Here is a 448332-nt window from a genome sequence, read left to right as displayed (position 1 = left end):
GGCGGCGCCCGCGACGACTCGGTGACCCCGTCCACCTACTCGACGGAGTACCGGTCCTGGATGACAGAGAAGTTGATAGCCGAACTCGGGCGCGGTGAGGGCGGCGGCCTGCTCAGCCTGGGCTGCGGCAACGCGGCGGTCGAGTCCGAGATCGCGCGAAGGGGGCACCGGGTGCTCGGGGTCGACGCGATGGAGGAGGCGGTCGTCCTCGCGAAGGCCAAGGGCGTGGACGCGGTGTGCGCGGACATCAGCCAGTGGTCCCCCGACGACCCCTGGTCGGTGATCTACATGGACGGCGTGCTCGGGCACCTCTACGAACCGGGAAAAGGCCTGCGACCGGCCCTGGAACGGATTCGCGCCTGGCTCGTACCCGCCGGTGACGCGGGTGTCGCGACGTTCGTCGCCTCCAACGACGCCACGAACAACGGGGCGCCCGCGCAACCGGCCCCCGGCATCGCCGGATTCCACTGGCTGTCGGCGGAGTACATGCGCGACGAGGCGGTCGCGGCCGGCTACGACGACGTGGCGGTGGAGGAGATCCATTACAAGCGCCCGAGGTCCGGGGACCGGATCCGGTCGATCATCGTCGCGCATGTGTACCCGTGACCGTGGAACTCGATTCAACAGGGAGTCCCCATGCCCATGAGCCCCGCCTTTGAGAATCGCCTCAAGGCCGCGCTGCCCCGGATCATCGAAACCTTCGGCACGCCGTTCCACATCTACGACGCCGAGGGTCTCCACCGGACCTGCGAGCTGTTCGAACAGGCCTTCCGGGAGATCGACTGCCGGGAGTACTTCGCGGTCAAGGCACTTCCCAACCCCGCGGTGATGCGCCTGCTGGCCGGGCACGGCTTCGGCTTCGACACCAGCTCGATCTCCGAGCTGGCCCTGGCCCGTACGGCCGGAGCGACCGGTGACGACATGTGCTTCACCTCCTCCAACACCAGCGCGGCCGAGCTGGCCGCCGCCCTGGACGCCGGCGCGATGATCACCGTGGACGACGAGGCGGTCCTGGCCACACTGGCCGACCGGCTCGCCGTCCCGGAGGCGCTGGCCTTCCGGGTGAACCCGGGACGGTCACTGGAGGGGGAGGGCAACCACCTGTTCGGCGAGCCGGAGACGACCAAGTTCGGGGTGCCCGTCGACCGCCTGGTGAAGGTGTGTGCCCAGGCCCGCGACCTGGGCGTCCGCGAGATCGGCCTGCACATGATGACGACCTCCAACGTGCTCCGGCCGGAACCGCTCCTGCTCACCCTGGACCTGCTGCTGGCGCGGGCCCGCGAGATCGAGCACGAGGTGGGCCTCCCGGTGACGTCGATCAATCTCGGCGGGGGCATCGGCATTCCCTACCGCCCGGAGGAGGAGCCCTTCGACCTGACCGCGTTCGGCGCGGCCGTCGCTGAACGCCTGACCGGCTGGAGTTCGCCGCACGGCCACGGCCGACCGGCGATCCGGTTCGAGTGCGGGCGGTACATCACCGGGCCGCACGGCGCGCTGGTCACGCGCGTGGTCAACCGGATGGACAAGTGGCGGACCTTCGTCGGGGTGGACGCGAGCATGGTCTCCCTGATGAGGCCCTCGCTGTACTCGTGGGCCTACCACCACATCACGGCACCGTTCGCCGAGGGCCGCCCGCGCGAGGTCGTCGACGTCGTCGGCTCGCTGCCCGAGAACAACGACCGGCTCGGCAGGGAGAGGGATCTGCCCGTCCTCGCGGAGGGGGACGTCCTCGTCGTCCACGACACGGGCGCGCACGGGCACGCCATGGGTTTCAACTACACCGGCCGGTCCCGCCCGCAGGAACTGCTTCTCCACGCGGACGGGTCCGTCGAGCTGATCCGGCGCGCCGAGACCGAACGGGACCTGTTCGCCACCCTCGACTTCACGCCGCGCCTGCTGGAGTCCCCCGCCGATCAGGGATATCCGGTGTGAGCGGAACCAACACCCGGACCGGGGCCCCCGGTATGACCGGAACCGAGACCGAGATCGGAGCCGAGACCGAGATCGGAGCCGAGACCGAGAGTGGGGCTAAGACCGGGAGCGGGATCTGGGTCAGGGAACGGGCGTGGGAGCTGGCGGCGGCGTCGGGATGGCGGCCGCTCGACCTCTCACTGGGCGTTCCCGCCGAACCCGCACCCACGATCTCCCACCCAGGCCCCCACGTTCACGCGGGTCTTCACGCTCCCACGGGCGCTCAAGCTCACCCGGATCCTCACGCTCCCACAGGCTCCTACGCTCCCACGGGCCCCCACGAGACCCGGCCACCGGCGGCCTACCCGCCGAGCGCGGGCACCGAGTCACTGCGTACGGCCGCCGCCGGATACCTGGCACGTCGCTTCGGCGTCACGGTGCCCGTGTCGGCGGTGGCGGCCTGCGCGGGAGCGAAGGAGTTCATCTCCACGCTGCCGTCGCTGCTGCGGTCCGGCAGGCGTGACCGGTCGCCGGAACGCGGCCGGTCACCGGAACGCGACGTCGCCCTGATCCCTGCGCTCGGGTACCCGCCGTACGAGTTCGGCGCGCGGCTGGCGGGACTGGCCGTCCACCGCGTCCCCGTCGACGCGGCCGGGCGGATGGACCTCGGCCGCGTCCCGGACCACCTGGCCACCCGCGCGCTGTACCTGTGGGTGAACAGTCCCGCCAACCCGACCGGAGCCGTCGAGCCCCGGCTCGCCGAGATCGTCCAATGGGGACGCGAGCACGGCGTCGTGATCCTCTCCGACGAGGTGTACACCGAGATGACCTGGGACGGCGCCCCCCGGACCGCGCTGTCCGCCGGGCTCGACGGCGTGCTGGCCGTGCACGGTGTGGCCAAGCGGTCGAACGCGCCCGGACTGCGGGTCGGCTTCTACGCCGGGGATCCGGCGCTGGTGTCCGAACTGCTGCCGCTACGCAGGGACGCCGGGCTCATCGCCGCCGAGGACTCCCAGCGGGCGGCGGCGGAACTGCTCGGCGACGACGTCCACGCGGCGGGCCTGCGCGCCCGTACCGCGCGAAGGCTCTCCGGGCTGGTCGAGGCGTTGAACGCCCACGGCCTGCGATGCGACCACCCCGGGGGCGGCCCGTTCGTGTGGCTCGCCGCCCCGGGGGGTGACGGCGTGGCGTTCGCCTACGAGGTGGCGGCACGCGCCGGGCTCGTGATCGCGCCGGGGATCGCGTACGGCCCCTCGGGAGGCGGTCACGTCCGCGTCGCCGCCGTACACGACCCAGAACTGGTCGAGCCCCGGCTCGCCGCGCTCGGCCTCCGGACGCGTGAGCGGTCCGGCGACAGAAAGGACCGCGTCACATGACGCCGAGTACGTTACCGGCCGAGGTCGACGAGCTGTGGGACAGGCGGACCGGCCTCACCCCGGCCGACGCCGCCGCCCGCGACACGGTCGTGGCCGCGGTCGACATGCTCGACCGCGGCGAGGCGAGGGTGGCACGGGTCGATCCGGAGACGGACCGGGTCCTGGTGGACGAGCGGGCGAAGCGGGCGATCCTGCTGTCGTTCCGCCTCCTCGGCATGGTGGAGGCGACGGCCGGGCCGTTCCGATACCACGACCGGATCCCCCTCAAACGCTTCGGCCCGGGGGTGCGGGTCGTCCCCGGGGCCGTCGCGCGCTGGGGCAGCCACCACGCGCCGGGCGTGACCCTCATGCCGTCGTTCACCAACATCGGCGGTTTCGTGGACGCGGGCACGATGGTCGACACCTGGGCCACCGTCGGATCGTGCGCCCAGATCGGGCGGAACGTGCACCTGTCCGGCGGGGTCGGCATCGGCGGGGTGCTCGAACCGCCCACGGCCGTACCGGTGGTCGTGGAGGACGAGAGCTTCGTCGGCTCGCGCTCGCTCGTCGTCGAGGGAGCCAGGGTGCGTACCGGGGCGAAGCTGGGCGCCGGTGTGGTGCTGACCGGGAGCACCCGTGTCTACGACGCGGAGACCGGGGAGCGGCTGCCGAGCGGGGAGGCGCCGCCCTGGTCCGTCTGCGTCAACGCGACCCGGCCCAGGACGTTCGGGGGCGGCACCTTCGGCATGTCATGCCTGCTGGTGATCAAGCGGCTCGAAGAGGGTGAGGTCCACGACAAGTTGGCCCTGGACACCCTGTTCCGCGAGCACGGGCTCGGAGGGTGAGGGCCGATGCGCGTCTTTCATCTGGTGGCGAGTGAGAAGGCGGAGAAGTCATGACGGGCACCACCCACCTGTGGATGCGCCACGAGGAGCATCCGACCGAGGCGCGGGCGCCGATCGCGCCCGCCGACGCCCGGATCCTGACGGCGGACGGGATCGCGGTGACGGTGGAGGACTCCCCGCGCCGGATCTTCCCGACGTCGGACTACGAGGCGGCCGGCTGCCACATCGTCGAGCCGGGCACCTGGCCGGACGCGCCGGACGACCACCACATCATCGGGGTGAAGGAACCGGCGGAGCGGCCGTTCCCGCTGAGACACCGGCACCTGTTCTTCGGCCACGCCTACAGCGGGCAGCAGGGCGCGGGGAGGTTGCTGCGCCGGTTCGCCGAGGGGGGCGGCAGCCTGCTCGATCTTGAGCACGTGACGGACGCCCGCGGGACCCGCGTGGCGGCGTTCGGCTACTGGGCCGGGTACATGGCCGCCACGCTCGCCGTCCTGCACGACGCGAAGCTGCTGGACCCGCCCTTGCGCCCCCTGTCCCGGCACGCACTGGACGCGGCATTGAGACAATCCCGCGATTCCCGATACGCGCTGGACACGGCGTTGGGGCGGCCCGACGAGTCCCGGCACGCGCTGAACGCGGCATCGGGACAGTCCGACGAATCCCGGTACGCGCTGGACATGGCATCGGGGCAGTTCCACGAATCCCGGCAGGCGCTGGACGCGGCGTTAAAGCGGCCCCGTGAGGGAACCCCGACGGCCCTGGTCATCGGAGCGCTCGGCCGGAGCGGGCGCGGGGCGCGGGACGCACTGGCCACGGCCGGTGTCGAGACGACCTGCTGGGACGTCGAGGAGACCCGCGACCTGGACAGGAAGGCCCTCCTCGCCCACGACATCCTGATCAACGCGGTGGCCACGACCGAACCGGCGCCGCCCTTCCTGACGCGCGCCGACCTCGAAGAGCCCGACCGGCGGCTGAGCGTCATCAGTGACGTGACCTGCGACTTCACCTCGGACCGCAACCTCCTGCCCGTCTACGACCGCCCCACCGACTGGCACCGTCCCGTACGGCGCCTGCACGAGGGGCCGCCGCCGGTGGACATCATCGCGATCGACAACCTGCCCTCCCTGGTGCCGCGAGAGGCGAGCGCCGCCTTCTCCGCGGACCTGCTGCCCCACCTGAGGCTGCTGGGCGGCTGGACACCCGTCTGGCAGCGCTGTCTGGAAACGTTCCACGCCGCCGGACGCTCGCCCGCGGCCGTCACGAAGGAGACCGATGTCTGAGCTGATCACCCCCACCGGCCGCGTCCACTGGGTGGGAACCGGCCTGTCGACCGGCAGCGGCCTCGGAATCGTCTGCGACCTCGCCTCCCACACCGTCCTGTGGGGCCGGACCCGGCAGAAGGCCGAGGACTGCCTGGCGCGTCTGGGGCAGAGTGGCCGCGCGGAGACCCGGGCGTTCGACCCGGACGCGCTGGCCGCCGAGCTGATCGCGGGTGACGTCGTCGTCTCGATGCTCCCGGCCGCGCACCACGCCGCTCTGCTGCGGCTCTGCCTGGAGCGCGGCGCGCACTTCGCCGCTTCGAGCTACGTGTCCCCCGAGATCTCCTCGTTGGCGGCCGAGGCGGCTCAGGTCGGCATCGTGGTGCTGACCGAGGCGGGCCTCGACCCCGGCATCGACCACCTGCTCGCCCACCTGCTCGTCGCCCAGGCCAGGGCCGCGACGGGCGACGGCGGGGCGTCGGCCACGTTCACCTCGTACTGCGGCAGCAATCCCGCCGAGCCGAACGAGTTCCGCTACCGGTTCAGCTGGGCGCCGCGAGGCGTGCTGACCGCGCTGCTGACACCGGCCCGCTACGTCGACGAGGGGGAGGAACGGGTCGTGGACCGCCCCTGGGAGGCCGTCCGCGAGCACGCGCTCGGGGGCGAGCGGTTCGAGGTGTACCCCAACCGCGACAGCGTTCCCTTCGTCGAGCAGTACGGCCTCCCCGCCTCCTGGCGGCTGAACACCTTCGTCCGGGGCACCATCCGCCTGGACGGCTGGAGCGACGCGTGGGCCCCCGTCTTCACCGAACTGCGCGAGGGGGACGACGAACGCATCGGCGCCCTGGCGCGAAGGCTCGCTCTCCGCTACCCGACCACGGAGACGGACCACGATCGCGTCCTGCTCTCCGTCGCGCTCGACGTACGAGCGGACGACGGGTCCACCTGGTCGGGTGAGTACGTGCTCGACGTCGAGGGCGACGAGAAGGAGAGCGCGACGCCGCGCCTGGTGTCCGTGGCGCTGGCCTGCGGGATCGGGGACATCCTCGCCGGTCTGACCCCCGCCGGCCTGCACAGGGCCGCCGAGGAGCCGGAGGCGGTACGGCGCTGGCTGGGCTTCCTCGAAGACCACGGCGTCGTCTGCGAGTTCCGGGACCCCCGCCACGGCTGACCACTCCGCGGTCCCGTACGACGCCGTCGACGGCCGACCACCCCGCGAGATCGGTCCGCGGTCTCGTACGACGCCGTCGACGGTCGACCACTCCACGGGGTCCAATCCACGACCCCGCACGACGCTTCGCGCCGAACACCACCGAACCCGGGAGCCGCAAAGATGATATTTCGTGACATCGCCGACATTCTCGGCAGCAAAAGGGATGTCCACAACGAGAACTACCGCAGCACCCGGTTGCTCCTCGCCGAGGACGGGGCGGGCGTCGGCCTCACCGACGTCGTCCTCAACCCGGGGGTCAAGGGCACCTACGGCTACCCCGACCGCACCGAGATCGCCTACTGCGTCGGCGGCGCCGCCACGGTCGTCGACCTGGAGACCGGCGAGGAGCACGCGGTCGTGCCGGGCGTGCTGTGGGTCGCTCCCGCGGGCTCGAAATTCACCCTCGTCGCCACCGAACCCCTCCGGCTCATCTGCGTGTTCGACCCGCCGCTCGAAGGAACGGAGACGGGGATCGTCGACCAGTGACCGGACGGACACCGAGGGCCCCGGAGAGGATCTGGGGCCCGAGGTGGCCGGGGTCTCACTCGCGGGCGCCGATGGTGTCGGCGGGGTGGCCGCGGAGGGCGAGGCGGGCGGGGAGGCCGGTGGCGGCCAGCGCCAGGACCACCGCCCCCGTGACGATCAGGGCGTAGGTGAGCGGAGGGACGTAGGGCAGGGCGGAGCCGGTCATACCGGCGCTGAAGGCGGAAAGGGTGACCAGGGCGGCGGCCGTGCCGAGGAGCACCGAGACGGCGACCACGGACAGGGTCTCCAGACGGAGCATTCGCAGGATCTGACGGCGGGTGGTACCGACGAGGCGGAGCAGGGCGAACTCGCGCGCGCGGTCGGACGTGGCCATGGCGAGGGTGTTGACGACCGCGATGAGCGTGAACGCGATGATCAGTCCCATCGCCACGTAGTTGATCTCGGCACCGGCCTGCTCGCGCTCGGCCACGACGGTCGCCCGGTCCGCCACCGCGACCCCGGGGAAGTCCCGCAAAGCCTTCGCCAGACCGGCGGGCGAGGCCCCGGCGACGAGGACGGTGTCGCTGAGCGGGTTGTCGACGTGGGCGGCCACCAGGCTGTGGGCCAGGGTGAGGTCGCCGAAGCCGAGGTTCCTGCCGTAGGTCGCGACGACCTTCAGCGTGGCGGGCGTGCCGTCGCCGAGCGTGAGCCCGATCCGGTCGCCGAGCTTGAAGCCCAGCTTCTCGCTGACGGCCACGGTGTCCTCGCCCAGGGAGCCGATCGAGCCTGAGCGCCTGCCGAGGTCCATGGTCTTTTCGAGACCGGCGGGGGTGACGGCCTGGGCGCCGTACTTGGCGAGGCCGATCCGTACCGTGGTGTGCAGGACCTCGGTGACCGCGGTGACCCCGGGCACGCGCCGTACGGCCTCGGCCGCGGCGGCGGGCACGTGCGGCCCGAGCACGTGGGCGGCGCGGGTGCCGTCGCGCAGCTGGGTGGCGGCGCCGTGGCCCGTCGTGTCCTGGACGAAGAGGATCGTGCAGGACATGGTCACCATCAGGGTGAGCGGGGTGATGACGGAGGCCAGGCGGCGGGTACCGGTGCGGAGGTTGGCCGCGGCGAGGTAGCCGCCGACGCGGAAGGCGCGGAGCGGAAGGGCCGGTACGGCGAGGAGGACCCGTGCGAGGTCGGGGCCGAGCAGGGCCACGGCGATCGTCCAGATGAGGGCCGTCAGCATCGTGACCGGGGTGGACGCGGCCTCGGACGAGAGCGTGGAGAGCACGATCGTGAGGGTCATGCCACCCGCCACGCAGCCCAGCCCGGCCAGCAGGCGGACCCCGGGCAGACCCGCCGGGCCGAGCGCGGCGTCGCCGAGCGCCTCGACCGGCCTGACGCGTGCCGTACGGCGGGCCGAGACGCGGGCGGCGGCCCAGGCCGCGGCGACGGTGGCCAGTACCGCGACGAGGATCGGGAACGGGCTCACGACCAGCTCCAGGTTGACCGGCATCGCGCCGAGGGCGACGAACCGCGTCCGCAGCCAGAAGGCGAGCCCGACACCGAGGGCGGCACCGGCCACTCCGGCGGGGAGACCGATCAGCAGGGCCTCGTGGTCGATCATCTTCCTGATCTGCGCGGGGGTGGCGGCGACGGCCCGGAGAAGCGCGATCTCGCGAAGGCGTTGCTGGATGGAGAGCGCGAAGGTCCCCACCACCACGATGATCGCGACCAGCAGCGAGGTGCCGCCGAGCGCGCCACCGAGGCTGATCAGCTTGATCCGTGCCCTGTCCGCGTCGAGGAACTCCAGCGGGCCGCGGTCGGCGCCCGTGTAGGCCACGGCGACGGCGCCTCTCACCGCGGCGGGGGTGCCCTCCGCCCCGGCCTGAGCGGCGGGGGTGCCCTCCGCTCCGGCCTGACGCGCGGAGGCGTCCCTGAGCGCGGCGGTGACGTCCACGGCGGGGAAGACGCCGATCGCGCTGACCAGGCCGGGACGAGCGGCCAGGTCACGGGCTTCGGCGGTGGAGAAGAACAGCGTGGGCTGGTTCTCCAGCGCCTGCGCGGTCACGCCGACCACCCGGTAGGCGCGTGGCGCGGTGGTGGACTGGATCGTGACACGGGAGCCCACGCGAAGCCCGGCCGCCGCGTCGGCGACGACCTCGTCACCCGCTTTCGGCGCCCGGCCCTCGGCCAGCACGAAAGGAGTGAGGGCGGCCGACTCCCAGCCGTGCCCCAGGAAGAGGGTCGACGCCGCACGGGTGCCGTCCCCGGAGGCGCCGGAGGCGCCGGAGGCATCGGCGGTACCGGAGGCACCGGCCGACGGGTTTCCGGGATCACCGGGTCCGGGTTCCGCGGCCGTTCCCGGGGACACCCGGGTGACGTACGCGGGGAAGGTCACCTCCGTGACGACCGAGGTCACGCCGGGAATCGCCCGGAGCCTGTCGGCCAGCCCGGCTGCGACCCACGCCCGCTCGGAGATGGGCTTCGCCTTGACCTTGACCTTGTCGTCGGACTTGCGGATCGTCTCCTGGACGTTCTGGTCACCGGCGACGACCACCGGGGTCCCGGCGTAACGGACGGCGGCGATGGTGCCGCGCAGGCCGGTCTCCAGCAGCATGCCGAAGGCGCAGACGAGCGAGGCGGCGCAGAGCAGCGCCAGGAAGGCTCCGGCGAAGGAGGACCTGCGGTGTCGCAGGTTGTGCAGGGCGAAGGAGATCATCAGGCGTACGCCCCCAGCCGGGTCATGCGCTCGGCGACCATGTCGATGGTGGGGGTGGTCACGGAGTCGACGATGCGGCCGTCCGCCAGGAAGAGGACGGTGTCGGCGTAGGAGGCGGCGATCGGGTCGTGGGTGACCATCACCACGGTCTGCCCCAGACCGTCCACCACCTCGCGGAGCAGGGTCAGCACGTCGCGGGCCGTCATCATGTCCAGGGCCCCGGTCGGCTCGTCGCCGAAGACCACCTCGGGCCGGGCCACCAGGGCTCGGGCGATCGCGACCCGCTGTTGCTGCCCGCCGGACAGCTGCGCGGGCCGGTGGTCCGCGCGACCGGCCAGCCCGACCCGCTCGACGAGCGCCCTCAGCCAGGCCCCGTCCGTTCTCACCCCGGCCAGCCGGAGCGGCAGCGTGATGTTCTGCGTCACGGTCAGCGACGGCACCAGGTTGAAGGCCTGGAACACGAACCCGATCCGCTCGCGGCGCAGTTCGGTCAGCTCGGTCTCGTTCATCGTCGACAGCTCCGTGTCGCCGAGCCGTACCGACCCCGAGGTCGGCTTGTCCAGGCCCGCCGCGCAGTGCAGGAACGTGCTCTTGCCCGATCCCGAGGGACCCATCACCGCGGTGAAACTGCCCTTCGGAATGCCGGTCGTCACCTCGCGGAGGGCGGCCACCGCGCTCTCACCCCTGCCGTACACCTTGCTCACAGCGTTCAGACGCACCACGTTGTTCATGGGTACGAGTCTTCTGATCACGCGATCGTCGGCCCAGAGACGCCCTCACCTGTGAACCATGACCTCATCATGAACTGGTACATATGACCACATGCTCAAGGTTCTCCTCGCCGAAGATCAGCACGTGGTCCGGGGTGCGCTCGTCGCGTTGCTGGAGCTGGAGTCCGATCTCGTCGTGGTCTCCGCGGTCGGTTCCGGAGACCAGGTTCTCCCGGCGGCGCTCGCACATCGCCCGGACGTCGCGGTACTCGACATCGACATGCCCGTCATGGACGGCCTGGCCGCCGCGGCCGTGCTCCGCGAGCGGCTGCCAGAGTGCGGGGTGCTGCTGCTGACCGGGAACGGAAGGCCCGGACACCTGCGCCAGGCCCTGGCCGCCGGGGTCAGCGGCTTCCTGCTCAAGACCGCCCCGCCCGAGGAGCTGATCGACGCCGTCCGCGCGGTCGCCGCCGGGCGGCGGGTGCTGGACCCGAAGCTCGCCGTCACCGCCTGGGACCTCGCGGACAACCCGCTCACCCCCCGCGACACCGACGTGCTCCGGCTCGTCGCGGAGGGCGCCGACGCGCCCGAGGTCGCCTCCAGGCTTCACCTAACCCCGGGAACAGTCCGCAACTACCTCACGGCGATCGTGGCCAAGCTCAACGCCCGCAACCGTACCGACGCGGTCCGCATCGCCACCGAGGCGGGCTGGATCTAGTACGGCGCGCACCTCGAACCAGCCGTCATCGGTACGGGTCGTGAGCCTGCCGTCGAGGGCCGCGAGACGGGTGGTCAGGTTGCCGATCCCGGAACCCGGCTTCTTCCATACGGCGGGCGCCCCGTCGTTGACCACGCTGAGCCCCTCGGGCGTGGTCCTGATGACGCAGTGCCTGGCGGAGCTGTGGCGCAGGATGTTGGTCACGGCCTCGCGGAGTACGGCGCTCAGGACGGTGGCCGTCCGCGGCGGCAGGCGGCCGTGGGAGAGGTCGAGCTCCGTCTCGATCCCGGCGGCGGCCAGCACCGACCTGGCCGACTCCGCCTCGGCCTCAAGGGACATCTCCCGCCCGTCCCCCGACACGCCGCGCATGTCGGCCAGCGCCCGCTCGGCCATGTCGACGACGTCGGCCAGCTCTGCCCTGGCCCGATCCGGGTCCCTGTCGGCGAGGCGGCGGGCGAGCTCGCACTTGAGGAGGATCGCGGCGAGGCTGTGGCCGAGGAGATCGTGCAGGTCCCTGGCGGTCCGGAGCCTCTCCTGGACGACGGCCGCGCTCGCCAGCCGCTCCCTGGCGGTCTGGAGCTCCTTGACCAGCCGGGCCAGCGTGCCCAGGCCGTACACGACCAGCCCGGTCACCAGCGTGCTGATCGTGAGGTTGACGACCACCGCGGGATCGAGGCCCGTGGCCACACCGATCCCCGCCACACTGCCCATCACCCCCGCGACCAGCGGCCACGCCGCCACCGGCGGGAGGGCCAGCAGCAGCGGCCCGGCCAGGAAACCCGCCACCACCAGCCAGCCCGGCCCGAATTCGAGGATGGGCAGGTAGGTGAGCACGGCCATCGCCAGCAGGTTCCACGGATGGCGCCCTCGTACCGACCTGAGGTGCAGGAAGATGATCACACCCAGGCACGCCACGACCGGAACCGGCGCCTCCGCGGGCAACCGCAACAGCGCCTTCACGGAGAACCCCGCCAGCACGGCCACCAGCAGTCCCACCGACAACCGGTACGCCGAGTCCGGGTTGCCCGCCGTGCTGAGCCGCCCGATCCCGAGGCGCCTGACGTTGAGACGTCCGGGCCCGCTGTTGCCCGCCTTGTCCGGTTCGTCCGCCGCCGGGCCTGCCACGCCGATCGGCGCCGGGCGGGCGGGCGGGGTTTTGGGGACGCGGGCGTCGATGGTGAGACGGCCGTCGGGGGCGAGGTCGAGGACGAGGGTCCCACGGGCGGAGACGATGCGGGCCTGGGCCTCGGCAAGGGCGTCGGCGGCCTGGGCGGCGGTGCGAGGGGCGTCGTGGGTGACGCGGAGCCGTACGGAATCCTCGGATTCCGAGGTCTCGATGAGGCAGTGGCGGACGGTGCCGTGCCGTACGGCGTCGGAGACCGCGTCGCGGAGGGCCGCGGCGAGGAGGGCGCCGGTGGGACCGAGGGGCTCGGTGTGGCCGACGCGGACCTCGGTCTCGACCCCGGCCGCGAGCAGGAGGGCGCGGGCGGAGGCGGTGTCGGGGGCCAGGGAGAGGGATCGGTAGTCGACGGCGGCGGAACGGGCGTCGGCCAGGGCCTGCCGGGTGACGGCCAGGACTTCGCCGAGCATCTCCGGCCTTTCCGGGTCGAGCCCTCCGATCACCGCCAGACTCCGGCCGACACCGGCGTTCAGCTCGGCGGCGATCAGCAGCCGCTCCTCGGCGACGGCCGCCATGGCCAGCCCAAGTCGTGCCGCGAACAGCTCGTCCACCAGCTCGACCATCCGGGCCAGCCCGTAGACGATCAGGGCGACCAGCAGCGTGGTGATCGTGGCGTCCGCTGACATCGAGATGACCGCCGCGCCCGCCACGACGAGCGCCGCCACGGGCCAGGCGGCGGTCAGCAGCAGCGACCCGGCCACGAAGCCGAGCATCCCCACCGACATCCCGAGGCCGAGCACACCCAGACATCCCAGGCCGGCCTGCGCGGCGAGCAGCCACCAGGGCCGCTCGCCCGGCAGGACACAGACGACCTGAATCAGGAAGGCGGCCACCGCGATCAGCACCGGGACGGGCGCGGGCAACTCCGCGAGCGCGTAGACACTGGCGAAGCCGCCGAGGACGGCGATGACCACCACTCGGGCAAGGCGCGGAACCAGGTCAATGCGATCCATATACCGACATCTTCCCAGTAGCGGCCGATAAGTTGCCAAACCCATGCTCAGAGGCACAATTACCACCCACGAGAACGGCCCGCGCGGCTCCGGGACCCCCGCCCGGCCAGGCACCGCGACGGCAGCCGCCACCGGGAGGTGTGCGAGGGCGTACGGACGCGATGTCTGTCACCGGGAGGTATGCGAGGGGCGTACGGACGGAGGTATGCGGGAGGGGTGTAGGGACGCGGTGTCTGTCACCGGGAAGCCTGCGGGGGGCGTACGGACGCGGTGTCTGTTACCGGGAGGTACGCGGGAGGGGCGTACGGACGTGGCGCCCGTACGCCCCGGTGCTCGGAACGTCAGCTTTCGCAGGACTCCTTCATCTCGGCGGTGCAGGCGTCCCTGCCCGCGCCGCCGACGATGGAGTCGGGACCCGCGTTGCCCTGGAGGACGTCGTCGCCGTCGTTCCCGTGGATGGTGTCGCCGCCGGTCTGGCCGGAGACGGTGTCGGAGGCCGAGCCCCCGGAGAAGGCGTCCTTGCCGGAGCCCAGGAAGGCCCGCATGGGCAGGGCCGTGTTGTTGCGCAGGGTGTCGGCGCCGCCCTGGAGGCTGACCTGGATGCCGGTGATCCCGGTGGAGGGGCAGCGGACCATGTTGTCGTCGACGTTCTGGCAGGTCCCCGTGGTGGAGAGTGTGTCGCCGGAGTTCCTGACGACGAGCGAACCGTCGACGTCGACATCGACGCTGATGTTGTCGGCCAGGTCTCCCGCGTTGACGGACAGCAGGCTCCCGGTCACGATCACGTTGGTACCGGCCAGCGCGGGTCCGGCGAAGGCCAGCTGCGGGGTGACCACCAGGATCCCCGCCGCCAGCGCCCGCAGCCCGGTCCGGCGGATCACGCCCGGCCGCGACGGCTCCCGTTTCGTGACGTTCCTCCGTGTACGCATGAATCCCCCGTGTGTTCGGCTGCCGGTCACTTCCGACGGTGACCGGTCGACGGGCTCCTGTGCCCGGGACGATTACACCCGTGACCACCCGTGAGCCCGCGTCGCTGCGCGCACGGTTTTACGGAGAGTTCTGAAAGCTAGACCGTCCCTGTGGCGGGGACGCTCCGGCGAGGTGCCTCCGAGGAACGCGATACCGGGACGAACTCAAGAAACCCAACATCAAGCGCGAAGCAGGACCGACCAGCCCGGCCCGGCCTGGTCCCAAACGGATCGCGTGGGGTGTCGCGCGGGACGACACCCGGCGCCACGGCCAAGATGAATGGTCAAGACAAGTGGCAAACGCCACCACCCGGGCACCACCCAAGCACCACCACCCAAACGCCACCACCATCCGAGCGTCACCACCCGGGCACCACTACTACCCAAGCACCACCACCCGAGAAGGAGCGGATCATGCAGGCTCCGCCGTCCCCGCACCTGACCCACCCGGTCATGTACCACCGCTGGTCCGAGATGACCTTCATGCACTGGCGGTACCCACCCGCCGAGATCCAGCGGCTGCTGCCCCCCGGGCTCACGGTCGAGACCTTCGACGGCGCGGCCTGGGTCGGCCTCACCACCTTCCTGATGGAGGACGTGCGGGCACCGGGCGTGCCCGCCCTGCCGTGGTTGTCGCGGTTTCCCGAGACGAATGTGCGCACGTACGTACGGGACGAGCAGGGGCGTGACGGTGTCTGGTTCCTGTCGCTGGACGCCGGGCGCCTGCTCGCGGTGCTCGGCGCGCGGGCCGGGTACGGGTTGCCCTACTTCTGGTCCCGCATGGCCGTCAGCGCCGTCGGCGAGCGGCGCGGCTACCGCTGCCGACGGCGCCTGCCGGGACCCGTGGGCGCGCGGTGCGACGCGGTCGTGGAGGTCGGCCCGCCGTTCGCGGAGCGGGAGCGCGACGAGCTGGCGCACTTCCTGACCGCGCGCTACCGGTTGTTCACCACGTTCGCGGGCAGGACGGTCACCGCCCAGATCGAGCATCCCGACTGGCCGTTGCGCCACGCCCGGCTGGTCCGCCTGGACCAGGACCTGCTCCAGGCGGGAGGGCTCGACGCCCCGGACCACGCTCCCGTGCTGCACGGCTCACCCGGGGTGCCGGTACGGATCGGGAGGTGGACCCAGTGACACGCGAGCCCTGTTGGGAGGCTGAACCCGGTGACGCGTGAGCCTTACCGGGAGGTGGACCCGGTGACACGCGAGCCCTCCCTCCCGGCCAGGGTTCGTACCGTCACTCCTGCCTGACGAGGAGATGGCGCGGGCCGCGCAGGACCGCGCTCTGCCGGTACGGGGGTGGGTCGGCGACGAGCCGGGGACTCTCCAGGTTGCGGACGAGCTCGTTCAGCGCGATCTGTGTCTCCAGCCGGGCCAGCGGAGCGCCGAAGCACATGTGGACGCCTCCGCCGAAGCCGAGGTGCTGGTTGTCCCGCCGGTCGGGATCGAACCGGTCGGGGTCGCGGAAATAGGCGGGATCGCGGTTGCCTGAGGCGAGCACGAGCGTGATCCGCGAGCCCTTCGGGATGACGGTGCCCGCGACGGTGAGGTCGCTGTACGCGGCCCGCCAGAGGATGAGCTGCACCGGAGGCTCGTAGCGCAGCAGTTCCTCGACCGTCCGAATGATCATCCCGGGGTCGCGGCGCAGGCGTTCCAGCACGTCGGGATGGCGCAGCAACGTCAGCGCGCCGTTGGAGATCAGGTTGACGGTCGTCTCGTGGCCCGCGATGAGCAGCAGGTTGGCGGTGCTGACGATCTCCTCGTCCGTCATGCGCCCGTCGGGCCCGTCGTCGTTGGCCAGCTGGGACAGCAGGTCGTCGCCCGGCGGCCGGCCCCGGCGGCTCTCCAGAAGCTCGGCGAGGTATGTCCTGAGGTCCTCGCGGGCACGTACGCCCTCCCGCAGGCGTTCCTCGGGGTCGATCGCGGGGTCGAAGCCGAGCAGCGCGACGATCGCCTCGACCCACCCGTGGAATCTCGGCTCGTCCTCGCGGGGTACGCCGAGCAGGTGGCAGATCACCGTGACGGGGAAGGGGTAGGCGAAGTCGTCGACGATGTCGATCTCGTCCTTGCTCACCAGGTTGTCGATCAGGTTCGTGACGATGGCGGTCAGGTCGGGGCGCATGCCGTCGATCAGCGTGGGCGAGTGCGGGGGGCCGAAGTAGCGCATCGCCATGCGGCGCAGCCGGTCGTGTCGCGGCGGGTCGAGGCCGATGAACGCCGGTGAGTCCCCGCGCAGGGCGAGGGCGGGCCCCGGGTGGTCCAGATTGTCCGTGTCGGAACTGACGTGCGGGTTGTGCAGCAGCGAGGTGATCTCCCGGTAGGTGCTGACGATGTAGCCGCCGTCCTCCTGCCGGGCCACCGGGGTCCTGCGCAACTCGGCGTAGAGCGGGTACGGATCGGCCCGGCTGGAGTGGTCGAGGATTCGCTGGAAGGTGCTGGACGCCTGGGTAACTGTCATAGCCGCTTCTCCTAGGGTGTCGCCGGTCCCGGCCCGACAAGCCAGCCGCCCGGCCCCCGGCCGGACAGCTCAGCCGCCCGACCCCGGCCGGACAGGTCAACCGCCCGACCAGGGCCGAACAGGTCAACCGCCCGGCCCCGGTCGGGCAGGGCCCTGGTCGGGCAAGGGCCGGACAGCTCAGCCGCCCGGCCGTGCGAACGCCACGCGCCGCTCGTTCGGCTCGTGGCCGGTGACCACCACCGTGGCTCCGCGAGTGATGATCACCGGGTCCGGGAAGTGGGCGGGCACGGGCTTCATGCCGGAGGGCTGGTCGGGGGTGGGGCAGGTGGGCGGGAAGGGCGCCGCCGCCTCGATCAGATGCCGGTAGTGGTCGAGCCACTTGGCGTTGTCGAAGCTGACCGCCGCGGTGACCCGGCCTCGGTAGCCGTACGTGGCGACGAAACGGTGCTCCTCCACCGACCCCTGCGTCACGACGACCTCGTCCGACAGGACCGGGACCCCGACGGACTTGATGTTGACGCCGAACTGCGTCGACCAGAACGCCGGCATGGACAGGTGCGGCCAGCGGTCGGTCGGGGAACTGACCATGTTGTGGGCCGCGACCTGGGCCTGTTCCACCGCGTTGGCCCAGTGCTCCAGCGACAGGAACCGGTACTCGTAGACCGGGTGCGGGCAGCGTGCCACGTCCCCGGCGACGAAGACGTCGTCGGTGACCAGGCCGTTGACGTCGAACGCCCGGCAGCCCGAGTCGCAGGCCACGCCCCAGACACCGGCGGCCAGCCCCGAGTCCCGCAGCCACTCGGTGTTGCGTATGCCGCCGAGCGCGACCACCACCACGTCGGCGTCGACCGTGCCGCCGTCGGAGAAGTGGGCGCGGCGCACCCGCCCCCGCTCGTCCCCCTCCAGCCGGGTGACCTTGACGCCGCAGCGCAGGTCGACGCCGTGGGCGCGCTGGAGGTTCGCGGCGATCGAGCCGATCATGCTGCCGAGCGCTCCCACCAGGGGTGCCTCGGCGACCTCGGCGACGGTCACCGGTATGTCGCGCTCGCGGCACACCGAGGCGATCTCGGAACCGGCGAAACCGGCCCCGATGACGAGCACCCGGCCGGGCCCGGCGGCCAGCCGCTCCCACAGGCGGCCCGAGTCGTCGCGCGTGCGGACCACGAACACGCCGTCCAGGGCGGCCTCGGCCTCGTCGGCCCAGGGCCTGGCGCGCACACCGGTGGCGATCAGCAACCTGTCGAAGGGGACCTCCCGCCCGTCCGCGAGCTCCACCCGCTTGCCCGCGAGGTCCAGCCCGGAGGCGGGTACGCCGAGCAGCCACTCCGCGTCGATCTCGCGACGCCGGGGCAGCGCGGTGCCGTCCGCGGGTACCCAGCCGGTCAGGACCTGCTTGGACAGCGGGGGCCGGTCGTAGGGTTCGCACGCCTCGTCCCCGACGAGGGTGAGCGACCCGGTGAAGCCCTCGTCACGGAGCGCCTCCGCGGCCCGCAGTCCCGCGAGGGAGGCGCCGACGACGACGATGCGGCCGTCGCGCCTGAACATCTCCCTGCTCTGCTCGCTGGTCACACCGCTCCCGTTCCGGTGGCGGCCGTCCCGCCGGTCGCCGCTCCGCCCGCAGCCGCAGCCGTCGCTGTTTCAGTTCCGGCCGTCGCCGTTCCGTTGGCCGTCGCGGGCGGAGGCCCGGCCGCGTCCAGGTCCAGCCGGTCGACGAGGATCGCCTGGACCGGGCAGGCGGCCACCGCGCGCAGGACCTGGTCCCGCTGCGCCTCGTCCGGGCTGGAGTGGAACATGAGCGCCTCCTCGCCATGCATCCGGAACGTGTCCGGAGCCAGAAAGGCGCACTGCGCGTATCCCTGGCACCGCGCCAGATCGACGACAACCCTCATACGGACCATCCCTTCCGAACCTGCGTACGGCTGAGCGAGACGGAGAGAACCGGGACGGCGGGGTCGATCTCGGTGTCGTCCCGGCGGGTGTGACCGGCGGACGCCTCCGCGTACCGCCGGGGCGCCGAGGATTCCGAACGTTCCCGAAGCCCCGGAAGGTTCGGGGAGACGCTGTACGGGGTGTCGAGGGCACTCCCGAGGCGAGAACAGCGTCCCCGGACGTCCCCAGCCCGACAGATGATGTCCCTGAGCGTCCCTCGGTGTCCCCGAACAACCCGCAGACGGACATCGCAGCTGTCTTCCCATGACATCACCCAATAAGGCGCTGACCTGCTCAAACAAGCGTATCGCGGACATCTGGCCGGTACGTCGATCATCCGTCAGATGACGGTCAAGGATTACGCGCGGAGGCGGGCGGCCCGGTGACGGGAAGATGACCCACGACGTCTTCCTATACAGCTGACTTTTTGGCAAGTCATGTGTATAGGATGCCGTACATGAGACCAGTTGAAGACCTGACCGCTCGGGCGCGGATCAGGGACGCCGCGCTCGCGCACTTCGCCGAGCACGGGATCCGGGGGGCCACCCTGCGGGCCATCGCCGAGAGGGCGGGGGTGTCGCTCGGCCTCGTGCAGCACCACTTCGGATCGAAGGACGGCCTGCGCGAGGCCTGTGACGCCTACGTGCTGGAGTTCGTCAAGCTGAACGTTCACGAGGCACTGGACGAGCACCGGCTGGACGAGCCGGAGTTCATCTCCGACGTCTACCGGGCGGGACCGCCCGTCATGCTCTACCTGTCGCGGGCGCTGGCGGACGGCTCGCCGGGTGCCGCCGTGCTGTTCGACGACATGGTGGCGCTGACCGAGCGGTTCCTCGGCGACCGGCCGGACGTCCGGGCCCAGGCGGCGGTCTTCACCGCGATGAAGCTGGGCGTCCACGTGCTGCACGCGCACGTCGCCCGCGCGATGGGCGCCGACCCCATGTCCGCCGAGGGCGCCCCCCGGGTCAGCGCCGCGATGCTGGAGATCGTCTCCCCGTCGTTCACGGGTGCGGAGCTGGCGGACCAGGCCCGTGACGGGCTGGACCGTTACCGAAAGGAGCAGGGCGATGACTGACGCCGTACGCGCCGAGGGCCTGGTGAAGTCCTTCGGCAGGACCCGCGCCCTCGACGGCCTCGACCTGTCGGTACGGACCGGGGAGGTCCACGGTTTCCTCGGCCCGAACGGGGCGGGAAAGACCACGACACTGCGCGTCCTGCTGGGCCTGATGAGGGCCGACTCCGGCTCCGCCCGGCTGCTCGGCGGCGACCCCTGGCGCGACGCCGTCGAGCTGCACCGCCGCCTCGCGTACGTGCCGGGCGACGTCGCGCTGTGGCCCAACCTGTCGGGGGGCGAGGTGATCGACCTGCTCGGCCGCCTGCCGGGCGGGTTCGACGCCGCGCGCCGGGCACACCTGCTGGAACGCTTCGACCTCGACCCGACGAAGCGGTGCCGCGCCTACTCCAAGGGAAACCGGCAGAAGGTCGCGCTGATCGCCGCCCTGTCGTCGAACGCGGAACTGCTGCTGCTCGACGAGCCCACCGCGGGCCTCGATCCACTCATGGAGGCCGTCTTCCAGCGGTGTGTCGAGGAGGAGCGCCTGCGCGGGCGCACGGTCCTGCTCTCCAGCCACATCCTGGCCGAGGTCGAGGCGCTGTGCGACCGCGTGACGATCATCCGGGACGGCCGGGCCGTGGAGAGCGGCACCCTCGCCGAACTCCGCCACCTCACGCGTACCTCCGTCTCCGCCGAGCTGGCGGGCCCGCCCGTCGGCCTCGACGGCCTGCCGGGCGTCCACGATCTCCGTATCGACGGCACCGGCGTGCGCTGCGACGTGGACACCGCCGAGCTGGACGGGCTCCTGCGGCGGTTCGTCGAGATCGGGGTACGCGGGCTGACCAGCCGCCCGCCCACCCTGGAGGAGCTCTTCCTGCGCCACTACGAGGTGACGGCCGGAGCGGCGTCCGGAAAGGAAACGGCCGACTCGCCGGGGTCGGCGCGATGAGCATCACGATGGATAGCCGGTTCACCGGGACCGGCACCCCGGCACCGATGAGCGACGAGGTCGCCGGGACCGGCGCGCTGGTCCGGCTCATCCTGCGCCGCGACCGCCTCCTGCTGCCCATCTGGGTCGTGACGGTGCCGCTGATCGTCCTCGCGATGGCCGCGGGGGTCGCCGACCTCTACCCCACCCAGGAGGCGCTGCGCCAGTACGCCGAGATCGCGACGCTGAACCCGGCCCAGCGGGCGCTGCGCGGACCGATCTACGCGGCGACCGCGGGCGGGATCACCGCCTGGAGCGCGGGCATGTCGAGCGCGATACTGACCGGTGTCGCGAACATCCTGCTGGTGATCAGGCACACCCGCGCCGAGGAGGAGACCGGGCGCCGCGAGCTGCTCGGCTCGACCGTCGTCGGGCGGCACGCGCCGCTGGCCGCGGCACTGGCGGTGACGTTCTCGGCCAACCTGCTGGCCGCGGCGCTCATGATCGTCGCGCTCGTGTCCACGGGGCTTCCCCCGGCGGGGGCGGCGCTCCTCGGCCTGTCGACGGCGGGTTTCGGCTGGGTCTCCGCCGGATCGGCGGCCGTGGCCGCCCAGCTCACCCGGGGCGCCTCCGCCGCCCGGGGCATCGCCTTCGCCGCGCTGGGCCTGGCGTTCCTCGTCCGGGCCATGGGCGACCTTCTCTCCCCGGCCCCCGGGAACCGTACGGCGGGCGGGATGGAGTGGCTGTCGTGGCTGTCCCCGCTCGGCTGGGTCAGGTTCACCCGCGCCTTCGGCGGTGAGCGCTGGTGGGTCCTGCTGCTCCCGGCCGTACTGGCCGTGCTCCTGGCCGGTACGGCCTACGCCCTGTCCGCCCGCCGCGACCTCGCCGCGGGCCTGCTGCCCTCCCGCCCGGGACCCGCCGTCGCGGCACCCGGCCTGCGCGGCGCCCTCTCCATCGCCTGGCGGGTGAACCGGGGCACCCTGCTGGCCTGGACGGCCGGTTGCGCGGTGCTCGGAGCCGCGTTCGGCGGGGGTGCGCAGGGCGCCCAGGACCAGTTCGGCGACCTCTTCCCCGGGGTGAACGGGATGAGCGCCCTGCTCACCTTCTCCACCATGGTGTTCAGCCAGGTGATCGCCTGCTACGCGATCCTGACCATGCTCCGCCCGCAGGCCGAGGAGCGCGGCGGCCTGGCCGAGGTCATCCTGGCCACGGCGGTCGGCAGGGTCCGCTGGGTGGGCGCCCATCTCCTCTTCGCCCTCGCGGGACCGGCGCTCATGCTGTCCGCACTCGGCCTGGCCGCGGGTCTCGCGTACGGCCTGGGCGCGGGCGACGTCGCGGGCGAGTTTCCCCGCATCCTCGGTGCCACGCTGCTCTGGATCCCCGCCGTCTGGGTCCTCACCGGGATCACCCTCGCCCTGTACGGCCTGCTGCCGCGCCTGGCCGCCGCCGTCAGCTGGACGTTCCTGGCGGCGTTCCTGCTGCTGGAGCTGGCCGTGGAGTTCGGTCAGGCCTCCGCCGACGTCATGATCTTCTCCCCGTTCGCCCACATCCCCAAGGTCCTTCTCGGCGTCGGGTTCTCCCCGGTGCCCCTGCTGGCACTGTCCGCCCTCGCCGCCCTGCTCGCCGTCGCCGGGCTGCTCGGCCTCCGGCGCCGCGACATCACCTGACGGACTTTCGTGGCCCGCCGCCGGTGGGCCACGGAGGCGACCGGGCTCGCGACCCGCGTTTCCCGGAAGAACCTCCCGGAACCTTCCCGGACCCCTCCCGGATCTCTCAGAACGAGACCTGGAGTTCGTCCTGGCCGGGATCGTCCCGCGCGGAGCCGGTGGTGTCCCGTACGGGATCGGGGGCGTCCCGCGCCGAACCGGTGGACCCGTTCCCGTCCACCGGACGGCCGATGCGCATGCGCAGGCGGACGCGCGACCCCTGCTCCGTCCGCTCGATGGCGAACTCGTCGCACAGCTGGTTCATCAGCCACAGGCCGAACCCCCGCACGGTTCCCGTGGGACGCTCGCGGGGGACGTGCCAGGTGGTGAGGACACCCAGGGTGTCGGTGACGTCGATGGTCAGGTATGTCTCGTTCTGCCAGATCGCCAGGGTGCCCTTGCCCCCGCCGTGCTCCAAGATGTTGATGACCGCCTCGTTGGTGACGAGGAGGAGGTCGTCCAACCGCTCGCCCCGCATACCGGCTCGGACGGCATGATATTGGAGACGCTCCCGCAGAGCGCTGAGATCCTCGTCGATCGGCCAGTGCTGGCCGTGGTCGCCGGTCACGACACCCCCTTGAGGTCGCCTTGTCTGGCAGTCACCGGGGGGCGAGCCGACTTGCTCCAGAATCAGGGCGTTGCTGACGAGTTACACGATGCTAGACACCTGCCCGCTCATTGCCAACTTACGACCGCCCGAGCCAACAGATGTTCGCTCGGTCGGGCCCCGGAAAGTGACGGCCGCGGGGGGACGGGACCCGCTACGACGGCTGGCTCGGCCGCAGCGCCTTGAGGGCGTCGGCCACGGTCGGCTGGATGCCGAAGGCCTGGGCGAGGCCGGTCAGGTGGAAGAGCCTCTCCAGGCGGGGGTGCAGATTGACCAGGACGATGCTGCCGCCGCGGTCCTGGACGGTCTGGCGGGTGTTCAGGAAGCTCTGGATCCCCGTGGAGTCGCAGAAGGTCAGATCGGTCAGGTCGATGACGAGATCGCCCCTGCTCTCGCCGATGGCCTCCTGCAGGTCGTGGTGGAACCGCTCGGCGTTGCTGTAGTCCAGCTCACCGGCCAGGGCCAGGAGGAGCGTCTCCTCCGCGGCGGGGTCGGACACGTCGGTCACGAGGACGGCAGCGCTCACGGATATACCTCTGCAGACAGTCGATGGGAGGAAGACCCGGCCGGGGGACGGCCGCCGGGCACACTGCCCGTATCGGAACGGGAGGACAGCGACCCGATCGCGATCACCCCGGGGCCGGGAGCCGGGGAGGGGGCCGATCTGGTCACTCTCAGGGCGGATCCTCCGAATTCCTCTAGAGAACTCTTACGGTACAACTGAGGAGCAACCAGGCGTTATCTCACAGTGGTTACGGTGCCCGGACCCGCGGCGAGCACTTCCGTCCAGCCGCACAGTTCGACGATCCGCCGCGTGTGCGGACGGAGGCCGTCGACGATCAGTCTTCGCCCGCCCGCCATCCCGAACGCCGTCTCCGCCAGCACCCTCAGGCCGCCGACGTCGACGAAGTCGACACCGTGGAGGTCGGCGTACAGGTCGCCGCCGGTCCGTTCCGCCGCCACGGCGAGCGCCCGTGCCAGAACGCGCCGCGTACAGAGGTCGATATCTCCCTCGCAGGACACCCCGGCGGGCTGGCCGGTGAAGAGAATGCGTAGTGAACCGTGGTCGACGTCACCCGTCATCGCGATCACCTTCTCGGCGCGCATGAAGGTCAGTCAACGTCTGTCGTACCAGCACAGACGGGTCGGCTGATCCCATGGGACGCCGGCGTGCCGGGCGTCCGCTCCCATCATCCTTCAATCGGGCGGCTTCCGGTACGGTCCACCGCCCGCGAATTATGGCCCGCGAAAATCAGCGACCTCTCGTATCTGAACAATCACTCTCGGTGATTGTTTTCCCTCCCCCGGAGCTAGTTGATGTCCGGTTCGAACGCGGGTAGGCGAGGCGGGGAATGAACGCCGCGCGAGATCGGCTGACCAGGAAAGCGCCCGTACGACCGTACGGCGGCCCGGCTAAGGAGGACCTCCATGCAGGCGGACGTCAAGCTCTCCCTCGGCGGCGATTCCTTCGTGGCGGAGGTGGACGGCAGGCAGGCTGGACGGCTGGACCTCGTCCGGCGCGACGGGGTCATCGTCTACCCCCACACCAAGGTCCAGCCGGAGTACGAGGGCAAGGGGGTGGGGTCCGCGCTCGTCCGTACCGCACTGGACGCGGCCCGCGCGGAGAACGCGAAGGTCGTCCCCCTCTGCTGGTTCGTCCGGGAGTGGATCGACCGCCACCCCGACTACGCCGACCTTGTCGAAGGCGCCTGAGGTAGCCGAGGATCCAGCCGAGGGCGCCTGACCCCTTACCTGGGCTTATCTCGATCTACCTGGGCTTATCTCGATCGGAAAGCCCCATGCCAAGCGGGTATGTGTCATTCGCGCCCCGGGTGATCGGGCCGGAGCGGGCGGACGCGCTGGTCGTGCCCCTGGCGGGCGGCACCATTCCCGGGCCGCGGGGGACCGGAACCCCCGGGAAGGTAAAGCGGGTGCTTCACGGGGGTTATCGTGAGAACCAGGACGGTTTCGCGACAAGACTCACGGCGGATCGTGATCGTCGAAACGCGAGCCGTACGGCATGATGCTGAAAATCACCCGGTTGGTGTGGATCGGCCCTGGTGGCTTGTCGTGCGGACCGGATCATGGCCCGATCCCTTGCTAGGCTGCAGGGAACCGTTCGAACCGGGCGTTGTCTCACCCCGGCAGGTGAGACTTCTCAAGAAGTGGGGTCACACCGTGAAGAAGTTGCTCGTTCTGGCGCTCGTCGCCCTCGGGGGGCTGCTGGTCTGGCGCAAGGTGCAGGCCGACCGCGCCGAGCTCGACCTGTGGACCGAGGCCACCGGCAGCGAGAACTGACAGACGCGGCTACCGATTCGGGTGCTTTCATGGTCCTTGCCCAAGATGGAATAACACCCATCAGGCTTGTCTGCCTGGATCTGGCAGGCACCACGATCGGTGATGTCGCCATGGTCGAGCGGGCGTTCGCCGAGGCGATCGCCACGCAGGGCATCGTGCCCGGGACCGGTGCGTACGCTCGCGCCATGGTGCACGTGCACCGGTCCCGGGGATGCTCCACGATCGACGTCTTCCGGGGCATCTTCCCGGACAACGAGGCCCAGGCCCAGGCGGCCAATCTGACCTTCGAGCGCTCCTACGAGGGCGCCATCGCGCGCGCGGGCCTGACCCCGCTGCCCGGAATCGTCGAGGCACTCGACAAGCTCCGTGGCGCCGACATCAGGGTCTGCCTCACCACCGGTTTCAGCCGCGTCACCCTCAGCCGGGTGCTGAGCGCCCTGAGCTGGTCCGACAAGGTCGACCTCGCCCTGTGCCCCGAAGAGGCCGGGCGCGGTCGCCCCCTGCCCAACATGGTCCTCACCGCGGTCATGCGCCTCGGCGTCGAGGACGTCCGCCAGGTCGCGGTCGTCGGCGACTCGGAGAACGACATGCTCTGCGGCCGCCGCGCGGGCGCCTCTGTGGTGGCCGGCATCCTGACCGGAGTCCACAGCAGGGAGCGCCTCATCAAGGGCGGAGCCACCCACCTCCTCGACTCCGTCGCCGATCTCCCCGAGATCCTCCTCACCGGCGCACCGGCCGAACCTCACCTGGCCGCCGTCGCCCGCTGAAGCCCGCCCCGCCACGCGGATTCAAGTGGCGTAGGAGCGGGTCCTGTTGCTACCGTGTACGACTGAAGCAGGCCGTGCGCAAGGGCATCTCCCCAGGCCACCGGCTTGAATCTCGGGGCCTTAGCTCAGTTGGCAGAGCGCCTGCTTTGCAAGCAGGATGTCAGGAGTTCGAATCTCCTAGGCTCCACCTGCGGGAACACTCAGTCTGTGATCATGAAAACCGGGCTTGAGTGACTAACCGGATGACTAAGCTCCCCGGGCACCTCCGAAGAGATCGTCCATCGCGAGTGACCTGAGAACCGCGATCCTGGACGGCCGCTACCCACCCGGTGGAGCCCTGCCGAGCGAGCCGGAACTGGTCCGCCGCTACGAGGTATCGCGCCCCACCGTCCGCAAGGCCATCGACACCCTGGTCTCCGAAGGACTCGCCTACGTCATGCGCGGACGCGGCTCTTTCGTCCGCCCCATGCCCGAGCGCCAAGTCATCCTCATCAGCCACCAGACCAGGCCAGACCTGGCCGCCCCCGGTAACCACCCCGACATCCAAGCCTTCGGCTGGGACCTCGCCCTCCGCGACGTCGACCCCGACGCGCCGCTGTTCACCGGCGAGAAGATCACCGCCAACCGGGATCTCGCGATCATCCTCGGCGTCCGCGCCGGACATGCGGTCATCCACCGCCGCAGCATGTGGCACCGAGGACACACCGTCCGCATCCACGGCGCCTCAGCCCGCCTGGAGATCAACTCCTACACCAACGCCGACATGCTCCCCGGCTGGGACACTCCCAAGCGCTTCGACCAGTACCGCAAGTGACCCGGCTTCTTCTACCAATCCCTCATCCGCGAACACGGCCCCATCCGGTGGATGACCCTGACCACCTCCCGCATCGCCTACGAAGACGAACGCGCCCGCCTGGGCATGGACTACGCCGAAGCGATCCTCATCATCCGCCGCACCATGGCCCACGCCCACGGCCACCCCATCGAGGTCACCGAGGTCAAAGCCCCCGCCAACCGCTACGAGATCGGCTACAGCGCCGAACTCGCCGACGACACCAGCGTGGTATTCACTCCCGAAGAACTCGCCGACAACGGCATCGCCCTCATGATCTAGCGCCTGTTCTATGAATCAGGAACGGATAGAGTCATCGGGGATCTTCCACTAGGAAACTGCGGTATATCGCTGGCGGGGAAACGGCTCTTGCCCATCGCGGGCATGAGGGGACTGGAGTCAACAGGTTGAAGCAGGCAGCTCAATTTGTTAGGACAGCTATAGCCACCTTCTGTGTGCTCCTCTTTCTTTCCGGATGCCGATCGGAATTGTTCCCCAGGGAGGAGCGGGTTGATCCTGGCGTTGTCCGCGACATACGCAGCACCGTAAGAGTGCTGGCAGAGACCAAGGCCAAGGTCACCTGGGACGGTCTGACCCTGGTCAGAGAGGTCTTGATAATCGACGTCGGGAGCCCCGATTCCCGGCAGGCGCTCAGCAAGGCGAGTGGCCTCTTACGAGAGCACGGATGGTCGATCATAGATCAGCAACTTTCCAAATCGGTGACCATGGAGTCCAGTCAACGGGAAGATGTGCAACTGTCGCTTTATGGGGCGGAGTTCGTCGAGTCTGTCGGACCGATGGAGCCGCATGATGAAAAGGTGCTCAAGGATGCTCGGGCGCGAGGCGGGTCGAAAGCGTTGCTGTTCCTGGAGTTGAGCCCCGCTGGGTGATGAGCTTTGCGGTCAATGATGCCTGTTGGCGTACTCTTTGGCTTTGATCGTTCGTGCCCCCAGCAGATGCGCCTCGAAGATCGACATACGCGCTGGCTGTGGGGTGGCTCAGAGTTTCTTTACTGGTTCAAGGCGCCAGCGCTTCGGGCCGCCGCACGGCGGGACACGCCCCGCCGTCCCGGCACGGCCAGCGGGCCGGGCGTGCGGCCCTGGCGGCCGGCCCCGGCCCGCGCCAGCCGGGACGGCACGGCGTAAGCCCACCGCCCGCCGAACCGAGCACCTGCCGAACCGAAGGCACCCGCCGCCCCTGGTACGCGCTGCCGCCTGCCGCTCCGACCGCCGGCCCAACCGCTTCGCGGCCCCTACGGGGTGCCATTCGGCATTGCGCCGGCCGTCTCCACTCAGTGATCATCAGGAACGCCCACATGATGATGATCAAGGACTCTGCCGCCCTGCTTCCGGTGCTCGCGCCTGGCGGCACTGCGCTCCGGGTCATGTTGCCACCGGACGACACGGTTATCGAATCACGGTCATTGCTGGTCGGGTACGGCAACGCGACCACGGGAGGTCTGTCGCCGCACCCAACCGGCGATCATTTGATGTGGCCGGTTTGCGGCGCGCGTTTTCCGTGACTTCCCGGAGTGCGGTGGTGACCCTGGAGGCGAGCCAGCGCGGTATCGACCAGGCGACCGAGGTTGCCCAGTTCGTACAGCATCCGGTGGCGCTCAGCGTCCTCCCACGTCCTGATGGCCGACCCGATGTCGCCCGACTTACCGGCTGTGACGACGACCTCTTTGCCGTTGACGCGCTTGGTGGCTGCATCGCCCAGGATGACCCAGCCGTGCATGGTCACGTCTTCCGAGCGGCGACGATCAGGGCAACCACCTGTTCGGGATGCTCGCTCCTTACCGCCAGGAGATCGGAGCTGTCGCGCAGGGACACCAGGTAGCTGCCCGAGCGCGGACCCATGGTCACCGTGGCTACCCGCCAGCCCTGCGAACCCTTCACGGTCAGCTCCGGCGGGTGTCGCTCCATCCACGACCGAAGAGGCGGCTGGTCAGGCCTGGCAACCGCGCTGTTGGCGAACAGGCCGAGACTGATCGTGTGATGGCGGTGGGCGCAGATTCCCCGCTCATTGAGAAGCCGCTTTACGACGGCCAGCGCCTTGTCGTGGCTCTCCACTGTCGTCTCGTCAACGGCGGGTGGGACGGCTCTACAGTTGTCCATGGGTCGCACCTCCACGTGCGATCAAGGGACCCGTACGGCGTGTCCGCGCCTGCGGGTTCCGCTTTTCCTGGTGCTCCCATGACATCGCCGGGTACCCCGCGCCGACAGTGCGAGTAGGGGAGACTGGGGGAGACAGGAGGACCCCACGTCCCCCGAGGTGCACACAATGGGTAACGTTCCGGCCTGGGCCGTACGGTTACGCGCCGCAAGGCGTGGCAAGTTGTGGACCCAGCGAGAGATGGCCAGGCAGCTTGCCGAGACCGCTGACTCGCGCACTCGTGCCCGCCTGCCCGAGCGGGATTCCTTGATTCGAATGATCAAGGATTGGGAGGCGGGCAAGCACCAGCCCAAGGACCCGTACCGGCTGCTCTACTGCCGGGTGTTCAACACGGAAGAAGCCGAGTTGTTCAGCGAGGAGCCGGAGAGTAGCTCTCACTTCGCCGATGAGATCGAGGCGCTGGAGCTGGCCCGCCGGGTGGCCGCCAGCGACGTGGGCACCGAAACGCTTGACCGCCTGGAACTGGCCGTCGACGACCTCGCGATGGCCTACCAGGGGACCCCACCGGCTGAGCTGTTGGAACGCGTACGTCAGCACCTGTCGTACGTCTCGCACCTGGTCGACGCCAAGAAGACGTTCGCCGAGCATCGCCGCCTTCTCACGGCCGGTGGCTGGTTGTCGCTGCTGGCCTCCACCTGCCACATCGACCTTCGCCAGTTCGGGGCCGCCGGAACGTGGCTTCGGACGACCGCGCAGTTGGCCAAGCACGCCGAGCATCCCGAGATCGCCGCGTGGTGTCTGGAGACGGAGGCATGGCAGGCGGTCACCACCGGCGACTACCGCCGCGCTCTGCCCCTGACCCAGGGAGCGCAGGCGATCGCACCGCGCACCAGTTCGGCCTATATCCAGGCGACTGCGCAGGAGGGCCGGATCTGGGCACGGCTCGGGTCCGGCCCGGAGACGCGTGATGCGCTGAATCGCGTTGCCCGGCTGGTCTCGCCGCTGTCGGTGCCCGAGCATCCCGAGCACCACTACCGTTACGACCCTTCCAAGAGCGAGGCGTACGTGGCGACCACGCTGTCATGGCTGGGAGACCCGGCCGCCGAGCCGTACGCCCGGCAGGTGCTCGCCCGCCTGGAGTCGGCCGCGGACGGGATGGTTCGCCCGCGCAGGGCGGCCTCCGCGCGCCTTGACCTTGCTCTGGCGCTTCTGGCCACCGACCAGCCCGACGAGGCCGGTCAGCTTGCCCTCACGACCATGACGAGCGGCGTGCTGGTGCCGTCCAACTACTGGAGAGCGCGCGAGGTGATCGGCGCCATCGAGACGCGCCGCATGCCGGAAGCCGCAGAACTACGCGAGGCGTATCGAGAGCTGAGCGGCCCCGAGTGAGGACCGAGGAAGGCGCGCTTTACCGGCTCAGACGGGCGAATCACTGAGTGACCAACTGGGTGACAACGACCACGGACGAGGCCGGATGACGGTGGATCACCGTGGACCGTAAGCCCAGGTGGGAGCGGGTATCGCACATGGTCCCGCCCCCGCCTGGGTTGCTTTGCAAGCAGGATGTCAGGAGTTCGAATCTCCTAGGCTCCACCCTTCTCGGACAGACAAAATCCCAGGTCAGGCGTGTTGCCGTAACCTGGGCTTTGATTTTCATCCGGCCTTCTTTCGCCCCCGTGCCCGATCTCTTCGCCAGGGCCCCACGGGCGAGATCGTCAAGCTTCCGGGCCCTCTCCCGCTGCCGTTCGCCGGTCGCGCAGCGTGAGAATAGCGATCAGCAACCCCGGAGGGCATCCGATGGATCACCACAACACGCGCCACTCCGTCAGCGTGGCAGGCGTGATCATCGACGACCAAGGCCGTGCGCTCCTCACCCAGCGCAGAGACAACGACCACTGGGAGGCACCCGGCGGAGTCCTGGAACGCGACGAGGACATCACCACCGGCCTGCTTCGAGAGATCCGCGAAGAGACCGGTCTGACGGTCGAGCCCGCCACCTTGACCGGCGTCTACAAGAACATGACCCGCGGCATCGTCGCCCTGGTCTTCCGTTGCAAGGTCATCAGCGGCCACCTCACCGAAACCGACGAAGCCCGCGCGTTCCGCTGGGTCACCGCGGACGAGGTCTCATCACTCGCATCTGAAGCGTTCGCCATCCGCGTCCTCGACGCCATGCACCAGAACCAGACGCCAGCCATTCGCCACCACGACGGCACTCATCTACTCGGGTCGTCGCGACTTCACGAGTAACTGCCGAATTGTTCCTATGGGTATCAAGGAGCGGCGGCGCCGCGCGCTGTCGCCCGGCCCTGCGCCTGCGGCGCGCGCCGGGCATGCGGCCTGGGGGCCGGTCCCGGCGCGCGGGCAGGACTCCGGGCCGTCGCCGTACGCCCGCCGCGCCGCACACAAGCCATCTGCCAGCCTGTGGGGTCGCGACGCCGCCCCGATGCAGGCCAACGATCGCCACGGGGTGGCTGAGGTTCGTCGTGGCAGGAGGCGATCGAAGATCCAGGGTTCGTCCCTCACCCTGGCTCACCGGAGAATGTGGCTGATCCACGTGACCGGTTCGGTCGCATGGCCTTCCAGACGAAGACCGGTCCGGATCAAGCGAGGGACAGCCATACCGGTTGCGAGCCCACTACCATCAACCAGGGTTGTGATCACCTTCTTAACCCTGGCCCTTGTGGCGAAGGCCGCGGAAGAACGAGTCGGACTCCGGGCCGACGAAGAGCGTCACGGTGTCGGAGCTGTAAGGCACAGCCTGCAAGACGATGTAGTCGTCCCTAATCTGGTCCGAGCTGACAGGTGTGCCTACACCGCTGCCATCGGGATCGGTCCGCATCAAGACGTATCGGATCTTGAGGCTGCGTTGGGCCAGTTCGGCCCTGACCTCCGCGACCGTCTTGCTGATCACCCGGTAGCCGTCAACGGCTGTGACGTCAATGGTTTCGTTAACGGTGGACACTCTGACATACGGCTCGCCAGGCGCCGCCTCGCGGCCGATGCTCACGGAGATCTTCCCGGTGTAGCCCGCAGGGAAGATCACTTCCCCGCACCACGCCGCCCCACAGGTGCGCTGAGGCTTGTACGTCACCCCCGTGCCCGGCGGAAAGTCACCGACTAGGTCCGGGCCGAACATCTTGCCCACCATCTGCGGCGGCACGGGGACCTTGGCCACGGTGGCGTCCAACCCGACGGCCCGGAACGCTTCCGCGAAGGCTGCCGCATCGGCGTCGGGGTCATTGACGGCGATGGTGAGGTAGTCGTCGGTCATCTTCAGCGAGACGGCCGCGTTGGCGTACTCGGTGACGGGGCCGCCCTGGGGCAGCCCGACCCCGATGACCAGGGCGGCCGCCAGCCCGACGGCAACCGCGCCCAGCGCCAAGCCGCGCCGTACCGGCAGATGCCGACGCGGCTGCCTGGCCGGTTCCCGCTCCTCCGACATGATCGAGTCCATCAGCGCGCGCGCCCCGGCGCCCGATGCCTGCCCGGCCGGGTCCCCGGCCACGTCCTCGTTCCGCACCCGCGCGAGGTCGGCGATGTTCACAGCATGTTCCCTTCAACGGCGATGGAGCCCGAATAGTCGATTCCGGCCTTGGCCAGGCCGCGTGCGAAGCGCCTACGGGCGCGGTAGAGCCTGACGGTCGCGGCGTTGCGGGAGATGCCGAGGATGCGGGCGATCTCCCGCGCGTCGAAGTTCTCCCAGGCGACGAGGGTCAACAGTTCTCTGTCATCGTCAGACAGGCTTCGCAGGACCTTCCCGACCTGCGAGTAGTCCTCGACGGGTGGCTCGCCGAGCACGGGTGAGGCGGCCAACTGCTCGCGCAGCGCCATCGTCCGCTGCTCGTGCCGCCGCTCACCGCGCCGGTGGTTGGCCAGCACCCGCCGGGCCACACCGAACAGCCACAGCCGGGCATCCTCCCCCGGGGGCACCTCCTCGATCCGCCGCCACGCGACCATGAACGTCTCGGCCACCGCGTCAGCGGCGTCCTCGGGATCGGGGCAACGGCGCAGGGCGTACCCGAGTATGGGGCCGTAGGCGGATTCGTAGATCTCCACGAACCGGCGCTCGGGATCCCTTCCCATCCGGTCTCCTCACTTGAGTGGTCAACATCTACCCCTTGTCCGGAAATGTCGATCTATTACAGGCTCGGGAGGCGATGCATACACGCCGGGTCGGTGGAACTGGGGAGCCATCCGTAACCACGGAGGAACCGGCGACACCGAGTCGAACTCGGGTGAGCACCGCTGGGGGACCAGCGGGGTTGTGTCCACGGATGTGGTGTAGGTCACCGCTGGTGACAGGCGTGGCTTTGTGAAATGAGGAGGCCCTGTAGACCTCCCCGATCTTGCTACGGATCAGAAGTCAGCGGGCCTGTTCCAGGGCCGTTCAGACTGGATCGCCTATGCGTGCTCACCTGCATTGAACTGTCTGGAACCATGCTCGTCCGAGCTTTCAATCCGCAGGCTTCCGAGTCGGCTGGCTGCCTGGTACGCAGGCGTGAGGACGGTCTCCGGTGCTATCCAGCCTCCCGACGTGGTGCCCCATCGCCTACGGCTGGCGGACTAAGCCGTACCTCTGCGAGGAGGGGCGGCGCAATGCCGGAGACTGTCCCTGAAGAGGGTACCGCCGTGCCCGTCGCGTGCCCGATGGAGCGGGGAACAAGGGGAACAGCGGGGAACGCGATCAGTGCGCTGATCCGCGTTTTCGCAGGTCGAGTAAGATCGGCGTACGTATTTGCAAGCAGGATGTCAGGAGTTCGAATCTCCTAGGCTCCACCCCACGTCAGAGGCCACCTCCCATGATCGAGAAGTGCCCTTTTCCTCCTCGCAAGGCCTCTTTTCTCTGGTAGGCGGCGCGCTCAAGATCGTTTGATCCACCACTTGGCGGGACGTCACCGAAATCCCGTCGGCACCATCCGGGAACTCGGGTGGTGCCGGCGGACAGTTCCTAGATGTGGATATGACGATGCGTGCCCGCATACGGGATGGTGATACGGCGGCGTTCTCGCAGCTTTTCGACGAGTATGCGCGTGCGGTGTGCAACCACGCCTTCCGGCTGACGGGCAACTGGTCGGCGGCCGAGGATGTGGTATCGCTGACGTTCTTGGAGGCGTGGCGGTTGCGCGGGCGCCTGGACGCGGAGGGCGGCTCACTCAGGCCGTGGTTGCTGGCGATCGCGACCAACGTGGCGCGCAACACGCGCAGAGCCGCGCGGCGATATGACGACGTGCTGGCCCGGGCGCCGCTTGGCGATTGTGTGCCTGACTTCGCCGACGAGGTGATCGGGCGTATCGACGACGCGGCCAAGCTGGCCACCCTCCAGGACGCCTATCGGTCGCTGCGCAGGCAGGAGCAGGATGTGTTCGCCTTGTGCGTACTGTCTGGGCTTGACTACGCGGAAGCGGCTGAGGCGCTGGGCATTCCGGTGGGGACCGTACGGTCGCGGTTATCCAGAGCGCGAAAGAAACTGGCAGCCAAGGGGGAACCCGCACAGGCGGGGCGACAGGAAAGAGGTGGCCGCGAAAACGCGGTCCGGTCCGCAGAGGAGGGCACCCTTTGAACATTCCCGAAGAACGTGATCTTCCGGTGGGCCGGCATCAGCAACTCAAGGAGTTTGTGATGACCGAGATCCAGCGCCCCCCGAAGCGATCCCTGTTCCGCCGTCCGGCCATTCTCGTTCCCGCGCTCGGGTTGGCGGCCGCTGCGGCTGTGGCCGTACCAGTGTTCCTTGGCGGTGGGACCCCCGCTTACGCGGTCGCCAAGAACCCGGACGGAACGGTCAACATCACCTTCCATGACGCGAAGAACGCCAAAGGGCTTGAGCAGGACCTGCGGGACATGGGCTACAACATCAAGGTCGACTACGTGCCCGACGGCAAGCAGTGCAGCCCGAAGCCGCGTAGCCAGAGCTGGGTGCCCAAGGACTTGGCGTCGCTGTACGTGTTCCCCCCGACCGCGAAGACGAACGAGCCGTCCTTCCAGATAGACCCGTCGGTCATCAAGGAGGGGCAGACGGGGGTGCTGATGTTCAGCATCGGCACCTACAAGGGTAAGCCGATCGAGGGTCACGCCGTGGCCGAGGACACCGACAAGGAGATGGTTATCGGCGGGATCTGGGCCCGTGTCTCCAATGGGCCGGTGGCTGACTGCACGCTGACGGACTCGGACGAGGCGCCGCTCGCCAACGACTACTGACACGGCGGTACGGCAGGCCGCCCAGACCATCGCGGCCCGCGGGCAGTGCCTGCCGTACACCCTCAACCACCAAAGTTCCCAGCCCGGCCACCTCCGCACGCTGGGCCGCGTTCCCCGACGTCCGCAGTTACGCCGCTCCCGGAGGCTTGATGGGCATTGGGGATTCGACTCTGCGTCGCAAAGCAGGTGGCCCGGACGGCCAGCAAGGACCTGGTGTTCCGAATCAGATATCGCTCGAAGGACACAGGGCAGTGCCGTACAGCAGCGCGTACAGACAGGGCCGCACAACACCTCACACCGACATCCGCCATCACATACCCGAGCAGGGCGGGTGGCTCTCTACGTCGTGACCGGCTCCCGTTCGCAAGCAGGATGTCAGGAGTTCGAAATCGCGATCCTCATCGCCCACGACGTGTTCACCGCGGGTGAGGACGTGGTGGCTCGTCACACGACCCTGTCGGGATGACCGGCTCCGGCCGGAGCCGGTCATCCTTCTTACCTGCCTGTGCAGTAGACGTCGGAGGCGATGGAGAAGACCTCGGCCGTCGAGATCTGGCGGGTGTACGGATTGATGGAGAGCGTCATCCCGCGCCCGTCATCGGCACGGAAGGCGAAGGTCAGGTAGCCGATCAACTCGCCGCTGTGCCCCCAGACGCTCTTGCCGCACGGCAGTGCGTACTTCTGCAGGCCCAACCCGTACGCGAACCCCGCATCGGTATCGACCGTGGTGCGCATCTCGCCCAGCATCGCCTTGCCGGTCAGCTTCCCGCCGAGCAATGCGTCGAAGAACGTGTTGAGGTCACCTGTCGTCGAGATCATCTCGCCCGCCGCCCAGTCCAGGGACGGGTTCATCCGGGTGGCGTCCACGATCTCGCCGGAGGGCAGTGCCTCGTAGCCGTGCGCGTGTGGTTCCCGCAGGCCGGGCGCGTTACCGGGGACGGAGGTCCGGGTCAGCTTGAGCGGGCCAAGGATGCGCCGCTCCACCTCCTTGCCGTACGGCCGGCCGGTCAGCTTCTCGATCAGCATCCCGGCGACGATGTAGTTGGTGTTGGAGTAACGCCAGGAGCTACCGGGCTTCGCGAAGTACGGTGGTTTGGCGAAGGCGACCTTGAGGAGCTGCCGTGGAGTGTAGGACCGGAATCTGTCTTCGCCTCGCCAGCGGTTGGTGGAGTAGCCCTCCTCGCTCATGTAGTCGTACAGGCCGCTGGTGTGGTTGAGCAGGTGGCGGATCGTGATGGCGCCGCCGTTCGGCACGAGGCCGGGAAGGTAACGCTGGATCGGGTCGTCGAGCCTCAGTTTCCCCTCGTCGGCCAGTTGCAGGATCACGGTCGCGACGAAGGTCTTGGTGATACTGCCGATCCGGAGGTATCCGCCTGCGGCGGCGGGCCGCTTCGTCTTCAGGTCGCGGACTCCCGCGGCACTCGTCGTGTCTCTCGCGCCGTCGTCCACCCGTAGCAGCGCGGCCGTCGCTGCCTTGTCCGCCACCATCCGCCTCAGCGTGTCTCCGCTGTCAGCGGTGGCCGGGCTCATGGACAGTACGGAGGTGAACAGGACGGCCACGGGTAGCACTGCGAATCTGCGAAAAATCATGGGGGAAACGCTACGAACAGGGCGATCTTCTTCCCATGGGGTACGCCTTCGCGCTTCGCGGCATATCCCGCATCACGAACCTGCGGAAAACCCCAGGCCCCTACCCGCCGAGCCCGTAGGCATGGACTGGAGCTGGAGGGCGCGCGAGGTGATCGGCGCGATCGAAGCGCGTCGCATGCCGGAAGCCGCAGAACTACGTGAGGCGTATCGAGAACTGAGCGGGCCCCGAGTGGGAGCCGGGGACGGCTCGCCCTATCAGTTCGGAGAGGCGAATCACCGAGAGGAAGATGGCATGAGGAACTCCTGCGAACCGATGGACCTCGTGCCCCTCTGACCCAGTGCGCAGGGAAGGCCGGGAGCGCTGGTCGAAGAACACCTCAAAAATGTCACCGGCGCACGGCAGGATCGAGGGGTGACGCATTTTCTCATCTCCTTCCCCAGTGCCGCCATGGTGATCTCGGACGAGGACTTTCCTGACGTGGTACGCGACTCCCACGCGGTCATCCAGGAGGCCAAGGATGCCGGTGTGTACGTCTTTGGCGGCGGGATAGACGAAGACGTCGATCCCGTCCTCGTGGATGGTGACGGCACAGTGACGGACGGCACCTATCCGCAGACCACGCAGTTGAACGGCGGATACACCATCCTGGACCTGCCCTCCCGCGAGGCGGCGCTGGAGTGGGCGAAGAAGATCGCGGCCTCCTGCCGCTGCCCGCAGGAGGTCCGGGCGTTCCAGTACGACCCGCTCGCCTGACGGTGGTACGGCCACCCCCGCGCCGTCCGTATGCCCCGCCTTCTCGCACGCGGGCGGTGCGGACGCGGTCAGTCGGCGTCGATGCGGTCGAGGAGGTCCTTCAGGGCGTCGCTTGACAGCCCCCGGATTAACAGGAGTTCCTCCCTCGTTAAAACACCCCCACGGCGAGTTTCAAAACGCGCTCTGGGTGACCAACTGGGTGACCGATCCTGGACGAGACTGGACGGCGGTGCATCGCTGTGGACCGTATGCGCAGGTGGGAGCGGGTATAGCCCATAGTCCTGCCCCACCTAGGCTGCTTTGCAAGCTGGATGTCAGGAGTTCGAATCTCCTGGGCTCCACCCAAATCCAGCCCTCTGACCAGGCTGAACGGTCAGGCTCCGACCAGTCCGATGAGGGGAAGTTCGTCAAGAGCACCCTCAGCGACAACTCCGGCAACTGCGTTGAGGTTGCCTTCACGCGAGGTGGCGGCCGTGCGGTCCGCGACAGCAAGGACCTGTCCGGGCCGATGCTCAGGTTCACATCCGGTGAGTGGAGTGCCTTCGTCGAGGGCGTTCGGGGCGGCGAGTTCGACCGGTAGCACAGCGAAGACAAAACGGGCCCGAGGCAACAGTCTCAGGGCCCGTTTTGGACCTTACGCACTCCCCAGAATATATGTCGGATCGCTGTCTGGAAGAGGCGCGCCGCATGACGCTCTGGAAGACCTCCATGGCATCCACGACCGGATACGGCTCCGCAAGCCCCAGCGAGTCACGCTGCCTGACGCGGACCAGACCGTCGAAGCCGCCGACGGCGAGGAGTCGCAAGCTCAGTCCTTCAGGGCTGAGAAGCTGACGTAACCCCTGCGTTTTGCCGCGCGGCGAAGAAGCCGTCGAGTTCGGCCTGTTGCTCGCTGTCGAAGGCGCGTCTGGGGAGGAAGCCCGTGCACTGCTTGTTCACGAAGAACAACCAGAACTCGGGAGTGGTATCAACTCGTCCGAACAGGGACCACCGCATCGTGGTGGTGGATTGGTCGGTTCGACACTCGTACCCGTCACTGGTCATCCGGAGGGTGGTTGGCACGCAGAGGTATGTGAGCTGTCGCTTGGCGGTCCGGCCGATCGACTGGGTCAGCACGAGCGGGAACACGACCGCTCCGGCGAGCATGCCGATCCCCAGGCCGACGGCATCAACCAGGATGCAGACGAGGCCCGACACGATCAGAACCGACGGCAGCACCAGATAGGTGACTTTGAGTTGTCGTTTGAAACCCTGTTTGAGCGCTCGCGCCACTTCGTCGGGAGTGGGTTCGTATCTGACCGTGAAGTCCACCAAGCCGCCTTCGTCTGAGGTGGTGCCCATCATTCAGGGCTCCGCACACCCTTGCAATGTCGCTCCTGTGAGGATGGCTTGCGAGAGTCGCGAGAAGGCGGGACAAGGCGATCGCCGGGCTCGCCCCGGCTGTACGGGGCCGCCCCGGCACATCATGCCGGTCGGTTTCGCACTGATCATGAATATGCGCCGAGAATGGAGGGGCCGCCGATCGTATGGCCACGAGAATCCTCGCCCGGAGGGTGGGGGAAGCCCAGGAGAGGTGCCATGGACCCGACCGTACTCGCCGCGATCATCTCCGCCCTGATCGGTGGTGCCGCCGGTGAGGCGGGAAAGGGCGCGTGGGCTTCGCTGACCACGCTCGCCCGCCACCGCTTCGGCCGCGACTCCACCGAGGTGGCCGCCCTGGAACAGGCCACCTCGGACTCTCCGCAGGAGGTCGCCGGGATCCTGGTCGATCGCGCCCGGTCCGATCCCGAGTTCGGGGAGTCACTGGCCTCCTGGACGTCCGAGACCGACAGGATCATCCGGCAGAGCAGCGACGTGTCCAACACCATAGGCGGCGACGCCCGGATCCACGGGAACGTCGTCCAGACCGGCACCGTGTTCGGCTCGATCAATCTCGGCCCTCGTTGACCGGGACCCGGGGTCGAGGACGGTCGAGGGCACAGGAGGCGGACGTCGACCTTCCGCGCGGGCCGTATGTGGCGGTACCGGAGCCACGTGTCATGGCCGGGTCGGAAGCATCACGGTGGGGACCGGCCTGCCCACCCGTTCTCTTTCCGGACGAACTCCGCAGCCGGTCGCTGCTCGGTCACACCGTGACCGTGGGTGCGAGACCGTCGTGGCCGACAAAAAAGGAGGCGGCATACGCCGCCTCCCGCTATTCTAGGGAATATTCAGGCGCCGGTGCCCGGAAAAGCGCCTACCGGCAACATCTTCATAATGTAGATCATGAACGCATTGGCCACGAGAATCGTGCCGATGGCGGCGTTATGGAAACGCTTCATGCAGTTTTTCACCTTTTCTTACAGTGAAAGCATCTTCGGCTCCAAGTTTGGATCAGGACGATATGTGTAGTATCGGCCATCCCAAACTGGTGGTCACCCCACAGGACTCATGGCCTCTTGTGGGAGATATGGGAGTAAAAGCGAGAAGGGCTATATGCCCGCCTTGACCACTCCTGGAAGCCGTGGATGATCATACAGCAGGATGGGGGTCAACCTGCCGCCTGGCGGGTCCCGCCCGTTCTACCTGGCGAGTCTCGTCCGGACCAGCTCCGCCTCCGCCACGCCGAGGGACTCGTAGAGGGCAAGCGCCTGCCGCCAGCACTCCTCTGCCCGTGCCTCTTCGCCGGTGTCGGCGAGCGCGGTGCCCATCTCGTCGAGTGTGCGGGCCTCCTGGTGGACGTCCCCGATGGCGTGCGCCACGGCAAGCGCTTTCCCGAAAAGGTCCAGGGCGGCGTCGTGGTGGTTCGCGCGATGATGGATGCCGCCGATACTGAGAAGGGCCTGGCTCTCCTCGCGGCGTTCCGATATCTCGGTCGAGATGCGTAATGCCTTCTGGTGATGGACGAGCGCGTCGCCGTCCCTGCCCATGCGCGCGTAGCAATTGCCGATGTTGTTGAGGGCGTCCACCTCGTGCCGCCGGTCGCCGATGTCACCGTAAATCCGCAGCGCCTGTCTGTAGCATTCGAGAGCGTCGGCGTGCCGGTTCAGGGGCTGATATACGTTGGCGACGTTGTTGAGCCAGATGGCCTTGTTCTGCGGGCCCATGTCGGGGTAGACGGACTCGGCCTCCTCGTAGTGGCCCAGCGCGGCGGTGTAGCTGCCCAGCTTGCACTCGATCTCGCCGATGTTGTTCAACGCGACCTGCTGCCCGCGCCGGTCGTCGTCCTGCCGGTACAACCCGAGCGCCCCCAGCAGGTGCTCGGTCGCCTTCGGGTAGTCCCCCCGATACGAGTGGATGATCCCGATATGGGTGAGGCTGGCGGCCTGACCGTGACGGTCGGCCACCGCCCTGCGCAGTCGTAGCGCCTGCTCGAAGCAGTCCAGGGCGACGTCGAACTCGGCACGTTGCCAGTACACCAGGCCGCTGTTGTCGAGCAGGTCGGCGATGGCCCGCTCGTCGTCGAGGGCGCGCTGGATCGTCAGCGCCTCGTCCGCCAGCCGGAGCGCCTCCTCATGGCGGCCGGTCTGCCGCCGTACCACGCTGAGGTCGGCCAGCGCGTACGCGGTCCCGGACCGATTCCCCAGCTCGCGCCACGCCTCCACGGCGCGCGTGTGGAGCTCGGCCGCCTCCGCCCAGCGGGCCCACACGTCGAGGTAGCGGCCGAGGACGCGTGGAAGCAGCGCCGCGTGCCTCGTCCACCCGTGATCGGCGGCGTGGCGCGTGACGAGGAGTAGGTTGTCCACTTCGGCGTTCATCCAGGCGAGGGCCTGCTTCTCGGTGGCGATGCCGGATCCGGGGCCGGGCGCGTCGAACACCTCGGCCAGGCCGCGGGTGCGGTGCGGGTAGAGCAGCCGGTCGGCGGTGTCGGCCATGCGAAGGTAGTGGTCGAGGACCCGGCGGAGCACCTCGGCTCGCGCGCTCTCCGGCTCCCGGTCCGACAACAGGCGGGCGTACTCGCCGATGAGGTCGTGAAATCTGTACCGACCGCGTCTGGGCTCGGAAATTATGTGATGGTCGAGGAGATCGTCGAGCAACCTCTCCGCCTCGGCCCGGTCCGATTCCAGCAGCGCCGCCGCGCAGTCCGCGGTGATGTCCGCCCCGGGGTGCAGTCCGAGCCGCCAGAACGCCCGCTGCTGCCATTCGTCCAGGCCGTTGAAGGAAAGCTCGAACGCCGCGATGATCCCGCGGTTCCCCGCCCGGATCTCGGTCAGCCGCCGGTCGTCCCTGCCGAGCAGGTCGGCGAGGTCGGCCACGCTCCACGCGGGCCGGTGCCGGAGCCGGCTACCGGCCAGCTGGATCGCCAGGGGGAGATGGCCGCAGAGCCGTACGACCCGTGCGACGTCGTCCGCGGGGAGCGCGCGCCGCGAACCCACGACGCGGCCGAAGAGGGCGGCCCCCTCCTGCGGTGACAACACCTCCAGGGAGAGCGAGTGGACGTCGTCCAGCCCCACCAGCCGCCGACGGCCGGTGATCACGACAAGGCAGCCGGGTGCCCCCGGCAGGAGGGGACCGACCTGATCGTGTCCGATGGCGTTGTCGAGGACCAGGAGCACCTTGCGGCGGGCGAGCGCGGTGCGCCACCTCGCCACCCGCTCGTCCAGGCCGCCGGGGACCGGAATGCCGAGGAGGCGCAGGAGACGTTCGAGGGCGGTCGCCGGGTCCATCGACGCGTGCTCGGCGTCGTAGCCCAGCAGGTCGAGATAGAGCACGCCGTCGGGGTAGTCGTCGGCGAGCCGGTGGGCCAGGTGCACGGCCAGCGCCGTCTTCCCGACCCCCGCCATCCCGTCGATCGCGAGAACGGTGACCGCGTCCTCCCGTATCCGCTCGTCGACCAGCCAGGTGATCTCGGGCGTCCTGCCGACGAAGGTGTGGACGTCGCGAGGAAGACTGGTCAGCGGCGTGTTTCCCGGGGCGCCGCGCCAGGGCTCGGGCAGCAGCGCCGGATCGCCCTGGAGGATGCGCTGGTGCAGTGTCCGTAACCCCGGTCCCGGTTCGGCGCCATGTTCTCTGAAGAGACGCTTGTGCGCCTGACGGTAGACGCCGAGGGCCTCCGCCTGCCGACCGGCGCGATAGAGCGCCAGCATGAGCAGCTCGACCAGTTTCTCGTCGAATCGAAATCGGTTGACCAGGTCGTACAGTTCCGGCACGAGTTCGGTGTTCGAGCCGTGAAGGAGTTCGAGTTCGACGCGTTCGACGGTACCGGCCAGAAGGTCGCCTTCGAGCTTTCGGCGGGTATTGACGACCCAGGAACCGGAGAGCCCGGACAGCGGATCTCCCCGCCACAACCGGCCCGCTTCGCCATACAGCCGGAAAGCGCTGTCGACGTCGCCGTTTTCGGTTACCGAACGGGCTTGCGAGCACAGCGCGCGGAAGTGGTGGTAGTCGATGTTCTCCGGATCTGTTTCAAGGGAATACGTCCCCGAACCGCCTCTCAGCCGCACGTCCTCTCCGGCGCCGTGGAGGTGGCTCTTCAGCCGGGCGACATGACTGTACAGGCTGCCGCGGGCATTGGCCGGTGGATTTTCGTCCCACACCTTGCGGATGAGCGACTCGGTGGAAACCGGCTTGCCCGGCGTCATCAGAAGGACGGCCAAAACGTGACGTTCCTTGGCCCACCCCAGGTCACGGCGCTGACCTTGAGACCAAAACTCGACTGGCCCGAGAATACGGAATTCCATTCGATTCCCCTTCCCGGGGGAGTGGTCTTCCCGTCTGACGCATTTAACTGGCCAGAGTCAACTGAGCAGTAAGTGATTCGACCAGCCCTATGACCTATTTATCCTCAATCGCCTTGGCTGGCAACAGGATAGCCGCAAGGGTTTCCGCAAGTTTCGGTGGCAATTCTCTAGAGAGGGCGATGAACCTCGCCCGTCCGCCGGAACAGGTCAGGGGGATGACAGGAAAATGTCCGATCACGAATGGAGCAGGGTTCCTATCGGGCTCGACTCTCGCCGATGGGTGACGCGCAGGGACTGCAAAGTGGTGCTGGTGGTCGTTCACACCGTCACATCGGGACAGCGCCTGATGGACACCGTACGTCTCGTGGAATCCGACCTGAGAATCCAGGTCGTGTTCACCATCGCCCCGGACGTCTTCAGCAACGGGGTCGCGGAGTTCGTCGGTGGCCTGGGGGCGGTGGTGCTGCCCTGGGAGCAGTCCAGGAACCAGCGGTTCGATCTCGCCATCGCCGCCAGCCTGGGCGCGCTCCACGAGATCCACGCGCCACTGATCGTCATTCCGCACGGTGCCGGTTTCAATAAGCTCGTGGCCGTACGAGATGGTGTGCGTGCCGTGGGCGATCGCGTGGCGTACGGGCTCGATCCCCAGCGACTGCTGCACGACGGCACCGTACTGCCCTCTGCGGTGGCGCTCTCCCACTCCTCCGAGCTGGGACGGCTGGGCCGGACCTGTCCGGAGGCGCTTCCCGTGGCCACCGTCGTCGGCGACCCGTCGTACGACAGGCTGGCCGCCGGTCTGCCGCACCGAGAGCTGTACCGCCGCGCGCTGGCCGTCGAGCCGGACCAGAAGCTCGTCGTGGTCAGCTCGACCTGGGGACCGGCGTCGCTCTTCGGCCGATGGCCCCGGCTGCTGCACCGCCTGGTCACCGAGCTGCCCCGGCAGGAGTACCGCGTCGTGCTGCTTCTGCACCCCAACATCTGGTTCGGGCACGGCATCTGGCAGGTGCGAGCCTGGTTCGCCGATTCCCTGCGGCGCGGCCTGAGCCTGGTGCCGCCGGAGGCGAACTGGCACGCGGTCCTCGCGTCGGCCGACTGGATCATCGGAGACCACGGATCGGCGACCCTGTACGGGACGGTCACCGGGGCGCCGGTCGTACTGGCCGGTTTCCCCCGGGACGACGTCGACCCGGCGTCCGCCCTCGGCGGGCTCGCCACCGTCGCACCCCGGCTCTCTCCTCGCGGCTCACTGCGAGAGCAGCTGGTCAGGATCGCAGCGGAGCTGGAGCCCGGCCACTACCAGGCCGTCGCGGAAGGCATCACCTCCGCGCCGGGCCGTTTCGACCGGAACATGCGTCGGCTCATCTACCGGCTGCTGGACCTGCGGCAACCCGCGACCATCCCGGTGACCGCACCGGCTCCGGCGCCCTTTCTCGTCAGGTAGACCACCCAGATCGGAGAATCGACGTGTTCGGCACACTCGTCTCAGTTCACCTCTTCCAGGTGGAACACGCGCTCAGGTTGCGCCGGATCCCGCCCCCGCCCGCGGCCCCCGCTCCACCCGGACCCGCGGCTCAGTCCCGGATCGCCGTCCCGTCGCGGGCCCCCGCCACGCGCGGAACCGTCGCGTCGCGGCGGAGTGACCCGGCGATCCTGGTGATTCCCCGCGAGGGCCCGCTCCGCGCCCCGCACCTCACGATCCTGTCTCCGGCGGGACACCACCGCGGCCTGCCGCCCGGCAGGCGCGTCTTCGACGGCACGCACATCGTCGCCACCCTCGGCGACCCCCTGGACCGGACCTGGTGCGAGGTCGCCGACGTCCTCGTAAGCCCGGATACTTCCTGGAACGTTCCAGAAAACGGTATCTCCGGGCTCCTTGACCGGTATCCCGGTTGCGAGGTCGCGGTCGGCGGACACGAGGCCGGAGGCGGCCTCCTGGCCGGGCTGCGCGACGGACGGCTCGCCGCGATCACCGAGGTGGGAGGCCCTCCCGGCGGCTCCGACCCCTGGCCCGCCGTCTACGGGTCGTTCCTGTACGGCTGGCGGACCGCCGGAATGCCGTTCGAGAGTCTGGCCACCGCCTCGGTGATCGTGGGCCGGTACGCCGACTTCTCCGCGGCCCGGATCGGAATGCTCGAAGTGGCGGGCCGGACACAGGTCAGACCCGTCCACCTCCAGACGTACGACGCCGGAGGGAGGTCCGCATGACCCGCGCGATCCTCGTGGCCGGTGCCGTCAGCTTCTACATGTCCGTGGGGGTGAGGGAGTTCCCGGTCCGGTACGCCCCCACGTCGTCGCCACGCTGGGCACGCGCCGGAGTGTCAGGGGCCGCGGGCCACATCGCGCGGACCCTGAAGACGCTCGGCGACGACGTGCGTCTGTGCAGCGTGGTGGGCCGCGATCTCATCGGCGCGGGTATAACGACCGAACTCGGCCGTGCGGGCCTGCTCGGACCCGGCATCGTCGAGAGCGCCGAGTCGTCGTCGGGCGTGACACTCGTCACGCCCGACGGCCGTCGCATGGGTTTCCCGCATCTGGCGCCCGTTGACCGGGTCGCGTACTCACCGGACCTCTTCGAGGCGCAGGCCCGGGGTGCGGACCTCCTGGTCCTGACGAACGCGAAGTTCGTCCGGGATCTGGTACGGCCCGCGGCCCGGCTCGGCGTTCCCATCGCCGTGGACGTCCACCTCATCCACGATCTCGGCGACGAGTACAACCGTCCGTGGCTGGAGGCCGCGCGGATCGTCTTCTGCAGCCACGAGCGCCTTCCCTGCCCGCCCGAGCGGTGGATGGCGGAGATGTTCCGGCGCTACCCACGCTGCCAGGTGGTGGGCGTCGGGCTCGGCGGGCGGGGAGCGGTGCTCGGGATGAGAGACGGGCTGCTCGTCAGGGCGGGGGCCGTGACGCCACGGGAGGTCGTGAACACCACCGGAGCCGGTGACGCGCTGTTCGCCACCTTCCTGCACGTCTGGCGGAACACCGGCGATCCGGTACGGGCCCTGCGGGCGGCGGTGGTGCACGCCGGTTGGAAGGTCGGGTCCCGCACTCCGGTGACGGCGTCACTGACCTGTGAGGAGCTGTCGAGGCTGGGAGCGGCGCGTCCGCCGCACGTCGTGACCGGACGCTGGGACGTCGGGACGGTCTGACCGCCGAGACCGTCCCGGCATCCCACCGGGGCGGTCTCGGCCGTCAGCTTTCGCTCAGACGGGACAGTAGATCGTCCAGCCTTCCGCTCCGTGCTCCCCGCCGGACGAGGATCCGCCGCGCGTCCTCAGTTTCCGTCCAGACGGGACAGTAGATCGTCCAGCCTTTCGCTCCGTGCTCCCCGCCGGACGAGGATCCGCCGCGCCTCCTCGTAATGTTCACGAGCGTCGTCCCGGTGGCCGTTCTCCAGGGCGAGGTCTCCGAGTGCCTCCAGGGCCTGGGCCTCGCCGCTGTCCGAGCCGATCCGCCGCATCTCCTCCAGCGCCCGTCCCAGGAGATCGGCCGCCGCCGCAGGTCCTCCGGCCCGCGCGCGGCCGAGCAGGACGAGCACGCGTGCCTGGTTGTAGGGGTCGGGTTCCGGCGTGAGGAGCCGCCGCGCCTCCGTCAGGCACTCGACGGCCTCCGCCTGGCGACCCCTCCCGATCATCGCGTCGCCGAGGTCGCACAACGTCAGGGCCACCTTGCGTGACCTGTCCATCGCGCGGTAGCCGTCGAGTGCCTCCCCGAAGAGCGCGATGGCCTCGTCGACCCGCCCCCGGTCCTTCTCCACCAGGCCCAACCGGCGCAGGCTGCCGGCCACCCGCTGCCGGTCTCCCTCGCGACGCCAGATCTCCAACGCCTTTCGGAAGTCGTCGGCGGCCTCGTCCAGGCGGCCGAGGGTGCGCAGCGCCAGACCGGTCCGGTTCAGCATCTTGGCCTCGCCCGGGGAGTCCGAGCAGGCGCGCGCCGCCGCCAGGCCCAGCCTGTCGACCTCCAGCCGTTCCGCGTGATGACCTCGGTACAGAAACAGCGGCCAGAGGCCGTCGACCAGCTGCCAGGCCACGTCGAACAGACCTCGCTCGAACGCGGTACGGACGGCGGCCCTGAGGTTGGCGAACTCGCCCTCCAGCCAGTCGAGCGCCTGCGCCGGGCCGGTGAAGACGACCGGCTCGGCGGGCTCGTGGACCACCGCCTCCCGGGAGACCCGACGGTACGGCAGCACGACCTGGCTCGCGCTCCAGGCGGTGTACAGGAACCAGTCGAGCGTCCTTCGCACGGTCTTCTCACGGGTCGCCTCGGAGTCCAGTTGCTCGGCCAGCTCCCGGGCGTGCAGCCGGGTCAGGTCGTGGAAGCGGTAGTGCCCGCCGGGCACGTCGTCGAGCAGGTTGGCATCCGTCAGGACCGCCAGCAGGTGACGGACCTCGACAAGGGGGAGCCCCATCGTCGCGGCCACCGCCCGGCTGTCGAAGGTGGTGCCGGGGAAGAGCCCGAGCAGCCGGTAGACGCGTGCCGCCTCCGGCGGGGCGAGTCCCCTGTAGGAGAGCGTGAGGGCGGCCCGGATCGTCATGTCGTCCTCCACCGACAGCTCGCTGAGGCGCTGCCGCTCGTGGCTGAGGGCCTCCACCATTTCCGACAGCGGCCAGTGCGGCCTGGTGGCCAGCCGGGCGGCGGCCACGCACAGGGCGAGCGGTAGTCGCGCGCACAGTTCCACCAGCTCGCCGGCCGCCTCCGGCTCGCCGTGCACCCGGTCGTCGCCGACGGTCCGTTCCAGCAGCGTCAGCGCCGCGGCCGGACTGAGTCGGCCCAGCTGGACCCCCCTCGCCCCGCGCATCAGCAGTCCCGCGAGCCGCCACCGGCTGGTGACGATCGCGACGCTGTCCGCGGACGCCGGCAGCAGCGGGCTCACCTGGGCCGCCGACAGGGCGTCGTCCAGCACGACGACCAGACGGCGCCCGCTCACCAGCGACTGGTAGAGCGCCGAACGCTCCGCCAGGTCACCGGGGATCCGTCCGGGCGCGACCCCGAAGGCGCGGATGAACCGCCCCAGCACCTCCGCCGGTTGCACGGGGGCGTCCACGGCGTGCCCGCGCAGGTCGGCGAAGAGCTGACCGTCAGGGAAGGCGCCGCGCTCCCGGTGCGACCAGTGCAACGCCACCGCGGTCTTGCCGATGCCTACCGGGCCGCTGACGACGGCGACCTTGGGCATCCCCGTCCCTCCGCGGCCGGAACGCACGGCGTCCAGCAGGGCGAGCGTCTCGGCACGATCGACCAGGATGCCGCCGGCCGGCAGCTGGGTCGGCCGGGGCAGGGGGGTGGACGCCTGATGCAGGTGGATCCCGCCGTGGACGTCCCGGGCCTGGATCGCCGACCCCAGCACGGTTCCGCTCAGCTCGTTGACATGATCTTCGGGTCGCTGGTTCCTGGAACTGGAGTCGGCACTCATCGCCCTGCTCGTGTCACGGGAGAGAAACCGCACCCGCGAATAATTGTTGACCGAATTGGTTGTTTCCATACATGGGAAAATGAACAACAGATTCCATGCTCATGCCATCCGGTGTCTTCGTCAAGACGAAAGGGCGCTCTTTCGCTTGTTCCCATCTCCCGAATAAGGCTAGATGTACGCCTTGAGCAGGAGATATATCTTTTTGTGGCACTTGAAGAGATATGGGGCTTGAGTGGTGGAAGTAGTGGTGTGAAAGCGCACAGAGTTTTCCCTGATAGTCCCCGGCACTCCCACATGGCCGATGCGCGTCCTGTCCGTCGTTCGGTCCCGCGGTTCTTCGAAGGTCGTCTTTTCGGGCTCACCCGCTAGGCGTATCGGGAGGACGCCGTTGCGGGGCGACGTCAGAGAACTTCGCGTAGGCGGGCGGCGAAGGCGCGGGGGTGGGTGGTGTTGCCGTTGTGGCCGCCGGGAAACTGATGCGGTTCGATGTCGAGCATGTCCGCCAGCGTGAAGGCGCACTTGTTGTCGAAGACGGTGCGCGGGGTGGTGCGACCGGCGACCGGCACGATGCGGGTCTGGGTGTCGGTGAGCGCGGCGACGTCGAGGGTGTCGCGGATGATCGCGGTGAAGTCGTGCTCGATGAAGAAGTCGAAGTCGCGCACCCGCTGGGGGGTCATCGGCTGCGGGGTGAGGCCGGGTTCGGCGTCGGGGTTGGCGGGGTCGATGCCGAGCACCTCGGCGATCGCTTCGAAGGTCGCGGCCAGGCCGTGGCGGCGGTGGATCCGCTGGATGCGCGCGAGTTCCCGCTCGTGGTGGACGCGCTGGTCGGCGGGGAGCAGCCGCGGGGTGACGGGCTCGTGGGCGACGAGCGTGCCGATCTGGCCGGGGTGGTCGACGGCCAGATGGAACCCGATGGAGGCGCCGAGACTGCAGCCGAGCATGAGCACCGGCCTGTCGGTGAGGGTGGCCAGCAGCCGGTGCACGTCGTCACCGAACCGGACTCCCGCGACCGCCGCCGTCTCCTCATCCAGCCCGCACCCGAGGCCTCCGACCGGGTGAACGAGGTCAGGTCGGCCCCCGTCGACACCGCGCTGGCGGCAGTCCTGGACACCGACGACCCGCGACGGGTCGCCGAGATCGTCACCCTCCTCGACGAGCTCGCGCGACACCTCACCCCGCGAGCACTCACCCGCCTGCGCGGTGGACCCGAACGCGGATGGCCGGAGACGGAAACCGCCGTGACACCGAGCCGTCGGCGGCCCGGAAAAAATCGATGACGATATTTAGGGGTTCGGTTATACTCCGGCGATGGGCATCAGAAACTATTTGATTGAAGGAGTTTCCTGCACCGGCAAGACGTCGGTATGCAAAGAATTGCGGCGGCGCGGCTATCATGCCATCAACGGTGACACGGACCTGGCTTATCAGGGCGATCCGGAAACAGGCAGGCCGACGAGTGACCTGGGGCACGAGAACCACATCTGGCCGGTAGGCAAGGTGAGGGCGTTGGTTGCCGACCGGGGTGAGGCGGTAACGTTCTTCTGTGGTGGTTCCAGGAACTTTTCCCAGTTCATCGATTTATTCGACGGCGTTTTCGTCCTGGAAATCGACCTCGACACGCTGAATCAGCGGCTTGACCGGCGGCCGGCGGATGAGTGGGGCGGCAAACAGGCGGAACGGGAGCTCATCGTGCGACTGCACCGCACGAGAGAGGATATTCCGAAAAACGGCACCCCAATCGACGCCACCGCACCGCTCGCGCACGTCGTCGACGAGATCGTTCGTCGAACCGAGGCCAATGAATAGTCACAACGCGGCTGCTCACAGGGGGAGATCGCGGCGCCATCTGTACAGGGTGATGTCGTGGCCCCCGCGTTCAAAGGTGATCGGCTCATCGTCGGCCATCTGAAAGCCGGTGGCCCGCGCCACCGCGACGCTTGCCGCGTTCGCCGGATCGATTCGTAGAACCAGGCCGCGCATCCCGAGTGAGGTGCGGGCGTGGTCGGCCATCAACTCGACAGCGCGAGCCGCCAGCCGCGCTCCCCGGTGCCGGGCGCCGACGGCGTAGGCGAGTTCGGCCACACCGGGCTCGTCGGCCATCCGAAAGAGCAGCACTTCTCCCTGTGCCTCACCACCGTCCCTGGTGATCGCGAGTTGTATGCCGCGATCAGTGGCCCGCGCTCTCCGCGACCGGGACAGATACTCCTGGGCGGCGTCGACGTCGAACGGCGAACGTAGCGGAGTCCAGTGAGCGACCTGCGGTTCGTCGAAAAGGGCGACCATGACGGGCAGGTCCTCGTCGGTCCACTCGCGTAGGTGAATCCCGAAGCCCGACAGTTGGATATCGAGAGGAAATCGATCTTCGGTACCGTCCAGCGCCGTCATGACGTTGATTCTGCGTGAGAACGCGTCTTGCGATCAAGGACTCGGAGACTTCCCGGGCCGGGACGCCGCCTCGCCCGGGTGAGTGTTCCCACCCGGGCGAGGCGGCGTACGCCAGGAGGCCCTAGGTCGCCAGTCGAAGTCAGTCGAAGTCAGTTGAAGACGGTGTCGGCCGGGAGGCCGGACTGGCTCAGCACGTCGGCCCGGTTGTAGTAGTCGTCGTTCGCCACGATCTTGTTCCCGCGCATCTTGAGGATGGTGGCGGCGGGCACGGAGAACGGCTTGGGCGCCCCGGTCAGGTGCCCGCTGAACGTCCAGCTGATCGCCACCTGGCCGTCGTCGGCGAACGCGCTGCTGACCTTGACCTTGGCGTTCCCGACGAACTGCTTGGTGACGGCCGCCCACTGGGCGACCCCGTCGCGGCCCTTGAAGGTCTGGCCGAGGGCGTGGTCGCTGTAGCGGCCGTCGCCGGTGAACAGGGCGGCCAGACGCTTCGGGTCCTTGCTGTTCCACGCCCTCTCCCAGGCGATGGCGATCGCGGGCTTCCCGTGCTGCCAGTGCGGGCCGGCCTTCTCGGCCGACGCGAAGGAGGAGCGGCCGGGCTGCTGGGAGCTGTCGGCAGCCGCACCGGTCGTCCCGGCGATGCCGGTCACGGCAGCGGCGGCGATGACAATGGCGACGGAACAGCGGATGATCTTCATTGTTTCTCCAGGGGGAAGCATTGGCTGGTGTGCGTGGGCGTCGGGTGACGACCACGTGGAAAGGCCCCTGCCGCAGCCGCTGATCGGGGGATGCGGGGGCGGATTCCTCCACCGGCTGGAGGTGTTGGGACCTGCCTGACCCCAATACCTCGAACATTCGTGGTCACATCTCGCGCACAGCGGATCTCCGCTATCCGGCGGTCAGGGTCTCCAGGGCGGCCATGCCCTCCAGGGAGAGCACGCGTGCGTTCTCCAGGGCTACGACCACCCAGCGGTCGTCTCGCCACACCATGACGAAGAGCTGCATGGAGAAGCGCGTCGGCGGCGGCTCCTCCTCGCCCGGCATGAGGATGCCGACGCGGCCGTGGAGCACGCCGACGCCCGGAGCGACGATCCGGGCGAACGGTACCTCGCCCCGGACGAGCCGCGAACCTTTCATCACCGTGCCGAGGAGTGCCTCGTGCGCCGCGATCATCTCCGCGCGGCTTCGGTGGATGGTTCCCTCAAGCTCCGCGAACAGGGCGTCCTCGGCGAAGTCGGCGAAGAAACCGGCGGCGTCCCCGCGGTTCCACGCCTCGTGCATCCGGCCGGGAACGGCGCTCATCGCCTCGACCGACTGTTCCATACGATCACCCTTCCGTGATGTGTGCGCCTCCATCCTCGCCGGGCCGGCCGACGAGCGCCTTGACTGTCCGTGCACGGTTACTGGACATCAGCGCCGCCGCGTTGTAGCCGTACGTCGCCTTGAAAAGCCTGCTGAAATGCGCCGGGTCGGCGAATCCCCAGCGCGCGGCGACAGCCGCGACCGTCCGGCCGTCTCGCGCCAGGTCGGCGCGGCACCGCTCCAGCCGCCGCTGGCGGATCAGGGCCGCCACCGTCAGTGGCTGGTCCTCGAAGAGCTTGTGGAGCCGACGTACGGAGATGTGGTGGGCCGCGGCGATCCCGGCCGGGACGAGATCGCGGTCGGACAGCCGCGCCTCGATGTAGCCGAGAACGCGGTCGCGCAGCACCTGGTCGGGGACCGGGCGCACGTCGCCCAGCTGGGCCTCCAGCGCCACCGAGATCAGCTCGATCACCGCGGCCGCCGACCGGTCCGCCTCGTCGGCGCGGAACCCGGTCAGCGACCGGGCCATGTCCCGCGCCAGCGAGGACACCAGGGCCGCCGGGCCGTGATCGCCTCTGATGCGTACACCGGCCAGGCGGTCGGCGTCACCGGGGCGGAGCCGCAGCTCCCGCCGGGGCACCAGCATGGTCACGTGCGTGGAGGCGGTACTGGCGAACTGGACCGGCCGGGCCGGGTCGATGAGGACCAGGTCGGCCGGTGAGAGATCGGCGGTGCCGCGGCCCTGCTCGACGCGCGCCCGCCCCCGCGCCATCAGGTCGATCTGCCACAGCCCCTCGTCGTCGGCGCGGGCGCAGCGGGCGTCCCGGAAACACTCGCCCTCGGGCGTGACCAGCTCGATCAGCCGGAGAGGCCCGAGGGTGCGGGCCACGACGCGGGCCCGGAACTCCCCCGTCTCGTGCCGCCCGCTGAGCACGGGCGCCAGCCCGCTGGCCGCGAGCGTCCGCTGGAATGCGTCGATGTCGGTGTCGGTGTCGGTGAACACCATTCCACAGTAGGGCGGCCGGAGGTCGACCGGGCAGCGGTACGCCGACTTGGGCTGTCTCCCGCCGCGCCCGGACCGGATGACGGCACCCGGCCCGGCGCGTGCGCGTGACGGTTTTCCGGAGGCGACGGGATGGCCGGACGCGACTGCCAGGGCGAAACGCGCTTGCCGGGACAGCGGGACGACGTGCCCCGGCGCAGCCGCGGGACCGAGACCTACGAGGCCAGCCGCTCACGTGCGTTCTGACCGGAGCCGGTCGGTTCGGCGTCGTGTTCGGGCCGGTTGATCTCGGCCCACACCGTGTCGAGGGAGAGGCCGAGGACATCGGCGATCGCCGCGATGGTCGGGAAGGCGGGGGTCGCCACGCGGCCCGTCTCGATCTTCCGGAGGGTCTCCGGTGAGACGCGTGCGTTGAGCGCGATTTCGAGCATCGAGCGTTCTCCCCTGGCGAGACGCAACAGGGCGCCGAGACGCTGTCCGCGCTCGACCTCCGCGGGTGTGAGCGGCAGTCTGACCATGGGGCCGATTCTAGTACCGGGATAATATGGCCGGTATAGTTATTGGATACGTGAGAAGGGCGCCGCATGATCGAGATCCTGAACCCCGCCGAACTGGCCCGAGCGAAAGAGACGGGCGCCCTGGTCGCCGACATCCTGCAGACGCTGAGGAGCCGCAGTGCGGTCGGCACGAACCTCCTGGACGTCGACCGGTGGGCCAAGGGCATGATCATCGAGGCTGGGGCGCAGTCCTGCTACGTCGACTACGAGCCGTCCTTCGGACGCGGGCCGTTCGGCCACCACATCTGCACGTCCGTCAACGACGCCGTACTCCACGGGCTGCCGTACGACTACGCGCTCGCCGACGGCGATTTGCTGACACTCGACCTCGCCGTCTCCACAGGGGGAGTCGCCGCGGACGCCGCCATCAGCTTCATCGTGGGCGACGCGAAACCCCCGGAGAGCGTCGCGATGATCAGCGCGACCGAACGCGCGTTGAGCGCGGGGATAGCCGCCGCCGGGCCCGGGGCCCGCATCGGCGACATCTCCCATGCCATCGGCTCGGTCCTCAGCGAGGCGGGGTATTCGATCAACACGGAGTTCGGGGGGCACGGCATCGGATCGACGATGCACCAGGGCCCGCACATCTCGAACACCGGAAGGCCGGGCCGTGGCTACAAACTGCGCCCCGGGCTGCTGCTAGCGCTGGAGCCCTGGGTCATGGTCGACACCGCCGAGCTCGTCACCGACACCGACGGGTGGACGCTCCGAAGTGCGACGGGCTGCCGGACGGCACACAGCGAGCACACGATCGCCATCACCGACGACGGAGCCGAGATCCTCACCCTGCCGACGCGGGCGCGGCCGTGAGGTCGAAGGCACACCCGCCCCTGTGAAGTTGTCTCGCGTCAACGCCGCGCTGGCTCCTCGGCACCGTCACCGCGGCCTCGGCTCGCGTCAACGCCGCGTTGGCTCCTCGGCACCGTCACCGCGGCCTCGGGTGGCCTTTCGATGTCGGTGGCTTCTGCTGTGATGAGCGCGACATCACCGATGCGTGAGGAGTGCCCCGTGGACCGTACCGCCTGGAAGTCGTTCCTGGAGCGCTGGAACGAGGATCTGCTCGCCACGGATCGGAGACCGTACTCGTCGCTGAACAAGCCGGTCACCGACGACTGGTTCGGGTTTCCACCGGCCTCCGCCGAGCAGGTGGCGGCGGCGGAGGCGCGGCTGGGGTGCGTGCTGCCGCCGTCGTTTCGTGAGTTCCTGCTGGCCAGTGACGGCTGGCAGCAGGCGGGATACTTCGGGGGCGAGGTGCGCGGCACCGGCGACCTCGGGTGGCTGCGTGACCTGGACCCGACCAGGGCCGAGGGGTCGGCCCTCACGCGGGTGCTGATGATCTCGGAGGAGGCGGACGCGGGGGTGCTGTTCCTCGACCCGGACGACGTCGACGAGCACGGAGAATGGGCCGCCTACGAGATGTTCTCCTGGGCGGGCGAGGTGCCGAGGCACGGTTCCTTCGCCGAGTTGATGCGCGACCTGTACGCCGGGTTCCACGACCTGGACGTCCCGTAGGGCCGGACCCGGCGCGCGCAGGGGTGGCCCCGGTAGGCGACGGGCGCGGTCATCGCTCATCTCGATGGGAGCTCTTCGTGAGAAGCGCGGCGGCCGGCCCGCCGTACCCGTGTCAGGGGAGGGGGCGCGCGTCCGTGCCGTAGCTCAGGCGGTCGATCCACCACGGCCCGCAGCTCGCCACGCTCCACTGGCCGCTGTTGGTCGTCACCCAGCCGCCGTCCCTGCGGCCGTTGACGCACTGAACCCACGCGCGGAACTCGTAGGCGGGGCCGCTCGTCGCGCATCGGGCGGAAAACGAGTTCTGACCGAAGGCGTACTCACAGTCGTTGACTCCTGCCGACGCCGGGTTCAGCACGCTCGACCCGACGCTGACGGCTCCCACCGCGAGCACGGTCGCGGCGAGGACACGCAGGGTTCTTCTCATACCCTCTCCTAGCACTGGTGACAGCTGGCCGTTTCACGTTCCGTACACCCCGGTTCGCGCCTTACTTCGGGGATGTTCAGTGGAGGGAATTCTTAGGAAACTTTCTTAAATGAAAGATACGTGCCAGCCGGAGCGCGTCAACCCCGCGCGTACCGGCGACCTCATTTCCCCAGGATGACCGGGTAGGTCCACCGGGCTGGGCGTTAGGGCGCGACCGCCATACGGCTGGACTCTCCCCGGCGTGAGGGAGCGGGCCCGCCCTCTTCGAGGAGAGCGGGCCCGCGAAGCCGCCTCGCTCAGCGCCTCCCGACGAAGAGCCCGGGGGTTCTGTCCTTCCAGGGCATGGCCTGTTCCAGGTGGGCGGCGACCCTGAACAGCAGGTCCTCCCGGCCGTAGGCGGCGACGATCTGCACCCCTATCGGCAGCCCGCTGGCGCTGTGGCCCAGCGGCAGGCTGATCGCGGGCTGACCGGAGACGTTGAACACCATGGTGAACGGGCCGTAGTCGAAGATCGAGGTCAGCCAGCTCGTCAGGGTGTGATCGGGGTCGTCGTACCGCAGGGTGCCGTGAGGCGCCGGGAGCCGTCCCAGCGTCGGGGTGACGAGCAGGTCGTACTCGGTGAAGAACGCGCCGACCGAGCGGGTCACCCGGTTCTGCGCGCCGAAGGCTGCCATCATGTCCAGCGCGCTGTACTCCCTCGCCACCCGCAGAAGCCGCCTGGAGACGGCCTCCAGCCTGGCCGGGTCGGGTCGCCTCGGGGCCATGAGCAGAGGGGAGGCGATCGCGACCGCTTCGGCCACCGTGCTCCGCATGACGTCGTCCCAGTCGACCACCGGGCTCGCGTCGGTGACGGTGTGACCCGTCTTCTCCAGCACGCGGCCGACCCGGACCGCCGCCGCGGCCACCTCGCCGTCCACCACCGCGCCCGACCACGCCCTGGTGGTCACGGCCACCCGCAGCGGGCCGGGGGCGATCCCCAGCTCGTCGGCGTACCGGCCGCGCGGAGGCGGCGCGGTGTACTTGTCGCCGACACCGGGACCCTGGACGGCGTCCAGGAGGTGCGCGGCGTCGCGGACGGTGCGCGTCAGCCCGAACTCGTACGCCATCCCGAGCATCGGTTCTCCCAGGTCGGGCCCGCACGGGACCCGGCCCCGGCTCGGCTTGAGCCCGACCAGCCCGCAGCAGGAGGCCGGGATCCGGATGGACCCGGCTCCGTCGCTGCCGTGCGCGACGGGTACGGCACCGGCGGCGACCAGGGCGGCGGCGCCACCGCTGGATCCGCCCACGCCCCGCTCGGGATCCCACGGGTTGCGCGTCGGCCCGTGTTTGACCGACTCGGTGGAAAAGCTGATCACCATCTCCGGCACGGTGGTCAGGCCCAGGGTGACCAGGCCCGCGGCCCGGAAGCGCGCCATGAGATCGCTGTCGTGCCCGCTGACGATGCCCGGCAGGCTCCGGCTCCCGAGGAAGAACGGAACCCCCTTCGCCACCGGCCCGTGGTCCTTGATCAGAAACGGCACCCCGGCGAACGGCCCGTCGTCGGCGTGGTCGAGCGCCGGAGAGAACACCGGCAGGGCGAGGCCGTTCACCTCCGCGTTCGCCGCCTCCAGGGCCTGCCGGGCGACGGTCTCGACCTCCTTCGCGGTGACCTCGCCGGAGCCGATCAGCTTCCGGAGTCCGACACCGTCATACCTCGCGTACTCGTGGATTTCCATGTGAGAGGTCCTCTTCTCGGCGTCCTCGACGCCTGCACATCGATCACAGTCGGCTCCGTTACCGGACCTTCGTCGTCCGGACGGGTGAGCGGCGCGCGGTCAGGCCGGGGCGCCGCTGACAGTGAGCAGCCTGAATCGGGGCGGTGGTCTCCACACCGGGCCTGTGGCTCCGGGAACCGTCCCCTACCAGTGATCGAGGTGTTACTACGCTCGCGACATGAGGGCCATGCTGACAGCGGCCGTTCCCCGCTGTCGACCGAATTACGATCCGTGGTCCCCCCTCGCGTCGCGGGGACCCGGCCCGGGGGGCCTCACGTGGTTCACATGGTGATGACGACCTTCGCCCGCGCGTGCTCCTCGCCGAAGTAGCGCATCGCCTCGGGGACCTCGCTCAGCGGGTAGGTCCTGTCGATCGCCGGTGTGACCTGCCCGGACTCGACCAGCTCCTTGAGGTCGGCGAGGTTCTTCTGGCTCCGCGTCGCCGTGTACGGGCGCAGGCTCTGCCGTACGAACGGCGACAGCGCCATCGCCCTCACGAGCCGGCCAATCGGCCCGAACCACTTGCCGCCTTTCGAGCTGGCCAGGACAAGGGTCCCCCGGGGGTTCAGCGCGCGCCTGCAGTCGGACAGCGAGTGACTGCCCGCCAGGTCGAAGATGAGGTCGTAGCGTCGGCCGCCCCTGGTGAAATCCTCCCGGGTGTAGTCGACGACATGGTCGGCACCGATCGAGCGGACCAGCTCCAGGTTCCTCGTGCTGCACACCCCCGTCACCTCCGCCCCGAACGACTTGGCGATCTGTACGGCGAAGGTGCCCACCCCTCCCGACGCCCCGTTGATCAGGACCTTCTGCCCCCGCTTTATCCCGCCACGGTCGCGGAGACCCTGCAGCGCGGTGTTCGCCGAACAGGGCATCGCCGCCGCCTGCTCGAACGTCAGATTGGCCGGCTTCAGGCCGGGCAGGTTCTCGGTGACGCGGACGTACTCGGCGAAGCCTCCGCCGGCGACCTCGACGTACACCTCGTCGCCCGGCTGGAACCGCGTCACGCCTTTGCCGACGGCCTCGACCTCCCCGGCGATGTCCCGGCCGAAAACCCTCCGCTTCGGCCCGCGCAGCCCGAACGCCAGGCGGCCCAGATACGGCAGACCCGTCATGGTCACCAGGTCGCCGTGGGCCACCGACGCCGCGCGGACGCGCACCAGGATCTCGTTGTCGCCGGGCACCGGTTTGTCGACCTCACCGAGCCTCAGAACGTCGGCGGAGCCGTATCTCTCATGGACGATCGCCTTCATCGTGTTCTCCTCGAACGTTGGGGTGCGTGTTCATTCGACGGTTCGCAGGATCTGCTCGATCGACGCCGCGCGCGATCGCACGTCGGAGAGGTCGGCCGACATCCGCTGCTGGGCGTCCATGGTGTTCTCGGCGAGTTGCTCGTATCGGCGTACGAGCTGGCGCAGGTCCTCCTGGACGGCGTCGGAGGTCTTCAGCTTGAGGTACTCCAGGACCGTCGCCGAGATGCCGATGAGCAGGATGAGGGCCAGGAGTGACAGGCCCAGGATCAGGACCGTGCCCGGCCAGGTCGTCGTGTCCATTCAGGGCTGCTCCTTGGGTGCGGGACCCTTCTCCGGGTCCGATCGGGTGAGGGTCCTGACCGACTCGGCCACGGTCGAGGCGGTCAGGCGCAGGTGGAAGTCCGTGACCTCGTAGTACTTCATGGCTTTGCCGTCCTCCGAGAGCTCAAGGCTGCCGACGACCAGCCCGGCCGCCTCCAGCCGCTGCAGGTGCATGTGCAGGAGAGGCCGGCTGATCCCGATGTCGCGGGCCAGGTGGCTCACGTAGTCACGCCCGTCGGCGAGCCTCGCGACGATGCGCAGCCGCAGCGGGTTGGCCAGTGCCGCGAGCATCACGACCAGTTCGTCGCCGGTCGGCACGGCCCCTGTCATGATGCTCCTTCACCTGTAAGAAACTTCTTACAGGTGAAATGTAGCGCATACACCACGAATCTGGCCAGAGCCCTTTGGGTGAGGGCTCCGGCTCGGGCGTCGTGGCGGGGACCTGGCTCGTGTCCCTCCTCTCAGGCGGGGCGGCGTAGCCGGAAGCGGGCCAGGGCGAGGACGACCGCGGTGTAGCCGCAGAGCACGGCGAACCCGGCCCACCAGGCGAGCGGGTAGTAGCCCCCGGACGGCGCGTAGTGGGCGACCACCTGCGGGTACTCGTGAACGGTCTGCTTGACGGCGAAACCGGCGGCGGGGGTGAGGCGGAGCAGCCACCTGGCCGTCTCGTCGGGCAGAAGCGGCACGGCCGCCAGGAGGTACGGGAGGACGACCACCGAGACCGCGAGGAGGATCGCCGCCCAGGTTCGCCGCAGCAGCGCGCCGAGGGCGAGCGCGAGGACGGCGGCGATCGCGAGCAGCGCCGCGACGCCGACGACGACCCGCAGTCCCGTGAGGGCCGGGACCGGGATGACGCCGAGGCCGTTGGCGCGCAGGACCCCGGGGCCGAACGGCACCACGACCGCCGCGGTGACCAGCCCGGCCAGGAAGGCGACCGCGCCGACCACGAGGGCCTTCGCCGCCAGCGTCCGGCCGGTGGGGGGCGCGACGCCGGTCACGAACCGCACGGCCACCGCCAGCACGATGATCAGGCTGATGACCAGGCCGACGAGGGTACTCTCCACGGCGTGGCCGCCCTCGGCACCGGCCGGTCCGATGTCGCCGGTTCCGGTGACGGTGAACGCGCCGTCCGACTCGACGAGCCCGGCCGCCCGGTGGTACTTCTCCCAGTCGGTGTGGCCCATCTCGCCCACGCTGCCCCGGCTCCATTCGCCGGTGGACGCGCCGGTGGACGCGCCGCCCTCCAGGCCGATGTGGTCGAAGGTGGCGGTGGCCTGGGTGAAGCGCGACGCCGGGAGGCTTCCGCCGAGGGCGACGGGCGTGAGCGTCAGGTCACCCGGGGACGCGACGAAGAGCCCGACCCGTACCGTTTTGGGCAGCGCGGTGAGGTGGGCGGTGCCGACCTTCGTCCATCGGGTGCCGTCGGCGGACTCGTGGCCGGTGATGGTATCGCCGGAGCGGGTCAGGCGCAGCCAGCGCGGTGTTCCCGCCGAGACGCCGCCCGCGCGACCGGCCGTGTCGTGGACGTAGTCGTGCTGCATCCGTACGCCGTGCGAGCCCGTGAGCATCAGCGCCGCGTAGGAGGAGCCCTGCGTGGTGCCGTCCTTGATGATCACACCGGCCTTCGCCCAGGGTACGAGGCCGGGGACGATCTCGTCGTGGTCGGGCGGCGGGTAGGTGATGATGCCCGTCATGGACGTCACGCGGACGGTGATGCTGCCGTTCTCGCCCATGGGCCGGTGGACGAAGTAGAACGTGTCACTCACCGCCTGGCCGTCCGGCCCGGCCGGATCGGTGGGACAGGGGACCTCTATCGGGCCGTGGCTGCAGTGGGAGCCGCTGCCGAGCGTGATCGCGTAGAGCAGCCCGGACAGGACGGTGACGAGGATCGCGGCCACCATGGCGATCACCCGGCCCCGGGTGCGGAACGCGGTCCATTCCCGCCGCACCTGTGCGGTCAGGGGCAAGGGTGGCTCGGTGGTTGCTTCGTGGGTTCTTCGCACGGGTCCGGTTCTACGGATCCGGCCATAACACGGCCCGAACCACCCCTGTCACACCGCTGTTAGGTCGGGCACCGCATCCTGGAGGTCCGCACGCGAACGGGAGAGGACCGATGAGCAAGCCGCGACGCCCCACACCACCGAGGCGGACAGTACGGCAGCGTTTCACCATCCTGTACGCCGTCCTGTTCCTCCTGTCCGGCGTGGGGCTGCTGGCCCTCACCAACCTGCTGGCCACCGGAATGAGCGCGACCCAGCCGGTGCCCGGCCAGCACCCTCCCGTTCAGGAACCCGGCCTCACCCACGCCCAGGAGCGCGTCCACCAGCTCGAAGCGCAGCTCTCGGGCGTCCACGCGGTCCAGTCGCGCCAGCTCCTGGTGGGCTCGGTGATCGCGCTGGTCGTGATGGCGGCGATCTCGTTCCCGCTGGGCAGGGCCGTGGCCGGACGGGTGCTGCGCCCCCTGCGGACGATCACCTCGGCGACACGGCGGATCTCGGCCGAGAACCTGCACGAACGGCTGGCCGTACCGGGCCCCGCCGACGAGGTCAAAGACCTCGCGGACACCATCGACGGGCTGCTGGAACGCCTGGAGGCGTCCTTCGCCGCCCAGCGCCGATTCGTCGCCAACGCCTCCCACGAGCTGCGGACCCCGCTGACGACCATGAGGGCGTCACTGGACGTGGCCGTGGCCAAGCCCCGGCCGGTGCCACCGCAGACGCTGGCGCTCGCCGACCGGCTGCGTACCGAACTCGACCGGGTCGACAGCCTTCTGGAAGGCTTTCTCGACCTCGCCCGCGCGCGGCACGGCGAGTTCCGGGACGGCGTCCCGGTCTCGCTCGGCACCCTGGCGTCCGAGGCGCTGACCGCCCGCGCGACGGACATCGCGGAGCGGAACCTGACCGTCGAGATCCACACCGGGGACGCTGTATGGACCCGGGACACCGCACAGACCGAGGACACCGCACAGACCCGGGACACCGTACGGACCGGGGACCCCGCACGGACTGGGGACGACGCACGGACCCAGGACGCCTTACGTATCCGGGACGCCGCGTGGATTCGGGGCACCGCGTGGACCCGGGGCAGCCCGGTCCTGCTGTCCCGCATGGTGGACAACGTGATCGACAACGCGGTCGTCCACAACCGGCACGGTGGCTCGATCCGGCTTGTGACCAGCACCGGGAACGACTCGGTGCGGCTGGTCGTGGAGACGGACGGGCCGGTTCTCGACCCGGCCCAGGTCGCCCGGCTCGCCGAGCCCTTCCGGCGGCTCGCCGCCGACCGGACCGGTTCCGAGACCGGTTCCGGCCTCGGCCTGTCGATCGTCGAGGCCGTCGTCAGCGCGCACGACGGCGTACTGGCCCTGGACGCCGGGCCGGAAGGCGGCCTGCGCGTCACCGTGTCGCTGCCGCCGGAGCCAGCACCGGAAAGCCAGGAAAGCCAGGGAAGCCCGGAAGACCCGAAGGATCCGGAAGGTGGTGTCGCGTGAGGATCCTGGTGGTGGAGGACGCGCGCCCGCTCGCCGAGGTCCTGGCCGAGGGCCTGCGGGACCAGGGCATGGCCGTCGACGTCGCCCACGACGGCCTGGCCGCCGCGGCGAAGCTCGATCTCAACGCGTACGACGTGGTGGTCCTCGACCGCGACCTTCCCGGAATCCACGGCGACACCCTCTGCCAGATGATCACCGAACGGGACGGCCGCGCGATGGTCCTGATGCTGACCGCGGCCGGTTCTCCGGGGGACCGGGTCAGCGGCCTCACCCTGGGCGCCGACGACTACCTCGCCAAGCCCTTCCACTTCCCCGAACTGGTCCTGCGCGTCCACGCCCTGGCCCGCCGACGGCCGTCCGCCCGCGCGCGGACACTGCGCGCGGTCGGAATCGAGCTCGACCCGGTACGCCGTACGGCCACCCGTGACAGCCGGAAACTCGACCTCTCGGTCAAGGAGTTCGCGCTCCTCGAAACCCTCCTGCGCGCCAGCCCCGCCTTCCTGAGCGCCGAGGACCTCCTCGAACAGGTCTGGGACGAGAACGCCGACCCGTTCACCAACACCGTCACCGTGACCATCGGAAGGCTGCGCCGCAAGCTGGGGAGCCCGCCGATCATCACGACGACCCCCGGAGTGGGGTACCGCATCGCCGACCCCGACGACGAGGCGTAGCGCGCCCCGGCGAGCCAACGGCGCCGGGGCGGCCACGAAAGGGACGATCAGTGACGCTTGACGGCCACCACGTTGTACGGGGTCGTCGGGGTGGGGGTCGTGGTGAAGCGGGCGTTGGGGAGGTAGAGGCGGTCGCGGAAGGACGCGACAGTGGTGGGGACGTCGAAGCGGCCGTCCACGAGTTTGCGGACCACCTTCCCCGACGTGGCGGAGCGGTTCAGGGAGAGGGAGGTCAGGGTGTTCAGGCGGTTCTGCACGACGTAGAGGGTGCGGCCCTCCAGCAGCAGGCCGTCACCGTTGGCCAGGGACTCGGTGCCGATGTCCACCAGGGTGGCGACGCCGGTCGAGGGGTCGACGCGGAACAGCTTGCCGGTGTTGGACTGGACGACGAGCAGGGCCCTGCGGTCGGGGGTCTGGGCGATGCCGTTGGCGTTGTTGCCGGTCGTGTAGACGATGTCCCCGCTCAGCGGCACCTTCACCGCCTCGGCCGGCAGCGACCCCCCGCGCCCGAACGGCAGCTTGTACAGCACGGGGTTGGCCGAGTCGGTGAAGTACGCCGCGTCGCGGGTGAGCACGACGTCGTTGACGAACGCGGTGCCGGTGGCGAGCTGGTAGCTCGCGAGGACCTTGCCGGTGCGGGTGTCGATCACGCGGGCGTTGCCGCCCGTGCCACCGGCGACGAACAGCCGCTCGCGCGCGTCGACCTTGAGGCCGAGCGACGGCGTGCCCGGACCCGTGCTGATGATCCGGCCCTTGCCCGTGCGCAGGTCGGCCCGGTAGATCGAGCCGGTCCCGCGCGAGCCGAAGTACGCGGCCGGACCCGGGCCGATGGCGATCCCCTCCGGCTGGAACCCCTCAGGAAGGGAGAACTCGGTGGGATAGGCCGACCTGTCCGAGGCGGCGGAGGTCGTGGACACCTCGGCCCTGGACCCGGTCTCGGCCGCCACCGCGGGCGGGGCCGCCACGAGTACGGCCAGGAACCCTGCTACGAGAAATGGCGCCTTCATCAAGGAACATCCCATCTGTCGCGAATGCGATGGTCTACCGGAATGCCCGCCTGGGCAATGGATCTAACGTACGACGCCCGGTTGTAGTGCTCCCGTAAAGCCGCGCTCGTCCGGCCCGCGTCCGGTGACGTCGGGACGGGGCTGTTCAGGGGCGGCCGGTGGTTTTTCTCGTGTAGCGGTGACAACGTACGACGCCCGGTTTAAAGCCGCGTCCGGCTCGCGTCCGGTGATGTCAGAGCGGGGCCGTTCAGGGACGACCGGTGACTTCTCTCGCGTAGCGGTGACAGGGAACGGGGATCCGCCCGGTGCCGACCGACGCGGAGTAGTCGAACTCGCACTCCGTCCGGGGTGTCGCTCCCGCCGTCCTCGGGCCGGGGAGGATCTCACCACCCCGCTGTCCGGCCCCGGACGCGTTCGGTTCACTCTCTTCCGTCGTCCTTGGATAGCGTCGAGGTCATGCGGCTTCATGTGGGATGCGCGATGTGGACCCTCAAGTCATGGCAGGGGCGTTTCCTGCCCCACCCGCTCCCTCCGGGGGAGCGCCTGCGGTCCTACGCGACCTGGTGCAACGCGGTGGAGGGCAACACGACGTTCTACGCGACACCGGCGAGGAATACGGTGGAGTCGTGGGCGCGGCAGACCACACCCGACTTCCGCCTGGTGGTCAAGCTGCCCAAGTCGATCACGCACGAGGGCCGCCTCACCGGCGTCGACGAGGAGGTCCGGTCGTTCCTGGAGACGATCGAGCCACTCGGGCCGCGAGCCCACGCCCTCTGGATCCAGCTGCCGGGATCGTTCGCCCCGACCGACCTCGGCACCCTGGCCGGGTTTCTCCGCCGTCTTCCCCGCTCGCACAGGTACGCCGTCGAAGTGCGCCACCGCGCGTTCTTCGACGACGTACGATCCGCGCGGCTTCTCGAAGGGGTTCTCACCGGTGTCGGCGCCGAGTGGGTGCCCTTCGACACCACGACCCTCTTCCGTAACCCCCCGGCCAGCGACGCCGAACGGGAGGCGTGGTCGAAGAAGCCGCGCATGCCGCGCCGCTCGGTCGCCCTCACCGACCGTCCGATCGTCCGCTACCTGGGCCGGGACGACCCGGCGAGCACGGTTGAAGGCTGGCAGCACTGGCTCGGCACGGTCGCCGACTGGCTGCGCGAGGGCCGCTCGCCGACCGTGTTCATCCACACCCCCGACAACGCCGACGCGCTGACGCTCGCCCGTCGTTTTCACGACGACGTACGGGCCCTGGTGCCGGAGGTCGAGCCGCTGCCCGAGCCGATGCCCATCGAGCCGCTGACCCTCTTCTGACCACGGGGGTGGTCAGGTGGTTTCCGGCTGGGCCGCCGGTGTGGCGGGGGTGGCGTCCGGGGCGGCGGTGTCCGGCCTGGGCTGCCGCAGCACGGTGAGCGCGACGGTGAAGGCGGCCAGGAGCAGGGCGGTGGCGATGCCGAAGGCCAGGTGGTAGCCGCCGGTCAGCGCGGACGCCTCGCTCTCTCCCGCCGAGAGTAGTTCCTCGGTGCGCCAGGCGGCCAGCGTGGACAGTACCGCGACGCCGACGGCCATGCCGATCTGCTGGGTGGTGTTGAACAGCCCGGACGCCAGGCCCGCGTCGTCGGCTCTGGCGCCGGACATGCCGAGTGTGGTCAGTGCCGGGAGCACCAGCCCGGCACCCGCGACGAGCAGCATCACCGGGAGCAGGTCGGTGACGTAGTTCGCGTCCACCGGTACGCGGGTGAGCCAGCCCATCGCCCCGGCCAGGAGCGCCAGGCCCACCAGCAGGACGGCGCGTTCGCCGAAGCGGGTGTTGAGCCGGGCGGAGAGGAACAGGGAGATGCCGCCGATGGCCACCGCGGCGGGAAGCATCGCCAGACCGGTGTCGAGGGCGCCGTAGCCGAGGACCTTCTGCATGTAGAGCGCGACGATGATCTGGAAGGCGAACATGGCCGACATCGCCAGGATCTGCACCAGGTTGGCGCCCGAGACGTTGCGCGAGCGGAGGATCCGCAGGGGCATCAGCGGGGTTTCCGCGGTCGCCTGGCGGATGACGAACGCGGCCAGCAGGGCGAGCGAGAGCGCGCCGAGGCCAAGGGTGTGCGCCGCGAGCCAGCCGTACTCCTCGATCTTGACCACGGTGTAGATGCCCAGCATCAGGCCGCCGGTGACCAGCACGGCGCCGATGACGTCGGCTCCGGCGGCGAGCCCGATCCCGCGCTCGCCCGGCACCGCCCGGATCGCGAGCGCGATCGTGGCCAGCCCGATCGGCAGGTTGATGAAGAAGATCCAGTGCCAGCTGAGCGCGTCGGTGAGGACCCCGCCCAGGACCTGGCCGATCGAGGCCCCGGCGGCACCGGTGAAGCTGAAGACGCCGATCGCCTTCGCACGTTCCCCGGGTTCGGTGAACAGCGTCACCAGAATGCCCAGCACGACCGCGGAGGCCATCGCGCTGCCGACGCCCTGGAGGAACCGGGCGGTGATCAGCAGGCCGGGCCCGGTGGACACTCCGGCCAGCAGCGACGCGGCGGTGAAGACCACGTTCCCTGCCAGGAACATGGTCTTGCGGCCGATGAGGTCGCCCAGCCGCCCGGCCAGGAGGAGCAGCCCGCCGAAGGCGATCAGGTAGGCGTTGACGGTCCAGCTGAGCCCGGCGGGCGAGAAGCCCAGGTCCGCCTGGATGGCCGGCATCGCCACGGTCACGATGCTGCCGTCCAGGATCGTCATCAACATCGCGGCGGACAGTACGGCGAGCGCGAGCCAGCGCGACGGGGGCGTGGCGGTGCGGGGTGGCTGAGGGGAAGGTGCGGTGTGCGACATGGGGCCGCCTCCTGTTCGAAGGGGAACAGGAGAGACCGTAGCAGATGGTTTTGTTGTAGACGATCCTCTATGGATTTACTTTGTGCGCTGCCGTGCCCGCCGGATCCCCTGCGGCGCCTCCGCGGGGACGGCCAGATGCCCCGTCACCAGCCGGTTCATAGCCCGTACGAGCACCTCGGCCTCGTCTTCCGGCAGCGAGCCCAGCGCCGCCCTGTGCACACCGTCGACGATCTCCTGGCTCTGCCGTGCGACCTCCGCGCCCTTCTCGGTGACCGCGATGATCCTGGCCCGCCGATCCGTACTGGACGGGCGGCGCTCGGCGAGACCCGCCTTCTCCAGGGCGTCGACCGTGACCACCATCGTGGTCTTGTCCATGTCGCCGAGCTCGGCGAGCTGGATCTGCGTGCGCTCCTCCTCCAGGGCGTGGACCAGCACGCAGTGCATGCGCGCCGTCAGCCCGATCTCGGCGAGCGCCGCCGCCATCCGGGTCCTCAGGACATGGCCGACGTGGTCCAGCAGGAACGACAGGTCCGGCTGGGTACGGGCGGGTGCCATGGCGGTCATGCCCTCCACCATAGCCAACCGGTACCGTTCTGGATTATCCGCAAACGGATGCATCCACCGGGGAGAGCTGGTCACATGGCTTATGTGGCGTTCTCGTGCTCGGTGAGGACCTCGTGGATCACGTGCCGCGCGTTCGCCGCGAAGACCGGGTTCGTGTCCCGGTAGTACGGGAGCGCGATGAGGGCGATGGCCAGGGCCCGGCCGCGCCCGCGTGCCCAGGTCGCGTCGTCGACCCGGAGGGCCGCGCGGAAGTCGTCGCGCACGCCGGCCGGGAGGAGGTTCCACGCGACGATCAGGTCGCAGGAGGGGTCTCCCACGCCCGTGGTGCCGAAGTCGATGACGGCACCGAGCCGTCCCCGGACGAGCAGCAGATTCCCGGGCATCAGATCGGAGTGGATCCAGACGGGCGGGCCCGTCCACTCGGGGGCCTTGAGGGCGAACTCCCACGCCGAGGTCGCCAGGTCGGTGTCGATCATCCCGCGCAGGTCGTCGGTCGCGATGCGCGCCGGGGCGTCCAGCATCGCCAGCGGCCCGCCCCGGTACGCGGGCGGCCCGTCCGGGAGGTCGATCCGGCGAAACGCGGCGACGAACGCCGCCAGATCCTCCGCGAGCGGGCCCGGCTCGGCCAGGTGACCGGCGGACGGGTTCTCACCGTCGAGCCAGCGGTAGACCGACCAGGGCAGCGGATACTCCTCGGTGGGCCTCCCCGCGCCGAGGGGGACGGGAACGGGCACCGGGAGCAGCGGGGCGAGCCTCGGCAGCCACCGCAGGTCCTTCTCGACCTGCGCCGCGGAACCGGCCCTGCGGGGCAGGCGTACGGCCATGTCGTCGCCGAGCCGGTAGATGGCGTTGTCCGTGCCGGAGGAGTCGAACGGCTCCACGGGAAGGTCCGCCCACCGGGGGAACTGCGTGGCCACCAACCGGCGGACAAGAGGGACGTCGTGCTCCATCTCATCCGCATGCATCCTGGCGGCGCGCATGAAAACCTTCCTGACCTGGAGCGGGACCGTCGCACGAGGAGAAGGGGGCGACGGGACTGGGGACCGGGCACCGTGGGGAACACGCCTCCGGCCGACATCCAACGGTGACCACCGGAGGTTTTCCCCACCGGCTTGATCCTGACACGGTGGCAGGACGTAGAACAGGATTATGAGCAGTGACACATTCACCGACCGTCTCGCCCTGGCCGTGGAACAGGGCCGGGTGCCCGACCTCCACGCCGTGGTCGCCGTCCGCCACGGCCGGGTGATCCTTGAGCACTACGGCGAGGGCGAGGACTTCAGATTGAACGAGCCGCTCGGCCGGGTGCGCTTCACGCCCGACACGCTCCACGACGTCCGCTCGATCACCAAGAGCGTCGTCGGTCTCCTGTACGGCATCGCCCTGGCCGACGGCCGGGTGCCGGAGCCGCGCGAGCCGCTGCTGCGGCACTTCCCCGAGTATCCGGACCTCGCCGAGGATCCCCGGCGCGCCGCGCTGACGGTCGAGCACGCGCTCACCATGACGCTCGGCCTGGAGTGGGACGAGAGCGCCCCCTACACGAGCGCGGCCAACGACGAGGTCGCGATGGAACTGGCCCCCGACCGTTTCCGCTACATCCTGGAGCGGCGGATCGTGGACGAGCCCGGCAGCCGATGGTCCTACTGCGGGGGTGCCTCGGCGCTGGTGGCGCGGCTCATCGAGAAGGGCACCGGACAGGGGGTGCAGGACTACGCGCGTGCCAGGCTGTTCGAGCCGCTGGGGATCACGTGCTTCGAGTGGTCGACCGGCGAGGACGGGACGGCCATGGCCGCCTCCGGGCTGCGGCTGACCCCGCGCGGCCTTCTCGCGATCGGGCGGCTCGTGCTCGACGGGGGCGGCGGCGTCGTTCCCTCGTCCTGGCTGAAGACGGCGCTGCACCCGCACGTGCGGATCGACGAGGGTTTCCACTACGGCTACCAGTGGTACTCGGGCGACACGTGGACGGGCGGGCTCGGCAACGGTGGCCAGCGGGTCTACGTGGCGCCCGCGCTGGACCTGGTGGTCGCCATCACCGCCGGGCAGTACAACAGGCCCGAGCAGCCGACCGCCTCGGTCGTGCTCGAAGAGGTGATCCTGGCGGGGACCAGGCCCTGAGACGCGTTCAATCGTCGGACGCGGGCGGTCGCGACCCCCGGGCTTCCCCCTGAGCGGCGGTCGCGTCGGCCCGCCCGGACGCGCGGTCGTACGGCTAAGGATTCTTCGCCCGCGCCCGCTGCGTGATCGTGTTCCTGACGATCCACAGGACGCTCTGGTGAATCGCCACCCCGGCGGAGACGTTGAGCACTCCCAGCGCGGCCGCCATCATCAGTGACCCGTCGAGCCCGATCGCGTCACCGGCCAGGAGCACCGCGGGCCAGAACACGGCGGCGGCGAGGAGAGAGGCCCGCCACCAGCGCCCGAAGACCAGGCCGAACAGGATCATGGTTGGTATCACGATTCACGCCCTTCGGAATGATCTGCCGACATCTTCATCATGACCTCGCGGCACCGGTTCTAAGCCCGTGAGGTCGGTCCGATCGCCGTACCGGCCGGGATTTCCGTGGTGGGAGGCCACTTCCCGGCGCGAGTGCGCCCCCGAGGCTCACCGGCGGCCCCCGCCGTGATCGCCGGTGGAGCGCGAGGAGCGCGAGGAGTCACGGTGCGGTTGGTGTGGAGCTTCGGGAGGCCGCGCCTTGGGAATGCGCGGGCGGCGTTCCGCGCGAGCCTTCTGGCGGCGTTCGGCGGGAGCCTCCGGGCGGCGGACGTACACGGGCCTGCCCGGCTGGAGAAATCGGTAGAGGTCGAGGGCGTTGTGCAGCGGGACCCGGACGCACCCGTGGGACGCGGGGAAACGGGGGACGAGGGTGGAACCGTGGATGGCGATGCCGCCGTTGAAGTAGACGGGGTAGAACATCGCCCCCAGGATCCCCGTGGACCAGCCGGAGACCCGCACCCCCACCCGATAGTCGCCGACCGGGGTCGAGGCGAACCCGCAGTGACCCTTCTCGCAGTACGGTCTGCGGGCACCGGTCGAGATGTGGGTCACCAGCACGGGCTTCCCGTCCCTCCACGCGACGAGGAGCTGACGCCGCAGGTCGATCTCGGTCCTGTCGCGCTCCCCGTACGCCACCAGGGGCCTGACGCGACGGGGGTGCAGGAGGGCCTGCCAGGTCGGCGGGTCGATTCTGTCGACGGGCTTCAACCCGTTCGCCTTCTGGAAGGCCCATACGGTCATTCGCAGGGCGGAGTCGTACGTGGGGCTGAGATTTCCCGGGGGAAATCCCAAATCCCTGAGCCTTTTCTTCGCATTGTGAACCTCGATTCCCCTGCTGCCTGTTTTGAGGGTTGTGAATTGATCCGGGAGGGGGACGTGCCGGGAATCGGGGGTGGGGTCGGCCACGGCGTGCGCGACGCCGAACGGGAGGGTCGTGACCAGGGCGAAGACGGTGCCGGTGACGAGGGAACGCTGAACTGTGCTTCGCATGCTGTGACGTCTATCCGCCGACAGGCGCGATCAATCCTGTGACGTTACTTGCCATTGGGTGAGACTTGTACATCCACATGCGATTCTCGGGTTATCTCGTGGGAGTTTTCCCGAGCAAATATGCATATGTTTCCAGGCGGCTTTATATGGCGATATCCGTGAGACATTTCTGAAACCACTGGACGCGCTCGGCGGGGCTCACCGGGGCGCGGGTGACGGTCGTCCGGTCGGGGGCGCGAGCGACGGTCGCCTGGTCAGGGATGCGCGTGACGGCCGTCCGGTCGAGGGTGTGAGTGGCGGTCGTCCGGTCGAGGGTGTGAGTGGCGGTCGTCCGGTCGAGGGTGTGAGTGGCGGTCGTCCGGTCAAGGGTGCGCGTGACGGTCGTCCGGCCGGGGGCGCGTGTGGCGGGTCGTACGGTCGTCGGCGCGGAAGCCGAGTGTCCCGTACAGCCGCGCGGGCACCGGATACCCGCTGTCCCCCCGAGGGCGGACGATCGCGGTGACCGCCCCGGCCTCCCGGAGCCGGTGCAGCGCGTACAGGCAGGCCGCGCGGGCCAGCCCCATCCGCCGGAAGTCCGAGTGCGTGCCGACCGGCTCTATCTCCCCGACGCCGTTGGCCTCGTCCAGCCAGATCAGGCAGTACGACGCCAGGCGGCCGTCCGGCGCCTCGACGACGCAGTCCAGTTCGCGCCGGTAGGGCCACGCGCCCATGACGTTGCGGTAGCTCTCCTCGGTGACCGAGGAGGGGGCGAACGCCGACCGGTGCACGGCCACCCGGGCGGGCACGTCCTCCTCGCCGCGCACGTGACGCACGACGAAGCCGGGCGGCACCTCCGGCTCCGGCAGGTCGCGCAGGTCGCGTGACATGTGCAGCAGGAAGGGCGCGTCCGCGGGCTCCCGCCGGTAGCCGTGCCGGGACAGGGGCGCGGCGAGCCGCTCCTCGCTCTCCAGGATGGTCACCCCCAGCTCGCCGCCGGTGGTCACACCGCGATACCGGTCGCCGGTGGTCACGCCGTGGAACCAGTCGAGCACCTCGTCCGCCAAACCGGGATGCTCCGGATGCACGAACAGCTCCAGCTCGCCCGGAGGCATCGCCCATCCCCACGCCAGGGTGTCACCGTCGCGCTCCCACAGCGCCGTCGGCCACTCCGGCTCCCGCCCCACGTGCTGGAACCTGCTCCAGGCGAGACCTCCGATGTGCGGCCGGGCGACGGGCCCCCAGGTCGCCCGTACGAGGTCCTGCATCCTGCGCAGGTCGGCGGCGCCACCGTAGGGGCGCACGACGATGTCACTCATCGGTCTCACATCCTTCCCATGGGGCTCCACGGACCGGGCCTCGTGGCCGGACCGCGGACCCACCGAACCGTCGAGTATCCGGGCCGCCGGACGGACGGACGAGCGGGCGGATCACCGGATCCACCGCACCGCGTATTCTTTCGCCGCCCCCTGGGCGGGCGCATCCGAATATTCCCTCTCCCTCTCCGGTGGGCGCGAGCCGGAGTGACCTTTCCGCCCCGCCGTGCGAAGCGCATTGATTCACGTGAAACCGTCGCCGACGGTGGGGGCGGAACTGCCTACCCCCACCATCACCTGGGGTTTTCCTCTCGTGCGCTTCCTTGTCGTCATCAATCTCGCGTCACGTACCCGCTCGGTGATGAGTAGGACCCAGGCGATTCACGCCGGCCAGGACGAAACCTCGGCCGCGTGGTTCCACTCGGGGCGGCCACCGGCCCAACGGCCGTTCCGCTGTCGCCCGAGACCCGCGTACGCCGAGCATGCCCGCGAGGTCGCCGTCATGATGCGATCACCCCTTCGGGCGCGGTCGATCCACGCCGCCGTCCCCCGGGGTTTCTCTGACCCGCACGTTCCGGTCACGTTTTCCGCACTGCCTGAGGCAGTGGCCCGGTGGGTGCCGTAGATGGCACGGGCGGTCAATTACATGGCACGGTCAGACAAGGATTTCCTCTCCGCTTCCATCATTCTTTAGTTCGTGACGAGCCGGGACGGATGGCCAGCCCAAGCGCTCTGTCGACCAAGGGAGTAGAAGATGAGATCGGTGAATCCCCTGCGAGCACCTCTGAAGACGCTGTCGGTACTCGCTGGAATGGGTGCGCTTGTGCTCGCCTCGGCGATGCCGGCCCAGGCGCATTCGCTGAGAATTTTCGATGAGAGCGACTACGCCACCATCGGCTCGGACCACCGATGGGTCGAAGTCTGCGATATGGAGAACGATGGAAACGGCGTGTACGCGAATTTCATAGTGCGAGGGACGACCGGACCGCAGAAGGTGGGTGACGCCAACGGGTCGCAGGGCGGCTGCGGAAACAGGACGTTCAGCGGTGACGTCATCGGCATGTCGCTCTGCGAGGACGTCATCGGTACGGACCGCTGCAAGGTCGGAACCCACGGCTGACGTGTAGGGCCCGCGCATGTGTCATGCGCGGGCCCTACCTACCGCCGGTGATCGCCGTCGCCCGGCCTCCGGCAGGTGGGACGCCGGGCTGGAGCGACAGCACCCTGTCCGCGCGGCGGGTTCCGATCGGGGGCCGTGGGGGATGCGCGGGATCCGGGTGAGTGCCGGTCGATCAGCTCAGCCGGATGACGCCCTTGGAGACCTTGATCTTCTTGCGGGCCAGCGGTCGCTTGGCCGGGCCCTTGGCCACCGAGCCGTCGGCGATCCGGAACTTGCTGCCATGACAGGCGCAGTTGATGGTCCCGCCGCGAATGGTGGAGACCGGGCAGCCCTGGTGCGTGCACTTCGCGCTGAAGGCACGGAACGTGCCCTTCACCGGCTGGGTCACCACCCACGTGCCCTTGATGATCCGGCCGCCGCCGACGGGGATGCTCGTGGTCTTGGCGAGTACGGGACCGGCGGCCTCCTCGGTCTCCTCGGAGGCCTGGGCGGGGCGTACCCATGCGGTGGCCGACGCGATCACGGCGGCGGCGCCGCCCGCGAGACCTCGGAAGATCATTAAGCGACGGGTGGGGGCGGGCATGGCGGGCCTCCTGGGGAGTGAAGGGCTCCGTGATTGATCACGTGTGTGGTTCATATCACAGGAAAACGGGCCTGTAGCCAGGCTTCGCGATCTTTCCCCGCGACACGCAGGCCGCCACCGTGCCGTACCGCGATGTCCCTCGCGATGGCCAGCCCGAGACCCGCACCGCCCGCGTCCCTGTCCCTGGCCTCGTCCAGCCGGGTGAAGCGGTCGAAGACCGCCTCGTGGTGCTCGGCGGGAATGCCCGGCCCGTCGTCGCGCACGTCGAGCACCGCCTCGCCATCCTCCACGGCCAGCCGGACGGTGACCGTGGAACTCGCGTGACGTACGGCGTTGTCGACCAGGTTGGCCACCAGGCGGCGCAGCTGCCCGGCGGAGCCGAGGACCACGGTGTCGGCCGCCACCTCCAGCGTGACCTTGATCTCCGGCCTGGGCCGCGACCTGGCCGCCTCCTCGGCGGTCACCTGGCCGAGGTCCACCTCCTCGTGGCAGATGGGCTCACCGGCGTCCAGGCGGGCGAGCAGGAGGAGGTCGGAGGTGAGCGCCTGGATCCGTTCCACGTCGGTCAGCGCCTCGGCCGCCAGCGGCCCCGGCCGGGCCAGCTCCAGGCGGGTCCGCAGGATGGCCAGCGGGCTGCGGAGCTCGTGGGCCGCGTCGGCGACGAAGCGCTTGTGTCGGCTGACGGCCAGTTCCAGGCGGTCGAGCGTGCGGTTCATGGTCTCGGCGAGGCGGGCGATCTCGTCGCGCGACCTCGGTACGGGGACCCGCCGGTGCAGGTCGCTGGCGGTGATGTCGGCCATCTCGGCACGGATCGCCGAGACCGGTGCCAGTGCCCGGCCGACGGCGAGCCAGGTCAGGGCCGCGACCAGCAGGAGCAGCGCGGGAATGCCGGGAAGCAGCAGGCCGCGCAGGGACTCCAGGGCGTCCCCCGTGGGCTCCAGCGAGGCCCTGGCCTGTACGAACAGCGTGCCGTTCGCGGTGTTCACGGGCATCGTGGCCAGGGCGAAGGAGTCGCCCGGCGCCCATCGCGCCAGCTCGGCCGGTTGCGAGGCCGCCACACCCTTCATGGCTACCACCGAGGGTGACGCCTCGGCCTTCCCGCCGAACGACGGACCGGTGGACGACGGATCGCCGGAAGACGGACCGATGGACGACGAGCTGTCAAAAGACGGGCCGATGGGCGGAGCCGGAGCGGGGAGCGTCGAGGCCGACCACACGGGGCGCGTGAAGATCTTGACGTCGGGGTCGAGGACGGCGGGCTCCGAGTACCGGACGGTACCGCTCCGCGGTCCGGTGACGGTCACCACGGTGACCGACGGAGCGGCGGCCGTCGCCGTGGTGGCCTCCAGGCCGCCCGCCGACGCGACGCCGGTCGTCGGGACGCCGGTCGTCGGGACGCCGGTCGTCGGGACGTCGAGCATCACCGTGCCGCCCGCGAGCACGTCGGCGGTCGCGCCGGCACGGCGGGCGGCCTCGTCGGAGGCGCTCCGCGTCAGGCTTCCCGTCAGCACACCGACGAGCACCGCCGACGCCACACCCAGCGCGACCGCGACGATGGCGGTGGCCGCGAGGGTCGCCCGCAGCCGTACTGAAAGGCGCGACGCCATCTCAGGCCTCCAACCGGTAGCCGGCGCCGCGCACGGTCACCAGTGACGAGCGGCCGAACGGAGAATCGATCTTGCGGCGCAGCGCGCTGACGTAGACCTCGACGATGTTCGGGTCGCCGTCGTAGGAGAAGTCCCACGCCTGGGCCAGCAACTCGCTCTTGGAGACCACCTCGCCCTGCCTGCGCGCCAGGCCGTGCAGGACCGCGAACTCCTTGGGCGTGAGGGCGATCTCCACCTCACCCCGGCGGCAGCGGAGCCCCGCCGGATCGACGGTCAGGTCGCCGACCACGATGGACACCGGCCTCGCCCCGCCGCCCCTGCGTACCAGCGCGCGCAGCCGGGCCAGCAGCACCACGTACGAGAACGGCTTGGACAGGAAGTCGTCCGCGCCCGTGTCCAGGGCCTCGGCCTCGTCGTGCACCCCGTCCTTGGCGGTCAGCATCAGGATCGGCGTCCAGTTCTCCGCGTCGCGGAGCTTGGCGCAGACGGTGTAGCCGTTCATCCGGGGCAGCATGACGTCGAGCACGATCACGTCGTACGGGTTCTCGGTCGCCATCCACAGCCCGTCGCGTCCGTCGTACGCGACGTCGACGGCGAACCCCTCGCCTGCCAGCCCCTCCTTCAAAAGGTGGGCCAGGCGCTTCTCGTCCTCAACCAGCAGCACGCGCATGCCGTCCAGCGTGCCGTACCGCGCCTAAAGCCAACCTGAAGACGATTTCCGGCGCCTTCAGCCTGGGTTCAGGCAACGGGCGGCAGCCTGTGATCCGCAGAACCGCCCACCGGCCCGCCTGCCGATTCGTCTGACCCTGACAAGGAGAACCCATGCGTATTCGCATGCTCGCCGCCGCCGTGGTGACCGCGGGGGCTCTGATGGCCACGCTGACCGGGGCCGCCAGCGCCGACACACCCACTCCCGCCCCCCTTCCCAAGGACGGCGTGGTGGTCGTCGGCTGCGAGGGCGGCGGCCAGATCACCCTGACGACGCGCGCGCTCACCGAGGCCGAACGCAAGGAGCTGGAGAAGAACGGAGCCACTCTCGCGGTGCCCGCCCTCCCCGCCCTCCCCGCCCTTCCCGCCCTGCCGCCAGGACAGGCCGGTGCGGGCGGGAAGACCTTCGGGAAGACCGAGGCGGGCCACGTCACGGTCACCGAGGACCTCCGGGCGGTGAGGCCGGACGCGGAGCCTCCCGTCCCGCCCAAGGAGATCAAGGCCATGGTCGCGCAGCCCCATCCCGAAGGGACTCCGAAGCCCGGGGAGGTGGCCACGCTCTCCGCGGCCGTGTCCGCTCCCGAGGGGGCCGCGGCCACCCGGGTCATGGTGAGGGGCGAGCTCGCGGAGGGCGGCACGCCCGTCGTCACCTGCGTCCAGAAGGCCGACGAGGAGTGACCTCGCGGGGACGGCCCCGGAGAGCCGAGGAGCGTCCCCGGAAAAGACCTGCGAACCGGCCGGGGTATCCGTGCGGGAATGACCCCGGCCGGTTCGCAGCCGCTCACGGGCGGCTCGGAGGTGATCCGGGAAAGCCGCGAACCGGGAAACCCGCGCGAAGATCCCGGTGAGCCCAGGACCACGGACCACCGGGGACGACCACGCGGGACCGGTTCGGGAGTCCGCGCCGTACGGGGGCCGGGGCCGGAGTGGCGGGTCCCGGGCGGGGATCAGCCCTCGGGGAAGGACGGGTGCGGGCCAAGGGCCCAGTATTCGTACAGGCCGTAGCCGATCCGGCCGTCGTACTCGAAGCGGCCGACCGCGTCGACCATGCCCCACATCTTGGCGGCGTCCTCGGGCAGCGTGTGGGTGACGCCCTGGACCACCGGGTGGGGACCCTGGTACATGCCGTGCTTCCAATCCGATTCCAGGCCATATCCGGTGCCCACCATCAGGTGCACCGGGAGAATCGGGGTGCAGCGCAGGTCGAAGGGCTTTCCACCCGGCGGGGAGAAGGAGATCGTCGCCTCGCGCACCTCCCGGGTACCGTCCACGTACGCCGGACGGTACTCGGGACGGCCGAGATACTCCTCCTCGCCCTCCCTGGGGGACCCGAAACCCCACACGCGCACCGCCTCCTCCAGCACCCGGCGGCCCTTCTCGTCCTCCTGGACGATGCAGAGGATGGCGTGGTCGTCGAACTGGACGGGCGCGTAGAGCCAGTAGAACGTGCCCGTGTCGCGTGCCTGGATGCCCGGGGGCTCGGGTTCGCCGACCGGCCGGATGCCCCACGAGCGGTCGCGGGCGCCCTGCCAGCGGTCGGGGGTGACCTCGACGCGCTCGTCGCCGATCAGGATGTGCCCGGTCCACCGGCCGGTCTGGGCCATCCGGGAGGAGTCGAACACCACGCGCTCCTGCCGGCGCAGGAAGTGCCGGGGTTCCAGCGTGGCCGGTACGGTGCCCTCCCAGGTGAGGTCGAAGGACAGGCCGTGCTCCGTGGGGTCGAGCACCACCCGCAGCCGCCGTAGCCCCTCGATCACCTCGACCCTGAACGGGCCGACCCTCGTGTCCATCCGGTCGTCGCCGAGCTCCCGGGAGGCCCGGACCACGCGGTGCAGGTTCCGGTGGCGCACGCAGGCGAACGCGTCGGTGACCCCGAGGTTGGGATACTGGCCGAGACCGGCGATGAGCATCAGCTCGTCGGATCCGGCGTGGCAGTTGAAGTAGTACCGGTCGTAGAAGTTGCGGTCCGACGTCGTGACGTGCCGCATCACCTCGGGCGACTGGTGTACGGGATGGTCGTCGAGGGGCGACAGCGTCATCGGTGCTCCTTGTGTCCGAGGAACACGTTCTAACAAGCGCTTGGGGATCGGTCAACGGGTCGCCGTACGGGAGTGCCGACGGGCGTGGGTACGGCCCGCACCTTCGCGAAGGTGCGGGCCGTACCCACGCACGGCACCGTACGCCGTGTCCGCCTGACCTGACCGAAACCCAGGAGCCTAAAGCCCGATCGGCGCGCTCCGGACCCTAGGGGTGTCTCTTGGGCGTGTGCGACGTGTGCGACGTCGACGTGTGCTCCGCCCTGGCGTCGGCGTTGGCGCCGATCTCGTCGGCCTTCGTCGCGGCGTCCTCCGCCGCGCCGGAGACCTTCCCGGCCACCGCCTCCGTCTTGTGACCCACCCACTGGGACGCGTCGGAGGCGCTCTCCTTCAGCGTGTCCGCCCACTGGTCGGCGTTCCTGCGGTACAGGACGTAGCCCGCGGCCGCGATCGCGACGCCCGCGAACAGCAGGAGCATCGGCGTCTTCCTGGACTTCGCGGGAGTGGGATCGATCCTCGCGGCGGCCTGGGACAGCGCGGCGCTGAGTTTCGGCGCGAGCTGCTCCTCGATCGAGTGCGCGGCGGCGTCAAGCCTCGGTGCCGCCCACCCACGTGCCACGATGATCTTCTCACTGGCCACGTCGCGAGCCTGACCGGCCACGTCGCGAGCCTGACCGGCCACTTCACGGGCCTGGCCGGCCATCTCACGGGCGTGACCGGCTACGTCGCGAGCCTGGACGGCCACGTCGTGTGCGTGATGACTGGCCGCGTCACGGGCCTGGCTGGCCATCGGGCCGACCCGATCCGCGGCTCGGACGGCCTGAGCCTTAACGTGGCGCAGCCGCCTTTCCGGAGCCACGATCTTCATGTGGCGCTTTCCAAACAGTGCTAGAGGCACAACAACCTCCCCATTCGTTGGGGCCCCGTCGCCACCCCTTCCCGCTCGAAGGCGGCTCAATCATGACGGCCCGTGGGAGGATGCTTGGGGATGCGGCTACGGCCGAAATCGTCAAAGTGCCACAAAAGCAATACGTTGCACAGGTATTGCCTACGACCTGAAGGGGGCAGTCCGATCATGGCTGAGAAGTTGATCGCGAACCTCAACACCAACCGCGGTAGCGTGAAGGTCCAGCTCTTCCCGGATCACGCGCCCAAGACCGTGAGAAACTTCGTCGAGCTCGCCGAGGGCACCCGCGAGTGGGTGCACCCGGAGACCGGCCAGAAGTCCAACGCCAAGCTGTACGACGGCACGGTCTTCCACCGGGTCATCGCGGGATTCATGATCCAGGGTGGCGACCCGCTGGGCCAGGGCGTCGGCGGCCCCGGCTACAAGTTCGACGACGAGATCCACCCGGACCTCTACTTCAACCGCCCGTACCTCCTCGCCATGGCCAACGCCGGCATCCAGGCGGGCCGAGGCACCAACGGCTCGCAGTTCTTCGTCACGGTGGTGCCCACGCCGCACCTGAACGGCAAGCACACCATCTTCGGCGAGGTGGTCGAGGGTCAGGACGTCATCGACGCCATCGCCAAGACCGACACCGACGCCCGTGACCGTCCCACGGAGCCCGTGGTCCTGGAGTCGGTGACCATCGAGCGCCTCCAGAGCTGACCTCCCGCAGGCGGCCTCTCCCGGAGGCCGCCATTCGCGGGTGTACGGGCGCTCGGGATCGTGAATAGGCTGGCAGTCTGTGGATAACAGCACGCTCGAAGGGGCCAGCCACACACATGACCACCCAGCCGTCCAACGAGCCCGACACCGTTGTCCCCACCTGCTACCGGCATCCGGGACGTGAGACCTACGTCCGCTGCCAGCGCTGCGACCGTCCCATCTGCCCCGACTGCATGCGCGACGCCTCGGTGGGCTTCCAGTGCCCCGAGTGCGTGGCCGAGGGCAACCGGGGCGTGCGGCAGGCGCAGTCCGTGTTCGGCGGCCGGGCGGTCACCACGCCCCGGGTCACCTGGGCGCTGCTGATCGTCAACGTTCTGGCGTACGCCGTCGAGACCGTGAACACCAACTGGGTGCTGGCCAACTTCACGATGAACGCCTACGAGGTCGGCTATCACGGCGAGTGGTGGCGCCTCATCACCGGCGCCTTCCTCCACCAGCCGCTGGGCGGCTCCAGCTGGGCCCTGACCCACATCGTGTTCAACATGTGGGCGCTCTACGCCATCGGCCCCGAGCTGGAGCGGCGCCTCGGGTCGGCCAGGTTCCTGACGCTGTATCTCCTCGCCGCGCTCGGCGGGTCCGTCGCGATCTACCTGTTCGGCATCGCCGCGGTCGGCGCCTCGGGCGCGATCTACGGCATGTTCGGCGCGCTGTTCGTGCTCGCCAAGAAGCTCGGCTACAACGCCCAGGGCGTGCTCTGGCTGATCGGCGCCAATGCCCTGATCACCTTCGTGGTCCCCGGCATCAGCTGGCAGGGACACCTCGGCGGCCTGGTCACCGGCGCCCTGGTCGCCGTGATCTTCGCCTTCGCCCCCACCAGGAACCGCAGCGCAATCCAGTGGGGAGGCTGCGCGGCGGTGCTGATCGTCCTGGTCGCGCTCGTGCTGGGGCTGCCGCCGTTCGCCGTCCAGGCCGAACTCGGGATCTACGGTTGATCCACACCCTGATGCTTCCCCAGGGTGTGGATAATGCCTGTGGAAAAGCTAGCGCCACCGGGTGGACAGGACCACCCCGAGGATGATGAACGCGAACCCGACCAGCAGGTTCCAGTTCTGGAGGTCGCCGAGAAGAGGCGCGGTGGGCGCCACGTAGTAGACGGCGATCCACAGGATGCCGACGATCCAGCAGGTCACCATGACCGGCGCCAGCCAGCGTGGGCTGACCTTGACCTGCTGTGTCGTCGTCGGCGGGGTGTAGACCGGCTTCTTACGAGTCTTGGGCTTGGGCACGGGGTTCTTCTCCTGCGTCAACCCTGCGCGATCTGGATCGTGCGCAGGCCGTATCGATTAGCGTAGTCGCTAGTGGGTGAAGTTCCGTGTAAGGATAGTCGGCGCAGGTGGACCGTGGCGATTCCGCGGGGCACCATCCTGTGGCAAATGTTATGCCGGGCCCGTGTTCCGGCCCGCCGCGAAGGCCTTTTACGTCACTACCCTGCCCCCATGAGAGCGGCGCTGAGGGTTCTGGGCGACCTGAGCCTCACCGCGGGGCTGGTCGTCCTTCTCTTCTGCGCCTACCTGATGTGGGGCACCGGCTCCTACACCGCCGGGCAGCAGACGCTACTGCGGAGGGAGCTCCTGGAGGAGATCCCGCCGGACGGGAGGGCCGGAGATCGGCAGGAAGGGCCGGTCCGGCTGGGCGGGGCGGTGGCGATGCTGACGATCCCCAGGCTCGGTGACGACTATCGGTACGCCGTCGTGGAGGGGGTCGACCGGGATCGGCTGCGGATGGGCCCGGGGCACTACCCCGGCACCGCCATGCCAGGAAAAATCGGTAATTTCGTACTTTCGGGTCATCGGACGACCTATGCCGCTCCCTTCAACCGCATCGACGAGCTCCGCCGGGGCGATCACATCCTGGTCGACACCCGCGAGGCCCGCTACACCTACCGCGTCACCGGCAAGCGCGTCGTCGACCCCACCGAGATCGGCGTCGTCGCCCCGGTCCCCGGACGGCCGGGCCGCGAGCCGGTCAGAGCACTGATCACCCTGTCCACCTGCCACCCGGAGTACTCGGCCGCCCAGCGGCTCATCGTCTCCGGTGAGCTGGAAAGGCGTGAGAACCACCTCGATCGATAGGAAGGCTCCCGTGTACGGCTGGATCTGGCGGATGCTTCCCGGAAACCTCGCGACCAGGCTGTTCACCGCCCTGGTGCTGGCCGGGCTGGGCGTCGCCGTACTCTGGTACGTCGTGTTCCCCTGGATCGAACCCCGCATCTCCCTCGACCCGGCCGTCGTGGGCCGATGAGCCGTGTCCTCGTCGTCGACAACCACGACAGCTTCGTCCACACCATCGTCCAGTACCTCCGCGAGCTCGGCGCCACCTGTGACGTTCGCCCGCGCGACCGGGTCGCGGTCGAGGACACCCGGGGCTTCGACGGGGTCCTGATCAGCCCCGGCCCCGGCACCCCGGAGGACGCGGGGGTGAGCGTCCCGCTCGTCGGCCACTGCGAGGCCCACGGCATCCCCCTGCTCGGCGTCTGCCTGGGGCACCAGGCCATCGCCATCGCCCACGGGGCGACCGTGGGGCGGGCACCCGAACTCGTGCACGGCCGTACCAGCGCGATCGAGCACGACGGGCAGGGCGTCTTCGCCGGCCTGCCGTCACCGGTGACCATGACGCGCTACCACTCGCTGGCGGTCCTGCCCGGAACGGTCCCCGGGATCCTCAAGGTCACCGCGACCACCGGGGACGGCGTGATCATGGGCCTGCGCCACCGTACGGCCCCCGTCGAGGGCGTGCAGTTCCACCCCGAATCGGTGATCTCGGAACACGGTCACCGGCTGCTCGGAAACTGGCTCGAAAGATTGTTGTAACGCGGGGCCCGTCCTGGGCGATTGACCAGTGAGAGTCCTTCCGCCATCGCCCCCGAGTGGCGGAAGGGCTCTTCCCCGTTTCCGGACCTCCCCGCCTGCCAGAGGTTCCGGGTCTTCCCGTTTTCCGGAGATTCCGGGCCTCCCGCCCGCCGGGTCTCTCGACGGGAAACCGCGTGACGACGCCGCGCGGGCCGTACAGGCCGTACGGCGCGGGCGTCCCCGGAAACGAGGAAGGCCCCCGCGTGGTCGCGAGGGCCTTCGTCAGGTGCTCAGGTCAGGTCCCGTCGCCGGGCGCCTCATTGAAGATCGTGCCGTCGTCGGTCTCCTCGGGGAAGGTCTCCTGCGGCTGCTCATCGGGAACGGTCGGCTGCTCCTCGGGGAAGGTCGGCTGCTCGGTCGGCTCGGGCGGCGCCCCGCTCGACACGACCAGCGTGATCGTCGTCCCCGGGGGATACTTGCCACCCGCCTCGGGAGACTGGCTCAGCACGGTGTCCTTGGGCAGGTCACTCGGCTGCAGGGAGATCTTCCACTTGAAGCCCGCCTCCTTGAGCGCGTTCTTGGCGTCCCCGACCGTGAGGTTCGCCACGCCCGGGACCTCCACCGCCTCCTTGGGGACGTAGATCCGGACGGTGCTGCCCTTGTTGGCCTTCGCGCCCGCCTCGGGCGCGCTCTCGAAGACGATCCCCTGCTTGCGGCTGGAGGCCTTGGTCTGCAGGCTGACCTTGAAACCGGCATCCTCAAGGGCCTTCTTGGCGTCGTCCGCGGTCATGTTGAGCACCGGGGGCACCTCGACCTTCTCGACGCCCCTGGAGATCCTGAGGGTGATCTCGGCGTTCTTCGCGACCTCGGTGTCGGCCGCGGGATCGGTCTCGATCACCGACCCCTTCGGGATCTCCTCGTCGTACGCCTGGACCTTCTTCACCTTCAGCCCGAGGTCGGTCAGCGTCTTGGTCGCCGCCTCCTCGGTCTGCGAGGCCAGCGCCGGGATCGTCACCTTGTCCGAGGTGGTGGGGGTGCCCGGCGAGCTGAGGAACATGTAGCCGACGCCGATGAAGGCCCCGATGACCAGCAGCGGGATGAGGATCCACGCCGCGGTCTTGACCGCGGTGTTCCCGCCGCTCGGCTGACGGCGCCGCCCGCCTCCGCCGCTGCGCCCGCCGCCCTCCTCGCCGTACTCGTACGCCGGGACGGCGGTGGTGCGCTGGGTGGCCGGGCCGCCGGGGCCGGGAGCCTGCATCGTCCGGGTGGCCGGGCCGTAGTTGTTGTTGGTGCTCAGAGCCATCGTCTGGGCGTCCGTCGGGATGCCGGACATCGCCCGCTGGATGTCGGCCCGCATGTCCCCGGCGCTCTGGTAGCGGTGCGCGGGGTCCTTGGCCATCGCCTTGAGCACGATGGCGTCGGCCCACGGCGGGATGTCGCGGTCGATCTGCGACGGCGGGATCGGCTCCTCGCGCACGTGCTGGTAGGCGATCGCGACGGGGGAGTCACCGGTGAACGGCGGCTGCCCGGTCAGCAGCTCGTACAGCACGCAGCCGGTGGAGTAGAGGTCGCTGCGGGCGTCGACCCGCTCGCCCCTGGCCTGCTCCGGCGAGAGGTACTGGGCGGTTCCGATCACCTGGGCGGTCTGCGTCATGGTCGCGGCCGAGTCGGCCATCGCGCGGGCGATGCCGAAGTCCATGACCTTCACGTCGCCGTTGCGAGTGATCATGATGTTCGCGGGCTTGATGTCGCGGTGGACGATGCCGCCGCGGTGGCTGTAGTCCAGCGCCCGCAGGATCCCGTCGACCAGCTCGGCGGCGCGTTCGGGCAGCAGCCGCCGGTCGGCCCGGAGCAGGTCGCGCAGCGTGCGGCCGTCGACGTACTCCATCACGATGTAGGGCACCGGCGCACCCTCGGAGACGTCCTCGCCGGTGTCGTAGACCGCGACGATGGACGGGTGGTTCAGCGACGCGGCGGACTGCGCCTCCCTGCGGAAGCGCGCCTGGAAGATGTGGTCCCTGGCCAGGTCCGCGCGGAGGGTCTTGATGGCGACGATCCGATCCAGCCGGATGTCTCGGGCGCGATAGACCTCGGCCATGCCGCCACGCCCGACAACGCCGTCAAGCTCGTAGCGATCGCCGAGGCGTCGGGGCTGAGTCATTTCCTGCACTGTCCCTTACCGTTCATCTTGGGTGCCGGTGAGCTCTTGGGCCACCGGTGTCCATCATCGACCCGTTGCCGCATCACGTCTCCTCATTCGGCGGGTCTGTGTCGCCGGGTTCAGGAGTTGTGCTCGGCGTGAGGCTCGGTGTCACCGTCGGGGTGGTTGGTGTCGGGGTGGGAGTCGTCGGGCTGGGGCTGGGCGGTGGCGACGTACTCGGCCTTGCGGTGGGCGTGACCGATGTGCTTACCGTAGCCGACGGCGTGACCGAGGGGCGGCCCGACTTCGTCGGCGAGACCGGGGGTCTGCTCGTCGGCGGCTTGCTTCTGGTCGGCCGGGCCGTCGGTGACGTGGTGGCCGGGCTCGACCGTACGACCGGCTCTCCCGGCTCGCTGTCACCGGGCTGGTTCGCCAGCTCGCGGACCGCCAGGGTGCCCAGCCCGACCGCGGCGGCGCACCCCGCGACCGTGGCGACGATCACCGTCGTCCTGCGCAGGCCGCGGCGTCCGGTGCGTACCGGGGTGGCGCCCGGCGGGGTCGCGCCCGCACCGGCGCCCGTGCCGTGACCGGACCCCGGCCCCCCGCCGGAACCCTCGCCGGAACTCGACCCCGAACCCGCGCCCGCTCCGGAGCCCGCACCCGCACCCGAACCCGGGCCGGACTCGGGCCGGAGCGGGACGGCCAGGGCGGAGGTGACCTCCTGGGGCCACTCGCTCGCGGGTTCCGCGCGCCAGCCCACGGGATCGGTCAGCATGCCGAGCCCGGTGGCACCGGTGGCGGTCAGCGCGTCGAGCAGCATGTCCGCCCGCTCCGACAGCTCCCTGGCACCGGCCGGGCGCCGCAGCGGGTCCTTGGCCAGGCACGCCATGACCAGGTCGCGGACCGCGGGCGGGATATTCGGTGGCAGCGGCGGCGGGGGCTCGCCGATGTGCATGAGGGCGATCGCGACCTGTGTCTCGGCGCGGAACGGCGCCTGCCCGGTCAGGCACTCGTAGGCGACCACCCCGAGCGAGTAGATGTCGGTGGCGGGCGTCAGCGGGTGACCCGACGCCTGCTCGGGGCTGACGTACTGCGCGGTGCCCATCAGGATGCCCGTCTGGGTGACCGGCACGGCCTCCAGCGCCCTCGCGATGCCGAAGTCTGTGATCTTTATCACGCCCGCCTCGGTCACCAGGAGGTTCCCGGGCTTGATGTCCCTGTGGATGATCCCCGCGCGGTGCGCGGCGTGCAGGCCCATCGCGGTCTGGCGGACCACGTCGAGGGTGATCTCCGGGCTCAGGGCGCCGTCGCGGGCCAGGATGCCCGCCAGGGACTGTCCGGGCACCAGCTCCATCACCAGGTAGGCGACGCCGTCACCCTCGCCGTAGTCGAAGACCTGCGCGATACCGGGATCGGACAGCCCGGCCGCGATGCGCGCCTCGGAGCGGAACCGCAGGCGAAAGGCCGGATCCTCCGCCACGTGCGGGCGCAGCAGCTTCACGGCGACCTCGCGGCCGAGGAGCTCGTCCTTGGCCCGCCACACCTCACCCATGCCGCCCGACGCGATCCGCCCCAGCGGGCGGTACCGGCCCCCGAGCAACGCGGCGGTCATCTACCCAGCACCGCTTCCATCACGCTCTTGGCGATCGGGGCGGCGGTCTGACCACCGGAGGCGTCGCTACCGGCGCTCCCGGACTCGACGATCAGCGCGACGGCGACCTTGGGGTCCTCCGCGGGGGCGAAGGAGATGAACCACGCGTGCGGGTCGCGGCCCTCGGAGGTCTCGGCGGTGCCTGTCTTGCCGCCGACCGTCACCCCCGGGATCTGCGCCGCGCTCGCCGTGCCCTTGTTGACGACGTTGACCATCATCTCCTGGAGCTTGCGCGCGCTGTCCTCGCTCATCGCGGTGTCCAGCTCGTCGGGGTCGGCGCTCTCGACCTCGCCACCCTCGGCATCCGCGATCTTGTTCACCAGGTACGGCTTCATGACCACGCCGTTGTTGGCGATACCGGCGGCGATCATGGCCATCTGCAGCGGGGTCATCTGGTTGCTGCGCTGGCCGATCGAGGCCTGGGCGAGGGCCGCCTGGTCCTCCTCGGGGCCGATGCTGCTGCCCCAGACCGGCAGCGGGATCTCGATCGGGTCGCCGCCGATGCCGAACTTGAGCGCCTGCTCGCGCAGCGCGTCGTAGCCCAGATCCATCGCGATCTTGCCGAACGGGGTGTTGCAGGACTTCTCCAGCGCGAACGACAGCGTCACGCGCCCGGCGCCGCACGCCGCGCCGCCGTAGTTGGGCAGGTCGGCGGTGGTGTTGGGCAGGTCGAGCCGCTGCGGGGCGTCGACCTGGGTCTCCGGGCCCACGGTGTCGTCGCTCTCCAGGTACGCGGCGGTGGTGACCACCTTGAAGGTCGAGCCCGGCGGGTAGGTGCGCTCGATGGCCCGGTTGAGCAGTGGCTTGTCCTCGTCCTTGTCCAGCTTGTTGTAGGCCTTGTTGACCTCTTCCTTGCTGGGCTTGGACAGCGGGTTGGGGTCGTAGGTGGGGATCGAGACCATGGCGAGGATCGCCCCGGTCTTCGGCTCGATCGCGACCAGCGCGCCCTTCTTGCCGCTCTCGCCCAGAGCCCTGTACGCCGCCTCCTGCGCCCGGGGGTTGATCGTCAGGTCGACGTTGGCGCCCTTGGTCTGCTTGGCGGTGAACAGGTCGATGCTGCGCCGGATCAGCAGGTCGGCGCTCGACCCGTCGAGGAGGCTGTTCTCGGCCCGCTCGATGTCGCGCTCGCTCTCGGGCGCGAAGAACCCGGTGATGGGCGCGTAGACCTTGCCCTCGGGGTAGCGCCGCTGGAAGCGGAACTCGGGGTCGCCGGTGTCTATCGACTCGGCGAGGACCTTGTCGCCCGCGGTGATCCGGCCGCGCTCGACCTCGTACCGCGCGAAGAAGTTGCGGGTGTTGCGCGAGTCGTCGCGCAGCTCCTCCGCCCGCACGGCCTGCAGGTAGTTCACATTGATCATAAGTAGGCCGAACATGAGCAGGCAGGCAAGGGCGGCGCGCTTGAGAGGACCGTTCATCGCTGGAACACCTGCGTCATTCCTTCGTCCTGGATGGCCTGGGGCGGAGGCTTCCTCGCCGTATCGGACATGCGTACCAGCAGCGCGATGAGGATCCAGTTGGCCAGCAGCGCCGATCCGCCCTGGGACATGAACGGGGTGACCAGGCCGGTCAGCGGGATCAGGTTGGTCACGCCGCCCACGATGATGAAGACCTGCCAGGCGAGGATGAACGACAGGCCGCCCGCCAGCAGCTTGGAGAACGGCTCGCGGGCCGCGATCGAGGTGCGCAGGCCGCGCTCCACCAGCAGGGCGTAGACCATCAGCAGGGCCATCAGCCCGGTCAGGCCGAGCTCCTCGCCCGCGGCGGTGAAGATGAAGTCGGAGAAGGCCAGCGGGATCAGGTCGGGATGTCCCTGGCCGAGCCCGGTGCCGAGCACGCCGCCCTGCCCCATGCCGAACAGACCCTGCATGAGCTGGAAGCTGCCGCCGAACTCACGGTCGTACAGCGCCTGGTTCTCCGGGTCGAGGAAGACCTCGAAACGGGCCGCGACGTGGTCGAAGAGCAGCCCCGCCAGGACCGCTCCACCGACGAAGAGCAGGATGCCGATGAGCACCCACGAGGTGCGCTGGGTGGCGATGTAGAGCATCGCGATGAACGTACCGAAGATCAGCAGCGAGGAGCCGAGGTCCTTCTGCAGGATCAGCACGCCCAGGCTGAGGCCCCACGTGATGAGCACCGGGCCCAGGTCGCGGGCCCGGGGCAGGTCGATGAAGAGCAGCCGCCGCCCGGCCAGGGCGAGCACGTCGCGCTTCGCGACCAGGTAACCGGCGAAGAAGATGACCAGGGCGAGCTTGGTGAACTCCGCGGGCTGGAGGGTGAAGCCGCCGATGCCGATCCAGATGCGGGCGCCGTTGATCTCCTGGCCGATGAACGGCAGCAGCGGCGAGACCAGCAGGACCAGGCCGACGGCGCCCATGGTGTAGGTCAGACGCTGCAGCGCGCGGTGGTCGCGCAGCACGATCAGCGTCACCGAGAACATCACGACCCCGACGGCGGTCCACAGCAGCTGGTTGGTGGCCGAGGCCCCGGGCATGCCGGACGCCTCAAGGCGATAGATGATCACCAACCCGATGCCGTTGACCAGCGTCACCAGCGGCAGGATCAGCGGATCGGCCCACGGCGCGAACTTCGCCAGCACCAGGTAGGCGGCGAGCATGAGGCCGCCCAGGCCGAGGCCGTAGGTGACCATTCCCGCGGGGATCTGGTTGTCGAGGGCCAACCCCACGTTGGCGTAAGCCAGCATCACGATGGCGACCGCGAATGCGAGCATCGCCAACTGGGCCACCCGCCGTTTGGCGGGGAGCGGGACCGGCTCGGCGCTAGGGGTGCTCATGTGTCTACTGTGACCTTGTGGGTTCGGGAGCCCTGGCGGGCGCGGAGGACGCGGAGGCGCTCGGGGACGCGGTCGGTTCGTCCTTCCGGTCGTCGGATTTGGCCGCGGACGTCTTCAGCTCTTCGATCTTCTTCAGGCCCGCCTCGACGGTGGGGACGGGGATGCCGTCGCGGACCTGGCCCTGCTGGAACGCGCCGAGGGTGGTGATCGATTCCGCGGTGCTCTTGGCGACGTCGAAGAGCTCGAAGGGGCCGAGGTTGGTCTTCACGCCCTGGAAGACCACGATCTCGTTGCCCTTGGCACCCACGAAGTACTGGTCCTCCAGCCACTGCCCGCCGAAATACCAGCCTAAGCCGCCCCCGATGACGACGACGCCGCCCGCCACGACCAGAAGCGGCCACAGGCGGCGGCGTTTGGCCGGTCGGGCCGCGGCCCTGATGATCGGCTCGTCGACGTCGTCGTCGTCGGAGATGACGGGTTGCGGCATGGTGACCGCGCTGGCGCGGCCCGCCGGGGTGTCCGGCGGCTGTGACCTCGGCATGCTGGAACCGGCGGCGCCGACCACGGCCGCGTCGGTACGTGGCACGTAGGTCTCGTCCACCTCCAGCACGTCGGCGAGGACGCAGGTGATGTTGTCGGGACCACCGCCCCGGTTGGCCAGGTCGATGAGGGTGCGGACCACGCCGTCCGGGTCTTCGATCGTGGAGAGCGTGTGGTGCAGGGTCTCCGCGCTCACCACCCCGGACAGGCCGTCGGAGCAGAGCAGGTAGCGGTCGCCGATCTGGGCCTCGCGCAGGGACAGGTCGGGGTCGACCTCGCCGCTGCCGTCGAGTGCCCGCAACAGGATCGACCGCTGGGGGTGGGTGGCGGCCTCGTCCTGGGTGATCCGGCCGTCGTCCACCAGTGACTGCACGAGGGTGTGGTCGTGCGTGATCTGGTAGAGCTCCCCGGCGCGCAGCAGGTAGGCCCGCGAGTCGCCGACGTGGACCAGGGCGACCCTGGTCCCCGACCAGAGCATGGCGGTGAGGGTGGTGCCCATGCCCTTGAGGCTGGGATCGCGGCCCACCATCTCGTGCAGTTTGCGGTTGGCGTCGCGTACCGCTGCCTCGATGGCGCTGAGCAGGTCACCTCCCTGGGCGTCCGCGTCGAGTGAGGACATCGCGGCGATGGCGACCGAGCTGGCCACCTCGCCGTGTGCGTGGCCGCCCATGCCGTCCGCGACGGCGAGCAGGCGGCCGCTGGCGTAGGCGGAGTCCTCGTTGCCTTCGCGGAGGAGGCCGACGTCGGAGCGGGCGGCGTAACGGAGTGCGATGGTCATTTGCGCAATTCGATGACGGTCTTACCAATGCGGATCGGAACACCGAGCGGCACCGGAGTCGGACGGGTGACTTTGGAGCGGTCGAGATACGTGCCGTTGGTCGAGCCGAGATCTTCCACGATCCACTGACCGTCCTGGGGGAAGAGCCGGGCGTGCCGGCTGGAGGCGTAGTCGTCGCTGACTACCAGCGTCGCGTCGTTCGCCCGGCCGATGGTGATGGGCGTCTCCGAGAGGGTAATGGTGGTGCCTTGGAGGGGGCCACCGGTGACGACCATCTCCCGTGGTTCCCCCTTCTTGGATTTGGCCGGGGCCTTCACCGGCTTGGGGGCCTTGCGCGCGGGGACGGCGGCGGCCGTGCGTGATCCGAACAAGTCTGTCCGGATCACACCGACCGCGGCAATCACGAAGAACCACAGCACCGCGAGGAAGGCGAGCCGGATCAGCAGCAGCGTGAGCTCGGACATGGACCGTCTGTTTACCTTTAATCGCGCCGGAAAACCAGAGTCGTTCGCCCCAGCGTCACGCGAGTGCCGTTCTGGAGCTCGACCCGGCGAACCGGCTGGCCGTTGACGAAGGTGCCGTTCGTGGAGCCGAGGTCGACGAGCGCGACCAGGGGACCCTCCACTCGCAGCTCGGCGTGGTGCCGGGACACACCCGGGTCGACCAGCCGCAGATCACAGTCGGTGCCCCTGCCGAGCAGGGTCACCGGGGTTGTCAGGTCGAAGGACCGCTGGCCCTGCGGGTCGTCCTGGGTGGACACCAGCAGGCGGGGGCGGCCTCCGAAGGCGTGGGACTTCGCGGCGGGCACGTCGCTCACCGGCTGGCGGATCTCGTCCTGCTCGACCGTCGCGCCGCGGATCACGCCCGAGCGAATGCGGAACAGGCCGACCGCGAGGTCGTCGGCCGTCTCGAAGCGGACCCTGACCGGCCCCACGAAGGAGTAGCCCTGTTCCTTGGCGTACTCCCTGGCGAGGTTGGCCAGCTCGTGGCTGATGCTGTCGGAGTAGACCTCCAGCCGCTCGTTGTCGGTCGTGGACAGCTCGACCACGAAGTCGTTGGGCACGAGAGTGCGTCCCTGGGCGACGATCGCCGCCCGCTCGTCCATCTCCCGTTGGACCGCACTGGCGACCTCTACCGGCTGAAGGTCAGATTTGAACGCCCGCGCAAAGGCCCCTTCAACCAAGCCTTCGAGCCTCCGCTCGAAACGCTGAAGGACTCCCACCGGGTACCTCCCCTCCTCCGTCTATGTGGTCGCGGCCGCTTGGGGGCTCGTTGGCTCGTTCCTCGCTCTCTCGCACCCAGCTGCTCCGCTTTCGCATCTAGGAGGATCGTATCCGGGTTCATGGGTACCGGCTGATTCGTGCTAATGTTTCGACCGCACCCAACAAGGGCGGGTGGCGGAACGGCAGACGCGCACGGTTCAGGTCCGTGTGTCCGAAAGGACGTGAGGGTTCAAATCCCTCCTCGCCCACAAGATCATCACCCCGGTTACGCGAACATCGCGACCGGGGTTTTGTCGCTTCCTGGGAAACCACGTATTCATCTGAGCCATCCGTAAGGTCTCGTGCCGGGCCGAGTCGATCATCGATCAAGGTAGTCGCTCGCTCCGTTATAGAGAAGTCTCAGGGGTTACGCATGGGTCTTGTGGTTTTTGGCCCGCTATGACATGCCTCCCGGTTCTACCCGATCGCGCTTGCTGATCACTTTCGGATGGCTTGCAGGGGTTTGTCGACGCCGGATTACGCTGACAGAGAAAACGAGCCGGGGAAAGAATCTTTCCCCGGCCCGTGTCGTCTTCCCGCCGATCACGCGATCAATCTCACCGGCTCCCACCGGTTTCCCGCGCCCCGCGACCGGCCCTCCGGCCTCGCGGCCCGAGGGCGCGCGGCCGGAGGGAGCGCGGGGACCGCTAGCGGGTCGCGAGCACCCGTACGTCCAGGATCTCGCCGAGCAGGTCCGTGAGGCTCACCATGCCGACCACCTCGCCGCCGCCGTCGGTGACCAGGCCCAGGTGCGCGTGGGCGTCCTGGAGCGTGGAGACCGCGTCGGGGATCGTGGTGGCCTTGTCCAGGCGCGGCACCGGGCGGGCCAGCTCGGCGGGGCTCGCCTCCGGCCGGACGAGGATGTCCCTGACGTGCACCACGCCCAGGACGTCGCCCGGCCTGCCCGAGGTGACCAGCATGCGCAGGTGCCCGTCGCGCGCGGCGACCTGGCGCATCTGCTCGCTCGTCGCGTCGGCGGGCACCGAGGTGGTCTTCTCCAGGGGCAGCATCAGCCGCTCCACCGGCTGCTGGTGGACCCGCAGGGCCCGGGTGAGCAGGTCGTGCTCGTCGCGGTCGAGCAGGCCCATCCGGCCCGACTCGCCGACCAGCATCGCCAGCTGGACCGGGGTCCTGGTGGTGGCCAGCTCGTCCTTGGGATCCACCCCGAACAGCCTCAGGATCGCGTTCGTCAGGCCGTTGAGCGAGGCGAGCACCGGCCGCACGAGCCAGGTGAAGCCGCGGAACGGCAGGGCCAGCCCCATCGCCGCGGTCTCCGGGTGGGTCAGCGCCCACGACTTGGGAGCCATCTCGCCGATCACCATGTGCAGGAAGGTGACGAGCGCCAGCGCGATCACGAGCGAGATGGGGACCCGCAGCGACTCGGGCAGGCCGACCGCGCCGAACACCGGTTCCAGCAGGTGTTCGATGGCCGGTTCCGTCACCATGCCCAGGCCGAGCGAGCACAGCGTGATGCCCAGCTGGGCCCCGGCCAGCATCAGGGAGAGCTCCCTGCCGCCGCGCACGGCGGCGCGGGCGGCGAGCCGGGTCAACCGGCCTCCCCTGCCCGCCATCTCCTCCAGGCGGTGTCTGCGGGCCGAGATCACCGCGAACTCGGCGGCGACGAAGAACGCGTTGCCGATCAGCAGGGCCACACCGAGCAGCAGGGCGGAGGTGGTGCTCATCGCCGCCTCGCCTCGCTCCGCTCGATCATGGGCATCTCGGGGCCACGCTCGATCATCCGCGGCGCGGTCATCGCCGGTTCGTCCTCTTCCTCGGTTCTCGTCTCCGGGGCGTCCCCGGGATCGGTGTCCCGCGGCGCGTTGAGCGACAGCCGCACCCACTCGGGGACCCTGCGGTGCACGGAGAGCACCGTGAGCACCGCCTCCTTCTCGTCGGCGCCGTCGTTCTCCAGGGGGTCGTTCCGCGACGTCAGCGTGACCGTCACCTGGTCACCGGGCTCGGCCATCCGGCCGAGGGTGGCGAGCACGAGGCCCGCGACGGTGTCGTAGTCGTCGCTCTCGGGGAGCTGCAGCCCGATGGCCCGCTCGATCTCGTCCAGCCGGAGCGTGCCCGGCAGGTCCCAGGTGCCCTCCTCGCCCACGACGACCCCCGCGGGCTCCGGGTCGTTCTCGTCGATGAGCTCGCCGACGAGCTCCTCGGCGAGGTCCTCGATGGTGACCACGCCGGCCAGGCCGCCGTACTCGTCGATGACGCACGCCAGGTCGTCACGGGCGGTCCGCATGCGCTCCAGGACGAGGGGCAGCGGCGACGAGGTGGGCACCAGGAGCGCGGGGCGGGTGATCTCCTCCAGCGTGCCGCCGGTCAGTCCCGACCTGAGCAGCTCGCGGACGCCGGTGACGCCGACCACGTCGTCGCCGTTCTGGTTGCAGAGCACCGGGTAGCGGGAGTGGCCGTGCCTGCGGACGGCCTCGACCAGGTCGGAGATCGGCCGGTCGTCCCTCAGCAGCACCACGCGGGGGCGCGGCACCATGACGTCCTCCGCGGTGCGGTCGCCGAACTCCAGGGCGCGCCCCAGCAGCTCCGACAGCCTCGGCGGCAGGTCACCCGCCGTGGCGGACTCGGAGATGATCCGGGACAGCTCCTCGGGGCTGGCGCCGTGCTCGATCTCCTCCACGGGCTCCACGCCGACCTTGCGCAGCAGGCCGGTGGCGGCGGAGTCGAACAGCCGGATGACCGGCCCGGCGATCCGCAGGTAGATCATCGTCGAGCGGGCGAGGAACTTCGCCACGGGCTCGGGACGGGCGATGCCGAGGTTCTTGGGAGCCAGCTCGCCGAGGACCATCTGGATGACGGTGGCGGTCGCGACGGCCAGCGCCACGGCGATGCCCGGAACGGCCCCCCTCGGCACTCCCGCGGCCTCCAGCCAGGGGCGTACGACCGTGGCGATGGCGGGTTCCGAGATGAAACCGACGAGCAGGGCGGTCACGGTGATGCCGAGCTGCGCGCCGGACAGCATGAACGACAGGCGTCCCGTCACCTCCAGCGCCCGTGCCGCGGCCGCGTCGCCGGAGTCGGCCTGCTCGCGCAGCACGCCGCGGTCCGCCGCGACGAAGGCGAACTCCTGGGCGACGAAGTAACCGGTGGCGAGGGTGAGGAGGAGGATGGACAGAAGGCCCAAAGCCGTGTTCACCGGGCGGCTCTCCCGGTCGGTTCAGTGGTGCCCGTGCGTTCGCACGGGCAGGTACTCCACGGGTCCGGAGTGGACACGATCATCCTTTCGAGCAGAGGTAGTCCTCTACCGTAACGATCCGGATGGGGGTCGATGTTTCCGGATCGGCCGACGATCGCATTGTTGGTCGCTAACAACCTGCCTGAGTACTTTTACATAGGGAAACCTTGAGGACCCGGCGGCGTGCGCCCGAGCTACGACGTAGCGTCGATAATGACGTTTTCACCATGAGATCAAGAAGTGGCGGGACAAGACGTGCCTGACAGGCCCGAAGACGACGATCGCACTCGTGCGCTGCGATCGCCCACGCCGGGGCCCGTGCCGCCGAGAGCGGCAGGGCAGCCCGCCTACCCCTCGCCTGGCGGCCCGGGGGCGCCCGTCCGGCAGGCGGCGTCCTCCCGCCGGGGGGCGCCCGTCCCGGAGGAGGCGTCGCACGAGGTGCCACCTCCCCGCGGCGGGCGGGTCTACGGCAAGGCCAGGTCGGGCTCCAGCCCGGTCAAGCCACTCAACGCGCCCCCGCCCCCGCCCGGCAGCGCGCGCGGGGACTCCGGCGGCCGGGGAGGCGGGAGCGCGTCGCGCGCGACCGGCTGGCGGCCGAAGCGTCCCGGCAGGCTGGCCGCGCGGATCCTCGCCGGACTGGTCGTCGTGCTGCTCGTCCTGGCCGTCGGCGGGTATTTCGTGGTCAACTCGCGGCTGACCACGGTCGAGGCGCTCAGCGACTACGTGGGCCGTCCCGCCGACACCCCCGGCACCAACTGGCTGCTGGTCGGCTCCGACAGCCGCGCGGGCCTGACCGCGGCCCAGCGCAAGAAGCTCGCCACGGGCAAGGCCGTGGGCCGCAGGACCGACACGATGATGTTGCTGCACATCCCCGAGGGCGACGACCGCCCGACCCTGGTCAGCCTCCCGCGCGACTCGTACGTGCCGATCGACGGCCACGGCAGCAACAAGCTCAACGCCGCCTACGCCTTCGAGGGCGGCCAGAAGCTGCTCCCCAAGACCGTGGAGCAGGTCACCGGGCTGCGCCTCGACCACTACATGGAGATCGGCTTCGGCGGCTTCGTGGGCATCGTCGACGCCATCGGCGGGGTCGAGATCAACGTCAAGCAGGCCATCAAGGACCCCAAGGCCGGGATCAACCTGAAGAAGGGCCTGCAGACCATGGACGGGGGGACGGCCCTCGGCTACGTCCGCACCCGCGCCACCGGCGCGATTCCCGACCTCGACAGGACCCAGCGCCAGCGCCAGTTCTTCTCCGCGGTGGTGAAGAAGGCGGCCAGCCCCGGCGTCCTGATCAACCCCTTCACCTCCGTACCGCTCGCGCTGAGCGCGGCCGACTCGGTGTCCGTCGGTGAGGAGACCGGCGCCTTCGACCTGCTCTCCCTCGGCCTCGCCATGGGCGGCAACCCGGTCACCACGGTCGTGCCCATCGGCTCCCTGCCCACCATCGACGGCCAGTCCGTCGTCAAGTGGGACCGGGCCAAAGCCCTGCGCATGTTCGAGGCCCTGGCCCAGGACAAGCCCGTCCCCGGGGACGCCCTCGGCAAGTGAGGTCCTCCCCGGCCTCTTAGCCTCTCGGGCCGGGGCCCGCACGGCCACGTCAACGCCTCCCGGCCACGGTCTTCCCCGGCCCGCGGTCCTTCCTGGCCTGCGGTCCTCCCCGGCTCGTGGGCCGGGGAACCCGCGTCGCGCTGGGTCCCGGCGGATCGTGGGTCCCGGCCGGGTCTCAGCTGGCGGCGGCGGCGACGGCTCCCGCCAGCACGGCCGTCATGACGGCGGCGTTGATGGCGGCGATGGTCTGGGAGACCGCCTTACCGGCCCACTCGCCCTCGGTTATCTCCTTGATCCGCTCCTTGCTCGCGCCGGGGAACGCCTTACGGTCGATCTTGGCCGCGTGCAGGATCGCGATCAGCACCGCGACCCGCTCGTCGGGGGTGGCACCGGACAGCACGCTCTGGATCCGCTCGCGGATCGCCAGCTCGATGCCCGGGTCGCGCTCGGGGTAGCGGGTGCTCGGGAAGATCCCCAGGACCTTGCGCCGCTCCTCGTCCAGCACGCCCCGCTCCGCCAGGCGTGACAGCAGGCGCCCGCGGAGTTTGCCGGATTGGAGCCTCTGCACCCACCACTCGGGTTTGCGCGGCTTGGACTCCGCCGCGATCCGTGCCAGCGCGGTGTCGAGCTCCTCGTCCCCGACCGGGGTCGCGTCGAGAACGGTGACCTTCTTGTCCGCGAGGTCGATCCGGCCGGTGACGGTCAACTCCGCCAGCAACGCGCCGCCGAGCGCGGCGTCCAGCTCCGAGGAGCCGATGAGTTGTCTGCCCTCTTTCTCGCCGTACGCGAGCAGGAGCACTTCCTCAGCGATCGTCGTCATCGTTCGACCCTACGTCGCGAGCGCTCCGCGGTCGTAAGCACTCCGTAATCGATCGGGGACGGTGCCGCGGATAGCGTCGGCACCGAGGCGCTCGACCTTCCTCCCGTGGCCGGACGCCGCGGGTCTCCACGCCGGAGGTATCCGATGAGAACCAAGAGGCTGCTCCGACACCCTGTCACCTGGGGCGTCCTGGCGTTGGGCGCCGTCGCGTTCGGTGTCGCGCTGTACCTCTTCCAGCCGTGGCGCCTGTTCACCACCGTCGAGGTGAACGAGGCGTTGCCCGCCGTGACCGCGTCCCCCGCGTCCCCCGGGCCCTCCGAGCCCTCAAAGGCGCCCGAGGCGTCCGAGGCTCCCGAGCCCGCTCGGGAGCCGAAGACCCTGGCCACGGGCGCGTTCGTCTCCCACGAGCACGAGACCGAGGGCAGGGCGAGGGTGCTGGAGCTGCCCGACGGGAGCCGAGTCCTGCGGATCGAGGACCTGAACACCTCCGACGGCCCGGACCTGCGGGTCTGGCTCAGCGACCAGCCCGTCAAGAAGGGCAACGCCGGGTGGTTCAACCTGGACGACGGCGAGCACCTCGAACTCGGCGAGCTGAAGGGCAATCGGGGCAACGCCAACTACGCCATTCCCGCCGGGGCCGACCTCGACAGCCTGAGGTCCGTCACCATCTGGTGCAAGCGCTTCGGTGTCTCCTTCGGCGCCGCCGCCCTCACCTGACACAATCTCCGACCCATGAGCGTCTCTGAGGAACTGCACGCCATCGGCCGCCCGCTCGTCGAGGCCCAGCTCGTCCACCCGACGGTGGCGGGCATCGCGCGAGGAGACCTGCCCGAGCCGGTGTTCCGGTCGTGGCTGGAGCAGGACTACCTGTTCCTGCTCGACTACGTCCGGGTCTTCTCGCGCCTCGCGTGGCAGGCCCCGGACGGGCATCTGGGCGACCTGGTGGACCTGGCGCACGCCACCTTCCACGAGGAGCTGAGCCTGCACCGGTCGCTGTCGGCCGAGTTCGGCGCCGACCTCGGCGGGGCGAGGAAGGGACCGGCCTGCGCGGCGTACACCTCCTTCCTGCTCGACTCCGCGGCCGTCTACGCCGACGGCCTGGCCGCGCTCTACCCCTGCATGTGGGGGTACTCCACGCTCGGCCGGATCCTGGCGGAGAACCCGCCCGCCGAGCCCCGCTACCGCGCCTGGGTCGACACCTACGCCCACCCGGCCTTCGCCGAGCTGACCGAGCGCATCGCGGTGATGATCGACGAGGTGGCGCCCGATCCGGGCAGGGCGGGGAGGCTGTTCGCCGAGGGGATGGCCCACGAACTCGCCTTCTGGGACGTGCCCTGAGGCTGTCGTCTCGTCCCCGTTTTCCCGCCCCGCCCTCGCAGGTTCAGCTGGTCAGTTGTGGTGAATTACCTTGCTATCAGGGGAAATTGAGAGTCCGGATGAGGGCGTCCGAGGGGCTTTGCGCCTCATCCGGTGCGGGAGGTTGGAAGAATGGGCGCATGAGTGTTCCTGAGGTCGAGGCGCAGGCCGTGCCGGATGACGCGTTCCTGCTCGACGTACGTGAGAACGACGAGTGGCGTGCCGGGCACGCGCCGGGGGCCGTCCACATCCCGCTGGGCGAGCTGCAGTCCCGGGTCGACGAGGTGCCCAAGGACACGCCCGTCTACGTGATCTGCCGGGTCGGCGGCCGTTCCGCGAACGCCACGGCCTGGCTCAACCACGTCGGCTGGGACGCGATCAACGTCGGCGGCGGCATGCAGTCCTGGGACTTCGCGGGGCGTTCGATGGTCGCCGAGAACGGCCAGACCCCGTTCGTCGCCTGAGGGGCCAAGCACCTGAGGAGCCGGGTGCCCGAGGGGCCGAGTGCCTGAGGGGCTGGGGGCCGGTGAAGGCGGTCGCGCGGACCCGGCACTGGCCGAACACGGATGGATGGTGCATCATGAGGGCGCGAGCTGGGGTGATCCCGGCTTCGCGTACAAACCAACGCGGGAGCTTGGGGCAACCAGGCTGAGAGGGCGACTACGGCTGTCGCCGACCGCATGAACCTGTCCGGGTAATGCCGGCGTAGGGAGTGTGCGTGATGACGTCTGCCGCCGTTGATTCCAAGAGCTCCGGTGGTCCCGAGGCGCCCCTCACCCTCGGCGAGGCTCCTCCCAAGGCCCTCGGCCTGCTCGACCAGGGCGCGCTCTGGGCCAACCTGGGGGTCAGCCTGCTCGGATTCTCCGGCGCGATCACGCTGATCAACCCGCTCGGCGACCGGCCGCTGAGCTTCGTGGCCGCGATCCTGGCCGCCGTCGTGGGCAGCGTCATCGGCACCGCGATGGTCGGCCTGGCCGCGATTCCCGGGCAGCGGACCGGCGCTCCGGCGATGGTCCTGCTGCGCGGGTTGTTCGGGGCCAGGCTCTCCTACCTGCCGACCGTGCTGAACATCGTCCAGATGCTGGGCTGGGGGGCCTTCGAGCTGTGGGTCATCGCCCAGGGCGCCCAGGCCATCGCCGGATCCTTCGGGATCGAGGTGCCCTACGCGGTCTGGGTGGTCGTCGCGGGGGTGATCACCACCGCGCTGACCATCCGGCCGCTGGGAGCGGTCCGCCTGCTCCGCAGGTACGTCACCGCCGGTGTGGTGATCTCGATGATCTGGTTCACGGTCGCCCTGTTCCAGCGGGGACCGGCGATCGGCGGCGGGTCCTGGGAGGCGTTCGCCCCCTCGGTCGACTACGTGATCGCGCTGTCGGTCTCGTGGGTGCCGGTCGCGGCGGACTTCGCCCGCTTCTCCCGTTCCGGCAGGGCCGCGTTCGGCGGGGTCGTCGGCGGCTACACGATCGCCCAGGTGGCCTGCCTCGTCCTCGGCATCGCGGCGCTCGCGCTGGTCGGCAACGACCCGGACCAGGTCTGGGACCCGTTCGTCGCCGCCGCGCTCGGCCCGCTGTTCTTCGGCATCCTGGTGCTGCGCGAGACCGACCAGTCGTTCGTGAACGTCTACTCCACCGCGATGTCGCTGCAGAACCTGCTGCCCCGGCTGGACCGCCGGGTCATCTCCGCGGCCGTCGGCGTGCTGGTCACCCTGCTCGCGATCTTCGTCAACGCCGGGACCTACACCGGTTTCCTCGGCCTCATCGGGGCGGTCTTCGTGCCGATGTTCGCGGTGCTCGCCGCCGACTACTTCCTGCTCGGCGGCGCCCGGCGCTGGGACACCTCGGAGACCGCGCCCTCGCGCCCGCTCATGGTGGTCCCGTGGGTGCTGGGCTTCGTGACCTGGTGGATGCTCGCCGCGCTGCCGGTCGCCCCGGAGGTCGCGTGGTGGACCTCGTTCTGGAAGGGCGCCCGCGACGCGGTCGGCTTCGTCCCGCAGCCGTGGATGAGCGCCTCCGTCGGCGCGTTCCTCGTCGCGGGTCTCGTCACCCTGGGTCTCGGCGCGCTCCGGCGCCGCTCCTGACGGCCGTACGAGCCGTACGAAGGCGGTTCAGGCGCGGGCCACGGCGGTGGACTCGATGCGCAGCAGGCGTTCCTTGGCGGCCGACCCTCCGGCGTACCCGCCGAGGACGGCCTCGCTCTCGACCACCCGGTGGCACGGCACGATGACGCACACCGGGTTGCTGCCCAGCGCGTTGCCGACCGCCCGCAGCGCCCTCGGCCTGCCGATCCGCTCGGCGATCTCGCGGTAGGTCGTCACCGTCCCGTACGGCACCGCGAGCATCATCTGCAGCACGGTCCTGGAGAACTGGGTGGCCAGGCGCAGGTCGACGGCGATCGTGAAGGCGCGGAGCCTGGCGGAGAAGTAGGCGTCCAGCTCCCGGCGGACCGGGTCGAGCCGCCGGGCGTCCGGACCGATGAACGTGCCGACCTCCCTGCTGATCCGCTCGAAGACGATATTTTCGTCCTCGTAGCTGCAGGCCACCACACCCCGGCCCGTCACCGCGAGGGTCAGGCGCCCCAGCGGGCCGTCGAGCGTGCCGAACGCGATGTCGGGATGGCTCGTGCCGACGTAGTCGGGCGAGGTCACCCGTAGCAATGCATCGATGTCGCCGGATGACATGGCCCCACCCTTTCGTATCCAGGTGTGTGGTGACCGCAGAGTATCGGACGGATCGCCCGGCCAGTGGCAACACGTGCGGGACGAAAGTGCCAAGATCAGACCGGTTGAGACGGCACTATGGGTGTGTGGTGGACTACAGGGCCGACAGTGACGAGGGCATCGGCCGTGAGGTCGTCGCCGCGGCGCCCAACGCGATCGTCGCCATCGATCGCGAGCAGACGGTTCTCACCTGGAATCCGGCCGCCGAGCGCCTTTTCGGCTGGTCGGCGGAGGAGATCGTCGGACGCCGGGCGCCGGTGGTCCCCGAGGAGCTGACGGCCGAGCACAACGCGGTCCTGGAGAAGGTCCGCACCGGCGGCGAGGTCTCGCTGAGGACCAAGCGGTTCCGCCGCGACGGCAGCCTGCTCGACGTGCGGGTCGACACCGGCGCGCTCTCCTCGCCGGACGGCGACCTCCTCGGCTACGTCAGCGTCTACCACCTGGCCCAGGACGACGAGACCGCCAACGACCGCAACGCCCGCCGGGCCCAGCTCGTCCGCAGGCTCACCGACGTGGTCGCCGACATCAACGCCGAGCTGGAGCTGCCCGCCGTGCTCGACCGGATCGCGGCCAGCCTCGCCGACCTGACCGGGGCCGACGCGGGCGGGTTCGTGCTGATCGAGGGCGACCGGCTCCGTCTCGTGGCCTGCCACAACCTTCCCGACTCGATGCGCGACTCCACCGACGACCTCCGTACCAGCCTGGTCGGCAAGCTGCTGCGCGAGGGCAGGACCGTCCTGCTGGAGACCGGCGACCAGGACCGGCTGGACGAGCTGATCTGGTCGCGGCTGCCCGGCCTGCACACCATCGCGCTCGGCCTCGCGGCGATGGGCGGGCGGCCGTACGGCGCGCTGTACGCGCTGTTCGCCAAGCGCAAGGCGGGCCACCTGGAGCTGGAGCTGCTGGAGCTCCTCGCCGGTCACGCGGGCATCGCCGTGGGCAACGCCATGGCCTACCAGGAGGCCGTACGGCAGCGCGCCCACGAGCGGGCGGTGTTCGACGCCAGCGCCGACGGCATCGCGGTCCTCGACGGCACGGGCCGGGTCGTCCAGTGGAACCCGGCCGCCAGCGAGCTGACCGGTTTCCACGCCGCCGAGGTGATCGGCGGGCCGCCGCCGTTCCAGCTGCCCGGGCCGGGGGACAAGCTCAGCATCCAGCTGCCCTCGGGCACCTGGCTGGACGTGCTCTGCGCGGAGATCGTGGAGACGGGCGAGATCGTGGTCGACTTCCGCGACGTCACCCGCGCGAAGGAGCTGGAGGAGGCCAAGGACCTCTTCCTCGCGACCACGAGCCACGAGCTCCGCACGCCGATCACCGTGGTCCGGGGTTTCGCCAGCACGCTCGACAGCCGCTGGGACAGCATGGCCGACACCGAGCGCCGCGCCGCCGTGCACACCATCGCCGAGCGGGCCCGCTCCCTCGGCCAGCTCATGGACCACCTGCTGCTGGGCTCGCGCGCGGGCGCGGGCGAGCTCACGCTCAGGATCGAGAGCTTCGACCTGGCCGAGCTGGTACGGGGTGCCACGCTGGGCCTGCCGGTCCTGTCTGACCTGCACCGGGTCGAGGTCGACGTCCCCGACGACCTGCCCCCGGTCTCCGGCGACGCGCTGGCCACCGACATCCTGCTGGCCCAGCTGCTGGAGAACGCCTTCAAGTACTCACCGGACGGCGGCCTGATCAGGGTCGAGGCGTGGGTGGACGGCGACAGGGTGGTGCTGGTCGTGGACGACGAGGGGGTGGGCATCGCCCACGCCAGCCGGGAGCGCGTCTTCGAGCGCTTCGTCCAGGCCGAGAGCGGTGACCGTCGCAGGTTCGGCGGGGTCGGCCTCGGTCTCTACATCGTGCGGAGCCTCGCGCGGGCCCAGGGAGGGGAGGTCTCGGCGCACCCGCGCCCCTCGGGCGGGACCCGGATGAGGTTGGCTCTTCGTATCGCCGACACGCCGGGCGCCCTTACCTGATCGACACGCCGAACCGGTAACGAGTCGGTAACGGATGCGCTGATCTATTGTCGAATGTGCACAAGCTGTAATTGGCGCGCGGTTTCCAAGACTAGGTAACGGGGCATTTCGGTCGTACTGGGGTGAGTTCCTCAGGGGGGAACAGGCATACGGGGAGGTGAGTGCGTCGAGCGTCGTTCTGTTGCCGTATGCACCGTCCAGCGTCGCTGTCGCACGCCAACGCCTCTGCTCTGACCTGCAGGAACGGGGTGTGTACGAGACCGCCATCGATGACGCGGTGCTCGTGGTCAGCGAGCTGCTGAGCAATGCGCTGCGTCACGCCCACCCGTTGCCATCAGGGCAGATCAGAGTGTCATGGCGCTGGACCGAGGAGCATGTCGAGGTCGCTGTGAGTGACGGTGGCGCCGCCACCGAACCGCGGGCGGGACGCCCGGCGCTCTCCTCCCTGGGAGGGCGAGGCCTAGGAATCGTCGAGTATCTGGCCTCCACGTGGGGTGTCAGGCACGAGGGGGACGTCACCACGGTATGGGCGGTGGTCACGGCGGTCGACACGGTAGGTAACGGCCACGTTTCCACCCCCGAGCCCGCCCTCAGGGAATGCGGGTGACGGTTCCTGTCCCGCCTCACGACAGGTGAGGCGGGACAGGACCGGGCACCTCTCCGGCTGACCGGCGGGGGCGTGGTCTTTCCCCGGAGCCGGTTGTCCGGCGAGCGGTCACGCGTTGCGTTATGTGTAGCTGCGCGGTGCGTTATGCGTAGAGGAACCATTTGTCGTACTGCGGGACGCATCGGTACGAGGTCCACCAGCCGCTCTGGATGCCGAGGTTTCCGACGCGGTGGCAGTCCCAGTCGTAGTAGTAGACGTTTCTGAGCGTCTCGGCCTGCGCGGGCGCCGCGCCGACCGACAGCGCCAGGCCGGTGGCCAGCACGGCCGAGACGAGCAGGGTGAGGGTCTTGCGCATCATTCCTCCTGGAGCACGGGCTGGGGGCAGGGGCTGAAGCTGGAGCTGGAGCTGGAGCCGGATTGGGGCACGGGCTGGGGCTGGGGCGAGACGCGTTTTCCGCTTCCGCGAAGACGTGCGACCACTCCGCCGGGCCGGACGGCACCGGAAGTATCACACCGGCGCCCGCCCGGCGCAGGCCGCCTCCACCGGCCCCGGCTCGCGGAACGGGCCTGACCTGGCCACACCGGCGAGGAGGCGCGCGGCGAACGTGAAACGTTCACGAGACACCGGCGCTCCCCGTCCGGCATTGAAGCGAGTTGAAAGGGCGTCGAACCGATGGACCCGGATAGCGCCCCCGACCTCACCCCCCGGCGAGCGCCGGGCGGTGCAGCACCGCCTTCTCCCCGGCCGTCCAGGCCGTCGTGACGAGAAGGTAGATCCCCGCCGCCAGCGGCAGCACCGCGGCGGCCAGGACGGTCCCGTACGGCAGCAGGGGCATGATCCGGCGCAGCGCGGCGGGCTGGAGGTCGTCGCTCATCGTGCGCCGCGTCCGGCGGGACACGATCCACGCCACGGCGACGAGCAGCAGGAAGAGCCCGGCGAAGACCAGGGTCGGACCGCTGAGCAGCCCGAATCCGGCCACCGTGCTCGCGAACTGCTGTCCGAGCGGCACCCCGAGGAGCCCGTGGGTCAGGAGCGCGTTGGCCTGCCCGGCGATCGTCGAGGAGATGAACACCTGGTACGTCACCATGAGGAACGGCATCTGCGCCACGGACGGCAGGCACCCGGCCAGCGGTGAGGTCTTCTCCCTGGCGTAGAGGGCGGCCAGCTCCCGCTGGAGCCGTTCGGGGTTGCGGCCGTGACGCTTCTTGAGCCTCTGGATCTCCGGCGCGAGGCGGATCCTGGCCCGCTCGCCCCTGGCCTGCATGACACCGAGCGGAAGCAGCAGGAGCCGGACGAGGACGGTGAACACGACGATCGCCGGCGCGGTGGAGCCCAGCGGCTCGGCGAGCGCGGCGATGAGGTCGGCGGTGAACGCGATGACGGGGTCGAACATGGAAGGGCCCTTCTGAGCGGAATGGAGACAGCACAGAAGGCGCCCGCGAACCGCGGAGGTCTTTCGGGAACGCGTACGTGCGACACGCGGTGGCCGGGCGCCCCCCGGGGCACGGTGGTCGTACGGGGAACGCCGGTCACGTGCGCGTGGTGATCGGGTGTCCCGGGGCACGGTGAATCGTGTGCATGCGGGGGTGCCGGTCACGTGCGCTTGGTGGCCGGGTGTCCCTGGGGCACTGTGGGTCGTGCGGGGGACGCCGGTCACGTGCGCGGGGCACGGGGCCGCGAGAGGCCGCGGGAGGTTACGCGGGCGCCGGGCCCGCGGAGGGTGCTCTGGGCCGGGACCTCCCGGCCGCGTCGGGATCGCGCTGCCGGACGAACATCGTCCGCCTGGCCCGGTCGCGCCGGGACAGCGGCGACCGTGACTTCGTACCGGAGGTGACGGGTGCCGGGCGCAACGCCCAGGCGAGCAGGAGCACGCCCAGCCCGACCACGGTGGCGGCCGTCAGGACACCGCCGCCGTCGAACATCCAGACCGCCAGGGTCTGGACGGCGAGCAGCAGGTTCACTTCTTGAGCTTGGCCATCGCGGTGACCGCGGCGACGACCACGAAGGCCAGCACCGCCAGCACGAGCGCGGCCTTCAGCAGCCCGAGGAGGGCGGGCAGCACGAACCCGAACACCACGTAGAGCGCGAGCAGGACGCCCAGCACCCCCATCACGATACGACTCATGCGATCCACCGTACGTCGGCCGGGGAAACGGCGGGCGCCTTGATCATAACGATGGTCATAACGATCCAGTCCTTACGGATCCTTACGGACCGGTGACACGACTTAGAGATCGTCCCCCGGCGGGCCTACCGTGGGGACCATGAGCGCGCGGATTCTGGTGGTCGACGACGATCCGATGGTGGCCGAGGTCGTGGCCCGTTACCTGGAACGCGACGGTCACGTGGTCGAGTGCGTCGGAGACGGCGCCGAGGCGCTCAGGCGCGCGCTGGCCAACCCGCCCGACCTGATGGTGCTCGACCTGATGCTCCCCAAGATGGACGGGCTCCAGGTCTGCAGGAAACTCAGGGAGCGGTGGCCGGTTCCGGTGATCATGCTGACCGCGCTCGGCGAGGAGCTGGACAGGGTCGTCGGCCTGGAGACCGGCGCCGACGACTACGTCACGAAGCCCTTCAGCCCCCGGGAGCTGGCCCTGCGCGTGCAGTCCGTGCTGCGCCGGGCGCGCGGAACCTCCCTGCCTGCCGGTACCGGCGTGCTCAGGGACGGCGAGCTGACGGTCGACGTCGGCGCCCACGAGGTACGGCTCCGTGGCGACGAGATCATGCTGACCGCCCGCGAGTTCGACCTCCTCGCCCACATGATGCGCAACCCCCGCCAGGCCTTCAGCCGCTCCGCCCTGCTCGACCAGGTCTGGGGCTGGTCCTTCGGCGACTCGTCCACGGTGACCGTCCACGTCCGCCGCCTCCGCGAGAAGATCGAGCCCGACCCGACCGTTCCCCGGCGCATCGTCACCGTGTGGGGCGTCGGCTACCGCTACGAGCCGCTGGTGGGGCCGTGATCCCGGAGATCCTGCTGATCGTCGCGGTCACCGCCGGGCTCGGCCTGCTGGTCGCGCTGGCCGGGCTGGGCGCGATGCGGCTGCTGCGCGAGCGGTCGATCGGCGTGATGCTCGCGGTGGTGGTCGTGGTGACCGTCGTGGCGACGGTGGGCGGCGTGGTCGCCATCACCCTGAAAATGATCATCGAGGGTACGTCGAGGGACATCGTGCTCAGCGTGGTCGTCGTGGGCGGCCTGGTCGGGCTGGGCGTCGCGACGGTGCTCTCGCGCCGGGTCGTGGCGGCCAGCCGCAGGCTCGTCGACGCCGTGCACGCGGTGCCGGCCTCGGGGGAGTTCACGCCCCCCGGAGGGCTGCCCGCGGAGCTCGGCACGATCGCCGGGAGCCTGGACCAGGCCTACCGGCGGCTGCGGCTCGGCCACGAGCGCGAGCGCGCCCTGGAGAGCGCCCGCCGCGAGCTCGTCGCCTGGGTGAGCCACGACCTTCGCACCCCGCTGGCGGGCATGCGGGCCATGGCCGAGGCCCTGGAGGACGGGGTGGTCGCCGATCCGGAGACCGTCGGCCGCTACCACCGGCAGATCCGCCTGGAGGTGGACCGGCTGTCGGGCATGGTCGACGACCTGTTCGAGCTGTCCAGGATCCACGCGGGGACACTGCGCCTGTCGCGCAGCCGGATCGGCCTCGGGGACCTGGTCGCCGACGCGCTGGCCGGGGTGGAACAGCTGGCCAGGGACAAGGGGGTACGGCTGACCGGCGAGGCCGATCCGGTGGTCCCCGTCCAGGCCGACGCGGCCGAACTCTCCCGGGCGCTGCGCAACCTGGTGGTCAACGCGATCAGGCACACCCCGGGCGACGGCACCGTCGTGGTCCGCGCCTCGGCCGAGGACGGCGTCGCCCGCCTGTCCGTCGCCGACTGCTGCGGGGGCATCCCGGCCGACGACCTGCCTCGCGTCTTCGACGTCGCCTTCCGTGGCGAGGTGGCCCGTACCCCCACCGCCGACGGCGCCGGGGCGGGGCTCGGCCTGGCGATCGCGCGCGGCATCGTCGAGGCCCACGAGGGGGCGATCGGCGTGGTCAACTCCGGCCCCGGCTGCCGCTTCGAGATCCGCCTGCCGCTCTCCGCCTGAGCGGCCGTGTACCTTGGCGGCCCGGTGTGAGCGACTCGGTCCGGACGGTCCCGCCTCGCCTCGGCGGCCTGGGCTGGCCTGAGTCGGGCCGTACGGAGGGCCCGGCCTGGACGGTCGGAGGACGGTCAGTTCGCGCCGGTGCCGTTGGAACCGTTGGAACCGTTGGAGCCGTTGGAGATGGTGCCGTTGGTGGTCGGCGCGGGCGTGGCGTGGTCGTCGGGACCCTCGGGCCTCACGGAGACCATGAGGGTCATCTGCGCGCACTCGCCGCCCTCGGTGTCGGGCTCGACGTGCTGGCAGGAGGTCAGCCTCCTGGTGGTGCCGAGGGACTCCACCATCGCCCGGAACGTCGGGCACGGCCAGCGCCACATGCAGCTGCGGCAGCGCAGGATCGGATGCGCCGCGTCACTGGTGATGCCGCCCGCGTCGCGCGGCTGGTGCAGGTCGAGCAGCCTGACGCCGAGCGTGGCGAAGTCGAGGAGCTCTTCACGCGCTCCCTCAAGAAAGTCGAGGTCCTCGATCGACAGGCGGGTCCTGATCGGAACGTATCCCTCGTGGTTCACCAGGCTCTGCAGCGAACTCGCCGCGTCGCGCCACGAGGTGGCCTTGTCGGTACGAGTGATCATGGTCTCCAGGTGCTCCCGGAGCCGCTGTCGCTGGAGGTCCTCAGGTAGGTCGGTGTTCATGGATGCGTTCGAGCCCGTTCCTTGTAACTCAACGGCCGCCACTGACGTAGCGCAGCGACGAACGGGAGGCGCCGGGTCTCCTCCCCTTTCCGGCCAAGCCGGTGTTGCTTAGTGTCAAGCTTCGCGCACTCAGGGTTTCCATGAGGCGGAAACGGGGGACAAAGGGCGGACGACTCGGGTTGTTCAAGAGAACGTGACCAGCGGCTCTCACGCCGCTAGTGTGCCCGCTGTGGAGCTAAAAGTCTCAACTCGATCTCATGCCGGGCACACCGTCGTGACCATCGTTGGCGAAATCGACCTATATACCGCGCCTCGCCTGCAGGCCGAGTTCACCCGGCTGCTTGGGCAGAGCCAGACCATGCTTGTCGTCCTCGACATGTCCGCCGTGGAGTTCTGCGACTCCACCGGCATGAACGTGCTGCTGTCCGCGCTCAAGCGGCTGCGGGAGCGGGGCGGCACACTGGAGGTGGCGGCGCCCAGGCCCGCCGTACGCAAGATTCTGCAGGTCACCGGCCTCGACTCCGTCTTCGTCGTGCACGAGACCCTGCCGGAGAAGCTGCTGACCTCCGATTCCCAAGGATGACGTTCTCCTCACGGCTGATGCCCGGGGACTCCACGCTGGAGGTGTTCGATGACCGGCACGGCGGCGATCATTCCCGCCAAGGATGAGGGCGACAGGATCGCGGCCACCGTGGCCGCGGTCCTGGCGCTGCCCGGCGTCGATCTCGTCGTGGTCGTCGACGACGGCTCCGCCGACCAGACGGGACGGGTGGCCAAGGCCGCCGGCGCCCGCGTCGTACGGCACAGCCACAACCGGGGCAAGGCCGCCGCCATGGAGAGCGGTGCCCACGCCGTGCGCCTGCTCGACGGTGAGGAGCCCCGGCACCTGCTGTTCCTCGACGCCGACCTGGGTGAGACCGCCCGTACGGCCGTGCCGCTGATCGAGCCGGTCGCGGCGGGCGAGGCCGACATGACGATCGCCGTCTTCGTCACCCGCGTGAAGCTCGGCGGCCACGGGTTCGTCGTGAGACTCGCGCGCGAGGGCGTCGAGCGCGCCACCGGCTGGACGCCCGCCCAGCCGCTCAACGGGCAGCGCTGCCTGACACGGGCGGCCTTCGAGGCGGCCCGGCCCCTGGCCCGCGGCTTCGGCGTGGAGACCGGCCTCACGATCGACCTGCTCAGGAAGGGCTTTCGCGTGCGCGAGGTCCCGGTCGAGATGGCGCACCGGGCCACCGGCACCGACTGGAAGGCCCAGGTCCACCGGGCCAGGCAGTTCCGCGACGTCGCCCGCGCCCTCCTGGCACGCCGCTAACCCGGCTGGCGGGCCGGGCGTCGGCGGCCTGGTCGGTTGCCCGGACGTTGGCAGCCTGGTCCCGGCTGGGCATCGGTGATCTGGTCGGTCGCTTGGACGTTGTTGGCCTGGTCCCTGGCCGACCTGCCGGGTGTCGGTGACCTGGTTGGTCGCCCGGATGTCGGTGGCCTGGTCTCGGCTGGGCACTGGTGATCCGTTCGGTCGCTTGGACGCCGTTGGCCTGGTCCCTGGCCGACCGGCGGGGCATTGGTGACCTGGCTGGTCGCCCGGATGTCGGCGGCTTGGCCGCCTGCCGGGCGTTGGCGATCCGTTTGGTTGCCCGGACAGCGGCGACCCGGTCTATCACCTGGGCTTCGCCAGCCTCGCCGCTCACCCTGGTAGCCGGGGTGAGGCCGCTCCGCGTGCTCTCGCGACGCCGCCCGGCCCGCCGATGCCGCACCGGGCACGTGCCGGGCACCGTTCCGGGTGTGCTGGAATTTGCGGGTGACTCGGGATGCGTCGGTCGTCGACGAGAGGCGGAGTCCCGCCGGCGATACGCCGCGGGGGCTCGACGTCGCCGCGTTCGGAGCCGTGGGACTCTCCGCGGCGACCACGGTCCTGATCGGGCTGCTGGGCCCCTCGGCCATGGTCCCGGCGCTGCCCGGACCCTCCTGGCAGCCCCCGTACTCGCTGGACGCCCACCCCGGCGCCCACCTGGTCATCGCCATGGGCGCCGTCGCGATCGTGCTGGGCGGGCTCGGGCTCGCCGCCGCGCTCAGATCCCGGTGGCGGCCCGATCCGCGCTGGCTGCTCGCGGCCGGATGCGCGGTGGCGGGCCTGCTCGCCTTCCTGCCGCCCTCGGGCTCGGCCGACCACCTCAACTACGCCGCGTACGGCCGCCTGGCCACGCTCGGCCAGGACCCGTACGCGATCACCCCCGCCACCCTGCCCGGTGACCCGGTCACCGGCGCGGTGGAGGAGTGGGCCGGTGTGACCAGCGTCTACGGCCCGGTCGCCACCGCCGTACAGGCACTGGCGAGCCTCGTGGGCGGTGACTCGGTCAGGCTGACGGTCTTCGTGATGGCCGTCGTCAACGCGGCGGCGTTCATCGGTACGGCGCTGCTGCTGCACCGTTTCGCCAGGGGGGACGCGGACCTCCAGCGGCGGGCGGCGCTGCTGTGGGCGGCCAACCCGCTGATGATCTACCACCTGGCCGCCGGGATGCACATCGACACCCTCGCCATCGCCTGCATGGTCGCCGCGCTCACGGTTCGCGGTGCCGCCTCGGGGCTGCTGCTCGGGGTGGGCATCGGGGTCAAGCTCAACGCCGGGCTCGTCGCCCTCGGACCCGCCTGGGAGCTGCGCCGTTCGCCGGGCAGGCTCGCCGTGGTGGCGGGGACCGCGACGGCCACCGTGGTGGCGATCTACGCCGTCGCCGGGCCGCACGTGCTCGACCAGGTGAGCGCCGCCAGCAAGAAGGTCTCCCTCGCCACGCCCTGGCAGCTCGTCAAGGTGGGACTTCAGTCCCTCTTCGGGCCGGGCGCGTACTCGGCCTGGATCCAGATCGGGTCCCTGCTCCTGATGGCCTGCCTGGCCTGGCTCGTGCTGCGGGCACTGGGAGCACCGGGGGCGGCAGCCGGTACCGCGCCCGCCGTCGCCGCCGCGATGGTGATCGCCTGGCTGTTCGCCGCGCCGTACGCGCTGCCCTGGTACGACGGGCTGGCCTTCGCGCTGCTGGCCATGGCGTCCTGGCCCGCGCTGGAGGCGTTCATGGTGGCCAGGGTCGTCGTGCTGTCGCTGGGCTACCTCCCGGCCAGGGAGGCGCTGCGGCCCGATGACCTGCTCTGGACGAAGACGCTGCTCAGGGAGACGGTGGTGCCGTGGACGATGCTGGTACTGACGGTCGCCCTGGCGTGGTGGGCGGCGAGAGCCGGACGGCGCGCACGCAGGCGGCCAGCGTCAGCGGTACCGCGACCGTGAGTGCCATGGCCGGGATCGCGATGCCCGAGTCGTTCATCAGGAAGCCGATCAGCGCGCAGGCCAGCGCCCCGATCAGCCCGGCGCGCAGCGCGGGCGCGAGCGCGTAGGCCCGGCCCAGGGCCGAGGCACCCCAGCGCGACGGGCGGTCGAGCACCAGGAACAGGAACGCCAGCGCGACCAGCGTGAGCAGCGACAGCGACCAGTTGCCGACCGTGACCCCGATCATCGCGCCGAACTTGCGGCCGACCACGGTCCAGGCCTCCCCGTCCAGCACCTGCTGCACGAAGGCGCCCAGGTGGGTGCGCTGTCCGGCGGGCCGCAGCCAGTCGGCCACCGCTATGGCGCCGATCAGCAGGCCACCCGCCAGGCCGACCAGGACCAGCCTCACCGGCGAGACCCGCCCTCCGGCCAGCAGGATCAGGAAGACCGCGATCCCGAGAAGGAACGCCGGGACCCCGCCGAAGTCGGCGCCCCACGCGGGTGAGCCGTCGGCGAGCACCGCCAGCCCCCCGTACGCCGCGCACACCGTGAGCGCGAGCGAGCGACGGCCGCGCGAGATCAGCCACTGGGCGATCCCGGCGAGGGCCAGGATCGTACCGGCGGAGTAGACGGCGAAGGCGATGTTGCTGAAACCGTAGAAGCGCCCGCCGGTGACCGGCTCGTAGCCGGTCACCGCGTTCACCTGCAGCGCCGAACCGGTCATCACGTCGGCCAGCAACGCCACCGAGGTGACGGCGGCGACCACCGTCAGCGGGCCGAGCGGGTGGGCCCGCCACGGCCCGGCGAGCGCCACCCCGGCGACCGCGCAGGCGAAGCCGAGGATCGTCACGATCACCCAGACCATCGGCGCGGGCAGGCTCCACCAGGGGACCAGCTGCGCCAGGAAGGTGGAGATCGCGATCGCCCCGCTGACCACGGCGACGACCCGGACGGCCGTCAGGGCGCGGGAGCCGCCCCAGCCCCGGCGGATCGCGACGGCGGCCAGCAGGTAGAACAGGATCTGGACCGCCACGAACACCGCGAAGAACGGTCCCCTCACCTCGCGCAGCACCTGGCTCGCCAGGTCGTCGTCGGCCAGCTTCCCGACCGTCGCCGCGACCGGTTCCCCACTCGGCACGTCACCCAGCCAGGGGCGTCCCACGACCCCGTTGGGGATCTCCATATCCAGCAGGCCGATCGCGGTGGCGGTCAGGTCGGTGTTCGTGACCAGGCCGTCCTGGCGGGTGGAGGTGGCGGTGAGATAGCCGCGCGCGTACGTTCCCCCGTCGGGGGACGGGCCCCGGGCGATCGCCACGTGCAGGTGGGGCGCGACCGAGGTGTCGGCCAGGCCACCGACCAGGACCGTGGTCCCCGTCCCGCGCGTCACGGCGCCGGGTGTCTGCGCGGTGTCGTGCGTTTGCGCGGTGCCGGATGTTCCAGTGGCGCCGCGCGTTTCCGTGGCGCCCGGTGTTCCGGTGGGGCCAGGTATCCGCGCGGTGCCGGGCGTTTTCGTGGCGTCCGATGTTTCGGTGGTGCCAGGCTCCGTGGCGCCGGGTGTTTCCGTGGGCTCTGGAGCGGTGGTTTTGTCGGTTCCGGGGGGCGTGGTCGCCGTGGGGGACGCCGGGGCCGTGCCGTCGGCACCGTCGGTGCGTGCCGGGGGCAGGCGGTCGAGGACCGCGCCCACCACGCGGTCGGCCCTTGCCGCGGCCTCCCGCCTGGCCTGGGCGGTCATCGCGACCGGGGCGCCGTCCGGGGCGAGGGCGCCACCGGTCCAGGCCCTGGCGAGGTCGTCGGCCTCAACCACGATCAGCCCGTACGGGGACAGGTCGCCCAGTTCCTCGACACTGGGCGCGTATTTCCCGACTTTTCCGGACTTGTCGGCGGCAGCGAGGGCGGCTCCCGGCCCGACGGCCGCCACCTTCAGGCCCGCTCCTGCCGCGAGCCCGCCCAGCTGCCCGAGAACCGGCCGGTAGGAGGTGGTCGCGTTGAAAGCGGACAGTTCCCCCCAGCCGGGCACGCTCACCCCGCCGTCAGGGGCCGCCTCCGGTGCGCGCGGGGGTTCGCAGCCCGTACCGGGAGCGCCTGCCCGCTGACCGGCCGACACCGTCAGCCAGCCCGCCACCGGGCACGTGATCCCCCGCTCCGGGGGCGGGACCGCCCGGGTGGACATGGACGCGGACCCGCCCTCGCCCACCAGCCTCCACAGGTTGGGGGTGCGTTCCCGGTCCAGGTCGCTCCACTCCAGGCCCGGCACCCCGATGATCACGACCCTCCCGGGAAGCGCCCGCGCCGAGGCGCCCGTCGTACCGGCCCCGGAGGCACCCTGAGCACCAGAGGCGCCCGGAGCCTTTGAGTCGGCGGGAGCCCCGGAGCCGGTGGGAACACCGGAGGCGCCTGGAGCCCGGGAGGCGGCGGGCGTTCCGGAGACACCTGGAGCCTTCAAAGCATCGGAAGTCCCGGAGGCGGCGAAGGCCTCCGGGACGCCCGGGAGGCCGAGGAGGACACAGAGCAGAGCCAGCAGCAGGGCCGAGAGCAGGGCCCGCAGAGACACGGCGGCCGACCTGGTCCCGGCGACCCGGCGGAGTGCTAGTCGTGTCGCGGGTTTCCCGGTGGTTGGGCGGGATGCGAGTCGTGCTGCGATTTCTCCGTTGGCCGGGCGGGGTGCCGGTTGTGTCGTGGTCTCTCCGGTGGTCGGGCGAGGTGCTGGTCGTGTCGCGGGTTTCCCGGTGGTTGGGCGGGATGCCGACTGTGCCATGGTTTCCCCGTTGGCCGGGTGGGGTGCTGGTTGTGTCGTGGTCTCTCCGGTGGTCGGGCGAGGTGCTGGTCGTGTCGCGGGTTTCCCGGTGGTTGGGCGGGATGCCAGTCGTGCTGCGATTTCTCCGTTGGCCGGGCCGGGGGCCGGTTGTGTCGTGGTCTCCCCGGTGGCTGGGCGTGCGGGCCCGTGAGCGCGGTGTGTCGAAGCCATCCGGTTCCCCCTGTCGTACCCCGTCGGGCGGCCACTTTTCCCGGCCCCACGGTAGCCTGCCTGCTCGTGAGGACTGGCGAGGCGACCGCGACCGAGCGGCGCCCATGGACGTGGCTGTCGTGGTTGGCGTGGCTGTCCGCGCTGCTGCTCGTCGCCGCCGCGGTGGCCCCGCTGGTGCTCCACTGGCTGGGCAACGTGGACGACCAGCGCCTGGTCGACCTGGATGTGTACCGTACCGGCGGAGCGGCGATCCTGGAGGGTCGGCCCGTCTACGGGTTCGTCACGCCCGCGCCGCAGCTGCTGCCCTTCACCTACCCGCCGGTGGCGGCGCTGCTCGCCACGCCGCTGGCGGCCATGTCGTGGACGGCGGCGCAGTGGGCGTGGACGGCGTTGATCTTCCTGACGCTGGCGGTCACCGTCTGGCACTCCTTCCGCGCCGTGCTCAGCGGGACGGGCGCCTCGCCTGGACGACCGCCGGGAACGCCGGACGAGGTCCCGGCCGTTCCCGGCACGCCCACCGGAAATGGAGATCCGGGGATCCCCCGCGGCGTACGCGCCCGGCTGAGCGGGGCGGGCGCGGGCCGGTTGTGGGCACCCCTGCTGTTCGCCGCCCTGATGATCGCGTGTACCTACCTGATGCCGATCAGGGACCAGGTCCGCTTCGGCCAGGTGGACATCCTGCTCGTCGCGCTCTGCCTGGCCGACTGCGTGGCCCGGCGCCCGGTGTGGCCGCGCGGCATGCTGATCGGCCTGGCCACCGCGGTCAAGCTCACCCCGGGTGTCTTCCTGATCTACCTTCTCATCGCCGGTTTCGGGCCCGGCGCGAAGCGGGAGCATCGCGGCCCCTTCCTCGTGGCCGCGCTCACCGCCGGGCTGCTGACCCTGCTGCCGTTCCTGGTGATCCCGGCGGACGCCGCCGACTTCTGGTTCCGCGCGCTGCTCGACCCCGAACGGCTCGGTGCCAACGCCGCGACCACCAACCAGTCGATGCGCGGCATGCTCATCCGGCTCTACCTGCCCGACGTGCTGACGAGCCTGCTCTGGGTGGCGCTGGTCGCCGTGGTGGCCTGGTACGGCTTCCGCTACGCCCGCAGGGCCCTGCTCGACGGGCACCTCGTGGCGGGGGTCGCCCTGGTCGGGCTGATGGCCGTGCTGCTGTCGCCGGTCGCGTGGATCCACCATCTGGCCTGGGTGGTCGTGGTGCTCGGCGCGCTGGCCGGTGACGGGCGCGACCCGGTCAGGCTCCGGGTGGCCGCCGGGGTCTGGCTCTACTACGTGGTGCCGATCCCCTGGTGGGGCGTGACGATCAAGGCGGCGGAGATCCCGGTGCTCAGCCCCGTGCTGGGCAAGATCGTGCAGAACGGATTCGGGCTGGGCGCGCTGGCTCTGGTCTGGTTGCTGGGGGTGTGGCTGCCCCGGCGGAGACAGGCGTTCCGAGCACTCCCCTGACGGGGATACGGCCCCGGACGCCGAGGGACCGGGCGAGGGAGGCGGTCCCCGAGACGGTGATCGAAAAGAAAACAGCCTCTGACGTGGTACGACTTCGGATGATCGGCCAGAAATCAGCCGTATCAGGAGGTAATTCTGCGCACATTTTCTGACAGTCGCCGGATAACCTGGGGGCATGCCGAAACTCGCTTACCTGGGACCGGAGGGGACCTTCACCGAGGAAGCCCTGCGCATCCTGGCGCCTGAGGCCGAGCGCCTGCCGAGCCCGAACGTCACCGCGGCCCTGGAGGCCGCCCGGAGCGGCGAGGCCGACGGAGCCGTCGTCCCGATGGAGAACTCGCTCGAAGGCGCCATCACCACGACCCTTGACGAGCTCGCCCGGGGCGGGCCGCTGCTCATCACCGCCGAGCTGCTGCTTCCCGTCGAGTTCTCGCTCCTGGCGCGTCCCGACACCGAGATCGGCCACATCAAGAGGGTCTTCACCCATCCCGCGGCCATCACCCAGTGCCGCAACTACATCGCCCGCGAGCTGCCCGACGCCGTGGTGGTCGCCGCCCCGTCGACCGCCGCCGCGGCGCAGGAGGTCGCGCTTCCCGGCTCGCCGTACGACGCGGCCATCGCCGCGCGCATCGCCGGTGAGCACTACGGCCTGGTCGAGCTCGCCGCCAGGATCGGCGACCGCACCGACACCGTCACCCGGTTCGTCCAGGTGTCGCGTCCCGGCCCGCTGCCCGAGCCGACCGGCGCCGACCGCACCTCCCTGGTCGTCTTCCTCGCCGACGACCACCCGGGCGCGCTGCTGGAGATGCTGACCGAGTTCTCCGTCCGAGGTGTCAACCTGTCCCGCATCGAGTCGCGGCCCACCGGCGACGGCATCGGCCGCTATTTCTTCCACTTCGACTTCGAGGGCCACGTCGCCGACGCCCGCGTCGGGGAGGCGATCTCGGGCCTCCACCGGATCTCCGCCGAGGTGCGCTTCCTGGGCAGTTACCCGCGCGCCGACGGTCTCTTCCCGCAGATCAAGCACGGCACGAACGACGAGGCCTTCACCGAGGCCGCCGGCTGGCTCGGCAGGATCCGTACCGGCCAGGTCTGATCTTCCCCGGGCCGTAGGAGCGTCCGATCGGACGGAAAACGGATGCCGTGGCCGTGACGCCGCCACCCGCACGGGGCGGCGGGTCAATCCGGGCGCGGGCGTGAGCCGTACATCGGTAGCCTTGTGGCTGTGATTGACCTGCGTACCCTTCGTGAGGATCCCGACCGGCTACGGGCGTCGCAGCGTGCCCGCGGTGAGAACGACTCCGTCGTTGACACGCTGCTCGACCTCGACGAGCGGCGGCGCGGCGCGCTGAGCCGCTTCGAGACGCTCCGCGCCGAGCAGAAAACCGTCGGCAAGTCGGTCTCCCGTGCCTTGGGGGAGGAGAAGGCGACCCTGCTGGAGCGGGCGAAAGATCTCTCCACACAGGTCAAGTCCGCCGAGGCCGAGGCGGAGAAGCTCGGCGCCGAGCTCGACGAGGTGCTCTACACGGTGCCCAACCTCGTGGAGGAGGGTGCCCCCGAGGGCGGCGAGGACGACTACGTCGTGCTGGAGGAGATCGGCGAGAAGCCGTCCTTCGGCTTCGAGCCCAAGGACCATCTGGAGCTGGGCGAGCTGCTCGGCGCGATCGACATGGAGCGCGGCGCGAAGGTCTCGGGCTCGCGGTTCTTCTTCCTGAAGGGTGTCGGCGCCCGGCTGCAGCTCGGGCTGCTCAACATGGCCATGCAGCAGGCGATCGAGGCGGGCTTCGTCCCGATGATCACGCCCGTGCTGGTCAAGCCGGAGTCGATGAAGGGCACCGGCTTCCTCGGCGCCCACGCCAGCGAGGTCTACCACCTGCCCGACGACGACCTCTTCCTGGTCGGTACGAGCGAGGTGCCGATGGCGGCCTACCACGGCGACGAGATCCTCGACGGCTCCGCGCTCCCGTATCGCTACGCGGGATGGTCCTCGTGCTTCCGCCGCGAGGCGGGCTCGTACGGCAAGGACACGCGGGGCATCATCCGGGTCCACCAGTTCGACAAGGTCGAGATGTTCTCCTACGCCCGTCCCGAGGAGGCCCACGCCGAGCATCGGCGCCTGCTCGACTGGGAGAAGGAGATGCTGGCCAAGGCCGAGCTGCCCTACCGGGTGATCGACACCGCGGCCGGAGACCTGGGGTCCTCGGCCGCGCGGAAGTTCGACTGCGAGGCGTGGGTGCCCAGCCAGGGCCGCTACCGCGAGCTCACCTCGACCTCCAACTGCACCGACTTCCAGGCCCGCCGTCTCGGCGTCCGCTTCCGTGACTCCGGCGGCAAGCCCCAGCACGTGGCCACCCTGAACGGCACGCTGGCCACCACCCGCTGGATCGTCGCCATCCTGGAGAACCACCAGCAGGCCGACGGCTCCGTCGTGCTCCCCAAGGCCCTGCGCCCGTACGTCGGCCTCGACGTGCTCGAACCCGTCAAGTGAGCCCGCTTCAAGTAAGCCTGCTTCAAGAAGCCCGCTTCAAGTAGGCCTGCTCAAGTAAGCCCGCGCCGCTCGCGGCGAGACTCACCGATGAGGGCCCCGCCGCGCGGCGGGGCCCTCGTTCGCGTTCACACAGGGCCGCCCCTCCTCTCGCCCAGCCGACCAGGACGAACGGACGCCCCGGCTCCGCTGGTGAGGAGGGGCTCTCGCGAAATTTCCACGGCCGGGTGGATCCGCTGAGACAGGGTCCGGTTCGGGCTGGGCGACACTCGTGACCGAGGCGTGCCCCGCGCCCCGGGCGACTCGTACTGACTCGTACGCCCCCGCCGGACGGCGATGGCGCCCGGCACGTCCACAGCCGTGCGGAGAGTGGGAAGTGGCCGTTGGTGTGACAAACACCGCCACCGTCCCGGCCGAAGCCCTCAGGATCGCTCTCAGAGGCGGGAAGAGGCCGGGCGTGGGATCTCCCGGAGATCCGGGCGTCCAGGTGCTCGGAAATCTGGAGGTCCAGAGATTCAGAGGTCCGGACGTCCGAAGGTCCGGGCGCCCCGGGTGCTTCGGGCGTTCAGGGTGTTCAGGAAACGGAAAGGCGGGGTTCGCTAGAAGCGAACCCCGCCTTCCGATTCAACCAAGAGGTCTATGCGTCAGACGGCGCGGACCTGCGAGGCCTGCGGGCCCTTCTGGCCCTGGGTGATCTCGAACTCGACCCGCTGGCCGTCTTCGAGGCTACGGTAGCCGTTGCCCTGGATCTCGGAGAAGTGCACGAACACGTCCGGTGCACCGCCGTCCGGTGCGATGAAGCCGAAGCCCTTTTCAGCGTTGAACCACTTGACGGTTCCCTGAGCCATTAAAGCTCTCCCTCAGGATTTGAAACTTTGGGATTCACACCTCATGAACCCCATGTGTCGTACAGCGGGCCCCGGGGTGGCTCAGTCAAACTGGTTTTCACAACGGGATTCAGCTAATACAACGCCATCACATCTAACACTATCCGGCGCAGGCGTGTTCCCGCCATGAGGAAGATTCCTTGGACCGGATCCCGGGGCCGACACGTCGGCCATCACAGTGCACACTGGGACGTGTTATGCAAAGCCCCAGGCTGGTCGCCACCGACCTCGACGGCACCGCTCTGCGCTCGGACGGCACCGTCTCCCCCCGCACGGCCGCCGCTTTTGCGCTTGTGGAGAACGCCGGGGCCACGCTGGTCTTCGTGACCGGCAGGCCGCCTCGCTGGATGCACATGGTCGCGGGAGCCGTACGCCATCGTGGGCTGGCCATATGCGCCAACGGAGCCCTCGTCTACGACCTGCACAGTGAGCAGATCGTCAAATCCCACCTCATCCACCCGGACGTGCTTGAAGAGGTGGTGAGACGCCTCCGCGAAAAGGTTCCCGACCTCGCCTTCTCCGTGGAATACGAGGGCGGATTCGCCCACGAATCGGACTTCCGTCTCGGAGGATGGGACAGCAAGGCAGTCGCCGGACTCCGTGTCGGAACGGACACACTTACCTCGCGGCCCTGCGCCAAGCTTCTGGCACTGCATCCCAGAATGGACCCCGACATCCTCCACGCGGCGGTTTACGGGCTGGTCGGCGACCTTGTCACCCCCACCCATTCCAGTGGCCGCGCACTGATCGAGATGAGCGCGCACGGTGTGACGAAGGCAACGGCACTGGCCCATCTCGCCATGACGCTCGACATCGTGGCCGAGGAGGTGATCGCCTTCGGTGACATGCCCAACGATCTTCCGATGCTCCGCTGGGCCGGCACCTCGTACGCCGTCGCCAACGCCCACCCGGAGGTGCTGGCCGCGGTCGATCACGTGACCGCGGCCAACAACGACGACGGGGTCGCCGGAGTCCTTGAGGAGCTCTACGGGTCGTGACAGGCTCCGCGCGCCCCGCGAGCGCCGAGGGCTTCGCGCTCGCCGAAGCTCCGTGAGCGGCGGTGCTGTCGGCCCGTGAGCCGACGCTTCGCGCCCGCCGAAGCTCTGTGAGCGCCGACGGGCTTCGTACCCGCGGAGGCTCTGTGAGCGGTGGTCACCGGTACGTGAGCGGCAACGGGCGCTTCGCGCCCGCCAAGGCTCCGTGAGCGGTGATCACCGCCATGCCTCCTCGACGGGCCCGCGGCTCTTACAGATGCGGGCCCCAGGGTCCCTACAGGTAGGGGCCCGCGTTACCCGGGGTGCCCTCCTGCTGCTGGAGGGACATACCGCCGGGCAGGGCCCTGCGCATGTTCTCCAGCTGGGCGCGAGCCGCCATCTGCTGGGCGAACAACGTGGTCTGTATGCCGTGGAACAACCCCTCAAGCCAGCCCACCAGCTGCGCGTGGGCAATCCGGAGCTCCGCCTCGCTGGGCGGGGTGCCGTTGACGTCCTCGGTGAACGGCAGCGAGAGCCGTTCCAGCTCGTCGACCAGCTCCGGCGCCAGACCGTCTTCGAGCTCCTTGATGGAACTCTCGTGGATCTCCTTGAGCCGCTTGCGGCTCGCCTCGTCCAGCGGAGCCGCCCTGACCTCCTCAAGGAGCTGCCGGATCATGCTGCCGATCCGCATCACCTTGGCGGGCTGCTCGACCAGGTCGGCGATGGACCGGCCCTCGCCCTCTTCCTCACCCTGGGAGCCCTGGGGACCCACGACCACGATGTGCGGAGTGCTCTCCTCAGCGTTCATAACCTCAACTTACTAGCAGGATTTTCCCAATGTGTTCTCCGGACTCAAGGATGCGGTGGGCCTCGGCCGCGTCGTTCATCGGCACCCGGGTGTGCACCACGGGCCGGATCGCCCCGGCGTCGAGCAGGGGCCAGACGTTGTCCACCACCCCGCGCACGATGACCCCCTTCTCGTCGACGGGCCGGGAGCGCAGCGTGGTGCCGTACACCGAGGCCCGCTTCGCGAGCAGGGCTCCCAGGTTCAGCTCGCCCTTCACGCCGCCCTGCAGGCCGATCACGACCAGCCGCCCGCCCGTCTTGAGAACCCTGATGTTCCCCGGAAGGTACTTGCCGCCCATGATGTCGAGGATCACATCGGCGCTGACCTTCTCCGCGAAGTCCTCCCGCCGGTAGTCGATCCCCTCGTCGGCGCCCAGCTCCAGGCAGCGGTCGATCTTCTCGGGGGATCCGGCGGTGACGACCACGCGCGAGCCGAACGCCTTCGCCAGCTGGATGGCCATCGTGCCGATCCCGCTGGCACCGCCGTGTACGAGGAGGGTCTCGCCCTTCCGCAGGCGCGCGGTCATGAAGACGTTGGACCAGACCGTGCAGGCCACCTCGGGCAGCCCGGCCGCCTCGACCAGGTCGACGCCCTCCGGCACCCGCATGACCTGCTGCCAGGGTACGGCGACCTTCTCCGCGTACCCGCCGCCGCTGAGCAGCGCGCACACCCGGTCACCGGGCGCGAACCCCTCGACGTCCGGGCCCACCGCCCCGACCACGCCTGAACACTCCATGCCCGGGTACGGCGAGGCGCCGGGGGGCGGGTCGTAGAAGCCCTGACGCTGCAGCGTGTCGGCCCTGTTGACCGCGGAGGCCGCCACGTCGATGATGACTTCGCCGCGCTCGGGCAGCGGGTCGGGAACCTCCCGCCACGTCAGGACTTCCGGTCCGCCTGGTTTATCGATCACGATGGCGCGCATGTGAGCAAAGGTATCCGCTGAGCCCCAACTTGGTGGTTGCTCGCGTTGACAGGAACACAGGGCGTTAACCTGCTATGTGTTTGCTGCCCTTTTATGCCCATCCCGAGGGGGAACACGGTGGCAAGACACGATCGTGAGGAATCTCTCGAGGAACAGCTCGCGTGGCTTGACGCCATCAAGGAGCAGGAGGAGGAGGCGCCCGCCCTGGCGGTGAAGGCCACCGCGGTGGACGACGCCGTCGTCTCGCCGTACCCGAAGGACCCCTGGAGTCTGGTCCCGACCGAGCCCGACACGACGTCCTCGCCGCTGTTCCGCGCGGCCGTCGACTCGGCGCACCCGGACACCGACCCGCCGGTGGAGGACGCCGACGCGGCCGAGTGGAGGGAGGCCTCCGACACGGTGAGTTCCTTCACCGTGCCCGCCCCGGCATCCGGCAAGCAGGACAACGACGGCTTTCTCGCGCCGCTCAAGCCCCTGCCGCGCCAGGAACCGGCCGACACCGGCGACTACGGTCACGCCGACTTCACCGAGCCGCACATCCGCACCCCGTTCGCGGCGCCCGCCCAGGAGCCGTCCCGCGGCCTGTTCGAGCAACCCCAGCGTCCGGCGGAGCCGGCCGAGTCCTCTGATCTGGAGCCGCTCAAGCCGTCGTCCTCGGACACCGAACGCTTCACCTTCGGCAGTACGGAGTTCGGCGGCACCGACTCCGACCGCTTCTCCTTCGGAAGCGGCGGCACGCGATCCACCTCGGGGACCTCGGGAACCTTGGGGACCTCGGGAACCTTGGGGACCTCGGGGACTTCGGGGAGCAAGGACTTCTCCTCGACCAGCGGAGACTTCTCCGCCGGGACCACCGGAGCCGGAACAGGAGCCGGGACCGCCGAGACCGACCGGTCCTCGTCCGGTACATCCGGTACGTCCGGATCCGGTGCGTCCGACGACGGTGACCGCTTCTCGTCGGGTGCCGTGGAGGCCGACCGCCTCCCCGCCGCCGGAGCCGAACACGACCGCGACCGTACGATCTTCGAACCCTTCGAGTCCTTCGAGCCGACGGTGACGTCGGCGGCGAAGGAGTCACCCAGGCAGGCGCCCGAGCGCTTCGAACCCGCTCAGGACCGCTTCGACTCCACCTCGGACCGTTTCGAACCCGCCTCGGACCGCTTCGACTCCACCCCGGATCGCTTCGAGCCTGCCTCGGATCGCTTCGAGCCCGTTCCGGCGCCCGTTTCCCCGTCCGGTCCCGAGCCCGAGTCGGAGTCGTTCCGGGCGCCCGAATCCTTCGGCATCGACAGGCCCGAACCGGCCGCGTCGCCGGAGCGCCCCTCCACCTCGGGTGCGTTCGGCCAGGAGTCCACGTCGAGTTCCTTCGGTACGGACCGCTCCAGCTCGCCTCCGTCGTCTTCTGGCTCGTCCGGTTTCGCCGCCTTCTCCGGTCCCACGGCCTTCGCGCCGGGCCGGGACGCGCCTCCCGCCCCCGAACGGGAGACCGCCTCACCCCAGGAGCGCACGGAACGAGAGAGTCCCTTCGCGCCCGGCCGGGACGCGGCCGAACCGGTGCGGGAGCCGTACCAGGCACGCCGCCGCCAGACGAGTCCGGCACCCGCCTTCGGTGCTCCGGCCAGGCAGCAGCCTCCGGGCACGGCGCCCCGGCAGTCCGCCGACAGCCTGGATCCGGAGTCGCTGCTGAGGGGTCGCCGCAACGCGCCCGCGGGAGGCTGGCGGAAGCTGGTCTACAAGGCGTCGGCCGGGTTGATCAAGCCGGGCGAGTCCCCGGAGGTCCGCCGCCGCAGGGAGCTGGTCGGCCGCGCACGCACCCCGGTGGCCACCGGCCACCACCGCGTCGCCGTACTCAGCCTCAAGGGCGGTGTCGGCAAGACCACGACCACGGTCGGCCTCGGCGCCACCCTGGCCCAGGTACGCGGCGACCGGGTCATCGCGGTCGACGCCAACCCCGACCGGGGCACCCTGTCGGACAAGGTCGAGCTCGAAACCTCCGCGACCGTCCGCGACCTGCTCAACGAGCGCCAGCAGATCAAGAGGTACGTCGACATCCGGGCCTTCACCTCCCAGGCCCCGTCGCGTCTGGAGATCCTCGCCTCCGACCGTGACCCGTCGGTGTCCGAGGCCTTCAGCGCGGCCGACTACCAGTCGGTCTCGCAGGTCCTGGAGAACTTCTACTCGATCTGCATCACCGACTGCGGCACCGGCCTGCTCCACTCGGCCATGTCCGGCGTGCTCGGACTGGCCGACCAGCTCGTCCTGGTCAGTTCCCCCTCCGTGGACGGCGCCCGCGCCGCCTCGGCGACCCTCGACTGGCTGGAGGCCCACCACTACGAGGAGCTCGTCCGCTCCGCGACCGTGGTGCTGTGCAGCGTCCGCCCGCGCTCGAAGTCGACCGTCGACCTCGACCGCCTGGAAGCCCACTTCGCGGCTCGCTGCCGTGCTGTGATCCGCGTCCCCTACGACCCGCACCTTGAGGAGGGCGCGGAGATCGACCTGGAAAGGCTCCAGCCCGGGACCCGCGAGTCCTACCTCCGCCTGGCCGCCTCGGTCGGCGACGGCTTCGCCGGTCTTCAGCCCTGACCCACACCCGGCAGACGCCGTGTTCCCAATTGGGAACACGGCGTCTGCCGGGTCCGGGCACGCCCGGTCCAATGAGAGACTAGGGTGCAATCTGACGCGTTCTCCGGACGTGTCACCAGGAGAGCTCGCCTAGTGGACGATGGCGGCGGTCTTGAAAACCGCTAGGCCGGGTGACCGGTCTCGTGGGTTCGAATCCCACGCTCTCCGCTGAGCATCAGAAACGGCGTCTGACCAGGGACTTCCCTCGGCCCAGGCGCCGTTGATCGTTTCCGGGGTGTGCGGTCCTGAGTCGGTGTTCGCGGAATGATGTTGGTCGCATCCGCGCAGGTCGCGTTGGAAAAATCGCTGCGAGATGTCTTCGAGGAGCGACGGTGGAGATGGTGGACTGGAGCCGGATACCCGGCCCGCGTTGGTACCGTCCCGAGGATGCTCACGCCGCGGTGGAGGCGTTGGCACATCCCGTTTCCGCTGGACAAGCCGTCCGCGCGTTGACCGATCTGAGGTCCGCGGTCAGCAACGATCATGCTGGCACCCTCTACCCGGCCGCCGTCCCGGCTACGAACGTGTTCCTGCGGGTCATCGGCGACCGGCCAGGTACGCCCCGCCAGGAGGCTCTCAACACGCTGCTGGACTGGTGGGGTTGCTTCCAACCTGAGCCGGGTTTCGAGACCTACGAAGATCCCGCGTTCGGATCCGTTGCCCTGATCGAAGGCATCACGAGTCGCGTTCGGAGCGCTGTGGGTGTACTCCACTGCGTCATGGGTGATCCCTCCCACGGAGGAAGTCACCGACCTGGTGCCAGGCTCCTGTTGGCCAAGCTCGATATGGGTTGGACCACCATCGGCGCTTGACTCAAGCGAATGAGGCTGCCTTGGGATTGCTGGGGGATAGCAAAAAAGCCCCGGGGGTTCCGGAGCCCCTTCAGCACTCACCAGAGTGCCGGATCTCCCTGGCCCATCAGTAGGTCGACTCGATCGGTGCGACGATCTGAGCCCCCGCGGCCAGGTGACGCTCCACCACTGCCGAACAAATCCGATCAGTCTTATCACGACTGCTGACGGTGATGCGGACCTCGATGCAATCCGAAGTGTTTTGGATCACGCCAGCACACTGTCGAATTATTCTCATAGGCAACCCCATCCTGTTCAGCCTCGTTCCAAAGAAACGACCGCACCCGCTGGTCCAGGTGGGACTAATCTAAACGAGCAGGATCAGAGCTGCTAATGCGGTTTGGGGGCTCCGGTGTCGTTTGCCCGGTTAGAAGGGTGATCGAGGGGGACTCAAGCGAAACCATGGATACTCGGACCCTCTCCCCGAAGGTCAGCGTTCCCGCTCGGCGATCGGGTGCGTTAGAGACTTTCCAAGCTGACAGCGGGCTCCGATATCCCTCTCCTGCGGGGTTCGATGTCAGAGGCATTGGCAGGTCGATTAAGGACAACATTGGATTAGACCCACCTCAGGTCGGCGAGGAACTCCCAGGAGGTTGGCATGCCGAAGATTCCAAAAGGGCGGCGCGTGGGGCAGGCTGCCGTAAACACGCTGCGCACCCTGCTCGAAGATCACGATCACATCGTTCAAGAGATATCTGGGCAGAACGAATTCGGCGAGGATTTCTACGTCACCTTCACTGACAACGAGGATGTCACAAGTGACACGATCAAGGTCCAGGTCAAGGGTGGGGATAAATGGCGCCGAGGCAACGGCTATGCGGTTCCTATCGGCCAACACGTGGACACCTGGGCGAATGGGAACATCCCCGTCTACTGCGTAGTGTACGATCCGGACACCAAAAGACTGCATTGGGCGAACGTCACCCAACAACTCCGCCGATTCGGCCCCCTCAATCCGCCACGCTTCATCGGCGTTAGCCCGAACGCGGTGCTGGACAACACCACCATAGGTTCCTTCGTCGTCCAAGCCCGCCGCTATGTCGGACGCTACCGAGGCCGACAGGCCGTCCTCACCCATCTGGGTGAAATGTCTGGAGTCGAATTCGACCCGACGGACCATGTTCTGCACTTCGTTAACGGCGACGACGAGGACCTCATTTTCTGGAAACGCCCGGGGGACGCGGTGGCGACGCTACTGCTCAGCAATCAAGACTGGGAACCGGTTCCCGTCAGCTTGGGGTCCTTAGTGCGCTCCGAGCTTCGGATACCGGAGGATGAAAGAGGCCGCGGACCCGTCGACCCCGACCTGTGGGCCGCCGAAGACCTGGGGCTGAGTCGATCTGAGATCATGTGGGCAATTTCCTGCTTTATCTCTACTCAACAAGCCGACGAAGGACCGGAGGAGGATTCCGTCGACCCTGTCGAGTGTGAGGGGTGTCCGAACTGTACGGGTGAGGAGCCCGAGGAGCACGCCAACATCGCGGCGGATATGCTTCACAACTACCTCCTTGACCGCATTCTCGGTCGGATCGAAGCTGAGCCTGACCTGGTGCAGCGCTCGATCCTGGCCATGCGCGAGGACAGCGAGCTCGAACCGGAGATCGTAGCCGAGCTCGGCCCTCTTGAATCTGACCCGCGCATCGTCCGCCAGGTGAACAAGCTGAGCCGGGCTACGGTGACGACGGTGGACGACATCGGGCCGGAGGCATTCCGGCTGGCGATCCTGTACCTCATCCACCGCGTCTACATCGGTGGCCCCTCGCTCCCTCTTGGTGAGCAGGTCCGAATCGTATGGCGCATTCCGGAATCCGAGCTCACATCGTCCAGGGAGGCTCAGCGCGGGGAGGCTCCGACCGCTCAGATGTGACAAGCCCAAGTCAGTTGACTCCACGCCACATAACTGCCTCGATCATCGCTATCGCCGCCTGAGCGCCGGGGGCTGGGGCAGGTGAGCCATGGTCGGGGGTGTGGTTCACCGTCGTACCAGCAGCGTGGAATGCCGGGTCGTGTCGGTCCAGGTGGGATCGTCGTGAACGGTAGCGTCCCGAGCAGCCAGTGTGATTCGTGTTTCCTGCACGACCTGGTATGACGGGAAGTAACCTGTGCTGCTTTAGGCTTGACGCATGCCGAAGTTTGAGATTGTCACGCATGTTATGGCGCCACCCGAACGAGTCTTCGACATCTCGTTGGACGTGGATGTTCACACGGCCTCAATGGCGGAATCTTCTGAGAAAGCGGTCGGGGGTATGACCGCCGGTGGCTTGAAGCTGGGTGACACCGTTACGTGGCGGGCGCGACACTTCGGTGTCCATTGGCGAATGACGTCTACGATCAGCGCCTACGATCGCCCCGGTTATTTCGTCGATGAGCAGGTGTCCGGGCCTTTCAAGCACTGGCACCACGTTCACCGTTTTCAGCCCAACGGCCGGGGCGGTACGGAAATGAGGGATGTCATCGACTTCGCCGCGCCTCTCGGTCCTCTCGGTAGGATCGCTGAATTGCTGGCTCTCCGCCACTATATGCCCAAGTTGATCCGGGTCCGGAATCAGTACGTCAAGCAGGTTGCCGAAGCCAATCTCACGGCCGATTGAGAATCTCCCCGTCATTTGGGTGTAGGGGGGTCTGCCGCGCGTGACGGGACCACTGATCCGCGCTTGTCAAGGCCGCCGTACGCGCAGGTGATGATCCGTCAGCTTTCTGGGAGCCCTCGAAGAGGCGATTGTGAAGTGAGCCTGACGGGTCCGAGCGTCCAGAGTTCCGGAAAGTCGCGGGACGAACGACTCCGAATGATTTCGGAGGCTGTGCGTACATGGTGATCGTGCGGCTTTTTCGATGGGTCTGATCATGCGGGACTTCCGCTATCCGGGGTCTCTGTCGTCCTTCGGTGACGGCCGCTGGGCCAGGTGGCCGGTCTCGTGGGTTCGAACAAGGTCTCCCGGCTCCGGGGGAACGTGCTTGGCGATCTTCGGTGAGCCCATTCCGGTGCTGAGAACCGGTGCTTGGTGGATTTTTGCCCGTACGAGGCGTGATTAAGTCAAACTTCACATCATGGTCATATCGATGAAGCGGCTACGGCAGGATCTCGCCATCGGGGTGATGCGGGCGGCCAGGGCGGCGAACAGGAGCCGGATGGTCCGGACACTGCTGCGCGGCCGTAGTGTCCGGCGTTTTCCCCTGGTCAACCGGCTCTATCACACGGTGTTCCGGTTGGGCGTCACCATCGGGAACCGCGATGCCGAGGTGCGTTACCGGGATGTCGTGCTGACCGGCCCGGTATGGGACGCGACGATCATGCCCTCGATCTCGGCGGGATACTACGAGGAGTTCGAGGTCGGCGTCTTCGAACGACTGGCCTCGGTCAGTCATTCGATCCTCGATGTCGGGGCGAACATCGGTGTCTACGCCTGCACCGGCGGGGCGCACCTTTCGCGGGACGGCAGGTTGATCGCCTTTGAGCCGGTGCCGGAGAACGTCGCCTACCTGCGACGCAACGTGGAACGCAATGACCTGACCGAACGCGTGACCGTGGAACCGGTGGCCGTGGGGGCGTCGCCCGGCGAGCTGACGGTGCATCTGTCGGGCGAGCAGTCCGGCAAGCACTCGGCCGCGGCGGCGAACGTCGGGACGCCCACGGGCACGATCACCATGCCGATGACGTCGATCGACGCCTATCTCGCCGACCATCGCCTCGGCCCGCCCGACATCATCAAGATTGATGTCGAGGGCTACGAGGGCTTCGTGCTGAGAGGCGCGGTCCAGGCCATGACCGCCCTGCCGACGCTGCTGTTCGAGCTGCACCCCGACCTCCAGGCGAACTGCGGCTGCGACGCGGGCGAACTGCTTGACCTTGTCTTCGCCCGCTATCCCTGGGTCTTCCTGGTGGACGAGCTGGACAACGTCCTGCGGCCGTGTACGCGGGCCGACCTCGACAGTCCCGGCGCGATCGGCCTCTACCGCTCCAACCTCGTGGCGATCGGCCGACAGGAGCACCGGGACGCGGTCCGGCAGTGGCACGACCTCGGCTGAGAGACTCCCGCTCCGCTCGCCGGTTCGTCGTTCACGGCGTCCCGGAGATCCTGCGGTCATGCTCACCGTACGGCCCGCCCATCCTCCGGGCCCGCGCGGTTTGAGGATCCTCTCCGGGAGCCCGGAGAGGATCCTCTCCGGACTCCCGGACCGTGCCCGATGTCCTTGGCAGGAATGTCCCGCGAGAGCCTCAGGCGAGGTAGCCGCCGTCGATGTCCAGGACGGCGCCGGTGATGAAGGAGGCGCCGGGACCGGCGAGGAAGGCGATACCCGCGGCGACCTCTTCGGGGCGGCCGTAGCGTCCCATGGCGTTCAACGCGCGCTGGGCGTCGGAGTAGGGGCCGTCGGCGGGGTTCATGTCGGTTTCGATGGAACCGGGCTGGACGACGTTGACCGTGATCCCGCGGGGTGCCAGATCACGGGCGGCGGCCTTGCTGTAGGCGGTGACCGCGGCCTTGGCCGCGGCGTAGTCGGCGACCCCCGGGTAACCGGCGCGGGCGACCAGGACCGAGCCGACGGTGACGATGCGGCCGCCGTCGCGCAGGATCGGGACAGCGGCACGTATCGTGGCCAGCACCCCGCCCGCGTTGACGACGAACTGCCGGTCCAGGGCGTGGTGGTCGCTGGAGGGGTCGTCGATCAGACCGCCCGCGGGGGTTCCGGCGTTGTTCACCAGGATGTCAAGGTGCCCGAAGTCCGCGACGACGTCATTGATCAGCGCGGCGACCTGGACGCTGTCCCCCTGATCGGCGCGGTAGGCGGAGGCGCGGACCCCGGTGCTCCGGAGATCTTTGGCGGCCCGTTCAGCCCTCTCGGCCGAACCGGCGTAGCTGATGGCGACATCGGCACCGGCCTCGGCGAGGGCCTGGGCGGTGGCGAAGCCGATGCCACGCGATCCGCCGGTGACCAGTGCGACTTTGCCGGTAAGAGGTCCAGACACGATTGCTCCGTTCTGGTGAAAAATGCGGAATTCAGGGATGCAGCTCAGTAAAGGGCGTGCTTTCAGCGACACAAACCCCTATTGAGCCCTTGAATTACTCCACACTTTTGACAGCCAACCATCTGGCCGAGCATTGGGCATCCAGAGCCCTGGCCCGTTCAGCGGAAGCGGAGCAAACGACCAACGGTTCCCCGGCACCCGTTCACCGTGTGAGCCGGACACCGTACGAGGGGAGTCCGGTGGTTTCTCATCGAGACAGCGTCGCCACGTCACCCGCCCCGCGGCGCCTCTTCGAGCGGCGGCACTCGATTGCCCAGCCCGTAGGGCATCAGCAGGAACACCTTGGGCGACAGGCGGTCCATGTCCCCGCCCCTGCCGAACACCAGGCCGGCGGCGAAGTCGACGAACTGTTTCGCCTCGTCGTCCGTCAGCCCGTTGAGGTCCATCACCACGGGCACGCCCGTACGGAAGAAGTGCCCGACGTAGATCGCCTCGTTGTAGTTCTGGGGACGTAGTGTTTTGACCACCGCACAAGTCTCCACTGTCCGTCACGTCCGTCAAGGTGTCTTCCGAAGCGTGAGGCATCTCGCCGCTGGGGGAATCACCATGCGTATCGTCATTGCGCTGTTCGACCGGTTCACCGCGCTTGACGCGGTCGGCCCGTACGAGGTGCTCAGGTTCCTGCCGGGTGCCGATGTCGTGTTCGCGGCCGCCGAGGCCGGGCCGGTACGGAACGACGCCGGGTCCCTGGTTCTCACCGCGAGCGCGGCGTTCGCCGACGTCGACTCCTGTGACGTGCTGCTCGTGCCGGGAGGCCCGGGGAGCCGGGCACTGCTCGACGACGACGCGCTGCTCGGCTGGATCCGCCGGATGGACGGGGGAAGTACGTGGACGACCTCGGTGTGCACCGGATCGTTGCTGCTGGGGGCCGCGGGACTGCTCGCGGGGCTCTCGGCGACGACCCACTGGGGCGCGGTCGACGTGCTGGAGTCGTTCGGGGCCACGTACACGGCCGAGCGCGTGGTGTTCCAGGGGAAGGTCGTGACCGCCGCCGGGGTGTCCTCCGGCATCGACATGGCGCTCACCCTGGCGGCGCGCATCGCCGGTCAGACCGTGGCGGAGGCGATCCAGCTCGCCATCGAGTACGACCCGCGACCGCCGTTCGACGCCGGATCTCCCGCCAAGGCGTCGCAGGCCGCGAAGGATTTCCTCGCGGAAAGAGCCCGCTGATCTGGCGGGAGCTTTCGAACCCCCTTGAATTCACCACGTACCTGGGAGTGATCGCGTGACCGAGTCCGGACGGCTTCTCCAGGTCATCGTGTGCGCGGCCGGTGCCGCCCGGGACGTCGGCCGTCTCGTCGCCCTCGCCCGGGATGAGGGCTGGATCGTCCAGGTCGTCGCCACCCCGTCCGCGCTGGACTTCATCGACGTCCCCGCCCTGGAACGACAAACCGGACGCCCCGTCCGCAGCCGATACCGCAAACCGGACGAACCCAAGCCCCCCAGAGCCGACGCGATCATCGTCGCCCCCGCCACGTACAACACCGTCAACAAGTTCGCCCAGGGCATCGCCGACACCTACGCCCTTGGCCTCCTCGCCGAAGCCCCCGGCCTCGGCATCCCCGTGGTCGTCCTGCCCTTCGTCAACGACGCTCTCGCCACGCGCGTACCGTTCCGCCGGAGTGTCGAGAGCCTCCGGGCCGAAGGCGTCCGCATCCTGCCCAGCCCCTCCGAGCCCGGCCTGGCCGATGCCGGGAACGGAAGCCGCGAGGACTACCCCTGGGCCCTCGCCCTCCGGGAGATCTCGGCGAAACAGGCTCGCCGGACCTCGTTCCCCGGGGGCACCTGACCGCGAAGGGAGTCCCGTCGCCGTCCAGGTGAAGGTCATGACGGGCAGGGGTCAGCCGAACAGGCAGTGGGCGGCCGTCGCGTCGTCGTACGTTTTCGCCCGGGGCCATCGGGAGCCGTCGGAATCGGTGTGCTCCGCCTCGCGGACCTGACGGATCAGCTCACCGGGTCCGGACCGTTCGAGGGTGTCGAGGGCCTCGCGCCAGGTGGCCAGCCCGAACAGGTCGACGAGCCGGGAGGCCCCGTCGCTGAGCAGGGCGACCGCCCGTACCCGGTCGGCGGGGAGTGTGCCGGTGAGCGACCGCTCGGCGGTGAGCGGGTCGACGGCCGCGATCCAGAAACCGCCCTCACGGTTGCGGTGGTCCCGCATGGTCTCCACGTACTCCCGGCGCGCGGTGACGTGCTCGGCGCTTCCGTTGGCGAGGCCGTCCATGGTCGACCGGTGTGCCCTGCCGACCCGATCCACCCGGTCGTCACAGACGACCGTCGGCTCCGCCTGACCGGCCACGTCCAGGATGAGGACGGAGTCCGCCAGGACGAGGAAGTCCAGGTTGCCCGCCGCGCGGCGGACCATGACCACCGTGGCGGACGGCGATCCGGGATGGGTGAGGTCACAGACGAAGTCGTGGAGGGAGGCGACGGCCTTTATGCCGTTCGCGAGTATCTCCGTCAGCGTTCCCGTGTCCTGCGTCATGCCCGCGAGGAGGGTCGAGCCCAGGGAACGCACGTACCAGCCGACGCCGTGAACGCACCCGGTCTCCGCTCCCTCCGGGGTCCCCGCGCCGTCGAGGAGAACGAAGGCGTCCGGGGTCGCCCCGAAGAAGTCCTCGTTGTCGGCGTTGTCGTCCCTGACTTCGTTGTCCGTGCTGTCCGTGCTGTTCACGGTGTCTGGGCTGTACGGGGTTGCCGTGGTGTCCGTGTTCTGCCTGCCGGGTGCCGCTTCGGTGGCGAAGGTGATGCGCATCGGGTCGGAGCTCCTCGTGCTGGACGGGCTTGCGCCGGACGGGCGTGCACGTTTCCCCCACGAGTTCCCCGGTTGGAACGGCGTATTCCACGCGTACTTCGCACGGGACACCCCACGGCCTGTCTCCGCGGTATTACTCCAGGACGTCCCCACGGCGGGCCACGGATCCGGGGCCGGGCACCGCCGTCGTAGAGGTCCGGAGGAGAGGTCCGGAGACGTCCGGAGGCGGGCACACCGGCGCGGGGACGCCGGGGCACGGGGACAAGCGGGGACGAACCCTCAGTACGAGAGACGAACCCTCAGTTCGAGAGACGGATCCTCAGTACGAGGGTTCCGAAATGGATTCGGCCCGGTAGACGTCCAGCGGTCCCTCTTCGTCCTCGTCCACGCCCACCTTCCTCAGCAGCAAAGTCCGGCTGCCGATTTTCAGGGAACGTTCGCCGTTGATCTCCGTGGACGCGAACACCGTGACCGCGTGACCGTGCATATCGCGCACCTGGTCATATTCTGGTCCGTCAGGAATGTCTAGCTTGATGCGTCTCATCTGGAATGTCACCCTCCCAGTGTGAAAGCCTCAGCCCCGAAAATCGATCGTACGTGTGACGATATTTGGCATCATTTTCAGCTGAAAAGGTATGGGCGCGGGGCCCGGGTCCTCGCGGTCGGCGGTGGAGGCCGCCGGGAGCGAACCGGACGCGGGTTCTCGCCGGGTGGCAGCGGTGGCGCGTCCCCGGCCGCAGCGCCGGTCCGGCCGGTCGAGGGGCACCACCCGCCACCCCTCGCTACGGCAGCGGGTCGATCCCGATGTTCTGGTCGTACTGGACGAGCTCCGCCCCGCGATCGGTGAGGATGGGCCATTTGGTGGCGCGGGCACACCAGATGACGTGTCCCGCCGTGATGTCGCGCGATCCGTCGAGGATCTCCGCGATGTCCCCCACCTTTCCGTGGGTGAAGTCGTCGATCTTCACACCGGGTGTCGTGACGAGCTCGAACAGCTCCACCTGGGTTGAGATCGGGGAGATGGACAGGACGGCCGCGAGGCTGGTCGCCGGAACGCATATCCCGCCGCCACGGAAGAGACACATGGCCGCGATGCTTCGGGAGTATTCGGTCTTCGCCACCGCGATGTCGACCAGGGCGCTCACGTCGAGCACTCGACCGGGAAGCATGGTTCAGCGCCTCCGGAAAGGGCGAATGCCGATCTGGCCCCACTCCGCCTCGGAGAGCTGGTCGACCCCGAGGGAGTCGGCCGCCGTGTCGAGGTCTTCGCGATGCAGGTTCCAGCGGTGCATCAGGGTAATCACGTGGGGTTTGTTGCCGATCTCTCGCTGGACGGCCGCGTGGATCACATCGGCGACGCGGTTTCCGGTCAGTCGTGCCTTACGGGAAAGCGCCTCATAATCCGCTTTATCCAGCTCTATGGTGATAGCTGTGTCGGAAGCCGGTGCGCTGATTGCCTTTTGTCCTTCTCCGAGCTGGAGGTGTGCCAGCCACAGCGGAACCGAATCCGACTCTTGCCTGGCGCCATCATGATCATTCGATGATGGTTTTTCCGATCCCGTGCCGTCTCGCCATGCTGACATGGAGTGGGCCATGCGTTCGACAGTAGCTGTGAATTGTGGATTATGGCAGCACTTCTACGCTAAAGGTCATTACTACAGGAACCCCGACGGCTGGGCGGCGGGATCGGAGGGGACACCGGGGCCCGTGGGACCGGCGGGAACGGAAGGATCGGCGGGGTTCGTGGGAACCGCGGGGACAGAAGGATCGGCGGGGTTCGTGGGGACCGCGGGGACGGTGGGGGTTGGCGCGCCGGGGGTGGGAGTGGGGGTGACCGCGCCGCAGACTCCCAGGCCCCGCCGCTGCTCGGCGATCTGGTCGACCGGCATCTGGTACGTTAGCCGCTCCTCGGGCGACGGCTCGTACCGCCACGTACCGCTCTCGAAGGCGAAGTCGAAGTCCGTCGCGTCGCCGAGCCGGGTCGCCTCGACCGTGGCACTGTCGCCGGTGATCGTGACGGTGGCGATGGTGAGCGGGGAGTTCGTCAGGAGCGGGGGGCAGATCTCGAACAGCCTCACGTACTCCTCCCGTGCGATCAGCCCCTGCGCCTCGGTGGTCCACAGGTCCCAGAAGTCGCCGTACGACCCGCTGCCGTAGGCGTCGAGCGCCGGTTGGACGGCCTGGCGGACCGAGACCTCCGAGTGCTCGCCGCCGGGTGTCGGGGCCGTGCTCGGCGGCGACGAGGGCGGGTTGAGCACCGTGAGAACGGTGATGACGGTCCCGATGGCCAAGCCGACGACCATGATGACTATCACGACCAGTCCCCGTCTCGTCTCGCCCCGCGGCGGCTGGCCGTACTGCGGCGGATAGCCCACGTGCGGTCTCCGGGGGACTGGCAAGAGCGGATGAAAGTGATCATAACGCCCGTAGCTCTCAGCTGACCACGCTCATCGCACCCCTGGCAGGGGAGCCGACATAATGCGCGCGTGATTCAAACGATCGGTACGGCCGCCGCCGTCTTCGCCGGTACCAACGTGGACGACATCATCATTCTGACGGTTCTCTTCCTGGCATCCAGGGCGGGGGGTGTTCCCCGGCCCTGGCGGATCGTCGCGGGCCAGTACGCGGGCATCGCCGCACTGGTGGCCGTCTCGGCCGCGGCGGCCCTCGGGCTCGCCGTGGTACCGGACCGCTGGGTGGGGCTGCTCGGCCTGGTGCCGTTCGGCATGGGGGTGTGGGGACTGGTCAAAGCCGGGAGGGCCGGGAGGGACGGCGGCGACGAGGCGCCCCGGGTCGCCTCGGGCGTGCTCTCGATCGCGGGGGTGACCATCGCGAACGGGGCCGACAACATCTCCGTCTACACCCCGCTGTTCCGCACGATCGGACCGGCGTCCAGTGCCGTCACGGTGGTCGTGTTCGCGGTGCTCGTCGCGGTCTGGTGCGCGGCGGCCTCCTGGCTCGGGTCGCACGAGAAGGTCATCGCCCTGGTGGAGCGGACGGGCGCGTGGCTGGTGCCCGTGGTGTTCATGGTCATCGGCGCCGTGATCGTCGCGGAGTCCATATTTAGATAAATATGGACATTTCCCTCGAATCTAGGGCATATGTGCTGGGAAATTACTTACCATGCGAGACCATTTGCGCTTCTATCGGCATCGATGGTTCAAGGCGTGGATCGCCCTGATCGTTCTGTCCTTCTCGCTCATCGCCATGATGCAGGCGGCCGGTAACCAGGCCGTCCTGCCCGCGGCCTTCTTCTACGGGGCCGCGGCCGGGCCCATCGCGCTCCTGCTCGCCATCCACGACCGTATCCACATCGCCACCAGCGTGCCGGCCATGACGCTGGCGGGCATGTTCCTGTTCGGCGGGGGTGTCGCGCTCCTGCTCGGCGGCTACTTCGACGCGCTCCTCATCTCCGAGAAGAACAGCAACTCGATCCTGCGGGTCGGATGGATCGAGGAACCCGCGAAACTCGTCCCGCCCCTCGCGGTCGCGCTCACCGGCCGCCACCTCACCAAGGCCGCCGGGGTCGCGCTCGGCCTGGCCTGCGCGACCGGATTCGCGATCATGGAGTCGATGGCCTACGCCTGGAAGAGCATCGCCAACCACGACGGCGCCGTGGGCGCGGGCACGGTCCTCCTGCTACGTGGTCTCAGCACCCCTTTCAGCCACCTCGTCTGGACCGGCCTGGTCTGCGCGGTGGCCTTCGGCGTCTGGGAGGTCCGGGGCCGCGCCGTCTTCACCCTCCCCATCGTCGTCGCCTTCGTCACGGCGGCCATGCTCCACTCGCTCAGCGACGGCCTGCTCATCCTGGACATCCCCCGGCCGGCCAGGCTGCTCTTCGTCGTCGTCGCCGCGGCGAGCTACTGGCTGTTCCACCGGGCCACCCGGAGCCTGAAACCGGTGCCGATCCTGGAACCTGAGCCGTCCCGCGCCTGACCCCGGCGCCCACACGGTCGTACGAACGTCACAACCGTGCCAGCAGCCACCGGGGCCCGGTGACCTCGGCACCCAGCTCCCTGACCCGCTCGCGCAGCTCCCGGTCGGCGGTGACGACCAGGACGCGCTCCCAGGGGCGGGCCTCCCGTACGGCCTGGACGACGGCGTCGTCCCCGCTCCCCGGCGCGGCGATCACGGAGACGCCGGGCACGGGGGCGGTGTCGCGGGCGGCGCCCTCGACGACCGCGGCCAGCCGGGGGAACCAGCGCGCCAGCGCCGGGGTACGGTCGGGCGCGGTCCACCGGCCGTCGGCGGCACGCGCGCCGACCTCGGCGAGCACCTTGGCCGCCGCCCCCGCGCGATCCCTCCACCAGCCGTGCTCTGCGCGGGCGCCCACGATGTTGGCGACGTCGAGGACGACGAGGGAGGGGGCGAGCGCGAGGCCGACGACCGGCCAGGTCGCGGCGAAGCCGGGGTGGAGGTCCCTGGCGGTGATCTCCTCGGCGGGAACCCAGCGCAGGTCGTCGCTCTCGGCGTTGGCGGGAACGGCGCGCAGCAGCTCGGAGGCCTCGGCGATCACGGTCTCGAAGGACCAGCCGCCGTGGTCGTCGCGGTAGACGCCCTGGACCCGCAGGCCGGTGCCGTCCAGCGCGGCCTCCTCGAAGGACTCGCGCAGGGCGGTCTCGATCGTGTCCTCGTGGCTGTCGCGGGCGCCGCCCGGCAACCCCCAGGTACCGCCGTGATGGCTCCACACGGCACGCTTCTGCATCAGGACGCGGGGCCCGTCCACGGCGCCGTGGTGGACGGCGAGCAGACCGGCCGCGCCGTGCACCCCCCAGTGCCGGTGCCCGAGATCACACCGGGCCCACCCGTCCCCGTCCCTGGCCGCCATGAACCCATGATGTCCCAGGACCCGGTCGAGTACCCTCCGCCCCCCCGCTCATCGGGATCGGAGGGGAAACCGGCAGGTGGAAAAGCGTTCATGGCGTCATGTCCCGATCCGGCATACTGATCACCTTGATCCTCGCCGAAGGACTCCCATGTACCCGAGCGTGTTCCCGAGCGCGCTTTTCGCGCCCGTTCGCTTCCTGCAGCCGATCCGTACGTTCGCGACCGTCGCCCTCACCCTGGTCGCGCTGACCTCCGTCGTCTCCGCGGGCACCTCGGCGATGCGGCTCGTCTACCGGGAGAGCTGGTCGTGGCGGACGGTCTACGAGTGGGACGCCGTGTACGCGCTGCTCCTCTCCCCGGTCGTCCTCCTCTTCTGGGTCATCCACCTGATGGCGGGCATCGCCTTCGTGTGCTGGCTGTTCCGCGCCCGGGGCAACGCGTACGCGATCTCTCCCGGGGTCCCCCACAGATACGCCGCGCCGTACGTGGTGTTCGGGTGGTTCACTCCCATCGCCAACCTGTTCGTCCCCAAGGGGATCGTCGACGACATCCTGACCACCTCCAGGCCCGGCGGGCTGCGACCGGGAACCGACCTCTACCGGGGACGCCGCTGGGGGCTGGTCTGGGCGTGGTGGCCGGTGTGGCTGCTGTGGACGGCGGCGGAGGTGGCGTCCGTGGCTCTGGGGAACGCGGACATGACCGTCCTGGAGAACGTCGCCCTGGCCGCCTGTGTCCCGCTGCCGATCGTCGCGGGCCTGCTCGTCGCCCGGGTCGTCCTGACGATCACCAGGCTTCAGGAGACCGCCCGCACCGATCTGCCTTCGGGGGGACGGCCCCTGAGCAGGCCGGGACCGCCCGTGGGGTCCTATCTCGGCCTCACCACTCTCGTCGTGCGTGACTACGACGAGGCTCTCGGCTTCTACCTCAACACCCTCGGCTTCGAACTCCTGGAGGACACGCCGCTGGGCGACGGCAGGCGCTGGGTGACCGTCCGCCCGCGCGGTGCCCGGGAGACGGCGCTGCTGCTCGCCCGCGCCGACGGTCCCGAGCAGGAGGCCCGGGTCGGCGACCAGACCGGCGGCAGGGTCGGCCTGTTCCTGCACACCGACGACTTCGCCCGCGACTACGAGCGCCTGCTGTCGGCGGGCGTCGTCTTCGAGGAGGCCCCGCGCGGCGAGCCCTACGGCAGGGTCGCGGTCTTCCACGACCTGTACGGCAACCGCTGGGACCTGTTCCAGCCCGCCGACGTCTCACCGGCGTACGGCTGAGCCCGAAGTACGGCTGAGCCCGAAGTACGGCTGAACCCGAATCGGTCCCGTCGCCGGGCGGGCGCTTCCCCCGGCCTCAGTTCCCGCCCTTCGAGAAGTGCTGGTAGTCCTTGATGCCGGACCAGTAGCCGCCCCACTCCCAGCCCTTCTGCTGGAAGGCCCTGACCACGCGGTCGCCCGGGTTGATCACCCCGGGAGCCCGTACGGGGCGCTCGAAGAACCTGCGGGCGTTCTTGTGGGACCCCGTGCCGTTGGCGTACACGTACGGGTTCTCACGCGGGTTGATGTCGACGGCCAGGCCGTAGGCGTGCTTGGACCAGCTGCTCGACCCCTCCGCGGGGCGGCAGTTGAAGGCCGAGGTGTTGTCGGCGTCGATCGAGGCGAAGTCGTCGGCCTTGTAGACGTCGACGAGCCGCATTTTGTAGATCGGCCAGCGCCAGTCGTACAGGCGGTGGAAGACAGAGACGATGTCGTCGGCGGCGTTCTCGTGCACGACCAGCTCGCCGGTGTGCGGCTTGTCGTCGAAGCCCCAGTAGGTCATCGTGATCAGCCGCAGGTCGCCGACCGGGACCGGGCATCCGGGCCGCCACGAGTATTTGAGCCGTTCACGGGCGACCCGGGAGACCTTCGCGGAGAACTTCGGCGGGCCCGTCGGGGTCGGCGACGCCGTGGGCGAGCCGGTCGCCGGGGTCACGACGGTCGGCTCCGGGGCCGCCACCTCGGGGTCGGGCGAGGGCGCGGAGATCGGCGCGGAGGTGACCGGAGGCGCGGCCGGGACTGGCCGGGAGGTGGCCGCGCCGCACGAGGCCACCGCCAGGCAGCCGACGGCCGTCGCGAGCACGGCCCGCGTACGGATCATGGGTTTGGAGCCTGACACGTGCCGCCCCCTCAGAAAAAACGGACAAAAGCGACAAAAAGCCATTGTAAGTGATCGACTATCCGAGGTGGGAGGCGGTCGCCGCGGCGATCCACTCGTGGGCGATCACGGGTTCCGGTGGCCAGGGCGTGCCGTTGACCACGGCCACCAGCTCCCAGTATCGCCCGGCGCGCGGGTCGTGCTCGGCGTAGTCCCGGACGATCGACTCCGGGGTGCGCCTCTGCGCCCCGGCCAGGGCCGCGAGGATCCCGGCCACGACGGGCGCGGCAGCCTCCGACTCCGGGGCCACGCCGTCCCGCAGCGCGGCCAGCGCCATCTCCGTGACCAGCGTGTTGGCCTCGTGCCAGGCCGCCAGGTCGATCTCGGTGGCGTTCTCCCAGAAGTCGCCGCTCATCCCGCGCAGGGAGGCGCGGAAGTCGTCGTCGGCGAGTAGCTCGGTCAGCTCCAGCCAGGCGTCGAGCTGCTCGATGCCCGGCTCGTCGGGCAGGTCGGGCACCATGGCCGCGCGCAGGCCGCCGAGCCACTCCTGCCTGGCGGCGTTCTCACCGGCGACGTCGTCGACGAACTCGTTCACCAGCGCGGCCGTCTCCGCCACGCCGAGCCGCCCGAGGGTGTTGAGGCGGCGCAGGTCGTCGTCGGACGGTTCGTCCCGCTCCAGCGTGGCCCTGAGCACCGCCCGGGTCCGCTGCAGCGCCCTGATCTGCGTCTCCACCGTACGGAGGTGCAGGGAGAGCACCTCGCCCAGGTCGCGGTCGCCGAGCGATCTGATGGTCGCCAGGTCGACGCCGATCTCGCGCAGCGTCCTGACGAGCTCCAGCCGCCCGCGGTCCTCGTCGCCGTAGAGGCGGTAGCCGCTCCGGGTGCGGCCACGCTCGGGGAGCACCCCGATGTCGGAGTAGAAGCGGATCGTCTTCACCGGCAACCCGGAGAGTCTGGCGAGCTGTCCGATCGTGTAGCTCATGACCCCGATTATTCCGTTGAGCCTCCAGTAACGGGAGACTTTAGCTTGGCGGGCATGTCGAAGAAAAAGGTCAGCCGGATCGCCAAACTCCAGCTCCCGGCAGGTGAGGCCGGTCCCGCCACCGTGGGCAAGGACCTGGGCCCGCTGGGCCTGAACCTCATGGAGTTCTGCCGCCAGTACAACGCGGCCACCCAGGACCGGCGGGGGTTCGTCGTCCCCGTCGTCGTCACCGTGTTCGAGGACCGCTCGTTCGAACTGGCGATCAAGATGCCCACCACGGCCTCGCTGATCCGCCGGGCGATCGGCCTGGACCGGGGCGGCTCCCGCCCCGGGCACCAGGCGGCGGGCACGATCACCCGCGCGCAGTTGCGGGAGGTCGCCAGGACCAAGCTGCCCGACCTCAACACCGCCGACCTCGACCAGGCGGAGAAGATCGTCGCGGGCACCGCACGCTCGATGGGCCTGACCGTCCGGGACTGAGCGTCGGTGTGAGCTTGACCGTCCGAGATTGAGTCCCGGTATGAGCTTGGCCGTCCGGGACTGAGTTCCGGTGTGAGCTTAGTTCTCCGGGACTGAGCCCCGTATGGGCTTGGCCGTCCGGGACTGGGCCCCGTATGAGCTTGGCCGCCCGGGATCGAACCCTCGTACGCCCCTGCTTGTGACCCCGTACTGACCCCGTACGTCCTGTGCGGCTTACGACCGGGTTCATGGTTGCTTGGGGCGGTGGCCCACATTCCTTGGGGAGGCTTTTCATCGAAACGTATCGCGCCTGTGTTCGAACCCGCGCTACAGTCATGGGCACGGGATCGAACACGGGTTCGGGCTGACGTTCTCGCAGGTGAGAGGTGTGTCATGGCGATGCTCGCGGTGCCGCCGACGGCACGCCCCCCGCTCCCTCGCCCGCCGGTGGAGCGCGGCGCGACACGCCGTAGCACTTTCTACGGAATTCTAAGCCGGCCGCTATATCCCGTCATAAAGTCCGAGAGCGTGGACCCCGTGCGCAATCCCTACGCTCCCGGTGCCGGACAGCGCCCCCCCGAGCTCGCCGGTCGCGACCGCGAGCTGCAGCAGTTCGAGATAGTTCTTGAGCGGGTGGCCCGAGGGCGCCCCGAGCGCAGCATGGTGGTCACCGGGCTGCGCGGCGTGGGCAAGACCGTCCTGCTCAACACCTTCAAGTCGATGGCCATGCAACGGCTGTGGGGCACCGGCAAGATCGAGGCCAGGCCCGACCAGTCGATCCGGCGGCCGGTGGCCGCCGCCCTGCACATGGCGGTCAGGGAGCTGGCCCCGAGGCATCGGGCGCCCGAGCGCATCGAGGAGTTCCTCGGCGTGCTCAAGGCGTTCGCGATGCGCGACCCCTCGGCCGCCAAGGGCACCTCACACTGGTCGCCCGCGATCGACGTGCCCGCGGGCCGGGGGCGCGCCGACTCGGGAGACCTGGAGATCGACCTCACCGAGCTGTTCGTCGACGCCGCCGCGGTCGCCACCGACCTGGGGGTCGGCATCGCGCTGTTCATCGACGAGATGCAGGACGTGCAGGCCCCCGACGTCTCGGCGCTCTGCGCGGCCTGCCACGAGCTCTCCCAGAGCGGCGGCCCGCTGATCGTGGTCGGTGCCGGGCTGCCGCACCTGCCCAGCGTGCTGTCGGCCAGCAAGAGTTACTCCGAGCGGCTCTTCCGCTACGCCAGGATCGACCGCCTCGACCGCGAGGCGGCCGACCTGGCGCTCATCGCCCCGGCCGAGAGCGAAGGCGTGGAGTTCACCCAGGACGCCCTCGACGCCCTCTACGTGGCCGCCGACGGCTACCCCTACTTCGTCCAGGCGTACGGCAAGGTCGCCTGGGACCTGGCGCTGCGCAGCCCGATCACCGCCGACGACATCAGGGTCTCCGCGCCGGAGGCCGAGGAGGAGCTCGCGGTCGGCTTCTTCGGCAGCCGCTACGAGCGGGCCACTCCCGCCGAGCGCGACTACATGCACGCCATGGCCGCCATCGGCGACGAGCCCGTCGCTACCGCCGAGGTGGCCGAGGGGCTCGGCCGCAAGCCGTCGAGTCTCTCCCCGGCCCGCGACAGCCTCATCAAGAAGGGCCTGATCTACAGCGCGGAACGCGGGCTGATCGCGTTCACCGTGCCGCACTTCGGAAAGTTCCTGCGCGCACAACCGGTCTGACTGAACACTTGTTCGATATAGTACGGGAGGGCCCCTAGTCCTCTATATGGCTCTCTAGTGGGGAAGCTAGAGAGCCATATAGAGCTCAATCGTGCTGCCCTAGGGAAATCTAGGGCTCTCTAGCGTCCAGCCGATATCGGCAGAGATTCCGGCAGAGACTCCGTCTCCACCGGCTGCCCGTCCGAGCCGACCACGGCGACTCGCACCGCCGGGTGCCGCCCGCTCAGATAGACCGCGAAGACCACGTCGACGGGGGCGCCCGCGAGGCTGTTCCCCGGATAGACGAAGAACCGCCAGCACAGCTCCCGCCAGCTGTCGACCGGCTCCTTGCTCGACAGCAGTCCCGTGTGCGAGCGCCAGACCGCGCTCGACCGCAGCCGTCCGAGCGCGGTGGCCGGGTCGAGGCGGCGCTGCTCGCAGGGCGCCCGGTAGCGAAGCCTCGCGATCGTCTCCTCGATCTCCGGCGAGAGCGTGGCGAGCAGCAGCAGCCCCGCGAGCGTGGCCGACGCGTGTGTCCACGTCAGACCCGCTATCGCCTCCCAGCCGGGGACCGCCGGAGTCCAGACCAGCCCCAGGGCCATGGCCGTCAGCACCATGGTGCGGCCCAGCGACCGCCGTCCCACCGGGAGCGCGCTGACATCGCCGAAGCAGCCGCAGCCGGCGTCCGGGCGGCGGCGCCGCAGCTCCCACAGGACGTAGGTGGAGACCGCGAAGAATCCGGCGATTCCCCACCGGAAGAACGGATGGCCGGTCAGCAGCAGCCCGCTCGCCAGGAACAACTCCCCGAGCGCGCAGCCCAGCATCGCGGACGCGCGCCAGCGCTCGGGCACCAGCACGGCCGGGCCCAGCTTGCTCAGCATGCCCGGCTCGATCTCGCGCGTGACCGTTCCGATCTTCGCGACCGTGCCCGCTGCCAGCAGCAGGAACACGACCGGCAACTGCGCGGCGGCGATCATCATCAGCATCCGTGTCACCCCATTCCAAGCCGGGCGTTGAAGCACCCGGTGGTCAGGTCTCCGCCGAGTTCCACGAAGGAACTCGGTGACAGTTCCAGAATCCGGCCGCGCGGGGAGGTGCCGCACTCCAGGCACCGGTCGCAGAACCGGCCGGCCAGGCAGCCGCACGCCACGATCGGCAGGACCGAGGTGCGTCCGGCGCACACGTTGCGCACGTTGAGCATCGACCCCAGCGCCAGGTATGGCAACCCGGCGCAGGACACCCCGGTGTCGTCACAGGCCGTGTCGGCCCGTTCCAGCATGGGGTAGGCGACCCCCTGCTCCCCGTCGTCGAAGGTGTCCGACCACGTGGCCGTGCCCGAGATCCGCGACTGCACGCCGACGTAGCCGGGGGGCGGCGGTGGCACGGCCGTCCATCGGTAGGGCGGCTGCGAGGTCGCGGGGAGCCGCGCCCGCGCCGTACCGTCCTCGCGGACCCCGATGGCGTCGAACAGGTAGCCGGGTTCGAACTGCGGATGCCTGACCCGCAGCCGCCCGGAGGAGCGGTAGGGGATGACGATCGTGCGCCGCCCGCGGTGCGGCCCGCAGTACAGCTCCACGGTGTGGTCCTTGCCCTCGGTGCCGATCGACTGGATCACCCCGGTGATCCTGGTGATGTCCGCCCAGATCCGGTCTACGACCCGGCCGGACCGCAGCGCCTTGATGATCACGTTGGACCCGTGGGGGAGGTCGGCGGGGCTGACGGCCTCCCCGCGCCACGCGGTCGCCCACGGGGCGATGACGAGCCGCTCCTCGTCGCCGTCCGGGGTGTCGATGACGATCAGATGCGGACTGACGTCGAGGATCGTGCCGCTGACCGCGTGGAAGGACTCACCTTCGGTGGGGAGGGGGCCCGGCTCCTGGACGGTCCGGCCAAGCGCGGCGGCCGCCAGCGCCCGGCGGCGATCGGCGCTGCGATAGGGCATCGTCGCTCCCCAATTCTGCGAGGTGTCGCAGCCAGCGTCACACGCTTCGCGGAATCCCGCTGTCCGCTCCACGAATAATCACGGCAGGTGTCCAACCAGGTACTAAAGTTCCCCTCCCTGGTAGAACGCATTGGTGTCCACCCGATGACAAACCGCTATCTAATACTTCTTGCATGCTCCAACGCCCATCGAAGCCGATCTTTACCGTTGATGGGATGAAATATAGATTTCGGTTCAGCCGCAGTATGGGTTCTGGCTGCGATTCTGGCCACCATACGCACCTGGAGCACAGGCTGGTGATCGCGGTGGCCGGCGGGACCGACGAGGAGTTCCGCGAGTATGTCGTTGCTCGCGGCCCGGCGCTGCTGCGCGCCGCCTACCGGCTCACCGGGCATCCGAGCGACGCCGAGGACCTGTTGCAGGCGGCGCTGGTCAAGACCTACCTCGCCTGGGACCGCATCCAGGACCGTACCGCCCTGGACGGCTACGTACGCCGGGCGATGGTCAACATCAACATCTCCTGGTGGCGGCGGCGCAAGCTGGAGGAGTACCCGTCGGGTGAACTCCCCGAGCCCGCCGCCGCGGGTGGCGATCACCTGCCCGAGCGTGTGGAGCAGGCCCTCGACCGGCTGCCCACCCGGATGCGGACCGCCGTCGTCCTGCGCTACTACGAGGACATGACCGAGCCGGAGATCGCCAAGGCCCTGGGCATCAGCGTCGGGACGGTCAAGAGCACGGTCTCCCGGGGGATGGCCAAACTCCGGGGCGACCTCACCCCCTCCGAACCGAGGCACCTGGAACCGCAGGTCTGACCTCTCCGGCCTTTCGTACGTTCGCGGGTCCCGCGAGGGACGGATCTTCCACGGACGTCTAAGGGACTTCCCGTGGATCCCGTACGGGATCGGGGTGGAAGTGTTAATTGGACTTACTCGGACGGGATGAGCGCGGCCTCCTCGGGCCGGAAGTCCTCCGCTCCCGCGGTGGCGCACGGTCGTACGGCGTCGCGGATGGTTCTGAGGGTGCCGAGGAAGGTGTTGAGCTCGGCGGGGGGGAGAAGCCCGGTGAACCAGGTCTCGATGTCGACCAGGTGCCGAGGGAGGACGCCGTCGAGCCGGTCGGTGCCGGTCTCGGTGATGGCCGCGTAGGAGGCCCGCCGGTCGGTGGGGCACGCCTGTCTCGTGACCAGCCCCTCGCGCTCCAGCCGGTCGACGACCCGGGTCGTCCCGCTCGTGGACAGGCCCGTCTGCGCCGCCAGGTCGCTCATGCGCAGCCGCCCCTGGGGCGAGCGCGCCAGTCTGATCAACGTCTCGAAGTCGATCTCTGAGAGCCCCGCTGCCGCGAAGGACTCGTGCGCCTTCGCCGCGATGCCGGTGTAGACCTCGGCGAGGAGGCCCATCGCCGTCAGCCGGGGGTCGTCAAAGTGGTTCACGCGCCTACCCTACCCGACAGTAGTTGACGAGAGGAATATTCCTCGTGTAGAAATCTGTTGACGCAAGCATCCACTCAGCAAGCATCTCTTCGGGAGCAGAAAATGACCACTCGGACCTGGGAGAATCTTCAGATCCCCGCCCCGGGCACCTACGCTCTGGATGTCGCCCACACCCAGATCGGCTTCGTCGTCAAGCACATGATGGTGAGCAAGGTTCGCGGTCACTTCAACGAGTTCGCCGGCACCGTCACCATCGCCGAGAACCCCCTGGACTCCTCCGCGCAGCTCTCGATCAAGGCCGCGAGCATCACCACCGGCGCTCCCGACCGCGACGGCCACCTGCGCAGCGACGACTTCCTCTCCGCCGAGAAGTTCCCCGAGCTGACCTTCCGCAGCACCCGCGTTCTCGGCCACTCCGGTGACGAGTTCACCCTCGTCGGCGACCTCACCATCCGTGACGTCACCAAGCAGGTCGAGCTCACCGTCGAGTACGGCGGCGCGGGCACCAACCCGTGGGGCCAGGACGTCTGGGGCTACTCGATCAAGGCCGAGATCGACCGCGAGGAGTTCGGCCTGACCTGGAACCAGGCGCTGGAGACCGGCGGCGTCCTGGTCGGCAAGAAGATCAAGATTGAGATCGAGGGCGAGGCCAACCCGGCCGCCTGATCTCCGTGACCACCCGAGGTCTCTCCCGTCTCGCCGGACGGTGAGGGGCCTCAATGGTGTTCACTTGGTGAGATGTAGCGTCTCGCGAACTGGGAATCCACAGGATTTACGCCACGCTCAGCTGCGGACTCCCCAGTTTGTCCACAGGGGCGGGAAGAGTTATCCACCACTTGTGGATAACTCTTCCCCAACTCTTGCCCGCGACGCGATCCTTAACCGCTTTGCCGCCTCGCCTGATGGCCGGTACTCTGTGCTGAGCCGAACGGCCACCAGGAGGCTTCGCCTAGTCAGGTCTATGGCGCCGCACTGCTAATGCGGTTTGGGTTTACCGCCCATCCGGGGTTCAAATCCCCGAGCCTCCGCAGATCAGAGGCCCTCTCCCGAGGTTTGGGAGAGGGCCTTTTTGATCTTTAGGGGCGTCACAGTTGTAGTCAGGCGCCGACCCGTGATGCGGCGACACGGAAGACCAAGATCGACCACGCCGCCGCATCCGCCTACCGGGCCTCCCCGGAGAGCAACGCCCTCCATATATCGCTGGCCTGCCGGATCGGCCATCGATAGGTCTCGTGTACTTCCGGACTGCCGTCCAACTGCAGCGTGCGCCGGATGAAGCCCTGTCCTCCGGCCTGGCACAGCTCGTACAGGGTGGCCCGGCAGTGGCAGGTCCAGGTGATCACCCGCAGGCGCGCCGTTCCCCGGTCAGGGGTCAGCCAGACCAGCCGCGTGTGACCACCCTGCGGTGTGGGCACGTGGGGACTCAGGCAGCCCGTCAGCTCGATCACTGCGGAGCGCACCCACTCGGGCCGGGAACCGGAAGCGGCTCCCGCTCGCGAAGCTCACCACAACGACTGATGGAGACAGGCGCGACCCGCGTACAGCTGAGCGAGGCCACCGCAGCCATTCCGATATTCGAGGCCAGTCGCTCCCAGTGGCCCGAATCCAGCCAGGCACGCGATCACGTCCTGTTCCTGGCCCGTATGGCGACCGCCTACGCCATCGCGGGCGAACGAGAGCACGCCTGCGCGGTGACCGAAGACGCCCTCTCCCGCATGCGGGCCCTTCGCTCCAGCCGCGTCACCGCCCAGCTCACAGCACTACGCGCTCACCTTGCCCAATGGGCGGCCGACCGCTCCGTGGCAGACTTGCTCACCAGGCTCGACATCCTCTCGGAGTCCTTCTCCCTGAGAGCACCTCAGCCACAAGGAGACCGGTGACCACCCTGCTGCCCACCGCGACCACCACCGAGGAACGAGACCGGGACGCCCAGGTCGCGATTCTCCCCGTCGGCAGCTTCGAACAGCACGGTGACCATCTGCCGCTCAGCACCGACACCATCGTGGCCACTCTGATAGCCCGCCGGATCGCCGACGCACACCCCGTCCTGCTGCTTCCGCCGGTGACGATCTCCTGTTCGCACGAGCACAGCGCCTGGCCGGGAACCGTCAGCATCTCCGCGCGGACCCTGTACGCGATCGTCACCGACGTCTACGCCTCCGTCACCCGCTCCGGCCCTACGGCCCTCGTTGTCGTCAACGGCCACGGCGGCAACTACGTCCTGAGCAACGTCGTCCAAGAGGCCAACGCCAAGGGGCGCCGTATGGCGCTGTTCCCCTCCCGCGAAGACTGGAACGAAGCCCGAGCCGCCGCCCGGCTCACCAGTTCCACGCACGAGGACATGCACGCCGGAGAGCTGGAGACCTCCTTGCTGCTGCATGCCTGCCCCGAGGTGATCCGCCCCGGCTACCAGTCCGCCGACCGGATCGCCGACGACCGCCGCCATCTCCTGACCAAGGGCATGCAGGCTTACACGGACAGCGGAGTCATCGGCCGCCCCTCCCTGGCCACCGCCGAAAAAGGCAAGGCTCTGCTTGAAAGCCTCACCATCGGTTTCAGCGAGGTGCTCGACCTCTTCACGAAACCCTGAACTGGGCGAGACACGAGGCACTGCCGAATTGTTCCTGTAGGTATTAAGCGGCGCCGCGCCGTCGCACTGCTTTCGCTCTCACGATCGTCTGACTGTGGCACTTCGCCGTTGATGGCCGGGGGCGATCGACGGCCCGCGGCTTCGTTTCTCAGTCACGGCTTACCGAATGCCTCGGGCGGTATCGAGGCTCCCTCGTACGGCCTCTGTGAGAGGATGCGTCGGTCCTAGGATCCGGATGTAATCGGTGAGGGTTTGCTCGTACAGCGGGATGGCCCGTCCCAGATTCCCCGCCGCTCGGTAGGCGCTGGCGAGGTTGTTGCGACTGGCCAGGGTGTTGAGGTGATCAGCGCCCAAGATCCGGGTCTGGTCGGTGAGGGTCTGTTTCAACAGCGGAATGGCTCGCCCCAGATTCCCCGCCGCGTAGTAGGCACCGGCGAGGTTGTTGCGACTGATCAGGGTGTTGGGGTGGTCGGTGCCCAAGATCCGGGTCCGGTCGGCGAGAGTTTTCTTCAACAGCGGGATGGCTCGCCCCAGGTTCCCAGCCGCTTGGTAGGCGCTGGCGAGGTTGTTGCGACTGTTCAAGGTGTCGGGGTGGTCGGTGCCCAGGATCCGGGTCCGGTCGGTGAGGGTTTGCTCGAACAGCGGGATGGCCTGTCCCGGATTTCCCGCCTCATAGTGGGCGTAGGCGAGGTTGTTGCGACTGCCCAGGGTGTCGGGGTGGTCGGTGCCCAGGACTCGGGTCCGGTCGGTGAGGGTTTGCTTGTACAGCGGGATGGCTCGCCCCAGGTTCCCAGCGGTTTGGTAGGCGTAGGCGAGGTTGTTGCGACTGGTCAGGGTGTGGGGGTGGTCGGTGCCCAGGACTCGGGTCCGGTCGGTGAGGGTCTGCTCGTACAGCGAGATGGCCCGCCCCAGATCTCCCGCCGACTCGTAGGCGCCGGCGAGGTTGTTGCGACTGGCCAGGGTGTCGGGGTGGTCGGTGCCCAGGATCCGGGTCCGGTCGGTGAGGGTTTGCTCGAACAGCGGGATGGCCTGCCCCGGATTTCCCGCCTCATAGTGGGCGTAGGCGAGGTTGTTGCGACTGCCCAGGGTGTCGGGGTGGTCGGCGCCCAGGACCCGGGTCCGGTCGGTGAGGGTTTGCTCGTACAGCGGGATGGCTCGCCCCAGATTCCCTGCCGTTTGGTAGGCGCCGGCGAGGTTGTTGCGACTGGTCAGGGTGTGGGGGTGATCAGCGCCCAGGACTCGGGTCCGGTCGGTGAGGGTCTGCTCGTACAGCGAGATGGCCCGCCCCAGATCTCCCGCCGACTCGTAGGCGTAGGTGAGGTTGTTGCGACTGCTCAGGGTGTCGATGTGGTCGGCGCCCAGGACCCGGATGCAGTCGGTGAGGGTCTGCTCCAACAGCGGGATGGCCCGCCCCAGATCCCCCGCCGCTCGGTAGGCGCCGGCGAGGTTGTTGCGACTGGCCAAGGTGTCGAGGTGATCGGCGCCCAGGACCCGGGTCCGGTCGGCAAGAGTTTGCTCGTACAGCGGGATGGCCCGCCCCAGATCGCCTGCGGCCTCCAAGTACTGTCCCGCCCAGTTCTGCAAGCCCAAAACCGTTGTGATCGATGACGAAGAACCGGTGGATTCCACGGAACAGGCATGTAGATGCAAGGTCGCGGCTTGGTCGATGAGCGACTCACGATCCAGCCGATCCCACGCCACCCGATGTATCGGCGGCCCGCACGCCTGCACCCACGCCGCTGCCGCACCAATCACGTTCTCCAGTCGGCGTTCCTCGCGGACGGTGTCGCGTGCGACGCGCTGGATGAAACGGTGCATGCTCACCGTCGCCCCATCCTGGCTCAGCACCAGCAGCGACGCATCGGCCAGCGTCCCGATCGCCGCATCCACCTGCACCGCCCCATCCTCGGTGACGACCCCCAGCAGATCCCGATCATCGGCAGCCCGATGCAGCCAGGTGCGCGGCACCCCCGCGGGCGAGACCACCGCCATCAGCTCCAGCAGACCTCGCTCGATCCGGGTAGCGCGAGCAGAGGCGAACTCGGCCAATGCCAGCAGCACCGCCCGCGCCGCACCGGTCGGGTATCCGTCACCGGGAACCTTCGGAAACGCCTCCTCCAGTGATACCGACCGCAACCGCTCAACATAGGTGTCGTAACCCAACGCCTGCCGGTTGATGACATATGCCGCCGCGGCCAGCGCCAGCGGCAGATGATCCACCTCCTCCGCAAGCGCTTGCGCCTGTACCTCATCGCCCGCCTGCCACGGGCGATCGGCGCGTTCGCGCAGGAACGCCAACGCTTCGGTGCCGGTGAAGACCTCCACCCGCACCGCGGCTCCGAGCGTCTCCACGCTGCGGTAGTTACTGGAGATCACCACCTGTACCGCTCCCAGCGGCGGTAACCACGTCGTGACCAGATCGGCATCGCTCAAGTTGTCCAGCACGATCAGGCACCGCTCGGTCTGGCCGGTCAGCCACTTCTTCAACCGGCGCGCCCCAGCCGCCGCGTCCTCTCCGGCCACGGTGATACCCAGATCGGCGGCGACCGCGTCCAACCCGGCCACCAACTGATCGCTGGTCTCGGCGTACACCCAGGCGACCAGCGCCCACCCCTGTTGCGCGCGGTGCCGCGCGTACGCCGCTGCGATCTGTGTTTTGCCCACCCCTCGCGCGCCGGTCAACGCGCAGATCACCGCTACCCGCCCCGATTCCGCCGCCTGCCGCAACGCCTCCATCAACCTCGGGCGGGGCTGAAACGCCTTCGGCTCCCGCGGGATGTCCGCCGATATCACCGGACCTTCAGGCCGTACGGGCACGGGCGGCGCCTGGGTCACATACAGGTCACGCGCGGCGGCGTAGGTATCCCGCAGGGAGCTGATGATTTGGCTGACCTGCGGCGGTGGCGGATCATCCGCTGACTCGGCAGGGAGGAAGGGGGGAGGAGGGGCCATATCCGGGTTAGGCGGGCCGCTGGTGAACGGTCATATCCCGGCCGGCGGCGTAGATGTCGCGACCGGCGAGCATTTGCTGGGTTACCGACCCTTGCGGTGCGTGCTTTTCCGCCCATCCGGTCAGTTCGGCCGCGAACCGCGGGTCACGCCGGGCATGCCAGGCCAGCGCCGCCGCCAGATCCTTGATCCTGCCGTCATCCTCGGGCTGCTCCTGCGCCTGCTCCAGCGCATCCACAGACCGCGCATCCGCCCCGAATACCGAACGGATCCGCGCACGAATGGTTTCCACCAGCGTCAGTGCTGCCTTTTCTCCCAGACCGGTCACCGCGCCGGTCCCTGCGATCAGCGCCACCGCCGCCGCGATCTCACCCACATCCATCAACGACACTCCCTCGCGTTGCTGGCCCCAGGGGTAGGAGAACCACAGGGGGCTGTCACTACTGGACAGGATCAGGCGACACTCCGCAACCGATTGGACGCCCCAAGAGCGATACCGGTTCACCGACAGGCGTTGCCAAACAGGTGGGACGAGGCAGACCGGAGGATCAGGCCAAGGAGAGCGAAGTTCTCAGGTCGTGCCATTCGCGTGCCAGTGAGGCCGGGGAGCCAGGGGAGATCACGGGGACTCACGGACAGGGCAACACCAGATCTGTCGCTACGCGCTACGGACTCGCCTACTCATGGCAAGGTCGCGAGCTACTCCTACCGGCTGAACCGCGGCTTCCGGGCCAAGGGGCCCGGTGCTCGTAACACCTTCGCCGCCAGGTCGAGGGTGTCTTGACCGCTGCGCCGGTCCCTCATGAAGGAGTCGACGATGCCGGGCGTCGTCGCCCTTCCTGAGCGAGCGCTTCGAGGACCATGGCTCCCAGCCCCGGCCCGCGGGCTGGAGAGCCGTGATGCGGACGATGAGCCAGGGGATCGCGGGCTGACCTCGACGCTGTGCTCGCCCGTGGGGACGGCTCTGGGGAATCGTTCAGTCCATGCCGCTTGTGGTGGGGTCGCGGCGCATCAGCAGGTGGCCTCGGCGGAATCGTTCATCCTCCAGGGGCTCGCGCAACATCCGCGCCACCTCGACGAATCCTTCCTCGCGGGCCAGGGTGGCCAGGTCGTCGATCGGCCACCGGTAGGCCGGTGTGACCTTGTGGTCGAACCGCAGCAACGGGCCGCCCTCGGCCTCGAAGAAGCCGAGCAGGAGGTGACCACCCGGGGCCAGCACCCGGCGGAACTCGGCGAAGTACGGTGGCAGCTCCGCTGGTGGGACGTGGATGACGGAGTACCAGGAGAGCAGGCCGCCCAGCTCGCCGTCGGCCACGTCGAAGGCGTCCATCGAACCGAGCTCGAAACGCAGGTCGGGATAGTCCCTGCGGGCGATGCCGATCAGTGCGGGAGACAGGTCGACGCCGAAGGCGTCCAGCCCGAGGCTACGCAGGTGTGCCGTCATGTACCCGGGACCGCATCCGGCCTCGGCGACGGGCCGGGGTCCGGCGGCCCGTACGAGTTCGGCGAACGCGGCGAGTATCGCGCGATCCAATGGCAGGCGGTCGAGCGAGTTTCTGGCGAGGTCGGCGTAGAGGTCGGCGACGGCGTCGTAGGCGTGCGCCGTCGCGGTCAGATAAGAGGGGGATTCGGCCACGGCGGACGACTGTAGTGCATAGGTCATCGTCAACGGCCACGGCGGCAACACGTGCTGAGCGATGTCGTTCAGAAGGCCGGCGCTCAGGGGTGCCGCATGGCGTTGTTCCCCTTGGGTGAGGACTGGGCCGCCGCCTGGCTCACGAGTTCCGCGTATGAGGACATGCGCGCCGGGGAACTGGAGGCACCTTCCTCCTGCTCCACGCCTTCTCTGAGGTGAGCCCCTACGGAGTGGACGAGACGGACGGTGGCTCGGAGCCGCCCTGGCGAGAAGCGCCGTCCGGGTGCGAAAAACATGTTGACCAGCGGAAACCCGTGAGTTTCTTTCGGGTGTCCCCTTGGGAACACCCGTCATGGAACAGCTACCTGCGCCCCTGTCCCATCCGGGACACGTCGCGTTCCATCGGTGTGGAACCGGTGTCCGCGTGGTGCCATGGACATGACGGTGCCTCCACCGGAGGACCGGCACTCCGCTGTCGCGGGTTTCCCGGAGCCCTGTGCACCGGTCACCGTCCGTACCTGCCCGTCCGCCACAGCACAGGAGCGCTCGTATGAGAATCACCAGCTCGATCGTCGTCGCCGTGTTCGTCGCCGCTCTCGCCGGGTGCGGGACGGGGGAGGGCGCCGCGGCACCCGTCGTGACGGTCACCGCGCCCGCCGTGACCGTCACCGCGCCGGCACCCGTGGAGAAGGGGCCCGAGCCGACCGAGCAGGAACCTGTTCCCACCGAGAAGGAAGAGCCGGGGGAGAAGAAGGCCCTGCCGGACGTCGTCGGGATGAACCTGCAGGAAGGGCAGGACACCATGCAGGCCGCCGGGTTCTACATCCTGAACGACAAGGACGCCACCGGGCAGAACCGCTTCCAGGTGTCCGACCGCAACTGGGTGGTGACCAGGCAGACTCCGGCGGCGGGGCAGAGGGTGACGGCCGACACGCTGATCACCCTGTACGCGAAGAAGATCGGCGAGTGAGCGACAGCCGACCTCGACCGCCCGGCCATGACGCGTACGTCACCGGGGAGCGTTCTGAGGGCTGACGCCGGAGACGCGGCGCGTCTTCGATGAAAGGACTCTCATGTCGGCCTCAGGGTCGCCTCACCGCCGGTCGTGATGCTTCGTGTTGGGCCGGGTAACCGCTCGGGCCGGAGCTGACGGAGGAACGACATGAGCAGGATCAGAATGGCACTGGCCGGAGCCGTCCTCGGTACCGCCGTCGGAGCGGTGGTCGTCGCCACCCCGGCGGCGGCCGAGGAGCGCGCCTGCCGCGGCACCCTCGGCGCGGTGACCCTCGACAACGTACGCGTGCCGCAGGGTGCCACCTGCACGCTCAGGGGAACCCGGGTCAAGGGCACCCTCAAGGTCGAGAGGAACGCGACCCTCGTCGCCCGCGGAGTGCACGTCGGCGGCAACGTCCAGGCCGAGGGAGCCGCCGGTGTCTCGGTCGTCGGCGGGTCGGTCGTCGTCGGCAGTGTCCAGGTGAAGCAGGGCGGCGCGGCCACCGTCGAGTCGTCGCGGATCAACGCCGACATCCAGTACGACGCCAACAGCCGCTACCTCAGGGCGAACGGCAACCGGGTCGGCGGCAGCGTCCAGGTGGTCGGCAACCGAGGTGGCGCGCAGATCAGCCGGAACACGATCAAGGGCAACCTCCAGTGCAAGGAGAACCGACCGGCGCCGACCGGGAAGGCCAACGCCGTCGGAGGCAACAGGGAAGACCAGTGCCGGGGCTTCTAGCCACCACGCACCGATGAGGCGACGGGCTGATCGGCGAAGGTCGGGCGGGTCCGTCATGGCCCGTTCGATCACGCACCGATGAGGCGACGGGCTGATCATCGAAGGTCGGACGGGTCCGTTCGATCTCAGGAGTCCTTTCGGTGAGCGGTGTGTCGTCCTGAACGCGTACGTCGGTGGTCTCCCCATGACGGGGACGGGCGCGTTCTACGGGGTGGCGAGTGCCTCCGTCGGGGAGAGCCGGGAGGCGCGGACGGCGGGGTAGAGGCCGGCGAGGGCGCCGATGACCAGGGTCGTCGCGAGGCCGCCGATCGTCGCCCAGGTGGGGAGCACGACCGGCCAGCCCTGGTAGAGCGCGTATCCGGCGGTGACGCCGGTGCCGAGGAAGATCCCGCCCGCCCCGCCCAGGGCCGAGAGCAGCAGCGACTCCGCGAGGAACTGCGTGCGGATCTGCCCGCGTGTCGCGCCGAGCGAGCGGCGCAGGCCGATCTCGGGGCGCCGCTCCAGCACCGAGATGACCATGGTGTTGGCCACCCCGACGCCGCCGACGAGCAGCGCGACCGCGCCGACCCCGAGGAGGAGCCCGGTGAACGCCTGGCTGGTGGCCTGCTTGGCGGCGAGCGCGTCGGACGGGCGCGAGACCTCGACCTCGTTGGGCGCCTGCGGGTTCGCCGTACCGGCCAGGACCGAGCGGACGGTCTCCAGCCTCGACTCGTCGGAGCGGGTGTAGAGGGTCGTGGGGTGCCCGTCGAAGTCGAGTGCCGTCTCCGCGACCGGCCAGCCGACCAGCGCCGCGTCGTCCAGCTCGGTGGCGAGCGGTATCGGGGCGAGGATCCCGACGACGGTGAACCGTACGCCTCCGACGACCACCTGGGCGTCGGGGGCCGCCGCGCCCACCCCGAGCCGTTCCGCCGCCCGTGATCCGAGCACCACGGCCGGGTAGCGTTCGGTGGCCCCGTTGAGCCAGGTGCCGCTGCGTACCGTCGCGCCCACCGTGGACAGGAGGTCGAGGCGGGCGGCGTGGGTGGAGATCCCCCCGGTCTGCGCCTCGGAGATCTCCTCGGACCGGTAGACCTTGGCGTCGCCGACGCGCCCGGCCGCGGAGACGGACTCCACGGGGCCGATCCGCTCGATCATCGCCTCGGCGTCCACCGGCATCCTGGCCGTCTCGCCCAGCAGCGTCCGGCCGGACGAGACGGTGAGCAGGTTCGTGCCCAGTGCCGAGAGCGTACGGTCGAGTTCGGCCCCCGACGAGGACGAGATGCCGACCACGCCGACCATCGCGGCGATGCCGATGGCCACTCCGAGCGCGGACAGGAACGCCCGCAGCGGGCGGGTACGCAGGCCGACCGCGCCGACCCGCATCACGTCGCGCGCCCGCATCCTGGCCGGGACCAGTTTCGGCGGGTCCGCCCGGTCGATCACGGCCATCACGTCACCCCGGATCCGGCACGCCACGGTGACCCGGCCGCCGGGGTCACCGACGTCGGGGAGGGTGGGGAGAGCGGGGAGCCTGAGCCGGTCGCCTGATCCGAGCCGATCACCAGCTTTGAGACGGAGTCGGAGACGATCCGGCCGTCGCGCATCCGTACCTGCCGGGGCAGGCTCGCGGCGATCTCCCGGTCGTGCGTGATGATCACGATGGTGGTGCCCGAGGCGTTCAGATCGCGCAGCAGCTCCATCACCCCGGCTCCTGAGACGGAGTCCAGGGCGCCGGTCGGCTCGTCGGCGAGGAGCAGCGGGGGGTCCCCGGCCACGGCTCGGGCGATGGCGACGCGCTGCCGCTCACCGCCGGACAGCTCGTGCGGCTCGTGGTCGAGGCGATGGCCGAGCCCGACCCGTTCCAGCGCGGCCGACGCCCGGTGCCGTCGTTCGGACAGGCTGAGGCCGGTGTAGAGGAGACCGTCGGCCACGTTGTCCAGCGCCGGGACACCGGTGGCGAGGTGGAAGTGCTGGAAGACGAAGCCGATCCGTGTCGCCCGCAACGCCGAGAGCCCGCCGTCCGACAGTTTCGAGACGTCGTACCCGTCGATGCGCACGGTTCCCGAGGAGGGGCGGTCGAGTGTGCCGACGACGTTGAGCATGGTCGACTTGCCCGAGCCGGAGGGGCCCGCGATGGCGACGAGCTCGCCACGCCCGATCTCCAGGGAGACCGAGGCCAGCGCGGTGACCCCGCCGGGATAGATCCTGGTCACATCCGACAACGAGATCATTTCGGCATCCCGACGGTCATGCCCTCGGTGAGGCCGTCCCCGGAGATCTCGACCCGGCCGCCGGAGAACAGGCCCGTTCTCACCGTGAGGTAGCGGGACCCGGTGCCCTCGACGACCTCGACGCCGAATCCGCCCTCCCGCAGCGCCACGAGCGCGGAGACCGGTACGGTCAGCACGTCCTCGCGCCTGGACGCCGTGAAGGTCACGTCCACCGCGGCCCGGTCGAGGCCGGTCGCCGCCTTCTGGCGGCCGAGGGAGACGAGCGCCTCAAGTCTCGTCTCCGGGTCCGCGTCCGGGCCCTCTCCGGGTTCGATGATCGTGGCGACCTCGGTGACCTTGCCGGTCACGCTTTTGCCGTCGGGCATGGTGACCGACACCTTGGACCCCTTCTTCGCCATCCGCCGGTCTTCCGCCCCCAGCTGGACGGTGACCACCTTGGTGGTGCCGGTGTAGGTCAGCACCTTCTGACCGGGGGCGACGGGCTGGCCCGCCTCGGCCTCCAGGCTGTCCACCCGGACCCTGCCGTTGGCGAAGACGACCCGGCCGAGCTCGACGACGCCGGTCTCCTCCAGGCCCCGGTCGTCCTGCCATCGCGCCACCGCCTCGGCGGTGGCGCCGGTGTACTCGTCGTCCACGGTGAAGCCGGTGTAGCCCAGCTCGCGGAGGTTGCGCTCCAGGCGCCTGACGTCCGGCCCCTCGGTGCCGACGCGCAGGTCGCGATAGGCCGGTGTCGAGCCGTACATCAGCACCACCGGTTTGTTGTCTACCCTGTAGAGCGGTTTGCCGCGAGTGATCCGGGCGTCGCTGTCCGGGAGCCAGGTGACCGTGCCGGGCTGACGGCTCACCGCGGTGGTGGCCGGGCCGTAACCGAGCTCGCCGTCGGCGTCCCGCGTGTCGGTGAGCGTCTGCCGCTTCACCTGGCTGGTCGCCGGAGGCAGGACGCCCGCCGTTTTGTCCGTTCCGGTGCCACCCGGGCCGACCATGCCGCTCGTGGTCGCGGCGGCCGTTCCGAGGACGACGACCGCGACGACCAGTCCGGCGATCTTCTTGCCACGGCCGAGGCCGCGCCGCCGCCGCGAGGGGGAAGAGGACGCGTCCGGATCCGTCCCGTCGCCAAGGGGGGCCGCACCCATCAGGAGCCTCCCCGACGGTGATCGCGTTCCAGGGGGGACGTGGTCGTGTGCGTCAGGAGTCCCCTACGAGGATGAGCGCGTCTCGGGAGAAGCGTGGCCGCGCGCATCAGGAGCCTCCCTGGCCCGCCTCGGGCAGGAACTGCTTCGCGCACTTCTCCTGCGCCGCCTGGAAGTCCGGGTCCTCGCCGACGGCCCCGGTCACCCGCAGGTTGCCCCCCTCGGGGTCCGGGAAGTCCTCCACGCCGTTGTCCCGCATGCACTGCGCGAACTTGCGTACCGATTCGGCCCTTCGCGGGTCCGCCCCGCCCGGTCCGTTCCCGCCCATCGGGGAGAACTCCTTGCAGGCCGCCGTGGCCTTGTCCACCGTCTCCTTGCCGACGCTCTTGTCGATCCGGATGGTGACGCCCTTGCCGGGCTCGGGGTCCGCCATGTCGACGCCGTTCTCCCGCATGCACTGCGCGAACTTGAGACCCTTCTCGTGCTGGCCCAGGCTCGGCGCGGCGCTGCTCGCGGCGGGCTTACCGCCACCACCGCCGCCCGCGGACGCCACGTCCCCGCCGTCCCCGCCGTTGCCGGACGTACCGCACCCCGTCAGGACCAGGGCGAGCGCCAGCGCGCCAAGAACTCTCATGGTCTTCTCCTCCTCCGGCGGCCGGTTTCTCACCGGCCGTTCGAGAGGTGATGCAACAGGCGAGCGCGTTTCGGTCGCGTTTCCGTCGGCGCTAACGGCGAGCAAACACCCCGTACGTCACCATCACCTCGTCCGTACGCGACGGGATCGCCTCGTCCGTACACGACGAGGGGGCGTGAGAACGCGATGCGAGTACTGGTGGTGGAGGACGAGCACATGCTGGCCGACGCGATAGCCGAGTGGTTGCGCGGCGAGACGCACGCGGTGGACACCGCCCACGACGGCGAGGCGGCGCTGGAACGCATCGCGGTCAACGACTACGACGTGGTCGTTCTCGACCGCGACCTGCCCCTCGTGCACGGTGACGACGTCTGCAGGGAACTGGTCGCGTCGGAGTCGACCGCGCGGGTGCTGATGCTCACCGCCGCCGCGGAGATCGGTGACCGGGTGGACGGACTGTCCCTGGGGGCCGACGACTACCTGGCCAAGCCGTTCGCCTTCGCCGAACTCGCCGCCCGTGTCCTGGCACTGGGACGGCGCTCGCGTCCGGCCGTGCCGCCGGTGCTGCGGCGGGCCGGGATCACCCTCGACCCCGCGCGCCGGGAGGTGTTCAGGAACGGGCGGTACGTGCCGCTGTCGAAGAAGGAGTTCGCCGTCCTGACCGAACTGCTGCGCGCCGAGGGGGCGCTCGTCTCCGCAGAACGGCTGCTGGAGAAGGCGTGGGACGAGCACGCCGACCCGTTCACCGGCGTGGTGCGCCTCACCATCCTCAAACTCCGGCGCAAGCTCGGGGAGCCGCCCGTCGTCGAGACGATGCCGGGCGAGGGGTACCGGATCGCATGATCACCGACAGGTTGCCGCGCCTCATGCTGAGGACCCGGCTCACCCTCGTGTACGGCGCCCTGTTCCTCGCCGCGGGCCTGACGCTGCTCGGCGTCACCTACCTGCTGTTCAACCAGCAGCTGTCGGAGTCCTTCGCCAGAAGGTACGAGGCACCCGAGGGGCGCAGGAACGAACTTTTCCTCATCCACACGAACGGCCAGGTGTTCACGGGCCCCGAGGCGATCAAGTGGATGCAGCTGCAGGAGGAGGATCTGCGTAGTGCCGCGACCACCTCGCTGCTCACCCAGGGGGCGGTCGCGCTGGCCGTGGTCGGTGCCGTCGCCGCGGGCCTCGGGTGGGTGGTCGCGGGGCGGGTGCTCGCCCCGCTGCACCGGGTGACCGACACGGCGCGGCGGATCGCGGCCGCCACGGTCGCCGACCACGGCCTGCACGCGCGGATCGCCCTGCGCGGGACGCAGGACGAGGTGAAGGAGCTCGCCGACGCCTTCGACACCATGGTCGAGCGGCTCGACCACTCCTTCGACGGTCAACGCCGGTTCGTCGCCAACGCCTCGCACGAGCTTCGCACGCCGCTGACGCTCAACCGGGCGCTGGTCGAGCTGGCCATGCACCGCAGGGCGGCGTCGTCCGACGTCAAGCAGCTCGGCGAGAGCCTGCTGGAGATCAACACCCGGCACGAGCAGCTCATCTCGGGACTGCTGCTGCTGGCCCGCGCCGAGCACGAGATCGCCGACCGGTCACCGGTGGACATGGCCGACGTGGTCTCCCACGTGATCGCGCAGACCGCCCAGCTGGCGGAGGACGCGAAGATCACCGTGCACGAGGCGGCGGGCCCCGCGCCCACCAGCGGGGACGCGCTCCTGCTCGAACGCCTGGTGCACAATCTGGTCGAGAACGGGATCCGGCACAACATCGGCGACGGCACCGGCTGGGTGCGGGTCGTCAGCCGTACCGTGCCCGACGGACGCGTCGAGGTGGAGGTCAGCAACACCGGGCCCGCCGTACCGCCCTACGACATCCCGGAACTCTTCAAACCCTTCCGCCGCCTGGGCGCCGACCGCCTGGTCACGGCGAAGAGCGCGGGACTGGGCCTGTCCATCGTCCGTTCCGTGGCACGGGCCCACGGCGGCGACGTCACGGCCCGCCCGCGCGGAGGCGGCGGCCTGGTCATGACGGCCGTCCTTCCCCGCGCCAGGGAGTGAGGCAGGAGCCCCCTGAGCCGGGGCGGGGGTTCGCCGGGTGCCGGGGGGGACCCGGCCGGGTTCACGCCGGTAGGGGGCCTCGGAGGTTTCGCACCTGCTTGGCGTACTGGCGACGGCCGACGGTTCTCCACAGCAGCCGGGCGACGGCCGGTAGCTTGCCGAGGAAGAACCGGTGCTCCTCCGGGGTGGCCTCCTCCAGGATCGCGCCTATCGAGAGCAGCAGTTTCTCCTTGGCGATCTGTCCCACCGCGCGTGCGCCGACGGCCTCCCACTCCGCGACCGACATGTGCTCGGCGATGAGCGCGAGCACGTACCGCTCCTCGTCGTCCAGATGCTCGACCAGGGCGGCGCGGTGCTCCTCCATCGCGATCGCGAGTTTCTCGCCGGTCCCCTTCGAGGCCGTGAGCCGCCACTCGGGCAGTATCTCGGCGATCAGGGTCAGGGTCTCGTCGATCCGCCGGTGCTGGTCCTCCATCCGCACCACCATGTCGGCCTCCAGCCGGACCCTCGGCAGCAGCAGCGGCCACACCAGCTCGTCCTCGGCGGCGTGGTGGTGGTGCAGGCCCTCGGCGTAGTCGAGGTAGTGCTCGGCGATCTCGGCCGCGCGAGCCGTGTCGCCCTCGGGCACCGCCCGGACGAACCTCGGCATCAAACCGGACTCTCGCCGGAAGACGCGGTGGACTATCACCATCTCGTGGGTGTACGGGCGGTCTGTGGCATTCATCGTGAGCATCTCTCGTCCGGTGCCGGGGTTGGCGGACACAGTCTGCGAGAGCCACCTTGGGGCCGACTTGTCATGTTCTTGGAGACGATGACGCCCGGCCGCCGGTACGGCCACCGCGTGATCTTCGTTTTCCGTAGGATCACGCGGTGGCCGCGCCTGCTACGTCCGTGCCGTCACCCGGGTTTGTGACGGCACGATCCGGGGCCGTACGGATTTCGCGAGGTCGTGCCCGTACCGAAGCGGCTCGCGTCCTGTTCCGTGCGGGTTTCCCCGCGGGTTACACGCATCCGGCGGTTTCTGATGCGCTGAGAAAGCCGACGGTGCTGAAGTCACCGGGCAGGCAGAGAGGCCCGGCGAGGTCGACAGGGGCCAGTTGGATGTCGACGGGGGCCACCTGAATGCCGACAGGAACCACCGGGATGCCGACGGCGGTGACGGCGCACACGGGTTGAAGCGCGATCACGGGAGTGGCCATCGCGCATTCCACGGGCTTGGACGGCTTCGCGAGCGTTGTCGCCCCCACAGGTCCCGCGGGTCCAGCCGGGCCTGCGGGTCCCGCTGGGCCTGCAGGTCCAGCCGGGCCCGCCGGTCCTGCGGGTCCCGTCGGTCCAGCGGGTCCAGCCAATCCGTCCGCGCCGGGAGCTCCGGGGGTTCCGGGAGCTCCGGGGGTTCCGGGAGCTCCGGCCAGTCCGTCCGCTCCCGCGGGTCCCGAGGGTCCCCCGGGTCCGGGAGGTCCTGCCTGTCCGGGAGGTCCCGCTGGCCCGGGGGGTCCCGCCGGTCCAGGAGGTCCTGCCGGTCCGGGAGGTCCGGGGGGTCCCGCAGGTCCGGGAGGCCCAGCGGGTCCCGCGAGGTCGGGCGCGGCGGCATTGGTGGAGCTGGTGGCCGTGGGAGGGAGGGGGCGCCTGACCGGCACGGGGATGGCGATCACCCTGCCGTCGTCGTCATCGTCGTCCAGGTCTCGCGGCCGGTCCCGGTCCCGGTCGTCCCTGCCGCACCCGTTCCCGCGACCGCCTGGGGAACAGTCGCAGTTACGGGCTCCTCTCGGGCACCGGCAGGGCCGGCACGGGCGAAGAATGGGCTTCTCACCAAGGTGTGCGGAACGAGCACGGCCTTTACCGCCGGTGCCTCCGGTGTCCCCGTTGTCGCTGTGGGGTGCGAAATCGAGAAGGTTCGTCTCTCCGGTGGCGTTCGCCGGTGCCTGATTCGACGACATCACGAGAATGCCGGCCATCGCCGCGACGGCCAGAGCGCCGGCGCGCTTACCGGAAAGGGCTGGCGCCCATCTGCTATTACGAGGAAGCACGTTATTTCCCCATATCATTGCTAATTCCGAAACAATTCGGATCTGTCGCACGGTCACGGAAGTGACGGCGGACAGGAGATACCCGAGGCTTATGCGGATAACGCACGGCCATAGTTCAGGAAGAGCAAATAAACAGTGTTGTGAAGGAAAACCTACACCTCATCTATGATTTAGTCACATTTATAATGATTGCTCGTTCATAGTGTTCAATGGCTGATTTCAGGATGGCCGTCGGGCGAGGGGACGGCCCGGACCCACCCGCTCGTTCCGCTGCAAAGATCCGCGTACGGACTCCCGCGTACGGACTCCCGCGTACGGACTCCCGCGTACGGACTCCCGCGTACGGACTCCCGCGTACGGACCCCCGCGTACGAACCCCCGCGTACGGGCTCCCGGCAGGCGACGGGAACGGGGAGCGAGGAACCCGCGGTGTGCCGTACCGGTGGGCGCCGGTACGGCACGCGCGTTCGGCGGCATCCGATGGCCGCCCGGCCGCCTTCCTCGCCGTGCCGTACCGGTCACCCCGGTCCCCGCTGCGGCGGGACGCGGGAAGTGGACCGCGGGCCTACTTCTCGCGGACGATGATCTCCGGGAACGACGGGTCCTCCTGGAGCTCCCTCATCATCCTTTCCGAGCGGGAAAGGCGTTCGCGCCCGGCGGGCTCCGCGTTGTCGCCCCTGCGCCCGCGGTAGCGGTCGTTGGGACGGTCCTGGTGGTGCTGCGACCTTCCGCGCCACCTGTCGGAGGGCCTCGTCTCGCGTCCGCGGTGCTGGTCGCGGGAGGGGTCGGGGCGGCGAGAGGACTGGCCGCCGGGAGTGCTGTCGGCATTCGGCTGTGAGATCGAGCCGAGCGTCTGGGCCTGCCCGATGGTGGCGTTGGCCGGTACCTGGTTCGACGTCATGAGGATGCCGGCGACTGCCGCGATGGCGAGGACGCCCACCTGCCTGCCGGAGTTCGGCCCCGATGTCCGTCCGCTCTTTCGAGGAAGCACGATATTTCCCCATCTCGTTTCTGGTTCCGAAAACATCTGATATCCCTCACTGCCCCATAAGTGGCAGCAGCTAGGAGATACCCCTCGGACTGTGAGATAGCGTATTGAAACGGTTGGGGCAGAGCAAATAAATAACACCGTGAATGCTGATAGGAGTTTATCTATTGCTATTTACGATTTTGTCATAGTTGTTCGTACGGTAGCGGAAACAGGGCCGCCCGCGATATCACGGCGGGCCCTCCCGAAAAGCAGGAGCCCTCCCTCCCCGGAGGCGGCCCGGGAAGGAAGGGCCGGGAACGGGGAGGGAGGGCTCGCGAACCGCTACAGGTAGACGCGGATGTCGGCCTGGAGCGGACGCGACAGGCGCACGGTGATGAACTCGTTGTTGTCGGGCTTGCCCGGCGTACGGCCCGCGGAGGACGGGAAGTTGTTGTCGTCCAGCACGCCCAGGGTCCGGTCGTCGAGGATCACGACGTCCTCGATGGTCTGGAACGGGAAGCGGAAGGTCTCCCCGAACCCGCCCAGGCCGCGCGGGTTGGCCAGGTCGAGCAGGTCGGCGACCAGGGTCTTGCGCAGGTCCGCGTGGCGGGTGTCCACCATGTAGATGCGCTTGGTCTTGGCCGCGTCGCCCTGGAGGTTGTCGCGCTCGATGACGAGGAACCGGTACCGGTCAACCGCGATCATGTCGCCGATCGCGTTGTCGGGGCTCTCCAGCGTGTAGGTCCAGCGCTTGCCGGTGTAGGACCGCTTGCGCAGGTCGAACTCGTTCATCCGCAGCGTCCCGGCGGCGTCGCCGGTCACGGTGCCTTCGAGCAGCGGGTACAGCGTGCGGCCGTCGACCGAGCGCGCCATGCCCTCGAAGCCCTTGCTCCGCCCCAGGTTCGGCTGCTCGCCGTTGAGGGAGGGGTTCTCCGGGGCCTTCACGCCGGGCAGCGGGATCGGGGCCTCAAGCAGCCTGCCCGAGGGGGAGAAGTGCAGCAGGAACGGGCCGAACTCGTCACCGATCCAGTAGGTGCCGTCGAGGGTCCGCACGATCGACTCCACGTCGAAGTCGGCGCCGGTCAGCTTCCGGTCCGGCCGGGTCAGCGGCCAGGTGACGCGCCTGTCGGGGTCGCTCAGGTTGAACCCGCCCAGCACCTTCACCTTCTCGCGACGGAAGTCGGGCTTCACCCGGTGCACCCGCAGCAGGAAGTCGGCGCTGTTGTCCTTGGCGCCGAAGCCGTTGTCGGACAGTACGTCGAAGGTGCCGTCGTGCCGCCGCACGATGCCGCTGAAGCCCTGCACCGGCTGCCCGGCGAACGGCGGGGTCACCCCGTTGATGGGAGTCGTGCCGAGCTTGGAGCCCGACGGCTCACTGCCGGGGACGAAGGTCAGCGCGGGCAGGGATGCGAACCCGGTCAGCGTGGCGCGCCCGAATCCGGAGTGACCGGAACCCGGGTGACCCGTCCGCTGCGAGTCCGCCTGCTGGGTCCCGGCGTTGTCGGCGGCGGGAAGGCCGGAGCCGGGCTGCCCGGGGTCGGCCACCGCCGGTGCGGACACCGCCAGTGCCAGCACGGCCGCGCCAATGGTGATCGTCATGCGTCGTCTCATGGCGGCACGCTAGGGAACCCGCGTGAACAGCCGGTGTTGCGTCGCGGGCCGTACAGCGAAAACAAGATGCGGACCGTACGAAAAGCCGACAGAAGCCAACCGGAAAGCGGTACGCCGGAGATCCAATGAAAAGGGATGCAACAGAATGTGTCCCTGAGACGTCCCTGGATGCGTGGAGTTCACCGATTTCGTCGCCGCGCGGGGCAGGGCGCTGTACCGGTACGGCTACGTACTCACCGGGAACGCCGAGGACGCCGCCGACCTGACACAGGAGGCCCTCATGCGTCTGGGGGACGCGTGGCCGAGGGTCAGGAAGAGGGAGGATCCGGAGGGGTACGTCCGTACGACCATGGCCCGCCTGCACGTCAGCGTCTGGCGGCGGCTGCGCAGGGAACGGCTGGTCGCGGCGGTACCCGAGGCCGCCTACGTCGACGATCGGCTCGGGAACGACGCCGGTCTGTGGAACGAGCTGAAGCTCCTGCCGCCCAAGCAGCGGGCGGTACTGGTCCTGCGCTACTACGAGGACCTCTCCGACCAGGAGATCGCCGATCTCCTCGGTGTCTCACGGGGCACGGTGCGCAGCCAGGCGGCCCGTGCGCTGGACAAGCTCAGGATCAGGGCGACCGCTCTTGAGGGGGAGCGAGTGTGATGAACCACAGAGACCATCACGGGGACCACGGAGACCACGGAGACCACGGGGATTTCAGGGACTCCAGGGACTTCAGGGACGAGGAGGCGCTGGTCCGTACGCTGACCAGGGCGGCGCGGTCCGCGCCCGAACCGGTCGAGGACCTGGTGGTGACGATCGGCAGGCAGCGCAGACGGCGCAGGCGGGTGCGGGCGCAGTCGGCGCTCGCGGTCGCCGGAGTGGTCGCGGTGATCGGCGGCATGGCGGTGGCCAGGGACACCCTCTCCAGCAGGGGCGGAGAGGGCGTGAGCGTGACCCGGACGGCACCCTCGTCGAGGGACGGAGAGCCCGGGGGCACGCTCCAGGACGGAGCGGGGGAGGAGGGAGGGGCCGGGCGGATCGAGGTCCGGCCCGCCGAGGAGGTCTGGCCCATGGCGGTCTCCACGATTCCCGCCCGGAGCGCGGACGGCTGGAGATACCGCCCGGTCACCGGGCTGAGCGCCACGGAACTCCTGCTCTCGGCCGAGCCGTCGTTCGAGAAAACGGGCCGTCTGGAGGTGTACGACACGGTCCGCCGGAGCGGCACCGTTCTCACGAGCATGCCCGTCACGGGGGTGAAGGGCTATTTCGTGCAGAACTTCGAGGTGGGGTCCGACTACATCGCCTGGTGGGGGAAGACTCCCAACAACTCCGACGAGTGGGCCGACTTCTGGGTCGTTCCCCGCTCCGGCGGCGTCGCGAAACAGGTCGGCGAGGTCACGGGGGACCTGTCGAAGGTGACGCGGATCGCCGTCACCTCGGACTCCCTCCTGTGGTCGGTGAGCGGAGGGGGGATCTACCGCATGCCGGTGGGCGGCGGGCGCCCGGAGAGGCTCCGGAACACCGACGGACTCCACCTGCTGACCTGGCCGCTCGCCGTCGGCTTCGAGGGCGGGACGAGTAACCAGGACAGGACGGTCAACTTGGAGACGGGCCGGACCACCGAGGTGAACATCCCGGAAGGGGGGAGCGACTTCCGGTGCGGCCCCGTCTGGTGTTTCGGGATGCGGGGGGACAAGGCGGTGGTCCAGCGGCCGGACGGTTCCGACCGCGAACTCCTGCCGGGGCTCATCGCCGGGAGAGGAGTCGTCGACAGGTTCGGGATGATGGGGGTCTCCTCCGGCGAGGAGCCGGACGGGTACGTTCCCCTGCTGACGGTGTACGACCCGGTCACCGGCCTCGCCGCCGGGATATCGCGGAGCCGCGGGGGAGGCGGGAGCTACGGGAAGGGGATCTCCTCCTCGCCCAGCTCGATCTTCTACTGGGACGGTGGCAAGGGGACCACCGAGGAGTGCGAGACGGTCGACGCCCGCGACCTTCCCCGCCCGTCGGGCGCACCCGTCCCCACCGGGAAGGCGACGGCGTGCACGACGAAGGAGGTGGGCGGCGGTGAGGAGTTCACGGTCGTTAACCTTCTCGCCGTACCCTCAACGAAATAAAGTTCCGGACATGAGGATTTTCGCCAACATCATCGAGTTCAAGTCCGCCGTCGGGGAGCACCTCGGCTACACCGAGTGGCGCGAGGTCACCCAGGAGCAGGTCAACCTGTTCGCCGACGCGACCGACGACCACCAGTGGATCCACGTGGACGTGGAGCGGGCGAAGCGGGGGCCGTTCGGCGCCACCATCGCCCACGGACACCTGAGCCTGTCGCTGCTGCCCTCCCTGATGTCCGAGCTGTTCCAGGTGGGCAACGTGGCCATGGGCATCAACTACGGGCTCAACAAGGTCCGCTTCCCCGCGCCGATCCCGGTCGGCGCGCGGATCCGCGCCGGAGCCGAGTTCGTCGACCTCAAGGGCACTCCCGCGGGCTACCTGGCGAACGTACGCATGACCGTGGAGGTCGAGGGCGGCAAGCGACCGGCCTGCATCGCGGAAACCCTCTCCCTGTACGTCCCGGCGGAGGACTCCTGACCTAGCACGTCCCGGCAGTTGCCCCCTGACCGCGCGCCTTCTCCCGTTCACCTTCCGACGGAGACTCCCGGGCGACTCCTGACGAAAGCCCTCGGGCGATTCCCGATGGAAGCTCTTGGACGGTTCCCGACGGAGACTCCCAGGCGGCTCCCTACGGAGGCTCTTGGTCACCTCCCGACGAGGACTCCCGGGCGGCTCGCGGCGGAAGCTTTCGGTCACCTTCCGGCGGAGGTTCCCGGCTGAGGCCCTGACGCACCTTCCGGCGAAGGCCCCGGGGCACCTCTTGGCTGAGGCCCCGGGGCACCTCCCCACTGAGACTCCCGGGCGGCTCGCGGCCGAGGCCCCGGGTCACCTCTCGGCGGAGAGCTCCTGAGCCAGGATCGCGGCCTGGACGCGACTGCGGAGACCCAGCTTGTTCAGCAACCGGCTGACATGGGTCTTCGTCGTCGCCTCCGCCATGTCCAGTTCGGCGGAGATCTCCGCGTTCGACAGACCCCGCCCGATGCAGGCCAGCACCTCGCGCTCGCGCGGGGTGAGCGCGCCCACCTCGTACGACCTGCGCTCGGGGACCGACGCGCCGAAGGCGGAGATCAGCCGCCGGGTGACCGCGGGCGCGATGAGCCCCTCGCCCCTGGCCACCACCCGCAGCGCGTCCACCAGGGCGTCGGCGTCGGTGTTCTTCAGCAGGAACCCGGCCGCTCCGGCCCGCAGCGCCCCGAAGACGTACTCGTCGATGTCGAACGTGGTCAGGATCAGCACGTCGGCGATCCCGCTCAGCTCGCGCGTCGCGGAGATCCCGTCGAGCTTCGGCATCCGGATGTCCATCAGCACCACGTCTGGACGGAGGTCGCGGGCCATCGCGACGGCCTGCTCCCCATTGGCGGCCTGGCCGACGACCTCGATGTCCTCGTGGCCGTCGAGAATGAGGACGATCCCGGCACGAACCGCCGCGTGGTCGTCGGCGACGAGAACTCGAATGGTCATGTGATCTCCCGGACGGGCGGGCGGCTGGTCATACGATCTCCCGGGCAGCTGGCCGGACGGTCTTGCGCTCTTGCGGGGGCTCTCACGTGCCCGTTGCCCGGCCTGTCGTGTGGCCTCCCCCGACCGTGCGTCCGGGACGTCATGCGATCTTTCGGGCAGCTGGCGGGGCGGTCTTGTGCTCTTGCGGGGGTTCTCACGTGCCCGTTGCCCGGCCTGTCGTGTGGCTTCCCCCGACCGTGCGTCCGGGACGTCACACGATCTCCCGGGTGGGCAGTTCGGCGTGGACGCGCCAGCCGTCGTCGTACGGTCCGGCCTCGAAGACCCCGCCGACGAGGACCGTACGCTCCCGCATGCCGATGATCCCCGCACCCGCGCCGGGAAGCCCCCGCCCCGCGCCGTCGATCGGGTTGTCCACGGTCAGCGTGACCAGCCCGGGCCGGTAGCCGATCACCACATCGGCGACCTTGCCGCCGTGCTTGAGCGCGTTGGTCAGCGATTCCTGGACGATCCGGTAGGCGGCCAGGTCGACCGAGGCGGGGAGCTCCCTGGCGTCGCCGTCCACGCGCATCCGGACGTCGAGCCCCGCCTCCCGTGCCCGTTCGGCCAGCTCTCCGGCCTCGGCCACCCGCCGCCTGGTCGCCTCGGGCTCCTCGCCGTCCTGCCGGAGCAGCCCGATCATGGCACGCATCTCCCCCATGCCCTCGACGCTGGTCTCCCTGATGGACACCAGCACCTCCCGTACGGCCCGCGCGTCCAGATCCCTGCGGGAGAGGACCGCGGTGGACTGGATGGCGATCGCGCTGAAGTGGTTGGCGATCATGTCGTGCAGCTCCCGGGCCATCCGGGTCCGCTCGGCCTGCACCGCGGCCGCCCGGTCGAGCTCCGCCAGCCGCGCCACCTGCTCGGCCCTCGCGCGTTCGGACAGCGCCTGGTCCTGCAGCTGCCTGATGAGTATGGCGGTGAGGACGGGGGTCACCCCGACCAGTCCCCCCTGGACGAGGAAGATGGCGGCGGCGGCCCAGTGCTTCAAGAGGACCCCCGCGACCACGCCCGCCACGACGGCCATCACCGAGGTGATGCCGAGCATCCACCGGCCCAGTGCCCGGGGGCCGTACCTCACCCCCGCGTAGAGGTTGTCCGTGACGATCAGGACCGTACCCAGGGACGGGCCCATGGCGAAGTCGCCGAGGAAGGCCACGACCCCCAGCCCGAGCGAGAGGAGTGGCCTGCTCCGCCGCACCGCGACCCCCGCGCACGCGATCGCCAGCGGCCCGACGAAGAACGGAGCGGGGGCCCACCGGTGCTGGTAGAGGTCCGCGGCGAGCAGGAGGAGACCGCCGACGAAGCACGCCGCGGCCCACAGCGCGTCGTCTCGTCTCATGCCCTCCATCTCATCACCCCGGTGAGGCCCCCGGTTCCGGCACAGGACGGGTCACCCGTACACACAAGGATGTATCCCGGCCTGTCGGCATCTCATCAGCGCCGACGATGCCCCGTCTCCCACGAACACGAGACCGAACACGAGACCGAGCACGAAACCGAGACCGAGGGCAGGAAGAACCCTTGACGCCGGGAGGGCGATCACCATCGATCCCAGTGCGTGACCTCCTCCATCGGCACCCTGCGCGCGGGCTTGAAGTCGGTCCCGATCGTGTAGGCCACCGGGACGAACGCCACCTGCATCACCTTCTCGTACGGTATGCCGAGCACCCCGGCCGCCTCCCGCTCCAGGAGGAGCGGCCCCAGCCAGGCCGTGCCCAGCGACCGGGCCCGCGCGGCCAGCATGAAACTCCAGACGGCCGGCATGATCGAGCCGAAGGTGTTGGCCTGCTCGTGCACGCCCGCCCCCTCGGTCCGCCCGGCGATGCACGGGATGAGAAACGCCGGAACCTCGTGGATGTGCCGATACAGGTGCTCCGCTCCCTCCCACACCCGTTCCATCGAGCCGGGAAACGCGTACGCCCGCCGCGCGTCCTCCTCCGGCATCGGGGTCCCTGGGCGGTTCATCCCCTCCCGCCACAGCTCCGCGATCCGCTCCCGCCGTTCCCGCTCGGTGACCACGACGAAGTGCCAGCGCTGCCGGTTGCGCCCGGTCGGAGCCTGTACGGCGAGCTTGAGGCACTCCTCGACGAGCTCGCGGGGGACGGGCCGGGTGAGATCCAGCCGCCTGCGCACGGCCCTGGTCGTGGAGAGCACGTCATCGGGGGTCATCAGGTCTCCTCAAGGATTTCGACATCCATCGAATTGTGTGCCGTGATTGTGTGGCCGATTTCGATGCTTGTCAAAGTCTCGAAGCCCTTGGCTAGGATCGGCCCATGCGAGCCCTCCACCATCCCGACGTGGCCTCCGTCACACTTCCCGGCATGCTCAACGCCCTCGCCGACGAGGTTCGTCTCTCGGTCGTCCGCCAGCTCGCCGAGGCCGGAGGCGTGGTCTGCGGCCAGTTCGACGTCCCCGTGAGCATGTCGACCCTCTCCCACCACCTGAAGGTCCTCCGCGAGGCCGGTCTCCTCCGTGTCACCCCGGAAGGCAGCTTCCGCCGCCACGAACTCCGCCTGGCCGAGATGGAGATCCGCTTCCCCGGTGTCCTTACCTCGATCCTCCAGGCCACCTGACCCGTACCCCCTCCCGTGTCCCGCTGGATCCCCGTTCCCACCGAAGAACCCGGCACCGCCGGGCGGATCAGAGGACGATCGTTTAACCGATTCGAGGCATCGCCCAAAACCCGCTATGCTTGCTTACGCAGCGAGCGGCCGTAGCTCAATGGATAGAGCATCTGACTACGGATCAGAAGGTTGGGGTTTCGAGTACCTCCGGCCGCACAGCGCGAAGGCCCAGGTCATTACTACGATGACCTGGGCTTTTTCGTGTTCTGGATCAAGTACCGGTGTCCGGCTGTGTCCGGCTGTCGTCGGCTGTCTCCGGCTGATCTTTCCCAATGGGTTCCCGCGGTCCGTGGCGCAGAACGTCACTGATCCGGCGCATGGCGATCTCATCGTGACCCACGAGGCACTTCTCATAGGTGCGGTGCAGGACCTCCACGCTGTTGCCTGCCCACTCGGCCACCTGCTTCGGCGAGACTCCCGCGTTCAGCCAGGTGGACAGGCAGGCGTGCCGAAGGTCATAGGGCCGCTTGGCCAGCGGTGAGGCGTACTCCTCCGTGCTCAGCGCGTCCCGGCGAGCCCTGTCCCACACTCGCTGAATGGTGCTCGTGGCCAGCACGCGCCCCTGTACGCCGTGAAAGACCCGACCGCCGGGGCCAGTGCCGTGCTCTTCGAGGTGGGCGCGCAGGATGGCTACCAGCTCCGGCGCGCAGGGAACGGGACGGCTCTCGCCCTCGGGACGGTGCTTCAGACTGCGATCGTCGCGCTGTTCTCCAGAGTCGGTCCATTCCTTTCCAGCGTCTGGCGTAGCGGCTATCAGGTAGATCTCGCCCCACGTGTCCGGAGCCTCGGGCAAGGTCACGTCCTTCTCCCGCAGGTTGACGGCTTCCTCCGGGCGCAGACCCGCGAAGTAGAGGGCTGCGAAGAACGGCATAAGCAGGGAGCCGCTCGGCCTGCGCTTCTTGATGGCGGCGAGCAGGGCGCGGGCCTGGTCGGGGTTGACGACGGAACGGCGGTCTACCTGGAACGAAGTCTTGGAGGTCTTCCACTTCAGGTCCGTAAGGGGGTTCTTGTCGAGCAGTTTGAGCTCTACTCCGTACGCCAGGGCGTTGGAGAGGATGACGCGGTGCCGGCGGTTCGAGCTGGCCGCTACCCGCCTTCCGTCGAGCCGGGATGTGGCGGCGTTCAGGAGTGCCCGCGCGGTCGCCGGAACGGCGAGAGCGGATACGGGAAGGCTGTTCCGCTCGACCCACGTGAGAATGTCGCGAGTCCGCTCCGGACAGTGCTTGCGCTCCTTGGTGTTGAATCCCCAACGGCGGAGCGCGGTTCGGACTTCCTTGGCGTCGTAGGGGCATGCCGTGCCCTCGAGCATGGCGGGGGTGGCCAGCGTCAGCGCGTAGGCGATGCCCGCGCGGTGCTTGGCGGATGCGTCGGTCCACTTCATGTCCACGAACTTGCAGGCGAAGTTGTACCAGCTCATTTCAGGCTTGTCTGTGCGAGCCCACGAGACCGGTTCGCCAGTGACCAGGCTGAACGGCTCTCCTCTGCGTGCGGCGGTCACGAGAGCGCTCCGGAAGGCGTCCGCTTGCGCTTCCTTCTGGAACGGCTTCTTCCAGGGCTTTCCATCGGTCTGCCACAGCACCCGGTAGGAGGTGACCACGCCCTTGCCGTTCTTGCGCTTCTCGGTCTTGTAAATGCGGACATTGAACGTGGTGTTGTTCATCAGGAGACGTCCTCCAGGCTGGCCAGCCAGCGGTCATAGTCGGCACGGCGGACACGGAGGTCTCCGTTGGGGAGCTTCATGCACTTGGGGGCGCGGCCCTTCTGGCGCCAGTCGTAGAAGGTGGATCGGCTGATGTCGAGGTCTTCGCAGATGTCGGCGATGGTGAGCTTTTCGGCCCGGGGCATATGGGCTCTCTCCCTCTGGGGTGGCGGGGTGAGCGTGAGGTGTCTGGGAGTGGTTTTGGCGCGGCTCTTGTCGGGAGGGCTGAAACATCTCCGCATCTCCGCATCTCCGCAAAAGCGCCTTTGAGCTGGGATGATGCATGCGGAGATAGAGATTTCCCGATTGGGTCATCTCCGCAAATGGCCTCCATCTCCGCAGAAGTTGCGGAGATGCGGAGATGTGCGGAGATAACAGATCGGCATCTCCGCAAGAGTTTTTGCTGGTCAACGGCTGGTTGCGGAGATGCGGAGATGTTTCAGCGGTTTTGAGGGGTGGAGGAGCTGTGGCACTCGACCCAAAACGTGTTTCGGTCACCACGGTCGTTCTTGGCCGAGCGGATCACGTAGTCACCGCGCCACCGGCCGATCTGCCCAGTCAGAAGCCGGCCGAGGGCCAGGGCATTGGGCATGCGGCCGGTGGCGGTGGTGATGAACTGGCCGTCCCAACTGTCGTGTTCGTCGAAGCCGATCCGGGAAGGCTCGCCCGAGCGGCGCAGGTCGGCGGCGGTCATGGGCGCCGAGCCGTGCTGGCTGTGCCAGCAGGCCAGGAACGCCCGCCAGCGGCTTTCGTCTTCGTCGATGTCGCGGATATCGGCGGCGTTGGCCAGGAACCCATCAACGTGGTGATGGGCCAGGAAACCGCCCAGGGATTGCGCCCAGGGGGTGAACTGGCGCATCGACACCGTGGCCGCTCGGGGGGCACCGTGGCCGGTCCAGTCCAAGACCAGGATCAGCAGGTGCCATAGGACGGTGAGTTGGTTGGCCGGGGTGGTGATCCACTGGTCCAGGTGCGGGATTCCGAACCGGGACTGGTCGCGCTGCTCGGGCCGCGGCATGTTCGGGTCGAGGTGAACGCGCACGGTGCGCGAGGCCATGTCGCCTCCGACTTGGAGGTTGTTGCCGGTGGCCATCCACAGTCGGTCGTTGACGGTGGCGATGTTGCGTGAGGCGCCGAGCTGGCGGTCGGACCAGACGCCAGCGGTGACGAGCAAGGCGAGGGTGGGTGAGTCAATGACGGTGCCTTCGGCGAGGTTGTCCCACACCACCACCCCGACCTGCTCGGCGAACACGGCGGTGATGCTCTTGCGGAGTTCTTCCTCGGCGTAGGCCCAGGGCATGACCCGCTGGCCGTAGAGCATGCCGGGGCCGCCGGTGAGGATGCTTTTGCCGGAGGCGGGCATGGTGGCGTCGATGAGGGCGAACGGGGTCAGACTGCGGCTGTAGTGCCGCAGGATCGGCGTGGCCAGCAGGGCGAGGTAGTTGGCGCGGTCGGCTTCGCTGGCCCAGGGGAAGTCGCGCAGGAAGCGGTTGAGGAGGAAGTCGCGGGCGGTGTGTACCTGCTCGGCACTCGGGGCATCGGGCACCGGCGGCAGTGCGACCTTCGCGGCGAGGTAGAGGCCGGTGGCCGGATCGTAGCCGGGGCGCTGCAGCAAGGTGCCGTCACGGCGCAGCACCGGGGCACCGATCACACCGCGCAGCGTCGGCACGCCGGGCCAGGTCTTGCCAGCCAGGACGGAGGAGAGGATCTCTCGGGGTGGGGTGACCTCCTCTTCGTAGAACTCCATTCCGCCTTTGCTGTCTTTGCGCGAGCGCATCCGGTAGACGTAGGCGTGCTCGGCCAGCAGTCCGGCCAGGGTGGAGGGGTTGAGCGGACTGGCGGTGACCGGCAGCGGCGAGTCCTCATCGGCCGCCGGGCTGATCTGTCCGCCGGAGATGGTCTCCATGTGGACCAGGGCACCGCCGGAGACGTAGGTGTCGGGCAGCAGCTCATCCACCAGCGCGGCTTTGAGCACGCGGATGGTGTCGGGGCCGGAGCCGACTTGGACACGGTTGGTGGTGGTCATGCGGGCACGCTCCGGGGCCGGTCGGCGCCGCGGCGGAACCCGGACTGGATGGTGCGGCGTGCTGCCATCTCGGGGTGGCCGGCGCGGACGGCGGCCTCGGCCAACAGGTCTTCGGTGGTGGCGGCGTCCAGGGCGCCGCCGGCCACGAGCTGGCCGAGGGAGACCGCGGCCCCCCACAGGGTGATGTTCAGGCTTCCCTCGGGGGCGGCGGCGATGGCCTCCAGGCTGGCGCGGGTCGCGGTGTCGAGGTAGGAGCCGCGGCGGCCAGGGGTGAGGGTGAGCACGACCGGCCGTTGCGGCGGCGCCGGGGCGGGGCGCAGCCGCTCGGCCAACCAGCCGGGCAGCGGCGCGGGCTCAGCGGTGTGGATCGGCTCGTAGGTGCCGGTGCCGTCCGGCAGGTCCACGAAGCTGCCGGGGCCGACGACGTAGCCGGCCCCGGCGCGGGTGTCGATCCGCCAGCCGAGCCCGTTGCCTTGGTCGCCGGAGGTGTTGGTCAAAGCCATGTTGTTGGGGGCGGTGAAGTACAGGTGCAGGCCACCGCGGCGGGTGCGGACCTGGAAGGTCTCCAGCGGCATCGGCTGGCCGGCTTCCTCGCACAGCAGGGCGAAGACGTCTGAGCCGTCGTTGATACCGGGCCGCTTCCACTGCTCGGGGATCTGCTCGCCGGGCTTGGGCAGGTCGAGGTCCACCACCACCAGGCGCGATGGGCCGCAGGAGATGCCGATGTTGAGCGGCTGACGCGCCCAGATGCGGCGGATCACCTCGGGGTCAGTGGTGGCGTGCTGCTTCCAGCGGAAACCCGTCAGCGGCACCTTGTCGCCGGCCGTGACGGGGAAGACGTGCCAGCCGCGGGCGGCGGCGGCCAGCGCGTAGCGCAGCGTGGAACGAAGTGTGGTCATCGGGCTACTCCCGTCGCGCGAGTGATTGTGGTGCGGGCGCGGTGGGCGGCTTGTCGGCAAGCCGGTGAGCAAAACCGGGGTGGGCGTCCGGTGGGCGGGGCGTGCAGGGGGGTTTTGCATATGGGGCAGCGTCGTTTGGTGGGCTGAGTTTCGTTACGGGTTTCGTTACACCAGAGCTCGACGGGCAGGGGCGGGGCGTCGGCGGTGGTGATCTCCCACAGCTGGCGGTTTACCTGCTCGGTGCCGCGTACGGCGCGTGGGCGGCTGGGGGTGTCCCAGCCGGGGCGGGCGGGCAGGTCGGTGACATGGCGCAGGCCAGCTGCGCGGAGACTGATGCCGGTTTCGCCGTCTTGGGTGTAGGTGATCAGTCGTTGGTATCCGGCGTTGCGGAAGGTGCGCCATGCCGCGCGGATCAGTGCGGAGCAGGCGTTGGGCGTGTTAGGCAAAACGGCTACCCGGGTGGCCTCTACCGTGATGCGGTTGTCGAAGACGCGGCTGACCGGGCGGCCGACGATGGCCACCCCGACCAGGCGCCCATCGGGGTCCACGACGCCGAAGGACAGCTTGTGTCCTTGGGGTGGGTCGTGGTGGCGGTGATGCAGATCTACGAATGCGCACGCGCGGGGAAAGCTCATCGGCACGATATGCAGGCGGGTAGCGCCAGGGGGCGCGTAGCCGCTCACGCGGCCTGCTCTTCGATCGTGGCCGGGTCGCTCTGGGCGAGAACGGCGGCGGTGATGGCGATTTCCAGGCAGGTCTTGTGGGTGGGGCGGTCGTCATCGTCGAGGTAGTGCGCGGTCTTGCCGCATGACCAGCACGGGTCGGGGCGCGGGCTGGTCCAGGTCATGCAGTTGGTGCAGTCCTTGGGGTGACGGGGCGGCGAGCCGGGGCCGGCGGTGACGCGGATCAGGCAGCACAGCACGCAGCCGGTGCGGTGGTGCAGGACGGGCCGGGCGGGCTTGTGCCAGTTGAGCAGGATGCGGCCCTCGTACAGGCGGTAGCGCTTGCCGTGGTAGCTGAGGATGGCTGTCATGATGAGGTGGCCTCCGTCAGAGGTGTTGGTGGGTGGCTGAGCGGCCCCGGCGGTGTGCTTGCCGGCTATGCGCCGGGGCCGTGTCATGGATGGTCAGCAGCCCTTCGCGTCGTCGCCGGGCTTGTCGCGGTCGCGGTCGGTCTGCTGCTCGCTGCCGTCGTGGTAGCTGCCGTCCTCGATCGGCTCCGGAGGAACCTCGCTGTCGTCGTGGGTGCCGTCGCGGTAGGTGCCGTCCTCGATCGGCTCGGGCGGGGTGAACACCGCGGTGAGGGTGGCGGCGCACGCGGACTCGGCGGGCTGGCAGGCGGTGAGGGTGAAAGCCGCGGCCAGGGCCAGCAGGACGGCGGCGGTGCGGCGGGTGAGGGCGGGCGGGGTGGTCATGGCGAGGTCTCCGGTTCGGTGGTTGGCCGGGGTGGTTGTGGTGGTCATGCGGCGTTCTGCCTGCTGCTGGGCGGGGTGGGCAGCCAGCCGGTCAGCGGGTCGGGGGCCTCGGCGTAGACCTTGCTCAGGTCCATGGGCATGACCAGGCCCAGGAAGTGGGTGCCGCAGGTGATGACCATGCAGCGTCCGGCGGGGCGCATCTCGATGCCCAGGCCGTCGCGGGGGGCGGAGCGGAACCGGGCCAGGTAGGTGGGGTTCAGCGCGATGCCTCGGGCAGCGGTCAGTACCGGTTCGGGTGTGGCGGTCAGCCGCTCGGCGAGCCAGGTGCGCCAGTCGGGCAGGACCGGGCGCGCCTCGGTGGCGGGCAGGTGGTAGCGGACCTGCGGGTCGTCCTGGTCGATCGTCAGCGCCTCGGCGCTGAGGGTGAGCTGCACGCTCGCGCGCAGCTTGATGTGGCTGATGATGGCCCGCACCGCGGCGGCGGGCACGCTCAGGGTGAACGCGCCGGAGGTTCCCGGCGGGAGCGGGTGGCGGGCGATGCCGAGGGTGTAGCGGTCGGTGGCCAGCGCGTGCAGCACACCGTCGGCGACGTCGAGGGTGAGCATGGTGATCGGCGGGAGGGTGTCGTCGGTGCCGGCGTGCGGCAGAACGGCGCCGAAGAACAGGCGTAGCTCTCGCCCGCTCATGGTCGTGGTGATGTTGTGGGAACGGGGGCCGGTGCCCAGGGTGGTCGGGGCGGTTGGGGTGGTCATGGCGGGTGGTCTCCGTTTCCGGGGTGGGTTAGCGGGTGCCGTTGCGGTGCAGGCGGCGGAAGTGGACGAACAGTTGCCAGCCGAGGCGGGGGCGCATTCCGGTGCCGTTGCAGGCGCGGCAGGTGCGGTTCTTGCCGCCGGGACGGCAACGGGTGCAGGTTCCCCATGGGGAGATCAGGCACCGAACGGCGTAGCAGAGAGTGACGGCGAGTAGGCAGAGTCCTAGCAGGACGATGGCGGTTGCCATGGTGGCCTCCGGGGCCGTTTTCGGGGTTTTCGCAGGTGGCGCTCTAGGTGCTAGGTCGCTGGTAGGTCAGCGGGTGGGGGTCTAGCGGGGCCTCTAGGTCTAGAGGGGGCAGCCTCTAGACCTAGAGGCGAATCCGGGCTCAGGAGTGGGCGCCGGACCCCTTCTTTCCGTCACGCTCAGTGATGGCGTTCAGAATGTCGTCGCGGACGATGCCGATCCGGTTGGCGCCCTTACCGCCCCCGGGCGGGGTGCCCCACACCTGACCCGACTTGATGCCGTAGGGCTTGAGGGCGTTGGTCAGTTGCGCGGTCTTGGCCGGCCCTTCCTGCTCGGCCCACGGCCCGTACACATCGGGGCGCAGCTCGGCGAGGCGGTCCACCACGATCTCGTTCCACACCTTGGCCTCATCGGCGGCCAGCACGGCGGCGATGTCGGCGAGCAGGTCGTAGGCGGGAGCGGTGGCCTCGGGCTGCTCGCCGGCGGCGTGGCCGAACAGGGTTCCGGCGGCCTTGCGTAGCGCGTACGCCCGATCGGCGATGAGTTGGGTGTTGGGGGTGTCGAGGTAGGCGGCCTTGACGACTTTGGGCATCGGGGTGGCGCCGACCAGGTAGCCGGTGCCGGCGTCGCCGCCCTCCTTCGGAGGGCCGGGGACGAACAGGGTGGAGCGGATGCCGTTTTTGTAGGCCGAGGTGCCCAGGATCATGTCGTTTTCGATCTGGCCGGCCACCCGCAGGCAGAACCGGATGGACACGTTCGCCGAGATGCCGGTGGGCAGGCTGTCCTTGTCGGGGCGCTGGGTCGCCAAGATCAGCACCACGCCCAGGGCGCGGCCCAGTTTGATGACGAACTCGGCGTCTTCGCCGGCCTGCTTGCCGTACTTGGGGTGGGCGAACAGGTTCTGGCACTCGTCGATGATGCACACCAGCGGATGCAGCCCCAGGGAGCGCTTGTCGGCGATGGCCCGGGTGACTTTGCGGTCCGGGCACAGGTCCGGCGGCAGCGTCTTGAGCACCCCAGCGCGGCGCATGACCTCTTTGCGCAGCAGGACCAGCGAGGTGGCGGCGTAGGCGATGGATTCGTCATCGATGCCGGAGACGTAGCGGTGGCAGACCTTCTCATACGGGTCCAGGTCTCCTGAGCCCTTGAGCTCGTGGAACCACGGCTCGGGGGTGGGGTCGAGCACGATGCCGGCGGCCAGCTCCCGCACCGAGGCGGTCTTGCCCTGGCCGGGCAGCGAGCCGATCAGGATGTTGTGCTCGATGATCGGCACCGTGATCAGCCGGCCCCGCGGGTCGTTGCCGAACGGGATGCCCTTGAACACATCATGCGAGGCGGCCTTGAGTAGGGGTGAGGCGACGATGGTCTTGGACAGGTCCTTGTCACCCACCCACAGAATCAGTCGTCCCTCGTGGACGGAGGAGTCGCCTTCGGGCCAGATGCAGCCCAGCGGGCGGCGCAGCGCTCCGGACAGCTCCTTGCGTTTGTCCATCACATCGGTGACGGTCACGCCGTAGGGCAGGTCCACGTCGGCGCGCCAGCCGGGGCCCTCGCGGGTGATCGGCGCGACGAAGGTGACGTCGGCCTTGGCGTTCAGTCCGGATACCCCGAGCACGGTCAGCGCGCGCACCACGATGTCGCTGGTGAGCTTCTCCACCCGGGTCGGCAGCACCGCACGGTCGATGAGCGGCCGGTCGGCGGGCCGTCCGATGACGCCCAGCACCGCCAGCGCCACGGCCAGCGCCGACCACTGCGCGGCGGTGGGCGCGGCGGCCACCAGAATGCTCGCGATCAGCAGGGTGACCAGCGCGGTCCCGGTCACCCACACCCGCAGCCGCACCCGAGAATCGCGCTGCCGGGACAGTTTCAGGTATGCCTCGGGGTCGGCTTTCTGCACGGCGGTCAGCCGCACGGGCTCGCCTTCCAGGTCGAAGGTCCAGCGGACCATGCCGTAGATGAGGCGGGCCAGGCCGCGCGGGGAGCGGGCGGCCAGCCGTCCGGCATACAGCGGGGTGCGGGTCAGCTGGTAGCCGGCCACGTAGGCGCCGTACTGGCCCGCCCAGGTCAGGGTGTCGAGGGCCTCGGTGCGCGAGCGCAGCCACAGCGGGACGACCGGGCGGCGGGTGCGGTTCTTCTCCTCCAGCTCGGCCCGCCAGTCACGATCGACTCCACCGGGCAGATCCACCCGGATGACCTCGCCCTGCAACACCGGGACGTCCTGCTCCGGGGCGGTGGGCGGGTAGGGGTGGCGGCGCTCGCGAGCGGTGTCGAGGGACACCACCTCGGCCCCCTCGGTGCGCGGGCCGTTGTCGACCGGTCCGCCCTGCTCGGGGATGGCGGTGGTCAGGTCGAGAGCCCGTTTCGGGTGGTGGCCGTTGGTGTTGGTCGGGATGTCGGTCATGATGAGGTCACCTCGTGCGTGTTGGATCGGGCGGGGTGGCAGGGCGCGGTCACGGTTCTTGGCGGAGTTGGGGCCGCGTCCTGCGTGATGGTCGGGGATGGTGTGCGGTTCGGCTCGTTGGTCGGGTTCATCGGTCGGCGTGGCGGGTGGCGTTGTGGCCGCAGCAGGTCCGGCGGTGCATCGACATGCTGGAGTGGATCTCGGCGCGGACACGTCGGCTGGTGATGGCCATGCGGGCGAAGATGGACACCGGGATGGCCAGGCACGTGAGGCTGAGGATGAGGGCGAAGGTGAACATGGCGGGTGGCTCCTTGGCCTAGTTGGTGGTGGGGTGGTTGAGGGCGTCGCGGACGGCGCGAGCGTCATCCATGCCGCACCGCAGCGCGCGCTGAAGGCGGTAGGCGCTGGGGGCCTCCGGAAGGTCTCCGGTGGCGATGAGCGTCTGCGCCCGGTCGATCAGGCGGGCCACGTCCGGGCTGGATGCCCTTACCGGATCATGGGCGTTTGCGCTGTACGTAAGGCCGGTAAGCCCCCCGTCTCCTCGGCCGTGGTCCAGCGCGGCGAACGCGCCTAAAACGATCGGCAGGGCGAGGACGATGGCCACCGCGATGGTCGGGCCGAGGATGTGTAGCACCACTCCGGAGACCTTGAACGTCTCCCCGTCCGGCAGGGACCAGGGCAGGTAGGGCCAGACGTTCATGCCGAACGTCAGCGCCAGGAACAACCCCTCGATCCGGACCAGAGTGCGCGAGATGATCGGCTGGCCACGGGTGGCGAGGTAGGCGCGGGCGCCGACCACGAACAGCAGCGCCATGCTCATGAACGGTTCGACCAGCCAGGCGAACATCCACGCGGGTGACCAGGCAGGGGCGTCTTCGGCGGCGAACGCCTGGACGCCGGCCGTGGACCAGGCCAGCGCCAGGGTCAGCGAGACCATGGCGACGGCCACCAGCAGCCGCCGCATCCGGGCGGCCTGCCAGGCGCGCATCGCCGGGTCCTGGCCCAGCTCGTGCAGCCGGGCCGCCTCCCGGGCCTGCTTGCGGCGCTTGCGCACCTTGGGCGTGTCCAGCAGCAGCGGCGCGGTGTCGTCCTGGAGATCGGCCAGCAGGTGCGCCTCGGCCACCTCGGCGCGCAGCCGCTGCACGCGCTTGGTCTGGCCGCTGGTCTCTATCGGCAGCGCCGGCAGCGTTGCGGGGAGGGCGGGGACCTGCTCGGCCAGGTGGCGTTCGAACTCGGCCAGGCCACGCGCGACGTCGTCGGGGGACGGCTCGGGGGTGGGGGTGGTCATCATGTTTCAGTCCTCCTCGTCGGTGTCGTTGACCTCGGGGGTGGTGCTGTCGAGGGGAAGGGCGGTGATGCCGACCTGTCGGCCGTCGATGATGATCTGGCCGTTCTTGGTGATCGTGACCGGGTCGTGGTGGTTGTGGACGGGCATGGGTCTCACCTGCCTTTCAGGCGGCGATGATGAGGGCGGCGATGAATAGGAAGCCGATGTGCCAGGACTGGTCGAGGGCGTAGGCGCCGGTGCCCAGGTGCGGGGCGTCGGTGGTGCCGGGGCGGGGTGCGCCCATGCGGTAGAAGTCGCCGTGTCCGGTGACCTCGGCCAGCCGGGCGAGGGTGATGCGCCGGTCGGCCCAGTAGTGCGAGAGGGCATCGACGGCCAGGCCGGTCAGCAGCGCGATCGGGTGCAGGGTCAGGCCAGTGACCAGGGCGAGCGCGGCCAGGGCGGCGGTCTTGGTGGCGGTGAGGGTGGCGACGTGGCGTAGGCAGGCCAGTCGTCCGGCGGCGGTGGGCGCTCCTTTGGCGCACGCCTGGTGGTGGGTCTGCACCCAGTGATCGCCCACGGAGTGGGCGGCGAACAGGGCGACGAAGACGGCGGCGAGGGTGGCCAGGGTGGTGGTCGTGCTCATGCCGATCTCCTTTCTCCTTGATCAGGTGGACTGGGAGCGGGTGAGGGTGCGGCACAGTCGGCAGGCGGCTCGGCAGCGGGCGCCGTGGACGGGGCAGCGCTGGACTTGACGGCCGGTGGTGGTGCCGCAGCGGCGGCAGCCGATGGCGCTGGCCGAGCGGGAGCGGCAGTCCAGGCAGAAGAAGCGGGCCATCACCGACCACCCCCGCACGAGATCAAAGCGACAGCGTCCCGGTGCTCGATCAGATCGAAGGTGGCCGGCAGGTCAGCCAGGCCGTTGATCTCGCGGGCGGTGAAACCGGCCCACACCCCGCGCCGGGGGCGCAGGCGCACCGCGCGGTCTTCGCACAGCTGGCGGACTGGGCACTCGGCGCAGACCTCGCGGGCCACCTGCTCCCGCGCGGCCTGCTCGTCGGCGGGCTCGGCGGTGAAGGCGTCCGGGCCGGTGTGCAGCTCGGGGTCCAGCCCACACAGTGCGCCCTCGGCCAGCTGGCGCGACATGCCATCGGTGACGGCGGTCAGCAGTGACAGCGCCGGGTGCGTGGCGAGAAGGCGAACGGTGAGGGCGCTCATCGGGGGACCTTCTTCGAGGTGCAGATCGGACTTGGTCGGGGTGGAGGGGCGGGTCATGATGGCGGTGCTCCTTTTCGGGGAGTTCGGGAGCGGCCCGTGTCCTGGCGGATGGGGGCTGCTCCCTCTCGTTGGGGCGGATCAGCCGAGGGCGCTGGCGAAGGTCACCAGCGAGTCGGTGACCGTCATCAGGCCGGTGAAGGCGCTCGTTGCAAACTGAGCGGCGTGGGTGGGCTCACGGACGATGAAGAACAGCGTTAGGGCCATGAGCAGGAACGGGATGAAACGGCTGGTCTTGGGGGCGGGGAGCATCGTTGTTCTCCTTGCTCGTCGGTTGGTCATCGCAGAGACGGTTCCTGGCTTGATGGACCGCCTTCCAAGGCTTCCGGCGACCCGCCCTGTGTGGGGGAGTCACAAGCAGGAGCGTATACGTAGTTACGTATACGCACAAGGCCTTGGTATACGATGATGCGTATACGTTGTAGGCATCACCGAAGAGCAGTCGAAGGGATGATCACCAAGTGCCAGAGCCGGCCTACGTCCGCATCGCAGGCGAGTACGCCCGACGTATTCGCGCGGGGGAACTTCCTCCCGGCATGCAACTACCGAGCCACACCGAGATCGCCCAGAGAGAAGGCGTGTCGGACATCGTGGTTCGGAAGGCCCTCGAACTGCTCCTGAGTCAGGGGCTCGTTCGATCCGTACGACGGCGGGGCATCTTCGTCGCCGACCGACCCAACCTCGTTCGTGTTTCTCCCGAGCGCCAGCTGGAAACCGCTGAGCGCACCTTCCAGAACGAATCCGATCGAGACATTCAGGTGGAACGGGAGACTGAGCAGATCCCAGCCACCAGCGAACTTGCGGAGGCTCTCGGCCTCTCGGTGGGCGAGCTGATCGCCCATGTCATCACTCGGGCCACCGAGGACGGCCGGCCGATCTCGGTCTCGGACACCTACCATCCGGTGGATGTTGCCGATGTATCGGGCGCGGACTTCCTGGAAGAGACCGTCTCTGACCAGCTACCAACAGCGACTCATGCCGAGTGGCTGCGCACACCCCCCGGCGATCTCGTCAAGACAGTCCACCAGCGGTTTCTCTCCGCCGATGGCCGGATCATCATGATTTCCGATGTGTCTTACCCGCGGGACCGCTACGACGCGTTCGTGTTCCGCATGGCTCTCAAGCAGTAAGGGGCGCAGCAAAAAGGGGGTGCCGAACAGATCGGCACCCCCTTTTTGCTGCGCTCTCAGCTTCGAACCCAGCCCTGCGCGGCGTCCTCCTCCGTCCACCACGAAACGAAGTGCGGATCTACTGATTCCAGGCTCCAACGGGCCGAGAGGGCATCAAAGAAGGCATCGTTACCGGTCTTACCGCCCCTCGGCTCTCCGATGTAGACGAGTCGTTCGCCCCCTGCTTTCTCGAACGAGGCCAACGCCTCGGACGACATCGCGTTCCCCCATCCGGGCGGCCAGCAGAGGAACAGCACGTAGTCCGCTGTTCGGGCACATGCCTCAAACTCACCCAGATCGCTGACCGGGTGCCACACGTCCGTTTGGCCGGCAACTCCAAGGAATGAGGCGTTCTTGGTCCTGTTGGGCGGCTCCAGGTCGTACGCCTCGACAGCCAGCCCTGAGCGAGCCAGCTGCGCAGCCCAATATCCTCGACCTGCCCCCAGCTCCACGATTGGGAGATCGGCGCAGAAGCTGGACATCCATTCGAGGGTCTGCGGGGAAGGTACCGCATAGGCGTAGGTCGCCTGCAAGATCATCTGTGCAAAGGCGAGGCGCGCGCTTCCTTCCGCTCGACCACCGTTCACCACGCGGCGGCCCTCGTGCTCGAACACGAACGGCTCCACGATGTCCCAATAGGGGTTCGGACTCACGGCGCTTCCGCCGGTCATGTAGTGCACGAACCGCAGGTCAAACGCCCCATCGGCTTCAACGTCACCGGTCCCTGACAGCCCTGTTGCCATATCCAGGTACTCGGCCACCTTGGGATACTCGGCCTGAAGCCGTTGCGCGTCGTTCAGCAGTGCAGTGAGTTCACTCCATCGTGCTGATGTCATCGCCAACTGAGTCATGCAGACGAGTTTCCCGCACCAAGCTCGCCTGTGCCAGCTCGCGTGCAGCGAATGGGCAACAGCTCGAAGTGCGTCATCCGCGTACGACAGAGTGACAGCTATGACGGTCATCGTGACTTTCTCATCTGTGAAAAGTCACGCTGTCGAAATTGTCCCTACCCTCACATCTTCCCGATCTGGGATGATTAGGGCATTACCTCCGTTTCGCTTGCCAGTCGCCTCCTGGGCTTGCATGCTTGCCTCCAAACAAGGAGGTTCAATTGGCCGGATGGGAAGGCGCCGCGGTCTCTCTTGGGACGGCAGTTGTGAAGGGCGCGCTCAAGATCTGGATGGAGGACCGCAAGCTTGCCGCCGACCCGACCGCCAGTCCAGTCGATCTGCTGAGTGGCCGGGCCGCCACTCTCCTTGAGCGGCGCAAAGCAAAGCGAATATTCGAACAAATGATCGATGCAATCACTGCAAAGATTACTCCCGTTTTGGAGATCGAGTATCGGAACCTTCCTGAAAACGAGCAGATAGCCGCAGTACTCGCGATTGAGGACATGTTCGCCAAGACGGCTCTCACTGACGAGGATCTATTCACACAGGATCTAAATGCTGCTTACCTTGACCGTTATCTACGTGGTCAGGCCTCTAATGTAGCTCAGCGGAGTTTCCTGTCCGAGGATGGTCGAGCACTGTTCGACCTGTTGCTGCGCGAGTGTTGCGAATTGCTCATTCAGGTGACAATGACCATGCCGCCGTTCACGTCTGAGGCGGTAGTCCAACTTCTTCGCAGGGATACTGAGATCATTCAGATCCTGAAGGACGTTCTGGAGCGGCTGCCAGCTCGCCCCGAAGGACGCCGACGCGCTGACTTCGAGGTGTCCTACCGGCGGCATGTCTCCAACTCTCTAGACCGGATGGAATTGTTCGGTGCGACCCTCTCGGAAAGCAGTAGCCGCTACCCATTGAGCGTTGCCTACATTAGCCTCAGCGTCTCGGAAGATGCAACTGACAGCCTTGCCGATGGTAATTTACCGTCCGATGCCACAGTGCGGGCTGAGAGCGCGCTGGCGAATTCTTCCCGTATTCTCCTGCGCGGCAACGCGGGAAATGGTAAAACGACCCTACTCAAATGGATTGCCGTACGCAGTGCTCTGCGCGATTTCAAAACCCCTCTAGATGGGTGGAATGACACTATTCCGTTTTTCGTGCCACTGCGCCGTTACGTAGGTAAAGAGTTTCCGACTCCGCGAGAGTTCTTGTCGAATATCGGTCGTCATATTTCGGATGAGATGCCGCAAGACTGGGTGCATCAGCAGTTGCGAGAAGGAAAGGCAATTGTCTTAATCGACGGTGTCGACGAGATGCCCGCCGGGCAGCGCGGCAAGGCCAGAGATTGGCTGCGCGAGTTGTTGTCCGAGTTCCCTAAATCTCGATACATTGTCACCTCTCGTTCCGCGGCTGTCTCGTCAAATTGGTTGACTGTAGATGGTTTCACACCGCTGGAAATCCAGCCGATGACTCCTGGCGACATCAAGGCTTTCGTCCACCAGTGGCATGAGGCGATGCGCAGCATGGTTTCTGATGAGGTGGAAAAGGAGCACTTAGCCGCCCTTGGAGCAAGATTGGTCCAGAGAATCGGCGCAGAGCGTCATCTGTGGATGCTTGCTGAGGCCCCATTGCTATGTGCCCTCATCTGTGCTCTTCATCACGACCGCAAAGGCCAACTTCCACAGAGCCGCATGGAAATCTATCAAGTGGCGCTAGAAATGCTCCTGGAGCGTCGTGATAGCGAACGTGAAATAAGCGCCAAGCCGATTCTGTCCCGTACGGACAAGACAATTCTCCTTCAGGACATTGCCTACTGGCTGATCCGCAATGGCCAAGCCGACGAGACACGAGAAAAGATCGTCAGCTACATCGACGCCAAGCTGTCTGCGATGCCACAGATAACCGCAACAGCGGAGACCACTTATCGCCACCTCTTGGAACGCAGCGGCATCATCCGTGAACCGGTTGTTGGGCACGTCGACTTCGTTCACAAGACCTTTCAAGAGTATCTTGCCGCTCTGGATTTGTTGACTAAGAACGATATAGGTCTTCTTGTTAATAGCGCACATTTGGATGAATGGCGCGAGGTCTTCATCATGGCCATTGGCCATGCTTATCCCCTAACGCGCGAAGAGCTTCTTACTAAACTTCTTTCCCGCGCCGACGCCGAGCCACTCTATCGCGATCAGCTCAATCTTTTAGCCGTCGCCTCTCTTGCTACCTCCTCTGAACTATCCACCGAGACCCGTGGCGCCATCCGCTCCCGCGTCCGTGAGCTCCTGCCACCTAAGAACCTAACCATGGCGAAGACCCTCGCTTCCGCTGGGGAGTTCGTTACCGACCTTTTAGCCGAAGCCACACCCGCCAACGCAAGAGAAGTTGCTGCCACCATCCGAGCTGCTGCTACCATTGGTACTGAAGCTGCTTTCCAAATCATCCTTCGCTACCGCAACGATTCACGCTCAATCGTTGTAGGGGAACTTCTCAAGTCTTGGCCCCGTTTCGATTGTGAAAAATATGCGCGCGAGATCCTAGCTCCTGCTAGGTGCGTCGGGCCATATTTTAATTTGTCGGATTCTACTCTCTTGCCGTCGCTTCGTCATTTGGCAACCATTAATTTTCTCGAAATACGCATTTTGGAAAACTTTGTCGATCTCAGTCCGCTTGCTAATTTAACCTCACTGCTTGAACTCGATATTTTTGGTATTAAAACGGTGGATCTCGGTCCGCTTGCAAGTCTGACCTCACTAACTCACCTAAGCCTTCATGAAGCCATATTAATGAATATCGCTTCGCTTGCAGAATTGACCTCTTTGGTCAAACTTAGCTTCACATCCTGCGCTGGTGTGATGGATCTCGGTCCGCTTGCGAACTTAGTTTCACTAACTGACCTTGTCCTTTACGGCAGTGGTGTGCTGGATCTCGGTCCGCTTGCGAACTTAGTTTCACTGACTCACCTCGACCTCGAGGGTACTGGTGCGGTGGATCTCGGTCCGCTCGCAGGCTTGACCTCACTGACGCACCTCGACCTTGCCCGTACTGGTGTGGTGGATCTCGGTCCGCTCGCAGGCTTGACCTCACTGATCTCCCTCACCCTCACCCGTACTGGTGTGGTGGATCTCGGTCCGCTCGCAGGTTTAACCTCACTGACGCGCCTCGACCTCACCGGTACTGGTGTGGTGGATCTTGGTCCGCTCGCAGGCTTGACCTCACTGACGCACCTCGACCTCACCGGTACTGGTGTGGTGGATCTCGGTCCGCTCGCAGGCTTGACCTCACTGACGCACCTCGACCTTGCCCGTACTGGTGTGGTGGATCTCGGTCCGCTCGCAGGCTTGACCTCACTAACGCACCTCGACCTCGAGGGTACTGGTGTGGTGGATCTCGGTCCGCTCGCAGGTTTAACCTCACTGATGCGCCTCGACCTCGAGGGTACTGGTGTGGTGGATCTCGGTCCGCTCGCAGGCTTGACCTTGAGGCACCTCAACCTCACCGGTACTGGTGTGGTGGATCTTGGTCCGCTCGCAGACATGACCTCACTGATCTCCCTCGACCTCACCCGTACTGGTGTGGTGGATCTCGGTCCGCTCGCAGGCTTGACCTTGAGGCACCTCGACCTCACCGGTACTGGTGTGGTGGATCTTGGTCCGCTCGCGGACATGACCTCACTGATCTCCCTCACCCTCGACGGTACTGGTGTGGTGGATCTCGGTCCGCTCGCAGGCTTGACCCCACTGCATATTTATTCGCGTTAAAAAACTACGAGTTTTGTCTGGCGCCAGAGATGAGTTCTGCGACCACGATCATTCCCAATACTTTCCCATAGAGGATATTGTTAACTCACGGATTCGGCGTTCGGGCAGGTCATAGGACTGAAGGGTGCGGGGTGAGGCTCTCCCTACGGATCAGAAGGTTGGGGTTTCGAGTACCTCCGGCCGCACAGCAGGTCAAAGGCCCTCCGGGATCATCCCGGAGGGCCTTTTTCGTGCCCGTACAGCAGCGTTGTACAGCAACGCAGCCTCACCCAGACAGTCTCCTACCGCAGCTCGTACCCTCCGAGCCGCCGGCTGCTCTGCTCAGACGCCGCCGAAGCCCTCCTGCAGACGGCGAACCCAGTCCGCAGGGAAGACTTGCGCAAGCCGCTCCTTGCTGGTCGCCAATTAAAGGGGCAATCCAGTGCATCCAAGGGCAGTTGTCAACCCCCCATGACGACCCGAGCCTCCGACAGAGCGCTACGGGGAAGAGCCCTGCCTGGCCTGACTTGTTCCGACTGAAAAGCGAGAACCGGCTGCCGCACCGCTTCCGGTGCTCGGGCCTGGCGGCCCTGCGCTCCGGATCAGCTTGCCACTGAGCATGAGAGTTGAGGACTGCTCCACCAAGGGCCCACGCTGACTCCCGTGCCTAGCAACTCGTCCACGCCCCGCCTTGCCGATGCCGTCTGTGTCACTGGAACGCTTCCTTTTGGATATATTTCTTCGAGACCTAGCCGCTAAAAGCGGTCAAATCCGGCGAAACCCCCGAGCTTCTCAAGTTGGTATTAATAGGAATAAATATCCCTTTGCGGTACGGAGGGTCAGAATCATATAGTTACCGATCTATTGCTGATGCTGATATATGAAACATAGAGTAGCGAGGTCCCCCTGTGAGTTACCGCAACAAAACGTATGTAGCCTTCGCCAGTGAAGACATTAGGTCCTATAGGCTAATGGAAGCCTGGCGCGAAAATAAGAATATCGATTTCAACTTTTATGATGCGCATGACCTGTATATCTCGCGCGACACCAGTAGTCGGCAGACCTCGTCAGCGACGATCCCCGCAATGAGCCCGCATCTCGGTCGCGGGCACGCCAGTGGATCATAGATGCGCTGGGGGTGGTGCGTAACCATGGCGGCAGCGATCGACAGATTCAGGTTAATGGCAGCCCAGACGCCAGGATAGTGATCAACGCCGTCATGGCGAATCAGGAAATGCCTGAGTGGCCAACTCAACGAATGGTCGCCGCATCAGCCGAAGCGGCAGCAAGCCTGCTGCAATCCGCCGCTCTCTCCAGTTTGGCGGCCAAGATCTTCATACAGACATGACATCTCATGGCCGCCGATTGGTCGAGGGTTGCGTCCACGGAGGTGGTGTACGAGTTTCCCCTGGTAGTGGGCGTGGCGCCGTGAAATGAGGACGGCCATCGCGTGATCCTTCAGGTTGCTGAACCAAGAACGAAGGAGCACAGAGCGATGGCCGTACCCGACAGTGTGGACCCCGCGAGCTGGCTGGCGGAGCAGATCAGGCAGGGCGATCCGGATCTGTTGCGATCCATGGTGAAGACCATGGCCGAGACGTTGATGTCGGCCGAGGCCGACGGGGTGTGCGGCGCCGAGTACGGCATGCGCAGCGAGGAGCGCACCAACCGGCGCAATGGATACCGCTCCCGCGAGTGGGACACCCGTGCCGGCACCGTCGAGCTCGCGATCCCGAAGCTGCGCTCGGGTTCTTACTTCCCCGATTGGCTGCTGGAGCGCAGGCGACGGGCAGAACAAGCGCTGATCAGCGTGGTGGCCACCTCCTACTTGCTGGGGGTCTCCACCCGGCGGGTGGACAAGCTGGTCGAGCAGCTGGGCATCAAGCACATCTCCAAAAGCCAGGTCAGCGAGATGTCCAAGGTCCTGGATGCTCAGGCTGGAGGCCTTCCGGACCCGGGCGCCGGATGCCAGCCCGTATGCGTTCGTGTGGCTGGACGCGTTGACGCAGAAGATCCGCGAGGGCGGGCGGATCATCAACGTGCACGTGCTGGTGGCCACCGCGGTCAACGCCAACGGCACCCGGGAGATCTTGGGGGTGGAGGTGACCTCGGCCGAGGACGGCGCGGGCTGGCTGACGTTCCTGCGCAGTCTGGTCGCTCGTGGCCTGTCAGGCGTTCAACTGGTCATCTCCGATGCCCACGCCGGGCTGGTGGCGGCGGTCGGCGCGACGCTGGCGGGCGCGTCCTGGCAGCGTTGTCGCACGCATTACCTGCGTAATCTGCTGACCCGGGTGCCCAAGAGTGCGCAGCCGTGGGTGGCGACCTTGGTGCGCACCATCTTCGACCAGCCCACCAGCGAAGCGGTGCGCACCCAGCACACCTGGGTGATCGACGCGCTGGAGGCCAGGTATCCGGCCGCGTGTGAGCACCTGGACGCCGCCCGCGACGAACTCCTTGCCTTCGCCGCCTTCCCGCGAGAGGTCTGGAGGCAGATCTGGTCGAACAACCCTCAGGAGCGGTTGAACAAGGAGATTCGCCGCCGCACCGACGTGGTGGGCATCTTTCCCGACCGGCCCTCAATCGTCCGTCTGGTCGGTGCGGTTTTGGCCGAGCAGAGCGATGAGTGGACCGAGGCCCGCCGCTATATGGGCCTGGACGTCCTGGCCAAGATTCGGATGCGCGTCATCGTCAGCGACACACCGCAGCAAAACCCGATCCCGCAGACACTTACCGCTTAACCTGCAGAAACAGGATCACACGAAGGTCAACTCATACACCACTTCGCTGGACGTGACCGCGGGCCGGGCGATGCGCCATCTGTGGTGCGCCCAACGACCTGGTCACCGATCACGACCACGTGACGGGCCTGGTACGAGGGATCCTGTGCGCTCTATGCAACGTCAGGGAGGGCACAGCGAAAGACGACACGGTGTTCGGCCTGTACCGAGAGAAGGACCCCGCGTCGATCATCGGTCTAACCCTGTTCTACGGACCCACGCCCGCCTACATCCGCAACAGGCAGACGGCGCGCAGCAACACTGCGGAGATCACCGACGACACCTACTGGACCATGGCGGACATCGCTGAGCACCTGGGCGTGAAGGTCCGCAGCGTGCAGGCGTACCGCCAGCGTGGCGAACTCCCGGAAGCGGACAAGGTCTTCCAGCGCACCCCCGCCTGGCGGCCCGCCACGATCACTCAGTAGAGAGGTGAGCGTCCCGGGCGTGGTGTCGGCGGCGGACGCCCGCGAAAGAACCACAACCAGGCGACGGCCCGCTGATGAGAGACGGCAGACCGCCCAGCGTCGTACCGTACGAGGACGTCAAAAAGCTCCTCGCCCTGATCGACCAGGCGTGGATCCTGGCACAGAAGCTCAGCATGGCCCAGGAAGACAGGCCCGCCACCATCTCCGGCCACCATGGCCCCAACGTGATCGACCTCGACGCCCGGCGCCACGGCCACTGAAGGACGTCATGAACCCCGACTGCACCCTCACAGCCATCGATGACTCTTGGTGGACCGACGAGCCCCGCTTCGCTGGCTAGCGTTTGTTGCCGAACTCGTCCAGGACGTTCACGATGGTCTTGATCCCGTGCTGTTCGGCTGCGTCGGACACGAGCTGCCTTCGACGCACCTCGTCCTCTTTCTGGTTCAGATTCTCAAGGATTCCAGCAGCCTCCTCGGCGACATCCAGTCGCCCGATCTTGAGCGCCTTCTCCAGCGTGTCCTGGAGCTTCTCCTTGAGCTCGACGCCCTCGGGGTCGTCAAGCACAGCCTGCCCTGTAGCTGACGTGGCCTTCGACTCCCGAAGAATCCTCTGAAGCCTGGTCAGGTCTGGCACCTTTCCCTTTTTCATGCAAGCGAGATTAATGCCACCGCCGCATGGAGACAAATTGTCGATTTGGTACTTATTTCACATTAGAGACATAAGGTCTCGCCTTACTTAATACTGCAGGCCTTGTGCGCGGGCGCGAGAGTTCATGATGGCTATGTGGACGATCGAGGACGCCGCGGCGCTGCTCACCCCGAGATGACCGTGAGCGAAGTCCGGGATGGCCGACCCGCTCACGAGCTCCACCACGCCCGCCGAGACGATGTCGCCCCGGCTCGGATCGTGAAGCTGCTTGCGCCGACCGGTGTCGCGCTGTTCGGTGCGCCGGTGGCCGACGCCCCCGCGCATCGAGGGGGCACCCGACGAGGCCCGCGGGCCGGTGCTCGCCCAGCTCGCTCAGACACTGACATCTGCCGTGACACAGACGGTGCTTAACACCTCGCGGGTGTGACCCTTCGCCTACACATCTCCACAGAGAGTTCTACCGCCAGATCCGGTCCGATCCTCCCAAGCATGTCCGTCGGTTCGTTCTCCCGATTTTGGCGCGGATAGTCAACGACATGGCGCGGACGGATAACACTGTGAGGCTGCCTTTGGGGACTATCAAGTCAACCCTCAACACACGAGAGGCAGGGCGAATGCGCATTTTGAAAATCCTCGCCATCTCCGCCGCAGTGATGGCGATGGCCTCTCCGGCCACCGCTGCCACGGCAGCCGGGCAGAGTGGCGGTAGCAGTGCTCTGTGTACCAACGCCGTCGACATCGGCTACACCACGTGGAATCCTCCTAGCCCGACCGTCAGGGGAAACGGCAGCTGGACGCGATGCGACAACAGCTTCACCACGATCCGAATCATGCTGCATAAGCAGGTTGTCGGGAGTCTCTACACGAGCGTGGATCACCGCACCTACTCTCCGGCCGACTTCGGCGCCCACTCCACGAGTGTGGCGCAGCCGTGCGACGGCAACCGCCGCTGGTACACCACGATCACGGCGTGGAACAGTGCAGGTGAGGTCGTCATAAACAAGCAGTCGAACACCATTCTGGCGAACTGCGCCTGAGGATCGGGGTAGAAGAACAGCGGGCAGTCATTAGGTCGCAGTGACCATTCGCGCCATGATCCGTCTCACCGCTGATGGCTGTCCCCGTGTTCTTCGACCCTGGACTTCGCCTGGCAGATCGACCACGGGATGGAACAGCGCATCCAACGCGATGTCCGCTATCCGGACCGGGGCGAGGTGCTGGACTGGCACGCCTGGGCCCGCCGGATCGACCACCTCACTGAACGCATCACGACCGCCCACACCAGCCGCTGCTGAGCGCGCGGCCATGGTGGCGGCGCACTGGGTTGAAAACAATTTGTTAACGGGGATGCGCGCAAGAAGAAGCGCCTGGCGTACGTGGATCCCCCACATCGAAGGAGTCGAGATGCGCACAATCTGGAAGCGGGCGATGGCCGTCGGCGCCGTGTCGAGCCTGGTCATGCTCGGTATGGTCGGTCCGGCGCACGCCAGCAGCCACACCCAATCGAATAGCTGGGGCAAGGGATCGGTGTATATCGGCCACGGGGCGGTCCTCGTCTGCGATCAGAACGCCAACGACCGCGGGTTACGGATCGAGTACAAGTACGGCTCGAACAACACACTGGGCCAGCGGGGCGACTCCGACGGCGCCAACGGCATCTGCAAGGAGGCCACGGTGTCCGCGGCTATCAACGAGTTCCGCATCTGCGAGAGCAACACTGGCGGCGGCGGCGACCAGTGCAACAACTGGGAGAACATCGTCGGCCGCTGAGCTGATCATCCGGGGTACTTTGGGGTAGAGGAACAGCGGGCAGCCATTAGCGGTACAGACTGTTCGAGCAAGTCAGGGCGGACGCCTCATCCGGGACGAGCTCGCCACGCTCCCGGACGGCACCATTGGCACGTGAGGGAGTGGAGTCCGACCGACGGCGAACTTGTGCTCCTGCTGCTCGACGAACTCTCCATCGAAGACACGGGCCTGCCCTGGGGAGGCGATGACTCGCTGAACTGATACGCGGTCTACCGGGGCGGCCGGCCCAACAACCGGCCGCCCTGTCGGTTCAGGATTCGCCCCGTACCGCTGCTCGGTCGACGTCCGGGATCCGCACGCCCATGGTGAGCTCCACTTCCACGCTGTCCGCGTCGGCGAGGAAGTCGTGCTTGAAGCGGCGGCGCACCGTCTCCGCGGGCAGTCCCGCCGGGATCGCCCCGTCCTTGAACGCCTCGGCGGCCAGCGCGCGGCGCATGCTCTGCCGTAGGTGCTCGCGGTAGTCCTCCTGCTCCCATATCTCGATCGATACCAGCTGCTTCACGCTGAACGTCCGGTCGTAGGCGGACAGTGCCGCGGCGGCGATGTCGCGAGCCACCTCGTCGGTGAGGATCAAGCCGTGACCTGCAGCAGCTTGCTTGGCGGCCGTGACAGGGTTCATGTCCTCATCCTAGGGAGCGAGGCATCATGGAGGCGTGGACGAGTGGACGATCGAGGACGCCGCGGCGCTGCTCCACCCCGAGATGACCGCCGCCGAGATCCGCGCGATGGTCGATCTGTTCGGCCTCGCACCGACCGGCGCCCGCCGTACCGGGCGCCGGGGCCGGCCCGCCCCGACCTACGACGCGACCGTCCTGCAACGCGCCCACGCGACGGTTGTGCGCGCCAGTGTTGACCTTGAACGAATTAAGGCCGCATAATTCGGCCTAGAGAAGTGTGCCCAAACCCGGCCCGGGAGTCGGGTTTCGGCGTCTTCGGGGGTTATTGGAACAGGCCCAGACTCGCGATGATCAACAAGTTGAGCGTCACCGTTCCGGCGAAAGCCACGCCACCCTTGCTGACTGCGGCATGGGTTTCAGCTCCGCTCATCTTCGCCAGGAAGCCGGCGAATTGGGCGGCAATGATCCCGAGCAGGATGGCGACGGTGACGAGAAGGCCCTTCAGGGGGGTCATGCTCTCTCGGCTCACTTTCGTTAACGAAGGGCGAGCCGGACGAACGAGGGGTTCGTACACGACTCGACCGCATGGAAATAAGACATTGCGATCGGACGCGTAGGAACCGGACCCCACCGTTCCATCTACGTGTCACGTGACCTAGTCCAAGGGTGGAGCCCTGGACTAGCAAAGACGTGGTCAATTATTGCACCTGGCTTTGCGGCGTCGTGACAGGAAGCGCCTCCCCGAGGGAATATTGCGCTGGTTCTGCTGACTGCTGCTGAGAGAGACGCGTATGGCCAGGAGCAAGGGCAGGACAGGCCGCCCCTACCGGCGGGCCCGCGCCCAAGTCCTCGCGCTCAGCCGCGTGTGCTGGCTCTGCGGCCACGACGGCGCCACCGACGCCGACCACGACCCGCCCCTCAAGACCCTCGAAGCCCTCGGCCTCAACCCCTCGGACCCCCGCAACATGAAGCCGGCCCACGGCGTGAACGGGTGCCCGACTTGTCGGCGGAAGTGCAACCAGTCCAAGGGTGCCAAGACAGTGCTCCCCGCTCCGAAGAGCTTCCGGGGCCTGGTGATGGCGAACTTCTATCTGCTGCCAGTTCACGCCAGGCTGGTACTTCCGGGACGCCAGGGCGTGGCGAAGGACGACGGGCACGACCACGATATGGACTGCTGCTGGGCCTGCTTCCACGAGAACCGTGCACACACCGGCTACCCCCAGGAGTCCGACTGTGACAAGGACTGCCCAGCATCACGGAAGAGGTGATCATGGCGCTCATCGTGGTCACCGGCCCACCCGCAGGAGGCAAGTCCACATGGGTTCGTGAACACGCTCGACCGGGCGACATCGTCGTGGACTACGACCTCCTCGTCACAGCCCTCACAACCCCAGGCGCGAGCGCCCACGACCACACCAGACCCGTCAGGACGTGACGTTCCGAGCCCGCTCAGCAGCCATCAGAGAAGCGCTCAAGTTGGCGTTGACCTGTTTTGATGGACACCTGATTTCTGCGGAGGAAGCGCTGTACAGCAACCGGTACAGCAACGCCGCCTTACAGGATCACCCTCCACCGGCCCGCAACCACCGCCTGAGCAGGGCGAGATGCCCCTGACGAGGTATCTGCCTTTCCCTACGGATCAAAAGGTCGTATGTGCTCGGATCGCGATTGGGTGAGCACGTGAAGGGTGTACGTCAGACCGACGAAGTGCACGTCTGCAGGATCCATTGCCGCGTACTCCCGCGCCAGCATGTCGATCAGGTCGAGCTGCGCTGTGACCGGTTTCCTCGCTGGCCCCCTCCAAGGGCAGCGTCATAAGGATAGGTAGCTGAGCAGCGATGTGCGCCGCCAGCCGAAGCGCCACCGACTCAGGCAGCGGAACATTCCGCAGCTTACCCCGAACATCGGGCGGCGGATTCGGCCCGCATGTGTGCATGCTTATCCGTATGAACTCACTCTCCGGAGAGGCCGAAGCAGGCGAGCGCCTGAAGCAGACAGCGTTGCGTGACTTCGAGTCGATTCCCGAGGATGGACACAAGCAACGAGGAACGACCTACAAACTGCACCTGAGCCGGAACGACGTACCGGTTCCGTCCCTGTTCAAGTATGCGCTCACGCTCATCGGACTCACGGCTTACGGACCTGGTGAGAAAGTCGAATGGTGGGTTAACTTCACCTACCGGGGCGAGTGGTGTGAGCTCGCGCATCAGAAATTCGGGTTGCGGCTCTACCTGCACACCGAAAAGCCTGAAGAGGAAGCGCGCAAGACCCAGGTTCAGATCGTCAAGAAGCTCCGGTCCTCCATGCGCACGGTCGAAAAGTTGATTGTGGATGCGGCGCCCGAACTGCTCGGCAAAGGAAACGCCACCGTTGCGAACCAGCATCGGTCGCTTCGGCGTGCCTATGAGTACTTCCGCGAACGTGCCATTGCCCCTGTATTCATCGAGGATGAGCACATCGCGCACGAACCGATCGAGGGCGTAACAGCGGGCCAGTGGTACTCCTTCACAAGTGGAAAGGCCCAGATGCAGATGAACGCTTTCCACGACATGATCGCGGCGATCTCGGCGTACCTTAGTCTGCTGGAGCACGACTTGGTATTAGCTCTGGCGTTCCATGGCTTCGATCCGGGTCGGGACAACCTCACCGATGTGATCGGGTCACGATGGGGCGAAAAGTTCGACCGGATTCTCGGCAAAGACCGCGATGCCGCCCGCTGCCGGCAGCGGCTCACGGACGTTGTCGAACGATGGCGTAATCCCTACTCTCACGGCGGCTTTGAAAAAGGCCATGGCGCAACCATCTACCTGCACACGCCGGGGGTGAACGCAGCGATACCGATCGGCCTGACCAATGTGCGCAGCAGTCCTCTGTTCTCTCTTATGCCAGCATCTGAGACCGACATCACGCAGGTGTTCGAACTTTTCGATGAAATTGACGCGTGGCTGAAGTCAAAGCTTCCCGAGGGGATGCGGTGGATCGACTCGGGGCTGGACGTCCGCTTCGACGAGTCTTTTCGTGCGCTGCTCGCTCAGGCTCGGCAGGAGGGCGATTTCGTGGGTTTCCTGGAGTTCTTCGAGTACCAGCAGGCGATGATCGACAACATGGATTACTGAGCCGCACCCTGAGCGCGAGCGTGCTCCCTTTGTGGACCCCTGACCCGCAGCGGTTTAGGTTGAACCAACCGGGACGACCATAGTTCGAGCTCGATGTGTGGCTCTGGTCGTGCAAACATCACGAGCATCAGACCTTGAAGGAAGAGTACGACTTACTCTCATGAACGATGATCAAGGGCGCAAAATTCATACGGAACGAGCTCCGGTGGTGGAGACAATGCTCCGCATGAGCTCCGAGACCTCAGGAGCGAAAGCCGAACGTCAGACTCAGCTGATCGCCGCTCAGCTTGGCGTTGCGGACTTTGTATACACGCAACCAGTTGTCCACGAGAGATCGTCCACCAACGAAGTGGGGGACGGCCTTCTCATCGTCGGGGAGCGCGGAGCCGTCCTCCAGGTCAAGAGTCGCGAACCGAATGTCGGTTTGCGAGACTCGCAGGTCAAAGCCGAGAGCTCGGTACGGAAGTTTATCGACGCAGCAGCCAGGCAGGGAAGCGGTAGCAAGCGAACGATCCAGAAGTATCAAAGACTAGGCTGTCCGCTTCAGGCGATCCCTGTCAGGGCGTTCGAATTTTCTGAGGAGATTCGGGAGACGTTCGCCCTCGAACTATCTGCAGACTGCGACAAGTGGCCGACCATCGTGGTCGTGGATCATCCCCAGAACCCGCAGTTCACCATCACTCCTCCGCCCGGTGTCTTCTGCATCTCGCTGAGTGACTGGAGAGAACTACTTCAGCATGTTCGCTCCGTGACGGCTGTACTGCTCTACGTCGAGCGGGTTATGGGCTCGCCCCTCACCACAGTGTTCGGTGCGGAGCATCTCCGCTTCGCGAAGATCTGTAAGGCAGATCGACTCAGCGCGCGATCACCTACGTCTCAACCATGGTTCTCCCTCGCAGCCCTTGAAGATCCTCTCGGCGTAGAGCTTTACCGAGACATGATCGCTAAGGTCTGGCACGGCCAGTTCCGCGGTCCGCGCCCCGCGCTTACTCCTGAAGAGGTACGCCTCATCATGGCTTTCCTTGATGATGCTCCTATCTCTCATCAAGCTCTGGTAGGCAGGTGGACCCTCCGCAAGCGGGATGAGATTCAGGGAAATGCGCGGACGGCAAGTGGCAGCTCTGTCTTCCAAAACCGTCTCTTCGTCTACATGTGCAGTTCCGCTGATACATGGGGCGATTACGACGCATGGGTCGCAGAACTCGGTACTCTCACGGTGGTGCGACTGCTCCACTGGCGCGAGTCTAGAGGGGGCTCAGCATCGGCCCTTGGCATTGGTGTCCGAGAGGTCGACGGTGGAGTCGAGTACACATACCTTTACACGTCAAAACCAGTCGCCGTTCCAGTCGATATACGCGCTCACATTGAATGGAAGTACGGCGTGGCCAATTTCGCCGATGGGCATAATCGGCCAATGAAACCCGGACGCAATGACCCCTGCCCCTGCGGCAGCAGATCCAAGTTCAAACGCTGCCATGGTGCCCCTGATCGGCGAGAAGCCTGACACGATCTAGAGACGGTGTCTTGGTGATCGAATTGTGTCGTCAGTCGGAGCGCGGTGCTTTAAGGTCTTCCATTATTTGCAGATCATGGAGGTTCGAGGCCGTTCTGGGAGGACCACACACCCATCTGATCTGCACTGAACATAGCGGGAAGACCCAAGTCCGATCCACGACCGTAGGCGCCCGGCCGGGCCTGATGACCTGATCTGACTTCCGGTTGTCCTCCAGCTCGGCGACCGTGCGTGTGACCTCCGCCTCAGCCTTGGCCATCCAATGATGCCGATCAGGAGAGCCATCCGGCTTGGTGCCCACAGTCACCCAGCCGTGCCAATAGCCATCGTGTGAACCAAGCGCACAAATCGACGGGCTGCACATGGCTTGTAAGCGGTGCGGATGGCAGGCCACATGGTTAGGATCGCTCCATGCGCGCCCTCGATGAGATTGAGTACCAGCAGGCGGTATATGAAAAGGCCGCCCGATTCCGGTCAGCTTTAGAACAGGGTGGCCTTCAATTACGCAGCCTCGCCGGTTTCCCGCGCGGTTCATGCGGCGACACCTGCGAAATGCTCGGCCAGTTCCTAATTGACTCCGAGCTAGGCGACTGGTCCTACCGATCCGGGGTACGTTTCAATCCGTTCTTTACGCACGCTTGGCTTGAACGCAATGGTTTGCTACTTGACATCACCGCAGACCAGTTCGATGAGGTCTCAAAGCCTGTCCTGCTCACCGAGGATCGAGGCTGGCACCTGCAGTTCGCCAACGACTGCAGCCCCCGAGTCGCAAGCCTTCAGTGGTTCGCGAATCACGACTACCGTGTGGCGGCACATGCCGACTACCAGCTGCTCAGGAAGCGTGCGGAAGCGTGACTCTAGAGTTACCCACGCCTCGTCGCGGCAGCTGCGGTCAGGCGAAGAAGTCGACATGGCAGCCGAGCTGTAACCGCTGGCGATACGCATCGCTTGTCAGTATCAGCAATGACTGACTGCTTTAGCCATGCCTCATCTCCGAGGCCCTTTTTACGGCGCCGCTACCCGACGAGTACGGGCCACTGTGGGTCCAGGTGGAACTGATCTGAATGGGCAAGATCAGAGTTGCTAACGCGGATGCTAACAACGGTCGTGGACGATCATGGACGGCAGTGGAATCCACAGGTCGGAGTGGCCTGTTTGAACTGGTGTTTTCTGTCAAGGGTGGATGGTGGTGGACGACCTTGACCTTGCTGCGGATCAGAAGGTTGGGGTTTCGAGTGCCTCCGGCCGCACACGTTTGACCAAGGCGTTCCTTGATCATCAAGGAACGCCTTGATCATTTTGTAGCAACGCGCTCACGACGCCTCTTTCCCCTGCTTTGTCCGTCGCGCCGTCAGGTCGGCCAAGACCCCGTCCATGCTGTCGGCCGCACCTCGCTTCACCTCCTCCAGCAGATGCACATAGATGTCGGACGTTGTCGCCTGCCGAGTGTGCCGCACATGTCGCTCTCCTTCTTGGTCATGAGGAGTGGGCGATGCCCTCGCCTGGGGGCGAGTTAGGTGGGGCTGGCACTCGCGATCGGCTGTTCAGTGGAACGTCCCTGAGACGCCGTCCGGCCGCGTCTGACCTCACGGCAGCCCCTGATAGCGCTTCACCCGCAGGGGCTTCTTCGGTGGAGAGGGTGGGCTGTCTTACTCAGTCGTACAGAGGCACGTGACTTCCTTTCCATCCACGATGACGACTCCGGTGTCGCCGCAATTGCCGCAGTAGGGCATTTCTTCTCCTCTGGTAGGTCGTGGATCATGCCTCTTGGCCCCGATCGACAGGCTGGAGGTCCTGGAACTGGACGATGAGCTGGGTGGCCAGCGCCCGGTTCAGCAGGTGGGGTTCGTCCAGGCTGACGGGGGTCTGGTGATGGGTCTCCACCACCCGGCCGTCGTCGTTTTGGCCGTACAGGTTGGCCAGTACTCCGACTGGGGAGTAGTCGCCGACCGTGCAAACGACCGGCGCCTCTCGCCGCAGGTAGGGGCAGGAGACCAGCGCCTCGACGACGTGCGCCTTGCAGGTGGGCGGGTGAGCGGTGGGCCAGGGTGACCGGAAGCCGCCGACCAAGGAGGAAGGCAAAATCCAGTAGACGCGCCCGGTGCCGGGATCGGTGGCCGATTTCCCGCATACCCGGCACAGCCGTTTCAGCATGCACCGGCGTTGCCGCAGCGTGTGAACCATGTTCCACAGGACCTTCCCCTCCCGCGCTGTGCCGCAGCGAGCCCACAGCGCCCCGAACATCCACTCCCGCGGGTGTGCGTCACGGTAGGTCAGCTGGGGTGATCCATCCGCCCACTCGAAGGCCAGCGGCAGATCCAGGCTCTCCTCGGCGTACGGTGTGATGTAGGGCTTGCGAGGTTGTAGGGCGCTCAATGCTTCGGCGTGCTTCTTCACCGCCGCCTCGCTGCGTCTTTGGACATGCCGGGGGGTGGGACTCGTTCGCCTGGCCCTATGGGCAGCACTCGGGGGTGAGGAACGAGCCCCAGGGCCAGAAGCGGCGGTGGTGAGATCCGCTGCAGTTCGACTTCGATCTGCTGCATGAGGTCCCACAGTTCGGCGGCGCTTTTGGCGTGGATGATGTGGCACGCGCGTGGGTCGGCGCACTGCCATGCCTCGAAGCGTCGATGCCGCAGGCTCCACATGACCAACCAGGTAGGCGCGTACTGCTGCACCTGCCGGGCGGCGCGGGCGGCATCGACGTCATTGCGGGACAACATAGCTGGCCAGGAGGACATCGGTCAGCAGCGGCAGCTCGCTTTCCAGCACGCTGGTGGCGGGGCGGGCGCGCAGGATCCGGTAATGCCCGGCGAGCTGCTCGGCGGCGACAGGCAGCGTCAGCTCGGAACTGAGCAGCGGACTACCGGAGTCGCCGCGCCCGGGGCCGGTCCACCAGAACGTCTCGCCGTCGGTGTAGGCGAGGAGCCCGAGGAAGACGGACACGATGGCGTTGCCGGAGGCGAGTTCGTGGACGTCGGCCTTGATGCCGTAGACGTTATCCAGGACGGCGACCAGGTCCTGGGCGCGCTGCGGGGCGGACAGCGGTGCGGTGGTCGACGGCGCGGCGGCGCATGCCTGGGAAGGGAGGTTGCCGCCGCGCCTGCTCATGGGGGTGTCGCCCTGCGACGGGGTCGCGTTCATGCCGCGACCTCCTGCCGCCAGGACTCGTACCGTCGGGGTGGAGGGGGGTCCGGGGAGTGGCCCCGGCCGAGGGCGACGGCGGCCCCCGGCCGGAGGGTCTGGTGGTCGAGGAGGGCGAGCGGCGGCCGGGTGGTCGGCTGTCCGCTGCTCGGGAGTGTGGCGCTGTTCTCGTGCGCGCGGGCCGCGGTGCGGGCCCGGCGGCGGGCGAGAGAATCGCGGGCGAGCGCCAGGCGGACCGCGCGGTCCTGGCGTTTCTCGACCGGCCGGGGTGCGGGGCGTCGGCCGTCGTCGCGTCGCGGCGGCGCGGTGGCGGCGTGGCGTGTTGCGGGGCGGGGAGTCCGCTTGGGCAGCGGCGTCGGCGTGGCGGGCGCGACCGGCCCGGTTTCGGACGGGTCGGGGCGGCGCTGCGCGGGGACCAGGGGGATCATCTCGGCGGGCGCCACGGCGATGGGCTGCTTGACGAGAGGGAAGGGGGATGGGCCGGTGCGGCGGCGCGCGTCGAGGCGCTCGGCCATCAGGACGCCGGTCGGCGGCACGTACTCGTGGGCGACGCTTTGGCCGGGGCAGCCGTGAGCGTAGGGCGCGTGTCCGCAGTCGGCGCAGCCCATCGGCAGCGGCGGGCTTTCGGCGAAACAGCCACAGCCGCTCGCCGTGGTCCGGTCGAGAACCGGAGCACTAGGGTTGTTCACGGGTCAGGACTCGCTTCCTGATCAAGAGCCGTCCGGTCGTGTGCAGCGCCGGGCGGCTCGTTTTGTGGACGATGCAACTCGCTGTCTGTAATGCTGGGCTTACAACACAGCCTTCGGAAGGTCGTTAGTAGGACTTCTGTAGGACTTTCATGGGTCATTTAAGTATCACTCCTGTCCAAGGAGAGGTCTTTTAGGTACTCTAAAGTCCTTCGATGGATCGACCGTGGAGGCCGCCGTGCCCCGAGAGACAGGCAACGTCAAACTCAAAGCGGCTCGCCAGCACGCCGGATACGCCTCACAGCAGGCGCTGGCCGACGCCCTCGCTCGCGCCGGAGCCGAGCTCGGCGTGACCGACGCCGAGGTGAGCCTCCGGCAGGTGCGGCGCTGGGAGAGCGCCACTCCGCCATGGCCGCACGCCGTCCACCAGCGCCTGCTGGAGCACACGCTCGGGATGCCGGTCGGGCAGCTCGGGTTCACCCCGCCTTGGGGCGGCCAGTCCAGCCAGGCCGCGCCGATCCGGCCCGGAGGGATGGCCCACCCCGTTGTGCTGCCGCTGCCACAGCCGACCCCGACGACCGCGACGCAGCCCGCCGCGGTGGCGGTGGACTACGCGGCGGTGACCAGGGCGCACCGGCGGCTGTACTGGCGCGTTCAGCCGCCTCTGATCCGCTCCGCCGCAGTGGAGCACGCCCACTTCGGGACTCAGCTCCTGAGCGAGATGGGCGGCAGGCCACGCCGGGATCTCGCGGCGGCCCTGGCCGAGTCGCTGTTGCTGGTGGGACGCATCGAGTTCTTTGATCTGCGGCAGCCGACCGAGGCGGATGGCAAGTTCGTCGAGGCGCTGCAGGCGGCCGGTGCCGCCGATGAGCAACTGCTCGGTGCCGCGATCCTGGCGCACTCGGCGTTCGTGCCCGGGTGGTCGGGGGACCGGGACGGTGCGGCCGAGCGCCTTCGCGCTGCCCGCGCTTATGCGCGCCGTGCGGATGCGGTGCCCGCCTTGTTCACCGCGTGGCTGTACGCGGTGGAAGCCGAATGCGAGACGCGATGCGGCAAGCACCGGGAGGCGCTGCGGGCCGTCGGCCATGCCGAGGACGCCCTGGTTGGCAATGACGAGACCCCGATGCCGGAGTGGTTCGACTGGTTCTCGCCGATCCGGCTGGCCGCCTTCAAGGGCAACACCCAGCTCAGGGCCGGACATCTACCTCAAGCCCGGCAGACCCTGCTGCAGGCCCTGGAGAACCTGCCCGAGGAGCACAGAAAGCAGCGCACCGTCGTGCTCGGGGACCTGGCCGCGGTCGCCGCAGCCGAAGGGGATCCGGAGGCTGCCTGTGCTCGCGCCGTCGAGGCGCTCGCCCAGCTGTCGATTACCTGGTACGCGACGGGCATGGAGCGGATCCGCGAGGTGAGGCGAGTCTTGGAGCCGTGGAACGATCTCGACTGCGTCACGCGGCTGGATGATCAGCTGTACGAGTGGCGTACGACCCTCATCGCGCTGCAGCGTTGAACGCGCGAACCTCGCCGACCAGTTCGGCCAGGGAGTTGATACGTAGCGAGGCGCGGGCGGTGTCCGGGTCGGCCTGCTGGATCACTCCCCACGGGCCGCGCCGGATCAGCGCCGTGTGCATCCCGGCCGCGACCGCCGGGAGGATGTCGTTGTCCAGGCGGTCGCCGACGTAGAGGATCTCGTGGGCCTCGAAGGGGACAACCTCGGCGACCCGCATGAAGAATTCCGGGTCCGGCTTGGAGGCGCCCCAGTCGTCGGACGTCCCGATCAGGTCGACGTCGGCGGTGAACAACTCGCGCAGGATGCGGCCGGCGCGGACGGTCTGGTTGCCAGCGATCCCGAGCCAGAGCCCGTCGCCGCGCAGGGCGGCGAGGGCCGGGCGGACGTCGGCGTACAGGTCCTCCTCGCCGAAGGTCTCCGGCTTCCCGGCGCTGGCGCGCTTCTCGCGTTCCTCATAGAGGTTGAAGCCGGGCCGGAACACCTGGAACGCCTCGCGGTAGTCGAGGCCGCGGGCGATGGTCGCGCCGAAGACGGCGCTGAAGGTGTGGCGGGGGACGTTGAGCCAGTCGGCCCAGGTGCCGTATTCGCGGCTCTCGTCCACGAGGCACTCGCCGACGTCGAAGACCACAGCGCGGATCATGCCGGGAGCTTATGGGGGTTCCGGGTGCGTCGGCCAATCCGCCTGCGTGCTCAACATGTGGTGCGGCGGCGTACGCCTGGGAAGCGTGACCGCCACCGCGCCCGATCGCAGCGTATGTGAGGTGTACTGCCCCCGCCCATGTGAGGAAGTCTCTGAGCAGGCATTACGCCTTTTTGTTGTGTGCGGCCGGATTCTTCGTAGGGCGAGTGGATCCTCAGCTGTCGATTGGTGTGCCGTGCCTGTGGTTACCGGAGGTGGGGCAGGAATTTGTGGTGGGCGAGGGCGGTCGTTGTTTTGGCGGCTAGTACGGCGATGAAGGCTGTGATCGCGAGCAGTACGCACCAGGCCCACACCGTGTACCCGACAGGCTTTCCGTAGTTGATCCAGTGCAGGGCGAAGATGGCGACGGCGGAGTATGGGAACGCGAACGACCAGAACGCGGGGCCGAACGCCAGTCGGCGGTACACGGGGATCAGCCGGAGCTGGACGATGACGGCGAGCACGGTGAAGCCGCCGAACAGCAGGGCGACGGCGTCCACCTTGTCGTGGGTGATGGCCAGGTAGGCGAGGCCGCTGAGCGCGGGCGGCGCGACCTCGATGGCCAGGGTGGGCGTCAGTGGTGCGGGCAGGCGGGGGCGGAACAGTAGCCGGGCCATGATGACGGAGCCGATGAGCAGCCACGACACGAGGCCGATGCCCATGAACGCGTGGGCGACGGCGGTCCAGCCGGCGCGGGCGGCACCGATGGAGGCGATGAGTCCTCCGGCGACGGCGGGCAGGACGTAGCCGGAGTGCAGCCGGTCCAGGTCGAGTTCTTCGACGATCCACTGGCCGGTGATCCATCCGGCCAGGATGATCGTGGCGGCGGCGAAGATCGCGAACAGCCATCGGCCGACGGTGGGGGCGTGGGGCATCAGACCGGTCGCCAGGAGCATGCCGACGATCGGGATCAGCGACACGAACGGCGCCAGCACCGGATCGGCCAGTTCGGCACGCCAGCCGCCGGGTCGGCGCGGAACCTGGGACACGTAGCCGACGATGAGCACCAGCCACACGACGGCGGTGACGATGAACAGGATGTCGGCCACCAGCGCGGGCGCCACCCCCAGCATGGCCGCGTACCCCCAGCAGGTGGCCAGACCGGCCAGCCCGTAGGAGATTCCAAACATGTTCGGGGTGATCCCAGTCCGGGGCTGAGCTGTCCGCGTGTTCATCGAGCCCTCCACCGCGAATACCGGCGGCCGCGTTCCCTCCGCGCATTCGCTGACGCTGACCGCGGTCGTCTGGGTGACGTTGTGGCTCCGGCCGCCTGCTCCGTTCGACCTACCCCCGAAATCCATGCGCTTATCACATGCGTGATCCATGCCAGCCAAGATCATGCCGTCACCAGGTCATGGAAAGACCATGCGTCACCTGGCCGTACTGCGGCTCGGTCGACAGCATCGAGGACCTCGGTGACGTTGAAGCGCACGGTGTGATCATGCATACCGGCCGCACATATGCACGAAGGCTCCTGGGCAGGTTTTACGCCACCGAGGGTCTTTCGGATTTATGCCATTGGGCCTTCTCGGTTTCTTGATCGTTTCCTGATCGAGGTTCCGGACGTCCGTTCCCCGGTTTTGGTGAGGAGAGCGATTGCCGGTGGCGGTGTGGTTCTGAAAGTGATCACTGTCCGACTCCGTCCGCTACGCGAAGCCAAGCCGGGATGACCGAACGCCTCGGGCTGCCCGTAAGGGGATCTGTGACCAGATGGTCGTGGCGGCGTCGAGTTTGACCCTGACGTCGCGTAAGGCTTCATGGTGGGGCGCATGGCCGACTACTATCCCGCGTTTGAAATCAGTCCTGTTCCCACTCCCGCGCTTGACGCGGAGCCGCCCGAGGTTTACCGGGGCATCTACGGCATGCCGATGTTCGTCACGGTGCCGACGTCCGACCTGGCCGCGTCCGTCGACTTCTGGATTCGCGGGCTCGGCTTCATCGATCTGTTCACGATCCCCGGCAGGCTCACCCACCTTCGGCGGTGGGCGTTCCAGGACGTACTTCTTGTGCCGACGAGCGTGCCGACAGGCCAGCCCCCAGAGGCTCCCGAGGCGAGTGTCAGTTTCGCGTGCGTGCTGAGCCAGATCGACGAGATCGCGGCGGCCTGTGAGGAGGCGCTGCCCGGCTGCGTCACGGGACCGCGGCAGACCCCGTGGAACACGGTGGACCTGGAGGTCATCACGCCGGAGAAGACCCGGGTCGTGCTGACCGCGGCCCGCCCTCTCGATCCTCACAGCGCCGAAGCCCGAAATCTTGAAGCCGTGGGCTTCGAGATTCCGGGGGCCTGAGAACGACGGTTCCGACCCCGTCACCCCGCGTCGCGGCTGCCAGACTGGACAGCATGACGAACGGTGCCGCCGACGACGCCGTGACACCCGATGATCTCACCGTCGGGGCCACGGCGTCGCTCGTCGGCGTCACCGTCAGAACGCTTCACCACTGGGACGCGATAGGGCTCGTCCGTCCGTCCGAGCGCACCGTCGGCGGCTACCGGCTCTACTCGGCAGCCGACGTCGCCCGCATCCACAGGGTGCTCATCTACCGCGAACTCGGCCTGCCCCTCGACGGCATCGGCGAACTCCTCGACGCCCCGGCGGCCGACACGGCCGTGTCCCTGCGGCAACAGCGCGCGCAACTCGTCGAACGCATCTCTCGGCTGCAGGGGATGGTCAACGCGGTTGACCGCATGATCGAGGCCACACACGCCGGCCTCCTGCTCTCCGCCGAGGAACAGGTCGCGATCTTCGGCACGCACTGGCGGCCGTCATGGGTCGCCGAGGCCCGCGAACGCTGGGGTGACACGGCCCAGTGGGCGCAGTACGCCGAGCGTACGGCGGGCATGACAGCCGAGGACTGGCGGCGGGTCGCGGAGAGCGTCTCGGCTCTCAGCGATGACCTGGCCGCCGCGAAACGCGCGGGCGTCGGTCCCGGAAGCGCCGAGGGGAACACGCTCGCCGAGCGGCACCGAGCATCGATCGGCACCTATTTCTACTGCACTCATTCCATGCATGTGTGCCTGGGACGGACGTACGTCGCCGACCCCGGTTTCGCGGCCCACTACGACGCCATCGAGCCCGGCCTCACCCTGTGGCTACGCGACATCATCGACGCCAACGCCCGCGACCGGGGCATCGACCCCGAGGCCGCGACCTGGACCTGACGCGGCTCCCCGGCCCCGCTCATGCTCAAGGGGGCCGAGGCGAGGACCTCGAAAGGCTGCCAGCGGATCCCGAGGCGTTGAAAGCGTGGCTCGCCGGGCTGCGGGGGCGTGACAGCGCCATGTCCGCGTCCGAGCGGCGAGGTGACCCTCTCCTCTCACTTGTCACGCTGATCTCGGAGCTGCCGACGACGCCGGAGGTCCGTTCCGCGGCGTTCCGGGCACTCGCACGACTCCGGGCGTCGAGAGCGCGGGCGAGGTCGAGGGCGGGCAGGAACTGCGGTTTCCCTATCCTGACACCGACTGGAAGATCAAGCTGGTCGTCGATCCCGAGACCGCCCGGGTGACGCGTACGACCTATCTCCCCAGCAACGACGGAAGCGTGACGTTGAGCGAGAGGTTCATCTGGGTGACCACCGGCTGGACGGACCAGCCCCCCGGTAGCGCCACGGGGACCGTCCGGTGCCCGTACGCCGCCGCTACTCGGGTCCGGCGGTGCTCTGGTCGAACAGGTGAACGGGGTTTCCGGCCGGGTCCAGGAAGGTCGCGCCCTTGCCGCCCGGCATCTCGATCTCGCCCTGCCAGTCGAGCTCCGGGTGCGACCGCCGGAACGCGTCCACGCTGTCAACGGCGTAGAAACCACCGGCCCCCCACCTCGGCCCGGTGTCCGGCGGCACGTCGAGCATCAGCTCGACCTCCGAACCCGGGATCTTGAACGCGGCGGTCGACTCGCCCTCTCGCCAGGACTCCTCGAATCCGAGCGTGTCCCGGTAGAAGGCGACCGACTCCTTGAGGTCCTTCACGGGCTGGTACAGGAACGTCAGTCTCATGTGGGCGACCGTAAACCGATTACGCCCCAACGTCAATCGGTTATGCTTTCCCCATGCGTGAATGGGTACCGGTCCCGGGTTCGGCCAAGGCCAGGCTCATCGAGGCGGCCATCCATCAGTTCGAGCTCACCGGCTACGAGGCCGTCAACGTCGTCGATCTGGCAGGCAAGGCGAGCGTCACCACCGGCGCGCTGTACCACCACTTCGGCTCGAAGCTCGGCCTGTACCTGACCGTCCGCGAGGACATGGAGAAGCGGATCGTCGAACGAATGGAGGGAGCCGCGGCGGCGGTCGGGAGCAGAGGGCACCCCGCGGTGCGCGCCGCGCTCCTGGTGGCCTTCGACGCCGCCGTCCGGTTCACCGTGTGCCGGATCCTTGGTGAGCGGCCACCGGTGGAGCGCGACGACCCGGTCGCCACCGCGCTGCGGCCGTTGCTGACGAAGCACAAGGCGCCCGCCGCGGACATACTGGCCGCGGCCTGGCGGGCCGCGCTCCTGGCCGTCGCCACAGGCGCTTCCACCACGGCGGCGCGGGCATCCCTGGTGTACGTCCTCGACCCCAAGTAGACAGGCACTGCCCGGCTGAACGGCCGCCGCGGTGAGATCACGGTGAGACGCCGTATCCGCCCGGTCCGGGATCGAGGCGCCCGGTCGGCGCGTCACCCTGTGAGCGTGGTCAGCGTGAAGGAGTGGAGTACGCCGCCGGTCAGGACGGCGAGCGCGCCGGCCAGCCACATCGGCGCGTGATCTTTCCCTCTGGACAGCAGCGGGGCTCCCCGGTCGTACGGTCTCTGCACGTCCATCTGGACGACATGGACGACCAGGACGAGCAACACCGACGACACGGCATAGATGTCGGGGCCCACCCTGGCATCCCAGATCATGACGACATCCACGATCAGCCCGAGAAGACCGGCACCGGCGATGAGCGCTCTGCCCCTCCTCGGCACGCCGAGGCGGGCGGCGTTGATCAGCGCGATAGCGGTGACGGCGGCGACCCCGCCGAGGACGGCCACGTATCCCTGCGACTGAAGCCGCCACGGCCGGGGGCGTTCAGCCGCCTCCGGCGGTTGAGACGGCACATCCGCGGACACCACAGGAGCGACCTCCAAGATCTGATCTTGGAATTCCTATCCCATCGAACCTGGATCCGTCAGTTCGGGCCGGTGCCCGGGATCGTTTTTCCTTCCCGGTTCGCGGTGCTCGCCACCGGGGTGCCCCGGCCCTCGGGACGCGGGGGGCGTGAGGTGTCCGCCCAGGTCACAGCGCGATCCGCTATCCCTTCGCGTGATCTTGAGGTCGCCGTCCGCCGGTGAAAACCGGGTGACATTTCACAGCGCTTGCCGGAATGCTGGGGGCGGTCGATGAGTTTTGTCGGTGGTGTCCGTCAGTCTTTGCATGCCCACAACTTCCTGTGAGACCCCGGGCCTGCGCGCCAGTCATGGCCACGTCATGTCCGACAACCCCGATCGAGGTACCGTGCACAGCCCACAGCTCGACTCCCCCGCCAAGCCGGCGACCGCCGTTCCGGGTCGCACTCCGGCCGTGGTCCGACTGCTGGTGCTCGCCACCTTCGTGGTCATCCTCAACGAGACAATCATGATCAACGCGATCCCGCAGCTGATGGGCGCGTTGCACATCACCGAGCAGACCGCGCAGTGGCTCTCGACGGCCTTCATGCTGACCATGGCCGCGGTCATCCCGATCACCGGATGGTTCCTGCAGCGGGTGTCCACCCGTAGCGCGTACGCCACCGCGATGGGCCTGTTCCTGCTCGGTACGGCGTTGGCCGCCGTCGCGCCGTCGTTCGAGGTGCTGCTGGGCGCCCGCATCGTCCAGGCGTCCGGTACGGCGGTGATGATGCCGCTGCTGATGACCACCCTGATGCAGGTGGTGCCGGAGACGGACCGGGGCCGGGTGATGGGCAACGTCAGCCTGGCCATCTCGGTCGCGCCCGCCATGGGCCCGACGGTCTCCGGTGTGATCCTCTATTTCGGGTCCTGGCGGCTGCTGTTCGCCGTGGTGCTCCCCATCGCCGCCGTGATCGCCTGGCGCGGCCTGAAGCAGCTCAAGAACGTCGGAGAGCCCGAGTTCAGCACCATCGACTGGTTGAGCGTGGTGACCGCCGCCGCGGGCTTCGGCGGCCTGGTCTACGGGCTCAGCCGGTTCGAGGGCGGTGACGTCGGCGTCGCCGCCTCGATCGTGGCGGCGGGCCTGGTCGCCATCGCGGTCTTCGTCGTCCGCCAGCTGGCGCTGCAGAAGCGCGGCGTGCCGCTGCTGGACCTGCGGACCCTGCGCTACCGCACCTACACGGTCGCGCTGATCCTGATGTCGGTGGCCTTCATGGCGATGCTCGGCTCGATGATCCTGCTGCCGCTGTACCTGCAGAACGTCCGCGAGCTCAGCGCCCTGGAGACCGGGCTCCTCGTGATGCCGGGTGGCCTCGCGATGGGTCTGCTCGGTCCGGTCGTCGGCCGCCTGTTCGACCGGTTCGGCGGCAGGGTTCTGGTCATTCCCGGCGCGATCGGGATCACGCTCGCGCTCACCGGCTTCACCCAGATCACGATGACCATGCCGTTCTGGCAGCTGCTCGGTCTGCACGCGCTGCTGATGGTGGGACTGGCCGCGACCTTCACCCCGGTGTTCACCCTCGGGCTCGGAGCGGTTCCGCCGCCGCTCTACTCCCACGCCAGCTCGATCCTGAGCACGCTGCAGCAGGTCGCCGCGGCCATCGGTACCGCGCTCGTGATCACCGTGATGAGCGCGCGAGCCGATGCCCTGAGGTCCTCGGGAGTCACGGAGGTGCTCGCCAACCTCGACGGCATGCGGCTGGCCTTCGTCATCGGCGCGGTGCTGTCCGTGGCCGTGGTCATCACCGCCCTGCTCCTGCCCGCCCGTGCGGACAACACCGACGAGATCGACGAGATTGAGGAGATCGAGGAGGCCCGGCCGATGAACCCGGTGTGACGACGGTGAAACTCCGCTGCCGGGCAGGCTGTTCCCGCCCAGAGTAAGGCGACCGGCAGATCGAGTTCACCACCGCGGATGCCGGGACGATGCCCACGGCATCCGCGTGCTTGTTCTGAAGCCCCCGGTCCGTGTCGAGGCTGTGTCCCCTCCGGCCCACTGTCCGGCCCATGGCGCACTCCGGGGGATCCGCGGGAGGGATGTCGTAGGTTGTCCCCGGTACGTCCACGGATGACGCGCTCCCGCCTGCTTTCCGGTGACGGTCCTACGAGCCGTGTGAGCCGGGTGAACCGTTGGTCGTCGACGGGCCGGTCCCGGGGGCGATGCTGCCGACGATCAGGTCGGTCAGCGCCGTGACCGCCTCTGCGACGGTGGCCCGCCCCCGGTTCAGCTCCGCGGCGATCGCCTCGGCCGCGCCCAGCGCGCCGACGCAGCGCAGTCGAAGGGCTTCCGGCGTGAGGCCGGAGTGCGGCAGCAGCGCCGTGGCCATCAGGTCCGTGTAGTTACCGAACATCTCGCGCTCGACCGCCTCCATCTCCGGATTCCCCCGCAGCGCGGCGGAAACGGCGTTCCACTCCGGCATGTCGGTGGCGCACATGAAGTACGCGCCGCTCAGGACGCGGGCTATCTCGCCGGGGGTGGGCTCGGCCTCCCGCAACGCCTGTGCCGACGCGGTCCGGTGTCGTTCGTCGAGTCGCTGGTAGAGCGCGAGCAGCAGGCCGGGCCGCGTGCCGAAGTGGTCGTAGACGATCGGCCTGCTCACCCCGGCGGCCTCCGCCAGGGTGAGCAGCGTGAGGCCGTCGGCGCCCTGGGCGCGCACGATCGCCAGGGCGGTGTCGAGCAACTGCTCCCGCCTGGCCTGCTTGGACAGGCGCGTCGACGCTGTGGTCATTGTCCCCCTTGCGTTGTCGTTCACCCTAGGCTACAAAATGTAGGTTACAAAATGTAGGTTAGTGGGGACGTGGGAGGAAACCACCGTGAAGCATTCGAAATCAGTACTGATCATGGGCGGGTCTGGGCAGGCGGGAGCGGGAGCCGCCGCCGTTCTGCGCCGGTGGCATCCGACGCTGCCGCTGACGATCGCGGGTCGCGACCTCGATCGCGCACAGCGTGTCGCCGACAAACTCGGCAACGCGACGGCCGTGACCATCGATCTGCGGCGCGGCGATCTCGGCCTCCCGGCCGACCATGACCACTCGGCGGTCGTGGCGGCACTGTGGGACAGCCGACTGCACGGACTGCGTTACGCGCAGGACCGCGGGCTGCCGTACCTCAGCATCTCCAGCGGTCTGACGGACATCGCCCCCGAGGTCGTCGCGGGCGGTCAGCGGGCCGGGGCCGCGCCGATCCTGCTGGCCAGCCACTGGTACGCCGGCATCATCGTCCTCGCGGCACTGGACCTCGCCAGGAGGTTCGACCGGATCGACACCGTCCGGGTCAGCGGTGTACTGGACGAGCTGGACATCGGCGGGCCCGCGGCGATGGAGGACATGCAGCGCCTGACGGCCGCCACTTCGGCGGGGCTCGTCCGGCGCGACGGCGCCTTCGACTGGGTCAGCGGCCCCGACGCGCAGACGGAGGTCTTCAGCGCCGACGGCACCGTCCTGCCCGGCCAGATCATGCCCACTCTCGACGTTCCGAGCCTGGCCATGGCGACGGGTGCGCCGAACGTCCGCTTCGCGTTCGCGTTCGGTGAGTCCGCGAGCAGGCGCGGCGGCGGACCCGCTTCCACCGAGGTCAGGATCGACCTCGAAGGAGAGGGGCCCGCGGGCGCACCGCTCAGTGCGAGCCGCTCCATCGTCCACCCGGAGGGGCAGAGCCCCCTGACCGCGCTCAGCGTCGCCCTCGGTGTCGAACGGCTGCTCGGCCTGCGCGGCGAGGCCGTGGCGCCGGGCATCCACACCCCCGAGGCGTTGATCGACCCCGCGTACGCGGTCGAGCGGTTGGTGGAGATCGGCGCCACGTTCACCGACGTCTGAGGCGATCGCCGAACCGCCCCGCGCGCCCCGGTCTGCGGTGGGGGCCGTGGGGTACGGCGACCACCCCGTGCCCCGGTCTGTGGTGAGTTGCCTGGTCGGGGGCGTGGGGTAGGGCGAGCCGCTCCCCGAGTCCCGGCCTGTGGGGGGCGGGGTGCGGCGAGCCGCCCCGCGCCCCGGTCTGTGGTTGGGGGCGCGGGGGGCGGCGAATCGCCTCGCGCGCCGCGACCTGCGGGGGCCGGGGCGCGCGGGCATGTGATCCGCCTCTGGGGAGCGGCGGGTTTCCCGCGGTTCGGACACCGGACGCGGACGTCGGACGCCGGACGCGGACGCCGAGCCTGGAACGATTTAAACCCGGCCCTGGAAAGGGTCGGTCAGCCATCCGCCTGTGTCGTCCCGCGTTTTTCCGGCACGACGACGAGGCTTACGATGCGACGGACGCGGCCGTCTCCCTCGGTGTAGTGGACCCGTGAGAGAACCGCGTGCTCGATCTCATCGATCATCGCGGCGAATTCCTCGTCGGTCAGGCATACCGCCGCCTGCCGGTAGACCACGCCGTCCGAGACGGGATCGGCGTCCTCGCGTTCGAGGTAGCGGCCGAAATTCGACATCAACGATGCCGCGAACGTGGTGAACACCCGTTGGTGGTCCTCCCGCGTCATCGCCTCTCGCGCCTCGGGGTCGATTACCGCGTGCTCCGGGCGTATCCGGTAACTGCGCTCCACCGTGCCGCGTACCCGTTTCTCCTCCACCACCTCCAGCACGCCCGCCTCGGCCAGCACGGCGATGTGCCGGTACATCGTCGCGGGTGCGATGTCGGGCATGCGGTCGCGCAGCTGTGCGGTGGTCATCGGGTCGGTGTCGAACAGCGTCTGCAGGATGCGTATCCGGACGGGGTGCAGGAGAAGATCCGCGGTTGCCATGCACTAATGTTCTCACATACGATAAAGTTATCAAAGTTGAGAACGATGGGAGATGGGACATGCGGGACGTCGACATGACAGTCATCGCGGACGACGGACTGCCCTTGGCCGGCACGCTGACCCTGCCCGCGGGTCCCGGCCCGCACCCGGCCGTCCTGCTGCTGCACGGATCAGGACGGCTGGACCGCGACGCCAACACCGGCCGGTTGCGCATGGAGTTCGGGCCGCCGATGGCCGCCGCGCTCGCGGAGGGCGGGATCGCCACCCTGCGCTATGACCGGCGTGGCGTCGGCGCCACCCCCGGCGACTGGCGCGCGACCGGATTCGTCGACAACCGGCGCGACGCCGCCGCCGCGCTCCGCGCCCTGGCCGGGCGGCCCGACATCCGGGCGGACGCCATCGGCGTGGTCGGGCACAGCGAGGGTGCCGTTCACGCCATGTCCCTCGGCGCGCACCCGGAGGTTGGAGCGGTGGTGTTGCTGGCCGGGTTCGCCCGTCTGGGGGAGAACGCCCTGCGCTGGCAGGCCGGGATGATCGCCCGCGATCTCCCCGTGCTCGTACGGCCGCTGCTGCCGGCCCTGCGGGTGCTGGCCGCCCGGCAGCTCGCCCGGATCAAGACGACCGGCACGGACGTGGCGCGCGTCGCCGGGATGCCGGTGAACGCCCGGTGGCTGCGGGAGCTGCTCGACCACGACCCGCGCCCGGACCTGGCGAACATTCGGGTCCCCGTCCTGGCGATCACCGGTGACAAGGACATCCAGGTCGACCCCGCGGACCTGGACGAGATCCGCAGGCTGGTGCCCGGTGAGGTCGAGGTCCACCGGATCCCCTACCTCACCCATCTGCTGCGCCGTGACCTCGGTCGTCCGTCGGTGCGCTCCTATCCCCGGCTGCTGCGCCGGCCTGTCGACGCCGACTTGCTCGCGCAGGTGACCGGCTGGCTCGCCGATCGGCTCCGGGAAACCTCCGGGGAAACGCCCCGGGAGACGCGCGCCGCGGAGCGGCCGGATTCTCCCGACGGGAGGAAGAACTCCTTGGCCCACGATTCCGGCCGGTAGGGGTCGGCCGGGCGCCGCGTTTGTTTTCGCTCCTCCCTGGCTCGCCGCCGAGAACGCCTCGACCGCAGTTTCCGCTCGTCCCACGCAGAGGGAATCAGGAATTCCCTCGTGCGACATCCGTACGTGAAAGGGAAAAAGACGTGACCACCGCACCCCCCGTTCGCCGAAACAACGACCTGGCTGTTTTCTGGGCCGTCACGTTCACCACGAGCTGGGCTTTCTGGTTTACCGCGATCATGCTCGGTGGATCGGCGATGACCTTCCCCACCGTCCTTCCCCACCTGCTCGCCGGTTTCGGCCCGATGATCGGCGCGATCGTGATCCGGGCACGCCGGGCCCGCCGCCGCGAACCCGTACCCGCCCATACGGTGAGACTCCAGCTGAGTACGCGGCTGTTCTGGGTGCTCCCCCTGCTGGTGCTGGCATCGGCGACCGTGGTGGTGGCCGCGCTGCTCGCGTCCTTCCTGGGCGGTCCCGCGGTGGACCTGGCGGCGGGGCAGACCCTGGTCTCGACCGTCGGCGGGCCCGTGGCGTTTTTCATCAGCATGCTGATCGCCGGTCCGCTGTCCGAGGAGCCCGGCTGGCGCGGTACGGCGTACCCGCGCCTCCGCGCGTCGAAGAGCCGCCTCCAGGCCGGACTGCTGCTGGGTGTCGTCTGGGCGGTGTGGCACCTGCCGCTGTTCTTCATCCCCGGGACCATCCAGGCCGGATTCGGCCTGTTCAGCCTGAGCGGGCTGCTGTTCACGATCAGTGTCATCCCGGTGGCGCTGCTGACCGGTTACGCCTATGAGCGCGCCGGGGTCGCGGCGTCGATCGCGGTCCACTTCGGCTTCAACGCGACGATGGCCCTGCTGGGTGTCAGCTCACCCGTGACGCTGGCGTTCGTCGTGGCGGTGCAGACCGTTGTCGCGACCGTGCTGCTCGCCTCGCGGCGCGATCACCGGACGACCCCGCCGGTCGACGCGGACTCGCACCCGTACCGGAGCGTCACCACCCCGTAGTCGGCCGGATCGACGATGACGTACGGGCGGGCCGGGCATGATCCCGGCCCGCCCGTACGTCATGGGGAGGTCGTCCCGCGCCCCGGGCCGTCCGAGGGGGCTCCCGTCTCCAGCAACCGGCCCTCGGAGAGCCGCAGCCAGCGGTCGATCCCGATCTCCGCGAGGAAACGTTCGTCATGGCTGACCACCACGAACGCGCCCTCGTAGGCGGTGAGCGCGCTCTCCAGCTGGCCGACGCTGACCAGGTCGAGGTTGTTGGTGGGCTCGTCCAGCAGCAACAGCTGGGGCGCCGGTTCCGCGTACAGCACGCAGGCCAACGTGGCGCGCAGCCGCTCACCGCCGGACAGCACCCCGACCGGCAGGTGGACGCGGGAGCCGCGGAACAGGAAGCGGGCGAGCAGGTTCATCCGCTGGGTCCGCGGCATCCCGAGCGCGAACGCGGCCAGGTTCTCCGCCACGGTACGGCCGAGGTCGAGCAGGTCCAGCCGTTGCGACAGGTAGGCGACCCGGCCGTCGGCCCGCCTGGCCAGGCCGCCCCCCGGTTCAAGGTCGCCGCTGATCAGACGGAGCAGGGTGGATTTTCCGGTGCCGTTCGCGCCGGTCAGCGCGATCCGCTCGGGTCCCCGGATCGCCAGGTCGGCGCCCGCTCCCGCGAACAGGGCCCGCTCGCCGTAGTGGACCCGCATGCGCTCGCCGAGGAAGACCGTGCGTCCGGCCGGGACGTTGGTGCCGGGCAGCTCCAGCGTGATCCTCTGCTCGTCGCGCAGGGCGCGGCCCGCCTCGTCGAGCCGGGCCTGGGCGTCGCCGACCCGCGCGGAGTGGACCTCGTTCGCCTTTCCCGCCGACTCCTGGGCGTCGCGCTTCATCGTCCCGGCGAAGATCTTCGGCAGCCCGGCGTCCTTGAGGGTGCGGGCGGCGTTTCCGGCCCGGCGGGCCGCCCGCTCGCGGGCCTGCCGCATCTCCCGCTTCTCCCGCCTGACCTCCTGCTCGGCGTCGCGGACGTTCTTCTCCGCGACCTCCCGCGCGGCGCGCGCCGCCTCCTCGTACGCGCTGAAGTTCCCGCCGTGGAAGCGGACCTCGCCCTGGTCGAGTTCGGCGATGCGGTCCATGCGGTCCAGCAGTGCCCGGTCGTGACTGACCAGCAGCAGGCAGCCGTTCCAGTCCTCCAGCACGTCGTGGAGCTTGCGGCGCGCGTCCAGGTCGAGGTTGTTGGTCGGTTCGTCGAGCAGCAGGACGTCGGGCCGCTTCAGCAGCTGTGCGGCCAGGCCGAGAGAGACGACCTGGCCGCCGCTGAGGGTGCGCAGGCGCCGGGTGAGGGAGATCTCCCCGAGGCCGAGCCGGTCCAGCTGGGCACGGGTGCGCTCCTCGATGTCCCAGTCGTTGCCGATCGTGGTGAAGTGCTCCTCGTCGGCGTCTCCGGACTCGATGGCGTCCAGGGCCCTGATCACCGGGGCGATCTCCAGGACTTCGGCCACGGTCAGGTCGCCGGTCAGCGGCAGGCTCTGCGGGAGATAGCCGAGCACGCCCTTGACGGACACGGTCCCGCCGCCGGGCCGGTACTCACCGGCGACCAGTTTGAGCAGGGTGCTCTTACCGGCGCCGTTCGGGGCGACGAGGCCGGTACGGCCGCCGCCCACGGTGAAGGACAGGTCCCGGAAGACAGGGGTGTCGTCGGGCCAGGAGAAGGAAAGGTTCGAGCAGATGATGAACGCGTCGGACATGCGAGAGACCTCGTGTGGGACGCGGGCGCGCCGGAGCCGCCCGGCAGGGGTCGGATCGGGGAATGACGACATGGGCCACGGCCACGGCGCCTGCGCTCCTACGCGCCCGCCGGTGGCCGATCGCTTCCGGTATCACCCGGAGATGTCGTCGTCGCCTATCACGTCCGGTCTCCCTGGTTCCCTGTCACTCGCAGCCCAGCATATTAGATGCGAAAAGGTACGAGTACGAGCCCACTGTGCCTGGGGCGGCTTATCTCGATTTTTCGCCCTTTGCCAGCATTTCTACGACCTTGTCGAGCCGGGCCTTCCGGTTCTCCGGCGTGAGCGCCTGGAGCAACGGCAGGATCACCAGGTAGCGTCCGGTCTTGTCGAGCGCCTCGAACGCCTTCCCGGCCTCCGCGTTCGCGTCGAGCGCCGTCGCGAGATCGGGGGGCACCGTCGCCGTCCTCTGTGACTCGTAGGCCACCGCCCACCGCCCGTCCTCCTGCGCCTTGCGCACCTCGGCCAGCCCGGGTTCGCGCATCCGCCCCGCGGCCGTCAGCATCGCGACCTTGTCCACGTTCACCTGTGACCACAGGCTCCTGGACCGGCGCGGTACGTATTTCTGCAGGTAGTACTGCTCGTCGAGGGACAGCCGTTGCCCGGAGATCCAGCCGTAACACAGCCCGACGTCGACCAGCTCGTCGGAGGTGACCGTCGGAATGCCGGACTTCTTCTTGGCCAGCTTGATCCACAGCCCCTCGTGGCGTGTGTGATGCTCGGCGAGCCAGCCCTCGAACGCCTCGGCGTCCACAAAGGCGATGATCTCCACTCCGTCGCGCTCCTCCATGTGGATCAGGCTATCGCCCGCCCGGCCGGAACCGGCTCAGCACCGACGATCATCTCCGTCTTTGTCATCTCATATCGTGAGAAATACCCTTAATCGGGTCGCGGAGCGCCTTCGGATCCCTGGTTTCGGCCGGGCGTATTCATACCCGCAGGCTCGAATTCACCCTCCATTGGCCGCATGACGACATCGCCGTGAATCGGCCCGCGAAGGTCCGTTCCCGATCTGCCCGGCGGACGATTTCCGGGTTTTCTCGCCGTGGAAACCCGCCGCCAACTTGACGCGGGACAATACCGGCGAAGTACCGTGGATCATATGCTGATCGTCGTCGCGGGATCGACCGGCCTTATCGGCAGAACAGTGGTTTCCGAGCTTCGCGAATCGGGTCACGAGGTACGCAGGCTCGTCCGGCGCGAACCGGCGGCGGAGGACGAACACCGGTGGGACCCCCCGTCCGGCACGATCGCGCGGGACGCGTTCGACGGCGTCGACGCCGTGATAAACCTGTGCGGCTCGTCGTTCCAGGGCCGCTGGAACGCGGCTCGCAAGCGGCGCATCCGTGCCAGCCGCATCGAACCGGCCAGGACACTGGCCGAAGCCGTCGCCGAGCACGGCATCCCCACCCTGCTCAACGCGTCCAGCCTGAGCTTCTACGGGAACACCGGTGATGGCGTGGTCGACGAGACGTCGGGCGTGGGTCCCGGCTTCCTCGCCGAGATGGTCGTCGACTGGGAGGCCGCGACCGCGGTGGCGCGCGACGCGGGCAGCCGGGTCGTGCTGCTGCGCACCGGCCTCGTACTGTCGTCCGACGGCGGCCTGCTCAGCCTGCTCAGGTCGCAGATCCGGCTCGGGGTGGGCGGGCGGCTCGGCGACGGCAGGCAGTACGTGGCGTGGATCAGCCTGCCGGACGAGGTGGCCGCCATCCGGTTCCTCCTGGAGAATCCGGACGTCTCGGGACCGGTCAATCTGTGCGCGCCGGAACCCGTGACCAACGGCGAGTTCACCAGGGCGCTCGGCCGGGCACTCCGCCGACCCGTCTACCTGCCCGTACCGAAGGCGGTGGTCCGGGCCGTGCTCGGCGAGGCGGCCGACGAGCTGGCGCTCATCAGCCTGCGCGCGGCCCCGCGGGTCCTGTGCGACGCGGGGTTCACGTTCCGGCACGCCGACTTCGGCACCGCGCTCGCCGACGTCCTGTGACCACCGATCCCGGGTCCGTACGCCTCGGGCTCGTGGCGCGTCAGGCCGTGGCGAAGCGGTAGCGGGTCTGCGCGGGCGGCTCCTTTCCGAACGCGAACACCTTGGCCGGCTCGACGCGGAACACGACCGCGGGGTGGCCCGCGACCTGGGCGACGCCGTCGACGAGCTCCAGGCTCCAGCTGTTGTGGGCGCCGTACTTCGCGTCGAACGCGTCGATGATCCCCGGCAGGGCCTCGGGTGCGGTGACCTCGGTGGCCGTGCCCTCGACGACGACGTCGAGTCCCTTGGTCCAGAGGTTGTTCCCCGTCGTCACCGCGACCTTTCCGCTGTGCTCAAGGTTGCGCATCTTCTGCTCGATCGAAGCGGTGGTGAAGTACACGGCACCGTCGTGCCACACCGCGACCACCGGTGTCACATGGGGACGGCCGTCGGCGCGGACGGTCGTCAGCCAGAAAAGCTCGGCCGTCTCCAGCACGCCCAGGGTCTCCGGCCACGAAGTGGGCTCCACCCCCGGCTCGCTGTAACGCACCTCTAGTTCGGCCTCGGGATAAGTGATGGACATCGGTTTTCCTTTCTGTTGCGCGAAGGCGAACAGGGGGCCGTCTCGATGAGGAAAAAAGGTGCTCCGATCACGAGGCTACGACCGCGGTGGCGGACGGGCAATGACGTCGCAATAAGGGATGCCTCTCGGGTCGATCAAATGCCACGGCGATACGAATTCGCCATCCGGGACGCCTCGGGTTCGATAAGAGATGCCTCACCGGCTCAATAAGTAATCCTTATGGTGGTCCCGTTGTCCTGAAAAGGCTGTCGGCATAACCTGGTCGCAGACAAACGCGAACGTCACGGCTGATCGAATCGGACGGGAAGCGGCACGGGGTCTCGGGCGGGCGGCCCCGGCCGAGGTGGGGATCCGGTGCGACGTTGACATTCTCCCCACAGTCGAAGCGCGGCCGGGGGCTCCACGCTGGAGGTATTCGATGACGGACGACAACCTGCGCTGCGCCTCGGCCGACGAGTTCGCCGCCTGGCTGGAGGCGAACCACCGGACCGCCGACGAGGTCTGGCTCGCCCTGCCGAAGAAGGGGACGGGGGTGCCCTCGGTCACCAGGTCACAGGCCCTGGACGTCGCCCTGTGCTACGGCTGGATCGACGGCAAGGCCTTCTCGGGAAACGTGCCGGACGGCTGGTGGGCCCAGCGCTTCTCGCCGCGCAAGGCGCGCAGCTCGTGGTCGAAGATCAATTGCGCCAAGGTCGAGGCGCTCATCGCCGAGGGCCGGATGCGACCGGCCGGGCTCGAACAGATCGAGCTGGCCAAGGCGGACGGCCGTTGGGCCGCGGCCTACGCCCCGCCGAGCACGGCGGAGGTCCCCCCTGACCTGCGGGCGGCACTCGACGCCTCTCCCGCCGCGGCGACGGCCTTCGAGGCCCTCAGCAGGAGCAACAGCTACCAGATCCTGCTCACCATCCAGAAGGCGAAGAAGGCCGAGACCCGAGAACGCAGGATCGTCGGCTACGTCGAGCGTCTGGAGGCCGGGGAGCCGCTCCACGGCCCCCGGAGAAAGCCCTGACACCTCACCACCCTCCCGTACGAGTCTCGCGTGGTGGCTTCGGACTGCGAAGGGGTGATCGTTCGCGCTTCGCCCGAGCGGCCGGTCACGGTACCGGTCGGCCAGGTGCGGGTCGCGCCCGGCCTGAGCACCGGTCACCCGCCTGGCGGCCGAAACGGCGCGGCGGCCCGAGAGCCGGGCCGCCGCGCCACTTCGGTGGAAGGTCATGCCGCGCGTACGGCGATCCCGGGGTAGTCGAGCACGAGGCCGGACTCGTCGTAGACCAGGCGGCACGCGAAGTCGAAGACCAGGGCGCTGTAGTCGTAGCACTGCCGGGAGCCCTCGTCGGCGACGCGGACGTAGTCCTGCTCAAGCCGTTCGACGGAGAGATCGGTGGCGCGTACGTAGGCGGCGGGGGCGGCCGACTTCTCGCCGACGCGCAGGCCCATCCGATGCGCGGGGAAGGTGTTGGTCATCGCCGAGGACTCCAGGTCGACGTCCAGGCAGCCGTCCAGGTGAGGGGCCGGGGTGCCGTCGACCCGCCAGTGGCCGGAGCCGTCGGCCTCCAGCAGGGTGTGCCGGGTCCCCGAGGCCGAGCGTCCCGTGATCCGCGCGCTTCGCGTGGTCCAGGTGGCGTCCAGCTCGATGGCGTAGTCGACGATCCAGGTCTGGCCCTCCTCGACCGCCGTCGTGCATCCTTCGATGCGCAGGCCGTCGTCCGAAGGCTGGAAGTAGGTCACCTCGAAGCCGTCCCGTGCGTCGAGATGCCGCCAGGCGGCGGTTCTTGGCGGTGTCGTGAAAGTCATGACACGATTCTTCCCGCCTTCTCGCCGTGGGGATCATCGTGCGACGCGGAAGAACTCGCGCAGGTCGCCGACGAGCAGGCCGGGTGCCTCCATCGCCGGGAAGTGGCCACCTCGGTCGAACTCCGACCAGTGGTCGACGGTGTTCGCCGGGTCGGCGGGCGCGCGGATCGTCATGTCCGCCGCGAACACCGCGATCCCCTGCGGCGGTGTCGGCGCGGACGGCCACCCGGCCCGGTCGTCGCCGGACCGCGCGGCGGCGATCTCGCGGTAGGCGCGCATGCCCTCGTAGACGATGTTGGCCGAGGACGCGCCGGAGCCGGTGAACCAGTACAGGCTCACGTTGGTGAGCAGCCGATCGCGGTCCACCGCGTGCTCGGGCAGTTCGGCGGCCGGATCGGTCCACTCCCTGAACTTCTCCGCGATCCATGCCAGCTGTCCGATCGGCGAGTCGGTCAGCGAGTACGCGAGGGTTTGCGGCCGGGTGGACTGCAGGTGCAGATAGCCGAGGCCGTCCTGGCGGGCGGCGTTGAATCGCTCGGCGCGCGCCCGGTCCGCGCCGGACAGGCCGTCCGGCTCGACGGGCGGGCCGAACGGGTACGGCGACGGGCCGTTGAGGTGGGTGGCGACCACGCGGCCGGGGGCGGCCATGGGCAGCAGCGTGGTCACGCCACCGCCGATGTCCCCGCCCTGCGCGGCGAACCGCTGGTAGCCGAGCCGGCTCATCAGTTCCCCGAACGCGGCGGCCACCCGGAACAGGTTGCCCCAGCCCGGTTCCCGCACCGGGTTGGAGAACCCGAAGCCGGGCAGCGACGGGATCACGACGTGGAAGGCGTCCGCCGGGTCACCGCCGTGCGCGCGGGGATCGGTCAGCGGCCCGATCACGTCCAGGAAGTCCACGAACGAGCCCGGCCAGCCGTGGCACAGGATCAGCGGTAGCGCGTCCGGCTCGGGCGAGCGGACATGCAGGAAGTGGATGTCCTGGCCGTCGATCGTCGTCACGAACTGCGGGTGCTCGTTCAGCGTCTTCTCCTGCGCGCGCCAGTCGAAGCCGTTCGTCCAATAATCGGCAAGTTCCCTGAGGTAGTCGACGGGAACGCCGCGTTCCCAGCCGGTTCCGGAGGCCTGCCGGGGCCAGCGGGCGCGGGTGAGGCGATCGCGCAGGTCGTCCAGCTCGGCCTGCGGGATGTCGACGTGGAACGGGCGGATGCCGGTGTCGTTGTCCATGCGAGAAACGTAGGAGCGATACAGGAAAGCTCCATTCCTGTATCCGGGCAGACTCGAAACATGGTGGACACGGCACAACGACTGCTGCGGCTGCTCTCCCTGTTGCAGGCGCCGCGCGACTGGACCGGGCCGGAGCTGGCCGAGCGCCTCGACGTCACCACACGCACCGTGCGCAACGATGTGGAACGCCTGCGCGACCTCGGCTATCCGGTGCACGGGATCAGGGGCGTCACCGGTGGTTACCGGCTCGGGGCCGGTGCGACGCTGCCGCCGCTGCTGCTCGACGACGACGAAGCGGTCGCCGTCGCCGTCGGGCTGCGAGTGGGCGCCACACAGGGCGCGGTCACCGGCATCGAGGAGGCGGCGCTACGTGCCCTGACCAAGCTCGAACAGGTGCTGCCGTCGCGGCTCCGCCGTCGTGTCAACGGCCTGCGCGCGTACCTCGTCCCGCTTCCGCACGCCGGTCCCAGCGTGGACGCCGCCACGCTCACCGCGATCGCGGCGGCCTCCCGCGACCACGAGCGGCTCCGGTTCGACTACACCGGCCACGACGGGTCGGCCGGTCGCCGCGAGGTCGAGCCGCACCGGCTCGCGCACGGCCGGGGCCGCTGGTACCTGGTCGGATGGGACGTCGCGAGGTCCGGCTGGCGCACGTTCCGGGTGGACCGGATGCGGCTGCGGACACCGAACGGCCCGCGCTTCACCCCGCGCGAGGATCCCGGCGGCGACCTCGTCGGCCACGTCGCCACCGGCCTGGCCACCGCGCCCTGGCAGTGCCGGGCGCGGGTGACGGTACGCGCACCGGCCGAGCACGTCCGCGACCGGCTGCCGTCCGGCGTTCCGGTGGAACCCGTGGGCGACGACGCCTGTGTGGCCGAGGTCGGCTCGGACACACCGCGGATGCTGGCCGCGTACCTCGGCATGCTCGACGCCGACTTCCAGGTCACCGAGCCGCCCGAACTCGTCGCGGAGATCCGCGTGCTGGCCGACCGCTACCGGCGGGCGGTTCCGGCGGAGACACCTTGCGGTACGTCGCCGCGCGGCGTGCCCGGCATCGAGCCGCCCTGAGCCTGAGCGATCATCGCACTGGCTCAATATGGGCGAGACGGCGCCCGAGGTGTTCGGAGAGCGGTGAGATCAATGCCCTTGATCTTTCAGCTGTTTAGCTTGGGGGTATTTCGGCTTTTTTGGTGTTATGTCCGATCTTTGCGCCGAGGGGAGGTGCGGCGCCCGCCATGTAACCGAAGGTCATATGTGCGCGATGTCGGCGACACGCCGTGACAGGAGCCGCCACAGCGGTCACCTGCTGCTTAACCTGCGTAAACAGGCGTACACCACCGGCGGGGCCGGGGCGGGGTACGGCCTTCGACCGCGATCGCGCGGGTCGCGGCGACGAAGGGAAAGTCATGACCGGCACCTCACCGCACGTCACATCTCTGGCGAACGCGTCACCCGCGTTCGAGAGCGAGCTCGGGTCGGTCACCCTGGTCGACGCCGGGGCGCTGCCCATTCTCAGCGGGCTCTCGATCAAGCACGTGGCCCTCGAACCCGGCGCGATCCGCGAGCCGCAGTGGAACGTCAACGCCAACCAGCTCGGCTACTGCCTTTCCGGCACGGTCCTGGTGTCGATTCTCGGAAACGCCGACGCCTTCTCCTCGTTCATCGTCACCGCCGGTCAGATGTACCACGTCGAGTCGGGCGCGATTTACCACATCGAGAACATCGGTGACGACCGCGCCGAGTTCGTTCTCGCGCTGCGCGACGAACGTCCTCGGCATTTCTCGCTGCACGACAGTTTCAACGCCATGACCGACGCGGTGCTCGGCAACACCTACGACCTGCCCGCCTCGGCGTTCGCGGTCCTCGACCGGTCTCCGGCGCAGCAGATCGTCCGGCGCACCGGGGCCGCCGACATCCCGTCCACGGTCGGGCTGCCCAACGCCCACCTGTTCGACATCGAGGGCCAGCACCCGCCGCTGTCCTACGCCTACGGCGACGCCCGCCTCGCCCGTAAGCAGTACTGGGCCGCCCTGGAGGACATCTCCATGTACTCCCTGCGCGTCAGGGAGAGCGGGATGCGCGAACCGCACTGGCATCCCGTCACCGGCGAGATGGGATACGTCGAGAAGGGGCACGCCCGCATGCGGGTGCTGGACCCCGACGGCACCCTCGACGAGTACCTGCTCAACCCCGGTGACGTCTACTTCGTGCCGAGCGCCTTTCCGCACCACATCGAGGTCATCGGCGAGGACGACATCCACTTCCTCATCTTCTTCGACCAGTCCACGCCCGCCGACATCGGCTACCGGGCCACCGCGTCGGCGTTCTCCCGCGAGGTTCTCGCCGCGAGCTTCGGCATGCCCGAGCGTGACCTCCCCCGGTTCCCCTTCACCCCGGTCGACCCGCTCTTCGTCGCCCGGGTCAACCCTTCCGACCCGGTGCGCTGAGGACGTCACCCCGCCGGTCCCCGGTCACACGTCGCCGGGGCCGAAGGGTGGGAGATAGGGCTCGTCGAGGCGGGTGATCCGAAGGCCGGGGTTCCGCGCGGCGGTGATGTCGAGGTCGGTATCCGCGTACAAAACGAGCTCGGAGAGGTGATCGAGAGGTGGCAGCACCCCGAAGTCGCCGTGCGCCAGGGTGAGGGATTCCAGGCCCACGACGCCTCGCAGGCCGGACAGGTCCCGTACGTTCACGTTCGACAGGATGAGCCGACGGACCGGGGTGCCGCCCAGCTGCGTCACCTCCACGTTGGCGGGGCCCGCCAGCTGGAGCAACCGCCATGACCGGCCCGTCAGCGGTCCCAGGTCCATGCCGTTGACGTCCCACAGCAGCGCCTCCGTCACCGCCGGGAGCGCCCTGACGGGGTCGAAGTGCCCCACCCACTCGAAGTCGGTGGTGAGGCGGTGGCGTCGCAGGATCGGATCCGCGGGCGGGGGCGCGGGGGTGTCGGAGCCGCACAACACCCGCCGCCATGCCGGTGAGAGGCCGTTCCAGAAATCCTCCCAGGTGTACTCGGCGTCCGACGCGCCCTCGTAACCGGCCATCGACGTCCTTCCGTCCTCTCACGCGCCGTCGGCACCTGCCCGGCCAGGACCTTTCGCTCGGCGGGCGCCGACTCACCGGTCGGGGCTCCGGTGATGCCTCGGGCCGGGTGGTGTCCAGGAACCCTTGTCTATCGCCTAAAGTCGGGCGAGTGCCCCCGATCCCCTCGCGGCTGGCCTGGCTGGACGCCCTGCGGGGACCCGCCGCGCTGGCCGTCGCGCTGCACCACTCCGGCTGGACCTTCATCCCGGGTGTCTGGGCCGAGGTGGACCGCAGGATCGACGTCGGCACCTGGGGCGTCTTCGTGTTCTTCCTGGTCAGCGGCTATATCATCCCCGCCTCCCTGGAGCGGCGCGGCGACCTGCGGGCCTTCTGGATCGGCCGGGCCCTCCGCCTCCTGCCCCTGCTGCTCGCCGCGATCGGCCTGGCGCTCCTTCTCGCGTACGCCGGGGCGTTCGCCCTCCACCCGGGCCTGAGCACGCGGCCCTTTCCCCTGGTCGTCCTCGGGAACGTGACGATGCTGCAGGAACTCCTCGGCGTGCCCGCCGTCATCGACGTGATGTGGACGCTCTCGTACGAGATGGCGTTCTACCTGCTGGCGGTCGGGCTGTTCGCCACGGGGCGGGCGCACCGGTCGGCGGCGACCGCGATCGTCCTGGCGCTGTCGGCCGTACTCCTGGGCCTGCTGCTGCCGGGGCCGGTCATCGGTGGCCGCGCCGACCTGGTCGCGGCGCTTCTCGGGGTCGCGGTGGTCGCGGTCGTCGTGGTGTCGGCGCGGGCGGGGGGCGGGACGCGTACGGCCGCCGCGGTGGCGGGCGGTCTCCTCGGGCTGACACTGGTGATCCTGGGCAGCCGGATCGGCGCGTGGCAGGGGTTGATCATCCTGGCCATGATGTTCGCCGGTACGGCCGTGTACCGCGCCGAGCGGGGGACCATCCGGTGGCGTACCGCCGTCGCCACCGTGCTGACGGTCCTGGCCTGCGGGGTCCTCGCCAAGGACGACCCCGGGTGGGCACCGGCGATCCTGCTGGCCGCGGGTTTCTTCGCGGCCGGGTTCGCGCTGCGGCGCAGGTCGTTTCCCCGCTGGCTCGCCCACCTCGGAGTGATCAGTTTCTCTCTCTATCTGCTGCATCCGCTCCTGCTGCGGATCAGCCCGAACCTTCCGCTGTTCTTCCTCGCCCTGGTACCGCTCTGCTACCTGACCCACCGCCTGCTTGAGGCCCCCGCACAACAGCTCGGCAGACGGCTGGCCAGGTCTTCCCTGAAGGAGTCCGCGCCGGGCGGTTCCTAGACCCGCCCGGTGGCGCGGGTCAGGGGGCGGCGTACTGCTCCGCGTAGACGGCGGACGGCTCGGTCGGGGTGATCACGTCGATGAGCACACCGTCGGGCGCGGCCACGATGAAGTGCCGCTGCCCGAACTCCTCGGTGCGCAGCGTCAGCTCCACCGGGAGCCCCGCCTGCCGTACGAGCCTGTCGTGCTCGGCGTCGACGTCGGCCACCTCGAAGTTGAGGATCAGCCCCCGCACCGCCGAACGGTACTTCTCCGGCACCGTCGGATGGTCGCGATCGACGAGCGCCAGCTCGTAGTGCGGCGGATCCGGCCGTCGCAGGCTCACGTACCAGTCCGCCTCGAACGTCGTCTCGAAGCCGAAGAACCGCCGGTAGAAGTCGTGGGACTCGGCGATCCGATCGGTGCAGACGACCGGGTAGAAACTCGTGAGGGTCATCCCTCTCCCTTCGGGGAATTCACATACCGTCGGTATGTGAAGCTAACATACCATCGGTACGCCAACAAGGGAGGCCGCGGTGGACCGGGCACGGCAACGGCTGGAGACCAGGCGGGCGCTGGTGACCGAGGCCAGGACTTTGTTCGCGCGGCACGGGTACGCCGCGGTGAGCCTGGCGCAGATCGTCGGGGCGGCGGCCGTCACGAAGGGCGCGCTCTACCACCACTTCGAGAGCAAGGCCGCCCTCTTCCACGTGGTCGTCGAGCAGGTGCAGCGGGAGGTGGGCGAGAGGGTCGCCGCGACGGCGGACGCGTGCGACGACCCGTGGGAGCAACTGGTCGCGGGGTGCCGGGCCTTCCTCGCGGTGAGCCGCGATCCGGAGGTGCAGCGGATCATGCTCGTCGACGGCCCCGCGGTGCTCGGCTGGAACGAGTGGCGGGCCATGGACGAGGCGTCCTCGGCACGGCACCTCAGCGAGGCGCTCGCCGCGCTGATCGAGGCGGGGGTCGTCACCCGCCAGCCCGTGGAGCCGCTGGCCCGCCTCCTGTCCGGCGCGATGAACGAGGCGGCCCTGTGGCTGGCCCGTTCGACGGACCCCGACGACCTGCCTGCCGTCACCGAGGCGCTGTCACGCATTTTGGAATCCCTGCGCGCCCATCGGTAGGCGGAACCGGGTTACTCCTCGTCGTTGGTGCGTTGGTGCGTTGGTGCGTTGGTGCGTTGGTGCGTTGGTGCGTCGGGGGCGTCGAGGGTGCGGGGGTGCCGGGATCGGCAAGGCCGTCGGGGTTGCCGGGGCGCCGGAGTCGCCGGATTTTTCGAGCCCGGACGGGACCGGCACGCACTGGTTAGGATCGTTGCGTACGAGTCTGTTCTGATGGAGGACGGTGACCGAGCCCACGCATCCGGACGGCCGTCCGCGTGACTCCATCGCGGCGGCCGCGATGGCGCTTTCCCGCCTGGGGCGCCTGCGTGACCTGCCGGTCATCCTCATGCTGGCGTGGGTGGGCTGGCTGGCCATCCCGTGGCCGTCCAGCGGCCTCGTCCAGGCGCGCAGTACGGCCACCCAACCCCAGGACCACGACGCGGGCGCGGGCGAGGCGCCGGGCGCCGGTGTCCCCGGGGGACGGGCCCCCGGCGCGGAGCCTTCGGGGTTTTTGACGCCTTCGGTGTCGCCGACGCCTTCGACGCCTTCGCTGCCTTCGAGTGGCAGGGGGCCGTCGGGTACGGACGCCCCGGCGAGCTGGAGTCTGAGCGCGGTGCCCGCCCGTCCGGCGCTGCTCGTGAAGCCGGTGAGACCGTCGGCGACGGGTGTGGAAACCTCGACGACGGGCGCGGCCGTAACGGGCGTGGAGCCCGCGGCGACGGGTGTGGCCGCGAGCGGGGCGGAGAGCGCGACACGGTCCGAACCGGACGGTGAGGCGGCGCGGGAGCTGATCGCCCTGGAGCGGGCACGCATCGCGGGGGAGGTCCACGACGTCGCGGGGCACGGCCTCGCGACCATCGCCATGCAGGCCGGGGTCGCCCTGCTCATGTTCGACGAGCGGCCCGACCAGGTCCGCGAGTCGCTGGAGGCGATCCGCTCGACCAGCGTGCGGGCACTCAACCAGCTGCGCTCCGCGCTCGACCTCATCGACCCCGAGACCTTCCCCGGCTCCGAGACCTTCCCCGCCCCCGAGACCCTTTCCGGCTCCGGGACCTCCGCCGATTCCGGGACCTTCGCCGCCTCGGAGACCTCCTCCCGTCCCACGATCTTCCCGGGCTCCGGGACCCTGGCCGACCACGACCTGGCCCGGCTGATCGAGGGGGTGCGCGCGGCGGGGCTGCCCGTCGATGTCGAGCCTGCCGCGCCGCCCGTTCCCGCGCACCTCGAAGGTGTGGTCTACCGCGTCGTACGCGAGTCGCTGACCAACGTCCTGCGTCACGCCGGTCCCACCAGGGCACTGGTCCGCGTCACCGGTGACCCGCGTGCGTTCGTCCTGGAGGTCGCAGACAGGGGGAGCGGTCCTTCGGGAACGGCCGCCGAGGGGCGTGGGCTGGCCGGGATGCGAGCTCGGGTGACGGAGGCCGGTGGCGCCTTCGGCGCGGGTCCCCGCGAGGGCGGCGGGTTCCGCGTCGTGGCCGGTTTCCCCCGGACACCGGGTGAGGCTTTCCCCCGGACTCCGGACGAAGGCTTTTACCGGACTCTGGGTGAGTCTCCAGCGCGGGGTGACGTCCTTTCCCGGACGCCGGACGAATCCCGGATACAGGACGAATCCCGGACGCAGGGCGAAGCCCGGTTCCAAGGCGACGCCCTTTCCCAGGCGCCGGGTGAGGTCACTCTCCCGGCCGCGTCGGAGGATGCCCTCCCCGTACGCCATGTGAAGCAGGGAAGGGGCGTGTGACGTCTCCGGGGGGACCGATCCGGGTGGCGCTCGCCGACGACCAGGCCGTCGTCCGCATGGGGCTTCGGGCGCTCATCGACCGCGAGCCCGACCTGGAGTTCGCCGGTGAGGCCGCCGACGGCGCCTCGGCGCTGCGGCTGCTGGGCGAGACGCGTCCCGACGTCCTGCTGCTCGACATCCGCATGCCCGGCATGGACGGTATCGACACGCTGCGGGCCATCGCCGCCGACCCCGCGCTCAACACCACCCGGGTGGTCGTCGTCACCACCTTCGAGGTCGACCGTTACGTCTTCGCCGCCTTGCAGGCCGGGGCCAGCGGGTTCGTTCTCAAGGACAGCGCCCCCGAGGAGCTCACCCGCGCGATCAGGGTCGTCGCCTCGGGGGAGGCCCTGCTCTCCCCGTCCGTCACCAGGAAGGTGATCGGGTTGTTCGGCCGCCACGACGTCACCCCGGTGGAGGGACTCGACACGCTCACCCCCAGGGAGCGGGAGATGGTCGCCTGGGTCGCCACCGGCCGGTCGAACGACGAGATCGCCGCGGAGCTGGTCATCAGCCCCGACACGGTCCGTACCCACGTCAGCCGCGCCATGGTCAAGCTGCGCGCCCGTGACCGTGCCCAGCTGGTCGTCTTCGCGCTCAGGTCCGGGATGACGATCCCCTGAGGAAGCCCCGGTAGTCGCGCTGGTCCAGCTGCGCCTCGATCTGCTTCACCGTGTCCAGCCCCACCCCGACCATGATCAGAACGGTCGTCCCGCCGAACGGGAAGTTCTGCTGGGTCGCCGGGTCGCGCAGCACCATGAAGGCGATGATCGGGATCAGCGACAGCGTGGCGAGGTAGGCCGCTCCCGGCGCGGTCAGCCGCGAGAGCACGAACCGCAGATACTCCGCGGTGGGCCGTCCCGGCCGGATGCCGGGCACGAACCCGTTGTACCGCCTCATGGTGTCGGCCACCTCCTCCGGGTTGAAGGTGATGGACACGTAGAAGTAGGTGAAGGCCACGATCAGCAGGAGGTACGCCGTGATGTAGACCGGATGGTCGCCGGAGACGAGATAGCGCGCGATCCACGCCGAGACCGGTCCGGTTCCGCCCGTCAGCTGCATCACCAGCTGCGGGAGGAAGAGCAGGGACGAGGTGAAGATGACGGGGACGATCCCGGCCTGGTTGACCTTCAGCGGGAGGTAGGTCGAGGTTCCGCCGTACATCCTGCGCCCGACCATCCGCTTGGCGTACTGCACCGGGACTCTTCGCTGCGCCTGCTCGATGAACACCACCGCCGCCACCAGGAAGACGCCCGCGACCAGCATGGTCGCCAGGGCGAGCGGGCTGAGCAGGAAGATGTTCGACATGTAGGAGGGGAACACGGCGATCACCTGGGTGAAGATCAGGATGGACATGCCGTTCCCGATCCCCCGGTCGGTGATCAGCTCGCCCAGCCACATGATCACGCATGTTCCGGCCACCAGGGTGACCACGATCACCGCGATCGTCATCGGGCTCCGGTCGTGAAGTACCTGCCGGTCGCAGTTGGGGAAGATCTGGCCCGCGCGGGCCATCGACACGACGGTGGTGGCGTTGAGCACGGCCAGCGCCACCGTCAGGTACCTCGTGTACTGCGTGATCTTCGCCTGTCCCTGCCGTCCCTCCTTCCTGAGCGCCTCCAGGCGCGGGACCACCGTGGTGAGCAGCTGGACCAGGATCCCGGCGGTGATGTACGGCATGATCCCGAGGGCGAACACCGACAGTTTCAGCATCGCCCCGCCGCTGAACAGCTGCAACATGTCGATGAGCCCGCCACGGGTTCCCCCGCTCAGGCACTCCCGCACCGCGACCACGTTCACGCCGGGCGCGGGCAGCATCTGCCCGAACCTGAACAGCGCGATCATCGCCAGCGTGAAGAGCAGTTTCCCGCGGAGGTCGGGCACGCGGAAGGCACGGATGAGCATGGTGGGCATGCGCAGAGTCTGGGTGCGCGGGCGCGGCGGGACATCCGCTCATCCGAGGCTTCGCCGTACGCGAATCCGCGTACGTCCCGTTCCCCTTCCCCGGCAGGATCGGTGTGCTCTCCGTTTCCCCGCCGGACTCGCGCACCTTCGGCCGGGCGGTCGGCACACCGCCGTACCGGTTCACTACGAGGGATGGAAGCACTTCCAGCAGGAACGGGAGACGATGGAGTGCGAGTTCGCGGACGCTCCGGAGGACATCCGCCGGTTGTCCGTCGAGGTCGAGATCACCGCGTGAGCACCCGCGGGTTTCGGCCGTTCCCGTGTCCGGTGGGCCGCGATCCCGCTCAGGCGCGCGGTGGCCGTGACGTCGCGAGGCGTCGCTGTTCCTCCTCGACGATCTGGCGGGCGAGTGCCTGTTCGGAGATGTCGATCGCGTCGGGGGTGGAGTCGGCCAGGTCGCTGCGGCGGGCGTAAGTGTCGAAGAGCCCGGCCTTGCCGCGGAGGATGTCGAGCATGCGCTGGTCGACGCTGTCGGCCGTCAGGATGCGGTGCACCTGGACCTTGCGGACCTGTCCCATGCGGTGGGCGCGGGCCACGGCCTGGCTCTCCATGGTCGGCTTCACCTGGGGCTCACAGATGATCACTACGGAGGCGGCCTGAAGGTTGACACCGATCCCACCGGCCTGGATCTGGCTGAGCAGCACGGCATGGCCGGGGGCCGCCGTGAACTCGTCGATGACCTGCTGGCGGCGGGTGGCGCCGAGGTCGCCCGAGATCGGCCCGTGGACCCGGCCGCCGGGGTCACCGGGGGACTTCGAGGCGGGGGACTCTGAGGCAGGGGACTTCGAGGTGGAGGGCTTCGAGGTGGGAGACTGAGAGGCGGAGGGGCCGCCCAGGGCCTCGTGAACGGCGGTCACGACGTCGCGGAAGTAGGAGAAGACCACGACCTTGAGATCGTTGCCCGCGGCCTCGTCGACGAGTTCCAGCAGCCTCTGGAGCTTGGCCGACGTCTCCGGCACGGCGTAGGCGGCGCGGCGCATCGCCATGAAGTTCCCGGCTGACACCGCCTTCCGGTAGGCGGCGAGGTCCGCCGGGCTGAACTCCTCCCACTCGTCCACGTGGACGAGGTCGGGCAGCTCGGTGAGCACGTCCTCCTGGTTGCGGCGCAGGTACACCGGTGCCACGGCCCTGCGGAAGGACTGCGCCCCCGCCGCGCCCGCCGCCCCCACGACCCCCGCCGCCGCGTCGCCGTTCCGGAGGCCGGGGATCAGGTCGGGCCTGAGGTAACCGATCAGGTTGCGGAACTCCTCGACGCGGTTCTCCATCGGGGTGCCGGTCATGAAGAGCACCCGGTCGGTACGGCCGCACCACCGGGCGACGGCCTGCGACCGCCGGGCGGCGGGGTTCTTGACGTAGTGCGCCTCGTCGACCACGAGCATCCCCAGCGCCACGTCCCCGGGGATCTCCAGCCGGTGCAGGGTGTCGATGGTGGTCACGGCGACGCCGCCGGTGCGGACCCATTCCGCCAGGGCCGCGGCCCGGTCGGTACCGCGCAGGGAGTAGGCCCTGAGCGTGCTGCGGGTCTCGACCTCGCGTACCCAGTTGATCAGGACGCTGGCGGGGCAGGCCACCAGGAAGTGGCTCTCGCCACGCGCCCTGAGGTGCGCGAGGGCGGCGATGGCCTCGACGGTCTTGCCCAGGCCCATCTCGTCACCCAGGATCACCCGGCGCTGGGCGAGGGCGAAGCGGGCGCCGAACGACTGGTAGCCGCGCAGGGAGACCCTGCGGTGGGTGTCGTCGAGCTCCTGGGCCTTGACCCGCGCGGAGATGTCGTCGGGCAGGAACCCCTCGGAGGCGACCCGGTCGGGTTCCGTGGCCGCGATCTCGGCGAGCAGGTTGTAGTACTCCGACGCGCGAAGCTCGAAGTCGATCCACGCCTCGACGCCGGACACCGGCGGGCGCAGCAGGTCCACGGAGGCCTGGCTGAAAAGCAGCGCCGTGTCGGACGCGTTCGCCTCCGCGATCACGTCCCCGATCCGCGCGACGGCCTCCTGGGCACGGCGACGGCCTCTCTGACCCGCGAGAAGCATCCGCAGCCATCCGCGAGCCGGTTGCGCGGCGGGCAGGAGCGAGGCCAGCCTCTCCTCGATCCGCCGCGCGGCGCCGCCCGCGCGCGGCAGGTCGGGACCGGCGTTCACCAGCCGGTTCAGCGTGATCAGCAGGGCCGTGGTCTCGTCGTCCTGCCGGTCGACGTCGATCCGCAGCGCCACCGTCTCCTCCACCGCCTTGGCGATCTGCCCGGCGGCGGCGTGTGCCTGTCTCGCGTTCCACGCCCCGACCCCGGGGAGGAGCTGGAGGGCGTACGGCGTGGTGTCCAGGATGTCGAGAACCTTCTGGTATCCGGCCTGTTCGAGGGCTCTGAGCCGCAGCCGTCCCACGGTGACGTCCTTCAGGCGCGTCAGGGGAATCGCCCCCAGCTCCTCGCGTGCCAGGCGCGTACGCATGGAGGACAGCGCCCGCTGGGCGTCGGCGCGTGCCCGCGCGTCGTCGGCGAGCAGCGTACGCGCGTGGGACAGGAGGCGACCGGCCCTCAGGAAGAGGGCTCTGACCTGCCTGGGTGTGGGTGCCGTGCCTTCCCGCCCGACCTCGCCCAAGCTCTCGTCCCTCCCGTCACAGCCCGATCGCGGTGGTCCACCGTCGCCAACCGTCCGGCCGATCGCGGTAGTTCACCGTCGCCAACCGTCCGGCCGGTTGTCAACGACCGGCCAGGCCGGACACGACATCACAGCCCTTTGCCCGGTAACGAGCCGTTCATGGGTGCCGGGGAGGATCCGATGAGCGGCCCGGCCGGTCGGGGGCCGGTGGCTCACCCCCGGCCGGGGGCGGGATCACCCCTTCCGGCTCCCGTGATCCCCCGTGACATCCCTGGCACCCACCCCGTTCGGCACGGCTGAATGGGAACGAACCGCGCGGGTCTTCCTCGCGGACAGCGGTCTTCTTCGATCTCGCGGGCGACGGGGTGGCGGGGGTGGCGGGTGGCGCGGCACGACACGGCGTGGCCGGTGTGCGCGTGCCGCCTGCTGTCCGTGCCGCCTGTGCTACCTGTGTTGCCTGTGCGGCCGATCCCGTTCGAAGAACCACTCTCAAAGGACGCGAAACCATGCCAGGAGCAGTCGTCATCGGTGCCGGACCCGGAATCGGCCTGTCGGTCGCACGCCGTTTCGCCCGCGCGGGCATGCCGGTCGTGGCGATCGCCCGTACGAAGGGCACCGTCGACGCGACGGTCTCCGCCCTGGCGGGCGACGGCGCGAAGGCCGTCGAGGGGCTCGTCGCCGACAGTACGGACGAAGCGGGCATCCGCGCGGCCCTCGACACCGCCGTGGATCGTCACGGCGTACCCGACGTGCTCGTCTACAACGCCGCGCTCATCCGGTGGGACGCTCCCGGCGAGCTCTCGGCCACCGAACTGCTGGACACACTGGCGGTCAACCTCGTCGGCGCGGTGACCGCGGCGGCCCACCTGGCTCCGAAGATGTCGGCGGCGGGACACGGCACGATCATCCTCACCGGCGGCATGCCCGACCCCGAACCCAAGGTGACGAGCCTCTCCCTGGGCAAGGCCGGAATCCGCACGCTGACGACCCTGCTCGCCAGGGAGTACGGGCCCTCCGGCGTCCATGTCGCCACCGTGACGGTCGCCGGTGCGGTCGCCCCCGGGACGGCCTTCGACCCCGACGACATCGCCGAGATCTACTGGCGGCTGCACACGCAGGCCCCCGGCGCCTGGGCCCACGAGGTACTCCACTCCGGCTGACCGTCCTTTGTGGGGGCGTGAATAGCATGGGGGCATGCAGACGGCTGGGCCGGACCGGTTCGCGCCCGGATCCCCCGGCGGGGAACCGGCGTCGTCCGCGATCCTCGGTGAAGAACCGGCGTCGCTCGCGATCCCCGGTGGAGAACCGGCTCCGCCCGTGTCCGTGGCCCCCGGTGGGGAACCGGCTTCGCCCGCGTCCGTGTCACCCGGTGGCGAAGGTCTGATCACCGCCAAGCTCCGTGTGCCCAGGCCGCTGTCCCCTCTCCTCCCGCGTCTCCGGGTACGCGACAGGCTGCGTACGGCGGTGGAGGAGTCGATCGTCGTCCTGCTGGTGGGGCCGAGCGGGATCGGCAAGACCGCCGAGCTGGTGCAGTGGTCCGCCGTGGAGTCGCGGCCCGTGGCGTGGGTCAACGTCGACGGCCGCGACAACGACCCGGAGCGGTTCTGGCGCCACGTGGCCGGGGCCCTCGCGGGAGCGACCGGCGAACAGGCCCCGCCGCACCCGTCCGCGACACTCGTCCACGGCAGCGACGTCCACGTGTCCGCCCTCGCCGACCACATCCTTGAGCGGAGGCAGCGGCCCGTGCTCGTACTGGACGAGTACGAGCACGTGGTCGATCCGGAGATCCACGACCGGCTCGACCTGCTGATCAGGGCATGCGGTGACGGCCTCACGACCGTGATCGCCGGTCGGGTCAGACCGCCCCTGCGCCTGGAGCGGCTGCTGCTGGCGGGCCGTCTGTCGACCATGACCTGGTCGGACCTGCGGTTCGACCCGCGGGAGACGCGGAGCCTGCTGGCCGAGGTCTTCGGTGTCGTTGCCGACGCGCGTACGGCCACGGCCCTGGTGTCGGCCACCGAGGGATGGGCGGGCGGGCTGATGCTCGCGGGCGCCCACCTGCGGGCGGGCGGGGAGACGGCGGTGCTCACCGACCGGGAGAGGCGGTTCGTCCGGGACGGGGAGGGGCACTCGCGAGCGGACGGGACGGGAGCGGTGTTCACCGGCGATCTCGTTCCCGCGGAGGGAGCGGAGGTCGGGACCGTCCGTGTGGGGAGGGCGGCGGGGTCTGCTGGGGGTCTCGTTCCTGCGGAGGTCGGGTCTGTTGGGGGTCTCGTTCCTGCGGAGGTCGGGTCTGTTGAAGGTCTCGTTCCTGCGTGGGGAGCGGTGGCCGGGTCCGTTGAGGGGCTCGCCCATGCGGGGGAAGCCGTTGAGGGGCTCGTTCCCGCGCGGGGAGTGGTGATCGACTATCTCCTCGACCATGTGTGGGCCGGTCTTGATCCTGAGATTCGCGAGTTCCTGCTGGACACCGCGGTCCTCGGTCGTTTCTGCGCGGCGCTCGCCGACGCCGTCCGCGGCCGGGACGACTCCGCGGAGCTGCTCGACCGGCTTCGCGCGGACGGGGTGTTCCTCGTCGCCGAGGACGCCTCCGGCACCTGGGTGCGCTACCAGCGGCTGTTCCGGCAGGCACTGGCGCACCGGCGGGAGTCCACCGATCCCGGACGGGCGCGTGCGGCACACCGGAGCGCCGCCCGGTGGCACACCGCCCACGGGAACCGCGACGAGGCCGTCGACCACGCCCTCCTCGCCGGGGACCATGGGATCGCCGCGGACATGCTGCGGGAGCTGTTCGACGACTACTACCGGGCCGGACGGCTCACGGCCCTGGAACAGTGGCTCAGCGCGCTTCCCGACGAGGAGATCGGCAGGAGTCCCCGGCTGGCCGGGCGGGGGCTCCACCTGTGGTGTTCCCTCGGGCGCTTCGACGAGCGCGACCGGTGGTCCCGCGCCCTCGCCCCCGAGCACGGTGACGGCGGGCCGACCCGGCCCGAGGACGCGTGGCGGCTCTGCCTGCCCCGCGAGCGAGGCGACCTCCCGCTCGCCCTCCGCCAGGGCCTGGCCCTTCTCAGGAGGGAGACGACGGCGGCACCGGTCTCCCCGCTCGTACGGACCCAGACCCGGATCGGCGTCGCCCGCACGCTCCTGCTCGCCGGACGGCTCGCCGAGTGCGGGCGGCTGCTGGACCAGATCGAGGCGCTCTGGACCACGACACCGCTGCCGCCGCCGCTGCGCGCGACCGTCCACGGCATCGCCGGGCTGGCCGCCCATCTCGCCGGTGACCGCGCGGCGGCCGTCGCCCACGCCGGTCAGGTCGACGTCGCCCTCACCGAGTGCCGTACGCGCCCGAGGGCGAGGGTGGCGCCCGAAGGCATGATCCTCCGGGCGGTGGTCACCGACGGGGAGGACCGGGATACGGAGGTGGCGCGGCTGGAGGAGCTGGTCGACGCGCCCCCGGGATTCGGCGCCGACACGACGATGGGCGCCTTCGCCCTCCTGTTCCTCGCCCGCGCGCTCGCCGGTCGCGCCGACACCGAACGGGCGGCCGACCGCCTGGCGGCGGCGGACGAGCTGCTTGCCCGGTGCCCCAACCCCATGGGCCTGACCGATCTACGGGATCAGGTGGCCTCGGACCTCGGGCGGTCACCCCGCCCCGGCTCACGCATGCCGGTCCCCGAGCTCAGCGAACGCGAGGTGGCGGTGCTGCACTACCTGCGCAGCGAGCTGACCTTCAGGGAGATAGCGGACGATCTCGTCCTCTCGGTCAACACCGTCAAGACCCACGCGCGGAACATCTACCGGAAGCTGGGGGTCAACGGCAGGAGGGAGGCGGCCGTGGTGTCGCTCCGGAGTCCGGACCCCACCGCCCGCTGAGCACGGGCCGGGCCGATTGTCGGTGCTCCCTGGCAGAATCCACGTACTTCTGGACATAAGCAACCAAAAGTGGAGTGAGAATGCCGGAACGAGGAAACACGCCGCTGGTACGGCTCGATCCGTGGGCGGAGACCGACTTCGACCTGCTGCGCCGCATCAACGCGCCGGAGATGACCGAACATCTGGGAGGCCCCGAGACCGAGGGAAAACTGTTCGAACGTCACAGGAGGTACGTCGACATCGAGGGCAAGGGGACCGGCCAGATGTTCAGCATCGTCCTGCTCCCCGAGCTGCAGCGGGTCGGCAGCATCGGCTACTGGGAACGCGTCTGGAACGACGAGACCGTGTACGAGACCGGCTGGGGCGTCCTGCCGGAGTTCCAGGGCAGGGGCATAGCGGCCGCGGCGGCCCTCGCCGTTATCGCCAGGGCCAGGGCGAAGCGGACGCACCGCTACATTCACGCGTACCCCTCCGTCGACAACCCGGCGTCGAACGCGATCTGCCGGAAGGCCGGGTTCGAGTTCGTCGCCGTGTGCGACTCCGAATATCCGCCGGGGAACCCCATACGGTGCAACGACTGGCGCGTGGACCTCACGAAGAAGCCGTGAGACGGCTGGTCGTACGCCTTTTCATGGGTGTGAGTCCGTAATAGTGCACCCTCGATAGTGAGTGTGCATTCGTGCGCAGAAGGAAGTGTCGGCGGTTTCTAGTGTTCGTGGTGTCCGAACGGCAACACCCTCACACCACCCGCACAGGAGCATGACGATGAGCACGACGCGCACCCTTCTCGCCGGAGCGGCCCTGGCCGGTGCACTGCTGGCCGGTGTGGCCGCGGCCCCCGCCGCGACCGCCGCCTCCACCGCCTCCTCGGCCACTGTCGCCACTGTCGCCACGCAGCAGGCGCAGACCTCCAGCAAGCACTTCTTCGGCCCCTACTACTCCGGATTCGGCCGCGGAGAGGACTTCGGCCACCGCTCGTACTTCAAGGGCTACTGGACCAAGGACAACGGCCGCTACTGGTTCTACGGCGACCTGTTCGACCGTGACCGCGACCGCTCCTACAGCTACGTGTGGTTCAAGTGGCACGACCGGTTCGGCTCGCACACCAAGGTGTTCAAGACCTTCGGCCACGGCGACATCGACCACTTCGGCGGCTTCAAGAAGAGCGACGGCTTCGACGACTTCAAGATCCGCGTCTGCGAGGGCACCGACAAGTTCGACGACTGCGGCGGCTGGGGCGACGCTTTCTGAGCCGTCCCGCCGCGGCGCCTGAACACGAGAAGGGCCTCGGGAGCGCCCGCTCCCAAGGCCCACCGGCCCACCGATCGCACCCGGCTTACCGCGATTCGGCGGGTACCTGAGTCTCGTGGTGGAGTCCCGCGCCGGTCGCGCCGCGCCCGCGCAGGCCGGAGGCGATGACGGCCGCCGCGATGACGGCCATCGCGAGCGGGATGACCAGGGCCGTGCGGAAGCCGTCGAGCTCGGTGAGGAGCGACCCGCCGGACCCGGTGGCGACGACGTTCACGGCGGTCACCGCCGACAGGCCGAGCGCCGCGCCGAACTGGAAGGAGGTGTACAGCAGGCCACCGGCGAGTCCCTGCTCCTCCTCCGCCACGCCGTCGGTCGCGGCGATGGTGAGCGGCCCGTACGCCAGGGCGAAGCCGAGGCCAAGAATGATCATGGTTGGGAACATCGCCGCGTACGTCCAGTCGAGGCCGACCGGCAGGAACAGGGCGTAGGCCAGGGCGGCGAGGCACAGCCCGCCGAAGATCACCCGGGTGTTGCCGAAGCGGTTCACCAGGCGCGGGGTGAGGGTCGGCGCCAGGATGGCGTCGACGCCGACCACCAGCAGGGCCAGGGCCGCCTGCAACGGCGACCAGCCGCGCAGTTCCTGGAGGTAGAGCACGACGAGGAACTGGAACCCGAAGAAGGAGCCCCCGAACAGCAGCGCGCCGAGGTTGGCGCGCAGCAGCGGGCCCGAGCGGAGGATGCCCAGGCGTACCAGCGGTGTCGCCGACCGTCGCTCGATCGCCACGAAGGCGGTGAGCAGGGCGATCCCGACGGCGAGCGCTCCGGCCGTCCAGGCCCATCCCCCGGCGGGGTCCTCCAGCTGGACGACCGCGAACACCAGCACCATCATCGCCCCGGTCACGGTGATCGCTCCGGCCAGGTCGAAGCCCTGTGAGTGACGGTGCGGATGATCGCCGTCCGGGATGAGGAGGAGCGCGGCGACGAGGACCATGGAGGCCATGATGACCGGCGCGAAGAACACCCATCGCCAGTTGACCGCGGCCAGCAGGCCGCCGACGACGAGGCCGAGGGAGAAACCGGCCGCCGCCGTCCCCGCGTAGACCAGAAGGGCCCTGTTGCGCTGCGGGCCCTCGGCGAAGTGCGTCGTGATGATGGACAGACCGGCGGGTGCCATGAACGCGGCGGCCACCCCTGTCACGAAACGGGCGACGATGAGGATCCATCCCTCGGTCGCGAACCCGCCCAGGCCCGAGAAGACGATGAACACGCCGAGCCATACCAGGAACATCCGCCGCCGGCCGAGCAGGTCGGCGGCCCGTCCGCCCAGCAGCATGAAACCGCCGTAGCCGAGCACGTACGAGCTCATCACCCAGCTCAGCGCGCCCGTGCTCAGGTCCAGGTCGGAGCGGATCGACGGCAGGGCCACGTTCAGCATCGCCACGTCGATCCCCTCCAGGAAGATCGCACCGCACAGCACGAGCAGCATCCCCCAGGCACGCCCGCTCATGCGGTCCGACGGTGGGGACAGTGGGGTGGACACGAGACGACTCCTTGGAGAGAGGCAGGAACCACGGCCGGTTCTTTCGCGCCGTTACGGTTCCCTCTTGTAAGTAGTCGCATCATGCGGCACCATCGATAGCCATGGAAGAAGGCACTTCGAAGTCACTGAGTCCCTGCCCCGATACCGGCGACGAGGCCTACGACCCCTATGACGCCCGTCAGTGGGACACCCGGGAAGACTGTGAGGTCCGCCAGATCCTCGACCGGGTCGCGGACAAGTGGTCCCTGCTCGTCATCGCGCTCCTCGACAGCCGCACCCTCCGTTTCACGGAGCTGAGCCGCGAGATCGACGGCGTCAGCCAGCGCATGCTCACCGTCACCCTGCGTCATCTGGAGCGGGACGGCCTGGTGCGCCGCACCGTGCACCCCGTCGTGCCGCCTCGGGTGGAGTACGAGCTCACACCCCTCGGCGTGACCCTGCACGACACCATCCAGTCGCTCGTCACCTGGACGGAGCGGCACCAGAACGAGATCGCCGCCGCCCGCGCGGGCTACGACGCCCGCGCGGACGCCACGCCGGTCGCGACAGGGCTCGCCCCCTCGGCGAGGAGCGGGCGCGGCACCGCGCGCACGGCGGCCGGGCCCGGCGCCGTGCCGAAGGACGACGGCGTACGGGCGCCGGAACGCGGTCTTACAGAACGCCGTCTTATGGGACACGGTGTTACGGAAAGCGGTGTCACGGAACGCGAAGCGGTGGCGATTCGCGGTCACGAAACTCCGTCCGCGACACCCTCGCGTAACGAAACTCAATCCCCGGTGCCGCTACGTAACGAAACCCGGGCCGCCGCGTCATCACACGAGGAGGGCGGGGAGAGCCGTCCCGGCGCGGACCTCCAGCGGTGCGAGGTGTGCGGCGACCCGATCCATGCCGCGCGTACGGGCCGTCCCGCCCGGTTCTGCGGCACGGCGTGCCGCCAGAAGGCGCACCGCCGCCGCTCCCGCGCCTCCCTCGGGGCCTCCGTCCCTCTTCTCCCGTAAGCCCGGCCGGGCGTGAGACGGGTCGCGCAAGGGCGGGCAAAGGCCTGTCCAAGGGATCCGTGTCGTGCCCCCCAACGGGTGCCGCAGCGTGTCTGCTGTCCAGCAGCAATGGCACTGCTTACCTGGAGGGTCGGAGATGAGGAAGTTCCTTCATGCCGGCGTGCTCGCGCTCGGCGTGCTCACCGCCGGATGCGGCGGCGCCGACGACGGGAGCACGACCGAGCCGATGGTCGCGGACCAGGTCAAAGCATCGCCCACCTCACCGGAAACCCCCACCTCGTCCTCGTCGGCGACCAGGGCCAAGGTCGAACTGGGTGATACGAAGATCGGAAAGGTCCTGGTCGGGGAGGAGCAGCGCACGCTCTACCTCTTCGAGAAGGACAAGGACGGGAAGTCGTCGTGTTCCGACGACTGCGCGCGGGCGTGGCCGCCGTACGTCACGGACGGGAAGCCGGAGGCGGGCGAGGGCGTCAAGGAGGACCTGCTCGGCACCACCGAGCGGGACGACGGCACGACGCAGGTGACCTACGACAACCATCCCCTCTACTACTTCGCCAAGGACACCGAGGCGGGCGACGTCAAGGGGCAGGAGGTCGAGGGCTTCGGCGCCGAGTGGTACGCGGTCGACGCCGACGGGAAGAAGGCGCGCGACTGACGGGAGAGCCCGTCCCGGTACGCGAACCGCGAAGGGCCCGCCGCCCGGTGGGCCCTTCACGTCCTTCGCCCGTTTTCACCGTCTCCCTGTCTCTCCCGTCCCCTTTGCCTCCCGTACCGTCTCCTCGCACTGTTTCCCGTCCGGGCCGCTTCGCGTCCGCGGGGGCATGTTGTTTGTCCAGTCCGCCAGACCTGTGCTGGACAAAGCCCGGACCGTTAAACAGGTGGGGTACGGATCGTCCCTCGCGGGTGGCACGTGGCGGGGAACGTGGCAGGGCGACGCACAAGTACTGCCTACGGGCATCGGATTCCGTCCGGGGTGGTCTCGGTCCGCAGGCCGGGACCGCTCCGGGCGGTACCCGGGCACCGGTCCTCCGACGAGGAACGGAGAAGCCTGTGCTTCGCCGCCGGATCGTACGAGAACGATGTCGAAAGGGTGGCACGAGAACCCCCGCACCGTTTTTTCACCGGGGCCGGTGCGGGGGTGAGTCGGTCACCGGGGCGTCCGCGAGGGTGAGGCGCCCACCGGGGATATCCGCGAAGGTAAAAACGCCCACCGGGGACATTCGTCAGCGTAAATACGCCCACCGGGGACGTCCATGAAGATAAGGCGCGTAATGGCGACGTCGTTTTCGACGGGTGCCGATCCGGTGATTCAGCCCACCCCCTAGACCCGTACGGTCAGGCATGGTTGCATCTCGCTTGTTCGGAATCGCTTGTCCAGAATTGAGCTGCTGGAGAAGACAACGACGATCGCATGCCACCGGGGGGTGAATGGGGCGACCCGAGAGGGCTCTCGATCCCGACGCGAGCCCGCTACAGCGCTTCGCGTCGGAACTGCGGCGGTTGCGGGCGGCGGCGGGAGGGCCGAGCTACCGTGAGCTGGCCCGGCGCGCGCACTACTCGGTGACGGCGCTGTCGGAGGCGGCCGGGGGAGAGATCTTCCCCACTCTCGCGGTGACCCTGGCCTACGTCGAGGCGTGCGGCGGCGACCCCGCGGCCTGGGAGAAGCGGTGGCGGACGCTGGCCGCGGAGTTCGCCTCCGCGGACGCCGCCGAGCGGGCCAAGGAGGGCGAGGACGCCCCGTACCTGGGACTCGTGACCTTCGACCCCGGCGACGCCGACCGGTTCTTCGGGCGGAAGGACCTGGTCGCCGAGCTGTGTACGCGGCTGGAGGGCACCTCCCTGCTGGCGGTCTTCGGCCCGTCGGGGAGCGGGAAGTCGTCGCTGCTGCGGGCGGGTCTCCTACCGGCGCTGTGGGGCGGAGCCCTGCCGGGCAGCAAGACGTGGCCGACGCTGCTGCTGACCCCGGGCGAGCACCCGCTGGAAGAACTCGCGATAGGCCTGGCGAACGCGACGGGCGTCAGCGCCTCCTCACTCCACGCGGGGCTGACGGCCGGGCACGCGAGCGCCCGCCTCGACGTCGGGCAGCTGCTGGAGGGACGGCCGAGGTCGGCGCGCGCCGTGATCGTGGTCGACCAGTTCGAGGAGGTCTTCACTCTCTGCGGCGACGAGCGGGAACGGGTGGCCTTCCTCGACTGGCTGCTCGCCGCGGCGGACGACGGCGACCGGACGCGGGTGGTCCTGGGGGTCCGCGCGGACTTCTACGCCCGGTGTGCGGAACACCCGCCGCTGGTGGCCGCGCTGCGCGACCGGCAGCTGCTGATCGGGCCCATGGACGAGGACGACCTGCGCCAGGTGGTCACGGGACCGGCGGCCCGCGCCGGGCTCAGGGTCGACCGGGCGCTGGTCGAGGCGATCCTGGGCGACTGCCGCAGGGAGCCGGGGGCGTTGCCGCTGCTCTCGCACGCGCTGCTGGAGACGTGGAAGCGGCGCAGGGGCGACGCGATGACGCTGGCCGGGTACCGCGCGGCCGGGGGCATCCAGGGGGCCATCGCGCAGAGCGCCGAGCGGGTCTACGACGAGTCCGGCGACCGGGAGCGGCACCTGGTCAAGAACGTGTTCCTGCGCCTCACGGCGCTGGGCGAGGGCACCCAGGACACCCGCCGCCGCGTCGCCCCCGACGAACTGCTGTCCGGCCCGAACGGCACGGCGGTGGCGACCGTGCTGACCAGGCTCACCGAGGCCCGGCTGCTCACCGTCGACGAGGACAGCGTCCAGGTGGCGCACGAGGCGGTCATCCGCTCCTGGCCCAGGCTGCGGGGCTGGCTCGCCGAGGACCGGGAGTTCGTACGGCTCCACCGGCGCCTCACCGAGGCCGCCGCGGAGTGGGGGCAGCACGGGCGCGAGGACGAGCTCCTCTACCGGGGAATACGCCTGACCGCCTGGGAGGGCCGCGAGCTCGACCGGCTCAACGACCTGGAACGCGCCTTCCTGGAGGCCGCGCGGGCGCGCGAGGCCCGTGAGCGCGCCGCGAGCGGCAGGCGGGCCCGGCTGCTGCTGGTCGGTACGACGATGGTCGGGGTGGTGGTCTGCGCGCTGGCCGTGATGGCCCTCGTCATGGCGGACCGGGCCCGGCGCGGGCAGGAGCTCGCCTACTCCCGTCAGCTCGCCGCCGACGCCCGCGGCAGGCTCCAGCTCGATCCCCAGCTCGGCCTCCTGATGGCCCAGCGGGCGTACGAGGTCAGTTCCACGGTCGAGGCCGCCTCGGTCCTCAGGCAGGCCGTCGTCGACTCCCGGGTGAGTTCCATCCTGCCCGTCGCCGGTGGCAAGGTCTGCGGCGCCACCTTCTCCCCGGACGGGCGCCTCCTGGCCGCGGGCAGCGGCGACGGGACCGTACGGGTGTGGCGGATGGACAAGAAGGGCGTGGCGCCGGGGAACCCGATCGTGCTGCGGGGACACGACGGCGAGGCGTGGAACCCGGTGTTCAGCCCCGACGGGCGCTATCTGGCCGCCGGGGGCATCGACGGCACGGTGCGGATGTGGGACCTGGCCGGTGACGACGTGCCCGAGATCCTGCGAGGTCACAAGGGGCCGGTCTGGAACGTGTCCTTCAGCCCCGACGGGCGGCACCTGGCCGACGCCGGGGACGACGGCACGGTACGGGTGTGGGACCTGGCCGGGGGTGACGCGCCGGTGGTCCTGCGAGGTCACGAGGGGCGGGTCCTGGGCGTGGCGTTCAGCCCGGACGGCAGGCGCCTCGCCACCGGGGGCGGCGACGGCACGGTACGGCTGTGGGACCCGGAGGGCGGTACGGGGCCCACGGTGCTGCGCGGACACGAGAACTCGGTGGAGGGTGTGGCGTTCAGTCCGGACGGCAACCGCCTGGCGAGTGCCAGCACCGACGGCACCGTGCGGGTGTGGGACGTGCCCGGCGACGGCCCCTCCGGGCTGCCGCGCGGGCACGCCACCCCCTCCACGGTGCTGCGCGGGCACGACGGCACCGTGGAGGGGGTGGCGTTCGGCCGTGACGGGCGGATCGCCAGCGTCGGCAACGACGGCACGATCCATGTCTGGGGCGCGGACGGCACCATCGCCCCCCTGGTGCTGAGCGGTCACCGGGGCACGGTGTGGAGCGCCGCGTTCAGCCCCGACGGCCGGACACTCGTCAGCGCGAGCGACGACGGCACCGTGCGGATGTGGGACGTGGCGGCGGCCGGGGACGCGACCATCGTGCGCGGTCACATCGGGGAGGTCTGGAGCGCCGAGCTCAGCCCCGACGGGCGGTGGGTGGCGAGCGCGGGCAGCGACGGCACGGTCCGCGTCGGGAACGTCACCGGCCAGGGCGGCGCGGTCGTGCTGCGCCCCGGCGGCGGGGAGGTGCTCGGCGTCGCGTTCAGCCCGGACGGGAAGCGGGTCGTGGGCGCGGTGGAGGACGGTGTGGTCCGTGTCTGGGACGCCTCCGGACGCGGCGGCCCGGTGCCCCTCCACGGCCACCTCGGGACGGTGTGGGGCGTCGCGTTCAGCCCGGACGGGCGGCGGGTGGCGAGCGCGGGCAGCGACGGTACGGCCCGCGTCTGGGACGCCTCGGGGCGCGGGGAGCCACTCGTGCTCCGCGGCCACCGGGGAGCGGTCAGGTACGTCGCGTTCAGCCCCGACGGGCGGCGGGTCGCGAGCGCGGGCGAGGACGGCACGGTCCGGGTGTGGGACGTCTCGGGGCACGAAGAGCCGGTGGTGCTCCACGGGCATCAGGGACTGGTGTGGGGCGTCTCCTTCAGCCCGGACGGGCGGCGGGTGGCCAGCGGCGGCAGCGACGGCACGGTCCGGGTGTGGGACGCCTCGGGGCGCGGCGAGCCGGTGGTGCTCCGCGGCCACCAGGGTTTGGTGTGGAGCGTGTCCTTCAGCCCCGACGGGCAGTGGGTGGCGAGCGGCGGCAACGACAACACCGTCAGGGTGTGGGCGGCGACCGGCCGGGGCGAGCCCGTGGTCTTCCACGGCCACGGCGCCTCCGTCGAGAGCGTGGAGTTCGGGCGCGACGGCCGCCACCTGGTCACCGCGCACGGCGACGCCACCGTCCGGGTCTGGCGGTGCGACGTGTGCGGCCCGATGGACCAGGTGCTCGGGCTCGCCCGCGACCACACCGTCCGCGAGCTGACCCCGGACGAGCGCAAGGCCCTCCTCCAGACCTCCGGCTGACCACCGCCCCCTCCGGCTCCGGCCCGCGAACCACCGCGCCCTTCGGGAACCACCGCGCCCTTCGGGAACCACCGCGCCCTTCGGGAACCACCGCGCCCTTCGGGAACCACCGCGCCCTTCGCGAAGCACCGCGCCCGGGAGAAGCCACGTGCGCCCGGGAGAAGCTCGCGTGCGCCTGGAGGACCCGTGCGCCTGGGGACCCGTGTGCCCGGTGGACCCGCACCCCCTCCGGTGGGCGCGGGGCGCGGTCAACGCGTCAGGTGGACTCCCGGACGACCAGCTCCGTGGGCAGGATCGTCGACGACACGGGGCCGCCGTCGATCTGGCGGAGGAGCAGGCGTACCGCCGCCCGTGCCTGCTCCTCCCTGGGCGCGCGTACCGTGGTGAGCGCGGGCACGGCGTAGGAGGCGGCCTCGATGTCGTCGAACCCGGCGATCGCGATGTCGTCCGGCACCCGCCGCCCCGACTCGCTCAGCACCCGCAGAGCGCCGATCGCCATCAGGTCGCCCGCCGCGAAGACCGCGTCGAGCGCCGGGTCGTCGTGCAGGAGCTGGCGCATCGCCTCCGCGCCCGAGGCGAGGGTGAGGTCGCCGACGGCGATGATCGACCGGTGCCCGGTGTCGCGCAGGGCCTCGCGGTAGCCCCTGAGCCGTTCCTGCGCGGTGATCGCGTCGGGAGGCCCGGCGATCGCGGCGATCCGCCGACGTCCCCGGTCGAACAGGTGCCTCACCGCCGAGGCGGCGCCGCCCACGTTGTCGACGTCGGCGTACGGGGTCCGTGTCGCCACCGCGGGCCTGCCCAGCGAGACGACGGGGATGCCCGTACGGGCGAGCGCGGCGGGCAGCGGGTCGGCGCCGTGCGCCGACACGAGCACCACCCCGTCGAGGTGCCCCGAGGCGGCGTACTGCTCCACCCTGAGACGACCGGCCGTCGAGTCGGCGAGCATGAGGGTGACGCGTTTGCCCGAATCCTCCAGCTCCCGGGTGGCCGAGCGGATGGTCGCCGAGAACAGCGGGTCGTCGGCGCGGGCCCCGGCGGGGGAGCCGGAGACGACCAGCGCGACCGAGTCGGTACGCCGGGTCACCAGGCTGCGGGCCGCCGAGTTGGGGACGTAGCCCAGCTCGTTGACGGCGTGCATGACGATGGCGCGGAACTCGTCGCTGACCGTGCCCTCACCGTTGATCACCCGGGAGACGGTCGACCGGGACACACCGGCGCGGGCGGCGACCACCTCCAGGGTGGGGCGCCTGGCACGCTCGCGGCGCAGCCCGTTGTGCCGGATCACCTCGCGGTACCACAGCGCGCTGTCCTTGGGCAGCCGCCGCTGCGTCTCGAAGTCGACGTGCACGATCCCGAAGCGCTTGTTGTAGCCCTCGGCCCACTCGAAGTTGTCCATCAGCGACCAGACCAGGAAGCCGCGCAGGTCGGCGCCGGTCTCGATCGCGGCGTGCGCGGCCCTCAGGTGGCCCTCGAAGAAGGCGGTCCTGTCGGTGTCGTGCACACGGTCGCCCGTCACCACGTCGTCGAACGCGGCGCCGTTCTCAGTGACGAGCAGGCCGACCTCGGGGTAGTCGCGCGAGAGCCGGGTGAGCAGCTGGGAGAGCCCGGTCGGCACGATCGCCCAGCCCATCGCCGTCGTCGGGGCGTGGGTGCCGCTGAACAGGATGTCCTCGCTGCCGGGGTAGGCGGCGTTGGCCGGTTCGCCCGGCTCGGACCTCACGACGCAGGGGGTGTAGTAGTTGATCCCGAGCAGGTCGACGGGCTGGTTGATCGTTTCGAGGTCGCCGTCGCGGATGTGGTCGGTCCCGCCCATCCGCTCCATGATGGCGAGCACCGGGTCGGGATACTTCCCGCGCAGGGCGGGGTCGAGGAACTGCCGGTTGATGAGGCAGTCGATGCGGTTCACCGCCTCCGCGTCCTCGGCGGACGGGACGAGGTCGGGGTCGCTCACCTGGCCGGGGGTCATCACCGGCGTGAGGTTCAGGGTGAGGGCGATCTCGCGGGCGCCCGCGTCGCGCAGCACCCGGGCGCCCAGCCCGTGGGCCAGCAGGAGGTGGTGGGAGGCGCGGAAGGCCTCCGCGGCCGACGCCCGGCCCGGCGCGTGGATGCCGATGCCGTACCCCAGCACCGCGGCCACCCACGGCTCGTTGATCGTCATCCACGTCCCGACGCGGTCGCCGAGCCGGTCGTGCACGATCCGCGTGAGGTCGGCGAAGCGGTAGGCCGTGTCGCGGTCGGTCCACCCGCCCCGATCCTCCAGCGCCTGGGGGAGGTCCCAGTGGTAGAGCGTCACGTACGGCGCGATGTCGGCCGCCAGCAGCTCGTCCACCAGCCGGTCGTAGAAGTCGAGCCCGGCGGCGACGGCGGGCCCCGAGCCCGACGGCTGGATCCTGGGCCACGCCACCGAGAACCGGTAGGCCCCGAGGCCCAGGTCCGCCATCGTCCGGACGTCGTCGGCGTAGCGGTGGTAGTGGTCGCAGGCCACGTCACCGGTGTGGCCGTCGGCGATCCTTCCCGGCGTGTGGGAGAACGTGTCCCAGATCGACGTGCCGCGCCCTCCGTCGTGGGCGGCGCCCTCGATCTGGTACGCGGCGGTGGCCGCCCCCCAGACGAAGCCCTGGGGAAAGGCCAGGGTCTCGCCCCGGGCCGAGATGGTCGTTGCGGTCATCCTTCGAAAACCCCCGTTGGTTCTCGCGACTGCCGGGACGCGCGGGGCGGTGGCGAGGCCGCCGTCGTCCCGGCCGGTGGAAACGTCCTACCGACATCATGGAACGGTCGCGGCCTGGCGTCGAGGGTATATCCCAACCCGCGTGGGCGCGCTCCCACCTCGCTCGCGTTCATGATCGTCGACACGGTGGCCGATGCCACCTGCACCGGACACGCCCCGCTCGTGGAGCCCCCGCCGGAACGTGGCGGGATCGGACGACGTGAAGGGCGACCCGGCACCGGGGACGGCAGCGCTCGGCCTTTCCGGCGGGTACGCAGGAAAGGCCGCGTATGCCGGGAAAAGAGGAGTACGCCGAAAGGACGAGGGCGCCGGGAGGAGGTGAATGCGCAGGAAAGGGTGAGTACACCGGGAAAGGGCGAGTACGCCGGGCGGTTCCGTGGGTTTCCGGCGGGAGATCCGGCCGTGGCCCGTCGCCGAGTCCGACTTTGGTCAGGGGTGGCGGTGGCCGATCGTCGGATCTTTCCGAGCCCGGAGGTTTCTAGGTTCTCCCTATGAAACACAAGCTCATCCACCTGGCGGCGGCGACCGGCCTGGTTGCGGCCCTTGCCGCGACTCCCGTCGCGCGGGCCGCGCCACCCGCCACCGGGCTGACCCCGGCCGCCGTCGACGCCTACCTCGGCAGGACCATGGAGTCCACCGGGCTGCCGGGGATGTCCGCCGTCGTGACCCACGGGGGCGAGATCGTGTACGCCGGTGGATTCGGGCGGGATTCGGGCGGCGAACCGGTCACCGAGAGAACCCCGATGCGTGTCGCCTCGGTCAGCAAGTCGTTCACCGCCATGGCCGTCATGACGCTGGTCGACGACGGCAGGATCTCGCTGGACGAGCCGGTCGCCAGGCGGCTGCCGGAGTTCCGCCTGGCCGATCGGCGCGCAGCCGGGATCACCGTGCGGCAGCTGCTCAACCAGACCTCGGGCCTGTCCGACACCACCGTCGACATCGGCGCGACGCGGGCGGCCACGTCGCTCGCCGGGTACGTGTCCGCGCTGGGCACCGGCACGCTGGCCGCCGACCCCGGTACGCGCTGGGAGTACTGCAACGTCAACTACGACGTGGCCGCCAGGCTGGTCGAGGTCGTCGCGGGCGGGAGCTTCGGCGACTACATGGAGCGGCGTGTCTTCGGCCCGCTCGGTATGACGGGCAGCGCCGTCGGAGACGGCGTCGTCAAACCGTCCGAGGGATTCAACTCGGTGTACGGCGCCTGGGTGGCGCGCCCCGAGCTGCCGGGCTTCCGCGACGGCGGTGCGGGCGGCGTCGTCACCAACGCCGCCGACATGGGCAGGTGGCTGATGGGTCAGACCGGCGGCGGGAAGCGGCTGGTGACGCCGGAGAGCCTGAGGACCATGCACGCGCCGTCCGCCGTGCACGACTACGGCATGGGCTGGGGCGAGGAGAGGGTGGGCGGCACCAGGCTGCTCGTGCACTCGGGCAACCTGTTCACCTACACGGCCGTGGAGGCGATCGCCCCGGACACGGGGTACGGCTTCGCGGTCATGACCAACGGTGCCGCCCTCCACGACGACACCTACGACGTGCTCACCGGCCTCGTCGCGATGAGCCGGGGCGGTACGCCCGACGTGCCGGGCGGCGACCGGCAGGTGTTCGAACTGGTCCTGGGGCTGATCGCGCTGGCGGCGGCGGCCCTGGGGGCGCTCGGCGTGCTGCGGTCTCGCCGCTGGGCGGGCCGGAGAGCCGGGAGCCCCGGCTGGCGGGTCGGGCTGCGGCTGGCACCGGCGCTGCTGCCGGTCGTACTGTTCGCCGGGTACCCGTGGCTGATCTCCTTTCTGATGAACGGCCGGACGGTCACCTGGGAGCAACTCACCTACTTCGCCGCGCCGATGACGATCACCTTCACGGTCGTGGCTGTGGCGGGGGCCGTCACCGCCGCGATGCGGCTGGCGAGGCTACGGTCGGTAGTGTCGGAAAGGTGAGAAACGGTGTGATGCTGGCGGTTATCGTGGAATCCGCCCTGATCAGCGGGTTGCACCTCGACAGTATCCCGCTGTGGCGGCAGCTTCTCTTTGTGGTGCTGGCCGTGGCCGCCTATCTGCACGGACGCCACCTGCCCGTACGGCGGAGCTGGCTGCTCCTGGCCGTTCTCGCGGTGCCCGGGGCCGTCTACGCCGTGGCGGACTTCGCGACGGGTGCCGGTGCGCTGGCGGCTCTCGGCCTCTTCGTGGTGCTGCCGTGGCTGGTGGGCCGTTTCCAGCGGCAGCAGGCCGACCTGCTGGAGGCGGGCCGGGAGCGGGTCGCCCGGCTCGGGCGGGAGCGGGAGTTCCTCACCGAGCGCGTCACCCTTCGCGAGCGCGCCCGTATCGCCGAGGACATGCACGACTCGCTCGGCCACGAACTGGCACTGATCGCCCTGCGCGCCGGAGCCCTGGAACTGGCCGCCGACATGACCCCGCCGAACCGGGAGGCGGCGGCTCAGCTGCGAGCCTCCGCGGTCACCGCGACCGACAGGCTCCGCCACACCCTCGGGGTGCTGCGCGAGACCGGCGCCGTTTCGACCGAGCCGCCGGACGAGTCCATCGAGGCGCTGGTGGACCGCGCACGTGGCGCCGGGATGACGGTCGACCTCCACCACGCCGGAGAGCGGGCGCCCCTGCCACCGCTGGTGGACAGGGCCGCGCACCGGGTCGTACGGGAGTCGCTGACCAACGCCGCCCGCCACGCCCCGGACGCGGACGTGCTCGTCCGCGTCGAACGGACCCGCGACACGGTCACCGTCACCGTGTCCAACTCCGCGGCCCGTGTCGTGCCGCTCCCTGTGCCGGTGAGCGGCACCGGCACGGGGAGCGGGATCGCGGGGCTGCGCGAGCGGGTGCGGTTGCTCGGAGGCACCCTGCGGGCCGGTCCCCATGACGGCGGGTTCACCGTGACGGCGCGGTTCCCGTCCGGCCGGGACGGGTTCCAACCCGGCGGGAGAGAGCCCGACGGGAGAGAAGAGGAGGGAAGCCGATGATCCGGGTGGTGCTGGCCGACGACGAGGCCATGATCAGGGCAGGGGTGAAGGCGATCCTGGCCACCGACGAGAGCATCGAAGTGGTCGCCGAGGCCGCCGACGGGCGCGAGGCGGTCGAGCTGGTACGCGCGCACCGGCCGGACATCGCGCTGCTGGACGTCCGGATGCCCCGCCTCGACGGCCTGTCCGCCGCGGCCGAGCTGCGCGTCACCATGCCGGAGGTCGCGGTCGTCATGCTGACCACGTTCGACGAGGACGAGTACGTCTCCAGGGCGCTCGACGAGGGGGCGAGCGGCTTCCTGCTGAAAGCCGCGGACCCCCGCGAACTGATCATCGGGTTGCGCGCGGTCGCCGACGGCGCGGCGTACCTGTCGCCGAGGATCGCGCGGAAGGTCATCGCGCAGCTGGGCGGCGGCAGGCTCTCCAGGGCGGGGGCGGCACGCGGGCACGTGAGGTCGCTGACCGCGCGGGAGCGCGAAGTACTGGCACTCGTCGGCCAGGGCATGTCCAACCAGGACATCGGCCGCGAGCTGTTCCTCTCGCAGGGCACCGTCAAGTCCCACGTCAGCGCCATCCTGCTCCGGCTCGGCCTGAACAACCGCGTCCAGGCGGCGATCATCGCCTACGAGGCGGGTCTGGTGCCGGGGGACACCTGAGTCGGCCCCCTCCCGGGACGGCACGGACCCGGCGGGCACACCGTTCTCAGGCGCCGGGGAGTCTCAGCATGCGATCGACCAGCTGGCGGTGATGGGCCAGGAAACGCTGCCGCGCCTGCGGGTCCGAGGAGACGGAGCGGTCCCCCTCGGCGATCGTCTCGCCGTGCAGGAACCCGTACACGCTCCAGATCAGCGTACGCACCATCAGGCCCAGGTCCACCTGGTCGTCGATCAGCCCGGCCCTGGCGGCGGAGCGCAGCGCGTCGCGGGTGAAGTTGATGAGGGGGACCGAGTAGATCCGCTCCAGGTCGGGGATGTCGGCGGCGTCGCCGAGCCAGCGGTGCATCCACAGCGCGGGGATCTGCGGGTTGGTGAGGCAGAACTCCAGGTAGCGCTCGGAGAGCCCGTACATGGCGGCGGCGACCCCCTCGGGATCGGCGGCGGGGAGCGTGCTGAGCGCGTCCTTCACGACCGCCTGTTCCGCCCGGCTGGCGTGGTCGATGACGGCGAGATAGAGATCGTGCTTGTCACCGAACCGCCGTTGCACCCACGCCGGATCCTCCCCGGCCGCCTCCGCTATCCCCTGCAGTGACGTGCCGTCGTAGCCGAACGCCGCGAAGAGCCGCGTCGCGATGTCGATGACCGCTCGGCTCTGCGGGTCGTCGGCGGGAACCATGACTCGATTCAAGTCCCCCGCACGGACGGAGACGCCCCGGCACTGGTTTCGACCTGGTCAAACCTGTGTGCGCAATACCCCGCCCCGGCGCGAGGCGACGGACCGCGGGCGAGGAATGGCAGGACGCCCAGCGGGGCGGCGGACCGTGGGCCGAGAACGGCAGGATGCCCAGCGGGGCGGCGAATCGTAGGTCAGGACGGCAGGATGCTCAGCCGACCCGCCCCGGCCAGGGGGCGGGCCGCAGGTCAGGACGGCAGGATGCTCAGCTGGCCCGCCTCCGTCAGGGTGGTGATCCGGCGCGGGGCCGCCGGGTCGCGCCGCACGTCGACGATCGCGTTCCCGGTGCCGGTCCGCACGTCGTAGCCCTCCCGGTACGTCTCCCCGTCCGGCACCCTGAGCCGCACGTTCCCGGCCGCCTTCACCACGGCGTCGACGGTGCCAGGCGGTGCCGTGAACCTCAGGTCGATGTCTCCCGTGCTGGTCTCGACGTCGGCCCCGGCGGACCCGAGGCCGGTGCCGATCACGTTCCCCGTCCGCGCCCGTACCCGCAGCGCGCCCCCCGTGTCGTCCACGATCACGTCGCCCGTGGTGGTGGAGAGGCGCAGGTCGCCCTGGATCCCGCTCACCGACACGGTCCCGAGGCGGCGGGACACCGCCTCGACGTCGGTGGCGGCGGGTACGCGCAGGATGTAGTCGGCCTGGCAGACGAAGCCGCCGGGATGGTCGCTGCCGGGGCAGTGGACGTCGAGCTTGAGCGTCCGCCCGTCCCACTCCTCGGTGACCACGGGCCGGTTCCGAATCCAGACGAGCGTCCGCTCCAGGTCCAGCCGCTTGACCGCCCCCGGCACGAACGAGACGTTGACGTAGCCCGTGGTCTCCACGACGATCCCCGGCCCGGTGAGGTCCCGGGACAGCGTCGTGGTCTCGATGGTCGGGCGCTCCGCCATGATCTCGGCCCACGCCGCCAGGGCGGTGAAGGCTACGACGAGCGCGGTGAGCGTCCCTCCGGCGACCAGCCAGACGGTCCGGACGGTGTTTCGTATCGGCATGGTCTCAAACCTTCAGGAATCGCAGGACGGCGAGCACCCGGCGGTGGTCCTTGTCGGCGCCGGAGAGGTCGAGCTTGGTGAAGATGTTGTTGATGTGCTTGCCGACCGCGCTCTCGGACACCACCAGGGCCTCGGCGATCCCGGTGTTGGAGCGGCCCTCCGCGATCAGCGACAGCACCTCGTGCTCCCTGCGGGTCAGCCGGTCCAGCGGGTCGCTGTGCCTGCGCAGCAGCAGCTGGGCGACCACCTCGGGGTCCAGGGCGGTGCCCCCGGCGGCGATCCGGCGCAGCGCGTCGAGGAACTCCTCGACGTCGGCCACCCGGTCCTTGAGCAGGTAGCCGATCCCGCTGGTCGCGGTGGACAGCAGCTGGGTGGCGTAGCGCTCCTCGACGTACTGGGAGAGCACGAGGATCGCGAGCGTCGGCCGCTGGCGGCGCAGGACGAGCGCCGCGCGCAGGCCCTCGTCGGTGTGCGAGGGCGGCATCCGCACGTCGGTGACGACGAGGTCGGGTTCGTGCTCGTCCACGGCGCGCAGCAGTCCCTCCGCGTCGGCCACGGCGGCCACGACCTCGATGCCCGCCGAGCCGAGCAGGCGGACGAGCCCCTCCCTCAGCAGTACGGAGTCCTCGGCGAGCACTACGCGCACGGTAGCTCCACTCTGATCGTCGTCGGCCCGCCGAGCGGGCTGTCGACGTACAGGATGCCGTCCACGGAGCCGACCCGGCGGGCCAGGCCGCGCAGGCCGGTCCCCCGGTCCGGGTCCGCGCCGCCCTGGCCGTCGTCGCCGACGGCCACGTGGAGACGGTCGCCGACGCGGTCGACGGTGACCTCGGCGCCGGACGCCCTCGCGTGCTTGGCGATGTTGGTCAGCGCCTCGGACACGACGAAGAACGCCACCGCCTCGACCGTGGGAGAGGCCCGCTCGGAGATGTCGACGCTCAGCCGTACGGGGAACGGGGCCCGCACGGCGAGGCCGGACAGCGCCGCGTCCAGGCCCTGGTCGTTGAGTACGGCGGGGTGCAGCCCCCGGACGAAGTCGCGCAGCTCCTTCAGGGCCTGCTTGGCCTCCTCGTGTGCCTGGACGATCACCTCGCGGGCGGGTTCCGGCAGGTCGGTGAGGGTGGCGCGGGCCATGCCCAGGTTCATCGCGAGCGACACCAGCCGCTGCTGGGTACCGTCGTGCAGATCCCGTTCGATGCGGCGGCGCTCGGCGTCCGCGGCGTCGACCACCTCGGCGCGGCTCTCCCGCAGCGTCTCGACCCGCTGGACCAGCTGGTCGCTCAGGCTGGGGCCGAGCAGGGCCTCGGCGGCGAGCACGTCCAGCACCGCGAACCCCCGGGCCAGCCACGGCCCCGCGACGAGCAGGGCCCCCGAGACGAGGACGAACACCACGCTCCGCCAGGTCTCCTCCATCGCCCAGTACCGTACGGCGAGCGCGGCCGTGAGCAGGCCGCCCGCCCACGCCCCGACGACCGAGAAGGCGCCGACGCCGCTGATCAGCGGCGTCAGCAGGTGGTACGCGAGCCGACGCCAGGCGCTCCGCGTCCTGGCCTCCTGGAGCAGCCGCCTGAACGGGTTCATACTCAGGGCGCGGCGCGGGACCGGGAGGATGTCGACACCGAGGAAGGCGGCGAACCGGGACCGCTGCACCCGGGTGAGCAGCCGGACGACCCAGAAGAGCAGCAGCAGCGCGATCACGGGGACCACCACGGTCCACACCAGGATCACCGACGCCGCCACCAGCGCCGAGATCACCCCCGCGCCCAGCAGCGCGATCGGCACGCCCGTCACCAGGTGCACGGTACGGAGCCAGGCCCGTGCGGACCAGTGGGCGCTGATCCTCTCCCAGGGGGTGGTCATCTCGATGGCGGTCATAGGACCACCGTAGGGACCGGGACGGCCCGGACACAGGGGCGAGGTATCCCGGAAAAAGGTGAGGCAAACCCCACCATCGCGCGAACCGGGGATTCCATCGCGGGGGCCGGTGATTCCGTCACGGGAAACGCCCCCGTCCCGCACGAAGGCGTTCGCCTACCTTGGGGCCATGAAACCCCGCGTGCATGTCAACCTGCATGACGGGGGACGGACGACAAGGCCGCGTGAAGGTGAAGTAAAGATCCATTTGTCTGCTTCGCCTACCCTTGGGCCATGGACCCCCGCGAGCATGTCGACCGGCATGACGCGGGACGGACGATAAACCGGCCGCCTCCCGGCCAGGCCGTACTCCCCGTACCTCCCGGCACTGTGGACCCCTCCGGCCCCTCTGGCCCTTCCGGGCTTCTCGCCGACGATCCGATGGCCGCGCCGCTGACCTACCCCGGCCGCCTCCCCCCGGGAGCGGGGCTGCTGGCCGACGGCCGCTTCCTGCCGATGTCCGAGGAGGCCGGGCCTCTCGGCGGCCGGAGGGTGAGGTCCGGGAGCCGGGAGACACGGCTGGCCGATCACCTGGCGGGCCTCGGCGCGGGGCCGATAGAGGCGCGCCACCCGGTGGTCGCGGTGGGGTCCAACGCCGCGCCGGGCCAGCTGCACCGCAAGTTCACCGCCGCCGGGATCCGGCCCGTGGTCCCGCTCACCCCGGCCACCGTGCGCGGCGTCGCCCCGGGGGTGTCGGCGCACGTCAGCCGGAGCGCGTACCTGCCCGCCGCGCCCGTCAGGGTGCCGGGGGCGTCGCTCCTGTTCGTGGTGTGGGTGGACGACGCCCAGCTCGCCGCGCTGGACGCGACCGAGCCGAACTACCTCCGGCTCCCGCTGCCCCCGTCCTCCTTCCCCGTGACCCTCCCCTCGGGGGAGGCCCTCCCGGCGTGCCACGTCTACGCGGGCAGGCACGGATGCCTGGTGGACGAGGAGGGCGAGCCGCTGCGTCTCGCTCCCCAGCCGGAGCTGATCGGGCACCTGCTGGCGCGCTCCGCGAAACTGCGGCGCCTGTTCGGGCGGACCCCGGAGGAGTTCGTCACGAGGGCACGGGAGGACGGCGGGGCGCGGGAGGCGGCCCGCGCGCTGTTCCGGAGCGACGGGCTCGCCGACCCGGAGGCCGGTCTCGCCGAAGAACTGTCACACCCCCCGACCCGGGAACGGCACCGGAACCCCTGACCGGAGGCCGCACCGGACCACCTAGGCGTCACTGGGAAGAACCGGGAAAAACCGGCGGCACAGCGCGCTCAACCCCCCCCGCACCCCCGCACACCCCCACCGGCCGGACCTCGATCGACCTCACATGACCCTGTAGATAACCCCAATGGGGGTAGTCATGGGTTATAAATAGGGGCATCCTGAACGCGGCCCATCGGAGGGATCGTCCCCTTGAAGCGTGTGCTGTTGCTGGCGACCGGTGACCTCATCGCCCACTCGTACGCACCCGGCCGTCCGGGTGTCCTGTCCGGGGCCGAACTCCTCCAGGTACTCCCGCCCGGCGCGATCGCCGCGGACGTGGTGGCCGAGGACGTGATGGCGGAGCCCAGCTGGGACATGTCGCCCTCGACCATGCTGGAACTGGCCCGCAGGGCGCGTTCGGCCATCCTGGACCGCGGGTTCGACGGCGTCGTGATCACTCACGGCACCGACACGCTGGAGGAGACCGCGTACCTCGTGGACCTGCTCGCGGGCCGGGCGGCGGAGCGTGGCGCCATCGTGCTGACCGGCGCCGTACGCTCCCTGGACGAGCTGTCCCCGGACGGCCCGCGCAATCTCGCCTCCTCCATCACGGCCGCCGCCGACGGCGCGCTGCGCGGTGCCGGGGCCGTCGTGTGCGTCAACGACGAGGTCCACGCGGCCCGCTGGGTCGCCAAGGTCGACGCCACGAGCGTCGCGGCGTTCTCGTCGGCCCCCTTCCCCGTGCTGGGCCGGGTGACCGGCGGCCGGGTCGGGACGCTGTCCGCCCCGCCGCCCCGGCCGCCCGCGTTCGTGGGGGATCCGGCGTCGGACGTCGCCCTGATCAAGACCTATCCGGGGATCGCCCCCGCGCTGCTCACCGCCGTCGTGGACGCCGGGGCCCAGGGCGTCGTGCTGGAGGGGACAGGGGTGGGCAACGTACCGGTCGAGCTCTTCACCACGATCGCCGAGCTGACGGAGTGGGGGATCCCGGTGGTCGTCGCGTCGAGGTGCCGTACCCACGAGGTCCCGCTCGACGAGATGCGCTTCGGCGCGGGGCTCGCCGGGCACGTCGGGGCGATCGGGGCCCGCGGCCTGGCACCCTCGAAGGCGCGGTGCGCGCTGATGGTCGCCCTCGGGACCGGCGGGATCGACGCCGTACGCGACTGGTTCGGCAGGCTCTGACGCCCCGCGAGATGATTTACGGATAGGTAAAAACCCCGGAAAGGGGGAGTATCCCCGAGCTGCGTGGGCACGTCGGTGGAGTCCGTGATCCGGCGAAGGGCTGGGGAGGCCTTCGCCGGATCACCCCCCTCCTCCCCGTCCCGGTCCCCGCGTCGCCCGGAGGAGCACCAGGAACGGTCAGACGGGGATCGAGACCCCGAGGCCGCCACGGGTCTCGGCGCCGTACCGCTCCTTCTCCCTCGCGATGTCGAGGGGCTTGATGCCGGAGCGCCCGTTCAGCACCTCCTCGGTGAGCAGGTTCGCGGGGACCAGCCAGGAGACCTCGAACTCCAGCCCGTCGGGGTCCTTTGCGTACAGGGCCTTGGTGGTGGAGTGGTCGGAGGCGCCGACGAGGGCGTTGAGCTCGCCGAGCCTGAGGGCGATCCGCTCCAGCTCCGCGAGGGTGTCGACCTCCCAGGCCAGGTGATAGAGGCCGACGTTCGTGCGTCCGGCACCGGAGGGACCCGCCTGCGCGCCGATCTCGAAGAGGCCGAGGTCGTGGTCGTTGCTGGATCCCGAGGCCTGCAGGAAGGCGGCGCCCGGCATCTCCATGACCACCCTGAACCCGAGGGCCTCCCGGTAGAAGGCGACGCTGCGCTCGGCGTCACGCACGAAGAGAACGGCGTGGTTGAGCCGCTGGACCGGCATGGTTCCTCCCAAAACTTGAACTCTCAAGTAGATTACCTCCGCTTTCTTGAGAGTTCAAGTAAGCTGTGGCCGTGACGCGATGGCTGGACGACGACGAGCAGCGCACCTGGCGCACCTTCCTGGCCGCCTCGCAGCTCGTCCAGGAGGAGCTGGACCGGCAGCTGCAACGGGACTCCGGCATGCCGCACGCCTACTACGCCGTGCTGGTGAAGCTCTCCGAGGCGCCCAGGCGCATGATGCGGATGAGCGAGCTGGCGGCGGAGGTCAACTCCTCGCAGAGCCGCCTGTCGCACGCGGTGAAACGGCTGGAGGAACGCGGCTGGGTGCGGCGCGAGCCGTGCGCCGCGGACAAGCGCGTGAGCTGGGCGATCCTCACCGACCAGGGCCTCGCGGTCCTCACCGCCGCCGCCCCCGGTCACGTCGAAGCCGTACGCCAAGCCGTCTTCGACCGCCTCACCCCCGGCCAACTCCACCAACTAACCGAGATCTGCACCGCCCTTCTCTCCACCCCGGAACCCTCGTGACCTCGTGGGACGCGTTCACACTCCGTGCCGGGCCGCAAGCGGGTACGGCCTGGACCGTGAATGCCGCACCACGGAGCTGTACGAGCGCGTCGGCCCTTCCACCGAGGGTGACGTGAGCTGGATCAGAGATCGCCGTCGCGGATATCCGATACGTCGATGACGATCACGGTGATGTTGTCGGGGCCGCCGTGGTCGGTGGCCAGTGTGACGAGGCGGTCGGCCGCCTCTCCTGGATCGTCCGACGAACGCAGGGTGTCCCGGATGGACTCACTGGGAACGACCGAGCTCAGCCCGTCCGAGCACAGCAGGAACCGGTCGCCGGAGCGGAGTTCCCGGACGGTGAGATCGGGGGAGCGGCCGTCGGCCCGGCCGTCGAGGAAGCGGGAGATCCGTCCGGGCAGGTTCGGCACGCTGTCGGCGTCGGCCACCAGGTTCCCGTAGGTGTGGTCCTCGGTGATTCGGACGATCTTCGATGTCCCGTCGGCGTCGCGCAGCAGGTAGGCGCGGGAGTCACCCACGTTCGCCAGGACCGCCCTCGTCCCCGACCACAGCATCGCCACCAGCGTGGTGCCCATGCCCGCCCGTTCGGGTTCGGCGTCGATCCTGCGGTGCAGGGCCTGGTTGGCCGCGTAGATCGCCCGTCCCAGAACGGTGGACAGGTCCGCCGGGTCGACCTGGCGGTCGTGGGGACGCAGAACTTCGATCACGGTGGCGCTGGCGACGTCACCGGAGGTGTGACCGCCGAGGCCGTCGGCGACGGCGAACAGGGAACGGCCCGCGTAGACGGCGTCCTCGTTACGTCGGCGCACGAGTCCGATGTGGGTGCGGGCGGCGGCTTCGACGGTGAGTGGCATTCGTTCACTCGCCGCCCGTCTCGGTGTCGTCGGGCCATGGGGCCTGCGCGGATTCGTCTCGATGGAGAACGTGCACGGTTTCGACGCGGTCACCGGCCACGATGTACTCGGTCACCTCGATGGGCCGACCGTCGCCTCCCGAGGTGCCGACGCGCACGATCTCCAGCACGGGCAGGCTGGTGGGGATCTCCAGTAGACCGGCCTCGTCCTTGGTCGGCATCCGCGCCCTGTGGATCTCCATCCAGCTGATGGGCCAGTGACCGGCCCTCTCCAGCCGGTACAGCCAGTCGCCTGGACCGGGAGCCTGGGCGTCGACCTCGGGGGCGTCGGCGACGCCACGCGGGTGGATCCACGAGATGTTGATCTGGAACGGTGGTTCCGACTCGGGGCCGGTGACCCGGAACCGGCGCAGCACCGGACTGCCCGCCGGAACGCCCAGCAGTTTCGCGATCCGGGGGTCGGCCAGAGGCTCGACGGACGCGGTCGGCGGGATGTGGTGTTTCCAGACTTCCTGGCCGGAGGCCGACGGGAAGGAGTATCCGGGACCGTCGGTGGCGACGTTCCGTTTCACCAGGTTCCCGCGTGGTCTGCGCAACCGCATCATGCCGTGCCGGACGATGATCCCGCGCCCCTGCACCGCCCAGACGAAGCCTTCCGACTCCAGCACTCCGATCGCCCGGCCGATCGTGTCCCGGTTCGCGCCGTACTGCGCCGCGAAGTCGTCCAGGCGCGGGAGCTTGGCCCCGGGCTCCCACTCGCCGTTCTCGATCCGTGTCCGGATCTGGGCAGCGAGATCAAGGTAACGCGAGTGCACGGCCATCACACAACTCTCCCTTCGCCAGAAATTGTCTTGGGATAATTGACAGAGGGTTGGTGTCGGCCGACTATAGTCCCAAGACTATCGCCCCCCGAAGAGGCGGGTTCGCCTAGATGGGCTGACGTGACCAGCGTCCGAACCACAGGGCAGACCACCTTAGAAAACGGGTCCGCTCAGCGCTGCGAACGCTTGAACGGACCCTTGACCAGGAAGGCGCTCCTGAACCATGAACAACCTTAGTCCCCCGCTCCTCGACCGGACCATGGCGAGCGGCTGTGGCTGTTTCGCCGGAAGCCCGCCGCTGCCGATGGGCTGCGCTGCCTGCGGGCACGCCCCGTACGCGCACGGCTGCTCCGGCCAGGCAGCCGACCACGAGTACGCGCAGCCGTCCGGCGAGTTGATGACCGCCCGCCTGGAGGCGCGCCACCGGATCGGCCTTGGCCGGAGGCTGCCGACCTTCCAGCCCGCTCACGAGGTCACCGCGCGACCCGTTCCGGTCGTGCCCGCGCCCCGCCGGGCCGAGCGTGAGGTCGTACCCGCATCCCGGCAGGCCGATCGCGAGACGGCATCGGCCCGCACCCGGCCCGCCGGGCGTACGGACGCGAGCCGCCCGGAGGCGCCCGGCACTGGCCGCCCGCATCGGCCGGTCGAGCCCCGCGAGGAGCGCGCGGCCCGCCTGGCGCTCGCCCGGGATCTGCTCACCCGGCGGCGAGCCCTGATCGCGGCCCACACCCTTGGATATCCGCTCCGTAAAGCGGCCCGCGTACCTGAACACCCACCTCGTAAAGCGGCTCGCGCACCTGAACACCCACTCCGTAACGCGGCCCGCGCGTCTGAACGCCCACCCCCGGACGCGGGAGGCCGGACGCGACACCAGCGACCCGGAGAACCGGCCGCCCAGCGGACGCTCACCGTGCTCCCTGACCTCCCCGGCGACCGGCACCGGACGCATCGGCCTTACAGGGCTTCCCAGCCGGGACTCGCCGTCGCCCCCGGCCGGGACCACTCGCCGGACACCTCTTCCTCCTGGCGGCACAACCCGCAACAACGCGAGGTCGCGGCATGAACACGACCCCCGCAGGAAGGTGCGGGTGCGGTGGCGGATCCGCCTCCCCGGTGACCGTCGCCGCGAACGCCGTGCGGCATGCCGAGGAGTTGGCCGCCGTGCTGGCCGAGCTTCACCACATCCGCGCGGACGTGCACGAGCTCGCCTCCGGCAACGCGATCGTGTCCGTCCACTACGGGCTGCTGGCCTACACCGACGGCGAGAGGTTCTGGTGGACCGGCCCCAAGCACGGCGACGCGGGCGGCTCCGGGCTGACACTGGTCGCGGTCGCCGAACAGCTCGCCGGGCACTACGCCGTCCTGCGGGCCAGGGACGCCGCCGACGTGCTGCGCGCCGGGTTGCCGCTGCTGGCCGACGTGATCCTGGCCGAGCATGTCGACCCGCGCTGACACCGACGCGGCCGAGCCGCCCGGCGAGTACGGCAGCACACCCATTAAGGAGTCGTCCTTGATCCCGTTCCATGGAACCCCGGCGGGTGACCGGCTCCTGGAGCGGCGACTCACCAGGCGGGGAGCGCACTCACGCTTCGAGCACGAAGGTTCCAGTCTCGCCGAGGCCACCTTGTACGAAGAGCTGGGCGGCATCCTGGCCGCCGACGGGTTCGCCTTCCACCGGGTCGACACCGGGCACCTATCACCGCAAGACGCCGCTTCGGCCCTTGCCGATCACATCCTTCAACTATCGTCACGGGCGTCACACCCACGCCGGGAAAGGCCCCCGCCTCCATGACGACGACACAGCGTCAGCAGGTCACCGTCGATGTGCACGTGATCCTGGAACGCGACGACCACATTCTGCTGTGCCTGCGTCAAGGCACCGGCTACGCCGACGGTCTGTACTGCCTGCCGTCGGGGCACCTCGACCCCGGCGAGACCGTGATCGACTGCGCGGTCCGCGAGGCCCGTGAGGAGGTCGGCGTCGTCATCGCCCCGGACGCCCTGCGACCGGCCACGGTGGTTCACCACCTGTCCCCGGAGGGACAACCCCGCGTCGGGTTCTTCTTCGTCACCGAGACTTGGGGCGGTGAAGTGGTCAACGCCGAACCGGGCAAGTGTGCCAAGGTCGAATGGGTTCCCATCGACGTGCTGCCGGACAACACCGTGCCGTACACAACCGCCGGGGTCGAGCTCTACCGCACGGGCGTCGGCATCGGCACGCACGGCTGGCCCTCGTAGGAACACGCCCATGATCTGTGCCTGAAGCCTCACCGTGATGACGCGCCGGTGACCGGAGTGAGGCACGAAGGGGAGCGGCGGATGAGCGACGAGGGAGGAAGTCGGGCAAGAGCGTCCTTACCGTGAAGCGTGGACGTCGCGGTCAGGCCCGCGTCGTGGACAGGTGGCTCCACGGGTCGGCGATGACGCGGTGGATGACCTGCCCGGCGGCGCCCAGGGTGGCGGCGTCGCCGCCGAGGCGCGAGACGGTCAGCTCGGGGACGGCGCGGCGCATCACCCCCAGCCGCGAGGTCATCGTCTCGTGCGCCGGTCCCCGGATCCACGGGAACAGCGGGGCGAACACCCCGCCCAGCACGATGGTCCCCGGGTCCATCAGGTGCACCGCCGAGGTGAGGGCGACGCCGAGTGCCTGACCGGCGCGCTCGCAGGCCTCCAGCGAGCCCCGCTCGCCCGCGTGCAGGCGCGCGAGCAGGGTGGCCACCCCGGCGGGGACCCCGGCGAGTCCGGCGGCCCTCAGCAGCGCGTCCTGACCGGCGTACTGCTCCAGGCACCCCCGGCCGCCGCAGCGGCAGGCCGGGCCGTCGGGGGAGACGACGACGTGGCCCAGTTCCCCGGCGAGGCCGCGGGCGCCGCGGAACAGGGTCCCGCCGACCACCAGGCCCGCGCCGATGCCGATCTCCCCCGACACGTGCAGGAAGTCGCCGGGCACGGAGCCGAACCAGAGCTCGCCCAGGGCCGCGAGGTTGGCCTCGTTGTCCACCTCGACGGGGAAGCCCAGCAGGTCGGAGACGCGGACGTCGTGCCAGCCGAGGTTGGGGGCCGTGTGGACCAGCCCTCCGTCCACAGGGCCGGGCAGCGCGAGGGTCGATCCGGCGATGGAGAGGCCCTCTCCACGCGCTTCATCCACAGCCCTGTGGGCGAGTTCTTCCAGGTGAGAGAGGGTTTCCACAGGGGAGGACGTACGGTTGTCCACAGCCTGTGTATATCTGAGCCGCACCGCCAGAGTGAGGTCGACCACGCAGGCGGACAGGTAGTCGACGTTGATCTCCAGGCCGAGCGCGGCGACCCGCCGCCCGCTGAGCGCGACGGCCGTGCCCGGCCGTCCCCGCTCGCCGTCCCTGAGCGCGCCCGACTCGGTGACCATGCCCGCCTCGATCAGGTCGCCGACCATCTTCGACACCGTGGTCTTGGTCAGGCCGGTGATCTCGGCCAGTGCCGCCCGGGTGATCGGACCGCTCCGGCGGACCTCGCCGAGGACCACGCCGAGATTGCGGGCGCGCATCGAGTCGTGGCGTACGGCCTGTGTCATGGAACATCCACCCCCTTGACGATCCCACCACCTCGATCCATATTAAGTCCATAAAGTGGATTAAATCGGAGGAACGAAGATGAACGCCTACACCCCCAAGCCCGAAGACCGTTTCACCTTCGGGCTGTGGACCGTCGGCTGGCAGGCCCGCGACCCCTTCGGGGACGCCTCCCGCGCCCCGCTCGACCCTGCGGAGAGCGTGCACAGGCTCGCGGAGCTCGGCGCGTACGGCGTCACCTTCCACGACGACGACCTGCTCGCCGTCGAGCCCGACCGTGACAGGGCCATCGCGAACTTCAAGAAGGCGCTGGCCGAGACCGGGCTCAAGGTTCCGATGGCCACCACGAACCTGTTCACCCACCCCGTCTTCAAGGACGGCGGGTTCACCAGCAACGACCGCGACGTCCGCCGCTACGCGCTGCGCAAGGTCATCCGCAACGTGGACCTCGCCGCCGAGCTCGGCGCGACCACCTACGTGTGCTGGGGCGGGCGCGAGGGTGCCGAGTCCGGGGCCGCCAAGGACATCAGGGCCGCGCTCAGCCGCTACAAGGAGAGCATGGACGTGCTCACCTCGTACGTGATCGAGCAGGGCTACGACATCAGGTTCGCCATCGAGCCCAAGCCGAACGAGCCCCGGGGCGACATCCTTCTCCCGACGATCGGCCACGCGCTCGCGTTCATCAACGAGCTGGAGCACTCCGACCGCGTCGGCCTCAACCCCGAGGTGGGCCACGAGGAGATGGCCGGGCTCAACTTCGCGCACGGCATCGCGCAGGCGCTCTGGCACGGCAAGCTCTTCCACATCGACCTGAACGGCCAGCACGGCCCCCGCTACGACCAGGACCTGATCTTCGGTCACGGCGACGTGAAGAACGCCTTCTTCCTGGTCGACCTGCTGGAGAACGGCGGCTACGACGGCCCCAGGCACTTCGACTACAAGCCGCTGCGCACCGAGGACTCCGAGGACGTCTGGGTCTCCGCCGCGGCCAACATGCGCACGTACCTGATCCTGAAGGAGAAGGTCGCGGCGTTCCGCGCCGACCCCGAGGTCGCCGAGGCGCTCGCCGCGAGCAAGGTCGCCGAGCTCTCCGAGCCCACGCTCGCCCCCGGCGAGACGATCGCCGACCTGAACCGCGACGAGTTCGACCTCGACGCGGTGGCCGCGCGCGGCTTCCACTTCACGCGCCTCAACCAGCTCGCCATGGACTACCTCCTCGGGGTCCGCGGATGACGCTGGTGGCCGGGGTCGACTCGTCGACCCAGAGCTGCAAGGTGGTGATCAGGGACGCCCGTACGGGCGCCCTGGTCCGCCAGGGCCGCGCGACCCACCCCGAGGGCACCGAGGTCGACCCCGGAGCCTGGTGGGACGCGCTCCAGGAGGCGATCGCGCGGGCGGGCGGGCTGGACGGCGTCGAGGCGATGAGCGTCGGCGCGCAGCAGCACGGCATGGTCTGCCTGGACGAGTCCGGCGACGTCGTCAGGAAGGCGCTGCTGTGGAACGACACCCGTTCCGCGGGAGCCGCTGCCGACCTGGTGAAGGAGCTGGGCGGTCCCGAGGTGTGGGCCGAGGCGGTCGGCAGCGTGCCGGTCGCGTCGTTCACGGTGACCAAGCTCCGCTGGCTGGCCGAGCACGAGCCCGACTCCGCCCGCCGTACGGCGAGGGTGTGCCTGCCGCACGACTGGCTCACCTGGCGGCTGGGCGGGGAGTTCGTCACCGACAGGGGCGACGCGTCCGGCACCGGGTACTGGTCCCCCGCGACCGGGGCCTACCGGACCGACCTCCTCCAGACGGCCTTCGGCGCCGTACCCGGCCTCCCCGAGGTGCTGGGTCCCCGTGACCCCGCGGGCGAGGTGCGGCCCGCAGCCGGCGTCTCCGGCGCGGGCGCGGTGCGTCTCGCGCCGGGCACGGGCGACAACATGGCGGCGGCCCTCGGGGTCGGCGCCCTGCCCGGGGACGTGGTGGTGTCGATCGGGACGTCGGGGACGGCCTTCGCGGTCGCCGCGACCCCGAGCGCCGACCCGACCGGCTCCGTGGCCGGGTTCGCGGACGCCACGGGGCGGTTCCTCCCGCTGGTGGCCACGCTCAACGCGGCCAGGGTGCTCGACGCCGCCGCGCGGATGCTCGGGGTCGGTCTCGACGAACTCGGCAGGCTGGCCCTGGAGGCGCCCTCGGGGGCCGGGGGACTCGTCCACGTCCCCTACCTGGAGGGCGAGCGCACCCCGAACCTGCCCACCGCCACGGGCTCGCTGCACGGGCTGACGCTGGCCACCTCCACCCCGGCGCACCTCGCCAGGGCGGCGGTGGAGGGCATGCTCTGCCATCTCGCCGACGCCTTCGACGCCCTCGGGCTCGACCCGGCCAGGGTCCTGCTCATCGGCGGAGGCGCCAGGTCCGAGGCCGTACGGCGGATCGCCCCCGCGGTCTTCGGGCGGCCGGTGGTCGTCCCCGAGCCTGGGGAGTACGTCGCCGACGGGGCGGCGAGGCAGGCCGCCTGGCTGCTCGGCGGCGACGAGCCCCCGGCCTGGGAGGCGGGCAAGGCCGAGCACTACGAGGCCGACCCCACGCCCGAGGTCAGGGCCCGCTACGCCGAGGTCCGCGGCCTCGGCTGAGACACCGGCACGGAGACACCGGAACACCGGGCCGCGGGACTGAGACACCGTCCCGCGGCCCGGCGCGAGCCCCCTCACGGGGTTCTCGGTCTTGACCGGGAGGTCGTCCGTGGCTTTCATCGGGACGGTCCACCACCTTCACCAGGAGGTGGCGGACCGTCCCGAACCGTTTCGGGACGGGGGGGTGAGCCCCCGCGTCTCAGGGACGGCTCAGGGTTGGATCAGGGGTACCGCCGGATGTCTGAAACGTCCGCTGGCGGACAGTCTTAGCGCATGCTCGCGTCGAAGAGGCTCTACCCCCTGATCGCATGTGCCGGGATCGTCACGGCCGTCGTGGCCGCCGTCGCGGGACAGGCCGACCCGGTCCTCTCCCCGAACCCGCTCGACCTGACGATCAGCGAGTACGCCGCGCTGGACCGCACCGGGGCCACCGGGTTCGCGATGACGGCGCTGGGGGTCGCGGCCTTCGCGGTGGTCGCCGGGCTGCGGGCCTCGGGGGCGCCCTCGGGTGCCCTGGCCGAGCGGCTGATGCTGGTCTGGGGCGCGGGACTCATCGTCCTCGCGGTGCTGCCCGCGGCCCTTCCCGGTACGGGGACGGACCTGGTCGCCCAGGCGTACCGCTACGTGTCGATCGCCGTGCTGGCCGCGGTGCCCGCGGCGGGCGGCCTGGCGGTGGCGCGTCTCGGCGAGGACGAGCGGTGGCGGCCGGTGGCCAGGCCGGTGGAGTGGCTGACGCTGGCCGGAGGTTTCGGGCTGCTCGCGCTCACCTACGCGATGCTGCCCGGGGACGGGGTGCTCGTCGGTCTCGTCGAGTGGACCCTGCTCGGCACCGAGGTCGCGCTGGTCGGGGTGCTGGCCGTCCGGCTCGCGCGACTGACCTGGGCGAGGAGCGGCGCCACGTCCGCATCACGCGCCGCTCTCGGCTGACGTACTCACTTCCGAAAACTCTTTCACGACATGTCACAAATAGGCTACAAATAGCAGGAGCCGCCAGTGCTATTCTCGTCGGCGATCTAGAGATCGTCCGGGGCCTCCCCCGGCGCTCCGAGAGCGAGCCGTTGAGGTGACATGGCAGCGAGCAGGTCTATCCGGTTCAAGGTCTCGGTGCTACTGGTCATCCCCCTCGTCTCACTGGTGGCGCTGTGGGGCTTCGCGACGGTCGTGACCGTCGGCGACTCGGTGAGCCTGCTCTCCGTCGGCACGCTGTACGACTCCGTCGGCAAGCCCGCGGGAGACCTGGGCACCGCGGTCCAGCGTGAGCACATCCTGTCGGCCGAGTATCTGGCCACCCGCTCCGACGCGGACCGCGACACCCTCGCGGGGCAGCGTTTGGTCACCGACCAGGCCCGCACCCGCCTGCGTCGGCAGACGACCGGCGAGGCGGCGCAGGCGGAGATGTCCGGCGACATGCGGACGCGCCACGCGGAGCTGATGCGCCACGTGGACGGGCTCGACGCGATCCGCGCCAGGATCGACTCCGGGCGGATCGGCCCGGTGGCCCTCTCCGAGGAGTTCGCCCGGCTGCCGGACGCCCTGCGCAGGCTCTTCAACACCCTGAGCCTCAGCAACGACCTCCCGCTCTACCGCCAGTCGCGCGGCATCACGATGATCAACCAGACGATGGACCTGCTCAGCCGCGAGCGGGCGCTCGCCGCGGGCGCGCTGGCGATCGGGAGCCCGATGACGGCGAGCGAGATGCGGCTGTTCACCCGGCTCGCCGCCAACCGCGTCTTCCTCATGGACCAGGCGCTCCCTGACCTGGAGCCCGCGCTGCGCGCCCCCTTCTCGGAGATGATCGCCTCCTCGACGTACGCCCGCTTCACCAGCCTGGAGAACCGCCTGCTGTCCGGTGCCAGTGTGCCGCCCACCGACTGGCGCGCGGCGGGGGACGAGCTGGACGCCGCCTACCAGCGGTCCCTGACGGCCGCCACCCCCGCGCTCGTCGAGCAGGCCGCGCCCGCGGCCGTGGGCGTCTTCGTCCGCGCCGGTGTCGTCGGGGTGCTCGGCCTCATCGCGGTCGTCGCGTCGCTGCTGGTCTCGTACCGGATCGGCAGCGGGATCACCAAGGAGCTCGCCGCCGTGCGGCGGGCCGCGATCGAGCTGGCGCAGGCGCGGCTCCCGAGGGTCATGGAGAAGCTGCGCCGGGGCGACAGGGTGGACGTGGCGGCCGAGGCGCCCGCGCTGAACCCGCCGGGCAGCACGGCCGAGATCCACGACGTCGCCGCCGCCTTCAACAGTGTCCAGCGCAGCGCCGTGGACGCCGCCGTGGAGCAGGCCAGGCTGCGCGAGGGCGTCTCCCAGGCGTTCCGCAACCTCGCCCGCCGGAGCCAGTCGCTGCTGCAGCGCCAGCTCAAGCTGCTCGACGGCATGCAGAAGCAGGCGGAGGACCCCGCGGCGCTGGAGAACCTCTTCAGGCTCGACCACCTCACCACCCGCATGCGCCGCCACGCCGAGGGCCTGGTGATCCTGTCCGGCGGGGCGGCGGGCCGCAAGTGGCGTTCGTCGGTGCCGATGGAGGACGTGCTGCGCGGGGCCGCGGCCCAGGTCGAGGACTACGCCCGGGTGCGGATCTACCCGACGGGCGGTACCACCCTGGTCGGCAACGCCGCCGCGGACATGATGCACCTGTTCGCCGAGCTGCTGGAGAACGCCACCGTCTTCTCCCCGCCGGGCAGCCAGGTCGCGGTCCGGGGCGAGCTCGTCGGGCGGGGCTTCGCGGTCGAGATCGAGGACCGCGGGCTCGGGCTGACCGACGACAAGCGCGCCGCGATCAACGAGCGCCTGGCCAGCCCGCCGGAGTTCGACCCGGCCGACACCGACCGGCTGGGCTTCGCCGTGGTCGGGCTGCTGGCCGCCAGGTACGGGGTCGAGGTGGCGCTGCGCGCCTCGCCGTACGGCGGCACCGGGGTGGTCGTCCTCATCCCCGAGCAGCTGCTCGGGGACCCCGAGCCCGTCGAGGAGCCGCTGGAGCCGCCGGTGCTCACCGTCATCAGCGTGCGGCCCGAGTCCGTGGAGCGGCGCGGCGAGACCGTCGTGGAACGGGTGGAGCGGCCCGGCGACTCCGGGGAGGTCCCGATCCCCGCGGACCTGTGGAAGCCGGAGCGGCGCGGTGCCGACGGCCTGCCCCGCCGGGTGCGGCAGGCGAACCTGCCGCCGCGCCGGGCACCTGAGCCCCAGCCCCGCCCGCGCGGGGCCGAGATCGAGACCGGGGAACGGTCGCCCGAGGAGACGAGGGCGCTGATGAGCGCCCTGCAGTCCGGCTGGCAGCGTGGCCGCGCCGACGACGAGGACGGCGGTGCCGGGCGATGAGCCGGGAGCGCCGGTACGGGAGCGGAGCGGCGGGACCGGGTTCGCCGGGCCTCGGCCGGAGGTCGTGGGCGCGGCCCGGCGACACTCGCGGGCGCGGACCGGCGGCGACGAATTCACCGAGCCGGTGGGGGCCGGCGACCAACGAGATCATCAGAGGGGAAGGGGTTTAACCACGTGCCGGGTGAGCTTTATTGGCTTCTGGATGACTTCGTCACGAGTGTGGCGGACGTCTCGCACGCGCTGATCCTGTCCAACGACGGGCTGATGATGGCCTCGTCCCGAGGGCTGAGCAAGGAGGACGCCGAGCATCTGTCCGCGGTCGCCTCCGGCTTCCAGAGTCTCGCCAAGGGCACCAGCCTGCAGTTCGGCGGTGGTGCCGTACGCCAGACGATGGTGGAGATGGACGCCGCGTTCCTCTTCGTCACCTCCGCGGGTCAGGGAAGCTGCCTGTCGGTCATGACCACCGGCGCCGCCGACGTGGGCCTGATCGCCTACGAGATGGCCCGCCTGGTCACCCGTGTCGGCCAGCACCTGGCCACCGGCCCCCGGATGGCGGGCCAATGAAAGACGACGTCGAGTGGGTCGACGAGGAGGCCGGTCCCGTCGTCCGTCCCTACGCGATGACCGGCGGGCGCACCCGGGCGTCGTCCTCCTCGTTCGACATGCTCGCGATGGCGGTGGCGACGGGTGTGCCGGTCGCCTCGGGGGCGAACCTGGGCTCCGAGCACCGGCGGCTGCTCAACCTGGTCAGGCGGGCACGCCCGATCGTGGAGATCGCCTCGGACGCGGGCCTGCCGGTCGGCGTGATCAGGGTCCTCCTGGGCGACCTGCTGGACCAGGGCCTGATCCTGGTACGGTCGCCGCTTCCCGCCGCCTCCATGCCCCCGGAGAACCTCCTGAGGGAACTGATCAGCGGCCTGCGGGCGCTGTGACGCCTCTCGCGGCCCCATCGGCCGGCGCGCCCGCCCCCCGGCCGTAGCGTCCGAGCCGGCGTCCGGCCCCCGGTACCGGGGGCCGGGGCGACCCCGGCCCGCTCCTCAGCTCTGGCTGGCCGTCAGCACCCTCAGGGAGTGCTCCACGAGCGTCACGAGCACCGTCTTCGCCGAGACGCGGCGGCGCACGTCACAGAGCAGCACCGGCACGTTCGCGTCGAGGTCCAGGGCGACGCGCACGTCCTCCGCCTCGTGCCGGTCGGCGCCGTCGAAGCAGTTGACGGCCACGATGAACGGCGTGCCGCGCTGCTCGAAGTAGTCGATCGAGGGGAAGCAGTCGGTGAGCCGCCGGGTGTCGGCGAGCACCACGGCGCCCAGCGCGCCGTAGGACAGCTCGTCCCACATGAACCAGAAGCGCTCCTGGCCCGGCGTGCCGAACAGGTAGACGACCAGGCCCTCCCTGATCGTGATGCGGCCGAAGTCCATCGCGACCGTGGTGGTGGTCTTGCCCTCGACACCGTCGACGTCGTCGATGCCGATGCCCCGGTCGGAGAGGACCTCCTCGGTGCGGAGCGGCCGGATCTCGCTGATGGCGCCCACAAGCGTTGTCTTGCCCACCCCGAAGCCACCCGCGATGAGAATCTTGAGGGCGACGGGTTCGTCAGAGGGCCCGAAGTCCATTGATCACTTCCTTGAGAATGCGCTCGCTCGCGGAGGCGCGCCCGATCGAGATGAGCTTGTGATCCTGTAGATCGCCGAGCAGGACCCGCACCACGCCGAGCGGCAGGTTGAGGTCCGAGGCGACGTCGGCGACCGAGGTCGGAGTGGTGACCATGGAGAGGATGCGTTCCTGCTCGGGGCCTGGGACGAACCCCCCGGACGGGGTGCCGCGCGTCGAGGTGACCATCGCGACCAGATCCAGCTTGTCACCGGAGGAGCGGGTACGACCCCCGATGAGCGCGTACGGCCGGACGACCGGCCCGGCCTCCTCGTCCATCCAGTGTGTCATCCGGACCTCCGGCACCGGTCTCGGGGATCCAACGGTCCGTCGACGACGCGGCCGCCCGCTCCCTTCCTCACGAGAGACCCTGGCGTGGATTGGTGGAGATGTGCTGGCCGACCCGCTTGACCAGCATCGCCATCTCGTACGCGATGTGGCCGACGTCGGCGTCGGAGCTGCTCAGCACGGCCAGGCAGGTGCCCTGTCCCGCGGCGGTGACGAACAGGAACGCCGACTCCATCTCCACGATGGTCTGGCGCACCTCGCCGCCGCCGAAGTGGCGTCCCGCTCCGCGCGCCAGGCTCTGGAATCCGGCGGCGACCGCGGACAGATGCTCGGCGTCCTCGCGCAGGAGCCCCTTCGAGAATCCGACGGCCAGCCCGTCGGTGGAGAGGATCACCGCCTGGCGTACCGCGCCCACCCTGGTGGTCAGGTCGTCGAGGAGCCAGTTCAGCTCGCCGGTGTTGGTCAATTTCCCGGTCACTTGTCCCCCTTGTCGCCTGTCGTATGGTGCGCGAAGTCATTGTCCTGCTCCTCGCGACCGCGTCGCGCCCCCGCCTGGAAGGCGGAGAACAGCGCGCGGACCTCGTCGGGCGAACGCTCCTCGTTCGGCTCCGCCCTCGGCTCAGGGTCGGGGGGCTCGGCCTCCTGGCGGAGCTGAGGCGCCAGGTTCGCCTGCCGGACCCGGCGGGGCAGCCCGCCCGGCCCCGTGGGGGGCTGTGTGGCCGTCTGGCGTGTCGGACCGCCGTTGCCACCCTTGTCCCTGGGCGGGGCCTCCCGAGGCGTCTGGTGGGACTCACGGGGCTCCTGGGGCGGTCCCTGGGGCGCGTCGCGGGAGGACGTGTCCCAGTCCGCGTTCCAGCCCGTGTCCCATCCCGCCTCGCGGCCCGTGGGCACGGCCTGGCCCGGGCCCGGGGACGGGGACGGGGTGCGTGCGGGCAGGTCCGTCACCACGCTGAGGGACGGGGCGGAGGCGGGCTGGTTCGGCTGGTTCTGGGAGGCCTGCCTGGTCCTGCGGGGGAGGCCGTTGCCGTTGGCCGGGGGGGCGAGCGCGCCGGGCGGGGCGGACTCGGACACCTCTCCGGGACGCCCGTCTCCCGGGCGACCGTCGACGCGCTCGGCGGTGAAGGACGGCCGCTCCGCGGTGAGGGCGAGCGGCGAGCCCTGCTGGGCGATCACCGGGCGGGGGATGAGGACGATGGCCGTGGTGCCGCCGAACGGCGAGCCGCGCAGGATGACCTGCACACCGTGCCGGGAGGCGAGCTGGCCCACCACGAACAGGCCGAGCCGGTCGCTGTCGGCCAGGTCGAACTCCGGCGGGCTGGCCAGCCGCTCGTTGATCGCCGCGTACTCCTCGACGCTCAGGCCCAGGCCGCGGTCCTCGACCTCGACGGCGAACCCGTTGGCCACCACGTCGCCGCGCACGGTCACCGTGGTCTGCGGCGGCGAGAAGATCGTGGCGTTCTCGATCAGCTCGGCCACCAGGTGGGTGATGTCGGCGACCGCGGCCCCGTCGAGCGAGACGTCGGGCACCGGCACCACGTTGACCCGGGTGTAGTCCTCGACCTCGGCGACCGCGGCCCGCAGGACGTCGATCACCGGCACCGGCTTGCGCCAGGACCGGCCGGGCGACGCGCCGGACAGGATGATCAGGCCCTCCGCGTGCCGCCGCATGCGGGTGGTCAGGTGGTCCAGCCGGAACAGGTCCTCAAGGCTGTCGGGGTCGGTCGCCCGGCGCTGCATGCTGTCGAGCAGGGTGAGCTGGCGGTGCAGCAGGCTCTGCTTGCGCCGGGCCAGGTTCACGAAGACCTGGCTGACACCGCGCCGCAGGTTCGCCTGGCCGACGGCGGCCTCCACGGCGGTGCGCTGCACCGAGCCGAACGCGTGGGCCACGTCGTGCACCTCGGTCGAGCCGCCCGCCTGGATCGGCGGCGCCTCGGCCCGTACGTCGACCTCCTCGCCGCGCCGCAGACGGTCCACGACGCGGGGGAGCCGCACGTCCGCCAGGTCCAGGGCGGCCGAGCGGAGCCCGGCCAGCTCGGCGGCGAGGCGGCGGCCGAAGCGGACCGAGATGATGATCGACGCGACCACCGCGATCAGGCCGACGCCACCGGCGATCACGATCCGGACCAGGACGCCGGTGGCGACCTCCTGGGCCCGATCCGCCAGGATCTTGGAGGAGGCGAGGTTGACCTTGTCGAGCCAGGTCGAGATCGCGTTGGTGGTCGCCTTCCACTTGCTCGCCTCGGGGGCCAGCCGGCCGCCGGTCGACCCGGCGATGGCCTTCTCCAGGTCGGTGAACTTCTCGTAGGCGGCGGAGGCGAAGGTGTCGCGGTACTGCGCGCCCAGCTCGGGATCCAGCGAGGCCGCGCCCCGGGTGTGCAGGAAGCGCCGGGTGGCGACGTACTCGCCGAAGGCCTTGCGCTCCTCCTCGGACAGCCGGTAGTCGATCAGCGCCCCGCTGATCAGCGCGTTCTCCCTGGCGATCATGTCGTGGGCGTTGCCCATCCCCTGCATGGCCGCGGCCTGCTGGAAGATCGAGAGGTCGGGCACCGCGGCCATCTGGTCGTACACCAGGAAGACCGCGTCGAGGATCTGGTTGTAGTTCGACAGCACGCCCAGCCGCGTGTGCTGCCCGCTGTCGACGCCCGAGCGGACGCTCGGGAGCCTGTCGAGCTGGCGGAGCAGCTCGTCCAGCGAATTACGCAGTTCCGGGCTGCCGGAATCGTCGGCCGAGGCCGCCTGCCTGAACCCCTCGACCGCGCGGTCGGTACGGGCCCGCTGGTCGCCCATCCCGCTGGTGAGGACCCGGGAGCTGATCGCCACCGACGACTGCGTCCGCTCCGCCTGGAGCTGGAGACCCAGCTCGGTGGAGGTGACGCCCACCGTCTGGTAGAGGGCGTTCGCCCTGAGGAGCGCGATGCCGTCGCCGACGGTCAGGTTGAGCACGAAGCCCCACAGCGCGCTCAGTGACAGCAGCGGCAGGAGCAACAGCAAGAAAATCTTGAACCGAATCGAGCGGTTTCTAGAGCCCATGTCCACTCGTCCCAACCTCTGAGCGTGTGGAGGCTCGTGCCGGTTTAGGGGTGGATACGCCTCCGGAAGATCGCACAGGAGACTAGCACCGAATAAGGTTTTTGCGCAGTGGAGGATCTGATGATTAGTGTGATTACCGGGGCTAGTGCCGGAATTGGCGCGGCTGCCGCAGTGGAACTCGCGAGGCGCGGGCAGACAGTAGTTCTGGTCGGCCGTAATCCCGACAAGACAGCTCGGGTAGCGGAAAGGGTGCGGGAGGTCTCCGGGGCGGTTCCGGATACTTTCACCTGCGATTACACCTTTTTGGATGATGTGCGTAGATTGGCGGCCGAGCTGCTGTCCCGCTACGAGCGGATCGACGTCCTCGTCAACAACGCGGGTGTCATGACCACCAAGCGCACGCTCACGCGCGACGGCCACGAGACGATGATGCAGGTCAACCACCTGGCGCCCTTCCTGCTGACGAGCCTGCTGCTCGAACGGGTCACGGGGCGGGTGATCACCACCACCTCCCGGGCGGGCAAGACCGGGGGCCTCGACCCGTCCGACCTCGACCGCGAGCGGCGGCGCTGGAGCGGCTGGCTCCAGTACGGGGACACCAAGCAGGCGGGCGCCCTGTTCACGGTCGAGCTGGCCCGCCGCCTCCAGGGCACCGGGGTGGCCGCGACCTGCTTCCATCCGGGCGTGATCAAGACGGAGTTCGCCCCGTCGACGTTCATGATGTGGATGGTGATGAACGTTCCCGGCATGGGCCAGACCGTCGAGGAGGGGGCGAGCACCATGGTCCACCTCGCCACCCACGCGGACGGCGCCGCCCATCCGGGCCGCTACTTCGCCAAGAGCGCCCCGGCGGCCGTTCCCAGGAGGATGACCGACCCCGCGCTGGCCCGCGCCCTCTGGGACGCCAGCGCCGCCGCCGTCGGCGTCCCGTAACCGCCCGCTAACCACCCGCGCGGCCACCCGCGGCCCGTGCGGACGGGTCCGGCGAGCCCGCGCCCGAGGCGCGTCGGCGCGCGGACATAGGGCGCGCGGACATGCGGCGGGCGACCGTACGGCGGCGAGCGGGATCACTCGCGCGGGTACGCGCGTACCTGCGCGGGCGCGCGGTCGTCGTGCCGTGGCCGCGAGCGCGACGGGCGGTCGCGCGGCGCCCGGGAGGACGGTTCGCGGCGGGGATTTCCCCGCGCGTCACCGGCTGTTCGCCGGGTGTTGGGCGGGTCCGGTTACCGTCCGGGGCTGTGAGCGTCACAACCCCGCTGCGGGCCGTCCTCCCGCCCGCCGCGGCCAGGGACCCGTTCTTCGACAACGCCAAGTTCCTGGCGATCACCCTGGTCGTGTCCGGCCACCTGATCGAGGACCTGCGGGACGTCCCGGCCGCGCACGCCGCCTACTTCTTCGTGTACACGTTCCACATGCCGCTGTTCATCGTGCTCAGCGGCTACCTGTCACGAAATTTCACCTTCTCGTCGGGCAAGGCGCGCAAGCTGATCAGCACCCTCGCCGTCCCGTACGTGATCTTCGAGTTGATCTACTCGCTGCCCCGCCTCTTCCTGTACGGCAAGCTCGACATCAGCCTCCTCGACCCGTACTACCTGACCTGGTTCCTGATGTCGCTGTTCCTGTGGCGGCTGTCCACGCCGGTCTGGCAGCAGTTGCGGTGGCCGCTGGTGGTCGCGGTCGGGCTGTCGCTGCTGTCGGGGATGAGCAACCTCCCCGACGAGCTGTCGATGAACCGCACCCTCGGCCTGCTCCCGTTCTACGTGCTCGGGCTCATGCTGCGGCCCGAGCACTTCGAGTGGCTCAAGAAGCGGTGGGTCCGGATCGCGGGCGCGGTCACCCTGGCCGCCGGAGCGGTCCTGGCGTTCGCCATCCACACCTCCGTGAAGACCGAGTGGATCCGCTGGCGGCACGCCAACGACGCGATCGGGGTGGACGACCTCACCGGCAGCCTGATTCGCCTGGGCATGCTGGTCGCGGGCGCGGTGCTCGTCGCCGCGTTCCTGGCGATCACCCCGTCCAGGCAAACCTGGTACTCCGGGCTCGGCATGGCGACCATGTACGCCTACCTCCTCCACGGCCTGGTGGTGAAGGTCGCCGAGCGGTTCTACGGCGACTGGTCGCAGACCCTGCCGGGGGTGGCGGCCGTGGCGCTCTTCGGGGTCGGGCTCGCCGCCCTGCTGTGTACGGCGCCGGTGCGGCGCGTCACCCGCTGGGCGGTCGAACCCAGCATGAACTGGGCCTTCACCAGGCTGAGGAAACCGGGCTGAGAAGACCAGACTGAGCGGGCCCCTCCGGACGCGGAAGTCCACGGGGGTGCCGTGGAATCCGTGGGATCAGGCCAGGAGCGGCCCGCGGGAGGGGAGCGGGGGCCTGTCCTGGAGCTCCGCGACCGCGCGGTAGGCGGCGGTGACGGCCGCGTCGGCGCGGGCGGCGGGCACGGAGTCGGAGTTGGCGATCGCGATCCGGCCGTGCGGCCTGCGGGCGACGGCCGCCGGGGGCTGCCCGTCGGGGTAGAAGTCGAGGTCCCACGGGGTGGCGTACTCCGGCGCGTACCCGTGTCCCCACCGGTTGATCGTGATCGCCTCGATGTCGCGGGCCGCGTCGAAGCCCCCCGGCCCGAGCAGCCGGGTGAGCTGGTCGCGGATGCCGTACTCCAGGTGCTCGTACGGCGTCTCGATCAGGGCGTGCCGTCCGGCGACCGAGCCGTGCGCGGGTGACACGCCGGGTGTGACGGGGGTGCTCACCAGGTGCGCGGCGATCGGCTCCTCGGGCCTCCTCGGGCACCGGTAGGCGCCGATGTCGATCGGGTCGCCGAGCTCGGCCACGCACCAGCGGGCGCCGGTGAACCTGGCGCGCCTGATCCCCATCCTCCGCCAGGCCCGCCAGTCGCGGAGCTGGACGGTCGCGTACAGCAGGGGCACCTTGACCGCCCGCCGCAGGGCCGCTCGCTGCGCGGGCGGGAGGTCGTCGACCAGGTAGGGGATCATCGAGTTCCAGCAGGCCATGATCACGCCGCCCGCCCGTACGGTCCTCACCCGCTCGCCGTCGAAGTAGCCGACCGTGGCGCCGCCGGCCGCGCAGGGGAGGTTGTCGTTGGCGGCTGAGACCACCGGGCTGGACAGGCGTACGCGGACCCGGTTGCCCGGCCGGTCGAGCGCGCGGTAGTCGAAGCCCGCGGTGGTGATGTCCTTCGCGCCACCGGTCGTGGCGAAGCCGGGGATCATCCGGGCGGCCAGCATCCGGACGATCGCGTGGTTGCCCTCGGGGAAGCGGCGGGCGCGCGGCTCGTCCGCGTCCCACTCCTTGATCACGGTCGGGGAGTTGTACCTGGACGGCTTGGACCTGTCGAGCCCGAGCCCCTGGAACCCCGCGTACCGGTACTCGTCGGCGCTGCCCCAGGCGTCGATCGCGCCGAAGGCGTCGGAGCCGTAGGCCCACTCCTCGCTCGGCATGGTCCTGACGAACGCCAGCACGTCCGGGTGGACCCCGCAGACGTCCCTGAGGAAACCCGAGTAGGTCAGCCGGGCCAGCCGCGCCTGTTTCTCCTCGGCGGACAGCCCGGGGAACCAGTCGGGCGGATCGCCGTACAGCATGAGCAGGTCCTTCCTGGCTCGTTCCGCGACGGGCAGCTCGGCGATCCAGCGAGGCGCGCTCTTGCCGGGCGTGAACACGACGAGCCTCTCCTCGCGGAACGTCTCCCGGTCGCAGAAGACGCCGTCGTGCATTCCCAGGTCCGCGTACAGGCCCCGGCCGGGGGGCTCTCCGTGCCTCTCGGGGTGGACGCCCAGCTTGGCGAGCAGGTCCATGCCCTCCGGGGTCCACGCGGACGGGCGCTCCATCGACCGCGAGCCGCCGTACGCGACCAGCGGCCCCTTCCTGGCCTCCGGGCGGAACTCGTTGCGCAGGGCGTGCCCGCCGATGTCGTCGTGGTTGTCGAGGATCAGGATCCGCGCGCCGGGATCGCGCTCCAGCCACCGGTGGGCCGCGCTGAGACCGCTGATCCCCGCGCCGACCACGACCAGGTCGTAGTGCTCGCCGGTGGGCTCCGGGGTCCCCGCGTGCGGCCAGAACCGCCGGTCGCGGAGGGCGTGCGGCACGCTCAGCGCCTCGGCGGTGTCGCCGCGCAACCCCGTGAGGGACGGCGGGTAGGACATGTCAGGCGAGAGCTCCAGATCCTCCGTACGCGGGGGGTGGGTGTCTCCCCCGCCGATCCCGGGCAGTGAGCACGCCGCCGCGATCCCGGTGGCCGTGATCACCCCATCGAAGAAGTCCCGGCGGGAGATGGGCCGGTCCATGCCGAGTTCCAGGGCCTTACGTGGATTGATCTCGTGAGGATCTGTCATGGGGTGATCATCACGATCTGAATGGATCGGCGGGGCTGCCTCGCTGCGTTTTCGGGAAGTTTTTACCCACGCCATTAACGCACTGTCATGATATTTCCCTTATAAGCGTTATGTCGTGGTCACCGGGAATCAAAGGGGGTGAGGGGGTGATATGGCATTGGCGGTGCGATGTCCCGTCCGATCTGGGGGGAAAGGGCTCCGCCGGACGTGTGTCACTCCACGCCCAACCACCCTTACCTGCTGCTCTGTCCCTGTTCGTTCCTCCAGCACCAGGGGCCGCAGAGCGAGGGAGTTGTCGTGACAATGCCCGTCCGCGTGAGGAGAACCCGGAGGATCGGCTCGCGCCCGTAACCGCCATATGACCCGCGATTAAGCGGGACATGCCGGGCCGGAACCCGTATTCACGCCCTTTCCGCGACCGCCAAGGAAGGCCGGTAAGGAAAGTGTCGCGCGTGAGGTAACCGGGGTCGCGACACGGGAAAGCGGCGTACGGAACGAGGCCCGGGGAAAGCGGCGAATGGAGCGGCGGCACCGGGAGAAGGGGCCGGGTGAAGCGGTTCCCGAGGGGGCGGGGAGCTGCCCGCCGGAGCCCTCGTCCCCGGTGACACCGGGCCTGCGCTCCGCCGATCCCCGCCGGGCCGCGCCACTCCCCGCGCCGGGCACACCGCGGGGAACGCCGAGGTAGGCCGCCGATTTCCCGTCGTCGGCACCGGTACGCCCACCTTCGAACCCCGATCGGGACCGATTCGCGACCCCCTTACGACGTGTCCCGTACGAGCTCAGGGTGTGTCCCGTGGGGGCGGCCACTAATTCGGGGCATCCCGTTATGTGTTGTTCCTCTTTCCCAGGGCATACGCCTGGCAGCTGAGCAGACAGGGAGCGTGGAACATGACAGTCACCGGCATCATTACCGCCATCGTTATCGGCGCCATCATTGGTGCCCTGGGTCGGCTCGTCGTGCCCGGCAAGCAGGGCATCCCGATCTGGCTGACCATCGTGATCGGTATCGTCGCAGCACTTATCGGCACCGCGATCGCCGGAGCCCTCGGAGTCTCCGCCACGTCCGGTATCGACTGGATCGAGCTGATCATCCAGATCGCCCTGGCCGCAGTCGGCGTCATCCTGGCGGTGAGCCTGTACGGCAGGCGAGGCGTCCGCTAGTCCGTGACCCGGGGCGGCCGGGTTCCGCGGGGAGATCCCGGGGAACCCGGAGACCACCGCCCCGGGCACTCGCGACGGCCCCGTCCCGGATCTTTCCGGGACGGGGCCGTCGTCGCGTGCGCCGTACTGCCCCGAACGCGCGCCCTCGGCCGGACGGGCGACGGTCAGGCGTGGCCGTCCCCCGCCGGGGAGGCCGAGGGGAAGGCGCGCCGGTAGTCGGTGGGCGACACCCCGACATGGAGCGCGAAGTGGTGGCGCAGGTTGTTCGCGGTGCCGAGCCCGCTGTGTTCGCTGACCTTGTCGACCGGCAGGTCCGTCGACTCCAGCAGGCTCTGCGCCCGCGCGAGCCGCTGGTTGAGCAGCCATCTCATCGGGGTGGTCCCGGTGGCGGCACGCAGGTGCCGGTGGAAGGTGCGCGGGCTCATCCCGGCGCGTTCGGCCAGCGCCTCGACCGTGAGCGGGCGGTCGAGGTTCTCCACGGCCCAGTGCAGCACGGGAGCGATGCCGCCGTCGCCGGTCGCGGGCACCACCTGCTCCACGAACTGGGCCTGGCCGCCCGGCCGGTGCGCGGGGACCACCATGAGACGGGCCAGCTGGTTGGCCACCCGCGCGCCGAGATCGCGCCGGACCAGGTGCAGGCACAGGTCGAGCCCGCCGCTGAGACCGGCGCTGGTGAGCACGTCGCCGTCGTCGACGTACAGCACCGACTCGTCGACCAGCACCTTCGGATAGCGCCTGGCCAGGGTGGGGATGTGCGACCAGTGGGCGGTGGCGCGACGGCCGTCCAGGAGCCCGGCCGCGGCGAGCGCGAAGGCGCCGTTGCACAGGGAGACCATGCGCGCCCCGGCGGCGGCGGCCCGGCGGAGCGCCCGGAGCAGCTCCTCTGGGAGCTCCAGGCCGCCGTCGATGCAGGCCTCGGGCACCGCGGGAACGATCACGGTGTCGGCGTCGGCCAGGCGGTCCATCCCGTGGGGGGTGTTCAGCGCGAAGCCGGATCCGGTGTGCGCGGTGCCCGGCCGCATACCGCACAGCCACAGGTCGTACCAGGGGTCGGCGAGGTCGGTGTGGGGCACGCCGAAGACCGTGCAGGCGATGCCCAGCTCGTACATGTCCCACATCGGGATGGAGTCGTCGTTGATCACGGCCAGGGCGACGGAACCGGCTCTCATGATCGTCATTCTATGGCGGGAATTTGGTGTATGTCGTCAGTCCTGCCACTTTCAGGCCGTGACAGGCGCTGCGAGGCTGATCGCGGGCCGGAGCCACCGGTGCCGTGTCAGCGAACGGGGAACGAGCGGATGACTCGCACGACAAGCAGTGACAGGACCGACGGCCGTCCGGCGGTGACGGTCATCGGGCTGGGCCTGATGGGCCGGGCCCTGGCCGGTGCCTTCCTGGCCGGGGGCCACCGGACGACGGTGTGGAACCGTACCCGCGACAAGGCCGACGAGCTGGTCGCGGCGGGAGCGGTCGCGGCGTCCACGGTCGCGGAGGCGGTCGCGGCGAGCCCGCTGGTGATCGTCTGCGTACGGGACTACGACGCCGTGCGCGAGATCCTCGGCCCGGTGGGCGACGCCCTGACGGGCCGCGTCCTGGTGAACCTCACCTCCGGCACCTCGGACCAGGCCCGCGCGACGGCCGGGTGGGCGGACGGCCACGGTGCCGGATACCTCGACGGGGCGATCATGATGACGCCGCCGGGCATCGGCACCCCCGAGGCCGTCATCCTGTACGGCGGGCCTCACGAGATCTTCGCGGCTCACCGGCCCACGCTGGAACTGCTCGGGGGCGGGACCGGCCATCTGAGCACCGACCCGGGCATCCCGTCGCTGTACGACGTGGCCCTGCTCGGCATCATGTGGGGGACGTTCAACAGCTTCATGCACGCCCTCGCCCTGGTCGGCAGCGAGAAGATCACGGCGACGACCTTCCTGCCGTACGCGACCGGCTGGCTCACCAGCGTGGCCTCGTTCATGACGGAGTACGCCCGTCAGATCGACGCGGGGGAGTATCGGGCCACCGACGCCACGCTCGAAACCCAGCTGCCCCCGGTCGAACACCTCATCCACGAGAGCCGGGCCCGGGGCGTCGACGCCGCGATGCCCGAGTACACCAGGGCTCTCATCGAGGAGGCGATCGCCGGGGGCCACGCGCTCGACGGCTACGCGCGCATCGTCGAGCACTTCAGGGGCGTCACCGCCGAGCCCCTCGCCGAGACCGGGGATCGCCGCCCGTGACGAACCTCCGGCCCGCCTCACCGGCGAGGCGGGCCGGAGGAAACCGGGGTCCGCGCCTCCGGAGGAGGCCGGAGGCGGGACCGGGTTTCCCGGTCTGTGAGGGGGCGGCGTACCGGCAAATAAGACTTCCTTGACAAGTTAATTTGTCGGCAATAGCCTGTCGAACATGCAGGACATCGCCGTGATCGAGGACCCGGCCGCCGCCGAGGCCTCGCTGGACCCCATCCGGGCCCGGCTGCTGGCCGAGCTGAGCGAGCCCGGCTCCGCGACCATGCTGGCCGCCAGGGTCGGCCTGCCCAGGCAGAAGGTCAACTACCACCTGAAGGCGCTTGAGGCGCACGGGCTCGTCGAGATGATCGAGGAGCGGCGCAAGGGCAACGTCAACGAGCGCATCATGCGCGCGACCGCGGCCTCCTACGTGATCTCCCCGACCGCGCTCGCGTCCGTCGAGCCCGACCCGGCCCGTTCCCCCGACCAGCTGTCGGCGAGCTGGATGCTGGCCGTCGCGGCCCGGCTGGTCCGCGACGTCGGGGCGCTCATCACCGGTGCAGCCAAGGCGCGCAAGCGCGTCGCGACCTTCGCGATCGACGGCGAGGTGCGCTTCGCCTCGGCCGCCGACCGGGCCGCCTTCGCCGGGGAGCTCGCCGGGGCCGTCGCGGCCCTGGTGTCCAAGTACCACGACGAGTCCGCCGAGAGCGGCCGTGACCACCGGATCGTCGTCGCCCTCCACCCGAGCGTGAAGGAAAACCGTTGACCTCCTCCCCGCGGCGGAAAGCCGGGAGCATCCACACCGGAGGTGTCCGATGACGCACCCGTTCGAGCTGAACCAGGAGATCGAGCTCGCCGCCACTCCCGAGCAGGTCTGGGACGCGATCGCGACCGGGCCGGGCGTCGACTCCTGGTTCATGGGACGCACCGAGCTGGGCACGTCCGCCGGAGGCCCCGCCCACCTCACGATGATGGGCCACACCCAGCGGTCCACGATCACCGCCTACGAGCCCGGCACCCGCCTCGCGACCCGTGGCGAGGAGGATCCCGACGGCCGGTTCATGGCGATGGAGTATCTCGTCGAGGGACGCGGCGGCGGCACGACCGTGCTGCGGCTCGTGCACAGCGGCGTGCTCGGTGACGACTGGGAGACCGAGTTCGAGGCGATGAAGGCCGGTTGGCCCATCTACCTGGAGACCCTCGGGCAGTACCTCACCCACTTCGCCGGACGCACCCCGTCGGTCACCACGTCCGTCCGGCCCGGAGCGGGCGGCCCGGACGCCGTCTGGAAGATCGTCACGGAGGCGCTGGGCGTCACGCCGGACGTCGGCGAGGGCGACCGCGTCCGGCTCCCCGACGGCTCCGCCGGGGTCGTCTACTACGCGAACCTGCCCGTCAACCTGGGCGTACGGACGGACGAGGGCCTGTACCGGTTCATCCACTCCGGCACCGCCCGAGGCGACGCCCTCTTCCTCGGCCACCAGAACTTCGCGGGCCGCGACGAGCAGGCCGCGTGGGACGCCTGGACGTCCGAGAACTTCGCCTGACCGGCCGAATCCCGCCCGGCCCGTCCGGAGCGGTGGCCGTACACCTCAGCGACACACCCCCTCAAGGAGCGTAATCACATGCGTACCGTGATCATTGAGTTCGTGAGCCTGGACGGCGTCGTACAAGCGCCGGGCGGACCCCAGGAGGACACCGACGGCGGCTTCGCCCACGGCGGCTGGTCACACCCGTTCTTCGACGCCGAGGTGATCGGCGGCGCCTTCGACGACGCGCTGGGCGGGGCCGAGGCGCTGCTGTTCGGACGCCGCACGTGGCAGACCATGGCCGCGGCGTGGCCCGGACGGGCCGGTGACCCGTTCGCCGACCGGATGAACACCATCCCGAAGTACGTGGTGTCCGGGACGCTGGGCGACGACGAGCTGACCTGGGACAACACCACCCGCATCCCCGGTGACGAGGCCGTCGCCCACATCCGGAAGCTGCGCGAGACCGACGGCGGCGACCTGGTGGTCATGGGAAGCCCCACCCTCGCGCGCACCCTCCTGGGCGAGGGCCTGGCCGACGAGCTCCGGCTCATCATCTCGCCGGTGATTCTCGGCGGCGGCAAGACGATCTTCCCCGACGACGGTGGCCTGCGCACGTTCGAACTGGTCTCCACGGTCACCAGCGGCGCGGGCGTGAACGTGTGCGTCTACCGGTCGACCGGCCAGGAACGGTAGCCCCGCCAATCGACGAACCGCCGGGGCGGCGGGCGGGAAATGAGGCCCCGGAAAGTGAGGCCCCGGGAAAGGGGCCGCTCGTGGCCCTACCTACCGGCGCAGAGGGCGGTGTCGAGAGCGGCGTTGACCTGCTGTCCGGCGGCCGGTGTGCCGGGCAGCGCGGTCACCGCGACCGTGGCCGAGCGGCCGTCCTCGGTCACGCCGTTGCGGGTCTCGTATCCCGGGACATCGCCGCCGTGGCCCCACGCGTGGCCGCCGCAGCTCAGCTTGATCTTCATCAGGCCGAGCCCGTAGCCCCAACCGGCCGGAGGCGCGGGCATCTCGACCGTGTGCTTCATCTCCTCCAGCTGCGTCGGCTTGAGCAGTTCGCCGCCCAGCAGCGCGACGAGGAAGCGGTTGACGTCACGCGGGGTGGCGATGAGCTGCCCGGCCGCCCACGCCATGGACGGGTCCATCCGCGTGACATCCACCATGGACGCGGCGCCCTGCGCACCGGGTCCCGTGGACGCGTAGCCGCGGGGGTGGGCGCCGCGGATCCCCTGCTCGCCGATGCCCGGCCAGTAGGTGTCACGCAGCCCGAGCGGCTTGATGATCCGGCCGGTGATCTCCTCGCCGATCGGGCGGCCGGTGATTTTCTGTACGAGCAGGCCGAGCACGACGTAGTTGGTGTTGGCGTAGCTCCACCCCGCGCCCGGAGCCGCCACCGGCTTCTGGGCCAGGCCCCTGTCGAGCAGTTCGCGAGGCTCGAAGTAGCGGTGCTGGAACTCGGAGAAAGGCGGCAGGTCCCCGGCGTAGTCCGGCAGGCCGGAGGTGTGCCGCAGCAGCTGGCGGATCGTGATGTTCCGGCCGTCGTTGCCGTTGCCGCGGACCAGGCCGGGGAGATACTCCTCCACCGGCGCGTCCAGGTCGAGCCTGCCCTCCCCGGCCAGCTGCAGCACGACCACGGCGACGAACGTCTTGGTGTTGCTGCCGACGCGTACCTGCCCGTTGACGGGAACCCTCGCCCCCGTCCTCAGGTCCGCCACACCGGCGGTGTAGTCGCGGGTACGCCCGTCGCGGCCCCGCACCGCCGCCAGGGCGGCGGGGAAGCCGCCGCCGCGGACCAGGTCGTTCAGGCTCGTCTGCATGCTGTCGGCGGGACCGGTCCGCGGGGCGGCGTCGGCGGTGGCCGGGGCGACGGCCAGGCCGAGGCTGCTCAGCGCGACGACGGCCGCGGTGGCCAGGGCCGGTAGGCCACGGCGCCCGGTGGACGCGGACCTGGTCGACGGGGAGGTGACGGTGGTGAAGGGGAGCATCGGAGGCTCTCTGCTTGATGGCGTGGTGTGGTGCCAGTAAGCATGTCGGCGCGAGCAGGTCGTGATCGATACCGCCTACCGGCCTGTGTGGGGCCCCGCCCACCGGCCTGTGCGGGGTACGGCCAGCACTACCGCCGCACCGGAACCGGTTCGGCCACCCGCGTGTCCGCCGCCACCCCGGCGCATCGCACCGCCGGTCGGCGGGACGAGATCGAGCGACCGCGTCGGACGCGAGAACCGTCAGGCTCCACGTCGCGGACGGCTCGGCGAGATCGGCTCCCTGACCCGCTACCGTCCTGCCTCCGCGGTGGGGGCGGGTGTGTGCCGCGTCCGGTACGTCAGCCGACGCAGGAGCACCTCGGCGGGCCCCCGGCTGCCGCGACGCTCCAGGCCGCAGGCCGCGGCCACGGTGATCAGCCAGACGACGATCGCGTACCCGGCCACGGAGGCGCTGTGCAGGTGGGCTCCGACCCCGAGGCCCCACGCGGCCAGCACCGGGGCGCAGAGCAGCGACTGGGCGAGGTAGGCCGACATCGACCGCCTGCCCACCGAGGCCACCGCCGTGGACACCGGGCCGGGCCGTCGCCGACGCCCGAGCCGGTGCCCGACCAGCCCGAACACCGCCGCGTAGCCCAGCCCGGCGGGCAGGCCGGTGGCCGTCTGGGACACCTCGAAGACGAACATCGACTCCTCGGGGATCCTCAGCACACCCATGACCGCCGCCGCGTGCGGTAGCCCGCCCAGCCAGCCGACGGCGATGCCCACGACGGCGACGCGGCGCAGCAGCGGCAGGTGCTCGCCCGGCTGTTCCAGGATCCGCCGCCGGGCGGCCCAGAAACCGAGGACGATCGCGATGGGCAGCACGAGCCCCAGCAGGCCCTGGCCGACCACGACCATCGGCCAGAAGGCCAGGCGTTCCAACGCCGCGGCGAGCGGATCGCTCTCGGCGACGCTCGCCGCTCCGAAGGACAGGTAGCCGATGACCTCAGGGGACGTACCCGAGGCGAAGTAGGCCCCCACGGCGCTGAGCAGGGTCGCCAGGGTGAGGACGCCCATGCCGATCGCGGCCCAGACCAGCAGCGTGCGGTCCTTCCTGCGCAGGAACAGCCAGGAGAGGAGGAACCCGGCCAGGCCGTACGCGCCGAGAATGTCCCCCTGCCACAGCAGTGCCGCGTGCGCGAACCCGAACAGGAGCAGCCACAGGCTTCGGCGGCGCAGCAGTGCCCGTACGGCCCGCTCCGAGTGCCCGGCGGCCCGCTGGCGCGACAGAAGCTGCACCATGCCGTAGCCGAACAGGAACGCGAACATCGGATAGACCCGGAAGTCCACCCCGACGATGGCGATCACCTGGGTGATCCGGTCCAGCGCCGAACCTCCGGGCGGATGGATCGTGGTGGCCCGGAGCTCCCGGCCCCACAGATACCAGGGGGTGTTCGCCACGGCGATGAGCAACAGCATGAAGCCACGGGCGAGATCGGGCGCGAGCGCGCGTTCACCGGCCTGAACCGGGCCGCGGATCGGGGCGCTGGTCGTCGCCATGAGGGAACGGACCTCCTGTCGTGCTGTCGTGGCCGAGCGGGAGTCGTCTCGGACGTCGAGGGCGAAGCCGTGAGCCCGATAGGGAATTCGGCGGGGACGGCGAGGACCGGGCGTAGGACGCATTTAGCCCGAGAGCGGTCAAAGAGCGGATCCGCTTCAGTCGAGACAGAAGCCGTGGCGGCCGGGATGCTCCAGCGGCAGCACGCACACGTTCTCGGACTCGGCGTCCACCGCCTCACAGGGAAGGAGGTCTCGAAGCTCTCGAACGCGTTCGTCCCACAGGAGCCATGACTCCTTGGCGTCCGGTCCCGGCCCGTAGGCCTGCCCCAGAGCCATGTGGGGACCCGGGTGCCCCTCCTGGATCTCGCACGTGACCTCCGTCTTCACGACGTTGTGGCCATCGGGGATCCTGTCGAGGACGAGGTATTCGTCGGCGGTGAGTGTCGTGCTGAGCGAGCACCAGGGCATCGGTGATTGTTCGGTCACGTAAAGTTACGATACGACGACAGACGGTACGAGGAGACCCGATTCGCAGAGCCGAACGACTCCCGGTGGCCCTACCAGGGAAAACCCAAAGTAATTCGCCGATGACCCATCGCCACGAAACGGCGATCGGCTGTCCGGGCTTCGTACGGCGCAGGTTGCGGCGAGCGCCTCCGCGCTCCTTTCCGCACGGGCGCTTCAGCTACGGCGCCTTGCCCGGACGGTCCCGTACGGATTGCCTCAGCGTCACAGGGCACGATGGGCGGCCTATGAGAAAGCGGCTACGGTCCGCACGGCGTATGGCGAGGCGGGCCGTGCGCGGAGGTGGGTGGGTGCTCCGGGCGGCTTGTGAAAATCCGTAACCAGCGCGCCCGCCGGGCCGCAGGCCTGACACACCAGAACCGCCACCAACGACGGCCGCCCGGAGCACCCGCCCACCGGAGCGTGAACCCACCCGACACGCTCACCCGACACCCGCCGGCCAGGAAGCCGACGAACAGCCACCCACCTGATGCCGCGTTTCTCGACAGAGGTTGCCAACCGATTGAGACCTTGAGGCTGTCGGCCTTGACGTTTCAGGGCAGTGGGAACCTCTGTGCCTCCGACAAGGAACCTCGCGCCAGAGAGTACGGTGACGGCCTGTGGACGTTTACGGATCGATTACTTCATTCGCCGTTGTCGTGGGACTGCTCACCCTCACGCCCGGTTTGGACACGGCCCTGATCTTGCGTACTTCCCTGCTCGCCGGTAGAAGGTCGGCCTGGGCAGTGGTTCTCGGTATCCAGGCCGGGACGCTGCTATGGGGACTTCTGACAGCCGCCGGTCTGGCCGCTCTTCTCGCGGCCTCTCACCTCGCCTATGAGGTGCTGCGCTGGGCGGGTGTCGCCTATCTCATGTGGATGGGCGGTCAGATGCTTTGGCGTAGTCGTAAGGGTCCTGTAGGTGAGGCGACGGTACCCGAACAGTCCGGCGACGGACGATGGTTCCCGGCCTTCCGTCGCGGCTTGCTGACCAACCTGCTCAACCCGAAGGTGGGTGCCTTCTACGTCGCGGCGCTTCCTCAGTTCATGCCGGACGACGTACCTCACGCCGCGATGGGTGTCCTGCTGGCTGGTGTTCACGTCTGCGAGGGACTGTTGTGGAGTGCCCTGCTCATTGGGTTCACCGGTCTGGTGCGTGACTGGTTGCACAGGCCATCGGTCAAGCGTGGCCTGGATCGACTCACGGGCCTCATCGTGATCGGTTTCGGCCTACGGCTGGCGACGCAACAGTCGTGAACCACCGGGGTCGTGTGCCGCTGGGCGAGGTGGCCGGTTCCGGCCCGCGGCCCGGAACCGTCCCACCACAAGCCAAGACGAAGGTCAGATCATGACGTGTGACTCGGGGTGTCCGGCGAAGGAGAACTGGGCGTTGCGGGTGAGCTTGATGTCGTCGGCCTGCCAGGTGTGCATGGTCTTGTCGCCGCTGCGCCAGTAGACGAAGTTGAAGCGGTCGGCGGAGTAGATCTTGACGCGGTCCTCCTTGAGGCGGCGGACCAGCCGGGTGTCCTCGCCGCGCGTGACGTCCTCGAAGCCGTAGTGACGGAACATGTCGGCCTTGCCGAGGAAGGTGCCGCCCTGGACCAGGAAGGCGTAGCGGTGCTCCAGGCCGGGCAGGCGCAGCATGGTGGTGTTGCTGCCCTCGAAGTAGGCGTAGTGGGCACCCTTGCCGACCAGTTCGGCGTCGGAGTAGTCGAAGGAGCGGGCCAGGTCCGACAGGTAGTGCTCGCCGTACAGGTTGTCGTCGTCCATCTTGGCGATCAGCTCGCCCTCGGCGGCGGCGATGCCCATGTTGAGGCAGGCGCCCAGCGACAGCGACTCGTCGGCGGGCAGGACCACCACGTCGGTGATCCCGGCCATCCGGGCCTTGTCGGCGACCACGACGGGGTCGATGTCGAGGCCGTGCAGGACCATGACGAGCTGGACGGGCCGGTGGATCTGCCGGGCGACCGAGGAGATCGCGTGCTCGATCTGGGCGGCGCGGTTGGTGGGCAGGACCACCGAGATCGACCGGGTCCGCTGCTGCACCGGCTTGCCGAGGATCCCCAGGATCTGGTCCACCCGGTGCGAGAACAGGTGCTTGTCGAAGACCTCGCGCATGGCCAGGTGCCCCTGGCGGGCGCGCAGCTCGGGGCTGTTGATCAGGTGCAGGACCTGGTTGTACGACTCAAGCTCGTCGCGGGCGATCGGGATCAGCGACCCGAAGGTCTCCTCGATGGCCCGGGACCAGCCGGAGACCATCGACGTCGAGCAGGCCGACAGCTCGAAGACGCGGCGGGCGCACATGGTCGGCGAGTCGAGCACCGAGTTCACGTTCAGGAAGACCTTGTACATCTTGTACGCGGCCAGCATCCGGTCGTAGGGGAGTTCGCCCACGATGTGCGGGACGTATTCCTTCGGCCAGGCGTACTTCGGGTCCACGGTGCCGTTGCGGGCGAAGATGTGCAGCCCGAGCTCGCGGATCGGGGCGATGACGGTTTCCATCTGCTCGCGGCGTTCGGGGTGCTTGTCCCTGAAGTACATGCCCGCGAAGACCACGTCGTTCACGCGCCCGCGCTTCTCCTGGATGGGGTTGTGCACCCGGGGCTGCGCGGCGAACTGCAGGACGTCGACCCGGTCGTGGCCCAGCACCTCGCGGTAGCGGGGGACCATGTCTCCGTCGCAGGTGAAGACGTAGTCGAACAGCTTGGCCGTGTCGATGAAGAAGTCGAAGTTCGGCGGGTCCTCCTTGTTCCAGAAGACCGTGGGGATCCCCTCGGCGCGGCACCAGTCGATCAGGGCGAGCAGCTCGGGCTTGGGAGCCTTCGTACCGGTCATCTGGTAGCGCCAGCGGCCCTGGTTGCCGTGCCAGGCCGACTCCACGAACAGCAGTTCCGGACGGCGTTCGGCGAAGATCTGCGGCCAGTCGCGGAGCCCGAACTCGATCTGGTCCCACTCGTACTTGAACGCCATCCGGGAGAAGTCGTCCAGGATGACCGCGACCTTCATGCCGGGGCGGACGATCGGACCGGCGGGCCACTTGACCTGCGGTACGTCGACCACGGGCCCCTGCCTGTCGAGCTCCTCGACCACCTCGGACACCGGGCGGGGCGGCTTGGGCCCCTTGCGGGCCCGCATCGCCGAACGCAGCCTGCCCGGCAGCGCGGTGACCCCCGGCCCCTTGGCCCCCGTCAGTGCCTCGGCCACCCGGTAGGGGCGCTGCACCTTGGTCGACTCCAGCTTCCACTGCGCGTAGTCGGCCCGCGCCTCGGCGATGGCGAGTCGCCGCTCCAGATCGTGGACGCGTTCCTCAAGGCGCTCGACGACCTTGCGCTCCTCGGGCAGCCAGTTGATCGGCCCGAGACGCTGGAACTTCGGCTCTTCTGGGGTCTCATCGCTCATGGGGAATCGCCTTTGTCAGGGGTCGTGCCAGCGTACGACCAAAGCCGTACCGAAATAGCCGTTTTAAAGGGATTTGGGCGGTACGGATTGACCGGCCGGTGAGAGGTTGCCGCCGCGCAGCCAGCTCTCGATCACCCGGGCGATCCGCGGACCGGCCTTGCCGTCCCAGAGCGGGGGCAGCTCGCCCGACGGCGTCGCCGCGCCCTCCGCCAGCGCGCGGTCGGCGGCGGCGGCCAGCTGCGCGGGGGTGACGAGCCGGTTGGTGCCGTGCGTGATGGTGATCGGCCGCTCGGTGTTGGGCCGCACCGTGAGGCAGGGGACGCCCAGCATGGTCGTCTCCTCCTGCACGCCGCCGGAGTCGGTGACGACCAGCGTCGCGCCCCGCACCAGCGACAGGAAGTCCACGTAGCCCAGCGGGTCGACGATGAGGAGGTTCTCGCCGTTCACCAGTCCCGCCTCCGCCAGACGGGTCCGGCCGCGCGGGTGCAGCGGCACCACGATCGGGAGGCGCTCGCTCACCGACAGCACGGCGTCGACCAGCTCCTTGGCGGAGGCCGGGTCGTCGACGTTGCCGGGACGGTGCAGGGTGGCCACCCCGTACCGCTCGGGAAGGCCGAGCCGGGAGCGGACCGGGGCGGGGTCGAGGTGGTCCAGCGCGGAGAACAGGCTGTCGATCATCGGGTTGCCGACGAGGTGCACCCGGGCCGGGTCGACGCCCTCGGCGGCCAGGTGGGAGAGCGCGTCCGGCGAGGTGGCGAAGAGGATGTCGGACAGGCTGTCGGTGACGATCCGGTTGACCTCCTCGGGCATCTCCCGGTCGAAGGAGCGCAGGCCCGCCTCGACGTGCGCGGTCGGCACGTTGAGCTTGGCGCAGACGAGGATCGCGGCCAGCGTCGAGTTCACGTCGCCGTAGACGACGACCAGGGTGGGACGGTGCTCAAGCACCACGTCCTCCAGGCCGACGAGCAGGGCCGCCGTCTGGCGTGCGTGCGAGCCGGAACCGACGCCGAGGTTGGCGATCGGCTCGGGGAGACCGAGGTCGGCGAAGAACACGTCCGACATGAGCGCGTCGTAGTGCTGACCGGTGTGGATGATGCCCTGCCGTACCCCGAGCTCGGTGAGGGCGCGCACCACAGGGGCGCCCTTCACGAAGTTGGGGCGCGCGCCGAGCACGTGCAGGACGAGGGGATTATCGGGGCCCTGAGCAGCGCCCGGACGGGCAAAGTCCCTCATTGACCTCGCCTTTCATGCGGCAGTGGGGCAAACGTTGCCTATGGTACGGTCACGGCGTGGTATCCGATGCCAACAGGCCAGACTCCCCCTCGGTTCCAGCGAAGGTTCCGGCGAAACCCCCGGGTCCGGCGACATCCTCGGTTCCAGCGACACCCCCTCCTTCGGTGACGCTTCCGGCCGTCGAGACTCCCGCCGAAACCCCGGCCGCGACGCCCGCCGAAACTCCGGCTGGGACATCCGCCGAGCCCCCGGCTGAGACGTCCATCGAGACATCGACGGAAACGCCCGCCGAGACCCCGGTCGCGACGCTCGCCGAGACATCGGCTGAGACGTCCGCCGAAACTACGGCCGCGACGTCCGCCGAGACATCGGCTGAGACTCCGGCCGGGACGCCCGCCGAGACCCCGGACGCGGTCCCGGGCTCCGACGTGCCCCCGGTCTCCGACATGCCCACCGTCACGGCGAGGCCCTCGGACGAGGACGAGGAGAAGGTCCCCGCGACGCTCCCGGCGTCCCCGGTCACCCCGGCGCCCCCGGGCTCCCCGGGTTCCCCCGCGAAACCGGTGTCGGCGAAGTCGGCCAGGGCCGGACTGCGCGGGCTCATCAAGGGGTTCGTCCAGCACCCGGTGATCGTCTCCCGGGTCGTGGCGACCAAGGTGAAGTCCGACCCGGTACGCGTGGCGCAGGCGGCGGCCGAGACGCTCCCGCCGAGTGTCCGCCCCGTCGTGGGCCGGTTCGCCTGGCCCGTCGCGCGCCGCGCCAAGATCGTCGTACGCAAGCTCGGCATGCGCCTGGTGAAGGGCCCGTGGAGCGAGGCGAAGGAGCACTTCGACTCCGGCCGGATGAGCGAGGCCGCCGCGGTGCTGCAGGCCCACACGCGCTATCCCTTCATCAAGCGGCGGGCCGCCTACTACGCCGGGGAACTGGCCGCGATCCAGCCGAACCCGATCCCGCCCAAGGCCAAGGTGATCGTGGGCGAGCGGTTCCAGGGCCGGGTGCTGCACTGCGTGACCAACGCGCTGCCGTACACGCAGGCCGGGTACACCGTCCGCACGCACCGCATCGTCACCTCGCAGAAGGCCGCCGGGCTCGACCCGCACGTCGTGACCAGCTGGGGCTGGCCGATGATGCAGGGGCACGCCGACGCGACGCCGTACGAGGAGATCGACGGGATCCCCTACCACCGGCTGATCCCGAGCGGTGAGGTGCCCTTCGAGACGCAGGGGCGGATGATCCGCGGCGCCGGAGAGGTGACCGAGCTGGTCAGGACCCTGCGCCCGCAGGTGCTGCACGCCGCGACCGACCACCGCAACGGGTCGGTGGCGCTGGCGGTGCGCGAACGCACCGGCACGCCGATGGTCTACGAGGTGCGGGGCTTCCTGGAGGAGACCTGGGCCTCCCGCGACCCCAAGCGCATCGGCAGCCAGCGGCACGTGCTCCAGCGCGACCGCGAAGCGTTCATCATGCGCTCCGCCGACGCCGTGGTCACCCTCGCGGAGACGATGGCCGCCGAGATCGTCGAACGCGGGGTGCCGAGGGAGCGAATCTATCTCGCGCCGAACGCGGTGGACGACGCGCTGCTCAGCGCCGAGTACGACGGCGCGGCCTTCCGCGCCGCGTACGGCATCGAGCCCGGCGAGATCGTGATGGGCTCGGTGTCGAGCATCGTGGCCTACGAGGGCTTCGCCACCATGATCAACGCGGCCGCGCTCCTGCGGGACGAGGGCGCGCCGGTCAGGGTGCTGCTCGTCGGCGACGGCGTGGAGCGGGCGGCGCTGCTCGAACAGGTCGAGGAACTGGGCCTGGGCGACATCGCGATCCTGCCGGGACGGGTCGGTCCCGACGAGGCCCTTCAAGCGCAGGCGGCCATCGACATCTTCGTCTGTCCCCGCGAGGACCTGCGTGTATGCCGACTTGTTACGCCATTGAAACCCGTCGAGGCGATGGCCCTCGGCAAGCCGGTCGTGCTGAGCGACCTTCCGGCCCTCTCCGAGCTCGTGGGCTCCGAGGGAGCCGGGCTTCTGGTGCCCGCGGGAGACCCGGAGGCGCTGGCCAAGGCGATCGCGGGGCTACGTGACGATCCGGGGCGAAGGGCCGAGATGGGTGAGGCGGGACGGGCCGAAGTGGCGGCGAAGCGTACGTGGAGCCGCATCGCGGAGACTTACCGTGATATTTACCGATCGATTGCCGGTTGATGGTCTCGTGTTGGTAACGGGGATCCCAGTCGTTTGCGATGCGTTCAATCGCATTAGGCGTAGCTCGTTCGGACTTGAGATAGCCTTTGCGACCATGAAGTGTTGTTTCCGGCGTTCCAAGGTCATCCAGTGACTGCCTACGACCTGGCCATCATCGGTCTGGGCTACGTCGGCATGCCCCTGGCCAAGGAGGCCACGGCGGCTGGTCTGCGGGTCGTCGGCTTCGAGGTCGACTCCGCGAAGGTCGAGTCCCTCAACGCGGGCACGTCCTACATCGACGACCTCACCGACGCCGACCTTGAGCACATGCTGGCGGGCGGCTTCACCGCCACGCTGGACGAGTCCGTCCTGGCGGACAGCCGGACCGTCGTCATCTGCGTGCCGACCCCGCTGGACGAGGACCACCGCCCCGACCTGTCGGCGGTCGAGGGTGCCACCGGCACCGTCGCCCGCAACCTGCGCCCCGGCACGCTGGTGGTCCTGGAGTCCACCACCTGGCCCGGCACCACCGACGAGGTCGCCCGCCCCATCCTGGAGACGGGCTCGGGCCTCACCGCGGGCACCGACTTCCACCTCGCCTTCTCGCCCGAGCGCATCGACCCGGGCAACCCCAAGTACGGCCTGCGCAACACCCCGAAGGTCGTCGGCGGTTACACCCCGGCCTGCAAGGACCGCGCGGTCGGGTTCTACGCCCAGTTCATCGAGCAGGTCGTGCCGGTCAGCGGCACCCGCGAGGCCGAGATGGCCAAGCTCCTGGAGAACACCTACCGCCACGTCAACATCGCCCTCGTCAACGAGATGGCGATCTTCTGCGACGAGCTGGGTGTCGACCTCTGGGAGTCGATCGAGGCCGCGGCCACCAAGCCGTTCGGGTTCCAGAAGTTCCTCCCCGGGCCCGGCGTCGGCGGGCACTGCATCCCCGTCGACCCGTCCTACCTCTCGTACACGGTGCGCAAGCTGGGCTACCCGTTCCGCTTCGTCGAGCTGGCCCAGGAGATCAACGAGCGGATGCCGTCGTACGTGGTGGCCCGCGTGCAGCGCCTGCTCAACCGGCAGCGGAAGCCCGTCAACGGCTCCAAGGTGCTGCTGCTCGGTGTCACGTACAAGCCCGACATCGCCGACGAGCGCGAGACACCGGCCCTGCCGGTCGCGCGGGCGCTGCTGGAGCTGGGGGCGGAGCTCGTCTTCGCCGACCCGTACGTCAAGGAGTGGCGGGTCGACGACGTCGACGTGCCGCGTGAGGAAGACCTCGCCAAGGCGGTGGCCGAAGCCGACGTGACGCTGTTGCTCCAGCAGCACGCCGCCTTCGACCTGTCGGTTGTCGAGGACCAAGGCAAGCTCGTGCTCGACACCCGAGGCGTGCTCGCCGAGGGTGAACGCGTCGAGCGGCTCTAGCGACGGAGGGCTGCGCGCAGTGCACGTGCTCGTCATGACGGTGGTGCATCACCCCGAGGACGCCCGGATCCTGCACCGGCAGATCCGCGCGCTCGTGGATGCCGGTCATGAGGTCACGTACGCGGCCCCGTACACGGCGCGGGGCGTGATGGCCCGCTCCTGGGTCAACGGCGTCGACCTCCCCCGCGCCGCGGAGCGCAAGCGGTTCTCGGCCGTGCGCGCCGCGCGCAAGGTGTTCAAGCGCATGCGCGGGCAGGTTGACCTCGTGGTCATCCACGACCCTGAGCTGCTGCTCGCGGTGGTGGGGGTGCGCAAGCGGCCCCCGGTGGTCTGGGACGTCCACGAGGACACCCCGGCGACGCTGTCGCTGAAGCCCTGGCTGCCCGCGATCCTGCGCCCGCCGGTGCGGTTCCTGGCCCGCCTGCTCGAAGGCACGGCCGAGCGGCACCTGCACCTGCTGCTGGCCGAGACCGCGTACGCGGGAAGGTTCCGCCAGGCCCACCTGGTGGTGCCCAACGAGACCTGGGTGCCCGACGAGGTGACCCCGCCGGGTGACGACCGCGTCGTCTACCTCGGCTGGCTGTCGGGGGCGCGCGGGGTGCGCGAGGCCATCGAGGTGGCCCGGCTGCTCCAGCCGTACCGGGTGGCGGTCGAGCTGATCGGTTACGCCGACCCGCAGTCGCGGCCGACGCTGAACGAGGCGGTGGCGGAGGGCGTGCTGGAGTGGCGCGACTTCATGCCGAACGACGAGGCGCTCAAGCGGCTCGACGGCGCGCTGGCCGGGCTCTCCCTGCTGCACGACGAGCCCAACTACCGGCACTCCATGCCCACGAAGATCGTGGAGTACATGGCGCACGGCATCCCGGTGATCACCACTCCCTCGCCCCGCGCGGTGGAGCTGGTCGAGCGCTACGACAGCGGCATGGTCGTGCCCTGGCAGGATCCCAAGGCCGTGGCCCAGGCCGTGCTCTTCCTGCGGGACGACGCCAGGGAGCGGTATGCCCGGGGCGCCCGAGGGTATGCGGCGGCTCGTGCGAACCACCACTGGCCCAACTCGGCCCGCCGTTTCGTCGCCCAGCTGGAGGCGTGGGCGGGCGTCAAGAGCTGATCTCCGGTACGGGGAGGCTCGCGGTGTCCGCCCGGCTCCTTATGTCTGCCTGATCACAAGAACGGTAGTGTCCTGAACGTGCGCTGGCTCATCGCTTTCCTGGGCGTGGCGATCCTCGCGGGTGTGGCGGCGTTCGTGGTGACCACGCCCGCCGGGAACGGCTCCCCGACGGCGGGAGGCTCGTCGCTCACCGCGTCGCCCTCCTCCTCGGCCTCCTCGACCTCGGCCTCCGCCACCCCCTCGGTGCCGGTGCCGGAGGTGGCCGAGTTCACCGACCCGTGTGGAACGTTCGACACGACGATGCGCTGGCCGTACGCGATCACCGGCTACTGGCTCATCCCGACCGCCGACCACTGCACCTGGCGGCGGCAGTTCGGCGCCATCCACGAGGTGGGCGGCGACACGGTGATCCGGATCGGCTGGGGCCTGCAGGCCCGCCGCCTCGACGACGACGGCCGGGTCCTCGACGGCGAGGGGAACGTCGACGCCCGCTACGAGCCGTGCGAGGAGGACGGGGTCCCGTGCGCGCTCGCGGCGGAGAACGACCTCAAGGCCGCCAACTCCGGCAACCGGGTGAGCTGGACGTTCGTCTACCGGACCGACGAGGCGTTCGGCCCCGACCTGTTCCGCTGCCCCGAGTTCGAGCGGAAGATCGTCACGGAGAAGACCGTCTTCTACCGGATCGTCGCCCCCGACGACGGCACCGACGACCCGAGCTGCTCGAACATCCGGGCCAGGGGGCGCGGCTACCACGTGATCCTGGTCGCGGCCGCGCACGAGGACAGCCTCACCGAGCTGCTCGACCTCGGCGACCGGTTCGGGGTGAAGGTCTATCCCGCGCTGCCGCTCGCCCCCCGCGACCCGGCGCAGAAGACCCGGGCCGCCAAGCAGGGCACGGACACGCTCACCACGCTCACCCGGCGGATCATGCAGGACTACGGCGCGCGTTTCCAGGACCGGGCCTCGCTGGGCGGTTTCTACCAGCCGTTCGAGCTGCAGATGCGCGAGATGAAGTATCTCGGCGACTCCGACTCCGACCACCCGACGCTCAGGGTCTACGCCTCGCAGCACGAGATCGTCGAGCAGGAGATGCCCGGCAGGCCCGTCCTCGTCAGCCCCTACCTCGACGCCCGCAAGCAGCGGCCGTTCAGCGCCACCCCCAAGCAGGTCGCCAAGGGCTTCGAGGCCCTCGCCAGGACCGGCGTCGGGATCATCGCCCCGCAGGACAGCCGGGGTACGGGCAAGGTCGGGCTGTTCTGGCCCGACCAGCGCGAGGACGAGGTCGACGAACGGCTGCGCCCGGTCGTCGAGGAGAAGACCAACGGCGACGCGTACCACGGCTCGACCCGCGACTACTACCGCGAGATGTCCCTCGCCAGGACCAGGATGGTCGAGCAGGGCTTCAACGTGCAGCTCTGGGCCAACGTCGAGGCCTTCGAACCGGCCGGGGAGGAGCGGTGCGCCGCGGGCTCCGACCGGGGGCGCACCGACAAGGAACGGCTCGACACGGCCGTGGCGCAGGTCGGGCGCTACGTCTCCAAGATCGTCTCCTACATGTGGAGCGACTTCTACACCTGCGGCACCCCGTCCCTCGCCGAGGAGATCGCCCGCGACTACAACCGGCCCATCGCGGCCGACGCGATCCGCATGCAGCGCGACATCCAGGACGGCATGGAGATCCGCGGCTACAACATCCCGATGGGCTCCAAGGTGACGATCACCTGGGAGGGCCAGGAGGAGCCCCGCGTCGTCGACGTGGCCGGGGTGAACCTGACCGAACCGCCCCCGGACCTGCCGGTGCGGATGGGGACGGCGTGGATCCCGTTCGACTGGACCAAGGTGCCCAAGGACGCCTGGGTCCAGGTCTCGGTCGCGGCGGCCGACGGACGTGCCGCCACCGAGACGCTGCACGTCCGCGTGCGGGTCTGACCGGTGTAACGTGCCTGCCATGGTGCCGCGCATTCCCGTCAGCGTGGACCTCGTCGTCCTCACGGTGCGCCGTCAGGTGCTGAGCGCGCTCGTCTGGCGGCGCGACAATCCGCCGTACGAGGGACGCTGGGCCCTGTCAGGCGGTTTCATCCAGCTCGACGAGGACCTGCCCGCCGCCGCGGCCCGTGTCCTCGCGGAACGGGCGGGCCTCCCGGGCGCCCCCGTGCACCTGGAGCAGCTCCAGACCTACGGCTACCCCGACCGCGACCCGCGCCAGCGCGTGCTGAGCGTGGCCTACCTCGGGCTCGCCCCGCACCTGCCGACCTCCACCGAGGTGCACATGAGCTGGCAGCCGGTCTCCGCGCTGCTGTGCGAGATGGCCTTCGACCACCGGCGCATCATGGTCGACGGGATCGAACGGGCCCGCGCCAAGCTGGAGTACACCCCGCTGGGCGCGGCCTTCTGCCCGCCGGAGTTCACCGTCGCCGAGCTGCGCCGGGTGTACGAGATCGTCTGGGGCCGCGCCCTCGACCCGCGAAACTTCCACCGCAAGGTCACCAAGGCCGAGGGCTTCCTGGTGCCCACCGGCGGCACCACCACCCGCGACGGCGGGCGCCCCGCCAAGCTCTACCGCCGGGGCCCCGCCGTGGCGCTGCACCCCCCGATGCTCCGCTCCCTCAAGGAGTAGCAGTGTCCCCGTTGTCGTGAGCCGCGGGGACCGCCGATCAGAGGTCGTCGATCAGGGCCTCCACCGGCGCGGGTTTCCGCGTCGGCTATCGACCGCGAGGGTTGACGATGTCCGTCAGATCGATGTCGATGTCATAGGGGAGACTGAGCTTCAGCCGATTCTGATGGACGCCGGTGAGCGCGTACGCCCTTGTCACCGGGTTCAGTTCGTAGACGTGGACGCTGGGGCGGCCCTCGATGTTCTCGACACGCCAGAAGTGGGGGATTCCCGCCTCGGCGTACATCTGGGGCTTGCGGTTGCGATCGCGTTCCTCGGATTCCTCGGAGACGACTTCGACGGCGAGCAGCACGTCCGCCGCCTCGTAGAAGGTCCGCGTCAGGTCGGTGGGCGCGTGTGCGTGGAGGAGCACCAGGTCGGGCTCCGGTCGCTGACGTCGCCCCAGCTTTACCGTCATCTCCCGCTCCACCCGGAGATGGGCGGGCGCCGTCTGATGAAGCTCTTTCTGCAGGAGGAACAGCACGAGAGCGTGAAAACGGGTCTGGGGGCTCACGAACACGAGAGTGCCATCGATCAATTCCGTGTGAGGGGGGATCCCCGGAAGCCGATCGAGGTCATCGGCGGTGAAGCCCTCTATAGGGGGAATTGCCCAGTCAGGAATGGGCTCGACGTCGGCCAGCGGTGCGATGCTCATGTCGTCCTCCCGGTCGGGCATGCCTCTCACCTCCAGTGTTACAGGATGCCCTACCCGCCCGCTGCTCATAAAGTAAGACCATGCCTCGTTTCCGCGCGATCCTGGACACGATGCCCGCCTATCGGGCGGGCAAGGCCGTGGTGTCCGCCGACGGCCGGTCCTACAAGCTCTCCTCGAACGAATCCCCCTACGAGCCGCTGCCCTCGGTCGTCGAGGCGGTCGCCAGGGCCGCGACCCAGATGCACCGCTATCCCGACCCGGCGGCCACGGAGCTGACCGGGGCGATCGCCGAGCGGTACGGCGTCCCGGCCGAGCACATCGCGCTCGGCGCGGGCTCGGTGACGGTGGCCCAGCAGCTCTTCGAGACCGTGAGCGAGCCGGGTGCCGAGGTGATCTACGCGTGGCGGTCCTTCGAGGCGTACCCCCTCCTGGCCGACCTGGCCGGGGCGACCTCGGTGCGGGTCCCGCTCCTGGGCGAGACGCACCACCTGGAGGCCATGGCCGACGTGATCACCCCGCACACTCGGATGATCTTCGTCTGCAACCCGAACAACCCCACCGGCACGGTCGTCCACGCGGCCGAGCTGGAGGCCTTCCTCGACCGGGTGCCGGAGAACGTGCTCGTCGTGCTCGACGAGGCCTACCGCGAGTACGTCAGGGACGCCGGGGTCACCGACGGGCTCACCGTCTACGGCGACCGGCCGAACGTGGCCGTGCTGCGCACCTTCTCCAAGGCGTACGGCCTGGCCGGGCTCCGGGTGGGCTACCTGATCGCCGCCGAGCCGGTGGCGTCCGCCGTCCGCAAGACGATCGTGCCGTTCGCGGTCAACCACCTCGCCCAGGCCGCCGCGATCGCCTCGCTGGCCGCCGAGGACGAGCTGATGGAGCGGGTCGACGCGGTGGTCAAGGAGCGCGACCGGGTCCGCGAGGCGCTGATCGCCCAGGGCTGGGAGGTGCCGGTGAGCGAGGCCAACTTCGTCTGGCTGCGGCTGGGCGAGCGCACGCTCGAATTCGCCGGGTCGTGCGCGAGCGAGGGCGTCGCGGTGCGGCCCTTCGCCGGAGAGGGCGCCCGCGTCTCCGTCGGCGACCCCGAGGCCAACGACACCTTCCTGGCCGCCGCCGCGGCCTTCAGGAGCGCCTGACCCGGACGGCCCCGCCGCGCGCCCCTCCCACGGCGGGCGCGCGGCTCACACGGGCGCGGGTTCCGGCTCCGGTACGGGTTCCGGCTTCCTGCGCCGTTCCGTGGAGACCACCAGGGCCACGCCGACGACGATCACCACACCGGCCGCGATCATCGCGCCGGTGACGGGCTCGCTCAGCACGAGGGCACCCAGCACGACCGCCACGACCGGGTTGACGTAGGCGTAGGTGGAGATCAGCGAGATCGGGGCGTTGCCGAGCAGCCACACGTACGCGGTGAAGGCGACCAGCGACCCGATCAGGATCAGGTAGGCCAGCGCGGTCCACGAGCGGGCGGAGACGGCGGCGACGTCGAGGCGCTCGCCCATCACGGCGGCGGTCAGGGCGAGCCCGACGCCGCCCGCCGCCATCTCGACGGCGCTCGCGGTGAAGGGGTTCGCGGGCATCGGGATGCGGGACGCCAGGAACGAACCGGCCGCCCACGACAGCGACGCCAGCAGGATGATCACGATTCCGGAGCCGTCGGCCACGTTGCTCCCGCCGCTCAGCGACAGCACCGCCACGCCGCCGAACCCGATGAGCACCCCCACGAGCGTCAGCGCCCGGGGCCGGTCCCTGAACGCGATCCTGAAGATGACCAGCCAGAGCGGGGTCGAGGCGACCAGCAGCGCCGCCAGGCCGCTGGAGATGTGCTGCTCGGCCACGGCGACCATGCCGTTGCCGCCGTTCAGCAGCAGCAGGCCGACCAGGGCGGCCCCGCCCGCCTGCCTCCAGGTCATCCGGAAGGCGTCCCGGCCCTTCAGCAAGCGCACCGCGACCCCCAGGACGAGCGCGGCCGTGACGAAGCGGACAGCCCCGCTGAGCAGCGGCGGGATCGTCTCGATCGTGATCATGATCGCCAGGTACGTGGAACCCCACACCACGTACACGATCGCCAGCGCTCCCCAGATGAGGAGCGCCTTGCGGCTGTCAGCACTGTCTTGACGCATAGCTCATGACAATAGCGGTTGAAACCGACATTTTGCTCGTGGGTTTCGGACCGTGAGACGCGGCATGGCGGAGAGCGACCCGGGGGTACCGCGACACCTCGCCCGGCCGATCGCGTCGCGGGGGATACGCGGCCCGGAAACCCTCACGGGATCCTCACGGGATCGAAAGCGGAACCGAAAGCGGGACCGAAAGGGAGGCCGGAAGCGACACCGGGAACGGCGGTGACGGCGGCACCGGGCCGTAATGACCGGGCCGGAATGAACAGGATGCCGTGAACAGGGCAAAATAAACAGGCCGGAATGAACAAACCACGGTGAACACGCCCACCCGAACGAGCCGTGGTGAACAGGGCGCGGTGAACACGCCCGCGACGGGCGGGCCGCGCCCCGGCAGGTCACGCCACGCCGGAGTCGGCGTGCCGTGACCTGGGAGGTTCCGCCGCCCGGGTGCGGCGGAAGCCTCCAGGTCGGGCTGGAAGGCGCCGGAGGGCTCAGCGGGTGCCGAGCTTCTCCACGATCAGCCGGTACAGCTGCCGGGGACGTCCCGGCTGCGGTGTCCGGTTCGGCGGAAGCGGCCACGCGAGTCCCTCGTCTACCAGCGTGCGCAGCAACCGCCGTGCCGTACGCGGGGTGACGCCGAGCATCTTGCCCGCGCCCTCCGCGTCCACCACCGTGTCCCCACCTTCCAGTTTGGCGGCCAGCCGGGCCAGGACCTCCACACCCTTCGGCTTCAGCGGTCCGGCGCCCTGAGGGGGCATCCTGGGGGCCGGAATCAGCGCCCTGCCCTCACGGTCGACCGCGAAGCCCTGGGCCTGCTTGCCCGCCTGGGTGCGCGCCAGCGCGGCCCTGGCGTGCGACTCGGCGTCGTGGGTCGTACGGCCCATGCCGACGCCCACCTCGACCGCCAGGCCCAGCTCGTCGCGGACCCGCGCGGCGAACGGCAGGACCCGGAAGCCCTCGGTGGCCGCGGCGACCGAACCGCGGGTCGCGGTGACCATGTAGCTGTGGTCGTCGACCGCGGTGACCGACGCGTTGATCCGGTTCGCCTCCTGCACCAGCAACCGGTGCAGGGACAGCCGGAGCTCGTCGCGCCAGTAGCGTGGCGCGGCCCGGCGAACCGGCTCGCGCAGCGTGGGCACCTCCACCAGCACCACGGTGAGCTGTGACTCCTCCAGCCTGTGGTGCGCGCCCAGCAGGGCAGCCGTGTGCAGCGCCGTACGCACCGCGGCGGAGGTGGGGCGGATCCTGACCACCGGCACCCCCGCCGTCTGAAGGCGGTCGGCGACCGCGGGCAGGCAGGTGAGCGCCCCGCTCGTGCTGCCCTGGCGGGCGAGGCGTTCATGGAAGGCCGCGATCGTACCGGTGGCGCCCGGTTCGTCGCGGCTCTGCACATCCCCTGAGGGAAGGCTCAGATCGTTGTACGCCTCCTCGACCTCTGCTCTGCCCAGGACGTCGATGCTGACCCTGCGCGGGTCTATCCGTTCGTCCAGCGCGGCCCTCGCCAGCGCGGCGATCAGCGCGGCGCCGCCGAGCTGGACATACGTCGCGGGCATCGTCAGCACCCCCGATCGCCGTGCCAGATCGTAGGGGACCGGGCTGGCGAACAGGCACGCGTCCACCCCGGCTCCCAGGCGGGTGACCTTGTCGGCGGCCTCCTGCTCGTCGCGGTATGCCGCCGCCACCAGGCGGCAGGGTAACGGGGCGGCCGCATGCCCCATCAACATCACCCGTTCGACGAGGTCATGGGGGCCCACCACACCGATAGTGAGGTCCGGTGTCATGGCACCCGGGCGTGACACTCGTGGCGCTTCTTCGGCCCGCTCGACCAATGTTCGTCCCATCATGCCGTCCGTTTGTTTTCGGCTCTCTTTTGGAACGATCGCTCGCGAGGGCCGTAATGTCACGCCCGATTTGCGGCCAATTCCGGAAGCCACTTCCGGGTTAAAGCCATGACTAGCACCGTTTACACAGGTCAGAGCGGTTTTTGAGCGTCTCAAACCCGCTGATTATGAAGCTGAAATCTCTCGCCGCACGTCGGCCCCGAGGGCCTGCATACGCTCGGCCAGATAAGAGTGCCCCCGGTCGATGAGATATCCCGATCCGATCACGGTCTCCCCCTCGGCGGCCAGGCCCGCGAGGACGAGCGCGATTCCCGAGCGCAGATCGTGAGCGGTCACCTCTGTTCCGGTGAGCGGAGTAGCGCCGCGAACGACGGCACTGTTCTCTTTCACTTCAATATCGGCGCCCATCTTGTTCAGTTCTGAGGCCAGAGCGAAACGCCCGTCGAAGATGCGTTCATGAATGTAACTGGCACCGTCGGCGAGACACGCGACCGTCATGATCGGCGACTGCAGGTCCGTGGCGAAGCCCGGATAGGTGTCGGTGATCACGTTGATCGGGCGCAGCGGGCGGTCCCTGCGCACGTGGAGCACCGCGCCGTGGTCGGCGAACTCCACCCCCATCTGCTCCAGCTTGTAGCGGACCACGCCGAGGTGGTCCAGGTCGGCGCCGACCAGGTTGACCTCGCCGCCGGTGACGGCGGCGGCCATGGCGAACACGCCCGCGTCGAGGCGGTCCGGCATCACGGTGTGCTCGACGGCCTGGAGCTCCTCCACGCCCTCCACGGTGATGAACCCCGTGCCGCCGCCGCTGATCTTCGCGCCCATCCGGGTCAGCATCTCGATCACGTCGAGGACCTCGGGCTCCAGCGCCGCGTTCTCGATCACGGTGGTGCCGCGGCCGAGGGCGGCGGCCATGATCAGATTCTCGGTGCCGGTGTGCGAGGGGGTGTCCAGGTACAGGGTGGCGCCGGTGAGACCCGCCGACTTGACGTGGATGACCGAGTCGCCCTCGTCCACGAGCGCGCCCAGGCGCTTGTAGCCCAGGTAGTGGAAGTCGAGGTTGCGGCTGCCCAGGTTGCAGCCGCCCACGCCCTCGATGATCGCCTCACCGAGGCGGTGCAGCAGGGCGGGCACGAACAGCACCGAGCCGCGGAAGCGGCGGGCGATCTCGGCGGGCAGGACCGGGCTGCTGAGCGTCGAGGCGTCGATCACCAGCGTGCGCTCCGCCTCGTGGAGCTCGACCGTGGCGCCGACCGTCTGGGCCAGCTCGACCGCGCGGCGGACGTCCTCGATGATGGGAACGTTGCGCAGGACCGTACGGCCTCTGGACGCCAGCAGTGCCGCGCCGATCATGGGCAGCACGGCGTTCTTGGCACCCTGGATGAAGGCGGTTCCACGAAGTGGGTTGCCACCGCGCACGCGGTAACGGACCATGCGACATGCTCCTTGAAGTGTTTTGGGTGATTCGTGTGGCGCGGGGCGGCAGCCGAGGTTATTCGGCCAACAGTAGCCGTTAGATGCCCCTGAACCGGCCACTTCAGGGGGGAACTACCCCGCGAAAAGCCAGTAATCGCCGACCTTCACGGCGACGGGTGACGGGCCCGGCCGCCTGACCCGTCCAGCCCGTGTTCTCCGGCGTTTCCGCGCCCCCTCGGCCATGTGTCCCGGCGCCCTCGCGCCCGGATCGCGGGGAAGATCATCCCATGGCCGCCCGAGGGACGCGGAGGCGGTGTCACGGGCGCCATCCGCCCTTCGCGCCGCCCGCGGTGGTGAGGGGGGAGGCGGCCGACAGGAGGCTGTCGGCCCGCTGGTCCACGAAGCGGGTGACGATCTGCTGGCCGTACCCGAACGCCATCGCCCAGACCAGGATCGCGGGCTGTGAGCCGAGCCCCGCGAAGCCGGGCACGAAGCCCGAGTTCAGGATCAGCAGCCCGAGAACCGAGGTGGCCACCCCCGCGGGCGCCTTGAGAAGGTTCTGGACGACCGCCAGCGAGTAGCGGGTGGACAGCTCCGAGCGGGTCGACAGCGAGGCCGCGGTGGCCAGCGCCGCGCCCAGCATGCCGATCAGGGCCACGAGCGGTACGTCGCCGTGGCCGGGCCGCAGGCCGCCCGTCGGGCAGATCTGGGCGGGCATCAGCCCCTGGGTGCGGATCACCGACTGGTTGCCGCACATCGGGATCACGTCCGGCCAGATCGCGCCGATGACCACCACGCCCAGCACGATCAGGGTCAGCATGACCACCCCGCCGAGCAGCAGGTTGCGGAAGCTGCGGACCCGCCCGGTCTCCATCGCCTGCGCGGTGTACGCGGCCCGCAGCACCGACTGCATCAGCGGCCTGTCGTTCTCCACCAGGTCTCCCGCCGCGAGCCTGGCCTGGAGGTGGACCAGCCGGGGGTCGTCACCGGGCAGGTACGCCCGGCCGATCGCCACCACCTCCGGGCCCCGCCCGGACAGCTCCGACGTCGGCAGCACGCCGTACAGCATCACGGTCGCGCTGTTGACGTTGGACCAGGCCCCCTCGATGGCCTGGCCGGTCAGCCAGCGCCGCACGCCGTGCCTGCTGCGCGCGTACGTCTCCGCGCGGGCCAGGTGCGTGCCGATGCCCTCGCCCACCGAAACCAGCTGGCCCGCCTCGTCGCGCATCGTCAGGGCCCGCTCGGCGTCGGCCCTGATCTCCTCGCTCCGGGTGGCGACGTACACCCGCCAGGTGCCCGGCCAGCGAAGCACGCCGGTGTCGCCGATCCGCTCGGGGGGCATCGCGGGGTCGAGCGACATCGTTCCTCCGGGGGGAGCGGCCTGGGACGGGCACATGACTGCCCCAGGCTTATCGCGCCATGCCGATCAAGCGCTACGCCTCCCGGGAAACCGGGCGCGGCCGGGGTTCAGGCGCCGCGGCCCGCGATGTCGGTGCGGTGGTGCGAGCCGCGCATCCGGATGCGCTCCACGGCCTCGTAGGCCGCCGCCCGCGCCGAGGGGACGTCGGGCCCGGTACCGACCACGCTGAGGACCCGGCCCCCGCTGGAGACGACCCGGCCGCCGTCGAGGGCGGTGCCCGAGTGCAGCACGTAGGCGTCCTCGACCGGGTCGGACAGCCCCTCGATCACGTCGCCCCGCACCGGCTCGGCGGGGTAGTTCTCCGCGGCGATCACCACGGTCACCGCGGCGCCGTCGCGGTAGGAGAGCGGCCCGAACCGGTCGAGCGTCCCGTTCGCGCAGGCGAGCAGCAGGCCCGCGAGGGGCGTCTCCAGCCGGTCCAGCACGACCTGGGTCTCCGGGTCGCCGAACCTCGCGTTGAACTCGATCACCTTCGGGCCCTTGGACGTGAGGGCGAGCCCCACGTACAGCACCCCCGTGTACGGCGTGCCGCGCCTGGCCAGCTCGGTCACGGTCGGCATCACGGTCTCGGCCATCACCTGGTCGGCGAGGTCGTCCGGCGCCCACGGCAGCGGTGTGTAGGCGCCCATGCCGCCGGTGTTGGGGCCCTGGTCGCCGTCGTAGGCGCGCTTGTGGTCCTGGGCGGGCTGGAGCGGCACGGCGGTGGAGCCGTCGCAGAGCGCGAACAGCGACACCTCGGGGCCGTCGAGGAACTCCTCGATGACGACCCGCCCGCAGGCGGCGGCGTGCCGGAGCGCCTCGTCGCGGTCGCCGGTGACCACCACGCCCTTCCCGGCGGCCAGGCCGTCGTCCTTGACCACGTACGGCGTGCCGAACTCGTCGAGCGCGGCGGCGGTCTCCTCGGGCGTGACGCAGGTGTGCGACCGCCCGGTGGGGACGCCCGCCGCGACCATGACGTCCTTGGCGAAGGCCTTGGAACCCTCGATCATCGCCGCCTGCCGCGAGGGCCCGAAGCAGGGGATCCCCGCCTCCCTGACGGCGTCGGCGACCCCGGCGACCAGGGGCGCCTCGGGGCCGATCACGACCAGGTCCGCCCCGAGACTCCCGGCCAGCCCGGTGACCGAGGCCGGGTCGGTCGGCACCACCGGGTGCAGGGTCGCGACCCGCGCGATACCCGCGTTTCCGGGAGCACAGTGAACCTCGGTGACCTGGGGGTCCGCCGCCAGCGACCGGCACAGGGCGTGTTCACGCCCGCCGGATCCAATCACAAGAACGCGCACTCGTCAGAGCCTATCGCCCTCCCTGCCTCCCCCTCGGGCCCGCGCCCGCCGCCCCGGGGTCCCACGGCCCGGGACGGCTTTCCCAGGCCGGGTCCGGCGGTTTTCCGGGCCCGGGTCCGTCATGCTTTACCCGCGCTCACGCCTCCGGGAGGCCCGTGCCCGCCGTGGATTCGCGGGACTGTCCACAGCCTGTGGACAAGTTCGAACGCCCGCGAGCGGGGAAGGTGCCGTAAAGGCCGTGTGAATTTTGTCTGGTTACGCATGATCGACAGTTGAACCTGGGAGTAAACTGAGAGGCATCCCCCCAATCGTGTTAGCTTTTGGGTGGGTTTGCGAGTCTCTTGCTGATTGGAGGTGGTTCGGGATGTCCTCTGGCGATCCCAGCAGTACGTGCTCGCGCACGCCTGCTGTGCGCACTCTCGACCACCCCATCTCGGTGCCCGATCGGCGCCACACGCATCACCCTCTCGACCGGGGGTGACATCGCATCGCGTGTGGATCTCGCCGGATTGGGCGGGAAAGGCTCGCCATGCGCTCCTCGCTCCTTTTTCCCCGTATTAAGCACACCCGTACGATTCGTGCCGCACACGCGCCCGCCGTATCGCTCCGTGAGCGGATGACCGGCGTCTGCGTCCCGCCGAGTGACTCGCTCGTCGAGTACGCCGCCTACGTCGGCGGCAAGAAGATCGACGCCCTGGGCATCCCCGACGCCCTGGAGCTCGTCCGCGCCCACAACGCGGCCCGCGACGCGGCCTCCGACACGGCTTCCGACGGGGGCTCCGGCAAGAGCTCCGGTGGAGGCAACGCCTTCGTCTGGGTCGGCCTGCACGAGCCCGACGCCCCCGAGGTCGAGTGGCTGGCGGAGGTCTTCGCCCTGCACCCGCTCGCCGTCGAGGACGCCGTCAAGGCTCACCAGCGGCCCAAGGTCGAGCGCTACGGCGACTCGATATTCGTGGTCCTGAAGACCGTCGCCTACATCGACCACGACGTGCTGACCGCCACCAGCGAGATCATTGGCACCGGTGAGCTGATGGTGTTCGTCGGCCCCGACTTCGTGGTGACCGTGCGCCACGGCAGGCACTGCCCCCTCTCGGAGGTGCGCGCGCGCCTCGAGGACAAGCCCAAGCTGCTCAACCGGGGTCCCACCGGCGTGCTGCACGCGATCGCCGACCACGTCGTCGACAGGTACCTCAGCGTGGCCGACCGCATGCAGGCCGAGCTTGAGGACGTCGAGGCGATGGTCTTCGCCGACGTCAGCGCCCGTGACATCGGCCGGATCTACAACCTCAAGCGCGAGATGATCGAGATGAAGCGGTCCGTCATGCCGCTCCAGTCGCCGATGTCCACGCTGGCCCAGCGCCGGATGATCCCCTCCGAGATGCGCGAGTACTTCCGCGACGTCGTCGACCACCTGGCCCGCGTCTGCGAGCAGGTCGAGTCGTCCAACGAGCTCTGCAACTCCATACTGCAGGCGGCGCTCGCCCGCTCCAACGCGCTCGCCAACGAGGACATGCGGAAGATCTCCTCGTGGGTCGCGATCATGGCCGTCCCCACGATGATCGCGGGCATCTACGGGATGAACTTCGAGCACATGCCCGAGCTCAACTCCGTTTTCGGCTACCCCCTGGTGCTCGGCGTGATGGTCATCGCCTGCACGCTGCTCTACCGGGGCTTCCGCCGCAACGGCTGGATGTGACCGCGCTTTTCAGAGGACACGCGGATCAGGCGCTCAGGATGTGCGGGCGCTTGACCCGCCTTCTCGGACGGTTCCTCAGGCGCTCAGCGGACGCGCGGGGGTGATCGGCCGGGGGACGGGCATGCCGCGCCCGGCCCACAGGGCGATCATCCGGTCGGGATAGTCGGTGACGATCGCGGCGGCCCCGAGGTCGAGCAGCTCCCCGGCCCGTACCGGCTCGTTCACGGTCCACACGGCCAGCGGCAGGTCGGCCTTCTCGGCCCGCCGGGCGAACTCCTGGTCGACCATCACGTGCTCGGGGGAGAGCGTGGTGCCCCCGGCCTCGGCGGCGGCGGCCGGGATGTCGCCGCCGAAGTCCTCCAGGCGGAGGCCGTCGAGCCAGGCGCTGTCCATGGTGGCGCGCTCGATCAGGGCGTACCGCTGGGTCGCGGGGGTCAGCGAGCGGGCGATCCGCAGGACGCGCCAGTCGAAACTGAGGATCGCCGCCCGTTCCAGCCTGCGGTGCCGGTCGAGCTCGGCGACCACCATCTCGGTGAACTCGGCGGGGTCGGCGCTCAGGTCTGGCCTGGTCGGATCGGACTTCAGCTCCACGTGCACGCGCACCCCGTCGGCGCCGTACGCGTCCATCAGGCCGAGCACGGAGCTGAGGGTCGGCATCCGGGTGTTCGGCACCGGCACCTGTGTCGGGGCGAAACGGTCCTCGGGAGTGCGCGGCACCCGTACCCCGCACTCCAGCGTGCGCAACTGCGCCAGCGTGAGCGCGCCGACGGGCTGACCCACGTACGGGAAGGCGGGGTCGTCGCGGAAGGCGGGACGGACGTCGGCGCTGGTCACCGGTGACACGGTGAGGTCGTGCGTGAGCACCAGCCGCCGGTCGGCCGTGAGCGCGACGTCGAGCTCAAGGGCGTCGACACCCAGTTCGAGGGCGTGGGCGAAACCGGGCAGGGTGTTCTCGGGACGGAGCCCGCGGGCGCCGCGGTGACCGTGAATCTCGGCATGCACACAGGGACCTTATCCACCTCGCGTGCCGATCGTCCGGTACGGCTCGCCCTCGGCCGCGCCGGGTGCGGGCCGTACCGGCCGGAACTAGATCATCGAGTGGATCTGGAGCGTCTCGGTACGGCCGGGACCGACCCCGACGGCCGAGATCCTGGAGCCGCTCATCTCCTCCAGGGCCTTCACGTACGCCCGGGCGTTGGCGGGCAGGTCCTCGAAGCTCCTGGCACCGGTGATGTCCTCCTTCCAGCCGGGGAACTCCTCGTACACCGGCTTGGCGTGGTGGAAGTCGGTCTGGGTCATCGGGATCTCGTCGTGGCGGACGCCGTCGACCTCGTAGGCGACGCAGACGGGGATCGTGTCCAGGCCGGACAGCACGTCCAGCTTGGTGAGGAAGTAGTCGGTGACGCCGTTGATCCGGGTGGCGTAGCGGGCGATCACCGCGTCGAACCAGCCGCAGCGGCGGTTGCGCCCGGTGGTCACCCCGTACTCGCCGCCGGTGGTGCGCAGCCACTCGCCCATCTCGTCGTCGAGCTCGGTCGGGAACGGACCGGCGCCGACGCGGGTGGTGTACGCCTTCAGGATGCCGATCACGCCGGTGAGCCGGGTCGGCGGGATGCCGGAACCCGAGCAGGCGCCGCCGCTCGTCGGGGAGGAGGAGGTGACGAACGGGTAGGTGCCGTGGTCGATGTCGAGCAGGTTGCCCTGGCCGCCCTCGAGCAGCACGACCTTGTTCTCGTCCAGCGCCCTGTTGAGGATGAGCGAGGTGTCGGCGATGTGCGGCGTGAGGCGCTCGGCGTAGCCGAGATACTCCTCCAGGACCTTGCCCGCGTCGATCGCCCGGCGGTTGTAGATCTTGGTGAGGATCTGGTTCTTCTCCCCCAGCGCGACCTCGATCTTCTTCTGCAGGATGCCCGGGTCCAGCAGGTCCTGGACCCGCACGCCCATCCGGTAGATCTTGTCGCCGTACGCGGGGCCGATGCCGCGCCCGGTGGTGCCGATCTTGGCCTTGCCGAGGTAGCGCTCGGTGACCTTGTCGAGGGCCTTGTGGTGGGGCATGATCAGGTGCGCGTTGGCGGAGATCAGCAGCCGCTCGGCGGAGACCCCCCGGGCCTGGAGCCCGTCGATCTCGCTCAGCAGCACGCCCGGGTCGATGACGACGCCGTTGCCGATCACGGGGACGACGTTCGGGGAGAGCACTCCCGTGGGCAGCAGGTGCAGCGCGTACTTCTGGTCGCCGATGACGACCGTGTGGCCCGCGTTGTTGCCTCCCTGGTATCTGACGACGTAGTCGACCTGGTCCCCAAGCAGGTCGGTCGCCTTACCCTTGCCCTCATCGCCCCACTGGGCACCAACGAGAACGACAGCCGGCATCGTGAGTCTCCCACCACAAAAACGAAAACCCCTGGCGCAATCGCGACAGGGGCTCTTGCGTGGAGAGAATACCCGACCGCGTCCGAAATGGGGATCTCCCACCTCGCGAAAGGGGGGCGCGGTGAGAGATCCCGGGGGCGGGGCGGAGGCTGACCGGTGGCTCAGCGGGGCGGATTCCGGAAGCTGATCAGTGGCTCAGTGGGAGGGCTCGGGGGAGAGACCGGCTGCCGGTCAGCGGCTGGTGAGCTCCTCGGACGCCTCGGCGCTGGAGTCCTTCAGGAACTGGAAGCACCGCTCGGCCTCCTCCTTCTCCCCGATGCTCTGGGCGGCGCGGGCCAGCGCGTGCAGGCAGCGCAGGAACCCCTGGTTGGGAAGGTGCTCCCAGGGGATCGGGCCGTGACCCTTCCACCCCGCCCTGCGGAGCTGGTCGAGGCCGCGGTGGTAACCGGTGCGGGCGAAGGCGTACGACGTCACGGCGTGTCCCGCCGCGAAATACTCGTCCGCGAGGGCGGCCCAGGCGGCCGGGTACGCGGGGAAACGCGCGGCGACGTCGGATGCTTGGGCACCGGATTCCAGTGCGTCCCGCGCCTCGGGCAGGTCCGGGAGCAGGGTGGGCGGCGGGCCGGCGAGGAGGTTCTCGTGCGATTCCATAACGACAGTCCTACCCGGTGGACCCATGTCAGGCCAAGATCGGCCCCCGGAGTCTTTCCGGAAGCCGATCCAGCCGTCTTTCCCGTGACCCTTTTCCGGCCTCAGGAGAGCTTGGTGCCCGCGGACTTCAGGTGCTGGGCGGCCTCGACGATGCGCGCCGCCATCGAGGTCTCGGCGGCCTTGCCGTACGAGCGCGGGTCGTACGCCTTCTTGTTGCCGACGTCGCCGTCGACCTTGAGGACACCGTCGTAGTTCTTGAACATGTGGTCGACGATCGGGCGCGTGAAGGCGTACTGCGTGTCGGTGTCGATGTTCATCTTCACCACGCCGTAGGAGATGGCCTCGTGGATCTCCTCGAGCAGCGAGCCGGAGCCGCCGTGGAAGACCAGGTCGAACGGCTTCTCCGTGCCGTATTTGGCGCTGACCGCGTCCTGGATCTCCTTGAGCACGCTCGGGCGGAGCTTGACGTGGCCCGGCTTGTAGACGCCGTGCACGTTGCCGAAGGTCGCGGCGAGCATGTAGCGGCCCCGGTCGCCCAGGCCCAGGGCGTCGGCGGTCGCGAGGGCGTCCTCGGTGGTGGTGTAGAGCTTCTCGTTGATCTCGCCGACGACGCCGTCCTCCTCGCCGCCGACGACGCCGATCTCCACCTCAAGGACGATCCGCGCGCGGGCGGTCTTCTCCAGGAGTTCCTTGGCGATCTCCAGGTTCTCGTCCAGCGGCACGGCGGAGCCGTCCCACATGTGCGACTGGAAGAGGGGGTCCTCGCCCCTGGCCACCCGCTCAAGGGAGATGTCGAGCAGCGGGCGCACGAAACCGGCCAGCTTGTCCTTGGGGCAGTGGTCGGTGTGCAGGGCGATCGTCACGGGGTAGTTGGCCGCGACGACCCGGGCGTACTCCGCCAGGGCCACCGAGCCGGTCACCATGTTCTTGACCGTGGTGCCCGAGAGGAAATCGGCACCGCCGGTCGACACCTGGACGATGCCGTCGCTCTCCGCCTCGGCGAACCCCCTGAGCGCAGCGTTGAGGGTCTGTGATGAGGTCACGTTGATGGCCGGGTAGGCGAAACCGCCTGCCTTTGCCCGGTCGAGCATCTCGGCGTAGACCTCTGGAGTAGCGATAGGCATCGTGTCATCTCCCTGGAGACGGCTGTGAAAAGCTGGCGCGCGGCTATGAGGACATAGCCCGTAGGCCAGTATTCCGGGTTCCTTCCCGGCCGGATAGCTCCAGTACCCCTTCGGTCCGCAGCGATGTCTTCCGGCCGTACCTCCAACCGTATCCCCGGTCCTCACCCGCCGGAGATCCCGGGGCCCGCGGCACGACCTGGGCGCGCTCTTCCCGACGGATCCAGCAGGTCGGTCGTGAAATCTCCTCACGAACCGCTAACCTCCACAGTGTGGGACGCCACAGGTCTGACCCCATGGGTATCGCACGCCTGGTCCTCGTCGGACTGGCGGTGCTGGTGGTCGTCGCCCTGATCGTGCTGGGAGTCCTCTCGCTGATCGGCAGCCTGGGCTCCGACGCGGAGACGGCCCCGTCGCCCGCCCCCTCGGCCGCCGCGCCGTCCGCCGTCGCCTCCCCGCTCTCCTCCGCCACCCCCGAGCGCGTCCCGACGGTCCTCGTCGAGTGCCTGCGGGAGCGCTGCCCCACGGTCTTCGTGAAGGTCACCGGGGGTGACGTGCTTCTCGACCGGGAGATGGACCGCGGCGAGCAGTTCCAGTCCTTCGACCCCAAGGTCGACGTCGTCCTGGCCGACTCCGCCGCCGTCCGCGTCCAGGTGAACGGGGCCGTCCGCTCCCCGGGCAAGGCGGGGGAACGCCAGGAGTTCACGGTCTCCCGCGACTAGCCTCGCTTCTCCCACCTGCTCCGGATCCTCTGGGGGAAGGTCCCCGGGCTTTCTAGGCCAGGCCGAGGTCGGCCAGGGTGTAGGCGGTCAGGTACGGCAGCCCGGCCTCGTCGACCGCCGGGGCAGCTCCCCGGTCCACGATCGTGGCGACCGCCACGACCTCGGCGCCCGCCTCGCGCAACGCCTCCACCGCGGTCAGCGGGGATCCGCCGGTCGTCGAGGTGTCCTCCACCACCAGCACCCGCCGCCCCGACACGTCCGGGCCCTCGATCCTGCGCTGCATGCCGTGGGTCTTCTGCGCCTTGCGGACCACGAACGTGTCGAGCCTCCCGCCTCGCGCGGCGGCCGCGTGCATCATGGCGGTCGCCACCGGGTCGGCGCCCAGCGTCAGGCCGCCGACCGCCTCGTAGTCGAGGTCCTCGGTGATGTCCAGCATGACCCGCCCCACCAGCGGTGCCGCCTGCCCGTCGAGGGTCACCCGGCGCATGTCCACGTAGAAGTCGGCCTCCATGCCCGAGGACAGCACGACCTTGCCGTACACCACGGCCTTGCCCTTGATCTCCGCCAGCAGGCTCTCGCGATCGCTCATGGCACAAGGTTAGGGCGACTCCGGAACCCGCCTGATCGGGCCCTGCCGGAAAAGAGGCCCGCCGTAACGCCGGTTTCGGGCCGGGGTGGCAAAAGTGCGATCCGGGTTTACTCGCGGCGCGTACTGCGGGATTATCCGGCAGGCAACTCCGGGTAATGGTGAGGTCACAATGAGTGTGAAAACATCTCAAGGCGACGCTGAACTGCTGGCTGCCACCAGGAACGGCGACGAGGCCGCCTACCGGCTGCTCCATCAGCGGCACGCCCCCGCGACGTATGCCCTCGCCCGCCTGCTCCTGCCGGGCGAGACGGAGGTCAAGGTCGAGGAGGTCGTGGAGGAGACGTTCGCCAGGGTCCACCACGTGATCGCCCGGGGACACGGCCTGGAACAGGCGTTCCGCGCCTACCTGCTCACCGCCCTTCGCCGTACGACCGCCGACCGTTCCGGCTCGCCGACCACCGAAGGAGCGTTACCGGAAGCCACCGAGCGAACGGACGGGGAGGACGGCGAGGACAGGGAGGCGAGCGGAGAGACCGGCAAGACCGGCGGGGAGACGGAGGGGGAGACCGACGAGCGGGCGGACGGGGAATTCGGCCCCCTCGGCCCCCTCGGCCCCCTCGGCCCCCTCGGCCCCCTCGGTCTTCGTACGTTTCTCGTCGACCCGTCACTGGAGGGCCTGGAACGCTCACCGGTGGCCAGGGCGTTCCTCTCCCTGCCCGAGCGGTGGCAGCTCGTCCTGTGGCACGCCGAGGCCGAGAGGCTCAGGGACGAGGACGTCGGGCTCCTGCTGGGCCTGACGGTCAACGGCACGGCCGCGCTCGCCCACCGGGCCCGGGAGGGGATGCGTCAGGCGTGCCTGCGCGTCCACCTGGCCGAGACCTCCGCCCCCGAGTGCCGACCTGTGCTGACCAGGCTGGGACCCCACACGCGCGGTGGCCTGGACAGGGAGCAGAGCAAGGTCATCGACAGGCACCTGGAGGGCTGCTCCGGCTGCCGCGCGGTGCTCGCGGAGCTGACCGGCATCGGCCACGGCGTCCGCTCCGTGATCGGCCCGCTCGTCGCCGGTCCCGCGTTCCCCGCCTACCTGACGGCGCTCGCCAGGATGGGCGCCACGGCGGGGGGCGGGCTGCCCGGCCGCTGGCGGAGGGCTCCCCGGTCCGTACGGCGTGCCGTCGCGGCCGGGGTGGCGGCCGTCGCGGTCGCGGTGGCCGCGGCCCTCGTGCTGGCGACGGCAGGGGAGCCCGTCCGAGGCCCGAGTACGGCCTCCGAGCCGATCGTCGTGGCCCCGGCACCCGGTTCCCCCGACCCGGGGGAGTCCGCTGAGCAGGAGAACCGGACCCCGGGGCCTCCCGTACCGCCGCTCTCGGGGCAGCCGGTGGGGCCCGGCGGCGAGACCGGAGCGGCACCCGGATCCGGTGGGTCCGCGAAGTCCGAGGGGTCCGAGGAGGGGGCCGAGGAGGGGTCCGAGGGGGGTGGCCGGACGGGTTCCTGGCTCGCCCCCCGCCTGGTGGCCAGGATCGACGCGCTCGGCGCCCTGGTCAGGTCCGAGGCCGGAATCGTCGCGGTGCGGCTGCGCAACGCGGGCCGGGGACAGAGCGAGGAGGTCGTCGCCGACGTCGGCCTGCCGCGAGGCGTGACGCTGCCGTCCGGGGCCCGCCGGGGAAACGCCGTCGGCGCCGTCACGCCGGTCGGCACGGTCGACGGCTGGTCCTGCCGGGCGCGGAGCCGGGGCGCGCGGTGCGTCCGCGGCCCGCTACCGGCGGGCCGGGCCACCGCGGTCTTCCTGAGGGTCCTGGTGTCGGGCGACGCGACCTACGGGGCGTCGCCCTCGGTCACGGTCTCCAGCGCGGGGACGAGGGTGGCGGCCAGGTCGCGCAGCGGGGTACGGGCGACGGGTGCCCCGGCCCGGTTCGCCACCGACGGCCGGGTGGCCGTCTCCGCGATCGGCAACACCCTGATGAGCTGCGCGCCCTCGGAGCCCGCCTGCGAGGCCGCCCGCTCGCGGCGGGGCGGCAGGCTCGACAACAACAGCTGGGAGATGCGTCCCCTCGACCGTGACGGGGATCCGTCGACGGGCGGTTCGAGCGCCGCCCGGCTCGCCCTGCCCGCGGCGAGCAAGGTGGTGTGGGCGGGCCTCTACTGGTCGGCGAGCGCGCCCCCCAGCGGGCGGATCAAGCTCAAGGTGCCGGGCGAGGAGCGATACCAGCAGGTCAGGGCGACGCAGGTGGTGGAGAGAGAGCTGCCCGCGGGACGCGGCTACCAGGCGTTCGCCGACGTGACGCGTCTGCTGGGCGCGGTCAGCGGAACGTACTGGGTGGCCGACGCCTCGGTGCGGCCCGGTGTGGCGCGTCACGCCGGGTGGAGCCTGGTGGTCATCGTGGCCGATCCGCGCCGGCCGTACAGCCAGGCCGTCGTCGTCGACACCGCGACGGTGCTGGACGGAGGGCACCGCTCGGCGCGGATACCGCTCGAAGGGCTCACGCCGTCCGGCGCGCCCGCGAGGGTGGCCCTGGTGACCTGGGAGGGCGACGCGGGCGTCATGGGCGACCGGGTGAGGCTCGGCGGACGGCTCCTGCGGCCCGCCGGTGGGGGGCGCGACCCGCGCAACCCCTTCGACGGGTCCGCCGCCGGGGCGCGGGGGAGCGGCACGACCTTCGGTACGGACGTGGACCGCTTCCGGTCGCCCCTCGGCCACGATCCGGTGCTGGAGCTCAGCACGCGCCAGGACGTCCTGCTGTTCGGCGCGGCGGCGGTGAGCGTACGGACCGCTCCGTGACAGCCCACCGTGAGCGTACGAGCCGCCCCGTGACAGCCCGCGGTCCCGGCGCTGCCGTCGGTTCCGTGCGAAAAATATCCGGTCGTGTCCACGACGGGGCGCACAGTTCGTCCGGGTCCGCTGTGCGGTGAGGGGGTCACGCGGGCTCCGGGGACACGGGAGGCGGGACGGCCGGAAACCCGAGCGAGTAGCACCTCGCGGAGGGGGTTCTCGAACGGGACAAACTGGTACGGTCTGCGTGAACGATCCAGCGTATGGTCGAGCGCGGGTGGAATCGTCGGGATTCACCCTCGGATGGTCAGCTGCTTGATTACCCTGAGGAAGGGCCGTCTGTCCGGTCTCTTAGGGGTTCTTTCAGGCTTGTCTGAACCGAAGGATCGGGCTACGTAGGAAGGGCGGTGTCGTGTGGATCGTTGCGCGCTGTTCGTGGACGCCGGCTACCTGCTGGCCGACGGCGCGATGGCGGTGCACGGTACCCGCCACCGCGAGTCCGTCTCCTGGGACTACCCGGGGCTGCTCCAGCTGCTCAACAAGTTGTCGAGAGAGCGCACCGGCCTGCCGCTGCTGCGCTGCTACTGGTACGAGGCGACCGTGGAGGGCCGCCGCACCCCGGAGCACGACACGCTGGCCGACATTCCCGGCCTCAAGCTCCGCCTGTCGCGCATCCGCCCCGGCCGCCGCGAGGGCGTCGACGCCCAGGTCCACCGCGACCTGATGACGCTGGCCCGCAACGGCGCGGTCTGCGACGCGGTCGTGGTCAGCGGCGACGAGGACCTGGCGCAGGTCGTCTGCGACGCCCAGGACCTCGGCATCCGGGTCACCGTGGTGCACATCAGCGCCGACGGCAGCTGGGCCGTCTCCCGTACGCTGCGCCAGGAGTGCGACGACCTGATCGAGATCGGCGCCGGTCATCTGCGTCCCCACGTCAGCCTGCTCAGCGGCGAGGCGCCCGCCCTGGCGACCAACGGCCACCAGCACGGCGCCACCAACGGCCAGTCCGTCTCCTCACGCGTCACCGGCGGCATCGGCGTGAGCAACGGCGCCCCGGCCACCAGTCCCATCCCCGCGGTCCAGGTGTCCCGCGCGGCCCACGCCCAGCCCGCGCTGCCCTCCGCCTACCAGAGCTACACCCAGGAGTCGCCGGTCGTCCCGGCCGCTCCCGCCACGCCGCCACCCCCGCCGCCTCCGCCCCCCTCCTCGCCCTCGCACGCCTCCCCTGTCAGCACCCAGACCGGCCCGTTGCCGACCGCGCCGCAGTATTCGCTGGGCAACACCGGCAGCATGCCGACCTACCAGGCCCCGCCGCAGATGAGCGCCTACACCGGTCCCCAACCGGCCCCGGTGCCGCTGCAGAGCGCCGGGAGCGTGACCGGCGCCGCGACGACTCTCTCCGACGCGGTGCAGGCCGCCCACAAGGAGGGTCACGACTTCGGCGAGTCCGTGGCCAAGGACGCGCCCGCCCTGTGGCTGGAGGCGGTCCTCGCCCGCAAGCCCCGGATGCCCTCGGACCTGGAGGCGCGCCTGCTCCAGGGCTCCTCGCTGCCGATCGACTTCCTCCTGCACGACGAGGTACGCCACGCCCTGCGCCGAGGCTTCTGGGACGCCCTGGAGCGCGCCCGCCGCTGAGGGCGCGCGCCCCGCGTGCCGACACGATGCCCCGGACGGCAAGACGCGCGGGAGCGCCCTCAGGTGAGGGCGTCGAAGCCCGCGCGCAGGTGGCTGAGGCGGTTGGACAAATCGGTCATCGGTCCCGCGAGACCGGGGTCGCCGCTCTTGCGGGCCAGCTCGGAGACCCGGCCCAGCTCCTCCTCGACGGCGGTCAGCCGCCTGGACAGCTCGGGCAGCACGGCGACCTGGTCGGACGCCTCACCCGGCAGCTCCGTGGCGAGGCGCTCGCGGAGCATGGTGGCCTGCTCGGCCAGCCTGCGGTTCATGTTGTAGAGCTCCACGAACACCGCGACCTTGGCCCGGAGCACCCAGGGGTCGAAGGGCTTGGTGAGGTAGTCGACGGCGCCCGCCGCGTAGCTGCGGAAGGCGTAGTCGGGCGCGCTGTCGACCACGGTCAGGAAGATGATCGGGATGTTGCGGGTGCGCTCGCGGCGCTTGATGTGGGCCGCCGTCTCGAACCCGTCCATGCCCGGCATCCGGACGTCGAGCAGGATCAGGGCGAACTCCGTGCCGAGCAGCGCCTTCAGCGCCTCCTCCCCCGACTTCGCCCGGACGGGTATCAGGTCGAGCGAGCTGAGGATGGCCTCAAGCGCGATCAGGTTCTCCTCCCGGTCGTCCACCAGGAGGATCTTGGCTCTGTCCGGCATCGATCACACGCCTTCGTTGGAGTCGCCGGCCGGCTTGCCCCGGGTCAGCCAGCCGCGCAGCCTTTCCAGCAGGCGGTCGACGTCGACGGGCTTGGGCACGTAGTCGGAGGCACCGGACGCGATGCTCTTCTCCCGGTCGCCTCGCATGACCTTAGCGGTTAGCGCGATGATCGGCAGGTCCGCGAACTGGGGCATCCGGCGGATCGCGGAGGTGGTGGCCCAGCCGTCCATCTCCGGCATCATGATGTCCATCAGGACGAGGGCGACGTCCTCGTTGCGTTCGAGCTGCTCGATGCCCTCGCGGCCGTTCTCCGCGTAGATCACCGTGGAGCCGTAGCGTTCGAGCACGCTGGTCAGCGCGAACACGTTGCGGATGTCGTCGTCCACGATCAGGATCTTCGCCCCGGTCAGCGGGTCGTCGCCCTTCCACGGCTTGCCCTCGCCCTGCGGGAACTGCGGCAGGGGCATGTCGTCGTTGAGCGTCAGCTCCGGCAGGTCGTCGGACTCCTCGAGCACGCCGACGAGCGCCGGGTTGCGGGGGGAGGAGGGAGCGCTCGCCCCGCCGTCGCGCGAGGCCAGCGGGCCGCCGTACGACGGGGGCAGGTAGAGGGTGAAGGTGCTGCCCTCGCCGACCTCGCTGACCACGTGGATCTCGCCGCCGAGCAGGCGGGCGATCTCGCGGCAGATGGACAGGCCCAGGCCCGTCCCCCCGTACTTGCGGCTGGTGGTCCCGTCGGCCTGGCGGAACGCCTCGAAGATGACCTCCAGCTTGTCGGAGGCGATCCCGATGCCGGTGTCGACCACCTCGAAGGCGAGGATGCCGTCGGCGCCGCGCAGGGTGTCGTCCACGAAGGCGACGGCGCGCCTGGCGTGGATCACCCGCAGCCGCACCTCTCCCTTGGGGGTGAACTTGATCGCGTTGGAGAGCAGGTTGCGCAGCACCTGCTGGAGGCGCTGCTCGTCGGTACGGAGCTCCTGCGGGATCGACGGGTCGACCTCGACGGTGAACGACAGGCCCTTGTCCTGGGCCAGCGGCGCGAAGGTGGACTCGAAGTAGTCGACGAGCTTGGGCAGCGAGATCTGCTGGGGGTGGATGTCCATCCGCCCGGCCTCGACCTTCGACAGGTCGAGGATGTCGTTGATCAGCTGCAGCAGGGCGGATCCGGCGCCGTGGATGGTCCTGGCGAACTCCACCTGCTGGGCGGTGAGGTTGCCCTCGGCGTTCTCGGTGAGCAGCTTGGCCAGCACGAGGAGGCTGTTCAGCGGGGTGCGCAGCTCGTGGGACATGTTGGCGAGGAACTCGGACTTGTAGCGGGAGGAGACCGCGAGCTGCTCGGCGCGCTCCTCCAGCGTGCGGCGGGCCTGCTCGATCTGGAAGTTCTGGATCTCGATGGCCCGGTTCTGCTTGGCCAGCAGCGCGGCCTTGTCCTCCAGCTCGGCGTTGGAGCGGCGCAGCTCCTCCTGCTGGCGCTGGAGCTCGTCGGAACGCTCCCGCAGCTCGGTGGTGAGGCGCTGCGACTCGGTGAGCAGGTCCTCGGTCCTGGAGTTGGCGATGATCGTGTTCATCGTGACGCCGATGGTCTCGACGAGCTGGTTCAGGAAGTCGTGGTGGACCTCGCTGAACTCGCTGAACGAGGCCAGCTCCAGGACGCCGAGCACCTGCGTCTCGAACAGGACCGGTAGCACGACGATCTGCGCGGGCTCGGAGGTGCTGAGGCCGGTGTCGACGGTGAGGTAGCGGGCGGGCACGTTGCCGAGGATGATCCCCCTGCCCTCCATCGCGGCCTGGCCCACGATGCCCTCGCCGGTCGCGAACCGCTGCCGGGGGCCGTTGCCGGGGCGGGCGCCGTACCCGGCGATGAGGTGCAGGTCGCGGTCGCCGGAGGGTTCGGCGAGGTAGAAGGCGCCGTAGCTCGCCGACACCAGCGGGGTCAGCTCGCTCATGATGAGCTTGGCGACCTCCATCAGGTCGCGGTGGCCCTGCATGAGGCGGGAGATCCTCGCCAGGTTGGACTTCAGCCAGTCCTGCTCCTGGTTGGCGGTGGTGGTGTCGCGCAGCACCGCCACCATCATGTTGATGTTGTCCTTCAGCTCGCCGATCTCGCCCTCGGCGTCGACGGTGATGGAGCGGGTCAGGTCGCCGGTGGCGACGGCGGTGGTGACCTCGGCGATGGCGCGCACCTGGGTGGTCAGGCGGGCGGCGAGCTCGTTGACGTTCTCGGTGAGGCGCTTCCAGATGCCCTCGGCGCCCTCGACGCGGGCCTGGCCGCCCAGCTTGCCCTCGGAGCCGACCTCGCGGGCGACGCGGGTGACCTCCGCGCCGAAGGACGACAGCTGGTCGACCATCGTGTTGATCGTGGTCTTCAGCGCGAGGATCTCGCCCTGCGCGTTCACGTCGATCTTGCGCGTCAGGTTGCCGGACGCGACCGCGGTGGTGACCTCGGCGATGTTGCGTACCTGGTAGGTCAGGTTGTTGGCCATGGAGTTGACGTTGTCGGTGAGGTCCTTCCAGACGCCGGAGACGCCGCGTACGCGGGCCTGGCCGCCGAGCTGGCCTTCGGTGCCGACTTCGCGGGCGACGCGGGTGACCTCGTCGGCGAACATCGACAGCTGGTCGACCATGGTGTTCAGGGTGTCCTTGAGCTGCAGGATCTCGCCCTGGGCGTCCGCGGTGATCTTCTTGGACAGGTTGCCCTGGGCGACGGCCGTGGACACCGCGGCGATCTGGCGCACCTGGGTGGTCAGGTTGTTCGCCATCACGTTGACGTTGTCGGTGAGGTCCTTCCAGGTGCCGGAGACCCCGGGCACCTGCGCCTGGCCGCCGAGCTGGCCCTCGGAGCCGACCTCGCGGGCGACGCGGCTCACCTCGGAGGCGAAGGACGACAGCTGGTCGACCATGGTGTTGATCGTGGTCTTCAGCGCGAGGATCTCGCCCTGCGCGTCGACGTCGATCTTGCGCGTCAGGTCTCCGTTGGCGACGGCGGTGGTGACCTCGGCGATGTTGCGTACCTGGTAGGTCAGGTTGTTGGCCATGGAGTTGACGTTGTCGGTGAGGTCCTTCCAGACGCCGGAGACGCCGCGTACGCGGGCCTGGCCGCCGAGCTGGCCTTCGGTGCCGACCTCGCGGGCGACGCGGGTGACCTCGTCGGCGAACATCGACAGCTGGTCGACCATGGTGTTCAGGGTGTCCTTGAGCTGCAGGATCTCGCCCTGGGCGTCCGCGGTGATCTTCTTGGACAGGTCGCCCTGCGCCACCGCCGTGGACACCGCCGCGATGGCCCGGACCTGGGTGGTCAGGTTGCCCGCCATCACGTTGACGTTGTCGGTGAGGTCCTTCCAGACGCCCGACACGCCGCGCACCTGCGCCTGGCCGCCGAGCTGGCCCTCGGTGCCGACCTCGCGGGCGACGCGGGTGACCTCCTCGGCGAACGCCAGCAGCTGGTCGACCATGGTGTTGACGGTGTTCTTCAGCTCGAACATCTCGCCGACCGCGTCGACGGTGACCTTGCGGCTGAGGTCGCCCCGCGCGACCCCGGTGGTCACCGCGGCGATGTCGCGGACCTGCGCGGAGACGCGGCTGGACATGGTGTTGACGGCCTCGGTGAGGTCGCGCCAGCTCCCCGACATGCCGCGCACGTTCGCCCGGCCGCCCAGGCGGCCCTCGGTCCCGACCTCCCTGGCCACCCGCGTCACCTCGGACGTGAACAGCGACAGCTGGTCGACCATGCCGTTGATCGCCTTGCCGAGACGGCGCACCTCGCCCCGGGCACTGCGGTCGAGATCGATCCGGCGGGACAGGTCACCCTTGGCCACCGCGTCGATCACGTCCGCGGCCCCGCTGACCGGGCCCACGAGCGCGTCGATCAGCGTGTTGACCGAATCGACGCTCTCGGCCCACGAACCCACGCCGGGACCGGGGGTGAGGCGCTCGCCGAAGCGACCCTCCTTGACCACCTCACGGCGGACCCGGTGCAGCTCGTTGGCCAGGTGCTCGCGGCGATCGGCCACCTCGTTGAGGAGCAGGCGGATCTCGCTGAGGATTCCGGGCGGGGCGTGCGGCACCCGGCGGCGGAAGTCACCGTCGCGCCAGGTGATGAGCGTCTGCAGGATCGGTCGCAGATCTGATTCGCTGTAACGTCGCTCCTCGACGTCGGGCACGGTGTTGACCGTGGTCATATGACCTCCTTGACTCCCGGGGGCGCAGCCGTGAGTCACCCCAGTCTGTCACGGTGCGCAATGTGTAGTCCCACCTTCGATTCACCCCATGCCAACGGGAAGTGTGGTAGTCACGGAACAGTGACCAGTGCTCCACGCGCCGTCCTGGCGGCGACCTTCGCCCCGGGACACACGGCCGTCCCAGCCGCCAGGCGGTTCACCATCGAGGTGATGACCGCCTGGGCCGCCGCGTCCGTCCTGGCGGTCGCAGAGCGGCTGGCGGCCGACCTGTCGGCGCAGGTGACCGACGTCCCCTTCGAGATCGTCTGGAGCCATCTGGGCGACGGGCTGCAGATCGAGGTGCGCCAGAAGCGGGCCCCCGAGGCGAGCCCCGGCGCCCCGTCCGTGCCGGTGGAGGAGTGGGGTGTCACCTTCGCCGGTCAGCAGCGCACACACTGGGCCAGGATCCGGCTGCCCGGCTCCTCAGGACGGCCGTCCTCGGAGTGGGCCGCGGAAGAACCCAGTCGCGGGCCGATATGGATGGGTTTTCTCGCCGACGCCAGCGATCTTCTGGCGGGCACCCTCGATCCCGACATGGTGCCCGCGATCATCTCGCAGATCGTGGTGCCGCGGCTGGCCACCTGGTGTGCCGTCTACACATGGAGCAACGGCGGCGGCCCGCAGCGTCCAGCCTACCTCTGGCACACCGACGAGCGGCGCATCGACGAGCTCCGGGAGGAGCTCGCCAGCGTCCAGATCCCGCAGGGCGGCGGGTCCATGCAGCTCGCCGACTCGCAGATGCTGGTCATCCCGCTCCTCGCCCGGGGGCGCACGCTGGGCGCGATGTGCCTGGGGCGGCCCGACCGGTTCGCCGAGGACGTGTTCCAGTACGCCGAGGACATCGGCCGCCGCGCCGCGCTCGCCCTCGACAACGCCCTGCTGTACGCCACCCAGGCGGCGGCGAACCGGGCGCTCCAGCGCAGCCTGCTCCCTCCCGACGAGCCGGGCGAGATCCCCGGTCTCGACCCCGCGGTGGTCTACGAGCCCGCCGGGGAGACCAACGAGGTCGGCGGCGACTTCTACGACCTCTTCGCGGCCGGTGACCACTCCTGGCGGTTCGCGGTGGGCGACGTCTGCGGGACCGGCCCCGAGGCCGCCGCGGTCACCGGCCTGGCCCGCCACACCCTGCGCCTGCTCTCGCGGGAGGGGTACGGGGTGGCGGCCGTTCTCGACCGCCTCAACCAGGCCATCCTGGAGGAGGGCGAGCGCGCCCGCTTCCTGACGCTGCTGCACGGGGAGATCACGCCCGTGCCGAGCGGCCTGGACGTGGCGATGGTCTCCGCCGGGCACCCGGAGGCGCTGCGGCTGCGGCCCAGCGGCGTCGTGGAGGCCGTGGTGACGTCCCAGTCGCTGCTGGGCGTCTTCCCCGAGGCGACCTTCAAGGCGGAGCTCGTTCACCTCGACCCCGGTGACGTGCTTCTCGCGGTGACCGACGGGGTCACCGAGCGTCGCAGGGACGGGCGGCTGCTCGACGACGACGCGGGGCTGGCCAAGCTGCTGGCCGAGTGCGCGGGGTTGTCGGCGCGGGCGGTCGCCGAGCGGATCCGCCGCGCGGTCCAGGACTTCGCCCCCGAGCCGAGCGCCGACGACATGGCGATCGTGGTCCTGCGGGCCCGCTGACGGGCCACGTCCCCGGGCGGGGCCTGCTCGCCCAGGATCACCCGCTCGTACGGCCCCGAGGTTGTACGGGCTAGATGTCGGTTTTCACGTGCCTTCGGGCGAATTCCAGCTGTGCCGACATCTGCGCGATGCGCTCGGAGACGACCAGGGAGCCGTGGCCCGCGTCGTAGCGGTACACCCGGTGCTCGTGGTCACGCTCGGCGAGCCGCCCCACGTACGCCTCGATCTGCCCGATCGGGCAGCGCGGGTCGTTCTCCCCGGCGAGGATCAGCAGCGGCGCCTCGACCTGGTCGACGTAGGTGATCGGCGAGCTGTTCACGTACCGCTCGCGCTGCTCCTCGGGGGAGCCGCCGAGCAGCGCGCGGTGGTAGGAGCGCAGCGCCTCGGTCTCCTCCTCGTAGGTGGCGAGGTGGTCGGCGATCGGCACCGTGGCGATCCCCGCCGCCCACATCTTGGGCTGGGTGCCCAGGCCGAGCAGCGTGAGGTAGCCGCCCCAGGAGGCGCCGGACAGCACCAGCCGGTCGGGGTCGCAGACGCCGCGGTCGACCATGGCGTCCCTGACGGCGGCCACGTCGGCCAGCTCGATGTGCCCGACGTCGCCGTGCAGGGCGTTCCGCCAGGCGGAGCCGTAGCCGGTGGACCCCCGGTAGTTGACCCGTACGACCGCGAAGCCGAGGTCCACCCAGGCGGCCACCTGGGGCACGAAGGAGTCGTCGTCCTGCGCGGTGGGCCCGCCGTGCAGCATGAAGACCGTGGGGAAGGGGCCGGAGCCGCGTCCGGGGCGCGAGACCAGGGCGTGGATGCGGCCACCGGGCCCCTCCACGTCCACGTCCTCGACCGGGACCGACGGGGGCGAGGTGGGGCCGCCGTGGTTCATCACCACGTGGCCGCTGGTCGACCGGATCAGCGGCGGGTGGGCCCCGCTGGACCAGGAGTACTCGACGGAGCCGTCGGGGCGGGGCGCGGCGGCGTCGATCACGCCGTGCTGGGTCTCGATCGGGAAGAACCCGCCGCCGGGAAGGTCGTAGCGGGTCAGGTAGGTGCGGCCCCGGTTGCCCCGCACGACGAGCAGCGAGCGGCCGTCGTCGTACCAGTCGGCGGTGATCTCGCCCGGGTCGCGCAGCCAGATCTCCCGCTGGTCGCCGGTCTCGGGGTCCCAGACGAGGGGCTCGCGGCGGCCCCTGCGCTCGTGCAGGGTGAGCAGGCGGCGGTCTCCCGACACCGGTGCGAAGCGCAGGCCGACGACCCCCTTGCCGGGCTCGTCGTGCAGGTCGCCGACGACCTCGCCGTTGCGCCGGAGCACCCGCAGCCCGGGATGCCGGGCGTCGCCGCGCTCGCTGTGGCTGATCGCGATCAGCGAGCCGTCCAGGGAGACCGCGGAGACGGCCGCCGCCTCGGTGTGCTCGTAGATCGTCCGCGCGGGCTCGCCCGGCTGTACGAGATGGATGGTGAAGCCCTGCCCCGGCCTGGCCATGCCGATGACCGCGTCGCCCGTGGCCGAGAGCCCAAGCCCGGCGGGGAAGCCGGGGGCGAGGTCGATCGGCTGGTCGGGGCCGCCGTAGAAGGGCTGGCGCATCCACCGGCCCCACTCGTCGCCGTCGGTGTCGTCGAACCACCAGATCCACTGCCCGGTGGGATCGATCGCGCCGTGCGAGGTGCCCTTGGGGCGCGAGGTCGCCTGGCGGGTGGAGCCACCCGCGCGGTCCCAGGCGTAGACCTCCCAGGCCCCCGAGGCGTTGCTGCGGTAGACGGACCGGCTGGGAGCCTGGCCCGCCCACACGGGCAACGTCGCGCGCGGCGCACGGAACCTGGCCTGCCAGCGCTCCTCCGCCTTCATATGGCGCTTCCCTCCGTCAAGGCGTCAGCTTCACGCGTCCAGGCGCGGGCTCGCCGGATTGCGGTCCAGTATGGCGTCTTCACCGGGTAATTGCTTGAGTAATGTCTGGGAATTTCGGACTAAAAGTCACATCAGTAACAGGTGCCCCGAAGGTGGCTGTCAAGCACACAGCTTGCTCACAGGCGGTGCTTAAAGATAGACATACGGAAACAAGCCTCCACGGAGCTCTTTTCTGGAAGTTCTACGATCCTTCTTCGCATAACTTCCGGATCCGTATGCCAGGCGCTGGGGCCCATTCCCACGACCGCCTCGACCGCATCATGCCCCAGGACCATCTCGAACGCGAGAGTGCTCCGGCCGGTCTCGATGAAGTGCTCGCTCAGGCTCTCCGCCATCCGCCGCTCCTTCGATTCGTCCACCGACAGGAGCCCCAGCCGCTCCACCAGTGGCGCGAGGTGCCGTGAGGTGGGCGTGACCACTACGAGCTCACCATCCCCCTTGAGCACTCGTGCGAACTCTGCCCCATTTCTCGGGGCGAACACATTGAGAAGCACATCTATCGTGTCATCTCCCAGCGGCAGCGGCCTCCACACGTCGGCCACCACCGCCCCCAGCCGGGAATGCGCCCGCGCGGCCCGCCTGATCGCGTGTTTGGAAACGTCCAGCGCCACCCCGACGGCTCCCGGCAGCCCGTCGAGCACCCGCGCGAGGTAGTAACCCGTCCCGGCCCCGGCGTCCGCCACCACCTTCACGCCCGTACGGCGGGAGTCGGCGTCCGTTACCGACTTCGCGCCCGTGCGGAGGGTATCGGCGTCCGTCACCGGTTTCGCGCCGGTACGGCAGGCGTCGGCGATCGCCTCCGCCAGGGGGGCGTAGTGCCCGGCGCCGAGGAACGCCTCCCTGGCCGCCACCATGGGCGCGCTGTCGGCCGTTCCCGGCACCCGCGACCCGGTCAGCAGGCTGACGTATCCCTGCCTGGCCACGTCGAAGCCGTGCCCCAGGGCGCACCTGAGGACCCGCTCCCCGAGCTCCAGCGAGCTTCCGCAGACCGGGCAGGCGAGGTGTTCGACGACATCGTCCAGCATCTCCCCATCATCTCGCGTCCCGCCGGAGCCGGGCCTTCCCGCCGGAGCCGGACCGTCGTGCCGGACGCCGTCGTGCCGGACGCGCGGCCCGCGCGGCTCGCGGGGGTCAGGCGGTCTGCTGGATCTGCTGGAGGAAGGCCGCGTTGGAGGGGGTCTCGCTGAGCCTGCCGGTGAGGAGCTCCAGGGCCTGCTGCCTCTCCAGGCCGCCCAGCGTGCGGCGCAGCCGCCAGGTGAGCTGCCGTTCCCGGGGGTCGAGGAGGATCTCCTCGCGGCGGGTGCCCGAGGCGTCGAGGTCGACGGCGGGATAGAGGCGCTTGTCGGCGAGGGCGCGGCTGAGGCGCAGCTCCATGTTGCCGGTGCCCTTGAACTCCTCGAAGAGGCTGTCGTCCATCCGCGAGCCGGTCTCGACCAGCGCGGTGGCGAGGATGGTCAGCGAGCCGCCGTCGCGCAGGTTGCGCGCGGCGCCGAAGAAGCGGCGCGGGGGGAGCAGGGCCGTGGCGTCGATGCCCCCGGCGAGGGTGCGCCCGCCGCCCGGGGCGAGGTTGTTGTACGCGCGGGCGAGCCGGGTGAGGGAGTCGAGGAGCAGGACGACGTCGTGCCCGGCCTCCGCGAGGCGCTTGGCGCGTTCGACGGCGAGTTCGGCGACGGCGGTGTGGTCGCGGTCGGGGCGGTCGAACGTGGACGCGGCGACCTCGCCGTGGATGGACTCGCGCATCTCGGTGACCTCCTCGGGGCGCTCGCCGACGAGCACGACCATGAGGTGGCAGTCCGGGTGGTTGGCGGTGATCGCGGCGGCCAGGTCCTGGAGGACCATCGTCTTGCCCGCCTTGGGCGGGGCGACGATCAGCCCGCGCTGGCCCTTGCCGATCGGCGCGAACAGGTCGACGACCCTGCCGGTCAGCGATCCGGTCTCCAGGCGGAGCCGGTCGCGCGGGTGGATCGGGGTCATGTCCGCGAAGTCGGGCCTGTGCCGCCGGGGCGCGGCGCCGTTCACGCTCTCCACCCCCTCCAGCCTCTCGTACGGGGCACGTGCGGTGGCCACGACGTGGTCGCCGGGGCGCAGGCCGTACTCGGAGATCTGGGAGTGGGGCACGCGGACGTCGCGCGGGGAGGGCAGGTAGCCGTTGGTCCGGACATATCCGGTACGGTCGCGGATGTCGAGCAGGCCGGTCACGGTCTCGACGGGGGCGTCGCGGCCGGAGGTCCGGCCGGTCGTGGCCGCGCCGTTCCCGCGAGAGGCCTTTCCGGTGGTGCCCGCGTCACCCCCGCGGGGACGAGGGACCTTCTTGGCGGTGATTTTCTCGACGGTGGGTTCTTTGAAAGCGATGGGTTCTTTGAAAACGGGTTCCGCGGTCATGGATGACCTTTCACGGGAGATGGGGACCGCACGCCTGAGACAGGAGCGGTGATGAGAGAAAAGCGAGAGACGGGGGCGGATCCTCGCACGCGGCCTAGCCAGCGGTGCGTCACGCCCGGTATCACGGTAGCACCCTTGCCACATCCCGAACAGGAGCGCGAATGCTACACCAGTCCATAACGGTCGCCGGGGTCGAGGTGTTCCCGCTGTGCGACGCGGTGGGGCCGATGGGCGACGCGATCCGGCGTCCGATGTCGCAGATGTTCCCCGGGGGCCGCCACGGCGAGTCGGACGAGTGGATCCTGCACTTCCACTGCTACCTGCTGCGCGACGCGGCGGGCCGCACGGTGCTGGTCGACACCGGCATCGGCCCCTGCGACTCGCCCGCGGCGAGCTGGGCGCCGGTGCCCGGCGTCCTGGGCGCGGAGCTGGCCCGAGTGGGGGTGACCTTCGGCGAGGTGGACGCCGTGGTCATCACGCACCTGCACAGCGACCACGCGAGCGGCGCGGTGGTCGCGGGGGCGCCGGTCTTCGCCAACGCCCGGCACGTCCTGCAGCGCGCCGAGATCGACGCGGCGGGCGAGGCGATCCTCGACCACGTCGTCCGGCCGTTGGGCGAGCGGGTGCACGCGGTGGACGGCGGGGCGGAGGTGCTGCCCGGCATCCGGGTCCTGCTCACGCCGGGGCACACCCCGGGCCACCAGGTCGTCCAGGTCGGTGACCTGGTGCTGACCGGCGACGTGGTGCTGCACCCGGTGCAGTTGGAGGACCCGCGGGTGCACTACCTCTACGACGCCGACCCCGAGCTGGCCGCCGTCACGCGTACGGAGCTGCTCGACCGGGTCAGGGCGGAGGGCGGGACGATCGGCACCGCCCACTTCGCCGAGCCCTTCACGAAGATCGTCTGAACCGGGGCCCCTCCGGTGCGGAGTCTCCTCGCCGTACCGAGGGGCCGGGCGAGGTCGTCAGGAGCTCACCTGCCCGGCCGGGCGCCGCCGCGCCTTGCCCCGGTAGCGGAGGACCTGGACGACGCCCAGTGCCCAGATCGGATACTGCGTGGCGAACGCCCACCGGAAGGCGTCCAGGCCGTTGTCGCCCATGAGGTCGAGGGTGACGCCGATCAGGGCGATCACCGACACGGACGCGACGAAGCCGCCGCCGTTCACGATGCCGGTGGCCGCGCCGATCCGGGTGGCCGGGTTGAAGGTCCTGGCGTAGTCGAAGCCGATCATCGACCCGGGGCCGTTGGCCGCCAGCACCACCACGAGCGCCACCAGCAGCCAGAGCGGTGCCCGTCCCGGCCAGGCCAGTACGACGGTCCACGCCCCGGCGGTGGTGCCGATCACGATGAGCACCATCCGGGAGCGGTGGAAGGGGAACCGCCCCGCGAGATAGCCGAGCAGCGGCCCGCACGCCATGCCGCACAGGGTCAGCGTGGTGAGCAGCAGGCCCGCCGTCTCGGGGGTCAGTCCCTGCCCCTGGACCAGGAACGGATATCCCCACAGCAGCAGGAACGCCGCGGCCGAGCACTGGGTGGCCGCGTGGGTCCACATGCCCAGCCGGGTGCCAGGCTCGGCCCAGGCCGCCTTCAGGCTCGGCGGCTCCCCCGTACGCTCGGGGCGGGCGTCGCGCAGCACTGTGACCAGCAGGAACGCGGAGACCACACCCACGACGGCGGCGCCCATGAAGGTCGGCGTCCAGCCGTACGTGTGCAGGGAGTGGATGAGGGGCACCGCGGAGGCGATCGCGCCGAGCTGGCCGAGCAGGCCGGTGAGCTGGACCATCAGCGGGTTGCGGTGCGGGGGGAAGGAGAGGCCGACCAGCCTGATCACGCTGATGAACGTCATCGCGTCCCCGCAGCCGATCAGCGCCCGCCCGGCGATCCCCGGCAGCAGCCCTCCGGCCAGGGCGAAGACGAGCTCGCCGCAGGCCATCACCACGGCCCCCAGGACCAGCATGCGCTTGGAACCGAGCCGGTCGACCAGCATCCCGACGGGTACCTGCATGCCCGCGTAGACCAGCAGCTGGCACATGGCCAGGACCGAGAGCCCCGCCGCGCCGACGCCGAGCCTCGCCGCCGCCTCGATGCCCGCCACGCCCAGCGACTGCCTGTGGAAGACGGCGACGACGTAGGCGAGTACACCCGTGGCCCAGAAGAGGATCGCCATGGACCGTGGTGTCATGGGGTAAATATTACGTTTTAGGTGTTTTAAAGATGTGATCGGGTCCACGGGGGTCGCCGGGTTCAGCGGCGCGGGTAGCGGATGAGCAGGCTGGCGTGGACGTCCCGGTCACCGAGGACGGCGTACGTGTGCGGGACGTCCGACCGCCAGGAGATGTGCTCGCCGGGACCGGCCCGCAGGGGAGCCCCGGCCGGCCCCGCGTCGAGCGTTCCGGCGAAGACGGTCACGTGCTCGGTGACGCCCTCGTGGTGCGCGGGCGAGACCTGCGTCGCCCCCGCGCGGATCACCAGCCGGTAGAGCTCGTACGTGACCTTCTCGTCCTCGAAGACCTGGAGCAGCGTCCCCGCGACGGCCGTCCCGTGGACGACGGGAATCCCCCCGGTCACCTCGCTCCCGCCCGCGTCCACCGGCGGCGGGGTGCCGACGGCCATCGCCAGGGGGACGCCGAGCTCGGCGGTGATCGCCCAGAGGGTCTCCAGGGTGGGGTTGCGGGTGCCGTTCTCCAGGCCGGAGAGCGTGGCCTTGCCGACCCCGGCGCCCCGGGCGAGGGCGGACAGGGAGATGCCGCGCTCCTCGCGCAGCCCGCGAATCCGCCGCCCGATGTCGAGCGTGCCGCCGTCCACGTCGGGTTTGGGGCTTTGTGCTCCGGAGTCCATGGGGCTATCGTGCAGCACGAGACCCGTTCCGTTTACGGAACGGGTGGCGCCACTCCCCTCGCGAGGACCGGAAATGACACGCCTGCTTCAACCCGTGCTGGCCGGAGTCGTGACCTCGGTGGTCGGTTTCGCCAGCTCCTTCTCCGTGGTCCTGGCGGGGCTCAGGGCCGTGGGCGCCGACCAGCGGCAGGCGGCGTCCGGGCTGCTCGTCCTGTGCGTGGCCGTCGGCCTGGTGGCCGTCTGGCTGAGCCTGCGGCAGCGCGTCCCGATCGTCGTGGCCTGGTCCACCCCGGGGGCGGCGCTGCTGGTCGCGACCGGGCCCGTGGAGGGCGGGTTTCCCGCCGCGGTCGGGGCGTTCGCGGTCTCGGGACTCCTTCTCACCGCCGCCGGTCTCTTCCCCGTCCTGGGCCGGTGGATCGCGGCCATCCCCACGCCGATCGCCGGTGCCATGCTCGCCGGGGTGCTGCTCAACCTGTGTGTCGCGCCGGTCAGGGCGCTCGCCGAGATACCGCTGATGGCGGGTCCCGTCGTGCTCACCTGGGCGCTGCTGAGCAGGTTCGCCCGCAGGTGGGCGGTCCCGGTGGCCCTCCTCGTCGCCGTCGCGGCCATCGCCCTGACCGGTCCGGGGCTGGGGGCGGTGGACGTGCGGCCGGTGCTTGAGGTGACCGTCCCGTCCTGGAGCGCCCAGGCGATGGTCAGCGTCGCGCTCCCGCTGTTCCTGGTCACCATGGCCTCGCAGAACGTGCCGGGCATGGCGGTCCTCGCCGGGTACGGCTACCGTCCCCCGCTGCGCGGGATCCTCGTCTCCACCGGCCTGGCGAGCACGCTCGGTGCCCCGCTGGGCGGCCACGCGGTGAACCTGGCGGCGATCAGCGCCGCGCTGGCCGCGGGGCCCGACGCCGACCCCGATCCGGCCCGCCGGTGGATCGCCTCGGTCACCTCGGGCGTCTCGACGATCGTCCTCGGCGTCGGCTCCGGGCTGGCCACCGCGCTCGTCCTGCTCTCCCCGCCGCTGCTCGTCGAGGCCGTCGCCGGGCTCGCTCTGCTCGGCGCGCTCGCCTCGGCCGTCGCCTCCGCCGTCGCCGACCCCGAGGGCAGGGAGGCCGCGGCCGTCACCTTCGTGGTCACCGCGTCGGGACTGACGATCCTGGGCGTGGGCGCCGCCTTCTGGGGGCTCGTCGCGGGCGGGCTCATGACACTCCTGCACCGTCCGCGCCGTGGCGGGAGAACCCTCCGAACCTTGCAGGACGAGGAGGGGCCCGGACACGCCTCAGCCGGTGCGGCCCGCGGGCCGCACCGGCTGAAAGAGGACGTGGACTAGTGGCGGTCCGAGCGCCCGTGGCGACCGGCCACGAGCTGGTCGGTGGAGGACTGGCGGGGCACGTCGACCCGGGGGTGGGGCGCGGTGTCCTCGACACGGTCGTCGACGCCGTCGCGGTCGCGGTCGACCACGGGGGCCGGGGCGGCCGGGGTGGCCGTCGCGGTCGCGGGAGCCGTTTCGAGCTTGCGCTCCAGCTCTCGCTTCTCCTCCTCCAGACGGGTGACGCGGTCACGCGCCTCCGTCCGCGAGGCGCGGAGCCTGCGACGGTGCGCGGCCGAGCGCCGCATGCCGGAGAACATGATTCCCAGGCCGAGCAGGAAGACCGCTCCCGTGGCCACACCGGCGAAGAAGAGCTCCAGCTGGGTCAGCTGGAACAGGCGGTCGAAGATCGTGAACGAGGCGGTGGTGGTCGACGCCGCGGTCTCGTCCCAGGAAACCGCGATCACAGTCGCACCCGCGAGTACGATCAAGAGAAGTCCCAGCACTATCATGTGGCTACCACCTCAGGCTTTGGCTGTTGTGACAGCCACTGCTGCCCCCGGCGAGCGGGATTATTCATCGGATCCCGATGGTTGCCGCGGAATGTTGACGGACAGGCCTCCGGGGGACCCCGCGGACACCGCTCTCGGCACCCTCCGGTCCCGTTCCGTCCGCAACCGTCCCGCGCGGGGAAGTCCTGTCCGGACGGCCGGTTCCCTCCTCGGCGGCGCAGGGGGTCACGGCCGTCGTCCGGGGTCTTCGCGCAGGGTGAGAATATGGATCTCCCGGAGATTTCCGGCCCGTCGCGACGGGTCTAGGGTTGACGCCCATGGACCGTACCCGCCTGTATCGCAACGGCGTCCTGGAGGCCGAGGGCTTTCCCATCGACGACATCTCCGAGCACGTGGGAGACGAGTCCGCCGTTGTCTGGTTCGACCTCTGTTCTCCCACGCAGGCGGACCTGGCGAAGATCAGCGAGGAGCTGGGCCTCCACCCCCTGGCCGTCGAGGACGCGCTGCACAGCCAGCAGCGCCCCAAGCTCGACACCTACGACAGTCACCTGTTCATCACCGTCTACGCGGCGAGGCTCATGGACAAGGGGATCGACTTCATCGAAGTCTCGATCTTCGCGACCAAGAACGCCCTGGTCACCGTGAGGGAGAACCCCGAGTTCGACATCAACGAGGTGCTCAGGCGCTGGGACGCCAACTCCGTCATGGTCAAGTTCGGGGTGCCGTACCTGCTGCACGGGCTCCTCGACTACATCGTGGACGGCTACTTCGACGTGCTGCAGGGGGTGGACGACCGGGTCGAGGAGCTGGAGGACGACCTCTTCCAGGACAACCCCGGGGACATGCCGCACATCCAGCGCCGGACCTTCGAGATGCACAAGAAACTGGTGCGCTTCCGGCGGCTCGCGGTGCCGACGCGCGAGGTCGTGGGCAGCCTGCTGCGCAGGCAGGACGTGATGGATCCCAAGCTGGCCCCGTACTACCAGGACATCTACGACCACACCCTGCGCACCGCGGAGTGGAGCGAGTCCCTACAGGACCTGGTGAGCAACGTCCGCGAGGCCCACATGAACCAGCAGGGGTTCCGGCTCAACGACATCATGAAGAAGATCACCAGCTGGGCGGCCATCATCGCCGTGCCCACGATGATCACCGGTTTCTACGGGCAGAACGTGCCCTACCCCGGCTACGACCAGTCGATCGGGTTCTGGACGTCCACGATCCTGATCATCGTGGGCACGGTCCTGCTCTACCGGGCGTTCAAGAAGCGCAACTGGCTCTGACCCGGCCGCCCTCCCCGCCGCCCGCCGGGTCACCCGATCGGCGGGGAGACCGTCCGCCGTAGCCTGGCCTCAGGGGAGAGCGGGGATCGGCGATCGGTGAGGGACGGGCTGCATGGCACGCGGACGGCTGCGCGTCTACCTGGGGGCGGCCCCCGGCGTGGGCAAGACCTTCGCGATGCTGGCCGAGGGGCGGCGGCGCGCGGAACGCGGCACCGATGTGGTGGTCGGGCTGGTGGAGACGCACGGGCGGGAGCGCGTCGAGAAGCTGCTGGAGGGGATGGAGGTCGTCCCGCGCGCGGCGGCGGAGTACCGCGGGGCCGTGTTCGGTGAGCTGGACGTCGACGCCGTCATCGCCAGGCGGCCGGGGGTCGTCCTCGTCGACGAGCTGGCCCACACCAACGTGCCGGGCTCGCGCAACGTCAAGCGCTGGCAGGACGTGGAGGAGATCCTGGAGTCCGGGATCGACGTCGTCTCCACCGTCAACGTCCAGCACCTGGAGTCGCTCCGCGACGCGGTCGAGGAGATCACCGGGGTGGTCCAGCGCGAGACGGTGCCCGACGAGGTGGTGCGGCGGGCCGGGCAGGTGGAGCTGGTCGACATGGCCCCTGAGGCGTTGCGCCGCCGGGTGGCGCACGGCAACGTGTACGCGCCGGAGAAGGCGGACGCGGCCCTGGCGAAGTACTTCCAGCTGGGCAACCTGACGGCGCTGCGCGAGCTGGCGCTGCTGTGGGTGGCGGGCAAGGTCGACGACCAGCTCGACCGCTACCGCGCCGAGCACCGCGTCGCCGGGGTGTGGGAGACCCGGGAACGGGTGGTGGTGGCGCTGGCGGGAGGCCCGGAGGGGGAGACCCTGGTGCGCAGGGCGGCGCGGATCGCGGCCAGGTCCCCGCGGGCGGACCTGCTGGCGGTGCACGTGACGATGGCCGACGGGCTCGCGGGCGCCGACCCGGCGCACCTGGCCCGGCAGCGCGCGCTGGTGGAGAGCCTGGGCGGCGGTTACCACCAGGTGGTGGGGGACAACGTGTCGCGGGCGCTGCTGGAGTTCGCCCGGCGGGTGAACGCCACGCAGCTGGTGCTGGGGGTCTCCCGGCGCGGGTGGCTCGCGCGGATCCTCTCCCGGGGAGTCGGCGTGACCACGGCCGCGTACTCGGGGACCGTCGACGTTCACATGATCACCCATGAGGGGGCCGGGGAGTTCGGCGGACGCCGCCCCTCGCGCGCCGCGCTCACCCGTTCCCGCAGGCTGGCCGGGTGGGGTACGGCACTGCTCGGGCTCCCGCTGCTCACCGCCGCCCTCCTGGAGTTCCGGGAGGCGACGACGCTGCCGAGCGTGATACTGCTGTTCCTGCTGATGGTGGTCTGCGTCGCGCTGGCCGGTGGCATGTGGCCCGCGATCAGCGCCGCGGTGGCCGGTTTCGCGCTCCTCAACTGGTTCTTCACGCCGCCGTTCCACTCGCTGGCCGTGACGCGGCCGGAGAACCTGCTCGCCCTGGTCGTCTACGTGCTGGTCGCGATCATGGTGAGCGCGGTCGTCGACCTGGCGGCCCGCCGCGCCAGGGAGGCCGCCCGCGCGGGCGCGGAGGCCGAGGTGCTGGCGACCCTCGCCGGATACGTGCTGCGGGGCGAGGCGGCGCTGCCGTCCCTGCTCTCCCGGCTCAGGGAGACCTTCGGGCTGGCCTCCGTCACCCTTCTGGAACGCCGGCCCGGAGCCTCGTCCGATCCGTCAGGCGCGCCGGACGCCTCGGACGGCTGGCGGATCGTGGCGACCGGGGGCGGGGAGCCGTCCACCCGTCCCGGCGTCGCCGACATCGACGTGGTCGTCGACGACGACCTCGTGCTGGCCGTACACGGGTGGCTGCCCGGGGCGTCCGGCCGCAGGGTGCTGGAGGCGTTCGCCGCCGAGGCGGCGGTGGCGCTGCGCCACCAGCGCCTCGCCGAGCAGGCGGGACGGCTGCGCCCGCTCGCCGAGGCCGACAAGATGCGTACCGCGCTGCTCGCCGCGGTCAGCCACGACCTACGCACCCCGCTCGCCTCGGCCAGGGCCGCCGTGGAGGGGCTGCGCGCCACCGACGTCGACTGGTCACCGGAGGACAGCGCGGAGCTGCTCGCCACCGCCGACGAGTCCCTGACCAAGCTGGACCGCCTCGTCGCGAACCTGCTCGACATGAGCCGGTTGCAGGCGGGGGTGCTCGGGCTCACGCTGGAGCCGACCGCGCTCGAGGACATCGTCCCCCGGGTCGTCGACGACCTGGGCCCGCTCCGCGACCGGGCGCGTGAGCGCCTGCCCGAGGACCTCCCGGAGATCGCCGCCGACCCCGCGCTGCTCGAACGCGTACTGGTCAACCTCGTCTCCAACGCCGTCCGCCACAGCCCGCCGGGCGTCGCCGTGCTGATCGGCGCGAGCGTGGAGGACGGCGACGACGGCGAGTACGTGGAGATCAGGGTCGTCGACCGGGGGCCCGGCATCCCCGAGGAGGCGCGCGACCGGGTCTTCATGCCCTTCCAGCGGCTCGGCGACCGCGACAACGCCACCGGCGTCGGGCTCGGCCTCGCGCTCTCCCGGGGGCTGGCCGAGGCCATGGGCGGCACCCTCGTACCGGACGAGACACCGGGCGGTGGCCTCACCATGATCCTGACCCTGCCCGTCTTCCCGCGGGCCGCGCCCGCACCCGAGGAGGACCCGTGACGCGCATCCTCGTCGTCGACGACGAGCCCCAGCTCCTGCGGGCGCTGCGGATCAACCTGACCGCCCGGGGGTACGAGGTGGCCGTGGCCGCCGACGGCGCCGCGGCCCTGCGCCAGGCCGCCGACTGGCACCCCGACCTGGTCGTGCTCGACCTCGGCCTGCCCGACATGGACGGGGTGGACGTCATCCACGGGCTGCGCGGCTGGACCAGCGTCCCGATCATCGTGCTGTCGGGCCGGGCCGAGGGCCACGACAAGGTGGAGGCCCTGGACGCGGGCGCGGACGACTACGTGATCAAGCCGTTCGGCGTCGACGAGCTGCTCGCCAGGATCCGCGCGGTGTCGCGCCGCACCTTCGCCCCCGAGGAGGAACCGGCCCGGTTCGTGATCGGCGAGCACGAGGTGGACCTGGTGGGCAAGACCGTCTCCGGCGGCGTACGGCTGACGCCCACCGAGTGGCGCCTGCTGGAGATCCTGGTCCGCAACCCCGGCAAGCTGATCACCCAGCGCCGCCTGCTGAACGACGTCTGGGGAGCCGCCTACGGCAAGGAGACCAACTACCTCCGCCAGTACATGGCCCAGATGCGCAAGAAACTGGAGCGCGACCCCGCCCACCCGGTCCACCTGCTCACCGAACCGGGCATGGGCTACCGCTTCCAGCCCTGACCGGCCATCTCCGGGCGCGGTCTCAACCAGCGGACACCCTTGTGTCAACCGGGGGACTACCGGGAATCGGTCAAGAACGAGCCCGTAGACCCTTCTGGAGGCCATGGGTGAGCACGCGGGGGGTGGTCACCGTGATGCTCGCCGCCGCGGTGCTCTTCTCAGTGTCGACACACGGCGGTGACACGCGTGCGCGGGCCGCGCCGGCCCGGGTCGCGCCGCTGGACAACCCCGACGGCGTGGGCCCCGGCCTCGCGCCCGTCAGGTCGGCCGGTGACCGGGGCACCGCCGTCAGGCTGATCAAGAGGCTCCGGGTCAGGCCGATGGGGTCCAAGGCGGGCTACAGCCGGGCCAGGTTCGGCGAGAACTGGGCCGACACCGCCAAAGGGGTGCCGTACGCGCGCAACGGCTGCGGTACCCGCGACGACCTGCTGGCCCGCGACGGCGAGGACGTGCGCTACCGCCGTGGATCCGGCTGCGTGGTCGTCTCCATGAGACTGCGCGACCCCTACACCGGCCGGGTCGTCCGCTGGACCAAGAAGCGCTCCGACGAGATCCAGGTCGACCACGTGGTCCCGCTGTCCTACGAGTGGCGGATGGGCGCCTCCCGCTGGCCGCTGTCCAAGCGGAGGCGCATCGCCAACGACCCGCTCAACCTCCTCCCGGTGTACGGCGACGCCAACGAGGCCAAGGGCGGCTCGGGCCCGGCGTCCTGGCTGCCTCCCGTACGCGGGGTCCGCTGCGCCTACGTCGTCCGCTTCGCCCAAGTGGCCGTGAAGTACGACCTGCCGGTGACCCGCGCGGACAAGAAGGTCATGCTCGCCCAGTGCCGGTGACCCCCGTTTCTCCGGACGGCCGTCCCTCTGGGCGGCCGTTCAGAAGCGGCGGAGCAGGGCCTGCTTGGCGGTGGTGAACTCCTCCTCGGTGAGGATGCCGTCCTTACGCAGTTCGCCGAGCTCGCGCAGGCGGCGCAGGAGCGAGTCCGGGTCGTCGCCCGAGGAGGCCGAGGCGGCAGCGGGTGCCACGGGTGTCGCGGGGGCCTCGATCGCCGGGGGCCCGGCGGGCGCCAGGCGGGCGTCCGAGGGATGCGGCAGCCTGGCGAGGATCGCGGCGACGAGCATCGCCGTCGTGCGGGTCTCCTTGTCGAAGCCCCACAGGACCAGGCAGTTCGGGTCGTGCTTGGGAGCGAGCTTGTGCGGTGCCGTGCCCTTCACGTGGAAACGGAGGTAGCCGTTCTCCAGGCCCGCGGTCGGGAACCACTCCACGTCGTTGAGGTCCTTCAGCGCGAGCCGCTGGGGACCGGCCGACTTCTTGGCCTCCTCCGTGGACCAGTTCCATTCGAGGCGGATCGACTCGCCGTCGAACGTCGCCGTGCCGTCACCCGCGGGAACCACCACGGGCAGCGCCGGGCCCGGCATGAGATAGCGCTCCGAGGGGCCGTCCGGCACCTGCTCGATCACCAGCGCGTTGCGCACCTCGTCGACGAAATACTCCGCGACGCCGGTACGGTCGGCGTCCACGACCAGCTGGTAGGGGTCGGCGGCGTCGGCGATCCGCCCGCGTGCCGCCTGGCTGAACGGGTCGGCGCCCTCCCGCAGGCGCAACCGCAGCCTGCCGCCCTTCTTGCCGGGCTCGTACGCGATGCCGGCCACCGCCTCCAGCGGCACCCGCACCTCGCCCAGCAGCTGTCGCAGCTTCTTCACACTCCGATCGCGGCCGGGCACGATCCGCAGTATCTCGCCGTCGAACGTCCAGGTTCCGTCGCGCACCATGACCTCCGCCATACGGTGATCGTATGGCGAGCCGGTCACCCGCCGCGCGATGAAGTGACCGAATCGTCCCGGACCGGTGGTGCATCGCCCTGAATCGGGGTGACATCGCCTCGGACCGGTGTGACATCGTCCCTGGCCGGTGTGACGCGGGCGGTCCGGCTTCCGGTCGGGCGGAGGGGTCTTCTATCCTTCGAAGTTGACCCAGGCCACCTTCGGAGCCGCTCCTCCACCGTCTTTCCAGCCGGTCGCCGACCGTCTCCGGAGCCGATCACCAGCAGGCGAAGGAACTCCCGTGACCTCTCCGGCCCTCACCATCGACGAGCTGACCGCCCAGCGGGACGCCGCCCGGCGTGACTACGACGCGCTCGTCCGGCGCGGCCTGTCCCTCGACCTGACGCGGGGCAAGCCGTCGGCGCGGCAGCTCGACCTCTCCGAGGCGCTGCTGGACCTGCCCGGCGGTCACACCGCCGCGGACGGCACCGACTGCCGCAACTACGGCGGGCTCCAGGGCCTGGCCGAGATCAGGGAGATCTTCAGCGGCCCGCTCCAGGTGCCCGCCGCGCAGCTCGTCGCCGCGGACAACTCCAGCCTCTCGCTGATGCACGACGTGATCGTCCACGCCCTGCTCGGGACGCTGCCCGGCGCCGAGCGCCGCTGGGCCGACGAGCCGAGGGTCGCGTTCCTGTGCCCGGTGCCCGGGTACGACCGCCACTTCGCCCTGTGCGAGCGGTTCGGCATCGAGCTGATCCCCGTGCCGATGAACGCCGAGGGGCCGGACATGGACGTCGTGGAGCGTCTCGTCCTCGAAGACCCCCAGGTCAAGGGCATCTGGTGCGTGCCCAAGTACAGCAACCCCAGCGGTGTCTCCTACGGTGACGAGACGGTGCGGCGCCTGGCCGCGATGCGGGCCGCCGCCCCGGACTTCCGGATCTTCTGGGACAACGCCTACGCCGTGCACCACCTGACCGACACGCCCGCGGAGATCGCCGACGTCCTGGCGCTGTGCGCCGAGAACGGCAACCCCGACCGCGTCTTCGTCTTCGGCTCCACCTCGAAGATCACCTTCGCCGGTTCCGGCGTCTCCTTCTTCGGGTCGTCGCCGACCAACGTGGCCTGGCTGCTCGGGCACACCGCCAAGCGCACCATCGGCCCCGACAAGGTCAACCACCTCCGCCACGTGGAGTTCCTCCGCGACGCGGACGGCCTGGCCGAGCACATGCGCCGCCACCGGGAGCTGCTCCGGCCGAAGTTCGACGCGGTCGAGACGATCCTCACGAAGGAGCTGGGCGGCACCGGCCTGGCGACCTGGTCCAGCCCCTCGGGCGGCTACTTCGTCAGCCTCGACGTGCTGGAGGGATGCGCCCGCGAGGTGGTGCGGCGGGCGGGAGAGGCGGGCATCGCCCTCACCCCCGCGGGCGCCACCCACCCGTACGCGACGGACCCCCGCGACAGCACCATCCGCATCGCCCCCACCTACCCCGGGCTCGACGAGCTGGAGCTGGCCATCTCCGGCCTCGCCACCTGCGTACGCCTCGTCGCCACCGAGAAGCTCCTGGAGGGCGCCCGCTAGGGCATCCTCGGGTCCCCCGGCCGGGTTCTCCGCGCCGGGGGACTCCCGGGGCCGCCGTCCTCACGTTCCGCGTCTCCGGCATCACGTCCCGTGTCCGGCCGTCAAGGAGGTGTCAGGGTAGGGCGGAGGAGCGTCAGGGTCCCGTCCGGAACCGCCCGGCCCGCCCTTCGCCGACCTAGCGTCCCCTGTGTCCGGCCGTTCGGCCGGGCCGCGAAAGCAGGAGGAAGCATGGGCGTCTCGCACGCGAGTGGAACCCCGGTGCCGCTACCCGTCCGCCGGGGTCCCGGGGTCCCCGCCACCGGTCTCCCCGGGCGGGCGACGGCCGCGTCCGGTGAGATCGCCGGTTCCCCGTGGTCGGCGACCACGCGTGTCACGGCCACGGGAGAGGTCACGGTCGGCGGGGTGCCCCTCACCGAGATCGCCCACCGGTTCGGCACCCCCAGCTACGTGATCGACGAGACGGACGTGCGGCTGCGCTGCCGTGCCTACCGCGCCGCGCTCCCGGACGCCGAGATCGCGTACGCGGCCAAGGCGTTCCTCTGCCGCGCGATGGCCGACTGGACGCGGTCCGAGGGGATGAGCCTCGACGTCTGCTCGGGGGGCGAGCTGGCGGTGGCCAGGTCCGTCGGGTTCCCCGCGAGGCGGATCATCATGCACGGCAACGCGAAGACACCGGCCGAGCTGCGCCGGGCGGTGGACGAGGGCGTCGGCAGGATCGTGGTGGACAACATCGGCGAGATCAACAGGCTCGCCGCGCTCGTCCCGATCGACCGGCGCCAGAAGGTACTGGTCCGGGTGACACCCGACATCGAGGCGGGCGCCCACCCCAAGATCCGTACCGCGGGCGAGGACCAGAAGTTCGGCCTGTCCATCGTGAGCGGGGCCGCGGGGGACGCCGTGGCCAGGGTCCTGCGCCAGCCCCGGCTGGAACTGGCCGGGCTGCACTGCCACCTGGGCTCGCAGATCGACGACATCGAGCCGTACGAGCGGGCGGCCAGGATCCTGGTCGGCGAGATGGCCGGGATCCGCGACACCCACCGGGTGATCCTGCCCGAGCTCGACCTGGGCGGCGGGCACGGTATCGCGTACCTGCCGGGTGCGGAGGGGTTCGGCCTGGGGCGTTTCGCGGACGCGGTCGTCACCGCGATCACGGAGCGGGCCGCCGGGTTCGGCCTGCCGGTGCCCCGGCTCATCGTGGAACCCGGCCGGGCGATCGCCGGTGCCGCCGGGACCACGCTCTACCGCGTCGTCGCGGTCAAGCACGGGGGCTCGCGGACGTTCGCCGCCGTCGACGGCGGGATGAGCGACAATCCCCGCCCGGCCCTGTACGGGGCGCGCTACACCGTACGGCTCGCCGGGCGCGTCTCCCGCGAGGGGCCGCGCTCGTTCACGGTCGTCGGCCACCACTGCGAGACGGGCGACACGATCGCGGAGGACGTCCCGCTCCCCGCCGACCTGCGGCCGGGCGACCTCGTCGCGCTCGCGGCCACCGGGGCCTACCACCACTCGATGGCCTCGACCTACAACCTCACGGGCCGGCCCCCGGTCGTCGCCGTACGCGACGGCCGGGCGAGGCTGCTCGTCCGCAGGGAGGTGGACCGGGACCTGATGCGCCGCGACGTGGGCCTGTAGGAGATCGGCCCGTACGGAATGGCGCAAATGAACGTGGGGAAAAGGTGAAGAAAACGCATCAACATTGGCCCGCGAGCATTTCCCGGGTTTCATGGAGGGACAGGAGTCTGCCTCTTCGAGGAATGTCCATTATATAACGAATGTCTGTTTTGTGAGGAAGTGGTAGCGATGTTCGGGACCGAACCGGCAGGGTTCTCGCTCACCGGAGGATTCGTCACCGTCGTCGCCACGACCGCGACCGCCTCGCTGCTCCTCGCCCCGGCGGAGGTCATCGGCCGTGTGGCGATCACGGTGATCGTCGTGTGCGCCTACTCCGCCTGCGGCGTCCGCGCCGGGGTCGCGCTGGCGACGGCCGTCATGGCGTGGCTCTTCGCCACCGGATTCCTGGTCAACGGTGCAGGGGAGCTCAGCTTCGGCAGACCGGACCTGCTCCGCCTCGGCCTGCTCGTCGTCGTCGCGCTGGGCGCGAACGCGTGCGCCGCCGCGCACCGGACGGTCGCCGCCAGGCGGCGTCTCGGCGTCCCGCTGCCCGGGGAGGACGCCTCGCAGCTGGTCCTCGCCAGGAACTGACACGCCCGCGACCGGGTACGGCTTCGTGCGGACGTACGGTCTCGCGGCGCGGATCCCCGGGCGGCTCCTGGACGGGCCGCGCCTAGACCACGGAGTGGGTGACCGTGCCCGTGTAGGTGCCCGCGACGGCGAAGTTGGGGACCGACACGACGAGGGTGGGGTTCCAGCTGGTGGAGGTGCCGAGCACCCCCAGTTGCTTGGTGAACGCGGTGCGCGGTGAGGAGAGGCTCTGGGCCGCCGCCGCGTTGGCCTGCCCGGGGGTCCGTACGGCGATGCCCACCGAGGCGGTGACGGGGCCCGACCAGTAGGAGACCTGGGCCTTGTCGATGACCGACGCGGGGGAGCCGGTCCTGGTGAAGTTCGTCGCCGACACGGTCGCCACCCAGTTGGACAGGACCGCTCTGGTGTCGAGCACCGTGACCGTGCCCATGTTGGCGCTGATCGTGCCGTTCATCCTCGCGCTGCCGAGGGTCACCGAGGCGGGGACGGTGATGTCCAGGCTCGCCATCCTCAGCGCGATCAGGTGGGTCGACGCGGTGAGCGGGGCGGTGGGGACGACGAGCCCGAGGGTCAGGACGGCCGAGGCCACGAACGGCAGGACCGGCGGCATGGTGCTCCTTTTCCGGAGCGGGAGGAGAGACCATGGCGGGCCTGCCCGCGGCCGGCTCTCGGATCACCCGGCCCCGTGGACGATCGGGACCCGTCGCGGACCACGCGCATGAGAATATCCCCCGACTCCCAGATGCGATCGCCGATATTCTATGCCCGGTTTCATATATCGCAAGAACAAAGGGGCGGCGGGTCGGGAAATTGACGAGCGACGGCACTTTTTTCGGCCGGACAATGCCCATGTGTGACGGATGTGACAGGACAAATGCCGTGCCCGGCCGACGCCGGGCACGGCATTTTGTTGTGTACCGTCATGCTCCAAAGACGATTAGAGCGGCGGCGTTATGTTGGTGAAGTTGTCGCAGTTCGCGGGGTAGGCGGGAGGCCCGAGGGGCGCTCCGGGGGCGAAGAAGCCCCCCACGACCGGAACCGGGAGCCCCATGAGGCACCTTGTCTGGGCGACCTGACCGGTCGAACCCTGAACCGTGACATTGAGGTACGGAAGCACACCGTCCACGATCACCGTCGTGCCGACGTCGCTCGCGTTGGCCGGATAGCCGCCGAGCGTCGAGATGTTGTGCCAGAACGGTGTCGTCCGCGGGTCGCGGATCTGTGTCGTCCCGTCGTTCCGGACCGACGTGGTGATCGGGTCGAGAAGCAGGTACGCCACGGACACGGCGGACGGCGGTGCCAGGGGTCCGGTCGGTCCGGCGGGGCCGGTCGGTCCGGCGGGGCCGGTCGCTCCGGTCGCTCCGGTGGAACCGGTGGCTCCTGTCGGTCCTGGCGCGCCCGGCAGGCCCGCCGCTCCGGTGGCTCCGGTCGGTCCGACCGGTCCGGTCGCTCCCGGAGGTCCGGCCGGTCCGGTCGGTCCCGCGACTCCCTGCGCTCCGGCGGGGCCGGGGGCTCCGGTGGATCCGGTGGCCCCGATGGGTCCGATGGGTCCGACGGCGCCGGTCGCGCCCGTCGCTCCGGTCGCTCCCGTGGGTCCCGCGGGTCCGGCGGGGCCGATGGCTCCGGTGGCTCCGGCCGGGCCGATCGGCCCGATGGCTCCGGTCGCCCCGGTGGCTCCGACAGGTCCCGCGGGTCCTGCCGGTCCCGCGGGTCCGATGGGGCCGATGGCCCCGGTGGCTCCGGTGGCCCCGGCCGGGCCGATGGGCCCGATGGGGCCGGTCGCTCCGGTCGCCCCGGCGGCCCCGGTGGCTCCGGCGGGCCCGATCGGGCCGATCGGGCCGATGGGTCCGATGGGTCCCGCCGGTCCGGTGGCTCCGGTCGCTCCTACGGCGCCGGTCGCTCCGGTCGCTCCGGCCGGGCCGATGGGTCCGATCGGTCCGATGGGACCGGCCGCTCCGGTGGCTCCGGTCGCTCCGGCCGGGCCGATGGGTCCAATGGGCCCGATGGGTCCGATCGGGCCGACGGGTCCGGCGGGGCCGGTGGCTCCTACGGCTCCGGTGGCCCCGGCGGGGCCGATGGGTCCGATCGGTCCGATGGGACCGGCCGGTCCGGCGGCTCCTACGGCGCCGGTCGCTCCGGCCGGGCCGATGGGTCCGATGGGTCCGATCGGGCCGACGGGTCCGATGGCTCCCGCGGGTCCGGCCGGGCCCATCGCGCCCGCCGCGCCCGTCGCTCCGGTCGGTCCGACCGGTCCCGTGTTACCCGTGGGTCCGGTGGCTCCCGCCGGTCCGGTCGGGCCGACGGCTCCCGTCGGTCCGGGGGGACCGAGCGGGCCAGGTGAGCCCGGCGCGCCCGTGGCGCCCGTCGCTCCCAGCGCGCCCGCCGGGCCTGGTGCGCCCGCCACGCCGGGTGCGCCGGTGGCACCCGTTCCTCCGGTGGTTCCTGTCGGTCCGGCCGGTCCGGCCGCCCCTGTGGCACCCGCCGGGCCTGGTGCGCCGGGCGGGCCCGCCGGGCCCGCCGGTCCGGGAGGTCCGGGGGGACCGGGCTCCTGGAAGGCCGTCAGAGCGGCAGGGCTCGCGGACTCGCGCAGCCCGGACTCCTGCGGCCCGACCTCACGAAGTCCCTTCTCGGTACCACGGTCACCTCGGCCGAGACGGTCACACTTGCAGTGCTTTCCCTGGCACTTGCAATTTCCCCGCGCGGTGGTCCCCATCGCATAGATCCGCGAGCTGTCGAATATGCCGGTCGCCGTACGGACCGGAGCGGTCTTGATGTCGCTGTCTTGTGTGGTGAGGATGATGTCCGTGGTGTCGATGGCGGCACTGGCCGGAGTCTGGCAGGAAAGCGCCAGGATGGCACCGATTGCTGTTGTTGCGACGGACAAATTTCGAGCATGTTTGCCGAAATCGGTAACTGGGGCCCGTCTTCTACCGCTAGAAGTCATCGCATTCCATGTCTTTTGTGATCCAAAGGAATCGGATTTCCTAAACCGCGACAGTGGCGGCAAACAGGAATTACCCGATGATCGGCGCGGCAAAGCATAACCTTCGTTAACAAGGTTTAAACGGATTCGTCAACGACGAGAATATGTCCATATTGTCGAGCTTGATAGCTTTGTCTAACCAGCTGGAATTTGCCTTATCAAGCTATATGTCGTAATTGGGAATCCCCGGCTGTGTGAACGACTTTTGAATAGCTTTTTGGAGCACGGTCCGCCGGAGCCGGTACGGCCTCCCCGCCGGTTCTCCGCCCCGACGCGATGCCCTCGCCGCTCTCATGACGCCGGGAACCGGCCCGGATCGGCACGGTCGGCAGGCGTGCCGAACCTCCTGGTCACGGGGTGGAGTACGGGGGACGCCGGGCGGGGAACCGGCCTGGCGCGTAACACGAAAACAGGTGGCGAGGCCCTCGATGGAAGCGATCCCAATTGATCGCGGCACCATCAAGAGCCCCGCCACCTGTCAAAGGCGACGCGATTCGACGACGCCTTCCGGCGTCCTGAGGAAACCCTCCGCTCGATGACGCCTAATGGCGTCCTGTGGAAAACCCGCCGCATCCGGGTGCCCCGTCAACGCGATCACGTTCTCGGGAAAACATCCGGACACGCCGTCGAGGCGCGTGCCGCCCCGGAAGGCGCCGGACCCCTAGGAGGGCCCCACGCACAAGGAGGAGACCGTCACGATGGGCGTGAGAAGCCCGCCGTTGGCGAATGTCGCACTCCATTGGTTGGTGAGCAGCAACTGGGAGGCCGTCACGTCGACGGCCGGGGCGCTGCCGATCCACTCTCCGCTGATGGCGAGCGTGCCCACCGGACAGATGCCACCGAGGACAGGCACCGTCGTGCCGGGAAGGACGGGTGTCGGTATTCCCGGAACAACCTGCCTTGTGACCAGGGTGCTCGGTCCCGCGGGGCCCGCCGGTCCCGTGGCCCCGGTCAGGCCGATCGGTCCCGCGGGTCCTTCGGGTCCCACCGGTCCTGCCGGGCCTGCCGGTCCCGCGGGTCCCGCCGGTCCGGGGGTGCCGTCCGGTCCTGCCGGTCCTACCGGGCCTGCGGGTCCTGCGGGTCCCGCCGGTCCGGGGGTGCCGTCCGCGCCTGCCGGGCCTGCCGGGCCTGCCGGTCCCGCGGGTCCAGTCGGTCCTTCGGGTCCTGCCGGTCCCGCTGGGCCGGGTGCTCCGGTCGCCCCGGTGGATCCGGTGGCTCCCGCCGGTCCGGGGGCGCCCGGCGAGCCCGCCGCGCCCGTCGCGCCGTCCACTCCGGGCGGTCCCGCCGGTCCCGGTGTGCCGGAAGGACCGGTCGGTCCCGCCGCTCCGTCGGCTCCGGGGGGTCCCGCCGCACCCGTGGCGCCCGTGGCCCCCGTGGCTCCGGCAGGTCCTTCCGGTCCGATGGGTCCTGCCGCCCCCGCCGGTCCCGCCGGTCCGGGGGCGCCGTCGGCACCCGCCGGTCCTGCCGGTCCCGGGGCGCCGTCCGCGCCCGCCGGTCCCGCGGGGCCGGTGGCTCCGGCCGGTCCTGGTGCGCCGGGTGCGCCCGCCGCTCCCGTCGCCCCGGTCGCTCCGGGTGGTCCCGCGGCTCCCGGGGTTCCCGCGGGGCCGGTCGGTCCCGGGTCTCCCGCGACTCCGGCGGGTCCGGGTGCTCCGGTGGCGCCCGTGGGTCCAGCCGGTCCCGCGGGGCCTGCCGGTCCCGTGGCACCGTCGGCGCCCGTGGGTCCAGCCGGTCCCGGAGCGCCGTCGGTACCCGCGGGTCCAGCCGGTCCGGCGGGTCCGGTCGCTCCGGTGGATCCGGTGGCTCCGGCCGGTCCTGGTGCGCCGGGTGCGCCCGCCGCTCCCGTCGCCCCGGTCGGCCCGACCGGTCCGGTCGCGCCCGGTTCACCGGCGGGGCCGGTCGGTCCCGGATTTCCCGGCACTCCGGCCGGGCCGGGTGCTCCGGTGGATCCGGTGGGTCCCACGGGGCCCGAGGGGCCTGCCGCCCCGTCGGCGCCGGTGGGTCCCGCCGGTCCTACGGGTCCGGCCGGTCCTCCGGCTCCCGCGGGTCCCGCGGGTCCTGCTGGTCCTGGGGAGCCGTCGGCACCGGCAGGACCGATGGGCCCCGCAGGTCCGGGTGCGCCGGGTGCGCCCGCCGCTCCCGTCGCCCCGGTCGCTCCGGGTGGTCCTCCGGCTCCAGGGGGGCCCGAGGGGCCTGCCGGTCCCGGGTCTCCCGGCGTCCCGGCGGGGCCGGGGGCTCCGGTGGCGCCCGTGGCCCCGGTCGCTCCGGACGGTCCGGTCGGACCGGCCGTGCCGGTGGGTCCGGCGGGACCCGCCGCTCCGGCGGGGCCGGTCGCTCCCGTCGCGCCAGGGGGGCCCTGGGGACCGGGAGGTCCGGGAGGACCACCCGCGGGCCCGGGGGGCCCGGCCGGTCCGCGAGGGCCGGGGAACCCGATTCCCGGCAGCCCGTCCTCGCCGTCGACACCGTCGCGGCCGTCGCGGCACCCGCAACGCTTCCTGCCGCACTTGCATTTCTGCTGTGCGGCGCCTTCCATCACATAGACGCGCGAATGTTTGATTCTGCCGGTGGCCTTGCGGGCCGGGGCGGTCTCCTTGTCGACGGTTCGCGTGCCGGAGAGAAGGGTTGTCGTGGTGTCGGTGACGGCACTGGCCGGGGTTTGGCAGGAAAGCGCCAGAATGGCACCGATTGCTGTTGTTGCGACGGACCAATTTCGAGCACGTTTGCCGGAATTAATGGTTGGAGCCCGTCTTCTACCGCTAGGAGTCATCGCATTCCATGTCTTTTGTGATTCAAGGGAATCGGATTGCCTAAACCGCGACGGTGGCGGCATGCAGGAGTTACCCGATGATCGACATGGCAAAGCGGAATCACCGTTAACAAGGTTTAAACGGATTCGTCAACGGTGGGAATATGTCCAAGTTGTTTATTTTTCCCACTGTGTGCACTTGGCGGGCACTCACCCTCGCATCCCATTTGTCCGACATAAACGCTATCGGCGTTTTCTGGGAATTTTTGGAGTGATTTCCTCATCACAACCACAGTGCGAACTGAATGGACTCGTCGCCGGACGTTCACCCCTGATCCGACGACCCCGCCGCGACCGACCGGGTGACGGACCGGCCGGTGGGTCTCCGGTCAGCTGGACTCCCTGACCACGAGCTGGGTCGGGAGGATCACCGGGGGCGTGGGCTCGCCTCTCAGCAGGCCGAGCAGCAGGCGGGCCGAGGCGGCGGCCTGCTCGCCCATGGGGCTGCGCACCGTGGTGAGCGGGGGATCGGTGTAGAGGGCCGCCTCGATGTCGTCGTACCCCACCACCGCCACGTCGTCGGGCACCCGCCTGCCCGCCCGGCGCAGCGCCCGCATGGCGCCGATCGCCATCAGGTCGTTCGCGGCGAACACCGCGTCCAGCGCGGGGTCGTCCTCCAGCAGCTGCGCCATGGCCTCGGCCCCGGAGATCCGGGTGAAGTCGCCGATGGCCACGATCGAGCGCCGTCCGGTCTCGCTCAGCACCTCGCGGTAGGCGCCGATCCTGTCCTGGGCGGCGGACATGTCCAGCGGCCCCGAGATCGTGGCGATCCGGCGCCGCCCCCGCTCCAGCAGGTGCCGTACCGCCTGGGCGGCTCCGCCGGTGTTGTCGTTGTCGACCCACGGCACGTCCAGCCGGTAGGCGGGCCTGCCGTGGGAGACGAGGGGGACGCCCGTGGCGGCGAGCGCCGCGGGCAGGGGGTCGGCGCCGTGCATCGACACGAGCATGACCGCGTCCACGTGGCGTGCGGCCACGAACTGCCGGGTCCGCACGCGGGCGTCGTCGGAGCCCGCGAGCATGAGCACGACCTGCTTGCCCGCCGCCTCGAACTCGCGGCTGGCCGCGCGCACGACCGTGGAGAACATCGGGTCGTCGGAGACGAGTCCGGACGACGGGTCGGAGACGATCACCGCGATGGAGTCGGTGCGCCGGGTCACCAGACTGCGCGCCGCGGGGTTGGGGATGTAGCCCAGCTCGTTCACCGCCCGCATGACGAGGTCGCGAATGTCGGTGGCGACCGTCGGCTCGCCGTTCACCACTCTGGAGACCGTCGACTTGGACACGCCGGCCCGGGTGGCGACGGCCTCCAGGGTGGGTCGTCTCATGTGGTTCTCCCGCAGTTCGTACCGCCGTTGACCGGTGGTGCCTGAACGTGCGGTCCCACCCTTCCCAAAGCTTAGTCGGTGATCATGAAGAGAGCGCTCCCTCACAAAGGGTGACCGGAAGGGAGATTTCTGTCAATGCCCCGAACGGCGCTGGATTTTCCCTCGCGGCGACCGGCGGCGAAAATCCGGGAAAGCGCTCCCCGGAAAGGATCTTCTTAGGCCCAGCTCACAGCTCGTTGTAACGATGCAAACGATTGCCCGGGAGCGCTCCCCGAGATGTGCAGTTGATTGCCAGATCATGTGTAGCCCGTTTCATCCTGGTTAAACGGACACTTGACAGCTCCTGTCGGACGAGAGCAATCTCTGGTTGAGAGAGCGCTCCCCGACTCGATACCGGTACGCACCCCCCACCCCGAGGAGACGCGATGCCCTCGTCCCGAAGTCCCGGCCGCCGCGTGGCCCTGCTGATAGTCGCGGCCGTCACCCTCGTCACGTCCTACCTCGCGATCATGCCTGCGGCCGCCGCCGACGCCCTGCTCTCCCAGGGCAAGACGGCGACCGCCTCGTCTGCGGAGAACGCGGTCTTCCCCGCGTCCTCGGCCGTCGACGGCGACGCGGGCACCCGCTGGTCCAGCGCGTTCAGCGACCCGCAGTGGATCCAGGTCGACCTCGGCGCCAGCGCGACCATCACGCAGGTGACGCTGAACTGGGAGGCCGCCTACGGCAGGGCCTTCCAGATCCAGACCTCGCCCAACGGCACCACCTGGACGCCGATCTACTCCACGACCACCGGCGCCGGCGGCAACCAGACGCTGGCCGTCAACGGCACCGGCCGCTACGTGCGCGTGTACGGCACGCAGCGCTCCACCGCGTACGGCTACTCGCTGTGGGAGTTCCAGGTCTACGGGACCATCGGGGGCACCCCCCCGACCCCGACCCCCACCCCCACTCCCTCTCCCGAGGACCCCGGCGCGCTGAAGCTGCTGTCCTACGGCAGGCCCGGCGCGGCCTCCACCTCCCAGAGCGACGGGAACTGCTGGGAGTGCACCCCGGCCAGGGCGTTCGACCGTGACGCCGCCTCCCGCTGGGCGACCAGCTCCACCACCGGCTGGGTCGACCCGGGCTGGATCTCCGTCGACCTCGGCGCGACCGCGCAGATCAAGCAGGTCGTCCTCCAGTGGGACCCGGCCTACGCCAGGGCGTTCCAGATCCAGGTCTCGGACAACAACACCACCTGGACGCCGATCTACTCCACGACCACCGGCACCGGTTTCAAGCAGACGCTGACCGTCAACGGCACCGGCCGCTACGTGCGCATGTACGGCACGCAGCGCGCCACCCCGTACGGCTACTCGCTGTGGGAGTTCCAGGTCTGGGGCACCGGTGGCGCCCCGATCACGCCGCCGCCGCTCCCGGCGGACCCGGCCAACCCGCCGACGACGCTCGTCTGGAGTGACGAGTTCAACGGTGGCGCGGGCACCAGGCCCGACGCGGCCAAGTGGACCCAGGACCCGGGAACCGGCCCGAACAACGAGCTTGAGTACTACAAGCCCGAGAACACCGCGATGGACGGCACCGGCAACCTCGTCATCACGGCACGGCAGGAGACCACCGCCGGATCGGCCTGCCCCGGCGGACCCTGCCGGTACACCTCCGGCCGCATCAACACCGGCGGCAAGTTCACCTTCACCTACGGCAAGGTCGAGGCGCGCGTCAAGGTCCCGAAGGGCAACGGCCTGTGGCCGGCGTTCTGGATGATGGGCGCCGACTTCCTCACCGGCAGGCCCTGGCCGTACAACGGAGAGATCGACATCCTTGAGGTGCTCGGCAAGGACGTCAAGACCTCCTACTCGACCATCCACGCCCCCGCCTACAACGGTGGCGGCGGCATCGGCGCCCCGTACACGCTGCCCAACGGCGCGGACTTCTCGGACGACTTCCACGTCTGGGCCGCGACCTGGGACAGCAAGGGCATCGTCTACACCCTGGACGGCCGGACGGTCCTCACCCTGAGCAAGGCGCAGGTCGAGGCGACGCGGGGACCGTGGGTCTTCGACCACCCGTTCTACATCATCCTCAACCTCGCGGTGGGCGGTGACTGGCCCGGCCCGCCGGACGCCAGCACCGGCTTCCCCAAGCAGATGCTCGTCGACTACGTGCGCGTCTACAAGTAGTCCCGTCTTCTCCGGCACGGCTCGCCCGGGCCGTGCCGGAGTCTCCCCGGAACCGGAGCCCACCGGAGCCGGGGCCCCGAGATCAGAGTCCCCGGGACCGGAGCCCACCGGGACCGGGTCTCTGAAATCAGAACCCTCGTAACCAGAGCCCCTGGAACCGGAGCCCACCGGAGCCGGGTCTCCGAAATCAAAGTTCTCGAAACAGAGTCCCCGGAACCGGAGCCCACCGGAACCGGGGCCTCACCGAACCAGGGCCCCATCACCGGAGCCCCCCAGAACCGGAGCCTCAACGGCCGGAGTCCCCCCAAAAAGGAGTCCATCCATGCACCCGGCACTCTCCCCAGCCCGCCTACGACGCCGGTTACGCCCGCTGACCCTGGTGACCGCCATCGTGGCGCTCCTGGGCACTTCTCTCGTCATTCACACCACCCAGGCAAGCGCGACGTCGAAGGCCCAGGCGGACGGCTCGTCCGCGGCGATCGTACGGGTGGCGGAGTTCCTCGCCGACTGCCCGTTCAGTCACCGGCTGCCCGACGACCCGATCATCTTCCCGGGCATGCCCGGCGCGTCGCACATGCACAGCTTCTTCGGCAGCACCACCACCAACGCCAACACGACGCTGGCGTCCCTGCAGAACTCTCCCAGCAACTGCAACCCGCGCACCGACCTGTCGTCGTACTGGGTGCCGACCCTGTACAACGGCAACACCCCGGTGGAGCCGACCATCACCACGTTCTACTACCTGGGTGAGGGCGTGCGCGCCGACATCGTCGCCAGGACCCAGGCGCTCCCGCTGGGCCTGCGGATCGTCGCGGGCAACGCCAAGGCGACCACCCCCAACGACCCGACCAGCAACGCCCGCTGGTCGTGCCTGCACGCCGGTCACGTCCCGCCATCCAAGGACTTCGTGAACTGCCCGGCGGGAACCATGATGGAGTCCTACCTGGACTTCCCGCAGTGCTGGGACGGCCGGAACCTGGACTCCGCCGACCACAAGAGTCACATGGCCTACCCGGTCGGCCAGGCCTGCCCGGCCTCGCACCCGGTGCCGGTGCCGAAGCTGCGCCAGGTGCTGCGCTACCCGGTGAGCGGGAACCCGGCCAACTTCCGGTTGGCGTCGGGCGCCGGATACACGATGCACGGCGACTTCTTCAACGCCTGGCCGGTGGCCGAGATGGAGCGTCGCGTGCGTGACTGCATCCGCCCGGTCATCAAGTGCGGCGCGGACGGTACCCCGTCCTGACGCCGGAGTGCCGGATTCGCATCCCGTCCTGACAACGGTGTGCCGGCCCGGTACCTCGTTCTGACGGCACCGGTGCGGGAGCCGCCGACTCCCAAACCGATCCCCCGTGCCGTCCCCGGCGACGGGACCCGGAACCTCGGGTCCCGTCGCCGGCGGGCGTCGCGGGGGCCGTACCGGTTCACCGATCCGGGCGACCCTAAGGTCCCGCCGTTGGCGGGCGTCACGGAGCGGAGGCGGTGTGCCGACTCGGGGGCGTCTGTTCGGATCCTGCCCGGGTGCGCCTACTCGCTCGCCTGCGCCTGCTTGTCCTGCCCGGCGAGCGTGCCGCACTTGTAGTCCGCCTCCCGCTCCGGCTGGAGCTGGATGGCGCCGAGGTTCGTGGTCTCGATCGGGCGCCGGAAGGTCTCCAGCTTGTCGCAGTCGTAGAAGACGTACGTCCCCTCGCTCTCGCCGAGCAGCATCATCCACCGGCCCTCGTAGAGGGGCTTGTCGTCCTCGGCGCTCTTGATGACGGCCCACTGGTCCTGGAACCCGACGAAGGGCAGGAGGTCGTTGGCCTGTCCCGTCTCCTGTACCTGGGCCGCTCCCGTCATCATCTGCAGGATCAGCAGGAACCCCAGGCCGATGCCGGTGAGGGCTCCGGTGAGCACCTTCATACCGGCGCGGCCGACGGGCTTGCGGCGCAGCAGCCGGAACGGCACCAGGAACGTCAGCACGCCCAGCCCCACCGCCACGACGACCATCGCCGCGAGGTCGAGCCCGCCCATGAGGTCCAGCAGACCCCAGTAGGTCGCGCCGCACCACAGCGCGGCGATCAGGGCGGCCACCCAGGGCCGCCGTCGTACGGCCGCCGTGAGCTTTCCGATCGCGCCGCGGGTCAGCCTGTCGGCCAGCCAGCCCACCCCGACGACGAGGCCGAGAAGCGGCAGGACGATCAGCAGGAGCAGGATCAGCGTCCCCATCAACCGGCCGAGCAGGACGGACTGGTCGATCCCCGCCTGCTGCGGGCTGATGTTGAACACCCCGTACATCTGCTCCACGCCGAGGTAGAGGACGGCGTAGAGCGCGACGCCGATCGGGACGACGACCGAGCCGATGCGCTCGATCATCGCCAGGACGCCGCTGTTGTCCTCCTGCTCCTCCTCGGAGTTCACGGAATCCACAGGATCCACAGGTCCCGCAGGCTCTGCGGGCCTCGCCGGGCGGGTGCGTTCGTCGGCCGTCGCTCCCGGGGGCTCCACAGGCTCCACGAGGGATTCGGCTGAGGACGCGGAGGGAATATAGGTCTGTTGCCCGGAAATATCCTGACTTGTCACGAATGATGATGTTAAGTCATGCGGGTTGACACGATGTTGACTAACCATAAACACGTCGAATCGCCCCCCAACTGGGCGGGAGCCCGGAAACCGACTCCGCTCCGGAGGGCTGCCGCCGGGGGCCGATCCGCCACCCGGGGTCTCCCCGGATCACAGCGTCCCGCAGGCCGGAGTGTTCCCACTAACCTCCGTGATGTCCTCCTGATCTGTGAAAAGTAACTATAAGTTTTTGCTGCGCGACCCAAAGTGATGGAGCTAACCTGCCTACCGGCACGGGCTTGACCGTGACGAGGGCGGCGTGACGCACAGGCGGCGAGGACGGTGAGGACATGGTGACGGAAGGCGCGGTGGCCATGGTCACCGGTGCGGCGCAGGGCATCGGCGAGGCGGTGGCGCGAGCCCTGACGGCGACGGGCACACGCGTCGCCGCGCTCGACGTGAACGCCGAGCGGGTCGAGCGGGTCGCCGCCGGGCTCCGCGCCGCGGTCGCCTACCCCTGCCAGATCACCGACAGCGCCGCCGTCGACGACGTGGTCACGCGGGTCGAGGCCGATCTCGGCCCGATCGGGCTGCTCGTCAACGTCGCCGGAGTGCTCTGCTCGGGACCCGCGGTCGCCATCAGCGACGACGACTGGGCCCGCACCTTCGCCGTCAACACCGGCGGAGTCTTCCACCTGTCCCGCGCGGTCGCCCGCCGGATGATCCCCCGCAGATCCGGGGCGATCGTCACCGTGGGGTCCAACGCCGCGGGCGTGCCCCGGATGAACATGTCGGCGTACGCGGCCTCCAAGGCCGCCGCCGCGCAGTTCACCAAGTGTCTCGGCCTGGAGCTGGCGCCGTACGGCATCCGCTGCAACGTGGTGTCGCCCGGCTCCACGGACACTCCCATGCAGCGTGCCCTGTGGACCGGCGGCCACGACGCCCGGACGGCCATCGAAGGCTCGCCGGCCACCTTCCGGGTGGGCATCCCCCTCGGCAGGCTGGCCGATCCCGCCGACATCGCGGACGCCGTCCTCTTCCTGGCCTCCGACCGTGCCAGGCACATCACCATGCAGGACCTGTACGTCGACGGGGGCGCCACGCTCCGGTCGTAGCGCGGCCCCCCTCGTTCCTGGACCCCTCCCGACAGGAGACCTCTTCACCATGTCGTCGAACGACGCCCTCACCATGTCCCGAATGCCCGACCTTCTGGGAGATTACGAGCCCGGCACCTTCTTCTTCACCTCGCCGACCCGGACCCTCCTCGCCAGGGGAACGGTCCGGGAGGTTCCCGACTCCGGGACGACGAGCCTGCAGGGGCGGGTCGCCTCGACCCTGCGCGACGCGCGGGAGTCCGGCCACCCCAACCCCGTCGTGGTGGGGGCGATCCCCTTCCGCGACGACCGTCCCGCGCGCCTGCTGGTACCCGCCGCCGTCTGCTGGACGAGCCCACCGGCCGGTCCCTCCGCGGCCCCCGAGCGGATCGCGGGGACGTTCACCGGGCTCGGCCCGGCCTCCGACTCCGGCGACTACGTGCGCGGTGTGGAGAAGGCGCTGGCCAAGCTGACCGCCGGAGAGCTCCAGAAGATCGTGCTGGCCCGCACCATGGAGATCACCATGGGCGCCCCCGTCGACGTCGGCCGCATCCTGCGCAACCTCGTCCGGCGCGACCCGCAGGCCTACGGCTACGCGGTCGACCTGCCGTCGAGCGACGACACGGCCCGCACCCTCCTGGGCGCCAGCCCCGAACTCCTCGTCTCCCGCTCGGGCCGCCGGATCACGACGAACCCCCTCGCGGGATCCGCGCCCCGCCACCCGGACCCCGTCGTCGACCGCGAACGGGCCCGCGCCCTGCTCGCCTCGGACAAGGACCTTCGCGAGCACGCCCTGGTGATCGAGAGCATCGTGGAGGCGCTGCGCCCGTACTGCAGCAGGCTGTCCGTTCCCGCCGGGCCCTCGCCGCTGTCCACCGCCTCCATGTGGCACCTGTCGACCCGGATCACCGGCGTGCTGGACGACCCGGCGGTCACGTCGCTGGAGCTGGCCACCGTACTCCACCCCACCCCCGCCGTCTGCGGTACGCCCGCGGGCGCCGCGCGCCAGGCCATCGAGGAGATCGAGTCGTTCGACCGCGGCCTGTACGCCGGACTGGTCGGGTGGGGTGACGCGACGGGCGACGGCGAGTGGGTCGTGACCATCCGCTGCGCCGAGATCGCCGACCAGACCCTGAGGCTGTTCGCGGGCGCGGGGATCGTCGCGGGGTCGGTACCGGAGACCGAGCTCGCCGAGACCACCGCCAAGTTCCAGACCATGCTCCGCGCCGTCGGCCTGGACCAGGAACGCTGACCCGCCGTCACAGGAAAACTCGCAGGAAAGCCCGCAGGAAAGCCCGCAGGAAAGTCACCGCTGGAAAGTCATCGCAGGAAAGGAGACAGTGTCCGTGGCCCTTCCCCAGATCGCCTCTTACCCGCTGCCGGGGGAGGACGACCTTCCCGAGAACAGGGTGGGCTGGCGCCCTGATCCGCGCCGCGCCATCCTGCTGGTCCACGACATGCAGAACTACTTCATCGCCCCCTTCACCGCCGGTGCCTCGCCGCTGACCGGGCTCATCGCCAACGTCGGTCTCCTGCGCGACGCCTGCGCCGGGCTGGGGGTCCCCGTCGTCTACTCGATGCAGCCCGGTGGCCAGAGCAGGCACGAGCGCGGCCTGCTCCAGGACTTCTGGGGCTCGGGCATCCCCGGTCTCCACGAGAGCGAGATCGTCGCGAGCCTTCTCCCCGCGGAGCCCGACATCCTGCTCACCAAGTGGCGCTACAGCGCCTTCCACAGGACCGAGCTGCGTGCCCGGATGGAGGCCATGGGACGCGACCAGCTCATCGTCTGCGGGGTGTACGCGCACATCGGCTGCCTCATGACCGCCTGCGACGCCTTCATGCAGGATCTCCAGCCGTTCCTCGTCGCCGACGCCGTCGCCGACTTCTCCCCGGAACACCACGCCATGGCCCTCACGTACGCCGCGCAGCGCTGCGCTGTCACGGTCGTCACCCGGGGTCTGCTACGGGAGTGGGAGTCCGTGTCGCCGCCCGCCGAGGTGGTCGGCGGCGTGTAGCCGGACCCGGTTCGCGAGGCTACTGTGAATACTATCGGGGGGTATTCTTGAGCGGGGGAGCCGAGCGAGGGGGAGAGATGCACGGATACACCGCGAGCAAGCAGGACCACCTGCGGCGGCTGCGCCGGATCGAGGGCCAGGCGCGGGGCCTGCAGCGAATGGTCGAGGAGGACAAATACTGCATCGACATCCTCACCCAGGTGTCGGCGGCCAACCGGGCGCTGCAGGCCTTCGCGCTGTCGCTGCTGGAGGAGCACCTGGCGCACTGCGTGGCCGAGGCCACCGCCAAGGGTGGCGCCGAGGCGGAGGAGAAGATCAGGGAGGCGTCCGACGCCATCGCCCGCCTCGTCCGTTCCTGAGCGCGTCGCGACGGGCGTCACCGTTCCCGAGCCCGTCGCGGACGGTCACACGCCGATCTTCTCCGCCACGGTGCGCTGGAAGTGGGCGCAGCCGGTGAAGTCCTCGTGGTCGCATTCCAGGGCACATTCGATCATGTGGAGCGACGACCGTGCCTGGGCGACGCGTCGTGTCAGGTCCGCGTGCCCGCGGCGCAGGATGTCGCGCCGCACCTCCGGATCGCCGGTGGCGATCATTTCCCGGATGTCGGCGAGGGAGAACCCGGCTTCCTTGGCGCGCAGGATCACCGCGACGCGATAGAGGTGGTCACGGTCGTAACGGCGACGGTCGGCCGCGACGCGGGCGGGGGTCAGAAGTCCCATGGACTCCCAGTGCCGCAGGACATGGGTGGGCAGGCCGAACCGCCGGGCGATCTCGCCGATGCTCATCATCGCGCCATCGTCGCTTGACTTCATGTCGGCATTAAGTCGCATTCTCGATGACATGTCCAACGACACCACCACCGACCAAGCGGACGATGCGACCCAGGAAGATCATATAGACCGTACGGCCCGTGCAACCCGGGAAGACCGTGCGGCCCGGGAAGACCGTGCGGGCCAGAGGAACCCGGAAGACCAGGAAGCCCCGGAAGCCCCGGAAGGCGGCACCGGCACCGACCTGATCCGGCTGCTCGATGCGCTCGACGCCCTCCCCGATTCCGTACGGTCGCGCGCCCGCTCCTACGACCTGCTCCACCTCGCGCCCGGGGCGCCCGTGGTCGACGTCGGCTGCGGGACCGGCCGGGCCGTCGCGGAGCTGACCGGGCGCGGCGCGCGGGCGACCGGCATCGACCTCAGCGAGCCGATGATCGCCGAGGGCCGTCGGCGCGCGCCCGGCGCGGATCTCCGTGTCGGCGACGCCCGCGACCTGCCGTTCCGGGACGGGGAGCTGGCCGGATACCGCGCCGAGAAGCTCTACCACGAGTTCGGCGATCCCGCCGGGGCGCTCGGCGAGGCGCGACGGGTGCTCGCCTCGGACGGGCGCGTCGTCCTGGTCGGGCAGGACTGGGACACCTTCGTCATCGACTCCGACACCCCGGCCCTCACCCGGACCATCGTGCACGCCCGCGCCGACCTCATCCCCGCGCCCCGCGCCGCCCGCGCCTATCGAGCCCTCCTGCTGGACGCCGGATTCGACGGCGTCACCGTGGAGGTCCACACCGCCGTCCTCACCGGCCCGCTGGTGCTGCCCGTGCTCACGAGGACCGCCGGTGCCGCCCGGGACGCCGGTGCCATCACCGCGGATGACGCCGGTAGGTGGATGGCGGAACAGGCCGAACGCGCGCGTACCGGACGGCTCCTCCTCGCCGTGCCGCTGTTCGTCGCGGGCGCGCGACGCCCCTGACGGCCGGGGGGACGGCGGGACCCTCGGTGAGGAGGACCCGTCCCCCCGGTCGTCAGGACCGGACCGGCCGGTGGTGTCTCACACCGTGGCCGGGGCGTTCTCCGGTGAGGCCGACAGGCGCCCCGACCGGTCCAGGGCGGCGACGGCCGCGGCACAGCCGAGGCCGATCAGTGCCAGGGCCAGCCACGGCAGGGTCGGCAGGCCGGCCCGCGCGCCCAGATCCAGGGCCCACCCGGTGAGGAGGTTGCCCGCGGCGATGCCGACCCCGGCCAGGGTGCTGTAGAGCCCGTAGTACGTGCCCACCATGTGCCGGCCGCCGAAGGTGGCGATGGTCGCCATCTCGAACGGATAGATGATCATGGTGGCCAGGCTGAGCAGCACCGCCGTACCCAGGACGGGGACCAGCGCGAGCATCCCGGCGGCGCCGGTGGGCGGTACGACGGCGGTGCCCGCCCAGGGGGCGGCCAGGGCCAGGGGGACGAAGGCGAGCCCCATCAGGGCCAGGCCCCACGCGATGGCCCGCGGCGGTCGCCACCGCCGGGTCGCCCACGCCGTCAGGCGGGCCTGGCCCGCGAGGGTCAGCACCGCCGAGACGGCGAACACGAGGGTGATCCCCAGCTCGCCGCCCGTCACCCGGCGGACCTCCAGCGGCAGCCCCAGGTAGACCTGGAAGTTCAGCACGTAGGAGCCGACCATGGCCAGGGAGAACAGCAGGAACGGCCGGTTGCCGACCACCCCGCGCCAGGCCCGCAGCACGCCCCGCTCACCCTCGCCACCCTCCGGAGCGGCTCCCGTGGGCAGCGCCCGCGTCTGGGCGACCGTCAGGACCGCGAACATCACGCCCGCGACCAGGCAGACGAGCCTGAATCCCGCCGCGTTGAGCAGCAGGCCGATGAGCGGCCCGACCAGGATGCCGAGCTGGGAGAAGGCGTTGAACGCGGCGAACGCCTCGACCTTCCGCGCCCCGGCCTCGCGGGCGAGATAGGCCCGTACGGCGGGATTGAACAGCGCACCGGCGAACCCGGTCAGAGCCGAGGCGACCACCAGCGCGGGCAGGGAACCGGCCACGGCGAGCAGCAGGAACGCGACCGTGCGCAGCGCGCAGCCCGCGACGATCATGGGTTTGTGGCCGAGCCTGTCGGCGAGGGTGCCGCCGACCAGGAACATGCCCTGCTGGCTGAGGTTGCGGATGCCCAGGACCAGGCCGACCAGTGCGGCCGGCAGCGCCAGCGTTCCCGACAGGTGACCGGCCAGATAGGGCATCAGCATGTAGAAGCCGATGTTGATGGTGAGCTGGTTGACCAGCAGCAGTCGCACCGGCCGGTCGAAGGAGAGGGCCAGGGCCAGGGTGCTCCTCACCGCGACGCGCCTTCCCCGGCCGTCTTCTCGACGGCTTTCCCGGTCGCCCTCTCGACGGCGATGACCTCGGCGCGGGCGCCGTCCTCCGTGGCGGCCGACGGCGTCTCCGCGACGCCGTCTCCAGGAAGGGCGGCACCGTTTTCCGGGATGGCGACGCGGTCTCCGAGGTCGGCGACGCCGTTTCTCGGGATGGCGATGCCGTTTCCGAGGTCGGCGACGCCGTGTCCCAGGAAAGAGGCCGGGTCGAGCACGGTCGCGCATCGCGTCCAGCGCGTCGGCTCGCGCTCGGCCGGATGGGCGATCTCGTCGGGGTCCGTCATCGGAGGCGTGCCGAGCAGGCCGTGTTCCGCGCAGTAGTCGTCGTTGAAAACGGTGTCGAAGTAGCGGTGCGGGCCGTCGGGGAAGATCGCCGCTATCCGGGTGTAGCCGGGCAGCGCGCGGGCCAGCCAGGACGCGACCAGGGCCACCGCGCCGACACTCCAGCCGCCGGTGGCGTACCGCAGCGCGGCCAGCCTGCGGCAGGCCCAGACCGCCTCCGCGGGCGCGACCCAGTGGACCTCCCCGAAGGCCTCGTACGCCACGTTGCGCGGGTAGATGCTGCTGCCCAGGCCGCGCATGAGCCGCGGGCGCGCGGGCTGGCCGAAGATGGTCGAGCCGATCGTGTCGACGCCGACGAGCCGCAGGTCGGGGTAGAAGCGCCGGAGCGCGCGATAGACACCGGCGCTGTGGCCGCCGGTACCCACGCTGCACACCAGGACGTCGATCCGCCCGAGCTGACCGGCCAGCTCCATCGCCAGTCCCGCGTAGGCGGCGACGTTGTCGGGGTTGTTGTACTGGTCGGGGCAGTAGGCGTCCGGGTGCTCGCCGAGGAGTTCCCGCACGCGCTGACGGCGGGCCTCCTGCCAGCCGCCCACCGGATGCGGTTCGGTGACGACGACGACGCGGGCCCCGTAGGCCGACAGCAGCCGGCACATCAGCGGTTCCATGCCCGGGTCGGTCACCAGCGTCACCGGGTGGCCGTGGACGATACCGGCCAGCGCCAGGCCCAGCCCGAAGGTCCCGCTGGTGGATTCCACGATGGGTGCTCCCGGCCGCAGCAGGCCGCGCTCGCGTGCCCGCTCGACGATGTAGAGCGCGGAGCGGTCCTTGATCCCGCCGGGGTTGCCGCCCTCCAGCTTCGCCCAGAATCCGGGCCCCCGCCCCGAGGCGATCTCGGGAACCCAGAGCACCGGCGTGTTGCCGACCACGTGCTCGGGAGTGTGGCAGGTGGCCCCGGTGATCAACCGGCTGAGCGAGGCGGTGTCGGTCTGCGGTGAATTAAGTGTATATGTCATGATCCGTTTCCCCTGGATGCGAAGTGATCAACTCGCTTCTGGGCACGCGCGAACGACGGCTCGTACCGCTCGTAAGAAGCTCGCGAGGAGCTCGTACGGAGCGTGGAGTCGTTGGAGCGGGCCCGCGGGGCGGGCTATATACGGGAAACGGATTTGAGAAGGAGTAACGCCGCGCCCGGGGGCGGGCGGACCGGTCGCGCGCGGCGCCGGGCGGGCGGTGCCGAGGGGGCCGGGGCCTCCTCGGCGGCCACCGGGTCACCGACGACCGGGCCGGTCGGCACCGGTGCACGAGTGCCGGTGATCTGCGCTCCGGCCGCCGCGCCGCACAGATGGTGATCCTCGTCGGCGGGCGGTGGCGCCGGGCACGGTATGTGGTCCGCGGGCACCTGGGTGCCGATCAGAGGGCCGATCACGGTGAGGCGTCCGGTGGTGTCGGCGGTGACCGGCAGCCGGTGGCCGGGCGCGTGAAGGTGTCCCCGATGTCCGGGGGCCACGACGTACAACGCCAGATGCAACAGCACGACGGCGCCGAGCACGGCCAGCCCTAGCGCGAGGGTGACGCCTCCGCGCTGCGCGACTCGCCGCATCGACACGATCATGACCACAAACGTACATTACCGTCTGTCGCCACTCGACTCCGGGGGGTTACTTTATGCCATTAAAGAGCGCTAGATGGGCAGTTAAGAGGCTGAGGAACCCGGTGATACCGGTATAGAGCTATCCCGTCGGATCCGCCTCGTGGGCATCGCGATGGTCGGGATCGACGGCGAGCACGACGTGGACGAGGTCCTCGATGGCGTGGGCGAGGCGCTGGTCGGCCAGCTCGTACCGGGTCTGGCGCCCCTCGGGCACCGCGACCACCAGGCCGCAGCCGCGCAGGCAGGACAGGTGGTTGGACACGTTCTGGCGCGTCAGCCCGAGCTCGTCCGCCAGCCGCGCCGGGTAGGTGGGTCCCTGGAGGAGGGCGATGAGCATCCGGCAGCGGTTGGGGTCGGCCAGCGCCCTTCCGAGGCGGGCCATCGCGTCAAGACGCGTCGTGGCGGTGAGCATGGTTATCACAATACATCAGTTGCTGTATATACAGTGATTGCTGTATAAACACTGGAAACTGTACCCACGGAGATGGAGCGTCATGGGGCACGGACACGGACACGGGCACATGAGGCCGACGGCGGCGGCGGCACACAGCGGGCGCCTGGTCGTCGTGCTGCTGCTCACCGTCGCCGTGCTCGTCGTCGAGGTCGTCGGCGCGGCGCTGTCGGGCAGCCTGGCGCTGCTCGCCGACGCCGGGCACATGGCCGCCGACGCCGCGGGCATCGCGCTGGCGCTGTTCGCCGTCTGGATGGCCGGCAAACCGGCCAGCGCCCGGCGGACCTTCGGCTACCAGCGGGCGGAGATCCTCGCCGCCGCGATCAACGCGGTCGTCCTGCTCGCCCTGAGCCTCTACATCCTGTACGAGGCCGTCCGGCGCTTCGCCGATCCCGAGCCGGTCGGCGGGACGGTGATGCTCGTCGCGGCAGCGGCGGGCCTGGTCGCCAACGCGATCGGGCTGTGGCTGCTGCGCTCCGGCCAGGCGGAGAGCCTCAACCTGCGGGGCGCCTACCTGGAGGTCCTCGGTGACCTGCTCGCCTCGGTCGCGGTGATCGTCGCCGCGGTCGTCATCGCGCTCACCGGCTGGACGACGGCCGACCCGATCGTCTCCGTCGCCATCGCCCTGCTGATCGTGCCGCGCAGCTGGAGCCTGCTGCGCGAGGCCGTGGACATCCTGCTCGAAGCCGTTCCCCGGGGCGTCGATTTGGAGGAGGTCCGCAGGCACCTGCTGGAGACGCCGGGGGTCATCGACGTCCACGACCTGCACGCCTGGACCATCACCTCGGGACTTCCGGTCATGTCCGCTCACGTCGTGATGGAGGACGGTGTCCTGGTGGACGGCTCCTTCGGCCCGGTGCTGGACCGGCTGCACGAATGCCTGGCCGGTCACTTCGACGTCGAGCACTCCACGCTGCAACTGGAACCCGCCGGTCACGCGGACCACGAGGGCGCCCGGCACCGCTGAGACGCCGCGCGGTCCCAAACACGCCCGTTTTACCCGCTTACGTCCCGTACCCGCACCTGCCCTCGCGCCTGTTCCCTCGCGCACGTCCCGCACCCGCACCCGCACCTGCACCTGCGCCTGTTCCCCCGCGTAAATCCTGCGCCCGCACCCGCCCCGCGCCTGTTCCCTCGCGTACGCCTCGCTCATGTCCGCCCGTGTCGCGGGGAGTTCGCGGACCCGCGGTGTAGACGGGGCAGGCAGGATGGGGGCATGCTGTGGCGTGCTTTTGCGCCAGTTGGAGTATCTCGTCGCGCTGGCCCGCGAGCGGCACTTCGCTCGGGCGGCCGCCGCCTGCCACGTCTCCCAGCCGTCCCTCTCGGCGGCGATCCGGAAACTGGAGCGTGAGCTGGGCGTCCCCGTCGTGCACCGGGGCCGCCGGTTCGCCGGGCTCACCCCCGAGGGGGAGCACGTGCTGCTGTGGGCGCACCGGATCCTCGCCGAACGCGACGCGCTGCTCGACGATCTCTCGACGATGCGGGGCAGCCTGTCGGGCACCCTGCGGATGGGAGCCATCCCCACCGCGCTGACCGTCGCGCCACTGCTGACCACGCCGTTCTGCGAGCGCCACCCCCACGTCCGGGTCTCGCTGGAGTCGCTGTCGTCGCACGAGATCACCCGGCGGCTGGCCGAGTTCGATCTCGACATCGCGATGACCTATCTGGACGGCGACCCTTTGGGAAACGTGCGGACGGCGCCGCTGTACGAGGAGCGCTACCTGCTGCTGACCCCGGACGACGGCGAGCTGGCCGGTCGCGACGTGGTGCGCTGGGCCGAGGTGGCCACGCTCGCGCTGTGCCTGCTGGCACCGCAGATGCGGAACAGGCGCATCCTGGACGAGATCTTCGCCGAGGCCGGTGCCGTCGTCGTACCGGCGATCGAGACCGACACCGTCTCGGCGCTGTACGCCCATGTCGCCACCCACCGCTGGTCCAGCGTGATCGCGCACCCCTGGCTGCACATGTTCGGCGTGCCCGACGGGATGCGGGTGGTCCGGATGGAGAATCCGTCGCGGGCGCCCCGGGTCGGCCTGGTCGTCGCCGACCGTACCCCCGAGTCCGTGCTGGCGCGCGCCCTCCTGGACGCCGCCCGCGGCGTCGACATGCGCGCGGTCCTGGACCGGCTGCTGCACGGCTATCTGTCCGGCCCGCCGGTGCGAAAGAACGGCCCGTAGACACCGTTCCTCCTGCGTGTGGAAGGTTTTATTAGAATGTTTTATGTCAATGGCGGAGCGGGAGAAAAAGAGCCACACGAAAATGGTGTGCCGCACCGTCGCCTCCACCGGATGCCGTGACGAATGGATCGGATATGAATCTGCTGCCCTTCACCGCGCCGTACGCGGCCACGGTCGCGGGCTGGCCCGCCTCGTCGCGGGAGGTCACGATGTGGTGCGGACGGCACGAGTTCCCCCTGCCGGAGCGGGTCGTCACCGGCTGGCAGGAGGGAGAGGACGTACGCTCCCACGTGCTTCTGGCGGACGAGGGCCCGCTCGGCTACGGGGAGCTGTGGATCGACACCGAGGAGGACGAGATCGAGCTCGCCCGGATCATCGTGGCCCCTGGTGCCCGTGGCAGGGGGATCGGGCGGGAGCTGGTGCGGGGACTGGCCGCGCTGGCCCGGGACGCGGGCTACGCGGACGTCTTCATGCGCGTGCACCCGGACAACGACCGGGCCCTGCGGTGTTACCGGGGAGCCGGTTTCCTGCCGGTCGACGCCCACCTGGCTGCGGAGTGGAACGTCTCCCAGCCGGTCGGTTACGTCTGGCTGCGGATGGCCGACCCCGCCGCTCCCGGGTCGTCGTAGGCGAAACATTATCGAGCCCAACGGCCCAATAAGGAATGGTTCTCGGGCCCGATAAGAATCCCTTATGACGCACCCGTTGATCCACGGTATTGCCCCGCCTAGCGTGAATATCAGCCGTGGTCAGGTCGAGCGGAGGAGGAAATGTGAAGTTCGGGATTTACCCCGCCTACATCGATGGCCGAGATGTCACAGGCGACAACGCCCGGTTCGTTCACACACTCACCGCCCGGGCCATTATCGAGGACACCTTCTCCAGCCTGCGGCTCAAGCGTGACCTCGACCTGGGAACCACCGATCCGGACGCGGCGGGGGAACGGGTCGCGGGGGCGTGCGTCGTCGCCGACGAGAGCATGATGGCCCTCGCCCTCGAATCGGCCGCCCGCGCCGCCCCCGAATGGAGACGCGTCCCGCTCGGCGAGCGAATCGAGATCGGGCGCCGCGTCGCGGAAAGGATCCTTGAGCACCGCGACCCCCTCGTCGAGATCCTCGTCGCCGAGGGCACCCCACGCTCCGCGGCCGAGAACATGATCGACGAGCTCCCGTTCACCAGCTGGGGCAAGGAGACCCTCGAATGGTGCGCCGGGCAGATGGAGTTCCGCCGGTGGGACGGCGACCGCGAGATGATCCTGCGCCGCGTTCCCGACGGGGTCGTCTGCGTCAACCCGCCCCAGAACGCCGCGGCGGTCAACGCCCTGAACGGCCTCACCGCCCTCCTCGCCGGTAACACCGTGGTGGTACGGGCGCCGAGGGGAGTCGCCCTCGGCTGCATGTACGCGATGCGGGAGATCGTGGCGCCGGTCCTCGAAGAGGCGGGGGCGCCGCCGGGAACGCTCAACGCCCTCTGCGGGCCGCCCATGCTCGACGCCTGGCTGGCCAGCGAGCATGTCGACGACGTCCTCTACTTCGGGGGCAGCGAGAAGGGGATCGAGTTCGAGGCCGACTGCATCGCCGCGGGCAAGAAGCCGATCCTGGAGCTCGCGGGCAACGACTGCTGCGTGGTGTGGCACGACGCCGACCTGGACGCCGCGGTGCAGAACCTCGTCAGGTTCACCACGAACTCCGGCCAGATCTGCAACGTGCCCAACCAGGTGGTCGCCCATCCGGCGATCGCGGACGAGCTCATCGAACGGCTGGTCGTGGCCACCGGGAAGATCCGGCCCGGATATCCGGACGAGGCCGGTGTGGTGCTCACCCCGGTCCTCGGGATCGACCGGTTCTTCGGCTGCCTGGAAGAGGCGCTCGCCAAGGGCGCGAAGCTGGTCCACGGCGGCCGTCGCCTCGAAGTGGACGGATCGCCATCCGGCACGGGGTTCTTCGTCGAGCCGGGCATCGTCCGCGTCGACGGGCTCCGGGACGCCAGATCGCTGTCGGTGGTCCGCGACGAGACGTTCTTCCCGCTTCTGCCGATCATCGTCCCCGAGGCGGGCACGGAGGACGACGCCCTGCTGGAGGAGGTGCTGGCCTTCGTGAACGCCAACGCGTACGGCCTGCGCAACTCCTTCTGGTCGACAGGGACTCCGGCGATCGAGCGGTTCCTGGAGGGGGTCGTCAACGGCGGCAACCTGAAGGTCAACGACTCGCACACCGCCTTCCTGCCCTTCCTTCCCAACCAGGGCGGGCCCGGTCTCACCGGCGGTGTCTTCGGAGAGGCGAGCCACCCCATGCTGCGCACCACACGCCTGCAGGGCGTCAGCGTCATCCGCCCGGCGGGCTGACGACGGGCTGACAGCGAACCAACGGTGGAACGACGGCGGACCGACAAGGAGCACGCGTCATGACATCTCGCATTCTGAAGGCCACGGTGCCGGCGACGGCCGCCGAGGTGATCGAGCGGCTCGGCGACGAGCAGGCGTTCCCCGCGTACGCCCGTGACATCGTCTCCGTCTCCGACACCGGCGACGGGCTCCGCCAATGGGTGCTGGCCTTCCGCGGCGGCACGGCGCGGTGGGTGCAGCGCAGCCGGGCGTCCGGAGACGGCCCGGGGCCGTACCGCATCGAGTTCGAGCAGGTACGCGGGGATTTCCAGCATCTCAAGGGGGTGTGGACGAGCACGGACGTCCCCGACGGCTGCGAGATCGTGTTCGACGTGAGCTACAGCACGAGCGTCCCGCACCTCGCGGGGGCGATCGACTCGGCCGTCGGGCGGGTGCTGCTCCGCAGCGCACACCAGATCATGTTCGCCGCCGGAGGCCCGGTCCGCGTCACGGCCGGCGGCCACCACCTCCGGGACCTGCCGGAGGGGATCCCGGGCGCCGCGGTCCGCTGAACAGTCCTGCCGGTCGAACGACCGCGGCTCAGCTTTCCGGTGGCGGCACGTCGATCACGTACTCGAAGGTGTACGCGTCACCGGGAACCACCGAATCCAGGGCTTCGACCGCGTAACCGCGATCGTCGTAAGCCACCCGCACGGTCCGCGCGACCGGTACGCCCGAGGGCAGTTTCAACTCGGCCGCCTCCGGAGGCGTCGGCATCCGGATCGACAGCCTTTCAACGAACCGGATGATCCGCCCACCCAGCTCATCCTCGAACAATCCCAGCGCGCCGCCCCGGATCCGGCGAGGCTCGGCCGCCGCCGTCCCGCCGAAGATCGCCGCCGAGTAGTACGCGGTGCTGAGTTGCATCGGCTCGCCGTCGATGAGCACCTGACGCTGACGAACGATGACCACATCACCGACATTCAGCCCGAGCAACTCGGCGACGTCCTGTGCCGCAGGCATCTCGTTGACGTCCAGGAGACGCTGCTCGATCTCGTGCCCCTGGTCGGCCATCTCCGCACTGAGTGGCGCGGACCCGCCATCGCGGCGGGCCCGCCACTGGCTGCCGGTGGAAACCATCAACAGCGATGGCCGGGATCGGACGTAGGAACCGCTGCCCTGCGAACTGGCGATGTGGCCTTCACCCCGCAGCAGCGCGATGGCTTTCCGAACTGTGGCGCGCGTGGTCTCGTATCGAGCTGCCAGTTCATGCTCGGATGGGATCCGGGCACCCGGCGCCAGCCGCCCGTCGAGAATCTCCTCACGGAGATCATCGGTTATGCGCCGGAACGGATATACCCTCTGCCCCACCTCGGTACCTTTCTCGCAGGTGTGCGTCATCGTATTCCCGTCAGGTATTACTCCGAATAGGCCCATCCGGACCAGCGGTCGACCGTGATGACGATCACCGGCCCCTCCGGCGTGCGCTCTCGGTACTGGCTGTATTTCCGCGCGAGCAGGTCGAGCGCGGCCTGCCGAATATCCCCCGCTTCCACGATGGAGGCCTGGCCGTCGGCGCGAGCCCACCACAGCTGTGTCCAATCGTCGTCGTAGTGATCCACGAGGATGCATACCGCCGGGTTCTCCAAGATATTTCGCAGACGACGGAGGTTCATGGTCGTCTTCGGCTTGTGGTCGATGGCGATCGCGATCCGGTCCTCGTCGATGGCGAAGGTGACAGGTACGAGGTGTGGGGTACCGGCGGCGCTGACGGTGGCCAACCTGGCGACGCGCTGTTCAGTCATGAGCTGGCGAGCCTTGATGTGATCCATGAACTCATTGATAGGGCATCCAGAGTGAGCATGCATACCCAAGTGGGTCATGTGTAAAGGCAACTTGCATATGCAAGAGGCTACGCTGAGGCCGCCATCCCGTCGGAGGGTTCAAGTCGCATGAGCACCCCTGTGAACTTTGCGCCGCCCGACCCGAGCGTGCCGATCTCCGATACCTGGACTGGCGGATCGATCCGCGCCTCGACCGGGTTGCCTGCGAAAACAGCCCGAACGGCAAGCACTCCCCGCTGGACAACTCGGCTGACGTCCGCCAAGTGATCACCCGGCTGCAACCGGACGGGGGCCTTCTGTGTGATGCAAAAGATCGTCTCCCGGATATCTCCCGGGAACAGCAGAAGGGCCCGATCCATCTAGCGGATCAGGCCCTCTACTTCGGGACATTCGACGTCGGGGTGACAGGATTTGAACCTGCGGCCTCTTCGTCCCGAACGAAGCGCGCTACCAAGCTGCGCCACACCCCGGTCACACGCGGTCTTGCTCGTGCTTGGAAAAGTCTAGCGGACTTCGTGGGTGCTTGCGTCGCCACGGCGGCGGGGCATCAGGGTCAGGAGGCTGGCCTCGGGATAGCAGGCGAAGCGGGCCGGGGCGTAGGGGCTGGTGCCGAGACCGGCGGAGACGTGGAGGTAGGCGGAGTCGTGGCGGCTCAGGCCCTTGACGCGGGCCCGGTCGATGCCGCAGTTGGTGACCAGGGCGCCGTAGAAGGGGACGCAGAGCTGGCCGCCGTGGGTGTGCCCGGCGAGCAGCAGCTGGTAGCCGTCGGCGGCGAAACGGGTCATGTTGCGGGGCTCGGGCGAGTGCATCACGCCCAGCCGCAGGTCGGCCGCCGCCGGGGCGGGACCGGCGATCAGGTCGTAGCGGTCGAGGTTGATGTGGGAGTCGTGGATGCCGCCCACGGCCACGTCGAGATCGCCGACCTTGAGGCGGGCGGTGGTGTTGTTCATGTCGAGCCAGCCCTCGGCGGCCATGGCCGAGCCCAGCTCCTCCCAGGGGAGGTTGGGGATCTTCTGGCCGTAGTCGGCCTTGGAGGTGCGCCAGAGGTAACGCGTGGGATTCTTCGGCCGGGGCTCGTACATGTCGTTGGAGCCGTAGACGAACAGACCCGGGCGTGACAGCAGGGGCTCCAGGGCGTGCATGAGAGGCGTGATCGCGTCGGGGTGCGCGATGGAGTCGCCGGTGTTGACCACCAGGTCGGGATTGAGGGCCCCCAGCGAGCGCACCCAGTTGATGAGCATCCGCCTGCCGGGAGTGAGGTGCAGGTCGGACAGGTGGAGGATGCGCACCGGCCGCTGCCCCGGCTCCAGGACGGGCACGTCGAAGCGGCGCAGCCGGAACGCGTTGCGCTCGACGACCGAGGCGTACGCGAGGCCGGCCAGGCCGACGCCGAACAGGGACAGGGGCACCGCGGCTGCTTTCCTCACCTTCTCATCATGCCCGAGATCGGGCCCTCGAACGGAAACTCGGGATACAGCGGGGCTGGTGAGGCGGCAAGATGGACATCATGAGCGCACTGAAGGACAAGCTGAAGGCCGATCTCACGGCCTCCATGAAGAGCAGGGACGAGATCCGCACCCGCACGATTCGCATGGCCCTCGCGGCCGTGAACGTCGAAGAGGTCTCGGGCAGGACGGCACGCGAGCTCAGCGACGACGAGGTCGTCAAGGTGCTGGCCAAGGAGGCCAAGAAGCGTCGCGAGGCGGCCGAGGCGTTCAGCGGTGCCGGCCGGGTGGAGCAGGCCCAGGCGGAGGTCGACGAGCAGGCCGTGCTGGAGGCGTACCTGCCCGCGCAGCTGTCCGACGAGGAGCTCGCCGGGCTCGTGGAGGAGGCCGTCGCCGAGAGCGGTGCCACCGGGCCGCAGGCCATGGGCCAGGTCATGAAGATCGTGAACCCGAAGGTCGCCGGACGCGCCGAGGGCGGTCGCGTCGCGCAGGCCGTACGGGCCCGTCTGGCGGCATCCTGACCCGGACGATCAGCGACCTGGATGATTCGGACGGCTCGGACGAACCGTGACCCGGATGATTCGGACGCCCCGCGACATGGACGACCCGCGAAACGGATGATCCGCGGTCGGATGACCCAGACGACCCGCGACCCGGGATGATCCGCGGCTCAGACGGCTCGGGCGATTCGGTCGCTCTGGCCGGATCGGCTCCACCCGCTGAGACGCGCGGCCCCACGGGGCCGTACGGCGAGAGCCCTCCCCACCGGACCTTCGAGGGGTCCGGCGAGGAGGGCTCCGGTGTTTCCTGGGGCTTCGGCGCCGCTACGGGGCGGCCGGGCCGATCGGGGCGCCGCCGTTCGGGCCGATCGGGAAGCCGTCGTTGACCTCCTGGTTGCCGCCGTTGTCCGGTCCGAACGGGCCGTCGCCGTTGTCACCGTTGTCGCCGTTGTCACCCCGGCCGTCGCCGGGGCCGTCACCGTCGCCGTCACGCTTCGGCGGAGGCTTGGGCGCGCACCGGCCGGAGGAGCAGCCGCCGAAGCGCTCCATGTTCACCGGGGTGAAGGGGGTCGCCTCGACCCCCTTGAGCGCGCCGAGCATGGAGTCCTTCCAGATCCGCCCGGAGATCGAGGCGCCGTACACGTAGCTGTAGTAGCGCCCGCCGATGGTCACGCCGGTCAGGTCGTACTTGAAGGCGCCGCGCGGGTCGCCGAGGCTGACCGCGGAGGCGAGGTCGGGGGTGAACCCGGCGAACCAGGCGGCGGTGTAGGCGTCGGTGGTGCCGGTCTTGCCCGCCGCCGGACGGCCGATGCCGCCGACCTCGGTCATCGTGCCCTTGGTGAAGACCCCGGACATGATGTGGCTGGCCGCGTCGGCGACCTCCTCGTCCAGGACCTGCTTGCACTTCGGCTTGTACGAGGTCTCCTTGCCGTCGCGGTCGGTGCTCTCGGTGATCACCATCGGCCTGCAGTAGGTGCCGCGGGCGGCGATCGTCGCGTAGGCGGCGGAGACCGTCACCGGGTCCATCTCGTTGATGCCGAGGGTGAAGGTCTCGAACTCCTTCAACGCCCTGCCGTCGGCGCGCTTGATGCCCAGGTTCTTGGCCATCTTGACCGTCTCGCAGAGGCCGACCTCCTGCTCCAGGCGCATGAAGAAGGTGTTCACCGAGCCCAGGGTGCCGCTGGTCAGGGTCTTGAACCCGCCGCCGCCCTCGCTGGAGTTCTTGACCTCGTGGTCGGGCTCGCCGACCCCGTTGCCCTTGCAGTCGCGGAACGCGCTCTTGCCGGGCGCCCGGTAGCCGGAACCGGTGCCGAAGCCGTCCTCCAGCTTCAGGCCCTGGTCCAGGGCGGTCAGCAGGGTGAAGGGCTTGAACGTGGAGCCCGCCTGGAAGCCCGCCCCGCCGCCGTGCGCCCGGTCGCCGACGAGGTTGTAGCTGATCTCGTTCTTCTTCTTGTTCCTGCCGAAGTTGCGGCTGGCGGCCATCGCCTTGACGGCTCCGGTACCGGGGACGATCATCGCCTGCGCGGCGACCGGCTTGTCGCTGGTCTTGACGTACTCCTTGATCGCCTTCTCCGCGGCCTTCTGCGCCTTCGTGTCGAGCGTCGTCTTGATGACCAGGCCGCCTCGCTGCAACAGCCTCTCGCGCTGCTTGCGGGTCTTGCCGAAGTCCTCGTTCGTCGCGATCTCCTGCCGCGCGTAGAGGCAGAAGTACGGGTAGGCGCTCTCCTCGCAGCCGCCGGGGGCCTCGATGTTCTTGAAGCCGAGCTTCTTCTTCTTGGCCTCCTCCGCCTCCTGCGGGGTGACCTTGCCGAGCTCGGCCATCCGGCTCAGCACGATGTTGCGCCGCTCCAGCAGCCGGTCGCGGGAGGCCTTGCCCGCGCTGGGGTCGGTCACGCTCGGGTTCTGCACGGCACCGGCGAGGGTAGCCGCTTCCCACAGGGCCAGCTTCGAGGCCGGCTTGTTGAAGAAGCGCCGGGACGCGGCCTGGATGCCGTAGGCGCCCGCGCCGTAGTAGGAGATGTTCAGATAGCGCTCAAGGATCTCCGACTTGGTGTACTTCTCCTCGATGGCGAGCGCGTAGCGCAGCTCGTTCAGCTTCCTGGAGAGCGTGGGAGCGATCGCGGCGTCCTGCTCCTCCTTGGTCTCCGCGGCGTTGACCAGCACGAGCTTGACGTACTGCTGCGTGATGGAGGAGCCGCCCTGGACGACCCCGCCGCCGGAGACGTTCTTCACGGCCGCGCGGAAGGTGCCCTCAAGGTCGATCGCCCCGTGTTCGTAGAACCGGAAGTCCTCGATCGCCACGATCGCCGTCTTCATGACGTCGGCGACCTCGTCCAGCTTCACCGACTCGCGGTTCTCGAAGTAGAACTGGGCGAACTGCTTGCCGTCGGCGTCGAGCAGGGTGGTCTTCTCGGCGAGGGGGGGCTCCTTGAGCTCCTCGGGGAGGAGACGCAGCTCGTCGGCCGCCGCGTTCACCGTCATCCCCGCGCCGCCCACTGCCGGAAGTGCCACGGCGGCGGCAAGCACACCCGTGACAGCCGCCGCGCCGACCAACTTCAGCACATTACCGGCAGCGCGGATCACAGACCCCTGGTCTTTGCCTTGAGCTTGCACGAGTCCCAGGGTACGTCGGACGGATGACGCAAACGGTAACGGATCGCCATCTTAGCTTGGCTTTGTCCTGTATCTCAGGCAGGTGACTAGTCATTCCCGGCCAGATGGCCGTGGATGACCATGTGAGAATTTGGTCCCGCCGGGGTCTGTCGGCCCGAACGTCTGGTTGCGTACGTTCTCTTTCTGCAGCAATTGAATACCGAGGCCCGACGCCCGCGCCCGTCGGCCCAAGTCACGACTGACCACCTAAAGGGGAGTGGGGTCGAATGTGGATCACGGATTGGACCTCCCGTGCGGCCTGTAAGGGTGCGGATCCTGACGCTTTGTTCGTTCAGGGTGCTGCCCAGAACCGAGCGAAGCTGATCTGCCGAGGATGCCCGGTCCGGACCGAGTGCCTCGCCGATGCGCTGGACAATCGCATCGAGTTCGGGGTTTGGGGCGGGATGACCGAGCGCGAACGCCGGGCGCTGTTGCGTCGGCGACCGGATGTCGACTCCTGGCGGGACCTGCTGGAGTTGGCCAAAGAAGAGTACGAGCGGACTAACGAGCTGATCGCCGGCTGAGTTCGCGCCGATCCCGTACGGCTGGCGCCGGGCGCCAGCCGTACATGCGTGTCACGGGCAGGGAACGCGCGCCGCCATGCGCGTTCCCGGGCCCGCCCGGCCTCCCGGAGGCTCGTCTCCCAGCGAGGCGGCGTCTTCCGGTGAGGCTTTTCCGGTGTTTCCAGCGAGCTGCCAGGGCTTCCGGCGGGCGGCCGGGTTTTCTAGCGGGCCGCCAGGAGGTGGCCCACCTCGCGCAGTCCCTCCAGGTCGTGCACGTCCTGCGACATGGCGGGGACCCGCGCGACGGGCACCGTGGGATGGGCGGAGATGAAGTGCTCCTCCTCGCGCTGCTCGCGAGCGGCCAGCTGCATCCGTCCCGCGTGCAACCGCAGCACGGCGGAGGTGAGCTCGTGCTCGCCGCGCGACTCCAGGTCCTCCGCGGCGGCGGTACTCCGCGCCCCCGACAGCATGGACGCGGCCGAGCGGTGCACCCGGTTGATCACGAGGCCCGCCAGGGGCATGCGCTCCTCGGCCAGCCTCTCCACGAAGTAGGACGCCTCGCGCATCGCGTCGCGCTCAGGTGAGGCCACGACGACGAACGCCGTCCCCGGGGCCTGCAGGAGCCGGTAGGTCTGCTCCGCCCGCGCCCTGAAACCGCCGAAGACGGCGTCCAGCGCGGACACGAACGTCTGCAGGTCCTTGAGCACCTGCGCGCCCAGCAGCTTGGTCAGCGCCCCGGCGACGATGCCGAAACCGGCGTTGAACAGCTTGAACGCGCTGCGCCCCCCGGCCTTGGCGGGAAGCATGAGCAGCCGGATGAGCTTGCCGTCGAGGAACCGGCCGAGCCGCTCGGGAGCGTCGAGGAAGTCGAGCGCCGAGCGGGACGGCGGGGTGTCGACGATGATCAGATCCCATTCGTCCGACCGCCTGAGCTGGCCCAGCTTCTCCATCGCCATGTACTCCTGCGTGCCGGAGAAGCTGGACGACAGGGACTGGTAGAAGGGGTTCGTCAGGATCTGACGGGCTCGCTCGGGATCGGCGTGCGCCTCGATGATCTCGTCGAAGGTCCGCTTCATGTCGAGCATCATGGCGTGCAGGCGGCCCTTCCCCTCGACGCCCATGACGGGCCTGGGGGTGTTGTCGAGCTCGGTGAGCCCCATCGACTGCGCCAGCCGCCGCGCGGGGTCGACCGTGAGCACCACGGCGGAACGGCCGCGCTCGGCCGCGCGCAGCCCCAGGGCCGCGGCGGTGGTGGTCTTCCCGACGCCGCCGGAGCCGCAACAGACGACGATCCGGGTGTTCGGATCGTCGATGATCGCGTCGAGGTCGAGGAACGGAGGGGTCTTCACGCTGCTCCCTGGGTGCGGATCGCTTCCGCCAGCTCGTACAGCCCCGACAGGTCCACCCCGTCGGCCAGCAGCGGCAGGTCGTAGCGGGGGCGGGCGGCCTTGTCCAGCGCCACCCTCTCGTGCCGTTCCAACTCGGTGCGGCGGGCGTGCTCGGCGATCTCCTCGGTGAGGGCCTCGGCCACCGCGACCGCGGCGGAGCCGCCGTCGGTGAGCCCGGCGGCCTTGAGGCCGAGCACCAGCTCGGTCGGGTCGAACCTGTCCTCGGCGGCGGCGTCCAGGACGGGGGCGGGGAGCAGCGACTCGCGGATCATGTTGATGAAGATCCCGCCGGGCGGGAGCCCTGCGGCCCGGAGCTCGCGCAGGCCGTCCAGGGTCTCCTGGACCGGCATCTCCTCCAGGAGCGTGACGAAGTGCACGGCGGTCTCGGGGGAGGACACGACGCCGTTCACCAGGTCGGCGTGGTTCTTGATCGGGCCGACCCTGGCCAGCCCGGCGACCTCGTTGGTGACGTTGAGGAAGCGCGCGATCCTGCCCGTCGGCGGCGCGTCCAGCACGACCGCGTCGTAGATCCTCTTGCCGTCCTTGCCCTTGCGCCGGACGGCCTCGCTCGTCTTGCCGGTGACCAGGACGTCGCGGAAGCCGGGGGCGATGGTGGTGGCGAAGTCGACGATGCCGATCTTGCTGAGCGCCCTGCCCGCCCTGCGCATGCCGTAGAACATCTCAAGATATTCGAGCATGGCCTCCTCGGCGTCGATGGCCAGCGCGTAGACGTCCCCGCCGCCGGGCGCGACGGCGATCTTGCGCTCCTCGTACGGCAGCGGTGGCAGGTCGAAGACCCGGGAGATCCCTTGGCGGCCCTCGACCTCGACCAGCAGGACCTTTCTGCCACCCGCCGCGAGGGCGAGCGCGAGTGCGGCGGCCACCGTGGTCTTGCCGGTGCCGCCCTTGCCGGTGACGACGTGAAGGCGTACGCCGTCCCAATCGGTGTCGCGAGCTCTCACCCTTCGAAGGCTACCCAACGGGTACTTGACAACTCCTCGGCGCCTTCCCCCGGAGACCGCCCGGTGCTGGCGCTCCCCGGCGGGCGGGGGTGGGCCCGCCCGGTCCCCGGCGCCTGTCCCGGGGGCCTCCGTCGAGCGTCTCCGTCGCCGTTTTCCCTGCTCGCCGGGGCCGCGCGGGCCGCGGGCGCCGGGTGCGGGCCCACCGGGGACCCGGCGCGCGGTCCGGCGAACCGTACATGGCCATCTCGCTAATCGATCGAATGCGGAAAGTAAATATGCAGATTCTCACAGCGAGCCACCTTGATCGTCGGGTCCGTTCCGGCGGTGGGGGAGGCGGGCCGGGGGTGGGCGGGGGTGTCGGGGGGGGGTCGGGGTTGAGGGGGTGCGGTGGGCCGCTCGCCGGTGGTGGTCTCGCTAATGTGTCCCGCATGACGAAATGGGAGTACTCGACGGTGCCGCTGCTGGTCCACGCGACGAAGCAGATTCTCGACAACTGGGGCCAGGACGGCTGGGAGCTCGTCCAGGTCGTGCCGGGTCCCAACCCCGAGCAGCTGGTCGCGTACCTGAAGCGGCCCAAGCAGTGACGGCCGAGGAGAAACTGGCGGAACTCGGCCTGGTCCTGCCGGAGGTGGTGCCGCCGCTGGCGGCGTATGTCCCGGCAGTACGTTCCGGTGATCACGTCTACACCTCGGGGCAGCTTCCGATCGTGGACGGCAAGCTGGTGGCCGCCGGGAAGGTTGGCGCCGAGGTGGACGTCGAGGACGCGTACGAGCTCGCGAGGGTGTGCGCGCTCAACGCCCTCGCCGCGATCGCGTCGGCGGCCGGAGGGCTGTCGAACATCGTCCGGATCGTCAAGGTGGTCGGCTTCGTGGCCAGCGCCCCCGGCTTCACCGGCCAGCCGCAGGTCGTCAACGGCGCCAGCGACCTGCTCGCGGCGGTGCTCGGCGACGCGGGCAGGCATGCCCGTAGCGCGGTCGGTGTAGCGGTCCTCCCGCTGGACGCGCCGGTCGAGGTCGAGGTGATCGCCGAGGTTCGCTGAGGTCGTCGCCAGGGTGCCCCGGAAAGCCGCCAGGGCGCCCTGGAGATCGGGAAGCCCCGGCGGCCTCGGGGCTGACGGAGGCGGAGAAGGCCCCTGGTGGCCCGGTGTGGCCCGCCGTCGGCGGGTGGGGTCCTCGGGGCGGGTGAGGCTCGCCGGGGTCGTACGGGTGCCGTGGGGGCCCGGCGGGGGCCGTGCGGGCACGTCGCCCGGGTGTGCAGTGCTTGCCGGGGACGATGCCGTGAGGCGCCGGTGCGGGCCGTGGTCGGCCGGTGTGGACCCGTGACTGTCGCGGTGTCGTGGTTGTCCGGTGCGGGCCCCGGATCGTATGGTGCGGGCCGTGGTCGTCCGGGGCGGTGTCGTGGTTGTCCGGTGTGGGTCTGGGATCGTCCGGTGCGGGCCGTGGTTGTCCGGGGTGGACCGTGATTGTCCGGGGTGGACCGCGTGCCACATGATGGATCTGAAACCGAGCGGTGTTCTGGCGGAGGGTCTCAATGGGCGGTATCCCGCTTCCCGGTGAGCTGGGCGAGCGCGCACGCGACATCCTGGCCGGGCGGGTCGCCCCGGTACCGGCCCGGGACGCCGCCACCGTGGCCGTCCTGCGTGAGGACGCCGACGGGCTGGAGGTCTACCTGCTGCGGCGCAAGGCGAGCATGGCCTTCGCCGCCGGGGCCTACGTCTTTCCCGGCGGGTCGGTCGACCCGCGCGACACCGACCAGGTGATCACCTGGTCCGGCCCCTCTCCGGCCGCCTGGGGTGAGATCTTCCGCGCGGACGAGCGGACCGCCCGGGGCCTGGTGTGCGCCGCCGTACGGGAGACGTTCGAGGAGTCGGGGGTGTTGCTGGCCGGGCCGTCCGCGGAGTCCGTCGTGTCCGACACCACCGGCGACGACTGGGAGGCCGACCGGCTCGCCCTGATCGGCAAGACCCTGTCCTTCGCCGACTTCCTCGGCAGGCGCGGCCTGGTCCTCCGCTCCGACCTGCTCCGTCCCTGGGCGCACTGGATCACCCCCGAGGTCGAGACCAGGCGCTTCGACACCCGGTTCTTCGTCGCGGCGCTCCCGCCGGGCCAGCTCACCCGCGACGTCGGCGGCGAGGCCGACCAGGTCGCCTGGGTACGGCCCGCCGACGCGCTCGACCAGGGCGGGGCGGGCCGGATCTTCCTGATGCCCCCGACGCACCGCACGCTCACCGAGCTGAGCGCCTACGAGAAGGTGCCCGAGGCGCTCGCGGCCGAGCGTGAGATCGTGACCTTCATGCCGAAGATCGCCGAAGTGGACGGGGAGATGCGCATCGTGCTCGACGACGACTACCGGTTCGGCGCGCGGTGAGCGGGCTGCGGATCCCCCTGGAGGGACCCGACGGGGCCGGTACGGACCACGCGTTCAACCTCCTCGCCCCCAACCCCTCCGAGATGACCCTGGACGGCACGAACACGTGGGTGATCGGCCTGAAGGAGCCCGGGGAGGAGGTGCTGGTCGTCGACCCGGGACCGGACGACGACAGGCACCTCGCGCGGGTAGCCGGGTACCTGGAGGGCCGCCGGGTCGCCGCCATCCTGCTCACCCACGGCCACCACGACCACAGCGGCGGCGCCGCGACGTTCGCCGGGCTGGTCGGGGCGCCCGTCAGGGCCCTGGATCCCGCGCACCGGCTGGGCGAGGAGGGGCTCGGCGACGGTGACGTGATCACGGTCGGGGACCTGGAGGTGCACGTCGTGGGCACGCCCGGCCACTCGTTCGACTCGCTGTGCTTCTGGCTGCCGGAGGACCGGGCGATCCTCACCGGCGACACGGTGCTCGGCCGTGGTACCACCGTGATCGCCCCTGACGGCGACCTGGCCGACTATCTGCGTTCCCTCGACCTGCTCCGGGCGAGGGCCGAGCGGGTCGGGGCCGAGGCGCTGCTGCCCGGCCACGGCCCGGTGCTGCCCGACCCGATCGGCGCCCTCGACGGCTACGTCGCGCACCGGCGGCGCAGACTGGACCAGATCCGGGAGGCGCGGCGCCAGGGGGCGGTGACGCCCCGGGAGGTCGTCGAGATCGTCTACGCGGACGTGGACAGGTCGCTCTGGCCCGCCGCCGAGATGTCGGTCCGCGCGCAGCTCGCCTACCTCGACGGTTAGACCCGCTTCCGGGGGCCCGGTCTCTCGGAACGGTCCTTTTTCGAGTGATTCGTCCCCCCGGGCTCCCGGGCCCTCCCGGGCCTTCCCGGGTCAGCGCGAGCGGTTGTGCAGCCGCTCCAGGTCCATGATGACCACGGCCTTGGCCTCGATGCGCAGCCAGCCTCGCTGGGCGAAGTCGGCCAGCGCCTTGTTCACGGTCTCCCGCGAGGCGCCGACCAGCTGGGCCAGCTCCTCCTGGGTGAGGTCGTGGTGGACCCGTACGCCGTCGTCGATGCGCTGGCCGAAGCGCTCGGCCAGGTCGAGCAGGGCCTTGGCCACCCGGCCCGGCACGTCGGTGAAGACCAGGTCGGCCAGCACGTCGTTCGTACGGCGGAGGCGCTGGGCCAGGGCCCGCAGCAGATGGAGGGCGACCTCGGGGCGGCCGGTCAGCCAGGGCCGCAGGTCGTCGTGTCCGAGCCCGGCCAGGAGGACGTCGGTCAGCGCGGTGGCCGACGCCGTTCGGGGACGGGGGTCGAACAGGGACAGTTCGCCGAACATCTCGCTCGGACCGAGCACGCTGAGCAGGTTCTCCCGGCCGTCCGGTGAGGTGCGGGAGAGTTTGATCTTTCCTTCGAGCACCACGTAGAGGCGGTCTCCGGTCTCGTTCTCGCTGAAGAGGGTCTGCCCCTTGGACAGCTCCACCTCGGAGATGCTCGTGCGCAGCGCGGCGGCGCTCTCACGGTCGAGCGCGGCGAACAGAGGGGCCTTGCCCAGCACGTCGTCGGAGTTCACAGTGCCTCCTGTTTCACGGCTCACGCAGTCATTGTGACCCATCCCACCGCGCCACTCTCCGGGGGGCCTTGAGCGTAGGCTGTCGGAGTGCTTCGCAACGTCAGCCCCGGTGGTGAATCCCAGCTTGCCCTGGTCCGTCGAGCTCGTCGAATGGACCGGATCCTGGCGGAGACCTATCCTGACGCCCACTGCGAGCTAGACTTCCGTGATCCTCTCGAATTGCTGGTCGCGACGATCCTCTCCGCCCAGTGCACGGACAAAAGGGTTAATACAGTCACTCCTACCCTTTTTGCAAAATATCCCACAGCAGAAGACTATGCCGGTGCCGACCGGGCCGAGATGGAGGGGATCATCCGGCCCACCGGCTTCTTCCGCGCCAAGACCACCAGCATCGTCGGCATGGCCCAGGCCCTGTGCGAGCGCCACGGCGGCGAGGTCCCCGGGAAGCTCAAGGACCTGGTGGCCCTGCCCGGAGTCGGGCGCAAGACGGCCAACGTCGTGCTCGGAAACGCCTTCGGGGTGCCCGGCATCACCGTCGACACCCACTTCCAGCGGCTCACCCACCGCTTCCGCTGGACCTCGGAGACCGATCCGGTGAAGATCGAGCACGTCGTCGCCGCGCTCATCCCGAAGCGCGACTGGACGATGATGTCCCACCGCCTGATCTGGCACGGCCGCCGCGTCTGCCACGCCCGCAAACCGGCCTGCGGCGTCTGCCCGCTCGCCGCGCTCTGCCCCTCGTACGGAATCGGCCCGGTCGACCCGGTCCAGGCCGCCAAGCTGGTGCGTCCCGGCCCCTTCTCGTGATCCTCCCCTGACCGTCGCCGGACGGCCGGTGTCCACGGATCCGCGGACACCGGGAAGCGCGGGGCGGGACACCGTGTTGCAGAAAACCGGAGGTGTGCCCGTGGAAGAGGTTCCTGGGTGGTTGGAAACGCTGGCGGAGCGGGTCGCGGGAGCGCCGGTGCCCTCGATATTCCGCCCCCCGGCCTCCGGAGGGCGGGCGGCGGCGGTGCTCCTGCTCTTCGGCGAGGGGCCGCTCGGCCCGGACGTGCTGCTCATCCAGCGAAGCTCGCGCGGGCGCAGGCACGCGGGACAGCCCGCGTTCCCCGGCGGCGGGGTCGACCCCGAGGACGACGGCCCGATCGCCGCCGCGCTGCGCGAGGCGGGCGAGGAGACCGGTCTCGACCCGGCGGGCGTCCGGGTGCTCGGGACCATGCCCGAGCTGTACGTGAGCCACAGCGACAACCGGGTCACCCCGGTGCTGGCCTGGTGGCACACGCCCTGCGTGGTGCACGCGGCCTCTCCCGACGAGGTGGAGTCGGTGGAGCGGGTCCCGATCCGCGAGCTCGTCGACCCGGCCAACCGGATCAGGCTGCGCCACCCGAGCGGTTACCTGGGACCGGCGTTCCGGGTGCGCGGGCTGCTGGTGTGGGGGTTCACCGCGGGGGTGCTCGACGGGGTGCTCGGCGGCTCGGGCTTCGAGCTTCCCTGGGACCGGTCACGGGTCGAGGACATCCCGCCCGACGTCCTCAACCTCGCGTCCCGCTGAGACCGTCCTCGATCTCGCGGTCCCGTTCAGATGTCCTCAGCCTCGCGCCCCGCTGAGACCGTCCTCAACCTCGTGTCCCGCTGAGACGAAACCTCGCGTCCCGCTGAGACGACCTCGATCCCGCAGTCCCGTTCAGGTGTCCTCGACCTCGCGGCCCGTCGACAGGGCGAGGCCGAGGCGGGCCCAGTCGGCCACGTCCTCGTCGGGATCGAGGGTGAGCCGCCGCAGCGCGGCCAGGCCCGTCGGGTCGGGCGGGCTGCCCATGATGTTCGGCAGCGCGTAGGCGGCCCCGTACCTGATCCGGGGGTCGCCGTGCTCGGCGAGGGCGATCACCGACGGCAGCGCGCGGCGGTCCCTGAGGTGACCGAAGGCGATCAGCACCGAGTAGAGCACCAGGCAGTCGTCCTCCCGGACGGACATGGCGCGGAGCACCGGCAGCGTCCGGTCGACGAATCCGAGCCGTCCCAGGATGTCGACCCCGAGCATCCGCTCGGCGGTGGTCCTCCCCGAGCACAGTCTTCGCGCCGCGGTGAAGGTCTCCAGATCGCCGCGTTCCTGCAGCTGGGTGATCGCGCGCCAGCGAGCCGCGCCCTCCTGATCTCGTTCCCGCAGCGCGGTCTCGATGAGAGACTCCACCGCCGCCGCCCCTCCGATCATCGCCATCCGGCCACGATAACCGCAGAGACCTCACGGAAGGTGTGCACGCGCGGGGCGGCGGCTGGATACCGTAAGGGAGTGAGCGGTGATCTCCTCGATCTCATCCTGATCGCGCTGATGGTGGCCTTCGCGGTGTCGGGATACCGCCAGGGGTTCATCATCGGAGCCCTGAGCTTTGTCGGTTTTGTCGGTGGTGGGCTGCTGGGCATGTTCGTCGCCCCGCCCATCGCCGGAGCCGTCGTCGACGGTGAGACCGAGCGTGCCCTGCTGGCGATCGTCATCGTCTTCCTCGCCGCCACGGTCGGGCAGTTCGCCTCGTCCACGATCGGCGCGGTGGTCCGCAGCCATGTCACCTGGGAGCCCGCCAAGGTCGTCGACGCGGTCGGCGGCACCTTCGCGAGCGCCTTCTCCGTGCTGATCATCGCGTGGCTGATCGGCTCGCTGCTGGCGTCGTCGCAGTTCACCCTGATCAGTGAGCAGGTCAACAGGTCCCTGTTGCTGAGCACGGTCGACCAGACGCTGCCCAGCGCGGCCAAGGACCTGCAGGTCCCGTTCAAGAACTTCATCGACACCTCCGGTTTCCCCAAGGTGTTCGACGCCATCGGGGGCGGCCAGCTCGTCGACGTCTCACCGCCCGACCAGAGCGTGGCGAAGGGCAACAAACAGCTCACGCGGGCGCGCCGGGGCATCGTCAAGGTCCAGGGCGTCGCCACGAGCTGCCGCAAGCACATCGAGGGCACCGGGTTCGTCTACGCCCAGAACAAGATCATGACGAACGCGCACGTGGTCGCCGGGGTCAACCAGGGGCTGCAGGTCACCGACTACCTCAACAAGACCCACCCGGCCAAGGTCGTGCTCTACAACCCCGACCGCGACATCGCGATCCTCCACGTCACCGGGCTCAACATGCCGATCCTGCGCTTCGACGGCACCGCGGAGAAGGGTGACGACGCGATCGTCGCCGGATTCCCGCACGGCCACGGCTACACCATGAACGTGGCCCGCATCCGGGTGCAGCAGAAGGCCAAGGGCCTCAACATCTACGAGCGCAAGACCGTCGTCCGCGACGTGTACGCCATCCGCGGCGTGGTCCGCCAGGGCAACTCGGGCGGCCCGCTGCTCACCACCGACGGCAAGGTCTACGGTGTCGTCTTCGCCGCGGCCCTCGACCAGCAGGAGACCGGCTACGTGCTCACCGCCGCGGAGGTCGCGCCGGACGCCGAGGACGGCTCCAGGCTCTTCAACCAGGTCGACACCCAGGAGTGCGACCAGAACTAGCTTTCTCCCCTTCTCTGCCCTCGCTGCGGCCGGGTGGCGGAGAGAGGAAGGTCAGAGAAGAGCCCTGATCCTGGCGATGGCCACCTCGGCCTCCAGGTCGTCGAGCCCGTGGGCGGTCCCGGCGATCCGCTCGTACGGCGGGCCGTAGCGGCTGATCCGGTCGGCGCCCCGCGCGAACAGCGTGGCGGCCCCGCGCCGGTTGCCCCGCTGCAGGTGGGTGAGGCCGACGCAGATCTGCGCCAGCCCCTGCCACAGCTCGCGTTCCTCCTCGGGGGAGGTCTTCCAGCGGCCCTCCAGCACCTCGTGGGCGTGGAACGGCCGCCCCTCGCCGAGCAGGCGGCGTGCCTCGGAGAGGGCCTCCTCGGCGCTCGGCGCGTAGTCGTCGGGGACGCGCTCCACGCCCTCGGCGCCGTGGGGCAGCGGACGTCCGAACGCGTCGCGGGGACGCTGGTTGCGGGGCCTCCCGTCGGGATCCCGGTCTCGTCCGTTCACCGGTCGGGCTCCGGGTCGGACAGCCAGGCGACGAGCTCGGCGTCGAACTCCTCGGGACGCTCCTCGTGCGGGAAGTGCCCGGCGCCCTCGATCAGCCGCCACCGGTAGGGGGCCGCGACGTAGCGGCCGGAGCCCTGGGCGGTGCGGGGCAGGATGTGCCCGTCGAGCGCGCCGTGCAACTGCAGGGTCGGCACGTTGATCTGGGTACGCATGGTCCGCGCGTAGCGCCATCCGTCCGGGCGGATCTGGGAGCGGCCGAACCAGCGGTGGTACTCCAGCGCGCAGTGCGAGACGTTGCGGATGCGGAACGCGTCGCGGTAGGTCTTCGCCACGTCCTCCTCGGGCCAGCCGGGACCGGACCACTGGTCGAGCAGCCGACCCACCCTGGCGCCGGAGTTGGCGGTGAGGCGTCGCTCGGGAAGCAGCGGCAGCTGGAAGCCCAGCGCGTAGCGGGCCGCCCTGAGCTGGCCGAAGGGCTCGGTGAACAGCGTGGCGCGGAGGCGGCGGGGGTGCGGCGCCGAGACCGGGACCAGCCGCAGGACCGCCTTGGGATCCGTCACGGCCATGGTCCAGGCGAGCAGCCCGCCCCAGTCGTGGCCGACGACGATCGCACCGGTCTCGCCCAGCGCCCGGATCAGCCCGGCCGCGTCGGCGGCCAGGGTGTGCAGGTCGTAGCCGCGCGGAGGCTTGTCGCTGGCCCCGTAGCCCCGCAGGTCGACGGCGACGGTGCGATAGCCCGCCGCCGGAAGCGAGACGAGCTGGTTGCGCCAGCTCCACCAGAACTGCGGGAACCCGTGGAGCAGCAGCACGAGGGGGCCCGTACCGGCTTCCACGACGTGGAAGCGGGTGCCGCCCGCGTGGACGGAACGGTGGGTCCAGGGGCCCTCGACCCCGACCAGGGATTCGTCGGGCCTGCTCACTGGCCCGGTCTCACCGGGTCGCGATGGCCGCCCGCCCGGCCCGCCGTGACCGGAGCCGCGTCGAGGGCGGGGTCGTGCTCGCCGCTCTTGATGGTCTTGAGCGAGCGCAGTGTCCGCTTCATCCCGGTCAGGCCCTTGAGTCGCCGCATGCCGATGAAGACCAGCAACCCGGCCACGAGCAGGTAGAACACGGTGACGATCAGGAAGGCGGCCCAGGTCCACAGGCCCGCGGCGACCAGGGCGTAGGCGATCGTGAAGGAGGCGAGGATCAGGCACAGATGGGCCATGAACGCCGCCGCGCCGAAGAGCCCCGCCGCCGTACCGACCCGTTTGGCGTCGAACCTGAACTCGGCCTTGGCCAGTTCGATCTCGGCGCGGACCAGGGTGGATATGTGGTCGCTGGCGGCGGCGACCAGCGCGCCCAGTGACTCCTCCTGTGGTTCCGCGGGCGGGATGTGTGTCATGGACGATCTCCTATCGAGGGCCTTTGTCGAACATCATGCTGCGCGCTGAGGCGGTCGCGCACGCACACCCGCAGCGGAATCGTCGCCGGAACCGGCGCCGCGAGCACGCCGGTGGTCATCGCGTACGTGTCATCAAATACCTGTGTCGTCAAGACTTCAGACTTTAGTCCCGGGGAGGAAGGGAGGCGTGGGACTGCACCGGTTTGGTGAGGTCTCGGCTGTCCGGTGGTGAGAACCTGCATCACAGGCCCACCCCCGCTTGAGGTTTCGGCCGGGGCGACCCCGGCCGATGAGGGGTTTCTGTGGCCCGCGGCCGTGAGGATGATGTCAACGGGCCGGGAGCTACCCCGGCGGCGGCCCGGCGAACATCGCCTGCCGGGCGCGATTCCCTGTCACCGGGGACGTCGCCGACGCTTTCGGCCACGTCCGGTGTCAGACCTGCCCACGGAGGGTTTTTCGCGGGGGCTCGGACCGTTCAGAAGGCCCGGCCGCCGCGGGTGGGCCGCGTTTCCGGCCCACCCGGGTGTCTCGGTCCGCTCAGTCCTCGCTCTTGGCGCTGGGCAGCTTCTCCGAGATGAGGTTCATCACCGTGCTGTCGGCCAGGGTGGTGACGTCGCCGACGCTGCGGTTCTCCGCCACGTCACGCAGGAGACGCCGCATGATCTTGCCGGAGCGGGTCTTGGGCAGCTCGGGGACCACGAGGATCTGGCGCGGCTTCGCGATCGGGCCCAGCGCCTTGGACACGTGGGCGCGCAGCTCGGCCGCGATGTCCGCGCCCTCCTCGGCGTTGCCGCGCAGGATCACGAACGACACGATGGCCTGCCCGGTCACCGGGTCGGTCGCGCCGACCACGGCCGCCTCGGCGACCTTCGGGTGGGAGACCAGCGCCGACTCGACCTCGGTGGTGGAGATGTTGTGCCCGGAGACGAGCATGACGTCGTCCACCCGGCCGAGCAGCCAGATGTCACCGTCCTGGTCCCTCTTGGCGCCGTCGCCCGCGAAGTACATGCCCTCGAAGCGGGACCAGTAGGTGTCGATGTAGCGCTGGTCGTCGCCCCAGATCGTGCGGAGCATCGACGGCCACGGGTCGCGGATCGCGAGGTAGCCGCCACCGCCGTTGCCCACGCTCCGGCCCTGGTCGTCGACCACGTCGGCGGTGATGCCCGGCAGCGGGCGCATGGCCGCGCCCGGCTTGCCCTCGGTGACGCCGGGCAGCGGGCTGATCATGACGGCGCCGGTCTCGGTCTGCCACCAGGTGTCGACGACCGGGGTACGGTTGCCGCCGATGTGCTCGCGGTACCAGACGTACGCCTCGGGGTTGATCGGCTCGCCGACGCTGCCCAGGATCCGCAGGGACGACAGGTCGTACTTGGCGGGGATGTCGTCGCCCCACTTCATGAACGTACGGATGGCCGTCGGAGCCGTGTAGAGCAGCGTGACCCCGTACTTCTGCACGATCTCCCAGAACCGGCCGCGGTGCGGGGTGTCCGGGGTGCCCTCGTAGATGACGCTGGTCGCGCCGTTGGCCAGGGGGCCGTACACGATGTAGGAGTGGCCGGTCACCCAGCCGATGTCGGCGGTGCACCAGTAGACGTCGGTCTCGGGCTTGAGGTCGAACACCGCGTTGTGGGTGTAGGCGGCCTGGGTGAGGTAGCCGCCGGTGGTGTGCAGGATGCCCTTGGGCCTGCCGGTCGTCCCGCTGGTGTAGAGGATGTAGAGGGGGTCCTCGGCACCGTTCGGCCGCGCCTCGTGGACGTCGGACTGCCGGTCCACGACGTCGTGCCACCAGACGTCCTTGTCGGTCTGGTCGACGTCCTGGCCGGTCCGCCTCACGACGAGGACGTGCTCGATGCCGGGGCACTCCTTGACCGCCTCGTCCACGGTCGGCTTGAGCGCGCTGGGCGCGCCGCGGCGGTAGCCGCCGTCTGCGGTGACCACGAGCTTGGCGTCCGCGTCCAGGATCCGGCCGCTGAGCGCGCTCGCGGAGAACCCGCCGAACACCACCGAGTGGATCGCTCCGATGCGGGCGCAGGCCAGCATCGTGATCGGCAGCTCGGGGATCATCGGCATGTAGATCGCGACCCGGTCTCCCCTGCCGACGCCCAGCTCCTGGAGCGCGTTGGCGGCCTTGGAGACCTCGCGCAGCAGGTCGGCGTAGGTCAGCGTACGGGTGTCGCCGTCCGGCTCGCCCTCCCAGTGGTAGGCGACCTTGTCACCGCGCCCCGCTTCCACATGGCGGTCGACGCAGTTGTAGGCGATGTTGAGCTCGCCGCCGACGAACCACTTGGCGAAGGGCGGGTTCCACTCAAGGGTGGTGTCCCAGCGCTTCGACCAGGCCAGGCGGTCGGCCTGCTTCTCCCAGAAGGCGAGGCGGTCCCGTTCGGCCTCCGCGTAGGCGTCGGCGGTCACGTTCGCGGCCGCGGCCAGGTCGGCAGGAGGTGCGAACCGCCGGGTCTCGTGCAGCAGGTTCGACAGCGTCTCCTGGGTCTCACGCGACTCGGAACCAGGGTTCTCCGGGGCCACTACGCACTCCTCACGTACTGCTATCGACAGGTCGTGTCCCACTTCACCAGGCCACCCGTGTCCGCCACAAGAGGTCTAGACAGGTCTGTACCAATCGGTGATGGGAGACCATACGCATGGAAAACGCCTTATTTATGGAGGGAATCAACGTCGAAAGGTTGCGTTTTCGACACCGTAGGAAGGTGGACGGCGTTATTCAACGCGCGTTGGCGGGGCGGTGCGCCGGGCGGTGTCATGCGCTCGGTGAACGGTTCGCCCGCCGTTCCCGGGGCTTCCAGGTCTCTGGGGGTTCCGGAGGGCCGGGTGCTTCGCGGCCTGGCCGGAGTCTCGTCGCGCGGCCCCGATAGGGTCGGGCAGCGTGAGCGACCCATTGGCTGTCATCGCGGGAATGCCCGGAGTGTCCGAGGCGGTCACCGACGCGCGCAAGGCCGTCGACCGGCTCTACGGGCACCGCGTGCTGCGGCGTAAGAGCCCGGAGGTGTCGGCCAGGTCCGCGCTGCGCGGCGCCCGCGCGTCAGCCGCCCTGGAGGGCGTGGACGTGCCCCTCGACGTCATCCCCGAGGTCACCGATCCCGTGGTGCAGGGCGCGCTGCGCGTCTCGGCCGAGCTGGGACGGCTTGGCGCGACCTGGCGCGCGGCGCCCCGGCAGGTGCTGGCCAGGCTGCACACGCTCGCCGCCTCGGGGCTCACCGGAGGCGCGGGAGACCTCGGCCGCCCCAGGGCCACCGTCGCGGCGCCCGACCCGCTCGGCCTGGGGGCCGCACCCGGACCGCAGGAGGCGGTGGCGCGGGTGGACGGGCTGGTCCAGCTGGTGACGGCCTCCTCGAAGGCCCCCGCGCTGGTGCTCGCGGCCGTCGTACACGCGGAACTGGCCGTGCTGCGCCCGTTCGGTACGGCGGACGGGGTGGTCGCGCGGGCGGCGGAACGGCTGACGCTGGTGGAGTTCGGCCTCGACCCGAAGTCGCTGGTGGCCGTCGAGGTGGGGCACCTCGAACTCGGCCCCGCCTACGGGGAGGGGTTGCGGTCGTACCTGAGCGGCACCCCCGAGGGCGTCGCCGCCTGGGTGCGGCACTGCGCGTCGGCGGTCACGCTGGGCGTGCGCGAGGCCACGGCGATCTGCGAGGCCATGCAGCGCGGCTGACCTCGGGCGGGTCTTTGGCCGGGCCCGTGAGCGACGGTGAGCCGCACGACTGATTACCGAGCGTCACCGATTACGGACATCCGGAGGGGTCGCCCTCACGTACCGACGGCGCCCCTGGTGTGGGGCGCCGTCGCCGACACGTCCCGACCGAGTTACCAAGCGTGCACCTGATAATCGCTGGAGCGGGGCAAGCCCGCCACAGCGCGCCTCCCGCGGCTGGCGGCGCGTGGGTACTCGGCGGCCGTGCCCGGACAACTGGTCCGTGAAACCTTTGTACGTCCGATCCGCCCTGATGGGAACCCCCGGGGGCAAGTCCTTTACAGATCGGGGGACATTAATGGGCGAATCCCCTCTTATGCCGTTTTATCCTTCGCGGGCCCGGTCGGTGTGGTGTCCGGCGGGCGGTACGGGGTCTCGACGGTGCTCACTGAGCGTCACTGTCGTTCGTCCGTGCGTGGCGCGCGTCTCGGTGGAACCGCGTCCGGAGACTGGACCGTTGCATTAAAAAAACTCGTGGAAATCAAGGATTACTCCTCGACGAAACTTGAGTTGATCGGGCAGCATGAGGTGGTATCTCCCCGAACCGGAGTAACTGCGCATGGGTTGCAACGCGATCCTCCTGCCGTGCTCCGGTTGCTTGCTGAAGGCTTTCTTCTGAAACGGGACCGGCTCTACCCCCCCAGAGCCGGACCGGTTGGCGACCCCCGCTCTCCCCCCCGGCGGGGGTCGCCCCTTTTTTGCCGACTGCCTGCTGCTCAGGCTTTCTTCCGCCTGGCGGGTCGGTCTCTCTGACGCGGTTCTGCGGCGGGTACGGCTTTCTCGGCTTCGAAGGTACGGATCCTCGACGTCAGGGTTCCTTCGGTTTCCCGGGTTCCTCGGGTTTTTCGGCCTCCGGGTTTCCTCGGCTCCTCGGTGGTACGCCCTCGGCGTGACGCTTACCGGGTGTAATCATGCGTGGCCGGGGTCTGGTGTGTTCGGAACCTGCGGCTGCGCGCGAACCTCGCTTCTCGCCTGATCACCTGGGATCATCTGGCCTCACGCGGTCTCGCCCGGTTTCACACGTTCTCATCCGATCTGGTCCGGCCTTGTCCGCGCCGGTCCGGCTCCTCCCATGCTGATGAACCCCATGCATGGAGCCGTACACGGATGTCCAGACCCCTGGTTTTCCACAGGCCGGGACGTCGGGCGGCCGGTTATCCACAGTGCGGCGTTCGGTTTCCCGGGGAGGGGCGGCCGTCACGGAAAGTGGGGTCCCCGCACCCCAGGGAGGCATCCGTGGACCGCCCGCTGGTCATCACCGAAGACCACGATCTGCTCGACGACCTGCTCCGTGTCGCCGCCGCCGCCGGAGCCGAGCTCGATGTCGCCCACGTGCCCGCGCACGCCCGGCCCTACTGGAACCGCGCCCCGCTGGTCGTCGTCGGGGGCGACGTGGCCGACGCCCTGGCCGCGACCGGACCGCCATCTCGCTCCCGCGTCTTCCTGGCCACCCGTACCTCCGAGGATCCCGACACCTGGCGCAAGTGCGTCGCGGTCGGCGCCCAGGGGGTGCTGGAGTTGCCCGCCGCGGAGCGGCAGCTGGTCGACGAGTTCGCCGACGCCGTCGAGCCGCCCGCGAGACCCGGATCCGTGGTGTGTGTCGCGGGCGGGCGGGGAGGAGCGGGAGCCAGCGTCCTGGCGGGTTCGCTGGCGCTGGCCGCGTCCCGGCAGCGCGTCCGCACCCTCCTGGTCGACGCCGACCCGCTCGGCGGAGGTCTGGACCTCCTGCTCGGCCAGGAGGAGTCCGACGGAGCGCGCTGGTCCGACCTGGTCGCCCGCGAGGGCAGGGTCAGCTACACCGCGCTCCAGGCGGCCCTGCCGACCTTCGCCGGGCTGACGTTGCTCTCCTTTCATCGGGGCGAGGTCGACCCGATCCCGGCCGAGGCGATGCGCTCGGTTCTTGAGGCGGGCCGCAGGGGCTTCGACCTGGTCGTCGTCGACCTGCCGCGCCACCTCGACCAGGCGGCGGCGGAGGCGCTGGGACGAGCCGCCACGACCCTTCTGGTCGTCACCGCCGACGTGCGCGGCGTGCTCGCCGCGGCCCAGGTGCTCACCGGGCTGCGCGGGCACACGGGTGAGGTGCGGGCCGTCGTGCGCAGCGGGGCCCTGAGCGACGAGGTGGTGGCGACCTCGCTCGGCATCCCGTACGGCGGCAGCCTTCCCGACCAGCCTCGTCTCGCCGCCGCACTCGACCGGGGAGACGTTCCCCCGCTCGGCCGCCGCACCTCTCTCGGGCGGTTCTGCGCGGAGTTCCTGCACGAGCTGTTCGGGCCGGACGCGTGAAGCGGGCCGAGGGCGCCGTGACGGTCTCGCCGGAGCTGGTGGAGGCGGTCCGCGTACGACTGGCCCGGACGGGTGTCGAGCCCAGCGCCGCGCACGTCGCGGTCGCGCTGCGGGCCGAGCGGGCGATGCTTGGCGACGCGGAGATCCTGGCGGTGGCCCGGGTCCTGTGCGCGGATCTCATCGGAGCCGGTCCGCTGGAGCCGTTGCTGGCCGAGGCCGAGGTCACCGACGTGCTGGTGAACGGCCCGCGCGAGGTGTGGGTCGACGACGGAGGCGGGTTGCGCCTGACCTCGGTCGTCTTCCCTGGCGAAGACGCTCTCCGGCGGCTGGCGCAGCGTCTCGCCGCCACGGCGGGCAGGCGCCTCGACGACGCGTGCCCGTACGTCGACGCCCGCCTCGCCGGAGGCGTCCGGCTCCACGCCGTTCTTCCGCCGGTGGCGCCCAACGGCACGTGCCTCTCCCTGCGGCTCCCGCCCAGACGCACCTTCACTCTTCCCGACCTGGTCGAGGCGGGTGCGATCAGGGCCGACAGCGTCGCCGTTCTCACCGCGGTGATCGAGTCGAGGCTCGCCTTCCTGGTCACGGGCGGCACGGGTACGGGCAAGACGACCCTGCTCTCCGCCCTGCTCTCCCTCGCCCATCCCGGTGAGCGGCTGCTGCTGGTCGAGGACTCCGCGGAGCTGAGACCGCTTCACCCCCACGTTGTCCGCCTGGAGTCGCGCCCGGCCAACCTTGAGGGCGCGGGCGGCGTCGGCCTGCGCGACCTCGTCCGCCAGGCCCTGCGGATGCGTCCCGACCGGCTCGTCATCGGAGAGGTCCGAGGAGCCGAAGTAGTCGATCTTCTAAACGCGCTGAACACCGGTCACGAGGGAGGTTGCGGCACCCTGCACGCCAACACCGCGGCCGACGTGCCACCTCGCCTGGAAGCGCTGGGATGCGCGGCGGGTCTCAGCCGGGAGGCGGTCCACAGCCAGATCGCCGCGGCCCTGGACGTCGTCATCCACCTGGCTCGCGACCGTGCCGACGGCCGTCGCCGGGTCGCCGAGCTCTGCATGATGATCCGCCGCCCCTCGGGGCTGGTCGAGGCCGAATCGGCCCTCACCTTCGACCCGGACGGCCGGGTGACCCCCGGCCCCGGCCTACCGGCCCTCGCGGCCCGAGCACCCGGCGTCCACACCTCGCCGACTCTCGGCCGTGGGCATCACGTCCCACCCCGTCCGCCGCAGTCGTACGAGTTCCCCGGAGCATCCCGATTCCCCGGAGCGTCCTCACCGGTCACTTCCTCCGGCGGCGTCCCCTACCGTGATGCCACCTCCCCGCTTCCCGGCGGCCCACCGCCGGATGTCCGAGACCCTCCACGTCCGCGAGAGTTTTCTCCCGGCGCCGCGGATTCGTGTCCAGTGGTGTCCTCGTCCCATCACCGCCGGGAGCCACAACCGGACGTTACGGGTCGTCCGGGCTTCGACGAGCCGACGTCACGGCCGACGTCGTGGTCGATGCCACGGATGCCACAACCGATGTCACGGCCGGTGTCGTGATGGCGATCGCCCTGGTTCTCGCCGCTCTGGCGGCGTGGTTGTGGGCGGGAGCGGACCCCGGCACCGCCCGCCTGCGCGGGATGAGACGCCGCCGTCCGGTCGCGCCGGGGTCTCTCCGCGAAAGGTTCACCGCCCGGGCACGGCCTTCCAAACGCGCGGACGCCTGGCGGACCGCGTCGATCGAGCTGTGTCAGGGACTCGCCGCCGAGCTGGCGGCGGGGCGGACGGCGGGCGAGGCGCTGGCGCGGGCCGTGGGGGCGGCGGGGTTTCCCGATCCCATGGCCCTGCGCCCGCTGGTCGCGGCCGCGAGGGACGGGGGCGACGTCCCCGCCGCCCTGCTGGCCGTGGCACCCGAACACGGAGGTGAGGCGTTCCGGGGACTGGCCGCCTGCTGGAAGGCGAGCGTGACCGCCGGGGCGGGACTGGCCGTTCTCGTCGATCGTGTCGCCGGTTCCCTGCGGGAGGCCCAGGCTCATCGTCACGACGTCACCGCCCAGCTCGCCGGTCCGCGCGCCACGGCCCGGCTGCTGGCGGGTCTACCCGTGCTTGGTCTGCTGATGGCGGCCGGTCTCGGTATGCGCCCGCTGCACTTCCTGTTCGGCAGCCCGGCGGGCGTCGGCTGCCTGGTCGTCGGCCTCGCGCTCGACGCCTGTGGGCTGTGGTGGACCCACCGTCTGGTCACTCGTGCCCAGCGGGTCTGAGCGCCGTTCTGAGCGCCGTGTGGATCGTGTGGAGAGGAGAGACCGTGATCGTCCTGCTGGCCGTGGTGCTCGCCGGAATCGCCGGTCGGTTGTGGAGCACCCGGAGACCACCCGCCGATCGGCTCCACCGCGTGTGGCGCTCACCCGACCCGGCCAGGCTCCCTGGGACGCGGCAGGAAAAGGAGGGGCGACGACCGGGGCGGGGCGAGTTCGCGACCGCTCTCGCCTCGGGGCTGGCGGTGTTCCTGGCCGTGGGCGGCCTGCCTGGAGCGGTCGCGGGCGTCGCCGGTTTCTGGATCACGCTGGTGATCCTGCGGAGGCGGGAACCGCCCGAACTACGTGAGGAACGTCGGCGGGTGACGGCGGACCTGCCGTTGGCGGCCGACCTCATGGTCGCCTGCCTGCGCGCCGGCCAGCCGCTCACCGGGGCCATCGACGTCACGGTGGAGGCGGTCGGCGGGCCGCTGGGCGAGAGACTGGCCTGGGTGAGCGGCCAGCTGAGGCTGGGAGCCGCTCCGGAGAGTGCCTGGCGGGCTCTGGCCGACGAGTACGCGCTCGCCCCTCTGGCCCGAGCCATGAGCCGGGCCGCGCTGAGTGGTGCACCGGTGGCCGATGTCCTCGCGAGGCTGTCCGACGACTCCCGCCGTGCCGCTCGTGCCGCGTCGTCGGCGGCTGCCCAGCGGGTCGGGATCCAGGCCGTCGCTCCCCTGGGGTTGTGTTTTCTGCCCGCCTTCGTCTTCCTGGGGATCATTCCCGTCGTGGCCGGTCTCGCCGGTGAGGTACTGCTTCCCTGAGTTATCCACAGGGTTTTCCCCGTCGCCAACGGGTTATCCACAGAAAAACGACGATCCCTGTGGATAGACCCTCGGAGATTTCCCCATCGAGGGCCTGAAGGGGCTCCCTTCCATCGAAGGGAGCCTTTTCATGCTTTCCGGGGCCATTCTCTGCTTTCCGGCTGTGGACAACCCGAGGGTTTTCCACAGAATGCGGTTCGGGCCAATGGCTCCTCGGGCGTATGGAGAACCCTGGCGTGACCGATGCCGGGCGGTGGGTCCGGTGGAGATCTCCAGGAGGAGCAGATGGCTCGAACGAGTGCTGTTTACGCGCGGCGCGATTGGTCACGGTGGCTGCGCGCCCGATGGGTGCTGCTGACCACCGGCGCGCATCGCGACCGAGGCATGTCCACCGCGGAGTACGCGGTCGGAACGATCGCCGCCTGTGCTTTCGCCGCCCTTCTCTTCAAGGTGGTGACGAGTTCCGACGTTCAACAGATGATCACAGCTCTGATCAATCGGGCACTCACCGTGGCCGGATGATCCTCCCGGCGTCGGTGATCTCTTCCCGCCGGTTCGGCTCTCGCCGGTCCAGGGGGTCGGTGACCGCGGAGACGGCTGCGGCGCTGCCCGCCCTCATGGTCGTTCTGGGAGCCGGGCTGTGGGCCGTGGCGGCGGTCGAGGCGCAGCTGGAGTGCGTGGACGCCGCGCGGGCCGGGGCCCGGGCCGCCTCGCGCGGCGAATCACTTGAGCGGGTCCGAGGTGGCGTGCTGTCCGTGGCTCCGGCGGGCGCCGTGGTCGCGGTGACCCGGAGCGCGGAGGTGGCACGGGTGGAGGTGTCCGTGAACGTCAGGCCCCGCTGGGGCGCCTCGCTCCCCGGCGTGACCGTTCACGCGACCGCCGTCTCCATCACCGAGCCGGGGCTGGAGCGGTAGGGCCATGGCTCGTGACCGGTCTCGCGGGGCCCGCGACCACGCCATATCGAGGGCTCGTCGTGCCGGACAGCGGCGAACGGCTCGTGCTCTGGGCTCGCGGGGCCCCACAGCCACGGTCACAGCTACCGGCCGTGCCTGTGGCGGCGCGGGTCATGCGCCGACCGGGAGACACGGGCGACCAGGCCAGGGGACGACCAGGGGACGAGGAGAGAAGACGGCCATGACACGGCGAGCAGTCGGTACGGGAACGAGTGGAGGGGGCGGCACGGAAACGAGGAGGGAGATCGATACGGGCCGGAAGAGGAGCCGTAAAAGGAGCCTGAAGAGGAAAAGCGGGACGGGTGAGAGGGAGGTCCGCACGGACAGGACGAGGGAAGGCGGGACGGGTAAGAGGGAGGTCCGCACGGACGAGGTCTGCACGGACAAGGAAGAGGTCTGTGCGGACAAGAGGATATGTACGGACAAGAAAGAGATCTGCACGGACAAGAGGATCTGCGCGGACAAGAGGATCTGCACGGGCAAGAGGAGCGAAAGTGGGACGGGAAGGGAGAACGCACAGCGGGGATCGGCGACGATCTGGACGGTCGGGCTCATGGCGCTGGTCTTCGCGATCGCGACGGCGGTCGTGTTCGCGGGCATGGCCAGGGTCGCGCGCCACCGGGCGCAGAGTGCCGCCGACCTGAGCGCGCTCGCCGCGGCCCGGCTGGCCTTCGCGGATCCGGGCCGAAGCTGCCTGAGGGCCTCCTCGCTCGCCGCGGACAACGGGGCCAGGGTCACCCGCTGTTCTCTCGGCGATGGTGGCATCGCGGACATCGAGGTGGCCATGGAGATCTCGCTCCCCCTGAAAGGGCCGGTGGCGATCACCTCCAGGGCGCGTGCGGGGCCCGTTCACATCGATGATCCCGGCCCCTGACCGCGGGCTGAGGAAAGCAGCCGGGAAGGGCTCATCCGCCGTCCGTCACGTCGGTGGCTCTCCCGGCTGTCACATCCGCGGTGTCCTGGGAGAGCAGGACGGCGAGAAGCCGGAGGGCTCCGGCCTTGTCGAGGGGTTCGTTGCCGTTGCCGCACTTGGGAGACTGGATGCACGACGGGCAGCCGCGTTCGCACTCGCAGGAGGCGATGGCCTCGCGGGTGGCCGTGAGCCAGTCGCGCGCGCGGGCGTAGCCACGCTCGGCGAAACCGGCACCTCCCTCGTGGCCGTCGTAGACGAAGACGGTGAGCAGCCCGGTGTCGGGGTGGAGTTCGGTGGAGACACCTCCGATGTCCCAGCGGTCGCAGGTCGCGAAGAGCGGCAGCAGGCCGATGGAGGCGTGTTCGGCCGCGTGCGCGGCGCCGCCGAGGTCCAGGCCCTCCTCGGCCAGGGGGATGATCGCCGAGGTGGGCAGCGTCCACCAGACGGCGCGGGTCCGCAGCGTGCGCGGGGGCAGGTCGAGGGGCTCGTCCCCCATGAGCTCGCCGCTCTGGGCCCGGCGCTTGAGGTAGGCCACGACCTGGCTCGTCACCTCGACCGCGCCGAAATGGAGCTCTCCCTGCCCGAGGGGGTGCGAGCGAAGGGACTCGATGACCGAGATGTCGGTGACATCCCTGGCGAAGGTCGTGTAGTCGGGAGTCCCGGCCTCGACCAGCGCGACCCCCGACTCCAGGTCGAGCTCGGCCACCAGGAACGTCTCCCCCTGGTGCACGTAGACGGCGCCGGTGTGCACGGCCGAGTGAGCCGAGGGCTCGTCCACGGTGCCGAGCAGCCGGCCGGTGGACATCTCGACGACCTGGACGGGCGCGGCGCCCGCCCCCCGGATGTCGGCGAGGTCGGTGGCGCGTCCCCGGCTGGTCCAGAACCAGCCCGCGGCGCGTTCCCTGAGCAGGCCGTCCCCGACCAGATCCGCGAGCACCTCCTTGGTGGTCGGGCCGAAGATGTCCAGTTCGTCGTGGGTGAGCGGGATCTCGGCCGCCGCCGCGCACAGGTGGGGCCCCAGCACGTACGGATTGCCGGGGTCGAGCACGATCGTCTCCACGGGACGGCCGAACAGGGCTTCCGGGTGGTGGACGAGGTAGGTGTCCAGGGGGTCGTCCCTGGCGATCAGCACCGCCAGCGCGTCCTGGCCGTCCCGTCCGGCCCTCCCCGCCTGCTGCCAGAGGGAGGCGCGGGTTCCCGGCCACCCCGCGATGAGCACGGCGTCCAGCCCGGAGACGTCGACCCCGAGTTCCAGCGCGTTGGTCGTCGCCAGGCCGAGCAGCTCGCCGGAGCGCAGGGACCTCTCCAAACTCCGGCGGTCTTCGGCCAGATATCCCGCCCGGTAGGCCGCCACCTTGCCGGGCAGGTCCGCGGGCGCCTCCCCGTCGACGACGAGGTCCTGGAGCCTGGCCCGCGTGGTGAGGGCCACGGTCTCGGCGGCCCGGCGGGAGCGGACGAAGGCCAGGGTCCGCACGTCGGAGGCGACGAGGTCGGCCAGGAGATCCGCGCTCTCGGCGGTCGCGGGGCGGCGGACAGGGGCGCCGCCCTCGCCGCGCAGATCGGTCAGGGGTGGCTCCCACAGCGCGAAGGTGGTCGCGCCCCGGGGAGAGGCGTCCGTGGTCACCTCGGCCATCTGGAGGCCCGTCAGGCGCCTCGCGAAGATCCCGGGCTCGTTGGCCGTCGCCGAGGAGAGCAGGAACGTCGGGCTGGAGCCGTAGCGTGCGCAGATCCGGCGCAGGCGGCGCAGGATCTGCGCGACATGGGAGCCGAACACGCCCCGGTAGCCGTGGCACTCGTCCACGACGACCATCCGGAGCCGCCGCCAGAAGAGCGACCACTGGGCGTGACGGGGCAGCAGGCCGCGGTGGAGCATGTCCGGGTTGGTGAGGACGTAGTTGGCGTGCTTGCGTACCCAGGCCCTCTCCTCGAAGGAGGTGTCACCGTCGTAGGTGGCGGCCCGGAGGCCGGGAGGGTCGAGCTCGCGCAACGCGCGGAGCTGGTCGGCGGCGAGTGCCTTGCTGGGCGACAGATAGAGGACCGTGCCGCCGTCGAGCGTCGAGGAGAGCGCCGGGACCAGGTAAGAGAGGGACTTGCCCGACGCCGTCCCCGTGGAGATGATCACGTTTTGGCCACGGTGAACCAGGTCCGCGGCCTCGGCCTGATGTGGCCACAGGCCGGAAATACCGAGGTTCGCCCAGCGCGTAACCAGCCGCTGGTCGACCCAGTCCGGCCATCGGGTCTCACCGGCCTGACGTGCGGGAACGTGTTCCACGTGGGTCACGCGCTCCCGACGTGCGGGAACATCGAGGAGGCGGCTGAGGGCGGTGCCCGCTCTGAGGGGCGAGGATGAGGGCGGGGTCACTGGTTTCCAGTCTCACATCTGTGGGCAGAGTCGCCGGGAATCGTGATTTCGTATAGACACTGAGCGTACGCATGGTTGAATGCCGCGCGTCGGGGCTTGTCGTCCGGGGGTCATCCGGTCTCAGGAAGGCATGCTCGAATCGGTACTTTCGCAGGCAAGGCGCTGGAGGATCTGTGGATCTGAAGTTGGACCACCATTCCGAGGACCGTCTCACCATCGTTGAGGTCGAGGGTGAGATCGATGTCTACACCGCGCCCAGATTGCGTGAGCTCCTGATCGACCTGGTCAACAAGGGGAATTTCCACCTGCTCGTCAACATGGAGAAGGTCGACTTCCTTGACTCCACGGGCCTTGGTGTCCTGGTCGGCGGGCTCAAGCGAGTTAGGGCGCACGATGGCTCACTGGAGCTTGTCTGCACCCAGGAGCGCATCCTGAAGATTTTCCGGATCACCGGACTGACAAAGGTCTTCGGGATCTACGCCTCGGTCGACGAGGCCAAGGAAGCTCACGGTCGAGACAAATAGTCGTGGCTACCGTCGAGCTGACGTTCAGCGCTCTCCCCGCGCATGTGCGGACGGCACGCCTGGTCGCCACGGCCATCGCCAGGCGCACCGGCGTGCAGGAGTCGCTGCTGGACGAGGTAAGGCTCGCTGTCGGTGAGGCATGCTCGCGGGCTGTGGAGGCACATCGCCTCCACTGTCCGGGAGAGCCGATCCGGATCGAGCTACGTGATGACTTGGGGCGTTTCGAGGTGACGGTCACCGACTCCGCCCCCAGTGATAGTGACGAACTGGAGCATGATCGTGCCCTCCTTGGGTTCGACGATCCGTTCGGGCAGCTTCCCGATGACCTGATGGCCGGTTTCGGCATCGCGGTCATCGCGGGGCTGGCCGACGACGTTCAGGTCTACCCGAGCCAGAAGGGCATGTGTATTCGCATGAGCTGGCCGGCGGCGACGAACGGAATGTCTCCGGTCTGACAAGAAGACTTCGGCAGCCGGGCGTGTCCATGTGGACGCGCCCGGCTGTTCGTTGTGAGGGGCTGGGGAGGGCACGCGGCCGGGGGATCGTCGCCCATGGTGTCCACGCGGACATGCCCGGTTGCTGATCGGGAAAGGCCGCGGGGGACCGGGGAGGACAGGTCGGCCGGAGGGGGCCTCATGAAGGTGCCCGGCGCCGGTTGGCCATCGGCCGGAGGGCTCGCATGAAGGTGCCCGGTGGGTGGCCGTGGGCCGGGAGTCTCGCGTGAAACTGCCCGGCGATGGCTGACCGTCAGCCGAAGGGCGCACATGGACGTCCGGTGGTTGACTGTCGGACGGAAGGTCTCGCACGGAGTGGCCGTGGGTCGGAGGGGCCCCGCATGGAGGTGCCTGGTGGGTGGCCGTGAGCCGGGAGTCTCGCGTGAAACTGCCCGGCGGTGACTGCCTGTCAGCCGGAGGGCACACATGGACGCCCGGTGATTGGCTGTGGGCCGGAAGGTCTCGCATGGAGGTGGCCGTGGTTCGGAGAAGCCCACATGAAGATGCCCGGTGGGTGACCGTCAGCCGGAGGACCAAGCGTTACATCCGTGTGTACCTGCCCCGGCGGCGGGTGGTTGTCGGTCGTGGGATCACCCATGGCGTCCGCGTGGACGCGCCCGGCTGTTCCCCGAGGGGATTTCCATTTCGGCCAAAACTTAATTTTGATGTTTCTTGCCTGAAACTGGGCAGAAACAGGGTTCGTGGGACAGGTGTGACGGGTGAAATGACCTCATAAGCAGGTCGGTCGTCAGGAGACGCTGTTCGAGTTGCCAATTGGGCGTGGACAGAGGCTTCATATCCGCGTCGTCGCTGCGTAGACTCCCGGAACCGGCCAAGGTTTATCCTTCGGAGCGGCCCGCACGCGAGCCGCACTCCGTGGGGGTCTGCAACTGGAAGCGGCACTGCCAACCATCCCGGACGTGCGCCGCTTCAGCCTCCTAACACTCACCGCAGCGCACTCCGGGCAGGACGTGTTCCCGTCTTGCCAAGGAGAGTCGGATGTCTGTGCTCCATCTCGCCGCTGCAGAGCCAGCGGTATCCCTGAGTGGTTACCACTTCACCATCGTGATCGTGGTCGCCGTCGTCGCCCTGCTCGCACTCGCCGTCGCCGGCACGCTGGTGCGTGAGGTGCTGGCCGCCGACCAAGGCACCGAACGCATGCAGAACATCGCGAGAGCCGTCCAGGAAGGAGCTTCCGCGTACCTTACGCGGCAGTTCCGGACGCTCGCGTTGTTCGTCATTCTGATCCCGTTCCTGCTCTACCTCCTTCCTGCCGAGACGACCAGCGTGCGGATCGGCAGATCGGCGTTCTTCGTCGTCGGCGCGCTGTTCTCCGCGCTGACCGGATTCATCGGCATGTGGCTGGCGGTCCGCGGCAACGTCCGCGTCGCCGCCGCGGCCCGCGCGTCCGGTGAGAAGGTCGCCATGCGGATCGCCTTCCGCACCGGCGGCGTGGCCGGAATGATCACCGTTGGCCTCGGCCTCCTCGGCGCGGCCGTGGTGGTGATCACCTACGGGGGCGACGCCCCGGCCGTGCTGGAGGGCTTCGGCTTCGGCGCCGCGCTGCTCGCCATGTTCATGCGTGTCGGCGGAGGCATCTTCACCAAGGCCGCCGACGTCGGCGCCGACCTGGTCGGCAAGGTCGAACAGGGCATTCCCGAGGACGACCCGCGCAACGCCGCCACCATCGCCGACAACGTCGGTGACAACGTGGGTGACTGCGCGGGTATGGCCGCCGACCTGTTCGAGTCCTACGCGGTCATGCTCGTCGCCAGCCTGATCCTGGGCAAGGTGGCCTTCGGCGTCGAGGGACTGGTGTTCCCGCTGATCGTGCCCATGATCGGTGTGATCACGGCGATCATCGGCATCTTCGTCACCGCTCCGCGCGCGGGCGACCGCAACGCGATGGCCGCGATCAACCGGGGTTTCTTCATCTCGGCGGCCATCTCGGCGATCCTCGTCGCCGTCGCGGCCTACCTCTACCTGCCGGCCAGCTTCTCCGGGCTGACCGGTGTGAGCCCGGAGATCGCCGCGGTCACCTCCGACCCGCGCCTGATCGCGATCGGGGCGGTGCTCATCGGCCTGGTGCTGGCGAGCGCCATCCAGATCCTCACCGGCTACTTCACCGAGACGAACCGCCGCCCGGTGCGGGACATCGGCGAGAGCTCCCGTACGGGGCCCGCCACGGTCATCCTGTCCGGCATCAGCGTCGGCCTGGAGTCGGCGGTCTACTCCGCGCTGATCATCGGAGCGGCCGTCTACGGGGCCTTCCTGCTGGGCTTCGGCAACGTCACGATCGCGCTGTTCGCCGTGGCGCTGGCGGGCACCGGCCTGCTGACCACGGTCGGTGTGATCGTGTCGATGGACACCTTCGGCCCGGTCTCCGACAACGCCCAGGGCATCGCCGAGATGTCCGGTGACGTCGAGGGGGAGGGCGCCCAGGTGCTCACCTCGCTGGACGCCGTCGGCAACACCACCAAGGCGATCACCAAGGGCATCGCGATCGCCACCGCCGTGCTCGCCGCGACCGCGCTGTTCGGCGCGTTCCGTACGGCGGTCGAGACCCAGCTGGTCGGCGCGACCGACACCGTGAAGGCGGCGCTGGGCTCGTTCAGCAGGTTCAGCCTGAGCGTCGACTCCCCGAACGTGCTGGTCGGTCTGATCATCGGCGCCGCGGTGGTGTTCATGTTCTCCGGCCTGGCGATCATGGCGGTCGGCCGCGCGGCCGGGCGGGTGGTCTTCGAGGTACGCGAGCAGTTCCGTACCAAGCCGGGGATCATGGCGGGGACGGAGCTGCCCGACTACGGCAGGGTCGTCGACATCTGCACCCGCGACTCGCTGCGGGAGCTGGCCACGCCCGGCCTGCTGGCCGTGCTGACCCCGATCGCCGTCGGTTTCGCCCTCGGGTACGCCCCGCTGGGCGCGTTCCTGGCCGGTGCCATCGCGTGCGGCACGCTCATGGCGGTGTTCCTGGCCAACTCCGGTGGTGCCTGGGACAACGCCAAGAAGCTGGTCGAGGACGGCCACCACGGCGGCAAGGGTTCGCCGGCCCACGAGGCCACCATCATCGGTGACACCGTCGGTGACCCGTTCAAGGACACCGCCGGACCGGCGATCAACCCGCTCCTCAAGGTGATGAACCTCGTGGCGCTGCTGATCGCCCCGGCCGTGGTGACCTACGCCGACAACCCCGCGGTGCGCATCGGCATCACGGTGCTGGCGGTGGGCATCGTCGTCGCCGCGGTCGTCATCTCCAAGCGTCGTTCGGCGAGCATCACCCCGACGGAGGAGAGCAACTCCGACCGGGAGCCGGAGCCGGTCTCCAGCTGAGCAATGTTTGACGAAGGGGTGCACGGGCCGCGTGCACCCCTTCGGCGTGTGCGGACCACCCCAGTGGGAAACTGGCCGGTATGGAACAGCAGCCCTCCGGAGGCAAGACACTCGTCCTCATCCTGCTGGCGATGGCCGCGGTGTTCGCGGTGATCGTGGGCCTGGCCGTGTGGGCGTCGCGATGACCGCGCGCACGCTCGTCGTCCTGCGCCACGCCAAGGCGGTTCACACCCCCGGCCTCGCCGACCGCGAGCGCCCCCTCACCGATGTCGGCGAGCGCGACGCCCTCAAGGTCGGCGCGGCCCTCGCCGGTATGGAGCTCGTCCCCGACCTGGTGCTCTGCTCGCCGTCGGTACGGACCAGGCAGACCGCCGACCTGGCACTCCCCGACGCGGACATCCTGCTCGAACCAGCCATATACGAGGCTTACTCCGACGAGCTGCTCACGCTGATCCGGCGGAGCGACCCCGAGGTGCGCACGCTGGTCCTGGTCGGCCACAACCCGGGGGTCCACGAGCTGGTCAGGCAGCTCACCGCCGTCGACGGCGACGCCGGATTCCCGCCCGGCGCGTTCGCCGTCATCGAGGTCGACGGCGAGTGGGCCGGGCTCGACACCGGTCGCGGGATCGCCCACTGGAACCCCAAGAAGCACTGAGCCCCGGGGAGACACGGGGAGCGCGATCGGGGGTGGCATGCGGGGGCTCATCGGCGCGCTGCGCGCCGACTTCCGGCTCTCCGGCCGTCCGGCCTGGGGCTACGGCCCGCTGTGCGCGCTGGTCATCTGCCTCCCCCTGATGCTCGGCGTCCTCCTCGGTCACCTCCAGGAGGGCGCCTCGGTGGCCCTGGGCGGCTATCTCACGTTCTTCGGCGACAGCCCGGGACAGCCGTACGGTGACCGGGTCCGCGGGTTGCTCGTCACCACGGCCACGATCACGCTCGGTGTCGGTCTCGGCGCGCTCGTCCAGCCGGGTCCCTGGCCGGTCGCCGTCGTGGTGGTCGGCCTGGTCGCGGCGGCGGGCGTCTACTGGCCGGCGCTGGGCACCCCCGCGGTGCTCTCCGTGACCCTGGCGTACTTCGCGCCCCCGGGTATGAGCGTGCCGCTCCACATGGCGGCCACGGCCGCCGGGGGCCTGCTGGCCGTGCTGCTGGTCGTGGCGATCTGGCCGGTACGGCGTCTCCGGCCGCTCCGCAGGGCCGTGGAGGAGGCCGGTACGGCGCTGGCCGACCTCCTGGCGGCCGGAGGAAGGGCGCCGCTCGCGGACGAGAGCTGGGAGCCGCTGCGCCACCGGGCGGTCACCGCGCTGAAGGACCTGGACAGGGCGCTGTCCCTCTACCGGATCTCCGCGGAGGACGACCGGTCGCCGGAGCGGTTACCGGCCACGCTGACCCGCGTCTTCCAGCAGACGATCGCGCTGCGCGTCCTGCGCGCGGCGGCCGTGGAGGCGGACATCGGGACGGAGTGGGTCCGGGAGCTGGACGAGGCGGTCGGGCTGCTGGCCCGCGCGCTGCGGGAGGCGGTGCTGCCCGGCGGCTCGCCGGAGGTCCCGTCGAAGGTCCCGGAGGCGCTGGCCGCCATCGGGCGGTTCGCCGACCGGGTGGACGAGGTCCGCGGAAGCGCCCGCGCGGGCGGTGCGCCGCTGCCCGCGGCCGTGCTGCTGGGGCAGATCCGCCGGGGTGTGGACCGGATCGCGATGGCGGTGCGCTCGGTGGCGCGGCAGGCCGCCGGGGGCGTCGAGGCGGGTCCTCGCCCGCCGAGGCTCGTACGGCCCCGCAGGCCGGAGGTCTCGGCCGGTCACCACCCGGTCCGGGTGGGGCTGGCGGTGATCACGGCCATGACGCTGATGACGCTGGTCCACGGGCACTACGCGAAGTGGTTCGTGGTGACCGTGGCGGTCAGCCTCCGCCCCGCCTACCGCGACACGGTGGAACGGGTGCTGCTGAGGGTGCTGGGCACGGCCGTGGGCGCGATGGCCGCCGCGGTGGTGCTGGCGGTCGCGCCGGGTCACCTGTACCTGACACTTTTCATCTCCGTCTGCGCGGCGCTGGGCTTCGCGTTGCGCGGGTCCGGCTATGGATATTGGGCGATCTTCTCCACGCCGCTCTCGCTGATGCTGTCCGACTTCTCCCTGCCGCTCAACTGGGGCGCGGCGGCGGCCAGGGTGGGGCTCACGGTCGCGGGCGGCGCGCTGGCGCTGCTCTTCGCCCGGCTGCTGTGGCCCAGGGGGCACCGGGCCCGGCTGACCGCCGGGATCGCGGAGATGCTCGACAGCCACGCCGCCCTGGTGCGGTCGCTGATCGACCGGGATCCCGCCGAGACGGACACCCGGGGCTTCGCCGCGGCGGATGCCGCCGGGCGGCTCGCCGACTCCCTGGACCGGCTGGACAAGGAGCCGGGCGGCAGCGCGCCCCGGCGGCTCAGGGAGTCGCTGACGGCGGCCAGGCGGCTGCGGGACAACGCGCTCGCCCTGCTGGCGGTGCCGCCGCCCGAGGAGGGGGCGGGGCCCACGGTGACGGTCCTCGACCTCGTCGCCGACCGGCTGGAGAAGGTCGCCGAGGCGGTGAGGACGGAGGAGGCCGGGGTGCCGCCCGACGACCTCGACGCCGTGCTCGACGAGGTCGGCGCGCACGTGGACGCGCTGGCCGCCCGCCGCCTGGACGAGCTCGCCGGGCTGGCCGATCCGCGGGGGGACGCGGCCGACAGGATGACCGGCCTGCGCAGGCGCATCAGGCACGCCGCCGCCGCACAGCCCGCCCTGCGGGGCCTCGGCGCCGAAGCCGTACGGCTCGCCTCTCTCACCACCCCGAGAAGCCGGTAGCTCGCCACTCCGGGGGGTAGCGGTTCACCATCCCGAGAGGGTGGTGACTCACCGCCCTGAGGGGGGCGGTGGTCACCATCCTGAAAGAGCGGTGCCCCCCGAAAGGGCGATGACTACCTGAAAGGGCAGTGACCCCCGAAAGGGCGGGATCCCCGAAAGAGCGGTGCTCCCCTGAAGGTGACCACCTGAAAGGGCGGTGCCCCACATGCCGGGAGGCCGGTGGCTCAACGCCGCGAAGAACCGGTGGCCGTGATCGTCCGCGGGCCCGGAACGGAGCCGGTGGTCGCGATCGTTCGCGGGCCCGGAACGGTCAACGGTCGGCGGCGGTGACGCCGTCCTCGGCGTCGGCGTCCTCCACCTCGGCGCGGGGGATGCCCAGCAGGTAGAGGATCGAGTCGAGGTAGGGCACGTTGACCGCGGTGTCGGCGGCGCGGCGGACCACCGGCTTGGCGTTGAACGCGATGCCGAGACCGGCCGCCGCGATCATGTCCAGGTCGTTGGCGCCGTCGCCGATGGCCACGGTCTGGCTGATCGGGATCCCCGCCTCGCGGGCGAAGCGCTCCAGCGCCCGCGCCTTGCCCGGCCGGTCGACGATCTCTCCGACGACCCGCCCGGTCAGCACGCCGTCGACGACCTCCAGGGTGTTGGCCGCGGAGTAGTCGATCCCGAGGTCCGTCACGAGGGCGTCGGTGAGCTGCGTGAATCCGCCGCTGACGATCGCGAACCGGTAGTCGAGCCGCTTGAGCGTCCGCACCAGCGTCCGGGCGCCGGGAGTCAGCACGAGCTCCTTGCGTACCTTCTCGAAGACCTCCTCCGAGAGGCCCTCAAGCAGTGCGACCCGGAGGCGCAGCGACTCGGCGAAGTCGAGCTCGCCGCGCATCGCCTCCTCGGTGACCCTGGCGACCTCCTCCAGGCAGCCCGCGTGCGCCGCCAGCAGCTCGATCACCTCGGCCTGGATGAGCGTCGAGTCGACGTCCATCACGATCAGGCGCTTCGCCCTGCGGTGCAGGCCGGTCCGCTGCACGGCCACGTCGACCTGCTGGGCGTGCGCCTCGACGGCGAGCTCGGCCCTGAGGGTGTCGGGGTCGGCGCCGGAGAGGGACAGCTCGATGCAGGTCACCGGGTAGCTGGACAGGCGCTCGATCCGGTCGATGTTGGCACCGGCCGCGGCGATCCGCCCCGCGATGCCCGCCATGGCGGCGGGCTGCAGCGGCGAGCCGAGCACGGTGACGTCGAGCCGCCCCCTGCGCCGCTTCTCCTTCGGGTCGGAGCCGGTGGACAGCTCCACCTGCAGTCCGAGATCCTCCGCGGTCCGTTCGACGGCGGTCCAGAGGGCCCCGAGGGTGCCGCCGGTGCCGGTCGGTGTGTCGCCCGCGTACGAGACGAGGACGCCGAGGGTGAGCCGGCCGCGGATGACGACCTGCTCCACGTCGGCGACGATGACGGGGAAGCCGGCCAGGACCGAGAAGAGGCGTGAGGTCACACCGGGTCGGTCGGGGCCGTTCAACGTGATCAGAAGCGTGCGCTGGTTCATCGGTTCCTACGGTACTTGGCTCCGGATTGGACCGTGAATGCGGTTCATCATCCGGACGCCTGGAGTTCGCGGGGCTCTCTGGTCCCGTGTCACCTGCGACTGTCTTCATGAACTCATGACGACCCTTCCCATGGAGCCGCGCCTCGCCCGCTACAGCGTCGGGCTGGCCGCCACCGCCGCCGAGATGCGTGAGGCCCAGCGCCTGCGCCACCGCGTCTTCTCCGAGGAGATGGGCGCCCGGCTGGACAGCCCCATCACCGGCCTGGACGTCGATCCGCTCGACGCCTACTGCGATCACCTTCTGGTGAGGTGCGACGACACGGGTGAGGTCGTCGGGACCTACCGGCTGCTCGGCCCCCGCCGGTCCGATCGCCTCTACTCCGACTCCGAGTTCGACCTTGGCGCGCTGGCCGGTATCCGGGGGAACATGGTCGAGGCCGGCAGGGCCTGCGTGCACCCGAGCCATCGGGGCGGCGCGGTGCTCAGCCTGATGTGGGCGGGAATCGCCCGCTACATGGTGGCCGGGGGGTACGAATGGCTGGCCGGGTGCTGCTCGGTGCCGGTGGCCGACGCCGCCGGGATCATGGAGCGGGTGCCGCTCTCCCCGCCGGGCTACCGCGTCACGCCGTACCACCCCTGGCGGGTCGCCCCGGTCTCCGCCTCTCCTTCCCCGCGCCGGAAGGGCGATTCGGCCTCCTTGATCTCTCCGGCCCCCTCGTCCGGGTCCGTTCCGGCACCCCCGATCGGCTCCGGGTCCGTCCCGGCCCTCCCGGCCGTCTCCGGGGTCGCTTCGGTACCGCAGATCGGCTCCGGAGCCGTGCCGTCGCAGCGGGAGGACGCCTCGGAGCGTACGGCCGCCACGAGGCAGGGACAGCCGCCGCTGCCGCCGTTGCTGCGCGGGTACATGCGGCTGGGCGCCTGGGTCTGCGGCCCGCCCGCCCACGATCTCGACTTCGGCACCGCCGACTTCTTCGTGCTGCTCTCGATGGCCGAGGCCGACCCCCGCTACCTGCGGTACTTCCTGGGAGCCACATCGTGAACCCGTGGGTACCGGTGGCGCCGTGCACACCCGCCACCTGCCTGTTCCCGCCGGGATCGAGGGCCGCGGTGCCGCGCAGGGTACTGCGGCTGGCGGCGGCCGGGCTGGTCGTCCTGGTGGGCGTGGCACTCGTGCTCGCGGCCCGCGGGTTCGGTACGGCGGGCAGGATCCGGCTGACGAGCGCCTGGTCCAGGTTGGTGCTGCGGGCCGTCGGCGTACGGGTCGAGGTGCGGCAGGGGTTCGCGTTCATGGCCGGTTCGGTCTCCGGGCACTGTCCGATCGCCGACGGGCCGTCCGGGGCCGCTCCGCTGGTCGTGGCGAACCACGTGTCGTGGCTGGACCCGCTCGTCATGGCGGCGGTCCTGCCGTGCCGCGTGCTCGCCAAGCAGGAGGTCCGGGCCTGGCCGGTGATCGGCCTGCTGGCGGCGGGCGCGGGCGCGCTGTTCATCGACAGGGACCGGCTCTTCGCGCTGCCCAAGGCTGTCGACGATGTGGCCGAGGCGCTCGCCGACGGTCATCCGGTGGGGGCCTTCCCCGAGGGGACGACCTGGTGCGGGCGCGGGATGGGCTCCTTCAGGCCCGCCGTGTTCCAGGCGGCCCTGGACGCCGGGGCCCCGGTCAGGCCGGTGGCGATCAGGTATCTGGAGGGGGAGGACACCCTGGCCGGTGGGTCCGCCTTTGTCGGCGACGACCTCCTGTGGGCCTCGATCCGCCGCGTGGTGGCCGTCCGGCGGCTGACGGTGGAGGTGACGATGCTGCCTCTCGTACGGGGACGCGACCGCGGGGAGCTCGCCTGGGCGGCAGAGTCGTCCGTCGCGTCGGTGCTGGTCGCCGGGGTCGCGCACGGACTCCCCGTCGCCGCCTGAATCGGGTGGCGGGCCGTCTTCATCGGGGAGCGGTCCCGCCTTCGAGCCGGTCCCGCGTCCCGGCCACGGCTGGAACGTCCCGGCTGTGTCCAGAGCGCCCCGGCTGTGTCCAGAGCGCCCCGGTTGTGTTCAGAGCGCCCCGGTTGTTTCCAGACGTCCCGGTTGTGTCCAGAGCGTCCCGGCCGCTTGTAGAGCGTTTCGGCTGTGTTTAGAGCGTTTCGATCCCGGTCAGGCCGACTTCTGAGCGGTCAGGCCGAGCCCAGGTAGGTGATGACGGCCGCCACCCGCCGGTGGGTGTCGGGGCTGTTCTCCAGGGCCAGCTTCATGAAGATCGAGTTGACGTGCTTCTCGATCGCGGAGACCGACAGGTGCAGAGCGCGGGCGATGCCCCCGTTGGACAGGCCGTGCGCCATCTCCCTGAGCACGTCCAGCTCCCTGGGCGTCAGCTCCGCGGGCGGAGGACCTCCGCGTACCCCGCGCTTGGCCAGCAGGCCCTCCACCACCTTGGGGTCGATCACCGAGCCGCCCCCGGCCACCGACCTGATCGCGCCGAGCAGCTCGTCGATGTCACCGACCCGGTCCTTGAGCAGGTACGCGCGGCCCTCGGTGCCGTCCCTGAACAGGTCCAGGGCGAACAGCGCGTCGGAGAACTGGGAGAGCACCACGACCCCGATGTCCTGTGAGGCGCGGATGCGGTGCGCCGCGTCGATGCCCTCCATCCCCGGGCGGACGAGATCGGCCGAGCCCGGCATCCGGATGTCGGTGACCACCACGTCGGGGCGCAGCCGTTTGGCGGCGTCGAGCAGCTCGTCCGCGGTGCCCACGGCGGCCACCACCTCGATCTCCCCGGAGGTCTCCAGGAGCCTGCGGGTGCCCTCGCGTACCAGGTAGTGGTCCTCGGCCAGGACGACTCTCAGTTCAGCCATGGATCGCACACCGCCCGGAACTCGCCATGGGGAGATACTGCCCGGTACGCGGGCGCCGTGCCTATGAGGTTGCCCGCACCGTTGCTGTCGCCGGGGCCGTTCGCGGGCGGGGGCGGGAAGCGCGAAAAGTCCCCGAGTGCGAGAAACAGGGAAGCGTGAAAAGGCGGAGGCCCCGGCCTGTGGCAGGACGGGGCCTCTCGAAAAGCGGGGTCAGCGCGTGATCGCGGTCTTGACCTTCTTCACGAAGTACCAGTGCTTGATGCCCATGCGCTCCAGCTCGTCCCTGGAGAGGGTTTCGGCGCCGGTCGGGAAGTCGTAGCTGTCGACGCCGAGGATGGCCTGGGCGGTCCGGCCCGACTTCTTGCCGAGCTTCACCGTGATCGCCATGGTCTCGTAGTCGCCGACCTTCACGAGGTAGGGGCTCCAGCACCAGAACCCGTCTTCGTAGTTGTCACATTCGGTGCCCTTGGAAGCGGCGATCGCGGTGATCTTCGCGCCCTTGGGTAGCAGGCCGCCCACATAGAAGTAGTCGGCGTCGTAAGGGCCTTTGTTAACGGCCTTGATCTTGTAGGTGATCTTTCCGTTCGCCTTGACCTTCTTCGGCGCGGATACGGTGACCGCGAAGGTGGAGTAAGGCTCCGCCTTGACGGCCACCGCCGGTGCCTGCGCCGAGGCGGCCGACGCGGGGGCGGCGAGAAGCATGCCGCCGGCCAGCGGGGCGACCAGAGCAAGAGCGACGATCCTGGAGATCGGGTGGCGCATCAAACGTCTCCCAGCTGAAGAGTCAAGGGGACGCTGGAACGTCCCATAAAGTCCGCAGCGTTTTATCACAGACATAGATGTAAAGAGAAATTATATTTTGTTACGTGATTTGAATGGAGCCGTTCGACGCGACGCCGTACCGGACGGCACGGATCGCGCGCGGGCCCGTCCCGCACGTCCCGCGCCGTTACCGCCGAGGGCGTTTCCGAGTGCGCTAATTTCCATTACTTTCGGTGATCGCCCCTGGTCGGCAGGTGGCGCGCGCGAGATAAACGGCTAGCGGAGGACCCGGGTTTTCACCCGCACGTACTTGACGTCGGTGCCGAGGTCGATGCCGTCGATGTTGAGGGTGTCCAGCCCGCCCGCGGGGACGTCGATCGAGACCGAGCCGAAATCGGCGGTCGCGGTGCCCCGGGCGCTGTTCCTCAGCCAGACCCTGACCTTGAGGGTGGCCGTCCTGCCGGGGTTCAGGGTGTCGAGCAGGCAGCCCACCTCGCGCCCCGAGACCTCGCAGTACGAGCCGGAGGGCTTGCCGATGACGCGGACCTTGGAGACCTGCGAGGGAAGGTGGCCGCCGACGTAGGCGATGTCGGTGTACCACTCGCCGGTGTTCTTGATTTTGAGCGTGTAGACGTACGAGTCGCCCGCCCGGGCCCTGCGCGGGTAGGAAACGGTCGTTTTCAGCGGCGCGAGCGGCGGGGCGGTGACTCCCCGCGGCGCGGCGGTCTGGGGAGCCGCGGCGTTCGCGGTCCCGGGGGTGAGCAGCATGCCTCCCGCCAGGGTGATGGCGGCGAGGGCGGTCAGGTGCCGGCGCATTTCTTGGCTCCAGTCGGATTTCGTCGATCCCCGTTGAATACCGGTCAGCATGCGAGACCCGACTTGGAAAACCCTTGTGACTGACTGGCCCGCTAGCCGGTGATCAGGTGGACGTCGCCGAACTCGTGCCAGAGGTAGCCCTCTCCGAGCGCCTCCGCGTACGACCGCGAGAGCAGGTCGCGTCCGGCGATCGCCGACAGCATCAGCAGGTGGCTGGAGCGTGGCTCGTGCAATCCGGTGAGCAGGCCGTTCACCGCCCGCACCCCGACCTCGGGGGTCACGATGTGCGAGGTCCAGCCGCCCTCGGCCCGGACCCGGCCGGTGGCCAGCGCGGCCGTCTCCAGCGCCCTGACCACGGTCGTGCCGACCGCGATCACCCGGCCGCCGGACTCGCGGGCGAGCTCCACCTGCCGCGCGGTGGCCTCGGGCACCTCGAACCGCTCCGGATACGGCGGCTCGTCCTTCTCGGGGGACGCCACCCCCGTGTGCAGGGTGATCGGCGCGATCCCGACCCCGCGCGACACCAGGGAGGTCACCAGCCCGGTGGTGAACGGCCGTCCCGCGCTGGGCATCTCCGCGCTGCCCGGCCGCACCCCGAACACGGTCTGGTAGTCGGCCAGCGGCCAGTCCCTGTCCACGTACGAGTAGCGGATCGGCACGCCGTACCGGCGGAGGTAGCCGGTGACCTCGCGGTCCAGGGTCGCCCGCCACAGGCGCGGCGTCTCGCGCCCCAGCAGCCGCAGCGTCGCCCCGCCCGGCAACGGCAGCCACTCCCCGTCCGTGCAGCCCCGATAGGGCTCACCGGCGGCCTCCGCGCCCTCCGGGCCTCCGGAGGCCCGGCGCCGGCGTAGCTCGACCAGCCAGGTCCCGTCCTCACGCTCGGTGGAGAAGTGCACCGCGAGCCGGTCGAGCCGGACGGCGGCGGGGAGCGTACCGGAGTTGTTGACCACCAGCAGGTCGCCGGGGCCCAGCAGGCCGGGAAGCTCAGCGAACGTGTGATGGCCGACCTCTCCGGTGCCCCGGTCGGAGACCAGCAGGCGCACCCCGTCACGGGCCAGCCCGCGGGCCTCCGGCGGCTCGTGCGCCTCCAGCTCGCGCGGGAGCACGAAGTCCGCGGCCATGGCGTCCGCCACGGGCGCGCTCACGACCCCTCCCCGCACGTCCGTGTTCCCATACGTCCTCCTCGTTACTTCTGGTTTGGTGAACCGCCCGCTCATTCGTGCCTCACGCGGCCGCTGGCCGGGCGGTCGGCGATCAGCCGCCGCAGGGTGGGCACGACGGTCTCCGGGCCCGGGGCCTCCGCCGCCTCCCCGGCGCCGACCGCGTCGGCGAGCATGGCGGTGGACATCTCACCCGGATCGACCCACCAGACCGCGACGTCCGGCTCCTCGACGGCCAGTACGTGGGAGAGCTGCTCCAGGGCCGCCTTGGTCGCGCCGTAGCCGCCCCAGCCCTCGTACGCCTCCACCGCCGCGTCGGAGGAGATGTTCACGATCGCGCCGCGCCGCTCCCTGAGCCCGCGCAGGTTCGCCTGGATCAGCGCCAGCGGGGCCAGGACGTTGGCCCGGAACAGTTCCTCAAGCGTGTCGACCGGATATCCGGCCAGCGGCGGCAGCGGGACCGCGCCCAGCCCCGACGCGTTGTTGACCAGCAGGTCCAGCCCGCCGTGTTCCCGTACGGCCAGCGCCAGCCGGTCCCGGTGCGCGGGGTCGGCGACGTCTCCGGCCAGGGCGAGGGCGCCGAGCTCGTCCGCCGCGGATCGCAGCGCCTCCTCGCCCCGCGCGGTGAGGATGAGCCGCCAGCCGTCGGCGGCGAGGGAGCGGGCCAGTGCCAGGCCGAGGCCACGGGAGGCGCCGGTGATGAGTGCGGTCTTCGTCATGCCTCGACGCTAGGAGCCGCGCGCCCGCCGCACATCGGCCGCCGGACCGGGCCCGACGTGGGCTGATGGGCCTAGGACCGATGGCGTACGCGGCAGGTGCCCGCCGCCGCCTAGAGTCGGTTCGTGAGCCCCGACAGCGAGGAGAGCGAGGACCGTGACGCCGTGCTGCACGCGGTGAGCTCGGCCGTCCTCGCGGTGACCAGGCACCTGTCGGTCCGGGAGGTGCTCCAGGTCATCGTACGGTCGGCGCGGCGGCTGCTGGACGCCCGCTACGCCGCGCTGGGCGTGCCCGACGACCAGGGGGCGTTCGCCGAGTTCGTCGCCGAGGGCATCTCCGACGAGCAGTGGGACGCGATCGGGCCGATGCCCCGCCAGCACGGCATGCTCGGCGCCATGCTGCGCGAGGGCACGCCGGTCCGGCTGCCCGACATCCGCAGGGACGCCAGGTTCGAATACTGGCCGCGCGCCCACCCGGTGCTCAAGGACTTCCTCGGGGTGCCGATACTCGACGGGGACGAGGTGCTCGGCATCATCTTCCTGTCCAACAAACGGGCCCCCGGCGGCTTCACCGAGGCCGACCAGCGGCTGCTCACCATGTTCGCCGCGCACGCCGCGATCGCCCTCACCAACGCCCGCCTGTACGAGCGGAGCCGGGAGCTCACCCTGGCGGAGGAACGCACCCGGATGGCCAGGGAGCTGCACGACGCGGTGACCCAGAAGCTGTTCTCGCTGCGCCTCACCGCGCAGGCCGCCGCGTCGCTCGTCGTCGACGATCCCGTACGGGCGCTGCGGGAGCTCGACCGGGTGGAGCGGCTGGCGGGAGAGGCGCTGGCCGAGCTGCGCGCGGTGATCGTGGAGCTGCGCCCGGCCGAGCTCGACCGGCACGGCCTGGCCGAGACGCTCCGCAAGCACGTCCGCCTGCTCGACCGGCTCCATCCGGCCGCGTTCTCGTTCGAGGAGTCCCCGGTGTGCGAGCTCGAACCCGCGATCGAGGTGGCCGTCCTGCGGGTGGCCCAGGAGGCCCTGCACAACGCCTCCAGGCACTCGGCGGCGCGCGCCGTCGGGGTGCGGCTGGGCTGCGAGGGCGGGTGCGTGGTCCTTGAGGTGAGCGACGACGGGGCCGGGTTCGACGTGACCGCCGCCGCGGGGCGGGGGCTGGGCATCGCCTCGATGGGCGACAGGGCCGAGGCCGTCGGCGGGAACGTGCGGGTGAGGTCGGAACCCGGCGGGGGCACGCTCGTCCGGATGGAGGTGCCCCTGTGAGCCGTGGTCCGGAGGGGCCCGTGGCCCGCGACGCTGGCAGAGGTGGCCGTGTGAGCCGTGGTCCGGAGGAGTCCGTGCGGCCCGCGACGCTGACGGAGGAGCCCGTGCGGCCCGTCGTTCGTGGTCCGGGTGGGGGTGCGGTGTGATTCGTGGTCCGGAGGGGCCTGCGCGGTCCGCGACGCTGACGGAGGTGGCCGGGTGATCCGTGTCCTGATCGCCGACGACCACCCGGTCGTCCGGCAGGGCCTTCGTACGTTCCTGGACCTGCAAGAAGACCTCGACGTGGTCGGCGAGGCCGCCGACGGCGCCGAGGCGGTCGCCCTGGTGGAGTCTCTCGCCCCCGACGTGCTGCTGCTCGACCTGAGGATGCCGGTCCTCGACGGACTCGGCGCGCTGCTCCTGCTGGGGGAACGGGAGCTGTCGCCGAGGGTGCTCGTGCTGACCTCGGTCAGCGACAGGGGCGACGTGGCCCCGGCGATGCGGGCGGGCGCGGCGGGCTTCCTCTACAAGGACGTCGAACCGGCCGCGCTCGTGCACGCGATCCGGTCGGTGTACGGCGGCCAGGTGCTGCTCGCCCCCGAGGCGGCCGAGGCGATGCTGTCCGGACCCGGGCCCGTCCAGGCCGCGCGGGAGGGCGGGCACGAGGGCAGGCAGGTGGCGCCGCTGACCGACCGGGAGCGCGAGGTGCTCACGCTGATCGCGTCCGGCCGTTCCAACCGGGAGATCGCCAGGCAGCTCGCGGTGGCGGAGAAGACGGTGAAGACCCACGTCTCCAACGTGCTGATGAAGCTGGGCGTGCAGGACAGGACCCAGGCCGCCCTCTACGCGGTGCGGAACGGCCTGGCCTGACGGCGGGGTGGGCCCTGCGGCGTCAGGTGTCCTTCTTCTCCTCGCGCCGGTCCGGCGGCGGCGGGGGTGGGGGCGGCGGGGGTGGCGGTGGTGGCGGGTTGTAACCGCCCCCTCCGTTCTTGGGTTTGGGTCTGGGCGGCGCGGGATGGACGATCTTGGTTTTGACCGTCTTGAGGTAGTACCAGTGAGGGAAGGCCAGCCGCTCCCATTCCGAGCGGCCGAGGTCTCCGCCCCCGGTTGGGACGTTCCAGGTGTCGGCGCCGAGCTTGGCGACCGCGGTGCCCTTGGTCCGCTTGTTGAGCTTGACCCAGATGCGTACCGTGTCCGATTCGCCCTTATCAAGAATCCACGGCGTCACGCACCAGAAGCCGTCGTCGTAGAAGTCGCAGTCGGTGCCTTTGGGGCCTTTGTAGTAAACGGTGTCGTTAATACCTTTTGGCAGGATGGTCCCGCCGACGTAGTAGTAGTCGGCCTTGCTGGGCCCCCGGTTGGTGACCTTGACCTCGTACATGAACTCGCGGCCGTTCCTGACCCGTTTCGGGGCCTTCACCGAGACCTTGAACGCCGACCACGGCCTGTCCAGCCGCGCCCCGGACGGGGTCGCGGCGGCCGGGGGCAGGACTCCGGAGGGAGCGGAGGACGGCGCGTTCGTGGTGGCGGCCGAGGCGGCGGGGACGATCGCGAGCGGAGCGATGAGGCTGAGACCTAGAAGCGTGCCGAAGCTTCGGCGCATGGGCGTCTCCGCACGGGCTAGGGGTGATCGTAGTCACCATTTGTTTCATGAATTATGTCGTAAGCAGGACACGCCGGAATAGTGAATGATCTACCTGGACATTAGTTGTTTGCGTATCTTTGGTTACTCGGGGATACCAGTGCCTCACGGCTGGACAACGGGGAGGCTCACGTGCCGGACACGAACCCGCTGCGCAGGGAGGACCCCGAGTCACTGGGCGACTACCGGCTGCTCGGCCGTCTCGGCGAGGGAGCGCAGGGCGTGGTCTACGCGGGCCGGGGCCCCGACGGGGTGATGGTCGCGATCAAGCTGCTCCATCCCCGGCTGAGCGACACCGGCATGGACGGCGACCGGTTCCTCCGCGAGGTCTCCGCCGCCCGCCGGGTGGCGCCGTTCTGCACGGCCCAGGTGCTGGGCGCCCACATGGACGGCGACCGCCCCTACATCGTGAGCGAGCTGGTCGAGGGTGTATCCCTGCAGCGGGTCGTGCAGTCCGAGGGGCCCCGGGGCGGCAACGTGCTCCACCGGCTCGCGGTCGGTACCGTGACCGCGCTGGCCGCGATCCACCGGGCGGGCATCGTGCACCGCGACTTCAAGCCCAGCAACGTGCTGCTCGGCCCCGACGGACCCCGCGTGATCGACTTCGGCATCGCCAGGGCCCTCGACTCGGCGATGACCGTGACGAGCGGGGTGGTCGGCACCCCCGCCTACATGTCGCCGGAACAGGTCTCCGGGCATCGCGTCGAGCCCTCGTCCGACATGTTCAGCTGGGCCCTGACGATGACGTTCGCCGCGACCGGGCGGCCCGCGTTCGGCCAGGACAGCGTGCCCGCGGTCATCTACAGGGTGATGAACGAGACCCCGGACCTGTCCGCGCTCCCCGACGCCCTGCGGCCGATCGTCGCCTCCTGCCTCAGCAAACAGGCCGAGGAGAGGCCCAGCGCCTCGGAGGTGCTGTTCGCGCTCCTGGAAACCCAGTCCGACGAGCCTTCCGCCACACCGCCCGCTGTACCGCCCGTGTCGCCCGTGTCCGCGCCCCCTGTCGTACCGCCCGCGCCGTCCGCGCCCCCTGTCATGCCGCCCGCGCCGCCCGCCGTGCCGCCCGTGTCGCCGTCATCAGTGTCACCCGCTGTATCGTCCGTGCCACCCGCCGTACCGCCCGCCGACGAAAGGCCGCCCGCTCCCGAGACACTGTGGGTACGGCCGTCGGGGGAGGACCGGGAGGGCGGGCGTGCTCCGGGCGGCCGGGCGGACGCTCCCGGTGGCCGTCCCGGCGACGCCCCGCGCGGCGGGCCCGACGCGGCCCCCGATGCCTCCCGGAGGCGCTCCGGTGCCCCGGGCGGCCCTCCGCTCCCGCCCAACCCCTTCGCCTCCCCCGCCGGGCCCGCGCGCTACCCCGGCAATCTGACGCCCGTGGGCCGTCGGCCCGCCTCACCTCCCGCGCCGCCCGAGGGGGCCTACCCCCCGCCGCCGCCACAGCGCCCGGATCTCTTCGGCGACGCGGCCCCCGCAGCGCCCGGCGAACGCGGCAAGCGGCGCAGGCGCGCCGTCCTCGTGACCGCAGCGCTCTCGGGAGCCCTGACGCTGGCCGCCGCCGCGCTGGTGGCGGTACCGAACATGCGGGGCGACCTCGCGGCCCCCGACGACCCCCCGGTCACGCGGAGCGCCCTGGCAGGAGACGGTACGCGGAAGCCGCCGCCCCCGGCGGCCGTCTCCCAGACCCCCTCCGTACAGGCCACGCAGGTCACACAGGCCCCCACACCCGCCACCCAGGCCCTGACCCCAGCGCCCACGGCGAGCCTCACGACCGCCCCGACCTCGGGGCCGTCCGAGCCGCCCACCCCACCGGCCCCGGTGGTGACCTTCGGCGGCCAGGACGGCAAGACGCTCAAGGGGCACACCAAGGCCGTCCAGTCTCTCGCCAACGTCAGAATCGGGAAGAGGCCCACGGTGGTCTCGGGCAGCCAGGACGGCTCGCTCGGGCTCTGGGACCCGGCCAGGCACAAGGGGCTTCACCGGCTCCGCGGCCACCGGGGCGAGGTCTACGCGGTCGCCACCGTCACCTTCGGCGGGAAGCCGTACGCGGTGACCGGTGGCTACGACCACTCCGTCCGCCTGTGGAACCTGAAGTCCCGCAAGAGCAAGGCCCTGGGCCACCACCCCATCGCGGTGTTCGCCGCCGCGGCAGGCACCGTGAACGGTTCGCCGCTGGCCGTCACCGGGGACGGAGACGGCACGCTCTACTTCTGGAACCTGAAGAGCCGCAGGCTGCTCAAAACCATCTCCGCGCACCGCAACGACATCAACTGGCTCGCCTTCGGCAAGATCGGCAAGCGGTCCGTCGTCGTGTCCGCCAGCGCCGACGAGACGCTGGGCATCTGGGACCTCGTCACCAGGAAGCGGTACGGCAAGGTCTACAGGGGGCACAGCGGACCGGTCTTCTCGGTGGCCTTCGGCAAGCTGGGCGACCGCACCGTGATCGCCTCGGGCGGCAAGGACAAGAAGATCAGGATCTGGGACCCGAAGACGTCCAAGACCATCGGCAAGCCGCTCGGGGGTCACGGCGGCAACGTCTACTCCCTGGCGTTCGGCGACGTCGGCGGTCGCACCGTGCTGGTCTCGGGCAGCACGGACGGGACCGTCCGGCTCTGGGACCCGGCCGAGGGCAAGCCCCTCGGCAAGCCGGTCAAGGCCCACCGGGGCGGGGTGTACTCGGTGGGCGTCATCACCGTCGGTGACCGTACGCTGGCCGTCTCGGCGGGCAGGGATCGCGCCGTCAAGCTCTGGAAGCTCACCTCCGACCGGTAGTCCTTGGGTTTCCGAACCGTCAGACAAGCTCGGTGATGGAGTGGTGGGCCACCACCCGGGCCCGGCGTACCGCGCGGTCGAGCTCGCGCAGGGCCTCACCGCGTACGGCGATCTGGCCCGACGTGAGCCCGCGGTCGTCGGCGACGCGGAGCACCGCGGCGAGGCGGGCGGCCAGGGCGGCGACCCGGTGGGCCCTGGCGGGATAGCCGGGAGCCAGCCCGTCGTCCACGATCTCCAGCCGCCGGTGCCCCTGAGCCGGGCCCTCCACGCCGAGCAGGGCGTCGGTGGCCACCCGCATCGCGCGGGTCAGCTCGTGCTCGGCCTCGGCGAGGGAGGGCAGGTCGGGGGCCGCGGTACGGGCCTCCAGCACGGTCCAGCGAACCCCGGCGTACGATGACCCGCGGCGGTCGTTTACCGGGATCAGGCCGAGGCATCTGTCGGGAAGCACGGCTGTCGCCGCCTGCCCGGCCTCGATGGCCGCGGAGTTGAAGGGGGGCGGTCCGGTGAGCCCGAGTGGGTCGCCCGCGATGGGAAGGGCGAGTCGCAGCGACTTCATGCCCTCGATCCGCAGGTCGGCGAGGAATCCGCGGAGGGGTAGGTCGCCGGTCTCACCGGCGACGAGTTGGGGGCCTGCCTGCCGTTCAACGCGGTCGGCGGCCTCGTCGAGGCCGACCTGTCCGGCGAGCCAGGCGTTGCCCCAGCAGACCAGGGTGGCCGAGATCGGTGAATCAGGGTGCACCGATCCACGATATGCGCTTGTCCTGCAATAGGTTTTGTTCCAGCGATTCACAAGGAGGCGTAAGGGATGGGCGGTCAGGTGCTTCGGCTACAGGACGTCACCGTCCGCAGGGACGGAGCGGCCCTGCTGCGGGAGATCGACTGGACCGTTCACGAGGACGAGCGGTGGGTCGTCATCGGTCCCAACGGCGCGGGAAAGACGACGTTGCTGCAGGTGGTCGGGGCGATGCTGTTCCCCACCGAGGGCGTCGTCGAGATCCTGGGCGAGCGGCTCGGCCAGAGTGACGTCTTCGAACTGCGGCCCCGCATCGGGCTCGCGAGCGCCGCGCTGGCGGAGAAGGTGCCGCCGGAGGAGAAGGTCATCGACCTGGTGCTCACGGCCTCGTACGCCATCCTCGGCCGCTGGACGGAGGAGTACGACTCCCACGACGTCACGCGCGCCGTCGAGCTGATCGACCAGTTCGGCTGCGCCCACCTGATCCGGCGCCGGTTCAACACGCTGTCCGAGGGGGAGCGCAAGCGGGTCCAGATCGCCCGCGCGCTCATGCCCAACCCGGAGCTGCTGCTGCTGGACGAGCCCGCCGCGGGCCTGGACCTGGGCGGGCGCGAGGACCTGGTCCGCCGCCTGTCGATGTTCGCGCACGACCCGAAGGCGCCGACCATGGTGCTGGTCACCCACCACGTGGAGGAGGTGCCCAGCGGGTTCACCCACGCGCTGCTGCTCCGGCACGGTTCCGTGGTGGCCCAGGGTCCGATCGACCAGGTGATGACCGCGGAGAACCTGTCGCGCACCTTCAGCGTCCCGCTCACCCTGGACCGGGGGCGCGACGGCCGCTGGTACGCGCGGGCGCACCAGCTCTGAGGGTACGTCGGAGGTGAAGGCGCGCTGGCTGTGAAGGCGTACCGACTGTGAAGGTGCGCCGGGCTTTGAAGGTGCGCCGAGCTTTGAGGGGCCTGTTCCGGGACGGCCCCGAGACGGTTCCGAGATCGTTTCGGTCGTTCAAAGGCCGGTGAAGGGAAAAGCAAATATCCTGCCGGGTCAAGAGTTCCGCGTGACTCGACCGCCCGGGATGGTTCATGGAAGCGCTTGTCGCCGTACTCGTCGTCGTGGCCGTGGCGGCGTTCGCCGTCTACCGGACGGTTCGCGTCGTACCGCAGGCCACGGCGGGTGTCGTGGAGCGGTTCGGGCGCTATCACAGGACGCTCGCTCCCGGGCTGAACCCCGTGGTGCCGTTCATCGACCGGATCAAGGACATGGTCGACCTCCGCGAGCAGGTCGTCGCCTTCCCGCCGCAGGCGGTCGTCACCTCCGACAACCTCGTCGTCTCTGTCGACACGGTCGTCTCCTTCCAGGTGACCGACGCCCGCGCGGCGACCTACGAGATCGCCAACTTCCTGGTCGCCGTCGAGCAGCTCACCGCGATCACGTTGCGTGACGTGGTCGGCGGGATGAGCGTGGACCGCGCGCTGGCCTCCCGCGAGGAGGTCGGCGCCGAGCTGCGCCGGGCGCTCGACGACGCCACGGGCGCGTGGGGCCTCCGCGTCGGCCGGGTCGAGCTGAAGGCGATCGACCCGCCCGTCTCCGTCCAGGAGTCGATGGAGAGGCACGCCCGCGCCGACCACGACAGGCGGGCCGCGCTGCTCGCGGCCGAGGGGGAGAAGCGGGCGGCCGTCCTCGCCGCCGAGGGGCGGCGGCAGGCCGCCGTACTGACGGCTCGCGGCGAGGCGGAGGCCGCCGTGCTCAGGGCTCAGGCCGACGCCGAGGCCAGGGCGACGCGGGCCAGGGGGGAGGCCGACGCGATCGGCCTGCTCTTCCGCGCCGTCCGCGAGGGCGGGCCCGGCCTGGAGCTTCTCGCCCACGAATACCTGCGGGCACTCCCCGAGGTCGCCAAGGGGAACGCCGGAGGGTTGTGGATCGTCCCACCGGACCTGAGACGGGTCCTCGAAAGCCTCACGAACCTTCTCCCGGAAGAGGACGGGCTCCCGGGCAAGGAGACGCCCCAGGACCAGGACCAGGACCAAGGCAAGGATGAGCCTTCGGGCAAGACGGCGTTCGCCGACCTGGGCGGGTTCTCGGGCAAGGCGACGTTCCCCGACCCGGGCTAGCCGGACCAGGACCAGGAGCAGGCCAAGAACCAGGACCAGGACCAGAAGCAGGCCAAGGACCAGGACAAGGGCGAACCTTCGGACACGGAGAGGGCCCCGGACAAAGACACCCCCGTTAAGAACACCCCCGCCACCGGCCGGCCCCCGATCTCCTCCTAGCATCCGGTGAGTGCCGTGCACCTGCCCTGGGCGCGAGCCTTACCAGTGAGGGGGAGCGCATGACGCCGTGGGAGGCAGCCGCGATCTTCGTGGCCGGCATCGGGGCCGGGGGCATCAACGCCGTCGTCGGTTCCGGGTCTCTGATCACGTTCCCGACGATGGTCGCGCTGGGCATGCCACCGGTCGTCGCCAACGTCTCCAACACCGTCGGCCTGGTCCCCGGGTCGCTGACCGGCGCGTTCGGCTACCGGGCGGAGCTGAGGGGGCAGCGGCGGCGGCTGGTCAGGCTGGCGGTCCCCTCGGTGATCGGCGCGGTGATCGGCGGGGTTCTCCTGCTCTACCTTCCCGCGGAGACGTTCGACGTCGTGGTGCCCGTCCTGATCGGCCTGGCGTGCGTGCTGGTGGTGATCCAGCCGAGGCTCAACAAATGGCTGAACGCCCGGCGGGAGCACGCTCACCCGCACGGCGGCCCCTGGCTCTGGGCCGGTGTCTTCGGGTGCGGCATCTACGGCGGCTACTTCGGCGCGGCCCAGGGCGTGCTGCTCATCGGGCTGATGGGCACCTTCCTCGACGACCGCCTGCAGCGGATCAACGCGGCCAAGAACGTGCTCGCGCTGCTGGTCAACGCGGCCGCCGCGCTGCTGTTCATCGCGGTCGCGGAGGTCGACTGGCTGGCGGTCCTGATGGTGGCGCTGGGGGCCGCGATCGGCGGTTTCCTCGGTGCGAAGGTCGGCAGGAAGCTGCCCGCCCCGGTGCTGCGCTGGTTCATCGTCTGCATCGGAGTGGTGGCGATAGTCAAACTGGTGTACGGGTGAACCTGCCCGCTAACGGGTACCTATTCAGGTATGAAAGGTGACAAAGTCGAGGTTGTCATCGACGCAGGAGACAGTTCCCGTACCTACGAGGTCAGCGCCACCAGAGCGGGGCGCCGCGTTGAGGTGGCCAACGCCCGAGGCGGCGTCGTCGAGGTGAGCGAGGTCACCCGGAGCGGAACGGCCGTGCGCACCGCCCGCTTCATGTCCAGCCGTATTCTCGCCCTGGTCGAACACCCCGCCGACGGCAAACCGGCATAGGCCGGTCCGGCGGCGGGCCGCTTTCTCGTCACGCCTGGGTGGGGCGTATTCGTCACGCCTGGGCGGGGCGCAGGCGTGCGACGGACCGGCCGGGGATCAGTTCTGCGCGGGACGGACCTGGAGCACCCCGTCGCGGCGTACCCGGGTCTCGAAGGACGGCTGGGGAGCGGTGGCCGGGCCGTGCACGACGGCCCCGTCGGAGAGCCTGAAGGTGCTCCCGTGCCACGGGCAGACCACGCAGGCGGTGCCCTCCTCCGAGATCAGACGCCCCTGGTGGAGCGGGCCCGCCAGGTGGGCGCACTGGTCGGCGAGCACCGTGACACCGGCGCCGACGCGCAGCACGAACAGGTCGATGTAGCCGAGCCGCCTCGTCACCGGCCGCCCGTCGGGCAGGTCGCCGATGTCGCACAGGTCGTGCCAGCCCAGCGGGACCAGGTGGGTGACGGACTCCGCGTGGTTGGCCCCGGCCGCCTGCCGGTAGGCCAGGTGGCCGCCGAGGTAGCCGCCCAGGCTCGCGGCACCCAGCCCGGCGAACGACAGCACCCGCCCGGTCCGGTCGCGCCCGGCCATCCGGAACACCAGCGAACCCGCGTAGAGCCCGAGGGCGGTCAGGTTGGCGATCGCGTGCACGAACCCCACCCGCTGCTGCTCGCGGTGGAGCGCGGACCAGTCGGTGACGCCCGCCGCCACCGCGGGCATCGCGGTGGCGAGCCCCCCGGCGACCAGCACCCGCGACGCCCGGGGGTCGGAGCGGGTCACGTCGAGCACCGCCGTCGCCGCCCAGAGCCCCAGGCTGAGGTTGGCGAGCGGTGGATGGAGCGGTTTGCCGATCGGCACCCCGTGGAGCAGGTCACGCAGCGGTCCTGGGCCTATCCGCCGGCGTACTGCCTTGGCCAGCACGCGGATCGGCCTGTCGGCCCTGGGTGAGCGCTCGATCCGATCGGTGAGCTCGACCCCGGGCACCAGACGTCTGAAGGTCCGGCGTCCTGTTTTGACGGTTTCCTTCACCATCGCCCCCTTCTCGACCCATAGGGACCTACCCGAGAACGGCGTTATGCACGCGCCAAATGCCCCCGGCTGACGGAGAGAGCGATGATCTCGGTGGCGTAGGCGCCCAGTGTCGCCGACCCCTCCTCGATGATCTTCACCTTCTCCAGCACCTGCTCGGCCGTCACCTTGTACAGCGACCAGGTGCCGCCCTCGTTGTGGTGGTTCGCCATGATGGGCGCGATCCGGTCGAGGGCCTTGGCGAACCTGGCCTCCGGTGTCGTGCGTTCCTCGAACTCGTCCCAGAGCTCGCGCAGCCGCGCGGCCTGGTCGTCGGGGAGCAGCCCGAAGATCCGGTCGGCGGCCTTGCGCTCGATGCCCAGCTGGGCCTCGACGGCCGAGGCGTCGTAGATGAACGTGTCTCCCGCGTCGATCTCGACGATGTCGTGGACGAGCAGCATCGCGACGACCCTGTCGAGGTCGGTGCCCGGTGGTGCGTGCTCGGCCAAGACCATCGCCAGCATGCCCACGTACCAGGAATGCTCGGCGTCGTTCTCGCGCCGCGACCCGTCCATGAGGGTGTTGCGGCGGACGATGCGTCTGAGCTTGTCGATCTCCATGGCGAAGGTGAGCTGAGCGTGCAGACGGTCCTGTGCTGGAGGGGTGGTCACGCGCGCAAGCCTAATGCGCGTCGATCCCGCTTTTCCGAGCGATCATGGGATCACGCCCGGCCGAGTGTGACGGGAACCCCGTTGAACACGGCGTTTCCCGAGGGTACGTCCACGACGGAATCATCTGTCAGCGTGTTCGCGTTCACCCCCGGGTGCCTGGCGGCCACCGGTTGCGCGCTGCCGGAGTGCCCCCACCCGTGGGGCAGGCTCACCACCCCCGGCATGATCGTGTCGGTCGGCTCCAGCGGGACGACCAGCTCACCGGCGGCCGAGCGCACCACGGCGTGCTCGCCCAGTCCGAGCCTGCTCACGTCGTCCGGGTTGATCTGCAGGGTGCATCGGTTGGTCCCGCCGACCAGTGGTCCCACGTTGTGCAGCCAGCTGTTGTTGGAGCGCAGGTGGCGACGCCCGATCAGCACGATCTCCGCGGGCGGGACGGCGAGCCGCCCGCGCAGCCGCGCGGCGTCCTCGGCCAGCTGCGCCGGTGCCAGCTCCACCCGCCCCGAGGCCGTACGGACGATCTCCGCCAGCCGGGGCTCCAGCGCGCCCAGGTCGATGCCGTGCGGGTTCGCCAGCAGGGTGGCCAGGGAGAGCCCGTACGGGCCGAGCCTGAGCATGGCGTCCAGCCGCGTCTCCGCCCCGCTGTCACCGGTCAGGGAGGCACGCAGCTCGGCCGGGTCGGCGCCCTCCACCGGAGAGCCGGGCGTCTCGACGGCCCCGCGGAGCATCCGGTCGAGGATCAGCTCGTCGAGCGGGGCCGGGTCGGCGTCCGCGCCCTGTCCCGAGGCGATCATCGCCAGCCGCGCCAGGATCTCGGCCTCCGACGGGCGTCCCGGCTCCAGCGGAAGGACCGGCGGGGAGAACCTCGCGTAGTTGCGAACCGCGAAGGACAGCAGCGCCAGGTCGTAGTGCGGCGACTGCGTCACACGCGGCGGCGGCAGGATGACGTTCGCGTGCCGGGTGGTCTCGTTCAGGTACGGGTCCACGCAGACCATGAACTCCAGGTCGCGGAAGGCCCGGTCCAGCCGGGGCCCGCCCGGCGCCGACAGCACCGGGTTCCCGGCCACCACGACCAGCCCCCTGACCTGCCCTTCCCCCGGCGTCTCGATCTCGTCGGCGAGGGTGGCCACCGGGATCTCGCCGTTCGCCTCCGGCAGCCCCCGGACGCGGCTGTGCCAGCGTCCCGTGACGTACGGCCTGCTCCGGCGGCCGTTCTCCACCGCGGTCTTCGCGAACATGACCCCGCCGGGACGGTCGAAGTTGCCGGTCAGGACGTTGACGACGTCGACCAGCCACTGCGCGACGGTGCCGAACTCCGCGGTGCAGGTGCCGATGCGGGCGTAGACGGCGGCCGTCGGGGCCGAGGCCAGCTCGCGCGCCAGCCGTACGATCTCCCCGGCGGGCACCCCGCACATCGGGGCCACCGTCTCGGGGGCGAAGTCCTCCGCCAGCCGCCGTACCTCGTCCAGCCCGTTGATCCCGACGCCGCCGATGTCGGCGCCGACCGAGGTGAGGTCCTCGGCGAGGAGGGTGTGGACGATGCCGAACAGCAGATAGGCGTCCATCCCGGGGCGGACGAACAGGTGCTCGTCGGCGAGGGCGGCGGTGCGGGTACGGCGCGGGTCGACGACCACGAGTTTGCCGCCGCGCCCGCGCAGCGCCCTGAGACGGCCGGGGAAGTCGGGGGCGGTGCAGAGCGAGCCGTTGGACTCCAGCGGGTTGGCGCCGAGCATCAGCAGGTAGTCGGTGCGGTCCAGGTCGGGCACCGCGATGGCGAGCGGGTCGCCGAGCATCAGGCCGCAGGAGACGTGCTTGGGCATCTGGTCGGCGGTGCTCGCGGAGAAGACGTTGCGGGTGCCGAGGGCGCGGATCAGCGGCTTGCCGTACAGGGCACCGGCCATGGAGTGGGCGTTCGGGTTGCCGAGGTAGACGGCGAGCGACCGGCGGCCGTGGGCGTCGATCACGCCCCCGAGGCCCTCCTCGACCGTACGGAACGCCTCCTCCCAGGACGCCTCGCGCCACTCGCCGCCCGTACGGATCATCGGGACGCCCAGCCGGTCCGGGTCCTCGTCGAGGCGGCCCAGGCTCGCGCCCTTGGGGCAGATGAACCCCTTGGAGAAGGGGTCGTCCCGGTCGCCCTTGACCGAGGTGACGTGCCCGGCGTCGTCGAGGGTGAGCCGGAGACCGCAGACGGCCTCGCAGAGGGGGCAGGTCCGGTGGGCTGTTCTCATCGGCACTCCTGGGTTCGGCGAGTGAACTCATCATGGCCGCCACCCCGGGACGGGAAAAGCCCCGGAGCCCGAACTCCGGGGCCTCCCGTCTCCCGGCTTCCGGCGAACCGGGTATCTGTGTCTACGCCGCCCGTTGCCTGCCGGGGAACTCGCCGGGCCCGGGAAGCGGGACGGTGGTGAAGCGGGTGCCGGGCTCCTCCTCCGCGGACTCCACGGCCCGACTGACCCGCAGGCTCACCCAGTCAGCCCGCCCGTAGAGCCGGTCGAGGCCCATCGGGGGACCGGTGGCCTCGTCCCCTCGGACGATCTCGACGGTCAGCAGGTTCGCCCACCTGCCGTGCCGGGAGACCACGGCGTCGCGGGCGTAGCACGCCGCCGCGATCTCGGCGGAGAAGGCGTCGAAGTCCTCGGCGCAGGTTCCGGCCCTGGCGAGGACGAGCGCCTTCTCCCCGGCGGCGGAGGGAGTGATCCACAGGACCAGCGGCAACCGGCCCGAACGGGTGTGTATCCCGGTCTCCGCGCACGCCCGCTGGATGCGGTGCCGGGAGACCAGGCACCACACGTGCGCGATCACCCAGCTCCTCCCGAACCCGGAGGCGGCGGGGACACCGGCGGCGCAGACCACGACGAGAAACGGCCACCAGTCGCCCTCCGCGAGTGAGAGGACCACGGTGACCGTGAGGAACGAGGCGGCGGCGAGCAGGACGACCTCCGTCCGCCAGCGCCACAGCCGGACGAGGAGGCCCGCCCGGCTGGGAGGCCGTCCGCAGGGGCGGCCCCGGTGTCCGCCGCGGGCGTCACGCCGCGACATCGCCGCTCACCTCCTTGTCGGGGACGGGCGCCAGGGCGAGGGCGGGAGCGGCGGTCCGCTCGGCCTTGAGGAGGTCGAACCGGGGCTCGCGGTAGTGCCTGGCCCCGAAACCGGTCCTGGTCACGGTCCAGCCGAGCCGGTAGGCCCATTCATCCTGGTCCATGCAGAGCTCTCGGTCGCTCACATAGATCAGGTCGAGGATGAAGGTCTTGATTCCGTGGGTTCTGTTGGTACGGTGGAAGGACATAGGAGACTCCCTTCGTGGCTTTGACGCGGAGTTCTTGTGCCAACCGGGTCGGTGGCCGCCGACCCGGTGTTTTTTTGCGCCCGATCAGGACGCCGTCTTTTACGCGTGCGACTATGGGCCGTCGCCGGCCGAATTCCCGTGCTCCCCCTGCCGGCCTCCCCGCGTCAACTCCACGTCGCCGCCGCGTGCGACTCGCGAAGGTCCCCGACGATGCCCCCGGATGACCACCGGTGGCTCCCCCCGGCCTTTCGAGAACCTTCCTGTTCTGATAGTCGCTCAGCATAGATTTGGCTGCAAGACTTGCCGTAAGGAAAAAAGCAATCATCTTGCGCGGATGCACTGCAATCATCTGTGTAATTTGCACTATCATTCGTCGGGTTCCTGTTGGGGCCGTGACACCCGCCCGCCCGTCATGGTGAGGAGGTCGTGATGCCGCAGCGTGGCAGTCCAGCGCTCCGCCGACGTCGGCTGGGTCTGGAGTTGCGCAGGCTCCGCGAGAGCCTGGACATGACCGGCGACGAGGTGTCCGACCGCCTGGGGTGGTCGACCGCGAAGGTCAGCCGCATCGAGAACGCCAAGACACTGGCCGGACCGGCCGACGTCGAGGCGCTCGTCGAGCTCTACGGGATCGAGGGGGACCTCAGGGAGGTCCTGGTCGCGCTTCGGCACGACGCCGCCCAGAAGGGCTGGTGGGAGAAGTATCGAAACTCCGTCCCCGATGACTACATCACGCTCATCGGGATGGAGGCGGAGGCCACGGTGATGCGAAACTGGGAGCCTCAGATCGTGCCCGGCCTCCTCCAGACGGAGGACTACGTCTGGGGCGTCATCCAGGCGAACCAGCATGCCAGCCAGGTTCCGCCGGGCTGGATGCAGGACCGGGTCGAGATGCGCATGGCGCGGCAGCGCACACTGCTTCGCGTGCGCGACCCGCTGACCCATGTGAGCGTGTTCCACGAATCCGTGCTGAAGAACCAGTACGGGGACGCCCGCGTCATGCGTGACCAGCTCGTGCACCTGATCGAGGTCTCGGAGCTGGAGCACGTGGAGATGAGAATCCTTCCCCAGCGCGTTCCGCCGCCGGTGTCCACCGGCGCGTTCCTGCACCTGACGTTTCCCGATTTCCAGGACGTCGTCTACGAGGAGTCCCTCCCCGGAGGACGGTTCGTCGAGGACGCGGGAATGGTCTATCTGTATGAGCGGGCCTTCGGGCACCTGGTGGAACGGGCCCTCGACGAGGCGGCCTCACAGGAGCTGATCAGAAAGACAATCGAGTACTGGGAAAGTTAGTGGCGGGTTGACGCCCGCCGCTAATCCGTCGTTTTCGGAAAGAATGATGAACGCGAATAATCACAACGATGTGATCTGGAAGAAGAGTGCGCGGAGCGGCACCAACGGCAACTGTGTCGAGGTGGCGAAGTTAGGCGGGGGACACGTGGGGCTCCGCGACAGTAAGGACCGGTCCGGCCCTGTTCTCGTCCTCACTCCCAGCCAGTGGAACTCCTTCGTGGGCGATGTGAAGGACGGGGAGTTCGACATATAGCAGAAGCGGCCCTGGCACTCATCCAGGAGAACAAGAGCCGCCCCGCTGTGATTGTTTTGTTTTCATCGTTTCCGCTCGCCGGATGGATTGACGGCCCGCCGGTCGAGCAGGGAAGAATCATCGCACACCGGGAGACCGTGCCGGATACGGTGCGCTGTCTGGACATGCTTAATGCCTTGCAAGTTCTTCGTTACACCTTCATCCTTAAGATGCCTTATGGCACCTCATGGGAGAAGAGGTGAGTTGTGTCTGATGTTGACCTGTCTGGAGTGATGTGGACGAAAAGTCGGCGGAGCGGGCTCAACGGTAACTGTGTCGAGGTGGCTCACCTGCCCGGACGGGGATTCGCGGTCAGGGACAGCAAGGACAGGGGCGGACCGGTGCTGGTCTTCGGCGGGTCCGGGTGGATCGCGTTCGTCGCGGCGGTGAAGGGCGGAGACTTCGATCTCTGAGTGACCGTCCTTCCGGGACCGGGGGCTTGCCCAACGGCGGGACAGCCCCTTTCGTGTGTCCGGGAAAGGGCGGGAGAAGCCGTACGGCCCGCACTCCCGGGGAGACGCGAGCCGTACGACCGTACGAGTGACTATCCGGCGGTGACGCCGAGGCCCTGGGCGACGCCCTGGCCGAGGTCCTTGTGGACGTTCGTCCAGTACTCGACGACGCGCTTCTTCGTCTCGGCGGTGACCTCCGGGGCGGAGGCGTGGCCGACGACGTTGCTCACCAGGTGGGAGCGGTCGGTCTCGGACAGGACGTTCTCCCACAGGGCGCGGGGCTGGACGAAGTCGTCGTCCTCGCGGTGCAGGGTGTAGGCGGAGCGGATGATCTCACCGGTCACCTGGTAGTGCTCGCCCTCGTACAGCGCCGGGTCGGCCGCGGGGCCACCGGCGGTGTTGGGGGCGTAGACCGGGTCGCCCGGATTGGCGAGGCGCATCTGGCCGTCCTTGTTGTAGCTGTGGACGGGGATCCTCGGCGCGTTGATCGGCAGCTGCTGGTAGTTGGCGCCGATGCGGTAGCGGTGGGTGTCCGGGTAGGAGAACAGCCGGCCCTGGAGCATCTTGTCCGGGGACGGGCCGATGCCCGGCACCAGGTTGGACGGCTCGAAGCCCGCCTGCTCGACCTCGGCGAAGTAGTTCGCCGGGTTGCGGTTCAGGACGAACCTGCCGATCGTGATCTCGGGGTAGTCGGCGTGCGGCCACACCTTGGTCAGGTCGAACGGGTTGAACCGGTAGTCGGCGGCGGCCTCGAACGGCATGATCTGGACGTTCACCGTCCAGGACGGGTGGTCGCCGTTCGCGATCGCGGTGTGCAGGTCGCGGATGTGGAAGTCGGTGTCCTGCGCGATGACCGCGCCGGCCTCGGCGTCGGTGAAGTTCTTGATGCCCTGGTCGGTCCTGAAGTGGTACTTGACCCAGAACTTCTCGCCACCGGCGTTGTACCACAGGAAGGTGTGCGAGCCGAAGCCGTGCATGTGGCGCCAGGACGCCGGGGTGCCGCGGTCGGTCATCAGGAACGTCACCTGGTGCGCGCTCTCCGGGGAGAGCGTCCAGAAGTCCCACTGCATGTCGTGGTCGCGCAGGTTGGTGTCGGCGCGGCGCTTCTGGCTGTGGATGAAGTCGGAGAACTTCTGCGGGTCGCGGATGAAGAAGATGGGCGTGTTGTTGCCGACGAGGTCGTAGTTGCCCTCGTCGGTGTAGAACTTCAGCGCGAAGCCGCGCGGGTCGCGCTGGGTGTCGGGGCTGCCGAGCTCACCGGCGACCGAGGAGAAGCGGATGAAGAGCGGGGTCTCCTTGCCCTTGGCGAACAGGCCCGCCTTGGTGAACTGGCTGACGTCCTCGGTGATCTGGAGGACGCCGTGCGCGCCGCCGCCCTTGGCGTGGACCACCCGCTCGGGCACGCGTTCCCGGTTGAAGTGGGCCATCTTCTGGATCAGGTAGTGGTCCTGCAGCAGCAGGGGCCCGTTCGGGCCCACCGACTGGGAGTGCTCGTCACTCGGCGCGGGAATTCCCGCATCGGTGGTGGTGATGGGCCTGGTGCTCATAGAGGTTCCTCCGGGGTTCTCTTCATCGAGTGTCTTCGGAACGACAGCCGGGGCACACGCCCCAGAAGATCACGTCCGCCTCGTCGACCAGGTATCCGGCGTCGGAGACCGGGTCGAGGCAGGGGGCGTGGCCGACGGCGCAGTCCACGTCGGTGACCCTCCCGCACTCGCGGCAGACGAGATGGTGATGGTTGTCATTGATTCGCGTCTCGTACCGGGCAGGACTGCCCGCCGGTTCTATCCGCCGGAGGAGCCCGGCCCGGTGCAGCGCGCGCAGGGAGTCGTAGACGGCCTGCAGGGAGACCTGGCCGACACGACCGCGCACACCGCGATGGACGGCGTCCACGTCGAGGTGGTCGCCCTCCCGCACGGTCCGCATGATCGCCAGCCGGGCCGCGGTCACCCGCAGGCCCGCCTGCCGGAGCAGGTCCTCGTCCTCCATGACCACACCGTACGACCTATACCTGAACGATTCAAGTTAACGAGCTGCTCCAGTTTCGATGAGACAAATCTGGTAGGGCGAGTTCTGACACAGGTGATGGGTGAGATGGCATCCTCGGATACCGATGGACACGCACACAGCTCGCCGCCTCGCCCTGGCCGCCGCGATCACCGCCTCAGCCGTGCTTCTCGCGGCCTGCTCCGCGGCCGAGTCGGCCGCCCCCGAATCGTCCCCCGACGTCGTGGAGGAACCGGCCGAGACCACCGAGGCCGACCCCACCCCCACGCCCGAGCGCAGACCGTACACCATCTCCTTCGGCGGGGACGTGCACTTCGAGGGCGTGTTGCGGACCCGGCTGAACACCGATCCGAAGACCGCGCTCGGCCCGATCGCCAAGGTGCTCAAGCGCTCCGACCTGGCGATGGTCAACCTGGAGACCGCGATCACCACCGGCGGCACCCCCGCCCCCGGCAAGCAGTACACCTTCCGCGCCCCGGCGGCGGCGCTCACCGCGCTGAAGGCGTCCGGGGTGGACGTCGCCTCCCTGGCGAACAACCACGGCATGGACTACATGCAGAGCGGGCTGAAGGACACCCTCGCCGCCATCAAACGGTCCAGGTTCCCCGTCGTGGGCGTGGGCGGCGACGAGGCCGAGGCGTACAAGCCGTGGCGGACGACCGTGAACGGCAACCGCGTCGCCATCATCGGCGCGACCCAGGTGCTGGACGCGGAGTTCGTCCAGGCGTGGACGGCCTCGGGCGACCAGGGCGGCCTCGCCTCGGCCAAGGACGAGGCGCGGCTGATCCAGGAGGTGCGCAGGGCGCGCAAGAACTCCGACACCGTGATCGTCCACCTGCACTGGGGCACCGAGCTGCAGAAGTGCCCCAACGAGGCGCAGCGCGGCCTGGCGCCCCGGCTGGTCGCGGCCGGAGCGGACGTCGTCGTCGGCGGCCACGCGCACATCCTGCTCGGCGCCGGATACCTGAAGAACAGCTACGTCAGCTACGGCCTGGGCAACTTCGTCTTCTACAACTGGGGCCCGGACACCGGCAGGACCGGCGTGCTCACCCTGACGATCAACGGCCGCAAGGTGCTCAAGGACCAGTGGACCCCGGCCACCATCCAGGGCGGGGTGCCGATCCCGCTCGCCGGGACCGGGCGGCAGCAGGCCATCGCGGGCTGGAAGGCACTGCGCGACTGCACCGGCCTGACCGCCAGGCCCGGCCAGTCCGGGTGACCCGGCGACCTCGCCCGGCCCGCCGGAGGTGGAGAAATCTCGCGATTGACGAATAAGCACTGACCCCGGCGTGTCAGGGGGGCAAGATGGGGTGGTGTCCACCATGTCCTGCGAGGAGCCCGGCGAGGCTCCACTGCGGCGTCAACCCACCCAACGACGGAGCGCGCGACGTGTCGAGCGGATGCTCGACGCGTGTGCCGACCTGCTGGACGAGATCGGCTATGACGCGCTCTCCACCACGAGGATCGCCGAGCGCGCGGGGGTCGCGATCGGTTCGGTCTACCAGTTCTTTCCCGACAAGCGGGCACTCACCCAGGCGGTGACCCGGCGCCACGTGGAGGGGTTCGTCTCCCGCATCGGCAGGCGCTTCCTGCTGGAAGACTACAAGTGCTGGTGGGACGCGGTCGACGCGATCATCGACGAGTACGTGGAGATGCACAGGACCGTGCCGGGTTTCCGGTCCCTGCACTTCGGCGACGTGGTCGACCTCAACCTGCTCGACGCCGTCTCCGACAACAACACGGTGATCGCCGGACGGCTGCGCGGGCTTCTCCTTCAGGAGTACGGGCTCGCCGACAGCGAGGAGTTCGACCTGGCCATCCTCGTCGCGGTGGAGGCCGGGGACGCCGTGCTCAAGCTGGCCTTCCGGCGCGATCCGAACGGTGCCCCGGAGATCGTGGCCGAGGCCAAGCGCCTCATCCGCGGCTACCTGAACCGCCAGTTCGCCCGCGTCTCCGCCTGAGCGGGACCGGGCCGACGGTTCCCTCCGTGTTTTGATGTGCGGGCCGTCAGTTAGCCCGTGTCCTGGCTTGAGAGATGGTTTCCCTGTGTTTCGGTGCACAGCTCGTCAGTTAGCCCGCGTCCCGGCTTGAGTGGGACCGGGCCGATGGTTCTCGCGTGTTTTGGTGTACGACTCGTCAGTTCGCCTGAGTCTCGGTCTGAGGGGGACCTTCACCGGGAGGCGCACCGATGTCCTCCGGCGGGCTCTCGGCGCCGGTCGCGTCCGGCGCGGTGAACGTCTCCTCCCGTGCCTCCCCCTCCTGATGCCGCCTGCCCCGGCGTTCGAGCTGGGACCACCGCTCCGGGGGAGCCGCCTCGGTCATCCCGGCCCCCGGGCGCCCCTGCGCCGTCAGCCTCTGCTCCACGGGCTCCCGTACGTCCTGCCCCGGCGTTCCCGGCCCCCGCGCGTCCCGTTCCCGGGGGTTCCGCGCCTGCGGGACCCGCTCCTGGACGACGTGTCTCCGCGCGCGCGGCCGCCTCTCGTGCGGCCGCCCCTCACCCGCCACCGGAACGGGCACGACCGTCGCAGGTCCCGACGATCGCGTCTCCGGCGTCCCCGGCTCGTCGCGGGACCTCACGGGAGGCTCGCAGTGCTCGCGGCCGGACGAGGTGATCGGCTGGAGCCGCCGCCCCCGGTAGATCCGTTCGATCTTCCTGATCCGGGCGGCGAGCCTCTCGTCGCGGATCCGGTTCTCCAGGGTGACCAGCTCCCGGTGCGCCTGCCCGATCGCCTCCATCTTGACCGACAGGTATCCGGCGGACCCCGGAACGACCACCGAGAAGGCCAGAAGAAGGGCCAACGTGAACGATGTCTGTCTGGACATGACCATCGCGGCTCCTTCCCGTGACACGTTTCTCTGGCGGAACTCGTTGCTCATATGCCCGTTTTGCTGGGGAAAAACGCGCAGAGTAGTCGTTCGTTTGCCTAAGGTAACGTGGCCAATACCTGCCGTTGGCCGTACGCGGTCGAGCGCCGCTCGGTACTCTCGCGATGTGGCGCATGTGACACGTGAGCAACTTGATCGATTGCTTGAGCAGGCACTTCTGGCCGACGATCACGAAGACCTGGCCCGACGACTCGAAGCCCTGGTCGAGGCGTACGCGTCCGGCGACATATCACGGGCGGCGATCCTCGTGCTCGCCGCCGAGGAGTGGCGGCAGGCCGGACAGCCAGCTCGGGCATTCGACTGCTTCCAGCGGGCGGTGGACGACGGCGGCGAGGTGAGCGTCGATCCCCGGGCGGGGATCGCCGACACCCTCTTCGAGCTCGAACGACCGGACGAGGCGAGGGAGGTGATCGCGGCGATCCGCGCAGTCGGTGACGTCACCGCGGCCACCGCCCTCACGGTCGCCGAGACCCTCGTCGCCTACGGCGATCTCGGGGAGGCCCATCAGTGGGCGACCGAGGGGGCGCACCGGGCGGTGGAGGGCAGCGGCGAGCACATCGCCCTGCTCAGGACCCGCTACCGGATCCGCGTCGACCTCGGCCTCCCCGAGGACGAGCTCGACGCCCTCCTGGACGCCTCGCACTGACGTCTGGCCCTGGCCTGACACGCGGCAGGGGAGGGTCGTGCCCCGTGAGGCACGACCCTCCCCCGTGAGGATCCGGCGGTGGACCGGTCACCGGTCCACCGCCCTCTACCGCGTGCTTACCTAGCGTCGAGGTCCGTGAGCGTCCCCTCCAGCGCGGGCAGGGTGACCGCCGCGGTGCCCTCCGTCGTGGCGCCGCTCGTGGTGGCTTCCGTCGCGGTCCCACCGGTCGCGGGAGCGTCCGGCACCGCGGGGGCCTCCGGGCGTACGGCGGCCGGCGGCTCCACCGCGGGCATGTCCTCGGCGGCGGGCATGTCGGCGGTGGGCATGTCCTCGGCGGGCGGCAGGTTCTCGACGACGGCGTCCGCCGGGGCGGGCAGGGGCATCGGGGGCGCGGGCTCGCCGACCGGCATGTCCGGCGTACCCGGTGCGACCGGTGCCTCGACGAGCTCGCCGGGCGCCGGGGGCACCGGGGCCCGCAGCCAGCTGATGCCGTCAGCGGGGGCACCCGGCGTGCCCGGCAGGCCGGGCAGGTCCGGCGCCTCGGCCATGACGCTCACCCACGAGTTCGTCCACTCCTGGCTGGGGAGGCTCGACAGCCCGAAGGGCAGGGCGTGGAAGCCGGTACCCGCGGCGACGCCCCCGGCGTCGGCGAAGCTGAGCACGGCGGAGGGCTGGGAGAGCTGGGGCAGGCTGGTGACGCGTGCGAGCCGGTCCGCGGTCGCGGGCGTCTCGTCGGCGGTCACCGGTGCCACGGCACCGTCCACGACCACCGGAGCCATCGCGTCGTTCACCGCCGGTGTCTCCACCGTCGGAGCCTCGGCGTCGTTCACCGTCGTCGGCGTCTCCGGCGTCTCCGCCGAAGGCACCTCGGTGCCGCCCATGGTCGTCGCCTCGCCGGTGTTCACGGCCGGCGGCGTCACGGCGCCGTCCGTGATCGGCGGTGTGACGGTGCCGTCCGCGACCGGTGCCCCCTCGGGGGTGGCAACGGTCCCGGCGGCGCCGATCTCCTCGCACGTGGGATCCACCGGTCCGGGCGCCCCCAGCACCCTCGTCGTCCCCTGCTCCGGGCAGGGCGCGACCTCCGCCGATGCCGGAGAGATCATCGTCAAGCCGGCGCCGACCGTGAGCACCGCCACCGCGAGGACTCCCCGGATGTTCCGTGATGAGTTCGACATGCGCATCCCCCTGTTGCGTTCGGTAATCCGATGGAAACCGAACGTAACAGGGGGGTCTCGCCCAGGGGCGTGCTTAACGCAATGGTGGTCAAGTCATTACCGGCCCCGTCCGGGCGCGGTCAGGCCCTCACCGGGCCGATGACCAGGGAGTCGTTCGCCTCGTCGAGGTCGACCAGCACCTCGTCGCCGTCCTGGACCTCGCCGGAGAGCACCTCCTTGGCCAGCTTGTCGCCGATCGCGGACTGGACGAGGCGGCGGAGCGGACGCGCGCCGTACAGCGGGTCGTAGCCCGTGAGCGCCAGCCAGTCGCGGGCCACCGGGGTCACGGTCAGCGTGAGCCGCCGGTCCGCCAGGCGCCTGGCCAGGTGGGCCACCTGGAGGTCCACGATCCTGGACAGCTCCTCCGTGCCGAGCGCGTCGAACTGGATCACGTCGTCGAGCCGGT

The 448332-nt window shown here is 69.9% G+C and carries 425 protein-coding genes, 6 tRNA genes, 5 pseudogenes and 1 riboswitch (2 of these 437 running past the window's edge); of the genes and pseudogenes, 220 read left to right on the top strand and 216 right to left on the bottom strand.

The features are described 5' to 3' along the window. From ACW9TB_RS02995 to ACW9TB_RS02965, 7 genes are all read left to right on the top strand, one after another. Positions 1–606, top strand: the 3' portion of a protein-coding gene (locus ACW9TB_RS02995; RefSeq protein ID WP_472746340.1) for a class I SAM-dependent methyltransferase. 84 nt of this gene lie to the left of the window's left edge; the window shows 606 of its 690 coding nt (coding positions 85–690); its start codon lies beyond the left edge, outside the window; it ends in the stop codon at positions 604–606. Between the two features lie 36 nt (positions 607–642). Continuing rightward, entirely contained in the window at positions 643–1932 is a 1290-nt protein-coding gene (locus ACW9TB_RS02990; protein WP_472746339.1) for a diaminopimelate decarboxylase family protein, read from the top strand. Beyond that, positions 1929–3287, top strand: a complete 1359-nt coding sequence (locus ACW9TB_RS02985) for a pyridoxal phosphate-dependent aminotransferase (protein ID WP_472746338.1) — start codon at positions 1929–1931, stop codon at positions 3285–3287. Before ACW9TB_RS02990 ends, ACW9TB_RS02985 begins: the two co-directional genes overlap by 4 nt. Beyond that, positions 3284–4111, top strand: coding sequence for a 2,3,4,5-tetrahydropyridine-2,6-dicarboxylate N-succinyltransferase (locus ACW9TB_RS02980; protein WP_472746337.1), 828 nt, complete (start codon positions 3284–3286; stop codon positions 4109–4111). Before ACW9TB_RS02985 ends, ACW9TB_RS02980 begins: the two co-directional genes overlap by 4 nt. A 50-nt stretch (positions 4112–4161) precedes the next feature. Next, a complete protein-coding gene (locus ACW9TB_RS02975) occupies positions 4162–5394 on the top strand; it encodes a saccharopine dehydrogenase (protein WP_472746336.1) in 1233 nt (410 codons plus the stop codon). Next, positions 5387–6544: a saccharopine dehydrogenase family protein gene (locus ACW9TB_RS02970; RefSeq protein WP_472746335.1), complete on the top strand. Its 1158-nt coding sequence runs from the start codon at positions 5387–5389 to the stop codon at positions 6542–6544. Before ACW9TB_RS02975 ends, ACW9TB_RS02970 begins: the two co-directional genes overlap by 8 nt. Positions 6545–6706: 162 nt before the next feature. After that, positions 6707–7072: an ectoine synthase gene (locus tag ACW9TB_RS02965; protein ID WP_472746334.1), complete on the top strand. Its 366-nt coding sequence runs from the start codon at positions 6707–6709 to the stop codon at positions 7070–7072. 55 nt (positions 7073–7127) lie between these two features. On the opposite strand, the gene ACW9TB_RS02960 is transcribed toward ACW9TB_RS02965, so the two are convergent. Continuing rightward, positions 7128–9761 (bottom strand): ABC transporter permease, encoded by a 2634-nt coding sequence (locus tag ACW9TB_RS02960; protein WP_472746333.1) that lies wholly within the window; start codon positions 9759–9761, stop codon positions 7128–7130. Beyond that, positions 9761–10492, bottom strand: coding sequence for an ABC transporter ATP-binding protein (locus ACW9TB_RS02955; protein WP_472746332.1), 732 nt, complete (start codon positions 10490–10492; stop codon positions 9761–9763). Before ACW9TB_RS02955 ends, ACW9TB_RS02960 begins: the two co-directional genes overlap by 1 nt. Positions 10493–10583: 91 nt before the next feature. Here ACW9TB_RS02955 and ACW9TB_RS02950 point away from each other — a divergent pair, with 91 nt between their 5' ends. Continuing rightward, a complete protein-coding gene (locus tag ACW9TB_RS02950) occupies positions 10584–11189 on the top strand; it encodes a response regulator transcription factor (RefSeq protein WP_472746331.1) in 606 nt (201 codons plus the stop codon). Here the strand turns inward: ACW9TB_RS02950 and ACW9TB_RS02945 are convergent. Both ACW9TB_RS02945 and ACW9TB_RS02940 read right to left on the bottom strand, forming a co-directional pair. Further along, a complete protein-coding gene (locus ACW9TB_RS02945; protein WP_472746330.1) occupies positions 11082–13322 on the bottom strand; it encodes a sensor histidine kinase in 2241 nt (746 codons plus the stop codon). The two genes, ACW9TB_RS02950 and ACW9TB_RS02945, sit on opposite strands and share 108 nt — an antisense overlap. A gap of 341 nt (positions 13323–13663) precedes the next feature. Then, positions 13664–14251 (bottom strand): calcium-binding protein, encoded by a 588-nt coding sequence (locus ACW9TB_RS02940; RefSeq protein WP_472746329.1) that lies wholly within the window; start codon positions 14249–14251, stop codon positions 13664–13666. Positions 14252–14704: 453 nt separating this feature from the next. Here ACW9TB_RS02940 and ACW9TB_RS02935 point away from each other — a divergent pair, with 453 nt between their 5' ends. Beyond that, positions 14705–15421, top strand: coding sequence for a YqjF family protein (locus tag ACW9TB_RS02935; protein WP_472746328.1), 717 nt, complete (start codon positions 14705–14707; stop codon positions 15419–15421). 103 nt (positions 15422–15524) lie between these two features. Here the strand turns inward: ACW9TB_RS02935 and ACW9TB_RS02930 are convergent, their stop codons facing one another. The 3 genes from ACW9TB_RS02930 to ACW9TB_RS02920 form a co-directional block, all read right to left on the bottom strand. Continuing rightward, the gene (locus ACW9TB_RS02930; protein ID WP_472746327.1) at positions 15525–16745 is read right to left on the bottom strand and encodes a cytochrome P450; all 1221 of its coding nucleotides are present in this window, start codon (positions 16743–16745) and stop codon (positions 15525–15527) included. A 177-nt stretch (positions 16746–16922) separates the two neighbouring features. Further along, the gene (locus ACW9TB_RS02925) at positions 16923–18314 is read right to left on the bottom strand and encodes an NAD(P)/FAD-dependent oxidoreductase (RefSeq protein WP_472746326.1); all 1392 of its coding nucleotides are present in this window, start codon (positions 18312–18314) and stop codon (positions 16923–16925) included. Further along, on the bottom strand, positions 18311–18634 hold the full coding sequence (locus ACW9TB_RS02920) for a ferredoxin (RefSeq protein WP_472746325.1): 324 nt from the start codon (positions 18632–18634) through the stop codon (positions 18311–18313). Before ACW9TB_RS02920 ends, ACW9TB_RS02925 begins: the two co-directional genes overlap by 4 nt. Positions 18635–19131: 497 nt before the next feature. Here ACW9TB_RS02920 and ACW9TB_RS02915 point away from each other — a divergent pair, with 497 nt between their 5' ends. Genes ACW9TB_RS02915 through ACW9TB_RS02905 form a run of 3 tightly spaced genes read left to right on the top strand, consistent with a single transcriptional unit; the run spans position 19132 to position 22323 of the window. Further along, positions 19132–19749, top strand: coding sequence for a TetR/AcrR family transcriptional regulator (locus tag ACW9TB_RS02915; RefSeq protein ID WP_472746324.1), 618 nt, complete (start codon positions 19132–19134; stop codon positions 19747–19749). Beyond that, positions 19742–20677, top strand: a complete 936-nt coding sequence (locus ACW9TB_RS02910) for an ABC transporter ATP-binding protein (protein WP_472746323.1) — start codon at positions 19742–19744, stop codon at positions 20675–20677. The genes ACW9TB_RS02915 and ACW9TB_RS02910 overlap by 8 nt, the downstream gene beginning before the upstream one ends. An 8-nt stretch (positions 20678–20685) precedes the next feature. Next, positions 20686–22323 (top strand): ABC transporter permease, encoded by a 1638-nt coding sequence (locus ACW9TB_RS02905; RefSeq protein WP_472746322.1) that lies wholly within the window; start codon positions 20686–20688, stop codon positions 22321–22323. 106 nt (positions 22324–22429) lie between these two features. Here the strand turns inward: ACW9TB_RS02905 and ACW9TB_RS02900 are convergent, their stop codons facing one another. The 3 genes from ACW9TB_RS02900 to ACW9TB_RS02890 form a co-directional block, all read right to left on the bottom strand. Beyond that, positions 22430–22930, bottom strand: coding sequence for an ATP-binding protein (locus ACW9TB_RS02900; protein WP_472746321.1), 501 nt, complete (start codon positions 22928–22930; stop codon positions 22430–22432). A gap of 193 nt (positions 22931–23123) precedes the next feature. Beyond that, positions 23124–23495 carry an STAS domain-containing protein gene (locus ACW9TB_RS02895; protein WP_472746320.1) on the bottom strand — a complete coding sequence of 124 codons (372 nt, stop codon included), beginning with the start codon at positions 23493–23495 and terminating at the stop codon, positions 23124–23126. 212 nt (positions 23496–23707) lie between these two features. Beyond that, entirely contained in the window at positions 23708–24076 is a 369-nt protein-coding gene (locus tag ACW9TB_RS02890) for an STAS domain-containing protein (RefSeq protein ID WP_472746319.1), read from the bottom strand. A gap of 321 nt (positions 24077–24397) precedes the next feature. Here ACW9TB_RS02890 and ACW9TB_RS02885 point away from each other — a divergent pair, with 321 nt between their 5' ends. The 8 genes and pseudogenes from ACW9TB_RS02885 (at position 24398) to ACW9TB_RS02850 (ending at position 27756) form a co-directional block, all read left to right on the top strand. Continuing rightward, positions 24398–24682, top strand: coding sequence for a GNAT family N-acetyltransferase (locus ACW9TB_RS02885; protein WP_472746318.1), 285 nt, complete (start codon positions 24398–24400; stop codon positions 24680–24682). A gap of 465 nt (positions 24683–25147) precedes the next feature. Then, positions 25148–25267 carry a DLW-39 family protein gene (locus ACW9TB_RS02880; RefSeq protein WP_211264163.1) on the top strand — a complete coding sequence of 40 codons (120 nt, stop codon included), beginning with the start codon at positions 25148–25150 and terminating at the stop codon, positions 25265–25267. 29 nt (positions 25268–25296) lie between these two features. Next, positions 25297–26034 carry an HAD family hydrolase gene (locus ACW9TB_RS02875; RefSeq protein WP_472746317.1) on the top strand — a complete coding sequence of 246 codons (738 nt, stop codon included), beginning with the start codon at positions 25297–25299 and terminating at the stop codon, positions 26032–26034. A gap of 114 nt (positions 26035–26148) precedes the next feature. Then, a tRNA-Ala gene (locus ACW9TB_RS02870) sits at positions 26149–26221 on the top strand. A 93-nt stretch (positions 26222–26314) separates the two neighbouring features. Next, positions 26315–26482: pseudogene (locus ACW9TB_RS02865) on the top strand (GntR family transcriptional regulator); the annotation flags it as partial. An 18-nt stretch (positions 26483–26500) separates the two neighbouring features. Beyond that, positions 26501–26848, top strand: coding sequence for a hypothetical protein (locus tag ACW9TB_RS02860; protein ID WP_472746316.1), 348 nt, complete (start codon positions 26501–26503; stop codon positions 26846–26848). Positions 26849–26899: 51 nt separating this feature from the next. Then, complete coding sequence (locus ACW9TB_RS02855; RefSeq protein WP_472746315.1) at positions 26900–27148, top strand: hypothetical protein; 249 nt, start codon at positions 26900–26902, stop codon at positions 27146–27148. Positions 27149–27417: 269 nt separating this feature from the next. Next, entirely contained in the window at positions 27418–27756 is a 339-nt protein-coding gene (locus ACW9TB_RS02850) for a hypothetical protein (RefSeq protein ID WP_472746314.1), read from the top strand. A 592-nt stretch (positions 27757–28348) separates the two neighbouring features. Here ACW9TB_RS02850 and ACW9TB_RS02845 read toward each other — a convergent pair. Together ACW9TB_RS02845 and ACW9TB_RS02840 are read right to left on the bottom strand one after the other, a co-directional pair. Further along, the gene (locus ACW9TB_RS02845; RefSeq protein ID WP_472746313.1) at positions 28349–28603 is read right to left on the bottom strand and encodes a hypothetical protein; all 255 of its coding nucleotides are present in this window, start codon (positions 28601–28603) and stop codon (positions 28349–28351) included. 2 nt (positions 28604–28605) lie between these two features. Beyond that, entirely contained in the window at positions 28606–28983 is a 378-nt protein-coding gene (locus tag ACW9TB_RS02840) for a hypothetical protein (RefSeq protein ID WP_472746312.1), read from the bottom strand. A 238-nt stretch (positions 28984–29221) separates the two neighbouring features. Here ACW9TB_RS02840 and ACW9TB_RS02835 point away from each other — a divergent pair, with 238 nt between their 5' ends. Then, on the top strand, positions 29222–30370 hold the full coding sequence (locus ACW9TB_RS02835; protein WP_472746311.1) for a hypothetical protein: 1149 nt from the start codon (positions 29222–29224) through the stop codon (positions 30368–30370). A gap of 408 nt (positions 30371–30778) precedes the next feature. Beyond that, entirely contained in the window at positions 30779–31231 is a 453-nt protein-coding gene (locus tag ACW9TB_RS02830; RefSeq protein ID WP_472746310.1) for an NUDIX hydrolase, read from the top strand. Between the two features lie 418 nt (positions 31232–31649). Here the strand turns inward: ACW9TB_RS02830 and ACW9TB_RS02825 are convergent, their stop codons facing one another. Both ACW9TB_RS02825 and ACW9TB_RS02820 read right to left on the bottom strand, forming a co-directional pair. Further along, a complete protein-coding gene (locus tag ACW9TB_RS02825; protein WP_472746309.1) occupies positions 31650–32528 on the bottom strand; it encodes a hypothetical protein in 879 nt (292 codons plus the stop codon). Further along, positions 32525–33067: an RNA polymerase sigma factor gene (locus ACW9TB_RS02820; RefSeq protein ID WP_472746308.1), complete on the bottom strand. Its 543-nt coding sequence runs from the start codon at positions 33065–33067 to the stop codon at positions 32525–32527. The genes ACW9TB_RS02825 and ACW9TB_RS02820 overlap by 4 nt, the downstream gene beginning before the upstream one ends. Before the next feature lie 877 nt (positions 33068–33944). On the opposite strand from ACW9TB_RS02820, the gene ACW9TB_RS02815 reads away from it, so the two are divergent. Then, positions 33945–34544, top strand: coding sequence for an RNA polymerase sigma factor (locus ACW9TB_RS02815; RefSeq protein ID WP_472746528.1), 600 nt, complete (start codon positions 33945–33947; stop codon positions 34542–34544). Beyond that, on the top strand, positions 34541–35179 hold the full coding sequence (locus ACW9TB_RS02810) for a hypothetical protein (RefSeq protein ID WP_472746307.1): 639 nt from the start codon (positions 34541–34543) through the stop codon (positions 35177–35179). Before ACW9TB_RS02815 ends, ACW9TB_RS02810 begins: the two co-directional genes overlap by 4 nt. A 495-nt stretch (positions 35180–35674) precedes the next feature. Here the strand turns inward: ACW9TB_RS02810 and ACW9TB_RS02805 are convergent, their stop codons facing one another. Further along, positions 35675–36769, bottom strand: a complete 1095-nt coding sequence (locus tag ACW9TB_RS02805; protein ID WP_472746306.1) for a serine hydrolase domain-containing protein — start codon at positions 36767–36769, stop codon at positions 35675–35677. Positions 36770–37181: 412 nt separating this feature from the next. Here ACW9TB_RS02805 and ACW9TB_RS02800 point away from each other — a divergent pair, with 412 nt between their 5' ends. Next, complete coding sequence (locus tag ACW9TB_RS02800) at positions 37182–37523, top strand: YciI family protein (protein WP_472746305.1); 342 nt, start codon at positions 37182–37184, stop codon at positions 37521–37523. 187 nt (positions 37524–37710) lie between these two features. Further along, positions 37711–38103, top strand: coding sequence for a DUF397 domain-containing protein (locus ACW9TB_RS02795; RefSeq protein WP_472746304.1), 393 nt, complete (start codon positions 37711–37713; stop codon positions 38101–38103). Between the two features lie 236 nt (positions 38104–38339). Here ACW9TB_RS02795 and ACW9TB_RS02790 read toward each other — a convergent pair whose 3' ends face one another. After that, entirely contained in the window at positions 38340–38867 is a 528-nt protein-coding gene (locus ACW9TB_RS02790) for a YcxB family protein (RefSeq protein ID WP_472746303.1), read from the bottom strand. A gap of 234 nt (positions 38868–39101) precedes the next feature. Between ACW9TB_RS02790 and ACW9TB_RS02785 the strand changes: the two genes are divergently transcribed. After that, positions 39102–39470, top strand: coding sequence for a hypothetical protein (locus ACW9TB_RS02785; protein ID WP_472746302.1), 369 nt, complete (start codon positions 39102–39104; stop codon positions 39468–39470). A 614-nt stretch (positions 39471–40084) separates the two neighbouring features. Here ACW9TB_RS02785 and ACW9TB_RS02780 read toward each other — a convergent pair. Continuing rightward, positions 40085–43084 carry an AfsR/SARP family transcriptional regulator gene (locus tag ACW9TB_RS02780; protein WP_472746527.1) on the bottom strand — a complete coding sequence of 1000 codons (3000 nt, stop codon included), beginning with the start codon at positions 43082–43084 and terminating at the stop codon, positions 40085–40087. A 463-nt stretch (positions 43085–43547) separates the two neighbouring features. Here ACW9TB_RS02780 and ACW9TB_RS02775 point away from each other — a divergent pair, with 463 nt between their 5' ends. Genes ACW9TB_RS02775 through ACW9TB_RS02765 form a run of 3 tightly spaced genes read left to right on the top strand, consistent with a single transcriptional unit; the run spans position 43548 to position 46326 of the window. Then, positions 43548–44624, top strand: a complete 1077-nt coding sequence (locus ACW9TB_RS02775; RefSeq protein ID WP_472746301.1) for a hypothetical protein — start codon at positions 43548–43550, stop codon at positions 44622–44624. Positions 44625–44647: 23 nt separating this feature from the next. Then, positions 44648–45388, top strand: a complete 741-nt coding sequence (locus tag ACW9TB_RS02770) for a hypothetical protein (RefSeq protein WP_472746300.1) — start codon at positions 44648–44650, stop codon at positions 45386–45388. Beyond that, positions 45385–46326 (top strand): carbohydrate kinase family protein, encoded by a 942-nt coding sequence (locus ACW9TB_RS02765; RefSeq protein ID WP_472746299.1) that lies wholly within the window; start codon positions 45385–45387, stop codon positions 46324–46326. Before ACW9TB_RS02770 ends, ACW9TB_RS02765 begins: the two co-directional genes overlap by 4 nt. 125 nt (positions 46327–46451) lie before the next feature. Here the strand turns inward: ACW9TB_RS02765 and ACW9TB_RS02760 are convergent, their stop codons facing one another. Both ACW9TB_RS02760 and ACW9TB_RS02755 read right to left on the bottom strand, forming a co-directional pair. Further along, positions 46452–48656 (bottom strand): tetratricopeptide repeat protein, encoded by a 2205-nt coding sequence (locus tag ACW9TB_RS02760; protein ID WP_472746298.1) that lies wholly within the window; start codon positions 48654–48656, stop codon positions 46452–46454. A gap of 332 nt (positions 48657–48988) precedes the next feature. Next, positions 48989–49756 carry an alpha/beta fold hydrolase gene (locus ACW9TB_RS02755; RefSeq protein WP_472746297.1) on the bottom strand — a complete coding sequence of 256 codons (768 nt, stop codon included), beginning with the start codon at positions 49754–49756 and terminating at the stop codon, positions 48989–48991. A 139-nt stretch (positions 49757–49895) separates the two neighbouring features. Between ACW9TB_RS02755 and ACW9TB_RS02750 the strand changes: the two genes are divergently transcribed. Continuing rightward, a complete protein-coding gene (locus ACW9TB_RS02750) occupies positions 49896–50393 on the top strand; it encodes an AAA family ATPase (protein ID WP_472746296.1) in 498 nt (165 codons plus the stop codon). A gap of 15 nt (positions 50394–50408) precedes the next feature. On the opposite strand, the gene ACW9TB_RS02745 is transcribed toward ACW9TB_RS02750, so the two are convergent. The 5 genes from ACW9TB_RS02745 to ACW9TB_RS02725 form a co-directional block, all read right to left on the bottom strand. Then, positions 50409–50972, bottom strand: coding sequence for a GNAT family N-acetyltransferase (locus ACW9TB_RS02745; protein ID WP_472746295.1), 564 nt, complete (start codon positions 50970–50972; stop codon positions 50409–50411). A gap of 149 nt (positions 50973–51121) precedes the next feature. Next, a complete protein-coding gene (locus tag ACW9TB_RS02740; protein WP_472746294.1) occupies positions 51122–51670 on the bottom strand; it encodes a nuclear transport factor 2 family protein in 549 nt (182 codons plus the stop codon). 190 nt (positions 51671–51860) lie between these two features. Continuing rightward, positions 51861–52295, bottom strand: coding sequence for an SgcJ/EcaC family oxidoreductase (locus ACW9TB_RS02735; protein WP_472746293.1), 435 nt, complete (start codon positions 52293–52295; stop codon positions 51861–51863). A 4-nt stretch (positions 52296–52299) separates the two neighbouring features. Continuing rightward, positions 52300–53277: a helix-turn-helix domain-containing protein gene (locus ACW9TB_RS02730; RefSeq protein WP_472746292.1), complete on the bottom strand. Its 978-nt coding sequence runs from the start codon at positions 53275–53277 to the stop codon at positions 52300–52302. A 215-nt stretch (positions 53278–53492) separates the two neighbouring features. Beyond that, on the bottom strand, positions 53493–53795 hold the full coding sequence (locus ACW9TB_RS02725) for a helix-turn-helix domain-containing protein (RefSeq protein ID WP_472746291.1): 303 nt from the start codon (positions 53793–53795) through the stop codon (positions 53493–53495). 66 nt (positions 53796–53861) lie between these two features. Here ACW9TB_RS02725 and map point away from each other — a divergent pair, with 66 nt between their 5' ends. Both map and ACW9TB_RS02715 read left to right on the top strand, forming a co-directional pair. After that, positions 53862–54644: a type I methionyl aminopeptidase gene (gene map, locus ACW9TB_RS02720; protein WP_472746290.1), complete on the top strand. Its 783-nt coding sequence runs from the start codon at positions 53862–53864 to the stop codon at positions 54642–54644. Positions 54645–54842: 198 nt separating this feature from the next. Continuing rightward, entirely contained in the window at positions 54843–55346 is a 504-nt protein-coding gene (locus ACW9TB_RS02715) for an SMI1/KNR4 family protein (protein WP_472746289.1), read from the top strand. A 112-nt stretch (positions 55347–55458) separates the two neighbouring features. Here ACW9TB_RS02715 and ACW9TB_RS02710 read toward each other — a convergent pair whose 3' ends face one another. From ACW9TB_RS02710 to ACW9TB_RS02685, 6 genes are all read right to left on the bottom strand, one after another. Then, a complete protein-coding gene (locus tag ACW9TB_RS02710) occupies positions 55459–55770 on the bottom strand; it encodes a hypothetical protein (RefSeq protein WP_472746288.1) in 312 nt (103 codons plus the stop codon). Positions 55771–56066: 296 nt separating this feature from the next. Next, positions 56067–57485, bottom strand: coding sequence for an amidase (locus ACW9TB_RS02705; RefSeq protein ID WP_472746287.1), 1419 nt, complete (start codon positions 57483–57485; stop codon positions 56067–56069). 320 nt (positions 57486–57805) lie between these two features. Beyond that, complete coding sequence (locus ACW9TB_RS02700) at positions 57806–58774, bottom strand: NAD(P)-dependent alcohol dehydrogenase (protein ID WP_472746286.1); 969 nt, start codon at positions 58772–58774, stop codon at positions 57806–57808. Between the two features lie 30 nt (positions 58775–58804). Then, complete coding sequence (locus ACW9TB_RS02695; RefSeq protein ID WP_472746285.1) at positions 58805–59074, bottom strand: hypothetical protein; 270 nt, start codon at positions 59072–59074, stop codon at positions 58805–58807. Further along, entirely contained in the window at positions 59075–59425 is a 351-nt protein-coding gene (locus tag ACW9TB_RS02690) for an ArsR/SmtB family transcription factor (RefSeq protein ID WP_472746284.1), read from the bottom strand. Positions 59426–59556: 131 nt separating this feature from the next. After that, positions 59557–61062: a DUF1349 domain-containing protein gene (locus tag ACW9TB_RS02685; RefSeq protein WP_472746283.1), complete on the bottom strand. Its 1506-nt coding sequence runs from the start codon at positions 61060–61062 to the stop codon at positions 59557–59559. Between the two features lie 146 nt (positions 61063–61208). On the opposite strand from ACW9TB_RS02685, the gene ACW9TB_RS02680 reads away from it, so the two are divergent. Both ACW9TB_RS02680 and ACW9TB_RS02675 read left to right on the top strand, forming a co-directional pair. Beyond that, the gene (locus tag ACW9TB_RS02680) at positions 61209–62585 is read left to right on the top strand and encodes a sensor histidine kinase (RefSeq protein ID WP_472746282.1); all 1377 of its coding nucleotides are present in this window, start codon (positions 61209–61211) and stop codon (positions 62583–62585) included. After that, the gene (locus tag ACW9TB_RS02675; protein WP_472746281.1) at positions 62582–63256 is read left to right on the top strand and encodes a response regulator transcription factor; all 675 of its coding nucleotides are present in this window, start codon (positions 62582–62584) and stop codon (positions 63254–63256) included. Before ACW9TB_RS02680 ends, ACW9TB_RS02675 begins: the two co-directional genes overlap by 4 nt. Before the next feature lie 47 nt (positions 63257–63303). Here ACW9TB_RS02675 and ACW9TB_RS02670 read toward each other — a convergent pair whose 3' ends face one another. After that, entirely contained in the window at positions 63304–64263 is a 960-nt protein-coding gene (locus ACW9TB_RS02670; RefSeq protein WP_472746280.1) for an NHL repeat-containing protein, read from the bottom strand. Positions 64264–64719: 456 nt separating this feature from the next. Between ACW9TB_RS02670 and ACW9TB_RS02665 the strand changes: the two genes are divergently transcribed. Continuing rightward, positions 64720–65571 (top strand): DUF72 domain-containing protein, encoded by an 852-nt coding sequence (locus ACW9TB_RS02665; protein WP_472746279.1) that lies wholly within the window; start codon positions 64720–64722, stop codon positions 65569–65571. A 12-nt stretch (positions 65572–65583) separates the two neighbouring features. Here the strand turns inward: ACW9TB_RS02665 and ACW9TB_RS02660 are convergent, their stop codons facing one another. The 3 genes from ACW9TB_RS02660 to ACW9TB_RS02650 form a co-directional block, all read right to left on the bottom strand. After that, entirely contained in the window at positions 65584–67074 is a 1491-nt protein-coding gene (locus tag ACW9TB_RS02660) for an MFS transporter (RefSeq protein ID WP_472746278.1), read from the bottom strand. A gap of 75 nt (positions 67075–67149) precedes the next feature. Continuing rightward, the gene (locus ACW9TB_RS02655) at positions 67150–67638 is read right to left on the bottom strand and encodes a MarR family winged helix-turn-helix transcriptional regulator (protein ID WP_472746277.1); all 489 of its coding nucleotides are present in this window, start codon (positions 67636–67638) and stop codon (positions 67150–67152) included. A gap of 80 nt (positions 67639–67718) precedes the next feature. Continuing rightward, positions 67719–68618 (bottom strand): aminoglycoside phosphotransferase family protein, encoded by a 900-nt coding sequence (locus tag ACW9TB_RS02650; protein ID WP_472746276.1) that lies wholly within the window; start codon positions 68616–68618, stop codon positions 67719–67721. A gap of 169 nt (positions 68619–68787) precedes the next feature. Here ACW9TB_RS02650 and ACW9TB_RS02645 point away from each other — a divergent pair, with 169 nt between their 5' ends. After that, a complete protein-coding gene (locus ACW9TB_RS02645; RefSeq protein ID WP_472746275.1) occupies positions 68788–69753 on the top strand; it encodes a serine hydrolase domain-containing protein in 966 nt (321 codons plus the stop codon). A 94-nt stretch (positions 69754–69847) separates the two neighbouring features. Here the strand turns inward: ACW9TB_RS02645 and ACW9TB_RS02640 are convergent, their stop codons facing one another. From ACW9TB_RS02640 to ACW9TB_RS02630, 3 genes are all read right to left on the bottom strand, one after another. Beyond that, positions 69848–70093 (bottom strand): hypothetical protein, encoded by a 246-nt coding sequence (locus ACW9TB_RS02640; protein WP_472746274.1) that lies wholly within the window; start codon positions 70091–70093, stop codon positions 69848–69850. Between the two features lie 147 nt (positions 70094–70240). Next, positions 70241–71122 (bottom strand): L,D-transpeptidase family protein, encoded by an 882-nt coding sequence (locus ACW9TB_RS02635; RefSeq protein WP_472746273.1) that lies wholly within the window; start codon positions 71120–71122, stop codon positions 70241–70243. A gap of 362 nt (positions 71123–71484) precedes the next feature. Next, positions 71485–72417 carry a GNAT family N-acetyltransferase gene (locus ACW9TB_RS02630; protein ID WP_472746272.1) on the bottom strand — a complete coding sequence of 311 codons (933 nt, stop codon included), beginning with the start codon at positions 72415–72417 and terminating at the stop codon, positions 71485–71487. Between the two features lie 751 nt (positions 72418–73168). Here ACW9TB_RS02630 and ACW9TB_RS02625 point away from each other — a divergent pair. After that, positions 73169–73534 (top strand): hypothetical protein, encoded by a 366-nt coding sequence (locus ACW9TB_RS02625; RefSeq protein WP_472746271.1) that lies wholly within the window; start codon positions 73169–73171, stop codon positions 73532–73534. Positions 73535–73706: 172 nt separating this feature from the next. Here the strand turns inward: ACW9TB_RS02625 and ACW9TB_RS02620 are convergent, their stop codons facing one another. The 3 genes from ACW9TB_RS02620 to ACW9TB_RS02610 form a co-directional block, all read right to left on the bottom strand. Continuing rightward, positions 73707–74093 carry a Rieske (2Fe-2S) protein gene (locus ACW9TB_RS02620; RefSeq protein WP_472746270.1) on the bottom strand — a complete coding sequence of 129 codons (387 nt, stop codon included), beginning with the start codon at positions 74091–74093 and terminating at the stop codon, positions 73707–73709. Between the two features lie 74 nt (positions 74094–74167). Then, positions 74168–75724, bottom strand: a complete 1557-nt coding sequence (locus ACW9TB_RS02615) for a sensor histidine kinase (protein WP_472746269.1) — start codon at positions 75722–75724, stop codon at positions 74168–74170. 1 nt (position 75725) lies between these two features. Next, positions 75726–76394, bottom strand: a complete 669-nt coding sequence (locus ACW9TB_RS02610; RefSeq protein ID WP_472746268.1) for a response regulator transcription factor — start codon at positions 76392–76394, stop codon at positions 75726–75728. 152 nt (positions 76395–76546) lie between these two features. On the opposite strand from ACW9TB_RS02610, the gene ACW9TB_RS02605 reads away from it, so the two are divergent. Continuing rightward, complete coding sequence (locus ACW9TB_RS02605; RefSeq protein ID WP_472746267.1) at positions 76547–77110, top strand: hypothetical protein; 564 nt, start codon at positions 76547–76549, stop codon at positions 77108–77110. Positions 77111–77379: 269 nt separating this feature from the next. Here the strand turns inward: ACW9TB_RS02605 and ACW9TB_RS02600 are convergent, their stop codons facing one another. Continuing rightward, positions 77380–78471, bottom strand: a complete 1092-nt coding sequence (locus ACW9TB_RS02600) for an Rv3169 family protein (RefSeq protein WP_472746266.1) — start codon at positions 78469–78471, stop codon at positions 77380–77382. Positions 78472–78676: 205 nt separating this feature from the next. Further along, on the bottom strand, positions 78677–79258 hold the full coding sequence (locus tag ACW9TB_RS02595; RefSeq protein ID WP_472746265.1) for a hypothetical protein: 582 nt from the start codon (positions 79256–79258) through the stop codon (positions 78677–78679). Positions 79259–79543: 285 nt separating this feature from the next. Here ACW9TB_RS02595 and ACW9TB_RS02590 point away from each other — a divergent pair, with 285 nt between their 5' ends. Both ACW9TB_RS02590 and ACW9TB_RS02585 read left to right on the top strand, forming a co-directional pair. Next, positions 79544–80080: a peptidylprolyl isomerase gene (locus tag ACW9TB_RS02590; RefSeq protein WP_472746264.1), complete on the top strand. Its 537-nt coding sequence runs from the start codon at positions 79544–79546 to the stop codon at positions 80078–80080. Positions 80081–80196: 116 nt separating this feature from the next. Then, the gene (locus tag ACW9TB_RS02585) at positions 80197–81072 is read left to right on the top strand and encodes a rhomboid family intramembrane serine protease (protein WP_472746263.1); all 876 of its coding nucleotides are present in this window, start codon (positions 80197–80199) and stop codon (positions 81070–81072) included. A 48-nt stretch (positions 81073–81120) separates the two neighbouring features. On the opposite strand, the gene ACW9TB_RS02580 is transcribed toward ACW9TB_RS02585, so the two are convergent. Beyond that, complete coding sequence (locus tag ACW9TB_RS02580; protein ID WP_472746262.1) at positions 81121–81366, bottom strand: cell division protein CrgA; 246 nt, start codon at positions 81364–81366, stop codon at positions 81121–81123. Between the two features lie 210 nt (positions 81367–81576). On the opposite strand from ACW9TB_RS02580, the gene ACW9TB_RS02575 reads away from it, so the two are divergent. From ACW9TB_RS02575 to ACW9TB_RS02565, 3 genes are read left to right on the top strand one after another with little or no spacing between them, the layout of a single operon-like run. Beyond that, positions 81577–82212 carry a class E sortase gene (locus ACW9TB_RS02575; protein WP_472746261.1) on the top strand — a complete coding sequence of 212 codons (636 nt, stop codon included), beginning with the start codon at positions 81577–81579 and terminating at the stop codon, positions 82210–82212. A gap of 10 nt (positions 82213–82222) precedes the next feature. Next, the gene (locus tag ACW9TB_RS02570; RefSeq protein ID WP_472746260.1) at positions 82223–82381 is read left to right on the top strand and encodes a hypothetical protein; all 159 of its coding nucleotides are present in this window, start codon (positions 82223–82225) and stop codon (positions 82379–82381) included. Next, a complete protein-coding gene (locus ACW9TB_RS02565) occupies positions 82378–82950 on the top strand; it encodes an anthranilate synthase component II (RefSeq protein ID WP_472746259.1) in 573 nt (190 codons plus the stop codon). The genes ACW9TB_RS02570 and ACW9TB_RS02565 overlap by 4 nt, the downstream gene beginning before the upstream one ends. Before the next feature lie 274 nt (positions 82951–83224). On the opposite strand, the gene pknB is transcribed toward ACW9TB_RS02565, so the two are convergent. From pknB to ACW9TB_RS02530, 7 genes are all read right to left on the bottom strand, one after another. Further along, the gene (gene pknB / locus ACW9TB_RS02560; RefSeq protein ID WP_472746258.1) at positions 83225–85090 is read right to left on the bottom strand and encodes a Stk1 family PASTA domain-containing Ser/Thr kinase; all 1866 of its coding nucleotides are present in this window, start codon (positions 85088–85090) and stop codon (positions 83225–83227) included. A gap of 82 nt (positions 85091–85172) precedes the next feature. After that, a complete protein-coding gene (locus ACW9TB_RS02555) occupies positions 85173–86681 on the bottom strand; it encodes a protein kinase domain-containing protein (RefSeq protein WP_472746257.1) in 1509 nt (502 codons plus the stop codon). Then, positions 86678–88135: a peptidoglycan D,D-transpeptidase FtsI family protein gene (locus ACW9TB_RS02550; protein ID WP_472746256.1), complete on the bottom strand. Its 1458-nt coding sequence runs from the start codon at positions 88133–88135 to the stop codon at positions 86678–86680. Before ACW9TB_RS02550 ends, ACW9TB_RS02555 begins: the two co-directional genes overlap by 4 nt. Further along, complete coding sequence (locus ACW9TB_RS02545; protein ID WP_472746255.1) at positions 88132–89511, bottom strand: FtsW/RodA/SpoVE family cell cycle protein; 1380 nt, start codon at positions 89509–89511, stop codon at positions 88132–88134. Before ACW9TB_RS02545 ends, ACW9TB_RS02550 begins: the two co-directional genes overlap by 4 nt. Positions 89512–89515: 4 nt before the next feature. After that, complete coding sequence (locus ACW9TB_RS02540) at positions 89516–90829, bottom strand: PP2C family protein-serine/threonine phosphatase (protein ID WP_472746254.1); 1314 nt, start codon at positions 90827–90829, stop codon at positions 89516–89518. After that, complete coding sequence (locus ACW9TB_RS02535; RefSeq protein WP_344748567.1) at positions 90826–91293, bottom strand: FHA domain-containing protein FhaB/FipA; 468 nt, start codon at positions 91291–91293, stop codon at positions 90826–90828. Before ACW9TB_RS02535 ends, ACW9TB_RS02540 begins: the two co-directional genes overlap by 4 nt. A 17-nt stretch (positions 91294–91310) precedes the next feature. Further along, the gene (locus ACW9TB_RS02530; protein WP_329088344.1) at positions 91311–92051 is read right to left on the bottom strand and encodes a DUF3662 and FHA domain-containing protein; all 741 of its coding nucleotides are present in this window, start codon (positions 92049–92051) and stop codon (positions 91311–91313) included. 166 nt (positions 92052–92217) lie between these two features. On the opposite strand from ACW9TB_RS02530, the gene ACW9TB_RS02525 reads away from it, so the two are divergent. After that, positions 92218–92300 (top strand) — tRNA-Leu (locus ACW9TB_RS02525). Positions 92301–92738: 438 nt separating this feature from the next. On the opposite strand, the gene ACW9TB_RS02520 is transcribed toward ACW9TB_RS02525, so the two are convergent. Both ACW9TB_RS02520 and ACW9TB_RS02515 read right to left on the bottom strand, forming a co-directional pair. Next, the gene (locus tag ACW9TB_RS02520; RefSeq protein WP_472746253.1) at positions 92739–93773 is read right to left on the bottom strand and encodes a hemolysin family protein; all 1035 of its coding nucleotides are present in this window, start codon (positions 93771–93773) and stop codon (positions 92739–92741) included. Beyond that, positions 93770–95242: a hemolysin family protein gene (locus ACW9TB_RS02515; protein ID WP_472746252.1), complete on the bottom strand. Its 1473-nt coding sequence runs from the start codon at positions 95240–95242 to the stop codon at positions 93770–93772. The genes ACW9TB_RS02520 and ACW9TB_RS02515 overlap by 4 nt, the downstream gene beginning before the upstream one ends. 477 nt (positions 95243–95719) lie before the next feature. Here ACW9TB_RS02515 and ACW9TB_RS02510 point away from each other — a divergent pair, with 477 nt between their 5' ends. After that, entirely contained in the window at positions 95720–96832 is a 1113-nt protein-coding gene (locus tag ACW9TB_RS02510; RefSeq protein WP_472746251.1) for an LCP family protein, read from the top strand. A gap of 175 nt (positions 96833–97007) precedes the next feature. On the opposite strand, the gene ACW9TB_RS02505 is transcribed toward ACW9TB_RS02510, so the two are convergent. Next, a complete protein-coding gene (locus ACW9TB_RS02505; RefSeq protein ID WP_472746250.1) occupies positions 97008–97652 on the bottom strand; it encodes a GOLPH3/VPS74 family protein in 645 nt (214 codons plus the stop codon). 144 nt (positions 97653–97796) lie between these two features. On the opposite strand from ACW9TB_RS02505, the gene ACW9TB_RS02500 reads away from it, so the two are divergent. From ACW9TB_RS02500 to ACW9TB_RS02485, 4 genes are all read left to right on the top strand, one after another. Then, positions 97797–98369 (top strand): DM13 domain-containing protein, encoded by a 573-nt coding sequence (locus ACW9TB_RS02500; protein WP_472746249.1) that lies wholly within the window; start codon positions 97797–97799, stop codon positions 98367–98369. Between the two features lie 15 nt (positions 98370–98384). Beyond that, on the top strand, positions 98385–98990 hold the full coding sequence (locus tag ACW9TB_RS02495) for a TenA family protein (RefSeq protein ID WP_472746248.1): 606 nt from the start codon (positions 98385–98387) through the stop codon (positions 98988–98990). A gap of 158 nt (positions 98991–99148) precedes the next feature. Next, positions 99149–99472, top strand: a complete 324-nt coding sequence (locus ACW9TB_RS02490) for a rhodanese-like domain-containing protein (RefSeq protein WP_472746247.1) — start codon at positions 99149–99151, stop codon at positions 99470–99472. A 152-nt stretch (positions 99473–99624) separates the two neighbouring features. Next, a riboswitch (TPP riboswitch) is annotated at positions 99625–99737 on the top strand. Continuing rightward, positions 99730–101085, top strand: a complete 1356-nt coding sequence (locus ACW9TB_RS02485) for a purine-cytosine permease family protein (RefSeq protein WP_472746246.1) — start codon at positions 99730–99732, stop codon at positions 101083–101085. Its footprint overlaps the riboswitch before it by 8 nt. Positions 101086–101112: 27 nt before the next feature. On the opposite strand, the gene ACW9TB_RS02480 is transcribed toward ACW9TB_RS02485, so the two are convergent. After that, complete coding sequence (locus ACW9TB_RS02480) at positions 101113–101685, bottom strand: methylated-DNA--[protein]-cysteine S-methyltransferase (RefSeq protein ID WP_472746245.1); 573 nt, start codon at positions 101683–101685, stop codon at positions 101113–101115. 125 nt (positions 101686–101810) lie between these two features. Here ACW9TB_RS02480 and ACW9TB_RS02475 point away from each other — a divergent pair, with 125 nt between their 5' ends. Both ACW9TB_RS02475 and ACW9TB_RS02470 read left to right on the top strand, forming a co-directional pair. Further along, on the top strand, positions 101811–103682 hold the full coding sequence (locus ACW9TB_RS02475; RefSeq protein ID WP_472746244.1) for a sensor histidine kinase: 1872 nt from the start codon (positions 101811–101813) through the stop codon (positions 103680–103682). 157 nt (positions 103683–103839) lie between these two features. Beyond that, positions 103840–104289, top strand: coding sequence for an ATP-binding protein (locus tag ACW9TB_RS02470; RefSeq protein ID WP_344915199.1), 450 nt, complete (start codon positions 103840–103842; stop codon positions 104287–104289). 142 nt (positions 104290–104431) lie between these two features. Here the strand turns inward: ACW9TB_RS02470 and ACW9TB_RS02465 are convergent, their stop codons facing one another. From ACW9TB_RS02465 to ACW9TB_RS02450, 4 genes are all read right to left on the bottom strand, one after another. Then, positions 104432–104644 (bottom strand): hypothetical protein, encoded by a 213-nt coding sequence (locus ACW9TB_RS02465; RefSeq protein ID WP_472746243.1) that lies wholly within the window; start codon positions 104642–104644, stop codon positions 104432–104434. Positions 104645–104987: 343 nt separating this feature from the next. Continuing rightward, a complete protein-coding gene (locus ACW9TB_RS02460; RefSeq protein WP_472746242.1) occupies positions 104988–105683 on the bottom strand; it encodes a YidC/Oxa1 family membrane protein insertase in 696 nt (231 codons plus the stop codon). A 301-nt stretch (positions 105684–105984) separates the two neighbouring features. Then, positions 105985–106251 carry a DUF6412 domain-containing protein gene (locus ACW9TB_RS02455; RefSeq protein WP_472746241.1) on the bottom strand — a complete coding sequence of 89 codons (267 nt, stop codon included), beginning with the start codon at positions 106249–106251 and terminating at the stop codon, positions 105985–105987. After that, entirely contained in the window at positions 106248–106415 is a 168-nt protein-coding gene (locus tag ACW9TB_RS02450) for a hypothetical protein (RefSeq protein ID WP_472746240.1), read from the bottom strand. Before ACW9TB_RS02450 ends, ACW9TB_RS02455 begins: the two co-directional genes overlap by 4 nt. 139 nt (positions 106416–106554) lie before the next feature. Here ACW9TB_RS02450 and ACW9TB_RS02445 point away from each other — a divergent pair, with 139 nt between their 5' ends. Both ACW9TB_RS02445 and ACW9TB_RS02440 read left to right on the top strand, forming a co-directional pair. Further along, positions 106555–107250: a response regulator transcription factor gene (locus ACW9TB_RS02445; protein WP_472746239.1), complete on the top strand. Its 696-nt coding sequence runs from the start codon at positions 106555–106557 to the stop codon at positions 107248–107250. Then, complete coding sequence (locus tag ACW9TB_RS02440; RefSeq protein ID WP_472746238.1) at positions 107247–108374, top strand: sensor histidine kinase; 1128 nt, start codon at positions 107247–107249, stop codon at positions 108372–108374. Before ACW9TB_RS02445 ends, ACW9TB_RS02440 begins: the two co-directional genes overlap by 4 nt. 125 nt (positions 108375–108499) lie before the next feature. Here ACW9TB_RS02440 and ACW9TB_RS02435 read toward each other — a convergent pair whose 3' ends face one another. Continuing rightward, positions 108500–109060, bottom strand: coding sequence for a hypothetical protein (locus ACW9TB_RS02435; RefSeq protein ID WP_472746237.1), 561 nt, complete (start codon positions 109058–109060; stop codon positions 108500–108502). Between the two features lie 229 nt (positions 109061–109289). On the opposite strand from ACW9TB_RS02435, the gene ACW9TB_RS02430 reads away from it, so the two are divergent. From ACW9TB_RS02430 to mptB, 3 genes are all read left to right on the top strand, one after another. Then, positions 109290–109643, top strand: coding sequence for an STAS domain-containing protein (locus ACW9TB_RS02430; RefSeq protein ID WP_329088376.1), 354 nt, complete (start codon positions 109290–109292; stop codon positions 109641–109643). Between the two features lie 48 nt (positions 109644–109691). Beyond that, positions 109692–110372 (top strand): glycosyltransferase family 2 protein, encoded by a 681-nt coding sequence (locus tag ACW9TB_RS02425; RefSeq protein WP_472746236.1) that lies wholly within the window; start codon positions 109692–109694, stop codon positions 110370–110372. 483 nt (positions 110373–110855) lie between these two features. Continuing rightward, positions 110856–112331: a polyprenol phosphomannose-dependent alpha 1,6 mannosyltransferase MptB gene (gene mptB / locus ACW9TB_RS02420; protein WP_472746235.1), complete on the top strand. Its 1476-nt coding sequence runs from the start codon at positions 110856–110858 to the stop codon at positions 112329–112331. Here mptB and ACW9TB_RS02415 read toward each other — a convergent pair. After that, complete coding sequence (locus tag ACW9TB_RS02415) at positions 112213–114861, bottom strand: hypothetical protein (RefSeq protein WP_472746234.1); 2649 nt, start codon at positions 114859–114861, stop codon at positions 112213–112215. The two genes, mptB and ACW9TB_RS02415, sit on opposite strands and share 119 nt — an antisense overlap. Before the next feature lie 480 nt (positions 114862–115341). Here ACW9TB_RS02415 and ACW9TB_RS02410 point away from each other — a divergent pair, with 480 nt between their 5' ends. From ACW9TB_RS02410 to serS, 3 genes are all read left to right on the top strand, one after another. Next, a complete protein-coding gene (locus ACW9TB_RS02410; protein WP_472746233.1) occupies positions 115342–116724 on the top strand; it encodes a glycosyltransferase 87 family protein in 1383 nt (460 codons plus the stop codon). Between the two features lie 175 nt (positions 116725–116899). Continuing rightward, positions 116900–117820 (top strand): prephenate dehydratase, encoded by a 921-nt coding sequence (pheA, locus tag ACW9TB_RS02405; protein ID WP_472746232.1) that lies wholly within the window; start codon positions 116900–116902, stop codon positions 117818–117820. Between the two features lie 129 nt (positions 117821–117949). Continuing rightward, positions 117950–119212, top strand: coding sequence for a serine--tRNA ligase (gene serS, locus ACW9TB_RS02400; protein ID WP_472746231.1), 1263 nt, complete (start codon positions 117950–117952; stop codon positions 119210–119212). A gap of 641 nt (positions 119213–119853) precedes the next feature. Here the strand turns inward: serS and ACW9TB_RS02395 are convergent. After that, positions 119854–120057: a cold-shock protein gene (locus ACW9TB_RS02395; protein WP_012886943.1), complete on the bottom strand. Its 204-nt coding sequence runs from the start codon at positions 120055–120057 to the stop codon at positions 119854–119856. Positions 120058–120293: 236 nt separating this feature from the next. Between ACW9TB_RS02395 and ACW9TB_RS02390 the strand changes: the two genes are divergently transcribed. Next, positions 120294–121094 carry an HAD family hydrolase gene (locus ACW9TB_RS02390; protein ID WP_472746230.1) on the top strand — a complete coding sequence of 267 codons (801 nt, stop codon included), beginning with the start codon at positions 120294–120296 and terminating at the stop codon, positions 121092–121094. A 271-nt stretch (positions 121095–121365) separates the two neighbouring features. Here the strand turns inward: ACW9TB_RS02390 and ACW9TB_RS02385 are convergent, their stop codons facing one another. After that, the gene (locus ACW9TB_RS02385; protein WP_472746229.1) at positions 121366–121878 is read right to left on the bottom strand and encodes a bacterial proteasome activator family protein; all 513 of its coding nucleotides are present in this window, start codon (positions 121876–121878) and stop codon (positions 121366–121368) included. Between the two features lie 4 nt (positions 121879–121882). Then, entirely contained in the window at positions 121883–122839 is a 957-nt protein-coding gene (locus ACW9TB_RS02380; RefSeq protein WP_472746228.1) for an NAD(P)H-quinone oxidoreductase, read from the bottom strand. 117 nt (positions 122840–122956) lie between these two features. Between ACW9TB_RS02380 and ACW9TB_RS02375 the strand changes: the two genes are divergently transcribed. The 3 genes from ACW9TB_RS02375 to ACW9TB_RS02365 all read left to right on the top strand — a co-directional run bounded on the left by ACW9TB_RS02375 (position 122957) and on the right by ACW9TB_RS02365 (position 126273). Then, positions 122957–125422 carry a MinD/ParA family ATP-binding protein gene (locus ACW9TB_RS02375; RefSeq protein WP_472746227.1) on the top strand — a complete coding sequence of 822 codons (2466 nt, stop codon included), beginning with the start codon at positions 122957–122959 and terminating at the stop codon, positions 125420–125422. Positions 125423–125540: 118 nt separating this feature from the next. Then, a tRNA-Ser gene (locus ACW9TB_RS02370) sits at positions 125541–125629 on the top strand. Between the two features lie 164 nt (positions 125630–125793). Then, a complete protein-coding gene (locus tag ACW9TB_RS02365) occupies positions 125794–126273 on the top strand; it encodes a hypothetical protein (protein ID WP_472746226.1) in 480 nt (159 codons plus the stop codon). Between the two features lie 106 nt (positions 126274–126379). Here ACW9TB_RS02365 and cutA read toward each other — a convergent pair whose 3' ends face one another. Continuing rightward, a complete protein-coding gene (gene cutA, locus ACW9TB_RS02360) occupies positions 126380–126550 on the bottom strand; it encodes a divalent cation tolerance protein CutA (RefSeq protein WP_472746225.1) in 171 nt (56 codons plus the stop codon). A gap of 360 nt (positions 126551–126910) precedes the next feature. Between cutA and ACW9TB_RS02355 the strand changes: the two genes are divergently transcribed. From ACW9TB_RS02355 to ACW9TB_RS02345, 3 genes are all read left to right on the top strand, one after another. After that, entirely contained in the window at positions 126911–128179 is a 1269-nt protein-coding gene (locus tag ACW9TB_RS02355) for a DUF4365 domain-containing protein (RefSeq protein WP_472746224.1), read from the top strand. Between the two features lie 256 nt (positions 128180–128435). Then, entirely contained in the window at positions 128436–128903 is a 468-nt protein-coding gene (locus ACW9TB_RS02350; RefSeq protein ID WP_472746223.1) for an SRPBCC family protein, read from the top strand. A gap of 469 nt (positions 128904–129372) precedes the next feature. After that, positions 129373–130338 carry an FkbM family methyltransferase gene (locus ACW9TB_RS02345; RefSeq protein ID WP_472746222.1) on the top strand — a complete coding sequence of 322 codons (966 nt, stop codon included), beginning with the start codon at positions 129373–129375 and terminating at the stop codon, positions 130336–130338. Between the two features lie 190 nt (positions 130339–130528). On the opposite strand, the gene ACW9TB_RS02340 is transcribed toward ACW9TB_RS02345, so the two are convergent. Together ACW9TB_RS02340 and ACW9TB_RS02335 are read right to left on the bottom strand one after the other, a co-directional pair. Further along, on the bottom strand, positions 130529–131278 hold the full coding sequence (locus tag ACW9TB_RS02340; RefSeq protein ID WP_472746221.1) for an SDR family NAD(P)-dependent oxidoreductase: 750 nt from the start codon (positions 131276–131278) through the stop codon (positions 130529–130531). Positions 131279–131547: 269 nt separating this feature from the next. Next, positions 131548–131805, bottom strand: coding sequence for a cell division protein SepF (locus ACW9TB_RS02335; protein ID WP_472746220.1), 258 nt, complete (start codon positions 131803–131805; stop codon positions 131548–131550). 79 nt (positions 131806–131884) lie between these two features. On the opposite strand from ACW9TB_RS02335, the gene ACW9TB_RS02330 reads away from it, so the two are divergent. Next, a complete protein-coding gene (locus ACW9TB_RS02330) occupies positions 131885–132508 on the top strand; it encodes a DJ-1/PfpI family protein (RefSeq protein WP_472746219.1) in 624 nt (207 codons plus the stop codon). 55 nt (positions 132509–132563) lie between these two features. After that, entirely contained in the window at positions 132564–133127 is a 564-nt protein-coding gene (locus ACW9TB_RS02325) for a flavoprotein (protein ID WP_472746218.1), read from the top strand. A gap of 51 nt (positions 133128–133178) precedes the next feature. On the opposite strand, the gene ACW9TB_RS02320 is transcribed toward ACW9TB_RS02325, so the two are convergent. From ACW9TB_RS02320 to ACW9TB_RS02300, 5 genes are all read right to left on the bottom strand, one after another. Further along, entirely contained in the window at positions 133179–134090 is a 912-nt protein-coding gene (locus tag ACW9TB_RS02320; protein ID WP_472746217.1) for a protein phosphatase 2C domain-containing protein, read from the bottom strand. 319 nt (positions 134091–134409) lie between these two features. After that, entirely contained in the window at positions 134410–134634 is a 225-nt protein-coding gene (locus ACW9TB_RS02315) for a hypothetical protein (RefSeq protein ID WP_472746216.1), read from the bottom strand. A 238-nt stretch (positions 134635–134872) separates the two neighbouring features. Further along, the gene (locus ACW9TB_RS02310) at positions 134873–135259 is read right to left on the bottom strand and encodes a hypothetical protein (protein ID WP_472746215.1); all 387 of its coding nucleotides are present in this window, start codon (positions 135257–135259) and stop codon (positions 134873–134875) included. Positions 135260–135262: 3 nt separating this feature from the next. Next, positions 135263–135685 carry a hypothetical protein gene (locus ACW9TB_RS02305; RefSeq protein WP_472746214.1) on the bottom strand — a complete coding sequence of 141 codons (423 nt, stop codon included), beginning with the start codon at positions 135683–135685 and terminating at the stop codon, positions 135263–135265. 60 nt (positions 135686–135745) lie between these two features. After that, positions 135746–136405, bottom strand: a complete 660-nt coding sequence (locus tag ACW9TB_RS02300) for a hypothetical protein (RefSeq protein WP_472746213.1) — start codon at positions 136403–136405, stop codon at positions 135746–135748. A gap of 171 nt (positions 136406–136576) precedes the next feature. Here ACW9TB_RS02300 and ACW9TB_RS02295 point away from each other — a divergent pair, with 171 nt between their 5' ends. After that, complete coding sequence (locus ACW9TB_RS02295; RefSeq protein ID WP_472746212.1) at positions 136577–137161, top strand: cadmium resistance transporter; 585 nt, start codon at positions 136577–136579, stop codon at positions 137159–137161. Positions 137162–137213: 52 nt separating this feature from the next. Beyond that, positions 137214–138026, top strand: coding sequence for a PrsW family glutamic-type intramembrane protease (locus ACW9TB_RS02290; RefSeq protein ID WP_472746211.1), 813 nt, complete (start codon positions 137214–137216; stop codon positions 138024–138026). Between the two features lie 28 nt (positions 138027–138054). On the opposite strand, the gene ACW9TB_RS02285 is transcribed toward ACW9TB_RS02290, so the two are convergent. Then, complete coding sequence (locus tag ACW9TB_RS02285; RefSeq protein WP_472746210.1) at positions 138055–138918, bottom strand: NUDIX hydrolase; 864 nt, start codon at positions 138916–138918, stop codon at positions 138055–138057. A gap of 148 nt (positions 138919–139066) precedes the next feature. Here ACW9TB_RS02285 and ACW9TB_RS02280 point away from each other — a divergent pair, with 148 nt between their 5' ends. Then, positions 139067–140185 (top strand): DUF4328 domain-containing protein, encoded by a 1119-nt coding sequence (locus ACW9TB_RS02280; RefSeq protein ID WP_472746209.1) that lies wholly within the window; start codon positions 139067–139069, stop codon positions 140183–140185. 76 nt (positions 140186–140261) lie between these two features. Here ACW9TB_RS02280 and ACW9TB_RS02275 read toward each other — a convergent pair whose 3' ends face one another. Further along, complete coding sequence (locus tag ACW9TB_RS02275; RefSeq protein ID WP_472746208.1) at positions 140262–141044, bottom strand: M15 family metallopeptidase; 783 nt, start codon at positions 141042–141044, stop codon at positions 140262–140264. A gap of 76 nt (positions 141045–141120) precedes the next feature. Further along, complete coding sequence (locus ACW9TB_RS02270; protein WP_472746207.1) at positions 141121–142023, bottom strand: helix-turn-helix domain-containing protein; 903 nt, start codon at positions 142021–142023, stop codon at positions 141121–141123. Between the two features lie 54 nt (positions 142024–142077). Between ACW9TB_RS02270 and rplK the strand changes: the two genes are divergently transcribed. Both rplK and ACW9TB_RS02260 read left to right on the top strand, forming a co-directional pair. Beyond that, the gene (gene rplK, locus ACW9TB_RS02265; protein ID WP_472746206.1) at positions 142078–142503 is read left to right on the top strand and encodes a 50S ribosomal protein L11; all 426 of its coding nucleotides are present in this window, start codon (positions 142078–142080) and stop codon (positions 142501–142503) included. Between the two features lie 516 nt (positions 142504–143019). Further along, positions 143020–144192 carry an AAA family ATPase gene (locus tag ACW9TB_RS02260; protein ID WP_436758247.1) on the top strand — a complete coding sequence of 391 codons (1173 nt, stop codon included), beginning with the start codon at positions 143020–143022 and terminating at the stop codon, positions 144190–144192. Between the two features lie 119 nt (positions 144193–144311). On the opposite strand, the gene ACW9TB_RS02255 is transcribed toward ACW9TB_RS02260, so the two are convergent. Then, positions 144312–145157: a MauE/DoxX family redox-associated membrane protein gene (locus tag ACW9TB_RS02255; protein WP_472746205.1), complete on the bottom strand. Its 846-nt coding sequence runs from the start codon at positions 145155–145157 to the stop codon at positions 144312–144314. 5 nt (positions 145158–145162) lie between these two features. Next, positions 145163–146113 carry a hypothetical protein gene (locus ACW9TB_RS02250; RefSeq protein WP_472746204.1) on the bottom strand — a complete coding sequence of 317 codons (951 nt, stop codon included), beginning with the start codon at positions 146111–146113 and terminating at the stop codon, positions 145163–145165. A 305-nt stretch (positions 146114–146418) separates the two neighbouring features. On the opposite strand from ACW9TB_RS02250, the gene ACW9TB_RS02245 reads away from it, so the two are divergent. Then, positions 146419–146925: a SigE family RNA polymerase sigma factor gene (locus tag ACW9TB_RS02245; RefSeq protein WP_472746526.1), complete on the top strand. Its 507-nt coding sequence runs from the start codon at positions 146419–146421 to the stop codon at positions 146923–146925. A 113-nt stretch (positions 146926–147038) separates the two neighbouring features. On the opposite strand, the gene ACW9TB_RS02240 is transcribed toward ACW9TB_RS02245, so the two are convergent. Next, complete coding sequence (locus ACW9TB_RS02240; RefSeq protein WP_472746203.1) at positions 147039–147542, bottom strand: MarR family winged helix-turn-helix transcriptional regulator; 504 nt, start codon at positions 147540–147542, stop codon at positions 147039–147041. 102 nt (positions 147543–147644) lie between these two features. Here ACW9TB_RS02240 and ACW9TB_RS02235 point away from each other — a divergent pair, with 102 nt between their 5' ends. Both ACW9TB_RS02235 and ACW9TB_RS02230 read left to right on the top strand, forming a co-directional pair. Next, entirely contained in the window at positions 147645–148208 is a 564-nt protein-coding gene (locus ACW9TB_RS02235; RefSeq protein WP_472746202.1) for a YceI family protein, read from the top strand. 272 nt (positions 148209–148480) lie between these two features. Beyond that, a tRNA-Ser gene (locus tag ACW9TB_RS02230) sits at positions 148481–148570 on the top strand. Between the two features lie 132 nt (positions 148571–148702). Here the strand turns inward: ACW9TB_RS02230 and ACW9TB_RS02225 are convergent. Further along, positions 148703–148990, bottom strand: coding sequence for a hypothetical protein (locus tag ACW9TB_RS02225; protein ID WP_472746201.1), 288 nt, complete (start codon positions 148988–148990; stop codon positions 148703–148705). Positions 148991–149418: 428 nt separating this feature from the next. On the opposite strand from ACW9TB_RS02225, the gene ACW9TB_RS02220 reads away from it, so the two are divergent. Beyond that, a complete protein-coding gene (locus ACW9TB_RS02220) occupies positions 149419–150132 on the top strand; it encodes a creatininase family protein (protein WP_472746200.1) in 714 nt (237 codons plus the stop codon). A 159-nt stretch (positions 150133–150291) separates the two neighbouring features. Here the strand turns inward: ACW9TB_RS02220 and ACW9TB_RS02215 are convergent, their stop codons facing one another. From ACW9TB_RS02215 to ACW9TB_RS02205, 3 genes are all read right to left on the bottom strand, one after another. Then, positions 150292–152868, bottom strand: coding sequence for a tetratricopeptide repeat protein (locus ACW9TB_RS02215; protein ID WP_472746199.1), 2577 nt, complete (start codon positions 152866–152868; stop codon positions 150292–150294). Positions 152869–153091: 223 nt separating this feature from the next. Further along, positions 153092–153463, bottom strand: coding sequence for a hypothetical protein (locus ACW9TB_RS02210; RefSeq protein WP_472746198.1), 372 nt, complete (start codon positions 153461–153463; stop codon positions 153092–153094). Between the two features lie 594 nt (positions 153464–154057). Further along, on the bottom strand, positions 154058–154717 hold the full coding sequence (locus ACW9TB_RS02205; RefSeq protein ID WP_472746197.1) for a class I SAM-dependent methyltransferase: 660 nt from the start codon (positions 154715–154717) through the stop codon (positions 154058–154060). 550 nt (positions 154718–155267) lie between these two features. On the opposite strand from ACW9TB_RS02205, the gene ACW9TB_RS02200 reads away from it, so the two are divergent. Both ACW9TB_RS02200 and ACW9TB_RS02195 read left to right on the top strand, forming a co-directional pair. After that, a complete protein-coding gene (locus ACW9TB_RS02200) occupies positions 155268–155687 on the top strand; it encodes a PASTA domain-containing protein (protein ID WP_472746196.1) in 420 nt (139 codons plus the stop codon). Between the two features lie 192 nt (positions 155688–155879). Then, positions 155880–156449 carry a hypothetical protein gene (locus ACW9TB_RS02195; protein ID WP_472746195.1) on the top strand — a complete coding sequence of 190 codons (570 nt, stop codon included), beginning with the start codon at positions 155880–155882 and terminating at the stop codon, positions 156447–156449. 204 nt (positions 156450–156653) lie between these two features. Here the strand turns inward: ACW9TB_RS02195 and ACW9TB_RS02190 are convergent, their stop codons facing one another. The 4 genes from ACW9TB_RS02190 to ACW9TB_RS02175 all read right to left on the bottom strand — a co-directional run bounded on the left by ACW9TB_RS02190 (position 156654) and on the right by ACW9TB_RS02175 (position 160423). Beyond that, positions 156654–157877, bottom strand: coding sequence for an ABC transporter permease (locus ACW9TB_RS02190; RefSeq protein WP_472746194.1), 1224 nt, complete (start codon positions 157875–157877; stop codon positions 156654–156656). Then, entirely contained in the window at positions 157877–158659 is a 783-nt protein-coding gene (locus tag ACW9TB_RS02185) for an ABC transporter ATP-binding protein (protein WP_472746193.1), read from the bottom strand. Before ACW9TB_RS02185 ends, ACW9TB_RS02190 begins: the two co-directional genes overlap by 1 nt. Then, complete coding sequence (locus ACW9TB_RS02180; protein WP_472746192.1) at positions 158656–159792, bottom strand: efflux RND transporter periplasmic adaptor subunit; 1137 nt, start codon at positions 159790–159792, stop codon at positions 158656–158658. The genes ACW9TB_RS02185 and ACW9TB_RS02180 overlap by 4 nt, the downstream gene beginning before the upstream one ends. A 106-nt stretch (positions 159793–159898) precedes the next feature. After that, complete coding sequence (locus ACW9TB_RS02175) at positions 159899–160423, bottom strand: hypothetical protein (protein WP_472746191.1); 525 nt, start codon at positions 160421–160423, stop codon at positions 159899–159901. A 186-nt stretch (positions 160424–160609) separates the two neighbouring features. On the opposite strand from ACW9TB_RS02175, the gene ACW9TB_RS02170 reads away from it, so the two are divergent. Next, a complete protein-coding gene (locus ACW9TB_RS02170; RefSeq protein ID WP_472746190.1) occupies positions 160610–161266 on the top strand; it encodes a response regulator transcription factor in 657 nt (218 codons plus the stop codon). Continuing rightward, entirely contained in the window at positions 161263–162468 is a 1206-nt protein-coding gene (locus ACW9TB_RS02165; protein WP_472746189.1) for a sensor histidine kinase, read from the top strand. The genes ACW9TB_RS02170 and ACW9TB_RS02165 overlap by 4 nt, the downstream gene beginning before the upstream one ends. Before the next feature lie 61 nt (positions 162469–162529). Here ACW9TB_RS02165 and ACW9TB_RS02160 read toward each other — a convergent pair whose 3' ends face one another. The 4 genes from ACW9TB_RS02160 to ACW9TB_RS02145 all read right to left on the bottom strand — a co-directional run bounded on the left by ACW9TB_RS02160 (position 162530) and on the right by ACW9TB_RS02145 (position 167064). Beyond that, entirely contained in the window at positions 162530–163159 is a 630-nt protein-coding gene (locus ACW9TB_RS02160) for a hemerythrin domain-containing protein (RefSeq protein WP_472746525.1), read from the bottom strand. Between the two features lie 310 nt (positions 163160–163469). Next, a complete protein-coding gene (locus tag ACW9TB_RS02155) occupies positions 163470–163667 on the bottom strand; it encodes a hypothetical protein (RefSeq protein WP_472746188.1) in 198 nt (65 codons plus the stop codon). A gap of 1393 nt (positions 163668–165060) precedes the next feature. Beyond that, the gene (locus tag ACW9TB_RS02150) at positions 165061–165486 is read right to left on the bottom strand and encodes a hypothetical protein (protein WP_472746187.1); all 426 of its coding nucleotides are present in this window, start codon (positions 165484–165486) and stop codon (positions 165061–165063) included. A 321-nt stretch (positions 165487–165807) separates the two neighbouring features. Further along, entirely contained in the window at positions 165808–167064 is a 1257-nt protein-coding gene (locus ACW9TB_RS02145) for an esterase-like activity of phytase family protein (RefSeq protein ID WP_472746186.1), read from the bottom strand. A 184-nt stretch (positions 167065–167248) separates the two neighbouring features. On the opposite strand from ACW9TB_RS02145, the gene ACW9TB_RS02140 reads away from it, so the two are divergent. The 3 genes from ACW9TB_RS02140 to ACW9TB_RS02130 are packed head-to-tail and all read left to right on the top strand — an operon-like array spanning position 167249 to position 169657. Further along, a complete protein-coding gene (locus tag ACW9TB_RS02140) occupies positions 167249–167725 on the top strand; it encodes a SigE family RNA polymerase sigma factor (protein WP_472746185.1) in 477 nt (158 codons plus the stop codon). Then, entirely contained in the window at positions 167725–169182 is a 1458-nt protein-coding gene (locus tag ACW9TB_RS02135) for a hypothetical protein (RefSeq protein ID WP_472746184.1), read from the top strand. Before ACW9TB_RS02140 ends, ACW9TB_RS02135 begins: the two co-directional genes overlap by 1 nt. 10 nt (positions 169183–169192) lie before the next feature. Continuing rightward, a complete protein-coding gene (locus tag ACW9TB_RS02130) occupies positions 169193–169657 on the top strand; it encodes a MaoC family dehydratase (protein WP_472746183.1) in 465 nt (154 codons plus the stop codon). Positions 169658–170005: 348 nt separating this feature from the next. On the opposite strand, the gene ACW9TB_RS02125 is transcribed toward ACW9TB_RS02130, so the two are convergent. The 3 genes from ACW9TB_RS02125 to ACW9TB_RS02115 all read right to left on the bottom strand — a co-directional run bounded on the left by ACW9TB_RS02125 (position 170006) and on the right by ACW9TB_RS02115 (position 172852). Beyond that, positions 170006–170641: a response regulator gene (locus ACW9TB_RS02125; RefSeq protein ID WP_472746182.1), complete on the bottom strand. Its 636-nt coding sequence runs from the start codon at positions 170639–170641 to the stop codon at positions 170006–170008. Between the two features lie 250 nt (positions 170642–170891). Next, the gene (locus ACW9TB_RS02120) at positions 170892–172022 is read right to left on the bottom strand and encodes a sensor histidine kinase (protein ID WP_472746181.1); all 1131 of its coding nucleotides are present in this window, start codon (positions 172020–172022) and stop codon (positions 170892–170894) included. A gap of 200 nt (positions 172023–172222) precedes the next feature. Continuing rightward, on the bottom strand, positions 172223–172852 hold the full coding sequence (locus ACW9TB_RS02115; RefSeq protein ID WP_472746180.1) for a nitroreductase family protein: 630 nt from the start codon (positions 172850–172852) through the stop codon (positions 172223–172225). 104 nt (positions 172853–172956) lie between these two features. Between ACW9TB_RS02115 and ACW9TB_RS02110 the strand changes: the two genes are divergently transcribed. Both ACW9TB_RS02110 and ACW9TB_RS02105 read left to right on the top strand, forming a co-directional pair. Next, positions 172957–173256: an ArsR/SmtB family transcription factor gene (locus ACW9TB_RS02110; protein WP_472746179.1), complete on the top strand. Its 300-nt coding sequence runs from the start codon at positions 172957–172959 to the stop codon at positions 173254–173256. A gap of 134 nt (positions 173257–173390) precedes the next feature. Then, positions 173391–173463 (top strand) — tRNA-Arg (locus tag ACW9TB_RS02105). A 55-nt stretch (positions 173464–173518) separates the two neighbouring features. Here the strand turns inward: ACW9TB_RS02105 and ACW9TB_RS02100 are convergent. The 16 genes from ACW9TB_RS02100 to ACW9TB_RS02025 all read right to left on the bottom strand — a co-directional run bounded on the left by ACW9TB_RS02100 (position 173519) and on the right by ACW9TB_RS02025 (position 185533). Beyond that, a complete protein-coding gene (locus ACW9TB_RS02100) occupies positions 173519–174967 on the bottom strand; it encodes a tyrosine-type recombinase/integrase (RefSeq protein ID WP_472746178.1) in 1449 nt (482 codons plus the stop codon). Continuing rightward, complete coding sequence (locus ACW9TB_RS02095) at positions 174967–175152, bottom strand: helix-turn-helix transcriptional regulator (RefSeq protein ID WP_362794776.1); 186 nt, start codon at positions 175150–175152, stop codon at positions 174967–174969. The genes ACW9TB_RS02100 and ACW9TB_RS02095 overlap by 1 nt, the downstream gene beginning before the upstream one ends. A 293-nt stretch (positions 175153–175445) precedes the next feature. Continuing rightward, a complete protein-coding gene (locus tag ACW9TB_RS02090; RefSeq protein WP_472746177.1) occupies positions 175446–177032 on the bottom strand; it encodes a hypothetical protein in 1587 nt (528 codons plus the stop codon). Then, positions 177029–177931, bottom strand: a complete 903-nt coding sequence (locus ACW9TB_RS02085; protein WP_472746176.1) for a bifunctional DNA primase/polymerase — start codon at positions 177929–177931, stop codon at positions 177029–177031. The genes ACW9TB_RS02090 and ACW9TB_RS02085 overlap by 4 nt, the downstream gene beginning before the upstream one ends. Then, entirely contained in the window at positions 177928–178614 is a 687-nt protein-coding gene (locus ACW9TB_RS02080; RefSeq protein ID WP_472746175.1) for an XF1762 family protein, read from the bottom strand. The genes ACW9TB_RS02085 and ACW9TB_RS02080 overlap by 4 nt, the downstream gene beginning before the upstream one ends. Next, positions 178611–178964: a hypothetical protein gene (locus ACW9TB_RS02075; RefSeq protein ID WP_472746174.1), complete on the bottom strand. Its 354-nt coding sequence runs from the start codon at positions 178962–178964 to the stop codon at positions 178611–178613. Before ACW9TB_RS02075 ends, ACW9TB_RS02080 begins: the two co-directional genes overlap by 4 nt. 93 nt (positions 178965–179057) lie before the next feature. Next, positions 179058–179393, bottom strand: a complete 336-nt coding sequence (locus ACW9TB_RS02070) for a hypothetical protein (RefSeq protein ID WP_472746173.1) — start codon at positions 179391–179393, stop codon at positions 179058–179060. Then, positions 179390–180097 carry a hypothetical protein gene (locus tag ACW9TB_RS02065; RefSeq protein WP_472746172.1) on the bottom strand — a complete coding sequence of 236 codons (708 nt, stop codon included), beginning with the start codon at positions 180095–180097 and terminating at the stop codon, positions 179390–179392. Before ACW9TB_RS02065 ends, ACW9TB_RS02070 begins: the two co-directional genes overlap by 4 nt. Positions 180098–180483: 386 nt before the next feature. Then, on the bottom strand, positions 180484–182742 hold the full coding sequence (locus ACW9TB_RS02060) for a cell division protein FtsK (RefSeq protein ID WP_472746171.1): 2259 nt from the start codon (positions 182740–182742) through the stop codon (positions 180484–180486). Between the two features lie 127 nt (positions 182743–182869). Beyond that, positions 182870–183040 (bottom strand): hypothetical protein, encoded by a 171-nt coding sequence (locus tag ACW9TB_RS02055; protein ID WP_472746170.1) that lies wholly within the window; start codon positions 183038–183040, stop codon positions 182870–182872. An 18-nt stretch (positions 183041–183058) separates the two neighbouring features. Next, the gene (locus ACW9TB_RS02050) at positions 183059–184033 is read right to left on the bottom strand and encodes a hypothetical protein (RefSeq protein ID WP_472746169.1); all 975 of its coding nucleotides are present in this window, start codon (positions 184031–184033) and stop codon (positions 183059–183061) included. Positions 184034–184036: 3 nt separating this feature from the next. Next, the gene (locus ACW9TB_RS02045; RefSeq protein WP_472746168.1) at positions 184037–184177 is read right to left on the bottom strand and encodes a hypothetical protein; all 141 of its coding nucleotides are present in this window, start codon (positions 184175–184177) and stop codon (positions 184037–184039) included. 16 nt (positions 184178–184193) lie between these two features. Continuing rightward, positions 184194–184652, bottom strand: coding sequence for a DUF3307 domain-containing protein (locus tag ACW9TB_RS02040; RefSeq protein ID WP_472746167.1), 459 nt, complete (start codon positions 184650–184652; stop codon positions 184194–184196). Between the two features lie 21 nt (positions 184653–184673). After that, positions 184674–184844: a hypothetical protein gene (locus tag ACW9TB_RS02035; RefSeq protein WP_362794805.1), complete on the bottom strand. Its 171-nt coding sequence runs from the start codon at positions 184842–184844 to the stop codon at positions 184674–184676. Further along, the gene (locus tag ACW9TB_RS02030) at positions 184844–185281 is read right to left on the bottom strand and encodes a WhiB family transcriptional regulator (RefSeq protein WP_472746166.1); all 438 of its coding nucleotides are present in this window, start codon (positions 185279–185281) and stop codon (positions 184844–184846) included. Before ACW9TB_RS02030 ends, ACW9TB_RS02035 begins: the two co-directional genes overlap by 1 nt. A gap of 81 nt (positions 185282–185362) precedes the next feature. Then, the gene (locus ACW9TB_RS02025) at positions 185363–185533 is read right to left on the bottom strand and encodes a hypothetical protein (RefSeq protein WP_472746165.1); all 171 of its coding nucleotides are present in this window, start codon (positions 185531–185533) and stop codon (positions 185363–185365) included. A 209-nt stretch (positions 185534–185742) separates the two neighbouring features. Between ACW9TB_RS02025 and ACW9TB_RS02020 the strand changes: the two genes are divergently transcribed. Further along, positions 185743–186411 carry a GntR family transcriptional regulator gene (locus tag ACW9TB_RS02020; protein ID WP_472746164.1) on the top strand — a complete coding sequence of 223 codons (669 nt, stop codon included), beginning with the start codon at positions 185743–185745 and terminating at the stop codon, positions 186409–186411. Between the two features lie 56 nt (positions 186412–186467). Here ACW9TB_RS02020 and ACW9TB_RS02015 read toward each other — a convergent pair whose 3' ends face one another. Beyond that, positions 186468–187301, bottom strand: a complete 834-nt coding sequence (locus ACW9TB_RS02015) for a hypothetical protein (RefSeq protein WP_472746163.1) — start codon at positions 187299–187301, stop codon at positions 186468–186470. 260 nt (positions 187302–187561) lie between these two features. On the opposite strand from ACW9TB_RS02015, the gene ACW9TB_RS02010 reads away from it, so the two are divergent. From ACW9TB_RS02010 to ACW9TB_RS01985, 6 genes and pseudogenes are all read left to right on the top strand, one after another. Then, positions 187562–191092, top strand: a complete 3531-nt coding sequence (locus ACW9TB_RS02010; RefSeq protein WP_472746162.1) for an NACHT N-terminal Helical domain 1-containing protein — start codon at positions 187562–187564, stop codon at positions 191090–191092. A gap of 1120 nt (positions 191093–192212) precedes the next feature. Then, entirely contained in the window at positions 192213–192419 is a 207-nt protein-coding gene (locus ACW9TB_RS02005) for a hypothetical protein (protein ID WP_472746161.1), read from the top strand. Between the two features lie 219 nt (positions 192420–192638). Continuing rightward, a pseudogene (locus ACW9TB_RS02000) lies at positions 192639–193809 on the top strand (IS256 family transposase). Positions 193810–193883: 74 nt separating this feature from the next. Then, positions 193884–193988 (top strand): annotated as a pseudogene (locus tag ACW9TB_RS01995) (endonuclease domain-containing protein); the annotation flags it as partial. Positions 193989–194141: 153 nt separating this feature from the next. Then, positions 194142–194276, top strand: a complete 135-nt coding sequence (locus ACW9TB_RS01990) for a terminase gpP N-terminus-related DNA-binding protein (protein WP_472746524.1) — start codon at positions 194142–194144, stop codon at positions 194274–194276. A 74-nt stretch (positions 194277–194350) separates the two neighbouring features. After that, positions 194351–194536, top strand: coding sequence for a hypothetical protein (locus tag ACW9TB_RS01985; protein WP_472746160.1), 186 nt, complete (start codon positions 194351–194353; stop codon positions 194534–194536). A 76-nt stretch (positions 194537–194612) separates the two neighbouring features. Here ACW9TB_RS01985 and ACW9TB_RS01980 read toward each other — a convergent pair whose 3' ends face one another. Both ACW9TB_RS01980 and ACW9TB_RS01975 read right to left on the bottom strand, forming a co-directional pair. Beyond that, a complete protein-coding gene (locus tag ACW9TB_RS01980; protein ID WP_472746159.1) occupies positions 194613–194927 on the bottom strand; it encodes a hypothetical protein in 315 nt (104 codons plus the stop codon). 87 nt (positions 194928–195014) lie between these two features. Continuing rightward, positions 195015–195251, bottom strand: coding sequence for a hypothetical protein (locus ACW9TB_RS01975; protein ID WP_472746158.1), 237 nt, complete (start codon positions 195249–195251; stop codon positions 195015–195017). Positions 195252–195541: 290 nt separating this feature from the next. Here ACW9TB_RS01975 and ACW9TB_RS01970 point away from each other — a divergent pair, with 290 nt between their 5' ends. The 3 genes from ACW9TB_RS01970 to ACW9TB_RS01960 all read left to right on the top strand — a co-directional run bounded on the left by ACW9TB_RS01970 (position 195542) and on the right by ACW9TB_RS01960 (position 196697). Further along, entirely contained in the window at positions 195542–195964 is a 423-nt protein-coding gene (locus ACW9TB_RS01970) for a hypothetical protein (protein WP_472746157.1), read from the top strand. 129 nt (positions 195965–196093) lie between these two features. After that, on the top strand, positions 196094–196222 hold the full coding sequence (locus ACW9TB_RS01965; RefSeq protein WP_472746156.1) for a hypothetical protein: 129 nt from the start codon (positions 196094–196096) through the stop codon (positions 196220–196222). Positions 196223–196331: 109 nt separating this feature from the next. Further along, positions 196332–196697 (top strand): hypothetical protein, encoded by a 366-nt coding sequence (locus ACW9TB_RS01960; RefSeq protein ID WP_472746155.1) that lies wholly within the window; start codon positions 196332–196334, stop codon positions 196695–196697. A 289-nt stretch (positions 196698–196986) separates the two neighbouring features. Here the strand turns inward: ACW9TB_RS01960 and ACW9TB_RS01955 are convergent, their stop codons facing one another. Further along, entirely contained in the window at positions 196987–197355 is a 369-nt protein-coding gene (locus ACW9TB_RS01955; protein ID WP_472746154.1) for a hypothetical protein, read from the bottom strand. Positions 197356–197389: 34 nt separating this feature from the next. On the opposite strand from ACW9TB_RS01955, the gene ACW9TB_RS01950 reads away from it, so the two are divergent. Beyond that, a complete protein-coding gene (locus ACW9TB_RS01950; protein ID WP_472746153.1) occupies positions 197390–197614 on the top strand; it encodes a hypothetical protein in 225 nt (74 codons plus the stop codon). A gap of 61 nt (positions 197615–197675) precedes the next feature. On the opposite strand, the gene ACW9TB_RS01945 is transcribed toward ACW9TB_RS01950, so the two are convergent. Beyond that, positions 197676–197867: a hypothetical protein gene (locus ACW9TB_RS01945; protein WP_472746152.1), complete on the bottom strand. Its 192-nt coding sequence runs from the start codon at positions 197865–197867 to the stop codon at positions 197676–197678. Positions 197868–198144: 277 nt separating this feature from the next. Here ACW9TB_RS01945 and ACW9TB_RS01940 point away from each other — a divergent pair, with 277 nt between their 5' ends. The 5 genes from ACW9TB_RS01940 to ACW9TB_RS01920 all read left to right on the top strand — a co-directional run bounded on the left by ACW9TB_RS01940 (position 198145) and on the right by ACW9TB_RS01920 (position 202837). Then, positions 198145–198621 carry a hypothetical protein gene (locus tag ACW9TB_RS01940; RefSeq protein WP_472746151.1) on the top strand — a complete coding sequence of 159 codons (477 nt, stop codon included), beginning with the start codon at positions 198145–198147 and terminating at the stop codon, positions 198619–198621. Between the two features lie 2 nt (positions 198622–198623). Further along, a complete protein-coding gene (locus ACW9TB_RS01935; RefSeq protein ID WP_472746150.1) occupies positions 198624–198788 on the top strand; it encodes an AAA family ATPase in 165 nt (54 codons plus the stop codon). A 511-nt stretch (positions 198789–199299) separates the two neighbouring features. Then, positions 199300–200469, top strand: a complete 1170-nt coding sequence (locus ACW9TB_RS01930) for a hypothetical protein (protein WP_472746149.1) — start codon at positions 199300–199302, stop codon at positions 200467–200469. Positions 200470–200695: 226 nt separating this feature from the next. Next, entirely contained in the window at positions 200696–201973 is a 1278-nt protein-coding gene (locus tag ACW9TB_RS01925) for a YecA family protein (protein WP_472746148.1), read from the top strand. 420 nt (positions 201974–202393) lie between these two features. Continuing rightward, positions 202394–202837, top strand: coding sequence for a hypothetical protein (locus ACW9TB_RS01920; RefSeq protein ID WP_472746147.1), 444 nt, complete (start codon positions 202394–202396; stop codon positions 202835–202837). Between the two features lie 903 nt (positions 202838–203740). Here ACW9TB_RS01920 and ACW9TB_RS01915 read toward each other — a convergent pair. The 3 genes from ACW9TB_RS01915 to ACW9TB_RS01905 all read right to left on the bottom strand — a co-directional run bounded on the left by ACW9TB_RS01915 (position 203741) and on the right by ACW9TB_RS01905 (position 205812). Further along, complete coding sequence (locus tag ACW9TB_RS01915; RefSeq protein ID WP_472746146.1) at positions 203741–204379, bottom strand: hypothetical protein; 639 nt, start codon at positions 204377–204379, stop codon at positions 203741–203743. A gap of 306 nt (positions 204380–204685) precedes the next feature. Then, a complete protein-coding gene (locus tag ACW9TB_RS01910) occupies positions 204686–205123 on the bottom strand; it encodes a hypothetical protein (RefSeq protein WP_472746145.1) in 438 nt (145 codons plus the stop codon). Further along, complete coding sequence (locus tag ACW9TB_RS01905; RefSeq protein ID WP_472746144.1) at positions 205120–205812, bottom strand: hypothetical protein; 693 nt, start codon at positions 205810–205812, stop codon at positions 205120–205122. The genes ACW9TB_RS01910 and ACW9TB_RS01905 overlap by 4 nt, the downstream gene beginning before the upstream one ends. A 223-nt stretch (positions 205813–206035) precedes the next feature. Here ACW9TB_RS01905 and ACW9TB_RS01900 point away from each other — a divergent pair, with 223 nt between their 5' ends. Continuing rightward, entirely contained in the window at positions 206036–207316 is a 1281-nt protein-coding gene (locus tag ACW9TB_RS01900; RefSeq protein WP_472746143.1) for a transcriptional regulator, read from the top strand. Here ACW9TB_RS01900 and ACW9TB_RS01895 read toward each other — a convergent pair. Together ACW9TB_RS01895 and ACW9TB_RS01890 are read right to left on the bottom strand one after the other, a co-directional pair. After that, positions 207297–207956 (bottom strand): HAD family hydrolase, encoded by a 660-nt coding sequence (locus tag ACW9TB_RS01895; protein ID WP_472746142.1) that lies wholly within the window; start codon positions 207954–207956, stop codon positions 207297–207299. The genes ACW9TB_RS01900 and ACW9TB_RS01895 overlap by 20 nt on opposite strands. Before the next feature lie 245 nt (positions 207957–208201). Next, positions 208202–209125: an SLAC1 family transporter gene (locus ACW9TB_RS01890; RefSeq protein WP_472746141.1), complete on the bottom strand. Its 924-nt coding sequence runs from the start codon at positions 209123–209125 to the stop codon at positions 208202–208204. Between the two features lie 627 nt (positions 209126–209752). On the opposite strand from ACW9TB_RS01890, the gene ACW9TB_RS01885 reads away from it, so the two are divergent. Together ACW9TB_RS01885 and ACW9TB_RS01880 are read left to right on the top strand one after the other, a co-directional pair. Then, on the top strand, positions 209753–210283 hold the full coding sequence (locus ACW9TB_RS01885) for a VOC family protein (RefSeq protein WP_472746140.1): 531 nt from the start codon (positions 209753–209755) through the stop codon (positions 210281–210283). Positions 210284–210336: 53 nt separating this feature from the next. Next, positions 210337–211155 (top strand): MerR family transcriptional regulator, encoded by an 819-nt coding sequence (locus tag ACW9TB_RS01880; protein WP_472746139.1) that lies wholly within the window; start codon positions 210337–210339, stop codon positions 211153–211155. A gap of 476 nt (positions 211156–211631) precedes the next feature. Here ACW9TB_RS01880 and ACW9TB_RS01875 read toward each other — a convergent pair whose 3' ends face one another. After that, entirely contained in the window at positions 211632–211982 is a 351-nt protein-coding gene (locus ACW9TB_RS01875) for a VOC family protein (RefSeq protein ID WP_472746138.1), read from the bottom strand. A gap of 53 nt (positions 211983–212035) precedes the next feature. Between ACW9TB_RS01875 and ACW9TB_RS01870 the strand changes: the two genes are divergently transcribed. Next, the gene (locus tag ACW9TB_RS01870; RefSeq protein ID WP_472746137.1) at positions 212036–212548 is read left to right on the top strand and encodes a TetR/AcrR family transcriptional regulator; all 513 of its coding nucleotides are present in this window, start codon (positions 212036–212038) and stop codon (positions 212546–212548) included. Positions 212549–212640: 92 nt separating this feature from the next. Here the strand turns inward: ACW9TB_RS01870 and ACW9TB_RS01865 are convergent, their stop codons facing one another. Then, on the bottom strand, positions 212641–212997 hold the full coding sequence (locus ACW9TB_RS01865; protein WP_472746136.1) for a hypothetical protein: 357 nt from the start codon (positions 212995–212997) through the stop codon (positions 212641–212643). 463 nt (positions 212998–213460) lie between these two features. Here ACW9TB_RS01865 and ACW9TB_RS01860 point away from each other — a divergent pair, with 463 nt between their 5' ends. Further along, entirely contained in the window at positions 213461–214948 is a 1488-nt protein-coding gene (locus ACW9TB_RS01860) for an MDR family MFS transporter (RefSeq protein ID WP_472746135.1), read from the top strand. Positions 214949–215213: 265 nt separating this feature from the next. Here the strand turns inward: ACW9TB_RS01860 and ACW9TB_RS01855 are convergent, their stop codons facing one another. Then, positions 215214–215840 carry a TetR/AcrR family transcriptional regulator gene (locus ACW9TB_RS01855; RefSeq protein ID WP_472746134.1) on the bottom strand — a complete coding sequence of 209 codons (627 nt, stop codon included), beginning with the start codon at positions 215838–215840 and terminating at the stop codon, positions 215214–215216. 85 nt (positions 215841–215925) lie between these two features. Here ACW9TB_RS01855 and ACW9TB_RS01850 point away from each other — a divergent pair, with 85 nt between their 5' ends. Next, positions 215926–216927, top strand: coding sequence for a hypothetical protein (locus ACW9TB_RS01850; RefSeq protein ID WP_472746133.1), 1002 nt, complete (start codon positions 215926–215928; stop codon positions 216925–216927). Positions 216928–217298: 371 nt separating this feature from the next. On the opposite strand, the gene ACW9TB_RS01845 is transcribed toward ACW9TB_RS01850, so the two are convergent. Further along, positions 217299–217847: a helix-turn-helix domain-containing protein gene (locus tag ACW9TB_RS01845; protein ID WP_472746132.1), complete on the bottom strand. Its 549-nt coding sequence runs from the start codon at positions 217845–217847 to the stop codon at positions 217299–217301. A 74-nt stretch (positions 217848–217921) separates the two neighbouring features. Between ACW9TB_RS01845 and ACW9TB_RS01840 the strand changes: the two genes are divergently transcribed. Then, positions 217922–218905 (top strand): alpha/beta hydrolase family protein, encoded by a 984-nt coding sequence (locus tag ACW9TB_RS01840; protein WP_472746131.1) that lies wholly within the window; start codon positions 217922–217924, stop codon positions 218903–218905. A gap of 140 nt (positions 218906–219045) precedes the next feature. Beyond that, positions 219046–219906 (top strand): lysostaphin resistance A-like protein, encoded by an 861-nt coding sequence (locus ACW9TB_RS01835; RefSeq protein WP_472746130.1) that lies wholly within the window; start codon positions 219046–219048, stop codon positions 219904–219906. 59 nt (positions 219907–219965) lie between these two features. Here the strand turns inward: ACW9TB_RS01835 and ACW9TB_RS01830 are convergent, their stop codons facing one another. Beyond that, positions 219966–221627, bottom strand: a complete 1662-nt coding sequence (locus tag ACW9TB_RS01830) for an ABC-F family ATP-binding cassette domain-containing protein (protein ID WP_472746129.1) — start codon at positions 221625–221627, stop codon at positions 219966–219968. Between the two features lie 250 nt (positions 221628–221877). Then, positions 221878–222456 carry a YdeI/OmpD-associated family protein gene (locus tag ACW9TB_RS01825; protein ID WP_472746128.1) on the bottom strand — a complete coding sequence of 193 codons (579 nt, stop codon included), beginning with the start codon at positions 222454–222456 and terminating at the stop codon, positions 221878–221880. A gap of 312 nt (positions 222457–222768) precedes the next feature. Between ACW9TB_RS01825 and ACW9TB_RS01820 the strand changes: the two genes are divergently transcribed. Continuing rightward, entirely contained in the window at positions 222769–223650 is an 882-nt protein-coding gene (locus ACW9TB_RS01820; protein ID WP_472746127.1) for a TIGR01777 family oxidoreductase, read from the top strand. Positions 223651–223690: 40 nt separating this feature from the next. Here ACW9TB_RS01820 and ACW9TB_RS01815 read toward each other — a convergent pair whose 3' ends face one another. Beyond that, positions 223691–224212: a pyridoxamine 5'-phosphate oxidase family protein gene (locus tag ACW9TB_RS01815; RefSeq protein WP_472746126.1), complete on the bottom strand. Its 522-nt coding sequence runs from the start codon at positions 224210–224212 to the stop codon at positions 223691–223693. Positions 224213–224630: 418 nt separating this feature from the next. Between ACW9TB_RS01815 and ACW9TB_RS01810 the strand changes: the two genes are divergently transcribed. After that, entirely contained in the window at positions 224631–225221 is a 591-nt protein-coding gene (locus tag ACW9TB_RS01810; RefSeq protein WP_472746125.1) for a YdeI/OmpD-associated family protein, read from the top strand. A 203-nt stretch (positions 225222–225424) separates the two neighbouring features. Here the strand turns inward: ACW9TB_RS01810 and ACW9TB_RS01805 are convergent, their stop codons facing one another. After that, positions 225425–226006 carry a putative glycolipid-binding domain-containing protein gene (locus tag ACW9TB_RS01805; protein ID WP_472746124.1) on the bottom strand — a complete coding sequence of 194 codons (582 nt, stop codon included), beginning with the start codon at positions 226004–226006 and terminating at the stop codon, positions 225425–225427. A 33-nt stretch (positions 226007–226039) separates the two neighbouring features. Further along, positions 226040–227230 (bottom strand): epoxide hydrolase family protein, encoded by a 1191-nt coding sequence (locus ACW9TB_RS01800; RefSeq protein ID WP_472746123.1) that lies wholly within the window; start codon positions 227228–227230, stop codon positions 226040–226042. Positions 227231–227290: 60 nt separating this feature from the next. Between ACW9TB_RS01800 and ACW9TB_RS01795 the strand changes: the two genes are divergently transcribed. Then, positions 227291–228298: a helix-turn-helix transcriptional regulator gene (locus tag ACW9TB_RS01795; RefSeq protein WP_472746122.1), complete on the top strand. Its 1008-nt coding sequence runs from the start codon at positions 227291–227293 to the stop codon at positions 228296–228298. Positions 228299–228636: 338 nt separating this feature from the next. Then, positions 228637–229677, top strand: a complete 1041-nt coding sequence (locus ACW9TB_RS01790; RefSeq protein WP_472746121.1) for a cupin domain-containing protein — start codon at positions 228637–228639, stop codon at positions 229675–229677. 24 nt (positions 229678–229701) lie between these two features. Here the strand turns inward: ACW9TB_RS01790 and ACW9TB_RS01785 are convergent, their stop codons facing one another. Further along, positions 229702–230274: a hypothetical protein gene (locus tag ACW9TB_RS01785; protein ID WP_472746120.1), complete on the bottom strand. Its 573-nt coding sequence runs from the start codon at positions 230272–230274 to the stop codon at positions 229702–229704. 149 nt (positions 230275–230423) lie between these two features. On the opposite strand from ACW9TB_RS01785, the gene ACW9TB_RS01780 reads away from it, so the two are divergent. Next, positions 230424–231563, top strand: coding sequence for an acyltransferase family protein (locus ACW9TB_RS01780; RefSeq protein WP_472746119.1), 1140 nt, complete (start codon positions 230424–230426; stop codon positions 231561–231563). Between the two features lie 19 nt (positions 231564–231582). On the opposite strand, the gene ACW9TB_RS01775 is transcribed toward ACW9TB_RS01780, so the two are convergent. Next, a complete protein-coding gene (locus tag ACW9TB_RS01775) occupies positions 231583–231999 on the bottom strand; it encodes a VOC family protein (protein WP_472746118.1) in 417 nt (138 codons plus the stop codon). A 79-nt stretch (positions 232000–232078) separates the two neighbouring features. On the opposite strand from ACW9TB_RS01775, the gene ACW9TB_RS01770 reads away from it, so the two are divergent. The 3 genes from ACW9TB_RS01770 to ACW9TB_RS01760 all read left to right on the top strand — a co-directional run bounded on the left by ACW9TB_RS01770 (position 232079) and on the right by ACW9TB_RS01760 (position 235042). After that, on the top strand, positions 232079–232663 hold the full coding sequence (locus ACW9TB_RS01770) for a TetR/AcrR family transcriptional regulator (protein ID WP_472746117.1): 585 nt from the start codon (positions 232079–232081) through the stop codon (positions 232661–232663). A gap of 220 nt (positions 232664–232883) precedes the next feature. Then, entirely contained in the window at positions 232884–234380 is a 1497-nt protein-coding gene (locus tag ACW9TB_RS01765; protein WP_472746116.1) for a sensor histidine kinase, read from the top strand. Beyond that, positions 234377–235042 (top strand): response regulator, encoded by a 666-nt coding sequence (locus tag ACW9TB_RS01760; protein WP_472746115.1) that lies wholly within the window; start codon positions 234377–234379, stop codon positions 235040–235042. The genes ACW9TB_RS01765 and ACW9TB_RS01760 overlap by 4 nt, the downstream gene beginning before the upstream one ends. Here ACW9TB_RS01760 and secY read toward each other — a convergent pair. Continuing rightward, positions 235017–236333, bottom strand: a complete 1317-nt coding sequence (gene secY / locus ACW9TB_RS01755; protein ID WP_472746114.1) for a preprotein translocase subunit SecY — start codon at positions 236331–236333, stop codon at positions 235017–235019. The genes ACW9TB_RS01760 and secY overlap by 26 nt on opposite strands. On the opposite strand from secY, the gene ACW9TB_RS01750 reads away from it, so the two are divergent. Beyond that, positions 236332–236619 carry a hypothetical protein gene (locus ACW9TB_RS01750; RefSeq protein WP_472746113.1) on the top strand — a complete coding sequence of 96 codons (288 nt, stop codon included), beginning with the start codon at positions 236332–236334 and terminating at the stop codon, positions 236617–236619. The two genes, secY and ACW9TB_RS01750, sit on opposite strands and share 2 nt — an antisense overlap. Positions 236620–236668: 49 nt before the next feature. Here the strand turns inward: ACW9TB_RS01750 and ACW9TB_RS01745 are convergent, their stop codons facing one another. After that, the gene (locus tag ACW9TB_RS01745; RefSeq protein ID WP_472746112.1) at positions 236669–238978 is read right to left on the bottom strand and encodes a DEAD/DEAH box helicase; all 2310 of its coding nucleotides are present in this window, start codon (positions 238976–238978) and stop codon (positions 236669–236671) included. Between the two features lie 506 nt (positions 238979–239484). Here ACW9TB_RS01745 and ACW9TB_RS01740 point away from each other — a divergent pair. The 4 genes from ACW9TB_RS01740 (at position 239485) to ACW9TB_RS01725 (ending at position 244099) form a co-directional block, all read left to right on the top strand. Next, positions 239485–240138 (top strand): SDR family NAD(P)-dependent oxidoreductase, encoded by a 654-nt coding sequence (locus ACW9TB_RS01740; RefSeq protein WP_472746111.1) that lies wholly within the window; start codon positions 239485–239487, stop codon positions 240136–240138. Between the two features lie 34 nt (positions 240139–240172). Beyond that, entirely contained in the window at positions 240173–242848 is a 2676-nt protein-coding gene (locus ACW9TB_RS01735) for a winged helix-turn-helix domain-containing protein (RefSeq protein ID WP_472746110.1), read from the top strand. Positions 242849–242928: 80 nt separating this feature from the next. Then, positions 242929–243456 (top strand): GNAT family N-acetyltransferase, encoded by a 528-nt coding sequence (locus tag ACW9TB_RS01730; protein WP_472746109.1) that lies wholly within the window; start codon positions 242929–242931, stop codon positions 243454–243456. Between the two features lie 157 nt (positions 243457–243613). Further along, positions 243614–244099, top strand: coding sequence for a hypothetical protein (locus tag ACW9TB_RS01725; protein WP_472746108.1), 486 nt, complete (start codon positions 243614–243616; stop codon positions 244097–244099). Positions 244100–244184: 85 nt separating this feature from the next. On the opposite strand, the gene ACW9TB_RS01720 is transcribed toward ACW9TB_RS01725, so the two are convergent. After that, positions 244185–245639, bottom strand: coding sequence for an MFS transporter (locus ACW9TB_RS01720; protein WP_472746107.1), 1455 nt, complete (start codon positions 245637–245639; stop codon positions 244185–244187). Between the two features lie 101 nt (positions 245640–245740). Between ACW9TB_RS01720 and ACW9TB_RS01715 the strand changes: the two genes are divergently transcribed. From ACW9TB_RS01715 to ACW9TB_RS01705, 3 genes are all read left to right on the top strand, one after another. Then, positions 245741–246637 (top strand): winged helix-turn-helix transcriptional regulator, encoded by an 897-nt coding sequence (locus ACW9TB_RS01715; RefSeq protein ID WP_472746106.1) that lies wholly within the window; start codon positions 245741–245743, stop codon positions 246635–246637. Between the two features lie 136 nt (positions 246638–246773). Beyond that, entirely contained in the window at positions 246774–247292 is a 519-nt protein-coding gene (locus tag ACW9TB_RS01710; protein WP_472746105.1) for a COG4315 family predicted lipoprotein, read from the top strand. A 773-nt stretch (positions 247293–248065) separates the two neighbouring features. After that, on the top strand, positions 248066–251827 hold the full coding sequence (locus ACW9TB_RS01705) for an nSTAND1 domain-containing NTPase (protein WP_472746104.1): 3762 nt from the start codon (positions 248066–248068) through the stop codon (positions 251825–251827). A 256-nt stretch (positions 251828–252083) separates the two neighbouring features. Here ACW9TB_RS01705 and ACW9TB_RS01700 read toward each other — a convergent pair whose 3' ends face one another. Together ACW9TB_RS01700 and ACW9TB_RS01695 are read right to left on the bottom strand one after the other, a co-directional pair. Continuing rightward, positions 252084–253058, bottom strand: coding sequence for a LacI family DNA-binding transcriptional regulator (locus ACW9TB_RS01700; protein WP_472746523.1), 975 nt, complete (start codon positions 253056–253058; stop codon positions 252084–252086). A gap of 33 nt (positions 253059–253091) precedes the next feature. Further along, positions 253092–254495 (bottom strand): annotated as a pseudogene (locus tag ACW9TB_RS01695) (GH1 family beta-glucosidase); the annotation flags it as partial. A 551-nt stretch (positions 254496–255046) separates the two neighbouring features. On the opposite strand from ACW9TB_RS01695, the gene ACW9TB_RS01690 reads away from it, so the two are divergent. From ACW9TB_RS01690 to ACW9TB_RS01680, 3 genes are read left to right on the top strand one after another with little or no spacing between them, the layout of a single operon-like run. After that, positions 255047–256486, top strand: coding sequence for a serine hydrolase domain-containing protein (locus ACW9TB_RS01690; RefSeq protein WP_472746103.1), 1440 nt, complete (start codon positions 255047–255049; stop codon positions 256484–256486). Between the two features lie 11 nt (positions 256487–256497). Beyond that, positions 256498–257520, top strand: coding sequence for a sensor histidine kinase (locus ACW9TB_RS01685; RefSeq protein ID WP_472746522.1), 1023 nt, complete (start codon positions 256498–256500; stop codon positions 257518–257520). Next, positions 257517–258176: a response regulator gene (locus tag ACW9TB_RS01680; RefSeq protein ID WP_472746102.1), complete on the top strand. Its 660-nt coding sequence runs from the start codon at positions 257517–257519 to the stop codon at positions 258174–258176. The genes ACW9TB_RS01685 and ACW9TB_RS01680 overlap by 4 nt, the downstream gene beginning before the upstream one ends. A gap of 46 nt (positions 258177–258222) precedes the next feature. On the opposite strand, the gene ACW9TB_RS01675 is transcribed toward ACW9TB_RS01680, so the two are convergent. The 4 genes from ACW9TB_RS01675 to ACW9TB_RS01660 form a co-directional block, all read right to left on the bottom strand. Continuing rightward, a complete protein-coding gene (locus ACW9TB_RS01675) occupies positions 258223–258852 on the bottom strand; it encodes a TetR/AcrR family transcriptional regulator (RefSeq protein WP_472746101.1) in 630 nt (209 codons plus the stop codon). Positions 258853–259097: 245 nt separating this feature from the next. Continuing rightward, positions 259098–259901 carry a DUF4097 family beta strand repeat-containing protein gene (locus tag ACW9TB_RS01670; RefSeq protein WP_472746100.1) on the bottom strand — a complete coding sequence of 268 codons (804 nt, stop codon included), beginning with the start codon at positions 259899–259901 and terminating at the stop codon, positions 259098–259100. Between the two features lie 4 nt (positions 259902–259905). Next, positions 259906–260547 (bottom strand): response regulator transcription factor, encoded by a 642-nt coding sequence (locus ACW9TB_RS01665; RefSeq protein WP_472746099.1) that lies wholly within the window; start codon positions 260545–260547, stop codon positions 259906–259908. Then, positions 260538–261776, bottom strand: coding sequence for a sensor histidine kinase (locus tag ACW9TB_RS01660; protein ID WP_472746098.1), 1239 nt, complete (start codon positions 261774–261776; stop codon positions 260538–260540). The genes ACW9TB_RS01665 and ACW9TB_RS01660 overlap by 10 nt, the downstream gene beginning before the upstream one ends. Positions 261777–262049: 273 nt before the next feature. On the opposite strand from ACW9TB_RS01660, the gene ACW9TB_RS01655 reads away from it, so the two are divergent. Further along, positions 262050–262991, top strand: coding sequence for a hypothetical protein (locus ACW9TB_RS01655; protein ID WP_472746097.1), 942 nt, complete (start codon positions 262050–262052; stop codon positions 262989–262991). A 219-nt stretch (positions 262992–263210) separates the two neighbouring features. Next, positions 263211–264173: an asparaginase gene (locus ACW9TB_RS01650; protein ID WP_472746521.1), complete on the top strand. Its 963-nt coding sequence runs from the start codon at positions 263211–263213 to the stop codon at positions 264171–264173. A 177-nt stretch (positions 264174–264350) separates the two neighbouring features. Here the strand turns inward: ACW9TB_RS01650 and ACW9TB_RS01645 are convergent, their stop codons facing one another. After that, positions 264351–264860 (bottom strand): VOC family protein, encoded by a 510-nt coding sequence (locus tag ACW9TB_RS01645; protein WP_472746096.1) that lies wholly within the window; start codon positions 264858–264860, stop codon positions 264351–264353. A gap of 65 nt (positions 264861–264925) precedes the next feature. On the opposite strand from ACW9TB_RS01645, the gene ACW9TB_RS01640 reads away from it, so the two are divergent. Beyond that, the gene (locus ACW9TB_RS01640; protein WP_472746095.1) at positions 264926–265384 is read left to right on the top strand and encodes a MarR family winged helix-turn-helix transcriptional regulator; all 459 of its coding nucleotides are present in this window, start codon (positions 264926–264928) and stop codon (positions 265382–265384) included. A gap of 122 nt (positions 265385–265506) precedes the next feature. Here ACW9TB_RS01640 and ACW9TB_RS01635 read toward each other — a convergent pair whose 3' ends face one another. Both ACW9TB_RS01635 and ACW9TB_RS01630 read right to left on the bottom strand, forming a co-directional pair. Next, positions 265507–266193 carry a PP2C family protein-serine/threonine phosphatase gene (locus ACW9TB_RS01635; protein ID WP_472746094.1) on the bottom strand — a complete coding sequence of 229 codons (687 nt, stop codon included), beginning with the start codon at positions 266191–266193 and terminating at the stop codon, positions 265507–265509. Between the two features lie 49 nt (positions 266194–266242). After that, positions 266243–267058, bottom strand: coding sequence for a GntR family transcriptional regulator (locus ACW9TB_RS01630; RefSeq protein WP_472746093.1), 816 nt, complete (start codon positions 267056–267058; stop codon positions 266243–266245). Between the two features lie 223 nt (positions 267059–267281). Between ACW9TB_RS01630 and ACW9TB_RS01625 the strand changes: the two genes are divergently transcribed. From ACW9TB_RS01625 to ACW9TB_RS01615, 3 genes are all read left to right on the top strand, one after another. Continuing rightward, a complete protein-coding gene (locus ACW9TB_RS01625) occupies positions 267282–268121 on the top strand; it encodes a hypothetical protein (RefSeq protein WP_472746092.1) in 840 nt (279 codons plus the stop codon). Then, on the top strand, positions 268118–268510 hold the full coding sequence (locus ACW9TB_RS01620) for a hypothetical protein (RefSeq protein ID WP_472746091.1): 393 nt from the start codon (positions 268118–268120) through the stop codon (positions 268508–268510). The genes ACW9TB_RS01625 and ACW9TB_RS01620 overlap by 4 nt, the downstream gene beginning before the upstream one ends. Before the next feature lie 336 nt (positions 268511–268846). Further along, the gene (locus tag ACW9TB_RS01615) at positions 268847–269296 is read left to right on the top strand and encodes an NUDIX hydrolase (RefSeq protein ID WP_472746090.1); all 450 of its coding nucleotides are present in this window, start codon (positions 268847–268849) and stop codon (positions 269294–269296) included. Between the two features lie 142 nt (positions 269297–269438). Here ACW9TB_RS01615 and ACW9TB_RS01610 read toward each other — a convergent pair whose 3' ends face one another. After that, positions 269439–270605, bottom strand: coding sequence for an ROK family protein (locus ACW9TB_RS01610; RefSeq protein ID WP_472746089.1), 1167 nt, complete (start codon positions 270603–270605; stop codon positions 269439–269441). Between the two features lie 79 nt (positions 270606–270684). Between ACW9TB_RS01610 and xylA the strand changes: the two genes are divergently transcribed. The 6 genes from xylA (at position 270685) to ACW9TB_RS01580 (ending at position 277456) form a co-directional block, all read left to right on the top strand. Continuing rightward, a complete protein-coding gene (xylA, locus tag ACW9TB_RS01605) occupies positions 270685–271836 on the top strand; it encodes a xylose isomerase (protein WP_472746088.1) in 1152 nt (383 codons plus the stop codon). Beyond that, entirely contained in the window at positions 271833–273215 is a 1383-nt protein-coding gene (xylB, locus tag ACW9TB_RS01600; protein WP_472746087.1) for a xylulokinase, read from the top strand. Before xylA ends, xylB begins: the two co-directional genes overlap by 4 nt. Positions 273216–273488: 273 nt before the next feature. Beyond that, entirely contained in the window at positions 273489–274142 is a 654-nt protein-coding gene (locus ACW9TB_RS01595) for a DUF998 domain-containing protein (protein WP_472746086.1), read from the top strand. Between the two features lie 141 nt (positions 274143–274283). Further along, positions 274284–276524, top strand: a complete 2241-nt coding sequence (locus tag ACW9TB_RS01590; RefSeq protein WP_472746085.1) for a sensor histidine kinase — start codon at positions 274284–274286, stop codon at positions 276522–276524. Between the two features lie 174 nt (positions 276525–276698). Next, positions 276699–277088: a roadblock/LC7 domain-containing protein gene (locus ACW9TB_RS01585; RefSeq protein ID WP_472746084.1), complete on the top strand. Its 390-nt coding sequence runs from the start codon at positions 276699–276701 to the stop codon at positions 277086–277088. Continuing rightward, positions 277085–277456 carry a DUF742 domain-containing protein gene (locus tag ACW9TB_RS01580; RefSeq protein ID WP_472746083.1) on the top strand — a complete coding sequence of 124 codons (372 nt, stop codon included), beginning with the start codon at positions 277085–277087 and terminating at the stop codon, positions 277454–277456. Before ACW9TB_RS01585 ends, ACW9TB_RS01580 begins: the two co-directional genes overlap by 4 nt. 105 nt (positions 277457–277561) lie before the next feature. Here the strand turns inward: ACW9TB_RS01580 and ACW9TB_RS01575 are convergent, their stop codons facing one another. The 4 genes from ACW9TB_RS01575 to ACW9TB_RS01560 form a co-directional block, all read right to left on the bottom strand. Then, complete coding sequence (locus ACW9TB_RS01575; RefSeq protein WP_472746082.1) at positions 277562–278137, bottom strand: GTP-binding protein; 576 nt, start codon at positions 278135–278137, stop codon at positions 277562–277564. Next, positions 278118–278465 carry a DUF742 domain-containing protein gene (locus ACW9TB_RS01570; RefSeq protein ID WP_472746081.1) on the bottom strand — a complete coding sequence of 116 codons (348 nt, stop codon included), beginning with the start codon at positions 278463–278465 and terminating at the stop codon, positions 278118–278120. Before ACW9TB_RS01570 ends, ACW9TB_RS01575 begins: the two co-directional genes overlap by 20 nt. A gap of 67 nt (positions 278466–278532) precedes the next feature. Next, positions 278533–278940 carry a roadblock/LC7 domain-containing protein gene (locus tag ACW9TB_RS01565; RefSeq protein WP_329088690.1) on the bottom strand — a complete coding sequence of 136 codons (408 nt, stop codon included), beginning with the start codon at positions 278938–278940 and terminating at the stop codon, positions 278533–278535. Beyond that, positions 278937–281453, bottom strand: a complete 2517-nt coding sequence (locus tag ACW9TB_RS01560) for a nitrate- and nitrite sensing domain-containing protein (RefSeq protein WP_472746080.1) — start codon at positions 281451–281453, stop codon at positions 278937–278939. Before ACW9TB_RS01560 ends, ACW9TB_RS01565 begins: the two co-directional genes overlap by 4 nt. A gap of 159 nt (positions 281454–281612) precedes the next feature. Between ACW9TB_RS01560 and ACW9TB_RS01555 the strand changes: the two genes are divergently transcribed. After that, positions 281613–282425 carry an SDR family NAD(P)-dependent oxidoreductase gene (locus ACW9TB_RS01555; protein ID WP_472746079.1) on the top strand — a complete coding sequence of 271 codons (813 nt, stop codon included), beginning with the start codon at positions 281613–281615 and terminating at the stop codon, positions 282423–282425. A gap of 305 nt (positions 282426–282730) precedes the next feature. Next, positions 282731–283759: an acyltransferase family protein gene (locus ACW9TB_RS01550; protein WP_472746078.1), complete on the top strand. Its 1029-nt coding sequence runs from the start codon at positions 282731–282733 to the stop codon at positions 283757–283759. A 66-nt stretch (positions 283760–283825) separates the two neighbouring features. Here ACW9TB_RS01550 and ACW9TB_RS01545 read toward each other — a convergent pair whose 3' ends face one another. After that, positions 283826–285835: an NAD(P)-binding protein gene (locus ACW9TB_RS01545; protein WP_472746077.1), complete on the bottom strand. Its 2010-nt coding sequence runs from the start codon at positions 285833–285835 to the stop codon at positions 283826–283828. Positions 285836–286723: 888 nt separating this feature from the next. Here ACW9TB_RS01545 and ACW9TB_RS01540 point away from each other — a divergent pair. After that, positions 286724–286996, top strand: coding sequence for a GlsB/YeaQ/YmgE family stress response membrane protein (locus tag ACW9TB_RS01540; RefSeq protein WP_329088698.1), 273 nt, complete (start codon positions 286724–286726; stop codon positions 286994–286996). A 164-nt stretch (positions 286997–287160) separates the two neighbouring features. On the opposite strand, the gene ACW9TB_RS01535 is transcribed toward ACW9TB_RS01540, so the two are convergent. Then, on the bottom strand, positions 287161–288114 hold the full coding sequence (locus ACW9TB_RS01535) for a GlxA family transcriptional regulator (RefSeq protein ID WP_472746520.1): 954 nt from the start codon (positions 288112–288114) through the stop codon (positions 287161–287163). 180 nt (positions 288115–288294) lie between these two features. Between ACW9TB_RS01535 and ACW9TB_RS01530 the strand changes: the two genes are divergently transcribed. The 4 genes from ACW9TB_RS01530 (at position 288295) to ACW9TB_RS01515 (ending at position 291446) form a co-directional block, all read left to right on the top strand. Continuing rightward, positions 288295–289233, top strand: a complete 939-nt coding sequence (locus ACW9TB_RS01530) for an NAD(P)-dependent oxidoreductase (RefSeq protein WP_472746076.1) — start codon at positions 288295–288297, stop codon at positions 289231–289233. 166 nt (positions 289234–289399) lie between these two features. Continuing rightward, positions 289400–289987, top strand: a complete 588-nt coding sequence (locus ACW9TB_RS01525; RefSeq protein WP_472746075.1) for an ArsR/SmtB family transcription factor — start codon at positions 289400–289402, stop codon at positions 289985–289987. 49 nt (positions 289988–290036) lie between these two features. Then, positions 290037–290768, top strand: a complete 732-nt coding sequence (locus ACW9TB_RS01520; protein WP_472746074.1) for an SRPBCC family protein — start codon at positions 290037–290039, stop codon at positions 290766–290768. Positions 290769–290846: 78 nt separating this feature from the next. Beyond that, positions 290847–291446, top strand: coding sequence for a dihydrofolate reductase family protein (locus tag ACW9TB_RS01515; protein WP_472746073.1), 600 nt, complete (start codon positions 290847–290849; stop codon positions 291444–291446). Between the two features lie 86 nt (positions 291447–291532). Here ACW9TB_RS01515 and ACW9TB_RS01510 read toward each other — a convergent pair whose 3' ends face one another. From ACW9TB_RS01510 to ACW9TB_RS01500, 3 genes are all read right to left on the bottom strand, one after another. Then, positions 291533–292741, bottom strand: a complete 1209-nt coding sequence (locus ACW9TB_RS01510) for a serine hydrolase domain-containing protein (RefSeq protein ID WP_472746072.1) — start codon at positions 292739–292741, stop codon at positions 291533–291535. Positions 292742–293029: 288 nt separating this feature from the next. Then, positions 293030–294280 (bottom strand): DUF418 domain-containing protein, encoded by a 1251-nt coding sequence (locus ACW9TB_RS01505; RefSeq protein WP_472746071.1) that lies wholly within the window; start codon positions 294278–294280, stop codon positions 293030–293032. 156 nt (positions 294281–294436) lie between these two features. Then, on the bottom strand, positions 294437–294766 hold the full coding sequence (locus tag ACW9TB_RS01500) for a hypothetical protein (RefSeq protein ID WP_472746070.1): 330 nt from the start codon (positions 294764–294766) through the stop codon (positions 294437–294439). A gap of 638 nt (positions 294767–295404) precedes the next feature. Here ACW9TB_RS01500 and ACW9TB_RS01495 point away from each other — a divergent pair. Next, positions 295405–296040, top strand: coding sequence for a LysE family translocator (locus ACW9TB_RS01495; protein ID WP_472746069.1), 636 nt, complete (start codon positions 295405–295407; stop codon positions 296038–296040). Between the two features lie 84 nt (positions 296041–296124). On the opposite strand, the gene ACW9TB_RS01490 is transcribed toward ACW9TB_RS01495, so the two are convergent. The 3 genes from ACW9TB_RS01490 to ACW9TB_RS01480 form a co-directional block, all read right to left on the bottom strand. Beyond that, entirely contained in the window at positions 296125–298182 is a 2058-nt protein-coding gene (locus tag ACW9TB_RS01490; protein ID WP_472746068.1) for a glycosyltransferase family protein, read from the bottom strand. A 63-nt stretch (positions 298183–298245) separates the two neighbouring features. After that, entirely contained in the window at positions 298246–299415 is a 1170-nt protein-coding gene (gene wecB, locus ACW9TB_RS01485; RefSeq protein WP_472746067.1) for a non-hydrolyzing UDP-N-acetylglucosamine 2-epimerase, read from the bottom strand. 49 nt (positions 299416–299464) lie between these two features. Continuing rightward, positions 299465–299863, bottom strand: coding sequence for a hypothetical protein (locus ACW9TB_RS01480; RefSeq protein ID WP_472746066.1), 399 nt, complete (start codon positions 299861–299863; stop codon positions 299465–299467). Between ACW9TB_RS01480 and ACW9TB_RS01475 the strand changes: the two genes are divergently transcribed. The 5 genes from ACW9TB_RS01475 (at position 299862) to ACW9TB_RS01455 (ending at position 306730) form a co-directional block, all read left to right on the top strand. Beyond that, on the top strand, positions 299862–301610 hold the full coding sequence (locus ACW9TB_RS01475) for a glycosyltransferase family 4 protein (RefSeq protein ID WP_472746065.1): 1749 nt from the start codon (positions 299862–299864) through the stop codon (positions 301608–301610). The two genes, ACW9TB_RS01480 and ACW9TB_RS01475, sit on opposite strands and share 2 nt — an antisense overlap. A gap of 129 nt (positions 301611–301739) precedes the next feature. Then, complete coding sequence (locus tag ACW9TB_RS01470; RefSeq protein ID WP_472746064.1) at positions 301740–303005, top strand: nucleotide sugar dehydrogenase; 1266 nt, start codon at positions 301740–301742, stop codon at positions 303003–303005. A gap of 19 nt (positions 303006–303024) precedes the next feature. After that, positions 303025–304113, top strand: a complete 1089-nt coding sequence (locus tag ACW9TB_RS01465; protein ID WP_472746063.1) for a glycosyltransferase — start codon at positions 303025–303027, stop codon at positions 304111–304113. A 78-nt stretch (positions 304114–304191) separates the two neighbouring features. Then, positions 304192–306042, top strand: a complete 1851-nt coding sequence (locus tag ACW9TB_RS01460; protein WP_472746062.1) for a DUF4434 domain-containing protein — start codon at positions 304192–304194, stop codon at positions 306040–306042. Positions 306043–306061: 19 nt separating this feature from the next. Continuing rightward, positions 306062–306730 (top strand): NUDIX hydrolase, encoded by a 669-nt coding sequence (locus ACW9TB_RS01455; protein ID WP_472746061.1) that lies wholly within the window; start codon positions 306062–306064, stop codon positions 306728–306730. Positions 306731–306815: 85 nt separating this feature from the next. On the opposite strand, the gene ACW9TB_RS01450 is transcribed toward ACW9TB_RS01455, so the two are convergent. Further along, complete coding sequence (locus ACW9TB_RS01450) at positions 306816–307442, bottom strand: Uma2 family endonuclease (RefSeq protein WP_472746060.1); 627 nt, start codon at positions 307440–307442, stop codon at positions 306816–306818. Positions 307443–307501: 59 nt separating this feature from the next. Here ACW9TB_RS01450 and hisC point away from each other — a divergent pair, with 59 nt between their 5' ends. Continuing rightward, positions 307502–308563 (top strand): histidinol-phosphate transaminase, encoded by a 1062-nt coding sequence (gene hisC, locus ACW9TB_RS01445; protein ID WP_472746059.1) that lies wholly within the window; start codon positions 307502–307504, stop codon positions 308561–308563. Between the two features lie 45 nt (positions 308564–308608). Here hisC and ACW9TB_RS01440 read toward each other — a convergent pair whose 3' ends face one another. From ACW9TB_RS01440 to purD, 5 genes are all read right to left on the bottom strand, one after another. After that, positions 308609–309550, bottom strand: a complete 942-nt coding sequence (locus ACW9TB_RS01440) for an EamA family transporter (RefSeq protein ID WP_472746058.1) — start codon at positions 309548–309550, stop codon at positions 308609–308611. 491 nt (positions 309551–310041) lie between these two features. After that, a complete protein-coding gene (locus ACW9TB_RS01435; protein ID WP_344746819.1) occupies positions 310042–311331 on the bottom strand; it encodes a GTP cyclohydrolase IIa in 1290 nt (429 codons plus the stop codon). Between the two features lie 225 nt (positions 311332–311556). After that, a complete protein-coding gene (gene murA / locus ACW9TB_RS01430; protein WP_472746057.1) occupies positions 311557–312825 on the bottom strand; it encodes a UDP-N-acetylglucosamine 1-carboxyvinyltransferase in 1269 nt (422 codons plus the stop codon). Positions 312826–313123: 298 nt separating this feature from the next. After that, entirely contained in the window at positions 313124–314167 is a 1044-nt protein-coding gene (locus ACW9TB_RS01425; RefSeq protein ID WP_472746056.1) for a hypothetical protein, read from the bottom strand. 107 nt (positions 314168–314274) lie between these two features. After that, positions 314275–315507 (bottom strand): phosphoribosylamine--glycine ligase, encoded by a 1233-nt coding sequence (gene purD, locus ACW9TB_RS01420; RefSeq protein WP_472746055.1) that lies wholly within the window; start codon positions 315505–315507, stop codon positions 314275–314277. A gap of 616 nt (positions 315508–316123) precedes the next feature. Here purD and corA point away from each other — a divergent pair. After that, entirely contained in the window at positions 316124–317203 is a 1080-nt protein-coding gene (gene corA / locus ACW9TB_RS01415) for a magnesium/cobalt transporter CorA (protein ID WP_472746054.1), read from the top strand. Between the two features lie 75 nt (positions 317204–317278). On the opposite strand, the gene ACW9TB_RS01410 is transcribed toward corA, so the two are convergent. From ACW9TB_RS01410 to fbaA, 4 genes are all read right to left on the bottom strand, one after another. Further along, positions 317279–318205, bottom strand: coding sequence for a glycerophosphodiester phosphodiesterase family protein (locus ACW9TB_RS01410; RefSeq protein ID WP_472746053.1), 927 nt, complete (start codon positions 318203–318205; stop codon positions 317279–317281). Between the two features lie 84 nt (positions 318206–318289). Next, positions 318290–319573 carry an adenylosuccinate synthase gene (locus ACW9TB_RS01405; RefSeq protein ID WP_472746052.1) on the bottom strand — a complete coding sequence of 428 codons (1284 nt, stop codon included), beginning with the start codon at positions 319571–319573 and terminating at the stop codon, positions 318290–318292. Positions 319574–319804: 231 nt separating this feature from the next. Further along, positions 319805–320224: a DUF3151 domain-containing protein gene (locus ACW9TB_RS01400; protein ID WP_472746051.1), complete on the bottom strand. Its 420-nt coding sequence runs from the start codon at positions 320222–320224 to the stop codon at positions 319805–319807. Positions 320225–320325: 101 nt separating this feature from the next. Then, positions 320326–321348 (bottom strand): class II fructose-bisphosphate aldolase, encoded by a 1023-nt coding sequence (fbaA, locus tag ACW9TB_RS01395; RefSeq protein WP_472746050.1) that lies wholly within the window; start codon positions 321346–321348, stop codon positions 320326–320328. A 293-nt stretch (positions 321349–321641) separates the two neighbouring features. Between fbaA and ACW9TB_RS01390 the strand changes: the two genes are divergently transcribed. After that, positions 321642–322067, top strand: coding sequence for a hypothetical protein (locus tag ACW9TB_RS01390; RefSeq protein ID WP_472746049.1), 426 nt, complete (start codon positions 321642–321644; stop codon positions 322065–322067). 52 nt (positions 322068–322119) lie between these two features. Here ACW9TB_RS01390 and pyrE read toward each other — a convergent pair whose 3' ends face one another. Then, the gene (pyrE, locus tag ACW9TB_RS01385; protein ID WP_472746048.1) at positions 322120–322656 is read right to left on the bottom strand and encodes an orotate phosphoribosyltransferase; all 537 of its coding nucleotides are present in this window, start codon (positions 322654–322656) and stop codon (positions 322120–322122) included. 175 nt (positions 322657–322831) lie between these two features. Between pyrE and ACW9TB_RS01380 the strand changes: the two genes are divergently transcribed. Then, on the top strand, positions 322832–325432 hold the full coding sequence (locus ACW9TB_RS01380; protein WP_472746047.1) for a zf-HC2 domain-containing protein: 2601 nt from the start codon (positions 322832–322834) through the stop codon (positions 325430–325432). 405 nt (positions 325433–325837) lie between these two features. Then, positions 325838–327058 (top strand): NYN domain-containing protein, encoded by a 1221-nt coding sequence (locus ACW9TB_RS01375; protein WP_472746046.1) that lies wholly within the window; start codon positions 325838–325840, stop codon positions 327056–327058. Between the two features lie 59 nt (positions 327059–327117). On the opposite strand, the gene ACW9TB_RS01370 is transcribed toward ACW9TB_RS01375, so the two are convergent. After that, positions 327118–327747: a response regulator gene (locus ACW9TB_RS01370; RefSeq protein ID WP_472746045.1), complete on the bottom strand. Its 630-nt coding sequence runs from the start codon at positions 327745–327747 to the stop codon at positions 327118–327120. A gap of 3 nt (positions 327748–327750) precedes the next feature. Beyond that, positions 327751–331923 carry a HAMP domain-containing protein gene (locus ACW9TB_RS01365; protein WP_472746044.1) on the bottom strand — a complete coding sequence of 1391 codons (4173 nt, stop codon included), beginning with the start codon at positions 331921–331923 and terminating at the stop codon, positions 327751–327753. Positions 331924–332043: 120 nt separating this feature from the next. Here ACW9TB_RS01365 and ACW9TB_RS01360 point away from each other — a divergent pair, with 120 nt between their 5' ends. Next, entirely contained in the window at positions 332044–333582 is a 1539-nt protein-coding gene (locus ACW9TB_RS01360) for a PP2C family protein-serine/threonine phosphatase (protein ID WP_472746043.1), read from the top strand. Between the two features lie 70 nt (positions 333583–333652). On the opposite strand, the gene ACW9TB_RS01355 is transcribed toward ACW9TB_RS01360, so the two are convergent. From ACW9TB_RS01355 to rho, 3 genes are all read right to left on the bottom strand, one after another. Beyond that, positions 333653–335419, bottom strand: a complete 1767-nt coding sequence (locus tag ACW9TB_RS01355; protein WP_472746042.1) for a S9 family peptidase — start codon at positions 335417–335419, stop codon at positions 333653–333655. A 176-nt stretch (positions 335420–335595) separates the two neighbouring features. Next, entirely contained in the window at positions 335596–336504 is a 909-nt protein-coding gene (locus ACW9TB_RS01350; protein WP_472746041.1) for a putative RNA methyltransferase, read from the bottom strand. Positions 336505–336610: 106 nt separating this feature from the next. Next, entirely contained in the window at positions 336611–337861 is a 1251-nt protein-coding gene (gene rho, locus ACW9TB_RS01345; RefSeq protein ID WP_472746040.1) for a transcription termination factor Rho, read from the bottom strand. A 161-nt stretch (positions 337862–338022) separates the two neighbouring features. Between rho and ACW9TB_RS01340 the strand changes: the two genes are divergently transcribed. After that, complete coding sequence (locus tag ACW9TB_RS01340) at positions 338023–338769, top strand: MBL fold metallo-hydrolase (protein WP_472746039.1); 747 nt, start codon at positions 338023–338025, stop codon at positions 338767–338769. 57 nt (positions 338770–338826) lie between these two features. Here ACW9TB_RS01340 and ACW9TB_RS01335 read toward each other — a convergent pair whose 3' ends face one another. Together ACW9TB_RS01335 and ACW9TB_RS01330 are read right to left on the bottom strand one after the other, a co-directional pair. Further along, on the bottom strand, positions 338827–340044 hold the full coding sequence (locus ACW9TB_RS01335) for an MFS transporter (protein ID WP_472746038.1): 1218 nt from the start codon (positions 340042–340044) through the stop codon (positions 338827–338829). A gap of 62 nt (positions 340045–340106) precedes the next feature. Then, positions 340107–340700, bottom strand: coding sequence for a helix-turn-helix domain-containing protein (locus tag ACW9TB_RS01330; protein ID WP_472746037.1), 594 nt, complete (start codon positions 340698–340700; stop codon positions 340107–340109). 73 nt (positions 340701–340773) lie between these two features. Here ACW9TB_RS01330 and ACW9TB_RS01325 point away from each other — a divergent pair, with 73 nt between their 5' ends. After that, a complete protein-coding gene (locus tag ACW9TB_RS01325) occupies positions 340774–342021 on the top strand; it encodes a benzoate/H(+) symporter BenE family transporter (RefSeq protein ID WP_472746036.1) in 1248 nt (415 codons plus the stop codon). Here ACW9TB_RS01325 and ACW9TB_RS01320 read toward each other — a convergent pair. Next, on the bottom strand, positions 342018–342467 hold the full coding sequence (locus ACW9TB_RS01320) for a hypothetical protein (protein WP_472746035.1): 450 nt from the start codon (positions 342465–342467) through the stop codon (positions 342018–342020). The two genes, ACW9TB_RS01325 and ACW9TB_RS01320, sit on opposite strands and share 4 nt — an antisense overlap. A gap of 362 nt (positions 342468–342829) precedes the next feature. Between ACW9TB_RS01320 and ACW9TB_RS01315 the strand changes: the two genes are divergently transcribed. The 4 genes from ACW9TB_RS01315 to ACW9TB_RS01300 all read left to right on the top strand — a co-directional run bounded on the left by ACW9TB_RS01315 (position 342830) and on the right by ACW9TB_RS01300 (position 347979). Continuing rightward, the gene (locus tag ACW9TB_RS01315) at positions 342830–343795 is read left to right on the top strand and encodes a magnesium transporter CorA family protein (RefSeq protein ID WP_472746034.1); all 966 of its coding nucleotides are present in this window, start codon (positions 342830–342832) and stop codon (positions 343793–343795) included. A gap of 112 nt (positions 343796–343907) precedes the next feature. Then, positions 343908–346481, top strand: a complete 2574-nt coding sequence (locus ACW9TB_RS01310) for a sensor histidine kinase (protein ID WP_472746033.1) — start codon at positions 343908–343910, stop codon at positions 346479–346481. Beyond that, a complete protein-coding gene (locus ACW9TB_RS01305) occupies positions 346478–347146 on the top strand; it encodes a response regulator (RefSeq protein WP_472746032.1) in 669 nt (222 codons plus the stop codon). The genes ACW9TB_RS01310 and ACW9TB_RS01305 overlap by 4 nt, the downstream gene beginning before the upstream one ends. A 107-nt stretch (positions 347147–347253) precedes the next feature. After that, complete coding sequence (locus ACW9TB_RS01300; RefSeq protein WP_472746031.1) at positions 347254–347979, top strand: HNH endonuclease family protein; 726 nt, start codon at positions 347254–347256, stop codon at positions 347977–347979. A 39-nt stretch (positions 347980–348018) separates the two neighbouring features. Here the strand turns inward: ACW9TB_RS01300 and ACW9TB_RS01295 are convergent, their stop codons facing one another. After that, positions 348019–348927 (bottom strand): DUF4429 domain-containing protein, encoded by a 909-nt coding sequence (locus ACW9TB_RS01295; protein ID WP_472746030.1) that lies wholly within the window; start codon positions 348925–348927, stop codon positions 348019–348021. Between the two features lie 280 nt (positions 348928–349207). On the opposite strand from ACW9TB_RS01295, the gene ACW9TB_RS01290 reads away from it, so the two are divergent. The 3 genes from ACW9TB_RS01290 (at position 349208) to ACW9TB_RS01280 (ending at position 352687) form a co-directional block, all read left to right on the top strand. Beyond that, the gene (locus tag ACW9TB_RS01290) at positions 349208–350485 is read left to right on the top strand and encodes an aspartate aminotransferase type Ic (protein WP_472746029.1); all 1278 of its coding nucleotides are present in this window, start codon (positions 349208–349210) and stop codon (positions 350483–350485) included. A 228-nt stretch (positions 350486–350713) separates the two neighbouring features. Next, positions 350714–352117: a diaminopimelate decarboxylase gene (gene lysA / locus ACW9TB_RS01285; protein ID WP_472746028.1), complete on the top strand. Its 1404-nt coding sequence runs from the start codon at positions 350714–350716 to the stop codon at positions 352115–352117. 168 nt (positions 352118–352285) lie between these two features. Then, positions 352286–352687 (top strand): hypothetical protein, encoded by a 402-nt coding sequence (locus ACW9TB_RS01280; protein ID WP_472746027.1) that lies wholly within the window; start codon positions 352286–352288, stop codon positions 352685–352687. 82 nt (positions 352688–352769) lie between these two features. Here the strand turns inward: ACW9TB_RS01280 and ACW9TB_RS01275 are convergent, their stop codons facing one another. Both ACW9TB_RS01275 and ACW9TB_RS01270 read right to left on the bottom strand, forming a co-directional pair. After that, complete coding sequence (locus ACW9TB_RS01275) at positions 352770–353297, bottom strand: hypothetical protein (protein ID WP_472746026.1); 528 nt, start codon at positions 353295–353297, stop codon at positions 352770–352772. A 327-nt stretch (positions 353298–353624) separates the two neighbouring features. Next, positions 353625–353966: a hypothetical protein gene (locus ACW9TB_RS01270; protein WP_472746025.1), complete on the bottom strand. Its 342-nt coding sequence runs from the start codon at positions 353964–353966 to the stop codon at positions 353625–353627. A gap of 1525 nt (positions 353967–355491) precedes the next feature. On the opposite strand from ACW9TB_RS01270, the gene ACW9TB_RS01265 reads away from it, so the two are divergent. Next, entirely contained in the window at positions 355492–355731 is a 240-nt protein-coding gene (locus tag ACW9TB_RS01265) for a hypothetical protein (protein ID WP_472746024.1), read from the top strand. A gap of 600 nt (positions 355732–356331) precedes the next feature. Here ACW9TB_RS01265 and ACW9TB_RS01260 read toward each other — a convergent pair. Both ACW9TB_RS01260 and ACW9TB_RS01255 read right to left on the bottom strand, forming a co-directional pair. Next, positions 356332–356523, bottom strand: coding sequence for a hypothetical protein (locus ACW9TB_RS01260; RefSeq protein WP_472746023.1), 192 nt, complete (start codon positions 356521–356523; stop codon positions 356332–356334). A gap of 2279 nt (positions 356524–358802) precedes the next feature. Further along, positions 358803–359798 carry a LacI family DNA-binding transcriptional regulator gene (locus ACW9TB_RS01255; RefSeq protein ID WP_472746022.1) on the bottom strand — a complete coding sequence of 332 codons (996 nt, stop codon included), beginning with the start codon at positions 359796–359798 and terminating at the stop codon, positions 358803–358805. Positions 359799–360223: 425 nt separating this feature from the next. Between ACW9TB_RS01255 and ACW9TB_RS01250 the strand changes: the two genes are divergently transcribed. Continuing rightward, entirely contained in the window at positions 360224–361972 is a 1749-nt protein-coding gene (locus ACW9TB_RS01250; RefSeq protein WP_472746021.1) for a discoidin domain-containing protein, read from the top strand. A 322-nt stretch (positions 361973–362294) separates the two neighbouring features. Further along, positions 362295–363215, top strand: a complete 921-nt coding sequence (locus ACW9TB_RS01245; RefSeq protein WP_472746020.1) for a DUF1996 domain-containing protein — start codon at positions 362295–362297, stop codon at positions 363213–363215. A 281-nt stretch (positions 363216–363496) separates the two neighbouring features. Here the strand turns inward: ACW9TB_RS01245 and ACW9TB_RS01240 are convergent, their stop codons facing one another. Beyond that, positions 363497–364369 (bottom strand): hypothetical protein, encoded by an 873-nt coding sequence (locus ACW9TB_RS01240; RefSeq protein ID WP_472746019.1) that lies wholly within the window; start codon positions 364367–364369, stop codon positions 363497–363499. A 491-nt stretch (positions 364370–364860) separates the two neighbouring features. Between ACW9TB_RS01240 and ACW9TB_RS01235 the strand changes: the two genes are divergently transcribed. The 4 genes from ACW9TB_RS01235 to ACW9TB_RS01220 all read left to right on the top strand — a co-directional run bounded on the left by ACW9TB_RS01235 (position 364861) and on the right by ACW9TB_RS01220 (position 367978). Continuing rightward, on the top strand, positions 364861–365625 hold the full coding sequence (locus ACW9TB_RS01235; protein WP_472746018.1) for a 2,3-dihydro-2,3-dihydroxybenzoate dehydrogenase: 765 nt from the start codon (positions 364861–364863) through the stop codon (positions 365623–365625). Positions 365626–365707: 82 nt separating this feature from the next. Then, a complete protein-coding gene (gene dhbC, locus ACW9TB_RS01230) occupies positions 365708–366856 on the top strand; it encodes an isochorismate synthase DhbC (protein ID WP_472746017.1) in 1149 nt (382 codons plus the stop codon). Positions 366857–366950: 94 nt separating this feature from the next. Then, entirely contained in the window at positions 366951–367619 is a 669-nt protein-coding gene (locus ACW9TB_RS01225; RefSeq protein ID WP_472746016.1) for an isochorismatase family protein, read from the top strand. A 77-nt stretch (positions 367620–367696) separates the two neighbouring features. Further along, entirely contained in the window at positions 367697–367978 is a 282-nt protein-coding gene (locus tag ACW9TB_RS01220; RefSeq protein WP_472746015.1) for a metal-sensitive transcriptional regulator, read from the top strand. 45 nt (positions 367979–368023) lie between these two features. Here the strand turns inward: ACW9TB_RS01220 and ACW9TB_RS01215 are convergent, their stop codons facing one another. Further along, complete coding sequence (locus ACW9TB_RS01215; RefSeq protein ID WP_472746014.1) at positions 368024–368431, bottom strand: MerR family transcriptional regulator; 408 nt, start codon at positions 368429–368431, stop codon at positions 368024–368026. 28 nt (positions 368432–368459) lie between these two features. On the opposite strand from ACW9TB_RS01215, the gene ACW9TB_RS01210 reads away from it, so the two are divergent. Then, positions 368460–369359: a methyltransferase domain-containing protein gene (locus tag ACW9TB_RS01210; protein ID WP_472746013.1), complete on the top strand. Its 900-nt coding sequence runs from the start codon at positions 368460–368462 to the stop codon at positions 369357–369359. Between the two features lie 78 nt (positions 369360–369437). Here ACW9TB_RS01210 and ACW9TB_RS01205 read toward each other — a convergent pair whose 3' ends face one another. The 4 genes from ACW9TB_RS01205 to cmtR form a co-directional block, all read right to left on the bottom strand. Next, entirely contained in the window at positions 369438–370718 is a 1281-nt protein-coding gene (locus tag ACW9TB_RS01205; protein WP_472746012.1) for an MFS transporter, read from the bottom strand. Continuing rightward, on the bottom strand, positions 370715–372052 hold the full coding sequence (locus tag ACW9TB_RS01200; protein WP_472746011.1) for a PLP-dependent cysteine synthase family protein: 1338 nt from the start codon (positions 372050–372052) through the stop codon (positions 370715–370717). Before ACW9TB_RS01200 ends, ACW9TB_RS01205 begins: the two co-directional genes overlap by 4 nt. Before the next feature lie 134 nt (positions 372053–372186). Further along, positions 372187–372651, bottom strand: coding sequence for a hypothetical protein (locus ACW9TB_RS01195; RefSeq protein WP_472746010.1), 465 nt, complete (start codon positions 372649–372651; stop codon positions 372187–372189). 118 nt (positions 372652–372769) lie between these two features. Next, on the bottom strand, positions 372770–373102 hold the full coding sequence (gene cmtR / locus ACW9TB_RS01190; protein ID WP_472746009.1) for a Cd(II)/Pb(II)-sensing metalloregulatory transcriptional regulator CmtR: 333 nt from the start codon (positions 373100–373102) through the stop codon (positions 372770–372772). Positions 373103–373184: 82 nt separating this feature from the next. Between cmtR and ACW9TB_RS01185 the strand changes: the two genes are divergently transcribed. The 5 genes from ACW9TB_RS01185 (at position 373185) to ACW9TB_RS01165 (ending at position 378213) form a co-directional block, all read left to right on the top strand. Then, positions 373185–374108, top strand: coding sequence for a cation diffusion facilitator family transporter (locus ACW9TB_RS01185; RefSeq protein WP_472746008.1), 924 nt, complete (start codon positions 373185–373187; stop codon positions 374106–374108). 259 nt (positions 374109–374367) lie between these two features. Beyond that, complete coding sequence (locus ACW9TB_RS01180) at positions 374368–375318, top strand: LysR family transcriptional regulator (RefSeq protein WP_472746007.1); 951 nt, start codon at positions 374368–374370, stop codon at positions 375316–375318. A gap of 134 nt (positions 375319–375452) precedes the next feature. Beyond that, positions 375453–375947: a GNAT family N-acetyltransferase gene (locus ACW9TB_RS01175; RefSeq protein WP_472746006.1), complete on the top strand. Its 495-nt coding sequence runs from the start codon at positions 375453–375455 to the stop codon at positions 375945–375947. 143 nt (positions 375948–376090) lie between these two features. Next, positions 376091–377662 (top strand): aldehyde dehydrogenase family protein, encoded by a 1572-nt coding sequence (locus ACW9TB_RS01170; protein ID WP_472746005.1) that lies wholly within the window; start codon positions 376091–376093, stop codon positions 377660–377662. 59 nt (positions 377663–377721) lie between these two features. Next, positions 377722–378213 carry a type II toxin-antitoxin system RatA family toxin gene (locus ACW9TB_RS01165; protein ID WP_472746004.1) on the top strand — a complete coding sequence of 164 codons (492 nt, stop codon included), beginning with the start codon at positions 377722–377724 and terminating at the stop codon, positions 378211–378213. A gap of 28 nt (positions 378214–378241) precedes the next feature. On the opposite strand, the gene ACW9TB_RS01160 is transcribed toward ACW9TB_RS01165, so the two are convergent. The 4 genes from ACW9TB_RS01160 to ACW9TB_RS01145 all read right to left on the bottom strand — a co-directional run bounded on the left by ACW9TB_RS01160 (position 378242) and on the right by ACW9TB_RS01145 (position 380912). Then, a complete protein-coding gene (locus ACW9TB_RS01160) occupies positions 378242–379042 on the bottom strand; it encodes a GntR family transcriptional regulator (RefSeq protein WP_472746003.1) in 801 nt (266 codons plus the stop codon). Positions 379043–379059: 17 nt separating this feature from the next. Next, a complete protein-coding gene (locus tag ACW9TB_RS01155) occupies positions 379060–379473 on the bottom strand; it encodes a TIGR03668 family PPOX class F420-dependent oxidoreductase (RefSeq protein WP_472746002.1) in 414 nt (137 codons plus the stop codon). A gap of 408 nt (positions 379474–379881) precedes the next feature. Next, positions 379882–379955: transfer RNA gene (locus ACW9TB_RS01150), tRNA-Pro, on the bottom strand. 33 nt (positions 379956–379988) lie between these two features. After that, entirely contained in the window at positions 379989–380912 is a 924-nt protein-coding gene (locus tag ACW9TB_RS01145; RefSeq protein WP_472746001.1) for a metallophosphoesterase, read from the bottom strand. Between the two features lie 80 nt (positions 380913–380992). On the opposite strand from ACW9TB_RS01145, the gene ACW9TB_RS01140 reads away from it, so the two are divergent. Then, entirely contained in the window at positions 380993–381451 is a 459-nt protein-coding gene (locus ACW9TB_RS01140; protein ID WP_472746000.1) for a GatB/YqeY domain-containing protein, read from the top strand. Positions 381452–381754: 303 nt separating this feature from the next. Here the strand turns inward: ACW9TB_RS01140 and ACW9TB_RS01135 are convergent, their stop codons facing one another. Then, a complete protein-coding gene (locus ACW9TB_RS01135; protein ID WP_472745999.1) occupies positions 381755–383941 on the bottom strand; it encodes a transglycosylase domain-containing protein in 2187 nt (728 codons plus the stop codon). A gap of 368 nt (positions 383942–384309) precedes the next feature. Between ACW9TB_RS01135 and ACW9TB_RS01130 the strand changes: the two genes are divergently transcribed. Further along, positions 384310–384606, top strand: coding sequence for a WhiB family transcriptional regulator (locus tag ACW9TB_RS01130; protein ID WP_012887233.1), 297 nt, complete (start codon positions 384310–384312; stop codon positions 384604–384606). 200 nt (positions 384607–384806) lie between these two features. Here ACW9TB_RS01130 and bagB read toward each other — a convergent pair whose 3' ends face one another. Both bagB and bagA read right to left on the bottom strand, forming a co-directional pair. Beyond that, a complete protein-coding gene (bagB, locus tag ACW9TB_RS01125) occupies positions 384807–385934 on the bottom strand; it encodes an ATPase BagB (RefSeq protein WP_472745998.1) in 1128 nt (375 codons plus the stop codon). Then, entirely contained in the window at positions 385931–386935 is a 1005-nt protein-coding gene (bagA, locus tag ACW9TB_RS01120) for an ATPase BagA (RefSeq protein ID WP_472745997.1), read from the bottom strand. Before bagA ends, bagB begins: the two co-directional genes overlap by 4 nt. A 428-nt stretch (positions 386936–387363) precedes the next feature. Here bagA and ACW9TB_RS01115 point away from each other — a divergent pair, with 428 nt between their 5' ends. The 4 genes from ACW9TB_RS01115 (at position 387364) to ACW9TB_RS01100 (ending at position 390096) form a co-directional block, all read left to right on the top strand. Further along, positions 387364–387519 carry a DUF4177 domain-containing protein gene (locus ACW9TB_RS01115; protein ID WP_012887236.1) on the top strand — a complete coding sequence of 52 codons (156 nt, stop codon included), beginning with the start codon at positions 387364–387366 and terminating at the stop codon, positions 387517–387519. Continuing rightward, the gene (locus ACW9TB_RS01110) at positions 387516–387974 is read left to right on the top strand and encodes a RidA family protein (protein ID WP_472745996.1); all 459 of its coding nucleotides are present in this window, start codon (positions 387516–387518) and stop codon (positions 387972–387974) included. Before ACW9TB_RS01115 ends, ACW9TB_RS01110 begins: the two co-directional genes overlap by 4 nt. A 491-nt stretch (positions 387975–388465) precedes the next feature. Continuing rightward, the gene (locus ACW9TB_RS01105; RefSeq protein ID WP_472745995.1) at positions 388466–389302 is read left to right on the top strand and encodes an NUDIX hydrolase; all 837 of its coding nucleotides are present in this window, start codon (positions 388466–388468) and stop codon (positions 389300–389302) included. Then, complete coding sequence (locus tag ACW9TB_RS01100; protein WP_472745994.1) at positions 389299–390096, top strand: MBL fold metallo-hydrolase; 798 nt, start codon at positions 389299–389301, stop codon at positions 390094–390096. The genes ACW9TB_RS01105 and ACW9TB_RS01100 overlap by 4 nt, the downstream gene beginning before the upstream one ends. Positions 390097–390186: 90 nt before the next feature. On the opposite strand, the gene ACW9TB_RS01095 is transcribed toward ACW9TB_RS01100, so the two are convergent. Then, entirely contained in the window at positions 390187–390909 is a 723-nt protein-coding gene (locus tag ACW9TB_RS01095) for a Crp/Fnr family transcriptional regulator (RefSeq protein ID WP_329426616.1), read from the bottom strand. Positions 390910–390954: 45 nt separating this feature from the next. Here ACW9TB_RS01095 and nth point away from each other — a divergent pair, with 45 nt between their 5' ends. Together nth and ACW9TB_RS01085 are read left to right on the top strand one after the other, a co-directional pair. Further along, positions 390955–391674, top strand: coding sequence for an endonuclease III (gene nth / locus ACW9TB_RS01090; RefSeq protein ID WP_472745993.1), 720 nt, complete (start codon positions 390955–390957; stop codon positions 391672–391674). Between the two features lie 100 nt (positions 391675–391774). Next, entirely contained in the window at positions 391775–392419 is a 645-nt protein-coding gene (locus ACW9TB_RS01085; RefSeq protein ID WP_472745992.1) for an NUDIX hydrolase, read from the top strand. Between the two features lie 132 nt (positions 392420–392551). Here the strand turns inward: ACW9TB_RS01085 and ACW9TB_RS01080 are convergent, their stop codons facing one another. Continuing rightward, positions 392552–393082, bottom strand: coding sequence for a HEAT repeat domain-containing protein (locus tag ACW9TB_RS01080; protein WP_472745991.1), 531 nt, complete (start codon positions 393080–393082; stop codon positions 392552–392554). A 72-nt stretch (positions 393083–393154) separates the two neighbouring features. Here ACW9TB_RS01080 and ACW9TB_RS01075 point away from each other — a divergent pair, with 72 nt between their 5' ends. Further along, entirely contained in the window at positions 393155–394354 is a 1200-nt protein-coding gene (locus ACW9TB_RS01075) for a MarP family serine protease (protein ID WP_472745990.1), read from the top strand. Between the two features lie 51 nt (positions 394355–394405). Here the strand turns inward: ACW9TB_RS01075 and ACW9TB_RS01070 are convergent, their stop codons facing one another. The 4 genes from ACW9TB_RS01070 to acs all read right to left on the bottom strand — a co-directional run bounded on the left by ACW9TB_RS01070 (position 394406) and on the right by acs (position 398753). Further along, on the bottom strand, positions 394406–394846 hold the full coding sequence (locus ACW9TB_RS01070; protein WP_472745989.1) for a DUF309 domain-containing protein: 441 nt from the start codon (positions 394844–394846) through the stop codon (positions 394406–394408). Then, positions 394843–395766 (bottom strand): alpha/beta fold hydrolase, encoded by a 924-nt coding sequence (locus ACW9TB_RS01065; protein ID WP_472745988.1) that lies wholly within the window; start codon positions 395764–395766, stop codon positions 394843–394845. The genes ACW9TB_RS01070 and ACW9TB_RS01065 overlap by 4 nt, the downstream gene beginning before the upstream one ends. Then, positions 395763–396230, bottom strand: coding sequence for a phage holin family protein (locus ACW9TB_RS01060; RefSeq protein WP_472745987.1), 468 nt, complete (start codon positions 396228–396230; stop codon positions 395763–395765). Before ACW9TB_RS01060 ends, ACW9TB_RS01065 begins: the two co-directional genes overlap by 4 nt. A 537-nt stretch (positions 396231–396767) precedes the next feature. Further along, entirely contained in the window at positions 396768–398753 is a 1986-nt protein-coding gene (acs, locus tag ACW9TB_RS01055) for an acetate--CoA ligase (protein ID WP_472745986.1), read from the bottom strand. Positions 398754–399111: 358 nt separating this feature from the next. On the opposite strand from acs, the gene ACW9TB_RS01050 reads away from it, so the two are divergent. The 8 genes and pseudogenes from ACW9TB_RS01050 to ACW9TB_RS01015 all read left to right on the top strand — a co-directional run bounded on the left by ACW9TB_RS01050 (position 399112) and on the right by ACW9TB_RS01015 (position 407076). After that, a complete protein-coding gene (locus ACW9TB_RS01050) occupies positions 399112–399894 on the top strand; it encodes a Fic family protein (protein ID WP_472745985.1) in 783 nt (260 codons plus the stop codon). A 1275-nt stretch (positions 399895–401169) separates the two neighbouring features. Next, positions 401170–402216 (top strand): septum site-determining protein Ssd, encoded by a 1047-nt coding sequence (ssd, locus tag ACW9TB_RS01045; protein WP_472745984.1) that lies wholly within the window; start codon positions 401170–401172, stop codon positions 402214–402216. Further along, positions 402213–403376, top strand: a pseudogene (locus ACW9TB_RS01040) (TadA family conjugal transfer-associated ATPase); the annotation flags it as partial. The gene ssd and the pseudogene ACW9TB_RS01040, both read left to right, overlap by 4 nt. A 377-nt stretch (positions 403377–403753) precedes the next feature. Next, a complete protein-coding gene (locus ACW9TB_RS01035; protein WP_472745983.1) occupies positions 403754–404455 on the top strand; it encodes a type II secretion system F family protein in 702 nt (233 codons plus the stop codon). 44 nt (positions 404456–404499) lie between these two features. Beyond that, a complete protein-coding gene (locus ACW9TB_RS01030; RefSeq protein ID WP_472745982.1) occupies positions 404500–405249 on the top strand; it encodes a type II secretion system F family protein in 750 nt (249 codons plus the stop codon). 285 nt (positions 405250–405534) lie between these two features. Next, positions 405535–405771 carry a DUF4244 domain-containing protein gene (locus tag ACW9TB_RS01025; RefSeq protein WP_472745981.1) on the top strand — a complete coding sequence of 79 codons (237 nt, stop codon included), beginning with the start codon at positions 405535–405537 and terminating at the stop codon, positions 405769–405771. A gap of 59 nt (positions 405772–405830) precedes the next feature. After that, positions 405831–406163 carry a TadE family type IV pilus minor pilin gene (locus ACW9TB_RS01020; RefSeq protein WP_472745980.1) on the top strand — a complete coding sequence of 111 codons (333 nt, stop codon included), beginning with the start codon at positions 405831–405833 and terminating at the stop codon, positions 406161–406163. A gap of 220 nt (positions 406164–406383) precedes the next feature. Next, complete coding sequence (locus ACW9TB_RS01015; protein WP_472745979.1) at positions 406384–407076, top strand: Rv3654c family TadE-like protein; 693 nt, start codon at positions 406384–406386, stop codon at positions 407074–407076. A 31-nt stretch (positions 407077–407107) separates the two neighbouring features. On the opposite strand, the gene ACW9TB_RS01010 is transcribed toward ACW9TB_RS01015, so the two are convergent. Continuing rightward, positions 407108–409396 carry a DEAD/DEAH box helicase gene (locus ACW9TB_RS01010; protein WP_472745978.1) on the bottom strand — a complete coding sequence of 763 codons (2289 nt, stop codon included), beginning with the start codon at positions 409394–409396 and terminating at the stop codon, positions 407108–407110. A gap of 254 nt (positions 409397–409650) precedes the next feature. Here ACW9TB_RS01010 and ACW9TB_RS01005 point away from each other — a divergent pair, with 254 nt between their 5' ends. The 5 genes from ACW9TB_RS01005 to ACW9TB_RS00985 all read left to right on the top strand — a co-directional run bounded on the left by ACW9TB_RS01005 (position 409651) and on the right by ACW9TB_RS00985 (position 416641). Continuing rightward, positions 409651–410001 (top strand): STAS domain-containing protein, encoded by a 351-nt coding sequence (locus ACW9TB_RS01005; protein WP_030916965.1) that lies wholly within the window; start codon positions 409651–409653, stop codon positions 409999–410001. Between the two features lie 2 nt (positions 410002–410003). Beyond that, positions 410004–410456: an ATP-binding protein gene (locus ACW9TB_RS01000; RefSeq protein ID WP_329088933.1), complete on the top strand. Its 453-nt coding sequence runs from the start codon at positions 410004–410006 to the stop codon at positions 410454–410456. 1038 nt (positions 410457–411494) lie between these two features. Then, a complete protein-coding gene (locus tag ACW9TB_RS00995) occupies positions 411495–413825 on the top strand; it encodes a sodium-translocating pyrophosphatase (RefSeq protein ID WP_472745977.1) in 2331 nt (776 codons plus the stop codon). Between the two features lie 181 nt (positions 413826–414006). Beyond that, on the top strand, positions 414007–414480 hold the full coding sequence (locus tag ACW9TB_RS00990) for a SixA phosphatase family protein (protein ID WP_472745976.1): 474 nt from the start codon (positions 414007–414009) through the stop codon (positions 414478–414480). Between the two features lie 37 nt (positions 414481–414517). Beyond that, positions 414518–416641 carry an FUSC family protein gene (locus ACW9TB_RS00985; protein ID WP_472745975.1) on the top strand — a complete coding sequence of 708 codons (2124 nt, stop codon included), beginning with the start codon at positions 414518–414520 and terminating at the stop codon, positions 416639–416641. Between the two features lie 310 nt (positions 416642–416951). On the opposite strand, the gene serB is transcribed toward ACW9TB_RS00985, so the two are convergent. After that, entirely contained in the window at positions 416952–418175 is a 1224-nt protein-coding gene (gene serB / locus ACW9TB_RS00980; protein ID WP_472745974.1) for a phosphoserine phosphatase SerB, read from the bottom strand. A gap of 115 nt (positions 418176–418290) precedes the next feature. Between serB and ACW9TB_RS00975 the strand changes: the two genes are divergently transcribed. Continuing rightward, positions 418291–419214: a GNAT family N-acetyltransferase gene (locus ACW9TB_RS00975; protein WP_472745973.1), complete on the top strand. Its 924-nt coding sequence runs from the start codon at positions 418291–418293 to the stop codon at positions 419212–419214. Beyond that, complete coding sequence (locus tag ACW9TB_RS00970; RefSeq protein WP_472745972.1) at positions 419211–420080, top strand: lysophospholipid acyltransferase family protein; 870 nt, start codon at positions 419211–419213, stop codon at positions 420078–420080. Before ACW9TB_RS00975 ends, ACW9TB_RS00970 begins: the two co-directional genes overlap by 4 nt. A gap of 248 nt (positions 420081–420328) precedes the next feature. Here ACW9TB_RS00970 and ACW9TB_RS00965 read toward each other — a convergent pair whose 3' ends face one another. The 5 genes from ACW9TB_RS00965 to ACW9TB_RS00945 all read right to left on the bottom strand — a co-directional run bounded on the left by ACW9TB_RS00965 (position 420329) and on the right by ACW9TB_RS00945 (position 424463). Continuing rightward, positions 420329–421006 (bottom strand): response regulator, encoded by a 678-nt coding sequence (locus ACW9TB_RS00965; protein ID WP_472745971.1) that lies wholly within the window; start codon positions 421004–421006, stop codon positions 420329–420331. Positions 421007–421216: 210 nt separating this feature from the next. Continuing rightward, complete coding sequence (locus ACW9TB_RS00960; RefSeq protein ID WP_472745970.1) at positions 421217–421768, bottom strand: hypothetical protein; 552 nt, start codon at positions 421766–421768, stop codon at positions 421217–421219. Between the two features lie 276 nt (positions 421769–422044). Continuing rightward, a complete protein-coding gene (locus ACW9TB_RS00955; protein ID WP_472745969.1) occupies positions 422045–422584 on the bottom strand; it encodes a hypothetical protein in 540 nt (179 codons plus the stop codon). 92 nt (positions 422585–422676) lie between these two features. Further along, a complete protein-coding gene (locus ACW9TB_RS00950; RefSeq protein ID WP_472745968.1) occupies positions 422677–423729 on the bottom strand; it encodes an S-adenosylmethionine:tRNA ribosyltransferase-isomerase in 1053 nt (350 codons plus the stop codon). A 68-nt stretch (positions 423730–423797) separates the two neighbouring features. After that, positions 423798–424463, bottom strand: coding sequence for an SDR family NAD(P)-dependent oxidoreductase (locus ACW9TB_RS00945; protein WP_472745967.1), 666 nt, complete (start codon positions 424461–424463; stop codon positions 423798–423800). 123 nt (positions 424464–424586) lie between these two features. Here ACW9TB_RS00945 and ACW9TB_RS00940 point away from each other — a divergent pair, with 123 nt between their 5' ends. Both ACW9TB_RS00940 and ACW9TB_RS00935 read left to right on the top strand, forming a co-directional pair. Next, positions 424587–425726, top strand: coding sequence for a GAF domain-containing sensor histidine kinase (locus tag ACW9TB_RS00940; protein ID WP_472745966.1), 1140 nt, complete (start codon positions 424587–424589; stop codon positions 425724–425726). Between the two features lie 198 nt (positions 425727–425924). Further along, complete coding sequence (locus tag ACW9TB_RS00935; protein ID WP_472745965.1) at positions 425925–426575, top strand: response regulator; 651 nt, start codon at positions 425925–425927, stop codon at positions 426573–426575. Positions 426576–426597: 22 nt separating this feature from the next. On the opposite strand, the gene ACW9TB_RS00930 is transcribed toward ACW9TB_RS00935, so the two are convergent. Further along, positions 426598–427308, bottom strand: a complete 711-nt coding sequence (locus ACW9TB_RS00930; RefSeq protein ID WP_472745964.1) for a hypothetical protein — start codon at positions 427306–427308, stop codon at positions 426598–426600. A 171-nt stretch (positions 427309–427479) separates the two neighbouring features. Between ACW9TB_RS00930 and ACW9TB_RS00925 the strand changes: the two genes are divergently transcribed. Continuing rightward, positions 427480–430116 carry a protein kinase domain-containing protein gene (locus ACW9TB_RS00925; protein ID WP_472745963.1) on the top strand — a complete coding sequence of 879 codons (2637 nt, stop codon included), beginning with the start codon at positions 427480–427482 and terminating at the stop codon, positions 430114–430116. A 19-nt stretch (positions 430117–430135) separates the two neighbouring features. On the opposite strand, the gene ACW9TB_RS00920 is transcribed toward ACW9TB_RS00925, so the two are convergent. Further along, a complete protein-coding gene (locus ACW9TB_RS00920) occupies positions 430136–430855 on the bottom strand; it encodes a hypothetical protein (RefSeq protein WP_472745962.1) in 720 nt (239 codons plus the stop codon). 66 nt (positions 430856–430921) lie between these two features. Here ACW9TB_RS00920 and ACW9TB_RS00915 point away from each other — a divergent pair, with 66 nt between their 5' ends. The 4 genes from ACW9TB_RS00915 (at position 430922) to ACW9TB_RS00900 (ending at position 434192) form a co-directional block, all read left to right on the top strand. After that, entirely contained in the window at positions 430922–431716 is a 795-nt protein-coding gene (locus tag ACW9TB_RS00915) for an ABC transporter ATP-binding protein (RefSeq protein WP_472745961.1), read from the top strand. Positions 431717–431931: 215 nt separating this feature from the next. Next, the gene (locus ACW9TB_RS00910; RefSeq protein ID WP_472745960.1) at positions 431932–432960 is read left to right on the top strand and encodes an SPFH domain-containing protein; all 1029 of its coding nucleotides are present in this window, start codon (positions 431932–431934) and stop codon (positions 432958–432960) included. A gap of 218 nt (positions 432961–433178) precedes the next feature. After that, positions 433179–433934 (top strand): sulfite exporter TauE/SafE family protein, encoded by a 756-nt coding sequence (locus ACW9TB_RS00905; protein WP_472745959.1) that lies wholly within the window; start codon positions 433179–433181, stop codon positions 433932–433934. 30 nt (positions 433935–433964) lie between these two features. After that, positions 433965–434192, top strand: coding sequence for a hypothetical protein (locus ACW9TB_RS00900; protein WP_329088968.1), 228 nt, complete (start codon positions 433965–433967; stop codon positions 434190–434192). A gap of 96 nt (positions 434193–434288) precedes the next feature. Here the strand turns inward: ACW9TB_RS00900 and ACW9TB_RS00895 are convergent, their stop codons facing one another. From ACW9TB_RS00895 to ACW9TB_RS00875, 5 genes are all read right to left on the bottom strand, one after another. Further along, positions 434289–435203, bottom strand: coding sequence for a Rieske (2Fe-2S) protein (locus ACW9TB_RS00895; RefSeq protein WP_472745958.1), 915 nt, complete (start codon positions 435201–435203; stop codon positions 434289–434291). A 41-nt stretch (positions 435204–435244) separates the two neighbouring features. Then, on the bottom strand, positions 435245–435799 hold the full coding sequence (locus tag ACW9TB_RS00890; protein ID WP_472746519.1) for an HD domain-containing protein: 555 nt from the start codon (positions 435797–435799) through the stop codon (positions 435245–435247). A 101-nt stretch (positions 435800–435900) separates the two neighbouring features. Next, positions 435901–438081 (bottom strand): molybdopterin-dependent oxidoreductase, encoded by a 2181-nt coding sequence (locus tag ACW9TB_RS00885; RefSeq protein ID WP_472745957.1) that lies wholly within the window; start codon positions 438079–438081, stop codon positions 435901–435903. Between the two features lie 121 nt (positions 438082–438202). After that, positions 438203–438892, bottom strand: a complete 690-nt coding sequence (locus tag ACW9TB_RS00880) for a hypothetical protein (protein ID WP_472745956.1) — start codon at positions 438890–438892, stop codon at positions 438203–438205. Continuing rightward, positions 438879–439139: a hypothetical protein gene (locus ACW9TB_RS00875; RefSeq protein ID WP_472745955.1), complete on the bottom strand. Its 261-nt coding sequence runs from the start codon at positions 439137–439139 to the stop codon at positions 438879–438881. The genes ACW9TB_RS00880 and ACW9TB_RS00875 overlap by 14 nt, the downstream gene beginning before the upstream one ends. Positions 439140–439568: 429 nt before the next feature. On the opposite strand from ACW9TB_RS00875, the gene ACW9TB_RS00870 reads away from it, so the two are divergent. The 3 genes from ACW9TB_RS00870 (at position 439569) to ACW9TB_RS00860 (ending at position 441134) form a co-directional block, all read left to right on the top strand. Then, positions 439569–440429, top strand: a complete 861-nt coding sequence (locus ACW9TB_RS00870; protein ID WP_472745954.1) for a helix-turn-helix domain-containing protein — start codon at positions 439569–439571, stop codon at positions 440427–440429. Positions 440430–440472: 43 nt separating this feature from the next. Beyond that, a complete protein-coding gene (locus tag ACW9TB_RS00865) occupies positions 440473–440682 on the top strand; it encodes a DUF397 domain-containing protein (protein WP_472745953.1) in 210 nt (69 codons plus the stop codon). A gap of 272 nt (positions 440683–440954) precedes the next feature. Further along, entirely contained in the window at positions 440955–441134 is a 180-nt protein-coding gene (locus ACW9TB_RS00860; RefSeq protein ID WP_472746518.1) for a DUF397 domain-containing protein, read from the top strand. Between the two features lie 131 nt (positions 441135–441265). Here the strand turns inward: ACW9TB_RS00860 and ACW9TB_RS00855 are convergent, their stop codons facing one another. After that, the gene (locus ACW9TB_RS00855; RefSeq protein WP_472745952.1) at positions 441266–442720 is read right to left on the bottom strand and encodes a catalase; all 1455 of its coding nucleotides are present in this window, start codon (positions 442718–442720) and stop codon (positions 441266–441268) included. Between the two features lie 22 nt (positions 442721–442742). Then, entirely contained in the window at positions 442743–443162 is a 420-nt protein-coding gene (locus ACW9TB_RS00850; protein WP_472745951.1) for a Fur family transcriptional regulator, read from the bottom strand. Between the two features lie 124 nt (positions 443163–443286). Here ACW9TB_RS00850 and ACW9TB_RS00845 point away from each other — a divergent pair, with 124 nt between their 5' ends. Together ACW9TB_RS00845 and ACW9TB_RS00840 are read left to right on the top strand one after the other, a co-directional pair. Beyond that, positions 443287–444399, top strand: coding sequence for a CapA family protein (locus ACW9TB_RS00845; protein WP_472745950.1), 1113 nt, complete (start codon positions 443287–443289; stop codon positions 444397–444399). 103 nt (positions 444400–444502) lie between these two features. Beyond that, on the top strand, positions 444503–445141 hold the full coding sequence (locus ACW9TB_RS00840; protein ID WP_472746517.1) for a TetR/AcrR family transcriptional regulator: 639 nt from the start codon (positions 444503–444505) through the stop codon (positions 445139–445141). A 175-nt stretch (positions 445142–445316) separates the two neighbouring features. Here the strand turns inward: ACW9TB_RS00840 and ACW9TB_RS00835 are convergent, their stop codons facing one another. Continuing rightward, positions 445317–446003 carry a hypothetical protein gene (locus ACW9TB_RS00835; RefSeq protein WP_472745949.1) on the bottom strand — a complete coding sequence of 229 codons (687 nt, stop codon included), beginning with the start codon at positions 446001–446003 and terminating at the stop codon, positions 445317–445319. Between the two features lie 202 nt (positions 446004–446205). Between ACW9TB_RS00835 and ACW9TB_RS00830 the strand changes: the two genes are divergently transcribed. Continuing rightward, entirely contained in the window at positions 446206–446712 is a 507-nt protein-coding gene (locus tag ACW9TB_RS00830) for a hypothetical protein (RefSeq protein ID WP_472745948.1), read from the top strand. A 116-nt stretch (positions 446713–446828) separates the two neighbouring features. On the opposite strand, the gene ACW9TB_RS00825 is transcribed toward ACW9TB_RS00830, so the two are convergent. Both ACW9TB_RS00825 and clpB read right to left on the bottom strand, forming a co-directional pair. Beyond that, positions 446829–447887: a hypothetical protein gene (locus tag ACW9TB_RS00825; protein ID WP_472745947.1), complete on the bottom strand. Its 1059-nt coding sequence runs from the start codon at positions 447885–447887 to the stop codon at positions 446829–446831. Between the two features lie 119 nt (positions 447888–448006). After that, on the bottom strand, positions 448007–448332 hold the end of the coding sequence (gene clpB, locus ACW9TB_RS00820) for an ATP-dependent chaperone ClpB (protein ID WP_472745946.1). Its footprint extends 2257 nt past the window's final position; 326 of the gene's 2583 nt are visible here — the last part of the coding sequence; its start codon lies off the right edge, out of view; the stop codon is at positions 448007–448009.

This window comes from Streptosporangium sp. H13245 (assembly GCF_055690525.1).
This window is presented reverse-complemented; position numbering and strand designations above follow the sequence as displayed.

What these genes read in the sequence shown, in the direction of transcription:
- ACW9TB_RS02990 (WP_472746339.1), top strand. Translation starts at nt 643, where the DNA reads ATGAGCCCCGCCTTTGAGAATCGCCTCAAGGCCGCGCTGCCCCGGATC.
- ACW9TB_RS02980 (WP_472746337.1), top strand. Translation starts at nt 3,284, where the DNA reads ATGACGCCGAGTACGTTACCGGCCGAGGTCGACGAGCTGTGGGACAGG.
- ACW9TB_RS02975 (WP_472746336.1), top strand. Translation starts at nt 4,162, where the DNA reads ATGACGGGCACCACCCACCTGTGGATGCGCCACGAGGAGCATCCGACC.
- ACW9TB_RS02970 (WP_472746335.1), top strand. Translation starts at nt 5,387, where the DNA reads ATGTCTGAGCTGATCACCCCCACCGGCCGCGTCCACTGGGTGGGAACC.
- ACW9TB_RS02965 (WP_472746334.1), top strand. Translation starts at nt 6,707, where the DNA reads ATGATATTTCGTGACATCGCCGACATTCTCGGCAGCAAAAGGGATGTC.
- ACW9TB_RS02960 (WP_472746333.1), bottom strand. Translation starts at nt 9,761, where the DNA reads ATGATCTCCTTCGCCCTGCACAACCTGCGACACCGCAGGTCCTCCTTC.
- ACW9TB_RS02955 (WP_472746332.1), bottom strand. Translation starts at nt 10,492, where the DNA reads ATGAACAACGTGGTGCGTCTGAACGCTGTGAGCAAGGTGTACGGCAGG.
- ACW9TB_RS02950 (WP_472746331.1), top strand. Translation starts at nt 10,584, where the DNA reads ATGCTCAAGGTTCTCCTCGCCGAAGATCAGCACGTGGTCCGGGGTGCG.
- ACW9TB_RS02945 (WP_472746330.1), bottom strand. Translation starts at nt 13,322, where the DNA reads ATGGATCGCATTGACCTGGTTCCGCGCCTTGCCCGAGTGGTGGTCATC.
- ACW9TB_RS02940 (WP_472746329.1), bottom strand. Translation starts at nt 14,251, where the DNA reads ATGCGTACACGGAGGAACGTCACGAAACGGGAGCCGTCGCGGCCGGGC.
- ACW9TB_RS02935 (WP_472746328.1), top strand. Translation starts at nt 14,705, where the DNA reads ATGCAGGCTCCGCCGTCCCCGCACCTGACCCACCCGGTCATGTACCAC.
- ACW9TB_RS02930 (WP_472746327.1), bottom strand. Translation starts at nt 16,745, where the DNA reads ATGACAGTTACCCAGGCGTCCAGCACCTTCCAGCGAATCCTCGACCAC.
- ACW9TB_RS02920 (WP_472746325.1), bottom strand. Translation starts at nt 18,634, where the DNA reads ATGAGGGTTGTCGTCGATCTGGCGCGGTGCCAGGGATACGCGCAGTGC.
- ACW9TB_RS02915 (WP_472746324.1), top strand. Translation starts at nt 19,132, where the DNA reads ATGAGACCAGTTGAAGACCTGACCGCTCGGGCGCGGATCAGGGACGCC.
- ACW9TB_RS02910 (WP_472746323.1), top strand. Translation starts at nt 19,742, where the DNA reads ATGACTGACGCCGTACGCGCCGAGGGCCTGGTGAAGTCCTTCGGCAGG.
- ACW9TB_RS02905 (WP_472746322.1), top strand. Translation starts at nt 20,686, where the DNA reads ATGGATAGCCGGTTCACCGGGACCGGCACCCCGGCACCGATGAGCGAC.
- ACW9TB_RS02890 (WP_472746319.1), bottom strand. Translation starts at nt 24,076, where the DNA reads ATGCGCGCCGAGAAGGTGATCGCGATGACGGGTGACGTCGACCACGGT.
- ACW9TB_RS02885 (WP_472746318.1), top strand. Translation starts at nt 24,398, where the DNA reads ATGCAGGCGGACGTCAAGCTCTCCCTCGGCGGCGATTCCTTCGTGGCG.
- ACW9TB_RS02875 (WP_472746317.1), top strand. Translation starts at nt 25,297, where the DNA reads ATGGTCCTTGCCCAAGATGGAATAACACCCATCAGGCTTGTCTGCCTG.
- ACW9TB_RS02860 (WP_472746316.1), top strand. Translation starts at nt 26,501, where the DNA reads ATGCCCGAGCGCCAAGTCATCCTCATCAGCCACCAGACCAGGCCAGAC.
- ACW9TB_RS02855 (WP_472746315.1), top strand. Translation starts at nt 26,900, where the DNA reads ATGACCCTGACCACCTCCCGCATCGCCTACGAAGACGAACGCGCCCGC.
- ACW9TB_RS02845 (WP_472746313.1), bottom strand. Translation starts at nt 28,603, where the DNA reads ATGCACGGCTGGGTCATCCTGGGCGATGCAGCCACCAAGCGCGTCAAC.
- ACW9TB_RS02840 (WP_472746312.1), bottom strand. Translation starts at nt 28,983, where the DNA reads ATGGACAACTGTAGAGCCGTCCCACCCGCCGTTGACGAGACGACAGTG.
- ACW9TB_RS02835 (WP_472746311.1), top strand. Translation starts at nt 29,222, where the DNA reads ATGGCCAGGCAGCTTGCCGAGACCGCTGACTCGCGCACTCGTGCCCGC.
- ACW9TB_RS02830 (WP_472746310.1), top strand. Translation starts at nt 30,779, where the DNA reads ATGGATCACCACAACACGCGCCACTCCGTCAGCGTGGCAGGCGTGATC.
- ACW9TB_RS02820 (WP_472746308.1), bottom strand. Translation starts at nt 33,067, where the DNA reads ATGGGAAGGGATCCCGAGCGCCGGTTCGTGGAGATCTACGAATCCGCC.
- ACW9TB_RS02815 (WP_472746528.1), top strand. Translation starts at nt 33,945, where the DNA reads ATGACGATGCGTGCCCGCATACGGGATGGTGATACGGCGGCGTTCTCG.
- ACW9TB_RS02805 (WP_472746306.1), bottom strand. Translation starts at nt 36,769, where the DNA reads ATGATTTTTCGCAGATTCGCAGTGCTACCCGTGGCCGTCCTGTTCACC.
- ACW9TB_RS02790 (WP_472746303.1), bottom strand. Translation starts at nt 38,867, where the DNA reads ATGATGGGCACCACCTCAGACGAAGGCGGCTTGGTGGACTTCACGGTC.
- ACW9TB_RS02785 (WP_472746302.1), top strand. Translation starts at nt 39,102, where the DNA reads ATGGACCCGACCGTACTCGCCGCGATCATCTCCGCCCTGATCGGTGGT.
- ACW9TB_RS02780 (WP_472746527.1), bottom strand. Translation starts at nt 43,084, where the DNA reads ATGACGCCGGGCAAGCCGGTTTCCACCGAGTCGCTCATCCGCAAGGTG.
- ACW9TB_RS02765 (WP_472746299.1), top strand. Translation starts at nt 45,385, where the DNA reads ATGACCCGCGCGATCCTCGTGGCCGGTGCCGTCAGCTTCTACATGTCC.
- ACW9TB_RS02760 (WP_472746298.1), bottom strand. Translation starts at nt 48,656, where the DNA reads ATGGAAACAACCAATTCGGTCAACAATTATTCGCGGGTGCGGTTTCTC.
- ACW9TB_RS02750 (WP_472746296.1), top strand. Translation starts at nt 49,896, where the DNA reads ATGGGCATCAGAAACTATTTGATTGAAGGAGTTTCCTGCACCGGCAAG.
- ACW9TB_RS02745 (WP_472746295.1), bottom strand. Translation starts at nt 50,972, where the DNA reads ATGACGGCGCTGGACGGTACCGAAGATCGATTTCCTCTCGATATCCAA.
- ACW9TB_RS02740 (WP_472746294.1), bottom strand. Translation starts at nt 51,670, where the DNA reads ATGAAGATCATCCGCTGTTCCGTCGCCATTGTCATCGCCGCCGCTGCC.
- ACW9TB_RS02735 (WP_472746293.1), bottom strand. Translation starts at nt 52,295, where the DNA reads ATGGAACAGTCGGTCGAGGCGATGAGCGCCGTTCCCGGCCGGATGCAC.
- ACW9TB_RS02725 (WP_472746291.1), bottom strand. Translation starts at nt 53,795, where the DNA reads ATGGTCAGACTGCCGCTCACACCCGCGGAGGTCGAGCGCGGACAGCGT.
- map (WP_472746290.1), top strand. Translation starts at nt 53,862, where the DNA reads ATGATCGAGATCCTGAACCCCGCCGAACTGGCCCGAGCGAAAGAGACG.
- ACW9TB_RS02710 (WP_472746288.1), bottom strand. Translation starts at nt 55,770, where the DNA reads ATGAGAAGAACCCTGCGTGTCCTCGCCGCGACCGTGCTCGCGGTGGGA.
- ACW9TB_RS02705 (WP_472746287.1), bottom strand. Translation starts at nt 57,485, where the DNA reads ATGGAAATCCACGAGTACGCGAGGTATGACGGTGTCGGACTCCGGAAG.
- ACW9TB_RS02700 (WP_472746286.1), bottom strand. Translation starts at nt 58,774, where the DNA reads ATGAAGGCGATCGTCCATGAGAGATACGGCTCCGCCGACGTTCTGAGG.
- ACW9TB_RS02695 (WP_472746285.1), bottom strand. Translation starts at nt 59,074, where the DNA reads ATGGACACGACGACCTGGCCGGGCACGGTCCTGATCCTGGGCCTGTCA.
- ACW9TB_RS02690 (WP_472746284.1), bottom strand. Translation starts at nt 59,425, where the DNA reads ATGACAGGGGCCGTGCCGACCGGCGACGAACTGGTCGTGATGCTCGCG.
- ACW9TB_RS02680 (WP_472746282.1), top strand. Translation starts at nt 61,209, where the DNA reads ATGAGCAAGCCGCGACGCCCCACACCACCGAGGCGGACAGTACGGCAG.
- ACW9TB_RS02670 (WP_472746280.1), bottom strand. Translation starts at nt 64,263, where the DNA reads ATGAAGGCGCCATTTCTCGTAGCAGGGTTCCTGGCCGTACTCGTGGCG.
- ACW9TB_RS02665 (WP_472746279.1), top strand. Translation starts at nt 64,720, where the DNA reads ATGCGGCTTCATGTGGGATGCGCGATGTGGACCCTCAAGTCATGGCAG.
- ACW9TB_RS02660 (WP_472746278.1), bottom strand. Translation starts at nt 67,074, where the DNA reads ATGTCGCACACCGCACCTTCCCCTCAGCCACCCCGCACCGCCACGCCC.
- ACW9TB_RS02655 (WP_472746277.1), bottom strand. Translation starts at nt 67,638, where the DNA reads ATGACCGCCATGGCACCCGCCCGTACCCAGCCGGACCTGTCGTTCCTG.
- ACW9TB_RS02650 (WP_472746276.1), bottom strand. Translation starts at nt 68,618, where the DNA reads ATGCGCGCCGCCAGGATGCATGCGGATGAGATGGAGCACGACGTCCCT.
- ACW9TB_RS02645 (WP_472746275.1), top strand. Translation starts at nt 68,788, where the DNA reads ATGAGCAGTGACACATTCACCGACCGTCTCGCCCTGGCCGTGGAACAG.
- ACW9TB_RS02635 (WP_472746273.1), bottom strand. Translation starts at nt 71,122, where the DNA reads ATGCGAAGCACAGTTCAGCGTTCCCTCGTCACCGGCACCGTCTTCGCC.
- ACW9TB_RS02630 (WP_472746272.1), bottom strand. Translation starts at nt 72,417, where the DNA reads ATGAGTGACATCGTCGTGCGCCCCTACGGTGGCGCCGCCGACCTGCGC.
- ACW9TB_RS02625 (WP_472746271.1), top strand. Translation starts at nt 73,169, where the DNA reads ATGAGATCGGTGAATCCCCTGCGAGCACCTCTGAAGACGCTGTCGGTA.
- ACW9TB_RS02620 (WP_472746270.1), bottom strand. Translation starts at nt 74,093, where the DNA reads ATGATCTTCCGAGGTCTCGCGGGCGGCGCCGCCGCCGTGATCGCGTCG.
- ACW9TB_RS02615 (WP_472746269.1), bottom strand. Translation starts at nt 75,724, where the DNA reads ATGGCGTCGCGCCTTTCAGTACGGCTGCGGGCGACCCTCGCGGCCACC.
- ACW9TB_RS02610 (WP_472746268.1), bottom strand. Translation starts at nt 76,394, where the DNA reads ATGCGCGTGCTGCTGGTTGAGGACGAGAAGCGCCTGGCCCACCTTTTG.
- ACW9TB_RS02605 (WP_472746267.1), top strand. Translation starts at nt 76,547, where the DNA reads ATGCGTATTCGCATGCTCGCCGCCGCCGTGGTGACCGCGGGGGCTCTG.
- ACW9TB_RS02600 (WP_472746266.1), bottom strand. Translation starts at nt 78,471, where the DNA reads ATGACGCTGTCGCCCCTCGACGACCATCCCGTACACCAGTCGCCCGAG.
- ACW9TB_RS02595 (WP_472746265.1), bottom strand. Translation starts at nt 79,258, where the DNA reads ATGGCCAGCCAGGCCCGTGACGCGGCCAGTCATCACGCACACGACGTG.
- ACW9TB_RS02590 (WP_472746264.1), top strand. Translation starts at nt 79,544, where the DNA reads ATGGCTGAGAAGTTGATCGCGAACCTCAACACCAACCGCGGTAGCGTG.
- ACW9TB_RS02585 (WP_472746263.1), top strand. Translation starts at nt 80,197, where the DNA reads ATGACCACCCAGCCGTCCAACGAGCCCGACACCGTTGTCCCCACCTGC.
- ACW9TB_RS02575 (WP_472746261.1), top strand. Translation starts at nt 81,577, where the DNA reads ATGAGAGCGGCGCTGAGGGTTCTGGGCGACCTGAGCCTCACCGCGGGG.
- ACW9TB_RS02565 (WP_472746259.1), top strand. Translation starts at nt 82,378, where the DNA reads ATGAGCCGTGTCCTCGTCGTCGACAACCACGACAGCTTCGTCCACACC.
- pknB (WP_472746258.1), bottom strand. Translation starts at nt 85,090, where the DNA reads ATGACTCAGCCCCGACGCCTCGGCGATCGCTACGAGCTTGACGGCGTT.
- ACW9TB_RS02555 (WP_472746257.1), bottom strand. Translation starts at nt 86,681, where the DNA reads ATGACCGCCGCGTTGCTCGGGGGCCGGTACCGCCCGCTGGGGCGGATC.
- ACW9TB_RS02550 (WP_472746256.1), bottom strand. Translation starts at nt 88,135, where the DNA reads ATGAACGGTCCTCTCAAGCGCGCCGCCCTTGCCTGCCTGCTCATGTTC.
- ACW9TB_RS02545 (WP_472746255.1), bottom strand. Translation starts at nt 89,511, where the DNA reads ATGAGCACCCCTAGCGCCGAGCCGGTCCCGCTCCCCGCCAAACGGCGG.
- ACW9TB_RS02540 (WP_472746254.1), bottom strand. Translation starts at nt 90,829, where the DNA reads ATGACCATCGCACTCCGTTACGCCGCCCGCTCCGACGTCGGCCTCCTC.
- ACW9TB_RS02535 (WP_344748567.1), bottom strand. Translation starts at nt 91,293, where the DNA reads ATGTCCGAGCTCACGCTGCTGCTGATCCGGCTCGCCTTCCTCGCGGTG.
- ACW9TB_RS02520 (WP_472746253.1), bottom strand. Translation starts at nt 93,773, where the DNA reads ATGAGCACCACCTCCGCCCTGCTGCTCGGTGTGGCCCTGCTGATCGGC.
- ACW9TB_RS02505 (WP_472746250.1), bottom strand. Translation starts at nt 97,652, where the DNA reads ATGACGACGATCGCTGAGGAAGTGCTCCTGCTCGCGTACGGCGAGAAA.
- ACW9TB_RS02500 (WP_472746249.1), top strand. Translation starts at nt 97,797, where the DNA reads ATGAGAACCAAGAGGCTGCTCCGACACCCTGTCACCTGGGGCGTCCTG.
- ACW9TB_RS02495 (WP_472746248.1), top strand. Translation starts at nt 98,385, where the DNA reads ATGAGCGTCTCTGAGGAACTGCACGCCATCGGCCGCCCGCTCGTCGAG.
- ACW9TB_RS02490 (WP_472746247.1), top strand. Translation starts at nt 99,149, where the DNA reads ATGAGTGTTCCTGAGGTCGAGGCGCAGGCCGTGCCGGATGACGCGTTC.
- ACW9TB_RS02485 (WP_472746246.1), top strand. Translation starts at nt 99,730, where the DNA reads ATGACGTCTGCCGCCGTTGATTCCAAGAGCTCCGGTGGTCCCGAGGCG.
- ACW9TB_RS02480 (WP_472746245.1), bottom strand. Translation starts at nt 101,685, where the DNA reads ATGTCATCCGGCGACATCGATGCATTGCTACGGGTGACCTCGCCCGAC.
- ACW9TB_RS02465 (WP_472746243.1), bottom strand. Translation starts at nt 104,644, where the DNA reads ATGCGCAAGACCCTCACCCTGCTCGTCTCGGCCGTGCTGGCCACCGGC.
- ACW9TB_RS02460 (WP_472746242.1), bottom strand. Translation starts at nt 105,683, where the DNA reads ATGTTCGACCCCGTCATCGCGTTCACCGCCGACCTCATCGCCGCGCTC.
- ACW9TB_RS02450 (WP_472746240.1), bottom strand. Translation starts at nt 106,415, where the DNA reads ATGAGTCGTATCGTGATGGGGGTGCTGGGCGTCCTGCTCGCGCTCTAC.
- ACW9TB_RS02445 (WP_472746239.1), top strand. Translation starts at nt 106,555, where the DNA reads ATGAGCGCGCGGATTCTGGTGGTCGACGACGATCCGATGGTGGCCGAG.
- ACW9TB_RS02435 (WP_472746237.1), bottom strand. Translation starts at nt 109,060, where the DNA reads ATGAACACCGACCTACCTGAGGACCTCCAGCGACAGCGGCTCCGGGAG.
- ACW9TB_RS02425 (WP_472746236.1), top strand. Translation starts at nt 109,692, where the DNA reads ATGACCGGCACGGCGGCGATCATTCCCGCCAAGGATGAGGGCGACAGG.
- pheA (WP_472746232.1), top strand. Translation starts at nt 116,900, where the DNA reads ATGCCGAAACTCGCTTACCTGGGACCGGAGGGGACCTTCACCGAGGAA.
- ACW9TB_RS02395 (WP_012886943.1), bottom strand. Translation starts at nt 120,057, where the DNA reads ATGGCTCAGGGAACCGTCAAGTGGTTCAACGCTGAAAAGGGCTTCGGC.
- ACW9TB_RS02390 (WP_472746230.1), top strand. Translation starts at nt 120,294, where the DNA reads ATGCAAAGCCCCAGGCTGGTCGCCACCGACCTCGACGGCACCGCTCTG.
- ACW9TB_RS02385 (WP_472746229.1), bottom strand. Translation starts at nt 121,878, where the DNA reads ATGAACGCTGAGGAGAGCACTCCGCACATCGTGGTCGTGGGTCCCCAG.
- ACW9TB_RS02380 (WP_472746228.1), bottom strand. Translation starts at nt 122,839, where the DNA reads ATGCGCGCCATCGTGATCGATAAACCAGGCGGACCGGAAGTCCTGACG.
- cutA (WP_472746225.1), bottom strand. Translation starts at nt 126,550, where the DNA reads ATGAGAATAATTCGACAGTGTGCTGGCGTGATCCAAAACACTTCGGAT.
- ACW9TB_RS02355 (WP_472746224.1), top strand. Translation starts at nt 126,911, where the DNA reads ATGCCGAAGATTCCAAAAGGGCGGCGCGTGGGGCAGGCTGCCGTAAAC.
- ACW9TB_RS02350 (WP_472746223.1), top strand. Translation starts at nt 128,436, where the DNA reads ATGCCGAAGTTTGAGATTGTCACGCATGTTATGGCGCCACCCGAACGA.
- ACW9TB_RS02345 (WP_472746222.1), top strand. Translation starts at nt 129,373, where the DNA reads ATGAAGCGGCTACGGCAGGATCTCGCCATCGGGGTGATGCGGGCGGCC.
- ACW9TB_RS02330 (WP_472746219.1), top strand. Translation starts at nt 131,885, where the DNA reads ATGCGTATCGTCATTGCGCTGTTCGACCGGTTCACCGCGCTTGACGCG.
- ACW9TB_RS02320 (WP_472746217.1), bottom strand. Translation starts at nt 134,090, where the DNA reads ATGCGCATCACCTTCGCCACCGAAGCGGCACCCGGCAGGCAGAACACG.
- ACW9TB_RS02315 (WP_472746216.1), bottom strand. Translation starts at nt 134,634, where the DNA reads ATGAGACGCATCAAGCTAGACATTCCTGACGGACCAGAATATGACCAG.
- ACW9TB_RS02310 (WP_472746215.1), bottom strand. Translation starts at nt 135,259, where the DNA reads ATGCTTCCCGGTCGAGTGCTCGACGTGAGCGCCCTGGTCGACATCGCG.
- ACW9TB_RS02305 (WP_472746214.1), bottom strand. Translation starts at nt 135,685, where the DNA reads ATGGCCCACTCCATGTCAGCATGGCGAGACGGCACGGGATCGGAAAAA.
- ACW9TB_RS02290 (WP_472746211.1), top strand. Translation starts at nt 137,214, where the DNA reads ATGCGAGACCATTTGCGCTTCTATCGGCATCGATGGTTCAAGGCGTGG.
- ACW9TB_RS02285 (WP_472746210.1), bottom strand. Translation starts at nt 138,918, where the DNA reads ATGGCGGCCAGGGACGGGGACGGGTGGGCCCGGTGTGATCTCGGGCAC.
- ACW9TB_RS02280 (WP_472746209.1), top strand. Translation starts at nt 139,067, where the DNA reads ATGTACCCGAGCGTGTTCCCGAGCGCGCTTTTCGCGCCCGTTCGCTTC.
- ACW9TB_RS02275 (WP_472746208.1), bottom strand. Translation starts at nt 141,044, where the DNA reads ATGATCCGTACGCGGGCCGTGCTCGCGACGGCCGTCGGCTGCCTGGCG.
- ACW9TB_RS02270 (WP_472746207.1), bottom strand. Translation starts at nt 142,023, where the DNA reads ATGAGCTACACGATCGGACAGCTCGCCAGACTCTCCGGGTTGCCGGTG.
- rplK (WP_472746206.1), top strand. Translation starts at nt 142,078, where the DNA reads ATGTCGAAGAAAAAGGTCAGCCGGATCGCCAAACTCCAGCTCCCGGCA.
- ACW9TB_RS02255 (WP_472746205.1), bottom strand. Translation starts at nt 145,157, where the DNA reads ATGCTGATGATGATCGCCGCCGCGCAGTTGCCGGTCGTGTTCCTGCTG.
- ACW9TB_RS02250 (WP_472746204.1), bottom strand. Translation starts at nt 146,113, where the DNA reads ATGCCCTATCGCAGCGCCGATCGCCGCCGGGCGCTGGCGGCCGCCGCG.
- ACW9TB_RS02235 (WP_472746202.1), top strand. Translation starts at nt 147,645, where the DNA reads ATGACCACTCGGACCTGGGAGAATCTTCAGATCCCCGCCCCGGGCACC.
- ACW9TB_RS02215 (WP_472746199.1), bottom strand. Translation starts at nt 152,868, where the DNA reads ATGGAGGCGTTGCGGCAGGCGGCGGAATCGGGGCGGGTAGCGGTGATC.
- ACW9TB_RS02210 (WP_472746198.1), bottom strand. Translation starts at nt 153,463, where the DNA reads ATGGATGTGGGTGAGATCGCGGCGGCGGTGGCGCTGATCGCAGGGACC.
- ACW9TB_RS02200 (WP_472746196.1), top strand. Translation starts at nt 155,268, where the DNA reads ATGAGAATCACCAGCTCGATCGTCGTCGCCGTGTTCGTCGCCGCTCTC.
- ACW9TB_RS02195 (WP_472746195.1), top strand. Translation starts at nt 155,880, where the DNA reads ATGAGCAGGATCAGAATGGCACTGGCCGGAGCCGTCCTCGGTACCGCC.
- ACW9TB_RS02190 (WP_472746194.1), bottom strand. Translation starts at nt 157,877, where the DNA reads ATGGCCGTGATCGACCGGGCGGACCCGCCGAAACTGGTCCCGGCCAGG.
- ACW9TB_RS02185 (WP_472746193.1), bottom strand. Translation starts at nt 158,659, where the DNA reads ATGATCTCGTTGTCGGATGTGACCAGGATCTATCCCGGCGGGGTCACC.
- ACW9TB_RS02180 (WP_472746192.1), bottom strand. Translation starts at nt 159,792, where the DNA reads ATGGGTGCGGCCCCCCTTGGCGACGGGACGGATCCGGACGCGTCCTCT.
- ACW9TB_RS02175 (WP_472746191.1), bottom strand. Translation starts at nt 160,423, where the DNA reads ATGAGAGTTCTTGGCGCGCTGGCGCTCGCCCTGGTCCTGACGGGGTGC.
- ACW9TB_RS02170 (WP_472746190.1), top strand. Translation starts at nt 160,610, where the DNA reads ATGCGAGTACTGGTGGTGGAGGACGAGCACATGCTGGCCGACGCGATA.
- ACW9TB_RS02165 (WP_472746189.1), top strand. Translation starts at nt 161,263, where the DNA reads ATGATCACCGACAGGTTGCCGCGCCTCATGCTGAGGACCCGGCTCACC.
- ACW9TB_RS02160 (WP_472746525.1), bottom strand. Translation starts at nt 163,159, where the DNA reads ATGGTGATAGTCCACCGCGTCTTCCGGCGAGAGTCCGGTTTGATGCCG.
- ACW9TB_RS02155 (WP_472746188.1), bottom strand. Translation starts at nt 163,667, where the DNA reads ATGGCCACTCCCGTGATCGCGCTTCAACCCGTGTGCGCCGTCACCGCC.
- ACW9TB_RS02145 (WP_472746186.1), bottom strand. Translation starts at nt 167,064, where the DNA reads ATGACGATCACCATTGGCGCGGCCGTGCTGGCACTGGCGGTGTCCGCA.
- ACW9TB_RS02135 (WP_472746184.1), top strand. Translation starts at nt 167,725, where the DNA reads ATGAACCACAGAGACCATCACGGGGACCACGGAGACCACGGAGACCAC.
- ACW9TB_RS02130 (WP_472746183.1), top strand. Translation starts at nt 169,193, where the DNA reads ATGAGGATTTTCGCCAACATCATCGAGTTCAAGTCCGCCGTCGGGGAG.
- ACW9TB_RS02125 (WP_472746182.1), bottom strand. Translation starts at nt 170,641, where the DNA reads ATGACCATTCGAGTTCTCGTCGCCGACGACCACGCGGCGGTTCGTGCC.
- ACW9TB_RS02120 (WP_472746181.1), bottom strand. Translation starts at nt 172,022, where the DNA reads ATGAGACGAGACGACGCGCTGTGGGCCGCGGCGTGCTTCGTCGGCGGT.
- ACW9TB_RS02115 (WP_472746180.1), bottom strand. Translation starts at nt 172,852, where the DNA reads ATGACCCCCGATGACGTGCTCTCCACGACCAGGGCCGTGCGCAGGCGG.
- ACW9TB_RS02110 (WP_472746179.1), top strand. Translation starts at nt 172,957, where the DNA reads ATGCGAGCCCTCCACCATCCCGACGTGGCCTCCGTCACACTTCCCGGC.
- ACW9TB_RS02100 (WP_472746178.1), bottom strand. Translation starts at nt 174,967, where the DNA reads ATGAACAACACCACGTTCAATGTCCGCATTTACAAGACCGAGAAGCGC.
- ACW9TB_RS02095 (WP_362794776.1), bottom strand. Translation starts at nt 175,152, where the DNA reads ATGCCCCGGGCCGAAAAGCTCACCATCGCCGACATCTGCGAAGACCTC.
- ACW9TB_RS02090 (WP_472746177.1), bottom strand. Translation starts at nt 177,032, where the DNA reads ATGACCACCACCAACCGTGTCCAAGTCGGCTCCGGCCCCGACACCATC.
- ACW9TB_RS02085 (WP_472746176.1), bottom strand. Translation starts at nt 177,931, where the DNA reads ATGACCACACTTCGTTCCACGCTGCGCTACGCGCTGGCCGCCGCCGCC.
- ACW9TB_RS02075 (WP_472746174.1), bottom strand. Translation starts at nt 178,964, where the DNA reads ATGACAGCCATCCTCAGCTACCACGGCAAGCGCTACCGCCTGTACGAG.
- ACW9TB_RS02070 (WP_472746173.1), bottom strand. Translation starts at nt 179,393, where the DNA reads ATGACCACCACAACCACCCCGGCCAACCACCGAACCGGAGACCTCGCC.
- ACW9TB_RS02065 (WP_472746172.1), bottom strand. Translation starts at nt 180,097, where the DNA reads ATGACCACCCCAACCGCCCCGACCACCCTGGGCACCGGCCCCCGTTCC.
- ACW9TB_RS02060 (WP_472746171.1), bottom strand. Translation starts at nt 182,742, where the DNA reads ATGACCGACATCCCGACCAACACCAACGGCCACCACCCGAAACGGGCT.
- ACW9TB_RS02055 (WP_472746170.1), bottom strand. Translation starts at nt 183,040, where the DNA reads ATGTTCACCTTCGCCCTCATCCTCAGCCTCACGTGCCTGGCCATCCCG.
- ACW9TB_RS02050 (WP_472746169.1), bottom strand. Translation starts at nt 184,033, where the DNA reads ATGATGACCACCCCCACCCCCGAGCCGTCCCCCGACGACGTCGCGCGT.
- ACW9TB_RS02045 (WP_472746168.1), bottom strand. Translation starts at nt 184,177, where the DNA reads ATGCCCGTCCACAACCACCACGACCCGGTCACGATCACCAAGAACGGC.
- ACW9TB_RS02040 (WP_472746167.1), bottom strand. Translation starts at nt 184,652, where the DNA reads ATGAGCACGACCACCACCCTGGCCACCCTCGCCGCCGTCTTCGTCGCC.
- ACW9TB_RS02035 (WP_362794805.1), bottom strand. Translation starts at nt 184,844, where the DNA reads ATGGCCCGCTTCTTCTGCCTGGACTGCCGCTCCCGCTCGGCCAGCGCC.
- ACW9TB_RS02030 (WP_472746166.1), bottom strand. Translation starts at nt 185,281, where the DNA reads ATGACCCGCCCCTCCACCCCGACCAAGTCCGATCTGCACCTCGAAGAA.
- ACW9TB_RS02025 (WP_472746165.1), bottom strand. Translation starts at nt 185,533, where the DNA reads ATGCTCCCCGCCCCCAAGACCAGCCGTTTCATCCCGTTCCTGCTCATG.
- ACW9TB_RS02015 (WP_472746163.1), bottom strand. Translation starts at nt 187,301, where the DNA reads ATGACTCAGTTGGCGATGACATCAGCACGATGGAGTGAACTCACTGCA.
- ACW9TB_RS01990 (WP_472746524.1), top strand. Translation starts at nt 194,142, where the DNA reads ATGGCGGACATCGCTGAGCACCTGGGCGTGAAGGTCCGCAGCGTGCAG.
- ACW9TB_RS01985 (WP_472746160.1), top strand. Translation starts at nt 194,351, where the DNA reads ATGAGAGACGGCAGACCGCCCAGCGTCGTACCGTACGAGGACGTCAAA.
- ACW9TB_RS01980 (WP_472746159.1), bottom strand. Translation starts at nt 194,927, where the DNA reads ATGAAAAAGGGAAAGGTGCCAGACCTGACCAGGCTTCAGAGGATTCTT.
- ACW9TB_RS01975 (WP_472746158.1), bottom strand. Translation starts at nt 195,251, where the DNA reads ATGCGCGGGGGCGTCGGCCACCGGCGCACCGAACAGCGCGACACCGGT.
- ACW9TB_RS01970 (WP_472746157.1), top strand. Translation starts at nt 195,542, where the DNA reads ATGCGCATTTTGAAAATCCTCGCCATCTCCGCCGCAGTGATGGCGATG.
- ACW9TB_RS01965 (WP_472746156.1), top strand. Translation starts at nt 196,094, where the DNA reads ATGGAACAGCGCATCCAACGCGATGTCCGCTATCCGGACCGGGGCGAG.
- ACW9TB_RS01960 (WP_472746155.1), top strand. Translation starts at nt 196,332, where the DNA reads ATGCGCACAATCTGGAAGCGGGCGATGGCCGTCGGCGCCGTGTCGAGC.
- ACW9TB_RS01955 (WP_472746154.1), bottom strand. Translation starts at nt 197,355, where the DNA reads ATGAACCCTGTCACGGCCGCCAAGCAAGCTGCTGCAGGTCACGGCTTG.
- ACW9TB_RS01945 (WP_472746152.1), bottom strand. Translation starts at nt 197,867, where the DNA reads ATGACCCCCCTGAAGGGCCTTCTCGTCACCGTCGCCATCCTGCTCGGG.
- ACW9TB_RS01940 (WP_472746151.1), top strand. Translation starts at nt 198,145, where the DNA reads ATGGCCAGGAGCAAGGGCAGGACAGGCCGCCCCTACCGGCGGGCCCGC.
- ACW9TB_RS01935 (WP_472746150.1), top strand. Translation starts at nt 198,624, where the DNA reads ATGGCGCTCATCGTGGTCACCGGCCCACCCGCAGGAGGCAAGTCCACA.
- ACW9TB_RS01930 (WP_472746149.1), top strand. Translation starts at nt 199,300, where the DNA reads ATGAACTCACTCTCCGGAGAGGCCGAAGCAGGCGAGCGCCTGAAGCAG.
- ACW9TB_RS01925 (WP_472746148.1), top strand. Translation starts at nt 200,696, where the DNA reads ATGAGCTCCGAGACCTCAGGAGCGAAAGCCGAACGTCAGACTCAGCTG.
- ACW9TB_RS01920 (WP_472746147.1), top strand. Translation starts at nt 202,394, where the DNA reads ATGCGCGCCCTCGATGAGATTGAGTACCAGCAGGCGGTATATGAAAAG.
- ACW9TB_RS01910 (WP_472746145.1), bottom strand. Translation starts at nt 205,123, where the DNA reads ATGAACGCGACCCCGTCGCAGGGCGACACCCCCATGAGCAGGCGCGGC.
- ACW9TB_RS01895 (WP_472746142.1), bottom strand. Translation starts at nt 207,956, where the DNA reads ATGATCCGCGCTGTGGTCTTCGACGTCGGCGAGTGCCTCGTGGACGAG.
- ACW9TB_RS01890 (WP_472746141.1), bottom strand. Translation starts at nt 209,125, where the DNA reads ATGTTTGGAATCTCCTACGGGCTGGCCGGTCTGGCCACCTGCTGGGGG.
- ACW9TB_RS01885 (WP_472746140.1), top strand. Translation starts at nt 209,753, where the DNA reads ATGGTGGGGCGCATGGCCGACTACTATCCCGCGTTTGAAATCAGTCCT.
- ACW9TB_RS01880 (WP_472746139.1), top strand. Translation starts at nt 210,337, where the DNA reads ATGACGAACGGTGCCGCCGACGACGCCGTGACACCCGATGATCTCACC.
- ACW9TB_RS01875 (WP_472746138.1), bottom strand. Translation starts at nt 211,982, where the DNA reads ATGAGACTGACGTTCCTGTACCAGCCCGTGAAGGACCTCAAGGAGTCG.
- ACW9TB_RS01870 (WP_472746137.1), top strand. Translation starts at nt 212,036, where the DNA reads ATGCGTGAATGGGTACCGGTCCCGGGTTCGGCCAAGGCCAGGCTCATC.
- ACW9TB_RS01855 (WP_472746134.1), bottom strand. Translation starts at nt 215,840, where the DNA reads ATGACCACAGCGTCGACGCGCCTGTCCAAGCAGGCCAGGCGGGAGCAG.
- ACW9TB_RS01845 (WP_472746132.1), bottom strand. Translation starts at nt 217,847, where the DNA reads ATGGCAACCGCGGATCTTCTCCTGCACCCCGTCCGGATACGCATCCTG.
- ACW9TB_RS01840 (WP_472746131.1), top strand. Translation starts at nt 217,922, where the DNA reads ATGACAGTCATCGCGGACGACGGACTGCCCTTGGCCGGCACGCTGACC.
- ACW9TB_RS01830 (WP_472746129.1), bottom strand. Translation starts at nt 221,627, where the DNA reads ATGTCCGACGCGTTCATCATCTGCTCGAACCTTTCCTTCTCCTGGCCC.
- ACW9TB_RS01825 (WP_472746128.1), bottom strand. Translation starts at nt 222,456, where the DNA reads ATGGAGGAGCGCGACGGAGTGGAGATCATCGCCTTTGTGGACGCCGAG.
- ACW9TB_RS01820 (WP_472746127.1), top strand. Translation starts at nt 222,769, where the DNA reads ATGCTGATCGTCGTCGCGGGATCGACCGGCCTTATCGGCAGAACAGTG.
- ACW9TB_RS01815 (WP_472746126.1), bottom strand. Translation starts at nt 224,212, where the DNA reads ATGTCCATCACTTATCCCGAGGCCGAACTAGAGGTGCGTTACAGCGAG.
- ACW9TB_RS01810 (WP_472746125.1), top strand. Translation starts at nt 224,631, where the DNA reads ATGACGGACGACAACCTGCGCTGCGCCTCGGCCGACGAGTTCGCCGCC.
- ACW9TB_RS01805 (WP_472746124.1), bottom strand. Translation starts at nt 226,006, where the DNA reads ATGACTTTCACGACACCGCCAAGAACCGCCGCCTGGCGGCATCTCGAC.
- ACW9TB_RS01800 (WP_472746123.1), bottom strand. Translation starts at nt 227,230, where the DNA reads ATGGACAACGACACCGGCATCCGCCCGTTCCACGTCGACATCCCGCAG.
- ACW9TB_RS01795 (WP_472746122.1), top strand. Translation starts at nt 227,291, where the DNA reads ATGGTGGACACGGCACAACGACTGCTGCGGCTGCTCTCCCTGTTGCAG.
- ACW9TB_RS01790 (WP_472746121.1), top strand. Translation starts at nt 228,637, where the DNA reads ATGACCGGCACCTCACCGCACGTCACATCTCTGGCGAACGCGTCACCC.
- ACW9TB_RS01785 (WP_472746120.1), bottom strand. Translation starts at nt 230,274, where the DNA reads ATGGCCGGTTACGAGGGCGCGTCGGACGCCGAGTACACCTGGGAGGAT.
- ACW9TB_RS01775 (WP_472746118.1), bottom strand. Translation starts at nt 231,999, where the DNA reads ATGACCCTCACGAGTTTCTACCCGGTCGTCTGCACCGATCGGATCGCC.
- ACW9TB_RS01750 (WP_472746113.1), top strand. Translation starts at nt 236,332, where the DNA reads ATGCGCAGAGTCTGGGTGCGCGGGCGCGGCGGGACATCCGCTCATCCG.
- secY (WP_472746114.1), bottom strand. Translation starts at nt 236,333, where the DNA reads ATGCCCACCATGCTCATCCGTGCCTTCCGCGTGCCCGACCTCCGCGGG.
- ACW9TB_RS01740 (WP_472746111.1), top strand. Translation starts at nt 239,485, where the DNA reads ATGCCAGGAGCAGTCGTCATCGGTGCCGGACCCGGAATCGGCCTGTCG.
- ACW9TB_RS01735 (WP_472746110.1), top strand. Translation starts at nt 240,173, where the DNA reads ATGCAGACGGCTGGGCCGGACCGGTTCGCGCCCGGATCCCCCGGCGGG.
- ACW9TB_RS01730 (WP_472746109.1), top strand. Translation starts at nt 242,929, where the DNA reads ATGCCGGAACGAGGAAACACGCCGCTGGTACGGCTCGATCCGTGGGCG.
- ACW9TB_RS01725 (WP_472746108.1), top strand. Translation starts at nt 243,614, where the DNA reads ATGAGCACGACGCGCACCCTTCTCGCCGGAGCGGCCCTGGCCGGTGCA.
- ACW9TB_RS01715 (WP_472746106.1), top strand. Translation starts at nt 245,741, where the DNA reads ATGGAAGAAGGCACTTCGAAGTCACTGAGTCCCTGCCCCGATACCGGC.
- ACW9TB_RS01710 (WP_472746105.1), top strand. Translation starts at nt 246,774, where the DNA reads ATGAGGAAGTTCCTTCATGCCGGCGTGCTCGCGCTCGGCGTGCTCACC.
- ACW9TB_RS01705 (WP_472746104.1), top strand. Translation starts at nt 248,066, where the DNA reads ATGGGGCGACCCGAGAGGGCTCTCGATCCCGACGCGAGCCCGCTACAG.
- ACW9TB_RS01690 (WP_472746103.1), top strand. Translation starts at nt 255,047, where the DNA reads ATGAAACACAAGCTCATCCACCTGGCGGCGGCGACCGGCCTGGTTGCG.
- ACW9TB_RS01685 (WP_472746522.1), top strand. Translation starts at nt 256,498, where the DNA reads ATGCTGGCGGTTATCGTGGAATCCGCCCTGATCAGCGGGTTGCACCTC.
- ACW9TB_RS01680 (WP_472746102.1), top strand. Translation starts at nt 257,517, where the DNA reads ATGATCCGGGTGGTGCTGGCCGACGACGAGGCCATGATCAGGGCAGGG.
- ACW9TB_RS01675 (WP_472746101.1), bottom strand. Translation starts at nt 258,852, where the DNA reads ATGGTTCCCGCCGACGACCCGCAGAGCCGAGCGGTCATCGACATCGCG.
- ACW9TB_RS01670 (WP_472746100.1), bottom strand. Translation starts at nt 259,901, where the DNA reads ATGCCGATACGAAACACCGTCCGGACCGTCTGGCTGGTCGCCGGAGGG.
- ACW9TB_RS01660 (WP_472746098.1), bottom strand. Translation starts at nt 261,776, where the DNA reads ATGACCGCCATCGAGATGACCACCCCCTGGGAGAGGATCAGCGCCCAC.
- ACW9TB_RS01655 (WP_472746097.1), top strand. Translation starts at nt 262,050, where the DNA reads ATGGACCCCCGCGAGCATGTCGACCGGCATGACGCGGGACGGACGATA.
- ACW9TB_RS01645 (WP_472746096.1), bottom strand. Translation starts at nt 264,860, where the DNA reads ATGCCGGTCCAGCGGCTCAACCACGCCGTTCTCTTCGTGCGTGACGCC.
- ACW9TB_RS01630 (WP_472746093.1), bottom strand. Translation starts at nt 267,058, where the DNA reads ATGGCCGTGCACTCGCGTTACCTTGATCTCGCTGCCCAGATCCGGACA.
- ACW9TB_RS01625 (WP_472746092.1), top strand. Translation starts at nt 267,282, where the DNA reads ATGAACAACCTTAGTCCCCCGCTCCTCGACCGGACCATGGCGAGCGGC.
- ACW9TB_RS01620 (WP_472746091.1), top strand. Translation starts at nt 268,118, where the DNA reads ATGAACACGACCCCCGCAGGAAGGTGCGGGTGCGGTGGCGGATCCGCC.
- ACW9TB_RS01615 (WP_472746090.1), top strand. Translation starts at nt 268,847, where the DNA reads ATGACGACGACACAGCGTCAGCAGGTCACCGTCGATGTGCACGTGATC.
- ACW9TB_RS01610 (WP_472746089.1), bottom strand. Translation starts at nt 270,605, where the DNA reads ATGACACAGGCCGTACGCCACGACTCGATGCGCGCCCGCAATCTCGGC.
- xylA (WP_472746088.1), top strand. Translation starts at nt 270,685, where the DNA reads ATGAACGCCTACACCCCCAAGCCCGAAGACCGTTTCACCTTCGGGCTG.
- xylB (WP_472746087.1), top strand. Translation starts at nt 271,833, where the DNA reads ATGACGCTGGTGGCCGGGGTCGACTCGTCGACCCAGAGCTGCAAGGTG.
- ACW9TB_RS01595 (WP_472746086.1), top strand. Translation starts at nt 273,489, where the DNA reads ATGCTCGCGTCGAAGAGGCTCTACCCCCTGATCGCATGTGCCGGGATC.
- ACW9TB_RS01590 (WP_472746085.1), top strand. Translation starts at nt 274,284, where the DNA reads ATGGCAGCGAGCAGGTCTATCCGGTTCAAGGTCTCGGTGCTACTGGTC.
- ACW9TB_RS01580 (WP_472746083.1), top strand. Translation starts at nt 277,085, where the DNA reads ATGAAAGACGACGTCGAGTGGGTCGACGAGGAGGCCGGTCCCGTCGTC.
- ACW9TB_RS01575 (WP_472746082.1), bottom strand. Translation starts at nt 278,137, where the DNA reads ATGGACTTCGGGCCCTCTGACGAACCCGTCGCCCTCAAGATTCTCATC.
- ACW9TB_RS01570 (WP_472746081.1), bottom strand. Translation starts at nt 278,465, where the DNA reads ATGACACACTGGATGGACGAGGAGGCCGGGCCGGTCGTCCGGCCGTAC.
- ACW9TB_RS01555 (WP_472746079.1), top strand. Translation starts at nt 281,613, where the DNA reads ATGATTAGTGTGATTACCGGGGCTAGTGCCGGAATTGGCGCGGCTGCC.
- ACW9TB_RS01545 (WP_472746077.1), bottom strand. Translation starts at nt 285,835, where the DNA reads ATGACAGATCCTCACGAGATCAATCCACGTAAGGCCCTGGAACTCGGC.
- ACW9TB_RS01540 (WP_329088698.1), top strand. Translation starts at nt 286,724, where the DNA reads ATGACAGTCACCGGCATCATTACCGCCATCGTTATCGGCGCCATCATT.
- ACW9TB_RS01535 (WP_472746520.1), bottom strand. Translation starts at nt 288,114, where the DNA reads ATGTGGGACATGTACGAGCTGGGCATCGCCTGCACGGTCTTCGGCGTG.
- ACW9TB_RS01530 (WP_472746076.1), top strand. Translation starts at nt 288,295, where the DNA reads ATGACTCGCACGACAAGCAGTGACAGGACCGACGGCCGTCCGGCGGTG.
- ACW9TB_RS01525 (WP_472746075.1), top strand. Translation starts at nt 289,400, where the DNA reads ATGCAGGACATCGCCGTGATCGAGGACCCGGCCGCCGCCGAGGCCTCG.
- ACW9TB_RS01520 (WP_472746074.1), top strand. Translation starts at nt 290,037, where the DNA reads ATGACGCACCCGTTCGAGCTGAACCAGGAGATCGAGCTCGCCGCCACT.
- ACW9TB_RS01515 (WP_472746073.1), top strand. Translation starts at nt 290,847, where the DNA reads ATGCGTACCGTGATCATTGAGTTCGTGAGCCTGGACGGCGTCGTACAA.
- ACW9TB_RS01510 (WP_472746072.1), bottom strand. Translation starts at nt 292,741, where the DNA reads ATGCTCCCCTTCACCACCGTCACCTCCCCGTCGACCAGGTCCGCGTCC.
- ACW9TB_RS01505 (WP_472746071.1), bottom strand. Translation starts at nt 294,280, where the DNA reads ATGGCGACGACCAGCGCCCCGATCCGCGGCCCGGTTCAGGCCGGTGAA.
- ACW9TB_RS01490 (WP_472746068.1), bottom strand. Translation starts at nt 298,182, where the DNA reads ATGAGCGATGAGACCCCAGAAGAGCCGAAGTTCCAGCGTCTCGGGCCG.
- wecB (WP_472746067.1), bottom strand. Translation starts at nt 299,415, where the DNA reads ATGAGGGACTTTGCCCGTCCGGGCGCTGCTCAGGGCCCCGATAATCCC.
- ACW9TB_RS01475 (WP_472746065.1), top strand. Translation starts at nt 299,862, where the DNA reads ATGCCCACCGTCACGGCGAGGCCCTCGGACGAGGACGAGGAGAAGGTC.
- ACW9TB_RS01480 (WP_472746066.1), bottom strand. Translation starts at nt 299,863, where the DNA reads ATGTCGGAGACCGGGGGCACGTCGGAGCCCGGGACCGCGTCCGGGGTC.
- ACW9TB_RS01455 (WP_472746061.1), top strand. Translation starts at nt 306,062, where the DNA reads ATGGTGCCGCGCATTCCCGTCAGCGTGGACCTCGTCGTCCTCACGGTG.
- ACW9TB_RS01450 (WP_472746060.1), bottom strand. Translation starts at nt 307,442, where the DNA reads ATGCCCGACCGGGAGGACGACATGAGCATCGCACCGCTGGCCGACGTC.
- hisC (WP_472746059.1), top strand. Translation starts at nt 307,502, where the DNA reads ATGCCTCGTTTCCGCGCGATCCTGGACACGATGCCCGCCTATCGGGCG.
- ACW9TB_RS01440 (WP_472746058.1), bottom strand. Translation starts at nt 309,550, where the DNA reads ATGCGTCAAGACAGTGCTGACAGCCGCAAGGCGCTCCTCATCTGGGGA.
- ACW9TB_RS01435 (WP_344746819.1), bottom strand. Translation starts at nt 311,331, where the DNA reads ATGACACCGGACCTCACTATCGGTGTGGTGGGCCCCCATGACCTCGTC.
- murA (WP_472746057.1), bottom strand. Translation starts at nt 312,825, where the DNA reads ATGGTCCGTTACCGCGTGCGCGGTGGCAACCCACTTCGTGGAACCGCC.
- ACW9TB_RS01425 (WP_472746056.1), bottom strand. Translation starts at nt 314,167, where the DNA reads ATGTCGCTCGACCCCGCGATGCCCCCCGAGCGGATCGGCGACACCGGC.
- corA (WP_472746054.1), top strand. Translation starts at nt 316,124, where the DNA reads ATGACCGGCGTCTGCGTCCCGCCGAGTGACTCGCTCGTCGAGTACGCC.
- ACW9TB_RS01405 (WP_472746052.1), bottom strand. Translation starts at nt 319,573, where the DNA reads ATGCCGGCTGTCGTTCTCGTTGGTGCCCAGTGGGGCGATGAGGGCAAG.
- ACW9TB_RS01400 (WP_472746051.1), bottom strand. Translation starts at nt 320,224, where the DNA reads ATGGAATCGCACGAGAACCTCCTCGCCGGCCCGCCGCCCACCCTGCTC.
- fbaA (WP_472746050.1), bottom strand. Translation starts at nt 321,348, where the DNA reads ATGCCTATCGCTACTCCAGAGGTCTACGCCGAGATGCTCGACCGGGCA.
- ACW9TB_RS01390 (WP_472746049.1), top strand. Translation starts at nt 321,642, where the DNA reads ATGGGTATCGCACGCCTGGTCCTCGTCGGACTGGCGGTGCTGGTGGTC.
- pyrE (WP_472746048.1), bottom strand. Translation starts at nt 322,656, where the DNA reads ATGAGCGATCGCGAGAGCCTGCTGGCGGAGATCAAGGGCAAGGCCGTG.
- ACW9TB_RS01370 (WP_472746045.1), bottom strand. Translation starts at nt 327,747, where the DNA reads ATGCCGGACAGAGCCAAGATCCTCCTGGTGGACGACCGGGAGGAGAAC.
- ACW9TB_RS01365 (WP_472746044.1), bottom strand. Translation starts at nt 331,923, where the DNA reads ATGACCACGGTCAACACCGTGCCCGACGTCGAGGAGCGACGTTACAGC.
- ACW9TB_RS01355 (WP_472746042.1), bottom strand. Translation starts at nt 335,419, where the DNA reads ATGAAGGCGGAGGAGCGCTGGCAGGCCAGGTTCCGTGCGCCGCGCGCG.
- ACW9TB_RS01350 (WP_472746041.1), bottom strand. Translation starts at nt 336,504, where the DNA reads ATGCTGGACGATGTCGTCGAACACCTCGCCTGCCCGGTCTGCGGAAGC.
- rho (WP_472746040.1), bottom strand. Translation starts at nt 337,861, where the DNA reads ATGACCGCGGAACCCGTTTTCAAAGAACCCATCGCTTTCAAAGAACCC.
- ACW9TB_RS01340 (WP_472746039.1), top strand. Translation starts at nt 338,023, where the DNA reads ATGCTACACCAGTCCATAACGGTCGCCGGGGTCGAGGTGTTCCCGCTG.
- ACW9TB_RS01335 (WP_472746038.1), bottom strand. Translation starts at nt 340,044, where the DNA reads ATGACACCACGGTCCATGGCGATCCTCTTCTGGGCCACGGGTGTACTC.
- ACW9TB_RS01330 (WP_472746037.1), bottom strand. Translation starts at nt 340,700, where the DNA reads ATGGACTCCGGAGCACAAAGCCCCAAACCCGACGTGGACGGCGGCACG.
- ACW9TB_RS01325 (WP_472746036.1), top strand. Translation starts at nt 340,774, where the DNA reads ATGACACGCCTGCTTCAACCCGTGCTGGCCGGAGTCGTGACCTCGGTG.
- ACW9TB_RS01315 (WP_472746034.1), top strand. Translation starts at nt 342,830, where the DNA reads ATGGACCGTACCCGCCTGTATCGCAACGGCGTCCTGGAGGCCGAGGGC.
- ACW9TB_RS01310 (WP_472746033.1), top strand. Translation starts at nt 343,908, where the DNA reads ATGGCACGCGGACGGCTGCGCGTCTACCTGGGGGCGGCCCCCGGCGTG.
- ACW9TB_RS01295 (WP_472746030.1), bottom strand. Translation starts at nt 348,927, where the DNA reads ATGGCGGAGGTCATGGTGCGCGACGGAACCTGGACGTTCGACGGCGAG.
- lysA (WP_472746028.1), top strand. Translation starts at nt 350,714, where the DNA reads ATGGGCGTCTCGCACGCGAGTGGAACCCCGGTGCCGCTACCCGTCCGC.
- ACW9TB_RS01280 (WP_472746027.1), top strand. Translation starts at nt 352,286, where the DNA reads ATGTTCGGGACCGAACCGGCAGGGTTCTCGCTCACCGGAGGATTCGTC.
- ACW9TB_RS01275 (WP_472746026.1), bottom strand. Translation starts at nt 353,297, where the DNA reads ATGCCGCCGGTCCTGCCGTTCGTGGCCTCGGCCGTCCTGACCCTCGGG.
- ACW9TB_RS01255 (WP_472746022.1), bottom strand. Translation starts at nt 359,798, where the DNA reads ATGAGACGACCCACCCTGGAGGCCGTCGCCACCCGGGCCGGCGTGTCC.
- ACW9TB_RS01250 (WP_472746021.1), top strand. Translation starts at nt 360,224, where the DNA reads ATGCCCTCGTCCCGAAGTCCCGGCCGCCGCGTGGCCCTGCTGATAGTC.
- ACW9TB_RS01245 (WP_472746020.1), top strand. Translation starts at nt 362,295, where the DNA reads ATGCACCCGGCACTCTCCCCAGCCCGCCTACGACGCCGGTTACGCCCG.
- ACW9TB_RS01235 (WP_472746018.1), top strand. Translation starts at nt 364,861, where the DNA reads ATGGTGACGGAAGGCGCGGTGGCCATGGTCACCGGTGCGGCGCAGGGC.
- dhbC (WP_472746017.1), top strand. Translation starts at nt 365,708, where the DNA reads ATGCCCGACCTTCTGGGAGATTACGAGCCCGGCACCTTCTTCTTCACC.
- ACW9TB_RS01220 (WP_472746015.1), top strand. Translation starts at nt 367,697, where the DNA reads ATGCACGGATACACCGCGAGCAAGCAGGACCACCTGCGGCGGCTGCGC.
- ACW9TB_RS01215 (WP_472746014.1), bottom strand. Translation starts at nt 368,431, where the DNA reads ATGAAGTCAAGCGACGATGGCGCGATGATGAGCATCGGCGAGATCGCC.
- ACW9TB_RS01210 (WP_472746013.1), top strand. Translation starts at nt 368,460, where the DNA reads ATGTCCAACGACACCACCACCGACCAAGCGGACGATGCGACCCAGGAA.
- ACW9TB_RS01200 (WP_472746011.1), bottom strand. Translation starts at nt 372,052, where the DNA reads ATGACATATACACTTAATTCACCGCAGACCGACACCGCCTCGCTCAGC.
- ACW9TB_RS01195 (WP_472746010.1), bottom strand. Translation starts at nt 372,651, where the DNA reads ATGATCGTGTCGATGCGGCGAGTCGCGCAGCGCGGAGGCGTCACCCTC.
- cmtR (WP_472746009.1), bottom strand. Translation starts at nt 373,102, where the DNA reads ATGCTCACCGCCACGACGCGTCTTGACGCGATGGCCCGCCTCGGAAGG.
- ACW9TB_RS01185 (WP_472746008.1), top strand. Translation starts at nt 373,185, where the DNA reads ATGGGGCACGGACACGGACACGGGCACATGAGGCCGACGGCGGCGGCG.
- ACW9TB_RS01175 (WP_472746006.1), top strand. Translation starts at nt 375,453, where the DNA reads ATGAATCTGCTGCCCTTCACCGCGCCGTACGCGGCCACGGTCGCGGGC.
- ACW9TB_RS01165 (WP_472746004.1), top strand. Translation starts at nt 377,722, where the DNA reads ATGACATCTCGCATTCTGAAGGCCACGGTGCCGGCGACGGCCGCCGAG.
- ACW9TB_RS01160 (WP_472746003.1), bottom strand. Translation starts at nt 379,042, where the DNA reads ATGACGCACACCTGCGAGAAAGGTACCGAGGTGGGGCAGAGGGTATAT.
- ACW9TB_RS01155 (WP_472746002.1), bottom strand. Translation starts at nt 379,473, where the DNA reads ATGGATCACATCAAGGCTCGCCAGCTCATGACTGAACAGCGCGTCGCC.
- ACW9TB_RS01140 (WP_472746000.1), top strand. Translation starts at nt 380,993, where the DNA reads ATGAGCGCACTGAAGGACAAGCTGAAGGCCGATCTCACGGCCTCCATG.
- ACW9TB_RS01130 (WP_012887233.1), top strand. Translation starts at nt 384,310, where the DNA reads ATGTGGATCACGGATTGGACCTCCCGTGCGGCCTGTAAGGGTGCGGAT.
- ACW9TB_RS01115 (WP_012887236.1), top strand. Translation starts at nt 387,364, where the DNA reads ATGACGAAATGGGAGTACTCGACGGTGCCGCTGCTGGTCCACGCGACG.
- ACW9TB_RS01105 (WP_472745995.1), top strand. Translation starts at nt 388,466, where the DNA reads ATGGGCGGTATCCCGCTTCCCGGTGAGCTGGGCGAGCGCGCACGCGAC.
- ACW9TB_RS01095 (WP_329426616.1), bottom strand. Translation starts at nt 390,909, where the DNA reads ATGGGTCACAATGACTGCGTGAGCCGTGAAACAGGAGGCACTGTGAAC.
- ACW9TB_RS01080 (WP_472745991.1), bottom strand. Translation starts at nt 393,082, where the DNA reads ATGGCGATGATCGGAGGGGCGGCGGCGGTGGAGTCTCTCATCGAGACC.
- ACW9TB_RS01060 (WP_472745987.1), bottom strand. Translation starts at nt 396,230, where the DNA reads ATGACACACATCCCGCCCGCGGAACCACAGGAGGAGTCACTGGGCGCG.
- ACW9TB_RS01035 (WP_472745983.1), top strand. Translation starts at nt 403,754, where the DNA reads ATGGCGATCGCCCTGGTTCTCGCCGCTCTGGCGGCGTGGTTGTGGGCG.
- ACW9TB_RS01025 (WP_472745981.1), top strand. Translation starts at nt 405,535, where the DNA reads ATGGCTCGAACGAGTGCTGTTTACGCGCGGCGCGATTGGTCACGGTGG.
- ACW9TB_RS01015 (WP_472745979.1), top strand. Translation starts at nt 406,384, where the DNA reads ATGACACGGCGAGCAGTCGGTACGGGAACGAGTGGAGGGGGCGGCACG.
- ACW9TB_RS00995 (WP_472745977.1), top strand. Translation starts at nt 411,495, where the DNA reads ATGTCTGTGCTCCATCTCGCCGCTGCAGAGCCAGCGGTATCCCTGAGT.
- ACW9TB_RS00990 (WP_472745976.1), top strand. Translation starts at nt 414,007, where the DNA reads ATGACCGCGCGCACGCTCGTCGTCCTGCGCCACGCCAAGGCGGTTCAC.
- ACW9TB_RS00985 (WP_472745975.1), top strand. Translation starts at nt 414,518, where the DNA reads ATGCGGGGGCTCATCGGCGCGCTGCGCGCCGACTTCCGGCTCTCCGGC.
- serB (WP_472745974.1), bottom strand. Translation starts at nt 418,175, where the DNA reads ATGAACCAGCGCACGCTTCTGATCACGTTGAACGGCCCCGACCGACCC.
- ACW9TB_RS00975 (WP_472745973.1), top strand. Translation starts at nt 418,291, where the DNA reads ATGACGACCCTTCCCATGGAGCCGCGCCTCGCCCGCTACAGCGTCGGG.
- ACW9TB_RS00965 (WP_472745971.1), bottom strand. Translation starts at nt 421,006, where the DNA reads ATGGCTGAACTGAGAGTCGTCCTGGCCGAGGACCACTACCTGGTACGC.
- ACW9TB_RS00960 (WP_472745970.1), bottom strand. Translation starts at nt 421,768, where the DNA reads ATGCGCCACCCGATCTCCAGGATCGTCGCTCTTGCTCTGGTCGCCCCG.
- ACW9TB_RS00955 (WP_472745969.1), bottom strand. Translation starts at nt 422,584, where the DNA reads ATGCGCCGGCACCTGACCGCCCTCGCCGCCATCACCCTGGCGGGAGGC.
- ACW9TB_RS00945 (WP_472745967.1), bottom strand. Translation starts at nt 424,463, where the DNA reads ATGACGAAGACCGCACTCATCACCGGCGCCTCCCGTGGCCTCGGCCTG.
- ACW9TB_RS00930 (WP_472745964.1), bottom strand. Translation starts at nt 427,308, where the DNA reads ATGCGCCGAAGCTTCGGCACGCTTCTAGGTCTCAGCCTCATCGCTCCG.
- ACW9TB_RS00915 (WP_472745961.1), top strand. Translation starts at nt 430,922, where the DNA reads ATGGGCGGTCAGGTGCTTCGGCTACAGGACGTCACCGTCCGCAGGGAC.
- ACW9TB_RS00910 (WP_472745960.1), top strand. Translation starts at nt 431,932, where the DNA reads ATGGAAGCGCTTGTCGCCGTACTCGTCGTCGTGGCCGTGGCGGCGTTC.
- ACW9TB_RS00905 (WP_472745959.1), top strand. Translation starts at nt 433,179, where the DNA reads ATGACGCCGTGGGAGGCAGCCGCGATCTTCGTGGCCGGCATCGGGGCC.
- ACW9TB_RS00900 (WP_329088968.1), top strand. Translation starts at nt 433,965, where the DNA reads ATGAAAGGTGACAAAGTCGAGGTTGTCATCGACGCAGGAGACAGTTCC.
- ACW9TB_RS00895 (WP_472745958.1), bottom strand. Translation starts at nt 435,203, where the DNA reads ATGGTGAAGGAAACCGTCAAAACAGGACGCCGGACCTTCAGACGTCTG.
- ACW9TB_RS00890 (WP_472746519.1), bottom strand. Translation starts at nt 435,799, where the DNA reads ATGGAGATCGACAAGCTCAGACGCATCGTCCGCCGCAACACCCTCATG.
- ACW9TB_RS00885 (WP_472745957.1), bottom strand. Translation starts at nt 438,081, where the DNA reads ATGAGAACAGCCCACCGGACCTGCCCCCTCTGCGAGGCCGTCTGCGGT.
- ACW9TB_RS00880 (WP_472745956.1), bottom strand. Translation starts at nt 438,892, where the DNA reads ATGTCGCGGCGTGACGCCCGCGGCGGACACCGGGGCCGCCCCTGCGGA.
- ACW9TB_RS00875 (WP_472745955.1), bottom strand. Translation starts at nt 439,139, where the DNA reads ATGTCCTTCCACCGTACCAACAGAACCCACGGAATCAAGACCTTCATC.
- ACW9TB_RS00870 (WP_472745954.1), top strand. Translation starts at nt 439,569, where the DNA reads ATGCCGCAGCGTGGCAGTCCAGCGCTCCGCCGACGTCGGCTGGGTCTG.
- ACW9TB_RS00865 (WP_472745953.1), top strand. Translation starts at nt 440,473, where the DNA reads ATGATGAACGCGAATAATCACAACGATGTGATCTGGAAGAAGAGTGCG.
- ACW9TB_RS00860 (WP_472746518.1), top strand. Translation starts at nt 440,955, where the DNA reads ATGTGGACGAAAAGTCGGCGGAGCGGGCTCAACGGTAACTGTGTCGAG.
- ACW9TB_RS00855 (WP_472745952.1), bottom strand. Translation starts at nt 442,720, where the DNA reads ATGAGCACCAGGCCCATCACCACCACCGATGCGGGAATTCCCGCGCCG.
- ACW9TB_RS00850 (WP_472745951.1), bottom strand. Translation starts at nt 443,162, where the DNA reads ATGGAGGACGAGGACCTGCTCCGGCAGGCGGGCCTGCGGGTGACCGCG.
- ACW9TB_RS00845 (WP_472745950.1), top strand. Translation starts at nt 443,287, where the DNA reads ATGGACACGCACACAGCTCGCCGCCTCGCCCTGGCCGCCGCGATCACC.
- ACW9TB_RS00840 (WP_472746517.1), top strand. Translation starts at nt 444,503, where the DNA reads ATGTCCTGCGAGGAGCCCGGCGAGGCTCCACTGCGGCGTCAACCCACC.
- ACW9TB_RS00835 (WP_472745949.1), bottom strand. Translation starts at nt 446,003, where the DNA reads ATGTCCAGACAGACATCGTTCACGTTGGCCCTTCTTCTGGCCTTCTCG.
- ACW9TB_RS00825 (WP_472745947.1), bottom strand. Translation starts at nt 447,887, where the DNA reads ATGTCGAACTCATCACGGAACATCCGGGGAGTCCTCGCGGTGGCGGTG.